The sequence below is a fragment of the Amycolatopsis sp. WGS_07 genome (assembly GCF_045278895.1).
GTDB lineage: Bacteria > Actinomycetota > Actinomycetes > Mycobacteriales > Pseudonocardiaceae > Amycolatopsis.
On record NZ_CP136053.1, the window covers coordinates 1,140,057 to 1,597,727 of the forward strand.

At 69.0% G+C, this 457,671-nt stretch carries 412 protein-coding genes, 2 tRNA genes, 12 pseudogenes and 2 riboswitches (2 of these 428 running past the window's edge); of the genes and pseudogenes, 193 read left to right on the forward strand and 233 right to left on the reverse strand.

All coding sequences use genetic code 11. The features are described from left to right. Positions 1-2,014: the 3' portion of an ABC transporter ATP-binding protein gene (locus RPX00_RS05210; RefSeq protein ID WP_406642775.1), read on the forward strand. 1,703 nt of this gene lie to the left of the window's left edge; only the last 2,014 of its 3,717 coding nucleotides appear in the window; its start codon lies beyond the left edge, outside the window; it ends in the stop codon at positions 2,012-2,014. Between the two features lie 167 nt (positions 2,015-2,181). Here the strand turns inward: RPX00_RS05210 and RPX00_RS05215 are convergent, their stop codons facing one another. The 6 genes and pseudogenes from RPX00_RS05215 to RPX00_RS05240 all read right to left on the reverse strand — a co-directional run bounded on the left by RPX00_RS05215 (position 2,182) and on the right by RPX00_RS05240 (position 6,517). Next, a complete protein-coding gene (locus RPX00_RS05215; protein ID WP_406637990.1) occupies positions 2,182-2,943 on the reverse strand; it encodes an ABC transporter permease in 762 nt (253 codons plus the stop codon). 7 nt (positions 2,944-2,950) lie between these two features. Beyond that, a pseudogene (locus tag RPX00_RS05220) lies at positions 2,951-3,709 on the reverse strand (ABC transporter ATP-binding protein); the annotation flags it as partial. After that, positions 3,706-4,089 carry a DUF1048 domain-containing protein gene (locus RPX00_RS05225; protein WP_406637992.1) on the reverse strand — a complete coding sequence of 128 codons (384 nt, stop codon included), beginning with the start codon at positions 4,087-4,089 and terminating at the stop codon, positions 3,706-3,708. The gene RPX00_RS05225 and the pseudogene RPX00_RS05220, both read right to left, overlap by 4 nt. Further along, positions 4,079-4,420 (reverse strand): PadR family transcriptional regulator, encoded by a 342-nt coding sequence (locus RPX00_RS05230; RefSeq protein ID WP_406637994.1) that lies wholly within the window; start codon positions 4,418-4,420, stop codon positions 4,079-4,081. Before RPX00_RS05230 ends, RPX00_RS05225 begins: the two co-directional genes overlap by 11 nt. A gap of 167 nt (positions 4,421-4,587) precedes the next feature. Beyond that, the gene (locus RPX00_RS05235) at positions 4,588-4,860 is read right to left on the reverse strand and encodes a hypothetical protein (RefSeq protein WP_406637996.1); all 273 of its coding nucleotides are present in this window, start codon (positions 4,858-4,860) and stop codon (positions 4,588-4,590) included. A gap of 679 nt (positions 4,861-5,539) precedes the next feature. Continuing rightward, positions 5,540-6,517, reverse strand: a complete 978-nt coding sequence (locus RPX00_RS05240; protein WP_406637998.1) for an acyltransferase domain-containing protein — start codon at positions 6,515-6,517, stop codon at positions 5,540-5,542. 131 nt (positions 6,518-6,648) lie between these two features. Here RPX00_RS05240 and RPX00_RS05245 point away from each other — a divergent pair, with 131 nt between their 5' ends. Further along, complete coding sequence (locus RPX00_RS05245; RefSeq protein WP_406638000.1) at positions 6,649-7,683, forward strand: ketoacyl-ACP synthase III family protein; 1,035 nt, start codon at positions 6,649-6,651, stop codon at positions 7,681-7,683. Between the two features lie 50 nt (positions 7,684-7,733). On the opposite strand, the gene RPX00_RS05250 is transcribed toward RPX00_RS05245, so the two are convergent. From RPX00_RS05250 to RPX00_RS05275, 6 genes are read right to left on the reverse strand one after another with little or no spacing between them, the layout of a single operon-like run. After that, on the reverse strand, positions 7,734-8,507 hold the full coding sequence (locus tag RPX00_RS05250; protein WP_406638002.1) for a cyclase family protein: 774 nt from the start codon (positions 8,505-8,507) through the stop codon (positions 7,734-7,736). Positions 8,508-8,523: 16 nt separating this feature from the next. Beyond that, positions 8,524-9,273 carry an SDR family oxidoreductase gene (locus tag RPX00_RS05255; protein ID WP_406638004.1) on the reverse strand — a complete coding sequence of 250 codons (750 nt, stop codon included), beginning with the start codon at positions 9,271-9,273 and terminating at the stop codon, positions 8,524-8,526. After that, positions 9,270-11,123 carry an AMP-binding protein gene (locus tag RPX00_RS05260; RefSeq protein WP_406638006.1) on the reverse strand — a complete coding sequence of 618 codons (1,854 nt, stop codon included), beginning with the start codon at positions 11,121-11,123 and terminating at the stop codon, positions 9,270-9,272. Before RPX00_RS05260 ends, RPX00_RS05255 begins: the two co-directional genes overlap by 4 nt. Beyond that, positions 11,116-12,075: an aromatase/cyclase gene (locus RPX00_RS05265; RefSeq protein WP_406638008.1), complete on the reverse strand. Its 960-nt coding sequence runs from the start codon at positions 12,073-12,075 to the stop codon at positions 11,116-11,118. The genes RPX00_RS05260 and RPX00_RS05265 overlap by 8 nt, the downstream gene beginning before the upstream one ends. Before the next feature lie 13 nt (positions 12,076-12,088). Next, positions 12,089-12,874: a 3-oxoacyl-ACP reductase FabG gene (fabG, locus tag RPX00_RS05270; RefSeq protein ID WP_406638009.1), complete on the reverse strand. Its 786-nt coding sequence runs from the start codon at positions 12,872-12,874 to the stop codon at positions 12,089-12,091. Then, the gene (locus RPX00_RS05275; RefSeq protein ID WP_406638011.1) at positions 12,871-14,109 is read right to left on the reverse strand and encodes an FAD-dependent monooxygenase; all 1,239 of its coding nucleotides are present in this window, start codon (positions 14,107-14,109) and stop codon (positions 12,871-12,873) included. Before RPX00_RS05275 ends, fabG begins: the two co-directional genes overlap by 4 nt. Positions 14,110-14,268: 159 nt before the next feature. On the opposite strand from RPX00_RS05275, the gene RPX00_RS05280 reads away from it, so the two are divergent. Together RPX00_RS05280 and RPX00_RS05285 are read left to right on the forward strand one after the other, a co-directional pair. Continuing rightward, the gene (locus RPX00_RS05280; protein WP_406638013.1) at positions 14,269-14,718 is read left to right on the forward strand and encodes a nuclear transport factor 2 family protein; all 450 of its coding nucleotides are present in this window, start codon (positions 14,269-14,271) and stop codon (positions 14,716-14,718) included. Further along, a complete protein-coding gene (locus tag RPX00_RS05285) occupies positions 14,715-15,137 on the forward strand; it encodes a nuclear transport factor 2 family protein (protein ID WP_406638014.1) in 423 nt (140 codons plus the stop codon). The genes RPX00_RS05280 and RPX00_RS05285 overlap by 4 nt, the downstream gene beginning before the upstream one ends. 242 nt (positions 15,138-15,379) lie before the next feature. Here RPX00_RS05285 and RPX00_RS05290 read toward each other — a convergent pair whose 3' ends face one another. Further along, positions 15,380-16,138: an SDR family NAD(P)-dependent oxidoreductase gene (locus RPX00_RS05290; protein WP_406638016.1), complete on the reverse strand. Its 759-nt coding sequence runs from the start codon at positions 16,136-16,138 to the stop codon at positions 15,380-15,382. A 168-nt stretch (positions 16,139-16,306) separates the two neighbouring features. On the opposite strand from RPX00_RS05290, the gene RPX00_RS05295 reads away from it, so the two are divergent. Further along, positions 16,307-17,329, forward strand: coding sequence for a methyltransferase (locus RPX00_RS05295; protein WP_406638017.1), 1,023 nt, complete (start codon positions 16,307-16,309; stop codon positions 17,327-17,329). A 22-nt stretch (positions 17,330-17,351) separates the two neighbouring features. Here the strand turns inward: RPX00_RS05295 and RPX00_RS05300 are convergent, their stop codons facing one another. From RPX00_RS05300 to RPX00_RS05335, 8 genes and pseudogenes are all read right to left on the reverse strand, one after another. Continuing rightward, positions 17,352-18,881 (reverse strand): MFS transporter, encoded by a 1,530-nt coding sequence (locus tag RPX00_RS05300; protein WP_406638018.1) that lies wholly within the window; start codon positions 18,879-18,881, stop codon positions 17,352-17,354. Between the two features lie 35 nt (positions 18,882-18,916). Next, on the reverse strand, positions 18,917-19,174 hold the full coding sequence (locus RPX00_RS05305; protein WP_037817205.1) for an acyl carrier protein: 258 nt from the start codon (positions 19,172-19,174) through the stop codon (positions 18,917-18,919). A gap of 86 nt (positions 19,175-19,260) precedes the next feature. Further along, positions 19,261-20,466, reverse strand: a complete 1,206-nt coding sequence (locus RPX00_RS05310) for a ketosynthase chain-length factor (RefSeq protein ID WP_406638020.1) — start codon at positions 20,464-20,466, stop codon at positions 19,261-19,263. Next, a pseudogene (locus tag RPX00_RS05315) lies at positions 20,463-21,717 on the reverse strand (beta-ketoacyl-[acyl-carrier-protein] synthase family protein). The gene RPX00_RS05310 and the pseudogene RPX00_RS05315 overlap by 4 nt, the downstream one beginning before the upstream one ends. Positions 21,718-21,916: 199 nt before the next feature. Further along, the gene (locus RPX00_RS05320; protein ID WP_406638022.1) at positions 21,917-24,004 is read right to left on the reverse strand and encodes a BTAD domain-containing putative transcriptional regulator; all 2,088 of its coding nucleotides are present in this window, start codon (positions 24,002-24,004) and stop codon (positions 21,917-21,919) included. Positions 24,005-24,127: 123 nt separating this feature from the next. Next, positions 24,128-24,883, reverse strand: coding sequence for an SDR family NAD(P)-dependent oxidoreductase (locus RPX00_RS05325; RefSeq protein ID WP_406638023.1), 756 nt, complete (start codon positions 24,881-24,883; stop codon positions 24,128-24,130). A 98-nt stretch (positions 24,884-24,981) separates the two neighbouring features. Beyond that, entirely contained in the window at positions 24,982-26,532 is a 1,551-nt protein-coding gene (locus tag RPX00_RS05330; RefSeq protein ID WP_406638025.1) for an FAD-dependent oxidoreductase, read from the reverse strand. Next, complete coding sequence (locus RPX00_RS05335) at positions 26,529-27,551, reverse strand: methyltransferase (protein WP_406638026.1); 1,023 nt, start codon at positions 27,549-27,551, stop codon at positions 26,529-26,531. The genes RPX00_RS05330 and RPX00_RS05335 overlap by 4 nt, the downstream gene beginning before the upstream one ends. A gap of 253 nt (positions 27,552-27,804) precedes the next feature. Here RPX00_RS05335 and RPX00_RS05340 point away from each other — a divergent pair, with 253 nt between their 5' ends. Beyond that, complete coding sequence (locus tag RPX00_RS05340) at positions 27,805-29,322, forward strand: FAD-dependent monooxygenase (RefSeq protein WP_406638028.1); 1,518 nt, start codon at positions 27,805-27,807, stop codon at positions 29,320-29,322. A gap of 253 nt (positions 29,323-29,575) precedes the next feature. Further along, complete coding sequence (locus RPX00_RS05345; protein ID WP_406638030.1) at positions 29,576-33,250, forward strand: multifunctional oxoglutarate decarboxylase/oxoglutarate dehydrogenase thiamine pyrophosphate-binding subunit/dihydrolipoyllysine-residue succinyltransferase subunit; 3,675 nt, start codon at positions 29,576-29,578, stop codon at positions 33,248-33,250. A 57-nt stretch (positions 33,251-33,307) separates the two neighbouring features. Here the strand turns inward: RPX00_RS05345 and RPX00_RS05350 are convergent, their stop codons facing one another. Continuing rightward, positions 33,308-33,757 carry a nitroreductase family deazaflavin-dependent oxidoreductase gene (locus RPX00_RS05350; protein ID WP_406638032.1) on the reverse strand — a complete coding sequence of 150 codons (450 nt, stop codon included), beginning with the start codon at positions 33,755-33,757 and terminating at the stop codon, positions 33,308-33,310. A 150-nt stretch (positions 33,758-33,907) separates the two neighbouring features. Between RPX00_RS05350 and RPX00_RS05355 the strand changes: the two genes are divergently transcribed. The 3 genes from RPX00_RS05355 to RPX00_RS05365 all read left to right on the forward strand — a co-directional run bounded on the left by RPX00_RS05355 (position 33,908) and on the right by RPX00_RS05365 (position 36,967). Further along, positions 33,908-35,146, forward strand: coding sequence for an FAD-dependent oxidoreductase (locus tag RPX00_RS05355; protein ID WP_406638034.1), 1,239 nt, complete (start codon positions 33,908-33,910; stop codon positions 35,144-35,146). Positions 35,147-35,222: 76 nt separating this feature from the next. After that, entirely contained in the window at positions 35,223-36,434 is a 1,212-nt protein-coding gene (locus tag RPX00_RS05360; RefSeq protein ID WP_406638036.1) for an MFS transporter, read from the forward strand. Positions 36,435-36,439: 5 nt separating this feature from the next. Beyond that, positions 36,440-36,967: a GNAT family N-acetyltransferase gene (locus RPX00_RS05365; protein ID WP_406638037.1), complete on the forward strand. Its 528-nt coding sequence runs from the start codon at positions 36,440-36,442 to the stop codon at positions 36,965-36,967. Here the strand turns inward: RPX00_RS05365 and RPX00_RS05370 are convergent. Both RPX00_RS05370 and RPX00_RS05375 read right to left on the reverse strand, forming a co-directional pair. Beyond that, a complete protein-coding gene (locus RPX00_RS05370) occupies positions 36,921-37,562 on the reverse strand; it encodes a DUF5753 domain-containing protein (RefSeq protein WP_406638038.1) in 642 nt (213 codons plus the stop codon). The genes RPX00_RS05365 and RPX00_RS05370 overlap by 47 nt on opposite strands. A 155-nt stretch (positions 37,563-37,717) precedes the next feature. Next, positions 37,718-37,981, reverse strand: a complete 264-nt coding sequence (locus RPX00_RS05375; RefSeq protein WP_406638040.1) for a hypothetical protein — start codon at positions 37,979-37,981, stop codon at positions 37,718-37,720. A gap of 184 nt (positions 37,982-38,165) precedes the next feature. On the opposite strand from RPX00_RS05375, the gene RPX00_RS05380 reads away from it, so the two are divergent. Both RPX00_RS05380 and RPX00_RS05385 read left to right on the forward strand, forming a co-directional pair. After that, complete coding sequence (locus RPX00_RS05380; RefSeq protein ID WP_406638042.1) at positions 38,166-39,620, forward strand: helix-turn-helix domain-containing protein; 1,455 nt, start codon at positions 38,166-38,168, stop codon at positions 39,618-39,620. Between the two features lie 18 nt (positions 39,621-39,638). Continuing rightward, entirely contained in the window at positions 39,639-40,013 is a 375-nt protein-coding gene (locus tag RPX00_RS05385) for a hypothetical protein (RefSeq protein ID WP_406638044.1), read from the forward strand. A gap of 15 nt (positions 40,014-40,028) precedes the next feature. Here RPX00_RS05385 and RPX00_RS05390 read toward each other — a convergent pair whose 3' ends face one another. From RPX00_RS05390 to RPX00_RS05405, 4 genes are read right to left on the reverse strand one after another with little or no spacing between them, the layout of a single operon-like run. Further along, entirely contained in the window at positions 40,029-40,922 is an 894-nt protein-coding gene (locus RPX00_RS05390) for an ABC transporter substrate-binding protein (protein ID WP_406638046.1), read from the reverse strand. After that, positions 40,919-41,623 (reverse strand): ABC transporter permease, encoded by a 705-nt coding sequence (locus tag RPX00_RS05395; RefSeq protein WP_406638048.1) that lies wholly within the window; start codon positions 41,621-41,623, stop codon positions 40,919-40,921. The genes RPX00_RS05390 and RPX00_RS05395 overlap by 4 nt, the downstream gene beginning before the upstream one ends. Then, positions 41,620-42,312: an ABC transporter permease gene (locus tag RPX00_RS05400; RefSeq protein ID WP_406638050.1), complete on the reverse strand. Its 693-nt coding sequence runs from the start codon at positions 42,310-42,312 to the stop codon at positions 41,620-41,622. The genes RPX00_RS05395 and RPX00_RS05400 overlap by 4 nt, the downstream gene beginning before the upstream one ends. Further along, on the reverse strand, positions 42,312-43,400 hold the full coding sequence (locus tag RPX00_RS05405; RefSeq protein ID WP_406638052.1) for an ABC transporter ATP-binding protein: 1,089 nt from the start codon (positions 43,398-43,400) through the stop codon (positions 42,312-42,314). Before RPX00_RS05405 ends, RPX00_RS05400 begins: the two co-directional genes overlap by 1 nt. 96 nt (positions 43,401-43,496) lie before the next feature. On the opposite strand from RPX00_RS05405, the gene RPX00_RS05410 reads away from it, so the two are divergent. Then, positions 43,497-44,921: a bis-aminopropyl spermidine synthase family protein gene (locus RPX00_RS05410; RefSeq protein ID WP_406638054.1), complete on the forward strand. Its 1,425-nt coding sequence runs from the start codon at positions 43,497-43,499 to the stop codon at positions 44,919-44,921. Positions 44,922-45,564: 643 nt separating this feature from the next. On the opposite strand, the gene RPX00_RS05415 is transcribed toward RPX00_RS05410, so the two are convergent. Next, on the reverse strand, positions 45,565-46,440 hold the full coding sequence (locus tag RPX00_RS05415; protein WP_406638056.1) for a TIGR03620 family F420-dependent LLM class oxidoreductase: 876 nt from the start codon (positions 46,438-46,440) through the stop codon (positions 45,565-45,567). 91 nt (positions 46,441-46,531) lie between these two features. Beyond that, a complete protein-coding gene (locus RPX00_RS05420; protein WP_406642778.1) occupies positions 46,532-47,713 on the reverse strand; it encodes an NADP-dependent malic enzyme in 1,182 nt (393 codons plus the stop codon). 373 nt (positions 47,714-48,086) lie between these two features. Between RPX00_RS05420 and RPX00_RS05425 the strand changes: the two genes are divergently transcribed. Beyond that, positions 48,087-48,695: a dTDP-4-dehydrorhamnose 3,5-epimerase family protein gene (locus tag RPX00_RS05425; protein ID WP_406638058.1), complete on the forward strand. Its 609-nt coding sequence runs from the start codon at positions 48,087-48,089 to the stop codon at positions 48,693-48,695. On the opposite strand, the gene RPX00_RS05430 is transcribed toward RPX00_RS05425, so the two are convergent. Both RPX00_RS05430 and RPX00_RS05435 read right to left on the reverse strand, forming a co-directional pair. Continuing rightward, positions 48,692-50,314, reverse strand: coding sequence for a GMC oxidoreductase (locus tag RPX00_RS05430; RefSeq protein ID WP_406638059.1), 1,623 nt, complete (start codon positions 50,312-50,314; stop codon positions 48,692-48,694). The two genes, RPX00_RS05425 and RPX00_RS05430, sit on opposite strands and share 4 nt — an antisense overlap. A gap of 124 nt (positions 50,315-50,438) precedes the next feature. Then, complete coding sequence (locus RPX00_RS05435) at positions 50,439-50,915, reverse strand: hotdog fold domain-containing protein (protein WP_406642780.1); 477 nt, start codon at positions 50,913-50,915, stop codon at positions 50,439-50,441. Positions 50,916-51,001: 86 nt separating this feature from the next. Here RPX00_RS05435 and RPX00_RS05440 point away from each other — a divergent pair, with 86 nt between their 5' ends. Next, positions 51,002-51,592 carry an acid phosphatase gene (locus RPX00_RS05440; RefSeq protein ID WP_406638061.1) on the forward strand — a complete coding sequence of 197 codons (591 nt, stop codon included), beginning with the start codon at positions 51,002-51,004 and terminating at the stop codon, positions 51,590-51,592. A 1-nt stretch (position 51,593) separates the two neighbouring features. Then, entirely contained in the window at positions 51,594-52,076 is a 483-nt protein-coding gene (locus tag RPX00_RS05445; protein WP_009082938.1) for a GNAT family N-acetyltransferase, read from the forward strand. Positions 52,077-52,126: 50 nt separating this feature from the next. On the opposite strand, the gene RPX00_RS05450 is transcribed toward RPX00_RS05445, so the two are convergent. Together RPX00_RS05450 and RPX00_RS05455 are read right to left on the reverse strand one after the other, a co-directional pair. Further along, complete coding sequence (locus tag RPX00_RS05450; protein ID WP_406638063.1) at positions 52,127-53,701, reverse strand: alpha/beta hydrolase; 1,575 nt, start codon at positions 53,699-53,701, stop codon at positions 52,127-52,129. A 129-nt stretch (positions 53,702-53,830) separates the two neighbouring features. Beyond that, complete coding sequence (locus RPX00_RS05455) at positions 53,831-54,313, reverse strand: hypothetical protein (RefSeq protein WP_406638064.1); 483 nt, start codon at positions 54,311-54,313, stop codon at positions 53,831-53,833. Positions 54,314-54,646: 333 nt separating this feature from the next. Here RPX00_RS05455 and RPX00_RS05460 point away from each other — a divergent pair, with 333 nt between their 5' ends. Both RPX00_RS05460 and RPX00_RS05465 read left to right on the forward strand, forming a co-directional pair. Continuing rightward, the gene (locus tag RPX00_RS05460) at positions 54,647-55,573 is read left to right on the forward strand and encodes a diacylglycerol/lipid kinase family protein (RefSeq protein WP_406638066.1); all 927 of its coding nucleotides are present in this window, start codon (positions 54,647-54,649) and stop codon (positions 55,571-55,573) included. Positions 55,574-55,844: 271 nt separating this feature from the next. Next, entirely contained in the window at positions 55,845-56,099 is a 255-nt protein-coding gene (locus RPX00_RS05465) for a WhiB family transcriptional regulator (protein WP_009082948.1), read from the forward strand. Between the two features lie 257 nt (positions 56,100-56,356). Here the strand turns inward: RPX00_RS05465 and RPX00_RS05470 are convergent, their stop codons facing one another. Beyond that, a complete protein-coding gene (locus tag RPX00_RS05470; protein WP_406638067.1) occupies positions 56,357-57,316 on the reverse strand; it encodes a GNAT family N-acetyltransferase in 960 nt (319 codons plus the stop codon). A gap of 45 nt (positions 57,317-57,361) precedes the next feature. After that, positions 57,362-58,882, reverse strand: a complete 1,521-nt coding sequence (locus RPX00_RS05475) for a sensor histidine kinase (protein ID WP_406638069.1) — start codon at positions 58,880-58,882, stop codon at positions 57,362-57,364. A 193-nt stretch (positions 58,883-59,075) separates the two neighbouring features. On the opposite strand from RPX00_RS05475, the gene RPX00_RS05480 reads away from it, so the two are divergent. After that, on the forward strand, positions 59,076-59,150 hold the full coding sequence (locus RPX00_RS05480; protein ID WP_098515123.1) for a 50S ribosomal protein bL37: 75 nt from the start codon (positions 59,076-59,078) through the stop codon (positions 59,148-59,150). A 68-nt stretch (positions 59,151-59,218) separates the two neighbouring features. Here RPX00_RS05480 and rsrA read toward each other — a convergent pair whose 3' ends face one another. Both rsrA and RPX00_RS05490 read right to left on the reverse strand, forming a co-directional pair. Next, on the reverse strand, positions 59,219-59,542 hold the full coding sequence (rsrA, locus tag RPX00_RS05485) for a mycothiol system anti-sigma-R factor (RefSeq protein ID WP_406638071.1): 324 nt from the start codon (positions 59,540-59,542) through the stop codon (positions 59,219-59,221). After that, on the reverse strand, positions 59,539-60,165 hold the full coding sequence (locus RPX00_RS05490; protein ID WP_037355674.1) for a sigma-70 family RNA polymerase sigma factor: 627 nt from the start codon (positions 60,163-60,165) through the stop codon (positions 59,539-59,541). The genes rsrA and RPX00_RS05490 overlap by 4 nt, the downstream gene beginning before the upstream one ends. A gap of 189 nt (positions 60,166-60,354) precedes the next feature. Between RPX00_RS05490 and ybaK the strand changes: the two genes are divergently transcribed. Beyond that, positions 60,355-60,834 (forward strand): Cys-tRNA(Pro) deacylase, encoded by a 480-nt coding sequence (ybaK, locus tag RPX00_RS05495; protein ID WP_406638073.1) that lies wholly within the window; start codon positions 60,355-60,357, stop codon positions 60,832-60,834. Here ybaK and RPX00_RS05500 read toward each other — a convergent pair. The 3 genes from RPX00_RS05500 to RPX00_RS05510 all read right to left on the reverse strand — a co-directional run bounded on the left by RPX00_RS05500 (position 60,831) and on the right by RPX00_RS05510 (position 63,142). Beyond that, a complete protein-coding gene (locus RPX00_RS05500; RefSeq protein WP_406638075.1) occupies positions 60,831-61,550 on the reverse strand; it encodes a class I SAM-dependent methyltransferase in 720 nt (239 codons plus the stop codon). The two genes, ybaK and RPX00_RS05500, sit on opposite strands and share 4 nt — an antisense overlap. Before the next feature lie 231 nt (positions 61,551-61,781). Then, positions 61,782-62,390, reverse strand: coding sequence for an alpha/beta family hydrolase (locus tag RPX00_RS05505; RefSeq protein ID WP_406638077.1), 609 nt, complete (start codon positions 62,388-62,390; stop codon positions 61,782-61,784). Next, positions 62,387-63,142 (reverse strand): SOS response-associated peptidase, encoded by a 756-nt coding sequence (locus tag RPX00_RS05510; RefSeq protein WP_406638079.1) that lies wholly within the window; start codon positions 63,140-63,142, stop codon positions 62,387-62,389. The genes RPX00_RS05505 and RPX00_RS05510 overlap by 4 nt, the downstream gene beginning before the upstream one ends. A 113-nt stretch (positions 63,143-63,255) precedes the next feature. Between RPX00_RS05510 and rsgA the strand changes: the two genes are divergently transcribed. From rsgA to RPX00_RS05525, 3 genes are all read left to right on the forward strand, one after another. Continuing rightward, entirely contained in the window at positions 63,256-64,275 is a 1,020-nt protein-coding gene (gene rsgA / locus RPX00_RS05515) for a ribosome small subunit-dependent GTPase A (protein WP_406638081.1), read from the forward strand. Between the two features lie 230 nt (positions 64,276-64,505). After that, the gene (locus RPX00_RS05520; RefSeq protein WP_406638083.1) at positions 64,506-65,414 is read left to right on the forward strand and encodes a hypothetical protein; all 909 of its coding nucleotides are present in this window, start codon (positions 64,506-64,508) and stop codon (positions 65,412-65,414) included. A gap of 151 nt (positions 65,415-65,565) precedes the next feature. Further along, positions 65,566-66,363 (forward strand): hypothetical protein, encoded by a 798-nt coding sequence (locus tag RPX00_RS05525; protein ID WP_406638085.1) that lies wholly within the window; start codon positions 65,566-65,568, stop codon positions 66,361-66,363. Here the strand turns inward: RPX00_RS05525 and RPX00_RS05530 are convergent. Next, positions 66,360-66,857 carry a MarR family winged helix-turn-helix transcriptional regulator gene (locus RPX00_RS05530; protein WP_406638086.1) on the reverse strand — a complete coding sequence of 166 codons (498 nt, stop codon included), beginning with the start codon at positions 66,855-66,857 and terminating at the stop codon, positions 66,360-66,362. The genes RPX00_RS05525 and RPX00_RS05530 overlap by 4 nt on opposite strands. Before the next feature lie 92 nt (positions 66,858-66,949). Here RPX00_RS05530 and RPX00_RS05535 point away from each other — a divergent pair, with 92 nt between their 5' ends. Next, a complete protein-coding gene (locus tag RPX00_RS05535) occupies positions 66,950-67,363 on the forward strand; it encodes a Rid family hydrolase (RefSeq protein WP_406638087.1) in 414 nt (137 codons plus the stop codon). 59 nt (positions 67,364-67,422) lie between these two features. Here the strand turns inward: RPX00_RS05535 and RPX00_RS05540 are convergent, their stop codons facing one another. Next, a complete protein-coding gene (locus tag RPX00_RS05540) occupies positions 67,423-67,914 on the reverse strand; it encodes a DUF6912 family protein (RefSeq protein ID WP_406638089.1) in 492 nt (163 codons plus the stop codon). Further along, a complete protein-coding gene (locus RPX00_RS05545; RefSeq protein WP_406638091.1) occupies positions 67,911-69,308 on the reverse strand; it encodes a WS/DGAT/MGAT family O-acyltransferase in 1,398 nt (465 codons plus the stop codon). Before RPX00_RS05545 ends, RPX00_RS05540 begins: the two co-directional genes overlap by 4 nt. A 34-nt stretch (positions 69,309-69,342) precedes the next feature. On the opposite strand from RPX00_RS05545, the gene RPX00_RS05550 reads away from it, so the two are divergent. Beyond that, on the forward strand, positions 69,343-70,107 hold the full coding sequence (locus tag RPX00_RS05550) for a TrmH family RNA methyltransferase (RefSeq protein ID WP_406638093.1): 765 nt from the start codon (positions 69,343-69,345) through the stop codon (positions 70,105-70,107). Here the strand turns inward: RPX00_RS05550 and RPX00_RS05555 are convergent. Further along, positions 70,100-70,483, reverse strand: coding sequence for an HAD-IA family hydrolase (locus tag RPX00_RS05555; protein ID WP_406638095.1), 384 nt, complete (start codon positions 70,481-70,483; stop codon positions 70,100-70,102). The genes RPX00_RS05550 and RPX00_RS05555 overlap by 8 nt on opposite strands. 163 nt (positions 70,484-70,646) lie before the next feature. Between RPX00_RS05555 and RPX00_RS05560 the strand changes: the two genes are divergently transcribed. Next, positions 70,647-71,126 carry an Rv3235 family protein gene (locus RPX00_RS05560; protein ID WP_406638096.1) on the forward strand — a complete coding sequence of 160 codons (480 nt, stop codon included), beginning with the start codon at positions 70,647-70,649 and terminating at the stop codon, positions 71,124-71,126. Between the two features lie 318 nt (positions 71,127-71,444). Here RPX00_RS05560 and secA read toward each other — a convergent pair whose 3' ends face one another. The 6 genes from secA to mtrA all read right to left on the reverse strand — a co-directional run bounded on the left by secA (position 71,445) and on the right by mtrA (position 80,917). After that, positions 71,445-74,363 carry a preprotein translocase subunit SecA gene (gene secA, locus RPX00_RS05565; protein WP_406638097.1) on the reverse strand — a complete coding sequence of 973 codons (2,919 nt, stop codon included), beginning with the start codon at positions 74,361-74,363 and terminating at the stop codon, positions 71,445-71,447. Positions 74,364-74,627: 264 nt separating this feature from the next. Then, positions 74,628-75,311: a ribosome hibernation-promoting factor, HPF/YfiA family gene (hpf, locus tag RPX00_RS05570; protein WP_406638099.1), complete on the reverse strand. Its 684-nt coding sequence runs from the start codon at positions 75,309-75,311 to the stop codon at positions 74,628-74,630. Between the two features lie 741 nt (positions 75,312-76,052). Beyond that, entirely contained in the window at positions 76,053-76,673 is a 621-nt protein-coding gene (locus RPX00_RS05575; protein ID WP_406638101.1) for a ComF family protein, read from the reverse strand. 62 nt (positions 76,674-76,735) lie between these two features. After that, positions 76,736-78,505 (reverse strand): LpqB family beta-propeller domain-containing protein, encoded by a 1,770-nt coding sequence (locus RPX00_RS05580; protein WP_406638103.1) that lies wholly within the window; start codon positions 78,503-78,505, stop codon positions 76,736-76,738. Further along, positions 78,502-80,232: an MtrAB system histidine kinase MtrB gene (mtrB, locus tag RPX00_RS05585; RefSeq protein WP_406638105.1), complete on the reverse strand. Its 1,731-nt coding sequence runs from the start codon at positions 80,230-80,232 to the stop codon at positions 78,502-78,504. Before mtrB ends, RPX00_RS05580 begins: the two co-directional genes overlap by 4 nt. 7 nt (positions 80,233-80,239) lie before the next feature. Beyond that, positions 80,240-80,917 (reverse strand): MtrAB system response regulator MtrA, encoded by a 678-nt coding sequence (gene mtrA / locus RPX00_RS05590; protein WP_005150760.1) that lies wholly within the window; start codon positions 80,915-80,917, stop codon positions 80,240-80,242. 173 nt (positions 80,918-81,090) lie between these two features. Here mtrA and RPX00_RS05595 point away from each other — a divergent pair, with 173 nt between their 5' ends. From RPX00_RS05595 to solA, 3 genes are all read left to right on the forward strand, one after another. Next, positions 81,091-81,876, forward strand: coding sequence for an IclR family transcriptional regulator (locus RPX00_RS05595; protein WP_406638108.1), 786 nt, complete (start codon positions 81,091-81,093; stop codon positions 81,874-81,876). Between the two features lie 182 nt (positions 81,877-82,058). Beyond that, positions 82,059-84,293 (forward strand): FAD-dependent oxidoreductase, encoded by a 2,235-nt coding sequence (locus RPX00_RS05600; RefSeq protein WP_406638109.1) that lies wholly within the window; start codon positions 82,059-82,061, stop codon positions 84,291-84,293. Next, the gene (solA, locus tag RPX00_RS05605) at positions 84,290-85,414 is read left to right on the forward strand and encodes an N-methyl-L-tryptophan oxidase (RefSeq protein ID WP_406638111.1); all 1,125 of its coding nucleotides are present in this window, start codon (positions 84,290-84,292) and stop codon (positions 85,412-85,414) included. The genes RPX00_RS05600 and solA overlap by 4 nt, the downstream gene beginning before the upstream one ends. On the opposite strand, the gene RPX00_RS05610 is transcribed toward solA, so the two are convergent. Continuing rightward, positions 85,404-86,306: an SDR family oxidoreductase gene (locus tag RPX00_RS05610; RefSeq protein ID WP_406638113.1), complete on the reverse strand. Its 903-nt coding sequence runs from the start codon at positions 86,304-86,306 to the stop codon at positions 85,404-85,406. The two genes, solA and RPX00_RS05610, sit on opposite strands and share 11 nt — an antisense overlap. 84 nt (positions 86,307-86,390) lie before the next feature. Here RPX00_RS05610 and RPX00_RS05615 point away from each other — a divergent pair, with 84 nt between their 5' ends. After that, positions 86,391-86,963, forward strand: coding sequence for a TetR/AcrR family transcriptional regulator (locus tag RPX00_RS05615; protein ID WP_406638115.1), 573 nt, complete (start codon positions 86,391-86,393; stop codon positions 86,961-86,963). Here RPX00_RS05615 and RPX00_RS05620 read toward each other — a convergent pair. Next, positions 86,960-87,601 carry a dTMP kinase gene (locus tag RPX00_RS05620; RefSeq protein ID WP_406638117.1) on the reverse strand — a complete coding sequence of 214 codons (642 nt, stop codon included), beginning with the start codon at positions 87,599-87,601 and terminating at the stop codon, positions 86,960-86,962. The two genes, RPX00_RS05615 and RPX00_RS05620, sit on opposite strands and share 4 nt — an antisense overlap. A gap of 26 nt (positions 87,602-87,627) precedes the next feature. After that, positions 87,628-87,885, reverse strand: a complete 258-nt coding sequence (locus RPX00_RS05625; RefSeq protein ID WP_406638119.1) for a hypothetical protein — start codon at positions 87,883-87,885, stop codon at positions 87,628-87,630. Between the two features lie 354 nt (positions 87,886-88,239). Here RPX00_RS05625 and RPX00_RS05630 point away from each other — a divergent pair, with 354 nt between their 5' ends. Further along, positions 88,240-89,202, forward strand: coding sequence for a hypothetical protein (locus RPX00_RS05630; protein ID WP_406638121.1), 963 nt, complete (start codon positions 88,240-88,242; stop codon positions 89,200-89,202). A 1-nt stretch (position 89,203) separates the two neighbouring features. Here the strand turns inward: RPX00_RS05630 and RPX00_RS05635 are convergent, their stop codons facing one another. Continuing rightward, a complete protein-coding gene (locus RPX00_RS05635; RefSeq protein ID WP_406638123.1) occupies positions 89,204-89,836 on the reverse strand; it encodes a TetR/AcrR family transcriptional regulator in 633 nt (210 codons plus the stop codon). A gap of 106 nt (positions 89,837-89,942) precedes the next feature. Between RPX00_RS05635 and RPX00_RS05640 the strand changes: the two genes are divergently transcribed. Continuing rightward, positions 89,943-90,716 carry a glucose 1-dehydrogenase gene (locus tag RPX00_RS05640; RefSeq protein ID WP_406638125.1) on the forward strand — a complete coding sequence of 258 codons (774 nt, stop codon included), beginning with the start codon at positions 89,943-89,945 and terminating at the stop codon, positions 90,714-90,716. Continuing rightward, positions 90,713-91,159 carry a nitroreductase/quinone reductase family protein gene (locus RPX00_RS05645; RefSeq protein WP_406638127.1) on the forward strand — a complete coding sequence of 149 codons (447 nt, stop codon included), beginning with the start codon at positions 90,713-90,715 and terminating at the stop codon, positions 91,157-91,159. The genes RPX00_RS05640 and RPX00_RS05645 overlap by 4 nt, the downstream gene beginning before the upstream one ends. Positions 91,160-91,193: 34 nt before the next feature. Here the strand turns inward: RPX00_RS05645 and RPX00_RS05650 are convergent, their stop codons facing one another. Further along, on the reverse strand, positions 91,194-91,658 hold the full coding sequence (locus RPX00_RS05650; RefSeq protein ID WP_406638129.1) for a YbaK/EbsC family protein: 465 nt from the start codon (positions 91,656-91,658) through the stop codon (positions 91,194-91,196). Positions 91,659-91,705: 47 nt separating this feature from the next. Between RPX00_RS05650 and RPX00_RS05655 the strand changes: the two genes are divergently transcribed. Continuing rightward, positions 91,706-92,248, forward strand: a complete 543-nt coding sequence (locus RPX00_RS05655) for a helix-turn-helix domain-containing protein (RefSeq protein ID WP_406638131.1) — start codon at positions 91,706-91,708, stop codon at positions 92,246-92,248. Between the two features lie 52 nt (positions 92,249-92,300). Here the strand turns inward: RPX00_RS05655 and ahcY are convergent, their stop codons facing one another. Continuing rightward, positions 92,301-93,773 carry an adenosylhomocysteinase gene (gene ahcY / locus RPX00_RS05660; protein ID WP_406638133.1) on the reverse strand — a complete coding sequence of 491 codons (1,473 nt, stop codon included), beginning with the start codon at positions 93,771-93,773 and terminating at the stop codon, positions 92,301-92,303. A gap of 128 nt (positions 93,774-93,901) precedes the next feature. Here ahcY and RPX00_RS05665 point away from each other — a divergent pair. After that, positions 93,902-96,138, forward strand: a pseudogene (locus tag RPX00_RS05665) (hypothetical protein). Positions 96,139-96,318: 180 nt separating this feature from the next. Here the strand turns inward: RPX00_RS05665 and RPX00_RS05670 are convergent. The 8 genes and pseudogenes from RPX00_RS05670 to RPX00_RS05705 form a co-directional block, all read right to left on the reverse strand. Further along, positions 96,319-97,038 carry an LPXTG cell wall anchor domain-containing protein gene (locus tag RPX00_RS05670; RefSeq protein WP_406638135.1) on the reverse strand — a complete coding sequence of 240 codons (720 nt, stop codon included), beginning with the start codon at positions 97,036-97,038 and terminating at the stop codon, positions 96,319-96,321. 280 nt (positions 97,039-97,318) lie between these two features. Next, positions 97,319-98,863 carry an amino acid permease gene (locus tag RPX00_RS05675; RefSeq protein ID WP_406638137.1) on the reverse strand — a complete coding sequence of 515 codons (1,545 nt, stop codon included), beginning with the start codon at positions 98,861-98,863 and terminating at the stop codon, positions 97,319-97,321. Between the two features lie 78 nt (positions 98,864-98,941). Then, entirely contained in the window at positions 98,942-99,856 is a 915-nt protein-coding gene (locus tag RPX00_RS05680; RefSeq protein ID WP_406638139.1) for a cation diffusion facilitator family transporter, read from the reverse strand. Positions 99,857-99,950: 94 nt separating this feature from the next. Then, on the reverse strand, positions 99,951-101,183 hold the full coding sequence (gene manA, locus RPX00_RS05685) for a mannose-6-phosphate isomerase, class I (protein WP_406642783.1): 1,233 nt from the start codon (positions 101,181-101,183) through the stop codon (positions 99,951-99,953). A gap of 83 nt (positions 101,184-101,266) precedes the next feature. Then, positions 101,267-102,351, reverse strand: a pseudogene (locus RPX00_RS05690) (hypothetical protein). A gap of 2 nt (positions 102,352-102,353) precedes the next feature. After that, positions 102,354-102,581: a Trm112 family protein gene (locus RPX00_RS05695; protein WP_406638141.1), complete on the reverse strand. Its 228-nt coding sequence runs from the start codon at positions 102,579-102,581 to the stop codon at positions 102,354-102,356. A gap of 68 nt (positions 102,582-102,649) precedes the next feature. Continuing rightward, positions 102,650-104,005, reverse strand: coding sequence for a phosphomannomutase/phosphoglucomutase (locus RPX00_RS05700; protein WP_406638142.1), 1,356 nt, complete (start codon positions 104,003-104,005; stop codon positions 102,650-102,652). Positions 104,006-104,082: 77 nt separating this feature from the next. Then, entirely contained in the window at positions 104,083-104,436 is a 354-nt protein-coding gene (locus RPX00_RS05705) for a DUF3499 domain-containing protein (RefSeq protein WP_406638143.1), read from the reverse strand. A 116-nt stretch (positions 104,437-104,552) separates the two neighbouring features. On the opposite strand from RPX00_RS05705, the gene RPX00_RS05710 reads away from it, so the two are divergent. Then, the gene (locus tag RPX00_RS05710) at positions 104,553-104,981 is read left to right on the forward strand and encodes a metallopeptidase family protein (protein WP_182890259.1); all 429 of its coding nucleotides are present in this window, start codon (positions 104,553-104,555) and stop codon (positions 104,979-104,981) included. A 174-nt stretch (positions 104,982-105,155) separates the two neighbouring features. Here the strand turns inward: RPX00_RS05710 and RPX00_RS05715 are convergent. Together RPX00_RS05715 and RPX00_RS05720 are read right to left on the reverse strand one after the other, a co-directional pair. Then, positions 105,156-108,463: pseudogene (locus tag RPX00_RS05715) on the reverse strand (glycosyltransferase). A 456-nt stretch (positions 108,464-108,919) separates the two neighbouring features. After that, positions 108,920-109,243 (reverse strand): WhiB family transcriptional regulator, encoded by a 324-nt coding sequence (locus RPX00_RS05720; protein ID WP_378299673.1) that lies wholly within the window; start codon positions 109,241-109,243, stop codon positions 108,920-108,922. Positions 109,244-109,466: 223 nt separating this feature from the next. Here RPX00_RS05720 and RPX00_RS05725 point away from each other — a divergent pair, with 223 nt between their 5' ends. Continuing rightward, positions 109,467-110,225 (forward strand): site-2 protease family protein, encoded by a 759-nt coding sequence (locus RPX00_RS05725; protein ID WP_406642785.1) that lies wholly within the window; start codon positions 109,467-109,469, stop codon positions 110,223-110,225. 4 nt (positions 110,226-110,229) lie between these two features. On the opposite strand, the gene RPX00_RS05730 is transcribed toward RPX00_RS05725, so the two are convergent. From RPX00_RS05730 to mshB, 3 genes are read right to left on the reverse strand one after another with little or no spacing between them, the layout of a single operon-like run. Further along, a complete protein-coding gene (locus RPX00_RS05730; RefSeq protein ID WP_406638145.1) occupies positions 110,230-111,021 on the reverse strand; it encodes a hypothetical protein in 792 nt (263 codons plus the stop codon). Beyond that, positions 111,014-111,415: a hypothetical protein gene (locus RPX00_RS05735; RefSeq protein WP_406642787.1), complete on the reverse strand. Its 402-nt coding sequence runs from the start codon at positions 111,413-111,415 to the stop codon at positions 111,014-111,016. The genes RPX00_RS05730 and RPX00_RS05735 overlap by 8 nt, the downstream gene beginning before the upstream one ends. Then, positions 111,412-112,239 (reverse strand): N-acetyl-1-D-myo-inositol-2-amino-2-deoxy-alpha-D-glucopyranoside deacetylase, encoded by an 828-nt coding sequence (mshB, locus tag RPX00_RS05740; RefSeq protein WP_406638147.1) that lies wholly within the window; start codon positions 112,237-112,239, stop codon positions 111,412-111,414. Before mshB ends, RPX00_RS05735 begins: the two co-directional genes overlap by 4 nt. Before the next feature lie 658 nt (positions 112,240-112,897). Here mshB and RPX00_RS05745 point away from each other — a divergent pair. From RPX00_RS05745 to RPX00_RS05765, 5 genes are all read left to right on the forward strand, one after another. Continuing rightward, positions 112,898-114,640, forward strand: a complete 1,743-nt coding sequence (locus tag RPX00_RS05745; RefSeq protein WP_406638149.1) for an ABC transporter family substrate-binding protein — start codon at positions 112,898-112,900, stop codon at positions 114,638-114,640. Positions 114,641-114,828: 188 nt separating this feature from the next. After that, positions 114,829-115,809 carry an ABC transporter permease gene (locus RPX00_RS05750; RefSeq protein ID WP_378299666.1) on the forward strand — a complete coding sequence of 327 codons (981 nt, stop codon included), beginning with the start codon at positions 114,829-114,831 and terminating at the stop codon, positions 115,807-115,809. Beyond that, a complete protein-coding gene (locus RPX00_RS05755; RefSeq protein ID WP_406638151.1) occupies positions 115,802-116,761 on the forward strand; it encodes an ABC transporter permease in 960 nt (319 codons plus the stop codon). The genes RPX00_RS05750 and RPX00_RS05755 overlap by 8 nt, the downstream gene beginning before the upstream one ends. Next, positions 116,758-117,855, forward strand: coding sequence for an ABC transporter ATP-binding protein (locus RPX00_RS05760; protein ID WP_406638153.1), 1,098 nt, complete (start codon positions 116,758-116,760; stop codon positions 117,853-117,855). The genes RPX00_RS05755 and RPX00_RS05760 overlap by 4 nt, the downstream gene beginning before the upstream one ends. Continuing rightward, positions 117,852-118,883: an ABC transporter ATP-binding protein gene (locus tag RPX00_RS05765; RefSeq protein WP_406638154.1), complete on the forward strand. Its 1,032-nt coding sequence runs from the start codon at positions 117,852-117,854 to the stop codon at positions 118,881-118,883. The genes RPX00_RS05760 and RPX00_RS05765 overlap by 4 nt, the downstream gene beginning before the upstream one ends. A 60-nt stretch (positions 118,884-118,943) precedes the next feature. Here the strand turns inward: RPX00_RS05765 and RPX00_RS05770 are convergent. After that, a pseudogene (locus RPX00_RS05770) lies at positions 118,944-120,646 on the reverse strand (ABC transporter family substrate-binding protein). Between the two features lie 241 nt (positions 120,647-120,887). Next, positions 120,888-122,819, reverse strand: a complete 1,932-nt coding sequence (gene typA / locus RPX00_RS05775) for a translational GTPase TypA (protein WP_406638156.1) — start codon at positions 122,817-122,819, stop codon at positions 120,888-120,890. A gap of 219 nt (positions 122,820-123,038) precedes the next feature. On the opposite strand from typA, the gene RPX00_RS05780 reads away from it, so the two are divergent. Then, positions 123,039-123,197, forward strand: a complete 159-nt coding sequence (locus RPX00_RS05780) for a hypothetical protein (protein WP_378400918.1) — start codon at positions 123,039-123,041, stop codon at positions 123,195-123,197. Positions 123,198-123,507: 310 nt separating this feature from the next. On the opposite strand, the gene RPX00_RS05785 is transcribed toward RPX00_RS05780, so the two are convergent. Then, positions 123,508-123,810, reverse strand: coding sequence for a YciI family protein (locus RPX00_RS05785; protein WP_406638158.1), 303 nt, complete (start codon positions 123,808-123,810; stop codon positions 123,508-123,510). 173 nt (positions 123,811-123,983) lie between these two features. Between RPX00_RS05785 and trpS the strand changes: the two genes are divergently transcribed. Continuing rightward, the gene (gene trpS / locus RPX00_RS05790) at positions 123,984-124,949 is read left to right on the forward strand and encodes a tryptophan--tRNA ligase (protein ID WP_406638160.1); all 966 of its coding nucleotides are present in this window, start codon (positions 123,984-123,986) and stop codon (positions 124,947-124,949) included. 21 nt (positions 124,950-124,970) lie between these two features. Here trpS and RPX00_RS05795 read toward each other — a convergent pair whose 3' ends face one another. From RPX00_RS05795 to RPX00_RS05805, 3 genes are read right to left on the reverse strand one after another with little or no spacing between them, the layout of a single operon-like run. Continuing rightward, on the reverse strand, positions 124,971-125,372 hold the full coding sequence (locus tag RPX00_RS05795; protein ID WP_406638162.1) for an NUDIX domain-containing protein: 402 nt from the start codon (positions 125,370-125,372) through the stop codon (positions 124,971-124,973). Positions 125,373-125,395: 23 nt separating this feature from the next. Further along, positions 125,396-126,721 (reverse strand): sensor histidine kinase, encoded by a 1,326-nt coding sequence (locus tag RPX00_RS05800; protein WP_406638164.1) that lies wholly within the window; start codon positions 126,719-126,721, stop codon positions 125,396-125,398. Further along, positions 126,718-127,428 carry a response regulator transcription factor gene (locus RPX00_RS05805; RefSeq protein ID WP_406638165.1) on the reverse strand — a complete coding sequence of 237 codons (711 nt, stop codon included), beginning with the start codon at positions 127,426-127,428 and terminating at the stop codon, positions 126,718-126,720. Before RPX00_RS05805 ends, RPX00_RS05800 begins: the two co-directional genes overlap by 4 nt. A 145-nt stretch (positions 127,429-127,573) precedes the next feature. Between RPX00_RS05805 and RPX00_RS05810 the strand changes: the two genes are divergently transcribed. From RPX00_RS05810 to RPX00_RS05820, 3 genes are read left to right on the forward strand one after another with little or no spacing between them, the layout of a single operon-like run. Then, positions 127,574-128,659, forward strand: a complete 1,086-nt coding sequence (locus tag RPX00_RS05810; RefSeq protein WP_406638167.1) for a LolA family protein — start codon at positions 127,574-127,576, stop codon at positions 128,657-128,659. Beyond that, on the forward strand, positions 128,656-129,663 hold the full coding sequence (locus RPX00_RS05815; protein WP_406638169.1) for an ABC transporter ATP-binding protein: 1,008 nt from the start codon (positions 128,656-128,658) through the stop codon (positions 129,661-129,663). Before RPX00_RS05810 ends, RPX00_RS05815 begins: the two co-directional genes overlap by 4 nt. Further along, positions 129,660-130,538 carry an ABC transporter permease gene (locus RPX00_RS05820; protein WP_406638170.1) on the forward strand — a complete coding sequence of 293 codons (879 nt, stop codon included), beginning with the start codon at positions 129,660-129,662 and terminating at the stop codon, positions 130,536-130,538. The genes RPX00_RS05815 and RPX00_RS05820 overlap by 4 nt, the downstream gene beginning before the upstream one ends. 9 nt (positions 130,539-130,547) lie before the next feature. Here the strand turns inward: RPX00_RS05820 and RPX00_RS05825 are convergent, their stop codons facing one another. From RPX00_RS05825 to RPX00_RS05835, 3 genes are read right to left on the reverse strand one after another with little or no spacing between them, the layout of a single operon-like run. Further along, positions 130,548-131,555, reverse strand: a complete 1,008-nt coding sequence (locus RPX00_RS05825; protein WP_406638172.1) for an ABC transporter ATP-binding protein — start codon at positions 131,553-131,555, stop codon at positions 130,548-130,550. Further along, entirely contained in the window at positions 131,555-133,192 is a 1,638-nt protein-coding gene (locus tag RPX00_RS05830; RefSeq protein WP_406638174.1) for an ABC transporter permease, read from the reverse strand. Before RPX00_RS05830 ends, RPX00_RS05825 begins: the two co-directional genes overlap by 1 nt. Continuing rightward, complete coding sequence (locus RPX00_RS05835; protein ID WP_406642789.1) at positions 133,168-134,235, reverse strand: thiamine ABC transporter substrate binding subunit; 1,068 nt, start codon at positions 134,233-134,235, stop codon at positions 133,168-133,170. The genes RPX00_RS05830 and RPX00_RS05835 overlap by 25 nt, the downstream gene beginning before the upstream one ends. Before the next feature lie 31 nt (positions 134,236-134,266). Beyond that, a riboswitch (TPP riboswitch) is annotated at positions 134,267-134,378 on the reverse strand. 24 nt (positions 134,379-134,402) lie between these two features. Between RPX00_RS05835 and RPX00_RS05840 the strand changes: the two genes are divergently transcribed. Then, positions 134,403-134,693, forward strand: coding sequence for a 4a-hydroxytetrahydrobiopterin dehydratase (locus RPX00_RS05840; RefSeq protein ID WP_406638175.1), 291 nt, complete (start codon positions 134,403-134,405; stop codon positions 134,691-134,693). 374 nt (positions 134,694-135,067) lie between these two features. Here RPX00_RS05840 and RPX00_RS05845 read toward each other — a convergent pair whose 3' ends face one another. Continuing rightward, the gene (locus RPX00_RS05845) at positions 135,068-136,045 is read right to left on the reverse strand and encodes a GlxA family transcriptional regulator (RefSeq protein ID WP_406638177.1); all 978 of its coding nucleotides are present in this window, start codon (positions 136,043-136,045) and stop codon (positions 135,068-135,070) included. Between the two features lie 99 nt (positions 136,046-136,144). Here RPX00_RS05845 and RPX00_RS05850 point away from each other — a divergent pair, with 99 nt between their 5' ends. Continuing rightward, positions 136,145-136,735, forward strand: coding sequence for a cysteine hydrolase family protein (locus RPX00_RS05850; protein WP_406638179.1), 591 nt, complete (start codon positions 136,145-136,147; stop codon positions 136,733-136,735). Between the two features lie 43 nt (positions 136,736-136,778). On the opposite strand, the gene RPX00_RS05855 is transcribed toward RPX00_RS05850, so the two are convergent. Both RPX00_RS05855 and ychF read right to left on the reverse strand, forming a co-directional pair. Further along, positions 136,779-137,351: a hypothetical protein gene (locus tag RPX00_RS05855; protein WP_406638181.1), complete on the reverse strand. Its 573-nt coding sequence runs from the start codon at positions 137,349-137,351 to the stop codon at positions 136,779-136,781. A 69-nt stretch (positions 137,352-137,420) separates the two neighbouring features. After that, positions 137,421-138,503 (reverse strand): redox-regulated ATPase YchF, encoded by a 1,083-nt coding sequence (gene ychF / locus RPX00_RS05860; protein WP_406638183.1) that lies wholly within the window; start codon positions 138,501-138,503, stop codon positions 137,421-137,423. A gap of 102 nt (positions 138,504-138,605) precedes the next feature. On the opposite strand from ychF, the gene RPX00_RS05865 reads away from it, so the two are divergent. Further along, positions 138,606-140,015: a DNA-3-methyladenine glycosylase 2 family protein gene (locus RPX00_RS05865; protein WP_406638185.1), complete on the forward strand. Its 1,410-nt coding sequence runs from the start codon at positions 138,606-138,608 to the stop codon at positions 140,013-140,015. Between the two features lie 13 nt (positions 140,016-140,028). Next, positions 140,029-140,532, forward strand: a complete 504-nt coding sequence (locus RPX00_RS05870; protein WP_406638187.1) for a methylated-DNA--[protein]-cysteine S-methyltransferase — start codon at positions 140,029-140,031, stop codon at positions 140,530-140,532. A 722-nt stretch (positions 140,533-141,254) separates the two neighbouring features. Here the strand turns inward: RPX00_RS05870 and RPX00_RS05875 are convergent. Together RPX00_RS05875 and RPX00_RS05880 are read right to left on the reverse strand one after the other, a co-directional pair. Beyond that, positions 141,255-144,218 carry an AAA family ATPase gene (locus tag RPX00_RS05875; RefSeq protein WP_406638189.1) on the reverse strand — a complete coding sequence of 988 codons (2,964 nt, stop codon included), beginning with the start codon at positions 144,216-144,218 and terminating at the stop codon, positions 141,255-141,257. Beyond that, on the reverse strand, positions 144,215-145,369 hold the full coding sequence (locus tag RPX00_RS05880; protein ID WP_406638191.1) for an exonuclease SbcCD subunit D: 1,155 nt from the start codon (positions 145,367-145,369) through the stop codon (positions 144,215-144,217). The genes RPX00_RS05875 and RPX00_RS05880 overlap by 4 nt, the downstream gene beginning before the upstream one ends. Before the next feature lie 228 nt (positions 145,370-145,597). Between RPX00_RS05880 and rmuC the strand changes: the two genes are divergently transcribed. Next, positions 145,598-146,512 carry a DNA recombination protein RmuC gene (rmuC, locus tag RPX00_RS05885; protein ID WP_406638193.1) on the forward strand — a complete coding sequence of 305 codons (915 nt, stop codon included), beginning with the start codon at positions 145,598-145,600 and terminating at the stop codon, positions 146,510-146,512. Positions 146,513-147,483: 971 nt separating this feature from the next. Then, positions 147,484-148,383: a DUF6542 domain-containing protein gene (locus RPX00_RS05890; RefSeq protein WP_406638195.1), complete on the forward strand. Its 900-nt coding sequence runs from the start codon at positions 147,484-147,486 to the stop codon at positions 148,381-148,383. A 102-nt stretch (positions 148,384-148,485) separates the two neighbouring features. Here RPX00_RS05890 and RPX00_RS05895 read toward each other — a convergent pair whose 3' ends face one another. After that, on the reverse strand, positions 148,486-149,505 hold the full coding sequence (locus RPX00_RS05895; RefSeq protein ID WP_406638197.1) for a 4-hydroxy-3-methylbut-2-enyl diphosphate reductase: 1,020 nt from the start codon (positions 149,503-149,505) through the stop codon (positions 148,486-148,488). Between the two features lie 98 nt (positions 149,506-149,603). On the opposite strand from RPX00_RS05895, the gene RPX00_RS05900 reads away from it, so the two are divergent. From RPX00_RS05900 to RPX00_RS05930, 7 genes are all read left to right on the forward strand, one after another. After that, positions 149,604-150,287, forward strand: a complete 684-nt coding sequence (locus RPX00_RS05900) for a lipid droplet-associated protein (RefSeq protein ID WP_406642792.1) — start codon at positions 149,604-149,606, stop codon at positions 150,285-150,287. Beyond that, positions 150,284-151,549: an exodeoxyribonuclease VII large subunit gene (gene xseA, locus RPX00_RS05905; RefSeq protein ID WP_406638199.1), complete on the forward strand. Its 1,266-nt coding sequence runs from the start codon at positions 150,284-150,286 to the stop codon at positions 151,547-151,549. Before RPX00_RS05900 ends, xseA begins: the two co-directional genes overlap by 4 nt. Next, a complete protein-coding gene (locus tag RPX00_RS05910; RefSeq protein ID WP_406638201.1) occupies positions 151,546-151,938 on the forward strand; it encodes a hypothetical protein in 393 nt (130 codons plus the stop codon). Before xseA ends, RPX00_RS05910 begins: the two co-directional genes overlap by 4 nt. Positions 151,939-152,054: 116 nt before the next feature. Further along, entirely contained in the window at positions 152,055-152,288 is a 234-nt protein-coding gene (locus tag RPX00_RS05915; RefSeq protein WP_406638203.1) for a hypothetical protein, read from the forward strand. Between the two features lie 74 nt (positions 152,289-152,362). After that, the gene (locus tag RPX00_RS05920) at positions 152,363-152,587 is read left to right on the forward strand and encodes an exodeoxyribonuclease VII small subunit (protein ID WP_009083113.1); all 225 of its coding nucleotides are present in this window, start codon (positions 152,363-152,365) and stop codon (positions 152,585-152,587) included. An 89-nt stretch (positions 152,588-152,676) separates the two neighbouring features. Continuing rightward, entirely contained in the window at positions 152,677-153,735 is a 1,059-nt protein-coding gene (gene glpX / locus RPX00_RS05925) for a class II fructose-bisphosphatase (RefSeq protein ID WP_378400880.1), read from the forward strand. Between the two features lie 18 nt (positions 153,736-153,753). Further along, positions 153,754-154,506 (forward strand): S1 family peptidase, encoded by a 753-nt coding sequence (locus RPX00_RS05930; RefSeq protein WP_406638205.1) that lies wholly within the window; start codon positions 153,754-153,756, stop codon positions 154,504-154,506. A 160-nt stretch (positions 154,507-154,666) separates the two neighbouring features. Here the strand turns inward: RPX00_RS05930 and RPX00_RS05935 are convergent, their stop codons facing one another. Next, the gene (locus tag RPX00_RS05935) at positions 154,667-155,638 is read right to left on the reverse strand and encodes an NAD(P)/FAD-dependent oxidoreductase (protein WP_406638207.1); all 972 of its coding nucleotides are present in this window, start codon (positions 155,636-155,638) and stop codon (positions 154,667-154,669) included. A 112-nt stretch (positions 155,639-155,750) separates the two neighbouring features. Between RPX00_RS05935 and RPX00_RS05940 the strand changes: the two genes are divergently transcribed. Then, positions 155,751-157,148 carry a class II fumarate hydratase gene (locus RPX00_RS05940; protein WP_406638209.1) on the forward strand — a complete coding sequence of 466 codons (1,398 nt, stop codon included), beginning with the start codon at positions 155,751-155,753 and terminating at the stop codon, positions 157,146-157,148. A gap of 3 nt (positions 157,149-157,151) precedes the next feature. Here RPX00_RS05940 and RPX00_RS05945 read toward each other — a convergent pair whose 3' ends face one another. After that, positions 157,152-158,051: a DMT family transporter gene (locus tag RPX00_RS05945; protein WP_406638211.1), complete on the reverse strand. Its 900-nt coding sequence runs from the start codon at positions 158,049-158,051 to the stop codon at positions 157,152-157,154. Between the two features lie 87 nt (positions 158,052-158,138). Between RPX00_RS05945 and RPX00_RS05950 the strand changes: the two genes are divergently transcribed. The 6 genes and pseudogenes from RPX00_RS05950 (at position 158,139) to RPX00_RS05975 (ending at position 165,294) form a co-directional block, all read left to right on the forward strand. After that, the gene (locus RPX00_RS05950; RefSeq protein WP_406638213.1) at positions 158,139-159,170 is read left to right on the forward strand and encodes a PLP-dependent aminotransferase family protein; all 1,032 of its coding nucleotides are present in this window, start codon (positions 158,139-158,141) and stop codon (positions 159,168-159,170) included. A 173-nt stretch (positions 159,171-159,343) separates the two neighbouring features. Beyond that, the gene (locus tag RPX00_RS05955; RefSeq protein WP_406638215.1) at positions 159,344-159,499 is read left to right on the forward strand and encodes a hypothetical protein; all 156 of its coding nucleotides are present in this window, start codon (positions 159,344-159,346) and stop codon (positions 159,497-159,499) included. 107 nt (positions 159,500-159,606) lie between these two features. Next, entirely contained in the window at positions 159,607-161,274 is a 1,668-nt protein-coding gene (locus RPX00_RS05960) for a PstS family phosphate ABC transporter substrate-binding protein (RefSeq protein ID WP_406638217.1), read from the forward strand. 69 nt (positions 161,275-161,343) lie between these two features. Next, a pseudogene (locus tag RPX00_RS05965) lies at positions 161,344-163,058 on the forward strand (ATP-dependent DNA ligase). A 157-nt stretch (positions 163,059-163,215) separates the two neighbouring features. Further along, a complete protein-coding gene (locus RPX00_RS05970) occupies positions 163,216-164,520 on the forward strand; it encodes a S8 family serine peptidase (RefSeq protein ID WP_406638218.1) in 1,305 nt (434 codons plus the stop codon). A 126-nt stretch (positions 164,521-164,646) separates the two neighbouring features. Beyond that, positions 164,647-165,294: a Pr6Pr family membrane protein gene (locus tag RPX00_RS05975; protein WP_406638220.1), complete on the forward strand. Its 648-nt coding sequence runs from the start codon at positions 164,647-164,649 to the stop codon at positions 165,292-165,294. On the opposite strand, the gene RPX00_RS05980 is transcribed toward RPX00_RS05975, so the two are convergent. Beyond that, positions 165,254-166,474 (reverse strand): NADH:flavin oxidoreductase/NADH oxidase family protein, encoded by a 1,221-nt coding sequence (locus tag RPX00_RS05980; RefSeq protein WP_406638221.1) that lies wholly within the window; start codon positions 166,472-166,474, stop codon positions 165,254-165,256. The two genes, RPX00_RS05975 and RPX00_RS05980, sit on opposite strands and share 41 nt — an antisense overlap. A gap of 95 nt (positions 166,475-166,569) precedes the next feature. On the opposite strand from RPX00_RS05980, the gene RPX00_RS05985 reads away from it, so the two are divergent. Further along, positions 166,570-167,193: an MBL fold metallo-hydrolase gene (locus RPX00_RS05985; RefSeq protein WP_406638223.1), complete on the forward strand. Its 624-nt coding sequence runs from the start codon at positions 166,570-166,572 to the stop codon at positions 167,191-167,193. A 683-nt stretch (positions 167,194-167,876) separates the two neighbouring features. On the opposite strand, the gene RPX00_RS05990 is transcribed toward RPX00_RS05985, so the two are convergent. Continuing rightward, the gene (locus tag RPX00_RS05990) at positions 167,877-168,344 is read right to left on the reverse strand and encodes a DUF309 domain-containing protein (RefSeq protein WP_406638225.1); all 468 of its coding nucleotides are present in this window, start codon (positions 168,342-168,344) and stop codon (positions 167,877-167,879) included. A gap of 67 nt (positions 168,345-168,411) precedes the next feature. Here RPX00_RS05990 and RPX00_RS05995 point away from each other — a divergent pair, with 67 nt between their 5' ends. Further along, a complete protein-coding gene (locus tag RPX00_RS05995) occupies positions 168,412-169,851 on the forward strand; it encodes a GuaB1 family IMP dehydrogenase-related protein (RefSeq protein ID WP_406638227.1) in 1,440 nt (479 codons plus the stop codon). A 55-nt stretch (positions 169,852-169,906) separates the two neighbouring features. Here RPX00_RS05995 and RPX00_RS06000 read toward each other — a convergent pair whose 3' ends face one another. Then, positions 169,907-171,193 carry a PhoH family protein gene (locus tag RPX00_RS06000; protein ID WP_406642794.1) on the reverse strand — a complete coding sequence of 429 codons (1,287 nt, stop codon included), beginning with the start codon at positions 171,191-171,193 and terminating at the stop codon, positions 169,907-169,909. A 734-nt stretch (positions 171,194-171,927) separates the two neighbouring features. Here RPX00_RS06000 and RPX00_RS06005 point away from each other — a divergent pair. Then, a complete protein-coding gene (locus tag RPX00_RS06005) occupies positions 171,928-172,176 on the forward strand; it encodes a hypothetical protein (RefSeq protein ID WP_067576545.1) in 249 nt (82 codons plus the stop codon). Between the two features lie 108 nt (positions 172,177-172,284). On the opposite strand, the gene RPX00_RS06010 is transcribed toward RPX00_RS06005, so the two are convergent. Next, positions 172,285-173,043 (reverse strand): isoprenyl transferase, encoded by a 759-nt coding sequence (locus tag RPX00_RS06010; protein WP_406642796.1) that lies wholly within the window; start codon positions 173,041-173,043, stop codon positions 172,285-172,287. Between the two features lie 105 nt (positions 173,044-173,148). On the opposite strand from RPX00_RS06010, the gene RPX00_RS06015 reads away from it, so the two are divergent. Both RPX00_RS06015 and RPX00_RS06020 read left to right on the forward strand, forming a co-directional pair. Then, positions 173,149-173,823, forward strand: a complete 675-nt coding sequence (locus RPX00_RS06015) for a hemolysin III family protein (protein ID WP_406638229.1) — start codon at positions 173,149-173,151, stop codon at positions 173,821-173,823. Between the two features lie 300 nt (positions 173,824-174,123). After that, a complete protein-coding gene (locus RPX00_RS06020) occupies positions 174,124-175,089 on the forward strand; it encodes a restriction endonuclease (RefSeq protein WP_406638231.1) in 966 nt (321 codons plus the stop codon). A 97-nt stretch (positions 175,090-175,186) separates the two neighbouring features. Here RPX00_RS06020 and RPX00_RS06025 read toward each other — a convergent pair whose 3' ends face one another. The 4 genes from RPX00_RS06025 to RPX00_RS06040 all read right to left on the reverse strand — a co-directional run bounded on the left by RPX00_RS06025 (position 175,187) and on the right by RPX00_RS06040 (position 180,500). Next, positions 175,187-175,873 (reverse strand): class I SAM-dependent methyltransferase, encoded by a 687-nt coding sequence (locus tag RPX00_RS06025; protein WP_406638232.1) that lies wholly within the window; start codon positions 175,871-175,873, stop codon positions 175,187-175,189. A gap of 21 nt (positions 175,874-175,894) precedes the next feature. After that, entirely contained in the window at positions 175,895-177,790 is a 1,896-nt protein-coding gene (locus RPX00_RS06030) for an acyl-CoA dehydrogenase (protein ID WP_406638234.1), read from the reverse strand. 65 nt (positions 177,791-177,855) lie between these two features. Further along, positions 177,856-178,413, reverse strand: a complete 558-nt coding sequence (locus RPX00_RS06035) for a hypothetical protein (RefSeq protein WP_406638236.1) — start codon at positions 178,411-178,413, stop codon at positions 177,856-177,858. A gap of 95 nt (positions 178,414-178,508) precedes the next feature. Next, on the reverse strand, positions 178,509-180,500 hold the full coding sequence (locus tag RPX00_RS06040) for a thioredoxin domain-containing protein (RefSeq protein ID WP_406638238.1): 1,992 nt from the start codon (positions 180,498-180,500) through the stop codon (positions 178,509-178,511). A gap of 126 nt (positions 180,501-180,626) precedes the next feature. Between RPX00_RS06040 and RPX00_RS06045 the strand changes: the two genes are divergently transcribed. Together RPX00_RS06045 and RPX00_RS06050 are read left to right on the forward strand one after the other, a co-directional pair. Continuing rightward, positions 180,627-181,034 (forward strand): hypothetical protein, encoded by a 408-nt coding sequence (locus tag RPX00_RS06045; RefSeq protein ID WP_406638240.1) that lies wholly within the window; start codon positions 180,627-180,629, stop codon positions 181,032-181,034. Then, positions 181,031-181,321: a winged helix-turn-helix domain-containing protein gene (locus RPX00_RS06050; protein WP_406638242.1), complete on the forward strand. Its 291-nt coding sequence runs from the start codon at positions 181,031-181,033 to the stop codon at positions 181,319-181,321. The genes RPX00_RS06045 and RPX00_RS06050 overlap by 4 nt, the downstream gene beginning before the upstream one ends. Here RPX00_RS06050 and RPX00_RS06055 read toward each other — a convergent pair. Next, positions 181,318-182,751, reverse strand: coding sequence for an MFS transporter (locus tag RPX00_RS06055; protein ID WP_406638244.1), 1,434 nt, complete (start codon positions 182,749-182,751; stop codon positions 181,318-181,320). The genes RPX00_RS06050 and RPX00_RS06055 overlap by 4 nt on opposite strands. Positions 182,752-182,829: 78 nt before the next feature. On the opposite strand from RPX00_RS06055, the gene RPX00_RS06060 reads away from it, so the two are divergent. The 6 genes from RPX00_RS06060 (at position 182,830) to RPX00_RS06085 (ending at position 188,477) form a co-directional block, all read left to right on the forward strand. Next, positions 182,830-183,744: a phosphotransferase family protein gene (locus RPX00_RS06060; protein WP_406638246.1), complete on the forward strand. Its 915-nt coding sequence runs from the start codon at positions 182,830-182,832 to the stop codon at positions 183,742-183,744. A gap of 67 nt (positions 183,745-183,811) precedes the next feature. Beyond that, positions 183,812-185,335, forward strand: a complete 1,524-nt coding sequence (locus RPX00_RS06065; protein WP_406638248.1) for a hypothetical protein — start codon at positions 183,812-183,814, stop codon at positions 185,333-185,335. A 231-nt stretch (positions 185,336-185,566) separates the two neighbouring features. Further along, on the forward strand, positions 185,567-185,968 hold the full coding sequence (locus RPX00_RS06070) for a hypothetical protein (protein ID WP_406638250.1): 402 nt from the start codon (positions 185,567-185,569) through the stop codon (positions 185,966-185,968). Beyond that, positions 185,965-186,579: a DUF3558 domain-containing protein gene (locus RPX00_RS06075; protein ID WP_406638252.1), complete on the forward strand. Its 615-nt coding sequence runs from the start codon at positions 185,965-185,967 to the stop codon at positions 186,577-186,579. Before RPX00_RS06070 ends, RPX00_RS06075 begins: the two co-directional genes overlap by 4 nt. 14 nt (positions 186,580-186,593) lie before the next feature. After that, positions 186,594-187,742: a PPE domain-containing protein gene (locus RPX00_RS06080; RefSeq protein ID WP_406638254.1), complete on the forward strand. Its 1,149-nt coding sequence runs from the start codon at positions 186,594-186,596 to the stop codon at positions 187,740-187,742. A gap of 21 nt (positions 187,743-187,763) precedes the next feature. Next, complete coding sequence (locus RPX00_RS06085) at positions 187,764-188,477, forward strand: ESX secretion-associated protein EspG (protein ID WP_406638258.1); 714 nt, start codon at positions 187,764-187,766, stop codon at positions 188,475-188,477. A 21-nt stretch (positions 188,478-188,498) separates the two neighbouring features. Here RPX00_RS06085 and RPX00_RS06090 read toward each other — a convergent pair whose 3' ends face one another. Continuing rightward, positions 188,499-188,834 (reverse strand): hypothetical protein, encoded by a 336-nt coding sequence (locus RPX00_RS06090; RefSeq protein ID WP_406638260.1) that lies wholly within the window; start codon positions 188,832-188,834, stop codon positions 188,499-188,501. Continuing rightward, complete coding sequence (mca, locus tag RPX00_RS06095) at positions 188,831-189,745, reverse strand: mycothiol conjugate amidase Mca (protein ID WP_406638262.1); 915 nt, start codon at positions 189,743-189,745, stop codon at positions 188,831-188,833. The genes RPX00_RS06090 and mca overlap by 4 nt, the downstream gene beginning before the upstream one ends. A gap of 159 nt (positions 189,746-189,904) precedes the next feature. On the opposite strand from mca, the gene RPX00_RS06100 reads away from it, so the two are divergent. The 3 genes and pseudogenes from RPX00_RS06100 to RPX00_RS06110 all read left to right on the forward strand — a co-directional run bounded on the left by RPX00_RS06100 (position 189,905) and on the right by RPX00_RS06110 (position 191,968). Beyond that, positions 189,905-190,381: a DUF4307 domain-containing protein gene (locus tag RPX00_RS06100; protein WP_406638263.1), complete on the forward strand. Its 477-nt coding sequence runs from the start codon at positions 189,905-189,907 to the stop codon at positions 190,379-190,381. A 187-nt stretch (positions 190,382-190,568) separates the two neighbouring features. Further along, a pseudogene (greA, locus tag RPX00_RS06105) lies at positions 190,569-191,068 on the forward strand (transcription elongation factor GreA). Positions 191,069-191,164: 96 nt separating this feature from the next. Continuing rightward, positions 191,165-191,968 (forward strand): MBL fold metallo-hydrolase, encoded by an 804-nt coding sequence (locus tag RPX00_RS06110; RefSeq protein WP_406638265.1) that lies wholly within the window; start codon positions 191,165-191,167, stop codon positions 191,966-191,968. On the opposite strand, the gene RPX00_RS06115 is transcribed toward RPX00_RS06110, so the two are convergent. Continuing rightward, the gene (locus RPX00_RS06115; RefSeq protein ID WP_009083170.1) at positions 191,952-192,422 is read right to left on the reverse strand and encodes an Lrp/AsnC family transcriptional regulator; all 471 of its coding nucleotides are present in this window, start codon (positions 192,420-192,422) and stop codon (positions 191,952-191,954) included. The genes RPX00_RS06110 and RPX00_RS06115 overlap by 17 nt on opposite strands. Positions 192,423-192,542: 120 nt before the next feature. Between RPX00_RS06115 and hppD the strand changes: the two genes are divergently transcribed. The 3 genes from hppD (at position 192,543) to RPX00_RS06130 (ending at position 194,836) form a co-directional block, all read left to right on the forward strand. After that, a complete protein-coding gene (hppD, locus tag RPX00_RS06120; RefSeq protein WP_037816724.1) occupies positions 192,543-193,742 on the forward strand; it encodes a 4-hydroxyphenylpyruvate dioxygenase in 1,200 nt (399 codons plus the stop codon). Positions 193,743-193,940: 198 nt separating this feature from the next. Beyond that, positions 193,941-194,501, forward strand: coding sequence for a YbaB/EbfC family nucleoid-associated protein (locus RPX00_RS06125; RefSeq protein ID WP_406638267.1), 561 nt, complete (start codon positions 193,941-193,943; stop codon positions 194,499-194,501). Positions 194,502-194,530: 29 nt separating this feature from the next. Further along, entirely contained in the window at positions 194,531-194,836 is a 306-nt protein-coding gene (locus RPX00_RS06130) for a type VII secretion target (protein ID WP_406638269.1), read from the forward strand. A 433-nt stretch (positions 194,837-195,269) separates the two neighbouring features. On the opposite strand, the gene RPX00_RS06135 is transcribed toward RPX00_RS06130, so the two are convergent. From RPX00_RS06135 to RPX00_RS06145, 3 genes are all read right to left on the reverse strand, one after another. Continuing rightward, positions 195,270-195,671 carry a hypothetical protein gene (locus RPX00_RS06135; RefSeq protein ID WP_406638270.1) on the reverse strand — a complete coding sequence of 134 codons (402 nt, stop codon included), beginning with the start codon at positions 195,669-195,671 and terminating at the stop codon, positions 195,270-195,272. A gap of 63 nt (positions 195,672-195,734) precedes the next feature. Continuing rightward, positions 195,735-195,995, reverse strand: coding sequence for a hypothetical protein (locus RPX00_RS06140; protein WP_406638272.1), 261 nt, complete (start codon positions 195,993-195,995; stop codon positions 195,735-195,737). A gap of 126 nt (positions 195,996-196,121) precedes the next feature. After that, a complete protein-coding gene (locus RPX00_RS06145; protein ID WP_406638274.1) occupies positions 196,122-196,418 on the reverse strand; it encodes a hypothetical protein in 297 nt (98 codons plus the stop codon). 1,749 nt (positions 196,419-198,167) lie between these two features. Between RPX00_RS06145 and RPX00_RS06150 the strand changes: the two genes are divergently transcribed. Genes RPX00_RS06150 through RPX00_RS06160 form a run of 3 tightly spaced genes read left to right on the forward strand, consistent with a single transcriptional unit; the run spans position 198,168 to position 202,212 of the window. After that, positions 198,168-199,118 carry a hypothetical protein gene (locus RPX00_RS06150; RefSeq protein ID WP_406638276.1) on the forward strand — a complete coding sequence of 317 codons (951 nt, stop codon included), beginning with the start codon at positions 198,168-198,170 and terminating at the stop codon, positions 199,116-199,118. 5 nt (positions 199,119-199,123) lie between these two features. Beyond that, positions 199,124-199,975: an immunity 49 family protein gene (locus RPX00_RS06155; protein ID WP_406638278.1), complete on the forward strand. Its 852-nt coding sequence runs from the start codon at positions 199,124-199,126 to the stop codon at positions 199,973-199,975. 41 nt (positions 199,976-200,016) lie between these two features. After that, on the forward strand, positions 200,017-202,212 hold the full coding sequence (locus tag RPX00_RS06160; protein ID WP_406638280.1) for a hypothetical protein: 2,196 nt from the start codon (positions 200,017-200,019) through the stop codon (positions 202,210-202,212). Between the two features lie 4 nt (positions 202,213-202,216). On the opposite strand, the gene ilvA is transcribed toward RPX00_RS06160, so the two are convergent. After that, positions 202,217-203,419 carry a threonine ammonia-lyase gene (ilvA, locus tag RPX00_RS06165; RefSeq protein WP_406638281.1) on the reverse strand — a complete coding sequence of 401 codons (1,203 nt, stop codon included), beginning with the start codon at positions 203,417-203,419 and terminating at the stop codon, positions 202,217-202,219. A 95-nt stretch (positions 203,420-203,514) separates the two neighbouring features. On the opposite strand from ilvA, the gene RPX00_RS06170 reads away from it, so the two are divergent. Continuing rightward, on the forward strand, positions 203,515-203,790 hold the full coding sequence (locus RPX00_RS06170) for a hypothetical protein (protein WP_406638283.1): 276 nt from the start codon (positions 203,515-203,517) through the stop codon (positions 203,788-203,790). 355 nt (positions 203,791-204,145) lie between these two features. Here RPX00_RS06170 and RPX00_RS06175 read toward each other — a convergent pair whose 3' ends face one another. The 6 genes from RPX00_RS06175 to RPX00_RS06200 form a co-directional block, all read right to left on the reverse strand. Further along, positions 204,146-205,303 (reverse strand): cystathionine gamma-synthase, encoded by a 1,158-nt coding sequence (locus RPX00_RS06175; RefSeq protein ID WP_406638285.1) that lies wholly within the window; start codon positions 205,301-205,303, stop codon positions 204,146-204,148. Positions 205,304-205,404: 101 nt separating this feature from the next. Beyond that, complete coding sequence (locus tag RPX00_RS06180) at positions 205,405-206,067, reverse strand: hypothetical protein (protein WP_406638287.1); 663 nt, start codon at positions 206,065-206,067, stop codon at positions 205,405-205,407. 85 nt (positions 206,068-206,152) lie between these two features. Continuing rightward, positions 206,153-206,689: a hypothetical protein gene (locus RPX00_RS06185; protein WP_406638289.1), complete on the reverse strand. Its 537-nt coding sequence runs from the start codon at positions 206,687-206,689 to the stop codon at positions 206,153-206,155. Positions 206,690-206,915: 226 nt separating this feature from the next. Continuing rightward, positions 206,916-208,355 (reverse strand): hypothetical protein, encoded by a 1,440-nt coding sequence (locus RPX00_RS06190; protein ID WP_406638291.1) that lies wholly within the window; start codon positions 208,353-208,355, stop codon positions 206,916-206,918. Positions 208,356-208,470: 115 nt separating this feature from the next. Continuing rightward, positions 208,471-209,841 (reverse strand): cystathionine beta-synthase, encoded by a 1,371-nt coding sequence (locus RPX00_RS06195; protein WP_406638293.1) that lies wholly within the window; start codon positions 209,839-209,841, stop codon positions 208,471-208,473. A 318-nt stretch (positions 209,842-210,159) separates the two neighbouring features. Beyond that, complete coding sequence (locus RPX00_RS06200) at positions 210,160-211,086, reverse strand: pentapeptide repeat-containing protein (protein WP_406638295.1); 927 nt, start codon at positions 211,084-211,086, stop codon at positions 210,160-210,162. Positions 211,087-211,206: 120 nt separating this feature from the next. On the opposite strand from RPX00_RS06200, the gene RPX00_RS06205 reads away from it, so the two are divergent. Then, on the forward strand, positions 211,207-212,427 hold the full coding sequence (locus RPX00_RS06205; RefSeq protein ID WP_406638297.1) for an acetyl-CoA C-acetyltransferase: 1,221 nt from the start codon (positions 211,207-211,209) through the stop codon (positions 212,425-212,427). A gap of 48 nt (positions 212,428-212,475) precedes the next feature. On the opposite strand, the gene RPX00_RS06210 is transcribed toward RPX00_RS06205, so the two are convergent. Further along, positions 212,476-212,949, reverse strand: a complete 474-nt coding sequence (locus tag RPX00_RS06210; protein WP_406638299.1) for a MarR family winged helix-turn-helix transcriptional regulator — start codon at positions 212,947-212,949, stop codon at positions 212,476-212,478. 51 nt (positions 212,950-213,000) lie between these two features. Here RPX00_RS06210 and RPX00_RS06215 point away from each other — a divergent pair, with 51 nt between their 5' ends. Next, complete coding sequence (locus tag RPX00_RS06215; RefSeq protein WP_406638301.1) at positions 213,001-214,347, forward strand: MFS transporter; 1,347 nt, start codon at positions 213,001-213,003, stop codon at positions 214,345-214,347. 46 nt (positions 214,348-214,393) lie between these two features. Here RPX00_RS06215 and RPX00_RS06220 read toward each other — a convergent pair whose 3' ends face one another. The 4 genes from RPX00_RS06220 to RPX00_RS06235 form a co-directional block, all read right to left on the reverse strand. Further along, a complete protein-coding gene (locus RPX00_RS06220) occupies positions 214,394-215,926 on the reverse strand; it encodes a DHA2 family efflux MFS transporter permease subunit (protein ID WP_406638303.1) in 1,533 nt (510 codons plus the stop codon). Positions 215,927-216,109: 183 nt separating this feature from the next. Continuing rightward, a complete protein-coding gene (locus tag RPX00_RS06225; protein ID WP_406638305.1) occupies positions 216,110-217,387 on the reverse strand; it encodes a YeeE/YedE family protein in 1,278 nt (425 codons plus the stop codon). A 150-nt stretch (positions 217,388-217,537) separates the two neighbouring features. Next, positions 217,538-218,155 carry a hypothetical protein gene (locus tag RPX00_RS06230; protein ID WP_406638307.1) on the reverse strand — a complete coding sequence of 206 codons (618 nt, stop codon included), beginning with the start codon at positions 218,153-218,155 and terminating at the stop codon, positions 217,538-217,540. Between the two features lie 146 nt (positions 218,156-218,301). Next, positions 218,302-219,162 (reverse strand): Bax inhibitor-1/YccA family protein, encoded by an 861-nt coding sequence (locus tag RPX00_RS06235; RefSeq protein WP_406638309.1) that lies wholly within the window; start codon positions 219,160-219,162, stop codon positions 218,302-218,304. A gap of 318 nt (positions 219,163-219,480) precedes the next feature. Between RPX00_RS06235 and RPX00_RS06240 the strand changes: the two genes are divergently transcribed. The 4 genes from RPX00_RS06240 (at position 219,481) to RPX00_RS06255 (ending at position 225,331) form a co-directional block, all read left to right on the forward strand. Continuing rightward, on the forward strand, positions 219,481-220,983 hold the full coding sequence (locus tag RPX00_RS06240) for a SpaA isopeptide-forming pilin-related protein (RefSeq protein ID WP_406638311.1): 1,503 nt from the start codon (positions 219,481-219,483) through the stop codon (positions 220,981-220,983). A gap of 19 nt (positions 220,984-221,002) precedes the next feature. Then, positions 221,003-221,710: a class F sortase gene (locus RPX00_RS06245; protein ID WP_406638313.1), complete on the forward strand. Its 708-nt coding sequence runs from the start codon at positions 221,003-221,005 to the stop codon at positions 221,708-221,710. Between the two features lie 217 nt (positions 221,711-221,927). Further along, positions 221,928-223,919, forward strand: a complete 1,992-nt coding sequence (locus RPX00_RS06250; RefSeq protein WP_406638315.1) for an SDR family oxidoreductase — start codon at positions 221,928-221,930, stop codon at positions 223,917-223,919. A gap of 119 nt (positions 223,920-224,038) precedes the next feature. Continuing rightward, positions 224,039-225,331: a cell division protein DivIVA gene (locus RPX00_RS06255; RefSeq protein ID WP_406638317.1), complete on the forward strand. Its 1,293-nt coding sequence runs from the start codon at positions 224,039-224,041 to the stop codon at positions 225,329-225,331. Positions 225,332-225,575: 244 nt separating this feature from the next. Here the strand turns inward: RPX00_RS06255 and RPX00_RS06260 are convergent, their stop codons facing one another. The 4 genes from RPX00_RS06260 to RPX00_RS06275 all read right to left on the reverse strand — a co-directional run bounded on the left by RPX00_RS06260 (position 225,576) and on the right by RPX00_RS06275 (position 228,185). Then, the gene (locus RPX00_RS06260) at positions 225,576-226,898 is read right to left on the reverse strand and encodes an amidase family protein (RefSeq protein ID WP_406638319.1); all 1,323 of its coding nucleotides are present in this window, start codon (positions 226,896-226,898) and stop codon (positions 225,576-225,578) included. A 10-nt stretch (positions 226,899-226,908) separates the two neighbouring features. Then, entirely contained in the window at positions 226,909-227,544 is a 636-nt protein-coding gene (locus RPX00_RS06265; protein ID WP_406638321.1) for a response regulator transcription factor, read from the reverse strand. Positions 227,545-227,646: 102 nt separating this feature from the next. Continuing rightward, on the reverse strand, positions 227,647-227,910 hold the full coding sequence (locus RPX00_RS06270) for a WXG100 family type VII secretion target (protein ID WP_406638323.1): 264 nt from the start codon (positions 227,908-227,910) through the stop codon (positions 227,647-227,649). Next, on the reverse strand, positions 227,907-228,185 hold the full coding sequence (locus RPX00_RS06275; RefSeq protein ID WP_406638324.1) for a WXG100 family type VII secretion target: 279 nt from the start codon (positions 228,183-228,185) through the stop codon (positions 227,907-227,909). Before RPX00_RS06275 ends, RPX00_RS06270 begins: the two co-directional genes overlap by 4 nt. Before the next feature lie 317 nt (positions 228,186-228,502). Between RPX00_RS06275 and RPX00_RS06280 the strand changes: the two genes are divergently transcribed. The 3 genes from RPX00_RS06280 (at position 228,503) to RPX00_RS06290 (ending at position 236,571) form a co-directional block, all read left to right on the forward strand. Next, on the forward strand, positions 228,503-230,041 hold the full coding sequence (locus RPX00_RS06280; RefSeq protein ID WP_406638326.1) for a BTAD domain-containing putative transcriptional regulator: 1,539 nt from the start codon (positions 228,503-228,505) through the stop codon (positions 230,039-230,041). A 1,763-nt stretch (positions 230,042-231,804) separates the two neighbouring features. Continuing rightward, on the forward strand, positions 231,805-235,425 hold the full coding sequence (locus RPX00_RS06285) for a BTAD domain-containing putative transcriptional regulator (protein ID WP_406638328.1): 3,621 nt from the start codon (positions 231,805-231,807) through the stop codon (positions 235,423-235,425). A gap of 69 nt (positions 235,426-235,494) precedes the next feature. Next, the gene (locus tag RPX00_RS06290; RefSeq protein WP_406638330.1) at positions 235,495-236,571 is read left to right on the forward strand and encodes an alpha/beta hydrolase family protein; all 1,077 of its coding nucleotides are present in this window, start codon (positions 235,495-235,497) and stop codon (positions 236,569-236,571) included. Here the strand turns inward: RPX00_RS06290 and RPX00_RS06295 are convergent. The 4 genes from RPX00_RS06295 to RPX00_RS06310 are packed head-to-tail and all read right to left on the reverse strand — an operon-like array spanning position 236,526 to position 240,155. Beyond that, a complete protein-coding gene (locus RPX00_RS06295) occupies positions 236,526-237,392 on the reverse strand; it encodes a carbohydrate ABC transporter permease (RefSeq protein WP_406642798.1) in 867 nt (288 codons plus the stop codon). The two genes, RPX00_RS06290 and RPX00_RS06295, sit on opposite strands and share 46 nt — an antisense overlap. Next, positions 237,392-238,276: a carbohydrate ABC transporter permease gene (locus RPX00_RS06300; protein ID WP_406638332.1), complete on the reverse strand. Its 885-nt coding sequence runs from the start codon at positions 238,274-238,276 to the stop codon at positions 237,392-237,394. Before RPX00_RS06300 ends, RPX00_RS06295 begins: the two co-directional genes overlap by 1 nt. A gap of 5 nt (positions 238,277-238,281) precedes the next feature. Beyond that, entirely contained in the window at positions 238,282-239,547 is a 1,266-nt protein-coding gene (locus tag RPX00_RS06305) for an ABC transporter substrate-binding protein (protein ID WP_406638334.1), read from the reverse strand. 14 nt (positions 239,548-239,561) lie between these two features. Beyond that, complete coding sequence (locus RPX00_RS06310; protein ID WP_378299450.1) at positions 239,562-240,155, reverse strand: response regulator transcription factor; 594 nt, start codon at positions 240,153-240,155, stop codon at positions 239,562-239,564. Between the two features lie 403 nt (positions 240,156-240,558). Here RPX00_RS06310 and RPX00_RS06315 point away from each other — a divergent pair, with 403 nt between their 5' ends. Further along, positions 240,559-241,530 (forward strand): glycoside hydrolase family 3 N-terminal domain-containing protein, encoded by a 972-nt coding sequence (locus tag RPX00_RS06315; RefSeq protein ID WP_406638336.1) that lies wholly within the window; start codon positions 240,559-240,561, stop codon positions 241,528-241,530. A gap of 295 nt (positions 241,531-241,825) precedes the next feature. After that, positions 241,826-242,119 carry a hypothetical protein gene (locus RPX00_RS06320; protein ID WP_406638338.1) on the forward strand — a complete coding sequence of 98 codons (294 nt, stop codon included), beginning with the start codon at positions 241,826-241,828 and terminating at the stop codon, positions 242,117-242,119. Here RPX00_RS06320 and RPX00_RS06325 read toward each other — a convergent pair. Beyond that, entirely contained in the window at positions 242,073-243,494 is a 1,422-nt protein-coding gene (locus RPX00_RS06325) for a tetratricopeptide repeat protein (RefSeq protein WP_406638340.1), read from the reverse strand. The genes RPX00_RS06320 and RPX00_RS06325 overlap by 47 nt on opposite strands. A 99-nt stretch (positions 243,495-243,593) precedes the next feature. Between RPX00_RS06325 and RPX00_RS06330 the strand changes: the two genes are divergently transcribed. Then, entirely contained in the window at positions 243,594-244,499 is a 906-nt protein-coding gene (locus RPX00_RS06330; protein WP_406638342.1) for an alpha/beta hydrolase family esterase, read from the forward strand. Positions 244,500-244,501: 2 nt separating this feature from the next. Here RPX00_RS06330 and RPX00_RS06335 read toward each other — a convergent pair whose 3' ends face one another. Further along, entirely contained in the window at positions 244,502-245,647 is a 1,146-nt protein-coding gene (locus tag RPX00_RS06335; protein WP_406638344.1) for an FAD-dependent oxidoreductase, read from the reverse strand. Positions 245,648-245,856: 209 nt separating this feature from the next. Between RPX00_RS06335 and RPX00_RS06340 the strand changes: the two genes are divergently transcribed. Further along, positions 245,857-247,221, forward strand: a complete 1,365-nt coding sequence (locus tag RPX00_RS06340) for a purine-cytosine permease family protein (RefSeq protein WP_406638346.1) — start codon at positions 245,857-245,859, stop codon at positions 247,219-247,221. Here RPX00_RS06340 and RPX00_RS06345 read toward each other — a convergent pair. The 5 genes from RPX00_RS06345 to RPX00_RS06365 are packed head-to-tail and all read right to left on the reverse strand — an operon-like array spanning position 247,190 to position 253,437. Next, complete coding sequence (locus tag RPX00_RS06345; RefSeq protein WP_406638348.1) at positions 247,190-248,068, reverse strand: hypothetical protein; 879 nt, start codon at positions 248,066-248,068, stop codon at positions 247,190-247,192. The two genes, RPX00_RS06340 and RPX00_RS06345, sit on opposite strands and share 32 nt — an antisense overlap. Continuing rightward, the gene (locus RPX00_RS06350) at positions 248,065-250,551 is read right to left on the reverse strand and encodes an Hsp70 family protein (protein ID WP_406638350.1); all 2,487 of its coding nucleotides are present in this window, start codon (positions 250,549-250,551) and stop codon (positions 248,065-248,067) included. Before RPX00_RS06350 ends, RPX00_RS06345 begins: the two co-directional genes overlap by 4 nt. After that, entirely contained in the window at positions 250,544-251,026 is a 483-nt protein-coding gene (locus tag RPX00_RS06355) for a hypothetical protein (RefSeq protein WP_406638351.1), read from the reverse strand. The genes RPX00_RS06350 and RPX00_RS06355 overlap by 8 nt, the downstream gene beginning before the upstream one ends. Continuing rightward, positions 251,026-252,366, reverse strand: coding sequence for a hypothetical protein (locus RPX00_RS06360; RefSeq protein ID WP_406638352.1), 1,341 nt, complete (start codon positions 252,364-252,366; stop codon positions 251,026-251,028). Before RPX00_RS06360 ends, RPX00_RS06355 begins: the two co-directional genes overlap by 1 nt. Before the next feature lie 42 nt (positions 252,367-252,408). Next, positions 252,409-253,437, reverse strand: coding sequence for a LacI family DNA-binding transcriptional regulator (locus RPX00_RS06365; protein WP_406638354.1), 1,029 nt, complete (start codon positions 253,435-253,437; stop codon positions 252,409-252,411). Positions 253,438-253,593: 156 nt separating this feature from the next. Here RPX00_RS06365 and RPX00_RS06370 point away from each other — a divergent pair, with 156 nt between their 5' ends. From RPX00_RS06370 to RPX00_RS06390, 5 genes are all read left to right on the forward strand, one after another. Beyond that, positions 253,594-254,892 carry an ABC transporter substrate-binding protein gene (locus RPX00_RS06370; RefSeq protein WP_406638357.1) on the forward strand — a complete coding sequence of 433 codons (1,299 nt, stop codon included), beginning with the start codon at positions 253,594-253,596 and terminating at the stop codon, positions 254,890-254,892. A 2-nt stretch (positions 254,893-254,894) separates the two neighbouring features. Next, positions 254,895-255,860 carry a carbohydrate ABC transporter permease gene (locus RPX00_RS06375; RefSeq protein WP_406638359.1) on the forward strand — a complete coding sequence of 322 codons (966 nt, stop codon included), beginning with the start codon at positions 254,895-254,897 and terminating at the stop codon, positions 255,858-255,860. After that, the gene (locus tag RPX00_RS06380) at positions 255,857-256,711 is read left to right on the forward strand and encodes a carbohydrate ABC transporter permease (RefSeq protein ID WP_406638361.1); all 855 of its coding nucleotides are present in this window, start codon (positions 255,857-255,859) and stop codon (positions 256,709-256,711) included. Before RPX00_RS06375 ends, RPX00_RS06380 begins: the two co-directional genes overlap by 4 nt. 2 nt (positions 256,712-256,713) lie before the next feature. Continuing rightward, complete coding sequence (locus tag RPX00_RS06385; RefSeq protein WP_406638363.1) at positions 256,714-258,096, forward strand: GH1 family beta-glucosidase; 1,383 nt, start codon at positions 256,714-256,716, stop codon at positions 258,094-258,096. Between the two features lie 144 nt (positions 258,097-258,240). Continuing rightward, a complete protein-coding gene (locus tag RPX00_RS06390; RefSeq protein ID WP_406638365.1) occupies positions 258,241-258,474 on the forward strand; it encodes a hypothetical protein in 234 nt (77 codons plus the stop codon). 118 nt (positions 258,475-258,592) lie between these two features. On the opposite strand, the gene RPX00_RS06395 is transcribed toward RPX00_RS06390, so the two are convergent. Together RPX00_RS06395 and RPX00_RS06400 are read right to left on the reverse strand one after the other, a co-directional pair. Then, positions 258,593-258,820, reverse strand: a complete 228-nt coding sequence (locus tag RPX00_RS06395) for a hypothetical protein (protein ID WP_406638367.1) — start codon at positions 258,818-258,820, stop codon at positions 258,593-258,595. Between the two features lie 269 nt (positions 258,821-259,089). Next, positions 259,090-259,950, reverse strand: coding sequence for an ion transporter (locus RPX00_RS06400; RefSeq protein ID WP_406638369.1), 861 nt, complete (start codon positions 259,948-259,950; stop codon positions 259,090-259,092). 581 nt (positions 259,951-260,531) lie between these two features. Between RPX00_RS06400 and RPX00_RS06405 the strand changes: the two genes are divergently transcribed. Beyond that, positions 260,532-261,728 carry a glycosyl hydrolase family 8 gene (locus RPX00_RS06405; protein ID WP_406638371.1) on the forward strand — a complete coding sequence of 399 codons (1,197 nt, stop codon included), beginning with the start codon at positions 260,532-260,534 and terminating at the stop codon, positions 261,726-261,728. A gap of 25 nt (positions 261,729-261,753) precedes the next feature. On the opposite strand, the gene RPX00_RS06410 is transcribed toward RPX00_RS06405, so the two are convergent. The 4 genes from RPX00_RS06410 to RPX00_RS06425 form a co-directional block, all read right to left on the reverse strand. Continuing rightward, positions 261,754-262,290 carry a M15 family metallopeptidase gene (locus RPX00_RS06410; RefSeq protein ID WP_406638373.1) on the reverse strand — a complete coding sequence of 179 codons (537 nt, stop codon included), beginning with the start codon at positions 262,288-262,290 and terminating at the stop codon, positions 261,754-261,756. 82 nt (positions 262,291-262,372) lie between these two features. After that, positions 262,373-263,170: a family 1 encapsulin nanocompartment shell protein gene (locus RPX00_RS06415; RefSeq protein ID WP_406638375.1), complete on the reverse strand. Its 798-nt coding sequence runs from the start codon at positions 263,168-263,170 to the stop codon at positions 262,373-262,375. Then, positions 263,167-264,195, reverse strand: coding sequence for a Dyp-type peroxidase (locus tag RPX00_RS06420; protein WP_406638377.1), 1,029 nt, complete (start codon positions 264,193-264,195; stop codon positions 263,167-263,169). The genes RPX00_RS06415 and RPX00_RS06420 overlap by 4 nt, the downstream gene beginning before the upstream one ends. Before the next feature lie 95 nt (positions 264,196-264,290). Then, on the reverse strand, positions 264,291-264,905 hold the full coding sequence (locus tag RPX00_RS06425) for a TetR/AcrR family transcriptional regulator (RefSeq protein ID WP_406638379.1): 615 nt from the start codon (positions 264,903-264,905) through the stop codon (positions 264,291-264,293). Positions 264,906-265,042: 137 nt separating this feature from the next. On the opposite strand from RPX00_RS06425, the gene RPX00_RS06430 reads away from it, so the two are divergent. From RPX00_RS06430 to RPX00_RS06440, 3 genes are read left to right on the forward strand one after another with little or no spacing between them, the layout of a single operon-like run. Next, positions 265,043-265,846, forward strand: coding sequence for an SDR family NAD(P)-dependent oxidoreductase (locus RPX00_RS06430; RefSeq protein ID WP_406638381.1), 804 nt, complete (start codon positions 265,043-265,045; stop codon positions 265,844-265,846). 34 nt (positions 265,847-265,880) lie between these two features. Continuing rightward, complete coding sequence (locus RPX00_RS06435; protein WP_378299407.1) at positions 265,881-267,002, forward strand: DUF5938 domain-containing protein; 1,122 nt, start codon at positions 265,881-265,883, stop codon at positions 267,000-267,002. Between the two features lie 16 nt (positions 267,003-267,018). Then, complete coding sequence (locus tag RPX00_RS06440; RefSeq protein ID WP_406638383.1) at positions 267,019-268,557, forward strand: acyl-CoA synthetase; 1,539 nt, start codon at positions 267,019-267,021, stop codon at positions 268,555-268,557. Here RPX00_RS06440 and RPX00_RS06445 read toward each other — a convergent pair. After that, positions 268,554-269,291 carry an SDR family oxidoreductase gene (locus tag RPX00_RS06445; RefSeq protein WP_406638385.1) on the reverse strand — a complete coding sequence of 246 codons (738 nt, stop codon included), beginning with the start codon at positions 269,289-269,291 and terminating at the stop codon, positions 268,554-268,556. The two genes, RPX00_RS06440 and RPX00_RS06445, sit on opposite strands and share 4 nt — an antisense overlap. Positions 269,292-269,439: 148 nt before the next feature. Between RPX00_RS06445 and RPX00_RS06450 the strand changes: the two genes are divergently transcribed. Next, entirely contained in the window at positions 269,440-270,642 is a 1,203-nt protein-coding gene (locus RPX00_RS06450) for an LCP family protein (protein WP_406638387.1), read from the forward strand. Next, positions 270,597-270,887, forward strand: coding sequence for a LytR C-terminal domain-containing protein (locus RPX00_RS06455; RefSeq protein ID WP_406638389.1), 291 nt, complete (start codon positions 270,597-270,599; stop codon positions 270,885-270,887). The genes RPX00_RS06450 and RPX00_RS06455 overlap by 46 nt, the downstream gene beginning before the upstream one ends. Before the next feature lie 564 nt (positions 270,888-271,451). On the opposite strand, the gene RPX00_RS06460 is transcribed toward RPX00_RS06455, so the two are convergent. Further along, positions 271,452-272,621, reverse strand: coding sequence for a thioester domain-containing protein (locus tag RPX00_RS06460; RefSeq protein WP_406638391.1), 1,170 nt, complete (start codon positions 272,619-272,621; stop codon positions 271,452-271,454). Positions 272,622-272,888: 267 nt separating this feature from the next. Between RPX00_RS06460 and RPX00_RS06465 the strand changes: the two genes are divergently transcribed. Then, the gene (locus RPX00_RS06465; RefSeq protein ID WP_406638392.1) at positions 272,889-273,689 is read left to right on the forward strand and encodes a TIGR02569 family protein; all 801 of its coding nucleotides are present in this window, start codon (positions 272,889-272,891) and stop codon (positions 273,687-273,689) included. On the opposite strand, the gene RPX00_RS06470 is transcribed toward RPX00_RS06465, so the two are convergent. Then, on the reverse strand, positions 273,682-274,575 hold the full coding sequence (locus RPX00_RS06470; RefSeq protein ID WP_406638394.1) for a 2-hydroxyacid dehydrogenase: 894 nt from the start codon (positions 274,573-274,575) through the stop codon (positions 273,682-273,684). The two genes, RPX00_RS06465 and RPX00_RS06470, sit on opposite strands and share 8 nt — an antisense overlap. Beyond that, entirely contained in the window at positions 274,572-275,849 is a 1,278-nt protein-coding gene (locus tag RPX00_RS06475; protein ID WP_406638396.1) for an MFS transporter, read from the reverse strand. Before RPX00_RS06475 ends, RPX00_RS06470 begins: the two co-directional genes overlap by 4 nt. Before the next feature lie 120 nt (positions 275,850-275,969). Here RPX00_RS06475 and RPX00_RS06480 point away from each other — a divergent pair, with 120 nt between their 5' ends. Continuing rightward, the gene (locus tag RPX00_RS06480; RefSeq protein WP_406638398.1) at positions 275,970-276,710 is read left to right on the forward strand and encodes an IclR family transcriptional regulator; all 741 of its coding nucleotides are present in this window, start codon (positions 275,970-275,972) and stop codon (positions 276,708-276,710) included. 4 nt (positions 276,711-276,714) lie between these two features. Here the strand turns inward: RPX00_RS06480 and RPX00_RS06485 are convergent, their stop codons facing one another. The 3 genes from RPX00_RS06485 to RPX00_RS06495 all read right to left on the reverse strand — a co-directional run bounded on the left by RPX00_RS06485 (position 276,715) and on the right by RPX00_RS06495 (position 281,259). After that, positions 276,715-277,566 carry a S1 family peptidase gene (locus RPX00_RS06485; protein WP_406638400.1) on the reverse strand — a complete coding sequence of 284 codons (852 nt, stop codon included), beginning with the start codon at positions 277,564-277,566 and terminating at the stop codon, positions 276,715-276,717. A 376-nt stretch (positions 277,567-277,942) separates the two neighbouring features. Beyond that, positions 277,943-280,513, reverse strand: coding sequence for an FtsX-like permease family protein (locus RPX00_RS06490; RefSeq protein ID WP_406642799.1), 2,571 nt, complete (start codon positions 280,511-280,513; stop codon positions 277,943-277,945). A 5-nt stretch (positions 280,514-280,518) separates the two neighbouring features. After that, the gene (locus RPX00_RS06495; RefSeq protein ID WP_406638402.1) at positions 280,519-281,259 is read right to left on the reverse strand and encodes an ABC transporter ATP-binding protein; all 741 of its coding nucleotides are present in this window, start codon (positions 281,257-281,259) and stop codon (positions 280,519-280,521) included. A 151-nt stretch (positions 281,260-281,410) separates the two neighbouring features. Between RPX00_RS06495 and RPX00_RS06500 the strand changes: the two genes are divergently transcribed. The 3 genes from RPX00_RS06500 (at position 281,411) to RPX00_RS06510 (ending at position 283,538) form a co-directional block, all read left to right on the forward strand. After that, positions 281,411-282,610 carry a sensor histidine kinase gene (locus RPX00_RS06500; protein WP_406638404.1) on the forward strand — a complete coding sequence of 400 codons (1,200 nt, stop codon included), beginning with the start codon at positions 281,411-281,413 and terminating at the stop codon, positions 282,608-282,610. Continuing rightward, entirely contained in the window at positions 282,598-283,233 is a 636-nt protein-coding gene (locus tag RPX00_RS06505; RefSeq protein ID WP_406638406.1) for a response regulator, read from the forward strand. The genes RPX00_RS06500 and RPX00_RS06505 overlap by 13 nt, the downstream gene beginning before the upstream one ends. A 113-nt stretch (positions 283,234-283,346) precedes the next feature. Continuing rightward, positions 283,347-283,538 carry a hypothetical protein gene (locus RPX00_RS06510; protein ID WP_406638408.1) on the forward strand — a complete coding sequence of 64 codons (192 nt, stop codon included), beginning with the start codon at positions 283,347-283,349 and terminating at the stop codon, positions 283,536-283,538. A 44-nt stretch (positions 283,539-283,582) separates the two neighbouring features. Here RPX00_RS06510 and RPX00_RS06515 read toward each other — a convergent pair whose 3' ends face one another. The 13 genes from RPX00_RS06515 to RPX00_RS06575 all read right to left on the reverse strand — a co-directional run bounded on the left by RPX00_RS06515 (position 283,583) and on the right by RPX00_RS06575 (position 302,173). Next, complete coding sequence (locus tag RPX00_RS06515; RefSeq protein WP_406638410.1) at positions 283,583-286,885, reverse strand: serine hydrolase; 3,303 nt, start codon at positions 286,883-286,885, stop codon at positions 283,583-283,585. Then, positions 286,882-287,853, reverse strand: coding sequence for an ABC transporter ATP-binding protein (locus tag RPX00_RS06520; RefSeq protein ID WP_406638412.1), 972 nt, complete (start codon positions 287,851-287,853; stop codon positions 286,882-286,884). Before RPX00_RS06520 ends, RPX00_RS06515 begins: the two co-directional genes overlap by 4 nt. After that, a complete protein-coding gene (locus RPX00_RS06525; RefSeq protein WP_406638414.1) occupies positions 287,850-289,751 on the reverse strand; it encodes a dipeptide/oligopeptide/nickel ABC transporter permease/ATP-binding protein in 1,902 nt (633 codons plus the stop codon). Before RPX00_RS06525 ends, RPX00_RS06520 begins: the two co-directional genes overlap by 4 nt. A 1-nt stretch (position 289,752) precedes the next feature. Further along, positions 289,753-290,733: an ABC transporter permease gene (locus RPX00_RS06530; protein WP_406638416.1), complete on the reverse strand. Its 981-nt coding sequence runs from the start codon at positions 290,731-290,733 to the stop codon at positions 289,753-289,755. After that, on the reverse strand, positions 290,733-292,325 hold the full coding sequence (locus RPX00_RS06535) for an ABC transporter substrate-binding protein (RefSeq protein ID WP_406638418.1): 1,593 nt from the start codon (positions 292,323-292,325) through the stop codon (positions 290,733-290,735). The genes RPX00_RS06530 and RPX00_RS06535 overlap by 1 nt, the downstream gene beginning before the upstream one ends. A gap of 10 nt (positions 292,326-292,335) precedes the next feature. Continuing rightward, positions 292,336-293,229 carry a serine hydrolase gene (locus RPX00_RS06540; RefSeq protein ID WP_406638420.1) on the reverse strand — a complete coding sequence of 298 codons (894 nt, stop codon included), beginning with the start codon at positions 293,227-293,229 and terminating at the stop codon, positions 292,336-292,338. Next, positions 293,226-294,614 carry a serine hydrolase gene (locus RPX00_RS06545; protein WP_406638423.1) on the reverse strand — a complete coding sequence of 463 codons (1,389 nt, stop codon included), beginning with the start codon at positions 294,612-294,614 and terminating at the stop codon, positions 293,226-293,228. Before RPX00_RS06545 ends, RPX00_RS06540 begins: the two co-directional genes overlap by 4 nt. A gap of 119 nt (positions 294,615-294,733) precedes the next feature. Next, positions 294,734-295,621, reverse strand: coding sequence for a serine hydrolase (locus RPX00_RS06550; RefSeq protein WP_406638425.1), 888 nt, complete (start codon positions 295,619-295,621; stop codon positions 294,734-294,736). A gap of 176 nt (positions 295,622-295,797) precedes the next feature. Further along, positions 295,798-297,438 carry a PucR family transcriptional regulator gene (locus tag RPX00_RS06555; protein WP_406638427.1) on the reverse strand — a complete coding sequence of 547 codons (1,641 nt, stop codon included), beginning with the start codon at positions 297,436-297,438 and terminating at the stop codon, positions 295,798-295,800. Positions 297,439-297,526: 88 nt separating this feature from the next. Then, positions 297,527-298,633 carry an o-succinylbenzoate synthase gene (menC, locus tag RPX00_RS06560; protein ID WP_406638429.1) on the reverse strand — a complete coding sequence of 369 codons (1,107 nt, stop codon included), beginning with the start codon at positions 298,631-298,633 and terminating at the stop codon, positions 297,527-297,529. Further along, the gene (locus RPX00_RS06565) at positions 298,630-299,496 is read right to left on the reverse strand and encodes a GNAT family N-acetyltransferase (RefSeq protein WP_406642801.1); all 867 of its coding nucleotides are present in this window, start codon (positions 299,494-299,496) and stop codon (positions 298,630-298,632) included. Before RPX00_RS06565 ends, menC begins: the two co-directional genes overlap by 4 nt. Positions 299,497-299,543: 47 nt before the next feature. Beyond that, positions 299,544-300,701 (reverse strand): M20 family metallopeptidase, encoded by a 1,158-nt coding sequence (locus tag RPX00_RS06570; protein WP_406638431.1) that lies wholly within the window; start codon positions 300,699-300,701, stop codon positions 299,544-299,546. Continuing rightward, on the reverse strand, positions 300,698-302,173 hold the full coding sequence (locus RPX00_RS06575; RefSeq protein ID WP_406638433.1) for an amidohydrolase family protein: 1,476 nt from the start codon (positions 302,171-302,173) through the stop codon (positions 300,698-300,700). The genes RPX00_RS06570 and RPX00_RS06575 overlap by 4 nt, the downstream gene beginning before the upstream one ends. Positions 302,174-302,323: 150 nt before the next feature. Between RPX00_RS06575 and RPX00_RS06580 the strand changes: the two genes are divergently transcribed. Further along, on the forward strand, positions 302,324-302,707 hold the full coding sequence (locus tag RPX00_RS06580) for a VOC family protein (RefSeq protein WP_406638435.1): 384 nt from the start codon (positions 302,324-302,326) through the stop codon (positions 302,705-302,707). A gap of 32 nt (positions 302,708-302,739) precedes the next feature. On the opposite strand, the gene RPX00_RS06585 is transcribed toward RPX00_RS06580, so the two are convergent. The 7 genes from RPX00_RS06585 to RPX00_RS06615 form a co-directional block, all read right to left on the reverse strand. Then, on the reverse strand, positions 302,740-303,615 hold the full coding sequence (locus RPX00_RS06585; protein ID WP_406638437.1) for an MBL fold metallo-hydrolase: 876 nt from the start codon (positions 303,613-303,615) through the stop codon (positions 302,740-302,742). After that, entirely contained in the window at positions 303,590-304,819 is a 1,230-nt protein-coding gene (locus RPX00_RS06590) for an MFS transporter (RefSeq protein WP_406638439.1), read from the reverse strand. Before RPX00_RS06590 ends, RPX00_RS06585 begins: the two co-directional genes overlap by 26 nt. Then, positions 304,816-306,045, reverse strand: a complete 1,230-nt coding sequence (locus RPX00_RS06595) for a carboxylesterase family protein (RefSeq protein ID WP_406638441.1) — start codon at positions 306,043-306,045, stop codon at positions 304,816-304,818. Before RPX00_RS06595 ends, RPX00_RS06590 begins: the two co-directional genes overlap by 4 nt. Before the next feature lie 139 nt (positions 306,046-306,184). After that, complete coding sequence (locus RPX00_RS06600) at positions 306,185-306,391, reverse strand: hypothetical protein (RefSeq protein WP_406638442.1); 207 nt, start codon at positions 306,389-306,391, stop codon at positions 306,185-306,187. Between the two features lies 1 nt (position 306,392). Then, the gene (locus tag RPX00_RS06605) at positions 306,393-306,941 is read right to left on the reverse strand and encodes an RNA polymerase sigma factor (RefSeq protein ID WP_406638445.1); all 549 of its coding nucleotides are present in this window, start codon (positions 306,939-306,941) and stop codon (positions 306,393-306,395) included. Between the two features lie 6 nt (positions 306,942-306,947). Next, complete coding sequence (locus tag RPX00_RS06610; protein ID WP_406638448.1) at positions 306,948-307,139, reverse strand: ferredoxin; 192 nt, start codon at positions 307,137-307,139, stop codon at positions 306,948-306,950. Continuing rightward, positions 307,139-308,545 carry a fatty acid desaturase gene (locus RPX00_RS06615; RefSeq protein ID WP_406638450.1) on the reverse strand — a complete coding sequence of 469 codons (1,407 nt, stop codon included), beginning with the start codon at positions 308,543-308,545 and terminating at the stop codon, positions 307,139-307,141. Before RPX00_RS06615 ends, RPX00_RS06610 begins: the two co-directional genes overlap by 1 nt. Positions 308,546-308,664: 119 nt before the next feature. Here RPX00_RS06615 and RPX00_RS06620 point away from each other — a divergent pair, with 119 nt between their 5' ends. The 8 genes from RPX00_RS06620 to RPX00_RS06655 all read left to right on the forward strand — a co-directional run bounded on the left by RPX00_RS06620 (position 308,665) and on the right by RPX00_RS06655 (position 321,082). Beyond that, on the forward strand, positions 308,665-309,906 hold the full coding sequence (locus RPX00_RS06620) for a PucR family transcriptional regulator (RefSeq protein ID WP_406638452.1): 1,242 nt from the start codon (positions 308,665-308,667) through the stop codon (positions 309,904-309,906). A gap of 150 nt (positions 309,907-310,056) precedes the next feature. Continuing rightward, positions 310,057-311,829: a GMC oxidoreductase gene (locus tag RPX00_RS06625; RefSeq protein WP_406638454.1), complete on the forward strand. Its 1,773-nt coding sequence runs from the start codon at positions 310,057-310,059 to the stop codon at positions 311,827-311,829. 700 nt (positions 311,830-312,529) lie between these two features. Next, entirely contained in the window at positions 312,530-314,356 is a 1,827-nt protein-coding gene (locus RPX00_RS06630) for an asparagine synthase-related protein (protein ID WP_406638456.1), read from the forward strand. Further along, positions 314,340-314,594: a lasso peptide biosynthesis PqqD family chaperone gene (locus tag RPX00_RS06635; protein WP_406638459.1), complete on the forward strand. Its 255-nt coding sequence runs from the start codon at positions 314,340-314,342 to the stop codon at positions 314,592-314,594. Before RPX00_RS06630 ends, RPX00_RS06635 begins: the two co-directional genes overlap by 17 nt. Further along, the gene (locus tag RPX00_RS06640; protein WP_406638461.1) at positions 314,591-315,025 is read left to right on the forward strand and encodes a lasso peptide biosynthesis B2 protein; all 435 of its coding nucleotides are present in this window, start codon (positions 314,591-314,593) and stop codon (positions 315,023-315,025) included. The genes RPX00_RS06635 and RPX00_RS06640 overlap by 4 nt, the downstream gene beginning before the upstream one ends. Then, positions 315,022-316,713 (forward strand): ABC transporter ATP-binding protein, encoded by a 1,692-nt coding sequence (locus tag RPX00_RS06645; RefSeq protein ID WP_406638463.1) that lies wholly within the window; start codon positions 315,022-315,024, stop codon positions 316,711-316,713. The genes RPX00_RS06640 and RPX00_RS06645 overlap by 4 nt, the downstream gene beginning before the upstream one ends. A gap of 254 nt (positions 316,714-316,967) precedes the next feature. Beyond that, entirely contained in the window at positions 316,968-320,453 is a 3,486-nt protein-coding gene (locus tag RPX00_RS06650) for a polymorphic toxin type 44 domain-containing protein (RefSeq protein WP_406638465.1), read from the forward strand. A 23-nt stretch (positions 320,454-320,476) separates the two neighbouring features. Next, positions 320,477-321,082, forward strand: coding sequence for a hypothetical protein (locus tag RPX00_RS06655; protein WP_406638467.1), 606 nt, complete (start codon positions 320,477-320,479; stop codon positions 321,080-321,082). Positions 321,083-321,191: 109 nt separating this feature from the next. Here the strand turns inward: RPX00_RS06655 and RPX00_RS06660 are convergent. The 3 genes from RPX00_RS06660 to RPX00_RS06670 form a co-directional block, all read right to left on the reverse strand. Then, positions 321,192-321,265 (reverse strand) — tRNA-Leu (locus RPX00_RS06660). A 470-nt stretch (positions 321,266-321,735) separates the two neighbouring features. Next, the gene (locus RPX00_RS06665) at positions 321,736-322,725 is read right to left on the reverse strand and encodes a hypothetical protein (protein WP_406638469.1); all 990 of its coding nucleotides are present in this window, start codon (positions 322,723-322,725) and stop codon (positions 321,736-321,738) included. Between the two features lie 170 nt (positions 322,726-322,895). Further along, on the reverse strand, positions 322,896-323,714 hold the full coding sequence (locus tag RPX00_RS06670; RefSeq protein ID WP_406638471.1) for a CBS domain-containing protein: 819 nt from the start codon (positions 323,712-323,714) through the stop codon (positions 322,896-322,898). A gap of 1,363 nt (positions 323,715-325,077) precedes the next feature. On the opposite strand from RPX00_RS06670, the gene RPX00_RS06675 reads away from it, so the two are divergent. Both RPX00_RS06675 and RPX00_RS06680 read left to right on the forward strand, forming a co-directional pair. Further along, the gene (locus tag RPX00_RS06675; RefSeq protein WP_406638473.1) at positions 325,078-325,665 is read left to right on the forward strand and encodes a hypothetical protein; all 588 of its coding nucleotides are present in this window, start codon (positions 325,078-325,080) and stop codon (positions 325,663-325,665) included. A gap of 2 nt (positions 325,666-325,667) precedes the next feature. Then, the gene (locus RPX00_RS06680) at positions 325,668-327,380 is read left to right on the forward strand and encodes a hypothetical protein (protein ID WP_406638475.1); all 1,713 of its coding nucleotides are present in this window, start codon (positions 325,668-325,670) and stop codon (positions 327,378-327,380) included. 64 nt (positions 327,381-327,444) lie between these two features. Here the strand turns inward: RPX00_RS06680 and RPX00_RS06685 are convergent, their stop codons facing one another. After that, positions 327,445-328,770, reverse strand: coding sequence for an NAD(P)/FAD-dependent oxidoreductase (locus RPX00_RS06685; RefSeq protein WP_406642803.1), 1,326 nt, complete (start codon positions 328,768-328,770; stop codon positions 327,445-327,447). A gap of 88 nt (positions 328,771-328,858) precedes the next feature. After that, positions 328,859-329,542: a uracil-DNA glycosylase gene (locus RPX00_RS06690; RefSeq protein WP_406638477.1), complete on the reverse strand. Its 684-nt coding sequence runs from the start codon at positions 329,540-329,542 to the stop codon at positions 328,859-328,861. 53 nt (positions 329,543-329,595) lie between these two features. Between RPX00_RS06690 and RPX00_RS06695 the strand changes: the two genes are divergently transcribed. Beyond that, the gene (locus RPX00_RS06695) at positions 329,596-331,086 is read left to right on the forward strand and encodes a S10 family peptidase (protein ID WP_406638479.1); all 1,491 of its coding nucleotides are present in this window, start codon (positions 329,596-329,598) and stop codon (positions 331,084-331,086) included. Between the two features lie 40 nt (positions 331,087-331,126). On the opposite strand, the pseudogene RPX00_RS06700 reads toward RPX00_RS06695, so the two are convergent. Together RPX00_RS06700 and RPX00_RS06705 are read right to left on the reverse strand one after the other, a co-directional pair. Then, a pseudogene (locus RPX00_RS06700) lies at positions 331,127-331,728 on the reverse strand (DNA-binding response regulator). Further along, complete coding sequence (locus tag RPX00_RS06705; protein WP_406638481.1) at positions 331,725-332,864, reverse strand: sensor histidine kinase; 1,140 nt, start codon at positions 332,862-332,864, stop codon at positions 331,725-331,727. Before RPX00_RS06705 ends, RPX00_RS06700 begins: the two are co-directional and overlap by 4 nt. 135 nt (positions 332,865-332,999) lie before the next feature. On the opposite strand from RPX00_RS06705, the gene RPX00_RS06710 reads away from it, so the two are divergent. The 4 genes from RPX00_RS06710 (at position 333,000) to RPX00_RS06725 (ending at position 337,918) form a co-directional block, all read left to right on the forward strand. Beyond that, positions 333,000-333,884 carry an ABC transporter ATP-binding protein gene (locus tag RPX00_RS06710; RefSeq protein WP_406638483.1) on the forward strand — a complete coding sequence of 295 codons (885 nt, stop codon included), beginning with the start codon at positions 333,000-333,002 and terminating at the stop codon, positions 333,882-333,884. Positions 333,885-333,907: 23 nt separating this feature from the next. Next, positions 333,908-334,627 carry an ABC transporter permease gene (locus RPX00_RS06715; protein ID WP_406638485.1) on the forward strand — a complete coding sequence of 240 codons (720 nt, stop codon included), beginning with the start codon at positions 333,908-333,910 and terminating at the stop codon, positions 334,625-334,627. Positions 334,628-334,796: 169 nt separating this feature from the next. After that, positions 334,797-336,311 (forward strand): alpha/beta hydrolase, encoded by a 1,515-nt coding sequence (locus RPX00_RS06720; RefSeq protein ID WP_406638487.1) that lies wholly within the window; start codon positions 334,797-334,799, stop codon positions 336,309-336,311. 137 nt (positions 336,312-336,448) lie between these two features. Then, entirely contained in the window at positions 336,449-337,918 is a 1,470-nt protein-coding gene (locus RPX00_RS06725; protein WP_406642805.1) for an alpha/beta hydrolase, read from the forward strand. 42 nt (positions 337,919-337,960) lie between these two features. Here RPX00_RS06725 and RPX00_RS06730 read toward each other — a convergent pair whose 3' ends face one another. The 7 genes from RPX00_RS06730 to RPX00_RS06760 all read right to left on the reverse strand — a co-directional run bounded on the left by RPX00_RS06730 (position 337,961) and on the right by RPX00_RS06760 (position 346,536). Further along, complete coding sequence (locus tag RPX00_RS06730) at positions 337,961-339,676, reverse strand: S8 family serine peptidase (RefSeq protein WP_406638489.1); 1,716 nt, start codon at positions 339,674-339,676, stop codon at positions 337,961-337,963. An 83-nt stretch (positions 339,677-339,759) separates the two neighbouring features. Continuing rightward, the gene (locus tag RPX00_RS06735; protein WP_406638491.1) at positions 339,760-340,758 is read right to left on the reverse strand and encodes an ABC transporter ATP-binding protein; all 999 of its coding nucleotides are present in this window, start codon (positions 340,756-340,758) and stop codon (positions 339,760-339,762) included. Further along, the gene (locus RPX00_RS06740; protein WP_406638493.1) at positions 340,751-341,776 is read right to left on the reverse strand and encodes an ABC transporter ATP-binding protein; all 1,026 of its coding nucleotides are present in this window, start codon (positions 341,774-341,776) and stop codon (positions 340,751-340,753) included. The genes RPX00_RS06735 and RPX00_RS06740 overlap by 8 nt, the downstream gene beginning before the upstream one ends. A 5-nt stretch (positions 341,777-341,781) precedes the next feature. After that, entirely contained in the window at positions 341,782-342,738 is a 957-nt protein-coding gene (locus tag RPX00_RS06745) for an ABC transporter permease (RefSeq protein ID WP_406638495.1), read from the reverse strand. After that, positions 342,731-343,657, reverse strand: coding sequence for an ABC transporter permease (locus RPX00_RS06750; protein ID WP_406638497.1), 927 nt, complete (start codon positions 343,655-343,657; stop codon positions 342,731-342,733). The genes RPX00_RS06745 and RPX00_RS06750 overlap by 8 nt, the downstream gene beginning before the upstream one ends. A 103-nt stretch (positions 343,658-343,760) precedes the next feature. Beyond that, positions 343,761-345,389: an ABC transporter substrate-binding protein gene (locus RPX00_RS06755; protein WP_406638498.1), complete on the reverse strand. Its 1,629-nt coding sequence runs from the start codon at positions 345,387-345,389 to the stop codon at positions 343,761-343,763. Between the two features lie 193 nt (positions 345,390-345,582). Next, on the reverse strand, positions 345,583-346,536 hold the full coding sequence (locus tag RPX00_RS06760; RefSeq protein WP_406638500.1) for an exopolyphosphatase: 954 nt from the start codon (positions 346,534-346,536) through the stop codon (positions 345,583-345,585). Between the two features lie 177 nt (positions 346,537-346,713). Between RPX00_RS06760 and RPX00_RS06765 the strand changes: the two genes are divergently transcribed. Continuing rightward, a complete protein-coding gene (locus RPX00_RS06765; RefSeq protein WP_406638502.1) occupies positions 346,714-347,457 on the forward strand; it encodes an SDR family oxidoreductase in 744 nt (247 codons plus the stop codon). After that, positions 347,454-348,188, forward strand: a complete 735-nt coding sequence (locus RPX00_RS06770; RefSeq protein ID WP_406638504.1) for an SDR family oxidoreductase — start codon at positions 347,454-347,456, stop codon at positions 348,186-348,188. Before RPX00_RS06765 ends, RPX00_RS06770 begins: the two co-directional genes overlap by 4 nt. Before the next feature lie 3 nt (positions 348,189-348,191). On the opposite strand, the gene RPX00_RS06775 is transcribed toward RPX00_RS06770, so the two are convergent. Both RPX00_RS06775 and RPX00_RS06780 read right to left on the reverse strand, forming a co-directional pair. Next, the gene (locus RPX00_RS06775; RefSeq protein WP_406638506.1) at positions 348,192-349,079 is read right to left on the reverse strand and encodes a LysR family transcriptional regulator; all 888 of its coding nucleotides are present in this window, start codon (positions 349,077-349,079) and stop codon (positions 348,192-348,194) included. A 52-nt stretch (positions 349,080-349,131) separates the two neighbouring features. After that, the gene (locus RPX00_RS06780) at positions 349,132-350,082 is read right to left on the reverse strand and encodes a lytic transglycosylase domain-containing protein (protein WP_406638508.1); all 951 of its coding nucleotides are present in this window, start codon (positions 350,080-350,082) and stop codon (positions 349,132-349,134) included. Here RPX00_RS06780 and RPX00_RS06785 point away from each other — a divergent pair. After that, a complete protein-coding gene (locus tag RPX00_RS06785) occupies positions 350,068-351,078 on the forward strand; it encodes a hypothetical protein (protein WP_406638510.1) in 1,011 nt (336 codons plus the stop codon). The two genes, RPX00_RS06780 and RPX00_RS06785, sit on opposite strands and share 15 nt — an antisense overlap. 81 nt (positions 351,079-351,159) lie before the next feature. Here RPX00_RS06785 and RPX00_RS06790 read toward each other — a convergent pair whose 3' ends face one another. From RPX00_RS06790 to RPX00_RS06805, 4 genes are all read right to left on the reverse strand, one after another. Further along, positions 351,160-351,681 (reverse strand): DUF501 domain-containing protein, encoded by a 522-nt coding sequence (locus RPX00_RS06790; protein WP_183124805.1) that lies wholly within the window; start codon positions 351,679-351,681, stop codon positions 351,160-351,162. Between the two features lie 496 nt (positions 351,682-352,177). Further along, positions 352,178-352,543 (reverse strand): septum formation initiator family protein, encoded by a 366-nt coding sequence (locus RPX00_RS06795; protein WP_406638512.1) that lies wholly within the window; start codon positions 352,541-352,543, stop codon positions 352,178-352,180. A gap of 192 nt (positions 352,544-352,735) precedes the next feature. Further along, on the reverse strand, positions 352,736-354,022 hold the full coding sequence (gene eno / locus RPX00_RS06800) for a phosphopyruvate hydratase (RefSeq protein ID WP_406638514.1): 1,287 nt from the start codon (positions 354,020-354,022) through the stop codon (positions 352,736-352,738). 115 nt (positions 354,023-354,137) lie between these two features. Then, a complete protein-coding gene (locus RPX00_RS06805; protein WP_406638516.1) occupies positions 354,138-354,629 on the reverse strand; it encodes a VOC family protein in 492 nt (163 codons plus the stop codon). Between the two features lie 70 nt (positions 354,630-354,699). Between RPX00_RS06805 and RPX00_RS06810 the strand changes: the two genes are divergently transcribed. Together RPX00_RS06810 and RPX00_RS06815 are read left to right on the forward strand one after the other, a co-directional pair. Further along, positions 354,700-355,104: a tetratricopeptide repeat protein gene (locus RPX00_RS06810; RefSeq protein WP_378300269.1), complete on the forward strand. Its 405-nt coding sequence runs from the start codon at positions 354,700-354,702 to the stop codon at positions 355,102-355,104. Positions 355,105-355,308: 204 nt separating this feature from the next. Next, on the forward strand, positions 355,309-355,488 hold the full coding sequence (locus tag RPX00_RS06815; protein ID WP_406638519.1) for a hypothetical protein: 180 nt from the start codon (positions 355,309-355,311) through the stop codon (positions 355,486-355,488). Positions 355,489-356,034: 546 nt separating this feature from the next. Here the strand turns inward: RPX00_RS06815 and RPX00_RS06820 are convergent. Next, the gene (locus tag RPX00_RS06820) at positions 356,035-356,835 is read right to left on the reverse strand and encodes a murein transglycosylase (protein WP_406638521.1); all 801 of its coding nucleotides are present in this window, start codon (positions 356,833-356,835) and stop codon (positions 356,035-356,037) included. Positions 356,836-357,103: 268 nt separating this feature from the next. Between RPX00_RS06820 and efeU the strand changes: the two genes are divergently transcribed. The 5 genes and pseudogenes from efeU to RPX00_RS06845 all read left to right on the forward strand — a co-directional run bounded on the left by efeU (position 357,104) and on the right by RPX00_RS06845 (position 361,949). Next, positions 357,104-357,955: an iron uptake transporter permease EfeU gene (gene efeU, locus RPX00_RS06825; RefSeq protein ID WP_406638523.1), complete on the forward strand. Its 852-nt coding sequence runs from the start codon at positions 357,104-357,106 to the stop codon at positions 357,953-357,955. A gap of 2 nt (positions 357,956-357,957) precedes the next feature. After that, a complete protein-coding gene (gene efeO, locus RPX00_RS06830) occupies positions 357,958-359,109 on the forward strand; it encodes an iron uptake system protein EfeO (RefSeq protein WP_406638525.1) in 1,152 nt (383 codons plus the stop codon). Next, positions 359,106-360,364: pseudogene (gene efeB, locus RPX00_RS06835) on the forward strand (iron uptake transporter deferrochelatase/peroxidase subunit). The gene efeO and the pseudogene efeB overlap by 4 nt, the downstream one beginning before the upstream one ends. 105 nt (positions 360,365-360,469) lie before the next feature. Next, entirely contained in the window at positions 360,470-361,534 is a 1,065-nt protein-coding gene (locus RPX00_RS06840) for an LLM class flavin-dependent oxidoreductase (protein ID WP_406638527.1), read from the forward strand. Positions 361,535-361,538: 4 nt separating this feature from the next. Continuing rightward, positions 361,539-361,949 (forward strand): PPOX class F420-dependent oxidoreductase, encoded by a 411-nt coding sequence (locus tag RPX00_RS06845; protein ID WP_406638529.1) that lies wholly within the window; start codon positions 361,539-361,541, stop codon positions 361,947-361,949. Between the two features lie 59 nt (positions 361,950-362,008). Here the strand turns inward: RPX00_RS06845 and RPX00_RS06850 are convergent, their stop codons facing one another. The 7 genes from RPX00_RS06850 to RPX00_RS06880 all read right to left on the reverse strand — a co-directional run bounded on the left by RPX00_RS06850 (position 362,009) and on the right by RPX00_RS06880 (position 368,546). Further along, positions 362,009-362,572, reverse strand: a complete 564-nt coding sequence (locus RPX00_RS06850) for a hypothetical protein (RefSeq protein ID WP_406638531.1) — start codon at positions 362,570-362,572, stop codon at positions 362,009-362,011. Beyond that, on the reverse strand, positions 362,572-363,918 hold the full coding sequence (locus RPX00_RS06855) for a hypothetical protein (RefSeq protein ID WP_406638533.1): 1,347 nt from the start codon (positions 363,916-363,918) through the stop codon (positions 362,572-362,574). The genes RPX00_RS06850 and RPX00_RS06855 overlap by 1 nt, the downstream gene beginning before the upstream one ends. Next, on the reverse strand, positions 363,918-364,721 hold the full coding sequence (locus RPX00_RS06860) for an ABC transporter ATP-binding protein (RefSeq protein WP_406638535.1): 804 nt from the start codon (positions 364,719-364,721) through the stop codon (positions 363,918-363,920). The genes RPX00_RS06855 and RPX00_RS06860 overlap by 1 nt, the downstream gene beginning before the upstream one ends. A 21-nt stretch (positions 364,722-364,742) precedes the next feature. Then, the gene (locus tag RPX00_RS06865; protein ID WP_406638537.1) at positions 364,743-365,531 is read right to left on the reverse strand and encodes a zf-HC2 domain-containing protein; all 789 of its coding nucleotides are present in this window, start codon (positions 365,529-365,531) and stop codon (positions 364,743-364,745) included. Positions 365,532-365,572: 41 nt separating this feature from the next. Continuing rightward, complete coding sequence (locus tag RPX00_RS06870; protein ID WP_406642807.1) at positions 365,573-366,127, reverse strand: RNA polymerase sigma factor; 555 nt, start codon at positions 366,125-366,127, stop codon at positions 365,573-365,575. Positions 366,128-366,636: 509 nt separating this feature from the next. After that, positions 366,637-367,551, reverse strand: a complete 915-nt coding sequence (locus RPX00_RS06875; RefSeq protein ID WP_406638539.1) for a MazG family protein — start codon at positions 367,549-367,551, stop codon at positions 366,637-366,639. Next, entirely contained in the window at positions 367,548-368,546 is a 999-nt protein-coding gene (locus RPX00_RS06880) for a hypothetical protein (RefSeq protein WP_406638541.1), read from the reverse strand. Before RPX00_RS06880 ends, RPX00_RS06875 begins: the two co-directional genes overlap by 4 nt. 81 nt (positions 368,547-368,627) lie before the next feature. Between RPX00_RS06880 and RPX00_RS06885 the strand changes: the two genes are divergently transcribed. Next, a complete protein-coding gene (locus RPX00_RS06885; RefSeq protein WP_406638543.1) occupies positions 368,628-369,041 on the forward strand; it encodes a hypothetical protein in 414 nt (137 codons plus the stop codon). Between the two features lie 83 nt (positions 369,042-369,124). Here the strand turns inward: RPX00_RS06885 and mfd are convergent, their stop codons facing one another. Next, entirely contained in the window at positions 369,125-372,685 is a 3,561-nt protein-coding gene (gene mfd / locus RPX00_RS06890; protein ID WP_406642809.1) for a transcription-repair coupling factor, read from the reverse strand. Positions 372,686-372,709: 24 nt separating this feature from the next. Then, a complete protein-coding gene (locus tag RPX00_RS06895) occupies positions 372,710-373,651 on the reverse strand; it encodes an LLM class flavin-dependent oxidoreductase (protein WP_406638545.1) in 942 nt (313 codons plus the stop codon). Between the two features lie 88 nt (positions 373,652-373,739). Here RPX00_RS06895 and RPX00_RS06900 point away from each other — a divergent pair, with 88 nt between their 5' ends. Then, positions 373,740-374,516 (forward strand): helix-turn-helix domain-containing protein, encoded by a 777-nt coding sequence (locus RPX00_RS06900; RefSeq protein ID WP_406638547.1) that lies wholly within the window; start codon positions 373,740-373,742, stop codon positions 374,514-374,516. Here the strand turns inward: RPX00_RS06900 and RPX00_RS06905 are convergent. Next, complete coding sequence (locus tag RPX00_RS06905) at positions 374,494-375,000, reverse strand: DedA family protein (protein ID WP_406638549.1); 507 nt, start codon at positions 374,998-375,000, stop codon at positions 374,494-374,496. The two genes, RPX00_RS06900 and RPX00_RS06905, sit on opposite strands and share 23 nt — an antisense overlap. Continuing rightward, entirely contained in the window at positions 374,972-375,577 is a 606-nt protein-coding gene (locus RPX00_RS06910; protein ID WP_406638551.1) for a class I SAM-dependent methyltransferase, read from the reverse strand. Before RPX00_RS06910 ends, RPX00_RS06905 begins: the two co-directional genes overlap by 29 nt. Before the next feature lie 130 nt (positions 375,578-375,707). Here RPX00_RS06910 and RPX00_RS06915 point away from each other — a divergent pair, with 130 nt between their 5' ends. Genes RPX00_RS06915 through RPX00_RS06925 form a run of 3 tightly spaced genes read left to right on the forward strand, consistent with a single transcriptional unit; the run spans position 375,708 to position 378,668 of the window. Then, positions 375,708-376,847 (forward strand): sensor histidine kinase, encoded by a 1,140-nt coding sequence (locus RPX00_RS06915; RefSeq protein ID WP_406638553.1) that lies wholly within the window; start codon positions 375,708-375,710, stop codon positions 376,845-376,847. Beyond that, positions 376,844-377,497, forward strand: a complete 654-nt coding sequence (locus tag RPX00_RS06920; RefSeq protein WP_406638555.1) for a response regulator — start codon at positions 376,844-376,846, stop codon at positions 377,495-377,497. The genes RPX00_RS06915 and RPX00_RS06920 overlap by 4 nt, the downstream gene beginning before the upstream one ends. A 19-nt stretch (positions 377,498-377,516) precedes the next feature. Continuing rightward, the gene (locus tag RPX00_RS06925) at positions 377,517-378,668 is read left to right on the forward strand and encodes a PQQ-dependent sugar dehydrogenase (protein WP_406638557.1); all 1,152 of its coding nucleotides are present in this window, start codon (positions 377,517-377,519) and stop codon (positions 378,666-378,668) included. A 2-nt stretch (positions 378,669-378,670) separates the two neighbouring features. On the opposite strand, the gene RPX00_RS06930 is transcribed toward RPX00_RS06925, so the two are convergent. Further along, positions 378,671-379,387: an SDR family NAD(P)-dependent oxidoreductase gene (locus RPX00_RS06930; protein WP_406638559.1), complete on the reverse strand. Its 717-nt coding sequence runs from the start codon at positions 379,385-379,387 to the stop codon at positions 378,671-378,673. Between the two features lie 31 nt (positions 379,388-379,418). Between RPX00_RS06930 and RPX00_RS06935 the strand changes: the two genes are divergently transcribed. From RPX00_RS06935 to RPX00_RS06945, 3 genes are read left to right on the forward strand one after another with little or no spacing between them, the layout of a single operon-like run. Then, entirely contained in the window at positions 379,419-379,952 is a 534-nt protein-coding gene (locus RPX00_RS06935; RefSeq protein ID WP_406638561.1) for a MarR family winged helix-turn-helix transcriptional regulator, read from the forward strand. Between the two features lie 10 nt (positions 379,953-379,962). Next, positions 379,963-380,361 carry an NUDIX domain-containing protein gene (locus RPX00_RS06940; RefSeq protein WP_406638563.1) on the forward strand — a complete coding sequence of 133 codons (399 nt, stop codon included), beginning with the start codon at positions 379,963-379,965 and terminating at the stop codon, positions 380,359-380,361. Continuing rightward, entirely contained in the window at positions 380,361-380,741 is a 381-nt protein-coding gene (locus tag RPX00_RS06945) for a VOC family protein (protein ID WP_406638565.1), read from the forward strand. Before RPX00_RS06940 ends, RPX00_RS06945 begins: the two co-directional genes overlap by 1 nt. Before the next feature lie 4 nt (positions 380,742-380,745). On the opposite strand, the gene RPX00_RS06950 is transcribed toward RPX00_RS06945, so the two are convergent. Together RPX00_RS06950 and RPX00_RS06955 are read right to left on the reverse strand one after the other, a co-directional pair. Further along, positions 380,746-381,336 carry a TetR family transcriptional regulator gene (locus tag RPX00_RS06950; protein ID WP_378300397.1) on the reverse strand — a complete coding sequence of 197 codons (591 nt, stop codon included), beginning with the start codon at positions 381,334-381,336 and terminating at the stop codon, positions 380,746-380,748. Between the two features lie 138 nt (positions 381,337-381,474). Beyond that, entirely contained in the window at positions 381,475-382,434 is a 960-nt protein-coding gene (locus RPX00_RS06955; RefSeq protein WP_406638567.1) for an acyl-CoA desaturase, read from the reverse strand. A 197-nt stretch (positions 382,435-382,631) separates the two neighbouring features. Here RPX00_RS06955 and RPX00_RS06960 point away from each other — a divergent pair. The 4 genes and pseudogenes from RPX00_RS06960 to RPX00_RS06975 all read left to right on the forward strand — a co-directional run bounded on the left by RPX00_RS06960 (position 382,632) and on the right by RPX00_RS06975 (position 386,991). Further along, positions 382,632-382,703 (forward strand) — tRNA-Gln (locus RPX00_RS06960). Positions 382,704-382,793: 90 nt separating this feature from the next. After that, positions 382,794-384,472 (forward strand): annotated as a pseudogene (locus RPX00_RS06965) (diguanylate cyclase domain-containing protein). 45 nt (positions 384,473-384,517) lie between these two features. Beyond that, positions 384,518-386,014 (forward strand): bifunctional UDP-N-acetylglucosamine diphosphorylase/glucosamine-1-phosphate N-acetyltransferase GlmU, encoded by a 1,497-nt coding sequence (glmU, locus tag RPX00_RS06970; RefSeq protein ID WP_406638569.1) that lies wholly within the window; start codon positions 384,518-384,520, stop codon positions 386,012-386,014. Beyond that, positions 386,011-386,991, forward strand: coding sequence for a ribose-phosphate diphosphokinase (locus tag RPX00_RS06975; RefSeq protein WP_182889785.1), 981 nt, complete (start codon positions 386,011-386,013; stop codon positions 386,989-386,991). Before glmU ends, RPX00_RS06975 begins: the two co-directional genes overlap by 4 nt. A gap of 932 nt (positions 386,992-387,923) precedes the next feature. On the opposite strand, the gene RPX00_RS06980 is transcribed toward RPX00_RS06975, so the two are convergent. Then, a complete protein-coding gene (locus RPX00_RS06980; RefSeq protein ID WP_406638571.1) occupies positions 387,924-388,349 on the reverse strand; it encodes a pyridoxamine 5'-phosphate oxidase family protein in 426 nt (141 codons plus the stop codon). Between the two features lie 96 nt (positions 388,350-388,445). On the opposite strand from RPX00_RS06980, the gene RPX00_RS06985 reads away from it, so the two are divergent. Beyond that, positions 388,446-389,318 (forward strand): TIGR03621 family F420-dependent LLM class oxidoreductase, encoded by an 873-nt coding sequence (locus RPX00_RS06985; RefSeq protein ID WP_406638573.1) that lies wholly within the window; start codon positions 388,446-388,448, stop codon positions 389,316-389,318. Here the strand turns inward: RPX00_RS06985 and RPX00_RS06990 are convergent. Next, positions 389,254-389,931, reverse strand: coding sequence for a TetR/AcrR family transcriptional regulator (locus tag RPX00_RS06990; protein WP_406638575.1), 678 nt, complete (start codon positions 389,929-389,931; stop codon positions 389,254-389,256). The two genes, RPX00_RS06985 and RPX00_RS06990, sit on opposite strands and share 65 nt — an antisense overlap. Before the next feature lie 123 nt (positions 389,932-390,054). Between RPX00_RS06990 and RPX00_RS06995 the strand changes: the two genes are divergently transcribed. Beyond that, positions 390,055-390,900 carry an esterase/lipase family protein gene (locus tag RPX00_RS06995; RefSeq protein WP_406638577.1) on the forward strand — a complete coding sequence of 282 codons (846 nt, stop codon included), beginning with the start codon at positions 390,055-390,057 and terminating at the stop codon, positions 390,898-390,900. 7 nt (positions 390,901-390,907) lie between these two features. On the opposite strand, the gene RPX00_RS07000 is transcribed toward RPX00_RS06995, so the two are convergent. Both RPX00_RS07000 and RPX00_RS07005 read right to left on the reverse strand, forming a co-directional pair. Continuing rightward, positions 390,908-391,552 (reverse strand): NAD(P)-dependent oxidoreductase, encoded by a 645-nt coding sequence (locus tag RPX00_RS07000; protein WP_406638579.1) that lies wholly within the window; start codon positions 391,550-391,552, stop codon positions 390,908-390,910. 104 nt (positions 391,553-391,656) lie between these two features. Continuing rightward, a complete protein-coding gene (locus tag RPX00_RS07005) occupies positions 391,657-392,772 on the reverse strand; it encodes a hypothetical protein (RefSeq protein WP_406638581.1) in 1,116 nt (371 codons plus the stop codon). A 325-nt stretch (positions 392,773-393,097) separates the two neighbouring features. On the opposite strand from RPX00_RS07005, the gene RPX00_RS07010 reads away from it, so the two are divergent. The 3 genes from RPX00_RS07010 (at position 393,098) to RPX00_RS07020 (ending at position 394,887) form a co-directional block, all read left to right on the forward strand. Then, positions 393,098-393,697 carry a 50S ribosomal protein L25/general stress protein Ctc gene (locus RPX00_RS07010; protein WP_378300195.1) on the forward strand — a complete coding sequence of 200 codons (600 nt, stop codon included), beginning with the start codon at positions 393,098-393,100 and terminating at the stop codon, positions 393,695-393,697. A 10-nt stretch (positions 393,698-393,707) separates the two neighbouring features. Further along, positions 393,708-394,301 (forward strand): aminoacyl-tRNA hydrolase, encoded by a 594-nt coding sequence (pth, locus tag RPX00_RS07015; RefSeq protein ID WP_406638583.1) that lies wholly within the window; start codon positions 393,708-393,710, stop codon positions 394,299-394,301. 217 nt (positions 394,302-394,518) lie between these two features. Beyond that, a complete protein-coding gene (locus RPX00_RS07020) occupies positions 394,519-394,887 on the forward strand; it encodes a DivIVA domain-containing protein (protein WP_406638585.1) in 369 nt (122 codons plus the stop codon). 537 nt (positions 394,888-395,424) lie between these two features. Here the strand turns inward: RPX00_RS07020 and RPX00_RS07025 are convergent. The 3 genes from RPX00_RS07025 to RPX00_RS07035 all read right to left on the reverse strand — a co-directional run bounded on the left by RPX00_RS07025 (position 395,425) and on the right by RPX00_RS07035 (position 399,963). Then, entirely contained in the window at positions 395,425-397,113 is a 1,689-nt protein-coding gene (locus RPX00_RS07025) for a fatty acyl-AMP ligase (RefSeq protein ID WP_406638588.1), read from the reverse strand. A gap of 67 nt (positions 397,114-397,180) precedes the next feature. Next, positions 397,181-398,950, reverse strand: a complete 1,770-nt coding sequence (locus RPX00_RS07030) for an ABC-F family ATP-binding cassette domain-containing protein (RefSeq protein WP_406638590.1) — start codon at positions 398,948-398,950, stop codon at positions 397,181-397,183. A 44-nt stretch (positions 398,951-398,994) separates the two neighbouring features. Next, on the reverse strand, positions 398,995-399,963 hold the full coding sequence (locus tag RPX00_RS07035; protein WP_406638592.1) for a 4-(cytidine 5'-diphospho)-2-C-methyl-D-erythritol kinase: 969 nt from the start codon (positions 399,961-399,963) through the stop codon (positions 398,995-398,997). A gap of 121 nt (positions 399,964-400,084) precedes the next feature. Between RPX00_RS07035 and RPX00_RS07040 the strand changes: the two genes are divergently transcribed. After that, positions 400,085-400,546 carry a hypothetical protein gene (locus RPX00_RS07040; protein ID WP_406638594.1) on the forward strand — a complete coding sequence of 154 codons (462 nt, stop codon included), beginning with the start codon at positions 400,085-400,087 and terminating at the stop codon, positions 400,544-400,546. A gap of 108 nt (positions 400,547-400,654) precedes the next feature. On the opposite strand, the gene RPX00_RS07045 is transcribed toward RPX00_RS07040, so the two are convergent. The 6 genes from RPX00_RS07045 to metG form a co-directional block, all read right to left on the reverse strand. Next, a complete protein-coding gene (locus RPX00_RS07045) occupies positions 400,655-401,668 on the reverse strand; it encodes a methionine ABC transporter ATP-binding protein (RefSeq protein WP_406638595.1) in 1,014 nt (337 codons plus the stop codon). A gap of 216 nt (positions 401,669-401,884) precedes the next feature. After that, a riboswitch (SAM riboswitch) is annotated at positions 401,885-401,975 on the reverse strand. Between the two features lie 462 nt (positions 401,976-402,437). Further along, positions 402,438-402,743, reverse strand: coding sequence for a hypothetical protein (locus tag RPX00_RS07050; protein WP_406638597.1), 306 nt, complete (start codon positions 402,741-402,743; stop codon positions 402,438-402,440). Further along, positions 402,692-403,624, reverse strand: coding sequence for a 16S rRNA (adenine(1518)-N(6)/adenine(1519)-N(6))-dimethyltransferase RsmA (rsmA, locus tag RPX00_RS07055; protein ID WP_406638599.1), 933 nt, complete (start codon positions 403,622-403,624; stop codon positions 402,692-402,694). Before rsmA ends, RPX00_RS07050 begins: the two co-directional genes overlap by 52 nt. A 91-nt stretch (positions 403,625-403,715) precedes the next feature. Continuing rightward, complete coding sequence (locus RPX00_RS07060) at positions 403,716-405,176, reverse strand: transglycosylase family protein (RefSeq protein WP_406638601.1); 1,461 nt, start codon at positions 405,174-405,176, stop codon at positions 403,716-403,718. 348 nt (positions 405,177-405,524) lie between these two features. Then, positions 405,525-406,349 carry a TatD family hydrolase gene (locus RPX00_RS07065; protein ID WP_406638603.1) on the reverse strand — a complete coding sequence of 275 codons (825 nt, stop codon included), beginning with the start codon at positions 406,347-406,349 and terminating at the stop codon, positions 405,525-405,527. Between the two features lie 255 nt (positions 406,350-406,604). Further along, positions 406,605-408,401: a methionine--tRNA ligase gene (gene metG, locus RPX00_RS07070; protein ID WP_406638605.1), complete on the reverse strand. Its 1,797-nt coding sequence runs from the start codon at positions 408,399-408,401 to the stop codon at positions 406,605-406,607. Positions 408,402-408,462: 61 nt separating this feature from the next. On the opposite strand from metG, the gene RPX00_RS07075 reads away from it, so the two are divergent. The 5 genes from RPX00_RS07075 (at position 408,463) to RPX00_RS07095 (ending at position 412,890) form a co-directional block, all read left to right on the forward strand. Beyond that, positions 408,463-409,047 carry a PadR family transcriptional regulator gene (locus RPX00_RS07075; RefSeq protein ID WP_406638607.1) on the forward strand — a complete coding sequence of 195 codons (585 nt, stop codon included), beginning with the start codon at positions 408,463-408,465 and terminating at the stop codon, positions 409,045-409,047. 94 nt (positions 409,048-409,141) lie between these two features. Then, positions 409,142-410,140 (forward strand): ATP-binding cassette domain-containing protein, encoded by a 999-nt coding sequence (locus RPX00_RS07080; RefSeq protein WP_406638609.1) that lies wholly within the window; start codon positions 409,142-409,144, stop codon positions 410,138-410,140. Then, entirely contained in the window at positions 410,130-410,894 is a 765-nt protein-coding gene (locus RPX00_RS07085) for an ABC transporter permease (RefSeq protein ID WP_406638611.1), read from the forward strand. Before RPX00_RS07080 ends, RPX00_RS07085 begins: the two co-directional genes overlap by 11 nt. Before the next feature lie 97 nt (positions 410,895-410,991). After that, a complete protein-coding gene (locus RPX00_RS07090; RefSeq protein WP_406638613.1) occupies positions 410,992-411,606 on the forward strand; it encodes a glycoside hydrolase family 25 protein in 615 nt (204 codons plus the stop codon). A gap of 45 nt (positions 411,607-411,651) precedes the next feature. Further along, positions 411,652-412,890, forward strand: coding sequence for an aminodeoxychorismate synthase component I (locus tag RPX00_RS07095; RefSeq protein WP_406638615.1), 1,239 nt, complete (start codon positions 411,652-411,654; stop codon positions 412,888-412,890). Between the two features lie 34 nt (positions 412,891-412,924). On the opposite strand, the gene RPX00_RS07100 is transcribed toward RPX00_RS07095, so the two are convergent. Then, a complete protein-coding gene (locus RPX00_RS07100; RefSeq protein ID WP_406638617.1) occupies positions 412,925-413,884 on the reverse strand; it encodes a zinc-binding alcohol dehydrogenase family protein in 960 nt (319 codons plus the stop codon). Between the two features lie 176 nt (positions 413,885-414,060). Between RPX00_RS07100 and RPX00_RS07105 the strand changes: the two genes are divergently transcribed. Beyond that, positions 414,061-414,537 carry a QsdR family transcriptional regulator gene (locus RPX00_RS07105; RefSeq protein WP_406638619.1) on the forward strand — a complete coding sequence of 159 codons (477 nt, stop codon included), beginning with the start codon at positions 414,061-414,063 and terminating at the stop codon, positions 414,535-414,537. Between the two features lie 9 nt (positions 414,538-414,546). Then, positions 414,547-415,635: a hypothetical protein gene (locus tag RPX00_RS07110; RefSeq protein ID WP_406638621.1), complete on the forward strand. Its 1,089-nt coding sequence runs from the start codon at positions 414,547-414,549 to the stop codon at positions 415,633-415,635. Between the two features lie 21 nt (positions 415,636-415,656). Here the strand turns inward: RPX00_RS07110 and rsmI are convergent, their stop codons facing one another. Then, on the reverse strand, positions 415,657-416,496 hold the full coding sequence (rsmI, locus tag RPX00_RS07115) for a 16S rRNA (cytidine(1402)-2'-O)-methyltransferase (protein WP_406638623.1): 840 nt from the start codon (positions 416,494-416,496) through the stop codon (positions 415,657-415,659). Between the two features lie 54 nt (positions 416,497-416,550). Between rsmI and RPX00_RS07120 the strand changes: the two genes are divergently transcribed. After that, positions 416,551-418,119, forward strand: a complete 1,569-nt coding sequence (locus RPX00_RS07120) for a dolichyl-phosphate-mannose--protein mannosyltransferase (protein WP_406638625.1) — start codon at positions 416,551-416,553, stop codon at positions 418,117-418,119. Here RPX00_RS07120 and RPX00_RS07125 read toward each other — a convergent pair. Beyond that, positions 418,070-418,849 (reverse strand): AraC family transcriptional regulator, encoded by a 780-nt coding sequence (locus RPX00_RS07125; RefSeq protein ID WP_406638627.1) that lies wholly within the window; start codon positions 418,847-418,849, stop codon positions 418,070-418,072. The genes RPX00_RS07120 and RPX00_RS07125 overlap by 50 nt on opposite strands. 55 nt (positions 418,850-418,904) lie before the next feature. Here RPX00_RS07125 and RPX00_RS07130 point away from each other — a divergent pair, with 55 nt between their 5' ends. Beyond that, positions 418,905-419,474 (forward strand): class I SAM-dependent methyltransferase, encoded by a 570-nt coding sequence (locus RPX00_RS07130; RefSeq protein ID WP_406638629.1) that lies wholly within the window; start codon positions 418,905-418,907, stop codon positions 419,472-419,474. 30 nt (positions 419,475-419,504) lie between these two features. Here the strand turns inward: RPX00_RS07130 and RPX00_RS07135 are convergent, their stop codons facing one another. Then, positions 419,505-421,220, reverse strand: a complete 1,716-nt coding sequence (locus tag RPX00_RS07135) for a protein kinase domain-containing protein (protein WP_406638631.1) — start codon at positions 421,218-421,220, stop codon at positions 419,505-419,507. Between the two features lie 387 nt (positions 421,221-421,607). Here RPX00_RS07135 and RPX00_RS07140 point away from each other — a divergent pair, with 387 nt between their 5' ends. From RPX00_RS07140 to RPX00_RS07155, 4 genes are all read left to right on the forward strand, one after another. Further along, positions 421,608-423,299, forward strand: coding sequence for a hypothetical protein (locus RPX00_RS07140; protein WP_406638633.1), 1,692 nt, complete (start codon positions 421,608-421,610; stop codon positions 423,297-423,299). Next, positions 423,296-423,661 carry a hypothetical protein gene (locus tag RPX00_RS07145; protein ID WP_406638635.1) on the forward strand — a complete coding sequence of 122 codons (366 nt, stop codon included), beginning with the start codon at positions 423,296-423,298 and terminating at the stop codon, positions 423,659-423,661. Before RPX00_RS07140 ends, RPX00_RS07145 begins: the two co-directional genes overlap by 4 nt. Before the next feature lie 67 nt (positions 423,662-423,728). Further along, on the forward strand, positions 423,729-425,603 hold the full coding sequence (locus RPX00_RS07150; protein WP_406638637.1) for a propionyl-CoA synthetase: 1,875 nt from the start codon (positions 423,729-423,731) through the stop codon (positions 425,601-425,603). Positions 425,604-425,731: 128 nt separating this feature from the next. After that, positions 425,732-427,306, forward strand: coding sequence for a beta-N-acetylhexosaminidase (locus RPX00_RS07155; RefSeq protein WP_406638639.1), 1,575 nt, complete (start codon positions 425,732-425,734; stop codon positions 427,304-427,306). Here the strand turns inward: RPX00_RS07155 and RPX00_RS07160 are convergent. The 3 genes from RPX00_RS07160 to adh all read right to left on the reverse strand — a co-directional run bounded on the left by RPX00_RS07160 (position 427,276) and on the right by adh (position 429,659). Then, positions 427,276-427,530, reverse strand: coding sequence for an MOSC domain-containing protein (locus tag RPX00_RS07160; RefSeq protein WP_406638641.1), 255 nt, complete (start codon positions 427,528-427,530; stop codon positions 427,276-427,278). The two genes, RPX00_RS07155 and RPX00_RS07160, sit on opposite strands and share 31 nt — an antisense overlap. Before the next feature lie 234 nt (positions 427,531-427,764). After that, on the reverse strand, positions 427,765-428,136 hold the full coding sequence (locus tag RPX00_RS07165) for a DUF779 domain-containing protein (protein WP_406638643.1): 372 nt from the start codon (positions 428,134-428,136) through the stop codon (positions 427,765-427,767). Continuing rightward, on the reverse strand, positions 428,136-429,659 hold the full coding sequence (gene adh / locus RPX00_RS07170) for an aldehyde dehydrogenase (RefSeq protein WP_406638645.1): 1,524 nt from the start codon (positions 429,657-429,659) through the stop codon (positions 428,136-428,138). Before adh ends, RPX00_RS07165 begins: the two co-directional genes overlap by 1 nt. Positions 429,660-429,765: 106 nt before the next feature. Between adh and RPX00_RS07175 the strand changes: the two genes are divergently transcribed. Further along, positions 429,766-431,238 carry a GAF domain-containing protein gene (locus RPX00_RS07175; protein ID WP_406638646.1) on the forward strand — a complete coding sequence of 491 codons (1,473 nt, stop codon included), beginning with the start codon at positions 429,766-429,768 and terminating at the stop codon, positions 431,236-431,238. Between the two features lie 3 nt (positions 431,239-431,241). On the opposite strand, the gene RPX00_RS07180 is transcribed toward RPX00_RS07175, so the two are convergent. Together RPX00_RS07180 and RPX00_RS07185 are read right to left on the reverse strand one after the other, a co-directional pair. Next, positions 431,242-432,153 (reverse strand): NAD-dependent epimerase/dehydratase family protein, encoded by a 912-nt coding sequence (locus tag RPX00_RS07180; RefSeq protein ID WP_406638648.1) that lies wholly within the window; start codon positions 432,151-432,153, stop codon positions 431,242-431,244. Beyond that, the gene (locus RPX00_RS07185) at positions 432,150-432,920 is read right to left on the reverse strand and encodes a class I SAM-dependent DNA methyltransferase (protein ID WP_406638650.1); all 771 of its coding nucleotides are present in this window, start codon (positions 432,918-432,920) and stop codon (positions 432,150-432,152) included. Before RPX00_RS07185 ends, RPX00_RS07180 begins: the two co-directional genes overlap by 4 nt. A gap of 133 nt (positions 432,921-433,053) precedes the next feature. Here RPX00_RS07185 and RPX00_RS07190 point away from each other — a divergent pair, with 133 nt between their 5' ends. The 4 genes from RPX00_RS07190 to RPX00_RS07205 all read left to right on the forward strand — a co-directional run bounded on the left by RPX00_RS07190 (position 433,054) and on the right by RPX00_RS07205 (position 436,409). After that, complete coding sequence (locus tag RPX00_RS07190; RefSeq protein WP_406638652.1) at positions 433,054-433,839, forward strand: SGNH/GDSL hydrolase family protein; 786 nt, start codon at positions 433,054-433,056, stop codon at positions 433,837-433,839. Beyond that, the gene (locus RPX00_RS07195; RefSeq protein ID WP_406638654.1) at positions 433,836-434,405 is read left to right on the forward strand and encodes a TetR/AcrR family transcriptional regulator; all 570 of its coding nucleotides are present in this window, start codon (positions 433,836-433,838) and stop codon (positions 434,403-434,405) included. Before RPX00_RS07190 ends, RPX00_RS07195 begins: the two co-directional genes overlap by 4 nt. Before the next feature lie 214 nt (positions 434,406-434,619). Next, positions 434,620-435,759: a sensor histidine kinase gene (locus RPX00_RS07200; RefSeq protein WP_406642811.1), complete on the forward strand. Its 1,140-nt coding sequence runs from the start codon at positions 434,620-434,622 to the stop codon at positions 435,757-435,759. Continuing rightward, the gene (locus RPX00_RS07205) at positions 435,759-436,409 is read left to right on the forward strand and encodes a response regulator (RefSeq protein WP_406638656.1); all 651 of its coding nucleotides are present in this window, start codon (positions 435,759-435,761) and stop codon (positions 436,407-436,409) included. The genes RPX00_RS07200 and RPX00_RS07205 overlap by 1 nt, the downstream gene beginning before the upstream one ends. Here RPX00_RS07205 and RPX00_RS07210 read toward each other — a convergent pair. Then, complete coding sequence (locus RPX00_RS07210) at positions 436,376-436,870, reverse strand: phytoene desaturase family protein (RefSeq protein ID WP_406638658.1); 495 nt, start codon at positions 436,868-436,870, stop codon at positions 436,376-436,378. The genes RPX00_RS07205 and RPX00_RS07210 overlap by 34 nt on opposite strands. After that, positions 436,846-437,808, reverse strand: a complete 963-nt coding sequence (locus RPX00_RS07215; protein WP_406638660.1) for a phytoene desaturase family protein — start codon at positions 437,806-437,808, stop codon at positions 436,846-436,848. The genes RPX00_RS07210 and RPX00_RS07215 overlap by 25 nt, the downstream gene beginning before the upstream one ends. Before the next feature lie 134 nt (positions 437,809-437,942). On the opposite strand from RPX00_RS07215, the gene RPX00_RS07220 reads away from it, so the two are divergent. Together RPX00_RS07220 and RPX00_RS07225 are read left to right on the forward strand one after the other, a co-directional pair. After that, entirely contained in the window at positions 437,943-438,674 is a 732-nt protein-coding gene (locus RPX00_RS07220) for a DUF2786 domain-containing protein (RefSeq protein WP_406638662.1), read from the forward strand. A 33-nt stretch (positions 438,675-438,707) separates the two neighbouring features. After that, the gene (locus RPX00_RS07225) at positions 438,708-439,421 is read left to right on the forward strand and encodes a GNAT family N-acetyltransferase (protein ID WP_406638664.1); all 714 of its coding nucleotides are present in this window, start codon (positions 438,708-438,710) and stop codon (positions 439,419-439,421) included. Between the two features lie 4 nt (positions 439,422-439,425). On the opposite strand, the gene RPX00_RS07230 is transcribed toward RPX00_RS07225, so the two are convergent. After that, positions 439,426-440,349, reverse strand: coding sequence for a LysR family transcriptional regulator (locus RPX00_RS07230; RefSeq protein WP_406638666.1), 924 nt, complete (start codon positions 440,347-440,349; stop codon positions 439,426-439,428). 385 nt (positions 440,350-440,734) lie between these two features. Here RPX00_RS07230 and RPX00_RS07235 point away from each other — a divergent pair. After that, positions 440,735-442,245: pseudogene (locus tag RPX00_RS07235) on the forward strand (2-isopropylmalate synthase). Between the two features lie 53 nt (positions 442,246-442,298). Here the strand turns inward: RPX00_RS07235 and RPX00_RS07240 are convergent. The 5 genes from RPX00_RS07240 to RPX00_RS07260 form a co-directional block, all read right to left on the reverse strand. Then, the gene (locus RPX00_RS07240) at positions 442,299-442,613 is read right to left on the reverse strand and encodes a DUF1048 domain-containing protein (RefSeq protein WP_406638668.1); all 315 of its coding nucleotides are present in this window, start codon (positions 442,611-442,613) and stop codon (positions 442,299-442,301) included. Position 442,614: 1 nt separating this feature from the next. Further along, positions 442,615-442,971 (reverse strand): DUF1048 domain-containing protein, encoded by a 357-nt coding sequence (locus tag RPX00_RS07245; protein ID WP_406638670.1) that lies wholly within the window; start codon positions 442,969-442,971, stop codon positions 442,615-442,617. A gap of 87 nt (positions 442,972-443,058) precedes the next feature. Continuing rightward, the gene (locus tag RPX00_RS07250) at positions 443,059-443,706 is read right to left on the reverse strand and encodes a response regulator (protein ID WP_406642813.1); all 648 of its coding nucleotides are present in this window, start codon (positions 443,704-443,706) and stop codon (positions 443,059-443,061) included. Between the two features lie 11 nt (positions 443,707-443,717). Further along, the gene (locus RPX00_RS07255; protein WP_406638671.1) at positions 443,718-445,049 is read right to left on the reverse strand and encodes a sensor histidine kinase; all 1,332 of its coding nucleotides are present in this window, start codon (positions 445,047-445,049) and stop codon (positions 443,718-443,720) included. A gap of 65 nt (positions 445,050-445,114) precedes the next feature. After that, positions 445,115-446,251, reverse strand: coding sequence for an FAD-dependent oxidoreductase (locus RPX00_RS07260; protein WP_406638673.1), 1,137 nt, complete (start codon positions 446,249-446,251; stop codon positions 445,115-445,117). 84 nt (positions 446,252-446,335) lie between these two features. On the opposite strand from RPX00_RS07260, the gene RPX00_RS07265 reads away from it, so the two are divergent. Beyond that, on the forward strand, positions 446,336-446,902 hold the full coding sequence (locus RPX00_RS07265) for a TetR/AcrR family transcriptional regulator (RefSeq protein WP_406638675.1): 567 nt from the start codon (positions 446,336-446,338) through the stop codon (positions 446,900-446,902). A gap of 23 nt (positions 446,903-446,925) precedes the next feature. Further along, the gene (locus RPX00_RS07270) at positions 446,926-448,101 is read left to right on the forward strand and encodes an MFS transporter (RefSeq protein ID WP_406638677.1); all 1,176 of its coding nucleotides are present in this window, start codon (positions 446,926-446,928) and stop codon (positions 448,099-448,101) included. On the opposite strand, the gene RPX00_RS07275 is transcribed toward RPX00_RS07270, so the two are convergent. Together RPX00_RS07275 and RPX00_RS07280 are read right to left on the reverse strand one after the other, a co-directional pair. Beyond that, positions 448,051-448,755: a polysaccharide deacetylase family protein gene (locus tag RPX00_RS07275; RefSeq protein ID WP_406638679.1), complete on the reverse strand. Its 705-nt coding sequence runs from the start codon at positions 448,753-448,755 to the stop codon at positions 448,051-448,053. The genes RPX00_RS07270 and RPX00_RS07275 overlap by 51 nt on opposite strands. Next, positions 448,740-448,967, reverse strand: a complete 228-nt coding sequence (locus RPX00_RS07280) for a hypothetical protein (RefSeq protein ID WP_406638681.1) — start codon at positions 448,965-448,967, stop codon at positions 448,740-448,742. Before RPX00_RS07280 ends, RPX00_RS07275 begins: the two co-directional genes overlap by 16 nt. A 131-nt stretch (positions 448,968-449,098) precedes the next feature. On the opposite strand from RPX00_RS07280, the gene RPX00_RS07285 reads away from it, so the two are divergent. From RPX00_RS07285 to RPX00_RS07295, 3 genes are read left to right on the forward strand one after another with little or no spacing between them, the layout of a single operon-like run. Next, positions 449,099-449,887: an IclR family transcriptional regulator gene (locus RPX00_RS07285; RefSeq protein ID WP_406638683.1), complete on the forward strand. Its 789-nt coding sequence runs from the start codon at positions 449,099-449,101 to the stop codon at positions 449,885-449,887. Continuing rightward, positions 449,884-450,966 (forward strand): NADH:flavin oxidoreductase/NADH oxidase, encoded by a 1,083-nt coding sequence (locus RPX00_RS07290; RefSeq protein WP_406638685.1) that lies wholly within the window; start codon positions 449,884-449,886, stop codon positions 450,964-450,966. The genes RPX00_RS07285 and RPX00_RS07290 overlap by 4 nt, the downstream gene beginning before the upstream one ends. Before the next feature lie 17 nt (positions 450,967-450,983). Further along, the gene (locus tag RPX00_RS07295; protein ID WP_406638687.1) at positions 450,984-451,763 is read left to right on the forward strand and encodes an alpha/beta fold hydrolase; all 780 of its coding nucleotides are present in this window, start codon (positions 450,984-450,986) and stop codon (positions 451,761-451,763) included. 3 nt (positions 451,764-451,766) lie between these two features. Here RPX00_RS07295 and RPX00_RS07300 read toward each other — a convergent pair whose 3' ends face one another. Both RPX00_RS07300 and RPX00_RS07305 read right to left on the reverse strand, forming a co-directional pair. Then, complete coding sequence (locus RPX00_RS07300) at positions 451,767-452,498, reverse strand: SDR family NAD(P)-dependent oxidoreductase (protein ID WP_406638689.1); 732 nt, start codon at positions 452,496-452,498, stop codon at positions 451,767-451,769. Continuing rightward, a complete protein-coding gene (locus RPX00_RS07305; RefSeq protein WP_406638690.1) occupies positions 452,495-452,812 on the reverse strand; it encodes a hypothetical protein in 318 nt (105 codons plus the stop codon). Before RPX00_RS07305 ends, RPX00_RS07300 begins: the two co-directional genes overlap by 4 nt. Positions 452,813-452,882: 70 nt before the next feature. Here RPX00_RS07305 and RPX00_RS07310 point away from each other — a divergent pair, with 70 nt between their 5' ends. After that, entirely contained in the window at positions 452,883-453,716 is an 834-nt protein-coding gene (locus tag RPX00_RS07310; protein WP_406638692.1) for a LysR family transcriptional regulator, read from the forward strand. Here the strand turns inward: RPX00_RS07310 and RPX00_RS07315 are convergent. Next, a complete protein-coding gene (locus tag RPX00_RS07315) occupies positions 453,681-454,658 on the reverse strand; it encodes a hypothetical protein (protein WP_406638694.1) in 978 nt (325 codons plus the stop codon). The two genes, RPX00_RS07310 and RPX00_RS07315, sit on opposite strands and share 36 nt — an antisense overlap. A 114-nt stretch (positions 454,659-454,772) precedes the next feature. Here RPX00_RS07315 and RPX00_RS07320 point away from each other — a divergent pair, with 114 nt between their 5' ends. Both RPX00_RS07320 and RPX00_RS07325 read left to right on the forward strand, forming a co-directional pair. Further along, a complete protein-coding gene (locus RPX00_RS07320; protein WP_406642814.1) occupies positions 454,773-455,327 on the forward strand; it encodes a helix-turn-helix domain-containing protein in 555 nt (184 codons plus the stop codon). A 188-nt stretch (positions 455,328-455,515) separates the two neighbouring features. Further along, positions 455,516-456,406 (forward strand): carbohydrate-binding protein, encoded by an 891-nt coding sequence (locus RPX00_RS07325; RefSeq protein ID WP_406638696.1) that lies wholly within the window; start codon positions 455,516-455,518, stop codon positions 456,404-456,406. Here the strand turns inward: RPX00_RS07325 and RPX00_RS07330 are convergent. Continuing rightward, on the reverse strand, positions 456,396-457,364 hold the full coding sequence (locus RPX00_RS07330) for a LysR family transcriptional regulator (RefSeq protein WP_406638698.1): 969 nt from the start codon (positions 457,362-457,364) through the stop codon (positions 456,396-456,398). The two genes, RPX00_RS07325 and RPX00_RS07330, sit on opposite strands and share 11 nt — an antisense overlap. Before the next feature lie 282 nt (positions 457,365-457,646). Between RPX00_RS07330 and RPX00_RS07335 the strand changes: the two genes are divergently transcribed. Further along, positions 457,647-457,671, forward strand: the start of a protein-coding gene (locus RPX00_RS07335) for a hypothetical protein (RefSeq protein WP_406638700.1). Its footprint extends 521 nt past the window's final position; 25 of the gene's 546 nt are visible here — the first part of the coding sequence; it begins with the start codon at positions 457,647-457,649; the stop codon falls past the right edge of the window.

Genomic DNA, 457,671 nt, shown 5'->3' on the forward strand with positions numbered 1-457,671 from the left:
GTTCCGCGAACTGGTCGCCGGGCCGGGCGACGACGTTGAAAAACCGCACCGTTGCGAGAACCTTGAGCCCGGTGCGGACGGCACCACGGCGGTGCTGTGGCCGCACGACGAACGCGACGAGGTCGACGCGCTCGCCGAAGCCGCGCAGTCCCGCGGCGGGACGCCGGGCGGTGGGAGCGGGTTCGCGGGCAGTGGCGGCGCGGACGTGCCGCCGACTCCGGAGCTGCTGGAAGGCGTCCGCCGGTTGCCGCCGGCGACGGACCGGCCCCGACTGTCCGATGTGGACGTCACGGCCCCGGACCCCGGCTTCCGGCTGTCCCGGATCCTGCGGCCGGTGCGATGGCCGCTCGCCGGGGTGGTCGCACTGGTCGCGGCGGACGCGCTGGCCTCGCTCGCGCTGCCCTCGCTGTACCAGCGCGGGGTCGATCACGGTGTGCTGCCGGGCGTGGTGAGCGTGGTGTGGCTGCTGGCCGGGATCGGCGCGCTGGTGGTCGCGGCCGACTGGTTCGTGGTGCGCTGGCAGACGCGGCTCACCGCGCGCGTCGGCGAAACGGTGCTGTACTCGCTGCGGGTGCGCAGCTACGCACACCTGCAACGGCTCGGGCTGGACTATTACGAGCGCGAGCTGTCCGGGAAGATCATGACCCGGATGACCACGGACGTCGACGCCTTGTCCACGTTCCTGCAGACCGGGCTCGCCACCGCGGTGGTCAGCGCGCTCACCTTGGTGGGCATTACGGTTGCGCTGCTGGTCACCGATGCCGCGCTGGCCGTGTACGCGCTGGCCATGCTGCCGATCCTGCTCGTGGCCACGCTGGTGTTCCGGCGGGTCGCTTCGCGGGCGTACAGCGAGGCGCGCGAGAAGGTGAGCGTCGTCAACGCGGACATGCAGGAGAACGTCAGCGGTCTGCGCGTCGCTCAGGCATACACGCGCGAGGAGCGTTCGGCGGAGGTGTTCGCGTCGCGCAGCGACGACTACCGCCGGTCGCGGCTGCGCGCGCAACGGTACATCGCGACGTACTTCCCGCTGGTCTCGCTGCTGTCGGACCTGGCGACCACCACGGTGCTGGTCATCGGCGCGCACCGCGTCGCGGGCGGCACGCTCGAAGCCGGTGTGCTGCTGGGATTCCTGTTGTACCTGCAGCAGTTCTTCTCGCCGATCCAGCAGCTGTCGTCGGTGTTCGACGGCTACCAGCAGGCCCGCGTCGGCCTGAGCCGCATCGGCGATCTGCTGCGCACGCCGACGTCGGTCCCCGCCGCCGAGCAGCCCGTCGAACTGCCCGCGCGCCTGTCCGGCGAGGTGCGGTTCAAGGACGTCGATTTCTCTTACACCGGCGCGGAAAAGCCCGCGTTGGAAAACCTCACGCTCGATGTCGCGGCCGGCGAAACCGTCGCACTGGTCGGCGCGACCGGGGCGGGCAAGTCCACCGCGGTGAAGCTCGTCGCGCGCTACTACGACGCCACCGGCGGCGCGGTGCTGATCGACGGGGTCGACGTCCGCGAGTACGACCTGCCCGCGTTGCGCGCCCGGATGGGCGTGGTGCCGCAGGAGGCGCACCTGTTCTCCGGCACCGTCGCGGACAACGTGCGCTATGGCCGCCCCGAAGCCACCGACGCGGAGGTCGAGGCCGCCGTGCGCGCGGTCGGCGCACTGGACGGAGTAGCCGCGCTGCCCGCCGGTTTCCGGCAACCGGTAGGCGAACGCGGCCGTTCGCTGTCCGCCGGGCAGCGGCAGCTCGTCGCGCTGGCCAGGGCCGAACTGGTCGACCCGGACGTACTCTTGCTGGACGAAGCCACCGCCGCCCTGGACCCGGCCACCGAAGCGACCGTCCTGCGCGCCACCGAACACCTCGCCCGCCGCCGCACCACCTTCGTCGTCGCACACCGCCTGGCAACCGCCGCGAAGGCCGACCGGATCGTGGTGCTCGACCATGGCCGCATCGTCGAACAGGGCACGCACACCGAACTAGTCGCGGCAAACGGCCACTACGCACGGCTGTGGGCGCTGGGGTGAGTTGCGCCGGTAGATGACGTTGGCGAAAAAGCACGCCACTGACAAGCACCACGCACAGCTGTGAGTGCCCGGACAAGTCAGGAGATCTTGCGCCGGTAGACGACGTCGGCGAAAAGGCACGCCACCACCGACAAGCACCCACACGCGACCGCGACCGCCCGGACGAATCAGGAGATCTTGCGCCGATAAATCACATTCGCGAAGAAGTACGCCACCACCAGAATCCCCACACACCACGCCAGCGCGGTCCAGATCCCACTCCCGACCGGCCGCTCGGCGAACAGATCGCGGATCGTGTTGACGATCGACGTCACCGGCTGGTGCTCCGCGAACGCGCGCACCGGTCCGGGCATGGTGCCGGTCGGCACGAAGGCCGAGCTGACGAACGGCAGGAAGATGAGCGGGTAGGAGAACGCGCTCGCGCCGTCCGCGGATTTGGCGGTGAGGCCGGGGATCACCGCGATCCAGGTGAGCGCCAGGGTGAACAGCACCAGGATGCCGAGCACCGCGAGCCACGCCAGCGGTCCCGCGCTGGTGCGGAAGCCCATCGCGAACGCGACCAGCACGACGACCGCGACCGAGATCAGGTTCGCGATCACCGACGTGAGCACGTGCGCCCACAGCACCGCCGACCGCGCGATCGGCATGGACTGGAAGCGCTCGAAGATGCCGCCCTTCATGTCCAGGAAGAGCCGGAAGGCGGTGTAGGCGATGCCGGAGGCGATGGTGATCAGGAGGATGCCCGGCAGCAGGTAAGTCACGTACGATTCGGAGCCGGAGTTGATCGCGCCGCCGAAGACGTAGGTGAACAGCAGCAGCATCGCGATCGGCGTGATCGTGGTCGTGATGATCGTGTCCACGCTGCGGATGATGTGCCGCAGCGACCGTCCTAACAGGACAGCGCTGTCGCCGGCGAAGTGGTTGCTCATCGTCCTTCCCCTTGCTTCCGGTGCCGACCAGGGAGAAGAAGACGTCTTCCAGCGTCGGCTGCTTCTCGACGTATTCGACCTTCGCCGGCGGGAGCAGCTGCTTGAGTTCGGCGAGCGTCCCGTTCACGAGCACCCGCCCCTCGTGCAGGATCGCGATCCGGTCGGCGAGGTGTTCGGCCTCGTCCAGGTACTGCGTGGTCAGCAGCACCGTGGCCCCCTGTTCGGCGAGTTCCTCGACCGCCCGCCAGACGTCGTTGCGCGCCTGCGGATCGAGCCCGGTCGTCGGCTCGTCGAGGAAAATGACCTTCGGGTCCCCGATCAGGCTCATCGCGATGTCCAGGCGACGGCGCATGCCCCCGGAATACGTCGAGACCTTCCGCGCCCCGGCGTCGGTCAACGCGAACCGCTCCAGCAGCTCGTCCGCGATCGCGCCCGGCTTCTTGAGGTGGCGCAGCTTGGCGACCAGCACCAGATTCTCGCGCCCGGTAAGGATTTCGTCGACCGCCGCGAACTGCCCGGTGAGGCTGATCGACTCGCGCACGTCCGCCCCCTGGCTCGCGACCGCGAACCCGTTGACCTCCGCCTCGCCCGCGTCCGCCTTGAGCAGCGTGGACAAGATCCGCACCACCGTCGTCTTGCCCGCCCCGTTCGACCCGAGCAACGCGAAGATACTGCCGCGCGCCACATCGAAATCGACCCCGCGCAACACTTCCAATTTCCCGTACGACTTCTGCAGCCCCCGTACGCGAATCGCCGGCGCCGTCATTCCGCACCACCGATGGCACGATCGATGGCTTCAGTCAACCGCGTCCGCTCGCGGGTAATCCAGTTCCCCTCGGGATAGCTCCGAAGAAACTCCTCCGCGAACTCCACCGGATCGGCACCGACGATCTCCCGCACAGTCGTCCCGTTGGCGAGACTCTGCTCGAACAGGTCGATGAGATCGTCCAGCATCCGCAGATGACTCTCCGCCGTCCCCGGCCCGAAATACTGCAGGTAGCGGTGCAGAGCCTTGGCTGCCCCACGGTAGTCCGGCGGCAGCTCCTCGACCCGCGCCTTGTACCGCCGATACCGCTTCTTGTCCTCCAGCGGCCCCGTCACCACCTCTAAGTAATGCAGGTACCGGCTTTTCCCGTCATTCCCCATGAGTGATTCCCTCCTTGCGCAGCTGCTCGAGCCGATCCGAGAGAAACCGCCAATTCCGCCAGAATTCCTCAAGGCTCGCCCGCCCCGGAGCATTCAGCGAATAAACCTTGCGCGGCGGCCCTTTCTCGGACGGCACTTTTTCGACGTCGACGAGCCCGCGCTGCTCGATCCGCACGAGCAACGCGTACACGGTGCCCTCTGCGAGATCGGTGAACCCCCGTTCACGCAACCAAGAGGTGATCTCGTACCCGTAGGCGGCCCGCCCGGCAAGAATCGCGAGGACGAGGCCCTCCAAGGTCCCCTTGAGCATCTCCGTCGCCTGCTTGCCCATCGAACGCCCTTCAGCTAGTCAGTATTGCTGAGTACCGGTACATAGTAACACTGACTAGCAAGGGCAGGGAGGGGTCTCGTTGAGGCGCAGCACAATACGAGCCGCCGCCCCGCTCGGACGACGGCCAGAGTTCACTCCGCGACTACCCCGCCGCGGTCAGCAGAGGTTCAGGGCAGCTCGCGCCACCGAAGATCGCCCCACCCAGCCGAGGCGACGTCGGCCAGCTCGGCCCAGCGAGTCGTCCCGGGCCGGACGTGCGTGTCCGAGCCGATCGACCATTCAGGCGCTTCCGGCTCGACGTGCTCGAACTCCTCGATACTGGCCGGGGTCCGCCACACCGCGGTGCAGGAATCGCACATCAGCACGACCTTGCCGTGCTCGGTGACGAGCGGGCGAATCAGCCCCTGGTCCCAGAACGACGGACATTCGACCAGCCACATCGCTTCACCACCGCCTCGCGCCTCGAAACCCGCCGCGCCCGAGTGAGGCCGCAGCCTTTCGCCAGCACAACACCGCACAGTGAACGACCCGCTACGCAAACCTCAACTCAACCAGAACAGGCGCGGACGACCCCGGTCCGCACTACCCGGGTGGGTGACTGGCCGGGGACGCCAAGCGCCGTCTGGCGGGCACGGGCGATCGCTTTGGCCGCACTCAACGCTTCTCGGCTCGGCCCGTCAACGCGAACCCGCATCACGGGCTAGGCCACAGACCTCACCAGCCGACCAACGCCTCGCAGCAAGCCGCGACACCGGTCCGCGAGGTCCGACAGATCGCCCGTGCCCCGCCAAATCGCGTGAGCCATCAGCCAAGACACCGCTCAGCGGTGCGGAACCTGGCTCCGCAACACCACCCGCCTGGCAATCACCGCCGCCGGACTCAGCGGCCCGGCACCCTCACCGCACCAGACCCAACACGCCGCCACACGATCAGCATCGCCCCACCAGACCAGCCTGCACTCAGCCGCGCCCGACACCTCTCGGGCGGCCACCGCCCGACAAGCATCGCCCGACCAGACCGGCCTGCACCCAACACCTCTCGACGAGCATCCCCACCAGACCGGCCGTCACGACTGGAGCCACGCCCGGCCCGGCAATCACCACCCGCCAGGCGCACCATTCACCCAGCCGCCAACGTCTCCCGGCAAGCCGCCACCGCGGCGAGATCCGCCTCCGGGCCACCAGCCCGCGCAGGCAGCATCCCCACCACCCTCGCCTCCCCCGCCCGTACCGCCGGATGCATTCGCGCGGCCTTGGCCAGCAACTGCGAAGGCCCCGTCTCCACCAGCACCCCACCAGCCGCCAGCGGCGAGTCCGGACCCAGCAAAGTCCCTACCGCAGGCCAAAACCGCACCGGTTCGACCGGGTGGGAAGCCCAGTACGCCGGGTCGGTCGCCTCCGTATCGGTGAGGCGAAAGCCGGTGTACCCCGAAATCATCGGGATCTTCGGCGGCGAAGGCTGCGCGGCGGCCACGGACGGCAGGCACCGGGCGGCAGCATCCGCCAAAGCAGGGCTGTGGAAGGCCGAAGTAGCGGGAACCCGCAGACAGGTCCGCCCGGCAGCGCGTAACTTCGCGGACGCCTCGGCAAGCGGCTGTTCCGGCCCGGAAAGGATCAACTGCCGGGGCGCATTGATCGCCCCGATCACAACCTCGTCAGTGAGAACCCCGGCGACATCCTCGACCGTCGCGGCCACGGCGAGCATTCCCCCGGCAGGAGCGGCTGCTAGTTCCTGCACCCGTCGCCACATCAGCTCGGTCGCGGCCCGCACTTCGAAAACTCCGGCCAAGGTCGCAGCGGCTACCTCGCCGACGCTGTGTCCCAGCAGCGCAGCCGGCTGCACGCCCCACGAGAGGATCATCCGGCCTAAGGCATGGCCGACGGTGAACAGCAGGATTTGGGAGCGGGTCACGTGGTCCAAGGGGACTGCGGGCGAGTCAGTCAGCCAATCGGCGCGGATGGCGGGGCCGTCGGGGCCTAGGGCGGCGAAGACCTCGTCCACCGCGTCGGTGAAGACCTCGTCTTGGCCGTAGAGCCCGGCGGCCATCCGGACGTGCTGCGAGCCCTGGCCCGGGAACAGCAGTGCGACCTCGGTCATCGGCGAACTCCCCTCGTCTGCGGCAGCCGGATCGTCGGACAGCGCGGTCGACGGCTGCTCGACCCCGGCTGGACTGCCAGGTCGAGCCCGTTCCCACACACCGTCGAGAGTCCGCCGGAAGGCTGGCGGCCATGAGATTCGACGGGCTGTACCTCGCCGGGCTCGGGAGCTGGCTGCCCCCGGCGACGACGACCGCCGAAGCGGTGCGGAGCGGGCAATGCTCGGCCGAGACGGCGCGGAAAAGCGAGATGGAATCGGTCCTCGTCGCGCCGGACGGGATCGCACCGCCGGAGATGGCGGCTCGGGCCGCGCGGGTCGCGCTGGAGCGGTCCGGGGTGGCGCGTGGCGACATCGCGGTGCTGCTGCACGCGACGTTGTTCCATCAGGGATACGACTTGTGGTCGCCTGCCGCGTACGTCCAGCGGGCGGCGGTCGGCGGGACCTGTCCGGCGATCGAGGTGCGGCAGGTGTCCAACGGCGGGATGGCGGCCCTGGACCTCGCGGCCAGTTTCCTCCTGGCGGATCCGGCGCGGCAGGCGGCGTTGATCACGGCGGCGGACCGCTTCGACGGGCCGGATTTCGACCGCTGGCACAGCGATCCGGGGACAGCCTATGCCGACGGCGGGACGGCGATGGTGCTGTCCAGCACCGGCGGGTTCGCGCGGTTGCGCAGCCTGGCGGTGGTCGGCGGGCCGGAGCTGGAGGGCATGCACCGGGCGGGGGCCGCGTTCGGCGAGGTCGAGATGCGCGACCGGCAGTTGGTCGATCTCGACGCGCACAAACGGTCCTACGTCGCCGAGGCGGGGATGTCGCAAACGCTTGCGGCCATTCTCGACGGGCAGCGCGAGGCGTTGAAACGCGCGCTGAGCGACGCCGAGCTGGAACTGTCCGATGTGGACCGTTTGGTGCTGCCCCACTTCGGGAGGCGGCGGCTGGTGTCGAACTATCTGCGGCACATGGACGTTCCGCTGGAGCGGACGACCTGGGACTTCGACAGCCGGATCGGGCACCTCGGCGCGGGCGACCACATCGTCAGCCTGGAACACCTCGTGCGGACCGGCGGACTGCGGCCGGGGCAGACCTGTCTGCTGATGGGCGTCGGGGCCGGGTTCACGTGGAGCAGCGCGGTGATCGAACTGCTCGAGAAGCCCGAATGGGCTGACTGAACAGCAAGAAGGGCCCCGCGTGCATCGCGGGGCCCTTCTCAATATGGGAGCTATTCGACGATAGCGACGGCGCGCGCCCAACCGGCTCCGGCACCGGCAAGCTTCACCGGGAAGCACGACAGCGTGAAGCCGTGCGCCCGCGGCAGTTGCGCGAGGTTCGCCAGCCGTTCGATCTGGCAGTACTCGCGGTCGCGGCCACGCATGTGCGCCGGCCACAGCACGGACTTGTCCCCGGTGCGCTGGTAGGTCTCGATGATGTGCGTGAACGGCGCGTCGAGGCTGAACGCGTCCGTGCCGATCACGCGGACTCCGAAGTCCAGCAGCAGGTCAAGGCCCGACTGGTCGAGGCCGACGAACTCGGTGAAGTACTTCGGCGTACCGGCGTGCTGGTCGGCACCGATGTGGAGCAGGACGATGTCCAGCTCCTTCGGCTGATAGTCCACTCGGGACAGTTCAGCGCGCACGTCGTCCGCCGTGATGACACCTGGCTCACGGCCGGTGAAGTCCAGTACCACGGCGGGGCGGTGGAACCAGTCGACCGGCATCTGGTCGATCGTGCGCGGGGCCGAGCCGTACGACGTGGCGTCGCCGTAGTGCGCGGGTGCGTCGATGTGCGTGCCGGTGTGTGTCGTCAGCGACACCGTGTCGTTGGTGAGGAATTCGGCGTCCCGCAGCACTTCCGGGTCCAGTTCCATGCCGAAGTGCTCGCGCATCTCCGAGACCAGGTGCTTGGCGCCGTCCTGGGCGGACATGGTGACCAGCGACAGCGGCTCGGGCTCCCACCCTTGCGGGTCGATCGGGGACGACAGGTCAATCAGCTGCACGAAGTTCTCCTTATTCTCAAGACCGCAGGCTGAGCCCGCCGTCGGCGGTGATCACCTGGCCGTGGATCCAGCCCGCTTCCGGCGCGCTCAGCAGCGCGACGACATCGGCGACGTCGGCGGGCGTGCTCAGCCGGCCAGCCGGGGTGCGAGCCGCCAGCACCTGCACCATTTCCGGCTGTGTGGTCTCGTCGCCCTTGTCTAGCTTCGCGGTCGTGACGGCGTTGACCGTGATCCCGCGCGGAGCCAGTTCGACCGCGAGATAGCGCACCAAGGATTCGAGCGCGGCTTTGGCGACGCCCAGCGCGACGTAACGCGGGATGACCCGCTGCGCGCCCGAGCTGGACACCGCGAGCACTCGGCTCCCCGGCTTGAGGTGTTCGAGCAGCCCGGGTACCAAGCGCAGCAACGGATCCAGTGCGGCGGACACGTCGGTGTGCAGGTCGGCGACGGAAGCCCCGGCCGCGGGCATCGGATGCCACGACGCGGCGTTGTGCACCAGGACGTCCAGCCCGTGACCGGCCGCCGCGACCTCGGCGATCAGCTGAGCCGCGCCGTCTTCGGTGGACGGGTCGGCCCGGACCAGGGAAGCCGAGCCGGGCAGGTCCTCGAGGCTCGCGAGCGCGGCTTTGGCGGCTTCGTCGTCGTGCGCGTAGTTGAGCAGCACGTGCGCGCCGCTCGCACAGAACTTGTTCGCGATGGCCAGCCCCAGCCCCTTGGTAGCACCGACCACCAGGACGCTGCGGCCGGCCAGACCGAGATCGCTCATGCCGACGCCTCGGACACTGTCGAGTACAGATCCGCCTCGACGTCCACCAGCTCGACGAACTTCTTCACGTGCGCCTGGAACTCCGGGCTGGTCACGACGGCCTTGTGCGCGTTCGCGTCGACCCACTGGCCGATGTTCAGATACACCTTGGGATCGCGCAGCGACCGCACCATCTGGTAGGCGACGAATCCGGGCTGCTCGGCCATGTACTGCGCGTGCTCGGTGAAGACCTTCTCGAACTCTTCCGGCTCGCCCTTGACGGTGAACTTGCTGATGAACGTGACCACGGTATCGGCTCCTAGCAGTGCGGTTCCGGGATTCTGGCTGCCGCGCACGGAGGACAGCGCCTCGCGCAGCTCGCGGCGGACGAGCTTGCCGTTGGGCGACCGCGGGATCGCCCTGGTCAGCTCGACGTGCTCGATGTGCTTGTAGTACGGCTGGGCGGCGTTGACCTCCGCGGCGATCTCGCCCGCGCGCGGCACCCACTCGTCGCCGGCCGGGACGATCAGCGCGGCCGCCACCGCGCCGGCGAACTCGTCCGGCTGGTCGACCACCGCGCAGTCCGCCACGCCGGGGTGACGCAGCAGCTCGGCCTCGATTTCGGTGGGCGAGATCAGCCAGTTGTCGCGTTTGAAGACGTCCTTGATGCGGTCGACCAGGAACAGGTACCCGTCCTCGTCGAGACAGCCGACGTCGCCGGTCGGCAGCCAGCCGTCCGCGCCGATGCCGTCCCCGTCCGGGCGGCCGAGGTAGCCGCGCATCACCTGCGGACCGCGCACCTCGACCTCGCCGCGTTCGCCCGCCGGGAGCGGCTGCCGGGTCGTCAAATCGACAACGCGCACCTCGGTGTCGCGCACGACCTGGCCGACCGAACCGGGACGCGGCGCGGCCGGGCCGTCGGACAGCACCAGCGGCGCGGTTTCGGCGAGGCCGTAACCCTGCACGACCGGGATGCCGAACTGCTTGCGCAGCGTTTCCGCGTGCACCGGGGACAGCGCCGAACCGCCGGACAGGATGATCTCGCAGCCGGGCAGCTTCAGGTCCGCGAGCCGGGGGTCGGTAGCGAGCCGGGCCAAGCGGAACGGCATCGAGTAGTAATGCGTCACCCCGGCCGCGATGGCGATCGTGGCGACCGGGTCGGGCACCAGGCACAGCACCTGGGTGGCCCCGGCGATCAGCGCGGAGTTCAGGTGCATCGGGTGGTAGCTCGGCAGGTGGTTGAACGTCACCGACTTTCCGGTGACCCCGTGTGCCTCGGCGACCTGGACCGCGTTCACCGCGATGTTGCGGTGGGTGAGCCGCACGCCCTTCGACCGTCCGGTGGTGCCGCTGGTGAAGTGGATGCACGCGACCGCGTCCGGGTCCAACGCCACCGGCTCTCCGATCGGGCCCGCCGCCAGCGTGGCGACCGAATTCGCGCGGTCCGGATTTCCGAAGCACAGCAGGTGTTCCGGCGTCGCGGAGGCACGGGCGACTGCGACGGTCATCGAGTCGTTCAGCACCGCGGCAGCGGCGGACGACTCGGTCAGCACCCGGCCGAGGTCGCCTTCCCGCAGCAACGGGCTCAACGGCAGCACGACGTTTCCGCTGCGCAAGGTGCCGTAGTAGGCGACCGCGAATTCCGGGTGCAGCACCGAGGACATCGCAACCACCGAACCCGCGGTACCGATCCGCTCCGCCAGTGCGGCAGCGAAACCGGACGCGGCCCGGTCGAGTTCGGCGAACGTCAGTGCCGTCTCGCCGAGCCGGACCGCGACCTGGTTCGGGCTGTTCTCCGCGAGGATGCGCAGCGCGTCCGGCAGCAGCGGGGTGTCGTTCAGCGAAGCGACCGGGAGGACACCGTCAGCCATTGACGCGGTCCTCCGCCCAAGCCTTGGCGAGGTTCAGCGTCGCGGAGCTGTTGGTGCCCAACGCATTCCGGACGAACGCCTTGGCGTCTTCGACGGTCTTGCCTTCGCCGAGGATCTGCTCCACCGCGTCGCGCTTGATCACCACGGTGTGCTCCGAAGTTGCGCGCACACCGCCATCCGGTAGCGGGACGATCGTCCACAGTCCGTTGTGGACGGTCATCAGCGCGGGCAGCACCTGCTGCTTGTACGCGATGGCGTGCTCGTCGTCGAAGCACACGCGCACCGACTTGGTGGTGTGCACGGCCCCGGTCGCGGTCTTGGTGTCCATCTCCATGACCTGCAGGCCAGGCGTGTCCTCGGTCAGGTCGAGGCGCTGGACGTGCGGCAGCCGTTCCGGCCAGAGGTCCGACCGGTAGAGGAACTCATACACCGACGCCGCGTCCGCGTTGATGTCAACGCTGTCGGCGAACACCGTGGTGAGTTCTTCAGTCTCCGCAAGGCCTTCCGCGATGCCGCGCAGGTTCTCCAGTTCGTGCTCGCTGTTGCGGTCGACGGCCTTGCTCACCCATTCGACGTTCTCCGGCAGGTCGCCCACCGCGCTGAACGCGTGTTCCAGGACGACGGTGCACGAGTCCGGGCCGCCGGCCTGGATGTTCCACGCCCCGGTCATCGACGCGACCGGATGCTGCGAAACCTCCTGGCGGAAGTCGATGCGCAGGCCGTCCTCGTCGAGGTCGCGGCGCGAGGTCCAGGTCTTGGGCTCGTCGTTCGCGGTGGCCCACAACCGGATGCGTTCGGTGGTGCCGTCGCGTTCGAGCTGGCGCGCGTGGATCGTCGGTCCGAAGTAGACCGGCCAGCGCGTGACGTCGGCGAGCAGCGCGTACACGGCCGAGGCGGGCGCGGCGACGTCGATCTTGTGTTCGGTCTCGTAGATCCGCAGTGGTGCAGCCACGTGCTCGGTCCTCTCAGTAGTTGCCAAGCCCGCCGCAGACGTTGATCGCCTGCCCGGTCATGGACGCCGCGGTGTCGGTGACGAGGTAGCCGACGAGGCCCGCCACCTCCTCCGGAGTGGAGTACCGGCCGAGCGGGATCTTCGCGGTGAACTTCTCCAGGATGGCTTCCTCGGTGGTGTTCCAGGCCTCCGCGTAACGGCCGCGGATGGCCTGCGCCATCGGGGTTTCCACGTAACCGGGGCACACCGCGTTGACCGTGACGCCGGTCTTGCCCAGCTCGAACCCGAGCGCCTTGGTGAAGCCGACGACGCCGTGCTTCGACGCCGAGTACGGCGCGCCGAGCACCACGCCCTGTTTGCCCGCGGTGGAGGCGATGTTGATGACCCGGCCCTTGTCCTTGGCCAGCATGCCGCCCTTGGTGAGCGCCTCGCGGGTCATCAGGAAGACGCTGTTGAGGTTCGTGTTGATCACGTCGAACCACAGCTCGTCGGCGATCTCCGCGGTCGGCCCGCCGCCGCTGCGGCCGGCGTTGTTGACCAGGACGTCGAGCGGGCCGTACCGGTCCACCGCGGCCGCGACCAGCGCCTGGATGTCGCCCTTCTCCCGGACGTCGCAGGTGGTGCCGTCCACGTCCAGTCCCTCGGCACGCAGGTCCCGCACCGTCTCGTCGACGGATTCCTTGGTACGGGCGCAGAAATACACCTGATAGCCCTGCTCGGCCAGCGTCCGGGTCACCGCGAGCCCGATCCCGCTGGTGCCGCCGGTGACCAGCGCTACGCCCCGGCTCTGTTCGGTCATCGTGTTGTCCCTCCTGGGTTGCTCGGCGCACGGAACAGGTCCACGCGCACGTCGCGCGGACGAGCGCCGAACGCGACGAGATTGAGGATCTTGCGGAAGATCGGGGTGTGCGGCAGCAGCTTCGCGACCACCGGCCGCACGGCGTCCACGATCCGGCCGGACGACAGCATTCCCTTGTTCTGCCTCGACTGGAGCGTGAACACGGTGTCCACCGCCGCGCGCCGCTCGGCCTCGAAACCGGCGAGCGCCGTGGTCCGGTTGTCGCCCGCGGTCACGGCGGCGACGAGTTCGGGGTGCAGCGCGACAGCGTCGGCGATGGCCAGGTTGATGCCCTGCGCGCCGATCGGGCTGTGCGTGTGCGCGGCGTCGCCGATGAGCACCAGGCCCGGCCGGACCCATTCTTGGGCGCGGCCAGAGAAGACGTCCAGCGGCGACAGCTCGGACAGCGCGGTCACCTGGTCGCGGATCAGGTCCGCGTGCTGCGGGACGGCCGCGGCCAGCTGCTCCCGGACGTGCTCGATCCCGTTGGCGGCCACCGTCTTGTAGCTGCCCTTCGCCAGGGTCCAGCCGATCTGGACCCGGTCGGGGTAGGAATCGTGCACCAGCACGGGGTCGGTGGCGGTCCGGTGGATGCGGACCGCGCCCGTACGCCGGTCGGGAGCGATCAACTTGAACCACACGACGTCGTGCTCGAACTTCTCGAACTTGTCGTAACCGATCCCGGCGAGCGAGCGGGTTTTCGAGTAACGACCGTCCGCGGCGACTACCCAGCGGGCGCGCACTTCGGTCTCGCCGTCGCCGGAACCGCAGCGGATACCAGTCACCGCGCCGTTTTCCGTCAGCAGCGCCCGGGTCGAGCAGCCGCTCAGCAGCCGGAACCCTGGGGTGGCCTTGCATTCGTCAAGCAGGCGTTCCAGCAGGAGCCGCTGCGGCAGGCTGAGCAAATGGTCATACGGCGCGGGAAGCGTCTCGTAATCGATGTCCAGCAGCGTTCGGTCGCCCTGCACCAGCTGGAAGTGGCGCATCGGGTAGCCGCCGATCCCGTCGAGGACGCCGAGCTGGTCAAGCGTGCGCAGCGCACCGGGCTGGATGATCTCGCCGCGGTACTCGCGTTCCAGCGACGCGCTGCGCTCCGCGACGACGACGTCGACCCCGGACCGCGCGAGCAGCAGCGCCAGCACCAGACCCGCCGGCCCGCCTCCGGACACGCACACGTCCGCTTCGATCTCGCGCACTCGATCCCTCCCGCCGTCGCACCGCCTCGCCACAGCCTCTAGCGGGCCGGTCCAAAACGGCTCAACGCACAGTCGGCCGTCTCGCGCGAGTGGTCCACGAGGGGACTTTGAGCCGGGCACGCGACGGTCGGACAACACGCGGCCGACGAGGAGGACACGGTGGCGACAACCGTGGGAATGCAGCTGTACCAAGAGGTGCAGGCGTTCTACGCCAAGCAGATGCAGCTGATGGATGACGGCGAAGTGGAACCCTGGGCGCGGACTTTCACTTCAGACGCCACTATCGCGAACAACGCCAATCCGGCACCGGCTTCTGGGCGAGAGTTGATTTTGAAGGTGGCTCGGAAGTTGGCTGCTGATGTCGAATCGCGCGGGGTTCAGCATCGGCATTGGACTGGGATGCTCGTGGTGCACTCGGAAAGTGCCGATCGGGTGCGGACTCAGTTGTACGCGATGGTCGCGGAGATTCCCGCTGGCGGCGAGGCGCGGCTGTGGCGGTCTACGTTTTGCCGGGACACGTTGGTGCGTGGGGCGGATGGGTGGCAGGTCTCCCGGCGTGTGGTGACTCATGACGATATTCAGGATGTTGATGTGGAGGAGCGCGGATGACTGTGTCGGCTGAGCTGTATCAGGAGATTCAGCAGTATTACGCGTGGCAGATGCAGTTGCTTGATCAGGCTCGTACTGATGAGTGGGCGGAGACGTTTACTGAGGATGGGGTTTTTGAGGCTAATGCCGCGCCTGCGCCGGTGAAGGGGCGAGCGGCTATTGCTGCTGCTTCTGCGGCTACTCATCGGCAGTTGGCTGAGGTGCATGAGCTGCGGCGGCATTGGTTGGGGATGTTGACTGTTGAGCCCGGTGATGTTGAGGGTGAGTTGCGGACTCGGTGTTATGCGTTGATTATTGCTACTCGTAAGGGTGGGGAGCCTCGGATTCACTGCAGTACGTTGTGTGAGGATCTTTTGGTGCGGGTTGGGGATAGTTGGCAGGTTAAGTATCGGACTGTTTCTCGGGACGATATTCGCTGAGGTGTCCGGCCTTCGGCCGGGAAGAAGGTTGCGGTGGGGCACCCCGAAGCCCAATTGTGACTACGGTCTGGGGCTGCTTGTCAAGGCGGGAAAGATGCCTTGACAAGCAGCCCCAGACCGTGTTTTGGCTTCGTATCGGGGTGCGGGGGTGGTGTGGGTGCACCGATGGTTGGGTGCGTTGGGTGGCGGGCGGGTGGGTCCTTGAGGGAATTAGATTCCCTCAAGGACCCTCGCTGAACGTGTTAGCGGGTCATGTCTGAGCCGCCGTTTACTGAGACCACTGTGCCTGCGATGTAGCCTGCTTCCTCGCTGGTGAAGAAGGCCACCATGGCTGCCACATCCGTCGGTTCCGCGGCTCGGCCTGCGGGGATGCGCTTTTCGAAGGCGGAGAACCAGTCCGGCGGGGCTTCGCCCAGTGCGTCCGTTCGGGTTAGGCCGGGCGACACTACGTTCGCCACTACGCCCTGCGGCGCGCCTTCGCGGGCGGTGAACTTCGCGTACGAGATCAGTGCGCTCTTCGCTGCCGCGTGTGCGACTACGTCCGCGCCGACTGGGCCCTTGCTTGCTTCTGCGCCCAGGTACACGATCCGGCCGTAGCCCTGGTCCGTCATGTGCTGCCACACCGCTCGGGTCGGGTGGAAGGCCGCCGCCAGTTCGTCGTTTACCTTTGCGGCGAACGTTTCCCAGGGGATCTCCGCCACCGAGCCCTGTGCGAGGCCGACGTTCGCGTTGCAGACCAACGCATCCACTCGGCCGTACGCCTCGACGGTCGCGGCCACCAAGGCCGTCGCGCCCTCTTCGTTGCGGATGTCCGCGCTGACTGCGATTGCCTCGCCGCCGGCCGCGGTGATGGCCGTGACTGCCTCGTCCGCTGCTTCCTTCGACGTCAGGTAGTTGATCACCACCCGGTCGCCTCGTGCGGCCAGCCGTTCCGCGATCGCGCGGCCGATTCCGCGTGCCGCACCGGTCACCACCGCGACGCGGCGTACCTGATCTTCCACCCGTTGCTCCTCGGTCTCGGGCCGCCGGCTTCCCCGGACAGCCGTTTCCGCCAATGTATCGGCTGAAACCGTTGTCGCGACACCGCCTTCAGAGATCTTCGAGAACATTTTGAACAACGGCAGCGAGCATCGGGAAACTACCCAACTCGGCTGAGGAGACACACCCGCATGTCCGAAGATCTCGCGCGCGCTAAAACGCCGCAGCTGGAACTGATGAACCTCATCATCGGCGACTGGAAAGCCCGCGCCGTGTACGCGGCCGCCGAGCTTGGCTGGCCCGACCGGCTCGCCGACGGGCCACGTACAGCGGCTCAGGTGGCCGCCGACTCTGGCACCGATCCCGTTGCCACCCAACGGTTCCTGCAGTACCTCGCCGCCCTCGGAGTGTTTCGCGAGGAGGACGGCGCCTTCGCACTGACCGGGCTCGGCGAGCTGTTGCGCAGCGACCGGGAAGACTCGCTGCGGCCGTACACGCTCATCGCGGGCTCCGAATTCCATCGCGCCTGGACCGGGATCGCCTCCGCCGTGCGAACCGGACAAAATGCTTTCGAAGGCGCATTCCAGTCTAGCTTCTTCGAGTACCTCTCCGCAAACCCCGAGCGCGGAAAATTGTTCGACAAAGCGATGGCGGGCAACACGGCGTTGTTCGACGCGATCCCGGACGCGTACGGCTTCGGCGCGCACCAGCGATTTGTCGACGTCGGGGGCGGAAGCGGCGAGCTGGCGGTCCGGCTGCTGGCCGCGCACCAAGAGCTGCACGGCGTGGTTTACGACGCTGAACAGTCCGCCGAGGCAGCGAAAAAGGCCATCGCGGACGCTGGGGTCGCCGAGCGGTGTGAGGTGGTGTCCGGGGACTTCCTGGAGTCCGTTCCCGAGGGCGGCGACGTCTACCTGCTCGCCAGGGTGCTGGTGAACTGGCCGGACGAGGACTGCGCCCGTATCCTGGCGAACTGCGCTGCGGCGGCCGCTCCCGGCTCACGGTTGCTGCTGGTGGAGCGGGTTTCCGGGCCTGGCGTGGACAACGCGCTCCTGCTGTCCCACGACACCTTGATGTACGTGCTCTTCGGCGGGGGCGGGATCCGCTCCAGCGCGGAAGTGACCCGGCTGCTTGAGGAAGCCGGGTTCGCGCTGGACTCGATTACTCCGCTGCCGCAGGAGTTCTCGCTGATCTCCGCCACCCGCCGAAGCTAACCGCGCACGGTCCGGGAACGGGTCAGGAAACCTCAGCCGTCCGCCGTTCCCGGGCCGGCACCACCACGAGCACCACGATCGCCGCCAGCACCGCGGCACCGGCCGCGGTCAGGGCAGTCGTCCGCATCGCGACGGAGAACGCGTCCGCGCCCGCGGCGAACAAGTCGGTTCCCTGGCTACCGCCGAGGGTCGACGCAGCGGCCTTCGTGGCTTCGATCGAATCGCCCGCCGCAACACGTGACGAAGCGGGCAGCACCGACAGCGCGGGCTCAACCCCGTTGCGGTACACCACAGTCAGCAGCGAACCCAGCACCGCGATGCCGATCGCGCCGCCGATGCTGCGGCCCATGTTCGTGAGCGCCGACCCGACGCCCGCGCGCTCGCGCGGCACCGCCGACATGATCGTGGTGGTCGCGGGCGGCATCACGTTGGCCATCGCGAGACCGACGAGGAAGTCCGCGACGAACACCGGCCACAACGGACTGTTCTGGTCCAGCAGCGCGAAGACCGCCACGCCGACCGCCAGCAGCAGCAAGCCGCCGACGAGCACGTTCTTGGCCCCGAACTTCGCCGACAGCGTCGCCGAGCGCGGCGAGAACACCGCCAGGGCCAGCGCCAGCGGGAGGATCGCCACCCCGGTCATCAGCGGGCTGACGCCGAGCACGCTCTGCAGGTAGAAAATCAGGAAGAACGGCACGCCGAAGTTCACGAAGAACGCCAGCGTCACCGCGCTGGTCGCGCCCGCGACCCGGCGATCCGACACCAGCCGCAGATCCAGCGCGGGAGCCGCGGAGCGCAGCTCCACCAGGATGAACACCACCAGCAGCACCACCCCGAGCACCAGCGGGATATAGACCCGGGGATCGGCGACCGTGGCGAGGTTGCCCGCCTGGATGATCCCGTACACCAGCGCGGTGCTCCACGCGACCGACAGCACCACGCCAGGCACGTCGAGCTTGCGCGCGGTCGAGGTGGACTCCGGCACCATCAGCACGGTCAGCACGATCGCGGCGAGCACGATCGGGCCGTTCACCAGGAAAATCGAGCCCCACCAAGCGAACTGGATGAGCACGCCGCCGAGAACCGGGGCGATGACCGCCGCGATCCCGGCGGCGGACACCCAGTACCCGATCGCGCGCGGACGCTCCTTGTCACCGAACACGTGCGAGATGGTGGCGAGCGTGGTCGGCGGGATCGCCGCGCCGCCCGCGCCCATCACGACGCGCCACAGCACCAGTTCTCCTGGCGAATGCGCGAATGCCGCCAGCACGCTGGAAACGCCGAACACCACGAGCCCGATCAGGAGCACCTTCCGGTGTCCGAGCCGGTCCCCCAGCACGCCCCACGCCAGCAGCAAACCGGCGTACACGAGCGTGAACCCGTTGACCACCCACTGCAGTTCGTCCGCGGACGCGCCGAGCCCGTCGACCGGGTCGGCGAGCGCGCGGAAGGCGACTGTCACGATCGTCGCGTCCAGCACGGTGAGCAAAAAGGACGTCAACAGCACCGCGAGGATCGCCCAGCGGCGTGGGTTCAGGGCAGGCTCGGACACCTGTCCTCCTTCGGAAGGCTTTGGCGGATTTCCCCTTACACCGCGGAACCGAGCCTGCTGTTCACCAGCTCGACCAGAGCGCGCGGCGTGTCGATGTCGACCACCGTTTCGTCCGGCAGCTCGACCCCGTAGTCGCGCTGGAGCATACTCGCGGTCTCCATCAGCGCGAGCGAGTCATAGCCCAATTCGGCGAACGGAATGTCGCGCGCGTCGGTGGTTTGTGCCATTTCGTCGCTCTCGCCCGCACAGCGGCGGATGATCTCCATCAGGTCTTCGTAGGTCAGCTCGCGCATGATCGCTCCTCCTGCCGCGCTGAAGCGGCCATCGGTGGGTTCTTCTTGCTGGACAAGGCTTTGTGACTCGGCCGTTCGGGTGATCTTCACGCCCCGCGCAGCACCAGCGCGGCGTTGTGCCCGCCGATGCCGCGGGCGAGGACGACCGCCACCCGCACCGGCGTTTCCCGCGCGGCACCGGTGACCAGGTCGATCCCGTGCTCCGGCACCGGGTCCGAGACGTTCGGCGTCGGCGGCACCACGCCGTGCCGGATCGCCAGCGCCGCGCACGCGACGTCCAGCGCGGCACCGCCCGCGGACAGCCGGCCGACCCCAGCCTTGGGCGCGGTGACCGGGACACCGCGTTCGCCGAACACCGCGCTGATCGCTTCGGCTTCCTCGCGATCGAGCCGCGGATCCCCGGCCGCGTCGGCAAAAACGACGTCAACGTTGGCGGCCGAAATGCCCGCATCCGTCAGGGCGAGTTCGATCGCGCGGCGCAATCCCGGCGGACGGCCGCTGCCCGGTTTCGGGTCGAAAGTGGACGCGTACCCGGCGATCTCGGCATACGGCGGCTGCCGGTCCCGCGACGACTCCGCCGGTTCCAGCACGAGCACCGCCCCGCCCTCGCCGGGCACGTACCCGGCGGCGGACCGGTCGAACGGCAGATACGCGGACTCCGGTTCGCTGCCCCGGCTCATCCGGCCGGACGTCAGCATCGCCGCCCAGCCCCACGGGCACAGCGCGCTGTCGATGCCGCCGGTGAGCGTGACCGCGGTCCCGGAACGCACCGCGCGCCGGGCCTTTCCGATCGCGTCCAGCCCACCGGCCTGTTCGGACACCACCACCGCGCCCGGCCCGCGCATGCCGTGCCGGATGGAGATCTGCCCGGTGTTGACCGCGTAGAACCACGCGAAGGACTGGTACGCGCTGACGTACTTGCCGCCCTTGCTCCACATGTTCTGCAGTTCGCGCTGCCCGAACTCGTAGCCGCCCGCCGAACTGGCGGTGATCACCGCGAGGTCGAAGCCGTCGTGCGCCTCCGGGTCGACGCCCGCGTCGGCCAGCGCCCATTCCGCGCCCACGAGCGACATCCGGGTGGAGTGGTCGGTCTGCGGCAGCAACCGGCTGGGCAGGATGCCCTTCGCGCTGAACCCGGCGACCTCGCCGGCGAGCGTGCTCGGGTAGCCCGAGGCGTCGAACCGGGTCACCGGGCCGATTCCGCTGGCCCCTTCGAGCGTCGCTTCCCAGAACTGCTTGACCCCGCTTCCGGTCGGCGCGAGCACGCCGAGTCCGGTGATCACCGCGTTCATGCCGCGCCGCCGAGGTTGCTGGTGAGCACCATGGCGCTCTGGAACCCGCCGAATCCGCTGCCCACGGTGAGCACCGTGTCCGTCGCGGCTTCTCTTGCCACCAAAGGAATGTAGTCCAAGTCCAGCTCCGGGTCCGGTTCGGTGAGATTGGCCGTCGGCGGCAGCAGCCCGTCGCGCATCGCGAGCAGGCTGGCGGCGATCTCGATCGAGCCGATCGCGCCGAGCGAATGCCCGACCATCGACTTGATCGAACTCACCGGCACGCGATAGGCGTGTTCTCCCAGCGAGTTCTTGAACGCCTGCGTCTCGTGCCGGTCGTTCTGCTTCGTGCCCGAGCCGTGCGCGTTGACGTAGCCGATCGCCTCTGGCGTCACCCGCGCCTGGCCCATCGCCTGCCGGATCGCCTCGGTCATTTCCACGCCGTCCGCGCGCAGGCCGGTCATGTGGTAGGCGTTGCACCGCGTGGCGAAACCGGCGATCTCGCCGTAAATCCGCGCCCCGCGAGCGAGGCGCCCGGCCCAGTTCCTCCACCACGAACACCGCCGCGCCTTCGCCGAGCACGAACCCGTTGCGCGTGTTGTCGAACGGCCGCGAAGCCGTCTCCGCCTCGTCATTGCGCGGCGAGGTGGCCTTGATCGCGTCGAAGCACGCCACGGTGATCGGCGAGATCGGCGCGTCCGAACCGCCCGCGAGGACGACGTCCGCGCTGCCTTCGGCGATCAGGTCCCTGGCGTGCCCGACCGAGTCCAATCCGGACGTGCAGCCGGTGGAGATGACCTGCACCGAACCTTCCGCGCCCGCTTCCCAGGCCACTTCCTTGGCCATCGAACTCGGCACGAACTGGTCGAACAGATGCGGTACCGCGTACTCCGCGTCCACCTCCCACTTCCGCCCGCCGTCGCTCACCACGACGTACTCTCGTTCGAGGCTCATCGTGGCCCCGACCGCGCTGCCGATCGACACGCCGGTCCGATACGGGTCCACATCGGACGGGGTCAGCCCCGCGTCGGCCAGCGCCTCCCGCGTGCACGCCACCGCGAACTGCGCGACCCGGTCCATCCGCCGCACCTGCTGCGGGCCGAGCCCGGCCGCCTCCGGGTCGAAGTCGCATTCGGCGGCGATCCTCGAGCGGAACTGGGAGGCGTCGAAAAACGACACCGGCCGGGTGGCGGTCCGCCCGCCCGACACCATCTCCCAGAACGGTTCGCGCCCCGGTTTCCCCGGCGCGACAACACCTATCCCGGTGATCACCGCCCGGCGCGGCCCTCCCGCTGCCCCGGGGTGCCCTGCACTCGTACTCACTCCGTCTGCACCTGCCCTTCGCGCTCCGAGCGCCCGACGTCGCTGGTTTCGAGTCTGGGCCCGGGGTGTCCAAGACGGATCGAAGCGGGGTCGAACGCGCTCCAGCCGGATTCGACCGGTGCCACAGCGGCTCGGCCCCGCCCCGTTCTCAGCCGGTGGCGACCACGGCCTCGCGCGTCGCGGGCTCGGCTTCCCTTGCCAGCAAACGGCCCGCGAACGACGGAAGCCGGGGTACGCAGTAGACCGCGTCCGAGGTGGACGGCCGCAGAACGTCTACATTGGACTCCGCATCCCGGTACCGGTGCGGGCCCGAGCCGCCGCGTTCGCCAATTTCCTCGGCCAGCCCAGCGGATTCGAGGTCCTCGAGCACCTCGCGCACCAGCTCGCCCGGCCTGCCGAGAAGCTTGACCGCGTCCGGCACGGTGAACTCGTCGACGCTCGCCAGCCTGCGGAACGCCTCCTGCGCCGGCCCGCACAGCGTCCCGTAACTCGCCCGGACACTCGCGTCCACCGTGCCTTCCCCGCACGGCAAACGCAGCACTGCTCCCGGGTCACGCGACAGCCGGTCGTGCATCCGGCGCAGCGACCAGTTCGGCCGGTACGCGAGGTACCCGCCCACGGCCGCGACCGCCAGCGGCAGCCTGCCGCACATCCGGACCAGCGCGCTGGCGCAGTCGAGGTCCTCCAGCATCCGCCGCCGTCCGATGAACTGGCCGAGCAGCTCCAGCGATTCGTTGACCGTCAGCGGAGCCAGGCTCACCGGGGCGACCACGCCGCGCAGATACAGCCGTCGCCTGCTCGCGACCAGCAGCAGACTGCCGGAACCGCTGGGGCGCAACAGATCCACCTCGGCCGCCCGCGCCGCATCGTCCACCACCACCAGCAGCCGCCGGGTCGCGGTGTAGTCCCGGTAGACGTTCACCAGCTCGGACATCGACGGCGCGGGCGACAGCGGGACGCCGCACGCGCGCAGGCAGCCGGCGAGCACGTCGGCCATCGTCTCCTCGCCGCGCTGCACCGGAGCCAGCGGCACGAAGATCTGCCCGTCCGGGAACGACGCGCGGACCCGGTGCGCGACGTGCACGAGCAGCGAGGTCTTGCCCGCACCCGGCCCGCCGGTGATCTCCACGACGGCACTGCCGCCGGTCAGCTTGGTCCGCGCCGCGCAGCACCGCCGCACCAGCTCGCGGATCTCCTCGTCCCGGCCGACGAAGTCGGTCACGTCGGACGGGAGGTGGTTCGGCCCGAGCACCTCCGCCGCGGCGGGCCGCAGCGGAACCAGGTCACCCTCCGCATCCGCGCTCACGACGGAAACCACTTCGATCGCACTGCTCTCAGTCACGGTGCCGTGGTCGTCGATACTCCGGACGACTGCTTCCGTAGCGCGCGCGTTTTGCCCGTTGTGGTGGATTTGCCCGTTGTCTAGACCACTTGTGGCTTCACTCACACTCCCGCCGCGCGGGGCCGGAAGGGTGAGCGCGGGGTCGTCCACCAGGACCTGCTGATGCACCGAACGCAGCGTCGCGGACGGCTCGATGCCCAACTGCGCGATGAAGTCGCTGCGCACCCGGTGGTAGACGTCGAGCGCCTCGACCCGGCGGCCGCAGCGGTAGAGCGCGACCATCAGCTTCGCCGAGTACGCCTCGTGCGTTGGATTCGCCTTGACCACGCCGGCCAGTTCGTCGACGACCCGGCGGTGCCTTCCCAGCGCCAGCTCGGCCTCGAACCGCAGGTCCAATGCGGCTTTGCGGCTCTCTTCCAGCTGCGTCGCCCGCGCGGACAGCGTCGGGCCGAGCGGAAGATCGGAAAGCGCGGCCCCGCGCCACAGCGCGAGCGCCTGTCTGGCCAGTTCGGCGCAGGCTTCGAGATCGCCCGCGTCGTGCCGGTCGCGGGCCTGGTCGAGCAGTGCCGAATAGCGCACCGCGTCGACCACGTCCGCCCGCGGCACCTGCAGTTCGTAGCCGTGCGGGCGGGTGAGCAGGACCGTCGCGCCCTCCTCGGCCGAACCGGCCAGCCGCAACGACTTGCGCAGTTGGTAGACGTAGGTCTGCAAGGTCGTCGCCGCGCTCGCCGGCGGGTTGTTCTCCCACAGCTCCTCGACGAACTGCTCGAAGTGCACCGCCCGGTTGGCGTTGAGCGCCAGCATCGCCAGCACCGTGCGGAGTTTGGGCGCGGACGGCGTCTTGCTCACTCCGTCCGCGCGCACGGACAGCGGTCCCAGTATTGCGATCTGCATCCGACCCCCAGATACCTGCCGAAAGAGCACGCCAGGCAGCGGCCCGGCGTGCTTCGCTTTCCCCCAGTGAGACGCCAGCGACGCTAGCAGAGAAACGGCTTCCTGATCCTGGACCGGAAAAACTTAACGTCCACCTGATACTTCTGCGAACTGCCCGTTCGTATTGCCGTTGGCGGCCGAACAGAGGAACACTACGAGTTGCGCGACATCACCCGGACAGCTCAATCGGCCACTGGGCGTGATAGCTCGCTCGCTCTCCAGCACCGCCTCCGGAACCTGTTCCGCAACACGCGGAGTAACGGTCAGGCCAGGGAGAACGGTGTTGACCAGCACTCCGTCGCGGCCGACGTCCCAGGCGAGACTCGTGGCGAAACCGTGCAATGCGGACTTAACCGCACCATATGCCTCACGCCCCGGCTTGCCCGCCGTTGCCGCGCGCGACGAGATAAATGCGATCCGTCCCCATTTCTTCTCGCGCATACCGGGTAACACCTTCGCCACGGTATGCAGTACCGGAGCGATATTCACATTGATGAACGAAACGCAATCCTCCGTAGGTAGTTCTTCGAACAGTTTTCCCGGTTTGCGCAGCGCGCCGGGACTGATCGCATTCGCGACCAGCACGTCCACCGGGCCCCAGTGCTTCGCCACCCGCTCGACCGCCGCGTCCACACTGGCCAGATCGGCCAGGTCGTAGTGCACGGCCAGGCCCCGGTCCGGACCGCAGGCGCGCGCGACCTCCTCGGCCGCCTCGCGGTTGGCCCGGTAGGTCACCGCGACCTTGGCCCCTTCCGCGGCGAACGTGCGCGCGAGTTCGGCCCCGATCCCGCCGCTGCCGCCGGTCACGAGCACGACCTTGCCGGTCAGCCCCAGATCCACCTTCGCTCCTTACTCGCAGTGTGATGCGGAGGTCCGTGAAGGACTCCTTGAGGGAATCTGATTCCTGCAAGGAGTCTTTCACGGACCTCGCGTGCCCCTCAGACAGAAATGTGCGCGTGCCGCAGCACCGCGCGCACGACGGCGGCGGACATCTGGTCGCCGCGGTCGGCCACGTAGCCGTCCGGGCGGGCCAGGATCCAGCCCGTCGTCGAAAGGCCGAGCGCCCGCCGCAACGCGCCGTCGGCGTCCGGCAGATCGCCGCCCGGGCCTGCCACCTGCGGCACCAGCCATCCGCCCACGGCCGACAGATCGTCCCGCGGCGCCTCCGGGCCGAGCACCAGCGTCCAGCCCGGTTCGCGCAACTGCGCCAGCAACGCTTGCCACGCCGGGGTTTCCGCGTCGGCACCGGCGACGACCGACAGCCGTTCGCCCACCCGCGGCCCAGGCCCGTCAGCCGCGGAACCGTCGCTATAGGACAGTCCCAGCGCGGACATCCCGCCCATGATCTTGCGTTCCAGCTTGCCGCGCAGCGCCGAAACGTTGCGCATCACGCCGAACGCCACCGGCAACACCGCGGCGACGTACGGATTTTTCAGCTGTACCAGGAAAGTCGCCTTCTTCGTGGTACGCAGCAGCTCCGCGCCCACCGGCACCCGCTCGCGCGAGTAGCTGTCGAGCAACTGCTCGTCGGCGTGGCCGTCGATGACCATCGCCAGCTTCCACGCGAGGTTGTACGCGTCCTGCACGCCAGTATTCATGCCCTGCCCGGACGCCGGGCTGTGCACGTGCGCCGCGTCGCCAGCGACCAGACAGCGGCCGGACCGCATCGCCGGCACCATCCGTTGCTGGATGGAGAACACCGAAACCCACGTCGGCGGCGAAACCACGGTCGGCACGCCGGTCGCCGCGGACACCTTCTCCGAGAACCGCCGCGCTACCAGCGCATCGTCGCCGGAGCCGGAGTACGCGACGTCTCGGGTGTCGAGCAGCCGCCACTTGCCCTCGTCCGGGAACGGCACCATCATCACCGACCCGCCCGGGGTCCGGATGAGATGGATGCTGTCGCGCGGCAACGCGGTGTCCGCCTGCGCGTCGGCGATCAGCCAGGTCTCCGACGAATCGCCTTCGAGCTTCAGCCCCAGCTTCTTGCGCACCGCGCTGTGCCCGCCGTCGCAGCCGACCAGCCAGTCCGCCGAGGTCTCCTCGACCTGGCCGTCGCGTTCGAGCCGGACCTGGACCCCGTCGCCAGTGTCGGTGAAGCCAGCCAGCGCGACGCCCCATTCGACCTCGACGCCCTGCTTCGCCAGCGCGGTCCGCAGCACCTCCTCGGTGATGACCTGGTCGACCATCAACGTGAACGGCAGCCGCGTCGGCAGCCGCGAGTAGTCCGCCCGCAGGCCGACCATTCGCTTGCCGCGCATGTGAATCGTGAACGCGCGCACCTGCTGCCCGCGCGGCAGCAGGTCGTCGAGCACGCCCATCTGGTCGTAGATCTCCAGCGAACGCGGATGCGTGGCCAGCGCCCGGCTGGTCACCGCCGGCCCGGCCGCCCGGTCCACGATCCGCACCCGCACCCCGCGCCGAGCCAGTTCGTGCGCCGCGGTCAGCCCGACCGGCCCGGCGCCGACCACCAGGGCTTGCGCACTCACGGTTTCACCGCGACCACAACGGTGTCGTTGCCTCGCGGCAGGGTCGTGGCGGCCCGGAACTCCAGCCCGGCTTCGTCCAGCCACTTCCGCAGCTGCGGCACGGTGTATTCGGAGCCGCCGTCGGTGATCAGGCCGACGTTGATGCTGCCGATCAGGCTGCGCAAGTCCGGGTTCTCGGCGTCGAGGATCTGGTCGTACACGACGACCGCGCCCCCGCTCGGAATCGCGTTTTTGGCCCGCTGCAACAGTTCCACTCGCCGCTGCGGGTCCCAGTCGTGCAGCACGTGGCCAAACACGACCACGTCGGTCTCCGGCAACGGCGTCTCGAAGAAGTCGCCAGCGTGGAACGTGACCCGGTCCGCGACGCCCAGCTCCGCCATCAGCTCGTCAAAGTGCGGTTCGATCGGCGGCAGCTCGAACACGCCGCCGTGCAGATGCGGGTGCGCGAGGCACAGCTGCGCCGCGACATTGCCGCGCGCGCCGCCGACGTCAACGAAGCTCTTGTACGAGGACCAGTCGACGTGCTCGGCCAGCTGCGGCGCGACCAACGCGTTGTTCGCGTCCATGTGCACCAGAAAAGCCTTGGCGCGCACCGGATCCTCGTACAGCTTGGCGAACGCGCCGTGCCCGCCGATGTCCGCCTTCGGCTCCCCGTCGCGCAACGCCTCGGACAGCCTGCCCCACATCGCGTAGTGCCGCTGCGCGGTCGTGCGGACCCGCGCGCCGAGGTAGCCGCCGCCGGGCGCGCCCGGCACCAGCACCTCCGCGGTCGCCGGCGCGTTGCTGAACTTCTCGCCGTCGCGCTCCAGCAGGCCGAGCGCGGCCAGCGCGTTGAGGAAGTCGCCGGTGAACCGTTCGTGCAGACCGAGTTCCGCGCGGATCTCGTCGGCCGTCCGCGGCGCGGCGGCGAGCAGTTCGAACACGCCCAACTCGACCCCGCTGTGCAGGATCTTCGACTGGGTGAACAGCATGTTGAGGCGGGCGATCGCCTGTGCGTCCACGGTGGTGTGGGCAGTCATCCCGGGTCGTACCTGCCTTCCGTTTCGGTGGTCCGCGCGCGGGACCGCCGCGGAAACCCTCGTTTTCCGCGATGCTTCCGCCCGGGTCTCGAAGGCCCCTCGATGCGCTCTCGACCTCCGCCGACGCCCGCCCCGAGCCCGCCCGCGCACCGTCCAAAACCGCTCGGCGAGCGCTGAATCCCCAGCACAACGCGTATGGCCGCGAACCGGAGAGGTGCTCCAGGCTTGACGGACCGACAACAGGGATGGACACATGGGGAGCACCGGGATGGATGTCGACTTCGACGTGGTGATCGTGGGCGGCGGCCCGGTCGGGCTGATGCTCGCGAGCGAGCTGGGGCTGCAACCGGGCCGCGTGCTGGTGCTGGAACGGCTCGCCGAACCGAGCGGGCAGTCCCGTGCGCTCGGGCTGCACTCGCGCACCGTCGAGGTGCTCGACCAGCGCGGTCTGCTGCCGCGCTTCAGCGAAGGCGCGCCGGTGTGGCCGAAGGGCCACTTCGCCGGCATGCGCCTGCTCGATCTCAGCAAGCTCAACGGACGGCACACCTACGCGCTGATGGTCCCGCAGTCGCGCACCGAGGCGATCCTCGAAGAGCGCGCGCGGGAACTCAACGTCGAGATCCGCCGCGGGCACCGGCTCACCGAGCTGGAGAACGGCGCGGACGCGGTGGTCGCCACCGTCACCGGTCCGGACGGCGACGAGTACCGGATCCGGTCCCGCTACCTCGTCGGCTGCGACGGCGGCAGCAGCCTGGTCCGCAAACTGGCCGGCATCGACTTCCCCGGCACCGCCTCCAACATCGACGCGATGCTCGCCGACGTCCACCTCGACCAGGTGCCCGACGGACCGCACCTGGCCCGCTGCAAGGGCGGCGTGTTCGGCACCGTGCCGCTCGGCGGCGACCTCTACCGCGTCGTGTCGGTCGAGTTCCGCCCGCCGACCGCGCACCGCGACGACCCGGTCGAGCTGGAAGAACTCGCCGCCTCGGTCAAACGGGTCACCGACCAGGAACTCCAGATGCGCGACCCGGTGTGGCTGTCGCGCTTCGGCGACGCGACCCGCCAGGCCGCGCAGTACCGCAAGGGCCGGGTCATGCTCGCCGGCGACGCGGCGCACGTGCACTTCCCGGCGGGCGGGCAGGGCCTCAACACCGGCATCCAGGACGTGGTCAACCTCGGCTGGAAGCTCGCCGCGGTCGTCAACGGCGGCCCGGACGACCTGCTCGACACCTACCACTCCGAACGCCATCCGGTCGGCGCGCGCGTCTGCTTCAACACCCAGGCCCAGCTGGCTCTGATGGACCCGCGCCCGGAAATCGGCCCGCTGCGCGAGCTGTTCGGGACGCTGATGGAATTCGACGAGGTCAACCGCTACCTCGCGGAGATGATCACCGCGCTCGACGTGCGCTACCCGACCCAGCCCGCCTCGGACCACCCGCTGGCCGGGACCCGGGTGCCGGAGTGGTCGATCGTCGTGGACGGCCAGTCGACGACCACCATGAAGCTGCTGCACTCCGGCCGCGGCGTGCTGGTCGACCTCACCGACGGCCCAGCGGTGGCCCGCACCGCCGCCCCGTGGCTCGACCGGCTCGACCTCGTTTCCGGCTCCCCGTGCACCAGCGACCTCCCCGCCGCGTTCCTGCTCCGCCCGGACGGACACGTCGCCTGGCTCGCCGAAAGCCCCGACACCGACCCCGCCGACCTGCGCGAAGCCCTGCGCGCGTGGTTCGGACCAGCGCCGGTGCGCTCCCTGCCCGCCGCGGCGAGCTGACCTGGTGCGCGTCACAGGGGCAGGCGCTGTGGCCGGGATCACCCCAAACCCGCCGAGGTGACGGCAAACGGCCCTTGCGACGCGTACGGTGGGCCCTGCTGTCTGTCCGGCCTGGCCTCTCAACCGATCCAGACAATGACCTGTCTCACGAGCGTCCAGGTGGCGTGTTTCGGGCCACCGGCAGGGGACTAGCCTGGCGGTCAGCAGATGCTTGTGATATCGGATCGAGAATGGATAGAGGCGAGAGCCAGCCGTGGCCAGCAGCAGTCCCGCATCGCAGTTCGGTGCCAATGAGTGGCTCGTCGAAGAAATGTACGAGCGGTTTCTCGCGGACCCCCAGTCGGTAGACGCCGCCTGGCACGATTTCTTCGCCGACTACAAGCCCACTCCGGGCGGCAACTCCGCGCTGGCGGAAGGGAACGGGGAAGCCAAGGCCGCCGCGCCGGCTCCCGCCGCGAAGCCCGCCCCCGCGCCCGCCGCCAAGACCCCGGCCGCTCCGGCCCCGGCGGCCAAGGCCCCGGCAGCCAAGCCCGCCCCGGCCGCGAAGCCCGCGCCCGCCAAGTCCGCCCCGGCCGCGAAGGACGCCGAGCCGGAGTCCAAGCAGCTGCGCGGCGCCGCGGCGGCGATCGCCAAGAACATGGACGCCTCGCTGTCCGTGCCCACCGCGACCAGCGTGCGCGCGGTCCCGGCGAAGCTGATGGCGGACAACCGCATCGTCATCAACAACCACCTCAAGCGCACCCGCGGCGGCAAGATCTCCTTCACGCACCTCATCGGCTACGCCATGGTGCGGGCGCTGAAGGACTTCCCGAACATGAACCGGCACTACCAGCTGATCGACGGGAAGCCGTTCGCGGTCACGCCGGAGCACGTGAACTTCGGTCTTGCCATCGACATGAAGGGCAAGGACGACTCCCGCACTCTCGTCGTGGCCTCCATCAAGGCCACCGAGAACATGACCTTCATGCAGTTCTGGCAGGCCTACGAGGAGATCGTCAAGAAGGCCCGCACGAACAAGCTCACCGCGGACGACTTCGCGGGCACCACCATCTCGCTCACCAACCCGGGCGGCATCGGCACGAACCACTCGGTGCCGCGGCTGCAGGCCGGCCAGGGCGCGATCATCGGCGTCGGCGCGATGCAGTACCCGGCGTCGTTCGAGGGCACCAGCGAGAAGACCCTGGTCGACCTCGCGGTCAGCAAGATCATGACGCTGACCTCGACCTATGACCACCGCATCATCCAGGGCGCGGAGTCCGGCGAGTTCCTGAAGCGGATCCACGAGCTGCTGCTCGGCGAGGACGGCTTCTACGACGACGTCTTCACCAGCCTGCGGCTGCCGTACGAGCCGATCCGCTGGGTCGCCGACATCCCGGACGGCCCGGTCGACAAGACCGCGCGCGTCATGGAGCTGATCGAGGCGTTCCGGATGCGCGGCCACCTGATGGCCGACACCGACCCGCTGAACTACCGCCAGCGCAGCCACCACGACCTCGACGTGCTCAGCCACGGCCTGACCCTGTGGGACCTCGACCGCGAGTTCGCGGTCGGCGACTTCTCCAGCCGCGAGCGGATGAAGCTGCGCGACATCCTCGGCGTGCTGCGCGACTCCTACTGCCGCACGGTCGGCGTGGAGTACACGCACATCCTCGACCCCGAGGAGCGGCGCTGGATCCAGGAGCGCGTCGAGGTCCGGCACAGCAAGCCGGAACCGTCCGCGCAGAAGTACATCCTGTCGAAGCTCAACGCCGCCGAGGCGTTCGAGACCTTCCTGCAGACCAAGTACGTCGGCCAGCGGCGGTTCTCCCTGGAAGGCGGCGAGACCCTGGTCCCGCTGCTGGACACGGTGCTCGACAAGGCCGCCGAGGCCGAACTGGACGAGGTCGTCATCGGCATGCCGCACCGCGGCAGGCTGAACGTGCTGGCGAACATCGTCGGCAAGCCGATCAGCCAGATCTTCCAGGAGTTCGAGGGCAACCTCGACCCGGGACAGGCGCACGGCTCCGGCGACGTGAAGTACCACCTCGGGGCCGAGGGCAAGTACTTCCGGATGTTCGGCGACGGCGAGACCCGGGTGTCGCTGGCGTCCAACCCGTCGCACCTGGAGACCGTCGACCCGGTGCTCGAGGGCATCGTCCGCGCCAAGCAGGACGTCCTCGACAAGGGCGGCGAGGGCTACACCGTGCTGCCGGTCCTGATGCACGGCGACGCGGCCTTCGCGGGTCAGGGCGTCGTGGCCGAGACGCTGAACCTGGCGCTGCTGCGCGGCTACCGCACCGGCGGCACCGTGCACATCGTGGTCAACAACCAGGTCGGCTTCACCACCGCGCCGGAGCACTCGCGGTCCTCGCAGTACGCCACCGACGTCGCGAAGATGATCGGCGCGCCGGTCTTCCACGTGAACGGCGACGACCCCGAGGCCGCGCACTGGGTCGCGAAGCTGGCGGTCGACTACCGCCAGGCGTTCCACAAGGACGTCGTGATCGACCTGATCTGCTACCGCCGCCGCGGCCACAACGAGGGCGACGACCCCTCGATGACCCAGCCGGCGATGTACGACATCATCGACACGAAGCGCTCGGTCCGGAAGATCTACACCGAATCGCTGATCGGCCGCGGCGACATCTCCGTCGAGGAGGCCGAGGCCGCGCTGCGCGACTTCTCCAGCCAGCTCGAGCACGTCTTCAACGAGGTGCGCGAACTGGAGAAGCACCCGGCCAAGGCGAGCCCGTCGGTCGAGGGCGAGCAGCAGATCCCGGCGAAGGTCACCACCGCCGTGTCGCGCGAGGTCGTCGAGAAGATCGGCGACGCGTTCGTCAACCTGCCCGAGGGCTTCACCCCGCACCCGCGGGTCAAGCCGGTCATGGAGCGCCGCCACAAGATGTCCCGCGAGGGCCACATCGACTGGGCGTTCGGCGAACTGCTCGCGTTCGGGTCGCTGGCGCTGGAAGGCCGTCTCGTGCGGCTGTCCGGCCAGGACTCCCGGCGCGGCACCTTCACCCAGCGGCACTCGGTGTTCATCGACCGCAAGAACGGCCAGGAGTACTCGCCGCTGCAGCACCTGGCCGACGGCCAGGGCCGCGTGATGATCTACGACTCGGCGCTGTCGGAGTACGCGGCCGTCGGCTTCGAGTACGGCTACTCGGTGGCGAACTCCGACGCGCTGGTGATGTGGGAAGCGCAGTTCGGCGACTTCGTCAACGGCGCGCAGACCGTGATCGACGAGTACATCTCCTCCGGCGAGGCCAAGTGGGGCCAGCGCTCGGACGTCGTGCTGCTGCTGCCGCACGGCCACGAGGGCCAGGGCCCGGACCACACGTCCGGCCGGATCGAGCGGTTCCTGTCGCTGTGCGCGGAAGCGTCGATGACCGTCGCGGTGCCCTCCACCCCGGCGAACTACTTCCACCTGCTGCGCCGGCACGCCCTCGACGGCATCCAGCGTCCGCTGATCGTCTTCACCCCGAAGTCGATGCTGCGCAACAAGGCGGCGACCTCGGACGTCGAGGACTTCACCGGCCAGAGCCGGTTCCTGTCGGTCATCGACGACGCCACGCAGGACCCGGCGAAGATCCGCAAGGTGCTGCTCACCTCGGGCAAGCTCTACTGGGAGCTGGTGGCCGAGCGCGAGAAGCGCGGCGCGGACGACGTCGCGATCGTGCGGATCGAGCAGTACTACCCGCTGCCGAAGAAGAAGCTGCTGGCCGCGGTGGAGCGCTACTCGAACGCGCAGAAGATCACCTGGGTCCAGGAGGAGCCGGAAAACCAGGGCGCGTGGCCGTTCTTCGGCCTCAACCTGCCCCGGAAGTTCCCGGAGTTCTTCACCGGACTCGACGTCGCGGCGCGCCGCCCGATGGCCGCCCCGTCGGCCGGTTCGTCCAAGGTGCACGAGGTCGAGCAGAAGGCGCTGATCGCCAAGGCATTCGACTGAGCCACGGCTAGCTGAAGGCCGCCGCGGGACCCGTTCCCGCGGCGGCCTTCGCCATTCTCACGCCGCTTCCACCCGAAACACCGCGATCCGCGCCGCAGCCGCCGCGACCCCGTCCGGCGTCGGCGACTCCGCCAGCCCAGTCGTGACATAACGCTTCCCCACACTCGCCGGTCCAGCCGCCACCACCTCCCGCAGCACCGGCCCCCGCTCCTCCACCGGCAACTCCACGAACCGCACCCGCCGCGGCCGCCGCCCGCGAGACAACGTCCCCTCGCCAGCCGCCCGTACGTTCGCGACCCACGCCGCTTTCGGGAACGCCTGGATCAGGTACTGCTCGCCCCGAACCTTCAATACCGCCAACGGAAACGTCCGAGGCTCGCCGCTGCGCCGCCCGGGGACGGTGAGCAGTTCCATCGGCCCGAACGCGAGCCCCGCGCGCTGCAGGGCGGTGATGACCCGGTTGATCGTGTTGACTTTGCGCCGGTATCCGGCCGCCTTGGTGTCCATGGCCCCGAGCGTACGCCCAATTCATACGAGTTCCATACTTTCTCGAACTCGTAGACATACCTTCTGGTTATGCCCGGGGTACCGGGAAAGCAGTGGCGGCGCACTGAGCGGACCGCGTTCACTGGTTGACAAACCCTGAGGAGGGCAGAAGTGCACTACGACGTCGTCGTGGTCGGAGGCGGTGCTGGGGGTATCGCCTCCGCGGCCGGGGCGGCGCGGACCGGGGCACGGGTGCTGCTGGTGGAGCAGTACCCGTACCTGGGCGGCGCGGCGACGATCAGCTCCGTGCTGACGCTGTGCGGCTTCTTCGACCAAACCGGGGAACAGGTCGTCGCGGGCGTCGGCGAGGACGTCCTGCGGCGGCTGCGGCACCGTGGTGCCTACGAAGAAAAGACGATGGGCTGGACCGGCAACAAGATCGTCCTGCTCGACCTGGAAACCACCAAGGTGGTCTACGACGAACTCGTCGCCGACGCCGGCGTGGACGTCCTGTTGCACACCAAGCTCATCGGCGCGAAGCGGACGCACGGCGTGGTCACCGAGGCCGACCTGCACCACCGCGGCGGCCTGGAGCGCGTCACCGCGGGCGCGTTCATCGACGCCAGCGGCGACGGCGCGCTCCTCGCCGCCGCTGGCGCCGCCGTCCGCATCAACCCGCTGCGCGACCGGCAGACCAGCACCCTCGTCTGCCGGTTCTCCGGCGTCCCCGACGACGCCGATCTTTCGCGAGAGGGCCTGCGCGCCGCCGTCGCCGCGTACCGGCAGGAAACCGGCGTCCAGCTGGCCCGCGACTACGGCATCGCCGTGCATTTACCCTTGACCCGCAACGTAATCGCGCTCCTGGTGGACGAGCAAACCGACGTACTGGACGCCGCCGCGTTAAGCCGCGACGAAGCCAACGCGCGCCAGCAAGCCTGGCGATACCTCGACGCACTCCGCAAACACCTCCGCGGCTGGTCGTCCGCACGCCTGGAGGAAACCGGCCCGCAGCTAGGCATCCGCGAAGGACGCCACCTGGTCGGCCGCGAACAACTCACCGGCCGCGACGTCCGGACCGCCCGCAAACGCCCGGACGCGTCCATCGGCCGCTGCGGCTGGCCGATCGAAGACCACGCGGGCCCGGGCATCACCCGCTACGAACCGATCGCCAACCGAGGCTGGTACGACCTGCCCTACGGCGCGATCTGCTCCGCCGACACCGCGAACCTCTGGGCCGCCGGCCGCCTGACCAGCTCAGACGACGACGCCTACGCCTCGGTCCGCGTCATGGGCACCGCCTTCGCGACCGGCCACGCCGCCGGAATCGCCGCCGCGCAGTACGTCGACGGCCGAGCCCACGACGTCCGCGCGATCCGCGCCGAACTGCACCGCCAAGACGCGCTGGCCTGATCCGCCACCCTCCCGGCTTGACCCGACACACCCGGTAACGGGAACCTTCCGGAACCATTCCCCGGAAGGAGCCCCCATGCCGAGCCGCTATCGCTGGGTCGTCCTGCTGCTCTGCTGGGCGGTGTTCACGATGACCTCGGTCGACCGGTCGACCTGGGGCCCAGCGTCGTCAGCGGTCAGCGATTCCCTAGGCGTCCCGCTCGCCGCGCTCGGGATCTTCGCCACCTGCTACTACATCGGCTACGTCATCTCCAACACCGCGGGCGGCTTCCTCTCGGATTGGATCGGCAGCCGCGCCGTCCTCGGCGTCAGCTCACTGGTCGCAGGCGTCCTGATGGTTCTCTTCGGCTCCACCACGTCGATCGCCTGGGGCCTGACCCTGCAAGCCCTGCTGGGCCTGTTCGCGGGCGTCGACTTCTCCGCTGGCCTGAAACTGATCACCTCGTGGTTCCGTCCAGAGGAGCACGGGCTAGCAAGCGGCATCTTCATGACCGCAACCTCACTGGGCACCGTAGTAGCGAACGCCGTCGTCCCCACCCTGGTGAAAACCAGCGGCTGGCCAGTCTCGTACCACCTCTTCGGCGGCGTCACCATCGCCCTCGGCCTGCTGTGCCTGGCCTTCATCCGCAACGGCAGCACCGCAACCAGCTCCGCCCTGCCTGACCCCCGCCCCCTCTTCCGCAACCGCGACCTACTGCTGCTGGGCTTAGCCGGTTTCGGCGGCCTGTGGGGCACCTACGGCTTCGTCACGTGGTCCAACACCCTGATGATCCGCGGCGAACACATCGACCCGGTGCGGGCGGGCGTAGTACTGGTGATCTTCTCCGGCACAGCGGTAGCCATCAAACCCCTGATCGGCTGGCTCACCGACAAAATCGGCCTAGGCAGGCGAATCCCCATCATCGCCGTCCTCGTCCTCTTCGGTGCCGCCCTGCTGACCTTCGGTTCCCTAAGCAGCTACAGCGCTTTCCTAGTGGTAGCCCCGATCCTGGGCATCGGCGCCTACGCCTACAGCCCGCTCACCGCCGCCATGATCCCCGCCCTGACCGGCGCGGGCCTAGCCGGTTCCGCCGCGGGCGCGGTGAACGCGTTCTGGCAACTGGGCAGCGTCATCGTGCCCGCCGTAGTCGGCCCGGTCTTCCACGCGACCGGCTCGTTCTACTCAGCGTTCCTCACCCTGGCCGCAGGCCCCATCCTGGGCGCGGCAGTCCTCCTCTTCATGCGCGACGACCGCCCTTCGCGCCCGCCGAAATCAATTTCCGCACAACCCGCCACTAGGGGAGACTGAGCACCATGCAGATCCGCCAGTCCACCGCCGACGACGCCCCCGCGATCCACGCCGTGCACACCGCCGCTTTCCGCCCGCACAACCCCAACGTCACCGGCGAAATCCCGGAAGCGAAACTAGTCACCGAACTCACCGCCGACGGCGATCTGCTCCCCGCCCTCTCCTTCGTCGCAGTCCAAGACGGCGAGATCATCGGCCACGCCTGCTCCAGCCCCGGCCGCCTAGGCGACGACCCCAACGCCGCCATCGGCTTCGGCCCGCTAGGCGTACACCCCGACCACCAACGCAGCGGCTCAGGCTCCGCCCTGGTCCACGCGACGATCGGCGCCGCCAACGCACTGGGCTACGGCCTGATCGTCCTCCTAGGCGACCCCGGCTACTACTCCCGCTTCGGCTTCGTACTGGCCGAGACGCTCGACATCACTCCGCCGGTACCGGAGTGGACCCCACACTTCCAGGCACTCCGGCTAGCCGCGTACGACCCGGTTAACCGAGGCGCATTCCGTTATGCAGCAGCCTTTGACCGGCTCTGAGCCTTCCGCATAGGAACTCCACAGTCTCCTCCTCGCTCAGCGCCAACCTGCGCAGCGACGCGACGACAGGTTGGTGCCTGCCGTTGGCCTTGTCCTCAAAGAGAAATGTGGCAGTGCCATGGTGCTGCAAGTGCACCACGGCAGCATTAGCCGTTCGGTACAACGTGAAAGGCCCCGAAAGCCCGGGATGCCAGCCGACGCCTGCCGGAACCATCCGAACCAGCGGACCTGCTGCCGCTTCGGCCAAGAAACAAAGCTGCCGTCCCATCGTGCCCGCATCACCCACCACAGTGGATAGAGCATTCTCGCCGACATAAGCTTCAACGGGCACCGAACAATCACAGCTCGCGGCGGATGAGGCTATGCGGCCGTACTCCGCGGTCTGCAGCATGCGCGGAATGAGGAGCGGATGCCAGGTGATCACGGTTGTCGCCGTCTGCTCTAGCGACGAGACGATGTCGGCGGTCGTTTGACCGCTTCCGGCAACCCAGTCCGCCCTCAGCACACCGCGCGCCAACACGAGCAATTCTTCCTTGCGCTGACCAGTAATGCCAAGAGCGCCGAGAACACCGGCAACTTCCTCCGCGCTCGGCACTCGAAGAGCCACCTCCCAACTCGACAACAGCGCGGCATTGACCCCGACCCGCCGCGCCAGCTCCCGCAATCCGAACCGCGCATCAACTCGCGCCCGACGCAGCGCGACGCCAAGGGCTCTAGCGCGCGGCGTCAGCGCACTCGTGCCTCGTCCTCTCAATGCTGTCGAGCCGCCCGGTGCCCGAACGGAACGACCCAGCCGAGCGACTGCCGGTAGATCAGATCGCAGTACTGGCACTGCGTGAGCGGCCCGTGCACGCTTCGCTGGTCGTAGCGTTCGAACGCGGCGGAGGCGATCAGACCGCACAGCATCGTCACCGGCTGGCCCGGGTCGGGAACCTCGGTCACGTCGGTCCGGTGCCAGACGCGTTCGACCACCGGGTGAATATGTGCGAGATCCAGGTAAATCACTGCGTCCATCCCAACCTCCGTCGATGCTCGCCGGTGTCCTGGACCAAGGTTCGCGGCGTCGACCGCCAGCGGCTATCGCGATCTCGCAGTGGAAAAAATGCGCCCGGCGCATACGCACCGCGCATAGAGACTGTCTAGGCTGGTGACACACGGAGCCACGGGACTTCCACGTGGAGTAAGGACCGGGTACGAGATGGGGATGCGCCCGAACGCGCGGCACTGTCGCTGCGGAGCGCGGCTGGCCGGGGACCACCGCGGCAGCTTGTGCGCGTCCTGCCGGAACCAGCGACGGAACACGCTGGTCAGCGCCCCGAACGTCCCGGCGGAATTCTGGCACACCGACCAGATGCGGGAGGCGGTCGATGCCTGGCACATGGGCCGGATCATCCAGACCTACCGCTACCACCCGTGGCACGGTCGCCCGCTGTCACAGAGTGTGGTCGCGGCTTGGTTCGGTCTCACTCAATCGCAACTCAGCAGGATCGAGAACGGACCCGCCCCGCAAGACCTCGCCACACTCATCCTGTGGGCGGGAGTTCTTCGGATCCCAGGCGAGTTGCTGTGGTTCAAAGTGCCAGCCGCCAGCACGACCGCGGAGCCTATCGCCAGCGAAGGGCGGGACGACGTGAACCGTCGAGAAGTGCTGCGCCTCCTGAGCCTCGCGGGCAGTCTGCTCGCCCTACCCGCCGCGGAGCAGCTTGATCTCGACCGGCTGGCAGCCGCCGGATCCCGCCCCGGCGGGCTCGACCGGGGAACTCTCGACGAGTACGGCAAGGTCAACGCGCAACTCTGGCGCACCTTCGCGCAGTCCAAGTCCAAACGCCTGGCCTTCCCAGTCGTGCACAACCAGCTGTCCGTTCTGAACCAGGCCTTGCACGAACCGCAATCCCCGACCACCCGCCGTCGGCTGTGCCTGCTCGCGGGGGATCTGTTCCAGCTGTGCGGGGAGATCTTCTTCGACAGCGACCAGTACACGGATGCGGCACAGTGCTATTCACTGGCCGCGACCGCGAGCAAGGAAGCGGGAGCCTTCGACCTCTGGGCTTGTGCGATGACCAGGCACGCCTTTCTGAGTGTCTACGAACGCAGATTCACTGACGCGGCTCCGCTCCTCGGCGGTGCCGCCGCTCTCGCCGAGCGAGGCGACTCCAGCCTTGCCACCCGGCATTGGGTCGCCGCGGTGCAGGCACAGACTTATGCCGGGCTCGGCGACCTGTCGGCGTGCGAGCGTGCGCTCGACACCGCGGAGCAGGTCACGCGACTCACCGGTCCGGTACGCACAAGCGGCTGGCTGCGTTTCGAAGGCTCCCGGCTGGCCGAAGAACGCGGCCGCTGCTACGTCGAACTGCGCCGCCCGGAGCTGGCGGAGGTCGCCCTCACCGACGCACTCGACCAGAACATCTCCGCCCGCAGGCGAGGAAGCCTGCTGGCCGACCTCGCGATGGTCGGCGTACAGCGCCGGGACACCGACCAACTCGTCATGTACGGCAACGCGGCCTTGGACGCGTCCAGGCAGACCGGTTCGGCCGGCTACGTAGGCCGGATGCTGCACAACCTCCGCCCGCAGTTGAAGCCGTTCCTGGCAGACAGTCACGTCCGGCATCTCGACCAGCAAATCGTCCAGCTCAAGACCGTCTCAGCCGTCTGACTCCCAAGGAGCGCCATCGTGCCCGAGGAACCCGGCCGGATCTTCCGCGACGCCTGGATCGCCGGTGTCAAGCGGCATTTCCCCGGCGAGCCCAAGCCCGGCTACATCACGCCGTGGGAGGAAACGCCGGACTGGGAGCGAGCCAGCGCGACCGCGGTTTACGCACAGGTCCGACAGTTCGTCGAGGTTTCCGGTGGCAACACGGCCAAGCTGAGCCGGGCGCAGAAGAGCCGCTTCGTGGCGTTGTGCTGGATCGCGCAGATCTACCAGCACATCCCGGACCCGAAACCGGCATACGTCGCCGATTGGGACCAGCTCCCGCAGTGGCAGCAGGAGACCGACGCCGACATTTTCGAAGCTATCGAGACCCTCGTGAGTGGCAAACCCGGTTAGAACCGGCATTGCCACTCACGAGGACGCCAACCCATTCCGCCGCAAAAACTCCTCAGCGACGTCCTTAGCGTTCCGCTTCTCATCCGTATACTGCACGTTCAACTCAGTCAGCTGCTCCGTAGTCAACGCCGCCGAAACCCGATTCAGCGCCGCCGTCTCAGCGTCATTCAAAGTCCCCTTGGCCACCAACGGCACAATATTCTGCGCCGGGAACATGTGCTTGTCGTCATCCAACGGCACAAACCCATTGGACGCGATAGTCGCCGACGTGCTGAACAAATCCGCCACCTGCACGTCGCCCGACTTCAACGCCGCCACCGTCACCGGCCCACCGGCGTCCGTAGTGCGGATTTCCTTGAACTCACACCCGTACAGCTGCTTGATCCGGTCCTTCCAGCGGCTGCTCCACTGGCCCGGCCCGCCCATGACCAGGCCCTTGCACCGCGGCCCGAGATCCGAGAAGGTCTTCACCCCGGTGGCCGCGAGTTCCTTGCCCACCACGAGCAAATCCTTGTCCTGCGCGGGCGATTGGTCGAGAACGGTAAACCCCGCCGGGATCTTCTGCTTGAGCTGAGCGTAAACGTCTTCCGAAGTGGTCGCCGCGGTGTTCTTGTCGAAATACCGCAGCAGGTTCCCCGAATAATCCGGCACCACCGACAGAGACTTGTCCTGCAAAGCTTTCACCACGACCTCGCGGCTGCCGACCGGCGGCCGCACCGTCACGTTGTGCGCGCCGACATTCCGCAAAGCCCCGGCATAAATCTGGGCCAGCAAAGAACTTTCCCCGACGTCGGACGCGCCGATGATGATGTCGCCGGTATTGCCGCCCTCGCCGCCACCGGCCAGCGGGTTTCCGCACGCCGAAGCCAGCAGCGCCAAACCGGCCACCAGGATCCCCCACCGCTTCACGCCGTTCCTCCCGCAGCCACTGCCCGGCCGGACGCTGCCTGCGCCGCCAACCGCACTCCCTTGGGCACCAACGCCCGTTGCGCCGCCGCTAGCAGCAGATCGACCACGATGGCCAGCAACGCGGTGAGAATCGCGCCCGCGACGACCTCGGTGTAGTCCAAAATGGCCAGTCCGTCGAGCAGGAACCGGCCGAGGCCGCCGAGACCGACGTACGCGGCCACTGCGGCGGTCGCGATCAGCTGCAGCACCGCGTTGCGAATTCCGCCCAGCACCAAGGGAAGCGCGATCGGCACCTCCACTTTCCACAGTCGCTGCCAGCCGGTCATCCCAATGCCCTGGGCCGCGTCGACGACATCGTGCTCGGCTGCCTGCAGACCGGCGTAAGTGCCTGCCAGCACCGGCGGGATCGCCAGCACCACCAGGCCGATGATCGTCGCCGTCGTGCTTTCGGTAAAGAGCAGGAACAGGAACGTGACGAGCCCGAGCGTCGGCAGCGCGCGGATCGCGTTGCCAGCGCCCACCAGCACAACGCCGCCGCGCCCGGTGTGGCCCACGAACAGTCCAATCGGGATCGCGATCACCAGCGCGATCACCAGCGCCAGCGCGACGTAACCGACGTGCTGCGCCAGCCGCGCGAGAATGCCGCCCGAACCCTGCCAGTTCGCGGCGGTGGTGAACCAGGTGAAAACGTCGCCGATCATCCCGCCACCTCCGTGACGGGCGCGCGGCCCGCTCTCTCCCAAGGCGTCAGCAGATTGCGCAGAAACACCAGCAGCAGATCGACAATCAGCGCGAGCAGCATCGTCAGCACAATTCCGACCACAATCGGCGAGAAATACTCCCGCTGGAATCCGTCGGTGAACATCACGCCCAGCGCGCCGGTCCCGATCAACGCACCGACACTGACCAGGCTGATATTGCTCACGGACGCCACCCGCACGCCAGCGGCCAGCACCGGCACCGCGAGCGGCAGCTCGACACTGAAGAACCGGCGCGGCGCACGGTAGCCAATCGCCGTGGCAGCAGCGACAATGTGCGGTGGCACCGCTTCCAGCGCGTCCAGCACCGGTCGCACCAGCAGCGCGGTGGTGTAGATGGTCAGCGCGACGATCACGTTGACGCTGTCGAGAATCTTCGTGCCGATAATGCCGGGAATCACCACGAAAAGCGCCAGCGACGGAATCGTGTACAGCAGATTTCCGACCACCAGCAGCACACTGCGCGCGGGCCGCCAGCGATGCCCGAGCCAGCCGAACAGAATCGCCAGCACAATGCCCGCGACCAACGACACCAGCGCGAGATAAATGTTGTCGAGAAGATTGGCCAGGATTTCGCCGCGGTTGTTCGCGCTCGACAGATAGCGGCCGAGTTCGCCGAAGAAGTCGCCCATCAGGACGCCTGCGGGGAGGCCTCGATTACATCCAAGACCTGGTGCGCGACCACCGTCCCGAGCACGCGGTTCTCGTCATCGACCACGACACCGAGGCTGGCCGGCGACGACAGCGCCGCGTCGAGCGCGCCGCGGATCGGCGTGCCCTGCACATACAGCGATCCGCCTGCCACGAGGTCGGTTTCGGCCAACGGACCGTCCACAGTAGAGCCCGGCGGCAGCCAGCCACGGGGTTGCTTCTCGTCGTTCACCGCGAGCAGCCAGCCCTTCGACGGACCGTCGATCTTGCTGCCGAGGTCGACGGTGTGCGCGGGCGACACCTCGACTCCGCTGGCCGGCAGGAAGGAAAGCCCGCGATACCCGCGATCCCGGCCGACGAACGACGCGACGAAATCGTCCACCGGATGCCGCAACACGTCGGCGGGCGTGCCGTACTGCGCGAGCTTCCCGCCGACGCGCAGCACCGCGACCTTGTCGCCGAGCCGCACCGCCTCGTCGATGTCGTGTGTGACGAACACGATTGTCTTGCCCAGCTGGGATTGCAGCCGCAGCAGCTCGTCCTGCAGCCCCTCCCGGACCACCGGGTCGACCGCGGAAAACGGCTCGTCCATCAGCAACACCGGCGAGTCGGCCGCGAGCGCACGCGCCACCCCGACGCGCTGCTGCTGCCCACCCGACAGCTGCGCCGGATACCGCTTCCCCAGCTCCGTCGGCAGGCCGACCGTTTCGAGCAACTCACCCGCGCGGGCGCGCGCTTTGCGTTTGTCCCATCCGGACAGCAGCGGCACGGTGGCGATGTTGTCGAGCACTGTCCGGTGCGGAAAGAGACCGGCGTGCTGAATGACATAACCGATGCCGCGGCGCAGCACCGCCGGGTCGCCTTCGCTGACGTCCTTGCCGTCCAGCAGCACCGCACCCGAGGTGGGCTCGACCATCCGGTTGATCATCCGCAGCGAGGTCGTCTTGCCGCAGCCGGACGGACCGACGAACACCGTGATCGTGCCGTCTTCCACGGTAAGCGAGAGGCCGTCGACCGCGACCGTGCCGTCCGGATAGCGTTTGACGACGTCTCGAAATTCGATGGTCACAGACTTCTCCCCACGTCCGGTGCAGAGTCCGACGGTAGCCCACTCGCGCAGCCTTGGCAGCCCGTCCCGCAGGGTGGCCTACTACTCTCGGACCCCGTGACCGCCCTAGACGACGTCCTCGCCGCACACGGTGCCGCCGTCCGCCCGCTCTACGAAGTGCTCGGCCTGCTGCGCAGCGGCTCGTACGAATTGGCCGACCTAGTGCGGCTCACCGCTGCCCCGCGCCGAAGCGTCGAAGACCTCCTGGCGGCGCTGGAACCAGACCTCGAACGCTCCGCCGCCGGCGTCCGAATCGCCCCGGAATCGCGCGCCGCCTACGCGTCGTACTCCCTGCCGCCCCTGCCCGACCCCCTAGACGCCGCCGTCGCCGCACAACCCGCCCTGCTCACCATGCTCGCCGAACGAATCGCCGCCGTCCCGCCGCCGCTGGCCGCCCTGGACCACGTGCAAGCGACTCCCGAGACAGTGCTGCGCCGCGCGTTGTGGCTGAACTCTCGCTACGACCTCCGCCGCAGCAAAGTCCTCTTCCTAGGCGACCACGACCTGACGTCCCTCGCTGTGCGCGCCGTGTGCCCAGAAGCCGAACTGTCCGTAGTGGACCTGGACGAACGCGTTCTGTCCTACCTGGACACCACCGGCGAACGCACCATCTTCACCGCACACGCCGACCTGCGCGTCGGCCTGCCACCCGCTCTGACCGGCAAAGCAGACCTGGTGTTCAGCGACCCGCCCTACACCCCCGAAGGCATGGGCCTCTTCGCCGCTCGCGCGGTGCAAGCCCTCCGCGAGCCAACCGAAGGCCGAATCCTCCTGGCCTACGGCTACAGCCCCCGCCACCCCGCTCTAGGCGCACAGGTGCAGCGCTCCCTCGCCACCCTGGGCCTGACCTTCGAAGCGATCCTCCCCGACTTCAACCGCTACACCGGCGCACAAGCAATCGGCAGCGCAGCGGATCTGTACGTCTGCCAGCCCACCGCGAAGGCGAAGAAATCCTTCTCCCGCAAGGGAAGCTCCGCGATCTACACGCACGGCCCGCAGTCAGTAGAATCCGCCGGCACCAAACCAGGCCTGCTAGCCGCCGCCCGAGAAATCGCCTCCGAAGGCGGCCTATCCCTGGAAACCCGCCCCGTCGGCTGGGCCACCTCCGCCCCCGAAGGCGACGCGGTCGCGATGGACCTCTCCGCAGACCCCGGCCCCTGGCTCCTGCGCACCCTGCTGGGCACCAACGCCCGCCGCCTAGCGCTGCTCCTGCCGAACAACCACCCCGACCTGGCGGACGCGGCCGCACAGGAGTCCCTGACGTCGCTGGTGGCGGACAAATACCGCCTGCGCCTCCTCCGCAGCACCCCCGACAACCGCCACGCCATCGTCGCCGCCGACCTGGTAGACCACCCATCCGACCTGCTGACCCGCGCCCACGCGAGACTGGCGAACGCCGCACTGAACGTCCCGGAGGACTTGGCGAACCTGCGCCTGGTGGACGTACCCCGACACCGCCTGGCCGAACTGCTCCCCGGCTGAGCGGCCAGATTGAAGCACGCTGTGCGGCTAGATTGAAGGCAGTAGAGCGGCCAGATTGCAGTCACCCTAGCGGCCAGATTGAAGACAACGTGGCGGCCAGATTGCAGTCTCCGCCCCCGACCAGAACATTCGCTCCTGGCTGCTCGCGCGCGGCTTCTGCTGCCAACCAGCGTCCGTGAGGGAAACCCTCACAGACCTGGATTCCCATCCCCGGGAACTTAAGGCAGGTGGCTTCAGCCCGCCGACCGTCCATACAGGACGCCAAGCCAGGCGAAATGCCCGATTTACACCCAAATGACCGAGTCCACAGGTCCTTGATGGGCTCCTTGAAGGAATCAGATTCCCTCAAGGAGCCCTTCACGACCCTCCCCGCCGCGGAAGCGCCCCAAGGCGGCACCAAGCGCATCCAACGCACCCAATGCCACATCGGCGCGCCAGCCCCACTCCCCACCAAAGCGCCCAACCCACCAGCGCACCCACACCACCCCCGCACCCCGATACGAAGCCACAATGCGGTCTGAGGGTGCTTGTCAAGGCATCTTTCCCGCCTTGACAAGCACCCTCAGACCGTCATCACAATCAAGCTTCGGGGTGCCCCCACGAACCCCCAAAGGCAATGTCGCCGCCAGGCGACGAGCAGCCCCTAAAACAACCCCCCAGCCAACTCCCGATAAACCCCCATCACCTCCTCGTCATAAACCTGCAACCGCACCCCCGGCAACCCCGGATGCGTCTGCCACTTCCCCGTAACCACCTGCACCACAACATGATCCGCCCCAGCCACCCGATGCTCCCCCAACCTCCGGACAACCGCAGCAACATCCCCCATCGCCACCAGCTCATCAATCAACCGATCAGACCCAGCCCCAGCCAAATCCACATCCGAATACCCCAACCGCCGCAAATTGCTCGTGTAATTCACCAACCCCAAATACGGATGCTCCACCCGAGGCCGAGCCACCTCCCGAGCCCGCACCGGATCCGCATTCAGCACCACCTTCTGCTCCGGAGCCACAAACCCCCCAGCCCCCAAAGCCACCCGAGCAAGACGCGTATGCGCGGGCGGCACCAAATAAGGCACCACCCCACCAGCCCGCTCCGCCGCCAACTCCAGCATCTTCGGCCCCAGCGCAGCCAGCACCCGCCCCGAAACCGGCACTCCACCCGCGTCCAGCCCGTCAAGGAACCGCCGGACCGCGTCCATCGGCCGCTCATACCCCGCCGAATGCTCCCGATGCCCAGCCCCGATCCCGAGCACAAACCGTCCAGGGAACCGCGAGATCACCCGCTGATACGAGGCCGCCAGCACCGACGGATCCCCCGACCACACGTTGACGATGCTCGACCCCACCACCAACGACTCGGTAGCCGCCAGCAGCTCGTCAATCCCGGCCAGGTCAACCCCGGGCCCGCCAAGCCACAGCCCGGAGTACCCCAGCTCCTCGAGAGAAGCCGCCATCGCCGGGGTAGTGAACACCCCGGCCTGCCAAACGCCGTACCCACGCAATCCGATCTTCATCAGACCACCGTGGCGCGCAAAAAATGGACCAGCAAGTCCAAAGAAGGGCTCCCCGGCAGCACAGCCGGGGAGCCCATCCCAAAGAAAACGCTCAGCCAGTCACGCCATCCTGCTCAGCCGCCTTCGCGACAGCCGCGGCCACCTCTGGTGCCACCCGCGGATCCAGCGGACTCGGCACGATCCGATCGCGTCCGAGGTCATCCGAAGCCACCGCCACGATCGCCTCGGCGGCGGCCAGCTTCATGTTCTCCGTGATCGCCCGCGCCCCCGCGTCCAGCGCCCCGCGGAACACCCCGGGGAACGCGAGCACGTTGTTGATCTGGTTCGGGAAGTCGCTCCGCCCGGTCGCGACGATCGCCGCGTGCTGCGCCGCGATCTCCGGGTGCACCTCCGGGTCCGGATTGGACAGCGCGAACACGATCGAGTCGTCCGCCATCGTCGACAGCAGCGAGGGGTCGATCGTCGCCCCGGACAGGCCGAGGAACACGTCCGCCCCGCGCAGCGCCTCGGCCAGGCCGCCGGTGAGCCCGGCCTTGTTCGTGGTCTCCACCAGCTGCCGCTTGATCGGGTTCAGGTCCTCGCGCCCCGCGTGCACGATGCCGCGCGAGTCGAGCACCGTCACGTCCGCGACGCCGGCCGCGAGCAGGATCTTCGCGCAGGCCACCCCGGCCGCGCCCGCACCGGACACCACGACCCGCTCGCCGGCGATGTCGCGGCCGAGCACCAGGTTCGCCCCGCGCAGCGCGGCGAGCGTGACGATCGCGGTGCCGTGCTGGTCGTCGTGCATGACCGGGCAGTCCAGCGCCTCCTTGAGCTTGTCCTCCAGCTCGAAGCAGCGCGGCGCGGAGATGTCTTCGAGGTTGACCGCGCCGAACGACGGGCGCAGCCGCACCAGGGTCTCGACGATCTCGTCGACGTCGGTGGTGTCGAGCACCAGCGGGATCGAGTCCAGCCCGCCGAAGGTCTTGAACAGGACCGACTTGCCCTCCATGACCGGCAGCGAGGCGCTCGCGCCGATGTCGCCGAGGCCGAGCACCGCGGTGCCGTCGCTGACCACTGCCACGAGCCGGTCCGCCCAGGTGTAGCGCTTCGCCTTGGCCGCGTCCTCGGCGATCGCGCGGCTCACCTTCGCCACGCCGGGCGTGTAGGCGATCGAAAGGTCGCGCGGGTCGGAGATCGGCCGGGTCGCCGCCACGGAGAGCTTGCCGCCCTCGTGCCCGGTGAAGATCTCGGCGTCGGTCACGGCCGCGACGGTGCTGGCCTGGTCGGTCATCGGGGTTCCTGTCGTGCGGATGACGGAAGCGGGCGGATGGGTCTGGGTCATCGAACGTACTCCTGGGACTGCGAGCGGGGGACCACCTGGTCGAACGGGCGAAGACGCACCCGTCGAGAGTGGGACTCGTCCTCCGGACGGCAGCCCAGCGCGGTAGCGCCGGCCTGTCGGCGAGGCGTCTCGACGGCCATCCGATCCGTGGGGTGTGGCGATGGCCGCGGACGCTGCGGTCCGCCAATCATGACAGGCCCCCGGTCGCACCCGACCCCTCGGTGCGGTTCAAGTCACAGATTCCCGATTCCCAAGACGTCCGTCCGGTTTTGGATGCAGTTCCGTTCCGGACCGGGAAATCGCACTCGATATGGTGACGGCCATGGACTTCCGCCCGCTCAAGGTCCCCGACGCTTTCGAGTTCGTCCCGCGCGTGTTCCCCGACGAACGCGGGCTGTTCGTCGCGCCGTTCCAGGAGGAGGCGATCGTCCGCGCGGCCGGGCACCCGCTGCGGGTCGCGCAGACGAACCACAGCGTTTCCCGCGCGGGCTCGATCCGCGGCGTGCACTTCGCCGACACCCCGCCCGGACAGGCGAAGTACGTCTACTGCCCGAGCGGTTCGCTGCTGGACGTGGTGGTCGACCTGCGCGTCGGCTCGCCGACGTTCGGCGAATGGGACTCGGTACGGCTCGATTCGGCCGAATTCCACGCGGTCTACGTAGCCGAAGGAATCGGGCACGCCTTCATCGCGCTGGAAGACAACACCGTGATGGCCTACCTCTGCTCGGAGCCGTACAACCCGGCCGGCGAGCACGGCGTCAACCCGCTCGACCCGGCATTGGACCTGCCTTGGCCAGCCGAACTGGCACCCATCGTGTCCGAAAAGGACAAAAATGCGCCGACCCTGGCCGAAGCGCTCGACCAGGGCCTGCTGCCGTCATACTCCGATTGTGTGGCGTACTACGAAAAGCTGCGGTCAGCGCACCGCTAGGCGCGCACGCCGTCCTCGGCGATGACCCGTTCGATATTGCGCTCGGCCAGCGCGGTGATCGTCACGAACGGGTTCACGCCGGTGCTGCCCGGAATCAGCGAACCGTCCATCACGTACAGGTTCCGGTACCCCTTCACGCGCCCGTAGTCGTCGGTCGCCTCGCCGAGCACCAATCCGCCAAGCGGGTGGTAGGTGAAGCGGTTCTCGAACGCCCGCGTGTCGCCGAAGAGGTCGTAGCGGTAGATCGTCGAGTTCGCCTTGTTGATCCGGTCGAACAACGACTTCGCCGCGTCGATCGAGCGCTGCCCCTGGTCCGGCGACCACTGCAGTTTCGCCGAATCGCTGGCCGCGTCGTAGGTGAAGTGGCCGCGTTCGGGGTTCTTGGTGATCGCGAGGTAGAGGCTCGCCCACGTTTCGAGCCCGGCGGGCACCGGCGCGATCTCGGCGAACACCGGATTCTCCGGGTTGTCCCAGTCGTCGATGCCGAGCGCGGGCATCCCGGCCTCCAGGCTGCCGGTCGTGTCCCACACGTGGTTGGCGCGACCGAGCATCACGTTGCCGTTGGTGCCCCAGCCCTGCCCGACCGCCTCGGACAGCCGCGGCAGCCGTCCGGTCTCGCGGGCGCGCACCAGCAGCTCGGTCGAGCCGAGGCTGCCCGCGCCGAGGAAGAGGTACTTAGTGGACAGATGCTTGGTGGCGAGCACGTTGCCGAGCGCGTCCGACTCGCGCACGACGAGCGTGTACGTGCCGTCCTGCTGCTGGATGATCTCGCGGACCTCGTGCAGCGTCTGGATCGTCACGTGCCCGGTGCCGAGCGCGGCGGCCAGATACGTCTTGTCCAGCGAGCGCTTGCCGGCGTTGTTGCCGTAGATGACCTCGGACGCCAGCGCCGAGCGTTCGACCGTGCCCGCCTCTTCCTTCTTCATGTACTCGAAGTCGTAGACGCTCGGCACGAACGTCGTTTTCAGCCCGGTTTTCTGCGCGGCTTTCCGGGAAACGCGCGCGAACTGGTAGGACTTGCAGGTCTCGAACCAGTCCGGGTCGATGTGGTTCACGCCGAGGCCCGCGTTGGCGCGCGGGTAGTACTTGCCGTACATCTCGTCGGCGTCCACGCGCGGCAGGATTTCCTCGAAGTACGACCGCTTCGGCTGCACCGCCATCGCGCCGTTCACCAGCGAGCCGCCGCCGACGCCGCGCCCGACGTACACCGACATCCCGCCGTAGTTCACCCGGTCCAGCACCCCGGCGTACGGATCGATGTCGTGGTTCGCGATGTCCAGCCACAGGAACGACGCGAGCGGCGCTTCAGTGCGCTTCTTGAACCACATCGACCGCCGGTCCGGCTTCAGCATGTCGCAGAAGACCTTGCCGTCCGGGCCCGGTTCGTTCCACAGCTGGCCCATTTCGAGCATCACCGTGGGCACGCCCGCCTCGCCGAGCCGCAGCGCGGTGACCGCCGCGCCGTACCCGGTGCCGATCACCACCGCGGGCGAGTAGTCCGGCAGCGGCGCAACGGTCGCGGCACGCGCGGTCGTCGCCGAAATGCTGGTCAGTCCGAGGGCCGCGGCGGAGTTCAGCGCGGCGAGGCCGAGAAATCGGCGACGGTTGAGGGAGGCCATGTCCGGCATGCTGACCTGCCCCCGAGCACCCTGGCAAGGCCAAAACGAACGCTATTCGCATTTGCCCAGTAAACGGTGTTAAGTTTCACTCGGCCGGGGGAACGCGAAGTACAGGTTTCCCCGGTCAGGCGGCTTTCCGGGGCGTGACCCACACCGTGATCGTCGCGGTGACCACCTCGGTCCCCCGCGAGTCCACGATCCGCACCGGAACCGGAAGATCGAAACCCTGGTCGCCGAACTCCGGAATCTCCGGCAATTCGGCGATCGCCCGCAGCCCGGTTTCGGCTTTCGCGACGTAGCTCACTTCCATGCCCTTGGGCAGCCACCGGTGCGTGGCCGGGACAGTGGCCTCGGCCAGCATGCCCATCGCGATCTCGGCCAGATTGCAGGCGGCGATCGCGTGGAAGGTGCGGATGTGGTTGTGCACACCCCACCACTTCGGCGCGGTCACCGAACAGTGGCCGGGGCGGATCTCCCGGATGGTCGGCAGCACGGTGCCGAAGTAGGGCACCCGCAGGCACATCGCGGCGGAAAACAGCTGCTTGCCGCCCGGTTTGGCGACCAGCTTGCGCCACAGCCCGTACGTCGACGGCGAACCCATCAGCACCTCCCAGGTGAAGTTACTCATGAGTAGCGAAGCACACGACGAGCCTGCCGGGCAAACCCGCCCCGGCTATATTCGGCCGCGTGGCACATCGGCTCTTTCTTCTCCGGCACGGCCAGACCGAATGGTCGTCGAACGGCAAGCACACCGGACGCACCGACATCCCGCTGACCCCGGCGGGCGAGGAACAGGCGCGCGCGGCGGGCGGCACCCTGCGAACCCTGCTCGGCGGGCCGGGGCTGGTCCTGTCCAGCCCGCGCGGCCGCGCGCTGCGCACGGCGGAACTCGCCGGCCTGCGCGTGGACGAGGTCACCGAGGACCTTGCCGAATGGGACTACGGCGACTACGAAGGCGTCACCACGCCGACGATCCGCGAAACGGTTCCGGATTGGACCGTCTGGACGCGCCCGATCCCCGGCGGCGAAAGCGCGCAGGACGTGCAGGCGCGCGCGGACAAGGTGCTCGACCGGGCCCGGCGCGAAATCGAGAACGGCGACGTCGTCCTCGTCGGGCACGGGCACTTCAGCCGCGTGCTCGTCGCGCGCTGGCTCGGCCTGCCCGGCACCGCGGGTGTCCACTTCGGACTGGACCCGGCCGGTCTCGCGGTGCTCGGCGACGAGCGCGGCGAACCGCAGATCGAGCACCTGAACCTGCTGCCCGCACTGGAGGGATGAAGTGACCGACCCCCGCGTACGGCGGATCCGGCCGGAAGACGTCGACGCCGTCGTGGAACTCGTCTACGCGCTGGCCGAGTACGAACGCGCCCCGCAGGAATGCCATCTCACCTCTGAGCAGCTGCACGGCGCGCTGTTCGGCGAGGCCCCGGCGCTGTTCGGCCACGTGGCCGAAGTGGACGGCGAGATCGCCGGATTCACCTTGTGGTTCTTGAACTTCTCCACCTGGCGCGGCACGCACGGGATCTACCTGGAGGACCTGTACGTCCGCGAGGAACAGCGCGGTTCGGGCCTCGGCAAGGTGCTCCTGGCGACGCTGGCCGCGGAGTGCGTGGACAAGGGCTACCACCGGCTGGAGTGGTCGGTGCTCAACTGGAACCCGGCGGTCGGGTTCTATCGGGCGCTGGGTGCGCTGCCGCAGGACGAGTGGTCGGTGTACCGGCTGACGGACGAGCCGTTGAAGGTGCTGGCCAAAGAGGCGTGAGTCGTGAGTGCTGATCACGGTTAGAACCGTGATCAGCGCTCACGAGCTTCTTACGGCAACGGCAGCCCCGGCAGGCTCTGATCCTCCGGCACCACCCCGTCGACCAGATACCGGTCAACCACCCCGTCCACCGCCTTATTGCCGCCGATCCCGTAAATCCCGTGGTCACCTTCCCCGGTCACGGTCAGCAGCCGCGAGTTCTGGAACGCGGCGTGCGCCTTCCGAGCCCCCTCGATCGGCGTGGCCGGGTCGTGCTCGGACTGGACGATCACTACCGGCGGCACGCCCTTGCCGTCCAGCACCGGCATCGGCCGCGGCTGGCCCGGCCAGAAGGCGCAGACCTGCAGTCCCATCCACAGCGAACTGTGCAGGGTCACGCCCTGGTCCAGGTATTCCTGCGACCGGCGGATCAACGACTGGCGGTTGCCCGTCCACGGCCCGTCATTGCACAGGGTCGTGATCAACGTCGACACCATCGCGTCGTCGGCGCCAGCCGTCCGCAGCGGATCGGCGTTCTTCGCCTCCGACAACGTCTTGCCGAGCGCCGCCCGCGCGTCGCCCTTCGCTTCCGCCGAAGCCCGCGCGTCGGTCAACGTCTTGACCTTGACCAGCGTCGAAGCGATCGTCGGGAACTGGCTCTTGGCCTTAAGCGCGCCGACGATGAAGGAGTCCAGCGCGACCGCGCTGATCTTCGTGCCGTTCACCTCGACCGGCTCGCGGGTCAGCGCGTACCGGACGCTCTCGTAGGTTTGCCGGGCCGCCTCGCCGCTGGTGCCGAAGTGGTACTTGGCGTCGTAGCGCGCCAGCCACGGCATGAAGTCCTGCCGCCAGCGGCGTTCGTAGCCCGCCGGCTGGAAGTCGAACGACTCTTGCCAACTGCCGGTGAACTCGGTCGAGGAATCCAGCACGAACCGGCCAGTGTGCTGCGGGAACTGCTGCGCGTAGTGCGCGCCGAGCCAGGTCCCCGCCGAGTACCCGATCCAGTTGATCCGGTCCCGGCCGAGCAGGGTCCGCAGCAGGTCGAGGTCGCGAACGTTCTGGAAGGTGCTGATCAGCTCCCCCAGCTCGCCCGCGGCCTGATGGCAGGCGGTCGCGGTGTAGCGGGTCGCGTCGACGATCTGGTTCAGATTGCGCGGATCCCGGTTTCGCGGGTCGAGATCGGCACCGGTGCCGACCGCCCCGCCGCAGGTGACGTTGGTGCTGCGACCGGTGCCGCGGGTGTCGATGCCGATGATTTCCTGGTGCTGGCGCAGCTTTTCCTGACCGCGCAGCATGACCGGGAACCAGCGGCCGGGACCGCCGGGCCCGCCCGGGTTGGTGAGCACCGAGGCCGTCGTCGGCCCGGTGGATTTGAGCCTGCTGATCGCGATGGTCAGGTACTGCCCGTCGTCCGGACGGTCCCAGTCGCGGGGCGTGCGATAGGCGGAGCATTCGAGCCCCGAGATGTCCGTCCCCGGCGGCAGGTCGGCCAGCTCGTCCGGGGCGCAGGCGTGCCAGTCCAGCGCCTGCCCGGCGTAGCGGGCCGGGACCTTGGCGGCATCGGGACTCGCCACCGCGGGCACCGCCCCGGCGAGCACCCCGCACAGAACCGCGGAGCCGGTCACGACGAGACGCAGTCTCCTCATGGGATTCCCCCTCTTCGGAATTCGGTTGTGCAGTCCCGATTCCATCGAGAGAGGGGCACCGCGACCAGTGCCGCCGCGTCACCTGCCCGCTATGACACGGCGTCACTGTCGCCGGACAGCCGTTGCGTGCTAGTCCTGTTCGTTGCGCTCCCGCTCGGCACGCCGCCCCGCGAGACCGCCGCGCTCGGCGGCCTCTTCCTCGGTCTCGTCGTCGTGCATCCCGAGCGCCCACGCCCGCGACGGACGGCGGAACAGCAGCACCAGCGCCGCCAGCCCGCACAACCCGATCGGCACGCCCCACACCGGCTGCCCGGACGGCCCGAGCAGGTACCAGCCGACCCCGATCAGCAGCAGCGCCACGACGACGCCGGGCGAACGCGCCCAGGTCTGGCCGAGCAGCAGCCCCACCGACGCGGCCAGGAAGATCAGCGCCAGCACCGCGTAGGTGCCGAACTCGGCCCAAACGTTGTTGCCGGGAATCGGCGGGTTCTGCAGCCCGTGCACCAGCAGCACCACGCCGAAGACCAGCAGCCCTACCCCGGGCAGTCCGGTCAGGACGCCGGCGAGCCGGACCTCGAACGGGGTGGGCGGCGGGTTCTCGGGGTGCGACACGGGCGCGTCCCTTTCAGCTCTTTCGGCGAACACAGCCACCCGACCAGCGCGAGTAACCGTGTGTGAGCACTACCGATCGTATGCCACCCGGTCGGCCGTTTTCCCGGGGCGGCGGCCCCGAGAAAATTGGGGCAGTCGTCGATGAGCGGGCGGTCGGCCCGGGTGCACTTGTCACGACGCGCGGAGCTTTCGCCGTCTGCAGAGGAGGACCGCCCGCCACAGGGTTGCCACAGGTCACCGAGCCAGGGACGGCGTGCGCAAGCGGCTGAGCTTCGCGTCACCATGTGGCGCTGGAGGTACGCCCGCCGGGCGAAAAGCACTTACTCTGCGGTAGTGCGCGCCATCCTCGTCGTGAACCCCCAGGCCACCTCGACCACCGCGGGTGGCCGGGACGTGCTGGCGCACGCGCTGGCCAGCCAGGTGAAGCTCGACGTCGTCGAAACCGACTACCGCGGGCACGCGCTCGCGGTGGCCCGTTCGGCGGCCCGCGACGGCTACGACCTAGTGGTGGCGCACGGCGGCGACGGCACGGTCAACGAGGTTGTCAACGGTCTCCTCGCCGATTCCGCGGGCGCTCCCGGACGCTCCGGGTCCGTCCCGATGCTCGGTGTCGTGCCGGGCGGCTCGGCCAACGTGTTCGCACGCGCGGTCGGCCTTCCCGCCGATCCGGTCGAGGCGACCCACCAACTGCTCACCGCGCTGGAAACCGAACGCACCCGGCGGATCGGCCTCGGGCTGGCCGACGGGCACTGGTTCACCTTCAACGCGGGGCTCGGCTGGGACGCCGACGTCGTCGGCCGCGTCGCGAAACGGCGCGGCAAGCAAACCAGCGCGAGCCTCTATCTCCGGGCCGCGGTGCGCTCCTACTTCCGCCCGCCGCTCGGGCGGCCCACCCTGACCGTCCGGATCCCGGGCGAGGAACCGGCCGAGGCGGTGACGGCGTTCGTGTCGAACACCGATCCGTGGACTTACCTCGGGGAACGTCCGGTCCACCTCAACCCCGGATGCTCGTTCGAGACCGGATTGGGCCTGTTCGCGTTGAACGGTCTGCGATTGCCCACCGTGTTCACGCATGTACGGCAAGCTCTCCTCACGGAGAGCGATCAGCACGGCCGCCGTCTGCTCCGCCGCGACGATGTGCCTCTGATCCGCATCGACGCTGCTGAACCGGTCAACTTCCAGGTCGACGGGGACCTCGTCGGCCAACGCACCCGGGTCGAGTTTCAGAGCGTTCCGGATGCACTCACCGTAGTCGCGTAACCGAGTGACCACTGATCGCCCGCGGCAAAGTGCACTCTGCCGCTCGGCGACGCAAACCCTCCGTTCACCGCACCGGCCTTCCGCCGAGCGGAGCTTTTCAGAACGAAACCGCAGGTCAGAGGCATAGCTCGGCCGGGTGAGCTGACTCACCGATCTTGTCGAAACCCTTGTCGAACGCGGTGCTTCGTGAAAGCATTCACAAGCACCCAAAAACACGACCGCCACTACTGTGGCGCGGCCCTCCCGCGTCACTGTGAAGGAGCTCACGAACATGGACTGGCGCCACGACGCGGCCTGCCGAGACGAGGACCCCGAGCTGTTCTTCCCGGTGGGAACCAGCGGTCCGGCTCTGCTGCAGGTCTCCGAGGCGAAGGCCGTGTGCCACCGCTGCCCCGCGGCTTCCGACTGCCTGGCCTGGGCTCTGGCCAGCGGCCAGGACGCCGGCGTCTGGGGCGGAATGAGCGAAGACGAGCGACGCGCGCTCAAGCGCCGCCGTACGCACATCGGCACGCGTACCACCGCCTGAGTCGTTACGACTCAGCTTCAGCACCCAGATTCACCAGCACCACCTCGGACCGGACTTTCGCCCGGCGGGCATTCGCGTGCCCGTGCCGCACATGGCGACACATACCCGGTTCGAGCGTAACAACAGAGGCTGGCTCCCCCGCACCCGGGTGCCGCCTCACCCAGGACTATCCAAGTCCTCCCGCGGAACGTTGAACGGGCCGGTACCGCTTTACGGGTACCGGCCCTTCAACGCGTCTGGCGTCCGATGTGGACACTTCAGGCTTCGAACACCCAGCGGACGTAGCGCATCTTCGGCGTGAATCCGGCGCGGGTGAACATCCCGGCCGAATCCGCCGGGCCGCCCGAATCGACGGACAGGCTGGCCTGGTCGTAACCGTGGTCCGCGGCGGCCCGCAGCGCGTGCGCGAGGACAGCGCTGCCGAGACCCTGTTTCCGGTAGCCGGGAATCGTGCCGATCAGCATGAAATGCGCGTCGCGAATGCCGGTCGTCGCGGTGTCGGCCGCCCAGGACATGGTCAGCACGAGGCTCACCGGAGTGCCGGTTGCCTTGTCCCGCAGGAGAAAACTGATCTCGGGCTGCATCGTGTGGTTGGCGAATTTGTTCTGCCACGCGTCCGTGGCGACCGGGGTCGCGCCCCAGTGGTCCTGATAGGACTCGTTGCGGACGAGCCGGAACTCCTCGTCGATCTCGGCCGACCACGGTTCGGCTTGAAATCCGGCCGGGAGGGCCGCGTCGCCGACGGTCCCGAGTGGACGTTCCAGGCGCTGGAAATAACGGGCGGGCGAAAAACCCTGCGCGCCAAAGAGTTCTGCCGTCCCGGCGATGTGCTCGGCCTTGTGGATGTCGACGGCGAGCTTCAGCGTCGGATGGTGCAGTTCATGCACCGTCTTCGCCCCCGCGATTCCCGCTTTCACCAGCCTAGTGCCGATTCCGCGGCGGCGATAGTCCGGATGAACCCCGCCGTCGAGGAAAACCCGATGGACCTTCTCCGGGTACTGCTTGTGCCGGGTCTTCATGTAGCCGATCATCCGGTCGCCGTCGAACGCGGCGAGACTCGCGCGTTCGAGATCGGAGAACGGGTCGTTCAGCTCTTGAAGGGTGTCGTCGGCGGTGTAGTTCTCGCCGATCTGGTCGACCACCTCGATGGCGTTGAGCAGATCGGCCGACGACTGGGCGTCCGCCTTCGTGAGCGGCCGCCACGTGACTTCAGACATGCGCCGGACAGTAATCCGGCGCGATCCGGGCTGTCTCCGGGTTTTCTAGAGCCGCCGGGACAACGGGATCCGCAGCGCCGCCTCGGTGCCCGGCACCCGGTTGCCTGCCGCGTCGGTCCGAACCTGGCGCAGCGAAAGCGACCCGCGCAGTTCCGATTCCACCAGCGTCCGGACGATCTGCAGCCCCAGCCCGTCGCTGCGCTCCAGCGAGAAACCGGACGGCAGGCCGCGGCCGTTGTCGCGGATCAGGATGTCCAGCCAGCGCGCGGACCGCTCCACGATCAGTTCGACCTTGCCCGGCCGGCCCTGCGGGAACGCGTGCTCGATCGCGTTCTGCACCAGCTCGGCCAGCACCATCACCAGCGGCGTCGCGATCTCGGCCACGACCACGCCGAACGAGCCCTTGCGGGTGAGCCCGACCTGCGATTCCGCGGTGGCGACCTCGCCGACCATCGGCAGCACGTTGTCGAGCAGCTTGTCCAGGTCCACGCGCTCGTCGACGGAGATCGACAGCGCCTCGTGCACCATCGCGATCGACGACACCCGCCGCACCGATTCGCCCAGCGCCAGCCGGGCCTCGTCGCTCGTGGTGCGCCGCGACTGCAGCCGCAGCAGCGCGGCGACGGTCTGCAGGTTGTTCTTCACCCGATGGTGGATCTCGCGGATCGTGGCGTCCTTCGACATCAGCGCGCGGTCGCGGCGCTTGACCTCGGTGACGTCGCGGACCAGCACCAACGCGCCCGCCGGCTGCCCGGCCGGACGCAGCGGCAGCGCACGGAAGAGCACCACCGCGCCGCGCTTGGAGTCGGCCTCGGTGCGGGTGGAGGGCTTGCCGTCGAGGGCCTCGATGATCCGGTGCGACACCTCGGTCGCGTCGAACGGGTCGCGGATCAGCGACCGGGTGAGCGGGGCGAGCCGCTGCCCGACGAGGTCGGATTCGTGGCCCATCCGGTGGTACGCGGACAGGCCGTTGGGGCTGGCGAACACGACGGTGCCCGCCTGGTCGAGCCGGACGAGACCGTCGCCGACGCGCGGGCTGGTGTGCGTGTCGGTCTGGTTGCCACCGGCCGGCGGGAAGGTGCCGTCCACGATCATCTGGCACAGGTCGCCCGCGCTGCCGAGGTAGGCGATCTCCAGCGGGCTCGGCACGCGCGGCGCGGCGAGGTTGGTCTCGCGGCTCAGCACGGCGATCACCTCGCCGCCGAAGCTCACCGGCACCGCTTCGCGGCGCATCGGCAGGTCGCGGTACCAATGCGGGTCTTCCTCACGGCAGATCTTCACCTCGCGCATGGCCTTGGCCAGCTGCGGATGCTCGTCCACGGTGAACCGGGTGCCGACGACGTCCTCGGGATGCGCGGTGGGCGCGGTGGTCGGCCGCGCGTGCGCGACGCACACGAAATCGCCGCCGTCGGGCTGGTGCTCCGCGGAAACCGGAACCCAGAGCAGGAAGTCGGCGAACGAAAGGTCGGCCAGCAGCTGCCACTCCGCGACGACGGTCTGCAGGTGGTCAGCGGCTTCGCCGGGCAGGCCGGTGTTCTCGGCGAGCAGGTCGGAGAGGGTCGACACGGCTACCGGCCGCCCTCGAGTGCGGTGAGTTCGTTCATGCCTGCGCACCTCCCTGAGTTCATCCAACCAGAGCGTACGGCGGGTGCCACCGAGGAGTCGCCTGGCCGCATGACACACTGGAACGGTTGACCCGTTCCCGGCCGGTGTGTCGAACCCCGCCCCGGGACACTCAGCGGACACCCGAGGAGAGAACATGTCGAAGCGCGCCCGCAAGCGTCGCGACCGCAAGAAGAACGGCGCCAACCACGGCAAGAAGCCCAACGCCTGAGTCCGCGCCCGGACCTGACACGGCCCCCGCACCGAATCCGGTACGGGGGCCGTTGTCGTTAAGAACGCTCAATCGCTGGTGGTGCGCTGTTCCACGGTGATTTCGGTGCGCTCCACGGTGACGCCGCCCTGGGTGGCGACGGTCTGCCGGATGGAGGCGCGCAGCCTGCTCTTCAGCTCCGCCGGGGCGAGGTCGCCGCCGCATTTGCGGGCGAGCAGGTGCTTGAGCTGCTCGTCGATGCCGTACTCCTCGAGGCACGGCGGGCAGTCCTCGATGTGCCTGCGCAGTTCCGCGTCCCGCTCCGGACTGCATTCGCGGTCCAGCAGCAGGTAGATCTCCGCGAGCGCGTCCTCGCAGGGCATCTTCTCCGCGGGCACGTCTTCCGAACTCATCGTTTCGCCACCTCCTCGCGGTTCCCCCGGATGAAGCCGCGCTCGCGCGCGACGTCGGCCAGCAGGTCGCGCAGCTGGGCGCGGCCGCGGTGCAGCCTGGACATCACGGTGCCGATCGGAGTGTCCATGATCTCGGCGATCTCCTTGTAGGCGAAGCCCTCGACGTCGGCGAGGTAGACCGCGAGCCGGAACTCCTCGGGCAGCTTCTGCAGGGCCGCCTTGACGTCGGTGTCGGGGAGATTGTCCATCGCCTCGACCTCGGCCGAGCGGAGGCCGCTCGAGGTGTGGCTCTCCGCCCTGGCGATCTGCCAGTCGCTGATCTCGTCCGTGGGCTGCTGCACCGGCTGCCGCTGACGTTTGCGGTAGCCGTTGATGTAGGTGTTGGTGAGGATGCGGTACATCCACGCCTTGAGGTTCGTGCCTGCCTTGAAGGACGCGAACGCCGCGTACGCCTTCAGGTAGGTCTCCTGGACCAGGTCCTCGGCGTCGGACGGGTTGCGGGTCATCCGCATCGCGGCCGCGTATAGCTGGTCGAGCAGGGGCATCGCGTCGCGCTCGAAGCGCTCCGCTAGCTCCAGTTCGTCGGCCGCCGTCTCCGGCGCGGAGTTGGGGGTGCTCGGCAAACCGTTCCCTTCCCGTTCGGCGTCGATGCGCGTCTGCGCATACGGCAGCACCGAGTTTACGCGGGGGTTCGGGAAGCCGGTCCCGGGACGGCTCCTGCCGGGGCGGGGAGTGGCGAGCGTGGTGGTCACGCTGTCTTCAACAGAGCGTGCCGACCGGGCATTCCCGACCTGTTTCGTAGACTCGCTCGCATGGCGGGCAAGGGCACTCCGGCGACGGCGCTGCTGCAGAAGCAGAAGGTGGCGCACACCGTGCACACCTACGACCACGATCCCCGGGCCGAGTCCTTCGGCCTGGAAGCGGTCGAAGCACTCGGCCTGGAGCCAGGGCGGGTGTTCAAGACCCTGGTCGCGGACGTGGACGGAAAGCTCGTCGTCGGCGTGGTGCCGGTCACCGGCCAGCTGGACCTGAAGGCACTGGCCGCGGCGGCCGGCGGCAAAAAGGCGAAAATGGCCGACCCGACCGCGGCCCAGCGCGCCACCGGCTACGTCCTCGGCGGAATCTCGCCGCTCGGCCACCGCAGCCGCCTGCCCGTGGTCCTGGACGGCTCGGCGCTCGGCTACCCGACGATGTACTGCTCCGGCGGCCGACGCGGACTGGAAGTCGAACTGGACCCGGCCGAACTGGTCCGGCTGACCGGCGCCGTGGTGGCCGAGATCGCGGCGGGCTAAGCCGCTTCCAGCACGAAGAACAGGAAGCAGAGGAAGGCTTCCTTCTCCCCGAATTCCTCGGGAAACTTCTCCCGCGCCCCCTCAGCCGGATACGGCTCGCTGATCACCGAGGTGCGGAACCCGGCCTTGGTGAACGCGTCGGTCATCGCGTGCAGCGGACGGTGCCAATACGCGAGCACGCCTTTCTGGCCGTTGAAGGTGTACTCCTCGACCCACTGTTCGGTGGCGAAGTAATTCCCCTCCGGGTGCAGTGCTTTGTAGACGTACGGATGGTTGACCGCCAGGATTAGCCGCCCGCCGGGCCGGATTATCCGCCGCAACTCGGCGAGCGGGGCGGTCCAATCCTCCAGGTAGTGGAGCACCAAGGCCGCGATGACGTCGTCGAACGCACTGTTGGCGTACGGCAGCGGCTGGCTGATGTCGGCGACCCGGAGATCCGCGTCTTCGCCGAGTCTCTGCCGAGCGAGCCGGACCATGGTGGCGCTGAAATCGAAACCAGCCACCTGCGCGCCGCGGTCCCGCAGCGACGCGAACAACGGTCCCGCGCCACAGCCCGCGTCGAGGATTTTCCGGCCGGTTACGTCGCCAGCAAGATCCAGAATCGCGGGTCGGGTGTAGTAGGCGTTGATGAGACTGTGCTCGGTTTCGATCGCGTAGGCCTCGCCGAAGGAGTCGTAATCGTTGGCGAGGACTTCGTCGGAAGCGTTGGCAGTCATGAAATCCACCCTGGCACGGGCGGCCCTTGGCTCGTCGCCGCCGAGAACGGCACAGGACAAGCGCACCCCCGCCCTCCACCGGAGGGCTGCCCTTGCCCAGTCTATCCGCCACCACCGGCGCGAAGACGGGATCGCGACCAGTTGCCCACAGGCTTGCCAAGCTGTGGATAACTCAAGGTAAGAGACTCTGACCTGCGAAAACTCTAGCTGGAACTATCCACAGACAGCCGCTCACAGATGCGGCCGAACAACCCGTCCCAGCCACTCCGCCGCAGCCCGCGCCACCGCGTCCAGGTCGGCGGACAGCGTGTGGTCCCCCGCCACCATCACGACCTCGTGATGCGGAGCCGCCGAAGGGCGTCCGAACGGATCTCGCTCCCCCTGGATCACCAGCGCGGGCACCTCGACCGCGTCCAGTTCCGCCTGCCGGGACTTCTCCGGACGCCCCGGCGGATGTTCCGGGAACGCCAGGCACAGCACCGCGACGGCCTGGCCGGCCGAAGCCGTCCGACATGCCACCCGTGCCCCGGAGGAACGACCGCCGAACACCAACGGCAAATCGTCGAACCGCGCGGAAATCTCATCCGCGACCGTCAGCCACGCCGTATCCAGTTGTTTGGCCGGTGCCGGAGCGCGGCGGCCAGCGACCCGGTAAGGCTGTTCCACCAGCGCCACATGCATTCCGGCTGCCTTCGCCGCCTGGGCGACCGCTACGAGATCCTTCGCCCCGATGCCGCCGCCTGCCCCGTGACCGAGGAGCAGCACCGCGTCCCCGTCGGGTGCGCAGTGCAGTTCGACCCGCGCGGGGCCGTGTTCGGTGTCGATTTCCAGCGTGGTCATGGCTGATCGAACAGCGAGTCGACGGGCTGCTCGGTTTCCGCGCGCCGCAGCAGTTCCGGGCCGTTGTTGCGGACGTTGTTGACCAGGCTCGAAACCGGCCGCAGCTCCAGCGATTCGACGACCGCGGGCGGCGTCGGCACCATCAGTTCGTCCACTTCGGACCGGTCCGGGTCGAGCCAGCCCGCCCAGTTGTCGCGCGGCACGATCAGCGGCATCCGGTGGTGGACGTCGGTGAGCTGGCCCGCGGCGTCCGTGGTCAGGATCGAGAAGGTGATCAGCGGTTCGGCGTCCTTGTCGTCCTTGGGCCGCCAGGTTTCCCAGATTCCGCCGAACGCGAGCGAATCCCCGGAGGGATCCGTCATGTAGAACGGCTCCTTCTCCTTGCCCGTGCGCCGCCACTCGAACCAGCCGTCGGCGGGGACCAGGCACCGGCGCGCCGCGAGCGCGCGTTTGAACGAGGGCTTTTCCTTCGCGGTTTCCGCGCGGGTGTTGATCATCCGCGAACCCGCCGAAGGATCCTTGGCCCAGAAGGGAACCAGGCCCCACCGCATGATCCGAAGCGAGCGCTCCGCCGGTTCGTCCTCGAGGACGAGCCCGTCGGCGTCGCGGGGATGCCGCTGCACGACGGTGACGACGTTCTTGGTCGGCGCGACGTTGTGGTCGGTTCGCGCCCGGCCCTCGGTCAGGTCGACCGCGGCGAATTCCTCGACCAGCTTCGCCGGGTCTTTCGTCGCGGCGTAACGGCCGCACATGCCAACCTCCTCGGGGTGCCTCAGCGGTCATCGTCGCACGCAAACCGGGCCCGGCGCGACTGGCATGGGATCATTCGACCAGGCAAACGGGCGACCGGGAGGACGTGGGCGGCTTGGCGCGAGGCGACTGGAGGCGGCTGGACGAATCCGACGTGCGGGTGCGTCCCGGCAAAGGCACCAGGCCACGCAGCAAGCGCAGGCCCGAGCACGCCGACGCGGTCACCGCGATGGTGATCGGCAAGGACCGCGGCCGCTGGACGTGTGCGGTCGACGCCGATCCGGACCGCGTCGTGATGGCCATGCGAGCGCGCGAGATGGGCCGGGTCTCGGTGGTCGTCGGCGACATGGTCGCGCTGGTCGGCGACGTGTCCGGACGGCCGGACACGCTGGCGAGGATCGTCCGCGTGGACGAGCGGACCAGCGTGCTGCGCCGCACCGCGGACGACACCGACCCGTACGAGCGGGTGGTGGTCGCGAACGCCGCGCAGCTGCTGATCGTCACCTCGCTGGCCGATCCCCTTCCCCGGCCCGGATTCATCGACCGCTGCCTCGTCGCGTGCTACGCGGGCGGCCTGGAACCCGTGCTGTGCCTCACTAAATCCGACCTCGCCAGCCCGGATTCGCTGCTCGCCGGTTACGCGGGCTTGGACGTCCCGGCCATCGTCACCCGGCATGACGAGGAGCCCGAGGGCCTGCGCGAACGCCTCGGCGGCCGGGTGACCGCGCTCGTCGGACACTCCGGAGTCGGCAAATCGACATTGGTCAACCGCCTGGTGCCCGCCGCGGAACTGGCGACCGGCGACGTCAGCTCGGTCGGCAAGGGGCGGCACACCTCGGTGGCCGCGGTGGCGCTGCCGCTGGCCGGCGGCGGCTGGGTCGTCGACACCCCCGGCGTCCGCTCGTTCGGGCTCGCGCACGTGACCGCGGACGACATCGTCAACGCCTTCGAGGAGTTCGCCGAGGCCGCCGAGGAATGCCCGCCCAACTGCGGCCACCTCGGCGCGCCCGAGGACCCGGACTGCGCGCTCGACGCCGTGGTCGCCGACGGAAACGCGGGGGCGGACCGGCTGGCCTCGCTGCGCAGGCTCCTGGTGTCGCGGGCCGGCGGCGGGGAAATTCGCGCCGAATCGTGACCTGAACGCGGTAACCTCGCGCCGCCGTCCGCGATACGCAAGACGGCAGGGGACGAACCGGAGGAAATTCTGTCCGGCCGAGGGAACCTTTTTCCTCCGGGCGGCGTCACAGAAGCAACCTCGCGGAGTCACCCCGCCAGTGGCCCGCTCGCCGGACCGCAAGGAGCCGACCACGACGGTCGACCGGCGACGACGCGGGTGAAAGACCGATTCCTTCCTAGGGGAGAAGCATGCGCAAGACCACGACGTTCGCCGTCGCCGCCGGTGCGGCGCTGGCCCTGGTGCTGACGGGCTGCGGCTCGAGCACCGAGACCGGCACCGCGGCCCCGGCAGGCCAGGAGGCCAAGGACGGCGGGTCGGGTGGCCTCGCGTCGCCGTTCAGCGACGCGCTGAAGCTGGCCGACGCGAGCAAGCAGGGCACTGAGAAGGCCAAGTCGGCGAAGATGTCGATGGACATGGCGGGCCAGGGCAAGGCCGAAGGCTCGATGCGCTTCGACGGCGAGAACTCGGCCATGACGATGACGATGGACACCCCGCAGGGCTCCACCGAGATGCGCTACATCGACAAGACCCTCTACATGAAGGTCCCGGCCGCGCAGGCCAAGCAGTTCGGCTCCGACAAGCCGTGGCTGAAGATCTCGCCGGACGCCTCCGACCCGCTGTCGCAGTCGTTCAGCAAGGCGATGGCGCAGTCGACCCAGCAGAGCGACCCGACGCAGATCCTCGACCAGGTCTCGAAGACCGGCCAGATCGTCGGGGCCGACCAGGTCGACCTGAACGGCGAGAAGGTCAACCACTACAAGGTGGAGCTGGACGTCAGCAAGTCCATCGAGACCTACGCCAAGGGCATGCCCGCCGAGGTCCAGAGCCAGATGAAGAAGATGCTCGAGGGCAAGAACATCAAGATCCCGGCCGAGATCTGGATCGACAAGGACCAGCTTCCGGTGCAGGTCACGATGGACCAGTCCGAGATGATGAAGCAGCTCGGCGGAGCGGCGGGCCAGAACGCCGGCGCCGCGGCGGCCGGCGGCAAGATCACGGTCAAGTACACCGACTGGGGCAAGCCGGTCGACGTGACCGCGCCGCCCGCCGACCAGGTCACCGACTTCGGCGAGATGATGAAGAAGATGGGGCGCTGATCCCAGCCGCTTTTCGCGGGCCCCGAGCCACTCCGGCTCGGGGCCCGTTTTTCGTGCGCTACTGCCAGTAGCACGCGTTCCCCCGAACGGGTCCGACCCGCCCGCTGTGCTTGGCTGGAGGGACTTACGGCCGGTCAGAGAGGGTTTTCGGATGCGCAGGACGGCCGCGGCGGGGGTCGCCGCGCTGCTCGCGATCGCTTCGGCAGGCTGTTCCAGCACCCCGGAACCACAACGCTTCACCGACGCCCGCACGCTCGCGGACGCCGCGTCGGCCGCGACCCTGGCCGGCCACACCGCGAAGTTCACCGCGGACGTCACCACCGGCACCCTCGTGTCCCACGGACAGGGCCAGGCGAAATTCGACAGCACCGGGACGTCGCTGTCGATGACGACGGACTACGTCGGCGAGCCGCTCGAACTGCGCCTGGTCGCCAAGACGCTGTACGCGAAGGTCCCGGAAAGCGCCCGGGACCAGGTCAGCGACCACAAAGCGTGGGTGAAGGTGTCGCCGGACGGCACCGACCCGCTTTCGCAGGTGCTGGGCGGCAGCCTGGCGCAGCTGGCCGAGCAGAACGACCCGGCGCGCACCCTGGCCCAGGTCCGCACGGCGGGAACGGTGGCCGCCAGCGACGCGACCACCCTCGACGGAGCCCCCGCCGAGCACTACCACCTCACCGTCGACCTGGCGAAACTCGGCTCCGAGCTGCCCGGCGGCCTGCCCGCCGAAGCGCTGACCCGCCTCGGCGACCAGGGCAAGACGGTCCCGTTCGACCTCTGGCTGGACGCGCAGCACCGGCCGATGCAGCTGGTCCTCGACCTGTCGCCGGTCATGCGGGCCACCGGCCAGACCGGCGCCGCCACGGTCAAAGCGCGCTACACGGACTGGAACTCCCCCGTGACGATCGACGCCCCCGCCCCGGCCGACATCGGCACCATGACCGGCGGTTAGGCCAGGTCAGCGGGCCGCACCCGCAGCTTGGCCGCGATCCGGGCGAGTGCCTGCTGGTCGGCGGCGCTCAGCGGATCGAGCACGGACTGCCGGACGGTGCGCAGGTGGACGGGTGCGGCCGCGGCTACCACGGCGTAACCGGATTCGGTGAGGGCGACGATCGTGTAGCGGCCGTCCTCGGGGTCGGGCGAGCGCTCCACCCAGCCGCGCTGCTCGAACCGCTTGACGACGTTGGACAGGCGGGAAAGGGAACCGCTGGCCAGGTAGGCGAGTTCGCTCATCCGCAGGCGGCGCTCCGGTGCCTCCGAGACGTGGCTGAGGGCCAGGTATTCGAAAAGAGTCAGGCCGGCTTCGTGCTGCAGCGGGGATTCCAGCCGCCCCGGCAGCAGCAGGACCAGCGAGACCAGCCCGGTCCAGGCCTCCTTCTCGGCGGCGGTGAGCCACTGCACCTCGTCCGGGGTACGGGCGCTGGGATCGGGGGTCGCGGTGGCCATGCGCGCACCCTACCCAGCCGCAATGACTTCAAGCATGAAGTAAAACTGTGCTAGTTTGACTTCAAGCGTGAAGTCAATCCGAGGGGACGCACATGACCGAACCGGAGTTCTTCGCCACCCCGGGGTACGGCGAGACGCAGCTGGCCGGCATGCACTACAGCCAGGCGGTGCGCGTCGGCGACCGCGTCGAGACCTCCGGCCAGGGCGGATGGGACGACGACTGGAACTTCCCGGACGCGCTGGAAGACGAGATCGTCCAGGCCTTCGACAACGTCGAGCGCACCCTCGCCACGGCCGGAGCCACCTGGCGGGACGTCATCGCCGTGAACTCCTACCACCTCCCCGAATCCGCGGGTTTCATCGGAGAAGTCCACAACCGGACCATGGTGGAGCAGTTCCGCGCGCGCATGGGCGACCGCGCGCCCATCTGGACCGAAACCGGCGTCCCGGCCCTCGGCGCGCCAGGCATGCGCGTCGAGATCCGCGTCACCGCCGTCGTCGGCTGACGTTCCGTGAAGGACTCCTTGAGGGAATCTGATTCTCCTAAGGAGTCCTTCACGGACCGCTAGAGCAGTTCGAGCAGGAAAGGCAGCTCCTGCAGGGCGTACCAGGCCAATTCGTGGTCCTCAGCGTCGCCAAGGGCGAATTCGGCGTCCTCGTCGCCAAGATCGGCCGCGTCGATGACCGCCGCCGCGGCCGTCACCGCGTCCTCCGCCTCGGCCGAGTCCACGTGGATCGCCGCGATCTGGGACTTCGGCACCGGGCCGGCCAGCCGTACGACGGCCGCGTCCAGATCCGGGCGCAGCGTCGCGTCGTCGACGTCCACCGACACCACCGCACGCCGCGGTTCGCCCTTTTCCTCAGCCGCGATCAGGCGCAGCGAAGCGCGGGCCGCGTCCAGCAAAGCCGCGTATTCCAGTTCCTCGTCGGAACCGCTCGCGTACGCCTCGCGCAGGGCGGGCGTCAGCGCGAAACCGGTGCCGCTGCGAGCGCGGAACTCGCCGTTGGCCTCCAGGTCGCGCAGCATCGCGATCGTCGCAGGCAGATAAACCCTCACCAGTGCGCACCCTTCAGCTCTTCCAGTGCTTCTTCGATCATCCCGCCGAGCAGCCCGACGTCGAACGCGGCCTTGCGGTCGCCGTTGAGTCCGAAGTAGACACCGCCGTGGTAGGAGGTGACCCCGATGGCCAGCGCCTGCGTGCGCATCAGCGGCATCACGGGGAACATCTCCACCAGTCTCGCCTCTCCGGCGTACATCGGCACCTGCGGCCCCGGCGAATTCGTGATCATCAGGTTGAAAATCCGCCCGGACAGCGATCCGCCAGCCCGCGCGCCGAGCGAATGCAGCGTCGCCGGCGCGAACCCGCTCACCTTCAGCAACCCGCGCGCGGCCACCGATCTTCCCGAGGTCAGGTGCTCGGCCATCGCGTGGCCGATGTGCTGCAGCCGCAGCCCCGCGCTCGGCTCGCCGACCGGCAGGTCGATCAGATACGCCGCGACCTGGTTGCCGACCAGCGCGGGCGTGGCGAACTCGGCGGTTTCGGCGTCGGTGACCGCCATCGGCACGAGCGCGCGCACGGTTTCGGTCGGCGTGAGGTTCTCCCCGCGCGACAGCAGCCATTCCCGCAGCGCGCCGGTGATCGCGGCCAGGATGACGTCGTTGACCGTGCCGCCGTGGTCCGCGCGGATCTTGCGGAAATCCTCCAGCCGCGTGCGCACGACCGAGAACACCCGGCCGCCGGACACCCGCACGTTCAACGGCCCGGACGGCGCGGGCCGGGCCACCGTCGCCGCGACGCCACCGAGCGTCTCGACGGCCTTGCTCACCGTGGTCACCGCGTCGCCGGCGATCGAGCGCACGTTTTCGATCAGCTCACCGGGCCGCTGCACGGTCTCGCTCATCGCGTCGAGGACCAGTTGCGTACGGCTCGGTTCGCGCCGCGGCGCCCACATGTCCTCGAACGGCTCGGGCGGTTCCGGGGTCTCGTCGAGGATCAGCTGGCCGAGGTCGATCGTGCCGACACCGTCCACAACGGACTGGTGGGTTTTCGTCACCATCGCGACCCGGTCGCCGGCCAGCCCCTCGACGAAATACGCCTCCCACAGCGGCCGTTCCGGCGCGAGCCGCCGCGACATCAGCCGCGCGACCAGGTCGAACAGCTGGTCGTCGCTGCCCGGCTGGGGCAGCGCGGAGCGGCGGACGTGGTAGTTCAGGTCGAAGTCGACGTCGTCGACCCACACCGGGCGCGCGAGGTGCCCCGGCACCGCGAGCACGCGCTGGCGGTAGCGGGGCAGGAACGCCAGCCGCGCGCCGACGAGGTCGAGCACCTGCTCGTAGGTGAATCCGGACGACGGCCGTTCGAAGATCGCCACGCCCCCGACGTGCATCGGCGTCGTCTGGTCCTCGACGTACAGGAACGAGGCGTCCAGCGCGGACAGGCGGTCGGGCATGAGCCGATCCTTACACAATGCGAGACTGGCCGGTGTGGGTGATGAGCTGGCGGGTTCGCCGAAAGACCGCTTCCTGACCGTATACGGGCGCAAGCCCGTGCTGGAGGCGCTGGGCGATCCGGACCTGCGCGTGGACAAGGTGATCCTCGCCGACACCGCGCGCGGCCCCGCCGCCGCGGAGATCCAGCGCGCCGCGAAAGCCGCCGGGGTGCCGGTGCAGCGGGCGAGCGCGCACCGGGTGAAAGTACTGGCCGGTAACGGAAAACAGGACCAGGGCGTACTGGCCGACGTCGTCGCGCCCCGCATGCGCCCCCTCGCCGCGGCCCTGGACGACCGCCGACCGCCCGCGCGGCTGCTGCTTCTCGACGGCATCACCACTCCCGCCAACGTCGGCATGATCCTGCGCACCGCGACAGCCGCCGGGCTGTCCGGCGTGATCGTGCCGCGCCGGGGAGTCGCCGCACTGGACCCGATGGTGGTGAAATCCTCGGCGGGCGTTGCCTTCCGGGCACCGATGCTGCGCTGCGGATCCGCCCGCGAGGCGGCGGAAATGCTCGTGGAAGCCGGGTACAGCCTGTACGCACTCGGTGCCTCGGCGTCAACGTCGATCTTCGATGTGGAGCTGCCACAGCGGTCCGCGTTCGTGCTGGGCGGCGAAACCGAAGGCGTCGGCGAGGCGGTCGCTGAACTGGTGACGGAATGGGTGTCCATCCCGATGCCCGGCGACGTCGAATCGCTGAACGTCTCCGCCGCGGCCGCTGTGTTGTCGTTCGAACTGGTACGGCGCGGGGTCAGCTGAACAACGCCGCCAGTTCGTCGAGGGTGCCGGCGACCGTGCGATGGTGCACCCCGACCATCCCCGCCGCGACCGCCCCGCGCACGTTCCGCTCGGCGTCGTCCACGAACACACACCGAGGCGCGGCCAGCCCGATCCGCTCGGCCGCGACGAGATAGATCTCCCGATCCGGCTTGGCCACCCCGACTTCGCCGGAGAACACGAGCGCGTCGAAGTACTGCGACAGCTCGGTTTTCACCCCCGGCGCGGCTCCCGGAGCATTCGACACCAGCGCGGTGCGGGTGCCGTTCGCACGCGCATCGCGGAGGTAGTCGTAGAGAAGCGCGGCGTCCGGGTCGGTGAGCACTCCGGCGTAGTCGACTAGCAAGCCCTTCAGCACTCCGCCAGCGTATCCGCTGCGCGCAGGTGCACTAGCGCATCAGACAGACCCGGTCTGCGCGGTTCCGCCCTTTTCGCCGGATCAGGCGCTCGCCGTCCCGTCGCCAGGAAAGGCCGCCCACCAAACCGCGGGTGGACGTCCATGTTTCGGGGAGGGAACTCACTTGACGAACCACAGCCTCCGGCCGCTGGCTGCTGTCGCGGAGGTCAGGGGCCGGCGAACGCACCGCCGAGGCGCGTGGCCGTCACCGTACGATCTGCCGCCCGCCGGGCACCGCCTGCTGCGACTCGCCGACCCGCCCGCCGAACGACGGCTCGCCCAGCGCCTCAACGCGATCCTCGAGGTCCTCGCGGGCCGCCGCGCGGCGAGCCAGATCCGTCCGCTCGTGGACGAAGCGTTGTTCTCGCGGCTCAGCAGCCAGAGCCTGATGCCGGGCATCCGCCACCACGTCGCCGGGGATCTGCACGTCTGCCGCCCAGCCGAGACCGTGCTGGAAACCAGCGCGATCATCCACTCCGGACCCCGGGTGCTCGCACTGGCGGCCCGATTCGAACGCACCCGGACGGGGTGGGTATGCACGCGATTTCACGTGCTCGCACCACGAACCGAGCCCGCACGGCCTGATCGGCCTTCGGTTGCTTAGCTGAGTGGGACAGCTGTCCTGATAACTGGGACAACGGTCCTGCAGCGACGGAACCGAGGCCGCGAGCCGCCGACGGCTGCGGGCCGGACGATGAACCCGCGCGGGCCGGGCAAACGGGCAAGCCGCGGTCCACGCAGTGCCAGACAATCAACCCGGCCAGGCAAGCGGGCCACCTACCACCCAGCCCGCATGCCCGACCGAACGCGAGTCCACTGTGGACCGCAGCGGCCCGGAAACGACAGAACGGCGGCACGAGCATTGCCCGTGCCGCCGTTCTCAGTCGTGCTCAGCCATCCACAATGGACAGCCAGGATCGCGTCAGCGACGCGGCCCCTTCTTGCCCTTCTTGGACTGCGCCCGCTCAGCGGCCCGCCGTTCCCGCCGGGTGCCGCCGGTCGCGCCGCCCGCTTCGGACTCGTTCGCGCTGTCCGAATGGGACTCGACGCCGCCGCCTTCGGACGGGCCGGACATGGTCAGTCCGGATTGGACACCGCCGCCAAGTCCCTTGCCGCGCAAGGCGGACGGGACCGAATCGGAGTCGGTGGCCGGTGGCTGCGGCGGGGCCGGGCGGGCGTGCTTGCCCTCGTCCTCTGCCTTGGCTCCGAAGGCGCCGGCCGCCGCGGCGGTCGCGGACGTGACGCCGCCGGGGAGCGCCGACGGTTCGGGCTGCGCCGCTTCCGGCTCGGCGCGCTCGACCTGCAGGTTGAACAGGAAGCCGACGGCCTCCTCCTTCAGCGAGTCGAGCATCGCGCGGAACATGTCGAAGCCCTCGCGCTGGTACTCGATCAGCGGGTCGCGCTGCGCGAGCGCCCGCATCCCGATGCCCTCCTTGAGATAGTCCATCTCGTAGAGGTGCTCGCGCCACTTGCGGTCCAGCACGGTGAGCATGACCTGCCGCTCGAGGCGGCGCATCGAGCCTTCCTCGCCGACCAGCTCGTCGATCTCGGCCTCGCGCTTGGCGTACGCCGCGAGCGCGTCGTCGACCAGCGCCTGGCTGAGCGATTCCGCGTCGAGGTCGCCGTCCTCGATCAGGTCGTCCCAGTCGAGGCTCACCGGGTACAGCGTCTTCAGCGCGGTCCACAGCTGCTCGTGGTCCCAGTCCTCGGCGTAGCCCTGGGAGGTCGCGCCCGAGACGTACGCCTTCACCACGTCGACGATCATGTGCTCGATCTGCTCGCGCAGGTCCTCGCCGCCGAGCACGCGCAGGCGCTCGGCGTAGATCACCTTGCGCTGCTCGTTCATGACCTCGTCGTACTTGAGGACGTTCTTGCGGGTCTCCATGTTGAGCTGCTCGACCTGGGTCTGCGCGCTCTTGATCGCCTTGGAGACCATCTTGTGCTCGATCGGCACGTCGTCCGGCAGCCGCATGGTGGTCATGATGCGTTCGACCAGCACCGCGTTGAAGCGGCGCATCAGGTCGTCGCCCAGCGACAGGTAGAACCGCGATTCGCCGGGGTCGCCCTGCCGTCCGGAACGACCGCGCAGCTGGTTGTCGATGCGCCGCGATTCGTGCCGTTCGGTGCCGAGCACGTACAGCCCGCCCGCCTCGCGGACCGCGTCGGCCTCGATCCTCGCCTCTTCCTTGATCTCCTCGAGCACCTTCGGCCACGCGGCCTCGTACTCCTCGGAGTGCTCGACCGGGTCGAGGCCGCGCTCGCGCAGCACCTCGTCGGCCATGATGTCCGGGTTGCCGCCGAGCACGATGTCGGTACCGCGGCCCGCCATGTTCGTGGCGACGGTGACCGCGCCCTTCCGGCCCGCCCGCGCGACGATCAGCGCTTCCTTGTTGTGGTACTTCGCGTTCAGCACCTCGTGCGGCACACCCAGCTTGAGCAGCAGCTTCGACAGGTGCTCGGACTTCTCCACGCTCGTGGTGCCGACCAGCACCGGCTGGCCCTTTTCGTGCCGCTCGGCGATGTCCTCGGCGACGGCCTCGAACTTGGCCTGCTCGTTCTTGTAGATCAGGTCGGCGCGGTCGGCGCGGACCATCGGCCGGTTCGTGGGGATCGGCACCACGCCGAGCTTGTAGGTCTGGTGGAACTCGGCGGCCTCGGTCTCGGCGGTACCGGTCATGCCGGCCAGCTTCGAGTACAGCCGGAAGTAGTTCTGCAGCGTGATCGTGGCGAGCGTCTGGTTCTCCGCCTTGATCTCGACGCCTTCCTTGGCCTCGATCGCCTGGTGCATGCCCTCGTTGTAGCGGCGGCCGACCAGGATGCGCCCGGTGAACTCGTCGACGATCATGACCTCGCCGTCGCGGACGATGTAGTCCTTGTCCTTGTGGTACAGCTCCTTGACCTTGAGCGCGTTGTTCAAGTAGCCGACCAGCGGGGTGTTCGCCGCCTCGTAGAGGTTCTCGATGCCGAGCTGGTCCTCGACGTACCGCACGCCCTTCTCGGTGACCGCGACGGTGCGCTTGCGGACGTCGACCTCGTAGTGGTACTTCGAGTTGATCAGGTTGGCCTTCTCGACCCGCTCGCGCGTGCCCATGGTGGTGGTGTCGATGCCCTGCATCAGCGGCGCGAGCCGGGCGAACTCGACGTACCACCGCGACGACTGGTCCGCCGGGCCGGAGATGATCAGCGGGGTGCGCGCCTCGTCGATGAGGATCGAGTCGACCTCGTCCACGATCGCGTAGTTGTGCCCGCGCTGCACGCATTCGTCGAGCGACCACGTCATGTTGTCGCGCAGGTAGTCGAAGCCGAACTCGTTGTTCGTGCCGTAGGTGACGTCGGCGTTGTACTGCTTGCGGCGTTCCTGCGGGTCCTGCTCGGCGATGATGACGCCGACCTCGAGGCCGAGGAAGCGGTGGATGCGGCCCATCCACTCCGCGTCGCGCTTGGCGAGGTAGTCGTTGGTGGTGACGACGTGCACGCCGTCCCCGGGGATCGCGTTCAGGTAGGCCGCGAGGACACAGGTGAGCGTCTTGCCCTCACCGGTCTTCATCTCGGCGACCTGGCCGAGGTGCAGCGCCGCCCCGCCCATGAGCTGGACGTCGTACGGCCGCTGGCCGAGCACGCGGTGCGCCGCTTCCCTGGCGACGGCGAACGCCTCCGGCAGCAGTTCGTCCAGTGATTCGCCCTTGCCGTACCGCTCGCGGAACTCGTCGGTCTTGGCCCGCAGTTCGGCGTCCGACAGGTCCTTCACGTCGTCTTCGAGGGTGTTGATGTGATCGGCGATGTTGCGCAGCCGCTTCACCATCTTGCCCTCGCCCGCGCGGAGCAGGCGGTTCAGCACCATCCGGTCGACCTCACTAGCTGATCATGATCGCGCCCAGGCCGGTCCCGGGCAGTAATCGCCGTGGCTGGCGCCCGTGTGCGCCGCCACCGTCTCCCCCATCGTAGGGAACGCGGACTGGTCCGCGCACGCACGTCGTCGCAGAAGGTCACGACAGGTTCGCACAGGTCCCGACGAAGGTCGTGTCCCGGGTCGCGCCGCGGGCACGCGAACGGCCCGCACGCGTTCGCGTGCGGGCCGTCCTGCGAGGTAGTTCTCAGGCCGGGGTCAGCCCAGCCGGATCACGCCGTAGTCGAAGCCCTTTCGCCGGTAGACGACACTCGGCCGGCCGGCCTCGGAGTCGTTGAACAGGTAGAAGTCGTGGCCGACCAGCTCCATCTCGTAGAGAGCCTGGTCCACCGTCATGGGGTCCGCGGCATGCTGCTTCTCGCGGACGACGCGGCCGGGCTGATGGCCCAGGTCCTCGTCTTCCCAGCGCCCCTGCCGGGGAATGTCGCCCGCACTCGTCGCCGCGAAACCGTTCACCATGGATTCGGTCGCGTCGGGTGCGTCCAGGACCGCCGTGCCCATCGCGGGCCCGGCGACGGCATCGGATCCGCCGGCCATCGACGTCGCCTCGGCGACCGACTCCGGACGGCTGCGTCCGTAATGCACGCGCCTGCGGTCGTGTGTCCGCCGAAGCCGGTTTTCCAGCTTGGTGACGGCGGAGTCGAGCGCTGCGTAGAAGTCGGCCGCGCTCGCTTCGGAGCGGACAGCCGGACCGCGGCCCTTCCCGGTGATCTCGACGCGCTGGCAGCTCTTGGCCTGCCTGCGGTTGGGTTCGTGGAAGAGTTCCACTTCGTAGCGGATGACCTTCTTGTCGTAGCGCTCAAGGCGGGCCAGCTTTTCGCTGACGAGCGCCCGGTAATGCTCGGGCACCTCCACGTTGCGGCCCTTAACGACGATGTCCATACACGACCTCCCTCGCTGAGGAAACTGCGAGCTGTTGTGTTCTCACGGCACCGGTATCGCAGCGGTCGCTGCGCGGGTTTGGCGGGCTGAAAAGAATTCGGCGACCGGATCACGACGTCTCGTGGCGGCAGCGCGAACGCGGACTCAGCGGGCCACCGGCACCAGGGACATGGGCTGCACACCTCCCTGCCTGCGGGTTTTGCTGATAGCGGAGCACGTTAGCTTCATCACGCCGTCCGCAACAGCCCCCGAGCCGGGGATGTCACGATCCGGGAACCCGTCACGGGGCGCAGTGAATCATGCGTGCGCAGCCCGAAATCGCCGCCCGGAAGGCCGAGCGCGCGTGCCCTGGTTTCACGCGGACGGCGCAACCCGGCGGCACCTCGGACGCCGAGGGTGACCGGCCCGCCCGGCACAGCCGCCACCTCGGTGGACTGCCCCGTCGCGGGAGTGATTCCGGCCTTGGCCCTCATATCCGATCAACGGGCGACGGCAACGGGAGGTTCCCTCTTGACATCACTCGTGTAGGTGACACCTGGCGGTAGTGGTGCTCAGCGCGTGAGTTGCCTCCCGGACAAGGAAGTAGGCGAAAGTTTTTATGCGGACGGTTTTTGGAATCGTTCCGGATTGGACTCGGCCAGCGCGAAGGATCGGGATGCGCGCAACCGGATTTCGGTTTCGGACGTCGGCGGATTCGCGATCGGCGGACAGCACGTTCGGGTTTCGGACACAGGCTGCCTCTCAGACTGTCGCCAGCAGGGCGAGTACCGCCACCACCGGGACGCCCGCGTTTTTCAACGCCGTGACGCATGCGGCGGACGTGGCGCCTGTGGTGATGACGTCGTCCACCACCACGACCCGCGTCCCCGGCGGCGGACGCCCGGCCGCGGCGAAGCGAAGACGGCCCGCCAGGTTGGCCGCCCGTTCCGCCCGGTTCAACCCGACCGCGTCCCGCCCGCCCTTCAGCACCAGGGCAGGCGCGACGCAAGCACCCGTCAACCGAGCGGTTTCCGCGGCGATCCGCTGGACGTGCGGTCCGCCGCGCACCCGCGAGGCGATCCGCCTGCTCGGAGCCGGGACCAGGCACCACGGACCGCCCAGCGGCAACGCCAGCAAACCGACGGCGAGCACCCAGCCAAGAAACGGAGCCAGATCGCGACGGCGGCGTTCCTTGTAGGCGATCAGGATCCGCTTGGCGACGCCCGCGTAGCGAGCCAGTGCGTAGGCCGGGGCAAGCGCCGCCAGCGGCGGGCGAAATACCTCAGTGGGGGACCCCCACGACGTGGCGCAGCCGGCGCACACCGGCGCGCCGCGGGTTTCACAGCCGGCACAAGCGGTCGGCAGGATCAGGTTCAGCGACATGACTCCGAGTGTGCACCCGACCACCGACAGTTTCGGGCGGCCGCGGACCGGCGGCCCGGAAATCACCCCGGATAGAACGGTTCCGCGTTCTGCATCGAGTGCGAATGCGGCCGCCACACCTCGCCCAGCTCCGTCGCCGTCCACAACCCGCCGGCGTCCGAGACCACGATCGGCCGGCTCGGGGCCGCCGCGACCGCGCGCACCGGAGCGGTGAGGTTCGAGCTGTTGTAAGCGTCCATCCGCCGCCCGTCGATCGACAGGCGCTGGACCGGCTGCGACGGCGAGCCGGTCGCGGCCACGAGGGTGTCCGGCGTCGAACCCCAGTCCACGTCCGAGACGTCCGACAGGACCCCCGGCTGCAGCACCCGCGGCTCGCGCAAGGTGACCGTGTCCCCGCTGCGCACCACCGACGCCACGACCAGCTGGCCGTTCACCGTCGCGGCCACGCGGGCGCCGTCCCGGGAAAGCCGCAGGACGCCGATCGGGCCCAGCGCCAGCAGATCGTTCGCGTTGACGCTCTGGCGCAGCCAATGGCCGTTCGGGTCGAGGACCATCCGCGCGATGATCGAGTGGTCGACGACCGTCCACACCTCGTTCGACGGCCCGGCTCCGGTCTGCGCCGGACGCCAGGTCGGGCGGCTCAGCGAACCGCCGCCGAGTTCGACTGTCGGCAGGTCCCGGCCGAGGTCGCCGATGCGCAGCCGGACCCGCTCGCCGTCCTGTTCGACCACCGCGAGGCGTTTGCCGTCGATCGACTGGGCCGCGCTCACCACCTGGTACGCGCCGTTGCCCGCCGCGCCCGCGACCGGCGCGCCGTCGCCGAGCGAGCGGACGCGACCGCCGATCGTCATCAGGCCCTGCAGGTCCGAACTCGGCGACGAAGCGGTGTTGTAGGCAGGCAGGTCGCTGCTGCGCCAGTACTCGTGGCCGGGCACGAGCGGCGCGCCGTCGGCGAGCAGCCGGATCCGGGTGGACGTGACGGTCTGCATCGACAGCACGATCTGCGCGGCGATCAGCGTCTTGGTCTCCGCGCCCGCCCCGGTGAGCCCGCTCAGCTGCACGGTGAGCGAGCCGTCGTCGTTGTTCTTCACGTTGTTCTCGAGCTGCACGCCGTCGCCGAACAGGTTCTTCACCGCGCCGGTCAGCCCGGCGGACGGGCCCTGCATGATCAGGTCCATGACGCGGCCCGGCATGCCCGACTGCGGTTTCGCCGGCACGTAGCGCAGGTCCGGGACGAAGACCCCGGAGTCGGCCGAGTAGAAGCTCACCGCGACCGGGTTGTAGTTGCCCTCGAACTCGTCGTCGGTCACCAGCAGCACCGGCGGGGGCGGGCTGGAGATCCGCCATTGCCCGTCGGCCTGTTTGCGCACCTGGAAGGTCTGTTCGGCCGGGCCGCTGCCGGGGATGAACGCGGAGTCCGCGCTCAGCGTGCCGAGCACCGAACCGCGCACCGTGACCGTGCGGACGTTCGGATCCGGCGCGGTCGAGGACGGCGCGGGCGTCGCGGTGGGACCGGAGGTGGCGGCGGTGTCGTAGACCGTGCTGAACGTCTTGTCGATGATCGTGAACGAGCGGTTCGGCCGCCAAGCCGCCCGCTGTTTGTCGTCGAGGAACGCCTTCGAGGCCGCGTTGTAGGTCCGCGGATCGGCGTTGGCCTTGATGAACAGCCGCACGATGTCGAGCGGTTCGGCGTTGGCAGGCGGTTCCGGCGCGTTGTTGGCCTGCTGCGGAGCCTTTTCCGCGGACACGACGACCGGCAGCGATTCCTGCGGAACGTTCGCGCAGCTCACGAGCACCAAGGCGCAGGCGAGAAGGAGAAGCACTCGCCTCACTGACCGACCTCCTCCCGGTCCGAGGCCGGATCGGCCAGGATCGCTTCCGGCGCGGGCTGCAGTTCGGCGACCGACGACGGCGACAGCGTGATCTCCGAAACCGCGTCCGGCGGCGGCAGCACCAGCGGGCTGTCCGCGATCGGCACGCCCTGCCTGCGCGGCACCACGAGCCGGAAGCACGCGCCGTGGCCCGGTTCGCCCCACGCGTCGAGGATGCCGCCGTGCAGCCGCGCGTCCTCCTGGCTGATCGCGAGGCCCAGCCCGGTGCCGCCGGTGCGCCGGTTGCGCGACGGGTCCGCGCGCCAGAACCGGTTGAACACCAGCTCGGCCTCCCCCGCCCGCAGGCCGACGCCGTAGTCCCGGACGGTGATCGCGACCGCGGACTCGTTCACCGCGACCGTCAGCACCACCGGTTTGCCCTCGCTGTGGTCGACGGCGTTGGCCAGCAGATTGCGCAGGATCCGCTCGATCCGGCGGGCGTCCACCTCGGCCGACGTGTCCTCGTCCGGCAGCACCAGCTCGACCGCGCTGCCCGCGGTTCCGGCGAGCACCCGCACCTGCTCGACCGCGCGGGTCGCGATCGGCCGCACGTCGATGTACTCGGCCGACAGTTCCTCGACGCCCGCGTCGAGCCTGCTGATCTCCAGCAGGTCGCCGAGCAGCGCCTCGAACCGGTCCAGTTCGTCGACCAGCAGCTCGGTGGAGCGGGCGAGGCCGGGCGGGAACTGCTCGCGCGACGCGTGCAGCACGTCGGCGGCCATCCGCACGGTGGTGAGCGGGGTGCGCAGCTCGTGCGAAACGTCGGAGGTGAACCGGCGCTGCAGGCCGCCGAACTCCTCGAGCTGGCGGATCTGGTTCTGGATGCTGGCCGCCATGCTGTTGTAGGAAACCGCGAGCTTGGCGAGGTCGTCCTCGCCCACGACGGCGAGCCGCTGGTCGAGGTCGCCGCCCGCGAACTGCTCGGCCGCCGCGACGGCCTGCCGGACCGGCCGCACCACCTGCCGGACCACCAGGTTCGTGATGCCGGCGAGCAACAGCAGCAGCACGATGCCCGCGACGAACAAGGTGTTCTGCACCGTCGACACGGTGGTCTGCTCGCTGGTCAGCGGAAACAGCAGGTACAGCTGCAGCGGGCTGGTCCCGGACAGCAGGGGCGTGCCGACGATCAGGTACGTGGTCCGCGCGCCGTTCTCGTCGACGGTGTGCTCGAGCCGGGCGAGATGATCGGCTTCGACGAACTGGCGCAGCCGCTCCGGCACCGAGCCGAACGGCCCGACATACACCGGATCGGTGTTGGACTGGCCGCGTCCGACGCTGGCCAGCACGGGATCGAAGGTGCCCGCGGTGGAACCCGCGCGCGACGAGGACGTGGTCGAGATCTTCTTGAGCGCGTTCTGCAACCGCGTGTGCAGCGCCTCCGTGGACTCGCCCCCGACGCCGACCAGCTCACGCGCGGCGGTGTCGGCCAGCGCCTGGGTCTGCTCGATCGCCGCGCGGCGCTTGGTGTCCAGCAGCCGTTCGGTGATCTGGTTCTGCAGGACCATGCCCAGCACGAACACCACGGCCGAGGACAGCGCGAGCGTCGAGATCGTGACGCGGAACTGCAGCGAGTGCTTCCACAGCTCGTTGAACGCCACCGCGCGGCGGCGGGCGAAAACCACGACCCGGCCGGAAAGCCGGGCCGCGGCGCGGACGGCGGCGCGAAGCCGCCCCGCGAAACCGGTCATTGGCGGATCACGGCGGGCCGGCCTTGTACCCGACTCCGCGCACCGTCAGCACCACCTCGGGGTGCTCCGGGTCCTTCTCCACCTTCGAGCGCAGGCGCTGGACGTGCACGTTCACCAGCCGGGTGTCGGCCGCGTGCCGGTAGCCCCAGACCTGTTCGAGCAGCACCTCGCGGGTGAACACCTGGCGCGGTTTGCGGGCCAGCGCCACGAGCAGGTCGAATTCGAGCGGGGTCAGCGGGATCGCCTTGCCCTCCCGGGTGACCTCGTGTCCGGGAACGTCGATCGCGAGGTCGCCGATGGTGAGCGATTCGGCGGGCTCGGCCTCGGTGCGGCGCATCCGGGCGCGCACGCGGGCGACCAGTTCCTTCGGCTTGAACGGCTTGACGACGTAGTCGTCGGCGCCGGACTCGAGGCCGAGCACGATGTCGACGGTGTCGCTCTTGGCGGTGAGCATGACGATCGGCACGCCGGACTCGGCGCGGATCGCCTTGCACACGTCGATGCCGTTCATGCCGGGCAGCATGAGGTCGAGCAGGACCAGGTCCGGTTTCAGCTCCCGCAGCGCGGGCAGCGCCCGCGAACCGTCCGCGACCACCGCGGTGTCGAACCCTTCGCCGCGGAGGACGATGGTGAGCATCTCCGCCAGCGCCGGGTCGTCGTCGACCACCAAGACACGTGCCTTCATGACCACATGTTCGCACTACCGCCCGCACCCGCGCGCACGACCCGCGCGTTTGACCACCGGAAAGATCAAGATCACCGACCCGGTTGGGCCATCCGGCGGCGTCGCGCGTCCGGGCGAGGGCCGATTCGCCCGCTCAGCCGAACAGATCGCAGCCAAGCGGTTACTGTTGCGCTATGCGGAACCAGGACTCGGGAAACGCAACGGGAAGCGCGGTGCAGTCCGTCGACCGGGCGATCACCGTCCTGGAGCTGCTGGCCCGCAACGGCGAAACCGGCATCACCGAGATCGCCGGCGAGCTTGGCGTGCACAAGTCCACCGCGTCCCGGCTGCTCAGTGTCCTGGAAGCACACGGAATGGTCGAGCAGCTCGGCGAACGCGGCAAGTACGCGATCGGGTTCGGGGTGGTCCGGCTGGCCGGTGCCGCGACCGGCCGGATGGACCTGGCGAAGCTCGGCAGGCAGACCTGCCAGACGCTCGCCGAGGAGCTGGGCGAGACGGTCAACATCGCGATCGCCGACGACGGCGTGGCGATCAACATCAGCCAGGCGCGCGGGTCGGCGGCGATCACCACGCAGAACTGGACCGGACAGCGCACGCCGCTGCACGCCACCTCCAGCGGCAAGGTGCTGCTCGCCGCGATGGACGAGGCCGGGCGCAAACGGGCGCTCGCGCACGAACTCGAGCAGTACACGCCGCGCACCACGGTCGACCGGGACGAGCTGGCGGCGGAGCTGGACCGCGTCGCCGAGGACGGTTACGCGGCCTGTTTCGAGGAGCTGGAGCTGGGCATGCACGCGGTCGCGGTGCCGGTGCGCGGGCCCGGCGGCGACGTCGTGGCGGCGATGAGCGCGTCCGGCCCGTCCTACCGGCTGTCCAAGCAGCGCATCCGGCAGATCGTCGCGCCGATGGCCGACGCGGCGCGGGAGCTTTCCGCCCAGCTGGGCTACTTTTCCGCGTGAACTCCCCGGCCGCGGCGGCTCTCTTGACAGCGCGCCCGCGATCCCGCAATTTGTGAGTTGCAGCAGACGGAACATCGATCTCCATCCGCAACGCGCCCGTCCCCGGCGGGCCGTTCGGCATGCCTGTCTCGTCCCGAGCCGGGCCGTCCGCGCGACGGCCGGCAGGCAGGAGGTACCTCGCGATGGCAGTGCGACCGCGGGTGGTCGTGATCGGAGCCGGGCTCCTCGGCTGCGCGGTCGCCGACGAACTGACCGAGCGCGGGTGGACGGACGTCACCGTGCTCGAACCGGAACCGGCGATCGCCTCGGCCGGGCCGGGGCTGCTGTTCCGCGCGCACGAGGACCGCACGGCGTCCGAGTTCGCGAAGTACACCGCGGAGAAGTACAGCGGGCTGACGGTCGACGGCGGCTGGTGTTTCCAGCCGGTCGGGAGCTTGGAACTCGCGACTACGCCGGGGCAGCTTCGCCAGCTGCGGCAACGGCTTGGCTGGGCGACGTCGTCCGGGGTGCGCGGTTATCTGCGCGAGCCGGGCGAATGCGCCCAGCTGCATCCGCTGCTCGATTCCGCGAAGGTGGTCGGCGGCCTGCACATTCCTGGCGACGGACTGGTCAAACCGGTCCGCGCGGCGCTCGCGCAGGCTCGTCGCGCCAAGGATCGAGGCGCGAAATTCCTTACCGGACAAGAGATTGTCGAGATCGTGCGCACCGCGGGCCGGGTGACCGCGGTGGCGACGGCGACCGATCGGTTCCGTGCCGACGTGGTCATCTCGTGCGCCGGAGTACGCGGCCCGCAGTTCGGCCGGATGGTCGATCTCGCCGTGCCGGTGGTGCCGATCGCCGTCGACCACGCTCGCACGACACCGCTGGCGCAGCTCTCCGGGGACAACGACCACTTCACCGAAGCGGACAAACCGATCCTGCGCGGTGCTGGGCTGTCGCTGCGCGAGCACGTCGACCGGCTGGGCATCAGCGCGCTGGGTCCGGTCGAAGCCGACGCCGCGTTCGCTCCGGCTGGCTTCGAGGAGTCGTGGACAGCCGCGCTCGGATTGGTGCCAGCGCTGGCGGACGCGAAGGTCGAGGAGGGCGTCCGGCAGCTCGTCCCGGGTACGCCGGACGGGTTGCCGCTGCTCGGCGAGCACCCGGACCTCGACGGGTTCTGGGTCGCCGAAGCGGTGGACTGCGCGCGGTCCGCCGGGGTCGCGAGGGAGCTGGCGCGCTGGCTGATCGAGGGGCAAGCGCACCTCGACCTGCAGTCTGTCGATCTCGCGCGGTTCGATCGGCTGCAGCTCGCGCCCGGACGCGTGCAGGAACGAAGCCTGACGGCGGCGGGCCATCCGCGGCCGACGACGGAACTGCTGCGGACCACGCCCTGCTACGAACGCGAAGTCGCGCTGGGCGCGGAGTTTCGCGATGAAGACGGCTGGGCTCGGCCCCAGCGGTACGCCGACAGCCGCGCGGAGGCCGTCGCGACGCGCAGCCGGGTGGCGTTGTTCGACCTGACCCCGCGGCGACGGCTGGAGATCACCGGCCGCGGCGCGCTGCCGTTCCTGCAGACGATGACCACGAACCAGCTCGACCAGCCGCCCGGATCGGTCACCGGCACGTTGCTGCTGGGCGAAGACGGCGGGGTCCGCAGCGATCTCACTGTGGCCCGGCTCGGCGTGGAGCAGTTTCACGTCGCCGCGCGGCACCATCGGGACGTCGCCTGGCTGCGCCGTCATCTGCCCGGCGACGGGTCGGTCCAGCTGCGCGAGACCACCGGCGGCACCTGCTGCCTCGGCCTGTGGGGGCCGCTCGCCGCGCGGGTGCTGCCCGAACTGTCCACATCGGACTCCAGGGCCTGGCGGACGTACGTCGGCGACGTACCGGTGACGGTGCTGCGCGTGTCGGAGGTGGGCGAACCCGGCTGGGAGCTGCACACCAGCGCGGATCTCGGCCGGTCGCTGTGGGATGCGCTCTGGGCGGCCGGGCAGCCGCACGGGATCGTCGCGGCCGGCGAGGAGGCACTGCGGAGCCTGCGAATGGAGGAAGGGCACCGAAGATGCGGCATCGACGTGACCACTGAGCACGATCCGTACGAGGCCGGTCTCGGGTTCGCGGTGCGGATGGACAAGGGCTACTTCCTCGGCCGGGACACGCTTCTCCACCGTTCTCCCGCGACAGTGCGCCGGAAACTGGTGTGCTTGGCCATCGACGACCCGCATTCCGTAATGCGGGGCCGGGAACCGGTGTACGTCGACGGCCGTCCGGCGGGGTACGTCACGAGCGGCGCGTACGGCTACACCATCGACAAAAACCTGGCCCACGCCTGGCTTCCCGTCGAGGACGCCCGGCCGCGCACCCCGGTGGAAATCGAGCACTTCGGGAAGCGGTTCGCGGCGAGGGTGGCCGCGGAGCCGTTGAGGAGCGGTGAATGACGCATTACGACGTGATCGTGATCGGTCTCGGCGGAATGGGCAGCGCGGCTGCCTACCGGCTGGCGCGACGGGGCCAGAAGGTGCTCGGGATCGACCAGTTCGCGCCGGTGCACAACCTCGGTTCGAGCCACGGCGGATCGCGGATCACGCGGCAGGCCTACCTCGAAGGTCCGGATTACGTACCGCTGTTGCTTCGCGCGCACGAGATGTGGGACGAACTGGAACGCGACACCGGACGGTCGCTGTTCACCCGGTGCGGCGCGGTGATGGGCGGCCCGCCGGAATCGCGCACCATCACCGGCAGCACGCTTTCCGCGGAGAAGTTCGATATCCCGCACGAATTACTGGACGCGGCCGAGATCCGGCACCGGTTCCCCACCATCGCCCCGGCCGAGGACGAGGTGGCGCTGTGGGAACCGGGTGCCGGCTTCGTATCGCCCGAAGGCAGTGTCGCCGCGCATCTGCAACTCGCCGCGCGCCACGGTGCCGAACTGCACCACGAGGAGCAGGTTTTCACCTGGACCAGCACGGAAACCGGGGTGCGCGTCGGCACCGCTTCGAGCTACTACACCGCCGAGCGGCTCGTGCTGTGTCCCGGCGCGTGGGCTCCGGTGCTGCTCGCGGATCTAGGCGTGGACTTCGAGGTGCAGCGTCAGGTTCAGTACTGGTTCGAACCGGCGGACGTCCGGGCGTTCACCGATCATCCCGTGTACCTCTGGGAAACCGCTGACGGCGGCCAGTTCTACGGTTTCCCCGCGCATACCGCGCAAGGCGTCAAAGTCGCTTCGCACATCGGCGGCTTGCCGTGCACCGCCGACACGATCGACCGGCGCGTGCACGATTCCGAGGTCAGCGCGGTCGCGACCGTCGTCGGTTCCCGGCTGCCGACGCTCCCGGCGACCTTCCGCCGCGCGGTGGCCTGCCTCTACACCAACACCCCGGACGAGCACTTCGTGATCGCCCCGCACCCGAAGCACCCCCGCGCGGTGGTGGCGTGCGGGTTTTCCGGGCACGGCTTCAAATTCGTGCCGGTGGTCGGGGAAATCCTCGCCGACCTGATCGTCGACGGCACCACGCGGCATCCGATCTCGCTGTTCGATCCGGCGAGGTTCACGCGGTAGCGAAGTAGTGCTCCTGCGCCAGGTCTTCAAGCAGGCCAGGGTGTTCCGGCTTCCAGTCGACCAGTTCGCGAGTGCGCGCGGCGGACGTCGGAGCGCCGGTCTGCACCATCGGCGCGAGGAACCCGAAGTGCGCCGCGGCTTCCTCCGGCGCGATGGACTTCGCCGGGACACCGAGCCGCGCGCCGATCGTCTCGGCGATTTGCCGGAGCGAGATGCCCTCGTCGCCGACCGCGTGCAGCGCGGCGCCAGCCGGAGCCTTCTCCAGCGCCAGCCGGTAGAGCCGGGCCGCGTCCAGCGTGTGGCCGGCGGACCAGCGGTTGGCCCCGTCCCCGACGTACGGCGAAACCCCGGCCGCGCGGGCGAACTGGATCATCAGCGGAACGAAGCCGTGCTTGTCGAGCGAACTGTGCACCGACGGCGGCAGCCGCACGACTGACGACCGGACACCGCGGTCAGCGAGCCCGAACACGTAGTTCTCCGCGTCGACCCGCCCGCCGCCGGGGAGCCGGTCGTCCTCGGTGAGGACGCGGCCGAGCCCGGCGAACATCATCGTTCCCGAGGTCGAAACTAGTGGTTTGCCGGTGCCGGCGACGGCTTCGCCGAGCGCTTTCAGTGCGGCGAGATCCGCTTCGACCGCGCCGCCGAAATCGCCGCTGGCCATCAGGTCGTGCTTGAACGCCAAGTGCACGACCCCGTCCGCCTCGGCGGCCGCCGCGCGCAGGCCGTCGAGATCGTCGAGGTCGCCGCGCCGCACCCGCGCGCCGCGTTCGGCGAGCGCCGCGGCGGAGGCGTCCGACCGGGCGAGGCCGACGACCTCGTGCCCGGCGGAAAGGAGTTCGGGAACGAGCGCCGAGCCGACGTGGCCGCTGGCCCCGGTGACGAAGATCCGCATGACTGGTCCTTCCGTAGTTGATGACACCTGGTGCCATCACTGTACGCCTGATGTCATCCGGTGTCATCACCTAGACTGGACGGCATGGGCCGCTGGGAACCGAACGCACGCCACCGTCTGGCGGAAGCCGCGCTCGACCTGTTCACCGAACGCGGCTACGACGAAACGACGGTCGCCGAAATCGCCGAACGAGCCGGGCTCACGAAGCGGACGTTCTTCCGCCATTTCGCCGACAAACGCGAAGTGCTGTTCGGCGGACAGGAAGAACTGACCCAGCTGTTCTCCGAGGGCATCGCCGGGGCGCCAGCGGACGCGACGCCGTTCGAAGCGGTCGCCGGGGCATTGGATGCCGTGGCGGCGGATTTCACCGGCGAGCGGCTGGCTCGGGCTCGGCAACGGCAGCCGATCGTGGCGGCGAACAACGATCTGCTCGAACGCGAATTGCTCAAGCGCGCCAAGCTGGTCGCGGCCATGCACGACGCGCTCGCCGCGCGTTCGATCGGCGAGCCGACCGCGACCGTCGCGGCGGAATTGGGCTGCCTCGCGTTCGGAACCGCTTTCCACCGATGGGTCGAGGCAGGGAACCGGCGAGAGTTCGGCGCGCTGGCGGCGGAAGCGCTGGACGAACTGCGCGCCGCGACCGCCGCGCTCGGCTAAGCGAGCAGCGACTTCGCCAGCGTCGGCAGATCCACGCCAGCCACACCGTCCAGCACATGCCACGGCGCGAGCCACGACGCCGCGGCCAACTCGTCGTACACCGCGGCACAACGCTGTTGCAGCGAATCGTCCGACTCAAACGCGTCGCGCGCTCGGTCCGCATCCGACGCTGCCCGGCGCACTGCTCGTTCGGCGGCGACCTCCGGGCTCACCCGCAACAGCAGGTGCGCGTCCGGCCGCGGCAGGCCGAACCGCGTCACCTCAAGGTCCCAAACCCACTGCACCACAGCACCATCGGCGTGCTCGCGCAGGCGCGCGGCCGCGTACGCGGCGTTCGAGGCGACGTAGCGGTCCAACAGGACGACGTCGTTCGCGGCGAGCAACGCGCGGATCTCGTCGGCCGCACCGCTGCGGTCGAGGGCGTAGAGCAACGCCATTCCGTACACCGAATCGGCGAGGTCGCCGTGCCCGCGATGCAGCGCTTCGCGCACCAGATCGGCGTGCACGCTGCGGCCGTAGCGAGGGAAGGCGAGACTGCCGACGCTCGCGCCCGCCTCTTCCAGCGCAGCAGTGAGCCCCTCGGACAGCGTGCGCTTGCCCGCGCCGTCCAGACCTTCGATTACGACCAGTCGCCCCACGCCGTCGAAGATACTTGGTGCGGTCCTCAGGCCGTCTCGCGGCGCGCGCGGACGTAGCCGAAGTAGCCGACCGGCACCGCGACCGCCAGCCCAGCGAGGCAGAGCAGCGGAATCCAGTCGTCACCGTGCGGCTGCGCCGGTGTGCTTTGGCCGTCCCTCGGCACCACCTCGCCGCGCGGCACGGACGTAAGGTGGGCGTTGCCGGTGCCGGCGGGCTGCGCCGCGCCCGCGCCCGGAGCCGACACCGGCAACGCCAGGCCCGTGAACGCCACGAGGAGCAGCAAGCGTCCAACGTGCCTTCGGCAAGTGGTCGAGGACCGCCGGACCCGCCCGGCAGTGCTCCCCACGTGATTCGGTTTCCCCAGCACCACGACGCACCTCCCGCCTAGACGTGGCCAGTGGTGGTCACAACGGTGAACTGGTCGATCACTCGGAGCAAGATGCTCGTCCGGTGACGAGGGTGTTCCGGGTCGGCCGTGGAACACGGAACGGTTACCCTTCCGTGGCCAAGCACACCAAACGGGGGCGGGACCCGTTACCGCGCGCTGCTAACGTGAACGTTCCGCGGCATTCACGCCCAGCGCACGGGCGGCGTTGAAGGGACAGCGGTGGCACGAGACGGGGATGGCCCACTGATCATGGAACCTGGCCGGCGCGGCGCGGGTGAACTGCCGCCCGAGCTTGGCGAAGCTTTGCGCTCCGGAGAGTTCCACCATGCGCTGCGGCTCGCGATCGCGCATCGCGGGCTGTCGCTCGCCCGGCTGCGCGCGCACCTCGCGCTCCGCGGCGTCCACATCGGACAGTCGACGCTGAGCTACTGGCAGCGCGGCCTCCGCCAGCCGGAGGTGCCGAAGGCGCTGCCCGCGGTCCGCGCGCTGGAGTCGGTGCTGCAGTTGCCGGCGGACTCGCTGGTGGTGCTGATCGGCCCGCGCACCGCCCGCGCGCGCGGGCACCAGGCGGCGGCGTCGTTCCACGACCTGCGCTCGGGCGAGATGGGCGCGATCGTCGAGCAGCTGATGAGCGACCTCGGCGCGGCTCCGGCGTCCCGGCAGTCCAACTCCGACCTGGAAATGCTGTCGGTGCACGACCAGATCACCATCGACGAGCAAAAACATCAGGTTAAATTCCGCACCCGGCTGGTCACCCGCGCGCGCAGGCACGGCCCGGACCGGTACGTGGCGGTCTACAACGGCGATCCCGGCTGCCGGATCGACGACGTCGAGCTGATCACCGCGGAAGGCTGCCGCGTCGGCCGGATCCGCAGGCATCCCGCGCGCGAGACGATGGCCACCGAGCTCCTTTTCGACCGGAAGCTCGCCGAGGGCGAAATCCATGTCTTCTGCTTTGAAATCCACGACAATTCCGCGGTCACCTTCCCCGGGTACTACCGGATGCTCCGCGACCAGTGCGCGAGCTATTTGCTGCAACTGCAGTTCGCGCCGACCGCGATGCCCGCGCGAATCACCCGGGAAGTCCGCGCCCGCGACGACGCGCTGCCGGTCGAGGCGGAGGAATTGCCGTGCGACACCGGCGGCGTGACGAGCGGATATTTCCGCGACACCGGACCAGGGCTGGCCGGCATCGCGGTGGAATGGAACTGACTCAATCGCGGGAAGACGTCACGGAGTACCGGGCGACGGTGGTGCGGACGGCCTCGTCGACCACCTCGGCGACGCGTTCGGCGCTCACCTCCCAGCCCGGCACCAGGAGCGTCGGCCAGAAGACGTAGTTGGAGATCATGCCCAGGAACTGGGTGGCCGCGAGGTCCGCGTCCTCGACCCGCACCGTTCCCGCCGCGTGCTCGGCAAGGAGATAGCTGCGCACGGACTCGAAGTACGGCATCTTTCCGCGCGAGAACTGGGCATCGGCCAGCTCTGGGAACCGCGGCAGCTCGGCGATGACGATCCGGAACAGGTCGGTCATCTGGGCCCGGCCCAGCAGTTCGGCGTAACGGCGACCGATGCTGGTGAGCCCGTCCACGACGTTGCCCGCCGGCGGAGGAGCCTCCTCGTCCTCGGTCGACCATGACTCGGTCACGATGGCGTCGAACAGGGCGGCTTTGGTCGGAAACTGCTTGAACAAGGTGGCCCGCGAAACGCCCGAGCACTCCGCGATCCGCGCCAGCGACGTCCGGTCGTAGCCCAGCTCGAGAAACAGCGCCGTCGCGGCCTTCACGATCAACGCGCGCTTCTCCTGGGCGACGCGCTGGTGATACGTCGGCACGACCTTGCTCATAGGGCCGAGCATACGAGGTGAGTGGCTTGACTCGCCACTCATGCCGATCTAGCGTCGTGGGTGGTGAGTCACCTGGCTCACCACCCACGTACCGAAGGACCATTCGATGCCCCGCTTCGACAACCAGACCGTGCTCGTGACCGGCGGAGCCGGTGGCCAGGGCTCAAGCCACGTGCGCGCCTTTCACGCGGAGGGAGCGAACGTGGTGATCGGCGGAATCGACGCGCAACGCGGCACCGCTCTCGCCGACGAACTCGGGCCCCGCGCTCGCTTCACCCACCTCGACGTCACCGACGAAAGCTCGTGGTCCGCCGCCGTACTAGCCGCCGAAAGCACCTTCGGTGCCTTGAACGTGCTCGTCAACAACGCGGGCATTCAGAACCCGCCAGCAACAATCGAGCACACAGACCAGGCCACGTGGTCGCGCATTCTCGACGTGAATCTCACCGGGACTTTCCTCGGCATCAAGGCCGCCGCCCCCGCTTTGCGCCGCGCGGCAGGGGGATCCATCGTCAACATCGCCTCGATCATGGGCCTGGGCGGCACCGCGCATTACGCGCCGTACGTCGCCAGCAAGTGGGCCGTGCGCGGCCTCACCCAGACAGCCGCACTCGAACTCGGCCGCGACCACATCCGCGTAAACACCATCCACCCCGGCGTGATCGCGACCCCCTTCATCCACGAACCAGCAGCCGGTGCCACCGCGGCGATCGCCGACTTCTACTCACCCGAGCCGTTCGCCATCCCCCGCCTCGGGGAGCCGACGGACGTCACCCGGCTTCTCCTGTTCCTCACGTCCTCAGACGCGTCGTTCATCACGGGGTCGGAGTACGTCATCGACGGCGGGCTCCTCCTCGGCCCCGCACTTCAGGCCGCATGAGCACTCCAGACCCGACTTTGTCCCATCTGCCCGACCACGTCCGGCGAGCCATCGAGATCACCCCCGCCGCGGGCACCGGGGAACGGATCATCGACATCACGACGTTGGGACGCCGCACTGGCCGGGCCCGCCGCATCGAGATTTTCTTCTACCGGGCCGCGGGCGCCACCTACCTGTGCAGCGGCGCCGGCGGTGCCGCGACCGACTGGCATGCGAACCTTCTCGCCCATCCCGACTTCGTCTTCCACCTCAAGAACAGGATCCGCGCGGATCTGCCCGCCCGGGCCACGCCGGTCACCAGCCCGGCCGAACGTCAGGCCGTACTGGCGGAGATCGTCGCGGATCTCAATCAGCCCCACGACCCCGGCACCATCCGGCCGACCCGGCTCGAAGACTGGGCGGACAGCCGGCTGATGCGCATCAGCTTCCTCCATCGGCCGTGACGCGTCCGCCGCCCCGATCCGACCCGCGGCCGCTTTACCCGTCCACCCGCTGCGGAGTGCCCTTGGTGATCCGGACCAGCTCGTCGAACGTCGTCGGGAACACGGCGTTCGGCGTGCCCGCCGCGGCCCACACCTCGGCGTACTCCCGCAACGCCTCGTCCACCACCGTCTCCAGCGGCGCCGGATGCCCGACCGGCGACACCCCGCCGATCACCTGCCCGGTGGCCGCCCGCACCTCGTCCGGCTTGGCCCGGCGGATCCGGCCGCGCCCGAGCCGGGCGGCGAGCGCCTCGACGTCCACCCGGTGCGCGCCGCTGGTCAGGACCAAGAGCGGCGCGTCGTCAGCCATGAAGACCAGGCTGTTCGCGATCGCGCCGACCGGGCAGCCCAGCGCGTCCGCCGCCTCGGCCGCCGTCCGCGTGGACTGCGGGAGACTCCTCGCCTGGCCCGCGACCCCTGCCTCGTCGAGCGCGTCCTGCACATTTCGCATCGCCGACATCCACACACCTCCAGCTGTTCTGTAAACAGAACACTAGACTAGGCCGGGTGTCGACGTCACCCGCCCCCGACGGCCGCGCGCTCGCCGCAGCGGTCGGCACCCGCATCCGCACCCTGCGCACCCGCACTGGCGTCGGCCTGACCACGCTCGCCGCGGACAGCGGTCTCGGCAAGGGAACCCTGTCGGAACTGGAAAACGGCCGCCGCAACCCGACGCTGGACACGCTGTTCGCCATCGCCACCGCGTTGTCGATCCCGTTGAGCGACTTGCTCTTCGGCGACGACGGCGTAGCCGAAGCCCACGGCGACAGCGTGGCCGCGACCCTGCTCGGCCGATGGGAGGACCCGGAGGGCGTGACCGAGGTGTACCGCCTGACGATCCACGAACGGGTCCAGCTGTCGCATCCGCACAGCCCTGGAGTGCGGGAGGTGCTGACCGTGCTGACCGGAACGGCGGAGGTGGGACCGGTTTCAGCACCGGTGACGATTTCGGCGGCGGGGACGCATACGTTTATCGCGGAAACGGACCATATTTATCGCGGAATCGACGGACCGGCTACCGCGGTGCTGACGATGCGGTATCCGCGTTAGAAACACTGAAGCCGCCCCGAAACGCATTCCGGGGCGGCTTCAGTGTCAGCGATCAGTAACGGTAGTGCTCAGACTTGAACGGGCCTTCGACATCCACGTCGATGTATTCCGCCTGCTCCTTCGACAGCTTCGTCAGCTCGCCGCCCAGGGCTTCCAGGTGGATCCGGGCCACCTTCTCGTCCAGCTTCTTCGGGAGGCGGTAGACCTCCTTGTCGTACTCCTCGGTCTTGGTGAAGAGTTCGACCTGCGCGATGACCTGGTTCGCGAAGCTGTTCGACATCACGAAGCTCGGGTGCCCGGTCGCGTTGCCCAGGTTCAGCAGCCGTCCCTCGGACAGCACCAGGATGCTCTTGCCGTCCGGGAACACCCACTCGTCGACCTGCGGCTTGATGTTCACGCGCCGCACGCCGGGGTAGCGGGCGAGGCCGGCCATGTCCAGTTCGTTGTCGAAGTGGCCGATGTTGCCGACGATCGCCTGGTGCTTCATCCGCGCCATGTGCTCGACCATCACGACGTTCTTGTTGCCGGTGGTGGTCACGTAGATGTCGCCCTCGTCCAGCACCGTCTCCAGGCGCTTGACCTCGTAGCCGTCCATCATCGCCTGCAGCGCGCAGATCGGGTCGATCTCGGTGATGATCACCCGCGCGCCCTGGCCGCGCAGCGATTCCGCCGCGCCCTTGCCGACGTCGCCGTAACCGCAGACCACCGCGACCTTGCCGCCGATCAGCACGTCGGTGCCGCGGTTGATGCCGTCGATCAGCGAGTGCCGGATGCCGTAGCGGTTGTCGAACTTCGACTTGGTCACCGAGTCGTTCACGTTGATCGCCGGGAACAGCAGTTCACCCGCGGCCGCCAGCTGGTACAGCCGCAACACGCCGGTGGTGGTTTCCTCGGTGACGCCCTTCACGCTCTGCCCGATGGCGGTCCACTTGCCCTTGTCCGCCGCGACCGACGCGCGCAGCAGTTCGAGGAAGACCTTCCACTCCTCCGGGTCCTCGTCGTCGGCGGCCGGGACCACGCCCGCCTTCTCGTACTCGGCACCCTTGTGCACCAGCATGGTGGCGTCGCCGCCGTCGTCGAGGATCATGTTCGGGCCTTCGCCCTCCCACGTGAGCATCCGCTCGGTGCACCACCAGTATTCCTCGAGCGTTTCGCCCTTCCACGCGAACACCGGGACGCCCTTGGGCTCCTCGGGCGTGCCGTGCGGCCCGACGACGACCGCGGCCGCGGCGTGGTCCTGCGTGGAGAAAATGTTGCACGAAGCCCAGCGCACCTCCGCGCCCAGCGCCACCAGCGTTTCGATCAGCACCGCGGTCTGCACGGTCATGTGCAGCGAACCGGCGATTCGCGCGCCACGCAGCGGGTACACCTCGGAGTATTCGCGACGCAGCGCCATCAGGCCGGGCATCTCGTGCTCGGCGAGCCGGATTTCCTTCCGGCCGAACTCAGCGGCCTCGAGATCGGCGACGGCGAATTCGAGGCCGCCCCGGGTGTCGTGCCGCTTGACAACGCTTTCGGGGGTCATAGTGCGGTTCCTCCAAGGTTTGATGGCACCTGAACAGTACCGTTGTCGGCTCGACCCTGACTCGAACGGATGAGGAGAGAACCACCGTGCCCGCCCCGCTCCCCGGCCCTGACACCCGCATCGTCGAAATGAGGGTGTCCGGACTCGTGGGCACGAGCGGTGAGACGCTCCTCGACACGGTCCAGACCGTCGACGTCGCCGGCGACGGACTCGGCCGCGTGGTGCGCCCGGCCGACCGGCTGCGCCGCCCGGCACCGGGTCCGGTGGTGCCCGCGCTCGGCCGGTCGATCCCGCGCACCGTCGAAGGCTACCTGTGGAGCGGCATGACGTCCGGCGGCCTCGCGAAGGCCGTGTGGGCGCTGCTGTTCCCGTTCTCGCTGGCGAACGTCGCGTTCTGGATGCTGCCGCCTGCCCACCGGGGCCGCTGGCTCGGCGGGCTGTGCCGCGGCCTGCTGCGGATCGCCGCGGTGCTGCTCACCATGTTGCTGGTCAGCCAGGTCGCGGCGGCGGTCCTGGATCTCGTCGCGACGCAATGCCTCGCGCCCGGACGCGCCTGCCTCACCTGGGTGCCCCCGGAACTGCGCACGGGACCGCTGCGGATCGGCGTCGGCGTGGCGGTGCTCCTGGCGCTGGTGTACGCGCTGCACCGGATCTCGTCCACGAACTGGCGGGTGCGTCCGCCCGACCATCCCGGCCGCAAAGGCATGCCGATGCGGCTGCGCGCCGACCCGGAAGCGCCCGGAATGTCCGCGACGCACGCGGTGGCCGCGCTCGCCTGCATCGCATTGTTATTGCTGGGCGGGCCTTTCCGCGTGCCCACGGAAATCCCCCGATTGGTCGCCTGGATTTGCACCCTCGCGCTGGTGCTCGCCGTCCTGGTCGGCGGCGCGATCGGCAGCGACACCGGACCCATCGCCCGCCGGAGCCTGGTCACCTTCGCGACGCTCCTGGTCATCTTCGCCGCCGTGCTGGCCACGCCGGTGAACAACCGACTGCCCGGCGTCGACAACACCGTCGAAGGTCTCGGCGGCTCGCTGATCGTCGTCACCCTGCTGTTCGCGCTCGCGCTCATCCCGTCGGCGCTGCTGGCCCGCGCAGCCTGGCGAGACCGCCCACGCCGGCTCCGCCCCTGGCTCGGCGGCTGGGCCGCGGCCCCGGTCCTCGCACTGGCCGGCCTGCTCGGCGGCGGTTTCGGCGCCGGGCTGGCGATCGCAGTCCGAAAACTGCTGCGCACCGACAAGCTGCTCTTGCCCGAGACGTACGACCTGGTCACTGTCCTGTGGGGCGGCGGGCTCGGCCTGATGGCGTTGCTGGCCGTCGCGGGCTACGCGATCGCCATCCCGCTGCGCCGGCGCCGCCGCGGCATCCCGCCGATCGTCGAACTGATGGAGCACGACGAGCAGCAGGAACAAGACGCCGCACGGGCTTGGGCACGCTCGGCCTGGGAACGCCGCCACCTGCACCACCTGGCCCTGATCGTCGCGCTGGGCCTGTGCGTCGGCGCGATCACCCTGCTGGTCGTGCGATTCGGCTTCAACCTGCAACCAGGCTGGTTCACCCCAGTCTCGGCGATCGGCGTGTTCGCGCTGGGCGCTCTCGCCGCTGGCCTGCTGCGAGTGGTCTACTCCGCGGCGCGTTCCCCGCAGCGAAGCCGGCACCTAGGCGCCCTCGCCGACCTCGTGTCGTTCTGGCCGCGCGCAGCACACCCTGGAATACCGCCGTGCTACGCGCTCAAAGTCGTGCCCGAACTGGCGGACCGCGTGAAGGAACACCTAGCCGAACCCGGCACCCGAGTCGTGCTGTCCGGGTTGAATCTCGGCAGCATCCTCACGGTGCTTACGGCCGCCCAACTGTGCGCCGAACTCCCCCAGACGAACGCGACCGAGTCGGCCTCCTCACCGCTGGATCACCGTTGCAGTGGGGTTACCAGCGCGCTTTCCCGGCCGTCCTGCCGCAGGATTCGCTGGCTGATCTCTTCTCCTCGCTGGACGGCCGCTGGCGCGCCCTATGCCGAGGCACCGACATCTTCGGCGGCGGCGTCACCACCTGGCGACACCAAACGAGCGGCGGTCACCTGCTAGGCGAGGGCTACCTGCCGGAAGGAAAATGGGGCGCCCTGGAAACCACCCCAGACGACGCAGGCGTCCTGATCCTCGGCGGCGACCACTGGCTCCCCGACCCCCTGCGAGCCCCCGACGGCCGCAACCGCTGGGCCCCCGGAGTCCTCAAACACACCGAGTACCTGGCCGATCCAGAGTGGGACAACGCGGTAGCCATGGCCGCAGGCCTAGGCCGCCCCAACGGCGGCCCCCGCCCCCTAGGCGAACAAGGCTCCCTCTTCGGCGACCTACCCCGCCCCCGCTAGTCCCGCCCACCACGAACCGCAGCCGATGCACCCAACAATCGGTGCACCCAGCCCCTCCCCCGCACCCCGATACGAAGCCTCTCTGCGGTTCGGGGGTGCTTGTCAAGGCATCTTTCCCGCCTTGACAAGCACCCCCGAACCGTCAGCACACTTGGGCTTCGGGGTGCCCCACCGCAACCGTCAGTTAGTACCCCGACGCCGCAGCTTCAGCAGCACCAACAACCCGCCACCGGCAACAATCAACACCCCAGCAACCCAGAACAGCCAAGCGTTGTCGAACCCAGTGTTCGCCAACCCCCCACCAGTCCCATTCTGATTCCCGGCAGGAACCACAGCCGGAGCACTAGTCGTAGCAGGCGCAGAAGTCGCCCCACTCGGTGCAGGCGAGGTCGTCGGAGCCCCCGGCGTCGTGGTCGGAGCTTCCGAAGTCGGCTGCCCCGGAGTCGTAGTCGGCGTCTCCGAAACCGGCGGCTTGGTCGGCGCGGTCTTGGTGCCGCAGGCGAACCAGTGGCTGATCGTCGGCAGCTGGTCGCCGCGGTTGAACGGCGAGCGCAGCTTCTCCCACGGCGGCGTGGCCGACAGGCCCTTCTTGCCCGGCACGTACACGTTGAACCCGGGGCCGCCCTTGACCACGATCGCGGTGACCGTGACGCCCTCGCGCACGGCCGTGATGTTCAGGTACTGGTCCTTCTCCGTGCCGCCGGTGACGGTGAGGTCGCCCGCGGCGAGCAGGTCGCCGGGCACCTTCGCGTCGACGCACGTGCTCGCCTTGCCCTCGACTGGCTTCGCCCGGTCGTCGTCCGTGGTGCAGGCGAGCGCCGAGGTCGCGGTGCCGAGCAGGGCCAGTCCGGCCACCGCGGCGACCGTGAAACCGGCGCGAAGTCTGGTGCTGATGGGCATGGAGTTACTCCTCAGGGAAAAATCCGAACGGGGGATAAGACACGCGGAGAACTGCGACCCTCCGTAGGAACCCCGACCACTGTTCGTGCGAATTACCCGAGAGTGATTAACCCGTCAGAGGGAAGACGACGCGGAGGGTATCGCACCATCCCGAGCCCTTCCCTGGTGGCCCCGGACCACCGCCTGAACCGAGATCCGCGAGTTGCGCATCCGTGATGCGACCACGCGAAACGGCCCGCCGCCCACACTGGGCGACGGGCCGCTGAGCAGCGAAAACAGGTCAGTCGGAAACCGGCGGCGCGGGTTCGGAAACCACCCCGCCCTGCGCCACGCCCGACTGCCGCTTCCCGAGCAGCGAATGCCGGCGGCTGTAGACGAAGTAGATGACCACGCCAACTGCCATCCACACGACGAACCGCAGCCAGGTCAGCACGGTCAGGTTCAGCATCAGCCACAGGCAGGCCAGGATCGCCAGCGGCGCGATGATCCACACGCCCGGCACGCGGAACGCGCGCGTCAGGTCCGGCCGGGTCTTGCGCAGCACCAGCACGCCCGCGGACACGAGGATGAACGCGAACAGCGTGCCGACGTTGACCATTTCCTCGAGCTTGTCGGCCGGGAAGAACGTCGCGCCCGCCGCGACCAGCGCGCCGACCACGAGCGTCGCGCGCTTCGGCGTCCCGCGGTCGCTCGTCTTGGCCAGCGAACGCGGCATGAGGCCGTCACGGGACATCGCGAAGATGATCCGCACCTGACCGAGCATCAGGACCATGACGACGGTGGTCAGACCGGCCAGCGCGCCGACCGAGATGACGTTCGCGGCCCAGTCGACGCCGTTCGCGGAGAACGCGGTGGCGAGCGTCTTGTGGCTGCCGTCGCCCGCGGCGGTCGAGAGGTCGGTGTAGGGCACCATGCCGACGACCACGAGCGACACGGCGACGTACAGCACGGTCACGATCGCCAGCGAGCCGAAAATGCCGCGCGGCACGGCTTTCTGCGGGTTGCGGGTCTCCTCCGCGGTGGTCGCGACGATGTCGAACCCGATGAACGCGAAGAACACGATCGACGCGCCGGCCAGCAGCCCGAAGATGCCGAACGAACTGCTGCCGCCGCCCGCGATGAGCGAGAACAGCGACTGGTCGACGCCGCTGGACCCGGAACCGGCCGGCTTGCCCTCGGGGACGAACGGCGTGTAGTTGCTGGATTTGATGTAGAAGAAGCCGAGAATGACCACGAACAGCACGACGGCGACCTTGATGCCGGTGATCACCATCGAGAACCGCGAGGACAGCTTCGTGCCGAGCACCAGCAGTGTCACCAGCGCCGCCACCACGATGAACGCGCCCCAGTCGATGCCGAAACCGCCGCCGAGATCGATCGACGTCTTGGTTCCCTTGCCGAAGATGTACTCCAGCACCGTCTGCAGATAAGACGACCAGCCCTTGGCGACCGCGGCGGCGCCGACGGCCAGCTCCAGGATCAGGTCCCAGCCGATGATCCACGCCATGAACTCGCCGAAGGTGGCGTAGGAGAACGTGTACGCGGAGCCCGCGACCGGGACGGTGGAAGCGAATTCGGCGTAACACAACGCCGCGAGCGCACAGGCGATCGCCGCGATCACGAACGCCACGGACACCGACGGCCCGGCGAAGTCGCCCGCCGTGCGCGCGGTGAGCGTGAAGATGCCGGCTCCGATGACCACCGCGACGCCGAAGACCGTGAGGTCCCAGGCGCTCAGGTTTCTGCGGAGTTTCGTCTCCGGCTCATCGGTGTCCGAAATGGACTGCTCGATTGACTTGGTGCGCCACAACCCAGTGCCGGGCAACGTTGACCTCCTGCGGTGACCTTCGTGGGGACCGGGCGCCACCCTAGCGTGTCAGTTGGGCGCCAGCTGCCCGGACAGTCAGCGCGCCTCGCGGTCGAGGTCGGGTTCCAGGTAAATCAACGTCGCGACCGGGACCTTCGCGCGCACGCGGGCCTCGGCGTCGTCGATCGCGGTGGCGATCGCGGCGGTGTCGAGGCCGGGCACGAGCGCGAGCTTCGCGGCGACCAGCAGCTCGTCCGGGCCGAGATACTGGGTGCGGATGTGGATGACGCGCTCGACCTTGCCCGCGGCCAGTTCGTCCACAATGGTCTCGAGATCGGTTTCGGTCGCGCCCTCGCCGATCAGCAGGCTCTTCATCTCCACGATCAGGATGATCGCGATGACGCCGAGCAGCACGCCGATCATGACCGTGCCGATGCCGTCGAACACCGGATCGCCGGTCAGCACCGACAAGCCGACGCCGAGCAGCGCGAACACGAGGCCGAGCAGCGCACCGGAGTCCTCCAGCAGCACGACCGGCAGCTCAGGCTCCTTGGCCTGGCGGATGAACCGCCACCAGCTCGCGTTGCCCTTGATCTTGCGCGACTCGCCCATCGCGGTATAGAAGCTGTAGCCCTCGAGGCAGATCGCGACGACCAGAATGATCACCGCGACGACCGGCGTCTCCAGCGGCTGCGGTTCGAGGATCTTGTGAATGCCCTCGTACAGCGCGAACGCCGCGCCGAGGGTGAAGAGCATGAGCGCGACGATGAACGAGTAGAAGTACCGCTCCCGGCCGTAGCCGAACGGATGCTCGCGGGTGGCGCGCCGCTTGGACGTCTTCTGCCCGAGCAGCAGCAGCCCCTGGTTCGACGTGTCGGCCAGCGAGTGCACCGCCTCGGCCAGCATCGACGACGATCCGGTGACCACGAAGCCGACGAACTTGGCCACCGCGATCCCGGCATTGGCGGCGAGCGCCGCGATGATCGCCTTGGTTCCCCCGCCAGTTGACACTTACCCGCTCCCTGCTCGCGCCCGAATTGCCCGGTGGGAGCCTAGAGGAGCCTTGGCGGCGGGAAGCACCGGACCTGACAACCGGCAGGCCAGATCACAACTCGCACGACCCGGCGGTAGCCCGGAACAGCTGCGTCCGCACCCCGCCCATCGGGCGGATCCGCACCGCCGGGTCCGCGGCGGGCAGCCACACCGACTGGCCTCGCCGCAGTTCCACCCGCTCGCCGTCGGAAGCGAGCACCAGCAGGTCGCCCTCCGTGCACAGCAGGATCTGCGGCCCGGCCGAATCGACCTCCAGTTCGGCGTCGTCGCCTGCCGCCCATTCGACCCGCGACAGTTCGAATTCCGGGGCGTCCGTGTGATAGACCGCCATCCGCTGGCCGGCGCATTCTCCGTGCTGCACCGGCATTTCGCCGCACGCGAAGTCGACCACGCGCAGCAGTTCGGGGACGTCCACGTGCTTCGGGGTGAGGCCGCAGCGCAGGATGTTGTCCGAGTTCGCCAGGATCTCCACCGCGGTGCCGTGCAGGTACAGGTGCAGGTTCCCGGCGGGCAGGTAGATCGCCTCGCCCGCGCGCAGGGTCAGGCGGTTGAGCAGCAACGCGGCGAGCACCCCGGCGTCGCGCGGGTGGGTCTCGCCCAGTTCCAGGATCGTGCGGCATTCCGTCGCGAACTCGCCGTGGTCCTGGACGTGCCGGACGCACGCGTCGAGCACCTCCGGCAGCAGCTCGTCCAGCGCGGACTGCGGCAGCGTGATCCACGTGGTGAACAGCGCGCGCAGACCGGCCGGGTCCGGCTGTGCTTCCAGCAGCCCGGTGTATTTGCCCAGCCCGGGGGTCTCGATCGCCTTCAGCAGCTTGACCGTGCGGTGCGGGTCGCGGAAACCGGCCAGTGCGTGGAACTCCGTCAGCGCGCAGACCAGCTCCGGCTTCGCCGTCGGGTCCGGGTAGTTGCGGTTGGCGGCGTCACGCGGGATGCCCAGCTTCTCTTCGCGCGCGTGGCCCTCCGCGGCCTGTGCCGCCGACGGGTGCGCCTGCATCGACAGCGGCTCCTCCGCCGCCAGGATCTTCAGCAGGAACGGCAGCCGGTTGCCCCAGCGCCGCGCGCAGTCCTCGCCGAGCTGGCCGACCGGATCGGCGTCGACGAGTTCGAGCAGGCTCAGTTCGGTGCCGTCCGGGCCGAGCACGTGCGACGGGTCCCCCGGGTGCGCTCCCATCCACAGCTCGGCTTCGGGGTGCGGCGCCGGCACCGGACGGCCCTGCAGCTGCGGGATGGCCGTTCGCGATCCCCAGGCGTAGGGCCGTACGGCGTTGCGCAACAGCTCCACTGTCAACTCCCAATCCTTCCCGTCGGCACTGAGCCGACGCACGCGGCGGCGGAACACCGCCTGCCCGCGTTCCCCCTGCTCCCTCAGGCGGAGGCCGGTTCGTATCTCCCGGCCCCGCCGATGCTGCCCGCCGCCAGGCCCAGGTACACCGCGGCCAGCTCGAACCGCAGCGCCAGCACCGCGGCGCGGACGATCTCGTCGGCCTCGATCTCCTCGGCGGGCGCGATCAGGTCCGCACCCGGCAGGAACTCCTCGGCTTGGTACCGGGCGGCCTCGGTGGCCGGACCGGTCCGCACCGACAGCAGCAGCACCCGGGTGGCGACTCCACCAGGAGAGTCGTCCGGATCAGCGAAAATGTCTCGCTCCACGCCGCCCGATTGTGCGACCCGGCGCAACGCCGGGCGGGCCAGCGCCTGCCGGTAGTCCTCAACATCGCACACCAGCGCGGCGTGCGCGGCGAACGCGTGCGCCGCGTGCTCGCCGACCGCCACCGCGACCGGGTCGAGCCCCCACAGCAGCGGCACCCGGTCCGCGACCCGCAGCGCGAGCGCTTTCGCCGGATTGGCGAACGACTCGCGTGCCAGGTAATCCTTCTCCGCTTCCAGGTCGAGCTGATCGGCCAGTGCCTGCACGTCCGCGACCAGCAGGCCGAGCGCGTTCGCGGTGAGCAGCCCGGCGGCCAGCCCGCGCGGGAACGCCAGCTCCGGCGGCACCGGAACGCGCGGCGCGAGCAGCACGCCCTTGCCCGCCACCGACGCCGCGACCGGCCCCTCCGCCGGCGCGGACAGCACCACCGACGCGCCGAACCGGGCGGCGCGCTCCAGCGAAGCGGCCAGCTCGCGGTCGCCCGCGTCGTCGGTGTGCGCGAACACCACGTCCAGCGCGCCGATCCAGGCCGGGACCGATTCGGCCACCACGACCGGTACCGGGCACGACGGCGTGAGCAGCGCGGCCAGCAGCCGGGTGAGCGTGCGGCTCACCCCTGGCCGGTCGATGAGCACCAGCGAACGCGGACGGCCGACGTCCAGCCGCTCGCTCAGCTCCAGTTCGGCCGCCGCCTCGGCGGTGGCCCGCACCTGCGCGCCCGCCATCGCGGCGGCGCGCAGCAACCCCCGCGGTCGGCGTCGGCCAGCCGCGCGGAGTCGTCGAGCAGGGAATCGTCAAGCATGGTCAAGCACTGTCGCCGTGATCAGCGTCCGGCCCGGCCGAGCCGGGCAGCGTCGCCTCGTCGAGCAGCAGCACCGGGATCCCGTCGCGGACCGGGTACACCCGGCCGCAGTCGGTGCAGGTCAGCGCGTCGGCCTCGGCGTCGTCCGGGGTGCCGGGGCGCAGCGGCGCGTGATCCGGCGACGGGCACGCGAGGATCTCCAGCAGCTGTGCGTCAAGCGTGATGGCCATAGTTCCTCCATACCACGCGTCGTTGGGGAGTTGAGGGCGCCTTCCGGACACAATCCGGCGCCAGCCGGTCAGGCTCGGACAAGGGCCAGCACCTCGGCGGTGAGCGCTTCGACGGCGGCCCGGTCGGCGGCCTCCACGTTGAGCCGCAGCAGCGGTTCGGTGTTGGAGGGGCGCAGGTTGAACCACGCGCCGCCGGGCAGCTGCACGGTGAGCCCGTCCAGCTCGTCGATCTCGACGCCGGACTTGCCCGCGTACGCGTCCTTCACCGCGAGCATCCGCGCGACCTGGTCGCTGACCGTCGAGTTGATCTCGCCGGACGCCGCGTAGCGCGAGAAGTCCTGGGTGAGCGCGGACAGCGGCCCGTTCTGCTCGCCGAGCGCGGCGAGGACGTGCAGCGCGGCGAGCATGCCGGTGTCGGCCCGCCAGAAGTCGCGGAAGTAGTAGTGCGCGGAGTGCTCGCCGCCGAAAATCGCACCGGTACGGGCCATCTCGGCCTTGATGAAGGAGTGCCCGACCCGCGTGCGCACCGGCTTGCCGCCGTGCTCGGCGACGATCTCGGGCACGCCCTTCGACGTGATCAGGTTGTGGATGACCGTGCCGCCCGGCTCCTTCGCCAGCTCGCGCACCGCGACCAGAGCGGTGATCGCGCTCGGCGACACCGGCTCGCCGCGCTCGTCCACGACGAAGCAGCGGTCCGCGTCGCCGTCGAACGCCAGCCCGGCGTCCGCGCCGACCTCGCGCACCTTGGCCTGCAGGTCGACGATGTTGGCCGGGTCGAGCGGGTTGGCCTCGTGGTTCGGGAAGGTGCCGTCCAGCTCGAAGTACATCGGCACGATGTCGATGGGCAGTCCCTCGAACACGGTCGGGACGGTGTGCCCGCCCATGCCGTTGCCCGCGTCGACGACGACCTTGAGCGGCCGCGAACCGGACAGGTCGACGAGGTTGCGCAGGTAGGCGGCGTAATCGCGGAGGACGTCGCGCTCGGAGACGGAGCCGCGCTGGCCGTCGAAGGCGGGGACGCCCTGCTCGACGGTGTCGCGGATCTCAGCGAGGCCGGTGTCCTGCCCGACCGGGGAGGCACCGGCGCGGCACATCTTGATGCCGTTGTACTTCGCGGGGTTGTGGCTCGCGGTGAACATCGCGCCCGGCAGGTTCAGCGAGCCGGAGGCGAAGTAGAGCTGGTCGGTGCTGGCCAGGCCGATCGACACCACGTCGAGGCCCTGGGAGGTCACCCCGTCGGCGAACGCCGCGGACAGCTCCGGCGACGAATCGCGCATGTCGTGGCCGATCACCACGGCCGGTGCCTCGGGTTTGATGAGCAGCGCGAACGCGGCCCCGAAGTCCCGGACGAGGGCGACGTCGAGCTGCTCGCCGACCACGCCGCGAATGTCGTAGGCCTTCACGATGCCCGAAAGGTCTGGCACGCCTTCTCCCCGCCGCTAGTTTTCGTGACGGCGCCCGTTCGCGCCGCGGGCGAAAGCCTACCGGGCGGGAGGACGGCTCAGGCGTGCCCCGGGAGGACTCGCAGATGGCCGCGCCTGCCGGAGGGGCCTTCCGGCTCGGCTTGCACGGCGGGCACGTCGGAGCGACCGGCCTCGCGGACCGCCTCGGCCAGCGCGGTCAGCTCGTCGGCGGACTGCTCCGGGGCGGCGAAGGCCCCCTCGTGCCGCACGACTTCCCAGCCCTTCGGGACGGTCAGCCGCAGCGCGTGGGCCTCGCACAGGTCGTAGGAGTGCGGTTCGGAAGCGGTGGCCAGCGGCCCGACGACCGCGGTCGAATCCTGGTAGGCATACGTGAGCGTGGCGACAGCGGGTTCGAGGCAACCCGTTCGCGAACATTTCCGTACGCTCCGCACGATCCGAAACGATAGCGCGTCGCCGCAAGCGAAGTACCGGCGACACGCGCGTCCCCCTGGCGACCGCATAGACTTGGGCGGTGGCGACGGCTCGTGACTACCGACAACGGCAGCGAATGCGACGGGACCGGCACGGCCGGGGCCTGCGCGGGACGCTCTACCCAGCGTCCCTGCCCGCGGCAGCGAGCCGGGCGGAGCGCTTCGACGCGCTGGTCCTGGACGCCCTGGAGCCGATCGAAGCACGCTGGCGACACGAGCTGACCAAGCTGGACGTAGCGGTGGACGACGTCCCCGAAGTCCGCATGGACGGCCGAGCCCCCGCAGACGGCGTACTACACGACGGCGCGGTCCCGTTATCGCGACTGGTCCCCGCTGGGGTCGACCGGACCGGACTGCCCACCCGAGCGCGAATCGTGCTGTACAGGCGACCGCTGGAAGCACGCGCGAAGGACCCGTCAGAGCTGGCAGACCTAGTCCACGACGTGCTCGTAGAGCAGGTCGCCGGTTACCTCGGAGTGGAACCAGACGTAATCGAAGGCGACTAGCCAAGCAGCCAGCCCCCACCCTGCACCCCGATACGAAGCCCCAATGCGGTTTGAGGGTGCTTGTCAAGGCATCTTTCCCGCCTTGACAAGCACCCTCAAACCGTCATCACAATCGGCTTCGGGGTGCCCCCAAACCAGCCAGGGCGCAATGTCGCCGCCAGGCGACGAGCCCCCTCACCCCGCCACCCGCCTCCGAGACGGAATCGCCGTCAACGCCGTAAACAACACCGCCGCCAGCTGCACCAACAGCAGCAAACTCCGCTCAGTCCCAGGAAACGTCACCGACACCTCTGAAGACTCCGCAGGCACAGACACCGCCACCTGATGCCCCCAAGCAGGCACAATCGGCACCGCCTTCCCATTCACACTGGCACTCCACCCAGCCTCCTGCTCAGCCGCCAGCACCAGCAACCGCCCAGTCGGCCCCTCCGAAGCCCGAACCCGAACATCCGGCAACCGAGCAGCAACCGGCGAAACCCCCGGATTAACCCCAGGCGCCCCACCCCCGGTAACCGCCTGCTTAGCCAACTCCGGCGAGATCAACGCCACCTCCCCGGCCTTAGGCAACAACCGCAACGCAGGCCGCCCATCCGAAGCGGGAGCAGCCACCGCAGCAAGATCCCCAGCCGCAGCAGCAAACGCCCGAGCATCCGTCCCCACCGGCAACACCACGTACTGCACCCCAGAAGCCGCAGCAGCCGCGAAGACCCGCTTCAGCGCCGCCACATCCCCCTGCCCCAGACTCCGCCGCCACTCAGCCAACCGCTCCGGCGTCCCCTTAACCGGCGCAAGCTCATCATCACCAAAGAGCGCGAGCCGCCCCCCGGTCTGCCGCACCTGACCAGCACTGACGTCCAGCACCGACCGCCCAGTAGCCGCGACATCCGCCGCCACCTCAGGCGCAAGCTGCGGACGAGCCCGCGCAGTCAACGGCCCCTCCGCCCCAGTCGCGACCGCCCCAGCCGCCAACGCCGCGACCACCACAACACCAGCCACCGCCAACACCTTCGGCAACCAAGCCGCAGGCATCGCCGCCCCACCGCGCTGCCAGGTAGCCAGCACCGCCCACAACAACCCAGCCCCGACCACCAGCAACGGCACCCCGGCGTACCCCGAGGCAGGCGCACCGCCCTGCATCGGCGTCAACTGCACCTGCCGCACCAGGACCACACCAACCAGACCCAGCACCGCAAGCGCGAGCCCACCGACGACCTGCTTCCGCGGCCGAACCACCAGCGCGACAAGCGTCGCCGCCAGCACCACGACCCCGATCGGCCACGCCCCCGGTCCGCCCGGCGTAAGACCAGCGAGGTCGGTGGCCGAAGCAGGCGCAGCCGGACCGCCGAGACCCTGCAGCAGCAGTTCCGGATGCCGCAGCAACACAGTCGGCCATGGCAGCAGCAGGACCAGCGGCAACAGCACCACGATCCCGACCGACGCGACCCGCCGAGCCAACCCGGACGGCGCGGGCAGCACCACGAACCCGACCAGCAGGCCGACGAGCGCGAGCCCGTGCGCGAGCGGCGAGAACGCACCAAGGAGCGCGACACCGAACGCGGACAGCGCCGAAACGTGCAGCCACCGCGTGCCCGGCCGGGTCAGCAGCCGGACGATGCCCGCGACCACGAGCGGCAGCACGAGGTGCACCACAACGACATCGAGCCGGCCCTGCGCGACCGATGCGGTGGCAGCGGGCAGCAAGGCGTACGTCGCGGCGACAGCGGCGCGGACCCAGCGGCGCACGGCGAGCTTGCGGGTGGCGACGTAGGCGCTGAGCGCGGCGAGCGGGATGTCGCCGATGAGCAAGATCGCCACCAGCGCGGCCGGGCCCCCGATCGGGGCGAAGATCGCGCCGATCGTGCCGAGCACCGGCAGCGTCGCGGGGGCGGGCGCACCGGTGCCGCCAGCGACCGAATGCCACGGCGACAGGTACGTCGACCAGATCTCGCCGAGCCCGCCGACCGGCAGCAGCTGTCCGCCCCACAGGTCGAGACCGAGCCGGCCGCGGTTGAGGACCAGCGCCAGCGCGGTGAGCAAAACGACCAGCACCACCGGCGGCGCGAAGACGGTCGCGGCGAGCACGCGTCGCCGGTTGACCTCCACGAACACCAGGTCCGGTTCCGCCGCGGCCGGTTCCGGACGGGGCGCGGGCGACGGATGAGCCGCGGTCTCCTCGACCGGTTCAGTGTCCTCTTCGGACACCGGCGCTTCGGGCAGCGTTACCGCGACGACCGTGCCCGGCCGCCGCAGCCCTCGGCCGCGAGTGCTCAGGCCGCGCAGCGCGCCGGCGGGCAAGGCGTCCGGCCCGACCGGGCGCGCGCCGGACGCGGCGAGCGCCTCCGGCGGGATCCACGCGGACTCCTGCTCGACGCTTTCCGGCACCGTCCCGAGCGCGACGTCGCTCTGCACCCCCGCCGGACGAGTCCGACCACCCCGGCCCCGATCGCGTTACGCAGCCTCGTGATCCGGCTCGTGAAAAGCCCGCGAACGGTGCCCGGCCGCGGCTGATCGCGTCGCCACGCCCGGGCGGCACGGAGATTTCCCTTGCCCCCGCACAGGTATCCGAGCGCGGCCAGCTCCGCGCCAGCCTCGGTGGTGCGCCGCAGCACGAAGAACACGAACGCGCGCAGCACCAGCATCACCGGCAGCCGGACGAGCCCGAACCAGAACGACGGGGTCGAACAGTTCACGAGAAAGACGCGTACGCCGTGCGCACGGTTGAGTGCGGCGAGCGGGCGGCCGGCGGCGTCCGGGGTGCGCTGTCCGGTGGACAGGGCGCGGGCGTGCCGGACGCGCGCGGCGGGCACCGAGAGCACGAGCGAGCCGGCCGCGTTGGCGCGCCAGCCGAAGTCGAGATCCTCGCGCAGCAACGGGAAGTCCTCGTCGTAGCCGCCGAGGGCGTCCCAGAGTTCCCGCCGCACCAACGATCCGGCGCTCGGGACGGCGAGCACCTCGCTGGGTTCGCCGTCCGGCGCGGCCATCTGCTGGCGGTGCCCCGAGGCGTCGGTGGACAGCCCGGCCTCGACGATCAGCCGCGGATCCGTCCAGTCGGTGCCGAGCGGCCCGAGCACTTTCGCGGACGGGTTTTCCTCCGCGGCCCGCACGAGCTGATCGAGGCAGTCCGGTTCGGGAGCGCAGTCGTCGTGCAGGACCCACAGCCACGTTCCCGGATCGCCCCACCGTTCCACCGCGTGCGCGACGGCCGCCGCGACCGCCGCGGCGAACCCGGTTTCACTCGGCAGAGTGACAACTCCGGACAGCACGGGTTCCTCGGCGGCGGCCCCCGGCTGCGCTGCGTCGGCGAGCAGTTTCGGGGTACGGTCGGTAGATCCGGTGTCCACGGCGAGCACGTGCCGCGGACGGACTGTGCTGCGCCGCAACGCGGAAAGCGCCAGCGGCAGCCATTCTTCGCCGTCGTGACAGACCACAATGGCCAGAACGGGCAACGTCCGCACAGCGGGCGGAACGACGGTGCGAGGCAAGAACGGCTCCTGCTCGGACGGGACGATGGGTGCGGTCACCCTACGGCCTGCGCTGGCGCGGAGACATCGGCCCACGCCGCACGCCCGGCGGATCCCACCGCGTGGACCAGTCGCCGCCCGATCGGGCCGAGGCAAGAGGATTCCGCTCGCGCCGGACCGGCTCGCTCGCCTCCGGCGGAGCCGGCCGCGCGGCATGCGATCCGCGGCACACCGAGGTTTCCGCGGCGGAAGACGAAGATCACATCGAGAACCACGGCACAGCACCGGTTTTCCGGCCCCCGTGACGGCACTTCTGCCCTCGCGGGACCGCCGGACCGGACCGCGCGGCTGTGCCGGGCGCCACCCCGGCGAGGACTCCCATCCCGCCAGGACGCACCGGCCGCGCCGCCCGCTCAGCGACGAGCGCGGCAGCGGGGCACACCCCGGCCCATGCGGACCGGGGGACCCGGAAACCCTTTAAATAGCCCGTTTCTTCAGCTTGCGACGTTCCCGTTCGGACAGTCCGCCCCAGATGCCGAAGCGCTCGTCGTGCGCAAGGGCGTACTCGAGACAGTCGTCCTTGACCTCGCAGCCAAGGCAAATCCGCTTGGCCTCGCGGGTCGAGCCGCCCTTCTCGGGGAAGAACGCCTCCGGGTCGGTCTGCGCGCACAGGGCGCGCTCCTGCCAGTCCTGCTCCTCGGGGACGTCGAAAAGGTCGGTCAGATCCCCGAGCTGCTGCTCCGGGTTCTCTCCCCAACCCACGACGTGCCCCCATTCCCTGTTGTCCGCTTCCAACCGCACGTCCGCCTCCTCGCTTCTACGCACTCCCCAGGCTGGCGGTGGTGAAACGACACCCGCTGCCCCCTCCGACAGCGAATGACATCACTGTGATTACACCTGTGTAGTGCGGCCAGGTCAAGCCGAGTAGCGAGTTCGGGGGATCTCCGGACCCGGGTGCGCAAGGGGACACGCCGAAGACTTAACACCGGGCATACGGAAGACTGGTGGGGTGCAGAGATCAGCAGTGCGTCCGAGCCCGATCTTCCTCGGCATCCTCGCCGTCGCCGTCGCCGGTGGTTTCCTGGCTGCATACGGTGATTCCACGACTCTTCTCGGTTCCCGCGACCCGATGTTCATCGCCGGGGTGGTGTTGCTCGTCCTCGGCGGCTGGATGGCCTCGCTGACGCTCCACGAGTTCGGGCACGCCTTCGTCGCCTTCCGCGGCGGTGATCACGAGATCGCTCACAAGGGGTACCTCTCGCTGGACGTCCGGCGCTACGCCGACCCCGTCCTGTCCTTCGTGCTGCCGCTGATCTTCTTGCTGATCGGCGGCATCCCGCTGCCCGGCGGCGCGGTGTGGATCAACCGGGGCGCGCTGCGCAACCGCGCGACGGCGTCGTGGACCTCGCTGGCGGGCCCGCTCAGCAACCTCGCCGTCGGGGCCGCGCTGTGCCTCGCGACGATGCTGATCCCGATGGCGGCCGGCCTCTATTACGCGATGTCCTACCTCGCGCTGCTGCAGGTGATGACGTTCCTGATCAACATCCTGCCGGTGCCGGGGCTGGACGGCTGGGGCGCGCTGGAGCCGTACCTCTCGCCGCAGGCGCGGGCGTTCGGCGCGCGGGTGCGTCCGTGGGCGCCGCTGGTGCTGTTCGCGCTGTTCTTTCTTTTCCGGCCGTTGTCGGATCTGCTCTGGACGGTTGCCGGGCACATCTACGAACCGCTCGGCGGCAACGCGGGCGCGTCGTACATCGGGCAGACCGCGTTCCTGTTCTGGCGGTAAGGGCTCAGGCCCACTGCCGGTGGGCCATGAGCCACGCGTGCGCGCGCTTCCAGACCTTCTTGAGCCCGGAGCGCTCGCCGAGGTAGTCGCCCGCCGCGCCGACCACCGGCAGCATCCCGAGTGCCCGGTGGAACCATCGGCCGCGCGGGCGCTTCTCGAGTTCGCCGGTGATGCCCCACAGCGACTTGCCTAGGTGCCAGAGCGTGCTGGCAACGGCTTTCGCGGTGACCTTGCCGTGCTTGCGGCGGGATTCGTCGAGTTCCCCGGTGAGCCGCTCGGTCTCACTGTCCTCTGCGGACTCCGCGGACTTGTCGCGGCGCGCACCCGCCGCGAGGTCGGCGTCGATGTCGCGTTCGAACAGCACCGCGGCGATCAGCTGGACGCGGCTGCCGACGTCGGTCACGCCGTACTCCCCCGCGATCGCGCACAGCACCAGCCCCTGCGACGCGGCGCCGAGGGTGTCCTGCACCGGCAGCCGGTCGGCGAGCGCGCCGCCGAGACCGGGGATCGACGTCAGCAGCGAAGTGAGCCTGCCGACGCGGTTGACCCACCAGCCGGCGCGCTGGTCGATGTCCATCTCCGCCCACGCCGCGGTGCCCGGCACCTTCACCGTCGTCAGCGCGTGGAGCATTTTCTTCTTGAGACCGGCGTCGGCGAATTCGTCCTCGCCGCGGCGGGCGCGCGCCTGCAGGCCGAACGGGTCGGACTCGCGCAGCGCGTCGATCATCGGAGCGCAAGCGCGGACGAACGGGCGCAGGATCGCTACGACCTGACGGTCCGAAATGGCCTCAGACACGGGCACCGCTCTTCGCCGCGGCCCGGCCGAGCCCGCCGCCGAGGACGAGCGCGGCGGGCAGCGCGCTCAAGCCGAGCAGCAGCAGCGCGCGCCAGTCCTGGACGAGCACCACGTCGCCGCCGGGGCCGAACAGGCCGACGCCGAACACGACGACCACCCACACCAGCAGCGGCACGAACGACAGCCCCGGCCGCACGAGCTTCGCCGCGGTCAGCACGAGCCACGGCGTGGTGACCGCTCCGACGAGCGCGGTGACCGGCAACGGCACCTCGCCGAGCGGGCCGAGGCGCAACGGGAGAAAGAAGAGTTCGAGCAGCGCCAGCACGACCGCGTCGAGCGCGAGCAGCACCAGCATCAGCTGCTGGTCGCGAGTGAGCGGGGCGGACACGGTCACCACCCGCCGAAAAGATCGGTCTCGGCGCCGTGCGCGTCGCCGTGGGCGAGCACGAAGTACTCGGCGGACGGGATCGGCTGGGCGATGCTGTTGGTGAGCGCGAAGTGGGCCACCGGGCCGTCGACGACGGTCAGCTGGGTTTCGTGCGCGCGCAGTGCCGCCAGCTTCGCCTGCCGGTGCGCGGAGATGTCGACCACGGTGGTGATCTTGCCGTCCGGAGTGGACGGAAGCTCGCCGTCGGCGGCCACCCGGAACGGTGATGTCCCGTCGGCGCGCAGTTCGGCCAGCCCGACGGTGAGCGCGGCCTCGGACTGGACCACGTGGAAGACCCGCTGGACCGACGGCGCGTCCGGGGCCGCCGCCATGGTGATCTCGTGCGCGCGGATGTGGTCGGGGTGGCCGTAGCCGCCGAAGGAGTCATAGGTGACGACCACCTGCGGGGCGAAGTCGTCGATCAGCTCGCGCAGCTGAGTGGTCTGCTCCACCGGCGAGCCCCCGGTGAACGCGCGCGGATGCTCGGCGGCCGGCGTGCCCGCCATGCCCGAATCGCGCCACCGGCCGATGCCGCCGAGATATTCGTGGCGGGCGAGGCCGAGCGCGGCGGCCGCGTTGGCCATCTCCCCCGACCGGTATCCGCCGAGCTGGTCGGCCTCCGCGGCGACGAGATGCGCCAGCCGCGGCGGGACGATTTCGCCCTCTTCGCCGAGCGTGCAGGTCACGACGCACACCTCGGCACCCTCGGCCGCGTACCGCGCGATGACTCCGCCGGTGGCGATGCTCTCGTCGTCCGGATGCGCGTGGACCAGCAACAGCTTCCGCTTCACGCCCTCAGGTTAGTGACCGCCGCGGCCGGTCCCGGGACGCTGACCCCCGGCGCGGCGTTCCGGGGCCGGAAAACCGCCGCGTGCATGGGAAAATGCACTCGCATCCCAGTGCGTCGGACCAGCGTCCCGGACCGTGGGCGTTCCCTTCCGCGGAACGTTCCGCGGTTCGGAATACCGGGGCGAGGACGCAAGATGCTCGGAACACCCACCGAGCACCCTTCGCCATGCGGGCCGCGCTGCCCGTTCCCGGCGGCGGGTGCGGCCTTTCGCTTCACGAGATCGGACCAATTTCTTGTCACTTCGGGTTCGTCGCGGCCGTGCGACTACTCCATTAGCTGGGGTACCGCATACGGAACGGGGCGGTTATTGTCCGCCGGGCCGATTGACCCACCGGACCGAAGCGCCACCCGAACTGGTCGGCCGGCCCGGTGATCAACTACTGACGGTAGCCAATCAAGTGCGGAAACCACGCGGCAACCAGGGGGCAACAGATATCTGTTCCGCAACGATCTCACTGAGAGTGTCCGGATCGATAGGTTTGCCGTCTGTCCAATGCCTAAGTTTCACGGCTACGGTGAGCAACGCGATACCCATCGGTGCTTGCGCGTCAGAAAGAGCCGCCTCGCAAACCCGCGACGGCGTCGAGCAAGGAGAATGAATGTTAGTGACGACTAGGTCGCGCGCCGCGAAACTCGGCGCGTTCGTCGCGGGCGCGGCCCTTCTGCTCTCCGCATGCGGTGGTGGCGGGGGCGGCAACAGCGCGGTGCAGACCGGGCAGGCATTCGCCGACTGCGACAAGAACCCGAACAGCTGCAACGCCGCGCAGGCCGATCAGCTCCAGCAGGGCGGCGACGTCACCTTCGCGATCGAGAAGAACGTGCCGAACTGGAACGTGACCTCGGCCGAGGGCAACGTCTTCGAAACGGGCATGGTCACCAAGGGCATCCTGCCCTACACCTTCTACGCGACGCCGGACCTGAAGCCGGTCCTGAACAAGGACTTCGTCGAGTCGGCCGAACTGACCGGCCCGACCACGATCGTCTACAAGATCAACCCGAAGGCCTCGTGGTCGGACGGCACTCCGCTGTCGGCTGACGACTTCATCTACAACTGGAAGGTGCAGAACGGCAAGGACTGCCCGGACTGCACCCCGGCCGACACCTCCGGCTACGACCAGCTCTCCTCGGTGGTCGGTTCGGACGGCGGCAAGACCGTGACCGCGACCCTTTCCAAGCCGTTCACCGACTGGAAGAAGCTCTGGGGCTCCTCCGGCGCGATGTACCCGGCGCACCTGGCCAAGCAGCACGGGGACACCAACACCCCGGCTGGCCTCGCGTCGTCGTACAAGTGGTTCGGCACGACCGTCCCGACCTGGACCGGCGGCCCCTGGAAGATCTCGAAGTTCGTCAACAACCAGTCGATCACCGAGGTCCCGAACGAGAAGTACTGGGGCGCGAAGCCGAAGCTGAACAGCGTCATCTTCCGCGTCATCACCGACGCGACGCAGGAGCCGACCGCGCTGCAGAACAACGAGGTGCAGGTCATCTACCCGCAGCCGCAGGTCGACCTGATCAACCAGGTCAAGAACATGCCGAACATCTCCTCCTACATCGGTCTCGGCCTGACCTGGGAGCACTTCGACTTCAACCTGAAGAGCCCGGCGCTCGGCGACAAGACGCTGCGCCAGGCCCTCTACACCGCGATCAACCGCAAGGACATGATCGCCAAGACGGTCGGCCAGTTCACCAACAAGGTCGAGCCGCTGAACAACCACAACTTCATGCCGCAGCAGCAGGGCTACAAGGACGTGGTCACCTCGACCGGCCAGGGCTCCGGTGACGTCGAGAAGGCCAAGAAGATGCTGACCGACGCGGGCTACAAGCTGAACAACAACCAGCTGTCCGACCCGAGCGGCAAGCCGATCCCCGAACTGCGCATCCGCTACACCGTCGGCAACCAGATCCGGCAGAACGAGTGCGAGCTGTTCGCGCAGACCGCGGCCCAGCTGGGCGTCAAGGTGAAGGTCCAGTCCACCGACGACCTCGGCCAGACCACCACCAGCGGCGACTACGACATCATCGTGTTCGCCTGGGTCTCCTCGCCGTTCCCGTTCGGCGGCGCGAAGCAGCTGTGGGGCACCGGTCAGGGCAGCAACTACGGCAAGTACACCAGCAAGCAGGTCGACGACCTGATGGCCGAGGCCAACGCCGAGAACGACCAGACCAAGGCGGCGGACCTGCTCAACCAGGCCGACCAGATCATGACCAACGACGCGTACGTGCTTCCGCTGTACCAGAAGCCGACCTTCATCGCCTCGTCGGACAAGATCGCCAACATCCGCAACAACTCGACGCTCGACGCTCCGGTGTACAACATGTCGGAGTGGGGCATCCGGAAGTGATCAACGACCGGTAGATTCCCGCGGGACAACCGGTGAAGGGCCGGCCGTGCAAGCCGGCCCTTCACCGTATCCGCGAACCCATGCCCAGTTAGTTCCCGAACACCACGATTGCCCCGTTTCGTCGCCGAGGCCCAGCCACCACAAGCGGCGGGCGATGGCAGAACACCGTCCAGAGCAGGAAGACCTCCATGCTTGCCTTCGCACTGCGCCGGCTTTTCGTCTCGGTGCCGATCCTCATCGTGTCGACGTTCGTCGTCTTCGTGATGGTGTCGCTTTCGGCCAACCCGCTGACCCCGCTGATCGCGAGAAACCCGCCGCCGCCCCCTCGCACCATCGAACTCGAACGCATCCGGCTGCATCTCGACCAGCCGATTCTCGAGCGATATTGGCACTGGATCACCGGCGTGCTGCAGGGTGATTTCGGGCCGTCGGTCCAGTCCACCATGAACATCGGCAGCGAGGTGTTCGGCCGGTTCGGCGTGACGCTGCGGCTGATCGTGCTCGCCATGGTGGTGGCGCTGATCCTCGCCGTGCTGATCGGCGTGATCAGCGCGTCGCGGCAGTACTCGAAGTTCGACTACACCGCGACCTTCTTCGGCTTCCTCTTCCTGTCGATGCCGTCGTTCTGGTTCGCACTGGTGCTGAAGCAGATCGGCATCTCGATCAACACGACGGTCGGCGACCAGGTCTTCTACACCATCGGTTCCTCGTCGGTGGTCGCCGCGGGCGGGTTCTGGGCCCAGTTCGGCGACGTGCTCGGCCACCTGATCCTGCCGACGATCTCGCTCGCGCTGACCAGTTACGCGGCCTGGAGCCGGTACCAGCGCGCTTCGATGCTCGAGGTGCTCAACAGCGATTACGTCCGCCTCGCCCGGGCCAAGGGCCTGCCGCGCTGGACGGTGACGCGCAAGCACGCGCTGCGCAACGCGCTGATCCCGCTGACCACGGTGACCGCCCTCGACATCGGCTCGATCCTCGGCGGCGCCGTCGTCACCGAAACCGTGTTCCAATGGCAGGGTGCGGGCGCTTTCCTGCTGGAGGCGATCAAGCGCAGCGACGTGTACGCGGTGGAGGCGTGGCTGCTCATCGCGGCGACCTTCATCATCCTGCTCAACCTGATCGCCGACCTGCTCTACGGCCTGCTCGACCCGAGGATCCGCTATGCCTAACGACGCAATCCCCGGCCCGCCCACCACGCTGGGCGGCGGTCGGTTCGCTCCGGACGACCCGCAGACCCCGCAGGGCGCTCCGGAACGCGAGTTCACAGTCAAGGAGCGCAGCCAGGCTCAGCTGGTGTTCCGGCGGTTCCTGCAGCACCGGCTCGCGATGATCAGCCTCGTCGTGTTCGTGCTGATCATCCTCTTCGCTTATCTCGGCGCGGCGCTCTGGAAGTACAACGCGGCCGACATCACCGACCAGAACTCGGCCCCGCCCTCGGGCGACCACCCGTTCGGCACCGACGCGGTCGGCCACGACACCCTCGCGCAGGTGATGCGCGGAACGCAGATCTCGCTGCAGATCTCGATCCTCGTCGCGATCTTCGCGACCGTCGTGGGCACCGTGTGGGGCTCGGTCGCCGGTTATTACCGCGGCTGGCTCGACACGGTCCTGATGCGCATCGCCGACCTCGTGCTCACGCTGCCGCTGCTCGCGGTGGCCGCGGTGCTCGGCCACCAGTCCGGCGGCACGTGGTGGCTGATCGCGGTCGTCATCGGCGGGCTCTACTGGGCATACGTGTCCCGGGTGGCGCGCGGTGTCGTGCTTTCCTTGCGCGAGAAGGAGTTCGTGGAGGCGTCGAAGGCGCTCGGCGCGAGCGACAGCCGGATCATCTTCCGGCACCTGGTGCCCAACGCGCTCGGCGCGATCATCGTCAACCTGACGATCCTCGTGTCGATCGCCATCCTGCTCGAGACGGCGCTGTCGTTCCTCGGCTTCGGCGTGCAGCCGCCGGACACCTCGCTCGGCCTGCTCGTGAGCAGCGCGCAGACCGCGATCGACACGCGGCCGTGGCTGTTCTACTTCCCGGGCATTTTCATCATCCTGATCGCACTGACGATCAACTTCATCGGGGACGGCCTGCGGGACGCGTTCGACCCCCAGCAGACGAAGGTGCGCGCATGACCCAGAACGGCTCGCAAGGACAAGGCGGCGATCCCGTCCTCGTCGTTGAGGACCTGACCGTGCAGTTCCCGACCAGCGAGGGCGTGGTCAGCGCCGTGCGCGGGGTGAACTACCAGCTGCAACGCGGCGAGGTGCTCGGCATCGTCGGCGAATCCGGGTCCGGCAAATCGGTGACCTCGCTCGCGGTGATGGGCCTGCTGCCGAAGACCGCGAAGGTGTCCGGCTCGATCCGGTTCGGCGGGCAGGACCTGCTGAATTCGAACGAGAAGGAACTGAACAAGGTCCGCGGCAAGGGCATCGCGATGGTCTTCCAGGACCCGATGACCTCGCTGAACCCGGTGTACACCGTGGGCGACCAGATCGCCGAGGCGATCACCGCACACCACGACGTGCGCAAGGACGTCGCGAAGAAGCAGGCGATCGAACTGCTCGACCTGGTCCGCATCCCCAACCCGAAGCAGCGCGCGGACGAGTACCCGCACCAGCTGTCCGGCGGCATGCGCCAGCGCGTGGTGATCGCGATCGCGATGGCCAACAACCCGGACGTGATCATCGCGGACGAGCCGACCACCGCGCTCGACGTGACGGTGCAGGCGCAGATCCTCGAGGCGCTGCAGGCCGCGCAGAAGGAAACCGGCGCGGCGATGGTGCTGATCACCCACGACCTCGGCGTGATCGCCGGACAGGCCGACCGGGTGCACGTGATGTACGCGGGCAAGGTGGTCGAGTCCGGCACGGTCGACGACATCTTCTACAACCCGCGGATGCCCTACACGCTGGGCCTGCTCGGCAGCCTGCCGCGGCTGGACGTGAAGACCGAGCGGCTCACGCCGATCACCGGTTCGCCGCCCGCCACGCAGAACATGCCGCCGGGCTGCCCGTTCAGTCCGCGCTGCCCGCTGTCGCAGCCGATCTGCGACGAGGAAGAGCCCGAGCTGGTCGCGGGTCCCAACGGCCAGCACGCGGCCTGCCACTTCACCGACCAGGTCGTCGGGAAGAACCCGGCCGAGCTGTTCAGCGCCACCTCGGCCGACGCGGCAGCCGTCCCGGTCGCCGTGGAGGCCGCCGCGACCGACACGGAGACGAACCGATGAGCGAGGCCACGGCGGGAAAGACACCCGTCCTCTCCGCGCAGAACCTGGTTAAGCACTTCCCCATCCGCGGCGGCGGGGTGATCCGCCGCGTCTCGGGCGCGGTGCAGGCGGTGTCGGACGTGTCGTTCGACATCTACCCGCACGAAACGCTCGCGCTGGTCGGCGAATCCGGCTGCGGCAAGTCGACCACCGCCCGGGTGGCGCTCGCGCTGCAGCCGCTCACCGGCGGCAAGGTGACCTACGAGGGCAAAGACCTCGCGAAGATGAGCAAGCGCGAACTGCAGCGGCTGCGGCGCAGCATGCAGATCGTGTTCCAGGACCCGTACGCCTCGGTCGACCCTCGGCTGCCGGTCAACGAGATCATCGCCGAACCGCTGCGCATCCACGGGCTGTACGAGAACGGCGGCAAACAGCAGGTCCGCGACCTGATGAAGACCGTCGGCCTGCGGCCGGAGCACGGCAACCGGTTCCCGCACGAGTTCTCCGGCGGGCAGCGGCAGCGCATCGGCATCGCGCGGGCGCTCGCGCTGAAGCCGAAGGTGCTGGTGCTGGACGAGCCGGTGTCCGCGCTGGACGTGTCGATCCAGGCCGGCGTGCTCAACCTGCTGAAGGACCTGCAGGCGGAGCTGGGGCTGTCGTATCTGTTCGTGTCGCACGACCTTTCGGTGGTGCGGCACGTGGCGGACCGGATCGCGGTGATGTACCTCGGCAAGATCGTGGAGACCGCGCCGTCGGAGGAGCTGTTCGAGACTCCGGCGCATCCGTACACGCAGGCGTTGATCTCGGCGATTCCGGTGCCGGACCCGCGCAAGGAGCGGACGCGCCAGCGCATCGTGATCACCGGTGACGTGCCCAGCCCGGCCAACCCGCCGTCGGGCTGCCGGTTCCGCACCCGGTGCCCGAAGTTCGCCAATCAGCTGGACGACGCCGGACGCGAGAAGTGCAAGACGGAGGAACCCGCCTTGGTGGACCGCGGGCACGCGCACCCGGTGGCGTGCCACTTCGCGGAAAGCCTGCAGCTGATCTGACGCACTTGGAGAAAGGGGCCTCGCACTTCATCAGCGCGAGGCCCCTTTTCGTATGCGGGATCAGGTGGCGCCGCGGGTCCAGTTCACCGCGGAGCCGAACGGGCCCTGCATCGGCGGGCCGGGGGTCAGACCGGAGATTCCCTTGCCTACCGCCAACGTCTCGGCTTGCTGGAACAGCGGGATCGCGACGTTCTGGGACCACAGCTGCGGTTCCAGGGTTTTCAGCGAGTCGGTGACCGTCGCCGAGCCGGTGAGGGCCGAGTCGATCGTCGCCTGCAGGCCCTGGTCGCACATTCCGGCGGGATTGGCCGGGATCACCGGTTTCGCTTTGTCGGCGGGCGCGGGTTCGGGGGCGCAGCCGTAGCTCGACGCCAGTACCGTCGCCGGGTCGCCGCCAACGGGCTGGCCTACCACCGCGATGTCGACGCCGACGGTGCTGTTCGAATCCGGGCTCGCCTGCTGTTTTCCGTTCACCACCGGCATTGCCAGCAAGGACGAATACAGGTCACGCGGCTGCGGTTTGATCTGGTTGACCTCGATGCCGTTCGCGACGAGTTCCGAGGACAGTTCCTTCGCGATCGACGCGTACGGCTCCTGCTCGCCGGGCGACGCGAGCACGATCGACAGCGTCTTGTTTCCCTTGCGCCACACGCCGGCTTCCTTTTGTAGCCAGCGGCGGTGAAGTACTGCTCGGCCTTGGTCGCGTCCGGGGCGGCCGGCGGACCAGCCGGAATGGTGGCCGCGTACCCCTTCGCCGACGGCGGCAGGACCTGCGCGTCCGCCTTCAGCGTGGCGGACGGACCGCCCTTCGCCCCGGCGGAGATGAGTTTTCCGCGATCCAGCAGCGCGGCGATGCCGGCGCGGACCTGCGGGTCGGACAACGTCGCGCTCACCGGGCGCAGCAGCACCGACGCGGTCAGCGGACGCGGCAGCGTGTGCAGCTGGACGGCCGAGCCCAGGTCGTTCAGCAGCTGCAGGCCGGTGGAATCGGTGCGGGTCAGGGAGAACTGGTCGTTGCCGCTGCGCAGCGCGGTCGCGATGCCGGACGCGTCGGAGCGGCGCAGGATCAGCGTGTCGACCGCGGCTGGTTTCTCCCAGTACCGGTCGTTGCGCTGCAAGGTGGCTTCGCCGCGGGCGGTGTCGATGGTTTTGATCGCGAACGGACCGGCCACGGCGGGGAAGCTCGTGGCGAGGGCGTTCGCCCAGCCGCCGGGCGAGTCCTTGAGCAGATGCTGCGGCAGGAGATTGTCGAACAGCGTCTGCCAGGCCGGGTACGGCTTGCTGAAGGTGACCTCGACGCCCTTGCCGCCGTCGCGCGATTCGATGTCCGAGATCAGCCGGTAGCCTGCCGGTTCGATCACGCCGGGGTTCGTCTTCATCGCGTTGGCGAGGTAGATGAAGTCCTCGGTGGCGATCGGAGCCCCGTCGGACCACGAGGCGTCCGGGCGGATCACGTACTTCACCGTGAACGGCACCTGCGAGACGACCTCGGCCGAGACCATCAGCGTCTTGTCGAGCGTGCGCGTGCCGTCGTCGGACTGCCGGAACACCGAGGGCAGCAGCAGCTGCGACAGCGCCGTGGTGATCGTGGACGCGTCCGCGATGCTGTGCGGGTTGTAGCCGCCGACCACGTCATCGACGCCGACCACGATCTGCGACAGCGACGCCGCGCTGGCCGTGCTCGACGGCGGGGCCGACGTGACGACCGGGGGCGGCGGGGTGTTCGAACACGCGGCGAGCAGTACTCCCGCCAGCGCCAGCACCGGCCCCAGCCGGCGTCCGAATCGCACGCTCGTCCTCCTGAAAGTTCCCGCCGCGCTCCGTGGTCCGAGCGGACATGCTGCCATGACAGGGCGGGGGCCGGCATCGAGATTCCCACATCGGCCGCCGCTCCGTGACATCGGAGTGGATACCGCCATAAGAGTGGACGCGCGAACCGCCGCCGGAGTTCACGCGAAGGGCGCCTCCCGGGAACGGGAGGCGCCCTTTTCACCTGCGCGAGGTTCAGCTGTTGTTGTCGCGGCTCTTGGCCCGCGAGCGCTCCTTGGCCCGGGTGTTGATGTCGAGCGTGACCTTGCGGACCCGCACGACCTCCGGCGCGACCTCGACGCATTCGTCGCTCGCGCAGAACTCCAGCGCCTCTTCCAGGCTGAGCTTGCGCGGGCGGGCCAGCGTCTCCATCACGTCGGCGGAGGACTGCCGCATGTTGGTGAGCTTCTTTTCCTTGGTGATGTTGATGTCGAGGTCCTCGAACCGCGGGTTCTCGCCCACGACCATGCCCTCGTACACCTCCGCGCCGGGCTCCACGAAGAAGGTGCCGCGGTCGGCGAGCTGGATCATCGCGTACGCGGTGATCGGGCCGGACCGGTCGGCGACCAAGGAGCCGCTGTGCCGGGTGCGGATCTCGCCCGCCCACGGGAAGTAGCCCTCGAACACGTGGTTCGCGATGCCGGTGCCGCGGGTTTCGGTGAGGAAGTCGGTGCGGAAGCCGATGAGGCCGCGCGAGGGCAGCACGTAGACCAGCTTGATCCGGCCGGTGCCGTTGCCGCTCATGTCCTCCATGCGGCCCTTGCGGGACGCGAGCAGCTGCGTGATCGCGCCGAGGTGCTCCTCGGGCGAGTCGATGTACAGGCGCTCGAACGGCTCGTGCAGCTTGCCGTCGATCGTGCGCAGCACCACCTGCGGCTTGCCGACGGTCAGCTCGAAGCCCTCGCGGCGCATCTGCTCGACCAGGATGGCCAGCGCCAGCTCGCCGCGGCCCTGCACCTCCCAGGTGTCCGGGCGCTCGGTCGGCAGGACGCGGATCGACACGTTGCCGATCAGTTCCTGGTCGAGGCGGGCCTTGACCAGCCGCGCGGTGACCTTGTCGCCGCCGTTGCGCCCGGCCAGCGGCGAGGTGTTGACGCCGATGGTCATCGAGATGGCGGGCTCGTCCACGGTGATCCGGGGCAGCGCCACCGGGTTCTCCGGGTCGGCGAGGGTGTCGCCGATGGTGATGTCCGGGATGCCCGCGATGGCGACCAGCTCGCCCGCGCTGGCCTCGGACGCCGGGACGCGGGTGAGCGCCTCGGTGACGAGCAGCTCCGAGATCCGGACATTCTGGACGGTGCCGTCCTCGCGCATCCAGGCCACGGTCTGGCCCTTGCGCAGCTTGCCCGCGTGGATGCGGATCAGCGCGATGCGGCCGAGGAAGTTCGACGCGTCGAGGTTGGTGACGAGCGCCTGCAGCGGGGCGTCCAGGTCCGCGGCCGGGGCCGGAACGTGCTGGAGCAGGGTCTCGAACAGCGGGTCGAGGTTCTCGCTGTCGGGAAGGCCGCCGTCCTCGGGCTGCTCCAGCGACGCCTTGCCGGCGCGCGCGGAGGCGTAGACGACGGGCAGGTCGAGGATCGCGTCGAGGTCGGCGTCCTCGATGTCGCCGGCCAGGTCGAGCAGCAGGTCGTGGGTCTCCTCGACGACCTCGGAGATCCGCGCGTCCGGCCGGTCGACCTTGTTGACCAGCAGGATGACCGGCAGCTTCGCCTCGAGCGTCTTGCGCAGCACGAAGCGGGTCTGCGGCAGCGGGCCCTCGCTCGCGTCGACCAGCAGCACGACGCCGTCGACCATGGAGAGGCCGCGCTCGACCTCGCCGCCGAAGTCGGCGTGGCCCGGGGTGTCGATCACGTTGATGGTGACCGTGCCCTCGGGGGTCTGGCGGTGGATGGAGGTGTTCTTCGCGAGAATGGTGATGCCCTTTTCGCGCTCCAGCTCGCCGGAGTCCATCACGCGGTCGACCAGCTCGGCGCGTTCGGCGAAGGCGCCGGACTGGCGGAGCATGGCGTCGACCAGCGTGGTCTTGCCGTGGTCGACGTGGGCGACGATCGCGACGTTGCGCAGGTCGGGCCGGGTCTTGCCGGACGCGCGGCCGGTTTCGACCGCGGTGGCGCTTGCTGCGGGCACGCGAAGACTCCTGAACTCTGAAGAAGGCGGGTGGCGCCGCGCGGCGAACGAAGATCACGGGCACCGGGAAATGCGACCGGCTCTCGCTGACCGGCTTTGGCCACACGCGGACTCCCATCAGGATACCTGTTGGGTTGGTGTGAGGAGCGCCACGCCCTATGATCGGTTAGGCTCACCTAATCTTGTGGCGTCTTTCCGTCCGGGTTTGAGGAGTGCGCAGTGGGTAAGAAGCACGCGGATGATCCTCGGGCTGTGGTGCGGAAGCTGATGAAGGCCGGGAAGGTCAAGAAGAAGTGCTGCCGGTCTAAGGATCGGTGCAAGAAGTGCCCGGTGTTGGCGTTGAAGAAGGCTAAGAAGCGGGTGGCTGAGGCTGCTTGAGGGCCTGCTCGTCGCCCTGGCGGGCGACATTGCGCCCGGTCTGGTTGGGGGCACCCCGAAGCCCGATTGTGATGACGGTCTGAGGGTGCTTGTCAAGGCGGGAAAGATGCCTTGACAAGCACCCTCAGACCGCATTTTGGCTTCGTATCGGGGTGCGGGGGTGGTGTGGGTGCACGGCTGGGTGGGTGCGTTGGCGGCGGTTCTTTGCGGGCTGTCCGTGAAGGACTCCTTGAGGGAATCTAAGTACGTGAAGGAGTCCTTCACGGGCCGTCGGGGTCGCCGAGGGTCGTGAGGGGTCCCCTCACGGACGTCAGTTGTTGTCCAGGAGTTCGTTCACCAGGGTGAGTTCCGGGGCGGTGCGGGTGGGCTGGAACTGGATGACTTCGTAGGTGGCCAGCTGGGCGATCGCGAAGGGGTCCGTGGCCAGGATCGCGTCCAGTTGGGCGCGGTCCATCGGGCGGGTGATGAGCACTCCGCCGGTGCGGGGTTTTTGGGCTCCGGATGCCAGGAAGTGGCCGTCTTCGTACTGCTTCGTGAGCCACTCTTGGTGGGCCGGGAGGGCGCGGTCGATTTCCTCTAGCGGAACGGTGTACGTGAGCACGACGACGAACATGGGTCGAACGGTAGTCCGGTGCTAGGGTGGTCGCATGCGTTTCCAGAGCACTCAGTGGTGGCCGCCCGTGGCGGCCCTCTAGCTCTGCGCTGAAAACCAGCGAAGGCCGCCCCGGTGGGCGGCTTTTTTGGGTCCGCTCCCGGGGTTTCGATCATCCAGGGAGAGGAAAACCCATGGTCCAGCTGTCCGGTATCACCCCGTCCGGTCACGTCCAGCTCGGCAATCATCTCGGCGCGTTGCGGCGCTGGGCTGCCGACGGCGGGCCGGACGATCTGTATTTCGTGTCTGACCTGCATGCGATGACTACCGCGCACAATCCGGCGAAGTTGCGGGCGTTGGCGACCGAACAGCTTGCCGTGCTGGTGGCTGTGGGGATCGCGCCGGAGCGGGTGTTCGTGCAGTCTGATCTTGCGCGCGAGCTGGGGGCGTTGACCTGGGTGCTGGAGTGCACGTGCTCGTACGGCGAGGCCGCGCGGATGATCCAGTTTAAGGAGAAATCCAAGGGACAGGCCGGGGTTCGGCTCAGTTTGCTCACGTATCCGGTGCTGATGGCGGCCGACATTCTGTTGCAAGGCGCGGACGAGGTGCCGGTCGGCGAGGATCAGCGGCAGCACGTCGAGCTGGCGCGCACGCTTGCCCGGAGGTTCAACTCCACTTACGGCGAGGTGTTCGTCGTGCCGGAGGCGACGCTGCCGCCGGCGGGGGCGCGGGTGAAGGATTTGGCTGAGCCGACGCGGAAGATGTCGAAGTCCGCGCAGGACTCCGCGGGCGTGGTGTTCGTGCTTGACGAGCCGGATCAGATTCGGCGCAAGATCCGGAAAGCGCGGACGGACGGGGATTCAGTACCCGCGTACGACCCGGAAAATCGGCCGGGGGTCTCGAATTTGCTGGAGATTCTGGCTGCTTGCGTGGGCGGCGAGCCTGCGGAGCTGGCCGAGAAGTACCCGTCCTATGGCGTGCTCAAGGACGCTGTCGCCGATGCGGTGATCGAGGAGCTGCGGCCGGTGCGGGAAGGCACGCGCGCGTTGCTGGACGACGTTGCTGAGCTGGAGCGGGTTCGCAAGGCGGGGGCGGAGCGGGCGATCGATCGCAGCTCGCACCGGGTGTCGGCGGCGTTGCGGATGGTCGGGGCGGCTTGAAGGGACTCGTGAGTGCTGGTCCTAACCGTGATCAGCACTCACGAGTTCATGCAGCGCGGGCAGCAGGTCCCGGTCCGCCGGGAGCCAGTCCAAATCGTCCAGTTCGTCGTCGCCGACCCAGCGCAGGGCGGAGTGCTCGACCGCGCGCGGTTCGTCTCCGGGCGACAGCAGCGCAGCGGAGTACACGCGCAGCACTTTTCCGCCCGGCAGCGGGATTTCCGGGCCGACCCGGTCGCCGACGGTGACGACTACGTCCAGTTCCTCGTGGCATTCCCTGGCCAGCGCGAAGGCCTCGGTCTCGCCTTCCTCGACGCGCCCGCCCGGCAGTTCCCACTGTCCCGCGTGGTGCGGCGGCCACGCCCGTTGCTGGGCAAGAAGCTTGCCGTCGCGCACCAGTGCCGCCCCGACGATGACCGCGTCCATGCGCTCAGTCTCCCCCACCGGATTCAGCGGTCCGCTCCCGCCCGCCAGGTGACCTCGAACCGGGCGCCGCCGTCGGGCGATTCGCCGACTCGTACCTGGCCTCCGCGCCGGCGCACGGTTTCGGCGACCATCGCCAGGCCGAGGCCCGTTCCGCCGGACGAGCGCGCCCGGTCGTCGGACACCCGGTAGAACCGGTCGAACACCTTGCTCCGGTGCTCGGGCGCGATGCCCGGGCCGTCGTCGTCCACCACAACCCGCACCTTCGACCGCGAAGCCAGCACGGACACCACGATCTGCCCGGACGCGTACCGGCACGCGTTGCGCAGCAGGTTGTCCAGCACCAGTTCCACCTCTTGGTGCGCCGCCGATGCCCACGCCTGCGCCACCGCGTTGCTCACCCGTGTGTCCGGTGCTCCGGGCGGCAACCGGCGCACCGCCGCGCGGACTTCCGACACGACCTCGACCGGTTCCGCGGGCGGCACCTCGCCGGCGTCGGAGCGGGCCAGTGCGAGCAAGCCGTCGAGCAGGCCGGACAGCCGTTCAGACTCCTCGAGGATGTCCGAGAGCGTCTCTTGCGACAGCTCGGGATCCGGATTCGTCACGGCCACCTCGGCCTGCACCCGGATCGACGCGACCGGCGAACGCAGCTCGTGCGCCGCGTCGCCGGTGAATCGGCGCAGCCGCTGGCTCACCTCTTCCTGGCGTTCGAGCAGTGCGTTGAATTCCTCGGCCAGCGCGCGCATTTCGTCGTGCGACGTCGGCAGCGGCAGCCGCGCGCCCGGCGGCAGCGTGCGCACCAGGCCGCGCATCCGCGCCACCGGACGCAACGCGAGGCGCACGACCAGCCAGGTCGCCAAGCCCGCCACCAGCGCACCGACCAGCGCGACCACGACCAGCCACAGCCCGCCGTAATGCACCGCGGCGGCGAAGCCGACCAGCCCGGCGCCGGCGACGACCAGCCGCTGGCTGCCGTTCGGCGTGCTGACCACCTGGCCGCGCCAGCGCGATCCGTCCGACTGCACCGGCAATCCGGCCTTGAGCTGCGAGATCTCCTGGTCGGTGAGCTTCGGCCGGGCCTGGCCGTCCGTCGGATCCCCGGAAATGTCCAGCACCCGCACCGTGACCGGATCCGCCGAGGCGAGCGGTTTCCCGGCGGAGACCGCGCCGGTCGCCGGGCCGAGGGCGGCGGTCAGTTCCTTGTCGACCGAATCAGTGAGCAGCGGATCGAGCTTGTTCGCGGCCAAGGCGGCGAGGCCGAGCAGGCAGCCGAGGGTGATCGCCGCGGCCAGCACGGTGATCCGGACCTGCAGCGAACGGCGGCTCCACCACAACGACGGCGAGCCGGTCACATGACCTCGTCGAGCTGGTCGTCCGAGGCGAGATAACCGTGTCCGCGCACCGTCCGCAGGATCGAGCCAGCGCCGACCGCGTCGAGCTTGCGCCGGACGTAACCCACATACACCTCAACGAGATTCCGCGTGACGGCCTGCTCCTCGCCCCACACCGCACGCAGCAGCTCGTCCTTCGTCACGACCGTGCCGGCCCGGCCGACAAGCACCTCCAGCAACCCGAACTCACGCGGGCTCAGCGGCACTTCCTGACCGTCCCAGCGCACCTGCCGCAACGCCCGGTCGACCTCCAGCGCACCGAGTTTCAGCGCGCCGCGCGAAGCGTCCGGCCCCGCCCGGCGCAGCACCGCGCGCAGCTGCGCGACCAGCACGACGAAGGAGAACGGCTTCACGAGGTAACCGTCCGCGCCGAGGTCGAGACCGTCGGCCTGGTCGATCTCGCCGTCCTTGGCGGACACCAGCAGCACCGGCGTCGTCACGTTCTCCGCGCGCAGCCGTTCCAGCACGCGATAGCCGGACAATCCGGGCAGCATGATGTCCAGCAGCACGACGTCGAACGAACCGGTGCGCGCGAGCTGCAGCCCGGTCGGCCCGTCCGCGGCGGTGACCACGTCCATGTCCTCCGCGCGCAGGCCGCGCTGCAGCGCCTTGCGCACACCAGGTTCGTCGTCGACCACCAGCACCCGAGGTTTCACGATCCTCATCATGGCCGGTCCGCGCAGCTGACGCGCGTACTCTCAGTGCCATCTCAGCTGAACGGGCCGAACATTCAGGGGTATCTCAGCCTCGGCGGGGGAACGTCTGCACCGGGAGCCGGGCCCGCCAAAGCCCGGGAACACAGGGAGAGACGAGATGGATCCGAAGAAGAAGGCCATCACCGCGGCCGTCGTCGGCACCGCGCTCGGCGTGGGCGGGCTGGTCGTCGTGGCGATGCCTGCCTCGGCGGGGGACGCGCCGAAGCTGCCGCAGGTCAGCGCGGAGGACCTGGTCCAGTCGGTGGTCACCGCGAAGCCGGCGCCGTTCGACGGCACGGTGACGGTGAGCAACGACCTCGGCCTGCCGAAGATGGCGACCGGCGCGGTACCGGGGGCGAGCGCGCTGGGCATCGACTCGGCGCAGGTGTTCAGCGACGGCACCGGCAAGACGAAGGTGTCGCTCACCAAGGGGCAGGCGCAGGAGACGATCATCCACAACGGAAACACCGTGTGGGACTACGACTCCAAGACCAACAGCGCGACCAAGACCACGATCCCGGCGGACGTCGCGACCAAGCACGGTCCGGTCGAGGGCAAGGCCGCCGACCCGTCCACCGCGGCCAAGGAACTGCTCGCCAAGGTGCGCGAGAGCAGCAACGTCGCGGTCGACGGCACGGCGACGGTCGCCGACCGGCCCGCGTACGAGCTGGTCCTCACGCCGAAGCCGACCGAACGCACGCTGCTGCGCGAGATCCGCGTCGCGGTCGACTCGCAGACCCGGATGCCGCTGCGGCTTTCGGTGCTGAGCAACGGAACCACCGCCCCGGCGCTGGAGCTGGCGTTCAGCAAGATCGAGTTCGTCGACCAGTCGGCCGACCTGTTCGCCTTCACCCCGCCCAAGGGCGCGAAGGTGACCGAGAAGCAGGCCAAGATCGACGACCGCAGCAAGGCGCTCGCGAACGAAGCGGCGCAGGCCACCAAGCTCCTCGGCGACGGCTGGGACACCGTCGTCACCGGCAAGGTGCCCGCGGACCTGATGAAGCAGAAGCAGGCGCAGGGCGAGGAAAAGGGCGCTGACGTGCAGAAGATGCTGAGCCGGTTCGCCAAGCGGGTCAACGGCCCGTGGGGCAGCGGCTACCTCTTCACCACGAAGGTGGGCGGCGCGGTCCTGACCGACGACGGCCGGTTCGCCGCCGGCGCGGTCCCGGAGCAGGTGCTGTACGAAGCGCTGGGCGCCAAGTGACCAGCATCGCGGTCGAAACCGGGGCGGGCATCTCGGACGAGGTGCCCGCCCCGGCGGTCCCGCTGGCCGCGCGCACCCGAGGGGTGCGCAAGGTCTACCGCGGCACGGTCGCGGTGGACCACGTGGACCTGGACGTGCCCGAGGGCGCCGTGCTCGGCATGCTCGGGCCGAACGGTTCGGGCAAGACGACCACGATCCGGATGCTGCTCGGGCTGATCCGCCCGACCGCGGGCGAGGTCGAACTGCTCGGCCGGAAGATGCCGGAGGAGTCCGCGCACGCGCTGCCGGACGTCGGCGCGCTGGTCGAGGGGCCGGGCTTCCACCCGTTCCTTTCCGGACGCGACAACCTGCTGCGGTTCGCCGCCGCCGAACCGCGGCTGGCGTCGTCCGCGATCCCCGGCGCGGTCGACGCCGCGCTGGACCGGGTCGGGCTCTCAGGCGCCGCGCGCCGCCGGTACAAGGGCTATTCGCTCGGCATGAAGCAGCGGCTCGGATTGGCGAGCGCGCTGCTGGTGCCGCGCCGGATGGTCGTGCTCGACGAACCCACCAACGGTCTGGATCCGGCGGGTACCAGGGAGATCCGCCGTATCATCGCCGATCTGCACTCCGACGGCGTGACCGTGGTGGTGTCCTCGCATCTGCTGGCCGAGGTCGAAGCGACCTGCACGCACGTGGCCGTCCTGCAGTCCGGCACGGTGGTCGCCCAGGGCGAGCTGTCGGACCTGCTGGAATCGGGGAACGCCGCGCTGCTGGTGCGCACGCCGGACGCCGAACGGGCGGTGGAAACGTTGCGGGAGAACCGGATCGGGGCCAGGTTGACCCCGGACGGCATCCGCGCCGACCTCACCGCCACGCCCGCGCCTCGCGTACTTCAGGTGCTCGTCCAGGCGGGCGTCGAGGTGCACGAGGCGACCCGGGCGCGGACCGGGCTGGAGGACCTGTTCGCGCGGCTGACCGAAGGGGAATCGGCGGCTGGCGACGAAGCTGAGGGGGATCAGTCATGACCGCTGCTGTCGCGGTGCCGGTGAGCCGGACCGGGCACGACACGGTGCCGCTGACCCGGTTGATCGCCGCGGAACTGCGCTGGATCTACCGCAGGCCGCGCACGCTCGCCGTGCTGGGCTTGCTGGCGCTGGTGCCGATCGTGGTCGGGATCGGCCTCACGCTGGTCGGCCAGAGCGCCTCCGGGAGCGACGCGCCGGACGACAGCGGCGGCGCGCTGCTGGCGTCGGCGGTGAACAACGCGTTCGTGCTGCCGATCGCCGCGATGGTCATGACGCTCACGCTGCTGCTGCCGCTCGCGTCGGCGATGGCGGGCGCGGACGCGATCGCCGGCGAGGCCGCGCACGGCACGCTGCGCGGCTGGCTCATCGCGCCGGTGAGCCGGGGACGGCTGCTGGCGGTCAAGGCGTTCGGCGTGGCGACGGTGTCCGTGGTCGCGGTGCTCGCGATGTGCGTGACCGGCGTGGTCACCGGGTTGATCATCAACGGCACGGATTCGCTGTTCACGCTGTCGGGCTCCACGTTGTCGCTCGGCGAGGCGCTGCTGCGGATCCTGCTCGTCGGCGGATGGATCGTGCTGCAGCTGTGGGCGATCGGCGCGGTCGCGCTGGCGGTGTCGAGCTGGACCGAGCACCCGATGCTCGTGGTCGCCTCGGTGCTGGCCATGAACATCGTGTTCACCATCCTCGGCTTCCTGACCTCGCTGAAGTGGCTGCACCCGTTCCTGCTCACGAAGGACTGGACGCTGGCCCCGGCCGCCGTCCTGCAGGATCCGATGATGCTGACGAGGTTCGGCGAGGGCGCGGTCCGCGCGGCCTGCTACATCGTGGTCGGGCTGTCGCTCGCCTACGGACGCCTCGTCACCCGGGACGGCTGACCTGGGGGTTCAGCCCACCACGGCGATCCCGTCCGGATCCGGCTGTAGCCGGACGGGATCGCCGGCCCGGAAGTCCGCCCCGGCGGGCGCGATCGCGTCCACAGTGGACTCTCCGCGGCGGACGACCAGCCGCAAATGCTCCCGCCGGTGCACCGCGGCGGTCACCTCGCCGGGCACACCTTCTTTGGCGACTTTCAAACCGTGCGGGCGCAGTCCGAGCCTTACCGGACCGTCGTCCACGCCCATGATTTCGACTGCGCCCAGCTCGGTCCGCACCACTCCGTCGGCCGCCTCGCCGTCCAGGAACGTCGTGACGCCGAGGAAACGCGCGACGTCCTCGTCCACCGGGTTGTTCCACACCGACCGGACCGCGCCCTCCTGCCGGATCTCCCCGGCGTCGAGCACCGCCACGCGATCGGCGAGCGTGAACGCTTCCTCCTGATCGTGCGTCACCAGCAGCGCGGTGATCTTGCTGCGCCGCAACAGCTCCGCCAGGTCGATCGCCAGCTGCTCGCGCAGTCCAGCGTCCAATCCGGACAGTGGTTCGTCCAGCAGCAGCAACCGCGGTTCCGGGGCCAGCGCGCGGGCCAGCGCGACCCGCTGCGCCTGCCCGCCGGACAGCTCGGTCACTCGCCGCCGTTCGTACCCTTCGAGCCCGACCAGCTTCAGCAGTTCCTTGACGCGCGCTGCGTGCCGTTCGCGGGGCACGCCGTGCATCCGCAGGCCGAAGGCGATGTTCGCGGCGACGTCGCGGTGCGGAAACAGCTGTCCGTCCTGGAACACCAGGCCGAATTCGCGCTTGTGCACCGGTACGTCGGCGAGATCGGTGCCGTCCCAGGCCACCGAACCGGACGACATCGGCTCCAGTCCGGTGATCGCGCGCAGCAGCGTCGACTTGCCCGAACCGGAGGGGCCCAGCAGCGCGAGCACCTCCCCGTCGGCGATGTCCAGCCGCGCGTCGCGGACCGCGGCGAACGATCCATAGTGGACAGTCAGATCCCGTACCGTAAGCGCCATCAGAACTCCCCGACCGTGCTGCGGCCGCGGACCGAGCCGAACCGGTCGATCAGCGCCACCGCCACCACAGTCACCACCATGAGCAGGGCGCACGCGGCGTACGCCATCTGGTTGTTCAGCTCCCCCGGCCGGCTGATCAGCGTCGCGACCGCCACCGGCAGCGTCGGCGCGTCCGGCCGGGCGAGGAAGCTGGTCGCGCCGAACTCGCCGAGCGCGACGACGTATCCGAAGCCCGCCGCGGCCACCACCGACCGCGCGACCAGCGGAAAGTCGATCTCCCGCCACACCCGCGCCGGGCTCGCGCCGAGCGTCGCGGCGGCCTGGCGCAACCGGACGTCGACCGCGCGCAGCACCGGCAGGATCATCCGGACCACCAGCGGCATGATCACCAACGCTTGCGCGAACGGGACGAGCAGCGGCGACGTGCGCAGGTCGCCGGGCAGCGCGTCGAGCGTCACGAGATAGCCGAAACCGACGGTCACCGCGGACACGCCCAGCGGCAGCATCAACGCGACGTCCATGGTCTCGCCCATCCCGCGGGCGAGGCGACCTGGTGAACGGCGGAGCGCCACCAGCACGACGCTGGCCACCAAGCCGACCGCCATCGCCAGCAGCGTCGCGTCCGTGGCCGCGGCGAGCGAGTTCTGCGCCGCGATCCAGCCGGACACCTGCAGTGCGTCGTTCTGGCCCACGGTGTTCAGCGCGCGATACCCGGCGAGGCTCCATCCGTCCGAAGTGGACACAGACTCCAGGAGCAGCGACACGATCGGCGTCAGCAGCAGACCGAGCACCACCACCGCGGCACCGACCGTCCACCACTCCCCGCCTCGCGGCCGACGCGCGGTGACCTGCGCGGACCGCAGCTTGACGGCGTTCTCCCGCTTCCGGCGCGCCAAGGCGCCGAGCACCAGCGCGGCCACCACCGCCGCGAACTGGATCAGCGACAGCGCGGCCGCGCCGGAGAGGTCCAGCAGGTCGACGGTGCGGAGGTAGATCTCGGTCTCCAGCGTCCGGTAGCTCCCGCCGCCGAGGATCAGCACCACTCCAAAACTGGTGGCGCAGAAGAGAAACACCACAGCGGCCGCGGACGCGACGGCCGGGCCGAGCGCAGGCAGCGTGACCGACCGAAACGCCCGCCACGGCGAGGCCCCGAGAGCCCGCGCCGCTTCGGTCGCTCGCGGATCGAGGTGCGCCCACAGCCCGGCGACGGTGCGCGCGACCACTGCGACGTTGAAGAACGCGTTGGCCAGCACGAGCGGCAGCACGCCACCGTCCGGCCAGATCGCCCTAAAAGCCAGGCCGACGACGACCGTCGGCAGCACGAACGGCACCAGCACGATCGTGCGCGCCAGTCCGACCCCGGGCAGCCGGACCCGCGCGAGCAGATACGCCACCGGCAGCCCGGCGAGCACCGCGACGACGGTCGACGCGGCCGCGCTGGCCAGCGTGAACCCGGCGAGCCGCCACGTCTGCGGGTCGCCGAGCACGGTGTCGACGCCGCCCGCGGAAAACCCCCGGCCCACGATCGCGACGACCGGCCAGGCGAAGAACACCACCAGGAACGCGACCGGCAGGAGGCCGAGCAGCGTGAGCCCGATGGTGCGCGCGGGGATCACGCGCCCATGAGCGAGCGCCATTCCCCGATCCACTTCTCCCGGCCTGCCTGCACCTTGTCCGCGGGCATGGTGGCCGGCGTCTGCGGCTGCGGCGCCGCGGTGGCCCAGCCAGCGGGCAGTTCAACGCCCTGGCGCGCCGGGTAGACGTACATGTTCGCCGCGACCGTCGTCTGGAACTGCTGCGACAACAGGAAGTCGACGACCTTCTGCGCCTGCGGGGTCTGCTTGCCGTTGGTGAGCACACCCGCGTACTCGACCTGGCGGAAGCAGGTGTCGAGCAGCGCCTTGGTGCGCGGCTTGCCGTCCTCGCCGACCTCCGCGGCCGGCGACGAGGCGTAAGACACGACGATCGGCCGCGGGCCCTTGCCCGCCGCACCGGAGAAGTCCTTGGAGTAGGCCTCCTCCCAGCCGCTGACGGTCTTGAGGCCGTTGTCCTTCAGCTTCTTCCAGTAGCCCTGCCAGCCGCTCTCGCCGTACTTCACGACCGTGCCGAGCAGGAAGGCCAGCCCCGGCGACGCCGTGGCCGGGCTCTCCGCGACGGTCAGGTCCTTGTACTTGGGGTCGGCGAGGTCGTCGTAGGTCTTCGGCTCGGGCAGGCCCTTGCTCGCGAAGTACGCGGGGTCGATGTTCACGCAGACGTCGCCGACGTCGACCGCCGCCAGCCGGTGCTGCGGGTCGACCGAGTAACGCTGCGGACCGCGGTCGGCCTCCGGGCTTGTGTACGGCTGGAAGACTCCCTCACTGAGCGCGCGCGAGGCGAAGGTGTTGTCGACGCCGTACGCGACGTCGCCGATCGGGTTGCCCTTGGTGAGCACGAGCTTGTTGGTGAGCGCGCCCGCGTCGCCGGACTTGAGGATCTTGAGCTTGATCCCGGACTGGCGCTGGAAGGCGTCGAGCACGTCCTGCGGCGCGGCGAACGAATCGTGCGTGACCAGCGTGACAGTCGGTGTCTGCTGGTCCGGGCTCGCGGACGACCCGCTGGAGTCGCTGCTGGACAGCGAGCAGGCGCTGGCGAGCACCGAGACCCCGGCAAGGACTGCCACCGTGCGGACGGTCCGCGACATCATTCTTCCCCTCCTGCACTGCGCCGGATGAGGGAGAGCGATACGGCCTCCCTACGCCGGCATGATCCGGATCCAGGTGCGAACGGTCGCGGGTTGACGGCCCGCCTCTCAGCCCGGCGTACCGGACTCCCGTGGCAATGCCGCAGCGTAGCCGACACCATGGAGTGATGACTCAGCTATTGAACGACTCGGCAGTGGACCAGGCCCTCGGCACCGTCCCGGAGTGGCGGCGCGAGGACGACACCATCGTGCGCACGACCGAACTCCCGTCCTTCCCGGCGGCGATCGAGGTGGTCGACCGGGTGGCCGAGCTGGCGGAGGAAGCCGACCACCATCCCGACATCGACATCCGCTGGCGCACCCTGACCTTCCGCCTGAGCACCCACTACCTAGGCGGCCTGACCGAGCGCGACTTCGCATTGGCCAAGCAGATCGACGAGGTCCTCGCGGCCCGCTGACCAGGTGTGATGTCGGCAACCCTGGCAACATGAACGGCCCCTTCGCGCGTCTTCCGGACAGACGCTTCGGAAGGAGGCCAGGATGGTGCAGGCACTCGTGGTGGGGATGGGTTCGTTCGGCCTGATGGTGGCCGCCGCGGGCGGGGTGCTGTGGCACACCGCGCGCAACCGACGTGATCTCGATCACAAGCGGTAACAGTGAGCTAGATCAAGGCGCTATCCCAGCGGTAATCATCGGCACTCGCCCCGCTAGGACCAGCCATGAACAGCACGTCCGCCCAGCTCACGGCCGCACAGCGCACCTGGGTCTCGGTGTTCGCGACCGCGTTCGTCCTCTTGTCGATGATCGTGCTCGGCCTGCTCGGCTGAGCCCGTCACCGGATCCGGAACCGCTCCCGATACTCGGCGGGCGTGGTGTTCAGCGTCCGCCGGAAAGCTCGGTTCAGCGTGGAAACGGTCCCGAACCCGCAAGCGCCGGCGATCCGCGACAACGTTTCGTCAGTCGTCTCCAACCGATGCCGCGCCGCCTCGACCCTCGCATGCTCGACGTAGGCGGCGGGCGTCATCCCCAGCTCAGCCTTGAACACCCGGGTGATCTGCCGATCCGTCACATGGGCGTGCGCGGCGAGGTCCGCGACCGTCAACGGCTCCGCCAGATGCGCGGCGATGTACTGCCGTAGCTCATCCACCCTCCGAGTCGCGGACGCGGGCTCCAACGACACGCTGAACTGGCTCTGCCCGCCCGGCCGCCGCAGGAACATGACGAGCTGGCGAGCCACCCGCGAGGCCAGCTCCGGGCCGTAATCGTCGGCCACCAGCGCCAACGCGAGGTCGAGGCAGGCGCTCAGCCCAGCTCCCGTCCACACCGAACCGTCGCGGATGAAGATCGGATCCGCGTCGACGGTCACTCCTGGATGCTCCGCCGCCAACTGCCGAGCGGTCGACCAGTGCGTAGTGGCGCGTTTGCCGTCAAGCAGCCCTGCCGCGGCGAGAACGTGCGCACCAACGCACACCGACGCCACCCGCCGCGTCAGCCCAGCCAGGCGGCGAACCTGCTCGACCACCGCAGGATCACACCGGGCGACAATCTCCCCGTTCTCCGCGGTTTCGACCGCACCCGGCACGACCAGGGTGTCGATCGCCTTCCCGGCCAGCTCCGCGAAGGTCACGTCCGGCAGCACCCGCACTCCCGCGGACGTGGTCACCGGGTCCAGCGTCTCGGCCGCGAGCACCACCTCATAGCCCGTCGGCCGGTCCATTTCCCGCTGCAGCAAGGAAAACACCTCCGCGGGCCCGGTCACGTCCAGCAGATCGATCCGATCGAACAGGACGACGACCATCAGCCTCTTCATTCGCGCTCCCATGTCGGTTTCTGCGCTTTGCATGTCATTGCCGACATCCACCGCCGAGCCTAGCGTCGATCATGCGAACCGAACGAGAGGAAACCGACCATGCCACGGACGACGCTGCGGGAACTGAACGGCCTAGACCAGACCCCGGCAACCCTGGCCGACTCGACACTGATCCTGGTCGACTACCAGAACACCTACACCCGCGGCGTGATGGAACTAGAGGGCTGGCAGCCAGCTCTGACTGCGGCGAAAGCCCTGCTCACCAAGGCCCGCGCCGCCGGGTCGACGGTGATCCACGTCATCAACGACGGCGGCGAGGGTACGCCGTACGACATCCGCGCCGAGATCGGCAGCATCCACCCAGACGTCGCACCAATCGAGGGCGAGCCCGTCGTGGTCAAGGGCGCACCGAATTCCTTTGTGGACACGGATCTTGGCGCCCGGGTGGACGCGGCTGGGCATCAGAACGTGGTTATCGCCGGGTTCATGACCAATATGTGCGTCACGTTCACCACCGAAGGCGCGTTCTTACGCGGCAACCACCCGACTGTCGTCGCCGATGCCTGCGCGACCCGTCCGTTGCCGACGCTCGCTGGGGAAGTCAGCGCTGGCCAGTTGCATGACAGTGCGTTGGCGACTATCGGTGATCTGTATGGAGTGGTTGTGTCCAGTGTCGATGAGCTGAACTGAGCCCTGGCCTCGGCGGGATGACCTTTCCGCCGAGGCAAGTTCGTCAGAAGTCGATGAACCCGGCGACGACCTCGCGCACGATGCCGTCCGGCCCCGGGGTGCCGTAGAAGTAGACCGACCCGTATCCCCAGAGGTACTCGTCGATCACGTCCGCAAGCTCACCCTCGACCGGCCAGCCCTCTTCGTTGACCTGAAACAGAAACTGATGCCCGTCGGCCCGCACCGCGTCGGAGTAGCTCGGTTCGTCCTGAATCAGCTCGGGTTCATCGGCGATCCGGACAAGCGCGACCTCGTCTTCCGTGCCGGGCATCTGGACGAGCGCCGCCGAACGAAGTCCAGGCCAGCCCAGCGTGGTGCACTCACCACGCGGCGACGGTGGATGCACCAGCGCGCGCATGGCCATGTCCGGATATTCGAGATCGCTGTCGCCGATGTCGAATCCCGCGCGCAACAGCACCGAGACCTCGCAGCCGGGAGTCCACGAAGCCGCGGGGACGGTGAGCAGGTAGCGGTGGGTCGAGAGGAGCGAGTGCGTCTCAATGACCACCGGCGGCGCGCCACCGAGGCGTCCTCCGTCCGGAGAATCCGGCAGGGACGGCGTGAAGAGCACGGGCATGCCGGGATCCTACGGAGACGGGTTCGAGGCCGGAGATTTCTCCACCAGGGCTTTGCAGGGCGGCGTGCCTCAGACGTTGAAGCGGAACTCCACCACGTCCCCGTCCGCCATCACGTAGTCCTTGCCTTCCATCCGGACCTTGCCCGCCGACCGCGCGGCCGCCATGGACCCGGCCTCGATGAGGTCCGCGAACGACACGACCTCCGCCTTGATGAAGCCGCGCTCGAAGTCCGTGTGGATGACGCCCGCGGCCTGCGGGGCGGTCGCGCCCTGCGGGATCGTCCAGGCGCGCGATTCCTTCGGGCCCGCCGTGAGGTACGTCTGCAGGCCGAGCGTGTGGAAACCCGCGCGGGCCAGTGCGTGCAGGCCCGGTTCCAGCTGGCCGACGGACTCCAGCAGTTCGCGCACGGACTCCTCGTCGTCCAGCTCCAGCAGCTCGGCTTCGACCTTCGCGTCGAGGAACACCGCGTCCGCGGGGGCGACGAGCTTCGCCAGCTCCTCGCGGCGCGCGTCGTCGGTGAGCACGGCCTCGTCGGCGTTGAAGACGTACAGGAACGGCTTCGTGGTGAGCAGGCTCAGCTCGCGCAGCGCCTCGCCGTCGATGTCCTTCTGCGCTTGGAACAGCGTGCGCCCGGAGTCGAGGATCTCCTTGGCCTTCTGGGCGTTTTCGAGCGCCGGCCGCGCTTCCTTCTTGGTGCGGGCCTCTTTCTCCAGCCGCGGCAGCGCCTTTTCGAGCGTCTGCAGGTCGGCGAGGATCAGCTCGGTGTTGATCGTCTCGATGTCGGACATCGGGTCGATCCGGCCGTCGACGTGCACCACGTCCGGGTCGTCGAACACGCGGATGACCTGGCAGATCGCGTTGGCCTCGCGGATGTTGGCGAGGAACTTGTTGCCGAGCCCCGCGCCCTCGGACGCGCCCTTCACGATGCCCGCGATGTCCACAAAGGACACCACGGCGGGCACGGTCTTCTCCGACGAGAAGACCTCGGCCAGCTGGTCCAGCCGCGGGTCCGGCAGCGGCACCACGCCGACGTTGGGCTCGATCGTGGCGAACGGGTAGTTCGCGGCGAGCACGTCGTTGCGGGTCAGCGCGTTGAACAGGGTGGACTTGCCGACGTTGGGCAGGCCGACGATACCGAGGGTCAGGCTCACGGCGGTTGAGTCTACGTGCCGCGCGGACGCCCCCGCCGACCCGGTAACGTCGTGTCGGTTTTCCGCCAGTCGAGCCTCTCACCTGCTGGCATCATCGACGGCATGGCTACCTCGACCATCCCGATCTGGCGCGACACCGAGCGCTGCTACCGCGCGGTGACCGCCCGCGACCAGCGGTTCGATGGCCAGTTCATCATGGCTGTGCGCACCACCGGCATCTACTGCCGCCCGTCCTGCCCGGCGCTCACGCCGAAGGCGCAGAACGTCCGCTTCTACCCCACCTCGGCCGCCGCGCAGGCCGGTGGCTTCCGTGCGTGCCGCCGCTGCCTGCCGGACGCGGTCCCGGGTTCGCCGGATTGGAACGTACGCGCTGACCTGGCCGCCCGCGCGATGCGGTTGATCTCGGACGGCCTGGTCGAGCGCGAGGGCGTGCCCGGTCTGGCGCGTCAGCTCGGCTATTCGGAACGCCAGCTCGGCCGCGTACTGGCCGCTGAGCTGGGAGCCGGCCCGATCCGCCTCGCCCGAGCACACCGCGCCCACTCGGCGCGGCTGTTGATCGAGATGTCGCAGCTGCCGCTCACGGACGTCGCGTTCGCAGCCGGGTTCTCCAGCATCCGGCAGTTCAACGAAACGATCCGCGAAGTGTTCGCGACGACGCCGTCTCAGCTGCGCGCAGCCAGCCTGCGCCGCGGAAACCGCAACGAACCAAGCGGCGCGACGCGGCTCAGCCTTCGTCTGCCATTCCGCGCACCGTTCGACGCGGAGGGCGTGCTGAACTACCACGCGTCGCGCGCTCTGCCCGGCATCGAAGCCGTCTCGGAGGACGGCTATGGCCGCACCTTGCGTCTGCCGCACGGCCCGGCCTCGATGTGGGTCAGCCCGCGCGCCGGCTACGTGCAGTGCGACCTGGCGCTTTCGGACCTGCGCGATCTGAGCAGCGCCGTCAGCCGGGTACGACGGCTGTTGGACCTGGACGCCGACCCGGAAGCCGTCTCGCGCGTCCTCTCCGCCGACGAGGTGCTGGCCCCGCTGGTCGCCGCCGTACCGGGCATCCGCGTGCCGGGCGCCGTCGACGGTCCAGAAGTCCTGCTCCGCGCTCTACTGGGCTCGGCCGTGGCCGACGTCGTCCGGCTCGGCGAGCCAGTCCCGCGCGCCGACCCGCCCATGGACACCCTGACGACCCTCTTCCCCACTCCAGCGGCCATCGCCGAGGCTGACGTGAAGCCGCTGGTCAAGAAGGTCGCCGCAGCGATCGTCGCCGGTGACCTGGACCTCCACGTGGGCCGGGACGCCGACGAGCTGCGCACCGAAATGCTCGCGGCCGGTGTCGATCCGGGCACCGCCGACTACGTCGTAATGCGCCTGCTCGGCGCTCCCGACGTCCTGTTGAGCGCCGACCCAGCCGTCCGCCGCAGCGCGGCCGAGCTAGGCATCGACCTGGCGACGTCGGCGCGCGACTGGCAGCCGTGGAGTTCGTACGCCAGCAGGTATCTCAGTTCCCGAACCGCTTGAGGAGACTTTCCCCGTGCACACCGCGTTTTGGTCCACTTTGGACACTAAAATCGGCCCGTTCACCGCAGTGGTGGCAGGCGACGGCGCAGTACTGGCCTCCGGCTGGACCGGCGACGTCGCCGAACTGACGCCGCTCATCTCGCCGTCCCTGGCCCCGACGGTACTGACTGAACGCCGAGACCTGGGCCCCGTGACGGCCGCGATCCGCCGCTACCACGGCGGCGACCTCGACGCCGTCGCCGACATCGAGGTCCGGCAGCGGTCGGGCCCGTTCCGCGAGCACGCCTGGGAGATGCTGCGCAAGGTCCCGGCAGGCAGCCCGGTGAGCTACGCGGAGTACGCCACGCTCTCCGGCAACCCCTCCGCAGTCCGCGCGGCAGCGACGGCTTGCGCCCGCAACGCGGCGGCGTTGTTCGTGCCTTGCCACCGGGTGGTGCGTACCGGCGGCGCGATCGGCAACTTCCGCTGGGGGACGGACGCTAAGCGGTGGCTCCTGCACCACGAAGAGTCCGCTTGACGGCTCGGGCTGGTGGGGTGGCCGCGTTCGGTTGGCTGGCTGGCTCGGATCGGCCCGCCCCGGGTCGGTCTGGTCGGCTCGTCCCGGGGCGGGTCGGCTCGGATCTGGTCAGGTCGGGTCAGGTCAGGTCGGCCCGGGTCAGGTCGGCCCGGGTCAGGCCGACTCGGCTCGGGGCGGCCGTCCCGGGCCGGGTCGGTCTGGTCAGCTCGCCCCCGAGTCGGGTCGGGTCGGGTGTGCTGGTTGGGTCGGCCTGGTCAAGTCGCCCGGGCACGGTCGCGGCCGGGCGCGGTCAGCCGGACTGGACTGGGTCGGATTGGGCCCGGCCGGATAGGCCGTACCGGGTTGGCCAGCCCAGTCAGGCCGGCTCGACCGCACTGAGGCGGCCGACCGAGTCATGCCAGGACAGGTCGGCCGGCCCGGTTGGGCGGACCTGGCCGCCGCTGGGCTGGACCGCGCTGGTTCGGGTCGGTTGAGCAGGGCTGCCTGCACTAAGGCCGCCCGACTCCGCCACCGACGCACGACCCGCACCTCGGCAGCCAACCCCGCCACACTCGGGCCCGCCCGCCACACCCGCCTCAACCAACCGCGAGCACAACGCACCCAGACCCGTGCCGACCCGCACGGCCCACCTTCCGCGACCAGCCACCCTCACCACCGCAGTCACGCCACCCCAAGGTGTCCGACCGCTCAGCGCGAAGATCCCGGCCCGGGATCGAGTCTCATCAAGCCATCTGCAGCTCCACTTTCGACCCGGTGCGAGACTTCCGCACCCGCAACCGCGTGGGGATGCGCTGGCGGAGTTCCTCGACGTGCGACACCAGGCCCACCACGCGCCCGCCGGCGCGGAGTTCGTCGAGGATGTTCATCACCACGTCCAGGGTTTCGGCGTCCAAGGTGCCGAAACCCTCGTCCACGAACAGGGTGTCGAGCAGCGCACCGCCGGTTTCGCCCGCCACCACGTCGGCAAGGCCTAGCGCCAGCGACAACGACGCGAGGAACGATTCGCCGCCAGACAGGGTCTTCGCCGGGCGGACCGTGCCGGAGTAATCGTCCAGTACGTCGAGGCCCAAGCCGCCCCTTGTGCCGCGGGCGCCTGCCGCGTCTGAGTGCACGAAGGAGTAACGGCCCTGGCTCATGGTTCGCAAACGCGCGGTCGCCGCGAGCGCGACCTCTTCCAAGCGAGCAGCCAGGACATACGAGCGCAACGACATCTTCCGCGCGTTCTGCCCGCGCCCGTTGACGACGTCCGACAACGCCCGAAGCTCGGCCTGCTCCTCCTCCAACGGCTGTAGCTCCGAGAGCGCCTTGCTCAGCCGTCCAGCCAGCTTCACTAGTTCACGGTGTTGCGCGGAAACCGCTTGCTGCGCGGCAAAAGCGGCGTCTGCCCGAGCACGGGTCTCCTTCGCGCGTTCTGCCAGCGGCGCGACCTCCACCGTATCGTCCGGTCCGATCCCGAACAGCTCCGGTTGCGCGAGCATCTCCCGCGCACCGGCGGTCATCGCTTCGGCCTCGGCAAGGCCCTGTTCGAGCTTCGTGATCTGCTCGTCGCTGCGGACGGCCGCGCGCATTTCCTCAAGGGTGGAGAACCCCTTGGCGTGCAACGAGATTTCGACCAGATCCCGTTGCTCCGCGAGCCGCTTCTCCGCTCCGGACACCGCGGTGTGCGCCTCGGCTGCCAAATCGAGCGCGCCGGCGAACGTGAGCAGGTGCTGCCGCCGGGACGGCACGTCCGGGAATTCTCCCCGGCCCGCGATCAGCCGCTGTTCGCGTTCGGCCATCCGACCGTCCAGCGCGCGTACTTCACTGGTCGCCTCGGTGACCGTCAGCTCGGCGAGGCGACGTTGTTCGGCCAGCTGCTCGGCACCGCGCTCCAGCTCGGCGACTTTTCCGTGCAGCTGGTCTTTGCGCTGTGCCTGCCGGGAGAGTTCCGCGACGACCGTCCGCGCCTCGGTCAGCGCGGTCGCGATTTCCTCCGCAGTGCGTCCATCCAACCGTTCGCAGAGCGAGACGACTCGGGCCTTCGCCTCCTCCAACGCGGACACCACTCGCTGACGCAGCGCCGACGCCTTCTGCTCGGCTTCTTCGGCAGCGCGTTCTTCAGCGGCGTCGACCAACGGCGCATCATGGTTCGCCGGTGCCGGATGCTCCGCTGACCCGCACACCGGACACGCCGCACCATCGGCCAAGCCAGCGGCCAACTCGGCTGCCATACCGTCCAGACGCCGCTCGCGGAGATCGAGCCGTCGCTGCCGGGCCGCCTGGTGCTCGTCGACCACTTCGCGCAGTTTCGCTTCGCCACGCGCGACCCTGGCTTCAGCTGGCGGCAATTCCTCGGCCGCACGAGTGAGCGCCGTCAGCTCCTCGACCCGAGATTTGGCCCCATCCAGCTTCGCGGCCGCTTCTCCCGCCACCGTCGCTTCGGTACGCGCGGCAGCGATCAGGCCGGGCAGCTCGGCCAGCCGCTCCGAGAGGCCGGCCACCTGCTTTGTGGCCTCCTCCGCGACTTTCTGCCGCTCCGCGCGGCGCTGCGCATCGCTCTTCTGCTGAGCGGCTTCCGCGGCCAACTCGGCTAGCGCGCCCGCTTCCTCGCGAACGGAACCAGCGCCTTCACGAAGGTCGGTGACAGCGAGCCCGACCGCATCGAAACCGAGGTCGGCGAGATCCCGGATCCGGTCCGCCACCAGCACCTGCGCATCGCCAAGCTCGGCCGTGCGCCGGTCCATCAGCTCAGCCTCGGGAACCACCGCGGCGGCGCGCCGGGCCGCCGCGATTTCTTCCGTCCACTCAGCACGTTCGGCCGCCTGCTCGGCGATCTGCGCCAGCCGGGTGTGCGCGGTGCGGACCCGGCGGACCTTGTCCGCGTCCTCTTCCGCCTCGCGCAGCGCGACCTCCGCGGACTTCGCCGCAGAACGTGCTTGCGCTGCCTCGGTTTCCGCCGCCTCGGCCGCGGCGGCGACGTTGGTCAACACAGCGTCGACCCACTCCGGCTGTCCGTCCTCCGGAGGTTCCTCCTGTGCTTCCTGCGCGTAGCGGGCGAGCAGTTCACGGACCTCCTGCTGCCGCTTTTCCAGCGCACGGCCGCGTTCCGCGCGAAGGTCGGCGAACCAGCGTTCGACGTCGGAGAACCGCTCGGTGCCGAACAGCCGCTCCAGCAGCTTTTCCCGCTCTGTGGTGTCGCTGCGGAGAAACTTCGCGAATTCTCCCTGCGGCAGCAGCACCACCTGGAAGAACTGCTCATTCGTCATGCCCAGCAGCCGCTCGACGGTGCGGGCCACCTCGTCGATGCGGATGCTCCCGTCCGGTGGCAGCCCGGCGGGCGGTTCGCCGACCCAGGTCAGCGAAACCCGAGCCTGCTGCGTGGTGAATCCGTCGCCGCGTTTCTTCGGCCGCTGGTACTCCGGGCTGCGCACGATCCGCAGCCGCTGACCCTGCACGGTCAGCTCCAGCACGACCTCGGTCGGCCGATCGGGTTCGGCGAGATCGCACCGCAACCGCTTGACGTCGCCGCGCGCGCCCGGCACCACGCCGAACAACGCGAACGCGATCGCGTCGAGCAGCGTGGTCTTGCCCGCGCCGGTGTCGCCATGGAGAAGGAACAGACCGTCGGCGCCGAGGGCGTCGAAGTCCACCACCTCCCGGCCCGCGTACGGGCCGAAGGCTTCCACCTCCAGCAGATGCAGTCTCACAGCTTCTCCACCGCCGCCCGGTTCGCCGCTTCGAGCGCCAGGTGCACGAGCCGCTCCTCGCGCTCGGTCGGCGGCGCACCGCGGCAGTCGTCGAGGAAACTGCGTGCGATCTCGATGTCGCTGCGTCCGCGGACCGCCTCCGCGTACTTCAGCTCGGTGCCGGCGACCCCGCCGTCGGGCCGCCAATCCATGTGCACCGCATAGGGAAAACGTTCCTGCAGCGACCGCATCGCATCGATCGGACGGACTCGGTCCGTGACAGTGATCGACAGGAAATGTTCGCGCCACTGCTCATGATCCGGGTCAGAGAGCAGGGCGGCGAGTTCTCCGGAGAGGGTCGCGAGCGGACGCGGCACCGGCAGTTCGTGCCGCCGGACCTCGGCGAGACCGGTGGCGTCGAGATCCACGAACCACACCGATTTCCGTTGCCGCGCTTCGGAAAACGAGTACGCCAGCGGGCTTCCGGAATACCGTAGGTGCTCCGCGAGCGTCTGCGGGCCGTGCAAATGTCCGAGCGCGACATAGTCCACTCCGTCGAACACCGAGCCGGGGACCTGTTCCACTCCGCCGACCGCGATGGTGCGTTCCGATTCGCTGGCCTCGCCGCCGGTGACGAAAGCGTGTGCCAGCACTACTGAACGCGTGCCTGGACGACCGGCCAGATCGTCGCGTACCCGTCGCATCGCCTCGCCGAGCACGCCGGTGTGGCCGCGCGCCTCCGGCACGCCCAATGCGTGCCGCGACGGCTCGGGTTCGAGATACGGGATGCCGTAGAACGCGACCGCGCCGTGTTCGTCGTTCAGCACAACGGGTTCCGCGATGCCTTCGACGGTCGCGCGGACGTGCAGCCCGCCCGCCGCCGCGAATTCGGCGAACGCGCCGAGGCGCGCAGCCGAATCGTGGTTGCCCGGCGTGATCACGAGTTCCGCGCCGGCCCGGCGGATGCGGGTCATCGCGGCCGTCGCGACGCGGACAGCCTCGGCGGAGGGCACCGCTCGGTCGTAGATGTCACCGGCCACCACCACGACGTCGACCGACTCGCGGTCGACGAGTTCGGCGATGTGCGTGAGAGCGGCCTCCTGTTCGGTAAGCAGATCGGCGCCGTGGAACGTGCGGCCGATGTGCCAATCAGAGGTATGGAGGATTCTCACGGCGACCACGTTAGGAGCAGACACCGACGAAATCCCGGAGGCACGCCGTTGCCCCACTCGAACGTGTGTACGAAGCCGATCAGGGCCACTTCGGACACGCCCAGCTCGAATCTGGAAAGTCGCAGGTCAGCTACGCAGCGCGACCGCGAGTGCCGGTTTTTGTCGGTGCCGTCCGCCATGATGTCTCGCGTCCGGACACCCGACGGACCCGACCGAGAGGAGGACCGGGTGGAGACGGTGATCACCACCGCGGCCGTCGTGCTCGCGCTGCTCCTGTGCGTCGCGGTCGTCGTGCTGTGGCGGCTGTACAACGACGGAATGCGTCGGGCCGACGCGGCCGCGCGGCTCGTGGCGGCGGAGCGCGCGAAGGGCGACCAGCAGCAACTCGCGCTACGCCGGTACGAGGTGGCATTTGCGTCGATCCACGGCCGCGGCGAACTCGGCGAACAGGTGCTCGTGGAGACCGCGCGCGCACTCGGACTGCGGGAGGGACTGCACTTCACCCTGCAGACCGATTTGGGCGGCGGCGGAAGCGCGAAACCCGACCTGGTGCTGAATGTCGGCGGCGGCCGGGCGGTTCCGGTCGACGCGAAGGCGAGCATGGCCATCTGGGCGGAGGCGGTCGAGACCGACGACCCGGAAGAACGGCTCGACGCGCTGCGCGTCCACGTCCGGCAGTTGCGCTCCCGCGCGGCGGAGCTGGCGGGCAAGGGCTATCAGCGCTGGGCGGACGCGATCTACGGCACCGTCATGTTCGTCCCGTCCGACGCGGCCGTCGTCGCCGCCCTCGACACCGATCCCGAACTGCTGCGCTGGCTCATCGACCGCCGCGTATTCCTGTGCGGCCCCACGGGATTCGGGGTGCTCGCGTCGGCGGCGCTGTTCGCCGCCAGCGACCGGGCGCTCGTCGAGGACGTCGAGCAAGTGCGCGCGGGCGCCGCCGCCGCACATCGGGCCGCGGGCAATGCGGTCGAAGCGCTGAATCTGTCCACCACACACCTTCAGCGTTTCGTCTCTGCCCGGAGGCGCGAACTCGAAGCGCTGGAGTCGTTCCGTGCGACGGTCGCGCCGCTCACCGACGCGTCCGGCAGTCCGGCGCCGGTGCCGCAACTGCGGAAGGGAGACGAGGTGGCAGCTGGTTGAGGTGGCGGCGGGCTCGACAAGTCGTGATCGGACGGTCGAGGGCACGCACTCGCGGGACAGGTCTGGCGGCCTGGCTTGACGCCGGAGGCTCGACGTCGGGATGACTGCCTGCGGTCGGCGGGAGGCGGGTTGGCGCTTTAGCCCGGCAGTTCCTTCGGGTGGAGCGACGGCCTGCGGAACGGCGGCTGCGCGGCTTGGCGAACGTGGGCGCGCTCCGTGCACAAGGGTGCGGCGGCGAGCGGAACCGCAGCGGCGGTGTTCGAGCGACTCCTTAGCGGGGCGGCGGTGTTCGAGCGGCTCCTTAGCGGGGCGGCGGTGTTCGAATGGCCCCTTGGCGGGGCGGCGGCGTTCAAATCGCCCGTGGCGGGAGCGGCCGTGTTCAAACCGCCCGCAGGCGAGCACGACGTCGTTCGAACCGGCTCTTAGCCGGAGCGGCCCCGGCGAGCGCTGGCCATCCGGCGAAGGCGGACGGACCCGGCCGTGCGGTCCGGGCTGACGGGCCGAGCTGACGGTCCGGATCGGCAGTCCAGATTGGCCGTCCGGATTGCCCGGAACGACCGGTGAAGTCCAGGTTGGACACCGCTGCCGAGGCGAGTGAAAGGGCAGGGTTCCGACGTCGCGCGGGCAGGATCGGGGCGCTCAGGCGATTTACGGGGACGTCAATTCCCGGTCAAGTTCCAGGACGGCGAATGTTCCGGAACAGGACCGGTGACGCCGCCGTGGCCGGGGCCGGCTCGTGGCATAGCCTGGGGTCAGTGCGGTGCCGGGAATCGGGCGGCCGGACCATACCGTCGGTATCACCGCTGGTCAGAGGTCTGGTCCACTGGTTCCCCGTCTGGCGGAGCGGGCCTGGCGGGCCGCACCGTGAGTACCGCTCGGCCGAGCGAAAGATCATGCGGTCGAGTGGCTGCTTCGTGCTGTCCTCGGCAGTGCCAACAAGATCGTGACAAGTACGGGCTACGGTGTGCCTCGTGACCGCGATACGCGATCGCCAGAGCGATCCTGATGCCGATGACGCCCCCGTGCCGTGGGACGAGCGTCTCGTCGTCGGCACGAGGCGCGGCCTGCCCTGGTGGGCGGCTGTCCTCGTGGGCTTCGGCTTGGCAGTGCTCGGCGCCATCATCGACGAGAAGTCCACCGGCAGCCTCGGTTTTGTTTTCAAGGCGGGCTACTTCCTCGGGGCCGTGATCGCGGTCGGCGCGGTGCAAAGACGCGGGCTGTTCGGCCCGATGGTGCAGCCGCCGCTGGTGCTCGCCGTCACCGTGCCGGGCGTGGTGCTGCTGACCGGCGGGGGTCCCGAGGCCAGCGACACCGTGTCGAAGCTGCTCAACATCGGTACGCCGCTGATCAAGGGCTTCCCGACGATGGCGGTCACCACCGGTGTCACGCTGCTGTTCGGTTTCTTCCGGATCTACCGCGAACGCGACCCGGACGCGCCGGTCAAGATCAAGGACGGCAAACTGCCGCGCGACCGGGACGGCGACGACGACAAAGCCGCGAACCGTCCGCGCTCGCGGCCGCCGGCTGGCCGCACCGGGCAGACGCCGCCTCCGGGCAACCGTCGCCGTCCGCCGCGGGACCGGGACCTCGACGCACCGCCTCCAGCGCGACGTCCGCGTCCGCCGGGCGACCCGGGTGCGCGTCCTCGTCGTGAGCCGATGGACCCGAACGCGCCGCGCGGTGGCCGGAAGCCGCCGCCGGAGGGGCGTCGGCCGAGGCCGCCGGAAGCTGATCCGCGTCGTCGCGATCCGCGGGGTGACGCACCGCCGCCGCGTCGTCGGCCGCGTGGGGACGAGCCGCCGCCAGGGCGTCCGCGTCCGCCTCGCCGGGAACCGCCGCGTCGGCAACGTCCTTGGGACGACGAGGGCTGAACAAACCAGCGATAAGCACAAACGAAAAGGCCGCCGATCCCGGCACCGGGATCGGCGGCCTTTTCGTTGTGTCAGAGGGAATTTCGCCCGCCCCGAGCAACCTCAGGACTCGGCGGACTCCGGCTTAACGGCCTTCCGCAATTCCTTCGGCAACGCGAACGCGATCTTCTCGTTCGCCGTGGTCACCTCGTCGACCTGTCCGTAGCCGCGCTCGGCCAGCCACTTCAGCAGGTCCATCACCAGCACGTCCGGCACCGAGGCCCCCGACGTGACTCCGACCGTCGACACGCCCTCCAGCCACGACTCGTCGACCTCCGACGCGAAGTCGATCAGGTGCGAGGCCGAGGCACCGGCCTTCAACGCGACCTCGACCAGCCGCTTCGAGTTCGACGAGTTCTTCGAGCCGACGACCAGCACCAGGTCGCACTCCGGGGCCATCGCCTTGACCGCGACCTGGCGGTTGGTGGTGGCGTAACAGATGTCGTCGCTGGGCGGGTCGGCCAAAGTCGGGAAGCGGTCGCGCAGCTGGTCGACGCGTTCCATCGTCTCGTCCACCGACAGGGTGGTCTGCGACAGCCAGATCACCTTCGACGGATCGCGCACGTCGACCTTGTCGACGTCCTCGGGCTTGTCGACCAGCTGCACCTTGTCCGGGGCCTCGCCGGCCGTGCCCTCGACCTCCTCGTGGCCCTCGTGACCGATCAGGAGGATGTCGTAGTCGTCCTTGGCGAACCGGTTGACCTCTTTGTGCACCTTGGTGACCAGCGGGCAGGTCGCGTCGATGGTGCGCAGGTTCCGGTCCGCGGCCTCGGCGTGCACCGCGGGCGAGACGCCGTGCGCGGAGAACACGACGAGCGCGCCCTCGGGCACCTCGGACGTCTCGTCGACGAAAATCACGCCTCGTTCGCGCAGGGTCTCGACGACGTGCCGGTTGTGCACGATTTCCTTGCGCACGTACACCGGCGGCCCGTACAGCTCGAGCGCCTTCTCGACGGCGACGACCGCGCGGTCAACGCCGGCGCAGTAACCGCGCGGCTTCGCGAGCAGCACGCGTTTGGCGGCGCCGGACCGGGTGATCGTCGGGGTACCGGCGGGTTCGGTTCCGGGACTCGCAGAAGTCATGCCTCCAGGGTACGGGCAGTGCCGATCCGGGGTTGAAGTCCTCGTTCGGATGATGGCGGCGGCCATTCAGGCTGTGCCGGGCGTCACGTCCGGCGCCCCTGGCCACCCGTTCGGTTGGGCAGGACGGCCCTGATACGGCACGCTGGACCCATGAAGCCACTCCCGCTCCCCTCCGGGTCGCCGCGGGCCTCGCCGTCACCACCGCCGAGCGGGTTCGTGAACTCCCGAAGCAGCTCACCGGCCTGCCGGTCACCGTCGTGAGCCAGGTGCTGCAGCTGTCCATGCGCGTCCAGCAGCAGGTCACCGAGCTGGCCATCAAGGGCGACGACGCGCTGTCGATGCTGCGCCCGGTCGAGGACACGCCCAGCTGGGCCACCTTCGACGAGGACGCCGAGCCCGAGTTCACGCCGTCCCGGCCGACTCTCGTGCCGGTCGGCGACCTGCCCGAGCCGCGCACCAACGGCCACCGCGCGCAGCTGCCGGACCTTTCCGAGGAAACCCTCGACGACCCGTGGATCGAAGAGACCCGCGCGCTCGCCGAGGAGCACCCCGAGGGCGAGAACGACAGCTCCGGCCCCGCTGGCCTGGGAAATTACGACGAGCTGACCCTGCCGCAGCTGCGTGCCCGGCTGCGCCGGTTGACCGTGCCGCAGCTGGAAGAACTGCTGGAGTACGAGAAGGCCAACGCCGACCGCGCGTCGTTCGTCGGCATGCTCGCCCGGCGGATCGGCAACGCGCGCAAGGCCGAGGAACAGCCGGGCGACCCCGCGGAAGGCCAGTGAGCAACGACCCCGCCACCAGCGCGGAGAACCCCTGGCCGGTCCGCACCGTCGCGCGCAAGATCGGCGACTGGGTCCACCGGCTCGGCGACGTCTGGGTCGAAGGCCAGGTCACGCAGATGAACGCGCGGCCCGGCACGCAGACCGCGTTCCTGACCCTGCGCGACCCGTCCGCGGACGTCTCGATGTCCGTCACCTGTCCGATGTGGCTGGTGCGCGAACTCCCGACACCGCTGCGCGAAGGCGACCGCGTGGTCATCCACGCCAAGCCGTCGTTCTTTTTCGGCCGCGGCACGTTGAGCCTGCGCGCGGACCAGATCCGCGCGGTCGGCATCGGCGAACTGCTCGCGCGGATCGAACGGCTGCGCAAGCTGCTGGCCGCCGAAGGCTTGTTCGCACGCGAACGGAAGCGCCCGATTCCCTTTCTGCCCAAGGGAATCGGGCTGATCACCGGACGCGCGTCGGCAGCTGAGCGAGACGTGCTGGCGAACGCACAGGCCCGCTGGCCGCACGTGTTGTTCAAGGTGCTGAACACCGCCGTGCAGGGTTCGCAGGCGGTGCCGCAGATCCTCCGCGCACTGTCCATCTTGGACAAAGATCCGGACGTCGACGTGATCGTCATCGCCAGGGGCGGCGGCAGCGTCGAGGACCTGCTGCCGTTCTCCGACGAAGCGCTGTGCCGGGCGGTCGCGGCCGCGGGCACGCCGATCGTCAGCGCCATCGGGCACGAGCCGGACACCCCGCTGCTCGACCACGTCGCCGACCTGCGCTGCTCCACCCCGACCGACGCGAGCAAGCGCATCGTGCCGGACGTCCGCGAGGAAACCGCGCGGGTGCGGCAGATGCGCGACCGCGGCCGTCGCGCGCTGCACGGCTGGGTCGACCGGGAGACGCGGCTGCTGACCCAGCTGCGCAGCCGTCCGTCGCTGGCCGATCCGCTGGGCCCGATCGAACGCCGCCTCAGCGACGTCGAGATGCATCGCGAACGCGGCCGTCGCGCGATGCTCGGTTTGCTCGCCAAGGACCAGGCCGAGGTCGCGAACGCACGGGGCAAGCTCGCCGCGCTCGGCCCGGCGGCCACGATGGCGCGCGGCTACGCCGTCGTCCAGTTCACTGATTCCGAGGGCAACCTCCACGTGCTCCGCTCCGTCTCCCAGATCGAGGACGGAGCGCAGCTGCGCGTGCGGGTCGCCGACGGGGCGGTCCACGCGGTGGCCGAATCCGTCGAGCCGACGACACCCGCACCCGAAGGAGACCGGCCGTGACGCACCGGGCCCCGGCGTTCCTCCCGCTCACGGTGGACGCCGCCGCCCGGCTCAACGCCGTCCCGCTGCTGCGGCAGGCCCTGGTCACCGACCACGCGGCGGGCGAATGTTGGACCGCCCTGCTCGCCGGCTGCGGCACCGCGGCCCGGCGCGGGCTGGCTCCGCAGCTCAGGCGGCTGTCCGAGGCGACGTCCGAGCACGTCGGCGTCCGGTGGTGGTTCGCCGAGGGAACCGGGCACCGGCGGCGAGTGGCCAGCGCACAGGAGAACCTCGAGGACGCCATCGCGGACGGTGACGGGCAGGAGTTCGCGCTGGCATTCGTCGGGTACGACCACGCGATGGCGAGTGCGGTGGTCGCTTGCCCGCAACGGGCTCATCAGCCTCGTTGACGGCAGCGGGGACGGACCGATGGCAGCCAGCCCGGGCGTCTACCCCGCAACCCATTCCAGACCCGCCGACGCCGACGGGTACGACGGATACCGCGACATCAGCGAATGGCGCACAAGTGACCCTCGTAGACGAAACCGGCCGGGTCGTCGTGACCACCGCCTTGCACCGCAGCGGCGGCGCGACCGACATCGTCGACGGCGTCTGGGTACGAACCTTCACCTTCGAGTTCACCGACGTGCCCAGCGCCGACCGGTACGGCGTGCACTTCGGCAACAACAACCGCGGCACGATATGGAAGAACGCGGACGAGGCCAAGCGCGATGGCTGGCAGCTGAGTCTAGGAGACTGACTGAGCCTCCCCGGAACGTCCGCCGGACGCGGTAGTCTGCGCGAACAGCCCCGTGCACCACAAGGTCGGAGAACGTGAGCGAAGCAGACACCGCCGGACTCGGTTACGAGCAGGCCCGCGATCAGCTCGTCGACGTCGTGAAGGAGCTGGAAGCCGGCGGGCTTTCCCTGGAGCAGTCGCTCGAACTCTGGGAAAAGGGCGAGCGGCTCGCCAAGGTGTGCGAACGGCATCTGGAAGGCGCGCGCGAGCGGATCGAGGCCGCGCTGGCCTCGGTGGAGACCGACGACGACACAGAGTGACGTGCACCATGCGTGGCTGAATCGGTTATGTCCGCCGGTGATCTGACAGACTAGGCACCCGCTGACGAACCGTGTTCCGGGAGGCCACCATGACCACCGCCAGTGACCGCAGCCGACGCGAAGCGCCTGATCGCAACCTCGCCATGGAACTGGTGCGGGTGACCGAGGCAGCCGCGATGGCGGCCGGCCGCTGGGTCGGCCGAGGCGACAAGATCGGCGGCGACGGGGCTGCCGTCGACGCGATGCGCCAGCTCGTCTCCACCGTCTCGATGCGCGGCGTCGTCGTCATCGGCGAGGGCGAGAAGGACGAAGCGCCGATGCTGTTCAACGGCGAAGAGGTCGGCAACGGCGACGGCCCAGACTGCGACGTCGCGGTCGACCCGGTCGACGGCACCACGCTGATGGCGAAGGGCATGCCGAACGCGCTGGCCGTGCTCGCCGTCGCCGAGCGGGGAGCGATGTTCGACCCATCCGCGGTGTTCTACATGGAGAAGCTGGCCGTCGGCCCGGACGCGGCGGGCAAGGTGGACATCTCCGCCCCGGTCGCGGAGAACATCCGGCGCGTGGCGAAGGCGAAGAACTCCAGCGTCAGCGACGTGACCGTTTGCATCCTCGACCGGCCGCGGCACGACCAGCTGGTCAAGGAGGTCCGCGAGGCGGGAGCCCGGATCCGGTTCATCTCGGACGGCGACGTCGCGGGCGCGATCGCCGCGGCCCGGCCGACCACCGGTGTGGACATGCTGCTCGGCATCGGCGGCACGCCCGAGGGCATCATCGCCGCGTGCGCGATGAAGTGCCTCGGCGGCGAACTGCAGGGCCGGCTGTGGCCGAAGGACGACGCGGAACGCGAGAAGGCGCTCGCCGCCGGCCACGACCTTGACCGGATCCTGCTCAACGACGACCTGGTCACCGGCGACAACGTGTTCTTCTGCGCGACCGGCGTCACCGACGGCGACCTGCTGCGCGGCGTCCACTATCGGGCGGGCGGCGCGACGACGCAGTCGATCGTCATGCGGTCCAAGTCCGGGACGGTCAGAATGATCGACGGCTACCACCGGCTCGAGAAGCTGCGGGCGTACTCGTCCGTCAACTTCGACGGCAACCTCGACCTCGACGAGGACGAGCGCGCGGTGCCTCCGCTTCCCTGACCTGCCAAGGAGTTCCCGGTGTCGAAACGGCTGTTCGCGCTGGTGCTGACTGCACTCACCGGAGTCGTGCTCAGCGCGGGCAGCGCGTTGGCCGGGCCGTTGATCGTCGGCGGAACCGACGCGGACCAGCCGTACCCGTTCGCGGTGTCCCTGCACACCTCGGGCGGCGCGCTGTTCTGCGGCGGCTCCCTGATCACGCCGACCTGGGTGGTCACCGCGGCGCACTGCCTGTCCGCGAAGGACCCGGCGACGCTCGGCTTGCGCGTCGGCAGCAACGACGCGGACGAGGGCGGGGAAACGCCGAAAGCCGCGGAATTCGTACTGCATCCGCATTTCAACGCCGAAACGCAGACCGGCGACATCGGCCTGATCCGGCTGACCGCACCGGTGAAGACGCCGCCGATCGCGATCGGCGGTTCGGCCGCGCCGGGCACCGAGGTCCGGGTGATCGGCTGGGGCCAGACGTGCGCGACCCCGAACTGCGGCCCGGTCTCGAAGTCGTTGCGCCAGCTCGACACCAAGCTGGTGCCGGGCGCGAAATGCACGTCGACGTTCGACGGAACGTCCGAACTGTGCACGGAAAGCCCCGGCGGATCCGGTTCGTGCTACGGCGATTCCGGCGGCCCGGAACTGCTCCGCGACGGCGACCGGTGGACGCTGGCCGGGATGGTCAGCCGCCCGGGAAACCGGTCGTCGACCTGCGGATCGGCCCCGTCGATCGCGACCTCGGCGGTGGCGTATCAGCCGTGGATCGCGGAGAAAACCGGCTGATTCACTCCACGTTGCGGGTCGGCTAGAGGCACGTCGACCTCAGACGGTACGGCCGCCGCTCCTTTCTCAGGTATCGCACGAAGCCGCTCGAGAGCGACGTCTCGCCTTTGTTTCACAGCAACGTCATCGGCACGCCAGCTACCTCAGCCCCTCCGCGACCTCACTCCACGTTGCTCGAATGCCCAGGGAACAAATGCGCCTCGGGATTCAACGCCACCGCGATGTTGTTCACCGCCGTCGCCGCCTCGCCGAATCCCGTCGCGATCAGCTTCACCTTCCCCGGATACGCCGCCACATCCCCCGCCGCGTAAACGCGTGGCCGCGCCGTCGCCATAGTCGAGTCCACCGAAATCGCGCGGTGATCGATTTCCAGACCCCAGCTTTCGATCGGCCCCAAATCCGCGGTGAACCCCAACGCGGCGACAACAGCGTCCGCACGCAGTTGCTCATCGCCGCCGCCCTTCACCGTCACGTCGACCGCCGTCAGCGAACCGTCCGGGGCTTCGACGAAGCGGGACACTTCAGCGTCCGTGACCAGCCGCACGCCCAGCTCGCGCACCTGCCGCACGATCGATTCCGCCGCCCGGAACTTCGCGCGGCGGTGCACCAGCGTCACGCTCTCCGCGACCGGATGCAGCGCCAGGCACCAGTCGAATGCCGAGTCCCCGCCGCCGACCACGACGACGTGCTGGCCCGCGTGAGCCGCGAGCGACGGCACGAAATGGACCATCCCCCGGCCGAGCCAGCCGTCGCCGGCGGGCAGGGGGCGCGGCGTGAACTCGCCGATGCCCGCGGTGATCAGGACCGCGCCCGCGCGCAGCACGTCGCCGCCGTCGAGGGTCAGCTCCAGGCCCTCGCCGACGCTCTCCAGCTTCTCCGCTTTACGGCCGAGCAGGTAGTCCGGCTTCCACGGCGCGGCCTGGTCCACCAGGCCCTGCACGAGATCCCGGCCGCGGATCGCGGGGAACCCGCCGACGTCGTAGATCATCTTCTCCGGGTACATCGCGGTGACCTGGCCGCCCGGTTCGGGCAGCGAATCGACGACGGCCATCGACAGGCCGCGGAATCCCGCGTAGTAGGCGGCGAAGAGGCCGGTGGGACCGGCTCCGATGACGACGAGGTCGTAATCCATGAGGCTCGCTCCATGCCAGTGGTGGGTGGCGGTGATCGAGAACACAACCGAGCTTACCGAGGTGGGCGACAACACCCGGCCGATCGTCCGGATCGGGGCCAGAATCGAGAGTATGGCTGAACAGGAATACCGGATCGAACACGACACGATGGGTGAGGTCCGCGTCCCGGTCGACGCGCTTTACCGCGCGCAGACGCAGCGTGCCGTGGAGAACTTCCCCATCTCCGGCCGCGGTCTCGAGCGCGCCCAGATCCGCGCGCTGGGCCTGTTGAAGGCCGCCGCCGCCCGCGTGAACGCGCGTCTTGGCGTCCTGGACGCCGACGTCGCCGACGCGATCGCGAAGGCCGCCGACGAGGTCGCCGAGGGCAAACACGACGCGCACTTCCCGATCGACGTCTTCCAGACCGGCTCGGGCACGTCGTCCAACATGAACGCGAACGAGGTCATCGCGACGCTGGCCACCCGTGCGCTCGGCCGCGATGTGCACCCGAACGACCACGTCAACGCGTCGCAGTCGTCGAACGACACCTTCCCGACCACGATCCACGTCGCCGCCACCGAGGCCGTCCTCACCGACGTCATCCCGGCGTTGGAGCACCTCGCCGGCGCGATCGAGACGCGCGCCGAGGAGTGGCAGGACGTCGTCAAGTCCGGCCGCACGCACCTGATGGACGCCGTGCCGATCACGCTCGGCCAGGAGGCCGGAGCGTGGGCCGCGCAGATCCGGTTCGGCATCGAGCGGCTGCAGTCCGGCCTGCCGAGGCTGGGTGAGCTGCCAATCGGCGGCACCGCGGTCGGCTCCGGTTTGAACGCGCCCGATGGCTTCGGCGCGGCGGTCTCGGCCGAACTCGCGCAGATCACCGGGTTGCCGCTCACCGAGGCACGCAACCACTTCGAGGCGCAGGCGACGCAGGACAGCGTGGTCGAGACCTCCGGCCATCTGCGCACGATCGCGGTGTCGCTGAACAAGATCGCGAACGACCTGCGCTGGCTGGGTTCCGGCCCGCGCACCGGGCTGGCCGAGCTGGCATTGCCGGACCTGCAGCCGGGTTCGTCGATCATGCCGGGCAAGGTCAACCCGGTCATCCCGGAGGCGACGCTGCAGGTCGTCGCGCAGGTCGTCGGCAACGACGCGGCGGTCGCGTTCGCCGGCGCGGCGGGCAACTTCCAGCTCAACGTGAACCTGCCGGTCATCGCCCGCAACGTGCTCGAATCGGCGCGGCTGCTCGCGGCCGTCTCGCGGCTGCTGGCGGACAAGGTGTTCGCCGGGGTCACCGCGAACGTCGAGCGCGCCCGGCAGTACGCCGAGGGGTCGCCCTCGATCGTCACGCCGCTCAACAAGTACATCGGCTACGAGGAAGCGGCCGCGGTGGCGAAGCAGGCGCTCAAGGAACTCAAGACGATCCGCGAGGTCGTGCTGGAGCGCGGGCACGTCCGCGACGGCAAGCTCACCGAAGCGCAGCTGGACGAGGCGCTCGACGTGCTCCGGATGGCCCGCGGCGGCAAGTAGCGCTCAGCAGGTCGTAGCGGCTCGTTCGGGCAATTCCGGGCGAGCCGCTTCGCGTTTCCACAGTCCACATGCGACACCTGCGGCGACGAGCGTGACGCCTGCCAGGTCTGCCAGCTCGAACCGTTGCGCGCCGATCAACACCGACACGGCCAGTCCGGACACCGGCATCAGGCCGATCAACACGCCCGCCCGATCCGCGCCCAGCTCCACCACGCAGCTGTACCAGAGCACGAAAGCCACCGCGGTCACCACGACCGCCAGCAACAGCAACGCGACGAGTTCACGCGAGTTCGGCCACCGCCAAGCTCCGGCCGGATCGACCACCGTTCCGACCACAGCACCGCTTGCCGCAGCGGTGAAACAGCCCCACGTCGAGGTGGCCAACGGACCAAGCCGACGCAGCAATCCCACCGCGAGCAGGGTGAACGACGCTTCGCACAACATCGCCAGCGCGGCCAGCAGCAACCCTGGCGCGGAGGCGGATCCGCCGCCGGAGAGGACCACGATGCCGAGCCCGGCGAGCACCGAGCCGACGACCGGAGCGGCGGACGGACGGCGGCCGTCGAGCATCGGCGCGATCAGCGCGAGCACGAGCGGGCTGGCCCCGAGAAACGCCGCGACCGCACTGGGTTCCGCGTAGCGCTGCGCCAGCAGCAGACAGGCCTGGAACCCGATCATCCCGGTCGCGGCGAGGCCGAGCAGAGTCGGCAGGTCGCCGAGTTTCGGCCGAGGCAGCGGACTGCGCGTGACCTTCGCCCAGCCCAGCAGCAGAACGCCGCCCAGCGCGTACCGCAACGCCTGTCCGGTGATCACCGGATACCCGTCCAGCATGCCGGTGACCGGCACCGATCCGCCGACCAGCACCGCGCCGGCCACCCCTGAAAGCACCATCGACCGTCTCACGCCGCCCAGTCTTCAACCGCGAGTGGTCTATTCAGAAGGACCACTCGACCCTGGCCGAACTGGACCACTTTGCCGTACTGTCGCCTCGTGGAAACCATCCGGGAGCTGTTGCTGCCCGCCGCCACCGGAGGACGCCGGGGCCGCGCCGTCGAGGCCGCGTTGCGCGACGCGATCCGCACCGGACGGCTGGCTGTCGGCACCCGGCTGCCGTCGAGCCGGGATCTCGCGCGCCAGCTCGGGGTCGCGCGCGGCACTGTCACGGCGCTGTACGAGCAGCTCACCGCCGAGGGTTACCTGCTGAGCAAGCGCGGTTCGGGCACTCGCGTCGCGCCGATCGACGATCCCGCGCCGAATCCCCATACCAGCGTGGCGAAATCGCCGACCTGGGAGTTCGACCTGCGTCCTGGGCTTCCGGCGTTGTCGGCGTTCCCCCGCGCCGAATGGCTTGCCGCCGAACGGGAAGCCCTCAACGCGACGCCGGATCTCGGCCTCGGCTATCCCGATCCGACCGGACATCCCGCGTTGCGCGCGGAGCTGGCCGCCTACCTGGGGCGCGTGCGCGCGCTGCCAACGAATCCGGACGACATCGTGATCACCGGCGGAGCCGCGGAAGCGTTGTCGCTGCTGGCGGACGCGTTGCCGGACCAGCGCATCGCGGTCGAGGACCCGAGTCACCACGGCCAAGCAAGCCTCCTGCGCGACCACGGACTGGAGCCCACTGGGATTCCGGTGGACGACAAGGGAATCGACGTTTCCGCACTGTCCACTTCGGCCTGTTCCGTCGTACTGGTGACTGCCGCGCACCAGTTTCCGCTCGGGGTGGCGTTGCATCCCGAACGCCGTCGCCAACTGCTGGCCTGGGCGGCGGAAACCGGCGGGCTCATCCTGGAAGACGACTACGACGCCGAACACCGTTACGACCGCCCCGCGCTGGGCGCGATGCGCGCGCTCGCGCCGGATCACGTCGCGTACATCGGCAGCGTGAGCAAGGTACTCGCACCGGCGCTGCGGATCGGCTGGCTCATTCCACCGCGCCGGCTGCGCGACGCCGTGGCCCGGGTCAAGGAAATGCACGACCTCGGCTGCCCGCCGCTCCCCAAGCCGCGCTCGCGCACCTGATCGCCACGGGCGGTTACGACCGGCATCTGCGCCGCACCCGAAGGCTGTACCGAGCCCGCCGCGACGCGCTCATCGAGGCTCTCGGCCAGCGTCTTCCGCAGTGGCGGCCGGTCGGGATCGCCGCCGGGCTGCACCTGGTCGTCCGGCTCCCGGACGGCACCGATGACGTACGGGTGCAGGAAAAACTCGCCGCGGCCAGCGTGCACGCCCCGGCCTTGTCGACTTATTCCCATACCGCGACGGGATATCCGGGCCTCGTGCTCGGGTACGCCGCGCTCCCGCCGGACCGGCTCCGCGCCGCCGTGGAGCGGATCGCATCGGCTTGCTGAACCGCCGGTGAACACCTGGTGCACTGGGGAGGGGTCCCTCGGTTGACGCTTACTGTGGACATTCTCGGGAGCGGCTAGGGGAGGCGACCGTGAGCTTCGGAGATGTCATGAGAGCGCTCGCCGAAGTGCTCACGTCCGATCGCGGCATCGTGCCGATCGCGGTCGTCGCGGGCGCGACGATTCTCGCCCCGATCGTCGACCGCTACGTGATCCGGCGAAGGCGCGTCATTTACCGGGAGCTGTACAACTCCAAGATCGGCCTCAACCCGGTCACGCTCAGCGACCAGGAAAACGGCGCGGTGCAAGCGGATCCGGAACTCGTGCGCACCGTGCAGCTGCTGGAACCGCTCAGCGTGGTCGTGATCCGCATCCGCAACACCGGCAGCTTCGACATCGGCCCGGACGACTGGGAACACCCGCTGCAGTTCACCTTCGGCAGGCGGGTGGTCTGGGACGCGCGGGTGTCCGATGCCAAGGACGGTCTGCGTGAGGTGGTCCGAAACGGCCTCGAATTCTTTACTCATGATCAGCCTACGCCGGAATCCGGCACCGCGCGACTGTCCGGCGTCCGGGCCTTGTTGTCGCAGCGGTTATCCGGTTTCCTGCGCCAGCCCGACACTCCCGCCCCCGTCGCGCAGGCACCGCAGTGGCACGGCGTCCGGCTTGAACAGCTTTCGTTGAAGCGACGGGAAAAGTTCAAGCTCGTCGTCGTGCTGCGCGAGCCGGACGACTGGCGGGGCGGGCCCCTGTCGAAGGAACTGGACGTCACCGGACGGCTCAGCGGCGGCCGGATCAAGGACGAACGCAAACAGCGCTGGCTGTCGTGGCCGGTTGTTACGGTGGCGATCGGAGTGCTGCTGACCGGGGCGTTGCTGAGCATGCTGATCGTCGCCGCGTCGCGCGGTCCCGCGCCCGGCTGCGGCAGCGGAACCCTTGCGGTGCACGGATCCAGCGCGTTCGCGCGGATCATGAAGGGCATCGCGACGGAGTACGACGCGCAGTGCCCCGGCGCGACAATCACGACGCAGGCGGTCGGGAGCGTGTCCGCCGTGCGCGAGCTGGGACCGTTGCCAGCAGACCAAAAAGACAGCCTGGCAGTGTTGTCGGACGGCAAAGCTTCCGACGCCGGACCGGATCTGGTCACGCAACCGGTCGCGGTGCTCGTGTACAGCCTGGTGGTGAACAAATCCGTCGGCGTCGACCATCTGAGCAGTGAGCAGGTGCGCGGCATCTTCAGCGGGAAGTACACCAACTGGGCGCAGCTGCGCGAGGGTCCTGCGGTCCCGATCCGGGTGGTCGGGCGCGGGCAGGAATCGGGTACGCGCAAGACCTTCGAGGCAAAGGTGCTGGGCGCGGCCGAGTCAGGACTCTCGTCGGACGACTGCCGGACGCCGAACCGCGACCCGCGCGCCGCGGTGGTGCGCTGCGAACGCGGCACGACCGACGACCTGCTGCACGCCGTCGGCGACACCCCTGGCGCGATCGGCTACGCGGACGTGCCCGCGGCCAAGATCGCGGCGGCGAACGGCAAGGTCGCCATGGCGAAACTCGACGACCGCTTCCCGGACGTGACCAGCATCGACGCCGGCTATCGCTTTTGGACCGTGGAGTACCTCTACACCAAGGGCGTGCCGGAGAACGACTCGCTGCTGAAGCAGTTCATCGACTACTTGCGCAGCAGCACCGCACGGGCGGAATTGCAGGACGCAGGGTACACGCCGTGTGTGACGAAACAGGGGCTGCTGGACCAGTACTGCACTCGTCCGGATGCCTGACCAGCTCTTTTTCACCCGACCGAGGGCAGGGCGGGAGTTTTTGTCGGTGTCCGGGGCGATGATGGCCGGGTGTTGTTCACCGACCTCGTCACCGCCTCCGCCGAACTGGCGGCCACGCGGTCACGGAAAACGAAAATCGCCGTGCTGGCCAGCGTGCTGCGCGCGGCCGAGCCTGGCGAACTGCCCGCGGTGATCGCGTATCTCACCGGGCAGACCGCGCAGGACCGGCTCGGCGCGGGCTGGCGCACGCTCGCCGACCTCGCCGTCGAACCCGCGGTTTCGGCCGCCGTGTCCGTGGCCGAGGTCGACGCCGCGCTCACGGAAGTCGCGGCCGCGGGCGGCGCGGGCTCGGTGAAACGACGAGCGGAGGTGCTCACCGCGCTGTTCGCCCGGCTGACCAGGGCCGAGCAGGAGTTCGTATTCCGGCTCGTCACCGGGGAGCTGCGGCAGGGCGCGCTGGAGGGCGTGATGGTCGACGCCGTCGCGGCGGCGGCCGAGGTGGCGGTCGACCAGGTTCGGCGCGCGTTCATGCTGTCCGGGCGGCTGCCGGTCACCGGGCAGGCGGCGTTGACCGGGGCGCGGCGGCGCTCGCGGAATTCGGGCTGGAGCTGGGCCGTCCGGTGCGGCCGATGCTCGCGTCGCCGGCGGAATCGCTGGAGGAAGCCGCGGCGGAACACGAGAATGCGATCGTCGAGTACAAAATGGACGGTGCGCGGATCCAGGTGCACCGGCAAGGCTCGGAGGTGCACGTGTACACGCGCACGCTCCGGGAAATCACCGGCAGCGTAGGCGAATTGGTCGAACTGGTGCGGTCGCTGCCGTGCGAATCGGTGGTGCTCGACGGCGAAACCCTCGCGCTCACCGACGACGGGCGGCCGCGGCCGTTCCAGGAAACGATGAGCCGGTTCGGCAGCACGCGGGACGAACAGGTGCGGGCATTGCTGCTGCGGCCGTACTTCTTCGACTGTCTGCATCTGGACGGCGTCGATCTGCTCGACGTGCCGCTGTCCGAACGCAACGAAGCGCTCCGCCGGGTCGCGGGCGAGCACGTGATCCCTGGTTCGGTCCGGCCGGAGTCGCCTGCCGCGGTGCTCGACGCGGCGATGGCCGCCGGGCACGAGGGCGTGATGGTGAAGGACCTCGATTCGGTCTACGCGGCCGGGCGGCGCGGGCGCGCGTGGCTGAAGGTGAAACCGGTGCACACCATCGATCTGGTGGTGCTGGCGGCGGAATGGGGCCACGGGCGGCGCACCGGGAAGCTGTCGAATCTGCACCTCGGCGCCCGGGATCCGGATGGCGGGCCGCCGATCATGGTGGGCAAGACGTTCAAGGGCCTCACCGACGAGCTACTGGCCTGGCAGACCGAGCGGTTCCAGGAGATCGAGACGCACCGCGACCAGTGGACCGTCCACGTGCGACCGGAGACGGTGGTCGAGATCGAGCTGGACGGGGCGCAGGTCAGCACGCGCTATCCGGGCGGGCTGGCGCTCCGGTTCGCGCGCGTGGTGCGGTACCGGCCGGACAAGGACCCCGGCGAGGCGGACACCATCGACACCGTCCGGGGCTTGCTGCGCGGCGGCCGTCCGGTGGAGGAGCCCGGCGTGGCGAAGGAGTCTGGCGTGGCCAAGAAGCCCGGCGCGACCGACGAGCCCGGCGCGGCGGAGAAGCCCGACGCGACCAAGGAACCCGACGCGGCGGAGGAGTCTGGCGCGACCAAGAAGCCCGACGCGACCGACGAGCCCGGCGCGGCGGAGAAGCCCGGCGTGGCCGAGGAGTCCGGATGACGGCGGCCGCGACCGCCCGCCGGATGAGCGGGCACATTCCGGACATTGGGCAGTTTTCCCCGCTGTACTCGGGAAAACGCCCGACGAAAGTCGATGTCGCACCGGTGGCCGCGTGCCCGAGAGTGGGGGCACTGGCCTGCGTCGATGGGAGAAAAGCATGACGTTCCGGGTGAAATCAGCCGTCCGGCGGTTCGGGCGGCCGATGACCCTGCTGGCGGGCGTGGCGCTCGCCGCCTCCGTGGTGGCGGCTCCGGCCAGTGCTGCGCCAGCGCCGCCGCAGCAGCCGTCGCGACACCACTTCTCGGCTGCCGCGCAGTCGTTCGTCGGCGCGACCACCGTGCGCGAGCGAGTGGAGCGGCTCAACGCGGCGATGGCCAAGCTGCCGCAGGAAAGCGGCGCGTACAACGCCACGAAGCTGTGGAATCAGGGCATCACCGGGGCCGGGTCCACCGTGGCCACGCTGGTGTCGTTCGGCGACGACAAGGTCAAGGAGGTGCTGGACACCTACTCGCGGGAACACGGCCTGCCGCCGGCGAACGTCGAGGTGCTGCAGCCGTCCGGTGCCGTCCCCGCGTGCACCGATCCCGGAGTGGACACCGCCACCTGCCAGTCGTGGGGCGGGGAAACCGACCTCGACGTCACGATGATGCACGCGATGGCCCCGGCCGCGAAGATCGTCGTCGCGGCCACTCCGGTCGCCGAAACGCAGGGCTTCGCCGGGCTTCCGGAGATGATGCATGCCGTCGACTACATGACCGAGCACCGCGTCGCCGACGTCGTCTCGATGAGCTTCGGCACCACCGAGGAGAACTTCCCGTCGTTCGAGTCGATCAAGACCCTCGACCCGGCGCTGGAGCGGGCGAGCCGGGCGGGCGTCACGCTGGTCGCGTCGTCCGGCGACGACGGGCCGACCGGGTCGTACCTGCAGGGCCCCGGCAAGTACCCGTACCGCGTAGCGAGCTGGCCGGCCAGCGACCCGAACGTCACCGCGCTCGGCGGCACTCAGCTGCACCTGGATGCGAACGGTGCCCGCACCCAGCCCGACGATCTGGTCAACGCGGCGGACAACGGGTTCAGCGAAGGGGCGGGCCTGTCGAAGGCGTACGCGCGGCCGTCCTGGCAGAACAACGTCAAGAAGATCACCGGCAGCACGATGCGGGCGTACCCGGACATCAGCATGGAAGGCGTGCAGGGAACGTCGCAGTCGGCTCCGCTGTTCGCCGGGGTGCTGGCGCTGGCGGTGCAGGCCAACCACGGCCGGCTGGGGCAGATCAACCCGGCGCTGTACACGAAGCTGGGGCCGAAGGGCACCGCGGCCGGGGTCGTCGACGTCACCAAGGGCGACAACAGCCAGTACGACGTCGAGGGTTTCAAGGCCGGTCCGGGCTTCGACATCGCGAGCGGCTGGGGCACGATCGACGCGTCGGTCTTCGTACCGGCTCTGGTGAAGGCGGTGCGGTGATGCGGTAAGCACACTGCCTCCAGAGGGCAGTGCTCACTCCGGCTCGGACAGTTCACCCGGCCCGGCGCGATCGAGCACGGTCGTGTCGGGCGGGCCGGATCGCGCCGAAGACGTACTGTCAGCGGCATGTCCTCGAAAGCGTTGGCCCGGCTGTGGTTCGGGGTGACCGCGGTCGTCGTGCTGGCCGCGCTCGTGATCCAGATCGTCGCGCTGGTGCCGGCGCAAGGACGGTACGCCAGCTTCGGCGGGCGGGTGGCGAACCTGTTCACCTACTTCACGATCATCTCGAACCTGCTCGTCCTCGTCACCGGCGCGGCCTTCGCCCGCGGACGCGGTACCTCGCCGCTGATGCGCGTGCTGTGGCTCGACGCGCTGGTCGGGATCGTGGTCACCGGCGTCGTCTACCAGGTCGCGCTCGCCGGGCTGTATGAGCTGCACGGGCTCAGCCTCGCCGCGGACATCCTGCTGCACCGCGTTACCCCGGTGCTGTGCGTGCTCGGCTGGCTGATCTTCGCGCCGCGCGTGCTGGAATGGCGCACCGTCTGGTGGTCGCTCGTCTATCCGTTGGCGTGGCTGGTTTTCACGCTCATCCGCGGCGCGATCGACAGCTACTACCCGTACCCGTTCGTCAACGCCGACGACCTCGGCTACGGGCAGGTCGCGTTGAACTGCGTGCTCATCGGTGCCTTCTTCATCGTGCTCGCCAGCGGAGCGCGGGTCGTCGACCGGCGGCTCACGCGCGTACCCGCCGAAACGCGTTCAGCGGATCGCTGAGCCCGGCCTGGGCCAGCGCCCGCCACGCGCCGCGCTTCAGGTCCACCGGTTTGCCCGCCGCGACACGGTGCATTTGCTGGGTGTGCCACTGAATCTCGAGCAGGCTGTCGGCGAGCCGGATTCCGGTGTGCGGGCACTTCCGTTCGGCACGCACGTCCTCGCCCGCCAGCAGCCGTCCCGGCAGCGCTGGGTCCACAGTGAACGGACGGCCGATCCCGATCACGTCCAGCGCACCGGATTCCAGCGCGTCGGCCATCCCGGCCGCTGTGGTGAACCCGCCGGTGACCATCAGCGCGACGTCGCTGATCTGCCGCGCTTTCGCCGCGTAGTCCAGGAAATATGCTTCCCGCCGCTGCGTGCTCGCCCGGCCGGACCCCATCATCACGGCGCGCTCGTACGTGCCGCCGGAAATCTCCAACAGGTCGATCCCCGCCTCGCCCAGCGCACGAACCACCTGCAGGGACTCGTCCTCGTCGAAGCCGCCGCGCTGGAAATCAGCGCTGTTGAGCTTCACCGACACCGGCACGCGATCCCCCACCGCGGCCCGGACCGCCCGCACCACCTCGAGCAAGAACCGGCTGCGATCGCGGCCCCACTCGTCGTCGCGGCGGTTCACCAAGGGCGACAGGAACTGCGAAATCAGGTACCCGTGCGCGCCGTGGATCTGGATCCCGGAGAACCCGGCGTCGACGAACGTCAGCGCCGACAACGCGAACCTCTCCACCACTGCCTCGATCTCGTCGCCGGTCAACGCCCGCGGTGCCGCGAACGCCGTCCGCACCCCTCGATCGCCGAACGGCACGGCCGACGGAGCGACCGGCTGCCGTGAGAGATACCGAGGGCTCTGCCGACCGGGATGGTTGAGCTGCACCCACAACTGCGCGTCGGTCCCGCTCACCGACCGCGCCCACGGCCGATACGCCGCCGGATCGGGCGCGGCAGGCACCGCGACGTTGCGCGGTTCGCCGAGCGCGGTGGGATCGACCATCACATTGCCGGTCACCAGCAACCCGGCTCCCCCGCGCGCCCAGGTCCGGTACAGCTCGGCGAGTTCGGCGGAAGGCGCGTTGCGACGGTCGCCAAGCTGCTCGCTGAGCGCGGACTTCGCGACGCGGTGCGGCAGCACCGCTCCGCACTGCAGCTTGAGCGGTTCGGCGAGCAGATCCCGGGGGTCGGTCATGAGCAGTCCCGTCGTCGCGGCTAACTTACCGCGAGTAAGAATACTCGAAAGTAAGTACCGGCGGTATGCCTCGCTGGCTACTAGGGTCTGCGGACATGACGGCGATAGTGCAAAACCTGGTCACGTCGGGCACATTCGAACTCGACGGCGGCAGCTGGGACGTGGACAACAACGTCTGGATCGTCGGCGACGGCGCCGAGGTGATCGTGATCGACGCGGCACACGACGCGGAGGCCATCGCGGACGTCGTCGGAGAACGCACCGTCCGCGCGATCGTCTGCACCCACGCGCACAACGACCACGTCAACGCCGCCCCCGAACTGGCCGAACGCACCGGCGCGCCGATCCTGCTGCACCCGGCCGACCGCGTCGTGTGGGACCTGACCCACCCGGACCGCGCCCCCGACGGCGACCTGGCCGACGGACAGGTCATCACCGTCGCCGGCACCGACCTCACCGTGCTGCACACCCCCGGCCACGCCCCCGGCGCGATCTGCCTGCACAGCGCCGACCTGGACGTCCTCTTCACCGGCGACACCCTGTTCAACGGCGGCCCCGGCGCGACCGGCCGGTCGTACTCGGACTACCCGACCATCGTGAAATCCATCCGCGACCGCCTCTTCCCCCTCCCCGACACCACGATCGTCCGCACCGGCCACGGCGAGGCGACCACCATCGGCAAGGAAAAAGCCGCCTCCGCCACTTGGCCCGAGGCCTGACCCTCCCGGAGTCCCGCCGGGCAGGTTCCTCAGCGCGCCCGGCGGTTCCGGCAATTTTGGCGACGACGGCTGCGCCGCAAACGCTTGCGCATAGGCGATTCACCGAGGTGCACCGCTGAATCAGCCCGCCCCACGCCCGGTCACCGCTCGACGCATCCCAGCCCGCGGCCCCGCCTGCCCCGGCCAACAACCCGCCACCGCTAGGCCCGAGCGTTGTCGACCAGGCGAAAACAGCCCGGCGAGGACGAACCCCGCCAATCAAGCCACACGCACCAAGCTCGCCTCGAACCGAGCGCCCTAATCACGCGGCAAAGGCCTACACGAGCGCCGACGGCATCACCAAGCCCCAACCCGGTGCCACCGCCCGCACCAAGCTCGTCACCCCAGCCAAGAGTTCTCGACCACGCGAGCAAGAATTCCTCCGGCCAAACCGGCTCGACTCCCGCTCAGCGGCCACCCAACCTGAGCGCCTCCGGCCATGCGAGCACGAAACCCACCGGCTACGCCGGTCCCGAATCCCTGCTCAGCGACCCACCCAAGCACCCAAAAACGGACACTCCGACGAGGCAAAACGCGAAACCCGCCCGAACTCCTGCTCGGCGGCCACCCAAACCGACCGCCTCCGACCACGCAACCGCAAAGCGCCTGCCGAGCCGATCAACCAACCCCACCGGAACCCGGGCCTACCGAGCCAGCCGAGGAACCTCCGGCTCCACCCGAACCCGCTCCCGGGCCTCCGCCGCAAGCGTTTGCGCCCACCTCTGCAGCCCGGCGACGTCCACCCCGTGCGGCGGCTCCTCCCGGAACGGAGCGATGTTCTCCGCGCCCCTCTCGAGCAGCGCGACCGCGCCGTTCCCGTTCCCCCGCAGCGCGTGCGTCAGCCCGACCGCCAGCTGGGCCAGGCCGCGCCACAGCTCTCGTTCCGGGCCGTCCGTCGCCTTCCACGCGTCCTCGAAGACCTCGTGCGCGTGGAACGGGCGGCCGGCGTCCAGCAGGTCCTGCGCCTCCGCCAGGGTCTCCGCCGGGGTCCGCTGCACGCCTTCGGGCTGGCGCGGCACCCCGTCGGCCCCGTAGGGCAGCGGGCGGCCGAGGCCGTCGCGCGGGCGGGCGTTGCGCGCTCGGCCCTGGTCGTCGCGGTCACGGCTGTCCACCCGGCCATTGTTCCACGTCCCACGCCGGGTTAGCGTCGCGCGCGCAAGCCACGTAGCCTGGGGACTCGTGCGCTTTCTGGATGGGCACGTGCCCGCTCACGACCTGACCTACGACGACGTGTTCCTGCTGCCGAACCGTTCGGACGTGGAGTCCCGCTTCGGCGTCGACTTGTCCACTGTGGACGGCACCGGCGCGACGATCCCCTTGGTGGTGGCCAACATGACGGCCGTCGCCGGGCGGCGGATGGCCGAGACGGTCGCTCGCCGCGGCGGGCTCGTCGTGCTTCCGCAGGACGTCGACACGGCCGCGGTGACCGAAATCGTCTCCTGGGTGAAGTCCCGCCACGCCGTCTGGGACACGCCGCTGGTCCTCACCGGCGGCGACGCGGTGGCCGATGCCCTCAACCTCGTGCACAAACGAGCACACGGCGCGGTCGTCATCGTCGACGGTGACGGCAAGCCGGTCGGCGTCGTGGACGAGGCCGCCTGCGCCGGCGTCGACCGCTTCGCCCGGCTGGCCGATGTCGCCGAGCCCGCCCTCGTCGCCGTCCCGATCGACACGCCGCCGCGCGAGGTTTTCGAACTGCTGCATAGTCACGGCGGACGGCTCGCCCTCGGCCTCGACGCCGACGGTCGCCTCGCCGGCGTCCTCACCGCGGTGGGCGCGCTGCGCTCGGAGATCTACACCCCGGCCGCGGACGCCAACGGGAAACTGCGCGTCGCCGCCGCGATCGGTGTGAACGGCGATGTCGCGGCGAAGGCCGAAGCGGTGCTGGCCGCGGGCGTCGACACGCTGGTCGTCGACACCGCGCACGGGCACCAGGAAAAGATGATCGCCGCGCTCAAGGCGGTCCGTTCGGTGTCGCCGAAGGTGCCGGTCGTGGCGGGGAACGTCGTGACCGCCGAGGGCACCCGCGACCTCATTCACGCTGGTGCGGACGTCATCAAGGTCGGCGTCGGCCCCGGCGCGATGTGCACCACGCGGATGATGACCGGCGTCGGCCGCCCGCAGTTCTCCGCGGTCGCCGAATGCGCGGCTGCCGCCCGTGAGCTGGGCAAACACGTGTGGGCCGACGGCGGTGTGCGGCACCCGCGCGACGTCGCGCTGGCGCTGGCCGCGGGCGCGTCGGCGGCGATGGTCGGCTCGTGGTTCGCCGGCACCCACGAATCCCCCGGCGACCTGCGGTACGACGAGCAGGGCCGGCCCTACAAGGAGTCGTTCGGGATGGCGTCGAAGCGCGCCGTCGGGGCCCGCACGCGCACGGACAACGTGTTCGACCGCGCGCGCAAGGCACTGTTCGAGGAGGGCATCTCCACGTCGCGGATGGCGCTGGATCCGGCCCGGCCGGGCGTCGAGGACTTGATCGACTCGATCTGCTCGGGTGTCCGTTCGTCCTGCACGTACGCGGGCGCGCGCACGATCGAGGAGTTCCACGAGCGTGCGGTGCTGGGCGTGCAGTCCGCGGCTGGGTTCGCCGAGGGGCGTCCGTTGCCGTCTGGCTGGTAGGAGGCCTCGTGAGTGGCAATCACGGTTAGAACCGTGATTGCCACTCACGACCAGGTCAGCCGTGGTCCTCCAGCATTTCGGTCACCAGCGCCGCGATCGGCGAGCGCTCCGACCGGGTCAGGGTCACGTGCGCGAACAGCGGGTGCCCCTTCAGCTTCTCGATCACCGCCGAGACGCCGTCATGCCGCCCGACCCGCAGGTTGTCGCGCTGGGCGACGTCGTGCGTGAGCACCACCCGCGAGGCCGAGCCGAGCCGTGACAGCACGGTCAGCAGCACATTGCGTTCCAGCGACTGCGCCTCGTCCACGATCACGAAGGTGTCGTGCAGCGAGCGGCCCCGGATGTGCGTCAGCGGCAGCACTTCGAGCATGCCGCGGTCGAACACCTCGTCCAGCACGTCCTGGCTGACCAGCGCGCCGAGCGTGTCGAACACGGCCTGCGCCCACGGCTGCATCTTCTCGCTCTCGGACCCGGGCAGATAGCCGAGATCCTGGCCGCCGACCGCGTAGACCGGGCGGAACACCACGACCTTGCGGTGCTGCTGGCGTTCCATCACCGCCTCCAGGCCCGCGCACAGCGCCAGCGCCGACTTGCCGGTGCCCGCTCGCCCGCCGAGCGAGACGATGCCGACGTCGGAGTCCAGCAGCAGGTCGAGCGCCACGCGCTGCTCAGCCGAGCGGCCGTGCAGGCCGAACGCCTCGCGGTCGCCGCGCACCAGCCGCACCCGCTTGTCCGCCGTGACCCGGCCGAGCGCGCTGGAGCTGCCCGCGAGCAGCCGCAGCCCGGTGTGGCACGGCAGTTCGCCCACCTCGCTGAGCCCGAACTCCGCCGGATCCGCCGAACCGCCCGAGAAGAGCGCGTCGATCAGTTCCTGCGGCGCGTCCACGTCCGCCATGCCGGTCCAGCCCGACGGGGTGACCTCCTGCGCCCGGTACTCGTCCGCGGTGAGCCCGACCGCGCCCGCTTTGACCCGCAGCGGGATGTCCTTCGTCACCAGGACGACCTGCGGCTGCTCCGTCGCGAGGTTGAGCGCGCACGCGAGGATGCGGTGGTCGTTCGAGTCGGTGCGGAAGCCCACCGGGAGGACGGACGGATCGGTGTGATTCAGCTCCACCTGCAGGGTGCCGCCCGCCTCGCCGATCGGGATCGGGGCGTCGAGCCTGCCGTGCTTGAGCCGGAGATCGTCCAGCAGCCGGAGGGATTCGCGGGCGAACCAGCCCAGTTCGGAGTGGTGGCGCTTGGCCTCCAGTTCACTGATGACGACCAGCGGGAGCACCACCGCGTGTTCGGCGAACCGGGTGACCGCCCACGGGTCGGAGAGCAGCACCGACGTGTCGAGCACATAAGTGATGCGTGGGGATTCGGGCGAGATCGAGGCTTTCTCCGGTGCCGGGGCACCGGTCGAAGAACGGCCTGAGGCCTTGCGGGGTGAACGCTGCGCAGTCACGACGGCATCTCCCTCGAGGGCGTGTGCACCCCACGCCCGCACTCGCTGGGCCGGGCACCTCCCTGGCTGGGTCCGCACTCCCTGACGCTGGCTGCGTCAGGCGGCACGGCCACGAGGGCCGGGTGCCGGCCCCCTCGTGCATCTCGTGGGCGGCTGAGCCGCCCCTCGATCAACGCCACGACCAGGGCCTCCCGCGAGAACCCGCACGGAACGCGAGCCCTCTATCCCGGAAGGTACCTACGTCCGCCGCGTCGTGCAGGCAGCCACACAGGTGATTCGCCGATTCGTCATCCCACCGTCGGTCGCCCGCAACAGAGTGTCCACGGTTATCACTCAGCGTGACTGGGTCCGGCGATCGGGGGGTCACGCGGACGAATGATCAAGGAAAATTTGTTACCGAGTGCAGGCAATTCCCAGGTAAAGGGCCTTGTACCATGGTCCAGACCGGAATGCATTTCGCGTCCTGGACACTGAACCGGACCGAGTGAACTGGGCCTTCAGGCCCTCACACAATGGGCGTACGCACCATTCGCTAGAGGCCATTCGGGGGTAATTTCCTTACTGCGGGACACACCACCGGAACACTCCGGTGCCCCGAATCCCAGTATCTCTACCTAGGAGTGTGCGAAGTGCTGAAGAAGGCTGGAATTGTCGCCGGTGCGGCCGCGGGCCTGATGATGATCGGCGGGACGGCGTTCGCCTCCCCGGCCGCGACCCAGGGCGCTCCGGACCCGACGTTCGGCGACGCCTACGCCACCTTCATCGAGGGCGGCGGCGCGCTGGGCTACGGCGCCGCTTCGCTGGTCGCCGGCGCCTACACCGGCGTTGCGCTGACCCCGGCGCTGGTGGCCCACTCGATGGAGCACCACCACGGCTGAGCCGTCTCGCGCAGAAGGCCCCGGAGCCCGGCTCCGGGGCCTTCGCGGCGTCTGCGGCCCGGGTTGACCGGCCCGGCTGGGTGGGTCCGCCGGGCCGGTTCGCCGCGTTCAGGCCCCGAACCGGCGGTGCCGCCAGGCGTAGTCGCGCAGCGCGCGGAGAAAGTCGACCCGCCGGAATGCCGGCCAGTAAGCCTCGGTGAACCAGAATTCCGAATGCGCGGACTGCCACAGCAGAAATCCGGAAAGGCGCTGTTCACCGGACGTTCGGATAATCAGATCGGGATCCGGCTGGCCGGATGTGTACAGATGTTCCGAGATGTGGTCGACGTCCAGGATTTTCGCGAGTTCCCGAATCGAAGTGCCCTCGTCGGCGTGCTGCAGGAGAAGTTTGCGGACGGCGTCGGCGATCTCCTGCCGTCCGCCGTAGCCGACCGCGATGTTCACCTCCATGCCCGAGTGGTTCTCGGTGCGCGCCGCGGCGGCGGTGAGCTTCTGCGCCACCTCGAGCGGCAGCAGGTCGAGCGCGCCGACGATGCGCAGCCGCCACGGCGCCTCGGCCCCGGCGAGTTCGTCGGTGACGTCGGTGATGATTTTCAGCAGCGGGGTGAGTTCGTCCGGATCGCGGTTGAGGTTGTCGGTGGAGAGCAGCCACATCGTCACGACCTCGACCTCGGCCTCCTGGCACCAGCTGAGGAAGTCGGCGATCTTCTTGGCCCCGGCGCGATGCCCGTCGGCCACGTCGGTGAACCCGGCTTCGCGAGCCCAGCGGCGATTGCCGTCGAGCATGATCGCGATATGCCGCGGATGACGGCCTGCCGACTGCTGGATCAGACGGCGGCTGTAGATGCTGTAGACAACGTCGGACATGAAGGACCGGAGGCTCACGTCGCCCGAGCGTACGCACCCCTGGAGTAAGGGTGTGACGCGCCACGGGGGCTAGCGAAAAACCTACGGTCCCGTAACCTGGACCCGGTGAGCGTGACGATCGAGCCCCCACCTGCCCCCGAGGACACTCGACCCAGGCTGCGCGGCCACATCCACTTCTGGTCGTTCTTCGGCTCGGTCGCCGCGGCCGCCACCCTGATCAGCCTCGCCGCGTCGACCGTTTCCCCGGTAGCCGCGCTGGCGACGTCCGTGTACGGCCTCACCGTGCTGGGCGTGTTCGGCGTGAGCGCGCTGTATCACCGCAGGCTGTGGAGCCCGCGCGCGTACAAGTGGATGAAGCGCGCCGACCACTCGATGATCTTCCTCTTCATCGCCGGCACGTACACGCCGTTCACCCTGCTGGCCATGTCGAAGCCGACGGGATACATCGTCCTGGGCATCGTGTGGGGCGGCGCGATCCTCGGCGTGGCGATGAAGATGCTGTGGCCGCACGCCCCGCGCTGGCTGGGCGTCCCGATCTACATCGCGCTCGGGTGGGTCGCGGTGTTCGTCCTGCCGGAACTGCTGAGCCATGCCGGGGTTGCGGCTTTGGTGCTGCTTTGCGTGGGTGGGCTGTTTTATACGGTTGGGGCGGTTTTTTACGCGGTGAAGTGGCCGAACCACTGGCCGGACACGTTCGGGTACCACGAGTTCTTCCACGCGTGCACGGTGCTGGCGGCGGTGTCGCATTACATCGCGATCTGGTTGGCGATGTACTCCTAGCTGGGGTTTTGCCCTTGTGGATCATGTTAGACCGCGGCTGGGCCGTCCGACTGTCTCGGTGAGCATCGAGGACGTCTACTAGTTGGGATGATGTGAGAGAACTTGTCCGCCGAGCTGCGAGAACGCTCCACCAGTGCCAAATGTCCACTGCCACCGACCTTGAACCAGTAGTCGCTTCGAGCACCGTAGTTCATGGCCCAAGCGCTCCACACGACAATCCGGCGGCGAAGAAACCTACATCCGCAGCCCCCTCGACATCGCTGCATTTCAGGGAGACTGGCCTTGCCGTAAGGTCGCCGCGTGGCGACCCCAGCAAATCACAGCCCCGCATGCCTCTTCGACACCGACGAGATCATTAACCGAGGCTGGCTCTACCAGGCCGAGCTTGATGAAATTCTCGCCGAGATCACTACGTGGGATGACGACGAAGTCCGCGACTTGCTGCGCGCACTTCTAATGAACGCGACAACCCTCGGCATCGACGCAGTCAGGCTTGAGCATCAGATCTCCCGGCTCGATGCGGATAAACTCCAGACTGGCCAATCGGGAGAGTACTGGCGCCGTCTGCTCGACTACGACTTGATGAACACCTACCGCGTAGAGCATATCCGGAAAACGGGCACCGACGTACCGTGGACGATATCCCACCCATGGGAAGGCATAACCTGGATTCTCGACCTGCTCAACACCTCGCCCCGCGAGGCGCTGCGAGTCATCAGCGCGTACATCGAGGGCCACCTCAACGTATTGCCAGACGGTCGACTAAACAGTTTATGGGACGCAGCTACTCTCATTCGAGCCTATTACATTGGCCTTCCCGAAAAAGCACACACCCGGGTCGCTCTCATCGCCGACCGAACACCACGCGAACTCGAACAACTCGTAGCTTACCTCTACCATCGCATTGGCTACGATGTCACTCTCACAAGAGCCGTCAAAGACGGAGGTGTCGACGTACTGGCAATCGGTAGCGAGCACGGCCGACGCGAAAAACTTTGCATCCAGTGTACACGATCGCACAACACCGTCGGCATCCAAAAGGTACGCGAACTCGGCTACGTAACCAGCGAGCACAATGCCACAAAAGGCGTACTTGTCACCACCTCCCGGTTCAGCCCCGCAGCGCGGCACGAAGAAAGCCGCAATAGCCGGCTCGAACTTCTCGATGGCCCACAGCTTGTACTCCTACTCAACGAGCACTTGGACCTTGACTGGCCTCTCAACCTCGAACGCCTACTGCCACCGTCTGTTCTCAGCCGAAGTTGACGATCTAAAACAGCCAAGTCGAAAGTCGCTCCTTCTCGCGCGGAAACACCTCGATCGGCTCAGCGTCACCCAGCAGTCGATCAAGAACGATGTACTCCTAACGAACCGCCCGCACGAACAAGAACACCGGCTGTCCCCGCAGGATCTCTGCCAGCTTCGGGTCCTCCACCCCCGGCGTCGGTTGCGGCTCCTCCACCGCGTCGATCTTGAAACCGGCCTCCAGCAATGCCGTGAACACCGCCGATACCGGGCGGCGGTACATGTGCCCGGTCACTGTCACACCGTTCCAGTCCCAGTCTTCGCTGATCAGCTCGACGCGGTGGTAGTCCGTGCCGTCGGAGCGGAGCCAGCCGGTGATGGGGTGGTGGATGGAGAACACCAGCGCGCCGCCCGGTTTCAGGCAGCGGCGCAGCTCGGCGAGAAGCGGTGCCCAGTCCGCGACGTAGTGCAGGACCAGCGACGCCACTACCAGGTCTGCCGCGGTGTTCGGCACCATGGTCAGCGGCTCGTTCAGGTCTGCGGTTTCGAATCTGGCCCGAGAGCCCAGGCGGTTGCTTGCGATCTCGACCAGGCGGGGGTCGTGGTCCAATCCCAGGACATCGGCACCGGCGGCGGCGAGGTGTTCGGTCAGGCCGCCGCCGGCGGAGCCAAGTTCCAGGACTCGCTTTCCGGCCAGGTCACCGGCTAGGCGCAGGATCGCGGGACGGTCGTAGTGCGCGTTCGGGCCGCTGTTTTCGGCAAAGTTCGTGTATCGCTCAGCGTGATCTCCGAAGACTTTCGACACCGCGTCGAGCGTACCGATTTTTCAGCCGTCCAGCATCGGGGCTGCCAGGAACTGTTCTGGGACAGCGAACCCATCCACCAACGTCCGTGCGTGCGGCCGCAAAGCCCCGCACAGTGCGTTAACCGCGGCAGTCACCGCCTTGGAGCGGCTTGCGGAGATGCGGCCGTGTTCGAGGAACCACGCGCGGTCTGCTTCGATGGTCGACAGTGCGTACAGGTCGCAGACACGCGAGAGAAGCGCAGCCGCGTCTGGGTCGGGGCATGCGGCGACAGCGCGGGCGAAGGCGTCGAGGATTAGGCGGTCTACGTGTACGCGGCCAGCGAGCAGCACGTGGTCCTGTACGGAGTTGAAGACGCCGAAAGGGTCCGAAGCGGCACCGCGGAGACGGTTGGCTACGCCGCTCAGCACGTGCTCTTCGCGGTCCTCGAAGAGACGCTGTTGCCACTCGCGATCGAAGAGCACTGAAGCGTCGTCGGACTCCGTCAGGCGCTCTACAAACCGTAGTGCGACTGAACGCTCCTTGACGGTGTCGACGAGTTGCTCGGCGACGAAGCGGGCCGTCGCGAGGGGGCTGAGGTCTTCGAAGTGTTCCTTGTACTGCGTCAGCAAGCCTTTCGCGACCAGCTGCAACAGCACGGTGTTGTCGCCTTCGAAGGTGGTGAAGACGTCGGTGTCGGCTTTCAGACCGGCCAGCAGATTCTCCGATAGGTATCCACTGCCGCCGCAGGCTTCGCGGGCCGTTTGGATCGTCGCGGTCGCGTGCCAGGTGTTCAGGGCCTTCAGACCGGCGGCGCGGGATTCCAGTTCGCGCTGCTCTTCTTCCGGCGCGTCCGGGGCGATGTCGTGCAGGGCGGCGACCAGTTCCTCCTGTGCGAAGTGCAGCGCGTAGGTCTTCGCCAAGGCTGGCAGGAGTTTCCGTTGGTGTCCCAGGTAATCGAGGATCACTACCTCGTCCCCGTCCGGACGCTGGAACTGTCGCCGCTGGTCGCCGTAGCGGATTGCCAGGGTCAGGGCCCTCTGCGTCGCGCATCCGGCGCTGCCGCCGACGCTCACGCGGCCGCGGATGAGCGTGCCCAGCATCGTGAAGAATCGGCGGCCGTCGCTCTCGATGGGGCTTGTGTAGGTGCCATCCGAGGCGACGTCGCCGAAGCGGTTCAGCAGCGCTTCCCTTGGTACGCGTACCTGATCGAAGGTCAACCGTCCGTTGTCGACACCGTTGAGGCCTGCCTTTACGCCACAGTCCGCGATCGTGACGCCGGGTGCGGGAGCGCCGGATTCGTCGCGGATCGGGACCAGGAATGCGTGTACGCCACGGGATTCGCCGCCAGTGAGCAACTGTGCGAACACCACGGCTAGCTGTCCGTCGCGGGCAGCGTTGCCGATGTATTCCTTGGTGGCACCCGGGTCTGGGCTGTGCACGACGAACTCGCGCGCGACCGGGTCATAAGTCGCTGTGGTGTGCAGATGTTGCACATCGGAACCGTGGCCGTGCTCGGTCATCGCGAAGCAGCCGAGCAGGTCGAGGTTCATGATGCGGCGCAAGTACTTCTCGTGATGCGCCGCAGTGCCGAGCAGCTGGACCGCGCCGCCGAACAGGCCCCATTGCACCCCGGCTTTGACCATCAGCGACAGGTCGCCGTAGCCGAGCATTTCGAACGACATCACCGAGCCGCCGACGTCGCTCAGGCCGCCGTACGCAGCGTCGAACCCGAGTGCGGGACGGTCGGTTTCGGCGAGTTTCCGCAGCTGGTCCAACACCTGAACGCGATGCGTCTCGACGTCGAGGCCGATCGTGCTCCGGAACTGCTCCGCGCTCATCTGCGCGCGCACGTCGCGCTTCAAGGCGGACCAGCGGCCGTCGAGGACTGCGGTCAACGCGTCCGGATCCACTTTCGCGGGCACAGCAGGGACGTCCACGGTTCCTCCGATGCGACTACGGCTGGTCACTGGCCAGCCTGCCGCAGCGGAGGAAGTCCCGCAGCTCAGCCCAGGTCAGGGCCCTTCGCGCGGAGGTCGTCGACCTTCGTCATCGCCTCGCGCAGTTCGGCCAGCCAGGTGTCCGCGTGCTCGCCGACCAGTCGCACCGCCCAGGCCAGCGCCTCGGACCGCGACCGCGCGACGCCGGCGTCCACGAGCGTGTCGAGGACCAGCCGTTCGGGCTGCCGCAGCCGGGTCATCACCGGCACCGACAGCGTCGTGAAGTGCACCGTCGTACCGCCCAGTTTCGCGCCCCACGCCACCTTGCGCTGGTAGCGGTGCTCGGCCTGGCGGGCGATTTCGATGCGCTCGTCGCGGGTTTCTTCGCGGAACCGGCTGATCCGCCCGTCCTCGGCGGCCGCGCGGGCCGCGTCGTCGGCGTACTCGCCGGTCAGCGCGGGCAGTTCGCCGACGATCAGGATCTCTTCGCGGTCCACGGTGATTTCCGGGTCGCCGGTGAACCAGCCGTCCGGGAGCCGTCCACCGAACCACGCCGCCGCGTCGTCCGCCGACGGCACCTCGACCTGCTGCCAGCCGCCCCGGCCTTTCCAGCCTCGCCCCATGACGTCCACCGCCTTTGATTACATGATTACGTCACTACTGAAGCTACGCTAATTCCACCAGTGCGGGTAGCGCGTTCACCAGGGGCGGAATTCGCTCAGAGCTGGGCGACGAGCTGGTCCACCGCGGTCACCGGGCGCTCGCAGACGTAGCCGCGGCACACGTACGCCGCCGCCTCGCCATCGACCAGCGGGCGGTCGGCCAGCAGCGGAACGCCGGACGCGTCTGGCTCGCCGCCGACCACGATGCCGCCGCCGTGGATGTGCCGCGCGGCAGCGGTGACCAGCTCCGCCCGCTCAGCGCCGACAACCGCGACCTGCACCGGCCCGGACTGCGCGGCCTCCGCGACGGACAGCCAGTGCCCAGCGAAACGCGGCACCCGCGCGGCGAGCAAGCCCACGCGACGCAGCGCGAGTTCAGCGGCGTCACGGTATCGCGCCGCTTGGTCGTGCCCCGCCAGCGCGGAGGCGGTGAGCAGCGCGCCAGCCAGCGCGGAGGCACCGGACGGGCTCGCGTTGTCGGTCGGATCGGACGGGCGCTGCACGAGGACTTCCGCGTCGTCGGCGGTGTCGTGATACGCGCCGGGAGCGGAGTCCGAGGCGAAGTGTTCCAGTGCGACGTCCAGCAGCCGGGTCGCTTCGGTGAGCCAGCGCGGTTCGCCAGTCGCCTGATGGAGGGCGAGAAGACCGTCGGCGAGACAGGCGTAGTCCTCCAGCACTCCGACCGGCGCCCCGACCACGCCGTCCCGCGAGCTGCGGCGGAGCCGTCCGTCCACGACATGCAGGTCGAGCAGCAGCGAAGCCGCGCCACGAGCCAGTTCGATCCACTGTGGACGGTTCAGGGCGAGGCCCGCTTCCGCCAGCGCGGAAATCGCGAGACCGTTCCACGCCGCGACCACCTTGTCGTCCCGCCCCGGCTGTGGACGCGCCGCTCGCGCTTCCAGCAACGCCTGCCGGACGCGTTCGAACCGGTCGAAGTCGTCGGGATCCGCCCGCATTTGCAGAGTCGACGCGCCTTCTTCGAAGGTGCCCTCCTCGGTGACCCGGAACAGCTCAGCCGCCCAGGGACCGTCGTCGCCGAGCACCTCGTTGAGCTGGGCGGGAGTCCACACGTATGTCAGGCCTTCGACGCCTTCGGTGTCCGCGTCGAGCGATGCCGCGAAACCTCCTTGCGGCGTAAGGAGATCGTGCTCGAGGAACCGGACGATCCCTTCTGCCACGCGCAACGCCGACGTCGACCCACGACGGGCGAGATGCGCGTATACTCGAAGCAACAAAGCATTGTCATACAACATCTTCTCGAAGTGCGGGACGATCCACTCGGCGTCCACTGAGTAGCGCGCGAACCCGCCGGCCAGCTGGTCGTGAATGCCGCCGCGAGCCATCGCGTCCGCTGCCGACTGGGCAAGTGCGTGTGCTCCCGTCGATCCGGTGCGCTCGTAGTGGCGCACCAGGAACTCCAGCACCATCGACGGCGGAAACTTCGGCGCGCCACCGAAACCGCCGTGGACGGAGTCTGCCTCCTGCGCGAGTTTCGCCACCGCCTCAGCCAGAGCGGCGGCGTCAACGGCGGCTTCCTTCAGCGGACCGCTCTGTTCGGCGAGGTGCCCGACGATCTGTTTCGCGCCCTCGCGCAGGTCGTCCGGCCGCTCCTCCCACGCCTCCGCGACCGCCACCAGCAGCTGCGAGAACGACGGGATCCCAGGTCGCGGCGCGGGCGGATAGTAAGTGCCGCAATGGAATGGCTCGCCCTCGGGCGTGAGGAAGCAGGTCATGGGCCAGCCGCCCTGACCGGTCATGGCCTGCGTGGCGGCCATGTAGACGGCGTCGATGTCCGGCCGCTCCTCGCGGTCGACCTTGATGTTCACGAAATGCGCGTTCATCAGCGCCGCGGTGCCCTCGTGCTCGAAGGATTCGTGCGCCATGACGTGACACCAATGGCAGGCGGCGTACCCGACGGACAACAGAATCGGCACCCCGCGCCGGCGCGCCTCGGCCAGTGCGTCCGGACCCCATTCCCACCAATCGACCGGGTTGCCGGCGTGTTGCAGGAGGTAGGGGGACGTCGCATCGGCGAGGCGGTTCGTCATGGTGCCGAGTGTGCCTCATCCCGTTCGAGACCCGTCCCCGCGGCATCGATACTTTCCAACTTGGAAAGTACCTGCTACTTTGACACGTACTGGACAGAGTGCCATCAGCCAAAGGGGTCTGGCGACATGGACAAAACAGCGGCCGAACAGGCGTTGCGCACCGCCGAGTCAGCGTCGTCGAAGGTGCTCGCGCAGGGTCGGTGGTACCCGAAGGCATTGCTGGCGCTTGGCGTCCTCGAGGCCGCCATCCTGCTGGCCGGCGGCCTCGGCAACGTTGGACTGCTGCTCATGCCGGGCAGCCTGGTCCCGCTTTTCGTCTTCATCGTCTACACCGCGACCCGTCCCGTGGTCGGCCGGCACCAGCGCGTGCTCTATCCGATCCTCGGCGCGAGCGTCAGCTTGGTCATCGCGATCGCCGCCCCGCTCGGACAGGTGCGTTTCACCGCGAATCCGGCCTGGTGGGTGCCCGCCGCGGTGCTCAGCGCGGTGCCGTTCCTGGTGGCCGCCTGGCTGGAAACGCGCGGCCGCCGATGAATCATCCCCGGCTCGCGCTGGATTCGGTGATCCACTCGCCGATCCGGTTCTCCATCACCGCGGCTCTCGCGGCGGTCGACGAAGCCGATTTCAAATCTGTCCGGGACGCGGTGGAAATCTCCGATTCCGTACTGTCCAAACAGGTCTCGACGCTGGAAGCGGCGGGATACGTCGCGGTGCGCAAGGTCTTCGTCGGCAAACGCCCCCGCACGTACCTGTCGCTGACGCCGAGCGGGCGCAAGGCCTGGGACGCGCACGTCCGGGCCTTGCGCCAGATCGCCGGTTAAGCCTGCTGGACAGCAGCTTTCCGCCGCCAGGCAGCGGTGCCCCGCCAGACGCACCACGCGCCCGCGACTCCGGCCAGTCCGATGCCGCAGAGCGCAGCTCGGGCCTGTCCTTCCGGGGCGGGCCCGCCGAGGTGGACCAAAACCCCCGCGACAGCGGATCCGATGGCATTCGAGACGAGTTGCACGGTGTTGATCGCCGCGGCAGCGGTGTCGCCCTCGTCGTCGGAAGCGACCCCGCCCATGATGCGTGCGGCGACGTGCGGCCAAGCGATGCCAATCCCGGCCCCGCCCACCAGGAGAGCCACCGTCCAGGCCACGGTCACGCCGGTTCCCATAGCCGCGCCGACCAGCAGTCCGGCGGTCACGAAGCCGACGGTGATCAACAGCGGCCCCGCCGAAGCCACCCGGCTCTTGGCCCCCAGCCCTGCGATACCCGCGCTGGGCACCTCGCCCAGAGTCCAGCCCAGCGCGATCGCGGCACCCACGAATCCAGCCAGCAGCGGAGCGAGTCCCGCCAGACGTTGTCCGAACAACGGAATGAACGCCTCGATCTGCGACGCGAGGGCCAGCAGCGCGACCGCGCCGTAGCACCAGGGAAGCGGAGACGACCAGGAGAAAGCCGACCGCGGCAGGATCCGCCCGCCGCGGCGCTTGTCGTACGCGAACGCCAGGCCAAGGCTGAGCAGAGCCACCACGAGCAGGACACCAAGCAGGACCGTGGAGTCCACGATGTTGGCAATGCTGACCAGCAGCGCGGAAACGACCAAAAGCCCCACCGTGAGCGGGGACGGCACGGGCGGCAGATCGCCCGCGCGCGTCGAGGGCACGGTAAGCGGAACGAGGATCGCCACCAACGCCGTCACGACCAGAAGGGTGACCATCGCGCCGCGCCACATGCCGTACTGCGCAAAGACTCCGCCGACCGCCGGGCCGACGAAGGTGCCGACGCCCCACATCCCGGAAACCAGTGCGGCGCCAAGGGACCACAGGTGCTCCGGCAAGAGAGATCGGATCAGCGCGTAGCCCAGTCCGCACAACAGACCGCCGCCAAGCCCCTGGACGAACCGGCCGGTCAGCAGCACCTCCATGACCGGGGCGACCGCGCAGATCACCGTGCCGAGCGCGAACGCGCCAAGCGCCACGAAGTAGGTATTGCGCGCGCCGAGCCGTGGCAGTGCCGTGCTCACCAATGCCGACGAAATGACTGAAGCCACTAGGAAAACGGTGGTCACCCACGCGTAATACCGAGCGCCTCCGATGTCCTGCACGGCGGCGGGCAGCAGGCTCGTCGTAAGGAACACATTCGTCGCGTACAGCCCCACGCCTCCGGCGAGTACGGCGGCTACGCGACGGTGCCGGCCGCTGAGCAAGTCACGCCAACTTCCCTTGGCTACTGGGGTTTCGGCGTTCTGAGCAGAAGAGCTGGACATATGCCGAACGTAAGACCTATAGCTAACTAGAGGTCAACGCCGGACAATGCGTTTGCCGGGGCGGATAGTGTGATCTTCATGTCAACAGAGGACGCGGTCAGGAATGTTCTGGAGAGGGAATACCCCGGGAATCGGGTCGAGTCGGTTCGTTCCCTCGACAAGGGGTACACCAGCGAACAGTGGGTAGCCGACACCGCCGAGGGTCGGCTGCTGGTGAAAGTGCCGCAGCGCGAACGGAATCCCGAGCATCTGCGGCGGCTGGTCTCAAGCGCTCAGGTGGCGGCCGAGCACGGCGTCCCGGTCGTCCGTTACCGGCTGCTGATACCGCACGAGCCCGCCCTCGATGGCCCGTTGCTCATCCAGGAGTACCAGGAGGGCGATGCGGCGGGCGACGTGTGGGAGTCGCTGGACAAGGACCAGCGCGCGGCCCTGCTCCAAGACCTCGGCGACGTCGCCGGGCGATTGCACGCCATCCAGGGCCCGCATTTCGGGGACGTGCTGGGCGGCGGGAAGACGACGTCGCTTCAGGAGTCGGTAGAGGCCGAGGCCGACGCGCTGCTGCCGCTGGCCGACCCCGCCCTGATCGGCCCGACCGGCTCCCTGCGGTCAGCGCTCGTGTCCGCGGTGACCCGGCTGGACGAGTCCGCGAGCGTCCCCGCCCTCACCCACGGTGACCTGTGGCTCCCGAACATCCTGGTGCGCGACGGCCGGATCACGTGCGTCCTCGACCTCGAACACGCCGCGTACGCAGACCGGTTCCGCGACTTCGGCAAGCTGGACGAGCACATCTTCGACGCGTACCCGGAAGGCCGTGACGTCTTCCTCGCGTCCTATGCTGCCGCTTGTCCGCTACCGGACGACTGGCGTCAGCGGGTGGAACTCGCGCACGCATTGCACGCGCTGAACATGCATGTCTACTTCCGGCGCTGGACTCCGAAATGGGCACCGCAGTACGCGCAGCAGGTCCGGGACTGGCTCGCGGGCGTCCGCTGAACAGACGCTGAGAAATCCGACCATTGGCCTTGGTCGTCCAGCACGAAGATGGCTACAGTCCCCATCTATGAAGCGATTGCTGGGGTTGAAGTCCCTTTTTGCTGTCGTATTCATCGGATGTCTTGGTTTGTCCGGTTGCAGCACCCCTGCGGCATCCGCGGCACCGAACTGGGTCACCTTCGCGAACGGCCGCCTCTCCTACGGCACGGACGGCCAAGGCAACCAGATCCCCGATTTCTCCCGCGTCGGCTACCGCAACGGGGACACTCCGCCCGAACTGCCGGTGGCCGCGACCGTCGAGCCGCAGCCGTCCGGCGATGACACCGCGCGTATTCAGCAGGCCATCAACCAGGTCGCGAACAGCGGCAAACCGGGTGCCGTCCAACTGGCAGCCGGCGACTTCCGGCTCGAAGGAACCCTGCGGATCAGCGCCAGCAACGTCGAACTGCGCGGCGCGGGCAGCGGAACCAAACTGGTCGCGGCAGGCAAACTGCACACCTTGGTCACCATCGCCGGCACCGGTTCGCGGTCCCTCGGCTCAGCGATCCCGGTCACCAGCGGTTACGTCCCAGTCGGCGCGGACCGGCTCGACGTCAACGACGCATCCTCCCTGCACGTCGGCGACCACGTCCTCGTGCAGCGTCCACAGGAACAATCGTGGATTCACGCGATCGGCATGGACAAAATCCCGCCGCGGCCGAACGGCACCCCGAGCAAACAGTGGACCCCGAACACCGGCCTCCAGTTCGACCGGACAATCACCGCTATCAACGGGAAAACCGTCCAATTCGACGTACCGCTGACCAACGCGCTGGAAAGCCAATACACGCACGCGACCGTCACGCGCTATTCGTATCCCGGCCGGATCAGCGGCTCCGGTCTCGCCCACCTGTCCGCGGACGGCGCCGAGTTCGAACAGGATCCCGCCTGGCACAACGACGGCTTCTTCAAATCCCAGCTGGTGTCCGTCGACGCCGCGCAGGACGTGTGGGTCAACGACGTAGTCGCCGACCATTTCGGCTCCGCCTTCGGGATTGGGCAAAACGCGATCCGGACCAGCCTGCTGCACACCTCGTCCCTCGACGAATCCGTCCCGCAGGACATCCACGACCAGCCAGCCGCCTACACGATCAGCGGACAGGAAACCCTGGTGCGGCAATGCGTTGTCACCGGCAGCAACCTGCACGCCTGGATCACGCAAGCCCGAGTGCCCGGCCCGAACGTGATCAGCCACTGCACCGCGACCAACACCGGCTCCCGCATCCTCGACGCCGGACCGCACCAGCGCTGGGCGAGCGGAACCCTGTATGACGACATCAAGATGAGCCCGCCGTCCGGCCACCTTCAACTGTCCGACCGCCAGTGGATGGGCAGCGGCCAGGGCTGGGCCGGGGCGAATTCGGTGCTGTGGAACTGCGACGTCGGCTCGTACCTCGTGGAAAACCCGCCGACCGCACACAACTGGGCGCTCGGATGCACCGGTACGCAGAGCAAACCGCCGTCGGGCCATCGAAACGGCGAGATCGGGTCGCCGGGCAAGCATCAGGCACCGGAGAGCCTTTACGACGAGCAACTGGCCGAACGACGCTGATCAGACGGTCTTGGCCGTCTGCGGCGTAGGACATTCGGGTGATGCTTGCTGTTGGCCGTGGGACAGCTGCCCTGCTCAGGTCCATAAACCGCGAACTCCCCTGCCATTTGCAGTTCGCAAATGCAGACAGGCTTAATCGGGGCGACTACAGTAACCATCCGGTGTCAGAGGGTGACCAAGTGTCTGGGCCCAGCGGACCCGGGACGATCTACGCAAGGGGAGGCGTACATCGTGACCGACAATCAGCAACCCCACCTGCCTCCGGCCCGGAGGTACGGGGGAGCCTCGTTCGAGACGTTGGCGGTCGCGCCGTTGTTGGGCGACGGCTACTCGTACGACAAGGGAACGCTTCAGGAACTCGCCAGATTATATGACGATCTCGCCGATAAATACCGCCTGGACCAGACCTACGCCGCAATCTTCAAGAAGACAAAGCCGCCCGGACAGGATTTTTCCAGCGCGGGCAACGCGGCACTGTTCCGTGACTCCGGGGAAGCTTTGGACGGCTCGCTTCGGCAGTGCGAAAGATACTGCCGGGAACAGGCTGCGAAATACCGCGCGGCGCTCACAAAATACGCAGCCGCCGAGGATGCGCACTCGACTGAAATCGGCAAGACTGGGGGAGGCCTGTGAGACGCGCCCACGCGCTCACCGCAGTCGCCCTGTGCAGCCTGGCCGGTTGCGCGAGCACGATCCCCGGCGGGGCCATCCCGGCCGAACGCACCACGCCGCCGGCACCGAGCAGCACCGCGGCTGGCCAGGTTCCCGGCCCCGGCGTGCCGAAGGTACCGAACCCCCTCGACATCACCCGGTTCAAGCAAAACCCGTGCGACGCCTTGACTTCGGCACAGATCTCCAACCTTCTCGGTGACGGCGCCCGGGTCAAGCCGGATCCGCACGGCCCCGTCGGGCCGGCTTGCGGATGGTTCTCCCAGGCGCAGATCGTGGTCGTATTCCCGAACATCGACAAGCTCGGACTGACCTCGGTCTACGGCGCCAAAGGCGACGCCTACCCGTTCTTCCTTCCCCTCGCCCCCGTCGACGGCTACCCGATCGTCGCTTACGGCGGCCGCGATCACCGGGCCAGCGACGGCGAATGCGACGTCGCACTGGGAACCAGCGACCGCGAAACCGCAGTCGTGTCGATCACTCAATCGGCGGCGCACAAAGGCGAGAAGGATCCGTGCGAATCCGCCCGGGACGTCGCGGAAAAAGTACTCGGCAATCTGCGAGGAGGACGCTGATGGCCGGTCAATCATTGACCCCCGAGGAGATCTACCACAAAATCACCGAAGGGCAGGGCCCCGAATCCCTCGGGGAGACTCATCAAGCCGCGAAGGATCTCAGCGAGCGGCTGCTGAATCGCGCCGACGAAATCGCCCAGCTCGCGGAGAAAGTGCGCGCCGGCTGGCATGGAGTCTCCGCTGAGGAAGCCGCGAATTCGGCTTCTCCCCTGCTCGCCGCCTCCCTGGACCACAGCGCGAACCTGGTGTTCGCCCAGGCCGCTGCGGACGGGCAGTTGTCTGCTTTCCAGACCGTCAAAAACACCGTGAAGCCGGTTGGCGAACGGCCGGAAATCACCGCGCAGGACGTGTACGACGTGCTCAACGGGAAGGACAGCTACTCCGGCCGGCTCGGCCAATGGCAGGCCGATGCCCAGCACAATATCGACGCTTACACCAGCTACCACTCGACGACGGGCACGAACTCCGACCGGATTCCGGCACGTTACGCGGAGCTGAGCGACACCGGTGCGTCCGTGAGCCTCGCAAGCACCGGCGAACGACGAAAGCACCCGGTCAAAGGCCCTCATAACCCGAGCAGTGAACCGCCCGACAGCCACCAGCCCGGAGTGACCCGGCCAGGTCCTCACGCAGAGGCACCGCCAGTTCCGAAACCACGTGAGCCGATCTCCGAGGCAGGCAGCTACCGCCCGGCGAGTCACGCGGGCAGCCGCGAACCTGATCCGGTGGGAGGCAGCGCTCCGGCGGCACCGCCCGAAGCGACCAAACACCCGGACTCGACTCACGCCAGTTCGTACCGCACCAGCGCGCCTCCGCTGCCGCCCGGTTACCAGTTCGGTCCGGTCGGCCAGCCAAGCAACCCCGCGGGCTCAAGCGGATTCGATCAGCCCGTCGTTCCGTTGCCGGGCACCGGCGAGTCACGCGGCGGCACGGGCGATATCGGCACCCGCAGTAACCCAGCACCAACCCGTGGCACCGCCGGAACTCCAAGCACCACAGGGAAAACCGGCAGCCTCCTCGGCGGCGGGCTACCCGCCAAGAACCGTGAAGGAGACAAAGAGAAACCAGCCCCGCCCTACCTCCAGGAGACCGACCCGGACGTGTTCGGCACGCGCGATCTCAAGTCGACTCCTCCGGTGATCGGGGACCGGCCGGCCCGCTAGGCCGTCGGGGAGGAATCAGCGGTGCGCACGACCGAGCTGTCCCTCGACGCCCTCCTCGGCGCGCTCCGGGAAGCTGGGTTCGACGAGCCGCATCCGGTGTTCTCGGGTCGGCTTCGGTTCGCTTCCGAGCGGGTTGACGAGGCGGTCCGGGAGGAGCTGGCCTGGCTGGGCCTGCTCGACCGCGGACGGTTCGTCGACGAGTTCGAGGACGTGCTCTACGCGCTGGCCCGGGCCGACACCGAGTACGTCGCCCATGTCGAGAACCAGGACACCCGGTACAGCGTGCTCGTCGCCGTCCGGGGTCGGACTGGGGTGAAGGCGTTGTGCGCTGGCGATCGGGTGCGGCTGAAGGTGCTGGACGGGATCCGCTCACCGGCCGGGGCGCTGGTCGCGAGCCTGCCGCGGTACCGGCCGGCGCCGCTGGCCGCGTTCTCGCTGCCCCAGGAGGACTTCCAGGCGGACCACACCGACGGCCGCAGTCCGGTCGCCCGCGTGGTCGACGATCTGTTCCAGCAGACCTGGTTCGGCGTCGGCGAGATGACCGTCGCCGTGCGTGCGCCGGCTCGGCCAGGGCGTGCGGAAGCCGGGCCGCTCAGCTACCTCGACCTCACCGACGGTCGCGTCGCGTTCGAGGTGTCCGGGCCCGAGGGAAACCGGTACATCACCGTGCTGCCCGGCGAGGACAGCCTGCTCACGGACAAGCTCGCCGCCCTCCGCGACGGGCTGACCGGCTAGTCCAGGCCCGTCGCCGGGAGGTCAGTCGCTCTTCTTGGCCGCCGCCGCGTCCGGCTTCTTCTCGGCAGCCGGGGCTGCCTCGGGTTCAGCCTCGGCAGCGGGCTCCGAAGAACCGGGCTCCGAAGCGGCCTCTTCCTTGTCGAACGTCTCCGGCACCTTCTTGAGGTGCTTGCTCATCGACCGAACGAGGAAGACGACCGCGATCAGGAACAGGATCAGCACCAGCAGCCCGACCGGCGAGGACTTGCCGAAGTCCTCGCCCTGGCCGCCGTTGTCCCCGCTGTCCGGTTGCTGGGCCAGCACCATTGCCGACGCGGTCAGCGGGACGACCGCGACGGCCGGCACACCGAAACTCATGGGCTCACCTTCTCCTTGATGCCTGCGAACAGATCGTCCTCCGGCAGCGTGCTGTCCACCAGGGAGCGGTTCAGCTCGTACTCCTCAGTGGGCCACACCTCGCGCTGGATCTCCAGCGGAACGGCGAACCAGCGGCTGGTCGGGTCGATCTGCGTGGCGTGCGCCTTCAGCGCCTCGTCGCGCACCTCGAAGTATTCCCCGCACTCGATCCGGGTCGTCACCCGCTCCATGATGTCGGCGCGGTCCGGGTCCCAGGACTTGAGCCACTCCTCGTACGGCGACTCCAGCCCGGCCTCCTTGAGCGCGGTGTCGAACGCCACCATCCTGGCCTTGGAGAACCCGTGCATGTAGTACAGCTTCAGCGGCTGCCACGGCTCGCCTGCCTCCGGGAACCGCTCCGGGTCGCCCGCGGCGTCGAAGGCCGCCATCGACACCTCGTGGGTGCGGATGTGGTCCGGGTGCGGGTAGCCGCCGTTCTCGTCGTACGTGGTGACGACGTGCGGGCGGAACTCGCGGATCACGCGCACCAGCGCCTCGGTGGACTCCTCTAGCGGGACCACCGCGAACGAGCCCTCCGGCACCGGCGGAAGCGGGTCGCCCTCGGGCAGCCCGGAGTCGATGAAACCCAGCCAGCGGTGGCTCACGCCGAGGATCTTCGCCGCGCGCGCCATCTCCTCGCGGCGGATCTCGGTCATGTTCGCGAGCACGTCCGGCCGGTCCATGGCCGGGTTGAGAATGCTGCCCGCCTCGCCTCCGGTGCAGGTCACGACCATGACCTCGTGCCCTTCGGCGACGTATTTGGCCATCGTGGCGGCGCCCTTGCTCGACTCGTCGTCGGGATGGGCGTGCACCGCCATCAGGCGCAGTCGCTGCTTGCGGTCTTCTGTTGTCAGCTCGTCGGCTCCCACCATGGTCCGAACGGCCCTTTCCTGTCCTGTTATTCCGTGACACCTGGTTGCGCCGCGGTAAACCGCCCCGGCTCCGCGCCGCCGGAACGGGTCGCGGATACTCGACCAGGGTGGTGCCCCGGACCGGCCGCGCCACCCATTGTCCTCAGGGGTACGACAAGTTTGACCGGAGGCCCGGATTTGCCGAGCGGGGAGACCGTGACCGCGGAGGGTGGCGCCGTGCCGGCGCGACCCGCGGACCGGTACGGCACCGCGGGCAAGGGCAAGCCGTCGAAGCGCTGGCGCAGGTGGCTTTTCGTGGCCGTCGCGCTGGTGGTCAGCGCCGCGATCGGCTGGATCTACTACCTCAACCTCGGCCAGACCCCGATCGAGGCGGAGCGCGTCGGCTTCAAGGAGCTGCCGAACGACGCGATGGAAGTCACCCTCAACGTCACGAGGGACGACGACAGCAAGCCCGGCGTGTGCGTCGTCCGGGTGCGCGACAAATCCGGCGCGGAAAGCGGCCGCCGGGAGGTGCTGGTCCCCGCCGGGGCCGGCCACAGCAGGGTGAACACAGTGGTGAAGAGCATCGGAGCCCCGGTGACCGCCGACGTGTTCGGCTGCTCGTATTCCATACCACGCTATCTGTCAACCCCGTAGCGGCCAACGGAGTGAAATGCGCGGCGAGCGTCCGCGCGGCGTGAAATGGACCGGCGTCGACCTGTCCTGCCGTGATACGCTCGTACACCAGCACGGCCCCCGACGGGCCGTGTTTTTCCTTTATCTCAGCCGCGTGCGTACGCGGTGGCCGGCTTGTACACCCAAGCCTGGCAGGCCCTACGAGGAGATGGTGACCGTGAGCGACACCAAGGTGACCTGGCTGACCCAGGATGCCTACGACAGGCTCAAGCACGAGCTCGACGAAATGATCGAGAATCGTCCGGTCATCGCCGCCCGCATCAACGACAGCCGCGAAGAGGGCGACCTCAAGGAGAACGGCGGCTACCACGCAGCTCGCGAGGAGCAGGGCCAGGCCGAGGCCCGCATCCGGCATCTGCAGGAGCTGCTGCGCAACGCGAAGGTCGGCGAGGCGCCGGACGACGACGGCACCGCCGGACCGGGCAAGGTGCTCACCGTCAAGTACGACGGGGACGACGAGGAGGAGAAGTTCCTGCTCGCCACCCGTGAGGAAGGCGCGGAGGGCGCGCTCGACGTGTACTCCCCGAGTCGCCGCTGGGCAAGGCCCTGCTCGGCGCCAAGGAGGGCGAGTCCCGCGAGTACGAGCTGCCCAACGGCAAGACCATGAAGGTCACCCTGGTCAAGGCGGTGCCCTACAGCGAGTCCTGACTCGTCGCTGCCGAACGCGCGCCCGCCCGGTTTCCCGTGGCCCGGCGCGCGTTCGGCGGTCTAGTGTCTTCCAGCGAAACCACTGGGAGGACACCGATGAGCACTCTTCCGCTATGCCTCGCGTGCGGAATGCAGTACGCCGCCCCGCGCGCGGACTGCCCGATCTGCACCGACGAACGCCAGTACGTGCCGCCGGGCGGACAGCAATGGACCGACCTGGCGACGCTCCGCTCGCGCGGTGCGCACAAGCCGCGGGTAGAGGAGCAGGGGCCGGGCATCATCGGCGTCGGCTCGGATCCGGGAGTCGCGATCGGCCAGCGCGCGCTGCTGGTGCGCGCGGCGAGCGGCAATTTCCTGTGGGACTGCGCCGCCTACCTGGACGACGAGCTGATCGGCAAGATCACCGAACTCGGCGGCATCACCGGCATCGCGATCAGCCATCCGCACTACTACACGACGATGGTCGAGTGGGCGCACGCCTTCGATGTCCCGGTCTACCTGCACGAAAACGACCAGCAGTGGATCGGCCGGCCGGACTCGTCGATCCAGCTGTGGACCGGCACGACGCTTGACGTCTCGCCGGATCTCCAGCTGATCAACCTCGGCGTGCACTTCTCCGGCGGCACCGTGATGCACTGGCCGGACGGCGAGGAAGGCCGCGGTGCGCTGCTGACCGGCGACATCGTGCAGGTCATCCCAGACCGTACGCACGTCGGTTTCATGTACAGCTACCCGAACCTCATCCCGGAGCGGCCGAGCGTCGTACGGCACGCCGCGGAGCTGTTGGAGCCGTACGCCTTCGAAGCCATCTACGGCGCGTGGTGGGACGCCATTGTGCGTACAGACGGCCATAACGTCGTACAGCGCTCCGCGAAGCGCTATCTCACGTACGCGTCCTAGCCGTCCGTTCGAGCAACGGCCGCACTCGCGGCGGCACTGGTGTCGACAACGCGATCGAAGTCGACGTACGCAGAACATCCGGCACGCCAACCACTTCGTCGATGACGCGTTGCAGATCGTCGTTGTCACGCGCGACAAGGCGTACGAAGAGGTCGCCTTGTCCGGTCGTGGCGTGCACTTCGCACACTTCGTCGATCGCAGCCAGTGCCTCCGCGACACCGGCGCGTTTGCCCTGCGCGATTTCCAGTACGGCGAACGCGGTGAGGCTGTATCCCATCGCGGCCAGATCGAGTTCAGGCGGGAAGCCGCCGAGGATGCCGCGTTCGGTGAGGCGGTCCAGCCGCGCCTGCACGGTGCCGCGTGCGACACCGAGCCGGCGCGCGCATTCGAGCACGCCCAGCCGGGGCGAGTCGGTGAGCAACAGCAGCAGCCGTGCGTCGAGCGAGTCAAGCACCGGTTTCTCCCTGCGCAGGTTGTCCAAGATGACCGAGCCGATCCAGGATAAGCTGAACACATTGTCCAGCTGAAACGGAAACCGTTGCGCAGCTTGCCGGGCGCAACTCATGCTCAGTGCATGACCTCCACGATGGATCCGCACGGCGCACTCGACGACGTCAGCTATGACCAGCTCCGCCAGCTCGTCGGACTGGTGGACCACGACGCTTCGACCGACCCGTTCCCGGTCAAGGCACTGGACGCGGTGGTGTTCATCGCGGGCAACGCCACCCAGACCGCGTGGTTCTACCAGGTCGCGTTCGGCATGCAGCTGGTCGCGTACTCCGGTCCCGAAACGGGACAGCTCGACCACAAGGCCTTCGTGCTCAAGTCCGGTTCCGGACGCTTCGTGATCACCGGCGGCGTGAAGCCGGACTCACCGCTGCTCGACCACCACCGCCGCCACGGCGACGGCGTGATCGACCTCGCGCTCGAGACCACCGACGTCGACAAGTGCATCGAGCACGCCCGCAAGGAGGGCGCGACGATCCTCGAGGAGCCGCACGACGTCAGCGACGAGCACGGCACGATCCGCCGCGCCGCCATCGCCACCTACGGCGAGACCCGGCACACGCTCATCGACCGGTCCCGCTACAACGGCGTCTACCTGCCCGGCTACGAGCCGCGCGAGGGCACCGTCAAGCGGCCCGAGGGCGCGCCGAAGCGGCTGTTCCAGGCGGTCGACCACTGCGTCGGCAACGTCGAACTCGGCAAGATGGACTACTGGGTCGACTGGTACCACCGCGTCATGGGCTTCGTGAACATGGCGGAGTTCGTCGGCGACGACATCGCCACCGACTACTCGGCGCTGATGAGCAAGGTGGTGTCGAACGGCAACCACCGGGTCAAGTTCCCGCTCAACGAGCCGGCGATCGCGAAGAAGAAGTCGCAGATCGACGAGTACCTCGAGTTCTACGAGGGCGCCGGCTGCCAGCACATCGCGTTGGCCACCAACGACATCATCGCCACCATCACCGCGATGCGCGAGGCGGGCGTCGAGTTCCTCGACACCCCGGACTCGTACTACGATGACCCCGAGCTGCGCGCCCGGATCGGCAAGGTGCGCGTGCCGATCGAAACCCTGAAGGAGCACCGGATCCTGGTCGACCGCGACGAGGACGGCTACCTGCTGCAGGTCTTCACCAAGCCGATCGGCGACCGGCCCACCGTGTTCTACGAGCTGATCGAGCGGCACGGTTCGCTCGGCTTCGGCAAGGGCAACTTCAAGGCTCTGTTCGAGGCGATCGAACGGGAGCAGGAGCGCCGCGGCAACCTCTGACCCGCTCCCTCCCTTCCCCCGGCCCGTCCGCGTACCTCGCGGGCGGGCCGTTTTTATTACGGCGCGCTACCAGAAGTTCGCGTACAGTAGTCAGCAGTACATAGAGAACCGCGCCGCGCGGACAATTCGGAACCGCGCGGAACCGACGGGGTCGCGCGTCCGTCATTCTGGAGAAGTCACCGTGGAGAAAGGGGCCCGATGCCGGACAGCATCGATGCCAGCGAGCAGATGGTCGAGGGCTGGACGAAGCAGCTCCAGCAGACCGCTGCCCGCTACCAGGCGATGGCCGAGCGTATGCAGGGCCAGACTGTCACCGAACGGTCGAAGGACGGTTCGGTCGAGGTCACCGTGGATGCCAAGGGGCTGTTGAAGAACCTGGTGCTCGCGGACTCCGCGGCGGGCAAGAAGATGGCCGAGGTCTCCGCCGAGGTGATGCGGCTCGTGCAGCGCGCGCAGGCCCGGATCCCCGAACTGCTGCAGCAGGCCGCGGCCGAGACCGTCGGCGGCGACCAGACCACGGAGACACTGGTGGCCGACGCGCAGCGGACGTTCCCCGCGCCGCCGCCCGAGGAGCCGGCCGAGTCCGCGTCCGACCGGGTGCGCCGGTTCCTGCCCGAGGACGCTGAAGAAGCAGGTGCCGCCACGCCGCCACCACCGGCGCGCCCGGCGGCCCCGCCGCCACCACCGCCTCAGCAGCAACGCCGCCGCCGAAGCTCGTCGGACGATGACGACGACTTCGGCGGATCGATCCTGCACTGACCGGAAGCCGTTCCAGGGGGAAGAAAACCATGGCACCCAGGGGTTACGAGATCGGCGGCGATCTCGAGGCGCACGCCCGGCAGCTCGACGCGCTCGCCGACGGGCTGAAGCAGGCTGTCGACGCCGCGAACCAGGTCAGCATGCCCACCGACGCGTACGGCATCCTCTGCCAGCCGTTCCGGATGATGCTGGACCCGGTGGAGAACTACGGGATCGAGGCATTGCAGAACACGGTCACCGCGATGGACGCGCAGGCGCAGAAGGTCCGCGACGCGGCGAAGGCGTACGAAAGCTATGAAGGCGAAGCTGCCGGTTCGATGAAGGCGAGCGACTGATGCCCGAAGGCAATCCTCTGGTCGCACAGTCCAAAAAGGACGGCGACGGTCCGGGGCCCTTCACCGAGGGCAACGGCGACTACGGCTACGCCACCGGCATCAACATCGCCGAATCGGCGACGGACGCGTTCAAGGGAATCGCGGACGGCGACTGGGTTTCCGGCGGCCTCGGCGTCGCGAGCCTCGCCGGCGAGATCGCGGGCGCGGCGATCGACCCGTTCGGCTACCTGATGTCGTCGGTGGCGTCGTTCCTGATGGAGCACGTGCAGCCGCTGAAGGACATGCTGGACTCGGTCGCGGGCAACCCGCCGGTGATCCAGTCCTACGCCGACACCTGGGGCAACGTCGCGAAGTCGTTGCAGGAACGGCAGAAAGACCTCGAGAACGCAGTCAAGACCGGCACCGCCGAGTGGAAGGGCGACGGCGCGGACGCCTATCGCAAGTCCGCGGCGGAGGCGGCCGAGGCGATCGGCGGCGCGGCGACGGTCGCGAGCGCGATCGGCACGGTCACGATGATCATGGGCCAGGTCGTCGCCTTCGTGCGCGGTCTGGTGCGGCAGCTCATCGCGGATCTGGTGGGCAAGCTGATCTCCTGGGTCATGGAGGAGGTGTTCTCGCTCGGGTTCGGGACGCCGCTGGTGGTCGCGCAGGCCGTCACGGCGATCTCCAAGTGGGGCGAGAAGATCAGCGAACTGCTGACCAAGCTGTGCGAGACGATGCGCCGGGTCTCGCCGCTGCTCGGCAAGCTCGCCGAGGTCTTCACGAAGATCATCAAGGTGCTGGGCAAGCTGGCCGGCAAGGTCACCGGCCTCGACGTCATCAGCACGAAGAACATCAAGGCGGGCGGCTTCTTCCACCGCGGCGGTTCCGGCGGTGGAACGGGCGGCTCCGGCGGCGGTCACCACAGCGGATCCGGCGAAGGCGACGCGGATCCCGGCTCCCCGTCCGGTTCGCGCCGCTCCGACGGGTCGGGCGATCCCGATTCCTCCGACGGTCCGAACAGCAGCCACAACGACTCGGACGGTTCCGACGCGCCCGGCGACCGTTCGGGAGATTCCAGCAGCCGCAACGGGTCCGACAGTCCCAGCAGCGACAGCCCGACCTCGACGGGCGGCTCGCACTCCTCGCCGGACGGCACCGGTCCGTCCACAATAGACACTGCGACGTCCTCGTCGCGGCGCGTGACCGACAGCCCCGGCGGGAGCCACCCGGACTCCAGCCCGTCGTCGTTCGCCGGTGACGCGAGCCCGACGTCCCGTGGCGGAGGCAGTCCGTCGGACAGTTCTTACGCGCCGCAAAGCTCTCCGCACAGCGATGCCCCGTCCTCGGTCAGCGCCCCGCACTCCGGCGGGTCGGCGCCGTCGGGCGGCGGGTCGCATTCCGGTGGCGGCGAGCCGAGCCCGCACCGTTCGAGCAGCAGCAACGACTCGACGTCGGCGAGCGGGTATGCCCCGCCCCGCGCGGACGCTCCTTCGCCGCAGGCCGCTCCCCCGCAACACATCCGTTCGAACGACGGAGGCGGTTCGCCGAACCAGAGCCCGGCGGGCGGCGGAATTCCGCAGCACGGCGGCGGTGGCGGCACCCCGACCAACGCCCCGGCCGGCGGCGGCAGTCCGTCGCCTCGGCCCAGCGGCGGTGGCTGGACCGGGACGCCGGGGTCCAGGGCTCCTGAGGTGCCGGCAAGCCGGGTTCCGGACGGCGGTCCTTCGGGTCGGCGACCGAGCGGCGGTCCCAGCCCGGCGGACAGCGGCGGTCCCAGCCGTACTCCGGATCGTTCCGGGCCCGCTCCGCAGCGGCCCAGCGACGGTGGTGCGACGCCGCAGCGTCCTTCGGACGGTGGCTCTACGCCGCATCGGCCTGCCGATGGCGGGTCCACCCCGCAACGGCCCTCCGATGGTGGCTCGACCCCGCAACGCCCGTCCGATGGCGGGTCCGCTCCGCAACGGCCCGCGGACGGTGGGTCTGCTTCGCAGCGTCCTGACGGTGGCGGCGGGTCTTCCCCGCAGCGTCCGGCGGATTCGTCGAGCGGCGGTCCGCAGCGTCCTGGTGATGGCGGCGACGTTGGACAGCCCAAACGCCCCGGTGTGGACCCGGGTCTCGGCCGTTCGGAGCCAGCACCGGCGTCCGGCGGATCGCACGCCCCGGCGAACCGCGGCTCCGGCGACGGCTCCGCGCCCCCGGCCGCGGCGGCCGTCGCGACCGGTCCGGGAGGTGCCCAGCGCGGCGGCCCGGACGCGGGCGGTGGCGCGCGTCGTCCCGACGGCTCGCCCGAGCCCGTCGCGCGCGGCGGCGCTCGTACTGACGCGCCCCCGGCCAAGCCTGGCGACGCTCCACAACGGACTGGCAAGGAAACCCCGGCGCAGAACGGCAAACCGAACGTCGACGAGTCCGGGAAGCCGAAGGACGGCGACAAGCCGGGCAGGCACGAGAACACCGAGCCGGACAAGAAGCCGAGCCAGCACGACGACGCGGAGCGCAAGCCGGGCAACGACAAGTCCGACCACAATCCGGAGCACCGCGACCCGAATCAGCACGACTCGGACGGGCCGAACCACCACGACGACCCCGCCCACGACGGCACCCCGCCGCACCACGACGAGCCGCTGTCGCCGGACGAGGTCAACCACCGGCACGCCGAGGACACTCCGGCGGGCAGCTCGTACCACCGCGACGACCCGGAACTCGGCGACCTGCCACACCGCGTCCAGCCGGATCCGGACGGGCGCTACACGGTGGACGTGCACGTCACCGCGGACGGCCACGCCCGCATCGGCGACCGGCTGTACACGCCGGAAGAGTTCGCCGACATCCTGCGGCGCAACGGAAACTACGACGGCGGGCCGATCCGGCTGATCGGCTGCGACGCGGCGTCGAACGACTTCGCGCACCGGCTGTCGCGCGATCTCGACACCGAGGTGATGGCTCCGAACAAGCCGGCGTGGACCGACTCGAACGGCCGCGTCTTTTCCTCCGACTACGAAATCGGCCCCGACGGACGGATGCGGCCGCGGATCCCGCCGGACGGCGAATGGTCGGTGCACCGTCCCGACGGCACGTCGCACCACGTCGGCGACGACGGTTTCGCCCCGGACGGCAAACACCACGACCCGCACGACGTCGACGCCGACAGCTCCCGCCACCGCGGCGAGGACGGGGACGACGACGTCGACTGGCGCGACCGGCCCGGCCCCGACGGCCGCACGCCGAGGAAAACCTCGCGGACCCGGAGTACATCAAGAAGCACTACTACGAGTGGACCGACCAGAAAACCGGGCGCACGGAGCTGCGGATCAGGCATTCCGCGGTCGATCCGCAGAACCCGCCGCATCCGGTGGACCTCGTCGACGGCAAGCCGGTGTTCAAGCACGACCGGCCCGCCGCGGAGTTCATGGGCTACGACGACGCACGGTCGGCCACCCACGCACCGCAGCGCGCTCCGGAGCACGACGCGGGCGGCGGCCAGCACCAGGGCGACGGTTCCGGCCAGCATGCCGGGGAGCACGACTCCGGGAACAGCCAGCACGACCAGAACGCCGGCGAGCAGCACGTGCCCGGAACGCATTCCGACACGTCGAACTGGCGGGAGAAGGACTACGACGCGATCGACGAGAAGGTGCGCGATCGCGAAACCAAGTACCACGAACTCAACGACACCCCGAACGACTCTCCCGAGTGGAAGGACGCGCACAACGCGAAGAACGACGCGTCCGAGAAGCTGGGCGAGGAGGCGTCCGGGCACGCGGTGCGCGACCGGCTGCACCGCGAGTTCACCGAGGCGCACCCGGACCAGAACTTCGACGTCCGGGAGCACCCGGACGCACCGGAGGGCAGCCACCGCTACCAGATCGTCGACGGCGACGGGAACGTGCGCGCGGACATCACGCCCCGCCACCCGATCGACGGCGAGAAGCCGGGGGCCGGGAACTTCGACCACATCTGGGAGGTCGACTACCACAACGGCGGCGAACCGCACTACATCGTGCACGAGGCGAAGGGGCCGGGCGGCCAGCCCAGCACCCGCTACGTGCCCGAGGACATGCGGACCTACCGGCAGGGCCACCCGAAGTACTTCGACGACATCGTGAAGAAGATGGCCCACACCGACCCCGACCTCGCGGACGCGCTCGAGCGTGCGAAGCTCCAGAAGAGGCTCGATTATGTGGAGGTGCGGGCGCTGGTCGACCAGACCGAGCACACGCACAAGAACCTCGGCTACGCCTACAAGCCCTTCAACGGTTACGACTACAAGTCGCCGCTGACCCCAGCGTCCGGTGAGGAATGAGATAGATGACCGCCGTTCCCAGGCACTCCGTCAGCATCGACGTCGCGTGGAAGCAGATCGAGAAGTTGTCGCCGCAGGTGGCCTTCTACTTCGACTACATCACGCAGGACACCAGCGCATTGGCGAACGTCCTGCGCCGGGAACTGATGCTCGCGCAGTACCGCAGCGTCGTCGATCCGGACGCTGAGGACCCGGACACGTGGGGCGACCTCGCCCTCGCCGCGCAAGCCGCGGCCGCCGCCTTCACCGCGGCGAGCGCGCCGGAGGGCCAGGAGGTCGACGCGGTGATCGGCCGCCCGCGCCGCTTCGCCGCCACCGGCCCCACGCCGCGCACCGACCCGGCCGCGTGGCTCACCGCGGCCTGGCTCGCCGTGATCCAGCGCGACGACGTGCTGATCCAGCAGCTGGCCGCGGTGCCGCTCGACGTGCTGCGCGCGTCGGGCATCGAGCACGACGCCTACATGTACCCGTGGGTCGAAACGCTGCAGACGTTCCTCGCCCACCGCGAGGTCACCCCGGAGATGTTCCTGCCCGCGATGGACGGCACCGACCCGGACACCGCGCAGTTCACGCCGCCCGCGGCGATGCTGCAGCTCGTGTACCCGCCGATCCGGATGTTCTACTACGTGCTGCGCCGGGACTCGGAGAAGTTCGCCGAGGCGTTCGTTTCCGCGCTGGAGCGGCACCGCGAGTACTGGACCGCCGAGGACCGCGCCACCGACCCGGACGGATTCCTCGCGCTGGCCCCGCTGGCGGTGGCGGTGCTCGCCCGCTCGGTCGGGATGACCTTCGACGTGCAGTCCGGTTACACGCCGGCCAACCTGCTCGCGGGCATCGTCCCGCCGCAGAACGGCTGATCGGAAATGAAGCGTTCGCCCGGTGAGGAGCCGCAGAAATCATGACCCGGCCACCGGTGCCGCTCACGCCTGCCCAGCAGCAGGATCTCGTCCAGCAGATCGGGCAGGCGGCCGCCGCCGCGCTGCCCGCGGGCTGGCAGCAGCTGCAGGTCGCCTGCCGCGCGGCGGGACGGCACGTGGAAGTCGACGTCGCCGTGCTCGCCCCGGACGGCCGGACCTACCCGGTCCAGCCGCATCCGGAGCTGCCGCGGCTGTTCGGCGTGCTGCGCAACGGGATGTACCAGCCAGGCCGAGGCACGTGGCTGAGCGCGACGCTGGTGTTCTCGCCGCAGCGACCGCCGTTCGCGGACTACCAACCGGACATCGAACCGCGCTGGCGACAGGTCCCGCCACCGATCGGCTTCCAGGACGAACTGCGCTTTTTCCCGCGCGAGGACCGCTTCGTGCCACCGTGGCTGCGCCAACGGGCCGGTGCGGTGCCTGGAGTGGGTGCGCCGCAGCAGGACGCGGGACCGTCGGTGCCTGGGCAGCAGGTTCCGCCGCCCGTGCCTGGGCCCGGTCCGGCCGTGCCTCCGCCGTTGCCTGGTGCGGAGAATCAGGGTCCGCCGCCTGGGGCTGCGATACCTCCGCCGCTGCCTGGCACTGGGCAGGCTGCCAGCACGGAGCAGCCAGCAGCACCGCACCCGTCGGCTGAGCCAGCCACACCGCCGCCGCTGCCCGGCGGCGAGCAGGCCGCCAACGCGGAGCAGCCAGCCCAGCCGCAATCGCCAGCTGAAGCAGCCGCGCCTCCGCCATTGCCCGGGACCGGGCAGGCAGCCAACGTGGAACAGCCAGCCCGGCCGCTCCCCTCGGGTGAGTCCGCCACGCCGCCGCCCGGCAGTGAGCAACCCGCCTCGGCTGGGATCGCCACGCCGCCGCTGTCCAGCGGCGAACAGGCCGCCAACGCGGAGCAACCGGCCCCACCGCACCTCTCGGCTGAGCCCACCACGCCTCCGATGCCCGGCGGCGAGCACGAGCAACCCACCTCGGCTGAGCCCACCGCACCTCCGGTGCCTAGCGCCGAAGCGGAGCAGCCGGTTCCGCCGCTGCCCGGCAGTGGGCAACCCACCTCGGCTGAGTCCATCACTCCGCCCGGCACCGAAGCGGAGCCCGTTCCGCCAACCTCCGCCGAAACCACCGCACCGCCAGCGCTGGACGCGGAGCTGCCCGTCTCCCAACCCCTCCCCGAAACAGCGGCTGCTACCCCGCCGCCGTTCGACGAGGGGCGGGCTGCCCTGGCCTCGCGAGCGGATGAGGCGCAGTCCGAGCCAAGCGAGGTTGCGGCGGCCGGGATCGCGGCCGAGGAAGCGGGAGCGAGCGGGGCAGGAACCGAGGAAGCACAACCGGCCGCTCCGGAGGCGGACCCGGCTGAGCTGCGTACTCCGCGCGTTTACGACGGCTTCGACGAGGCGGGGAATCCGGTCGTCGAGCGGGAGGCGTTGTCACCGGAGGAGCGGGAGCGGGTTCTCGCTTATCTCGACGGCGCACCAATTATCCTGGCGTCTCGCAGCAACGACACCGACGCCTTCGATCCGTCCCGCACGGACGCCGTTCCGCTGAATTTCCGGACCGACGGCAGCTGGGTGTGGCCTGGCGCGGTCGGCTATTACCTGCGCGAGCACGGGATTTCGCCGGATCCCGAACTTGTCGCGCACATCCGGGCGGCCGGGTACGCGGTGCCGGAGGTGAGCGAGGCGGCGCAGGAGCGGATGCTGGCGGCGATGGTCAATCTGCCTGCCGAGGAGAGCCCTCCCGCGAAGGTCCCCGAGGCGGAATCGCCGGAGGAGCAGGACCAGCTGCTGAATGAGATCGCCACCGCGCTCGCCGCTGCGGCTCCGGAGGGGTGGCAGCGGATCGTGTTCGACTTCATGACGTTGGGCAGGCACGCGAACCTCGCGTGCGGCGCACGGATGGCCGACGGCAGCACGCAGCAGGTGTCCGTCGCGCGGGAGTTGTCGAAGCCGTTGGCTCAGCTGCGTCGCGGCAAGTACGTCCAAGGGCGGGGCACCTGGTACACGCTCTCCCTGACCATCGACCCGCCGTTGACCTACCAGGCCAGCTTCAACGAGGACGACGAACCGGCCTTCCACACGCCGCCCCGGCCGGAGGACTACGCGCTCGACCAGGAACGCTATCCGCGCGACGAGGACTACCTTCCGCTGTGGTTCAGTGCCCGACTGCCGGATAGTCCACAGTAGACAGTCAGACGATGGTGAACCCGGCGTCGGCGAGGGCGGCCTCGACGTCCTCGCAGTGTTCCGGGCCGCGGGTTTCCAGGGCGAGGGCGACGTCGACCTCGCCTAGCGCCAGGCTGCCGGAGATGCGGGAGTGCTCGACGTCAAGGACGTTCGCGCCCAGCTCCTTCACGCACGACAGCACCGAAACCAGCGAGCCCGGGCGGTCCGGCACGCGCAGGTGCAGCTTCAGATAACGGCCGCCCGCGGTCATGCCGTGCTGGATGATCTGTTGCAGCAGCACGGGATCCACATTGCCGCCGGAGAGGATCGCGACCACTGGTGCCTCGAAAGCGCCGGGATGCTGCAAAAGCGCGGCCACCGAGGCGGCACCGGCCGGTTCCACGACCAGTTTCCGGCGTTCGAGGCACAGCAATACCGCGCGGGACAAGGATTCCTCGGTGACCGTCACGACGTCGTCCACCAGCGACTGGACGTGCGCGTAGCTGGTCTTGCCCGGCTCGCCGACCGCGATCCCGTCGGCCATCGTGTGGACCTCGCGCAGCCGGACCGGTCCGCCTCCCGCCAGCGAAGGCGGGTACGCGGCGGCATCCTCGGCCTGCACGCCGATCACCCGGACGTCCGGGTGCAGTGCCTTGACCGCCGCCGCTACACCGCCGACCAGCCCCCCGCCGCCCGTCGGGACGAGGATCGTTTTCACGCCCGGCACCTGTTCGAGAATCTCCAGGCCGACGGTGCCCTGGCCGGCGATGACGTCGGCGTGGTCGAACGGGTGGATGAAGACCGCGCCGGTGCGTTCCGAGAACGCGATGGCCTCGGCGAGGGTTTCGTCGACGACCGCGCCGTGCAGGTGCACCTCCGCGCCGTAACTGCGGGTCGCGGCGAGTTTCGGCAGCGGAGCGCGTAGCGGCATGAAGACAGTCGAGGAAATGCCCAGCAGCGACGACGCCAGCGCGACTCCCTGCGCGTGGTTCCCGGCGCTGGCCGCGACGACGCCGCGGGCGCGTTCCTCGGCGGTCAGGCCGTGAATGCGGGTGTACGCGCCGCGGATCTTGAAAGAACCGGTGCGCTGCAGGTTCTCGCACTTGAGGTACACCGGCCCGCCGTGCAGCCGGCGCAGGTCGCGGGCGTGCTCCATCGGCGTGACGCGGGTGATGCCTTCGAGCAGCTTCCTGGCTTCCTGAATGCGCTCGACGCTGACCAGTTCCATGGCGCCGATGATGCCACCGACGGACGGCCGGGGTGCGCTGCCCGGCGGACCGGTACGCTGATAACGGCAGCCACACATGATCAGGGAGTGCGACCATGGCACGCGCGCAGCACGGGACCACCTCCCGGGCCAAGTCACGAGCCCAGTCCCGCACCGGTCTGCTGCCGCTCGCCGCGGGCATTCTGTCCGCCGTGGCCCTCACCGGCGCGGCCTTCGCGACGGTCGAAGCGGCCGCCTGCACCGGCTCCGCCCAGTACATCCGGCACGACAACCACATCGAGCTGGTCGGCGGCTGCGTGAACGGCACCGAACTCCCCGCGACGTCCGGCACCCGGCAGGCCAATGCGTTGCCGGAGAACAGCAAACCCTGACGGCAGCTGGGGATTTCTCCGGATTCGCTGGGCAGAGCGAGGGAAAGGTTCGCTGGGGCAGCGGATTCTGCTGGAATCGGCGGTGAGTTCCGCTGAAGCAGGGCGAATTGGCCACGGTTGATCGCGCGCAGGTGCGGCGGGTTTAGGCGGCTTCCGCCGGGACGCCGACGCGGTTGCGGTGCGTCAGGTGGCTTCCGCGAGAGCAGGCCAGGTCGCCTGCACGACGGAGAGCTTCCACTAGGGCAGTGAACCAGCCGCGTCCCACCGTGGCGAGCGGCACTCCGCCCCAGGAAGACTCCACGCGCGACGGGGCACCAGGAACCAGCCCCAGCGCCCCGTCAGCGAAGCCGGAAAGTCAGCCCAGCGCCTGCGTAAGGTCGGCTACCAGGTCGCGTCCGTCCTCAATGCCGACCGACAGCCGGACCAGGTCCTCCGGGACCTCCAGCGTCGAGCCCGCCGTGGAGGCGTGCGTCATCTTGCCGGGGTGCTCGATCAGGCTCTCGATACCGCCAAGGGACTCCGCCAGCACGAACAGCTTCGTGCGGGACGCGACCTCCAGCGCCGCCTCCTCGCCGCCCGCCACGCGGAACGACACCATTCCGCCGAAGCGGCGCATCTGCTTCGCCGCCACCTCGTGGCCGGGGTGTTCCGGCAGGCCGGGGTAGTAGACCTTGGTGACCTTCGGGTGCTTGGCCAAGGTGCGGGCCACCAGTTCGGCGTTGTCGCTGTGCCGGTCCATGCGCAGGGCCAGCGTCTTGAGACCGCGCAGGGTGAGCCAGGCGTCGAACGGACCGGGGACGGCACCGGCCGCGTTGCGCAGGTAGAAGAGCTGCTCGCGCAGTTCGTCCTCGTTCGTGACGACCGCGCCGCCTACGACGTCCGAGTGGCCGCCCAGGTACTTGGTGGTGGAGTGCACCACGATGTCCGCGCCCAGGGCCAGCGGCGTCTGCAGATACGGGGTGGCGAAGGTGTTGTCCACGACCAGCCGGGCGCCCGCGTCGTGGGCCGCGCCTGCCAGCGCCGAGATGTCGGCGATGCCCAGCAGCGGGTTGGTGGGCGACTCGCACCAGATCAGCTTCGTTTCGGGGCGCATCGCGGCCCGCACGTCGTCGATGCGGCTCAGGTCGGCGACCGTGTGCTCGACGCCCCACAGGCTCAGCACCTTGTCGATCAGGCGGAACGTGCCGCCGTACGCGTCGTTGCCCAGCACCAGGTGGTCGCCGGGGCGCAGAACCGTGCGCAGCACCGCGTCGGACGCGGCCATGCCGGACGCGAACGCCAGCGTGTGCCGCGCGCCTTCGAGCGAGGCGAGGGCTTCCTCCAGCGCGGTCCGCGTGGGGTTCGCGGTGCGCGAGTACTCGTAGCCGCCCTCGCGGGTGCCGCCGACGCCGTCCTGCGCGTACGTGGACGTCTGATAAATCGGCACGATGACCGCACCCGTGCGGGGATCGGGCTGCTGCCCGGCGTGGATCGCGCGTGTTTCAAAACCCAGGACGGAGTAGTCGTCGGCCATGTTTCCCAGAGTACGGGGCACCACTGACAATCCCATCAGCTGGGAGGCAACTCACCATGCGGGAGGGCTGCCGGCACAAACCGCGCCGGCAGCCCCGCTGGTCACCAGCCCTGCGGCGCGGGGTACGCACCCGGCTGCCCGGGCGCGCCCGGACGGTAGTTGACCCACTCCGCGGTGGGCTTGACCAGCGCCAGCACCAGGGTCGCGATCGGCGGGATCAGGCCGATCAGGGCAGCGCCGATGCCCGCGCCCAGCACCTGCGCGCTGCGCGCGTAGCCCGCGGCCATGACTCCGGAGTCGACAATGCTCAGGACGGCGTGCGCGATCACCAGCCCGCAGCCGATGATCGTGCACAGCCGGGCGGCGGGCTTGTGCAGGAACAGGCCGATGCCGCCGAAGAACAGCAGGCCGATCAGCAGCACGTTCACGACGAGCGCCACGTAGAGCTCCCAGATCGTGATGTGGATGGCCGACAGCGCGACGACTGCGCCGATGACCGAGATGATCGCGAAAATGCCGCCGATGAGCGCGAGGATCCCGGCGATGATCGCGGTCGCGCCGTTCGGCTTCGGCTGGAACACGCCAGGCCCGCCCGGGTACGCCGGGTACGGCTGACCCGCGGCGGGCGGAGCGAACGGCGGCTGCGGCGCGCCCGGGTACGGCTGCGCCGGCACCGGCTGGCTCGCCGGGTAGGGCTGCTGCCCGGGGAACGGGCCGCTCTGCGGCTGCTGCGGCTGGCCCTGCGGGTTCTGGGGGTAAGTCACGGGGAGTCCTCGGTGCATCGTGGTTCCGCCGAAGGCGGGGGAATGCCTGTATCGTGCCAGGTCCGGTCCGTTTTCGGGGCGAAATTCACCACTGTCGCGAGGGTGACGAAGCAGGCACCACCGGTACCCGGTAACGCAGGTAGCCGAAGGTCCGCGGCAGCCCGGCCAGCACGAGCACCAGCAGCACCGCGGCGGCCAGCGTGACGCGGTCGATCGCGGCGAAACTCTCGAACCGCAGCAGGGTCCGGACGTACTCGGCGTACGCCGGGGAACCGCCCACCGCCGGCTCCAGCAGGAGCGCGCCGAGCGCCATCAGCGCGCCCGCGATGAGCAGCACCGCACCCGCGGTCGCGCGGAAAAAGGTGGAGATCGCGCCGAGCAGCAAGATCAGCGAAGCGGCCAGGTACGCGGCGAGATCGGCGAGCGTCAACGGCGAGAGGTCGCCGAGGCTGAATCCGGAGGGAATGTCGAGGAACAGCCTTGCCGGAAGATAGCCGGACGTGGCCGCGGCGACGAGCCCGAACAGTCCGGCCGCGATCGCCGTGAGGCCGTTCGGCCGGTATCCCGCCGGGGAGGATTCCCGTTCCCGCTGCCGTGCCGGAAGTCCGTGCAGGCCGCTCACGGTAGGTCCCCCTCGGACTGGGAAGGCGCTTCGGACGGCGCTCACCCTAGCCCGGAAACGCACGGTTGGGGACCGGCGCGAGCGCATGGGAGCCGCAATTCCCCCGGCTGCCGGAACGGCCGGGAAAAGGCCACTGCCTTGCCGTGAATCCCGCGAAAAACGGACCGGAAACGACGAAGGGCGCCGCCGTCCGAAGACGGGGCGCCCTTCGCGGAGATTCAGCTGCTCACCACTGCTGCGGCGGCTGCTGCTGACCCGGCTGGCCGTAGCCGGGAGGCGGCTGCTGCCCGCCCGGCGGCGGGTACTGGCCCGGCTGGCCGAAGCCGCCCGGCTGCTGCGGCGGCTGGCCGTAGCCCGGCTGCTGGCCCGGCTGGCCGTAACCGGGAGGCGGCTGCTGCCCGAAGCCCGGCTGCGGGTTGGCGCCGCTGCCCGGGTTCTGCCCGCCCGGCTGCGGGAAGCCCCCGCTGTTCGGGTTCGGACCGCCCGGAGGCGGGAAGCCGCCCGGCTGCTGCGGCTGGCCGAAGCCCGGCTGTCCGCCGCCGAAGCCGCCCGGCTGCTGCGGGCCGCCGGGGCCGCCGGAGGACGGGCCGCCGAGGCCGACGTACTGCGCGGTGGCCGGGATGATCGCGACCACGCCGATGATCAGGACGATGATGCCGAGGATCAGCGTCAGCATGCCGCCGCCGCTGGTCGCGCTGGAGCCGGCACCGCCGTACTTGGCGACGAAGTCGCTGTTGACCGAGGTCCCCGACTTCGCGAGGATCGAGAACAGCAGCAACAGCACGCCGCCGGCCAGCAGGCCGATCGGGGCGAGCTTGCGCAGCACGGCCGCGCGGCCGGCCATCGCCAGCGCGACGCCGCCCGCCAGCGAGATCACCGCGCCGACCAGGATCATGATCACGTAGAACCAGAGCGCGCCCGGCGAAGCCAGACCGGCCTCGTCGAACAGCTTCTGGTAGCGGCTCGAGCTGTCGTACAGCTTCGAGTAATCGCTGGTGTCGCTCATGTAGCTGAACGAGACGATCAGCGCGATCAGGCCGAGCACCGCGGCGACGCCGCCGGCGATGTAGCCGTACAGCGCGTTGCCGCCGCCCGAGGGCGCGGCGGGCGCGCCGAACGGGGCGGGCTGGCCGAAGCCCGGCTGACCCGGCTGCCCGGGCTGGCCCGGCTGGCCGAACGCGCCCTGCGGCGGGGCGCCGAAGCCGCCCTGGTCGAAGCCGCCCGGCTGGCCGAAGCCCTGCGGCGGCTGTCCCGGCTGGCCCGGCTGCCCGGGCTGGCCGAAGCCCTGCGGGGCTCCGAAGCCCGCCACCGCGGCCGGGTTGTCCGCCGCGCTCGGCGGCGGGGCGTACGGGATGTTCTGCGGCTGCTGGCTCGGCGGGACGAGCTGAGTCGACTCGGCGTTGCCCTCGGCGCTCACGGGGTTGACCACCTGGGTGGCGTTCGCGTCGGCCGGCTGGCCCGGCTGCACGACCTGCGTCGGCTCCGGGGTGTCGCCGAACGCGCCGCCGCCCTGTGCGGGCTGCTGCGGCTGGCCCGGCTGGACCACCTGGGTCGGCTCCGACGCGCCGAAGGGACTGTCCTGCTGCGGTGTAGGACCACTCGACGGGCCCTGCGGCGGCTGCTGTCCGCCGTCCCAGGGCTGGTTCGGTGGCTGCGGAGCACTCATGTGGGTCTTGAACCCCCTTGACGAGGACGCGAAAAAGTTCTATTCGGCGGTAACGCTATCGGATGCCCGGCCGGGCCGCGCGCAGACGCCCCGGCCGGCAGCCGTGAGGTTCGGCCTATCTGCCCGCGAGGAAGGCGAGCAGATCGTGCCTGGTGACGACGCCGGCCGGCTTGCCGTCGATCAGCACCAGCGCGCCGTCGGCCCCTTCGAGCGCCTTCATCGCGGCGCTCACCTGCTCGCCCGCGCCGATCGTGGGCAGCGGAGGCGACATGTGCGTCTCCAGCCGGTCGGCGAGCTGGGCCTTGCCGGTGAACAGCGCGTCGAGCAGGTCGCGCTCGTTGACCGCGCCGACCACCTCGGCGGCCATCACCGGCGGTTCGGCGCTGACCACGGGCATCTGGCTCACGCCGAACTCCGACAGGATGGCGACCGCCTCGGCGACCGTCTCGTTCGGATGCGAGTGCACGAGGCTGGGCAGCGCGCCGGACTTGCGGGTGAGCACGTCGCCGACCGTCGCGCCGGACGAATCCGGCGGGAGGAAGCCGTAGGACGACATCCAGGCGTCGTTGAACACCTTGGTCAGGTAGCCGCGGCCGCCGTCGGGCAGCAGCACGACCACGACGTCGTCCTCGGTGAGGCCCTCGGCCAGCTTCAGCGCCGCGGCCACGGCCATCCCGCACGAACCGCCGACCAGCAGGCCTTCCTCGGTGGCGAGGCGGCGCGTGGTCTCGAACGAGTGCGCGTCGCTGATCGGGATGATCTGGTCGGCGACGTTCCGGTCGTAGGTCTCCGGCCAGAAGTCCTCGCCGACGCCCTCGACCAGGTACGGCCGTCCGGTGCCGCCGGAGTACACCGAGCCCTCGGGATCAGCCCCGACGACCTGGACGCGGCCGTCGCTGACCTCCTTCAGGTACTGGCCGGTGCCGGAGATGGTGCCGCCGGTGCCGACGCCCGCGACGAAGTGGGTGACCTTGCCGTCGGTCTGCCGCCAGATCTCCGGGCCGGTGGAGTGGTAGTGGCTGGCCGGGTTCTCCGGGTTGGCGTACTGGTTGGGCTTCCAGGCGCCCTCGATCTCGCGCACGAGCCGGTCGGACACGTTGTAGTAGGAGTCGGGGTGCTCGGGCGCGACCGCGGTCGGGCACACGACGACGCGGGCGCCGTACGCGCGCAGCACGTTGCGCTTGTCCTCGCTCACCTTGTCCGGGCACACGAACACGCACTGGTAGCCCTTGCGCTGCGCGACCATGGCGAGCCCGACGCCGGTGTTGCCCGAGGTCGGCTCGACGATCGTGCCGCCAGGGCGCAGTTCGCCGGAGGCCTCGGCGGCCTCGATCATCCGCAGCGCGATCCGGTCCTTCACGCTGCCGCCCGGGTTGACGTACTCGACCTTCGCGAGCACGAGCGGCTTGAGCCCCCGCGTGAGCGAATTCAGCTTGACCAGCGGGGTGTTGCCCACAAGGTCCACGATGTGTTCTGCGTACTCCACGCGACCAGCCTAAACAGCCGAAGGCAGGACGGGCTACCGCGGGACCGGCAGGCGGTCTCCGGGTGCGCGTCGGGGCCACGGGCGGCGCTGGGCGAGGTCGAGCCTCCCCGGCGCGGACCTCAGGCAGCCACCAAGCCGCGCGTCGACACCGGGTTCGGCCCGAGGGCCGCCGCACGCCGATCCGTCTTCCCGTCCCGGAGGTCCGTCCCGGCCCGCAATGCCATAAACCACAGCACCTTGACGCCCATCGCCGGTTCACCTCCCGTTTCGGGTTCTTCTCTTCTTGTTGACTCTTCACCGAGCCTAGTGGTTCCGCCGTTATTCGGAAACACTCGAAGGGACGAGCCGGAGCCATCCGTCGTTGCCGGGTTCTTCCGTCCAGCCGGGCGGCCAGGACCGTTTGTATCCGGGCTTCGCGAGGGCACCGGCCAGCCCGACCTCCGAGTTCACTCCGAATTCCGCATGCTGATGGAACTTCGCGCCACGGAATACGTCGCCATTACCGCCGAAGACCGCGCTTCGGAAGTCCGCGCGTTCGCGGAAGTCAGCTTCGTGAAAATCGGCTTTAGTACCGAATTCCGTATCGCGAAAGGTCGCGAATTCCTCGAACTCGGTTTGATAACAGACAATGGAACGGATCCGGCAGTGCGTGAGGGTCAGCGCGACGAGCCGGGCGCCGGAGAAGTCGAGATCGATGTCCGGCCAGTACGACCCCAGCGGCTCCGCGTCGCCGCCCGGACGCAGGTGCAGCATGAGGATCCGCTGCGCGGCCTTCCGTACCTGCAGTTCCTCCGAGGAGCCTTCCGCATCGGGGTCGAAAGGCATCCGCAGGTACGCACAGAGGACGTTGACGATCGTCTGCCGCTGGTCCGCGTGGCTCTGGGCAAGCCGTTCGAGCGCGTACAGCCCGGCCAGCCGGACCGGGGCCTTGTCGCTGCCGAGCTGGTCGGCGGCCTTGCCGTACATGTCGGTGATCCGGCGCTCGGTCGCGTCGTGGTCCTTCTGTTCCAGATCCAGTTCGGCGGAGCGCTGCTTTCGCGCGGCGAGCAGGAGCGCGGCCGCGCCGCCGGTGCCGACCACGATGCTCGACGCCGTGCGCAACGCGTCGAGCCGCGAGGAATCGGCCGGGGTACCGCCGCCGAGCAGCCACAACAGCAGTGCCGCCGCGACCGCCGCGAGCAGCACGATGCCGGTCCCCCACCATGCGATCGTGCGCGTGGACAACACCCGGTTGCGCTCTGTCACGGCAAGAATCCTCCCACGGGCGCAAGGTGGTGCAGGTCGCCTTCGGCTTTCGGACGGACGCCGGAAGCGGCAAGATGATGAGCAACCGCTTAGTGCCGCCGACCCGAGGATGTGTCTGTCATGCCCGAAGCCGTCATCGTCTCCACCGCCCGCTCCCCGATCGGCCGCGCCGGGAAGGGCTCGCTGGTCGGGATGCGCCCCGACGACCTCGCCGCGCAGATGGTGCGCGCGGCGCTGGACAAGGTGCCCCAGCTGGATCCGGCCGACATCGACGACCTGATGCTCGGCTGCGGCCTGCCCGGCGGCGAGTCCGGCTTCAACATGGGCCGCGCGGTGGCGGTCGAACTCGGCTACGACCACCTGCCCGGCTGCACGATCACCCGGTACTGCTCGTCCAGCTTGCAGACCACCCGGATGGCGCTGCACGCGATCAAGGCCGGCGAGGGCGACGTCTTCATCTCGGCGGGCGTCGAGGCCGTGTCGCGGTTCGCGAACGGCAGCTCCGACTCCTGGCCGGACACGCACAACCCGCTGTTCGCCGACGCCGAGGCGCGCACCAAGGCGACCGCCGAGTCCGGTTCGGACAGCTGGCAGGACCCGCGCGAGAACGGGCAGCTCCCGGACGTCTACATCGCGATGGGCCAGACCGCGGAGAACCTGGCGCGGCTCAAGGGCGTCACCCGCGAGGAGATGGACGAGTTCGGCGTGCGGTCGCAGAACCTCGCCGAGAAGGCCGTAGCGGACGGCTTCTGGGCCAAGGACATCACGCCGGTCACGCTGCCGGACGGCACGGTCGTGTCGAAGGACGACGGGCCCCGCGCGGGCGTGACGATCGAGGGCGTGTCCGGGCTGAAGCCGGTCTTCCGCCCCGACGGCCGGATCACCGCGGGCAACTGCTGCCCGCTCAACGACGGCGCGGCGGCGGTCGTGATCATGTCCGACACGAAGGCGCGCGAGCTGGGCCTGACGCCGCTGGCGCGCGTCGTGTCCACCGGCGTCACCGGGCTGTCGCCGGAGATCATGGGCTACGGCCCGGTCGAGGCGTCGAAGCAGGCGCTGTCCCGCGCCGGACTGTCCATTTCGGACATCGACCTGGTCGAGATCAACGAGGCGTTCGCCGCGCAGGTCATCCCGTCCTACCGCGACCTCGGCATCGACCTCGACCGGCTGAACGTCAACGGCGGCGCGATCGCGGTCGGCCACCCGTTCGGCATGACCGGCGCGCGGATCACCTCGACGCTGATCAACTCCCTGCAGCACCACGACAAGCAGTTCGGCCTTGAGACGATGTGCGTCGGCGGCGGACAGGGCATGGCCATGGTGCTGGAGCGGCTTTCCTAAGCCCAGCAACGAAAAGGGCCGTCCGCGAGGGTTCGCGGGCGGCCCTTTTCAGCGTTCGAGCTGGTTTTCGAGGCGGAGCAGATAGCCGGCGAAGCGCTGCCGATCGGCGGGCGACCAGTCGGCGGTGAGTTCGTCGAACGTGTGGCGCTGCCATTGGTGGGATCCGGCGAGCAGTTCGCGGCCAGCGTCGGTGAGCTGGAGCGAAGCGCGGCGGCGGTCCTGCCCGGAGGTGGCGCGGACGAGGTATCCGGCCGCGGTGGCGTCGCGGACCATGCGGCTGGCTCCGGAGTGGTCGAGGCCGAGGTGGTGCGCGACGGTCGCGACGGTGACCTCGTCCGTGCGCGCTCCGGCGGTGTCGACCGCCTCGACGGCGAGGATGTGCTGCACGTGCCGCATTTCGCCGGTGAGTTCGGTGGCGGTGCGCAGAATCCAGCGCCGCGACCAGTAGCGGACCAGCCGGAACAGGGCGGGGCCTGCCTCGGCGAGCGAGGCACTGTCCGAGTTGTCGTTCGATGCGGGCACAGCGGAAGCCTACCTTGACTGTATGCGATACGCACGCATAACGTGTGCGATATGCATACGTTCTCGCGGAACGCCGCGTTCGCCGCGCTGTTGCTGGGCATGCTGATGGCGGCCCTGGACACCAACGTGGTCGTCGCGGCGTTGCCCTCGATCGGGGCGGACCTGGGCAATCCGGGTGCGGCGGGCGGGGTGACCTCGGCGTATCTGCTGGCGGTCGCCGTGGCCACGCCGGTGCACGGGAGTCTTGGCGACCGCTGGGGGCGGCGGCGGATGTTCGTCGGCTCGGTGGCGGTCTTCGCGGTCGCGTCGCTCGGCTGCGCACTGGCACCCAGCCTGCCCGCGCTGATCGGGTTGCGAGCGGTGCAGGGCCTTGGCGGCAGCGGGTTGATCGTGGCCGCGGTGGCCGCCATGGCCGAGCTGTTCGACCGGGCGGAAATGGTGCGCCGACAGGGCTGGCTGACGGCGGTGTTCGCGGTGTCCTCGATCGGCGGGGCTCCGCTGGGCGGGCTGCTGGCGGCTAGCACGGGGTGGCCGTCGATCTTTCTGGTCAACCTTCCGGTCAGCGTGCTGGCTCTGGTGCTGGGAATCCGGTCGGTGCCCGGTCAGCGCGACCAGGCTGATCGGCGTGGGTTCGATGTGGCCGGCGCGGTGCTGGTCGCGCTGGTCGGCGGCAGCATCGTCGTCCTCGGCAGCAGCGAGGCGCTCGCCCGTGATCCGGTGGCCGCGCCGGTGCTGGCCGCCGTCGCGCTCGTGGGGACCGTGGCATTCGTCCGGGTCGAACGGCATGCTGCCGCTCCGCTCGTTCCGCCTCGGTTGTTCGCCGATCCGGGCGTGACCCGCGCTGTCGTGGTCACTTTGCTCACTGGCGTGGCGTTGTTCGGCAGCTTCACCTACGTGCCGTTGGCCATCAGCGAGAACCCGGCAGCTACGGGGCTTCTGCTGCTGCCGATGAGCATCGGGCAGCTGGTGGTCACCAGTGGGTTCGCGCTGCTGGCTCGACGCTGGCCTCGCGTCACCGCCTGGGGACGGCTCGGCCTTGCCCTCGGTGTCGTGGGATTGCTTTGCACGGCTTTGATTCCGCTGGCGCAGGGCGGGTTGCGCATGCTGGCCGTGGTGGTCGGGTTGGCGTGCAGCGGTGCCGCGCTGGGACTGTCCATGCAGGCGTACACGCTGCTCGCCCAGTCGATGGTGCCGAAGGACATTCTCGGTGCCGGGATGGCGACGCTGACCTTCGCCCGCCAGATCGGCGGATCGCTGGGCATCGCGGTGTTCGGGTGGATCACGCTGGTCGCCGACAGTGGTGCGGCGCTGCCGATCGTGTTCCTACTCGCTGCGGCGGTCTTGCTGGCCGGGGTGTTCCTCGCGCCTCGGGCCGCGCACGACCTGGTGTCCGCATAGGAAAGGGCCGCCCGCGGGGTAGCGCGGACGGCCCTTTACGTGCGGGTCAGTGCATCGGCACCGGCGGGGCGACCTCGCCGGGTTCCGTCGCCGCTGGCACCACGCGCTTCTTCGGCAGGAAGAACGCGGGCACCAGGCACAGCGCCAGCAGGACGGTGCCCCACAGGAACGTCGTCGCGAACGACTCGCCGGCCAGGCCGGCCGCGGCGTCGTGCGTGGCCGGGTTCATCGTCGCCGCGGTGGCGACCAGCTGGCCCTGGCTCGTCGGCACGCCGAACTTCCCTGCGAGCAGCGCCGCCAGGATGATCGACATCACCGCGGAGCCGATCGCGCCCGAGGTCTGCTGCAGGATGTTCGTCGCGGTCGAGGCCTTCGCCATGTCCTTGGATTCCAAGGTCTGCAGCGCGGCCGAGGTGATCGGCATCATCGTGCAGCCCATGCCGATGCCCATCACGAACAGCGCGGACAGCAGCTGCCAGTACGGCGTGGTCGCGGTGACCTGCGTGAACACGACCATGCCCAGTGCGATCAGGACCAGGCCGGGCAGCACGATCCTGCGCGGCGCGATCTTGTCGGCGAGCCGTCCGGTGATCGGCATCGCCAGCATCGCGCCGAAGCCCTGCGGGGCCAGCAGCAGACCGGCGTTCAGCGCGGTCTCGCCGCGCACCAGCACGAAATAGGTGGGCAGCAACAGCATCGCGCCGAAGAAGCCGACGCAGAACACGGCCATGGTGATCATCGCGCCGGAGAACGACCGGTTCCGGAACAGCTTCAGGTCGATCAGCGGGTTCTCCATGGTCCGCGCACGGAGGACGAACGCGACCAGCAGCGCGAGACCCACCAGCGCGGGCAGCCACACCTCGAGGTCGGCGACGGTGCCGGTGGACGGAATCCGCGAGACGCCGAAGATCAGCAGGGCCAGACCTGGCGACACCATCAGCATGCCGAGGAAGTCGAACCGGTTGCCGGGTTCCGGGTTGTCCTTCGGCAGCATCCGCAGCGCGAGCAGGAAGGCGATCAGTCCGATCGGGACGTTGATGTAGAAGATCCAGCGCCAGCTCACCGAGTCGACCAGCCAGCCGCCGAGGATCGGGCCGCAGATGGGGCCGAGCAGCATCGGCACGCCGAGCACGGCCATCACGCGGCCGATGCGCTGCGGGCCCGCCGCCCGGGTCAGGATCGTCATGCCCGCCGGCATCAGCATGCCGCCGCCGAGGCCCTGCACGACCCGGAACGCGATCAGCGATTCGACGTTCCACGCGAGCCCGGCCAGCATCGAGCCGACCAGGAAGGTGCCGATCGCGAGCAGGTACAGCCGCTTCGTGCCGAACCGGTCGGACGCCCATCCGGTGACCGGGATGACCGTCGCCAGCGCCAGCATGTAGCCGGTCGCGACCCACTGGATGGTGTCGAAGGACGTGCTGAACTGAAGGGTGAGTTTTTGGAGCGCGACGTTGACCACGGTGGTGTCGAGGATCGCCATGATGGCGCCGAGCACCACCACGGAAGCGACCTTCAGCACTCCCCGGTCGAGTTTGTCACCGGCATCCGGCGCGGCCGGATTCGCGGGTGCGGACATGCGGAACCCCATCTGTGAGTGGTGAAGCGCAAGCCCGCGACGCGACAATACGACCGCGGTTCCCCCTTGCGCGCGCTTCAGACTAGCCGAGCGGCGACGGGCGACGCAGCCGAATTCGCTTGTGGATGAAAAGTGGGGACTTTTCGCGCGGTCGCGATGACCTGCGAAAAGCCCCCACGGGGGTCAGCAGATACTGTCCGTGCGCACCGGGTTGCCCAAACCGAACAACGGCCGCAGTTTCAGCCCGATCCAGGTGCCGAAAAGCGCGAACGCGCCCCACAGCCAGCCGTGCAAGCTGCCGACGGAAATGCCGCCGAGGTACGCGCCGATGTTGCAGCCGTTCGCCAGCCGCGCGCCGATGCCCATCAGGATGCCGCCGAGGATCGCCGCGACCGCCGTGCGCCACGGGATCGAGCTGTGGATCTTCCACGCGCCCGCGGCCGCGGCGGCGACGAACGCGCCGATCATGATGCCGATGTCGGTGAGGCTCGTCTTGTCCTGCCAGATCGGCTTGGACAGCGACGTCGCGTTCGCCTTCAGCTGCCAGAACTCCCACTGCTCCGGGTGCAGGCCGAACACCTGGAGAATTTTCGCGCCCCACAGGCTGAACGCGCTCGTCACACCCCAGATGCCGCCGGAGACCAGGTACACCGCGCCGGCCAGCACGCCGAGCACGACCGCGCCGACGAGGATCGGCCAGGAGCCGCGGAAGATCCGGGCGAACCCGCGCGCGGTCGGCACGGTGTCGACCGGCGGCGGCACGCGGCGCTTCTGCACCAGCCGGGTCGCGAAGACGATCGCGACGAGCACCGCGATCGTGATGGCCCACGAGCCGAACCAGCCGACGTGGTCGGACAGGAGGAACCCGGACAGCTGCGGCCAGCCGGTGAACAGCGGGTAGCCCCAGGTGTAGAGGACCGAACCGGTGATGAACCCGCCGAGGGTCAGCACGATCGTCGACTGCCCGGCACCGACCGCGAACAGCGTTCCGGACGCGCACGCGCCGCCGAGCTGCATGCCGATCGCGAAGAGCGTGGCCCCGACGAACAGCGCGAGCCCGATCGGCCCGACGTTCGACACCGGCACCGGTTTGCTGCCGAAGAGACCCGCGCCGGTGCCGCAGATGAGGGCGATGAGCGTGGCGGCCGTGCCGAGCAGGAGGGTGTGCGCGCGCAGGCCCTGTCCGTTGCCGACCGCGATCAGCTGCCGCCAGGCGGAGGTGAAACCGAAGCGGGAGTGGAAAAGGGCGAGGCCGAGTGCCAGTCCGAGGATGAGCAGGACCCCGAATTTCGCGCCGTGCGCGGCCCAGACGTACGCGGTCAGCCCGACCGCGAGCACCGCGGCGACGACCAGCGGGACAACCTTGACCGGCTCTTCCGGTTTCGGTGCCGGAGCCGCACAGGATGTGGGAAATTCGAGGAGTTTTCGCTCATCGACAGGGGAATCGGTGGTCGCCACCACGTCTCCTGGGGGTGTCGGGGATTAACGGGGCCCGCCCGGCGGCGGGCGGCGATCCACGTTAAGTCCCCGTGAGCACCGGACGCAGCCTGTCTCACGGAGTGCGACGAACGGCCGAAACCGGGCGACCGGACGGCCCCTTTGTACCGCCGGTCAGCTCTTGATGCAGATGGCTTCCTCGGGGTCGGAGTACCAGCGGGCGGCGGTCGAACCGCTGCCCTCGCACGCCGAACGGTCCTTCGCCCCTGGCACGAGCTTGACGATTTCGGCGTTCTTCTTCGGGTCCGTGCACGCGACCTTCTGGTAAGTCGTCGTGGCCGGTTCGAGCCCGGACAGGCAATCCCCTTGCTGCACATTGGGAACGAGGCAGAGCACGCGGTGGTTCTTGCCGCCGGTGGTGTAGCGGTAGTAGTCCCCGCGCGGGCAGGTGCCGCTCCGGTTGGCGCGGGCGACCGCGACCTTGACGTTCGCCCCGGGGTCGGCGCAGTCGATCGTTTTCGTCGTGGTGGTCGAGCCGGACTTCTCGATGTGCATGCAGTCGCTCGCGTGGGTGTTGCTGGTCGAGTTGCCGAACTTGAAGAAGCCGATGAGGACCCCGGCGACCACGACCACCACCGCGACGGCGACCAGCACGACGGTCCTGGTCGGAAAGTTGCGCTTCGGGCTCTGCTGGGGCGGCATCCCGCCGGGACCGTAGTGCTGCTGGAACGGCGACGGCCCGTTCTGGCCGTAGCCCGGCTGCGGTCCGTGCCCGTGCGGGGGAACGCTCACGTGATACCTCGCAAACCCGAAAGAAAGATTCCGACCGGGCTACATCCAACACGACGGCCTCGGGGCGCGCAGAGGTTCGGGCCAGAAATACAGAAAAGGCGCTCCGCGTAACGCGGAGCGCCCCTTCCCGGAAACCTGTGCGACGACTAGTCGCGCAGGTAAGACAGCAAACGCAGGATCTCCAGGTACAGCCACACCAGCGTGGTCATCAGGCCGAAGGCGGCGTACCAGGCCCACTTCGACGGCATGCCGGCGCGGATCATCTTGTCCGCCTGGTCGAAGTCGAGCAGGAAGCTGAACGCGGCGATGCCGATGACCACCAGGCTGAAGACGATGGCCAGCGGGCTGCCGTCGCGCAGCGGGTTGAAGCCGAAGAACACCGCGGTGATCAGGTTGACCAGCATCAGGATGGCCACGCCGGCCACCGCGCCGACGATCCACTTGGTGAGCTTCGGCGTGACCTTCACCGCGCCGGTCTTGTAGACGACCAGCATCGCGACGAACACGCCGGCGGTGCCGATGAGCGCCTGCAGGGCGATGCCCGGCAGGAACACCTCGAACAGACCGCTGAGCGCGCCGAGGAACAGGCCCTCGGCACCGGAGTAGACGAGCGTGAGCGGACCGCTCGGCTTCTGCTTGAAGATGATGACGAGCGAGATGACGAGGCCCACCACGAGCCCGCCGATCAGCGCGCCGAGAAGCGGACCGCTCGGCGAAAGCCTGCCGAGCGCGTCGCTCACGAGCTGGGTCTGCGCCCAGATCGCCGTGAGCACGCCGACGACGAGGGCGACGCCGAGCGACATCCCGGTCTTGATGACGACGTCGTCGACCGTCATCGGACGGTCGGCGGAGGCGGTACCCATCTGGCCGGGGCCGTAACCCGGGACGCCGCCTTGGCCCTGCGGCTGGCCGTAGGGCTGGTCGAAGCCGACGTTCGGCCCGTACTGCCCGGTCGCGGCCGCGCCGCGCGGGAGATTGCGGAACGCCGGGTTGCTGCTGGAACGCACCTGTCCTCCTGGACCTTATGGCACCTTGCATCGGGTTCAACGACCGCGCGGGCCCGCTGGTTCCCGTCGGGTAAAGCCAATTTTACTCATCACCCGCACGGGTGGGCGACCCCCGTTACGGCCACCGTAGGCGATGAAGGTCACGACCGTTCACCGCAGGTCACCCGATGGTCTCTAGACAACTCCCATGGTGACCCGAGAACCTTCACATCGCGTGTCCGGGAAGTGACCGAACGCGTGTCGGGGAGTTGTTCGATCAGGTGAACTGCGAGGACGCCGTTCCGGCGTCGGCAGGCACGTCGAAGGAGCCAACACACCATGGGGTGGATCTCACGCCCGCGCGCTCGCTGGCGCGCGGCCACCGGGCTGGTCGCGACCGCATTGCTCGGCGCACTCTCCGTAACCGCGCTGGGGACCACCCCGGCGGCCGCTGACTCCAAGGAAGGCGTCGGCCACTGGATCGAGTTCGACAAGCACGACGGCAAGGTGCACAAGGACTGGCTGGGCACGTACCAGGTCGGCGGCAAGGACGTGTTCTGCGTCAGCTTCCACCTGACGGCTCCGGATTCGGGCCAGGAATACAAGCCCGGCCAGGCGCTGCAGACAAAGTGGGGCACCCCGTTGCCAGCCGACGTCGCCGCCGACATCTCGTACTTGTTGCTGCGCTACGGCGGCACCAAGAACGCCGACGAAGCCGCTGCGCTGGCGCACCTGCTGCACTCGTGGACGGCCGGCCCCGCAGACGGCCACAGGGACATGGACCCGAACCTGCCCCCGAATCAGGTCGTCTACAACGCACCTGAATACCTGAAGGACCTCCGTGCGGTTTCCCCGGCCGCGGCTGATGACGTGGGCAAGATGACCGCCGAGGCCGAGGCCAACCGCGGTCCGTGGACCGCGTCGGTCACCGCGCCGAAGGGCGACCAGCATCTCGGCCAGCCCGCGGACTGGACCATCACGGTCAAGAACGCCAAGAGCAAAGGCGTCTCCGATGTCCCGGTGAAGCTGACCGCCACCGACGCGACCATCGGGCAGACGGACAAGACTTCAGACACCGCGAAGACTTCGGACGCTTCTTCGGGCAACTCCACGCCACAGGCCGCGCAGAAGGACACCACGCTCAAGACTGACGCGAACGGCACGATCACCGTCAAGGTCACGCCGACTGGCGACCAGCCGAAGCTCGTCGCGTCGTTGTCTACCCCGGCGGACAAGCCGATCGTGCAAAAGCCGGTCGATCACGACGGCGAGATCCAGAACGTCGTCGGCACCGGCGGGGAAAAGCAACTGACCGCGCAGGGTGTCGTCGCCGTGGCGAAGCCGGGCAAGGTGCAGGTCACCAAGACCGACGCCAAGACCGGCAAGGGCATCGGCGGGGCAACTCTCCGGATCACCGGCAAGGACCGCAAGAGCGCGGCCACCTCGCAGGACGGCAAGGCGCTCAACGGGCCGGACGGCAAGCCCGTGGTGGTCACCACCAGCGGCGACAACGGGACCGCGACCGTCGAGAATCTGCTGGCCCCGCAGGAGGTCTGCGTGGTCGAGGTGAACGCGCCGCCGGGTTACACCAACGCGTTCGATCCGAACAATCCGCCCGCCGCGTGCGGGTCGCTGACGCCGGGCGGCACACTTGCGCTCACTGTGGCCAACACGCCGAACGAAGTGCCGCACGCGATCCCGGCCGGCGATCTGCCGGTGACGATGGCGAAGGGCACCGTTGAGACGAGCTTCTCCACCGGTGGCATCGCGGGTCTCGCGGCGCTGGTGCTCGTCGGTTCGGCGCTGGTCGGGTTCGCCGCTCGGCGGTCGGCTCGGCGGTAATCGGAAGCGGCAAGGGCAGATGACCGGAAAAGGACGGCTCGTCGGCGGGTTCGTGCTCGGCGCGGCAAGCGTGCTGGCAGTGGAACTCGCGACGGTCGTGATCAGTTCACCGCCGACGACGGTGGTGGCCGGGAGTGCGTCCCCGGCTGCCGCCGCCGTACCGGCGGCCCCACCTCAGCAACTCGCGCCGGCGCCGTCGAGCAGTTCGGCACCACCGCCGCCCAGCAGTCCAGCGGCGGCGCCGCCAGCCGCGCCCGCGGAGCATCGGCAGGCTCCGGAACCGGGTCCGCAGGCACCGGGCACGCTGCGGCTGCCCGGCGGCGGGACCGCGGCGATGGTGCGTCAGGACCTCGGGCCGGGCAATACGCTGCCGGTGCCGTCGGACATCAGCCAGGCGGCGTGGTGGGGCGCGGATCTGGAAGCGGTCAGCGGCGCGAGCGTGTTCGCGGGCCACGTCAACTGGCGGGGCGCGACCGGGCCGTTCTCGGAGCTGTGGAACGAGCGCATCGGCGGCGTCGTGACGATCGTGGACCGCGCGGGCAAGACGAGCCGGTACCGGATTTCCCAGCTGGTCACCGTGCACAAGAACGACCTGCCGAGCCGGGCCGACGATCTCTTCGGGCAGGCCGGTCCGCATCGGGTGGTGCTGGTGACCTGCGGCGGGCGCTGGATCGGCGGGAGCGACGGGTACGAGGAGAACCGCGTGGTGATCGCGGACCCGGTGTGAGGGGTCCCCTCGTGCCCCGCTGAAACCGCGCGAGGGGGCCATTCGCGCAGTTTCTCGCCGACCCGCGGTTCGCGGAAATCGGCCGCCACCTGGGGAACCCCGTGCCGACGCTAAGTTACTTGCGAGTAACATCACCCTGCCGCGTTGTGGTCACGGCGGCGTCCATGCAGCAGAATGCCCATGGGTTCAGGCGGCGGCACGGCGGAGGGTGATGGAGATGGCGACGTTCTTGGTGACAGGCGCGACCGGGTTGATCGGACGCCAGGTCACCCGGCAGCTGCTCACCCGGCCGGACGTGGAGCGGGTCGCGCTCGTGGTGCGGGCGTCGTCGCGGGCGAAGCTGGCCGCGCTCGTCGACGGATGGCCGCATCCGGACCGCGTGACGCTCGTGACCGGCGACCTCGGCGAACCGCTCATGGGAGTGTCCGAAGAGGACCGGGAGGCGCTGCGCGGCGTCGACCACGTCATCCACCTCGCCGCGCTCTACGACATCACCGCCGACGACGAGACCAGCATCCGGGCCAATGTGGACGGTACGCAGAACGTCCTCGACCTCGCCGCGGATCTGCGCGCCGGATGCCTGCACCACGTCTCGTCGGTCGCCGTCGCCGGCGACCACGAAGGACTGTTCACCGAGGACATGTTCGACGTGGGCCAGCGGCTGATCACCCCGTACCACCGCACCAAATTCGAGGCCGAGAAGCTCGTCCGGGACCAGCACGAGGTGCCGTGGCGGGTGTACCGGCCCGCCGTCGTGGTCGGCGATTCGCAGACCGGCGAGATGGACAAGATCGACGGCCCGTACTACCTCTTCCCCGCGATCAGCAGGCTCGCCGGACTGCCGGACATCCCGTCCGCCGGCCCGGATCTGGGCGACACCAACGTGGTTCCGGTCGACTACGTCGCGAAGGCATTGCTGGAACTGGTCACCACACCGGGTCTCGACGGCCGCGCCTTCCACCTCGTGAACCCCGAACCGCAGCCGGTGGTGTCGGTCTACAACGCGTTCGCCCGCGCCGCCGGGGCGCCGACGATCACCGTGCAGTTCGGCGACAAGGTGTCGAAGGGAATCGTCGGGCTGGTCAAGCTCAGCGAGCACATTCCCGGGTTCACCATCGCCCGCGACGCGGTGCTGGAGCGGCTCGGCATTCCGCCGGTGCTGCTGGAGACAATGGCTTTCCCGTCGGTTTTCGCGTCCGCGGAAACGCGCAAGGCACTGGCCGGCAGCGGCGTCGAGGTGCCCCGGCTCGACGAATACGCCGCGACGTTGTGGCGCTACTGGCGCGAACACCTCGACCCGTTCCGCGCGCGCAAGCACGGCCCGCGCGGCGAACTGGACGGCCGCCGGGTGATCATCACCGGTGCGTCGTCGGGCATCGGACGGGCCACCGCGCTGAAGGTCGCGGCCGCGGGCGGGGTGCCGCTGCTGGTCGCGCGCCGGCAGCACGAGCTGGAAGAAGTGCGCGACGAGATCATCGCGGCGGGCGGCACCGCGTCGGTGTACCCGGCGGACCTCACCGACGAGGATTCGGTGCACAAGGCCGTGGACGCGATGCTGTCCGAACACGGCCGGATCGACATGCTCGTGAACAACGCCGGAAGGTCGATCCGGCGGTCGATCAAACTGTCGTACGACCGGATGCACGACTACGAACGCGCGATGGCGATCAACTACTTCGGCGCGGTGCGGCTGATCCTGGCGGTCCTCCCGCACATGTCGGAGCGGAAATTCGGGCACATCGTGAACGTTTCCTCGATCGGCGTGCAGGGAATCGCGCCGCGGTTCTCCGCTTACGCCGCGTCGAAGGCCGCGCTGGACTACTTCTCCCGGATCGCGGCGACCGAAACGCACGGCGACGGGATCACCTTCACCACCATCCACATGCCGCTCGTGCGGACGCCGATGATCCGGCCGACGAAGATCTACGACGCGTTCCCCACGAAATCCCCGGAACAAGCGGCGGACATGGTGCTGAAAGCGCTCGTGCGGCGGCCGAAGCACATCGGCACCCCGGCCGGGCAGGCGATCGGCCTCACCTACACGCTCGCGCCGGGGCTCACCGACGCGATCGCGTACCAGGGCTTCCGGATTTTCCCGGACTCAGCGGCGGCGGGCGGCAGCGGGAAACTGAAGATCGGAAGGGGCGAGAAACACCTGTCCCGCGCGGCGATGGCGCTGGCCCGGCTGTCGCGCGGGTTCCACTGGTAGTGACGGTTCGCCCGGCGGGTGAGGCCGTTCAGGCGAGATCGCCACGAAGAACCGACCCAGGGCGGTGATTCACCACTCCTGGCGGCACGCACGCCTGGTGCGCGGGTACGGTCGTGGGCATGGTTCCCGAGCGAGACAACGGCCTCCTCCCGCTGCGGCGCGAGTACACCGAAGCCTGGCGCGGCTTCGACCGCACCGAGGTGCGGCAGTACCTCGACCATCTCGAGGGTCAGCTGCACCGGCTGATCACCGACCGCGACGCGGCGGCCGCGCAGGTCGCCACGCTGTCGCGCGAACTCGAGGCGACGCGCGGCGAGGTGACGAAGCTGCAGTCGCGGGTCGAGGAACTGATGAAGCCGCCGGAGCGGCTCGAGGACCTCGACGAGCGGATGCAGCGCACCGTCGCGCTCGCGCACGCGCGGGCCGAGGAGATCACCAAGCGCGCGCAGGTGGCGGCCGAGAAGCACTGGGCGTCGTCCACCGAGGCGTCCACGAAGCTGCGCGAGCGGTACCACCGCTTGGTCGAGGAGCTGGACAAGCAGGCCGAAGCGCTGCACTCGGAACACGAGGCCGCGCTGAAGGAAACCCGCGCCGAAGTGCAGCGGCTGACGGTCGAGGCGGCGCAGCGCCGGGAACTCCTCGACAACGAAGCCGAGCGCAAGCGCCGCAAGATCGAGCGCGACTTCGACGCGAAGATCACCGCCGAGCGCACCGCGCACGAAAAGATGATCACCGACCAGCGCACGGCCAGCAAGAACCAGGCCGAGCGCCGCATCGCCGAAGCCACCGCGGAGGCGACGCGCCGCGTCGAGGAGGCCACGGCCGAGGCCAAGCGCCGGCTCGACGAGGCGACCACGCAGGCCGCCCAGCGCACCACCGCGGCTACGCGCAAGGTCGAGCGGCTCGCCGAGATCCGCGAGCAGGCCCGCAAGAACCTGGCGATGGCGGACGAGGTCCTCAGCCGGAGCGAAGGATTGCTGACGGCGCTGCCCGCCGAATCGGTGCTGCCCGCCGCGTCGAAGCTGGTCGGCGGCGATGACCCGGCCAAGCCGGACCCGTCGCCGGGATCGGTCGAGACGAAGCCGTCGCCGTCGCCTAAGCCGAAGGCGGAGAACGGTTCCGCCGCTAAGGCCGCGACCGGGAACGGTGCTGGGGCGAAGGGCGCGAACGGCTCGGCGGGGACCAGTGGCGGCGGGTCGGCGGACAATGCCGCCGGAAACAGCGCGAAGGCCGGGAGCGGCGCGGCCGCGAATGGCGGAGCGGCGGACAACAGCGCGAAGACCGGGAACGGTTCGGCCGGGAACGGCGGAGCGGCGGACAACGCGGCTGGAAACGGCTCGAAGTCCGGCACTGGCTCGGCGGGGAACGGCGCGAAGTCGCAGCCGCAGACGGCGGGCAAGCCCAGCAGCTGACCCGCGCACCCTGGAACCACATCCGTGAAGGGCTCCTTGAGGGAATCTGATTCCCTCAAGGAGCCCTTCACGGCTCTCACCAGGGACTTATTGCGGAGGGAGCGGGGTTGGGTTGTCCGTGAGGGCCACCTTCACAGCCGCTGATTCCCTCAGGGTGCCCTTCACGGACGTTTGGACATGGTCACGCGGGCATCAATCGGGCAATTCGGCGACTGCAGAGTCCTTTGTGGACGGACGCGGGGCGCTAGACCGTCCGCGGCCAGGGGTTCGCTGATTCCAGTTCCGCCGCCAGCCCGAGCAGCAGCGGCTCCCCGCCGGGGCGGGTTACCAACTGCACGCACAATGCCAGGTCGTGGACCGGGTGGCGGGAGACCGGGACCGACAGCGCCGGGTATCCGGCCAGGTTCCACGGGCCGGTGAACGCGGCCACCCGCGACGACGGGACGGCGTTCGCCAGCCAGGATTCGCGGTGCCAGCGGCGGGCTTTCAGCGGCAGGGTCGCCAGAGTCGGGGTCACCAGCACGTCGTGCGACTCGAAGAAGTGCGCCGCGATCGTTTGCCATTCGTCGCGGGCCCGGTCGGTGACCAGGCGCGCGGCCAGGCGGCCGAGGCGGACGTGGGTTCGGGTGCGGGGCTGGAGGCGGGACAGGTCGAACGCACCGGCAGCATGCTCAGCGGGACCGGCGAGCCAGCGGGTGACCAGGCCGCCTAGGGCACGCATGGGGTACGCGGGCGTTGCGGAGGAGACCGAGTGGCCTGCCGCGCGCAGGAGGTCGGCAGCTTGGCCGACGGCGGCGTGCAGCGGGCGCGGCAGCGGGGAGTGCGTGAAGGGGACCTGGGTCGAGGTCGCGATTCGTTGCGAGCCGGGGGTCGTCAGCGCGGACCATTCGGGGCGGTCGGCCAGCACCGACATCAGGAGGGCGGCGTCGGCGGCGGTCGTGGCAAGCGGGCCGTGGGTGGAGAGGCCGAACCAGCCTGGGGCGTCCTCGCGGACCACGTCGCGGCCCGGTTTCAGGCCGACGATTCCGCTCATTCCGGCGGGCAGGCGGATGGAACCCAAACCGTCGGTGCCGTGCGCGATCGGGACCAGGCCCGCGGCTACCGCGGCGGCGCTGCCACCTGAAGAACCGCCTGCGGTGAAAGACGGGTTGCGCGGGTTGCGGGCGATGCCGCCGGGATCGTCGCTGGTCGGGAAGATGCACAGCTCCGGCACGCGGGTCAGGCCGACGATCACCGCGCCGGCCGCGCGCAGGCGGGAGGCGATCAGGCCGTCGGTGTCCGAGAGGGTGCGGGGTCCGGCTTCCGAGCCCCAGCCCGCGAATTCGCCGGCGACCTCGGTGACGTCTTTGACCGCGACGGGGACGCCAGCCAGCGGCAGCGAAGCCAAGTCCGGGCGCGCCGCGACTTCGGCGGCTTCGGCCCGTGCCTCAGCAAAGCGCACTCGGCGGAAGGCACCAACGACGCCGTCCGCCGCCGCGATCCGGGCGAGTGCTTCCTCGGTCACCTGGACCGGGTCCAGCTCCCCTGCCCGCACTCCGCGAGCGATCTCTACCGCCGTCTGCGCCATGTTCAGCACATTAGATCGCGCCGGCGCGCAGGGCATACGCCACCGCGTGGGCGCGGTTGTTCAGACCGCATCGCGTCATCAGGCCGTACAGCACGTTCTTGACCGTCCGCTCCGAATAACAGAGCTTCGTCGCGATCTCCTCGGTGCCGTAGCCCTCGGCGACCAGGCGCAGCACGTCGCATTCGCGGGACGCCAGGCCGGACAGCGTGAGGCCGTTCGGTTCCAGCACGTCCCGGCGCATCCGCTGCACCTGGGCGAGCAGCGCGCCCTGCAGCCGCGGCGGCAGCGTCGCGGTGCCGTCCCCGGCGGCCAGCACGGCCGCGACCAGCTCGCCGCCGCCGGTTTCGCGGCGCGGCAGGATCGCGACGACGCCGCATTCGACGGCCGTCATCAGGTCGCTCTCGCGGAAATGGTCGACGACGATCACCAGATGCGGTCCGGCCAGCTGCTCGGACTGCCTGCCGAGGTCCCGCACCTGCGACAGCACCCGGTCGGTCACGTGCTCCTCCATCACGAGGACCACGTCCGCCTGGCTCGCCGCGTCCTGGCCGAGCAGGACCAGCTCCGGACGCGAACCGAGCAGGCTCGCCGCGCCGGCCCGGGTGATCGGGTCCGAGGCGAGCACTGCGACCTTGACGAGCTTCACGACTACCCCCTCCACATTGCCTGCCCGCAGTGTGTCGGGCGAGACTTCACGTTTTCTGGCGCGCTCGTGAAGGCCAGTGAAGGAAACCGGAGTTTTCGCAGCTCAGCGGCCTCTATCCGAGTCTTCGGCGGAGATCTCGCGGAAGGCCTCGGCGGCCCGGTCGAGGCATTCGGGCATCCGGTCCAGCGCGGTGGCCCACTCCCGTTTGGCCGCCCGGTAGCGGTCCCGCGCCGGCGCGGGCCACCGGGCCACGTCGGGCTCCACCGCGGACTCCAGCGCGGCGAGCACCGCGCCGAGTTCGCCGGTCGTCCGGCGGAGCCGGGACAGCACCTCGGCGGCCTGCTCGAAGCCGGGGTCGTCGCTCATCGGCAATCGGCACACCGAATGCGCTCATCTGAGCGCTCAGCCGCCGAGGGCGCGACAGCACCGCGCGCGACGTCCACGAGATCTGCCAGACTGGCGAGAATGCGATCGAACTGCTGCTCCCAATCGTTCATCGCCTGGCCGAACCGCACCGACGCCTCGCCGCGCCACGACGCCTGCAGCGCCGCCATTTCGCTGTTCACCTGGCCGAAACAGGCGTTCGCGGCGTCGATCGCCGTCGCGAACCTCGCCTCCGCCGGTGCTGGAACCGGGTCCACGCCTCCTCCTCACCGTCCGCGCGTCGAAGCCGCGATCGAGCGCGGGTTCCCTCTCGAGGCTGCCGCAGGGATTCCCTTTCGGAAACCGGAGATCCGGCCCGATGCCCCTTTGTCACGACAGGTGTGCCTGCCGATCCGCCCGGCCGGTTTGCCCCGAGTTCACCGAGCGGCCGCCGTCCCGATGATGTCTACCGGACAATTCGCTGGACAAGACCGGCAAAAGCAACCTGGGGCGGTCCCGCCACGTCACCTTTTCGGCGTAAGCTCACCAGTGGCATCCGGCGTGTGACGATCAGTCAGCGCGTGAAGGGAGACCGATGTCGGCATCCGGCGGCGTCCCGGCGCCGGAAATCCAGCTGCTCGGACCGGTGCGAGCCTGGCTCGGCGACCGGCAGCTCGACCTCGGTTCCGCTCATCGGCGCACAGTCTTCGCGGTGCTCGCGTTCTCCGCGAACCGCACGGTCTCTCGCGAAGTGCTCATCGACGCAGTCTGGGGCGACGCGCCTCCGGCCAGCGCGCAGGGGAGCATCTACACCTACATCTCCGGTCTGCGCCGCGTCCTCGAACCGGGCAGGCGCAAAGGGGCCGAATCGCGGCTGATCGCCTCCACCGGGTCCGGCTACTCGCTCTGTGTGGAACCCGACCAGATCGACGTCCACCGCTTCAGCGCGCTGCGCGACCTCGGCAACCGGCTGCTCGCCGAAGGCCGCCGGGCCGAGGCGCGGAGCGTGCTCGACGAGGCTCTCGCGGAGTGGGACGGCACGCCGCTGCAATGTCTCTCCGGCCATTACGCCACCGCGCAGCGGGTGCGGCTGGAGGAACTCCGGCTGGCCACCGTCGAACGCCGGGCCGAGCTGGCGATGGACGCGGGCGAGGCGGCCGGGCTCGTCACGCAGCTCAGTGAACTCGCCGCGGAACACCCGTTCCGCGAGCCGTTGCACGGTCTGCTCATGCGAGCACTCGACCAGACCGGCCGGCATCACGAGGCGCTCACCGTCTACACCGAGCTGCGCGAGCGGCTCGTCGAAGCGTCCGGCACCGAACCGGGGCCGGCGCTGCGGGAACTCTACGAGAAGCTGCTGGCCGCCGACGAGGCCGTCACGCCAGCGCCGGCCACGAAGGTCCCCCGCTTCCCGCTGCCGGTGCTGCCACCGCGTCCGGCGACGTTCGTCGGGCGGGAGAACGAGCTTCAGCTGCTCAGCGAGGCCGTCGCCGGTCTCGGCGGCGGCCTCGGCCATTCGGTGTGGGCCAAGGGCGAACCGGGGATCGGCCGGACCGCGCTGCTGGCCGAAGCCGTCGCGATGGCGCACGAGGCCGGTTACCCCGCGCTGTTCGCCGCCGCCGACTCGCTCGACCAGGGCTTTGCCCTGCGTCCGATGCTGGACGCGCTGGGCGTGCACCCGCGCGCCTCGGACCTGCGCCGCGCGGAACTGGCGGTGGCGCTCGCCGAGAACCCGGAGCTGGACCCGGTCGAGGGCATTCTCGGGCTGGTCCGGCAGCTGTGCGCGGACGGGCCGCTCGCGCTGGTCGTGGACGATCTGCAGTGGGCCGACGACACCACGCTGCAGGTGTGGCAGCACCTCGCCCGCGAGACGCGGCGGCTGCCGTTGCTGCTCGTCGGATCCAGCCGTCCGCTCCCCGTCCGGCCGCGCTCGAGGCGCTCGCCGCGGACCTGTCGTCCGGCGCGACCACGCTGCTGCGGCTGGAACCGTTGCCGGACAACGAGATCCGCAAGATCGCCGCCGATCTCGCCGGTGCGCCGCCGAACCGGATGTTCTCGATTCTGCTCGGGCACGCGGCCGGGAATCCGCGCTACGCCACCGAAATCGTCGAAACGCTGCTCGCCAACTCGATGATCCTGCTCGACGGCGCGCACGCGATCGTCGACGGTTCCTCGTGCCGGTCGATCCCGTCGCCGCTCGGGTCGCGGATCACGCTGTACCTGATCTTCCTGTCCAGCTCCGCGCGGGACCTGCTGCGCTGGGCGGCGTTGCTGGGCAAGGAATTCTCGCTCGCGGACATCGCGATCGCGACCGAACGCGCGCCGACCGCGCTCGTCGCCGCGGTCGAGGAGGCGCTCACCGCTGGAGTGTTGGTCGAGTCCGGCGATCTGCTCGCGTTCCGGCATCCGTTGCTGCGCCGCGTGTTGTACGAAAAGACGCCGGCCGCGATGCGCGTCGCGCTGCACCGGCAGCTCGCCGAAGCGCTCGATGGAGCGGGCGCGGGTGCGGAACGCGTCGCCGAGCAGCTGGCCGCCGCGCCCGCCCAGGTGGACCCGTGGGTCGCCAACTGGCTGGTCGAGCACATCGGCACGGTCGCCGCACAGTCGCCGCGGATCGCCGTTGACCTGCTCAAACAGGTGGTCAAGCAGGCCGTGCTGCCCGCCGAGGCCCGCGAACCGCTCACCGCCACGCTCGCCCGGCTGCTGTTCTGGCTCGGCCGGGAGCCGGAGGCGGAGGCGCGGTCGGTGGTCGCGCGCACCAAAGACAGCAGGCAGGCCGCGGAAATGCGCTGGATCCTCGCCTATATCTACTACCGCCGCGGCGAATTCGCCGAAGCCTCGTCGGAAGTCCGCCGCACACTGGCCGATCCGAAAGTGCCGGAGATGTGGCGCGGACGGCATGAAACGCTGCGCGCGACGATCGAACGGTTCGCCGTCGACCATCAAGCGGCGGAACCGGATCTGTCCGAACTGGGCGTGCTCGACGGGCTCGATAACGAAGCCGATCTGAGCACCGCGCGCCGGCTGGCCGCGACCCGGGCGGTGCCCGGGGAGATGCACCTGGCCGGCGCGGTTCATTACTACTGGCGCGGCCGCTGGGGCGAGGCGCTGGCCGAACTCGACACGGTGATCCGGGGCGGCGCGGAAACCGCGTCGTATGTGTTGCGCAGCCCGGGATCGGCGTTGCTGGTGCACGGGGTCGGCGCGTTGATCGCGAGCCACCGGGACGAGCCGGAGGAGGCTCGCGCGCATCTCGACGCGGCGGCCCGGCACCAGTTCCCGCACGGCCTCGAACCGAACGGCGGCGACTACCTGCTCGCCGCGCGCGCCCAGCTCGCCGAGCTGGAAGGCGATCCGGACGCCGCCCTCTCCGCATTGCTGCCGCTGCTGGAACAGAGCTATCCGCCTGCGGCGCGTCAGCAGTGGCTGCCGGACCTCGCGCGGCTCGCGATGCAGCTCGGCGACCAGCCACACGCCTTCCGCGCGCTTCGGCTGATGGGCGACACCAGCGGATACGACACTCCGCCGTCGCACACCGCGGCGACAGCGCACTGCCGGGGCCTGGTCACGGCCGATCCGGACGCGATCCTCGGCGCCGCCACGCACTACGAGTCCGCCGGCCGGATGCTCAAGCACGCCCGCGCGAGCGAGGACGCCGCGATCCTGCTCGCCGAGTACCGCCGTCTCGACGAGGCGCGGACCGCCTTCCTCGCGGCGCTCACCAGTTACACCTCGGTCGGCGCCGCTTGGGACGTGCGGCGGGCCGAGACGCGGATGAAGCCGTACGGCATCCGGCGGGCCAGTCCGGTCCGCGCGCGTGCGGCAGGAGAGTGAACCGGGCTGGACTCACGTCCATGATCGACCGGTAAACTCGGTTAACACGGCGAATGGAACGGCATGCCAGGGGACTTGCGGGTGACGGTGCTCGGGCCGTTGCGCGCCTGGCGCGGGACAACCGAGATCTCGCTCGGGCCCGCACGGCAGCGGGCGGTCTTCGCCATGCTCGCGGTCGCCGCCGGGCGACCGGTGCCGCGCGCCGAGCTGATCGCGGGCGTGTGGGGCGATTCGCCGCCGGCCAGTGTCGAAGGCAGCGTGCACACCTACATCTCCGGGCTGCGCCGGGCGCTGGAGCCCGAACGCACCCGCTGGGCCGCGTCGACCGTGCTCGGGTCCGGCCCGGCGGGCTACACGCTCGACCTCGCGCCGGAAGCGCTGGACTCGGCGAAGTTCGAACAGCACCGGGAAGCGGGCAAACGCGAGGCCGAGGCCGGGGCGCACCCCCGCGCGATGGCCGAGTTCAGCGCCGCGCTCAAGCTGTGGCACGGCGAAGCGCTGTCCGGGGTGCCGGGCAATTTCGCCGAGCGGTACCGGGCGTATCTGGCCGAACTGCGGCTGGACACGCTTGACCGCGGTGCCCGCAGCAGGCTGGAAATGGGCGGGCACCAGGAGATCATCGCCGAGCTGACCGCGCTCACCGCCGAACATCCGCTGCGCGAATCGTTGCGGGCCTCGCTGATGCTCGCGCTTTACCGCAGCGGACGGCATTCCGACGCGCTCGACGTGTTCCGCGACGCGCGCCGCACGATCCGCGCCGAGCTGGGCGTGGAGCCTGGGCCGCAGCTGCGTGAGCTGCACCAGCGCGTGCTCGCCGAGGATCCAGCGCTGGAGCTGGCGCGGCCAGCGGTGCCGGAGCCGGTCGTGCGTGCGCCGCAGGAGCCGTTGCTCGGCCGGGAAGCCGAGGTCGGCAAGCTGCATCGGCTGCTCGACGACGTCCGCGCGGGCCGGGGCCGGGCGGTGTGGATCGAGGGCGAGGCCGGGATCGGGAAGTCGGAGCTGCTCGCGCACGTCTTCGGCGACGTCCGCGGCGTGCAGGTCGCCTGGGTCACCGCGGACGAACTGAGCATGCGGTTCCCGTTGCAGGTCATGCACGAATGCCTGGCGATCGACCCGCATTCGCCCGATCCGCGCCGGGCGCGCGTGGCGCTGAGCAGCGAGGAGCCGGTGCGGCGCGTCGGCGATCCGGTGCTGGATTCGGTCGACCGGCTGCTGGCGCTCGTCGACGAACTGTGCGCGGAATCGCCGCTGTTGCTCGTGGTCGACGACCTGCAGTGGGCGGACGAGTCGAGCGTTCTCGTGTGGCATCGGCTGTCCGCTGCGGCTCGGCAGCTGCCGTTGCTGCTGGTCGCCGCGACCCGGCCAGCCCCGGAGCGCACGGAGATGACCCAGCTGCGCCGTGGTGTCGAGACGCGCGACGGGGTTGTGCTCGACCTTGGCCCGCTCAGTGAGGACGACGTCCTGCGGCTGCTGCGGCGGAAGATCGGCGCGGATCCCGGGCCGCGGCTGCGGGACCTGACCGCGCGGGCCGGCGGTAATCCGTTGTATCTGAAGGAAATGCTGGACGCGCTGGTGCATTCGGGCGCGGTCGAGCATTCCGACGGGCTCGCCGACGTCCCGGATCCGCTGCGGTTCGAACCGCCGGAGTCGATCGTCGCGGCGGTCAACCGGCGGCTGGAGCTGCTGCCCGCGCAGACCCGGCACGTGCTGGGCTGGGGCGCGATCCTCGGCATGGAATTCGCGGTCGGCGACATCGCGGCGGTGCTCGGGCAGCGTCCGTCCGACCTGCTCGGCCCGCTCGAAGCGGCGGTGGCGGACAACATCCTGCTCGACACCGGCACCCAGCTCGCGTTCCGGCTTCCGTTGCTGCGCCAGACGTTGTACCACCATCTGCCGCCGGAAACGCGGGCGACGCAGCATCGGCAGGCGGCCGAAGCGCTGGCCAAGATCGGCGCGCCGGTGAAGCGGGTGGCCGAGCAGCTGGTCGCCGTTCCGTCCACTGTGGACCCTTGGGTGCTGGACTGGCTGGTGGAGCACCAAAGCGCGGTGTCGAACCGGGCACCGCTGATCGCGGTCGAGCTGCTGGAGCGTGCGCTCGCCGTGATCGAGGACGACGATCCGCGGCGCGAGCCATTGCTGGTCGCGCTGGTGCGGGTGTTGTTCCGGCTCGAACGGAGCCCGGAAGACCTTGCGCTGCAAGCACTCGAGGTCTCCCGCGATCCGGCCAACGCCGCCGAGATGCGGCACGTCGTGTCCGCGATGCGGTTCCGGCGCGGCGATGTGCAGCTCGCGGTGGAAACGCTCGGGAATCCGGCCGATGACCCCGACATGCCGGAGCTGTGGCGGGTCAAGGGACGGCATTTGCTCGCGAACTTCCGGCGCGGTGGGCTCGACGACCTTGATGTCGCGGAGGAAAACGCACATCGCGCGCGGGCCGAAGCCAACGGCGACGGCTACCTCACCGCGCATGCGCTGCAGACGCTGTGGCTGGTCGATTCCGTGCGGCGGCATCACGCCAGCGCGCTGAAGCACGTGGACGAGGCAATCGCGGCCGTCGGCGACGAGCACGAACTGGCCGACCTGCACGTGGACCTGCTGGACAACCGCGTCTTCACCCTGCAGAACCTCGACCGGCTGGACGACGCGAACCGGACGCTGCAGGAGGCCGCCGACGTGACGCGGCGGCACAGTATGCCGAGCGGGCTGCAGGTTTCGGTCGCGGTGCACCGGTATTGGGAAGGCCGGTGGGACGAAGCGCTGGTGGAGCTGGACACGGTGACCGAGGACGGTCCGGCGATCACCTTCTTCGGCCTGCGCGAACCGGGCGCGGCGGCGTTGCTGCTGCACGGGGTCGCGGCGCTCATCGCGGCGCGGCGGGGCGAGCACGCGCAGGCGGCCGCGCTGCTGGACGCGGCGGAGGAACACGCGCCCGCGACCAGCGCCGAGCGCGAGAGCTTCGACTTTTTGCTCGCCGCACACGCGTTGGTCGCCTATCAGCAGGGTGATCTGCGGAAGGCGATCACGGTGTTCGAGCCGATCTTGAACCCGACTTACGCGCAGATGATGTTGCGGCATCAGTGGTTGCCGCAGTTCGCGCAGATCGCGCTCGCCGCGGGCGATCGAGCAGCGGCGGAGCGGGCGCTGGCGGTCTGCGTCGAAGAGGCGGAGAAGGAACTCGAACCGGCGCGGGCGTTCGCCGCCGCGGAATGGTGCCGGGGGCTGTTGGAGGAGGATCCGGAGCCGGTGCTGCGGACGGTGGCGCATTTCCGCGCGGTGGGGCGGAAACCGGAGCTGGCCAGCGCGCTGGAGGACGCGGCGGTGCTGCTGGCGCACGCGGGCCGGCTGGACGCCGCGCAGACCGCGTTCGACGAGGCGGCTTCGTTGTACACGGATCTCTCGGCAGATTGGGATCTGGAGCGCGCGGAGACGCGCTTGCAGGCGGTCGGGGTGCAGCGCGGGGCTTCGCTGGCGTCGGCGCGGCCCGAGCGTGGGTGGGAATCGCTGTCGACGCTGGAAGTTCGGATCGCCCGGCTGGTCGCGGCTGGGCGGTCCAATCCGGAGATCGCGACGGAACTGCGTCTGCCGCGACGGACGGTGCAGGCTCATGTGGTGCGGTTGCTCGGGAAGCTGGATGCACCGTCGCGTAGTGAGCTGGCGACCACCGTCGCGCGACGGACGGGTTGACGAAAGTCGGGGGTCGCCGGAGACGGTCGGCAGGCGCGGGCATCCCGGGCAAACCGGCAGAGTTCTGGCATGCGCTTCCGAACTGTCATCGCCGCCGCCCTCCTGGTCACCGCGCTGGGTGCCGCGCCAGCTTCGGCGGACACGGCGGTCACCTTCGACCTGCCGACGCCGTCTGGGCCGCACGCGATCGGCGAACGCGACGTCCATCTTGTTGACCAGGCACGGAACCGGGAGCTGATGATCAGCGTCTGGTATCCGGCCAGACCCGGCTCCGGTCCGAAGGCGCGGTATCTGCCTGCCGCTGCCGCGCCGTACTTCGACCAGGGCGCGGCGCCTGCGCTGGGGCTGCCGACTGGCAAGGTCGACTGGGCCGCCGTCGAGACGCACGCCCGTGCGAACGCGCCGGTGCGGGGACGGTGGCCGGTGGTCGTGTACTCGCCGGGCTGGGGTTCGCTGCGGGCGCTGGGCAGCGCGACGGCTGAGGATCTCGCCAGCCGCGGGTACATCGTGGTGACCATCGACCACACCGGCGAGGCGCCGTTCGTCGTGTTCCCGGACGGGCGGGTGGTGTTCTCCCAGCAGAGCAAGGATCTGGTCGCGGGGATGCGCACGCGGGTCGCGGACGTCCGGTTCACCCTGGACCAGCTGCCCGGCATTCCCGGGCTCGGCCAGTCGATGGACCTGAGCCGGGTCGCGGCGGTCGGGCATTCGTTCGGCGGGGATACCGCGGCCGAAGTGTCCACGGTGGACTCACGGGTCGACGCCGTGGCTGACTTGGACGGCTGGCTCGCCTACGACGTCGACGGCAAGCAGCCCACTCGTGCCGGTTCGGCGGGGGTGCCGCGGCCGGTGCTGCTGATGGGTTCGTCCGGTAGTACGAGCGACGGTCAGCCGCGCAGCCATCGGACGTCGCCGTCGTGGAAGTCGTTGTGGGACCACACGTCAGCGCCGAAGCAGGACATCACGCTGGCCACGGCGATGCACTACAGCTACACCGATGTCCAGTGGTTCCTGCCGAAGCTGGCACAGCGGGTGCAGGTCGATCCGCAGGTGCAGCGGACGCGGATCGGGACGATCGACCCGTGGGCGAGCATCGCTGTTCAGCGGTCCGCCCTGGCTGGGTTCTTCGGGCGATACGTTTCGTGAGTGCCGGTAAGCCCGCTTGAGATGCTGCGCACCAGGTTTCGGCCGAGCAGCAGGAAGAGGATGATCACCGGCAGCACGCCGAGGGTCGCGCCGGTCAGCATCAGGGCGTAGTCGGTGAAGTAGCCGCTCGCCAGCTGGGACAGCACCACTTGCACGGTCGGCGTTTGCGCCGGGTCGAGGATTACCAGCGGCCAGAAGTAGTCGTTCCACGCGCCGAGGAAGGTCACCATCGCCAGGACAGTCGCTTGTGGACGGATCGCCGGAACTGCCACGTGCCAGAACGTGCGCAGCACCGACGCTCCGTCCACAGTGGCCGCGTCCACCAGGTCCTGGTCGATCGCGCCCTCGCACGCCTGGCGCATCCAGAACACGCCGAACGCGCTCACCAGCGCGGGCACGATCACCGCCTCGAGCCGGCCGTACCAGCCGAAATCGCTCACCACCAGGTAAAGCGGGATCACGCCTAGCTGGGCGGGCACCATCGCCGAGCCGACGACGAGGAGGAACAGCGTGTTGCGGCCGCGGAACCGGAGCCGGGCGAAGGAATACCCGGCGAAGCTGGAAAGGACCACATTGGACACCATCACCGTCGTCGCGACGATCAGCGAATTGCCGATCGCCAGCCAGAAATCGACGGTGGTGAACACGCGCTGGACGTTCTCGAAAAGGTGGCCTCCGGGGACCAGCAGGGGTGAGGTCTCGCCGATCGCCGCGTTGTCCCGAGTGGACACCACGAACGACCAGTACAGCGGGAACAGCGACGCGGCGACCAATCCCACCAGCACCGCGTATACCCAGGCTCCGGCCCGGCCCCGGCGGATCACGGCGCGCCCACGAACCGGCGCACCAGCCGGTAGTTGAAGATCGCGAACACCAGGCAGATCAGGAACATCACCCAGGACAGGGCCGCCGCGTATCCGGCGTCGAATTTGCCGAAGCCCTTTTCGTACAGGTACATCGTGAGCGTCTGGAACTGCCGGTCGTTGCCGCCTGCTCCGCCGTTTCCGGTGGCGTCGAACAACTGCGGTTCGGCGAACAGCTGGAGCCCGTTTACCGTGCCAGCAACGGCGGTGAACGCGATCGTCGGGCGGATGCCGGGCACGGTGATCGACCAGAACGTTCGCCATCGGGACGCGCCGTCGAGCGCGGCGGCCTCGTACAAATCCTGCGGCACGGCTTGCATCGCTGCCAGGTAGATCAGCGCGTTGTAGCCGGTCCAGCGCCACATCACCATGCTCGCCACCGCGAGATGCGACGACCATTGGTGCGACTGCCAGGAAATCGGCGGCACCCCGAACCAGCCGAGCACCTCGTTGACCACGCCGTAACCCGAGCTGTACAGCTGCGCGAAGACCAGCCCGACGGCGACCACGGACACCAGGTTCGGCAGCAACAGCCCGGCCCGCCACCAGGTCGCCGCTCGCAGCGACCGGTTCAGCAGGGCCGCGATGCCCAGTGCCAGGAAGAACTGCGGGATCGCGGCGAGCAGGAAAATGCTGACGGTGTTGAAAAGCGCGTTGTAGAACCGCGGATCACCGAACAGTTCGACGTAATTCGCGAAGCCGGGCCCGCCTTCCGGGCCGGACAGCAAATCCCACCGGTGCAGCGAAACCCACGACGTGTACAGCAGCGGGAACGCGCCGAACAGTCCGAAAAGGACAAAGAACGGCAGAATGAAGACGTAGGGGGTGAGCTTCCGGTCCACGACAGCTACTTGATCGCGTCGCGGCCCATCCGGACCGCGTCGGCCCACGCCTGATCGACGTTTTCGGAACCGTCCTCGATCCGGCCGAGCGCGCGGCCGAATTCGGGACGCACGTCAGCGTCGTGCAATCCGCGGTAATTCGGCCGCAGCCGGTCCGCCGAAGCCGCGTAGATCTCGCCGACCGGCGCGTTCGAGAAATAGGGATCGGTGTGGGCCACGACCTGCGGGTCCTGGTACACGCTCGGCTCGCTCGGCAGGATGCCGTCGGAAAGGAAAAGCCGCTTCTGCTGCTCGGGCGCGGTGAGCCACTGCGCGAGATCGTAGGCTTCCTTCGGGTGCGCGCTTTGCTTCGGCACCGCGAGGAAGGACCCGCCCTGGTTGCCGCTGTTGCCCGGCACCGTGGTGACGTCCCATTTTCCGCTGCCCGATTCGCCGCCGGCTTCCTTGATCTGCGTGAGCATCCAGGCCGGACATGCGATAGTCGCAAAAGTGCCCTGTTTGATCGCAACGTTCCAGGCCTGCGTGTACGTGGTCGCGCCCGCGGTTTGGCGGGCTTGTGCAAGGCCGCCGGACAGCTGGAAAGCGTTGTGCACACTGGGGTTGCGATCGGCGATGTAGGAATCGTCCTTGGCGGAGAAGTAGTTCTCCGGCGACTGGTTGAGCATCGCGGTGTAGACGGTGCCCGCCGAATCGGCGAACTTCACGTTCGGCAGCTTTTCGGAGAACCGGGCGGCGAGATTCGCGTAACTCGGCCAATCCGGCATCAGCTCCGCGACGGACTTGCGCTCGGTGGGCAATCCGGCTTGCTGGAACAGATCTCGGCGGTAGCACATCGCGAGGCTGCCCATGTCCGTGCCGAGCCCGAACACGTAGTCGCCCGAGGTGCCCTGCGCCCACTTCCACGGAGCCCACTGCTGCTTCAGCTTGTCCGCGCCGTATTCGGCGAGGTTGACGAACTTGTCCTTGGCCCGGATGTACTTCGGGATGTACTGCTCCTCGACCGCGACGACGTCGGCCGCACCGCGTCCGGCCGCCAGCTGCGTGGCGAGGCTCTTGAAATGCGTGTCGAAATCGGTGACCCGGCTGCGGATCTCGATGTTCGGATGGTCCTTCTGGTACTGCTCGAACAGCGGTGCGTAGCCGAACTCGCCGAACGTGGCGACGCTCAGCGTGATCTTCCCCGAGGACGCGGCGGTACCGCACGCGGCCGCCAGTGACAGGAATGCGGCGGCGAGCGCGGCAACGGCCGGGCGCCGGGTCAGCTTTCGCACGTGGTGAGCATCCTTTAAATCACTCCGGCGCGCAGCGCGTAGGCGACGGCGTGCGGCCGGTTCCGCAGCTTGAGCCGGTTCGTCATACCGTAGATCACGTTCTTCACGGTCCGCTCCGAGTAGCAGAGCTTGTTCGCGATTTCCGCGGTGTCCCAGCCCTCGGCCATCAGCCGCAGCACGTCGACCTCGCGCGGCGACAGGTTGGTGCGGTCCCCGTTGCGCCGCAGCGTCTCCGCCTGGTGCAGCAGATCCCGCATCGAGGTCTCGCGCCCGGAGGCGGCGGCCACGATGCTGCGCACCAGCTGATCGCCGCCGATCGCGTCGCGCGGCAGTACCGCCGCGACGTGCCAGGCGGCCAGCTCGGCGAGGTCGTCAGCGTCCACGTACCCGGCGACGAACACGATGGCCGCGGGCGTCTCCGAGGCCGCGGCCCGCAGCGCCGCCTTCACCTCGCGGGTGACCCGGTTCGCGGCGAACACGAGCACGGCCGCCTCGCCGCGCTGCTGTCCCGGCATCACCCGCACCTCGCGGCGCGTGCGCAAATGGTCGATGAGGCCCGCGAGGGTGATCGGGTCCGAAGCCCATGCCGCAACCTTGACCTGATTCATCGCTGCCTCCCCGGTGCAGAGCACTCGCCTGTCGTGTGCCAGCCAGTGTGCCCACCGCGGCTTCACGAAATCTCTAGTCGGGACGCGCTCATTCTTCACAGCGTGAAGTTGGGCCCGCCGGTGGGGTTCGGTTACCGTCACGGAGACCTGTCCGGACTCCGCAGAGGAAATGATGAAGGCGCACGCCCGACCCCGCTGGTGCACCGCAGGCGCAGCCAGCGCGTTAACGCTCATATGTGCGCTTTCCGCGTGTTCCGGGGATCGTTCCGTTTCTGGAACAGCGACGCCGACCCCGCTCACAGCGCCCCGTGCGGGAAGCTCGCCGCAAGCCGCTCCACCTGCGTCAACCTCGCCCGCGCAGACTGCGCCAGGACAGTCGGCGTGCACCTCGGCGGTGGCCGCGATGGATCCGCGGGCGCGCGTGGCGCAGCTGGTGGTGCCCGGCGTCGACCCGGGCGATCCGGCGGGCGTCGCGAACCTCGTGCGCACGCAGCAGGTCGGCGGGATCTTCGTGGGCGACAAAAAGACCACGCTGTTGCAAAATGACGCCCTCGCCGGCGTCCAGAAGGCCGCGAAGATCCCGGTTTCGGTCGCCGTCGACGAGGAGGGCGGCCGCGTACAGCGCGTCGACGACCTCGACGGCTCGCTCCCGAGCGCACGGCAGCTGGCGGCCTCGAAGACGCCCGACGAGGTGCGCGCGGTCGGCGAGCTGAGGGGCAAGCAACTGCGGGCACGCGGGGTGACGGTCGACTACGCACCGGACGCGGACGTGAGCGACGAGCCCGACGACGCGGTGATCGGCGACCGTTCCTACAGCCCGGATCCGGAAAAGGTGCGCCAGTACGCGATGGCCTTCGCCGAGGGCCTGCGCGCGGCCGGGGTGCAGCCGGTGCTGAAGCATTTCCCGGGCCACGGCCACGGATCCGGCGATTCGCACCGGGGAACGGTGGTCACGCCGCCGCTCGACCAGCTGCGCCGGGTCGACCTGGTGCCTTACCGCGACGTCTCGGAGTACGGGCAGATCGGGGTGATGGTCGGACACCTGGAGGTCCCCGGCCTCACCGGCGACGAACCGGCCTCGCTCGCGCCGGAGGCGTATCGGTTGCTGCGCAACGAGTTCCACTTCACCGGACCGGTGATCACCGACGATCTAGGCGGGATGAAGGCGATCACGGACCGGTTCGCACTGCCGGACGCGGTGCTGAAGGCGCTGCAGGCTGGGGCGGATCAGGCGTTGTTCTCTTCTGGGCACAACGACGTGGGGGCTGTGGTGGATCGGCTGCAGCGGGCGCTGGAGAGCGGGGAGCTGTCGGCGGCGCAGGTGACGGCTTCGGTGGAGCGGGTGTTGGCGGCTAAGGGGTATTGCCGCCCTTGACCTGGGTCGGGCGCTGGGTAGCGTCGGAGCGTGACGCCAGTACTGCTGCTCGACGTGGACGGGCCGCTGAACCCTTTCGCGGCTGACCTCGCCGCCGCCTGGCTACCTCGAGTATCAGTGGCGCGCCTCGCGATGGCGGAAGAAGGCCGGAAGACGAGCCTGGCTCAATCCGACGCACGGGGCCGCACTGCTCGCTCTCGCCGAGCGGGCTGGCGCGGACCTGGCGTGGGCGACCTCGTGGGAAGACGAGGCCAACGCCACCGTCGGCCCGGCGCTCGGGCTGCCGGTACTGCCCGTGGTCGGGGTGCGCGCCTACGACCGCCATCCGGACTGGAAGTTCGGCGCGGTCGGCCGTTTCGCGACCGGGCGGCCCCTGGCGTGGCTGGACGACGACTTCGATCTGTTCCCCAGCGCTCTCCAGCGCTTCCTCGACCGCCGAGGCGGCACCGCTACCGCACTGATCCCAGTCGACCCCGCCGCTGGCATAGGTCCGGACCACCTCGCGCTGGCGGAGAACGCGCTCCGGCAAGGCAAACCCGCGGTCAGCCCTCCTCCGCCAGCACCTCCGCAAGAGCAGCCGCCGCACTAACTGTCTGCGGATGCTCCTCCCCCAACACCCGCCGACACCTCGGCACCAGATCCTCCAGCACCGCAAGAGCCGCAGCGCGGTCGCCGAGTCGGCGGTGGATCTTGACCAGGTTACCTGTCGTCCGCAGGGTGCCCAACGCATCAGGGCCCAGCGCGCGGCGGCTTCGGACCAGGACGTCCTCCGTCTGGTCGCGGGCGCGTTCGTATTCGTTCAGCCCCATGTACACCACGCAGAGGTTGCTCGCGACGGTCAGCGTCAGCGGATCGTCCTCGCCCAGGACGCGGCCGACGCGAGGCAGCAGGTCGGCCATCAGGTCGCGGGCGGCCGGGTAGTCGGTGGTGCCGATGAGGCAGCCGGCCAGGCGGTTGGCGCAGGCGAGGGTGTCGGGGTGGTCTTCGCCTAGTGCGGAGGCCCATTCCGCATGGATGAGCTGGCCGAGGGCCGCACCGGGGCGGGCTTGGCCGGAGACGAAGAGGTAGCGCAGTACTCGGATGAGCAGTCCGCGGAACTCTGGCGACTCGTGGCTGCGGAATCCCGGTTGGGCGGCCGACGTCCGGATGGCTGTCGCGATGCGGCGGTAGGCGGGCCAGGATTCCTTCGACTCGGGGTCCAGGTCCAGGTCGAACGAGACCTCGCCGTCCGCATGGAGCACGGGATAAGGCGCGGGTTGTGCGCGATCCCAGAGTGAGGCGGGCACGCCTGAAGCGGTGAGCAGTCCTGCGGGACAACCCCGTTCATGGAAGAGGTCGCAGCCGGAGCTGAGCACTGAATGGTCGCGGCCGGAGAAGAGAGCGGGCACGGGATACGCGTGGAACGGCTCGCCCTGGTTGTCGATGATCGTGGTGCCGTGGCGGCCCGCGCAGGTCCAGTCCACTTCTAGGCGCCACGCGACCTCGTGGGTGGTGGTGATCGGTTCGATCTCGAACTGCTCGATGTCGGTCGCGCTGACGGTGAACGGGAAATCCGGGCCCTGCGCGACGAGCTGCGGCGACGGGGCGTCGAAATCGGTCGTGAACGGGCGGGGTTCGAGGAGCCCGCCGATCCGGACTTGCAGGCAGGCGGGGCGCGGGGGTGTCCGCGAGACGACCACAGCCCGCGCGGACTGCAGGACGACGGCGCGGTTCGTCCTGGCCTCCACGGTAATGATGTGGACGGTCCCGCCGGGGACGGCGACCTGCGGCGGATCGGTGTCGAGCACCAGGTCGGCCAGGGTGCCGCCGGGTTTCAGCCGGACCGAGGCGATGAGCGGGTCGGCCAGATCGGCCGGGCTGTCGCCGGAGTGGCCGATGGTGATGTCGCCGTGCACCGCCCCGGCCATCACGACCTTGTCGAACTGACCGCCGGTGATGCGGTTGCCCGAGGACTCGTCCGTCATCCCGGCGAGCCTAGTCGTTTACTCAATGAACGAAAGGTTCGTTCGGGGGCGGTACGGGGTGAGGATGGTCGCGCTCGCCCGTCGATCGAGGAGGATCGGATGTCCGGACGTTTCCGTGCAGGCGTTGCCCTACTAGCGGCCGCACTCGGGCTCGGGGTGCTCGCCGCACCGGCTTCGGCGGCTGAGCAGGCACCGGCGACGGGATGCGGGCAGGCGGTGTCGAACACCGGCACCACGACCGTCGAGCATCTGACCTCCGGCGGGGTCGAGCGCGAGTACCGGATCTACGTGCCCGCGCGGTACAACCCGCACCGTCAGTACCCGGTCGTCCTCTCCTTCCACGGGCACGGCCGCACCGCGGAGTACCAGGAGGAGCTGTCCGGGTTCTCCGGGTCGGACGTGATCGCGGTGTACCCGCAGGGCGTCACCGGCACCGACGGCAAATCCGCCTGGACCGGCGCGCCCTACTCGGCCCCGGTCGACGACGTCCGGTTCACCGGCGACCTGCTCACCTCGCTGCAGCACCGGATGTGTGTCGACCCGGCGCGGATCTACGCGGCGGGCAAATCGAACGGCGGCGGGTTCGTCGGCGTGCTGGCGTGCCGGATGGCCGACCGGATCGCCGCGTTCGCCCCGGTTTCCGGCGCGTTCTACCCCCAGGGCGGCGCCTGCCAGCCGAGCCGGAAGGTCGCGCTGCTCGACTTCCACGGCACGGCCGACACCACCATTCCCTACACCGGCAATCCGGCGAAGGGACTGCCGTCCATTCCGGACTGGATGGACGGCTGGGCCAAGCGGGACCGGTGTTTCCCTTACCCTGTCTCGATTTCCCCGGTACCCGACGTGGTGACGCAGTGGTGGCCCGGCTGTTCGCTGGTGCATTACCGGGTCGAAGGGGCCGGACACGTCTGGCCGAGCACCCGCCCGAACAACGACTCCGACACCCCCACCGCCATCGACGCCACCCCGGTGATCCTTCAGTTCTTCAAAGCGCACCGACTCTGAGGTCAGCTCCGTTTCTTGGCGAGCATCTGGCGGAAACCGTCGGCCACGATCTTCGCGGTGTCCTTGCCGTTGTCGGTGGTGATCCGCTTGACCATCTCCGCGGACTCGGCGGCGATCTCCTCGCTGCGGGCGAACATCCGCTCCTCGTGCAGCGCCAACGCGGTTTCGACGTCGTCCGGATGCGCGGCCAGCAGTTCGGCGAGATCGGAACCGTCGAGCATGGCGAGGTTCGCGCCCTCCCCGTTCGGGCCGCGAAGATGCGCCGCGTCGCCGATCAGCGTGACGCCCGGGGTCCGTTCCCACCGGTGCACGCCCGGCAGCGTGTAATGCCTGCGCAGGATCGGCGCGGTGTCGCCGCCCTCGATCAGTTCGAGGATTTCCGGGGCCCAGCCTTTGAATTCGGCTGCGACCCGGGCGAGGGCGTCCGCGGTGTCGAGGTCGTCGAGTGCGTCGAACCACTCCTGCGGCTTGTTCAGCATCGCGTAGGTGTGCAGCGTGTCGCCGCGTTCGCGGTGCACCATGATCCGCAGGCCCGGTGCGGGCGCGCCCATTCCCCCGCCGCCGACGACCTTCGCGGCCGCCGGATGCCGGGTGTCGGCCTCGTAGAGGTACGTCTCGACGAACGCGAGGCCCATGTACTCCGGCGTCGCGTCGGACAGCAGCGGCCGCACCTTCGACCAGGCACCGTCCGCGCCGACCAGCAGCTTCGCGACGACCGAACCGCCGTCGGCGAAGGAGACCTCGTGGCCGCCGTCGACCGTGCGGACGCCGCTGACCTTCCGGCCCCACTGGACGGTGCCGTCCGGCAGCGAGTCGAGCAGCATCTGCCGCAGCTCGCCGCGCAGCAGTTCGGGACGGCCGCCGGTGCCGTCGTCGGGGTGGTCCAGCAGGACCGTGCCGTCGGGGTCGAGGATCCGCATCTGCTGGCGGCCCTCCAGGATCAGGCCGCGGAACTCGTCCATCAGGCCGGCCGCTTCGACGGCGATCTGGCCGTTGTAATCGTGAATGTCGAGCAGTCCGCCCTGGGACCGCGACATCGGCGACGGCTCGGCCTCGTAGATCGTGGCCGGAATCCCGTGCACATACAGGACCCTGGCCAGGGTCAGTCCGCCGAGGCCGGCGCCGATGATGGTGACTGGAGTCTGCATTGTTCTCCCCGGTTAGCTGGTGACCTCCGAAGAGTGGCGGCCACCGCTGGCAGCGGCCGCACACTCCGCTGGCAGTCCGCTGCCAGGCGCTGACAGCGGGTGAAAGTCTGGGATCCGAGACAGAATCACTGGGCGGCTACTTGGCCGCCAGGCCCGCGCTGACGTTGAGTGCGTCCAGCGCATTTCACCGAGGACCCGCAGGAGGGCGCATGGCGGCCGCACTGGAGCGACGCTCGATCGACCCGGTGCCCGAGTCCGAGCGGCACGGGCACCCGCGCAGCCTGTTCACCCTGTGGTTCGCCGCGAACACCCAGATCACCTCGGCGGTCACCGGCGCGCTGACCGTGCTGGTCGGGGTGCATCCGCTGTGGGCGATCGTCGCGGTCGTCGTCGGCAACGCGCTCGGCGGCATCCCGATGGCGCTGCACGCCGCGCAGGGGCCGAAGCTCGGCATCCCGCAGATGATCCAGTCGCGCGCGCAGTTCGGCGTGTACGGCGCGGCGCTTCCGCTGGTACTCGTCGTGGTGATGTACCTCGGCTACTTCGCCAGCGGTTCGCTGCTCGGCGGTCAGGCGGTCGCCCAGATCACGCACCTGCCCACGGACGTCGCGATCGCGGTCTACGCGCTCGCCTCGGCGCTGATCGCGATCGTCGGATACCGGCTGATCCACCGGTTCGGCTGGATCGCGTCCGCGTTGTCCGTGGTCGTCTTTCTCTATCTGACGATCCGGCTGATCAGCGGGCACGACCTCGGCGCCGTGCTCGGCGCGCCGCATCTGGACTTCCCGAAGTTCCTGCTGGCGGTCTCGCTGACCGCGTCGTGGCAGCTCACCTTCGGCCCGTACGTCGCTGACACCTCGCGTTACCTGCCGTCGGCGACGTCGGTGCGCGCGACGTTCTGGTGGACGTACGGCGGCACGGTGCTCGGCGCGATCTGGGCGATGTCGTTCGGTGCGATGGCGTACGCCATTGCCGGTAAAGCGTTCAAGGGCCACGAAGTCGCGTACGTCGTCGGCCTCGGCGGCGAAGCGCTGCTGATCCCGCTGCTGCTGGCCATCGCGCTCGGCAAGTTCACAGTGAACGTGCTGAACATCTACGGCGGCTACATGACCGTCGCGACCGCGCTGACCGGATTCGGCCGTCGCGCGGTGCTTTCCCAGGCCACGCGGATCGGCTACATCGCGGGCGTCGGCGTGATCGGCGCGGTGATCGCCATCCTCGGGCGCGGCCAGTTCCTGTCGAACTTCGTGCTGTTCCTGGACTTCCTGCTGTACTTCCTCACGCCGTGGAGTTCGATCAACCTGGTCGACTTCTACCTGCTGCGCAAGGAGAAATACGACCTCGACGCGCTCTACGACCCGGACGGCCGCTACGGCCGCTGGGCCTGGCCGGCACTGGCCGCCTACGTGCTCGGGATCGCGGTGCAGATCCCGTTCGCCAACGTGGAAGGCATTTTCGTCGGCCCGGTCGCCCCGCTGCTCGGCGGCGCGGACATCTCGTGGCTGCTCGGCCTCATCGTGCCCGGCGTGCTGTACGTGGCGTTCATGCGCCGTTCGGTCGCACTTCGAGCGTGACGGTCCGGCTGGCCGCCGGGTCCGAGCCCTGATCCGCGCTGGAGACCGCGAACGCGGCCAACGGCAATCCGCTCGCACCGGCCAGCATCCGGGCCGCGGCGGATGCGCGAGCCAAGGAGACGTTAGAACCACCGCTCGCCGGGCCGCCGGGAACTGCCACGCCGTGCCCGACCACGGTCACCCGCACTGACTGTCCTTTGAGGACCTTTGCCCAATCCGTCAGTGCCGTTCGCCCGGCCTCGTTCGGAGTTATCGCGTTAGGACTGAACAGGCTGCGATCGAAGGTGACGGCTACGGTGTCGGCTCCGGTTTTCGTGACAACTCCTGGTGCTGCCAAGGCTTTCGCCAGCTTCTTCAGCTTCTCCTGTCGTTCCTGAGCGGCGGTCGCGTCGCGGGACTGTGCACTGTGGAGGCGATCCAGCTCGGCGCGGAGGCCGTCGTCCGGTTTGGCCGCGATGACCGCTGGCGGCGGGGACGGACGCGTAGTCAGCACAATGCCGCCCGCGATCGCCCCGCCGACCAGCACGACAGCCCCGGCGGTCAGCAGATACCGGCGGATCGGCCGCCGCCGCAACCGTCCGGAGTGGACTTTCGCGATTACCCGACGGCCTGCCGTCGCTGCGGAATCGTCCGGCTGCAATTCCAATACGGCAGCCCATGCCGCGTCCGCCGCCGCGAGATCGCCAGCCTGCGCGTGCACGCGAGCAAGCAGGTCGAGCCGCGCGGGGTCTCCGGCAGAGTCTGGTTCCAGCAGCGCGACCGCCGCCTCGTACTCGCCGCGCCGAGCGAGGTCGGCACCTTCCGCGAGGACGAGTTCCCGTTCCAGCGCCCGCGAAAGCCCGCTCATTCGCGCTCACCTCGGAGAATGCCGCCGCCTGCCTGGCCTGGACCGTCGTTCGGGAGCAGGCGACGCAACCGGCGGTTGACGTCCGGCAGCGCGGCCCAATTCGACGTCGAGACCACGTACTCGCCTTCGCGGATCAACTCCCGCGCGCGAGCCGGGTCGGTCATGGTGTCGCGCGAAGCCCGCAGTGCGTTGAACACCTCCAGGTCCAGCGAACCGTCCCGGCGCAGCAGCAGCACCTGCAGATCCAGTGCCCGCTCCGACAGCCGCTCGCCTCCCTCGACGTCGTGTGCCTCGGCGATGGCCGCGTACCGGCGCTCGATCTCGGCCAGCTCGGTCCGGTCCTCGTCCGCCCCGACCCGGTCGACCAGCTCGCGGCAGTGGTCGATCTGGTCGCGCAGCCGTTCCATCACCTCGGGAACGCGCAGCTCCGCCTCGATGTCGTCGAGGTCCGCCTGCACGTCTCGCATTCGCCGCTCGGCAGCCACCGCGGCACCCTCGTCGGTGCCACCGGAACGCACTTCGTCCCGCACCGCCGCGACGCTGCCCTGCTCGTCCAGCCGGTTCAGCAGCCCGCGCGCCCGGTCCGACCGCGTCACCTCGACCTGCGTGCGCACCTGCTCGTGCCGCGCTTCCAGCTCGTTCAGCAGCCGCCGCAACGTCTGCGGGTCCGGCACGTGCTGCTGCTTGAGGTCGATGACCGCCTCGAACTCGTTGTCCAGCAACGGAACCTCGGCCACCACGGACACCTGCCGCGAATCGTCCATCTCGAAGGTCATCACGACCTCGCTGCCGCGCGGCAGATCGAACCGCACGTCCTTGGCCCGGATTTCGATCATGCCCACCTGCTGATTGCGCTCCCCGCGCCGGCGTTCGCCCTCCGCGACCGGGATCCGGATCACCGAGGACGTGTCGCCGCGAAGCAATGTCGCCGTGGTGAAGAAGGTCTGCCGTTTCGACGCGGGCAGCGGCGCGTTCTTCATCAGCATCGGAGTGAAGGAGCCGTCGGCCTCGGTCAGTCCGACGGTGTTGACCACGGTCTGGCCCATCATTTCGTTGAGCTGGTGCGTGATCGTGAGCGAATCCGGCTGCACCGGGACGCGCGCGCCGGTCGGGTCGAGCAGCTCGATCTCGAACCGGTTCGTGCTCAGCTCGTCGAGCACCGCGTCGACGGTGAAGGTGCCGTCCGCGGAAAGGGAAACCTCGGAAGTCCGGTAGACCGGCTTGCGCTGTGGTGCGCTGAGCGCGATCCGGAAGCGGGCCCAGTCCGCCGGACCGTCCGTCGTGCAGCGACCGGAAACCGGCAGGCTCGGCAGGCTTGTGGTGGCCGGATAGGACAGTTCCAGTGAGTACTCCCCACGCTTCGCCGGGCGTACGGTTCGCGGGCGCGCGACCGTTCCGGCGTATGCGGCCGCGCCTCGGGCGACCACGGTGCTGGGGTCTTGGCTGTGGTCGAGGGGAATGCCGAGCCCGGCTGTCGGATCGGCCAGCAGCTCCCGCAGACCTGGTGCGAGGGTCGGGCCGCCGACGAGCAAGAGCCGGTCGATGTCCGCTGCCCGAAGGTTTGCCGACTCCAGCGCGGATCGGCACAGCTGCACCGCACGGAGGTAGAACGGCCGCGCCAGCCGATCGACTTCCTCCCGGCGCAGGGTGTACTCGAACATCTCGTCCTGCCCGTCACCGCGGTCGAGATCGAGCATCACCTGCGTCTGTTCCGCCTGGGAAAGCTGGATTTTCGCCGTTTCGGCGGCGCTGCGCAGCCGGGCGAAGTTGCGCCGCCACCGCGGATTGTCCCGGTGGAACTCGCTGAAGCCGAGCTGCCGCACCACCTCCGGAGCCAGCACCTGGTCCAGCACCGCCTGATCGATGTTGCGGCCGCCGAGATGCGTGTCCCCGGCATGATGCAGCACGCTGAGTTCCCCTTCGACGGTGCTGACCACCGCGGAGTCGAACGTTCCGCCGCCGAGGTCGAACACCATCCAGTGCGCGCCTTTGCTTTCGTTCTGGAAGCCGAACGCGAACGCCGCCGCGGTCGGTTCCTGCAGCAGCGGGCAATTCCCGGTGAACCCGGCCAGTTTCGCGGCTTCCTGCGTCGCCTCGGTCTGGTTGAGGAGGAATGCCGCAGGGACAGTGATCACCGCCGCCTCCGGCAATTCGCCAGCGGCGGAACCGCGCAACGTCCGCAGCACTTCGGCGGACAGCTCGACCGGAGTCATGCTGACCCCGGCCTTCTTGAATTCACGCCGTGCGTCCGGCAATCCCATGGACTGCTTGAATTCGATCTGCACGCTGTCCGGATCGTCCTCGAGCCGCCGCCGCGCCCCCGCCCCGACCTCGATCACGCCGCGTTTGCGCATCCAGACCGCGGACGGGGTGTAATCCATCTGCGCGTTGTTCTTGATCACCGACACCGCGCCGTTGTCGAGCACCGCGATCGCGCTGTTCGTGGTGCCGAGGTCGATCCCGAAATCGATCGTGTCACGCATCCGCTTCCCCGTTCTCCCGGGCGGCCGGGCGCCCGACGATGACCTGTCCCATCTGGATCCGGCGGCCGGTCAGGTAAATCGACGGCCGCACGGTCTCCACCACCCGCTCGACGTCCAGGTCCGGTTCGTCCTGGAACAGCAGCACCTCGAGCGCCATCCCGGAGCCGAACGGGATCCGGTCGTGGTCCTGCACCAGCACCCCCGCCGCGTCGAGCGCGTCCTGGCTCGCGCTGAGGAACCGGCCCGCCTGCCGGGCCACCCGGTCCTCGACCCCGGCGAGCTTGCGCCGCGCCCGCCACAACGCGGTCGCCGCCTCCGCCAGGTCCGATTCGGACAGTGGCGGGCCGCTGTCCTTTGTGTTCAGTACGGCGGAAAGCTGTTCGAGCAACTCCCGCAGCCGGGCGCGTTCCTCTTCCCGCAGTCCGGGTTCGGCGATCCGGAATTCCTTGTGCTGTCTGCGTTGCCGGTCTCGCATCACAAGCCCCTCTTCACGCGAACGAACGGGGCGACGTACAACAGCACCACCGCTACGACAATGGCCAGCCAATACGGCATCCCGACCGGGATCAGCGCGAGATAAACCACGAAATCCAGCCCCAGCAGCACCGGATACCGGCCCGGCTCGGTGCGCGGCTGGGCCGCGGCGATGCAATTCGTCAACGCCGCCGGCACCGCGCCGAGAAAGATGATCGCCGGAATGGCGTCCTCCGGAAGCTTCAACCCAAGAAACACTGTCGCCGCCACCGCGTGCAACAGTGCGCCAAAGACCCGCGCCGACGACGGTTCTCGTCCGGCAGGCAGAGTGGGCGGCCGAGCCGTGGCAGCGATCTCGTTGCGCTCCACGGCCGCCAGCGTTTCCGGATCGCTGCTGTGGCGCCGGGCGACCGCGAACACCTCCCGCACCAGCCCCGTCCCGCCTCCCGCGTCCGCCAGTGCGACCCCGATATTGTTCGCCACCACCGCGATCGACTCCGAAAGCGACGCCGTACGCCGGAATTCCGCCCTCGGCACGACCTCTTCGAGCCGGTCGAACAACGGCTGGGTCTCCTTGACCGCCCGCCGGGCAGCGGCCTCGACCCGGTTCCCGTCCAGATCCCCGCGCAACTCCTTGAGCAACGACTCGACCCGCCGATACGTCCCGTCGGCGATCGCCGTCCGCGCGTCCTCGACCGCGTGCCGGTCCGCCCCGAACAACCCGAGATACCCGGCGAACCGCCGCGGTTGAGCCGACCGCGCGGCCACCTCGACCAACGGCGCGAGCAACGCGTCCGGCAACGCGGCCCGCAGTCCGTCCACAGTGGATTCGTCGAGCCGCCGGTCGCCCAGCTTCTCGACGCGGTGGTTCAGGTGCCGCCAGAACGATTCGCTGCGCAGCACCACCGTCCAGCAGCGAGCCGCCTCTGTCCAGAGTGGAGTGGGATGGTCGTCGGTGCGATCGGCTTCCGCGTCGAGGGCGGCCGCGTAGGCGGCCACCGCGGTGTCGTGCTTCTGGTGGAGCTGGAGCGGGCAGCCGCAGCCGGCGGGCATGCCCCAGGTCCAGAAGACCTCGTCGACCAGCCGGCGCTCCGCGTTGCCGAGCGCGTCGAAGGCCGCCCGCACCTCCTCGACGGTCGCGTCCGGGGGCACCCCGTCCGGCGTCGAGCCGCCGACTTCGAGCACCCCGAGGACCCGAAGACGCCGTTCCCGCACCTCCCGCCTCGTCGCGGCGGCGGTGAGCCCGACGAGGCGGAACGGGTTGCGCCGGTACAGCTCGGGCGTGGAGACCTCCCGCACCCTCGCCGCGGCCGCCCGGCCGCGCCCCTCGTTCGCTCCCATGCCCGGGAAGGTAGGGCGAGCGGCCGGGAGGGGTCCCGGACGCTAGCTGGAGTCGCGGACTACCAGCGACACCGGCAGGATCTGCGCGCGCGGCGCGACGTCCTCGCCGTCCAGCAGCCGCATCAGCGTCGAGACCATCGCGTGGACCTGCTCGCGCGGATCCTGGTGCACCGAAGTCAACGGCGGCGTCATGGCAGGGGCCAATGCGGCGTTGTCGTCGAAGCTGACCACCGCGACGTCCCCGGGCACGTCGCGGCCGGCGTCCGACAGCGTGCGCAGCGCGCCCACCGCCATCATGTCGCTGCCGACGAACACCGCGTCGAGGTCGGGCACCCGGTCGAGCAGCGCGGCCATCGCCTTCGCGCCGCCGGCCAGGGTGAAGTCGGCCTCCTCGGCCAGCCCCGCCGGATCGATCCCGGCGTCCGCGAGCGTCGTGCGCCAGCCGGTGAGCCGGTCGATCGGCGCGCCCTGATCCTGCGGGCCCGCGATGGTCGCGATCCGGCGGCGGCCGGACTCCACGAGATGCGTCACCGCCTGCCGGGCGCCGCCCTCGTTGTCGAAATCCACCACGTGCACGCCCCGGCGCAGATCGGCGGCCTGCCCGCCGAACACCGTCGGCAGCTTCAGCAACCGCAACGCCCTCGGCAGCGGATCGGCGCGGTGTGGAGCGAACACGAGGACCCCGTCGACGTGCCCGCCCTCGAGAAACCGCACGGTACGCCCGAGATCCTCCCGGGTGTCGCTGAAGAGCAGCACCATCTGGCAGCCCACGTCGGCCAGCTCCCGGTAGCCCGCGCGCATCACCGCGGTCCGGTACGGGTCGTCGAGCAGCCGCGCTTCCGGTTCCGACAGCACCACCGCGATCGCGCCGGTCCGCCGGGTGACGAGCGAGCGCGCGGCCTGGTTCGGCGAGTACCCGAGGTCCCGCGCCGCGGCCAGCACCTTCTCGCGCGAGCGCGCGCTGACGTACGCGTCGTCGTTCAGCGCGCGCGACGCGGTGGACCGCGAAACCCCGGCGAACGCCGCGACGTCCTCCAGCGTCGGCCGCTCGTCCTCGGACCGAGGCACCACTTAGCCCACCCCCTGACTGTCGATCTGGCCCAGCTTAACCACGTCCGGCCGGGAGCGCTCCCGGAGTACTTGCACCTTGACATCCCCCGTTACCTGCAACACACTCGTTCGGCATCTGGGAGCGCTCCCAGAACAACTTCCAAGGGGTTGACGACGGTGACAACGTTCCGGAAGGGCCTGGTGCTGGCACTGGGCATCACGATGACCGCGGTGAGCGCCGCGGCGTGCGGTGGCGGCGACAGCGAGGTGCCGGCGGCGGCCGGGCCGAACGAGCACGTGGAGCTGACGCTCGCGACGTTCACGGAGTTCGGCTACGAATCGCTCATCCCGGAGTACGAGCGGCTGCACCCGAACATCAAGATCACCCACCGCAAAACCGGTCAGGGCGGGCCGTACGCCCAGGACATGATGACGAAGCTCGCGGCAGGCTCCGGCCTCGCCGACGTCCAGGCGGTCGAAGAAGGCCATCTGTCGGACATCCTCAGCAAGTCGTCGAAGTTCAACGACCTGAGCAAGATCGGGCCCGCCGGTGTTTCGCCGGACCGGTGGCTTTCCTGGAAATACGAGGCGGGCAAAGACAAGAACGGCAAGGTCATCGGCTACGGCACGGACATCGGCCCGCTCGCCATGTGCTACCGCAAGGACCTGCTCGCCGCGGCCGGGCTGCCCAGCGAACCGGAGGCGGTGAAACCGCTGTTCGCCACGTGGGACAGCTATTTCGCGGCCGGTGCCCAGTACACCGCGAAGACCGGCAAGGCGTGGTTCGACTCGGCGGCGCAGAACTTCAACTCCATGGTCAACCAGCTGCCGGTCGGTTACCTCGATACCAACGACAAGCTCACCATCGAAAACAACCAGGGCATCAGGGACGCCTGGACGAAGGTGACCGACGCGGTAGCGAAAGGCGAGTCGGCGAAGCTCACCGCGTTCAGCAACGAATGGAATTCCGGGTTTAAACAGAGCGCTTTCGCCACGAAAGCCTGTCCGGCGTGGATGCTCGGAGTGATCAAGGAGCAGGCCGGGCCGGCCAACTCGGGCAAATGGGCGGTCACCGCGGCGTTTCCCGGCGGAGGCGGCAACTGGGGCGGTTCGTACCTGACCGTGCCGACGCAGAGCAAGCATCCGCGGGAAGCCGCTGAACTGGCTGCTTGGCTCACCGCGCCGGAGCAGCAGATCAAGGCGTTCGAGGCCAAGGGCAACTTCCCGAGTCAGGCGAAGGCGCTGGAAAACCCGCAGTTGCTGACCGCCACCGACGCGTACTTCGGCGGCGCGAAGATCGGCGAACTGTTCGCGGAGCAGGCGAAGAAGGTCGCGAAACCGCAGTACAAGGGCCCGAACGACGGTCAGATCCAGGAGAACGTGGCCAGCCCGGCGCTGCAGTCGGTGGAACAGGGCGCCTCGGCCGCGGACGGCTGGCAGCGGCTGGTCGACGGCGCGAAGAAACTCGCCCGCTGACGATGACAGTCATCAGCAAAACCGCTCCGGAAAGCCGGGCCGCCGCGGCGCGGCCCGGCCCGCGCGACCGGCTGGCGCGGTGGGACGTCAAAATCTCGCCGTATCTCTACGTGGCGCCGTTCTTCGTCGTGTTCGCCATCGTCGGCATGTTCCCGTTGCTCTACACCGCGTATGTGTCGTTGTTTTCCTGGAAGGCGGGCGACGACGACCCGGACTTCATCGGGCTGGACAACTTCACGGAGTTGTTCGCGGACACGCAGTTCTGGCATGCGCTGGAAAACACGGTCAGCATCTTCCTGCTGTCCAGTGTGCCTCAGTTGATCATCGCGGTGCTGCTCGCCGCGGTGCTCACGCTGCGGTTGCGCGGCGCGACCGGCTGGCGGGTCGGCGTCCTGCTGCCCTACGCAGCGAGCCTGGTGGCGCTCGGGATCATCTTCGCGAACCTGTTCGGCCCGCGGTATGGGCTCGTGAACGGCCTGCTCCAAACGATCGGACTGTCCCCTGTGGACTGGCAGGCCAACCGCTTCGCCAGCCACGTCGCCATCGCGGTGATGGTGAACTGGCGATGGACCGGCTACAACGCGCTGATCGTTCTCGCCGCCATGCAAGCGATTCCCAAGGAATTGCACGAGGCCGCGCTGATCGACGGCGCGGGCACGGTGCGCCGGTTCACCCACGTGACGCTGCCGCTGCTCAAACCCACGCTGATCTTCGTCACCATCACCTCGACGATCGGCGGGCTGCAGATCTTCACCGAGCCCAAACTGTTCGACGCGATGCCCGGATCGAACAACGGCGGCTCCACCCACCAGTTCCAGACCGTGACGCTGTATCTCTACCAGACCGCTTTCGAGAATTTCGATCTCGGCTACGCGTCCGCGATCGCCTGGGTGCTTTTCCTGATCATCATTGTGATCGCGCTGGTCAACTACCTCGTCACCGGACGGCTCGCCGGGAGGCGAAAATGACCGTGCACGCGGGATTGCGGGCGCGCGCCGCCCGGCTCGGCAAACCGCGCAAGGCCACCTACGGCGTGCTGATCGTGTTCGTGCTCGGCTCGCTGTTCCCGTTCTACTGGTCGTTTCTCGTGGCCAGCCGCGACAACGGAATGCTCACCGAACGGGTCCCGCCGCTGCTGCCGGGCGGCAACTTCTTCGCCAACGCGGCGCGGGTATTCGACACCGTGCCGTTCTGGCGGGCGCTCGGCAACAGCGTCCTCGTGTCCGGCACGGTCACGCTCACCACGGTGCTGTTCTCGTCGCTGGCCGGGTTCGCCTTCGCCAAACTGCGTTTCCGCGGCCGCAACGGCTTGTTCGTGTTCATCGTGGTGACCCTCGCGGTGCCGACCCAGCTCGGCATCATCCCGCTGTTCATCGCGATGTCGAAGCTCGGCTGGGCGGGCGGCCTGCAATCGGTGATCGTGCCGAACCTGGTCACCGCGTTCGGCGTGTTCTGGATGCGACAGTACACAGTGGACGCTTTGCCATACGAGCTGATCGAGGCCGCGCGCGTGGACGGCTGCAGCATGATCCGGATCTTCTGGAACGTGTGCCTTCCCGCCGTCCGCCCGGCCGCGGCGATCCTCGCCATGTTCACGTTCATGGCGTCCTGGAACGATTTCCTGTGGCCGCTGGTCGTGCTCGACGCGGGCAATCCGACCGTGCAGGTGGCGCTCGAGAAATTGCAGAGCGGTTACTACGTCGACTATTCGCTGGTGCTCGCCGGCACCACGCTGGCCACGATTCCGATCCTCATCGTCTTCCTCCTGCTCGGCCGCCAGATCGTGGCCGGGATCATGCAAGGCGCCGTGAAAGGGTGACCATGTCCGCACAGCCGATCCCCGACGTGCTCGCGTTTCCGGACGCGTTCGTCTGGGGCGCCGCCACGGCGGCCTTCCAGGTCGAAGGATCGACCACCGCCGACGGTCGGGAGACGTCCGTCTGGGACACCTTCGCCGCCCGGCCGGGCGCGGTCGCCGGAGGCCACACTGGCGATCCAGCAGCCGACCACTACCGCCGTTACGCCGAAGACGTGGCACTGATGCGTTCCCTCGGGCTCACCGGGTACCGGTTTTCCCTGGCCTGGCCGCGGATCCTGCCGCACGGCAAGCCGGAGCCACGCGGGCTGCACTTCTACGACCGGCTCGTGGACCAGCTGCTCGCCGCGGGCATCCAGCCGTGGGCGACGCTGTATCACTGGGACCTTCCGCAGTCACTGGAGGACCGCGGCGGCTGGACCGCGCGCGACACCGCCTACCGGTTTGCCGAGTACGCCGGGACCGTCGCGGCCCGGCTCGGCGACCGCGTGGCGAGCTGGTCGACGCTGAACGAACCGTGGTGCGCGGCGATGCTCGGCTACGGCTCGGGCGTCCACGCGCCCGGCCGGACGTCGCCGGAGGGTGCCGTGGCCGCGGCACACCACCTGCTGCTGGGGCACGGGTTGGCGATGGACGTGCTCCGGCAGCACACGAGCGCGCCGTGCGGGATCACGCTGAACCTGTACCCGGTCCTCGCGGACTCGCCGGACGACGCCGACGCTGACGCCGCCCGCCGGATCGACGGACTGCAGAACCGGTTGTTCCTCGACCCGCTGCTACGCGGCGGCTATCCCGCTGATCTGCGTGAAGACCTGGCCCGGTTCGGCTTCGACGCCGTGGTGCGCGACCAGGACGAGGCGGTGCTCGGCAAGCCGATCGACTGGCTGGGCGTCAACTACTACCGCGGCTACCGGGTGGCCGGTTCGGCGCGGGCGGGAAGCACCCCGGCCGGCCGGGAGTGGCCGGGAGCCGACCGGGTGCACTTCGTCCCGGACCTGGCCGCGCCGCGCACGGCTTCCGGCTGGGAGGTGCGTCCCGCCGGACTGACCGAAGCACTGTTGCAGGTGCATCGCGACTATCCACCGGTGCCGCTGTATGTCACGGAGAACGGCGCGGCTTACCCAGACGTGCTCAGCGACGGCGAGGTCTCCGACAACGACCGCATCGCCTTCCTCGACGCGCATCTGCGAGCCGCGCACGACGCGCTCACCCTCGGCGTCGATGTGCGCGGCTATTTCTACTGGTCGTTGCTGGACAATTTCGAATGGGCCGAGGGGTACGCGAAACGTTTCGGCCTGGTGCACGTCGACTACCGCACCCAGCGACGCACGCCGAAGCGCAGCGCCCGGTGGTATGCGGAGGTGATCGCGCGCAACGCGCTCGCCTGAGCCAAGAGTGACCTACTCCCGGGTTCACTCGCGTTGACGGGAAAGAGTTTCACTGCAGATCTCGCGTCACGGCACCCCCGCGCGGCCGTCGGACCAGTGCCGGGGCCGCCCGAACGGCCCCGCGACCGGAGACTGGAGTGTCCGATGACAGTGCGGAGCCGGGTGGCCGACGAGGTCACCACGTGGCTGACCGGGGAATTCGCGGGACGGGTGCCCGCCGAGGCGGTCGAACTGGTGGTGCGGGCGGCCGCGCGGGATCTCGACGGCAGGGTCGTCGCGGACGATCGCGGCGACCTGCTGTACCGCGTGGCACGGGCCCGGCTGGTGCGGATGCTCGCCAAGCCAGACGAGCCGCGCATCCCGCGTTCGCGCCGGTAACCGATTTCCGGAGCGACGATTCCCCGGGCGCAGGCGTCCGGGGAACACCGCCGCGCCCAGGCTTGCATGGTGGCCCAAGGTCACCGGGCGCGCGCCGACCGTGTTCGCCGCGGCGCGGCTACGACCCCGGCAGCACCCGGCTGCTCAACGGGGCGTGCGAACGCTCCGGCGGCCACCACACCTGCGCGGGCGGCGGGGGAACGTCGTCGTCGGGGAGTTCGAGTGCGTCCGCGCCGCTCTGCCAGCGGTTCCAGTGCACCGAGCACAGTCCGCGCCACAACGAAGCTTCCGCACAGTCCCGCCGACGGCACTTGCGTGCCTGCTGCCCGCTATCAATCACGTCCACTACTCCAAACCCGCGCTCAACCTCCCCGCCGGCTCCAGTCTGCCTCGGCTCCGGCGGGAACGCCCCGTACTCGCGTCAACACAACCCTTGTGCAGCAACGGAACGAGAGTTCTCACCCTACTCCAGGCACCTGTGCGCGCACCGCGCGACCACAGTGCACTCTTTCAGCGGTTGACGGTCCTCGACTCAACCGTCGAACGCGGATGCCCTGTGCCGCAACGGAGAGTCAGCGCGCGACGGCGTACGGTAGATGTGTCCACAATGGATGATCAACGCCGCGGATGGTTGGCGTCGTACTCGTGCGCGGCGGAGCGCTGGGTGCGGGTGCGCAGAAGCTGTTCGTCCGGCGATTCGTCCACATCGGCCAGTCCCAGCGCGACCGCACGGCGGATCTGCTCGCGGTTGTCGCGGACGACGGACGAGAAGAAATCGTCGATGCGCGGGTCCAGCAGGACTTCCAGCAGCACCCGGAAGGACGTGTCGACCGTCGCGCGCACGATCTCGTCGTGGAACGGCAGCCGGCGCAGCTTGCCGAGCTGCGGGTCCTCGGAGATCTTCTCGGTGATGATCGCGCGCAGTTCGGTCTTGTTCTCGCTGAGGGATTTGGCGAGGTTCTCCGGGTAGTTTCCGGTTTCCAGGACCTTGACTACCTCGTCCAGCACGGCGATCGTGACGGGTTTTTTGATCGCTCGGACGATGGGTTCGGAGAGTTTGTCGACGAGGCGGTAGAAGAACTGCTCTCCTACGGCGCGGTCGGCGGCTCGGCCTAGGCGGATGATGAGCAGGATTACGGCGATGACGTGGTGGTTCGCGACGAAATCCGGGTGGGCGATGGGGATCATCGCGAAGATCTCGTACCAGGTGCGGGCTAGGAATTTGGCTCGCCAGGCTTGTTTGCGCCAGCGCCAGAGGAGTTCCAGGAGGAAGATTCCGCAGATTATGCAGTCTGTTAGGAAGAACCAGTGGCTGATCGTTGGGGGTGGGGGGCTGATGAGGAGCCAGGCGAGCATGCCGGTGGAGATGATCGCCAGGGCGAACATGATCCAGTCGTCGGCTCGGACGTTGCCGGGGAGGATGCCGCTGTTCAGCTCGGTGGTGCGTTCAGTGGGGGCTGAACGGCCGGTGGTCATGGTGGCTCCCGTGGTCCCGGTGGTTTCGTGGTGGTGATGATTTCATGATCGGGGTGGTGGGGGTGGGAGGTGCGTGGGGGCTTGTCGGGGGTTGGCTCGTCGCCCTGGCGGGCGACATTGCTTTGGTCTGGCGTGGGGCACCCCGAAGCTTGATTGTGATGACGGTCTGAGGGTGCTTGTCAAGGCGGGAAAGATGCCTTGACAAGCACCCTCAGACCGCATTTTGGCTTCGTATCGGGGTGCGGGGGTGGTGTGGGTGCACAGCTGGGTGGGTGCGTTGGCTGCGGTTCTTTGTCGGGCGGTCCGTGAAGGACTCCTTGAGGGAATCTAAGTACGTGAAGGAGTCCTTCACGTACCGTCGGGAGCCGCCGAGGGTCGTGAGGGGAACTCTGGGGGAATCTGGGGCTGTGAGGGGTCCCCTCACGAACCGGCCCGGGGCTGGCGAAAAGGGTGGTCACGCCTAGCTACGGAACCGGTACACCTGCCTTCCGGACTTCAGGCATCTTGACACGATCACCCCACTGCAGCAGGCTTTTCCCGACGCCGCCTAGTTAGGAAAGTTTACTAACAAGGAGACCTGAATGCCCGCTCCCCGGAAGGTGGCGTTGTTCGCCGCCGCTTCGGTTTCGCTTACTGTGCTGGCTGGGCCTGCGGCCGCGGCCTCCGTCGCGCATCCGTTTCCCGCGCATGTCACTTATCAGACTGGGGTCCGGCCTTCGGCCAGTCAGGCTGATCAGGATGCCGCCGTCAAGAGACAGTACGACTCCTGGAAGAAGACTTACCTCCGTCAGGCCTGCGGCGGGTACCTCGTCTGGGCTACCGACGACGCGCCCAACAAGGGCACTGTCTCCGAGGCCCAGGGCTACGGCATGAACATCGTCCCGTTGATGGCCGGTTACGACGACCAGGCTAAGACGATTTTCGACGGGATGTGGAAGTTCGTCCAGGACCACCGGGACAGCAAGGGGCTCTTCCAGTGGGTGATCGACGGCAAGACCTGCAAGTATGCCGACGACGGCACTCCCGACTCGGCGACCGACGGCGATCTCGACGTCGGTTACGGGTTGATTCTCGCGGACAAGCAGTGGGGCGGGTACAGCGCCGCCGCGAAGGATTGGCTTGCCAAGGTTTACAAGTATGACGTCGCGTCCGACGGGCATCTCAAGATCGCCGACGACGCGGGCAATGACGATACCCGACCGTCCGATTTCATGCTTGATCATTTGCGCGCGTTCGCCAAATACGACACCGCGCACGACTGGAACAAGGTCGTCACCCGGACCGAGCAGTTGATCACGCAGTTTACCGCCAAGTATTCGCCCAACGCGAATCTGCTGTCCGACTTCGTGGTCGGTGCGAACACCAACAGCCCGAAGCCCGCACCTGCGGATCACCTGGAGAATCAGCCGGACAACATCGTCGGGTACAACTCCGTGCGGGTGCCTTGGCACATGGGCACTGACGCCCTCCTCTACGGCGGCAAGGTCGCGACTGAGGTCGCGAAGAAGGAATCAGCCAGCTACAAGAGCCACTCCGGTAGCAACCCGGCCAAGATTTATCCGCACACCAAGCTCGATGGCACTCCGACCAAGACCAGTGATCAGTCCGAGGTCGCGGCCAACCCAGTCGGGGTCGCCGCGATGGTTGCGGGCGATCAGGCTTGGACGGACGCGCTGTGGAAGTACATGGCGGGCAACCCGTACGAGGACACCTACTACGGCGAAACTGTCAAACTGCTCGTCTACCTGGTGATGTCCGGTAACTACTGGGCCCCGTGAGTCCCGGCCCGCCCGTGTGGACGCGCTAGCCAGCGGCGTTCGCACGGGTGGGCGGGCATTTGCCGCCTGGGGTGGTTAGTAGTTCGAAGTGCCACATCTCGTTCGCGTACACCTGGCACAGGCCGTATTTCGCGCCGTGCCGAATCAACCAGTCGTCGGCTCTCGTGGGGGCGACGTCGACGGCCTTGCCGGACACGTGTGTCGATTCTTCCGGCGTGTTGACGTATTTTCGCGCTTTTTCGAGGCTGCCGTATTTCTCGATGCCGCCCTCGAGCAGTTTCCGCTGGTACTCCTTGGTTCGCCAGCCCGACGCGATGCGGATGTCCACTTTGTACTGATGCGCGTCGGTCGCCGCCTCCTGCAAGGCTTTCCGCAATGCCGGATCGAGGTTTCCGACCGCCGGGTAGTCCGTGTCGAACGGGGTGAGCGTGACGTCCTCGGGAATGCCGCCCTGCGCCGGGTCGTGATCCGGGTCGTCGGCCAGCGCGGTGCCGCCGGAGCATCCGGCGACGAGCAGCGCGGGCACCACAAGCAACAAAGTTTTGATCTTGTTCCGCAGCACGCCGCAACTATCGCGAGCGGGTGTCCCCGGACGGTCCGGCGAATGTCCGCGCTGCGTAACAAGACCGCATGATCAGGTAACGTCAGGAAGTCAGCCCGATGCCCGCTTCGGCGGTGTTGACCAGGAACGTGAGCGTCTCGTAGAAGTACAGCTCCACAGTGGACGCGTCGTGGCTGGAGTAGCCGATGGACAGGTCCTGCCCGAAGTGCAGTTCGTAGTCGCCGCCGCGGGTGGACAGCACGCAGGCGCCGCTGATCGCGGGCGTGCGGATGAGGTCGCCGTCCACGATCTGCTTCAGGTGCTCCAGCACTGGATAGCCGTGGTTGGCCGCCTCGTACGCGGCGGTGAACTCGTCGTCGCTGAGCAGCACCGTGTACGGCCCGGCCACACCCGCGTCGCGCAGTTCGGCGATCGCGTCGCCGATTGCCTTCGGGTAGCCGGGAGCCTCCGGCGGCAGCGCGATCGGCGACAGCGACGACGCTGGCCGGATGCCGGTGATGCCTGCCTCGGCGAAACCGTCGAGCACGATCCGGTCCTCGGCGTACGCGATCTGCTGCGCGGCGTCCTTCACCGGCTGCCAGTCAGCGTCTTTCGCGCCCCATTCGACCGAATCGACTTCCTCGCGCGACACCGTGAACGGCACCCGCAGCTCCACGATCCGCTGAGCCGTGCGCAGGCTGGCCGCGACGCCGTCGAACTTGTCGCCGACGCGTTCACGACGCCCGGTGCCGATGGCGGCGAGCGCCGGGTCGCCGGTGACGACGACGTCCACCACCCGGCGCGCCGAGGCGAACTCGGCGAACGTGCGCTTCGCCTCCTCCTCCAGATCCGCCCACGCGGCGGCGGAGATCGGGGCGAGTTCGCGATGCAGGTTGTTCATGACCGAATGCTCCTTCGCAGGCTTCCGATGCCCAGCGACGTCCCGGCGGGCGTCGCGGCAGCCGGCGGTTCCGGCTCGGGCGGGGCGTCCGGCGGATCTTCGAGGAAGTCCGCGGTCGGCACGTAAAACAGCGCGCCGGTGAGAGGCGTGGAGAAATCGAGAATCCGGTCGTGGTTGCCCGGCGGCGATCCGACGAACATGTTCTCCAGCATTTTCTCGATCACCGCCGGAGATTTGGTGTAGCCGATGAAATACGTGCCGAACTCGTCGTGCCCGGGACGGCCGAACGGCATGTTGTCGCGCAGGATGTCGAGTTCGTTGCCGTCGTCGTCGGTGATCACGTTGAGCGCGATGTGCGAGTCGGCGGGCTTTTCCTCGTCGGACAGCTCCACATCGGACAGTTTGCGCCGTCCGATCACCAGCTCCTGCTGTTCGGTGGAGAGCGCGTTCCAGGCCAGCATGTCGTGCAAATACTTCTGCACGACCACGTAACTGCCGCCGTCGAACGGTTCGTCGTCGTCCACCAGCACCGCCTGTTTGACGCCGCGGCCGGTCGGATTCTCCGTGCCGTCAACGAAACCGAGCACGTCGCGCGCGTCGAAATAGCGGAAGCCCTGCACCTCGTCGATCACCGTCACCGAACCGCGCAACCGGTCCATGATCAGCGTTTCCAGCTCGAAGCACAGATCGAGGCGTTCGGCGCGGAGGTGGAACAGCAGGTCGGCCTCGGTGGTGACGCTCGTGTGCCGCTCGCCGGCGAACACCGGCAGCTCGTGCAGCTCCGCCGGTCGCGGACCGCCGTAGATCCGGTCCCACGCGGCCGATCCGATCCCGACGACGCAGGTGAGCCGGGCGCTGGCGTCGCGGAAGCCGACCGCGCGCTGCAGCCCGGGCAGGTCGGCGAGGAGGTCCTTCGCGGTCTGCTCGGCACCGGCGTCGACCCGGACCAGCAGGAAGATCGCCGCCCTGGTCAGCGGTGCGGAAACGGCCTGCGGCTCAGGCGGTTCAAGGTCCCCCGCTTGCACGCTAGCGCACCCCTTCTCGCCCGGTGATCGTCCGAGCGCATCCTAACCACGGACCGGCGCGCGCACCGGGCATCACCACTCGGGCGGGGTAACCGTCAGACGAAGTGTGTCAGCAGAGCCGCGACATCGGCTTCCAGCCGGTCCGCCGCCGTGTCCTGACCGGCGAGCTGCTGCAGCAGCGCACGCTGGAACAATCCGTCGAAGGCGGCGTACGCGACCTCCGGCGACACCTGCGCCGGCCGGTCGGCGAACTCGGTGTAGCGCCGCACGACGCGCCACACCATGTCCTGGCGCTGTTCGTCGATGTCGAGCACGTCGCCGCGGAACGACTCCTCGAACAGGCTCTGGTTGCGCAGGTCGTACCAGAGGCGGTGCATCTCCGCGTCGGACCGCAGTGTGGCGGCCATCGCCGCACCGAAGCCGCGCTTCAGCTCCTCGGCCGACCCCGCCTCCGCCACCACGTCGTCGTAGCGGGTCACGCAGACCTCTTCGAACTTGCGGACCGCGTAGGTGAGCAGCTCGACCTTGTCGGCGAAGTAGTAGTGCAGAACGCCGTGCGAGAAGTCGGATTTCTGGGCGATTTCGCGCAGGCTCGTGCGGGCGTACCCCAGCTCGGCCAGCGCCTGCAGCGCGGACTCGGCCAGCTGCTCGCGCCGCTGGGCGAACTTGTCCACCGAGCGGCGGGAGATGCGCTCCTTCGCCTGTGTCACATCCGGCAGTCTAGCGCGGCACCGTTTCTTGACGAGTGTCCAAGAAAATCTTGACGACTGTCCAAAATTAGCTACGGTGTGACCTACGCCGCACCGCGGGCACGGCGGCAAGGACACGTCTCAAGGAGGAGATGTCGATGGGTTCGTACGACCTGACCGGGCGCACCGCGCTGGTCACCGGCGGCGCGCAGGGCCTTGGCCAGGGCATGGCCGAGGCGCTCGCGAAGGCAGGCGCGGCGGTGGTGATCGGCGACGTCCAGGAGGACCTCGGCCGCCAGACCGCCGACGCGATCAAGCAGAGCGGGGCCAGCGCCGGGTTCGTCCGGCTGGACGTCACCGACGACGACAACTGGGCACAGGCGGTCGAGGCGGTGGTCGGCGAACACGGCGGGCTCGACATCGTCGTGAACAACGCGGGCGTGGAGATCACCGGTCTCGTCGCCGACCTCGACCCGGCCGACGTGCGGAAAATGCTCGAGGTCAACGTGCTGGGCACGTCGCTCGGCGTGAAGCACGCCTTCCGCGCCATGCGCCCCGGCGGCGTCGCCGGACGCGGCGGTGCGGTCGTGAACATCGCCTCGGTGGCCGCGACCATCGCGTTCCCTGGCATCGCGGGCTATTCGGCGACGAAATCGGCGGTCGACCGGCTGACCCGCGTCGCGGCGATGGAGGCCGGGAAGCTCGGCTACGGCGTGCGGGTGAACTGTGTGTACCCGGGCCTCGTCCCGACGCAGATGGGCAACCAGCTCGCGACCGACGTGGTCGACGTCGGGCTGTTCCCGAGCGTCGAGGAGGCGATCGGCGCGGTTGTCGCGCAGACCCCGGCCGGACGGCTCGGCGAGGTCGCGGACATGGCCGACGCGGTGGTGTTCCTCGCCTCGGACGCCGCCCGTTTCATCACCGGCGCCGGCCTTCCGGTCGACGGCGGCATGGGCATGTGAACCCCTCTCCAGCGTTCCAGCGAAAGGAAAACCAGTGACCAAGCCCGTCGTCGTTTACGGCGCGTCCGGCTACACCGGCCGCCTGATCTGCGAATACCTCCGCGAGTACAACGTGCCCTTCACCGCGGCCGGCCGGGACAAGGCCCGGGTCCAGGCCGCGCTCGACCACATTCCCGGCCTCGACACCGTGGATCACGAGGTCGTCGAGGTCTCGCACGAAACCGGTCCGCTCACCGAGCTGTTCCGCGGCGCGTCGGTCGTGTGCAATACGGTCGGCCCGTTCAGCGAATACGGCCACGAGGTGGTCCAGGCCTGTCTCGAAGCCGGGACGCACTACCTCGACACCACCGGCGAGCAGGATTGGCTGATCTCCGCCGAAGAGCGATACGGCGCGGACATGGCCGCCAAGGGCCTGCTGCTCTCCCCCGGCATCGCGCAGATGTACACCACCGGCGAGATCGCGGCGAACCTCTGCCTTGAGACGCCCGGTCTGGACACTTTGGACATCCTGGTGTTCTGGAAGGGTTATCCCACCGTCGCTTCCACCCAGACGATCCTGGTGAACGCCGCGCTGTCGGCCGCGTATTACCTGGAACAGAACGAATACGCGCCTTGGCCCGCCGATGGCGGGCTGCAGGACGTGGCGGTGCCCGGCCATCACGAGATCGGCCTCGCTCTGCCGTGGGGCGGCACCTCGCATCCGGTGTGGTTCAAGAACGATCCGCGCGTGGCCAACGTAAAAGCGGTCGGCGGCGTGTTCGACCGGGCGCTGATGCAGGGCGTGCCGCAGATCGTCGCGGCCGTGCTGGAACAGGTGAAAGACCTGCCGCTGGAAGAAAAACTCAAGGTGCTGCACGAGCAGGCAGCAGCGGTGCGGGACGAGATGCCGCCCCGGGAAAACCAGCGGATCAACACGTCGCTGGACTCGGTGCACGCGTCCGGTCCGCTCGGCCGCGCGCACTGCGTGATCCACGGGACCTGCAACTACAAGCAGACCGGGCTGATGCAGGCGTACGCGGCGTATTCGCTGCTGCAGCAACCGCCGCGGCGAGCCGGGTTCGCTTCGGCGTGCCAGGCGTTCGGCCACCGCGAGCTGCTCGGCGTGCTGCGGTCGTTCGGGCTGGTCTCGAATCCCGTGCTGACCGTGCAGTCCTGAGCCAGGGAGACGAGCGGTGCGACTGACCGATTACCTCGACAAGGGCGCCTCGCTGGGCCCGTCGGCTCCGTGCCTCACCACGGACGGCGGATCGCTCAGCTACGGCGAGGTCCAGCAGCTGTCCTGGCGGGTCGCCCGCGCGCTCGCGCGGTCAGGCGTGCGACCGGGCGACAAGGTGGCGATCCTCTCCGCGAACGACCCGGTGTCGTTCGGGTGCGTCTTCGGCATCAGCCGGGCAGGGGCGGTCTGGTGCCCGGTCAACCCGCGCAACGAGGCCGCGGAGAACCGGGAACTGCTCGACTTGTTCGACTGCACGTGCCTGCTCGTGCAGGAGTCGTTCGCACCGCTCGTTTCCCGCATCGCCGGCCAGCTGCCGAAGCTGGCCACGGTGGTGTGCCTCGACGGCTCGTTCCCCGGCGCGATCCCGCTGGCCGAGTGGCTCGACGGGCTCCCCGACGACCCGTGGCAGGCCGGTCCGCCGGACGACACGGCGATGCTCGTCGGCACCGGCGGCACCACCGGGCGGCCCAAGGGCGTGGTGCTGACCGGGCACAACGTCGAAACCATGTCGGCGCTGACGTTGATGAGCTACCCGTTCCAGCCGCGTCCGCGCTATCTCGCGCTGGCCCCGCTCACGCACGCGGCCGGGGTGCTGTGCTTTCCGGTGCTGGCGCTCGGCGGCGAGATCGTGGTGATGCCGTCGCCGGATCTCGGGCGGTTCCTCGAACTGGTCGAACGGCACCGGATCACCCACACCTTCCTGCCGCCGACGCTGATTTACCTGCTGCTGGACCATCCCGCACTGTCCACAACGGACTTCAGCTCGCTGGAATGCCTGTGGTACGGGGCCGCGCCGATGTCGGCCGCGCGGCTGGAGGAGGCGATCACGCGGATCGGCCCGGTGCTCGGCCAGCTGTTCGGGCAGAGCGAGGCGCCGATGATGATCTCGACGCTGGCCCCGGCCGATCATTTCCATCCGGACGGTTCACTGGCTCGCGAACGCTTCACCTCGGCGGGCCGTCCGACGCCGCTGACGCAGGTGGCGATCATGGCCGACGACGGAACCCTGCTGCCGCGCGGCGAACGCGGCGAGATCGTGGTGCGCGGACCGCTCGTGATGCCGGGCTACTACCGCAATCCGGAGGCGACCGCGGACGTCAGCAGGCACGGCTGGCACCACACCGGCGACATCGGCTACCTCGACGAGGAGAACTTCCTGTACGTCGTGGACCGGGCCAAGGACATGATCATCACCGGCGGGTTCAACGTCTACTCGGCCGAGGTGGAGCAGGCGCTGATGACGCATCCCGCGGTGCAGGACTGCGCGGTGATCGGCCTGCCGCACGACAAGTGGGGCGAACAGGTCACCGCGGTCGTCCAGCTCCACAACGGACGGACCGCGACGGCGGACGAGCTGCGCGCCACGGTGAAGGACGTGCTCGGCAGCGTGAAGACGCCGAAGGAGGTCCTGCTCTGGCCGGATCTGCCGCGATCGAAGGTCGGGAAGGTGCTGAAGACCGACGTGCGGGCCCAACTGCTGGCGGAGCGCGCCTAGAACTGACCGCCGCCGGCGTGCACCGTCTGGCCGGTGACCCAGCGGGCCTGGTCCGACGCCAGGAAGCCCACGATGTCCGCGATGTCCCCGGGCTCAGCGATCCGGCCGAGCGGCGTCTGGCTCGCGCTGTACTCGACCACGTCCGGCGGCCCGTCGGCGAAGAGCGCGTCGGTGCGGACCGCGCCCGGAAGCACGCTGTTCACCGTCACGCCGCGCGGGCCGAGTTCCTTCGCCAACACGCGCACGAACTGGTCGCCGGCAGCCTTCGCGGCACCGTAGATCGCGCTGCCGGGCCGGGCGGTCTGGACGACTCCGCTCGACACCACGACGATCCGGCCGCCGTCGCGCACCCGCTGGGCTGCCTCGCGCAGGGAGACGAAGGTGGGCCGGAGGTTGGTGGAGAACATCAGGTCGAACATCTCGTCGGAGGCCTCGGCGAGCGGCGCGAACCGGGCGATCCCCACATTCGCGACGACCACGTCGAGACCGCCGAATTCCTGTTCCGTGCGGTCGAAAAGGCCACGCAGCTCGCTGTCGTCGGTCACGTCCGCGCGCAGCGCTGTCGCCTGCCCTCCGTCCGCGCGGATCTTGGCGACGACGGCCTCCGCCGCGTCCTGATCGGCGCGGTAGTTGACCGCGACGGAGAACCCGTCCGCACTCAGCCGTTCCGCGATCGCCCTGCCGATCCCACGCGAACTCCCGGTGACCAGCGCGACGCCCGCTTCCCTCTGCACACCGTCATCCTAGGCCCGCCCAGGACACCCTCGGTCCGACATTCCGGGCACTTCTAGCGCAGTTGGGGGAAGTGGGTAACCCGACTAGGTGAGACGCCAGCTACCGTGGGTCTTTCTACCACCGGACGTGGCAGGAAGAGGAACCCCGATGCGTCGTCGCAAGACCTCCAGCGCACTCCGCGTCGCCCAGGTGCTCCTGGCCGTCGTTTCCCTGCTGGTCCTCGGCGGCACGGCCTACGCCTGGTCGACGCTGCACCAGATCACCGACGGCCTGACCAGGTCCGATGTCATCGGCGGCGCAAGTTCGCCGATGGACGAGCAGAACATCCTCATGGTCGGCCTCGACACGCGCACCGACGCACAGGGCAACCCGCTGCCCGACGACGTGCTCGACCAGCTGCACGCGGGCGGAGCCGAAGACGGCGGCGACACCACCGACACGATGATCGTCGTGCACATCCCGGCGGGCGGCGGGAACGCGACCGCTATCTCGATTCCGCGTGACTCTTATGTCCAGCTTGCCGGGAAGTTCGGCAAGCACAAGATCAACTCGGCTTATACGTATGGGCAGACGGCCCGGAAGACTGAGTTGAAGGCGCAGGGGGTTTCGGGGGCGCAGCTGGAGACCGACTCGGCTCAGGCTGGGGCCAAGACTGCGATCGATACTGTGCAGCAGTTGACTGGGTTGACTATCACGCATTATGCGGCGGTCAACCTGGCTGGGTTTTACTACGTGAGCCAGGCTGTCGGCGGGGTTCCGGTTTGTCTCAAGGCTCCGGTTAAGGATAGTTACTCGGGGGCTAATTTTGCGGCTGGGCCGCAGAATGTGGGCGGGGCCCAGGCGTTGCAGTTCGTGCGGCAGCGGCATGGGTTGCCCAATGGGGACCTGGATCGGATCAAGCGGCAGCAGGTTTTTATGGCCAGTATGGCCAAGACGATTCTTTCTGCTGGGACGTTGGCGGATCCCGGGAAGTTGGATGCGCTGATCGGGGCGGTCAAGAAGGCCGTTGTTGTCGATACTGACTGGGATTTGCTGGGGTTTGCTCAGCAGTTGCATGGGATGAGTGCTGGGAGTATTAACTTCGTTACCATTCCGGTGGTCAGTATTACGTTGAAGACGCCTAATGACGGGGATGCCGTGCAGGTGGATCCTCAGCAGGTGCAGAAGTTTGTTCGGGAGCAGGTGGGGGTGCTCCTGCTTCTTCTGCTGCTCCGCCGCCTTCGTCTTCTTCTGGGGATCCGGCGTTGGCTTCGTATGTGGTGGATGTGCGGAACTCGTCTGGGGTGGATGGGCTGGCTAATCGGGTGGCGGACAAGCTTGCTGCTGCGGGGTATCAGCGGGGGTCGGTGAGCAATAGTGCTGCTCGGCGGACTTCTACTGTTTATTACGGGTCTGGGCAGCGTGCACAGGCTGAGCGGATCGCGGAGAAGCTTGGTGGGGTTGCGGTGGCTTCGGACTCGTCGTTGGAGAAGGATCATTTCCGGGTTTATCTGGGGCAGAAGTATTCGGATGATTCTGGGGTGCATCCGGCTGCTGCTCCTGCGGATCCTCCTCCTGCGGATATTACTGCTGATGGGGTTACTTGTGTGAACTGAGGTTGTTGCGGTGGGGCACCCCGAAGCCCGAGTGTGACTACGGTCTGGGGCTGCTTGTCAAGGCGGGAAAGATGCCTTGACAAGCAGCCCCAGACCGTGTTTTGGCTTCGTATCGGGGTGCGGGGGTGGTGTGGGTGCCTCGCTGCTTTGGGTGCATCGGCGGCGGTTTCGGGTGGGGTGGGGCTAGCGCCCCAATGTGGCGTTGGGTGCGTCAGACGCACCCAACGCCGCATTGGGTGCGTCGCATGCACCCAATGCCACATTGGGGCGCAACGGCCGCTGGGGCGGGTCGTGAAGGGGCCCTTGAGGGAATCCAAGTGCGGGAAGGGGTTCTTCACGGACCGCTGGGGCCGCTGGGGATCGCTGCGGGAGTCGTGAAGGGTCCCCTGAGGGAATCTGCGTCCGTGAGGGTTCCCCTCACGGACGCCTGGTGCGGGGAGCAGGGGCGCCCGTGGCGGACTTTTGGCGAGGCGCGGCGGCAGGGAGGAGAGCCCGGGAAATGCGAAAGCGGGCCGGCCCCACCAAAGGGGACCGGCCCGCTGTGCGCGTGGGCTGCTAGCTAACTCAGGCGTTGCTCCGGCGGCGGCGGACCACCAGGATCATCGCACCGCCTGCGATGACCAGGGCTGCGCCGATGCCGATGGGCAGGGCGGCGTTCACGCCGGTGTTCGCCAGCGGGGTCTGGCCCGAGTTGTTGCCCGCGGCGGGGGCGGTCGTCGCGGGGGCGGTGGTGACCGGGCCCGTTTCGGTCCAGGTGCCGGTTGCGGCGGCCTCGACCGTGCTCTTCTGCGACTGTGCCACGATCAGCGACTGCGCGGGCTTGCTCTCGTAGTTCTTGGCCACGAAGAGGCGACCGGTGTTGACGTCGCCGGCGGCCTTCACCGCGAGTTCGGCCGTGCCGGGCTTCGCGTCCTTCGGGACGTCCAGGAACAGCTTCGTGCCGTTCTTGATCGCCGAGGACTTGATCTCTTCACCATTCTCACCGACGACCTTCACGCCCTCGGGGAGCTTGCTGGTGAAGTCGGTGATGCTGCCGGTGGTGGCGATGGTGAACGGGCCGATCTTCGAGCCCGCTTCGCCGCTTGCCTTCGCGGGGGTGATGCTCAGCCCGGGCTTCTTCTCCTCGACGCCGGTGTTCGCGTCGCCGGTCAGGTAGTTGTACAGCGCGAGGACGTCAGCCGCCTCGTCCGGGGAGCCGTTGGCCAGCGGGTTCTCGGCGTCGAGGTCCTTGCCGTCGCTGTAGTGCCACACCGCGGCCTGCGTCGCGGTCAGCGCTTCCTTCGTGGACAGACCGTCGTGCAGCTTGGCGCCCTTGCCGGTCAGCGTCTTCTCAAGCGACGCCACGTCCTCGTAGGGGTAGCTGTGGTGCAGCACCCAGTTGATGTTCTTGTTGTTCTTGCGGAACGGCGACTTCGCGTCGGGGTAGGCGTCCCACGCGTGTTCGATCATCGTTTCGCCGAAGCGCGCGCCGACCTCGATCTGCACGCAGTACATCTTCGAGATGGCGCCGTCGGACAGCTTGAAGTTGAACAGCGTCGTCTGGACCTTGCCCTTGTCGGCGATGTTGACGTCGAAGCCCGACGTGCCGCCGTACACCAGCTCGCCCGAGGCCGCGCCGCTGCGCACCGAGGGGGCGTTGTCGTCGGCGAGGGCGACCGGCGCGGCGATCATGAGCGCCGCTGCCGCGGACGCCGCCGCGGCCCCTCCCCGGACCAGAATTGACCTGCCGTGCATGCTTTCTCCCATCGAGTCCCGAACCACGAACGACGGACCGCGTGAGACCACATCTCCCCGACCACGACGGCCACCAATTCGGGTGAAGAATCCACCCAGTCAAGCGATGGCGAAGCATACACAGGGCTCACACGCGCACTGTGAGTGGTCCCCTGATTGCGCTTTTGTCCCTCTGAGGGGAGTCGTTCCTCCCCTTGTGTTGCCCTGGGTAGGTGTGCACGGAGCTGCGGGAATACGCTGGAATGCCGCTGAAGAAAGGTCTCTCCGTTGATCGCGCCACCTCCGGCGGACGTGCTGGCCTCGTTCGGATGCGACGGTGCCCCGGTCCGGCTGGACGGCGGGAAGGGCGGGAGCTGGCGCGTCGGCGACGTCGTGGTGAAACCGGTGGAGTTCGCTCCGGAAACGCGATGGCGGCAGGAGGCGCTCGCGGCGGTGCCGGAGTCCGCCGAGTTCCGGATCGCGCGTCCGGTTCGGACTCTCGACGGGGACTGGATCGCTGGTGCCGCAGACGCCGGATGGGAAGCCAGCCAGGTGGTGCCCGGACACGTGGACACCGGACGCCCGGACGACGCCATTCGCGCCGGGATCGCGTTTCACCAGGCCGTCGCGCGGCTGCCTCGCCCGGGGTTTCTCGATCTCCGGCGCGATCCCTGGGCGGTCGGCGATCGCGTCGCCTGGGAGGAATTGCCGCCGGAGGTCTCGCCGAGCGCCCAGGCGCTGCTCGAGCCGTTGCTCGCCGCGCGGCGTTCAGTGGATCTTCCCGCGCAGGTCGTGCACGGTGATCTTCCCGGCAACGTCCTGTTCGCACCGGGACAGCCGCCCGCGGTGATCGACTGGGCGGTCTACTGGCGTCCCCCGTCGTGGGCCGCCGCGGTGGCTGTCGCCGACGCGTTGTGCTGGTACCAGGCGGCTCCCGGCCTCGTCGACCGCTGGGCACGGCTGCCGGAATGGCGGCAGATGCTGATCCGCGCGCTGGTCTACCGGATCGTCACGCACGACCTGGCCGGGCACTGGGCTCCGGACCAGGTCGCGGCTTACCGGCCCGCCATCGCGGCGGTGCTCAGTTGACCAGGTTCTCCAGCGGCTCGCCCTTCGCGTAGTGCGCGAGCTGGCGCTCGGCCAGCCGCTTCGCGCGCGGGTAGAACGAGTCCGAGCCGCCGGCGATGTGCGGGGTGATGATCGCGCCGTCGAGCGTCCACAGTGGATGGTCGGCGGGCAGGGGTTCCGGGTCCACGACGTCGAGCGCCGCGCGCAGGCGGCCAGCGGACACCTCGGCGGTGAGCGCGGCGGTGTCGATCGCGGTGCCGCGGCCGACGTTCACGACCAGCGCCGAATCCGGCAGCAAGGCCAGTTCCGAGGTGCCGAAGAGGCCCTGGGTCTGCGGAGTGTCGGGCAGGACCAGCACCACGATGTCCGCGGTCGGCAGGAGATCCGGCAGTTCGGCGATGCCGTGCACCCCGGAGCGGGCCGTGCTGGCGACCCGGACGACCTCGGCCTCGCCGGCCTCCAGGTACCGCTCGATGGCGCGGCCGATCGAACCGTAGCCGACCAGCAGGACCCGGCAGTCGGCGAGCGAACGCGTGTGCTCCCGCTCCCACGAACCAGTGCGCTGCTGCGCGAACCAGCGCGGGAAATACCGTTGCGCGGCAAGGATCAGCGCGAGCGCGTGCTCGGCGACGCTGAGGTCGTGCAGGCTCCGGCCGTTCGCCAGCTGAACGCCGGACGGGACGAGCGGCAGCAGGTTGTCGTAACCGGCGGACAGCGTCTGCACCACGCGCAGCGACGGCAGCTGCGGGATGAGCTTCGCCGCGGCCGGGCCCTGGTCGTAGGGCAGGACGTAGAACTCGACGTCGTCGAGGCCGTCCGGCGGGGTGCCGCGGCCGTCCCACACGACCGCGTTCAGTTCGGCCGGAACGGAAATGTCGGACCAGGGCACCAGTACACGCGCGGTCATGCTCGCCTTTCCTTCGTCTTCACCGGAACCGCGAGCACCAGCACCGCGGCTGCGGCCATTGTCCCCGCCAGCATCAAGAACGCGGCAGCCGTGCCGCCGGTCGCGGATTCGAGCCAGCCGACCAGGTAGGTCCCGAGGAACCCGCCGAGCGCGCCGGCGGCGTTGACCACCGCGACCGCCACGCTGGCGGTCCGCTGCGGCAGCAGCTCGGAAATCATCGCGAAAAACGGACCGTACGGCGCGTACAACGCCACCGCGGCGATCGCCAGCAGCACGAACGCCCACCAGAAATGCTGCTTTCCCAGCAGATACGAACCGTAGAACGCGACCGCGCCGCCGAGCAGCCACGGCCACACGTACCGACGCCGCACGCCGGACCGGTCCGAGCCGCGCGAGTTGATCAGCATCGCCACCACGGCGAACGCGTACGGAATCGCCGACAGCAGGCCGGTCGCGCCGATCCCGGCTGACGAACCCGCCTTGACGATCGACGGCAGCCAGAACACGAAGCCGTAAACCCCGATGCTCCACAACAGATACTGCGCGGACAGCAGCAGAACCGCCTTGGACCGCAACGCTTCCCGCACCGGACGGTCGGCCGGTTCCGGCAGCTGCGCCTGTTCCGCGGCGATCGCGCGCTCGACAGCATCGCGGCCGGTCGGGTCGAGCCACGGCGTGTCGGCGGGCCGGTCGCGGACCTGCGCGCGGAACACGAAAGCCCAGATCAGCGCCGGGACTCCCTCGATGATGAACATGCCGCGCCAGGACGTCGCCTCGATCAGGTATCCCGACACCGCCGACAGCCACATCACCGTGACCGGGTTGCCGAGGATCAGGAAAGCGTTGGCACGCCCGCGTTCGGCCTTGGTGAACCACCGCGCGAGCAGGACCACGAGCGCGGGCAGCACCGCCGCTTCCACCGCGCCGAGCAGGAACCGGACCACGATCAGCACCGGCACCGAGCTGAGTAGGCCCTGCGCGGTCGCGAGGACGCCCCACGCGAGCACCGACCAGAAGATCAGGCTGCGCACGCTGCGGCGGTCGGCGTAGAGCACGCCGGGGACCTGCAGCAGGAAGTACCCGAGGAAGAACGAAGCGGCGATCAGCCCGGACGTCGTGCTCGTGAGGTTCAGTTCCTCGGCCATGCCGCCCGCGGTCGCGATCGAGAAGTTCGACCGGTCGAGGTAGGCGAGGCTGTAGGTGACGAAGACGATCGGGATCAGCCGCAGCCAGCGCTGCCTCCCGAGCGCGCCCGCCTGCTCGACGGTGTTCATCCGGTACTCCTGTCGCCGCTGACTCAAGCCCTTGACGCGCTTTCCGTCATATGGAAAGCTATTCCGCAATGCGGTGAGAGGCAGTGTGCGTCGCCGCGCGCTGGACGTCAAGGGGGTCCGATGGCGGACATGGTCGGCAAGGCGTTACGGGTGCTGTCCCTGCTCGGCGGCTACCCCGAAGGCGTGCCGCTGTCCGAGCTGGCGCGCGCCGCCGGGTATCCGGTGAGCACGACGCATCGGTTGCTCAGTTCCTTGCAGAGCGAGGGATTCGCGCGCAATGACCCGGTGTCGAAGCGGTATTCGCTGGGGCTGCGGCTGTTCGAGCTGGGCCAGTCGGTGTCGCAGGCGCGCGGGTTCGCCGGCGTCGCGCTGCCGGTGATGCAGAAGCTGTCCGCGGAGACCGGCGAGCCGACGCTGCTGGCCGTGCTGGACGGGCACGACCAGGTCTACGTGCACTCGGTACAGGGTTCGCAGCGGCTGCAGATCCGCGGCGAACCGGGTGCGCGCGGGCCGTTGCACTGCACGTCGATGGGCAAATGCCTGGTCGCCTTCGCGCCGAACCGGGACGAGTTGGTCGCTTCGCTGGAGCTGCCCGCGCTGGGGCCGCGCACGATCACCGAGCGGGAGGCGTTCGCGGCGGAGATCGCGGCGGTGCGCTCACGAGGGTTCGCGATCGCCGACGAGGAGCACGAGGAAGGCATCCGGGCGGTCGGCGTTCCGATCAGGACGCCCGACGGGACCGCGATCGCCGCGTTGTCTACTGCGGCACCGGCTTATCGGCTGACAGTCGCGCAGCTTGAGGCGTTTGTGCCTGCTTTGCGTGCTGCTGCGCGGGAATTGGCGGCGTTGCTGCCTCGGTGACGGCTTATCCGCCGATCTGGCCCTTGATCCACGACACCAGCTGGTCCACCCGGGCCGCGGTTTCAATGCCGGGCGAGGGACAGTCCGGACCGAAGTTCTCGACCGCGATGAGCGTGTTCTTTCCCTTCACCGGCACGAAGAACGGCGAGCCCGAGTCGTCCGGGCACGGGCTGTTCTCGACGGTCCGCTTCTTCAGCGGTTCCAGGGTGATCTCGTTCTTGCGCACCTCGTCGACCTGGAAATCGCCGCGCTTGATGTGGTCGGTCTGCACGATGACCTTCGAGGACAGCGAACCCCAGCCGACGAAGGTCGTGTGCTGCCCCGGATCCGGCGGGCCGTCCGGCAGCGCGAGCGGTTCGATGTCGGTGACCGGCTCGGACAGCTTGGCGAGCGCGAGGTCGTTGAGCGCGGACTGGCGCGTGTCCACGATCTTCAGCACGTGCCCGCGCGGATCGGAATCAGTGAGCTTCCCGATCGCGGCGGTCATCGTGTAGTCGGGTTTGCCGCTGACGCGCGTGCCGTCGAGGTCGTGGAAGCAGTGGCCCGCGGTGACGATCCACTCCGGGGCGATGAGCGACCCGCTGCAGCCGCCGGTGCGGACGCCGCCGCCCTTCTCCGGAATGTCCTTTGAGGACAGTTTGACGCTGAACGGGGTGGGATGGTCGGGCAACGCGGGGGCCTGCGTCTTGCCGCCAGCGCCGCCGTTGATCGTGCCGCTGGCGTTGCCCGCGTTGCCGCCGACACCCCGCGCGACAGCCACGTTCGGCACCGGCTTGGCCGTCTCAGCCTCCGCGGTCCGGTGCACGCCGACGTAGGCACCGGCGGCCCCGGCTCCGAGGACCGTAGCTACCGCCACGGCACCCAGCCGAACGCTCGTCCGCTGCGCGGAACGTGACTTTGTGTGCACCACGGCGTCCAAGATAGCGAAGTTGTTAACCCGAATGAGTGAGTGTGCCCGATTAATCCGATGACTGAGGTAGAAACTGACGCCGCCGATACAGGGGGTCGGGGGTTGGTCACGGAATGCTAACGGCGTGTCGGCGTTTTGCCTGGAGGTTGCTCCGTTCGGCCGCCGGGACCGGATTGTGGCGGCTGGTCCCGATCAGTGGGACGGGGTGTGGCTTGGCGGGCCAGCTCCGCCCCAACAGATGTCCGTGAAGGACTCCTTGAGGGAATCTGATTCCCTCAAGGAGTCCTTCACGGACATGGAGCACCGCCCGCAGTGCGAGGGGCTATTCGCGAAGGCCGATGGCGTCGATGGGCTTGGCGCGCAGGGTCACCCGAGTGGACAGTCCGAGCGAGACCAGGCTGAGCAGGAACGCGCCGGCGATGATTCCGCCGAATACGGCGGGCGTTCCGGATGGCAGCGGGGTGCTGCGCAGCGCGAGGTTCAGCAGTACCAACGGGATCGCCGCTACCACGGTGCCGAGCAGGGCTGCTACTCCGGCAGTCGTCAAGGCTTCCAGCCGCATCATTCGGACGACTTGGCCGCGGGTGGTGCCGATCAGCCGGAGCAGGGCGAATTCTCGGGATCGTTGCGCGGTGCTCATCACCAGGGTGTTGGCCACCGAGATCACCACGTAGCCGAGGATTACGCCGACTGCGACCAGGTTCAGGTAGAACTGCTGCTGGCTGGAGGCATTGTCGGCGGCGGTCACGGTGGAGCCGGGCACCACGGTGAGGCCTGGGTAGCGGGCGCTGAGGTCGCGCAGGGCTGCGGTCACCGCGGCGGGGTCCGCGTTCGGGTCTTGGCGCACCAGAACGGAATTGTCCATCCGGTCGCCGGTGTGGGCGCGGGCAAGGTCGGCGGGTAGTACGTACTCGCCAAACGCCTGGTTGTGCGTGTAGACCGCGACCAGTTTTACCTTGGCCGGGCGGCCGTCGGCGAACCAGAAGTCGACCTCGTCGCCGACTTTCTTGTCGTACCAGTCAGCTTCGCCCTTGCTCATCGCGACGGTGTCGCCGCGCAGATCGGCTAGGTTTCCGGACACCACGCCGAGGTCGAGGACACCGCGCACCTGGTCGCCGTTCAAGCCCTGTGCTGGGTACTTCATGACGCGCAACCGGCGTTCCTCCGGGACGGTGGTGACCACGTCGGTGCGGATCACCGACGTTGCCGCCGCGACGCCGGGGATCTGCCGTGCGGCCGCGGCGACTTCCGGGGACAGCGCGCCGGTGGTGCTCGTCAGCACGTGGTCCGCGGTGGTCGAGCGGACCGCTTGTTCCTGTTTCGCGGCGGCGGACGACGTCTGGCTGTAGAACATCGAGATCGCGAACGCGACCGCCAGCATCACCGGTGTCACCGCGGACGCGAGCCGCCGGGCGTTGGCCTGGTTGTTCGCGGCGGCGAGGTAGCCGCTGATCCGGGAGACGCCGGAGTACACCGGGGCGATGAGCCGGGTCATGAAGGCGACCACCTTCGGTCCGAGCACCGAGAGTCCGATCACGACCACCAGCGCGGACATCGACGAGGCGGCGAGCGCGCCGTCGCCGGTCACGTACATCGGGACCGTCGAGCCGCCGAAGCCGAGCACCACCAGCAGCCAGCCGATGAGCACGCGGGTCCGGCCGAGTTCACGACGTTCGACAGCTGCCTCGCCGAGCGCTTCGATCGGGCGGATCGACGACGGACGCCGTGCCGCCGACCACGCGGCCACTCGTGCCGCGCCCAAGCCGAGCAGGAACGCGACGACGAGCGGAAGCGGGCCGATCGCGAGGTCGAAGTCCGGCGGGATGACGCCGATCCCGGCGAACGCGTTGCGCAATCCGTAGCCGACAGCCACGCCCAGTCCGGCGCCGAGCACTCCGGCCGTGACCGCGACCAGCATGGTCTCGGCGCTGATCAGCTTGCGGATTTGCTTCGGGGTGGCCGCGATCGCCCGCAGCAGCGCGAACTCCCGGCGGCGCTGGTTGATCACCAAGGCCAGCGTGCTCGACACGACGAAGATCGCCACCAGGATCGCGAATCCGCCGAAGGAGCCCGCAAGCGCGAGCAGCAGCATCCGGGTTTGGCTCACGTCGAGGAATTCGACGGTACTGCGCCCGACGCCGGTCGTGACCGTGACCCGTTCCCCGCTGACCGCCGCGCTGATGCGGCTTTCCAGGTCGTCCGTGGACACTCCGGGATTGGCCAGCACGCCGATCGCGTGCACCTGGCCGGGTTTTCCGGACAGCTCAGCGGCGCGTTCGGCGGAGAAGAACAATGCCGATTGCCGCGACAGGCCGTTGCCGGATTCGGGCGCGGCGATGCCGGTGACGCGGAAGTCCATCGGGGTGGAGCGGGTCGAGACCCGTACTGTGCTGCCGACCTTGACTCCGCCGCGGGCCGCCAGCTCCGCGTCGAGAACGACCTCGTTCGCCGCGGCGGGAGCGTGGCCTTCGCGCAGTGAGAACGGGGCCAGTGCGGCGGCGTCCCAGTTGTGTCCCCGCGATTGCGTGCCGTTCGGTCCGGTGAGCACCTGGCCGCTGGGCGTCACGACGTTCGCCGGGAAGTTCTGTTCCGGCACCGCTCGGCGCACCCCTGGCACCTCGGCGATCCGGCTGACCAGCGTCTCCGGCACCGTCGTCTGTTCGGTGACCTGCTCGGACTCGCCGAAGTCCGCGCCCGGCGGTTTCGTGGTCTGCACGCCGCCGACCACTACCGGCGCCGCGGCGTAGCGCTGGGTCGGGACTCCGGCGCGCAGCCCGGATTCCATGAGGATGCCGCAGCCCGCGACGAGCGCGGTGCCGCAGAGGATCGCGATGAACGCGCCGACGAACCCGCTCAGCCGGGTTTTCGTCGTCTGCCAAGCCAATGACCACATCGTCGTCACCACTCCCCGAGGTGCGTCATCCGCTCCGCGACCCGTTCCGGGGTCGGGTGCGGGAGGTGGCCGGCGAGCTTGCCGTCGGCGAGGAACAGCACGCCGTGCGCGGCGGACGCGGCGACTGGGTCGTGCGTGACCATCAACACGGTCTGGCCCATCTGGTCGACCACGGCGCGCAACAGGTCGAGCACCTGACGCGCGGTGCGAGTGTCGAGCGCACCGGTCGGTTCGTCGGCGAGGACGACCTCGGGCCGGGTGATCAGCGCGCGGGCGATGGCGACGCGCTGCTGCTGACCGCCGGACAGTTCCGCCGGGCGATGCTCCAGCCGCTTCGCGATGCCGACGCCGTCGACGATCTCGCGCAGCCAGCGCGGGTCCGGTTTCTCGCCGGCCAGCCGCATCGGCAGCGTGATGTTCTGCAGCACGTTCAGCGACGGCAGCAGGTTGTAGGCCTGGAAAACGAACCCGATCCGGGTCCGGCGCAATTCGGTGAGCGATTTCTCCCGCAGCCGGCTGAGTTCGGTGTCGCCGAGCAGGACGCGGCCCGAACTCGGCCGGTCCAGTCCGGCCGCGCAGTGCAGGAAGGTGCTCTTGCCGGATCCGGACGGTCCCATGACCGCGGTGAAGGAGCCCCGCCGGATCTCGGCCGACACCCCGTCCAGCGCGGTGACCGCGCCGTCGCCGGAACCGTAGATCTTGCGTACCGCTTCCAGCTTCAAGGCGTTCGCGCCGCCTGTGTTCATCTTCGTGTCGCTCCTCGGCCCCCGGCGGATTCTCTGTCGCTCCCGAAGCTATGGCGGCGGGTGGGCGGAAACGATCCCGAGCACAGGAGTCTTGGGGGTAGCGCAGGCACCACCATGCCGATGCGCGCGGTGCTGATGGGAAACTGTGCGAGTGAAAAACCGGCTGCGTTCGTGGTGGTCCGGCCTCCGCTATCTGCTGGTCGGAGCCGCGACGTCGTTCCTCGCGATGCTGCTCTTTTTCGCGATGGGCATCGTGCTCGTCACCTGCTTGATCGGTGTCGGGATCCCGGCGCTTCCGGTCGCGCTGAAACTGATCCGCTACCCGCTGCGCTTCGAACGCCGCCGCGCCGCCCGCAGGCTCGGCGAGCCGATCGCGGAGCCGTACGCCGATGTTTCGCCGATCCGCGACCCAGCCAGCCTGCGGGACCTCGCGTGGCTGGCGTTGCACGCCGTGTTCGGCTTCATCATCGGCGTGCTCGCGTTCAGCCTGCCGCTCGGCGGGCTGCGCCAGATCCTCACCGGGATGTTCTGGTGGCTCGTGCCCGGCGGAATCCCCAGTTCGCTGGCGTTCGTCGTGGACTCGTGGCCGCTCGCCGCGCTCTGCGTGTTCAGCGGCGTCGTCATGGTCGCGCTCACGTTCTGGGCCGCGCCGCTGGCCCGCTGGCAAGCCCTGGTGACGCGGGCGCTTCTCGGCCCGCGACCGGGCGCTGGACTCACCGACCGGGTCATCGAACTGACCGCGACCCGGGCTGCCGCGCTGGAGGCGCACGGTGCCGAACTGCGCCGGCTCGAACGTGATCTGCACGACGGCACGCAGGCGCGACTGTCCGCGGTGGTGCTGCAACTCGGCGTCGCCGACCAGCTTTTCGAGCGGAATCCGGACAAGGCAAGGGAATTGCTCGGCAAGGCGCAGGACGCGGCGACCGAGGCACTGGCCGAACTGCGCACTGTCGTGCGGAGCATCCACCCGCCGCTGCTGACCGACCGCGGCCTCGACGGCGCGATCACCGCGCTCGCCGACCGGTGCGCGGTTCCGTGCACTGTGGACGTTCGCAGCAGCGCGCGCCGGCCAGCCGCGGTCGAGGCGGCGGTGTACTTCATCGTCGCCGAAACACTGGCGAACGTGACCAAGCATTCCGGGGCCGAGCAGGCGTCGATTGTGCTCGACGGCACCGTCGACACCCTGCGGATCGCCATCCGCGACGACGGGCGCGGCGGCGCGGACGAAGCACAGGGCAGCGGGCTGGCCGGGATCCGCAAACGCGCCGAGGCTTTCGACGGGACGGTCACGCTCACGAGCCCGCCCGGTGGACCGACTGTTCTGGAAGTGGAGTTGCCATGCGGGTCGTGATCGTCGAGGACGACGCCCTGCTGCGGGAGGGTCTCGTCCTGCTGCTGGACACCTCGGGCATCGAGGTCGCCGCGGCCTTCGACAACACCGACGAGTTCCTCGCGTTCGTCCGCGAGGACCGGCCGGACGCGGTGATCACCGACGTCCGGCTGCCCCCGACGCACACCGACGAGGGCCTGCGTGCGGCCGTCCAAGCGCGACAGTTGCATCCCGGGCTGCCGGTGCTGGTGCTGTCCGCGCACGTGGAAACCGGCTACGCGGCCGAGCTGCTCGCGGACGGCAAGGGCGCGGTCGGCTACCTGCTCAAGGAACGCGTCGGCAAGGTCGCGAAGTTCCTCGACTCGCTGCAGCGGGTCGTCGAAGGCGGCACGGCGATGGACCCCGAGGTGGTGACCCAGATGCTGGCGCACCGCCGCGACCCGCTCGACGCCCTCACCGCGCGCGAACGCGAGGTGCTCGGGTTGATGGCGGAGGGCTACAACAACGCCACGATCGCGGAACTGCTGGTGGTGAGCGACGGGACGGTGCTCAAGCACATCCGCAACATCTTCGCGAAGCTGGGCTTGCCGGAGGACAGCGGACATCGGCGGGTGCTGGCGGTGCTGGCCTACCTGCGGTCGTGAATGGCAATCCCGGTTCTAACCGGGATTGCCACTCACGAGGTAGCGCAGGCACCACCTCGACTCGGGGGTTTACGGCATGGTTGAGCCGCAGTCCGCTCCCTACGGTTTCCGGCATGGAGACTTCCCGAAGCCGCACGCCCGCCGTAACCACCTTGCTGTGGCTGTTCTTTCTCGCCGGAGCGGCTACCAACGTGATCGGCCAGCTAACCGGGATGGACGAGACTTACCGGATTATCGCCAGTGGCGTGGGGGCGCTGTGCCTGGTGCTGCTGATCGTGCGGTTCCTGACCCGGCGCAAGGGCTGATCGCTCGGCAGCTGAGGGGCTGGGCGAACCCAGCCCCTCGAGCCTCAGGCCACCTTGGGCGTCGCCCGTGCGCCGAAGTGCATGTACGGCTCGCCCGTCGGCAGCGTGTAGAACAGCACCGGCGTCCAGAACTGCCCGCCCGGCATCCGGAGCACGAAGAGCGTGTCCGAGACCGCCTCCAGGTCGTACTCCTGGGTCTTCTCCGGCATCAGCTCCGCCAGCGGTCCGGTAATCGTGTACAGCACGCGCAATCCGCCCTCGCGCTCGACCACCTCGAGGTGCGCCCCAGCCCGTTCGTACACGCCGAGGTGGCGGCTTCCGTCCACGGTGACCGGCCTGGCCGGGGGTTCGAGCGGACGCGGCATGGCGACGTCGGCGAGTTCGGCGAAGATTTCCCGGTACAGCTCGACGTACAGGTCCCGCGCGTGGCCGCCGTTGGTCAGCAGCGTGACGGCAAGTCCCGCGTCCGGCAGCAGGCGCAGGAACGCCGACTGCCCGATCGTGTTGCCGTCGTGGCCGATCACGCGGCGTCCGTTCCAGTCGTCGCGGATCCAGCCGAGGCCCCACGAATCGCCGAGGGTGTGCGTATCCGGGAGGTCGACCTGCTTCTCCGCCATGGCCGCGGCCGATTCCGCCGACAGGATCCGCTCGCCGTCCGCCGTCAGGCCGCCGGTGAGGTGCAGGCGGGCGAAGGCGAGGACGTCCTTGGTACGCGCGGTGATCAGGCCGGCCGGTCCGGCCGAGCGGGGCAGCTGCCAGGCGGGAGCCGGGGCCGGGTCCTCGCCGTCCGGCGCGACGTGTCCGACGGCGGCGCGGAACAACAGCGCCTCTTCCGGCAGCGTGACCGTGTGGGTGAGGCCGAGCGGGGTGTACAGCTTGTCCCGCATCGCGGCGTCCCAGGTCTTCCCGGTGAGCTTCTCGATCACCCGGCCGATGAGGACGAAACCCGAGTTGCAGTAGGAGAAAGTCGCGCCGAGCGGGTGGTTCTGCGCGGCGTCCTCCAGCAGGTCGACGAACTTCTCGACGCAGTCGTCGCCGCGGCCGGTGTCGGTGAAGATGTCGCCGTCGATACCGCTGGTGTGGGTCAGCAGATGCCGCATGGTGACGCGCTTGGCGACCTCCGGATCGGACAGCCGCAGCTCGGGCAGCACGTCGGTGATCGGCGCGTCGAGGTTGAGCAGGCCCTCGTCGACGAGCTGCATCACCACGGTCGACGTCCACACCTTGGAGATCGAGCCGATCTGGAACAGCGAGTCCTCGGTGACCTCGACCTTGGTCGCCTTGTTCAGCACGCCGTGGGTCGCGAACACCTCCTCGCCGGTGTCCACGCGCAGGATCCCCAGCGACGCACCGGGAACGTCGTGTTTGCGCGCCAGCTCCGCCAATCGGCGGCTCCAGTGCGCGGCGTCGATCGGCACCCGCGAACCCGCGTACTGCTCGATCCAGTCGACCACGCGCCGGTTGTAGTCGGCGCGGTGCGACGGCGGACCGTCCAAAACGAACAGATGCGCGCCGCCGGGGTAAAGCACGAGCCGGGACGGGACATCGCGCTCGCGCAGCGCGGTGAACCACTGCTCGGCCTGTCCGACCGGGCACCGGACGTCTTCGCCGCCGTGCAGGATCAGCGTTGGCGTGCGGACGTTTTCGACCTGCGCGTGCGGCGACGATTTCTCGTACTTGGCCCACGAGAGCCCGGCGAATTCGTTGACTGCCATGTAATGCCCGCCGTCGGACGTGCCGGCCAGGCTGGTCAAGTCGCTGACCACGCCACCGGCGACGGCAGCGGCGAAGCGGTCGTCGCGGCTGGTCAGGTAGCAGGTCATGTAGCCGCCGTAGCTGTAACCGGTGACAGCAAGGCGGTCTGGGTCGGCAAGACCTTCGGCGACGAGTTGGTCGATCGGTTCGAGGAAGTCCGGCGCGTCCGCGTGGCCCCACGCACCGATCGCCGCGGTGAAGAACGCTTCGCCGTAACCGTCGCTGGCTCGCGGGTTGATCAGCAGCACTGCCCAGCCGCGCGCGGCGAGCGTCTGGTGGTACAGGTGGATCGAGTCCGCCGCGCCGTTCCAGGCGTTGTGCGGGCCGCCGTGGATGTCGATCAGCAGCGGCTGCGGACCGGTGCGCTCGGTGTCGCGGATGAGCCAGCCTTGGACGACGGTGCCGTCGCTGATCGTGAATTCCCGCGACTCGCGACGGAACAATTCCACTTCGGACTCACTGTGCTTCGTGCGCACCTCGACCGAACCCGTGGCGCGGTCGAGGACGGCGACCTCACCGAAGGAATCGGCGGTAGCCAACACAATCGCCGCGCGGTCGCCGACCAAGTCCACTCCGGACACGACGTTATCCTCGCCTGTCAGCACCGCACGAGGTTCGCCACCGGCAATGTCCACTTCATACAGATGTGTGCAGCCGCGGTCGCGGACCGCGAACAACACCGCGTCACCCGCCGCGGTCACCTGCGGCAGCGCGCCCGGGTAGCCGGGGCCGCCGGACATCACGTTGCGGTCGAGGCTGGCGGCCAGGTTGACCGTCTCGCCACCGTCCAGCGGAACGCGCAGCAAGCCGAGATTGCCGGTGACAGTGTCGGTGCGGCCGACCACCAGCAAGGCCTTGCCGTCGGCGGTCCAGTCGGCGGTGCCCGCCATGCCCTTGTCGGTGCCGACCAACCGCGGTTCGGCGTTCCGCTCGGTGACGTCGAGGACGTAGGCGGCGGAACGGAAAGTGAGGTCGGCGTCGGCGTCCAGGGCCGCGGTGAACGCCACGTGCGTGCCGTCGGGCGACCAGGCGGGCTGGCCCGCGTGCCAGTCGCCGAAGGTGCGCTGCTGGACTTCGCCGGTGGCGACGTCGAGGACGTGCACGTGGCTGCGGAGCGTCTTCAGCAGACCAGGGCCGTCGGACTTGTAGTCGAGCCGCTCGGCGACGATCGGCGTATTCGCCGGCGGCGCCTCGACAATCGCGGCGAGATCGATCGCGGCGGAGAACGCGATCTTGCTGCCGTCCGGGCTCCACACCGGTGCGCCCGCGCCGAGCGGGAGCTTGGTGAGCTGCTCGGCCTCGCCGCCGTCCGCCGGGAGGACCCAGAGCTGCGGCGGACCGTCCTGGGCGCGCAGGAACGCGAGCCGGGAGCCGTCCGGGGACCATTTCGGTGCCGCGTCGCCGGTTCCGCGGGTGAGCTGGCGCGCCTCGCCGGAGGACGTGCCGACCGTCCACAGCGCGTCGACGTTCCGGTCTGCCTCCCGGTCCGCAGTCCGGAGCACGTAGACGATCCGGCTGCCGTCCGGCGAAAGCGCGGGCTGGCTCGGCGCGGCGAGGTCGTACAGGTCATCGATGCCGAGACGGCGGGTCATACGCTGGCTCCTTGAGAGATCGCGGGCTCGTGGCCCTGGGATTCACTGAAGTGGCAGGCCGCGGCATGCAGCCGGGGCGCGGCGTCCTCGCCCGGATCGGCCCGGAGGCAGATCTCGCGGTCGCTCCGCACGAGCGGGCCGACCGGGCAGCGCGGGTGGTACCGGCACCCGGCCGGCGGATGGTGCGGATCCGGCGGTTCCGCGTCCGCGGTCGCGCCGGGGTCGAGGTCGAACAGCGACTTGTGCGCCGACGGGGCGGCGTCGAGCAGGTCGCGGGTGTAGGGATGCTGCGGATCGGTGAGCACCCGCGCGGCCGGGCCCGCCTCGACGATCCGGCCCAGGTACATCACCGCGACGAAATCGCTGAGGTAGCGGACCACGGCGAGGTTGTGCGAGATGAACAGCATCGACAGGCCGAGCCGCCGCTGCACCGACCGGACGAGGTTGAGCACCGCGCCCTGCACCGAAACGTCGAGCGCGGAGGTGATCTCGTCGGCGATCAGCGCCTGCGGCTGCCCCGCCAACGCCCGGGCGAGTGCGACGCGCTGCCGTTGCCCGCCGGACAGCTGGCCCGGCAGGTGCGCGGCCCGTTCCGGATCGAGGTTGACCAGCTCCAGCAGCCTGGCGACCTCGGCTTGGCGATCGGTCCCGCGCGGCATGGCTTCGGCGATCGATTCACCGATGGTCATCCGCGGGTTGAGCGAGGAATACGGATCCTGGAACACCATTTGCAGCGGACGCCGGCGCGGCAGCTTCCGCACGTCGACACCGCCGAGCAGCACCCGGCCCGCGCTCACCGGCGACAGTCCGACGGCCGCCCTGGCGAGCGTTGACTTGCCCGAGCCCGATTCGCCGACGAGGCCGACGACCTTGCCCGCCGGGACGGTCAGCGAAACGCCGTCCACCGCGGTGAGCCCGCGCCGTCCGCCGTACCGGACGCTGACCGAATCGAAGACCAATTCGCTCATTCCGCCCCTCCCGCCACAACCGCAGCGCCCGCCGCTTCCGACAGTGCCGCATCCGGATGCCAGCACGCCACCCGATATTCCGGCGTGAGCACAGTCAGCTCCGGGTCCTCCTCACGGCACCGGTCCGTCGCGACCGGGCACCGGCTGGCGAACGCGCAACCGGTCGGCATCTGGTCCGGTTCCGGTGGGCGGCCGGGGATTACCGCGAGCGGCGCGTCCGGATCCGTCTCCAGGTCGAGCGTTGTGGCCAGCAGCGCCCGCGTGTACGGGTGCCGTGGCGTGCCGTCGGCGGGCAGGTCCTCCACGATCCGACCGGCGTACATCACCAGAATCCGTTCGCACGTCTGGGAAACGACCGCGATGTCGTGGCTGATCAGGATGATCGCGGTGTCCCGTTCGGCCCGAGTCTGGGCCAGCAGCCGCAGCAGCTGCCGTTGCACAGTCACGTCCAGCGCGGTCGTCGGCTCGTCCGCGATGATCAGTTTGGGGTCGCCCATCAGGCCCATGCCGATCATCGCGCGCTGCCGCATGCCGCCGGAAAACTCGTGCGGGTACTGTTTCGCCCGCCGTTCCGCCGCCGGGATGCGGACCGCGCGCAGCCGGTCGACCGCGCGCTCGAACGCCTTCGCCCGCGAAAGCCCTTGGTGCTGCTCGGAAACCTCGGCGAGCTGACGGCCGATCCGCCGGGTCGGGTTGAACGACGTCATCGGGTCCTGGAACACCATCGCCAGCGACGTCCCGAGCAGGGTGCGCAATTCGCGTTCCGGCGTGGTGAGCACCGGAGTGCCGGCGAAGTCCAGCCGATCCGCGGTCACCGAGCCGGGCGATTCGATCAGCCGCGACACCGCGAGTCCGGTCAAGCTTTTGCCCGAACCGGATTCGCCAACGACCCCGATCGCCTCGCCCGCGCGCACGGTGAAGCTGACGCCGCGCACCGGCACCGTCCAGCCGGTCGGACGAGGGAAGGCGACTTCCAGATTCTCGACCACCAGCACGGCGTCGTCCGTCGCGACTGGGTCCACTGTGGACTTTCGCCGCACCCGGGGAGTCAACCGTGGCAACCGGGTCCGCACCCCGATGACCCCGGCGACCGTCTCGCCGAAGAGGTTGAACGCGAGCCCGGCGAGGACCACCGCGAGGCCGGGTGCGAGCGCCGCCGCCGGGTTGACATAAATGCCGTTGAGGCCTTCGTTGAGCAGCCGTCCCCAGTCGTAATCCGGGGCCTGCACGCCGATCCCGAGGAACGACAGCCCGGAGAACGCCAGCAGCGAACCACCGGCGCCGATGGTGGCGTTGACCGCCAGCGGTTCCCCGATGTTCGGCAGGATATGCCGGAACAGCAACCGAATCCGGCCCACTCCGGCGACCCGCGCGGCGGACACGAAGTCCCGTCCGGCCACCGAGGCCGACAGCGTCTGGGTCAGCCGCGCGAACTGCGGAGCCAGCGCGAACCCGATCGCCATCACCGCGCCTTGCGTGCCCACCCCGAAAATCACCGCGAAGAACAGCACCAGCAGCAGTCCGGGGAACGCGACCGCGATGTTGATCGCCGCCGTCAGCAGCCTGCCGAGCGGACGCGGCAGCACCGCGGGCAGCATGCCCAGCACGAGACCGGTCGCGACGCCGAGTGCCGCGGCGATCAGCGCCAGCAGCACCGAAAGCCGGGTCGCCACCAGCGCGCGGTAGAAAATGTCGCGGCCCAGTTCGTCGGTGCCGACCCAGTGGTCGGCGGACGGACCCTGGCTGATCGCGTTCGTGTCGACCGCCGAAGCCGCGTCGTGCCACAGGATCGGGCCCAGCACGGCGACCGCGGCCACCAGCACGAGCAGGGCGGCCGCGAACGCGCCGAGCGGGGTGCGCACGGCGGCCAGCCACTGTTGTCCGCGCCGTTTCGCCATCTCAGTTCTCCCGGATCGTCGAACGCGGATCGAGGACCGCCAGCAGGAAGTCCACGACGAGGTTCACCAGCAGCACGCCGATGCCGTACACGAGCACGATCCCCTGCACCAGCGGGTAGTCCTTCTGCAGAATCGACTGCGAGATCGTCGAACCGAGGCCCGGCCAGGCGAAGACGTTCTCCACCAGCACGGTGCCCGCGACCAAGGTGGTGAGCATCATTCCGCCGAGCGTGAGCGTCGCGGTCAGCGCGTTCGGCAGCGCGTGCCGCAGGTAGACCAGCCGGGCGGGCAGCCGTTTCGCCCGTGCGGTGCGGACGAAATCGTTGCCCAGCACGGAAAGCGTCTCCACCCGGACGATCCGGGACAGCGTCGAGGTCGGACCGAGGGCCAGCGCGATGATCGGCAGCACCATCGAACCCGCCCCGTCGCGGCCCGCCACCGTGAACCAGCCGAGCTGCACCGCGAAGAACGCCACCAGCGCCACCGCGACCAGGAACTCCGGGATCGCGGCGAACAGCACCGTGATCGAGGTGAACCCCAGCTCGGCGCCGCGGCGACGGCCGCCGCGGGTCAGCACCGCGAAGGTCAGCCCGAGCGGGATCGCGAGCCCGATGACCACCACGAACGCGGGCAGCGCCAGCTGCAGCGTCGCGGGCAGCCGGTCGGAGATGACGTCGCTGACCGGCTGTCCGCTCAGCATCGACGTACCGAAATCACCGCGGAACAGCCCGGCGAAGTAGTCGAGGTACTGCTGCCACAGCGGATGATCCAGGCCCAGCGCGGCGCGGCGTGCGTTCACCAGCTCGGCCGGCGCGGTCAGGCCGAGCGCCGCGCGTACCGGATCGCCCGGGATCAGCTGGATCATCAGGAACGCCATGGTCACCAGCACCCACAGCGACACCACGAACCGGCCGAGGCGGCGGGCGCCGAAGGTCAGCCATGGGCTGACCTTCGGGCCCGCGACGGCGATGGCGCCGGTCATCAGGAGTACATCCGGATGGACGAGGGCTTCAGGTAACCGTTGCCGAGTTCGAACTTCGCGTTGCTGCCGAAGGTCGGGACCACCGAGTTCGCGAACTGGACGATGTCCTGCTTCGCGTACAGCGCCGATTCCGCGGCCAGCCAGTCCGCGCAACCCGCTTCCCCGGCTTGCGTGGCCGCCTTGGCGACCAGCGCGTTGTACTCCGGGTTCTTGATGTGCGCGAAGTTCGTGCCCTTCGGCGGTTCCCCGCCGGAGACGAACGGCACCAGCTGGCTGGGCAGGGTGAAGCCCAGCGGCGCCATCGAGATGTCCCATTCCCCGGTGGCGAACAACGCCTGGCTGATGCCCGGGCTGTCGACGCCCTTGAGCTTGACGTCGACGCCGACGGCCTTCCAGCCCTGCTGCATCAGCTCCGCGCCGGGGGCCATCGTCGGACCGGCCTGCGTGCCGTAGATCGCGGTCAGCGAGAGCCGCTTCCCGTCCTTCACCCGGATGCCGTCCGCACCAGGCTTCCAGCCTGCCTGGTCAAGGGCTGCTTTGGCCGCCGCGACATCGAACGCGGGCATCTTCCCGGTCGCCGAATCGCCCTCGCACGGCCGGGGTTCGATGGTGACCATGCCCTTGACCGGGGCGCTGCCGTCGCGGGTCAGCACCTTCGCGACCTGCGCGAGGTCGAGCGCCTGCGTCAATGCCCGGCGCATCGCCTGGTCGGCCCCGAACCGGCCGGGAGCCTGGTTGAAGAACAGCTCGCCGAACGGGGAGGTGAGATCGGCGTGGAACAGCCGCTGCGCGCGCAGCCGCTGCTGGTCCTGTCCGTTGATCGGGGCGGCGTTGACCTCGCCGGACAGCAGCAGGTTCGCCGTCGTGGTCATGTTCGGGATGATCCGGACGTTGACCTTGTCCGGCAGGCCCTTCTGCTTCGGATCGAACTGGCCGGGACCCCAGGTGTAGTCCTTGCGCCGGGTCAGCGTGTAGTGGTCGTTCGGGACGATCTCGGACATGGTGAACATGCCGGTGCCGTTCTCGCCCTTGGCGAGCGTCTTCCGGTCGGCCAGCCCCTTGGCGCAGACGATCGGCAGGCCGGAGAGGTTGCGGAGCAGGAACGCGTCCGGGGCCCCGCTGGTGACCTTGACCTTGCCCGCTTCAGCGACCGCCTTCGTGCCGCTCGTGACCGTGACCCCGGCGAGCGGCGATTTGTTCGCCGGATCGCCGATGTAGTTGATGTTCGCCGCCACGTCGTTCGCGGTCAGCGGGCTGCCGTCGGAGCAGGTGATGCCCTTGCGCAGAGTGAAGGTCGCCGTCGTCGTGGTGGCTTCCCACTTCTCCGCGAGCGCCGCCTCCGGCTGCCCCTTCGCGTCGAGGTTGATCAGGCTGTCGTAGAGAAACCCGTCGAGGTTGCGGGCGACCGACAGCACGGTGATCGCCGGGTCGAGCGTCCCCGGATCGGTCGGGATGGCATAGGTGAAGGTCTTGCCGTCGACCAGTTTCTGATTCGCGGTCCGGTCCGTCCCGGATTGCGCTGATCCCCCGCACGCGCTCACGGTCAAGGCCACCACGCCCGCCATCGCGGCGGTGAGCCGGGCAGTTTTCATGGGATTTCTCCTATGGGGTCGCGCTCTGGAGGTGGTCGATCGCCAGCCGGGCGGCGGCGCCGATGGACGCGTCGACCGCGGGAAGGCGGTCTTCGAGCGAATGCGCGCGAGTGAACACCGCGACCGCGAACCGGCGGCCGTCCCCCAGGGTCACCACGCCTGCTTCATTGCGGATTCCGGGCAGCGTCCCGGTTTTCGCCGCGATCCGGACGCCGGACGGGAAGCCGGACGACAGCCGGTGCGGCCAGATCTGCTGTGCCATGATCGTGCGAACCCGTTCGCAGGCCTCGGGTTCGCCCGCCCGGTCGGTCCAGATCGCGTCGAGCAACGTCGTGATCTCGCGCGGCGTGGACGACGTGGTGCGTTCCGGGTCCCGCACCGAAAGCTTGTCCAGCTGCTCCGGCGTGGCATTGCCCAGCAGGGCTTCGAGATCGGAATCCGGGGTGCCGCCGAGATCCGCGACGACGGACGCGAACAGGTCCTCGCAGCAGCCGATCAGCCGCGTGCGGGCGAGGCCGAGATCGCCCAGCACGCGGTCCACGGTTTCCTGGCCCAGCCGGTGGTAAAACACGTCGGTCGCGGCGTTGTCGCTCATGGTGAGCATGAAATGCGCGAGGTCGCGCCAGCTCATCTCGACGTCGTCGGCGCAGCCCGCGGTGCCGATCCCGCCGATCCGGTACCGCGCGGTCACCTTGGTGCGTTCGGTGTCGTCCAGCCGTCCGGCCGCGACCTCGCGGGCGTAAGCGACCGCTACCGGGATCTTGAACACCGACGCGAGGACGACCGGGTCGTCCCCGCCCGCGGAGACTTCGGGACCTTGCACGCCGATTTCCCGTGCGTGCAGGAATCCTTCCGCGCCAGCGTCGGCGAAGACGGCCTCGATCTGTGCGCGGACCTCGCTCACTTCGCGACCCGTCGGTCGGCGCGTCCAGTGTGGATGAACTGCGCGCGGCCGGTTCCGTCGTCGCCGACGAACGCGTGCGCCATGTAGATGCCCGGAACCTGCGGAACCATCGCGACGAACGTGTCGCCCTTGCACGGCAACAGTTCCTCCTTCCCCGAGGGCGCGCCGATTTCGGCGAAGATGCCCTTCGGGGTGCGCTCCATCCAGAGCTTGCCGTCTTCCTCGGTGACGACGGTGTCAGCGACCATCGACGAGTACTCGCCCACGTACCGGGACAGGTCGGCCGGAGCCTCGGCGGGATTCGGCTCGGGCAGCGGCGGAACGGTGACGCCGGCGAGTTCGTCCAGCAGTTTGGTGAAGATCTCCTGGTACACGTGCATCGGCTGGCCGCCGTTGGTCAGCAGCGCGATCGCCACGCCCTGCTCAGGCACCACGCGCAGGAAGGCCGACTGGCCGATGGTGCCGCCGTCGTGGCCGATCACCTTGCCGCCGTCCCAGTCGAAAAGCATCCAGCCGAGACCCCAGTGGGCCGACATGACGCCGAGGTAGGGCACCGCCGTCTGCGGTTCGCGCATCGCGAGCAGCGACTCCGGCAGGACCACCTGGGTGCCGTCGTCGGCCTTGCCCTCGTTCAGGTGCATCCGGACGAAGGTGAGCAGGTCGCGCGGGCGCATCGCGAGCGTCGAACCGGCAGGCGAGTTCGAGCGGGTGAGCGCCCAGACCGGCGCGGGCACCGGGTCCTCGTCCGGTTTCGGGGAGACGTGGCCGATCGCGGCGCGGTAGCGGATCGCGTCGTACGGGCCGGACGCCGCGTGGGTCAGGCCGAGCGGGGCGAAGAGGTGCTCGCGCACGCAGTCGTCCCAGCATTTGCCGCGCAGCACCTCGACGACGCGGCCGAGCACGCAGTAACCGGCGTTGTTGTAGGAGAACCGCTCGCCGGGCGGGAAAAGCTGCGGCACGTCGGACAGCGTCGCGACGAGCTTTTCCACGCAGTCGTCGCCGGGTCCGGTGTCGGTGAAGATGTCGCCCTCGAAACCGGCGGTGTGACAGGTCAGCTGACGGACGGTGATCGCGGCCGCGGCTTCCTCGTCGCCGAGCGCGAACTCCGGCAGGTAGTCGCGCACCGGCCGGTCGAGATCGAGGCGGCCCTCGTCGACGAGCTGCATGGCCAGCGTGGTCGTCCACACCTTGGTGATCGATCCGATCTGGAACACCGAGTCCACAGTGGACTCAACGCCGGTGCCCTGGTTCACCACGCCCGCCGCGTGGTCGATCACCTCGCCGTCGGCGAGCACCGCGATCGCGGCTCCGGGAACCTGATGTTTCGCGAGCAGCGCGGCGAAATTCTCCTGAAGCCAGGTTTCGATTTCGGAAATTTTCGACATGGGCACCTTCTGTCCGGGGGAGGGTGGACCGGCGTTTCGGAAATGCTAGGACCGTGGCGGACGTCACTAGTTCGTCCGGACCGAGGAGAGCGCGAGGAAAGTTCCTCCGCTCCGACGAATCAGGCCGCTCGCAGCGACTCCACCGCCGTCGCCGCGGCGAACCCGATGAACGCGTCCCGCTCGGGCACCCGGGAACGGGAATCCTCGGCGCGGGTGAACACCGCGACCGAGTACCGGCCGCCGTCCGGGTACTCGACCACGCCGACCTCATTGCGCACGGCAGGCAGCGTCCCGGTCTTGCCACTGGTGCGGATCCCGTCGTCCGGGAACCCCGAACGCAGGCGGTGCGGCCAGACCTGCAGTTCCATCCAGCGCCGGACGTCCGCGCACGCCTCCGGCGCGGCCGCCTCGTCCCGCCAGATCAGGCCGAGCAGCCGGGTCATCTCGGCGGCGGTGGTCCGGCGGGATTTCTCCGGTTGCAGCGCGCGCAATCCGGAAACCTGTTCGTAGGTCAGTTCGGCGAGCGCGCGTTCGTCGTCCTCGTACGAGACGCCGAGGTCTTCGCCGATGGTGGCCAGCAGTTCGCCGCAGTCCATCGACACGACCGTTTGCGTCAATCCGAGACGCCGTAACGTGCTGTTCACCGCGTCCTTGCCGACCTCGGCGAGAATCAGGTCGGTGGCGACGTTGTCGCTGATTCCGATCATCAGAATCGCCAAATCGTGCCAGGACATCAGGACTTCGTGCCGGAAGGTGGCGAGACCGTACGGGCTCGGCGTCGGATGCCCCGGCTTGACGGAAATCCGGGTGCCGAGATCGAGTGTCCCGTCGGCGGCTTGGCGGGCGAGTTCGAGCGCGATCGGGACCTTGAACACCGACGCGGGGACGACCGGGACGTCCTCGCCGATGCCGAGGCTGCGGGTGCCGTCGACCTCGGCGGCGTGCAGCCGGACCTCGACGCCGACCTCCTTGGCGCGGCGGGCGATCGTTTCGGATGCGGTGGCCATGACCCTCCTGTCTACTGTGGACTTCTCCGGCAGCAGGCAGGAAGTTCTTGGTGCGCCCCGGAAACCGCGCTGGTCCGGCCTGCCGATTTCCCATTGTGTGGGAGGTCGGCCGCCCCGGGGTTGGTGCGATCGCAGGAAGGTTGCGCGGCGTTTCCCGTCAGGAGAGCAAGACGGGCTCAGACTTCCTCGGGTTTTTCCACCCGCGGCAGCAAATGCAACTGCACCATCGCCGCGAACCGGTCGCCCGGATCGTCGAGATCGATGCCGCCGACCTCGGCGAGCCGGCGCAACCGGTACCGGAAGGTGCTCGGATGCACGTACGCGGCGGCCGACGCGGCACTGATGTCCCCGAACGAATCGAGCCAGCACCGCAGCGTGTGCACCAGCTGGGACTGATGTTTGGTGTCGTACTCCAGCAGCCGCGCGATCGGCCCGGTCGCGACGTCGCCGCGCGCCGCGGAAAGATCGGCCAGCTCCAGCATCAGTGCCTCGATGTGCGCGTCCTCGGAGGTGATCACCCGCTTCGAACCGCCGTTGGTGAGCAGCACCCGCAACGCGCGATCAGCCCCGTCGCGGGACGCGTGCAGCCCGGAACCGTCGAGCGCCAGCGGGCCGATGCCGATCGCCGCGGCGACCCGGCGGCCGGTGCGCTCCAGGAAGGTCGACGCGACGCGGACCGAGCGTTCGCGGCAATCGCCGTGGTTCCCGGGCATCGGGACGATGCCGTACGCGACATCGCCGACCAGCGCTACCGCCGATCGGGGCTGAACGGCGCTGAGGTGCATGGCGAACGCGTCGGCGACCCGTTGCCGCTCGGCGACCAGCCGGATGTCGTCGTCGGGCGCTTCGAGCAATCCCATGGCGAGCACGATCGTGGGCTGCCCGAGCAACCCGAGCCGCGCGATCGCTTCCTGCGCGCCGGAACCGCCTTCGAGCGCCGTGCTCACCAGATCGGCCCGCAGCCGGCGTTCGACGTCGGCGCCCGCACGCAGTCGAAGCATATGCAGCGCAACGATTTTCGAGGCGTCGATCAAGGCCGCAGTGCGTTCTTCACTTAGCTCTTTGTCGACAGCGGCCCAAATCGACCCGAGGATCTCGTCACCGGCCCGGACCGCGAGCGCGGCCCGGATCATGACGATCTTCTTGTCGTAGCCTTCGCCCGGATAGACGTAGACCGGACCCTGGTCGCGGTAGAGCCGCTCGAAAATGCCGTCTTTTTCCAGCTGGCGAGTGAAGCGTTCGGGCACCTGGCGGCCGAGGATCGTCTCGACCCGGGAGGGATCGGCCTCGTCCTGACGGCCGGAGAACGCGAGCACGCGCGAGTTGCGGTCCTCGATGGTGACCGGGGCGTCGAGCAGTGCGGCGACGGCGTTGGCAAGCGCGAAAAGGTCGCCGGACGGCATCCCGCCGAGGGTCTGCGGGGACACGTCGCCGACGTCGCCCTCGGCGAGCAGCGTGCGGAGCATGGCGGCCAACTGCGCCCACGACGCGCCGCTGGCGAGCCCGAGCAGCGCGACCCCGGATGCACTGGCCGCCCGGGTCAGCTCCGGCGAGGCGGCGACCGGCGACCGCACGACCAGCGCGGCGGCCCCGCGCGCCGCGACCGTGTGCAGCAGCTGCCCGATCTCGGCGGATTCGCGCACGCCGACCCCGAGCACCACCGCCTGTGCCGGGAACTCGGCGTCGTCGTGCGGGTCGTGGATCACCACGCCGCCGAGCTGCCGTCGCGTGTCGCGGCCGACCGCGACCGGCTCGAGGAGCACGTCCCCGAGCGCTTCGAGGACGCGTCCCAGACTCGTGTGCGGTTTGCTCGGCACCGGTGTCAGCACCCCCGAAGGTAGATCCGGCCTCGCCCGGACCGGCTGGTCCGATCCGACCAAATCTACCTCCGGAATTCGTAGCGGGCTACGAACCGATCCACACCTTTTCCGAGGTCACCTCGTCCAGCAGATCCGGAATCGGTGCGACGCCGAGGCCCGGTCCGGTCGGCACCGGAAGGTGGCCGCCGGACAGCACGAACGGTTCGGTGATGTCGGTCCGGTAGAACCGGTCGGACGCCGAGGTGTCGCCGGGCAGGGTGAAGTTCGGCAGCGAGGCCAGCGCGACGTTCGCCGCCCGGCCGAGGCCGGTTTCGATCATCCCGCCGCACCACACCGGGATCCCGTGCGCCGCGCACACGTCGTGCACCCGCCGCGCCTCCAGGTAACCGCCGACGCGGCCCGGTTTGATGTTCACGATCTGGACCGCGCCGAGCTTGATCGCGTCCGCTGCCGCGCGCGCCGACACGATCGACTCGTCGAGGCAGATCGGCGTCTGGATCCGGCGCGCCAGTTCGGCGTGGCCGAGCACGTCCTCCTCTTCCAGCGGCTGCTCGATCAGCAGCAGGCCGAACGGGTCGAGGCGGGCCAGCTGCGGCGCGTCGCCGAGGGTGTACGCGGTGTTCGCGTCGACCTGCAGCAGCACGTCGTCGCCGAAGCGTTCGCGGACCGCGCGCACCGGCTCGACGTCCCAGCCGGGCTCGATCTTCAGCTTGATCCGCACGTAGCCCTCGTCGAGGTACCCGCCCACGACGTCGAGCAGCTGCGGAATCGTGTCCATGATCCCGACCGAAACGCCGCACGGCACGGAATCGCGCACCGAACCCAGCTCGGCGGCGAAAGACCGTTCGTGCGCACGGAGTTCGGCGTCGAGCACCGCCATCTCCAGCGCGCCCTTGGCCATCCGGTGGCCCTTGAACTTCGCCAGCAGCGGCGTCACCTTCGCCGCGGTAATGTCGTCCTCCGCCAGCAGCGCTGGCACCAAGTGGTGGCGCAGCACGTGTTCGGCCCCGTCGTTGTACTCCGAGGAGTACAACGGCCCGGCCATCGTCACGCACTCGCCCCAGCCCTCGCCGGTCGGCGTGACCGCGCGCAGCAGCAAGAGTTCGCGGACGGACTGGGTGCCGAACGAAGTCCGGAACGGGGCGACGAGCGGCATCTGCACCCGGCGCAGTTCCACACCGCTGAGTTTCACTGCTCCTCCTTGGAAATCACGTAAAAGCCGGCTCGGTCGAAGCCGGTCACCCGGCCCCCGGCGGCCATCAGCCCGCCGAGCACTTCGCGCAGCGCGGCCCGCCAGGCGGCGGCTCGGCCGGGATCGGTGGTGCGCAGGCCTTCGATGTCGGGCGGGACCGCGACGAGCGTTACCGGGCCCTCGGCGGAACCGGCGGCTGGGCCACCGTCCGCGGCCACTTCAAGGGCCACCGTCGCACCTTGGTCGAGCAATGCCTTGGCGTCCGTGCGGATCGGCTCGCCGAACGCCGCGTTCCGCACTGCCGGGCTGGTCAGTTCCCAGGACACCATCAGCCGGTCGGTGTCGCCCGAACCGTTGATCCCGTCCGTCATCGGACCGTAGAAATCCCGCAGATAACGCACCGGAAGCGCGCCGAGCTTGCCGAGGTTGAAATACGCGTTGCGGCGGACCAGTGGGTCAAAAGTCCATTTGACCGCCGAGACCTCCTGCTCCAGCGCCCAGCCCCGTTGATGCAATTTCAGCGCATAGCCAATTCCACGCCCCGCACCGGCCTTGGCGACTCCGGCGATGTGACTGTGCAGGCTGCCCTTTCCGGGATTGCCGAAGAATCCGACGCACGCGCCGAGCAGTTCACCGTCGGCAAAAGCGCCTGCCACGTAATTCCCCGCCGACGAAAGCGCGCGCAGCAGCTCCGTCGTCACCGGGCGAGTGCCCGGCGCGGACCGCCAGATCGTCTCGAACAGCACTCCGACCGCGGTCATTTCCGCGATCTCGGTGATTTCCCGGACTTCGACCCCCGAGGCGACGGCGGCCGCCCGCGCGGCCTCGACCGCTTCCGCCGCGACGGGTCTTTCCGTGTTCATCGCAAGATTCGTCACGGGATGATCCTTTCCCGGCTTCCCTCGGTGAGTCACCGTCGTGCTCGACCAGAATCGCCCGCCGGATTCGTCGGAACCGACGGACTCCCCTTCGTCAGCACGTTCTCCACCAACGCGGCTAGCAACGCCGTCCGCCGCGGCAATTCCTCGACCAGGACATGTTCGTGATCCGCGTGTGCGCCGCCGCCGACCGCGCCGAGGCCGTCGAGTGTCGGCACACCCAATCCCGCCGTGTAATTGCCGTCCGAAGCGCCGCCGACGGCCGCCTCGGTCAATTCCGGCAATCCCAGTTCCGCGGCCAATTCCTGCGCCAGCCCGAACAAAGCGGCCGAAGACACCGCGTCCAACGGCGGACGGTTGATTCCGCCAGTGACCCGGACCTGCGCGTCCGCCAGCACCGGTTGCAACGCACGGATCTCGCGGTCGACGCGGAGTTGTTCTTCCTCGTTCCACACCCGCACGTCGACCTCGACCGCGGCTGCCGCGGGCACGGTGTTTACCGTGGTACCAGCCGAAAGCACCGTCGGAACCACGCTGGTGCCGCGCTCCCGATCGGCGAGCCCGGCGACCGCGAGCACCTGATGCGCGATCTCGATCCCGGCGTTGATCCCCTTCTCCGGTTCAAGCCCGGCGTGCGAGGCGCGTCCGGTCACCTCGATCCGGTAGTGGGAAACGCCTTTGCGGCGGGTCTTGATCGCGCCACCGTCTGCCGCCGCTTCGAGTACGAAGGCCGCCGCGCAGCCGCGTGCCTCTTCCTCGATCAGCCCACGCGACGACGGCGAGCCAAGCTCCTCGTCGCCAGTGACCAAAATAGACAGTCCACTTCGGTCATTAAGCGACGCCGCGACGTGCAACGCCATCACGACGCCGGTCTTCATGTCGAAGCAGCCCGGACCGCGCAAAACACCGTCCTGCACGGAAAACGGATGCGTCTCCAGCGAGCCCATCGGCCAGACCGTGTCGTGGTGCCCGAGCAGCAACACCCGCGCCGGTCCGTCGCCGAACCGCCAGCGCAGATGCGTCCGTCCATCCAGGACGATCCGTTCCGGCTCCACGCCGAGCAATGCCTTGCCAACCTCGGTCAGCACGTCCGCACTGTGCGCCACCGCGTCGAGGTCGGAGGACGGGGATTCACAGCACACCAACGTTTCGATGTCGGCGAGCAAAGCGTCCACATCGAACTCGGTCATCGCGGCTCACCCCGCAGCGGCTGGCCCGGGAACGCGTCGGTGAGCAGCTGGCCGTCCCGCACCACCGGAGTGCCCGAGACGAACAGGTGCCGCACGCCGACGGCAGGCCGGGTCGCGTCGAAATACGTTGCGGTGTCAGTGAACGTGGCCGGGTCGAGGACCACGATGTCCGCGTCCGCGCCGACGTTCAACCGGCCCTTGGTCCGCGCACCCGGCGCGACCTCGTCCAGCACCCGCGCGGGCAGGTAGGAGCAACGCCGGAACGCCTCCAGCCAGGTCCAGACCCCGGCCTCGCGCACCATCAGCCGCAGCGATTTGGAGAACGTCCCCGCCGTACGCGGATGCGTCGCGCCACCGGGCGGCAGCGGCCATTCCGTGGATTCGTTCGCCCCGTTCTGCCAGTACACCGGCATCGCGTCGCTCGCGACGATCGAGTCCGGGAATGCGAGCGCCTGGTGCAGCAGGGTGCGGTCCACCGGGTCGTCCTCGTCGAGGAACTCCAGGATGCACGGCGCCCCCGGCGTCTCGGCCCGGACCTGCAGCAACCGTCCCTCGTCCGCGATCCGCTCGCCGGTCTCCAGCAGGATCACCCGGGACGGGTTGAGGCCCTTCATCTTCAGCCGCTCCGGCGAGATGAAAGCCGCGCCGACCGCGGTGCTGCCCGCGCCGTACGGATAGGCCTCGACCGTCACCCGCGACCCGGCGGACCGGCCCGACTCCAGCGCGGCGAGCACACGGTCGACGTGCCGTCCGGAAGTGCTGTTGACGTGGCAGTGGTGCATCGCCGCGCCGGTCTCGGCGGCGACGATCGCGATCTCCTCCGACCCGTCGGCCGGCGTGCCTGGATCGACCTCGACCAGCTCGCGGACGTGCGTGTACGTCGGCGCTTCGGCCTGCTTAGCCAGCTTCGCCAACGCCAGGAACTCAGCCGGATCGCTGGCCGGCGCGTACCCGAGCAGCACGCCGACGCCCAGCGCGCCCGCCGCCAGCTCACCCTCCACAAGGGACAGCCAGGCAGCCAGCTCCGTCTTCGACGACGACCGCTGCCACTCCGGCATGCCAAGCACGGAGAGCCCGGTGTTGATGTTCGCGTCCGGCTCGATGCCCGCGAGCACCTTCGCCCGCGCGGAACCCCACGAGGCCGAGAACCCGTAGTGCAGCGGACGACCGGCCGCGGCCGCCTCGGCGTAGGCCCGTTCGACCGGCATCAGCCCGGCCTCCAGGTCGAGCGCCGTCGTGACGCCGTCCATCGCCTGCAGCCGCTGTCCGGCGATCGAGTGCACGTGGCTGTGCAGATCGATGAACCCCGGCCCGACGATGTACCCAGCGACGTCGATCTCGACCTGGTCGTCCGCGCTCGGCAGTCCCGGTCCGACCGCGATCACCTTGCCGTCGGATACCAGCACGTCAGCTGTGCCGTCGAAGCCCGTAGCCGGGTCGATCACGCGACCGCCACGCAGCAGTGTCCGCATGCTTGCCTCCTCGCCTCGCTGCTGGCGACCCTAGGAGGTTTCCCGGACAGTCCGTTCGTACGCGCGGACGAATCCGGGGCGGCAGATCTATCCGCGCGCACAAATCGGAATCCGCTGTGCCCGGCTCCCCGGCGGCCTTAAGCTGCGCACATGGCCTGCCGGATCACCGAACTCGTCCTCGACTGCGCCGACCCGCGACGGATGGGTGATTTCTGGTGCGAAGTCCTCGGCTACGTCGAACTCGGCTGGGACGGCGAGGACCTGGAAATCGGCCCGCCCGGAGCCGGTTTCGGCGGCCCGCAGCCGACGCTGATCCTCAGCCGCAGCAGTGACCCGAAACCCGCGAAACTGCCGCTGCACCTGGACGTGAACCCGACCGACCGCGACCAGGACGCGGAACTGGAACGCCTGCTCGCGGCCGGTGCCCGGCCCGCCGACGTCGGCCAGACCGGCGAGGAGTCGTGGCACGTGCTCGCGGACCCGGAGGGGAACGTGTTCTGTCTGCTCCGTCGCCGCGTGGACCCAGTGTCGTGAGTGACTGTCCCGGTTCTAACCGGGATTAGCACTCACGACCCCACCCACTCCTGGTACCTGAACTGCCCGCCCCGCACCAGCTCGTCGGCGAACTCAAACCCACCCCGCCGCACCCGCCCCACCGAGGGCACCGGGAAATGCGTCGGCAGCAAGACCGCCCCGCTCCCCAGCAACTCCCTCCGCACCTCCGCCGCCTCACCCGGCTCCACGCAGTACCGCGTACTCAGCTCCGGATGCCGGACCTGCACCCCGTGATGCATCGTGTCCCCAGCCAGCAGAATCGTCCCCGCACTGCCGCGAACCCGCACGCACACGTTCCCCGGCGTGTGCCCGGCCGCCGGAACAAGCTCCGCATGCTTGCCCACCACCGCGTCCGGAGCGACAAAGCTCAACTGTCCAGCCCGCTCGATCGGCAGGACACTGTCAGCCAGGTAGTCGCCGGTCCGCTGCATGGCCGCCGCACCGGCTTCACTCGACCAGTAGCGGAACTCCTCCTCGACCACGAAGTGCGGCGCAGCCGGGAAAGCCAGCTCCTGCTGGGTAGTCACGGCGCCGACGTGATCGGCGTGCAGATGCGTGAACACGACGGCGTCGACGTCCCGCAGCCCAGTCGCGAGGAACTGCCGCATCCACCGGTCCGGCAGCTGGTCGAACTCCGCGCGCCGACGGTCCTTCCCCGCCCCGACGCACGCGTCGACCAGCAGCACCTCGTCCGCCGAGCAGACGAGGAACGACTGGATGACGAAGACCAGCTTCCCCGTCGCCCGGTCGAACCACGGCTCCTGGGCGTACCAATCGGCCAGGTCCGGCTCGAGTCCCGGGAAGAACTCCCCCGGGTCGATCAGCAGCCGATCGTCCTCGATCAGCGGAACGACCGCGACGTCACCGAGATCGAACCAGTGCGCCATCCCGCTCCTTCCTCGTGCTCGCTCGCACCCGGCTCAACCCCACCGCGCAGCCGATCGCGACGAGCACCGGAACGGCGGTCGCCAGGACGATGGTCTGGGCCGACAACGCCAGCGCGAGCAGGGCACCCGCGACACCCGGCCCGACGATCGACCCGATGCGCCCGAGCGCGGCAGCCCAGCCGACGCCGGTGGTGCGAGTGCGCACGGGATAGATCGAGACCGCGAGGGTCAGCTGGCCGATCTGCCCGGCGGTGACCCCGAACCCGGCCCCGGCCAGCAGCACGAACAGCAGCACCTCGCCGACCGGAACCGTCGCGACGAGCACCATGCACACCGCGCCGATGGCGGGCATCAGGATCAGCGCGCGGGCGATCCCGATCCGCGCGGCCAGCGGAATGAGCACCAGGCCGCCCGCGATCCCGCCGAGGGTCAGGAACGCAAGGCCCAGCGGGGCTTTCCCGGCGGCGAAGCCGTATCCGGTGAGCAGCGTCGGAACCCAGGAGATCAGGACGTACGCGGTGATGAAGATGAGGAACGAGAACGCCCAGATGAGCGACGTCGGCAGGCGCAGCCCAGGCCCGAACAGCCTGCTCACCTTGGCCTCCTGCTTCGCGCTGGTCGCGACCACCGGCTCCTGAGCAGGCAGCACCACCGCCATGACCGCGGCCAGCAGCAGCGGAGCCAGCCCCGCGATGTAGAAGACTCCGGCGGAGCCCACGCTGTGCAGCAGCTTGCCGCCGAAGAACCCGCCGAGGCTGCTCCCGGAAGCAAGACCGAGCGTCACCGCCACGGAGACCAGCTCCCGGCGTCCCTCCGCACTGTGTTTCGTCGCGAGCGCCACCCCGGCCGGCAGCACCAGCCCGAGGCCGAGCCCGGTCACCAGTCGGGTCGCGGCGAAGACCGGCATCGATTTCAGGTGCAGGATCACGGCGGTCAGCACGGTCGCGGCCGCGAAGATCAGGACGCCGGTGAGCACCACCGACCGCGCCTTCATCCGGGCCCCGACGTAACCCGCGGCCAGGTATCCGACGACGACCCCGATGTTGGTCAGCACCAACGGCAGGGTGAAGGCGGCGGGAGCGGTCCCCCATTCATGGGACAGCGTCGGGATCGTGAACGACAGTGCGGCGGTGTCGAAGCCGTCGAGGAGGACAGCGAGGAAGCAGAGCAGGACGACAGGCCAGTGGATACCGGGCTTGCTCATGGCGTGTTCTCCAGTGCGTGCGTGATCCGGAAGCTGGATTGCGTGCCCGGCGAGCCGGACCGCGCGAATTCGGTCCACCACAAGCGCATCTGGGCCCCGAGGCGTTCGACTTCGGCCCAGCTCGTGTCGCCCAGCATTGGGCTGTCGCGCCAGGACTCGCGGGTGCCCAACAGGAAAGGCAGTTCGAGGCAATGGATCGCGCCGAATCCGCCGTGCTCCGGACTCCAGGCGAACTCATAGGAGTACGCCGCCCCGCCATACTGCTCAGCCAACGCACGGGACGGACGGCCGAACAGCGGCTCGGTCTGATCCACGATCGCCTGCCGGATCTCGGCGTCCTGAACCCCGATCGCGAAGGCCGAACACTCTTGCGTCGTGTACCCGATCATCAAGTCCGGCAACGGTTCGGACAGGCGCACGTCGAGGTCGACGAGCCCGAAAGGCGGCCGGGTCGACGTCGGATCCTTCGCGGCGTTCCACCGAAGCGTGCGCTGCTGCGCGGCCAGCAACTGCTCGACGGACGCGGTCGCCGGGTCCTCGCCGAGCGTATCGGCGAAATACCGGCCGATCTCCAGCGCTTTCGCGCGCGTCTGGATGATCGCGGGATCCGGGGAACTCTGGACGATCGCCCGCCGGATGAGCGGACGGCTTTCCGGCCTGGACAGCAAGGCGAGCGTCGAAAGCGCTCCCGCGGACTGCCCGAAGACGGTGACATTCCCCGGATCGCCACCGAACGCCGCGATGTTGTCCCGCACCCATTCGAGCGCGAGCGTCTGGTCCGCCAGGCCGAGATTGCCCTCGCTGACCCCCTCGTGGACCAGGTAACCGAACACCCCGAGCCGATAGTTGACCGACACCACGACGACGTCACCGTCCGCCGCGAGCCGTCCGCCGTCGTACCAGGGAAGAGTGCCGCCGCCGCTCAGGAAACCACCGCCGTGCAGCCACACGAGCACCGGACGCGCCCCGGTCAACGCAGGAGTGGCGACGGCGAGGTAAAGACAGCCCTCGGACTGGGGCGGTTCCTCCGTCGGCGGCCCCATCGCCGCCTCCAGCCGCGAGTTGAGCTGCGGGCAGATCGGGCCCGGCAGCACGGCGTCGGACGAGTGCGCGGCAGGCCGCGGCGGCTGGAACCGCTCAGCGGTGCCGTATCGCACGCCGCGGAAACGCAGGACGCCGTCGGGACCGGACGGCGGATGGGCAGTGACAGGCTGGCGCTCGGGCATCTCGGCTCTCCTTTGAGCGTGCGTCCGACGCCGGCCCGGAGACCGCCGTCGACCCGCAGTCAGGCTAAGAAAGTCCGGAATGCCTGGCCAATGCTCTTTGCCACCCGAGACATGCTCGCCCGGCTATACCCGGGCTGCCTCACCGAGTAACGCGACTCCCCGCCTCGACCGGTTCGGCGCGAGCCCGCACCGCCCGGGACGAACGCGGTTCGCTCCGCTTACCCCCGCCGGAGAAGACCTCCGCGAGCTTCCCGATCAGCATCCCCAGCAGCGGAAGCCAGATCGGACACAGCATCAGCACCAGCAGCGGCCCCATGATCTTGAAAATCTCCAGGAATCCGTGCATTTCAGCGTTCCGCCTTCTCGTTCTCGGCCAGCAGCGTCGCGAGCGCGCGCACCGCGCGGTGCTGCAGTGCCCGGACGCTGTTGGGGTTCTTGTTCATCGTTTCGGCGACCTCGGCGACGGACAGTCCGGCGAAAAACCGCAGCCGCAGGCATTCGCGCTGTGGTTCGCTGAGGCCGGACAGACAGCGCCGGAGCGTGGCGGCTTCGATCCGGGCCAGTGCGAGCCGGTCGGCTCCGCCCCGGACGTCCGGGCCGTCGTGGTCTTTTCCGTCGAGCAGTTCACGCCGGTAGCGGGCCGATTTTCGGTGGTCGCGCAGCAGGTTGTCGGCGATCGTGTACAGCCAGCCGGTGAACGAGCCGACGTCCGGGCGGAAGTCCGGCAGCTTCCGCCACGCGCGCAGGAACGCCTCGCTCGTCAGGTCCTCCGCCACCGTCGCCGTCGGCACGCGCATCCTCAGGTACCGGAAGACCGGCGACGCGTGTTCCTGGTAGATGACGGCGAACGCGGCCTGGTCGCCCGACCGCGCCCGCCCGAGCAGCTCCGTCTCCACCGGGCCTCAATCCTGTAGCCGCAGCGCCGCGACCGGGCACGCTTGCACCGCCGCGTCAACGAACTGCCGGTCCGCCTCCGGCGGGGTTTCGTCGAGGACCTGCACCACGCCCTCGTCCCCGACCTCGAAGAACTGGTCCGCCATCGCCTCGCACATGCCGAGGCCTTCGCACCTGCCGTAGTCCGCGACGATCTTCATCACGCCGCCTCCCGCACCACGGGCACGAAGTCGACCTTGTCCCGCACGCCGCAGTCCGGGCAGGTCCAGTCGTCCGGGATGTCCGACCACGCCGTCCCAGCGGCGAAGCCCTCCAGCTCGTTGCCCTCCGCGACGCGGTAGACGTAGCCGCAGCCGGGGCACCGCGCGGCGTCCACGTCGTCGGCCAGCTTCGACCGGGTGTCCGCGGCGGGCTCCGCCTCGGCGGCCGCGACGACGGGGTACTTCTTCAGCAGCGACGGCAGCTTGCCCGGCTGGACGTTCGCCTGCCGGAGGTCGCCGTCGAAGTGCCGGTAGACCCGCGGATCCATCACCTTCCGGAACCACGCCGGGACCAGCGCGACGACCATCATCCCGGTGTAGCCGGTCGGCAGGACAGGGCTTTCCTTGAAATCGCGCAGGGTCTGGAACCGGCGCGTCGGGTTCGCGTGGTGATCGCTGTGCCGCTGCAGGTGATACAGCAGCACGTTCGTCGCGACGTTGTTCGAGTTCCAGGAATGCGCCGGGGTGACCCGCTCGTACCGGGTCTTCGCGCCGTGGGTGACCTGCTTGCGCAGCATCCCGTAGTGCTCCATGTAGTTCACGATCTCCAGCAGCGAGAACCCGAACACGGCCTGCACCACCAGATACGGCAGGATCCCGACGCCGAGCCACGCGGTCAGGACGCCCCACAGCACCACGCTCATCAGCCACGCGTTGAGCACGTCGTTGCCGAGGTGGAACGGGTGACTTCCCTTGCGGGCATAGCGTTTCCGCTCGACACCCCAGGCACTGCGCAGCGAGCCGAAGACCGTACGCGGCCAGAACCGGTAGAAGCTTTCGCCAAGCCGACTCGACGCCGGGTCCTCCGGAGTCGCGACACGGACGTGATGCCCGCGGTTGTGTTCGATGTAGAAATGCCCGTAGAAACACTGCGCCAGCGCGATTTTCGCGGCCCAGCGTTCGGTGCTTTCCCGTTTGTGGCCGAGTTCGTGCGCGGTGTTGATCCCGATGCCGGCGACCGTGCCCAGCGTGATCGCGAGCCCGATCTTGCCGCCGACGGAAAGACCGCCTTGCGCGAGCACCCAGGCGCCCACCACGAAACCGGCGTACTGCAGCGGCAGGAACAGGTAGGTGATCCAGCGGTAGTAGCGGTCCTCCTCCAGCGCCTCCATCACCTCGTCCGGCGGATTGGTGTGGTCGTAGCCCGCGACGAGGTCGATCAATGGGACGAGGACCAGCACCACGAGCGGGCCGAGCCACAGCGCGGCTTCGGCTCCGGTCGCGGCGTGCAACCCGATCGCGCCGAACGGAAGCAGCGGCACCACCAGCCCGAGCAGCCACAGATGGCGCTTCCGGTCGTGCCAGGCGGCTTCGCCGTTCGCTCCGGCGAGGCGGTACTTCTTCATGGCGGCCTCCTGTCGTTTTCCCGAAGGTAGGAATCCGCGTGCGGCGAAGCACTGTGCGCGAAACCGAAACGTCCGGCTGCGTTGGGTCCCGGGCACGAACCGGGCGTACGGTGCTGCCTGTGACGTCGACGGCTGCCGCCACGCTGGCCAAGGTCGCGGACTCGGTCCTGGCCGAGGTCGCGCTGCTCTGCGCGCGGATCGTGGAGGAGATCGCCGAGGCGGTGCCGGTGCTCGCGCCCGACGCACAGGCCTGGGAGCTGCTGGAGAACTCGGTCCGGGAAAACCTCGTCGCCGCGCTGGGCGTGCTGAGCGGCGCGACGAAGCCCGAGGACGTCGGTGCGCCGCCCGCCGCGCTGGAGTTCGCTCGGCGGCTGGCGCAGCGCCGGGTGCCGATCACCGCGATGCTGCGCGCGTACCGGCTCGGCCAGGCCGCCTTCCAGCAGGAGATGATCGCCCTGATCGCCGCCGAACCGGCGCCGACCGCGGAGATCTCAGCCGCCGCCACCGACCTGTCCCACGTCGCCTTCACCTACATCGACAAGATCTCCGAGGAGGTCGTCGAGGCCTACCAGCTGGAACGCGACACCTGGCTGCGGCATCGCAACGCGGCCCGGCTCGCGAAGGTGCAGGCCGCGCTGTCCGGCAAGCCCGTCGACGCCGCCGACGTCGAGAAGACCCTCGGCTACGCGCTGTCGGACCGGCACGTCGGCGCGGTGTTGTGGTGTGGCCCGGAGCTGGACGAAAGCGACCGCCTGACCACCCTCGAACAGCACGCCGCCCTGCTCGCGAACGCCCTCGGCGCCACGCCGCTGGTCGTCGCTCCGGACGCCTCGACCGTCTGGGCCTGGTTCCCGGCCTCGACGCTCGACCTCGACGCGGTGTCCGCCGCGCTCGAGAGTTCACCCGATCCGGTGCGCGTCGCGCTGGGCGACCCGGCGAGCGGGCTGGCCGGCTTCCGCACCACCCACCAGCAGGCCCGCCAGGCCGAGGCGGTGGCGCAGATGACCGAACGGACCCGGCCCCGGCCGCTGACCGCCGCCGCGCAGCTCGGGCCGTTGGCGCTGGTCGCGGCCGATCCGTCGGCGGTCGCGGGCTGGGTCCAGTCGGTGCTCGGCGCACTGGCCGACGACGACGAGGGCCACCACCGGATGCGCGAAACGGTGTGGGCGTACCTGTCCAGCGGGAGCAGCCTGATGGTCGCCGCGCAGGAGCTGCACCTGCACAAGAACACCATCCAGTACCGGCTCCGCAAGGCCGAGCAGGAACGCGGCCGTCCGCTGTCCGAGGGCCGGATTGACGTCGAGGTGGCGCTCCTGGCGTGCCGGCTGCTCGGTCCGGCGGTGCTCCGGCCGGTGGACTGAGGTTTTGTGCCGCGGGACCAATCGGGTCCCGTCGTCCCGGTCCGCAGACCGATGCTCGCACCCCGGCCGCGCGGGGAGACTTCGGGCCACGTCGCCGGACGGTGCCCAATCGCCGTCCGGCGGCGTCCCCCACCGCCTGCGAGGACGACGATGAACGACACCGCCCGTGAAGAGACCGACGTCCTCGTGATCGGCTCCGGCTTCGGCGGCTCCGTGAGCGCACTGCGACTGTCCGAAAAGGGCTACCGCGTCACCGTCCTGGAAGCCGGCCCGCGCCGCACCGAAGAAACGCTGCCCAAAACCTCTTGGGATGTCCGGAATTTCCTCTGGGCACCGCGTCTTGGCTGCTACGGCATCCAACGCATCCACCTGCTCCGCGACGTCGTCATCCTCGGCGGTGCCGGGGTCGGCGGCGGTTCCCTCAACTACGCCAACACCCTCTACGAACCGCCTGCCCCGTTCTTCGAAGACCCGCAATGGGCACACGTCACCGACTGGCAAGCTGAGCTGAAACCGCACTACGACCAGGCCCGCCGGATGCTGGGCGTCACCCAGAACCCCACCGTCACCGCCGCGGACCAGGTGCTCCGCGAAGTCGCCGACGACCTCGGCGTCGGCTCGTCCTTCCGGCTCACCCCGGTCGGCGTTTTCTTCGGCGACAAGGACACCCCCGCCGGAACCGTCGTGCCAGACCCGTTCTTCGGCGGTGCCGGACCAGCGCGGCGCACCTGCACCGAATGCGGCTCCTGCATGACCGGCTGCCGGGTCGGCGCCAAGAACACCTTGGACCGCAACTACCTCTACCTAGCCGAACAACGCGGCGCGGACGTCGTCCCGATGACCACGGTGCTGGACGTGCGCCCAGCGGACGGCGGCTACACCGTCACCGCGGTCCGCACCGGAAAGTCGCCGCGTCGCCGCAAAAACCTGCGTACGTTCTTCGCCCGCGACGTCATCTTCAGCGCGGGCACCTACAACACACAGAAACTGCTCCACCAAGCCCGCGAAACCGGTGCGCTGCCCCGGATTTCCGCCAGCCTCGGCCGGCTGACCCGAACCAACTCGGAATCCATCCTCGGCGCGAAGTCGAAACGCAAGGATGTCGATTTCACCCACGGCGTCGCCATCACGTCGTCCATTCACCCCGACGCGCACACGCACGTCGAACCGTGCCGGTACGGCAAGGGCAGCAATGCGATGTCGCTGCTGCAAACCGCGCTCACCGACGGCGGCAAGTCCGTCCCGCGCTGGCTGACCTGGCTGGGCGCGTTCGCCAGGAACCCGCGCAACTTCACGTGGTTCTCGCCGCGCCGCTGGTCCGAGCGCACCATTATCCTGCTGGTGATGCAAACGCTGGACAATTCCATCACCGTCGCCAGCAAACGCACCCGCACCGGACGCCGGAAACTGACCTCCGCACCCGGCCACGGCGAACCGAACCCCACCTGGATCCCCGCCGGAAACGAAGCGGCCCGCCGGGTCGCGGAGAAAATCGACGGGATCGCGGGCGGCACCACCGGCGAGATCCTGAACATCCCGATGACCGCCCATTTCATCGGCGGCTGCGCCATTTCCGACGATCCGGCGCGCGGGGTACTCGACCCGTACCAGCGCGTGCACGGCTATCCCGGCCTGCACGTCGTCGACGGCTCCGCGATCTCGGCGAACCTCGGGGTCAACCCGTCGCTGACCATTACCGCGCAGGCCGAACGGGCGATGTCCCTGTGGCCCAACCGCGGCGAGGCCGATCCCCGTCCCCCGCTCGGCGCACCCTACGAACGGGTCGACGCGGTGGCCCCGCGCCATCCGGCGGTCCCGGACGACGCCCCCGGCGCACTCGCCGACCGCGGTTTTCGCCGTGAGACATTCCCGGCATTCCGCAACCGCATCGCCGGAACCGCCGACGGCCCGTCCCGGAATTAAGTACGCACACAGAAGCATTTCGTCCTGGCTCAATGTCGCTCAGACAATACCGCCGCACTGTTTCTCATGTCTTTCATGAAAAATAAACGAGGCCGCACCGTCGGCCCAACTGATTCGACTGAACGCACGAGTGTCAGGACTAGGCGATCCTGCTAGCGTGTTGTTCGCGGAGTACTTCACGCAGAATGAAAGTTCATCAGCGATCGCTGGGCAACCCATAAGAAATGCCATCAGATACTGAGGAGGACTGGTTTCCGTGAGGACCCTTCCCGAGCGCTATCAGGCCCCTGAGGCCGCCTCGGCCGGCAGCTTCGCGACCGACACCCGCCGGCACCACCGCGGCCCGCGCGACCACCACCGTCGTGGCCGTCGCCGCCGCTGAGCGAGCAATCCATGCGGGTAGCACCTGCTACCCGTTGAGCTGAGCTGACGTGGCTGGAGGTCGTAGCCGATCTTCAGCCACGTTCGTCATCCCGAGCAGAGGACTGGTTTCCGTGAAAACCGTGCCGCTTCCCGAACGCTACCAAGCCCCCGAGGCAGCTTCTCCCGGCTGCTTCGCGACCGACACCCGCCGCCTCATCCGCCCCGGCCCGCGCGACCACACCCGTCGCGGACGTCGCCGCCGCTGAGCCAGCCCGTCGCTGAAGGCTTTCAGCCACGTTCGTCATCCCGTCGTTCACTCGATCCGACCGGTGGTCCGATGAACGCAGTGTCCAGCAGTCTCGTCGTCCTGCCGGATTCTCAGGACGGCACCGCGCTCCTGCCGAGAGTTCCTTACCGGCGGCCGAGCGTCCTGTTCCATTCCTCCGGACGGCCATGGCTGGCCGGCCGCTGGGAACCGGGCGAGATCCGGGTGGTCATCGCGGGCCGGGCCCGTGTCGCGGTGTTCGGGTTCTGCCCGATGCCCATCGAACGGCTGACCGCCCACGCCGCACGCCTGCGTACCGCGGCCGACGCGGACGCCCTCGCCCGGATCCTGCCCGGCAGCGCCCATCTCATCGCCTCGGTCAACGGGCAGGTCCGGCTGCAAGGCACCCTGGCGAACCACCGCCGGGCCTTCCACACCCGGATCGGCCCCACCGCGATCGCGGGCACCCGCGCCGATCCGCTGGCCGAGATGACCGGCGCGGACCTGGACGAGGATCTCCTCGCCGCGCACCTGACCCAGATGCAGCTGTTGCCTCCGTTGATCGAGAAAAGCTGGTGGCGCACAGTACATTCAGTGCCGCCGGATTCCTACGTCGCGCTGGCCGAGGACGGAACCGCCCGCACGGCCCGTTGGTGGCATCCACCGGAACCGGTCGTGCCAATCCGCGAAGGCGCTCCCGTCGTCCGCACCGCGCTGCGCGAGGCGGTCGCGGAGCGTCGGCCCACCAAGGGCAGGCTGTCGCTGGACCTGTCCGGCGGGATGGACTCCACCACGCTGTGTTTCCTCGCCGCCGAACACACCCCAGACCTGCTTACCTTCCGGTGGACCGAAGGCAGCGTCGCCAACGACGATCCGATCTTCGCCGCCAAGGCCGCCCAGCTGCTTCCCCACGCCGAACATCTCGACCTGCGCGGCTCCGATTCGCCCGCCTTGTTCGCCCCGCCCTATTCGACGACCGACCTCGAAGCGCCGTGGGCGATGACCAGGGGCGTGACCAGCTCCGCCTACGGCACCCGCGTGCTCGCCGAACACGGCTCCGGCCTGCACCTGGCCGGGCACGGCGGGGACGAGGTCTTCACCGCCTCGCCCCGCTACCTGCACACCCTGATCCGCCGCCGTCCGCTCACCGGCCTGCGGCAGCTCCGGGTCTACCGCACCCTCGGCCGCTGGTCGTGGCCGGAAACCCTGGCCGGCCTGGCCAGCAGGCAAAGCTGGGCCGGCTGGTGGCGGGAATCCGCGGATCACCTCACCGACCCGCTGCCCCGGCGCGGAACGCCGGAGCTGGGCTGGGCCGACGTGGTCCGGGCCGCGCCGTGGGCCACCGGCGACGCGCTCGCGACGACCCGCCGGGTGCTGTATGAAATCGCCGCCGAGGCCACGCCCCTGGCGGCCGATCGCGGCCAGCACGAGGCGCTGGCTAGCCTGCGCGGCGCGGGACCGGCGTGTCAGCAGATCCAGCGCGAGTACGCCGCCGAAGGCGTCTCGCTCGAACTCCCGTACCTGGACGACCGGGTCGTCGAAGCCGCGCTCGCGGTCCGCGCTTGCGACCGTTTCACGCCCTGGCGGTACAAACCGCTGCTCGCCGACGCGATGAGGGGACTCGTCCCCGATTTCATCCTCGACCGCACCACCAAGGGCGACTACCAGGATGACGACGACGCCGAGGCGCACCGCCACGTACCCGACCTGCTCGACTACTTCGCCGACTCGGCACTGGCCGCGCGCGGCCTGCTCGACCTCGACGCCTTCCGGGCCTGCCTGCTCGAACCCCGGATGAACGACGAATGGGAAGCACATCTGGAAACCGCGCTCGGCTGCGAGATGTGGCTGCGCGCGATCGCCGGCACCGACCGGAGGGCCCATGCGCCTGCACCCTGACACCGCGCTCACCGACACTCCCGACGGCTCGGTCCTGCTCAACCGGCGCACCGGCCGCTATTGGCAGGTCAACCGGACCGGCGCGCACACCCTCGACCGCCTGCTGGCAGGCGAATCCGCCGACCGGATCGCCGCCGATCTCGCGGCAAGATACGACATCGACGCCGCCCGGGTCCGCGCTGACATCGCCACGATGACCGAAAACCTGCTCACCGCCGGACTGATCGAACCATCATGAGCCAGCCAACCGTAGTACCCCACCGCATCCGCCTGCCCCTACACCGGAAACCACTACCCCTGCTCACCGTCAGCATCGCCACCCTGCTACTCCTGTTGTCTCCCAAGCATCTCTGCGCGGCCCTAGAGTTCGCCCGGCGAGGCGCCCGACCCGCCACCTACGAACAGGCCCGCAACGCACGCCGGTCAGTAGTGGCGATCAGCCTGCGCTGCGCGGGCGACGGCTGTCTGCTCCGATCCGTCGCCACCGCGCTGCTGTGCCGAGCGCACGGCACCTGGCCGACCTGGCGCACCGGCGTGCGCACGCAACCCTTCAGCGCCCACGCGTGGATCGAAGCCGACGGCAAGGTTGTCGACGAAATCCATCCCCCGGGCTATTTCGCTCCGCTGCTCACCGTCGCGCCCTTAACCGCCGAGGACCGCCCCGAATGACCGTCACCGCCCGCGAAAGCAGTCCGCCAGCCGCCGAGGAACATGCCCGGGTCGGCCTGCGCCATCTGTTCGCCGCCACCCGCGGCCACCGCAAAAACATCGCGGTCGCGCTCCTGTTCACTATCGTCGGGGCCGGATTAGGCTTGCTGCAACCGATACTGGCCATGCAAACCATCGACGCCGTCGGAGCGGGCGGGGCGGTCGGCTGGCTGCTGGCCGGGCTCGTCGCCGTGTTCATCGCCGAGGCCGGCACGGACACCATCGGCCGCTACTGGCTGGAACGCTCGGGCGAAGGCGTCGTGCTGGGACTGCGAGTCCGGCTGGTCCGGCACTTGCTGCGGCTGCCGATGCGGCTGTACGACAAACACCGGATCGGCGACCTGCTCTCCCGGACCACCGCCGACACGACCCTGCTGCGCGACACCCTCGCCTACGACCTGGTCGAAATGCTGACCGGCAGCTTCGTGGTCATCGGCGGCACCGTCGCCATGCTCTGGCTGAGCCCCCTGTTGTTCGGCATCGTGGCCGTCATCGTCGGCGGCGTCGGCGGCGTCACGCTGTTCGTGCTGGCCCGCATCCGAGACGCCACCGAAAACGCGCAAGACAACCTTGGCCTGATGGCCGCGGAATTGGAACGAGCCCTCAGCGCCATCCGCACTATTCGCGCCACCCGCGCGGAAGACCGGGAAACCGACCGCATCGGCCACTTTGCCCGCACCACCTATCGAGACAACGTCCGAGCCGCCCGCCTCAACTCCATCGCGGGCCCCGCCGTCACCCTCTCCGCACACGGCGCGCTCATCGCGGTACTGGTCACCGGCGGAATCCAGGTCGCCAACGGCAATCTCACCCTGTCCGAACTGGTCGCTTTCCTGCTCTACGTCAGCTACATCGCCGTCCCCAGCGCCGGCCTGTTCGAACTGGCCGCCACCATCCAAAGAGGACTGGCGGCTTTCCAGCGAGTCCACGACATGACCCAACTGCCCACCGAAACCGACCACACCCCCGTCGGTCGTCCCGCTCCCGCTTCGGCGCCAGTGCTGGAACTGCGGGACGTCTGGTTCAGCTACCACCCCGAAAGCCCAGTATTGCGCGGCGTTTCCTTCACCGTGCCACGCAGAGGCCACGTCGCGCTGGTCGGCCCGTCCGGAGCCGGAAAATCCACCATTCTCGCACTGATCGAGCGTTTCTACGAACCAGACCGCGGCACCATTCTGTTCAACGGGCATCAACCGTCCATCGCCGAATGCCGCCAGCGCATCGGCCTGGTGGAGCAAACAACTCCCATCCTGCACGGCACCCTGCGCGACAACCTCACCTACGCCGCCCCCGACGCGACCGAGGGCCAAATCCGGGACGTCCTCGAAAAAACCAACCTGACCGAATTCATCGACCGCCTCCCCGCCGGCCTGGAAACCCCCGCGGGCGAACACGGCGGCATGCTGTCGGGCGGCCAGCGCCAACGACTGGCAATCGCCCGCGCCCTCCTCGTCCGCCCCGAACTGCTGCTCCTGGACGAGCCGACGTCCCAGCTGGATGCGGCCAACGAAGCCGCGTTCGCGCGGACGCTGGATCAGGTCGCCGGGGAGTGCGCGCTGCTGGTCATCGCTCACCGGCCAGCCACGGTGCGCCGGGCGCAGACGGTGATCGCGTTGGAGCACGGGCGGATCCGCACGGAGGTCCAGTAGCGGCCAGCACGCCCGATTACCCTGATCGGCTGCTTGTCGCCGCGTTCGGCCACCGGCAGACTTGATCGAGGGTGGTACGGACCATTACCGGTCCGCCACCCGATTCCTGCATTTCTTCGGGGGAAATCCGGACAATGTCCGGTCTCGCAGCACGGGGGCTGCGGTGCTGTCGCGCGGTGGCCCGGCCCTGGCTCCGCCCTGCCCGCGACAGGCCGCGATCTCGGTGCGCGTGCCGGACGGAGGGGAGAAACGGGATGAGTCTTCTTCGCGGACACAGAGCCCGCGCCGCGGTTTCGGTACTGACCGCGGCGCTGCTCGCCACCGGCGTCTCGGTCACGCCCGCGGCCGCGGATCCGGCGCAGGACGAGCGGGCGCAAGCCGTTCAGCTGCTCGCCTCGGGCGGACCAGCCGTAGCCGCCGCCGCGGAAACCGCGTTGACCGGCAGTGACGCGGACGTGCACGCGTTTCTGACCACGGCGCTCACGCAATGCCAGATCACCGACGACCGGATCAACGCGCAGCGCAGGCTTTCCGCCGGCGGACCCGCGACCCGGTTCGCGGCGAACCAGGCGCTGTCGAGCACCCCGGAGGCGGTGAAAGCGTTCCTGGACAACGGCTGGGTCCAGCCGTGGAAGGACGACCAGCGCATCCAGGCCACCCAGCTGCTGCAGGCCGCGACCGGCCCGGCCGTCAAAGCGGCCGCCAACGCGGCGTTGAACGGGACGATCACCGACCTCGAAACGTTCCTCGGCCCCGGTGTGCGCAAGGCGCAGAACGACGACGACCGGATCGCGGCGCAGCAACTGCTGAACAGCGGCGGCCCGGAGGTGCGCAAGGCCGCGAACCAGGCGCTGAGCGGCACCCCGGACGACGTCCGCTATTTCCTCGAAACCGGCTGGCAGGTCGCCGCACAGCGGGATCAGGAGACGCTGAGCATCTCGCAGCTGGCCGACCTCGCGCACTCCGCGGCACAACGCGCGGCCACCCAAACCCAGAACGCCAAAGAGGCGGCAGACCGAGCCGCAGCCGCCGCCAAGGCCGCCAGGGACGCGGCCGAACACGCGGCGCAGGAAGCACAAGAAGCGCAGCATTCCGCTGGTCAAGCAGCCGACGCCGCCAACCGGGCGGCAGACGCGGCCAACCGCGCCGCAGACACCGCCCGGACCGCGATCGAAGCGGCGGAAGCGGCGACGTCGGCCGCGCGGACCGCTTCAGCCGCAGCCCAGCAGGCGGCCTGGGCAGCTTCGATGGCCGGACAAGCCGCAGCCAGGGCCCGTAACGCCGCTGCGGCCGCACATCTGGACGCTGCCAACACCGCCTCCATCCGAGACGCCGCCCGCGCCGCCGCGGCGAACGCCCGTGATGCCGCGAACGGCGCCCGCTCGGCGGTAGCCGCGATCGGTGACGCCCTCACCGCGCTCGGCGCGGCGATCCAAGCCGCCATCGGTGCCGCCGCCACCGCGAACGACGCCGCCGCTGCGGCAGCCGCGGCAGCCGACGCCGGCGAATGGGCGAAACAGGCCGGAGCCAGCGCCGCAGCCGCGCAGCGAGCCGCCAACAAAGCTCGCGCGTACGCCGGTGAAGCGACCCGGGCCGCAGCCGCCGCCCAGTCCATCGCCAACGAAGCCCAAGCCAACGCGAACCAGGCCCGCGACGCCGCGAACGCGGCAGCCGCCCACGCCGACGCCGCCGCTCAAGCCGCCCAGGACGCGGCGAACGCGGCCTACGACGCCGAGCGCGCCGCCGGACAGGCCCAGGAGGCCGCGGACGCCGCCAAGCTCGAAGCCGCTGCCGCGCAGACCGCGTCCGACCAGGCCGTTTCCACCGCCCAAACCGCACGCAAGGCCGACGCGGAACGGCTGATCGCCCAGCAGAACCAGGGCGTCCGCGACGCTGAGGCGGCCAAGCAGGCCGAGCAGGACCAGCAGGCAAGCACCGACTGGAAAGCCGGGGAAGCCGCGAAACTCGACGCCGAAGCACAGCGGCTGCTCGCCGAAGCACAGTCACCGACGACCCCGGCCGAAACCGTCGTCGCCGACGGCCGCAAGGTCGCCGCCCGCCTGTGGCACACCGGCGGCCCCTGGGTGAAGTCCGCCGCCCGGGACGCCCTCGCCGGCTCCCCGGCCGACGTCACCTCGTTCGTCCACAGTGGACTAGCGACCGCCACCGAACAGGACGACCGGGCAAGCGTCGCCTCGATCGCCGACACCACCACGATCCCGGCACAGCGCACCGCCGCCAACGCCGCGCTCGCCGGAACTTACGACCAGGTCAAGGAGTTCCTGCGCACCCGCTACTACCCGGGCAAGAACGACGATGACCGGGTCGCGGTCCAGAAGATCCTGAACAACGGCGGCCCGGCCACGAAGGTCGCCGCGAACAAGGCACTGTCCGGCACCGTCGAAGACGTCCGGGAGTTCCTCGCCACCGGCCAGTACCGCGCGGCCGAGGACGACGACCGCGTTGCCGCGCAACAGGTCCTCAACGCCGGCGGCCCCGAAGTCCGCGCCGCCGCCAACGCCGCGCTGTCCGGCCCGTGGTCCTTCGTCAAGCAATTCCTGCACGTGGACCAGTACAAGGCCGCGATGCGCGACGCCGACACCGCGATGCACAACGCGCAGATCGACGGTTACCTCGCCGACGCGGCCAAATCCGCGGCCCAAGCCCGCGCCGACGCCGCGAACGCCGCCCTCTACGCCGCCAACGCACGCAACGACGCCAACGCAGCCGCCGCAGCAGCCGCGGCCGCCCAAAAGGCAGCCGACGACGCTTCGGCAGCCGCGACCGCCGCGAAGAAGTCCGCCGACGACGCCCAGGATTCGGCTGACCAGGCCGCACACTCCGCGCAACAGGCCCGCGACGCCGCCCGCAACGCCCAAAACGCGGCCAACGACGCAGCCCGCTCAGCAGCCGCCGCCCGCGATTCCGCCTCCCGCGCCGCCGGTTACGCCGCAGCCGCCCGAGCGTCGGCGGAACAAGCCCGCGCAGACGCGATCGCCGCACACAAGTCCGCGGAGGAAGCGGCGCAGGCAGCCGCGGAGGCGTGGAAGTCAGCCGTCATCGCCCTGCAGAACGAGGAAAACGCCCGCCGCAACGCCGGTCCAGTCACCGGAGCGGACGGCGGGTTCGACTGCCCGCCCAACTGCGTCCCGCCCGGGCAGCGCCTCCCGGACAACTCTGCCTGGGACCAGGCCGTGGCCCTGATGACCAGCGAAATGTCCAACAACCCCAACAGCGACATCGCGAAATCGATCCGGTACCTGCTCGCCCCGTGCCAGGGCCTAGGGTGCGTCGGCTACAACCCGAACCAGATCAACGCCGGCATCGTGATGTTCGGCCTGCAGGTGAAAACGGGCGGTCCGTGGGACCACAAGGGACGGTTGAAGGCCATCCTGGACTCGACCACCGGTGGCTACTATTTCCCGATCCCGGGGACGAACGAGGACCTGAACTATGATTTCTGGTCGAACCTGCACTACGGCTACGTCGGCGCGACCTGCGGCTTCTCCGAGGCCGACCTGATCGGCGGAGCCAAAGCGTTCCACTACCTGTCGCCAGGCAACCATTGGGGCCCCAGCAAGGAAGCCGCGATCCGCGCGGGAGCCCGGCTCTTCCAGTCCCACCCGAACTCGGCTGATCTGCGGGATCCGAACATCATCCTCCAGGTGATCCGAGACAACCGGAACGTCTTCCGGCAAAGCACCGACGACGAACCCGCATACCTCCGACCGCACCGCTGATTTCGCTGGGAAGGCACCACCCGATGACTCGCTCCGCTCAGGGCCGCCGGCACCTAGCACCGGCGGCCCTGGCCCTGCTTTTCGCCCTGACCGCCTGCGGAGGCCGCTTCTCCGACACCCACCGCCCCGACACCGGCCCAGTCAGCGAGAAAGCCGCCGCCCTGGCCAAGCAGTACCGACTGGGCCCCCACGGTTTCGGCAAGATCAAGCTCGGCATGAGCGCCGCTGAAGCAACGGCCACCGGACAGATCCGCGTAAACGACCTAGCCAGCCTGTCCGGCTGCACAATCGGCACGGAAACCGGAAAATCCCCCGACGGCGCGGTATCCATCTCGGCTTCGCTCGGGGTCGTCAAGATCGCGAGCTACACCGGAGTCCGCACACCGGAAGGCATCGCCCTCGGCGCGAGCGTGGACGACCTGCGCAAGGCCTACCCCGATGTCAAGGTGGAAACCGAGGCCGACATGGGGAACGGGCAGATCCAGATGGACGACCATTACCGCGCTCCGGTCCCAGGCAATCCGCAGGCGGTGTACCGGTTCTTCGTCAATCGCGACGACCGGGTGGACGCGATGCTGCTGGCACTCAACAAACCAGACCCGGACTGCGACGTGGGCTACTCCAACTGACTGAGCCCAGCTTGTCCGACGTCGCCTGCCGAGGACACCCAACCCGCGCCGCGACCGTCGCGGAAAGCCGCAGGTCACGAGCTGAGTGACCGGGTGAGGATGCTGTACGTGCCCCCGACGGGTCTCGAACCCGCACTGGGTCGATTTTAAGTCGACTGCCTCTGCCAATTGGGCTACGGGGGCCCCTCCAGCCTAGCCGCTCTCGGGTTCCGGGCTCGACCTGCCTGTTCAGAGCCTAGATCACGATCAGATTCGCATGTGCAACCGTTGGTGCAGATCGTACATACTGGTTGGCTGCAGTTGATTTGGGACGCAAGTGGAGCGAATGACCTTGCGGACTACTGGGCATGCCCCTCGAGCCACGCCCCAGAGCCCCTGCCGCAGCAACCGAGAGTGAGCATCATCACCAGGCGGCATGTACGCCATAGTGCAGCCCTTTGCTGCCGCATGACAACGCGGACTGGAGCGACCTTGCCCCCTTCGTGGATTTAGGCCTCCCGGTCACGGCTTCACAAGAGCCCGGAACCCGGGATATCGAGTGCCAGACTCTAGCCATTCCCGGATATTTGTTATTTACAGCCGCACTGCACAATCATGCGTTGCTGAAAGCAGGGCCTCCAGCACGGCGACAGCGCCAACGGCATCTTGGAAAATCAGCGAGTAGGAACGTCAAGCGGGTTCGCCTCGCTGAGTTCAAATACTCTAATTCTGCTTGCCATTTCATCGGTCCAGAACAAGCCGTCGAGCGCTCGCCGATTAGCCGACGAGGGCCATAAGATCACGGCGATATTTCCGGGCAGGTCGTCCATTGGTTCACAAGAAGCGTGTGTGCTGACAAGGCAATCGCCGGGCTCAAGACCGAACCAACTGGCCCGTCGATCGGCACGTCTCGTGGCCCCAGTGAGCACCGCTCGTGGTGTCCGGCCAGTGTGGTCGAGGTAATCGGCGATGTAGGTGACATCTCTCGGAGTGGCCGCAAGGACAACGCAGCTGGCACCATCCCGCCGAGCCATGGTCAAGGCATTGTCCAACGCCGACAGACGCGAGTCGGCGACACCGGAGCTTTCCATACGGTCGAGTAGCGCCCACACGCGATCGACCAGTTCTGTCCGCCCTGCCGCCTCCGATGTCAAGGTCAGCAGCCGTGCATGCAATGTGGGCATGCTGTCGCTGGGCAGAATGAATGAGCGCCCCTGCTCGGCCGCGTACTCTCGCAGCACGCCGACAGCTTCTTGACGCAACGCAAGTTCCTCGGCGGTCGACTCGATCGGAACGTCGACAGGAAGAAACCCATCGTTCACAAGTTGCTCAGGATTCATGACCCACAGAATCGGCCATTGCAGCGTTGTCGAGGCGAGCCTTTCCCAGCCAATAAGCGCTATTGCTCGCCGTGCGCGGAAGTTAAGGTCTTCGACCTCGTTGGTGAATGGCTGCGGTGGCGAGTCATGCAAGATCAGGTCAAAGTCCAATTCGGATAGTGCGCGACTGCTGGGGCCATGCTGCGCCCGTGCGTAGGTCGCTACCAACACCCCTGTTCGCGCGCGCCGCCGTTCCAGCATGTCGAGGGCACTGCTGGCGGAATCCAGCTCTGTCACAATAGCGACGTCATTGGCCCGCATGCGCTCGGCCCACTGCTGCACCATGATCCTCGTTTGGCATAAGACCAAGACGAGCGATGTCGACGCCACTTCGCGTAGGTAGATTTCCACAGCCCGCCGAATTCCTGATCCGGCAGGCGAAGCGATCACGGCAGAGCCCGGAGGGGCCATTCGGAGGGCATTGAGGAGGTCTTGCTGGTAATATCGCAGGGAGGTCATCGCTCACCGTCCCGCGTGAGAATCTTTCGCCTGAGCCAATTTGTCACGTCGATCAAGGTCTGCACTTCGCCGCCTGATACTTCATCGCGGAAGTGAAACACCTTGTTTCGTATCTCGACGACTGGCTCGAGCGTGGCTCGCACCAACTCTCGATTTGCTCGAAAGCATATTCGGAAGAATCTGCCAAAGCTTGGCCCGTGCAGGAGGACTGAAAACAGCTCGCTCAAAGTGAGATCTTCAAGTCGTGCGCTGACCCTGTCCGGGCCGAGTGGGAGCCCGACAGATATCGAGCCCACCAGTTCGTCGGCGGTGCATGATGATCGCATCAGATCACGGACCGCGAGTTCGATGTCCTGCAGGAGAACGAAGGGGCGAGTGCGGTCCCAGAGGAATCGGTTCAGGTCCGTAGCAGTCACAATAGCCAGGAGCCGATCCTCGTCACCTACGAGCACGGCGTGGTCAATCTCCAAGAAGCCGAGTATGTCGTCGATGTGGTGCGAAGAGCGAACGAATTGGAGGTCTTCGACCAGGTCGTCCACGGGTACGGAGAGAGGGTTGTCCTGCGGTCGGATAGAGCGCAACTCGCGCGCAAATGACCGATGGGTGAATGTGCCGACCACCCGGTTTCCGGCCGTGATCACGGGCAGTTGGTCGAAACTGTGCGTCCGCATGAGGTTGAGTGCGTCTCCGACCGTGGTACCGACCGGGATAGTCACAACATCCTGGTCATCCGGCACAAGCTGACTCACCCGGAAGAACCCAGGCACCTGACGGAACGGTGACGGCAGACCGGCCTGGTTCACCGCCACAGACACCGTGCCGCACCTCCTCGCCCTCGCGATTGTCATGCTAGCCGTTTGCACCCGTGGCGGCCTAGGTCTGCGCCGAGACGGACTACGGCGCGCTCGATGGTCGCCGCCTACGGCGCTTCAGCGGACGAGTACGGCTGGTACAGCAGGAAATCTGACGCCGAACAGGCGAGCCTCCAGTCGGGGCATGCGCGAGGTGCGACCGCCGTGTACCTCTAGTTGATGGACTCCACCCTTGTTACTCTCGCCCACGCACACGGTTGAGACCCGAAACCGATGCGGCTGCCGGAGGGACTGGTTCCGCGGCGAATGCCGGTCCGACCGCTACCTCGGCGTCACGCTGTGGGTCGGCAAAGCCTGTACCGTACGGCCATCTGATTGAGTCCGCCCGATCGCTTCCGCAGATACTGCCGTTCCACTCTATTCTGGGTGGCGAGACGGATCGTCGTCACTGTCGGTCATGTCGCCATGGGAACGCTGAGCGTCACGGCGGCGGAGGTTTCAGCAGGTACTACACGGGGCGAGTCGCGATCTTGATCTATCTGGCTGAGGACGCGGTCGATGGCGTCGGACCAAGCGGGTACGACAGTGCGACGACGGTAAAGGTGTTGCTAGAGCGGACCTTTCGACTGTCGCTCGATGCAGGGGACAGGTTGAACGTCTTCACCAGCTTGGCGGTAATGCTCGGCGTAGTGACAGACCTGGCCGAATCCCTCTCTGAGCTGCGTATCCTCACTGCCGATGGGCAGTCCTTTGACCTCGCAGAGAACGAGCTGAGCTTCGCGCCAGAACGCGAGAGCGAACTGTGCCTCACCAGGCGTGGGTGTAAGGGGTTGCGGCCGATGGCGGCGAGCGCGTCAGCGAGTTGGTCTTGCAGGTCTCGATGTGTCCGGGCCGCGAGACGGACTTTTGCGACCGACACGCTCCGGGCGGCGGCCGAAAAGTCGGCTCTGCTGTCTGTGACGCGCGCGATCGCGGGTCGATGGCGCTGTCTGATAGCGGGCTGCCATAGCGTCAGGTCGTCGAGCGCCGGTCCCCAGGGCGGACGCGAAGGCAGTGCCCGGTGGCCTCGCTGGCCGGCGGGTTCGTGACGATCTGGTCCTGCTGGTCGATGACGCAAGCGAGCGGTGTCGCTGTCGGTGTTGCCGAGGCCGCGCTGGATGTTGTGTGTCTGCTTGGAGCCGAAGATGGCGATGTTCGGGGTGTGGTGGCTGACAATCACGCGCACCGCTGTCGGCGCGAGGCACAACCTCCCGGACGGTGGATTTCACTCGGTTGGCGGTCGACAAAACACCAGTCGTGAATCCGCATCAATGCGACTGAAACGAGTGGCTGACGTGGTGATGTTCGGCTATTAGGCTTTGCGGTTATGCCTGCAGAGAAGTCGCAAGAGACGGGGCGCGAGGGTGTCTTTAGTGCGAAGCAGTACCTGGAGAGCACCACTCACTTGCGGCTGCCGTGGACTGCCTACGACCACGAGTCGATGTGCAAGCTTCAGCGGTTGGACGGCAGCAAGAAGGTCTACGACCTTTCCGGTCATTTCTTAGGGCAGCGGCGTCACCGCCTGTATGTGGAGGCGAAGAAGTACTCGGTTGTCGGGAATCAAGGCAGTATGTACACGGAGTATTTGGCCGACATCTACAGCATCGCTGCTCGTGCCCGCCGGGAGGAAATGGATGACGAGGCGGAGTTCATGTGGGTCACTTGGCACCCGTTCAGTCAAGGCAACTGGCCGAGGTTGACCCATCACGAGTACATCCGCGAGGCGGTCGAGGAACACGCACCGCGGCTCAAGCTGCCGACTAACGAGGGCAAGGTCGAGATCGATGAGGACCTGTGTCGGCACATGTCGGAGCGGTTGTGGCTGCTGGTGCTGTGTGATCGCCAGGAGGAGCTGGTGCTTACTCCCGAGGAGCTGAAGACCGCCATGCTGAACTTGAAAAGGGAGGGCGCGTAGCCATGCCGGTCAACTCGTTGCAAGATGCCGTCGCCGCGGCGTTGAACTCAACTGATCAGACTGATGTGATCGAGGGCATCAAGGGTGCGGTGATTAGCGAGATCGAGCGACTCGACCCTAGCGCGAACATCACCAGTACCGACTACTTCAACCACAGCTACGCCCCGGATTTCGTGCTGTCCTGGGGAAGTAAGCAAGACCGCGAGGTCTACCTGCGGTACAGCTTGCGGTCGACCCAGGAAGCCCGTGATGTCGACTTGTTGGGCGGCACGAGCCCCGTGTTCTTCTCCCTGGATTCACGCCACGATGACGCCGCGGTCGCCGAGGCGCTGGAGAACGAGTTCGGGCAGGCTTCGGGCGCGTTGGTGACTAACGCGCCCGCGATCGACGGGTTCACCTCCGGCGACGCGGCCGACACAGGCTCGGTAGCACAGCCCCTGTTGAGCTTGTTCCGGCGCAACGTCGTACGCGGCGGACGCGGCGTGCTCGTGAGCGGCACCGCAACGCGACTGCAAAGCCCACTGGCCGGCGGAGGTTTCGAAGCGGATCTCGCATACCTGAACGCGTTTGAGGAAACGATCCCCCAGATCTTCCGCCCAGAGGCCGCAACCCGTCTGCAGCGAGCTGCGGGCATCGTCCGAGTAGCCCGCACCGGCGAGACGACCCTCTTTGAGCACACCGACGATCCTGATGAGCCTCAGCAGAGAGTAATCGGCGGGAAGCTAGAGATCGACGAACTGAAAATCCTCCTTCCGTACCTGCTGGAGCGCGCGAACGCGATCGATAGCGTTGCGTTCTGGCGATATGTGGGTGGGATGTTCTCATTGAAGGAGCTAGAGCAGCTCTCCGAGACCATCGGGTCCACGGCCCTGAACCAACTGGCGAAGGCGAACTTGGATGTATGGCGAGCGGCTCGGGCGACGGTGACTTTCTCACCTGAAGAGTTCGACGCAGCCGACGGTGAGCGGGTCGAGCCGTACTGGTCAGTGCACTCAAGGATGCTCGCGGCCACCGCTGGTGCGTGGCGGGTGCATTTCGCCCCCAACAAACGTCGCGGCAGCACCCGCGATGACTCACGGCTGGCGCGATGGGAAGACGTGTTGCCTGCATTGGCCACCTTCACAGTGTCCTCGGTTGACCTGCAAGGCACCACCCGGCGGGTTCAGCTATCAGCCGAAGACAACTCGAATGTGTTCGGCGACGTCGGCGCCATCCACAACACCATTGGCGACGACTTCCGTGTGCGCTCGTTGAGCGTCCAACCCACTGACGAAGAGTCCTCGAATCTCGAGGTCGACTTCAAAACCATGACTGCCGATGGAACCAACGCACTGATCGGAGACTTGGCTTCCGCAGCCTCTCGACATCCTCGGACATCAACACCCGCTGACAATAGAGGAACGCCAGCAGCTACTCGGTACTCCTTCTCAAACTACCTTTTTCACGCCGCGGTCGTTTATCGAGACAGTACGCCCCCGGAGCGACGAGGGCCGGCTCATCGAACCGCCCGACAACGAAGACGAGTAGGCCCCACACTCCACGAGGCTGGCGTGACTGCGTCACTTACCCCAACGTGTTTTAGACGGAATCTGATTCCCTCAAGGAGGCCCTCGCAGGCAACAAGCTACGGCTCTCGCCACCGCCCCACTAACAAGAGCCGTGCCAAACCCTCCGACCTGGGCAGAAGCACCTCAACCGACGCCTTAAGCCCCTGACCCCACCCCACACACGACAGAGCCGGGCCGCCACCAAGGCGACCCGGCTTCACCAGGCAACGACTCAGCCCTTGCTAGCCCGATCGAACTCTTCCTTCGGGTTGTTGATCTGCCCCAGCGAGATAACCTCCCGACGGAACAACCCGCCGAGCATCCAGTCGAACAGGATGCGGATCTTGCGGTTCCAGGTCGGCATCGCCTTGAGGTGGTAGGCGCGGTGGAACAGCCAGGCCGGGAAGCCCTTGATCTTCAGGTTCAGCGCGTCCGCCACGCCCTTGTGCAGGCCGAGGCTCGCGACCGCGCCCAGGTTCTTGTGGTAGTAGTCCTTCGGCTGGCCGCCGCGGATCACCTTGATGATGTTCTTCGCCAGCAGGCGGGCCTGGCGGACCGCGTGCTGGGCGTTCGGCGGGCAGGTGGCCGTGGGGTCCTGTTCGGTGCGCGACAGGTCCGGGATGGCCGCGTTGTCGCCTGCGGTCCAGACGTCCGGGTGGCCGACCACCTGCATCGCCGCGGTGGCCTCGACGCGGCCGCGCTTGTCGAGCGGCAGGTCCGAGCCGGCGAGGACCGGGTTGGCCTTCACGCCCGCGGTCCAGATGATCGTGTCGGTGTCGAACTCGGTGCCGTCCGACAGCACGACGTGGCCGTTCTCGAACGACTTCGCCGCGGTCGACAGGTACACCTCGATGCCGCGCTTCTCCAGCTGCTGCACCGTGTACACGCCCAGCGTCTCGCGCACCTCGGGCAGGATCCGCCCGGCCGCCTCGACCATCACCCAGCGGATGTCCGCCGGCTTGATGTTCGGGTAGTAGTTCTCGACCGCGAAGCGGGTCATGTCCTCGAGTTCGGCCAGCGCCTCGATGCCCGCGAAGCCGCCGCCGACCACGGTGAAGGTGAGCAGGCGCTTGCGCAGCTCGGGGTCGAGCGTGCTGGCGGCCTCGTCCAGCTTCGTCATGATGTGGTTGCGCAGGTAGATCGCTTCGCCGATGGTCTTGAAGGCGATGCCCTGCTCGGCGAGGCCGGGGATCGGCAGGATCCGCGCGACGGCACCGAGCGCGACCACGAGCACGTCGTAGTTCAGCGTCTCAATGTGGCCGTCGGCCGCCTCGACCGTGACGGCCTTGCGCTCGTTCTCGATCTTCGTGACCCGCGCGGTCAGCACGTGGCAGCGCTTCAGCACGCGGCGCAGCGGCACGACCACGTGCCGCGGCTCGATCGCGCCGGCCGCCGCCTCGGGCAGGAACGGGGCATAGGTCATGTGCGGCTGCGGGTCAACGACGGTCACGGAGGCCTCGTTGGCACGCAGCATCTTCTGAAGCCCGTACGCGGTGTACAGGCCGACGTATCCACCACCGAGGACGAGGATCCGAGTCGGTTCCGACTTCTGCAGCAGCCATGTACCTATAGTCGCACTTCCGAAGCGGCTCCGCTCGGGTACCCCACCCCGCTGTGACCAGCATCGCCACGCTGGTTGTCACGATTCAGATGAGCCCCGCCGCCGAGGCCGCGGCGGTGAACGCGGTCACCACCATGGGCTGTGTCACACGACCGGTCTGGACATTGCGTGGCGACACGTGGTAGCAGCCGAACACCGACAGCTCGCCGAACTGCACGCGGGCGCCGTGCGCGAAGGCCGGACGCGGCTTCGGCACTGGCCAGCCCGCAGCGGCGAGCACGGGCAGCAGCGCCTGCCAGCCGAACGCGCCGAGCACGACGATCGCGCGCAGGGTCGGCCGCAGCAGGTCCAGCTCGTCGGCCAGCCAGTGCCGGCAGGTGTCCCGCTCAGCGGGGGTCGGCCGGTTCTCCGGCGGCGCGCAGCGGACCGGCGAGACGAGCCGGGTGCCGCGCAGCGTGAGTCCGTCGCCGATGGCTGTCGAGTGCGGCTGGGACGCGAGACCGACCTCGTACAGCACGCGAAAGAGGAAGTCGCCGGACGGATCGCCGGTGAACATCCGGCCGGTGCGGTTGGCTCCGTGCGCGGACGGCGCGAGCCCGACCACGGCGAGCGCGGCGTCCTCCGCCCCGAACCCGGGAACCGGACGCGCCCAATAGCGCTCGCCGGCGAACGCCGCCTTCGTCCCGGCCACGCCTTCCCGCCATTCGACCAGCCGCGGACACGCCCGGCACCGCACCAGTTCCGCGTCGAGGCCGGCGAAAGTGCGCATCGATCTCCTCCGCTCTGGTGTGCTGCCACGGTAACGCGGGATAGGTTGGGGCCATGGCCGACACCACCGCGGACGAGACCGCCGACAAGACCAAGGACGAGGAGACGAAGGCGGCGGAGCCCGTCGACGACCTCGTCACGACGCAGCACACCCTCACCGTCAAGCGGCGCAAGCTCGCCTACACCGCCCAGACCGGCCGGATCGTGCTCCGCCAGGAGGTCAAGAAGGACGGCAAATCCGAGGGCCACCAGCCGAAGGCCGAGGTCTTCCTCACCGCCTACACCCTCGACGACGCCGACCCCGGCACGCGCCCGGTCACCTTCGCCTTCAACGGCGGCCCCGGCTCCTCCAGCATCTGGCTCCACATGGGCCTGCTCGGGCCGCGCCGGGTGCTCTCCGGTGACGTCAACGACCCGGTGCCGCCGCCGTACGGGCTCGAGGACAACCCGGAAAGCCTGCTCGCGCACAGCGACCTGGTGTTCATCGACCCGGTCCAGACCGGCTACTCGCGGGTGACCGAGGGCGGCGAATCCCAGCCGTACACCGGATTCAAGGGCGACGTCGAATCGGTCGCGGAGATCATCCGGCTGTGGGTTTCGCGCAACCAGCGCTGGCTGTCGCCGAAATTCCTGGCCGGCGAGTCGTACGGGACGCTGCGCGCCGCAGCGCTGGCCGGGCATCTGCAGGAGCGCTACGGCCTGTACCTCAACGGCCTGATGCTCATCTCGTCCGTTCTGGACCTCGGCACGCTGCGCTTCGACGAGGGCAACGACCTGCCGTACTCGCTGTACTTGCCCACGTACGCGGCGATCGCGCACTACCACGGGCACCACGGCGACCGTCCGCTCGACGACGTGCTCGCCGACGCCGAGGACTTCGCCTCGAAGGAGCTGCCGTGGGCGCTTTCCCGCGGCGCCCGGCTGTCCACTCAGGACCGCACGGAGGCGGTGCAGACGCTCGCGTCGCTCACCGGGCTCAGCGAGTCCTATGTGGACCGGGTGAACCTGCGGATCGAGCACATCCGGTTCTTCACCGAACTGCTGCGCGACCAGGGCAAGACCGTCGGCCGGATGGACGGCCGGTTCACCACGTGGGAGCCGGACGGCGGCGTCGAGCACATGAGCGACGACCCGTCGGTCTCGCGGATCATCGGCGCCTACTCGGCCGGGTTCAACCACTACGTGCGCGCCGAACTCGGCTACGAGAACGACCTGCCGTACGAGATCCTGTCCACCGACGTGTTCAAGGCCTGGTCCTACAAGGAGTTCGAGGGCCGTTCGGTGTCCGTTGTGGACACCTTGAGCGCGGCGATGCGGGCCAACCCGCACCTGCAGGTCCACGTCGCCTTCGGGCACTACGACGGCGCGACGGCCTACTACGCGTCCGAGCACGTCCTTTCGCAGCTGAAGATTCCCGAGGAGCTGCGGGAAAACATCGACACTGCTTACTACCCGGCCGGGCACATGATGTACGTGCACGAACCGTCGCGGGTGCAGCAGTCGAAGGACCTCGGCAAGTTCGTGAAGAAGGCGTCCAACCGCTGACCTCGTGAGTGCCTATGCCGGTTCTCACCGGCATAGGCACTCACAACCAGTCGTGCTCCCGGGCGTAACGGGCCGCCTCATGCCGCGTCCGCGTCTGCGTCTTCTGCATCGCGTTCGACAGATAATTCCGCACAGTCCCCTCCGCCAGGTGCAGCTGCGCGGCGATGTCCGCGACCGAATACCCCTCCCGCGTCGCCCGCAGCACGTCGATCTCCCGCACGGTCAACGGGCAATCGTCCACCACCGCCAGCGCCGAAACGTCCGGGTCGATCCAGCGTTTGCCCTCGTCCAGCGTGCGGATCACCGACGCGATGTGCGCCGGTTCCGCCGACTTGCTGACAAATCCCTGCACCCCGAGCTTCAGCGCCTTGCGCAACACCCCGGACGCGCGTGCCGGGTCAGCATCAGGATCACCTGTTCCGGCCGTTCCCGCCGGATCCGCGCGACCGCGCCCAGACCGTCCACATTGGGCATCTCAAGGTCGATCACCAGCACGTCCGGCCGATGCTCCACAGTGGCCCGTACCGCCGCCTCGCCGTCTTCCGCCTCGGCCAGCACGGTGATCTCGCCCTCCATCGGCAACAGCGCGGCCATCGCCTTGCGGAGCAGGGCTTCGTCGTCGGCAAGCACCACCGTCGTCATCGTGCCACCTTCTCCGGGAAGGCCGCGGCCGTCACGAATCGGCCGTCCTTCTGCTCCACCGTCAATTCTCCGCCCTGATCCGCCAGCCTGGTGCGCAATGTGGACAGTCCACTCAGCACTGGAGTCTCGCCGTCCGGCGCGCCGTCGTTGACGATGCTGATCCCCTTTTCGGTCAAGGTGATCCGCACCTGCCGGGCTTGCGCGTGCCGGAGGATGTTCGTCGTCGTCTCGCGCAGCACCTGCCCGAGCAGTTCGTCGGCGCCCGCGCCGGCCTCGGCGAGCCGATCGACCCGGACATGAATTCCCGCCGCCTCGAAGAGATTCTTCGCGTTCTCCAGTTCCGCCGACAGGTTGAGTCGCCGTTGCGCGTAAGCGAGTTCTTTGGTCTGCACGATGGTTTCCCCGACCAGTTCGTGCACCTCGCGCAATTCCTCTTGCGCCCGTTCAAGATCCCGATGCAGCAGCTTCTCCGCGAGCGCGACCTTCAGCTTCACCACGTGCAGCGTGTGGCCCTGGATGTCGTGCAACTCGCTGGCAAACCGCACGCGTTCCCGGGCCACCGCCAGCTCCGCGTCCTTCTCCCGCGACTCCTCCTGCTCCGCGACCAGGTCGTAGAACTTCTGGCTGGCGAACATGAACACCGTCGACAGCACCGCCCCGAGCACTGGAGACACGACGTAAGCGATCAGCCGCGGGCCGATCTTGTCGTCGTAGACCAGCAGATTCGTCGCGCCGATCGCCCCGATCAGCGCGGCGAGACCGACCAGTGCGGCGAACCGGTGCCGCACCAGCGGCGGGATCAGGAACGAGCCGACCATGGCCAGCCCGTAGAACGCCGCGCTCTTGTCACTCAGCGCACCGGCGAGCCAGACGAACGCGGTGAGCACCAGGCACGGACGCGCGACCCGGATGAAGTCGCCCGCGGTCCAGCGTTCCGCGGTCGCCATCGTGGCCAGCAGCCCGATCACCTGGATAACGACGTGCCACCACGTCTTCGAGGTGAAGATCACCAGCACCAGGCCGACGAGCACCAGCGGCGGCATCACCGTGATGAGGTTGAGCCGCCGCAGCCGGTCCTGGACCGCACTGCTGGTCCAGGCCGTGCGGCGAGTCCACAGGGGACGGATCTCGATCATGGTGCTCCAGCCTCGGCCACGGAATTCGATCCCAGCATGCCGGAGCCGCGCACCACCCACCAGTGACGCAGTGTCATGTCTTCGGCTGACGTGACCGCACTACCCGCGACCAGCGGATCCGGCTGGAATCGGAGCATGTCCACGACCCCAGTCATCGACGTCGACCACCTGAACCTCACCTACGGCGACTTCCAGGCCGTGCGCGACCTGTCGTTCCAGGTCGCCAGCGGCGAACTGTACGCGCTGCTCGGCACCAACGGCGCGGGAAAGACCTCGACGCTGGAGACCATCGAAGGCCACCGTGCGCCCAGCTCCGGCACCGTGCGCGTGTTCGGAAAGGACCCGCGAGACCGCGCCGCCGTGCGTCCCCGGATGGGGATCATGCTGCAGGAAAGCGGCTTCTCCCCGGACCTGACCGTACGCGAGTCGATCCGGCTGATCGGGAGCCTGACCCAGCGCGACGACAACGTCGAACGGCTGCTCGGCATCACCGACCTCACCCGCAAAGCCACGACGCGGGTCTCGCAGCTCTCCGGCGGCGAGAAGCGGCGGCTGGACTTCGCCACGGCCGTGTACGGAACCCCGGATCTGGTCTTCCTCGACGAGCCGACCACTGGTCTGGACATCCAGTCGCGAGACGCACTGTGGAACGCGGTGGACCGGCTCCGCGAAGACGGCACCACCATCGTCCTCACCACGCACTACCTCGAGGAAGCCCAGCAGCGCGCCGACCGGATCGGCCTGATGCACCAGGGTGTTCTCAACCGCGAAGGCACCGTCGCGGAACTGACCCGGACCTTGCCCGCGACTATCCGCTTTGGACTGCCGCCGCACACCCCGGTTCCGCCGCTGCAAGCGACACGCGAGGAAGACGGCCGGTTCCTCATCGAAACCTTCGGCCTCCAGAAAGACCTGCACACGCTGCTCGGCTGGGCACAGGACCACGCGCTGGAACTGGCCGAATTGGAAGCAGGCCCGACCCGGCTCGACGACGTCTTCCGCGCCATCGGCAACGCGTAATCCACTCTTCGAAAGGCATTCCCATGTTCTCGATCGCCCGCGGCGAACTGATCCAGCTATTCCGGAACCGGCTGGTTCTGGTGACCTCATTGATTCTTCCCGTCGCGTTCAGCGCGTTCTTCATCGCCCGGCACGAAACCTTCGCAAAAATCGGCAGCCTCGGCTACATCGCCGCACTGACGCTTTTCTTCATCACCGCGATCGGCTTGTACACCACCACCGTCACCACACTTGCCGCGCGACGGCAGAACCTGTTCCTCAAGCGGCTGCGTTCCACCGCGGCGAGCGACTCCGGCATCCTCGTCGGCCTGCTCCTGCCGATCACCGCGATCACCACGATCCAGGTCGGCGTGATCCTCGGCGTGCTCGGCGCGGTCACCGGCCTGCCGAAGAACCCGCTGCTCCTGGTGGTGGCAGTCGTCGCGACCGTCGCCATGATGCTCGCGCTCGGCCTGGCCACCGCCGGTCTCACGAACTCCCCTGAGCACGCCCAGGTCACCACGCTGCCGATCACCGTCCTGGTCCTCGCGGTGGCGAGTTGGATCGGAATCACCGGAACCGAGCAGCTTTCCTTGCTGAAACGCCTCCTTCCCGGCGGCGCGGCCACCGAACTCGTGCTGAATTCCTGGAATGGCGGAACTTCGGCGGCCGACTCACTCGTCCTGCTCGGACCGATCGCCGCTTGGCTGATTCTCAGCGTCACCATGGCGGCCCGACTATTCCGCTGGGAGCCGCGTCGCTGAAACCTCTTCCGGCACCGAGGAGATCGTAGTAACGTCGACGATGCTCTCGATCGTCGACGCGCCTGCGGCAGCGCAGCCGGAAGCACGGGTCCGTCGGCACAGCTTTCGTTTCGGCCACTTTCCTTTCAGTTTTCTGAGTTCGATGGATCTCGGCAAAGGACGGAAAACCGTGCGAAAACAATTACTCGTCGCTGTGGCGGCCGCCGCGTTGACAGCTACCGCTGTTCCGGCCTACGCGACCCCCGCGAAGCCGGCGGTGAACTGGGGCCCGTGCCCGGCCGACGTCCCAGCACCGCTGCAGTGCGCGTCCGTCGAGGTACCGCTGGACTACCGGAACCCGGACGGCACGAAGATCAGCATCGAGATCTCCCGGCTGCCCAGCATCGATCCGGCCAAACGGCGCGGCGTGCTGCTGTTCAACCCGGGCGGCCCCGGCGACCCCGGGCTCGCCTTCCCGTTCACCTGGGCCCGGCTCGGGGTGCCGGCGAGCGTGCAGGCCGAGTACGACCTGATCGGCTTCGACCCGCGCGGCATCGACCACAGCAGCCCGGTGAGCTGCGATCTCAACCCGGACCAGCTGGCGTTCGCCCCGAAATACGCGCACAACAGCGAGGAAGTCGTCCAGGCTTCGGCAGCCGCGAAGCAGATCGCACAGCAATGCGCCGCTTCGGCCTCGGCTCCGAACCTGCCGTACCTCACCACCGCGAACACCGCGCGGGACATGGACCAGATCCGGGTCGCGCTCGGCGAGCCGAAGATCTCCTACTTCGGCCTGTCCTACGGCACCTACCTCGGCGGCGTCTACGCGTCGCTGTTCCCCGACCGGACCGACCGGTTCGTGCTCGACAGCGTCGTAGGCCCGACCGGGGTCGACATCACCACGGCGCGGCGCTTCGCCGAGGGAATGCAGGACCGCTTCCCGGACTTCGCGAAATGGGCCGCCGCGCGCAGCGCGATCTACGGTCTCGGGACCACTCCCGCCGAAGTCACCGCGAATTACTTCAAGCTCGCGGACAAACTCGATCAGCATCCGGCGTGGGGCGTCGACGGTTCGACCTTCCGGCTGGGGACGCACAGCATGACCTATCAGACGCTGTCCTTCCCCGTGCTGGCACAGGCGTGGCAAGCCCTTCTCGCCGACCAGGCTCCGCCGGCCGGCGTATTCCAGCCGCCCGCCACCGGTCCGGAGCAAAGCCAGCGGGCGACGATGCTTTCCGTGCTCTGCGGCGACAACGCGTGGCCCCAATCGCTTTCGACCTATCAGCGGAATGTCGCGGAAGACCTGGTCACCTATCCGATGATCGGCGGCTCGACGGCGAACGTCTGGCCGTGCGCGCACTGGCCCTACCAGCCGATCGAACCGGCGGTGCAGTTCAGCAGCCAGGGTCCGTCGAACCTGTTGCTGGTCCAGAACACCCGGGACCCCGCGACACCGCTGTCCGGCGCGCTGAAGACCCGCGAGGCGTTCGGCGACCGGGCCCGGCTGGTCACCGTCGACCAGGGCGGACACGGGGTCGGGCTCCCGTTCCTGAACAGCTGCGGTTTCGGCGCGATCACCGACTACCTGGTCAACGGAAACCGCCCGGCGACCGACAAGTCCTGCGGTGTCGAAGCGACCGCCGCGCTTACCCCGCAACAACAACAGGCCGCCAGCGAACTGATGGAGCAGCTGCGGCAGCACTGAACCAGCGGTGGGTGGGGCGATGAATCGGCGGTGGGGCGGAGTCTCGCCCCACCGTCGTTTTCGCGCGCCTTCCCAGATTTGGTCCCGGAAAAGAAAGGAAGACCGTGCGAAGACAATTGTTAGCCGTACTAGCCGTCATGGCCTTGACGGTGATCGCCGTTCCGGCACCGGCTGCCTCCGCGAAGTCCACAGTGAACTGGGGGCAGTGCCCGAACGACGTCCCCGTCGGCCTCCTGCAGTGCGCGGCGCTCGAAGTGCCGCTCGACTACCACCATCCGGACGGCAAGAAGATCAGCATCGAGATCTCCCGTGTCCCCAGCACCGAACCAGCCAAACGGCGCGGGGTACTCCTGTTCAACCCCGGCGGGCCCGGCGGTCTCGGCCTCACGTTCCCGTTGGAACTGGCCCAGGCCGGGCTGCCCGCGAGCCTGCTCGCCGAATACGACCTGATCGGCTTCGACCCGCGCGGCATCGACCACAGCAGCCCAGTGAGCTGTGAACTGAAACCGGACCAGTTCACGCTCGCGCCGAAATACGCACACAACCCCGCCGAAGTCGTCGAGGCAGCGGAAGCCACAAAGAAGATTGCGCAACAGTGCGCCGCGTCGGCATCCGCACCAGTTCTGCCGTACATCACCACTGCGAACACCGCGCGGGATATGGACCAGATCCGGGCCGCGCTCGGCGAATCGAAGATCTCCTACTTCGGCCTGTCCTACGGCACTTACCTCGGCGGAGTCTACGCATCACTGTTCCCCGACCGGACCGACCGTGTAGTGCTCGACAGCGTTCTCGGACCGAACGGTTACGACATCACCGCGGCCCGGCGCTTCGCCGAGGGAATGCAGGATCGGTTCCCAGACTTCGCGAAATGGGCCGCCGCACGCAATTCAAGCTACGGCCTCGGCACCACGCCCGCCGACGTCACCGCCACCTTCTTCACCCTGGCGGACAAGCTTGATCGGCACCCGATCGCGGGAATCGACGGTTCCCTTTTCCGCTTGGGCACCCACGGCCTGATTTACCAAACCTCGCACTTCCCCCGACTGGCTCAGCTGTGGCAAACCGCCCTCCTGGACAAAGCGCCCCCGGACGGTACGCTGCCGAATGCCAGCGGCCCGATTCAGAGCCAGCTCGGCACGATGCTCTCGGTGGTGTGCGGGGATCACGCGTGGCCGCGGTTGATTTCCACCTACCAGCGGAATGTCGTACAGGACCGGGCCGCGTACCCGCTGATCGGCGGCTTGACGGCAAACGTCTGGCCGTGCGCGTCCTGGCCGACCAGGCCGATTGAACCGCCGGTGGAGTTCAGCGATCAGGGGCCGTCGAACCTGCTGCTGGTCCAAAACACCCGCGACCCCGCGACTCCCTTGGTCGGTGCGCGGGACACCCGCGAGGCATTCGGAGACCGAGCCCGGATGGTCACGGTGGACCAGGGCGGACACGGCGTCGGGCTCCCGTTCCTGAACAGCTGCGGTTACAACGCCGTCATCGACTATCTCGCGACCGGAACCCGTCCGGCCGCCGACAAATTCTGTCCCGCGGAAACGAACGCCGCGCCTACCCCGCAACAACAGCAGCTCATCGAACGGCTGTCGCGATACTGACCTAGGTGGTGGGGCGGCAATTCCGCCCCACCACCTATCGGCTCAGCGTAGGAACGCCGAACCCCGCGTCACCGCGGAATAAGCGTCCACCGAACCATGTCCGTAGAATCCGTTGAACGACGCGTCACCCAAGCAGGTCGCCGTGAACGAATCGTCCCGGCCCTCCTTGAGATAATCGACCGTCCGCGGCACCGGACACGCGATCGGCGCCGCCGTGCCTTCCAGCACTCGCTGCACCGCGTCGGGATCCATCGACGCCGAATGGCCAGTCTTCTTGCCGTACTGGGAAACGATCAGCGCCGCGACCCCGGTCGCATGGGGAGTGGCCATCGAAGTCCCTTGCAGCCACTGGTAATAGCCGACCCGGCCGTCACTCGCGGTCGCCTTCTGCACCCCGAGTGCGACCCCGGCGGGCGTCACATTGCCTGCCGCGTCGATGTTTCCGGCCGCCACCCCGACGTTGCGCGGATACGTGGACAGGATCTCGTTCTCCACCGTCCGATACCACGGTGTGCCGTAACCGTCGCGGAAATACCCGCCCGGCGCGGAAACGGAGATCTGCTCGGTTCCGTAGTTGGAGTAGTCCGCTTTCGCCTGCGTCGGACCGAACGAACCGACACCGATGGTGTGCGGGCCTTCGATCGGCAGCGAGAAGCACGAAGCGTTATCGATCTTACGCGGGTGCGTTCCGTTGGCCGGATAGTCCGGGCTCTTGACGTCGTCGTGCGGCGCGGCCAGCTCGTCATGCTGGTTGCCGAGCGCGACCACCATCGTCACACCCTTGCGGTGCGCGTAATCCAACGCCCGCGTGGTCGCCTCGATGATCGTGCGCTGTTCAGCCTGTTCCGCGGCGGAATCCGCCGGGTTTGACCGGCAGTTGTACAGCCACGGGTCCACATAGAAACTCATGTTGACGACGTCGATCCCCGCGTCGCCGGAATACGTCAGCGCGTCGACGGTCGGCTGCAGGAAGAAGAATCCGGCGTCCTGTCCGGCGCGGATGTTCACCAGCGTCACGTTCGGCGCGACCCCGGACACCCCGAATCCGTTGGCCGCGGCGGCGATGGTGCCGGCGACGTGCGTGCCGTGTCCGTTGTCGTCGTGGTCGACCGGGTCGACGCAGCCGCGGTACTCGCACGGCCCGTCGACCACGGCGCCGTTGACGTCCGCGACGATGTCCTTGGTGAAGTTCCGCGAATCGGCTTTGTCGAAGTTCGGCGCGATGTCCGGGTGACTGCCGTCCACCCCGGTGTCGATGATGCCGACCTTCACCCGCTTGTCGCCCGCCTGTTTGGTGCGCGCGAGGTCGGAGCGGGTCGATTTGAGGCCCCAGAGCTGGTCGTCCAGCGGGTCGGTGCCGACCGCCTTGTTCGCCGCGGCCTTGCGCGACACACTGCCGCTGCCTTCCTTCTCGACCGCGTCCGGCTTCTCCGTCTTGCCTGCCTTGGGCGCGCTGCCGATCGCTTTCGCCTTCGCCGCACCGAATACCGCGCGGCTGGCCGAAACCCGCTCAGTGAAGCCAGAAGCGGGCGCGGTGGCGGTGATGAGCCCGACCGCGGTGTTGGTCGCGACCACCGTGCCGCCGGCGTCGCGCACGGCCTGCTGCGCGGCGGCGACGCTCTGGCCGTCCCGCGCCAGCACGCTGAATTCCGTTACTAGTCCGGACGGCTGGGCCGACGCCGCCGGAAGGGCGACGCCGGACACCGCGCCGAACAGTGGCACCGCGAGTGCCACAGCGAGCAGTCTTGGTCTTTTCACGAGTCCTCCTCACGAAAACCGACAATGCAACGTACATAGCGGACACTGCGCGCGGCAATCGGCAAACCGGAGGAATCGCCTCGTTACGGAACCACTGACTGTACCTCGGCGAAGTGACAAGCCGACAGATGCCCGTTCGTCCTCGGCTCCAGTTTCGGCACCTCCGATGCGCAAATGTCAGCGGCTTTCCAGCACCGTGTGCGAAAACGGCATCCCGACGGCGGATCGATCGGGCTCGGCACGTCGCCTTCCAGCCGGATCACCTGCCGCTGCCCGCGCACCGCCGGGTCAGCGACCGGCACCGCGGACAGCAGCGCCTGTGTGTACGGATGGGACGGTCGCTCGTAAATCTCGTCCTCAGTACCGATTTCGACGATCTTCCCGAGGTACATCACCGCGACCCGGGTGGACAGATGCCGCACCACCGACAGGTCGTGCGCGATGAACACATAGGACAGTCCGAACTCGCCCTGCAGTTCGCCGAGCAGGTTCATCACCTGCGCCTGGATCGAAACGTCCAAAGCGGACACCGGCTCGTCGCAGATGATCACCTTGGGCCGCAACGCCAGCGCCCGCGCGATCCCGATGCGCTGACGCTGCCCGCCGGAGAACTGGTGCGGGTACCGGTTCACGTGCTCGGGGTTGAGCCCGACCACCTCCAGCAATTCCTGCACCTTCTTCGCCCGCGAACCCTTCGGCGCGACGTCGGTGTGGATCTCGAACGGCTCGCCGACAATGTCGCCGACGGTCATCCGCGGATTCAGCGACGTATACGGGTCCTGCAGCACAATCTGGATCTCTCGCCGCATGCGCCGCAGTTCCGCGCCGCGCAGCTTGAACAGATCGCGGCCCTCGAACGTCGCACTGCCGCTGGTCGGCTCCTCCAGGCGCATCAGCACCTGGGCGAGCGTCGACTTGCCGCAGCCGGATTCGCCGACCACGCCGAGGGTTTCGCCCTGCTGCAGGTCGAAGGACACGCCGTCGACGGCCTTGACCTGTGCGATGGTCCGCTTGAACAGCACGCCGTCCCGCACCGGGAAGTGCTTGACCAGGTCGCGCACGCTGAGAATCGGCTCACCCATGGCTTTCCACCACCTCCTCGGCGAAGTGACACGCACTGACCCGGCCGAACCCGAGCGCGTGCGCGGACGGCCGCTCGTCGCGGCACCGCTGCTCGGCCCGCTTGCAGCGCGGGTGGAACGGGCACCCGGACGGAATGTCGAGCAGGCTCGGTGGCAGGCCCTTGATCGTCTCCAGCGTCTGTCCTTTGAGGTCCAGCCGCGGCAGCGAATCCATCAACGCGGAGGTGTAAGGATGTCCCGGCGAACTGAACAGCTCCCGCACGTCGGCCTGTTCCACGATCCGCCCGGCGTACATCACCGCGATCCGGTCCGCGACCTCCGCGACCACCCCGAGGTCGTGCGTGATGAGCACGAGCCCCATCCGCCGCTCCTGCTGGATGTCCGCGAGCAGGTCCATGATCTGCGCCTGCACGGTCACGTCCAGCGCCGTCGTCGGCTCGTCCGCGATGAGCAGATCCGGGTCAAGGGCGAGGGACATCGCGATCATCGCGCGCTGCCGCATCCCGCCGGAGAACTGGTGCGGGTAGTCCTTCACTCGCCGCTGCGCCGCCGGGATGCGCACCAGGTCGAGCAGTTCGATCGCCCGCTTGCGTGCGTCCTTTTTGGACATGCCAAGCCGGACTCGCAGCTGCTCCTCGATCTGGAATCCGATGGTGAACACCGGGTTCAGCGCCGAAAGCGCGTCCTGGAAGATCATCGCGATCTCCGCGCCGCGCACCTGCCTCCGTCGGTCCGCCGACGCGGTCAGCAGATCCTCGCCGCGATAGCGGATCGACCCACCGGTGACCACGCCCGGCGGCGTGTCGAGAATTCCCATGATGGTCTGCGCGGTGACGCTCTTGCCGGATCCCGATTCGCCAAGCACCGCAAGCGTTTCCCCGGCATGCACCGAATATCCGACGCCGTTGAGCACATTGGCCACGCCGTCAGAAGTACGAAACTCCACGTGCAGGTCTTCGACTTCGAGCAGCAGCTCGCCGTCCGTCGTGGGACTGGCTTCATTGGACACTGTGGACATCGCGGCTACCTCGACTTCGGGTCGAGCGCGTCGCGGATACCGTCACCGAGCATCACGAACGCGAGCACGGTGATGGTGACGAACGCACCAGGGAACAGGAGCATGTGCGGCACCGCGCGGAAATAGTCGCGCGCGTCGCTGATCATGACGCCCCACGACACCACCGGCGGCCGCACTCCGATGCCGAGATACGCCAGCGTCGCCTCGGCCCCGATGGCCGCGCCGAGCGCGATCGTGGCGTACACGAGCACCGGCGCGAGCGTGTTCGGCAGCAGATGCCGGAACACGATCCGCGGCGTGCTCGCGCCGAGCGCGCGGGCCGCCTTCACGTAGTCCAGCTGCTTGGCCACCAGCGTCGCGGACCGCATGATGCGCATCGCCACCGGCCAGGTCAGCACCGCGATCGAGCACACCACCTGCACGATGATGGTGAACTGCCCGGGGTTCGTCCCCGGCGCGTTGAACGTGGTCAGGATGACGATCGCGCCGAGCACGAACGGGAGACCGGCGAAGATGTCGCCGAGCCGGGAGAGCAGGCTGTCGACGATCCGGCCGTAGTAACCCGCGACGATGCCGATCAACGATCCGAAAAGGACAGTCAGCAGCGTCGCGAAAACCCCGACCAGCAAGGAAGCCCTGGCCCCGTAAATGGTGCGGGCGTAGACGTCGTAGCCCTGGTTGTCGTAGCCGAACCACGCGTCCCCGGACGGTCCTTCGTTGGCGTGGGTCAGATCGCTGTAGCCGGCGCCGCGGTGCGAGAACAGTCCCGGCGCGATCGCGATCAGCACCACCAGCAGGATGATCAGCGCGGAGATCACGAAGGTCGGCTTGCGGCGCAGCTGCCGCCACGCGTCGCCCCACAGGCTGCGCGGTCTCTTCGGACCGGCGTCGGCCGAGCTGTCCACATGCGACAGCTGTGCCGCGTCGACTCCCCCGCCGCCGACGAGATTCGGGTCAGTCATAACGGATCCTCGGGTCGAGAACGGCGTAGAGCAGGTCCACGATCAGGCTCATCAGCAGATACACCAGCACCAGCAGCACGACGACGCCGACGACGGTCGCGCTTTCCCGGTTCTGGAGGCCGCGGAAGATCAGTCCGCCGAGACCGTTGATGTTGAACACGCCCTCGGTCACGATCGCCCCGCCCATGAGCGCGCCAAGGTCGGTGCCGAGGAAGGTCAGCACCGGAATCACCGAGTTGCGCAGCAGGTGAATGCCGATGACTCGGCTGTTGGGCTGTCCCTTGGCGATCGCGGTCCGGATGTAATCGGCGTGCCGGTTCTCCGCGATCGACGTTCTCGTCAACCGTGCGACGTAAGCCATCGAAAGGCTGCCGAGCGCGATCCCCGGCACGATCAATTCGCCGAAACTCGGGTCGTCCGAGACGCTCGCGTCGATGATGCCCAGATTCACGCCGAGCACGATCTGCAGCACGATCGCGGTGACGAACACCGGCAGCGAGATCAGGAACGTGGTCGAGACCAGTACCAGATTGTCGAGGAAACCCTTGCCGCGCAGGCCGGTCAGCACGCCGGCGCTCAGGCCGATGACCGCCTCGATGAGCACCGCGACCAGCGCGAGGCGCAGCGTGATCGGGTAGGAGGTGGCGATCAGTTCACCGACCGCCGAGCCGTTGAACGTCTCGCCCCAGTCGCCGCTGAACAGGCTCCCGAGGTATTTGAAGTACTGGACGAACAGATTGTCGTTGAGGTGGAACTTTTCGGTCATCAGGTCGATGTAGGCCTGTGGACAGGCCTGCTGACCGCATTTGCCGGAGAACGGATCCCCGGGCACGGCCCACACCAGTGCGTAGATCAGGAAGGTGGTGCCGAAGAACACCGGAATCAGCTGGAGCAGGCGACGCAGGACGTAGCGAATCATGCGTGGTTCCTAAGAGTGCGCGCCGGGCTCGTGAGCGGCGATCGCGGCGCTAACCGGGATCGCCGCTCACGAGCCGCGTGGTGGGAACGGACGAGTCAGCGCATCACTTCTTGAGGACCTCGACCGACGAGTAGTCCGCGCGGCGGCGGAAGTCGAGGACCACGGTCTTGGTGTGCTTCGACTTGGCCGCGACGCCCTTCTCGTCCCACACCGGGATCGAGGGCAGGTCCTTCGCGATCAGGTCCTCGGCCTGCTGGTACAGCTTCAGCGCGGCGTCCTTGTCCGCCGTCGAGTCTGCCTGCTTCAGCAGCGCGTCGACCTGCGGGTTGGAGTACGTCGAGTCGTTCGACGACGCCCCGGTCCGGTAAAGCGGGTTGAGGAAGTCCTCAATGGACGGATAGTCCGCCGACCAGTCTGAGCGGCCCATGCCGGTCAGCTTGTGCCCGGTCACGATGCTGCGCCACTGGCCGAAGTCGGTCGCCGGAACGAAATCGCATTCGACGCCGAGCGTGTTCTTGATGCTGTTGCACGCGGCCACGAGCGGTTCCTTGCGTCCGCCGTCGGCGTTCGAGGCGATGGTGAGCTTGCCCTTGAACCCGGACTTCGCGAAGAGTTCCTTCGCCTTGGCCGGGTTGTACTTGCAGTACTCGCCGCACACGCCCGGCCGGTAGCCCGGAATGCCCTGCGAGATATAGCCGTCGGCCGGGACGTAGGTGTCGTGCATGACCGTCTTGGTGATCTGCGGGCGGTCGATCGCCATCGAGATCGCCCGGCGCAGGTCGAGGTTGTTGTAGCCGGGAACGTAGTACGGCACCGCGATCGTGCTGATGCCGAGCAGGTGCCCGGTGACCAGGTTGTCCTTGAGGTCGGTCTTGTACTTCTCCGCGGTGAGCGCGGACGGCGGCAGCGTCTCGATGAAGTCGAGCTTGTTGCTCAGCAGGTCCTGGTACGCGGTTTCCTGGCTGGCGTAGATCTTGACGTTGAGGTCCTTGAACTTGACCTTGTCCTGGCCCTGGTAGTCGTCGAACCGGGTCAGCTTGATCTCGACGTTCGGCGTGCGGCTGACGAACTTCATCGGGCCGTTGCCGATCGGGTGCTTCGCGAAGGCATCCGGGTCCTTGAAGAAGGAATCCGGCAGCGGCGAGAACGCGGTGTAGCCGATCTTGGTGGTGAACACGGAGAACGGCGCGTCCAGCGTGACCTGGAATTCGTAGTCGCCCTTCACGACCAGCCCGGACATCTTGTCCTTGGCCGGCTTCGCGTTCTTGTCCGCGGGATGGACGTCGGAGTAGCCCTGGATGTTCTCGAAGAACGTGCTGTTGATCTGGCCGTTCGCCGAGTTGGCCCCGTAGTTCCAGGCGTCGACGAAGTTCTTCGCCTTGACCTCGGTGCCGTCGTGGAACTTCCAGCCGTGCTTGATCTTGATGTCGAAGACCTTGGAATCGGTCGTGTTGATCGACTCCGCCATCTCGTTGTACGGCTCGCCGTTCTCGCCCTTGTACGCGACGAGCCCGGCGAACATCGGGTCGACGGCCTTGGAGCCGCCGAGTTCGTTGGTGTTCGTGGGGACCAGCGTGTTCTGCGGTTCCGTGCCGTAGACGGTGAAAGTCCCGTTCGGGTCTGCCTCGCCTGACGACCCACTGCCGGATCCGCCGCCCCCACAGGCAGTCAGGAGCAGTGACAAGGTTGTCACGACAGCGGCCGCGCTCCAGAGCCTGGATGAACCCCGCATGTCCCCTCCGTTTCTAGCGTCCGAATAGCGACATGGAGGCTAGCGTGATCGGCCCTTCGTAACCGGATCACCGGGTTGCACATGAATAACGACGCCGACCGTCACCCGGACAGCTCACGACGAACTGAGGTTGATGACTTTCGGTCATTTTGGTACGGGGGTACGCGCCCGGTTACGCGGCGCTGTGGAGCGGTCAGGCGAGCGACAAAGCGATGCCGTCCAGGATGTCGTGCTCGCTGACGATCAACTGGTCCGGACCACCGCGCGCGGCGAGTTCCTCCGCGAGCACCTGGACGACGACCGCGCCGCCGCCGATCACGTCGACCCGGCCGGGGTGGATCACCGGGTTCCCGGCGCGGGTCGCGCGGTCGGCCGCGAGGAGGTGTTCGGCGAGCCGGTCGATCTCGCCGTGGGTCAGCTTCGACAGGTGGACGCGCTCGGAGTCGTACTCGGGCAGCTCCAGCGAAACCGCCGACAACGTGGTCACCGTGCCGGCGACGCCGATCCAGGTGCGGGCCTTCGCGACGTCCACGACGTCGAACGCCTCGGTGAGGATGCCGCGCGCCAGCTCGCGAGCTGCGGCGATCTCGTCGGCGGTCGGCGGGTCGTCCTTCAACGCGCGCTCGGTGATCCGGACGCAGCCGATGTCGACGGATTTCGCGGCGAGCACCTCGGCCTCGCGGCCGTTCCAGGTGCCGAGGACGAGTTCGGTGGAGCCGCCGCCGACGTCGACGACCACGAACGGCCCGTCGTCCGGGTCCTGCTCGCCGACCGCGCCGGTGAAGGAGAGCCGGGCTTCCTCGTCGCCGCTGATCACCTCGGCCTCGACGCCGAGCGTCTCGCGGGTCATCGCGAAGAACTCGTCGCGGTTGCTCGCGTCGCGGGTCGCCGAGGTGGCGACCATGCGCACCTTCTCGACGCCCTTGCGCCGCGCGGCGACGGTGTAGTCGGCGAGCGCGGCGCGGGTGCGCTCGAGCGCTTCCGGCGCGAGCCTGCCCGTGGCGTCGACGCCCTGGCCGAGCCGCACGATGCGCATCTCACGGTGCAGGTCGCGCAGGTCGACCGTGCCGTCGTGGCGCGGCGTCAGCTCGGCGACGAGCAGACGGATGGAGTTGGTCCCGCAGTCGATCGCAGCTACCCGAGGCATGCCTCCGACTTTACTTGGTCGCCGCCGGTTCGCGGGGCAGGCGGGCATAGGCAGGCCCTATGCCCCCGCACCGGCATTTGGTCTTTGCTTTCCGCTCTTTTCCGGACGTACCGTTGCCGTGTTCGCCGCATTTCGTCGCGCGGCGTTTCTTTCTCCTTTATCGAAAGGTTCAGTGGCATGCCCACGATCGAATACGGATTGGCCGGAAAACGCGCGGTAGTCACCGGCGGTTCCCGCGGAATCGGCGCGGCAATCGTGCGCCAGTTGCTGGCCGCGGGCGCGTCGGTGCTCACCACCGCCCGGTCGGCCGGCCCGGTGCCGGAGGGTGCGTCCTTCGTCGAGGCCGACGTCCGCACGCAGGCCGGAGCCCAGACCATCGCCTCCGCCGCGCTGGAGACCCTCGGCGGCGTCGACCTGCTGGTCCACAACGCGGGCGGCGCGCGTCCGCACCCCGGCGCGTTGGCCATCCCGGACGACGAATGGCAGGACGCGCTGTCGGTGAACCTCCTGGCCGCGGTTCGCCTGGACGCGCTGCTGGCCCCCGGCATGCGGGACCGCCGATCGGGCGCGATCGTGCACATCTCCACGGCCGCGATCCGTCCGCCGTTCCCGCCGTTCCTGCACTACGTGGCGGCGAAAACGGCGCTGGAGGCCTACAGCCAGGGCCTGGCCGCCGAGCTGGCCCCGGCCGGAGTCCGCGTCAACGTCGTGTCGCCCGGCCGGACCGCCACCCCCGGCGGCGTGGCGACGCGGGAACAGTGGGCGAGCCAGTCGCCCGGCTTCGCGCTCCCTGAGGTCCCGCTCGGCCGCGACGGCGAGCCCGACGACATCGCCAACGCGGTGCTGTTCCTGCTGTCCGACCAAGCGAGCTGGCTGACCGGAAGCGGTCTGGCCGTCGACGGAGGCGAATACCCGCGATGAATGCGTATCAGGGCAAAATCGCGGTAATCACCGGCGGCAGCACCGGAATGGGTTTCGCCACCGCGAAATTGTTCGCCGACGGCGGTGCCAAGGTAATCATCACCGGCCGTTCGCAATCTCGCCTGGACGCGGCGGTGGGCCAGCTCGGCCCTGATGCGACAGCCATCCGCGGCGATGTGGCGTCCCTCTCCGACCTGGACACGCTGGCCGACCAGGTGCCCGGCCCGATCGACGCCCTGTTCGTCAACGCCGGGATCGCCCGGACCGAACCGTTCGAATCGGTCACCGAGCAGCAGTTCGACGAGCAGTTCGCGATCAACGTCAAGGGCGCGTACTTCGCCGTGCAGAAGCTCGCGCCGAAGCTGCGCTCCGGGGCCGGGGTCGTGCTGACGACCTCGACCGCGAACGTCATGGGCCTGCCCACGACCAGCGTCTACTCCGCGGGCAAGGCCGCACTGCGGTCGATGGCCCGCACCCTCGCCGCCGAACTGCTCCCGCGCGGCGTCCGGGTCAACGCGATCAGCCCCGGTCCGATCGACACCGAGATCCTCGAGGCCGGAATGACCGACGCGGAAGCCGTGCAGTTCAAGGCGGAACGAGCCGCGGCCAACCCGATGAAACGGCTGGGCACCCCCGACGAGATCGCCCGCGCCGTCGCCTTCCTGGCCTTCGACGCCACCTTCAGCACCGGCATCGAACTGGTCGTGGACGGAGGCGACACGCAACTCTGAGGGCTACGCGGCGACCGGCTGATACCAGGTCTCGTCCCGCAGAAACTCCAGCAACGCCATCTCCGCGGGCCCCGCACCAGGCCGAACCGCCGCGACGACGGGCTGGGAAACGACCGGAAACACCGGCCGGACAAGCTGCTCGTGCCCCTCCGGCACCGCCGACGCCGGAACGAGCGTCACTCCCAGCCCGTGCGCGGCCCACCGCACCGCCGTCGAGGTCTGCGACACCCGCGCGACCACGGCCGGGGCCAACCCGTTGTCGCGCAACACTTCGGTGAGGAAACCGTCGAGCGCGCTGTCCTGATCGAACCGGATCCAGTGTTCTTCTTCCAGCTCCCGCAACGCGATCCGATCTCGCTTGAGCAACCGGTGCCCAGCGCCGAGGACGACCACGAACTCCTCGTCCCCGAGGTGATGCCCCTCGTACAGCCCCTCCTCGCACGCCGAGCCCAGCAACGCGAGATCCAGCACCCCATGCCGGGCGAGCTGCTCCAGCTCCGCCGGATTCGGCTCCTCGAACACCGTCACCGCCAGCCGGGGAAACCGCTCCCGCAACGCCGCCAGCGCCCCCGGCAGCTGCCGCGTCCCCAACCCCATCTGCGCCGCGACCCGCAACTCGCCGACCAGCTCGTCCGCCCCGGCCCGAGCCGTAGCCCGCGCCCGCCGCGCCGCCCGCACCGCGACCTCGGCGTCGTGGAGAAACGCCCGCCCGACCACCGTCGGCACCAGCCCGGTCGGCGTGCGGGAAAACAGCTGCACGCCGAGTTCCCGCTCAAGCCCCCGGATCTGCTGCGAAACCGACGGCTGGGCAACGTGCAGCAACTCCGCCGCAGCGGTCACCGATCCCGCCTCCGCGACCGCCAAGGCGTACTCGAACTGACGAAGACTCACCGGTACTCCTGCTTTGTAATGATGTAAGCAAGCCTACCGGTTCTCGTCCGTTTCAGCTTGGCTTGGAACTGCTGGACGATACGCAGGTCGACGTCGTCGGCGAGGCCGAAGTCGACGTGGCCGAACTGCTAGACCCACACGTCGGAGTACTCGTCTCGGTGGTCGTCGAGCTAGTGCTACTCGGCACCCCGGACGTCGGCGTCCCGGTAGGCGTCACCGACGGCCGATCCGTAACAACCGGCGGCAAGGTCACCCCCACCTGCGGCGGCTTATTCCCGGGGTTAGCGGTCGGCACGGCACTGGACGTCGTCGGCGTGGGAGCCTCGACGGGAACCGTACTGTCCGGCACCTGCGCGACGCCCTTGCGATAAGCCTCGGCCCAGAGGATCACCGTGGTGACGTAGGCGTCGGAGTTGTTGTAGCGGTAGATGGCAGTCCGCAACTGGTCTGGATTGGCCAGATCGAGCCCGCCGGAGCAGAGATAACGCGCCGCCGCGAGCGAAGCGTCGAACAGATTGCCAGGGTCGGCCTTTCCGTCGCCATTACCGTCCGCCGCATAGCTTCGCCAGGTCGCGGGGATGAACTGGAACGGCCCGACCGCCCGATCCCACACCGGATCGTGATCCAGCAGCCCATGGTCAGTGTCAGGAATCGCCGCATACGGACCGGTCCCGTTGAGCTGAGGCCCGAGAATCGGCTGGAGAGTCGTCCCCGCGGCGTCGACATACCCACCCCGCGCGTGATTCGACTCGATCCGTCCGATGCTCGCGATGAGCGCCCAGTCGATATGACAGCCCGGCTGCTCCTTCCCCAGCACCTCAGCCGCATGCCGATACGCGACGAGCGCGGTAGCCGGAATCCCGAGCGGCCCATCCGGAAGGTCATACGCGGGCAAGGGAACCGGCGCCGGCGCATCAGGCAACCGCCCGTCGACCGCGACTCCGCGAATGCCCGGGTCATACCCCTGATCAGGCATCACGTCCGCGGTGTGGATCACCGGCATCCGCCCAACCCACCCGACGATCAACCCCGCCCCGACGGTCGCCGGAAGCACCCCCAGAATCCCCGCAAGCAGCGCGACAACCGTCCGATGCCGCGAAGCCGCTCGGTGCGCCCGATAACGCCCGCGCCGCACCCGAACCCGCACCCAACCCGGCTTATCCGGCGGCGGTGCGACGAGGGTGCGCTTGGCTTCTGCCGAACGAGAGAGGGTTTCTTCGCTCGCTGCTTCACCAACGCTGACCACCTCGCCGCGGCTGGCTCGGGTGCCAGCTACCTCAGCAGCCGCCTCGTCGTCGGCACGGTCTCCATCGGCTGTCGCGCCATTGGCGGGTTCGCCCTCGTCTCTGATCTCCTCGCCACCAGCCGCACCGACTACCCCGGCACCCTCACGTTCGCCGATCTCGGTGCCAGCAACAGGCCCACCAGGAGCTACCTCGGCAACCCCAGGTGCGCCGATCTCCTCGCCAGCAGCCGCAACCCCATCAGCTGTCCCATCGCCAGCCTCGCCACCGTTTACCTCAGCCTCGCCGACTTCTTCGCCACCAGCCACAACCTCGCCAACGACTACCTCAGCACCGGAGTCGCCGACCACCTCGTCGCCAGCAGCCCCGCCGCCAGCCCTATCCTCGCCGCCGACCACCTCAGCGCCCCGGTGACCGACCCCCTCGCCGACAACCGCTCCGACATCAGTCGCCTCGGCAACCCCGCCGTCAGCACCGGCCTCGCCACCAGCCGAGTCACCGCCACCAGCGCCATCCACACCGCGCGCCGCACCACCGGCACCGCCCGCGCCACCGGTGCCGCCCGCGCCATCCGCACCAGCACCATCCGCACCACCGGCGTCCCCCGCACCAGCATCAGCCGTCGATTCGGCCCGATCCCCCACCACGGAAGACCCCTCAGCCCGCACCGATCGGCGAGATCTGCGTGGCACCCGCACTGTCCGCCCCTCCCCGGCGCGCCCGGCGGTGCACCCAGGCTCGCCTGCTCGGTGTGAAGCTCCGGTGCTCGCCGCGAAGCATTCCCACCCAGGCGGGCACCGCCTCTGCTGTGCCTATCCGCGCCCGAGACCGGAGCGTTACCCGGCGCAGTCGCCCGTCGGCCAGCCCTGTTCGCGGACCCAGGCAAGGGTTTCGTCGCCGAACGGGTTCACTCCCGGACCGGCCGCGAGCGTGTGCGCGAGGTGGACGTGCAGGCATTTCACCCGTCCGGGCATCCCGCCCGCGGTGACCTGCGTGCCGAGCGACTCGATGGCGTCCCGCTCAGCCAGGTACGTCTCGTGCGTGCGCTGGTACGCCGCCGCGAGTTCGGGGTCCGTGGTGAGCCGTTCGGTCATCTCCTTCATCACGCCGGACGCCTCCAGCGTGCCCACCATCGACGTCAATCGCGGGCAGGTCAGGTAATACAACGTCGGGAACGGCGTCCCGTTCTCCAATCGCGGACTGGTCTGGACCACCGAGGGATGCCCGCTCGGACACCGCGCGGCCACCGCCCGCAACGCTCGCGGCGGCCGTCCGAGCTGCTGCGCGATGACCTCCCGGTCGGCATCGGTGACGGGCTCGAATCGGGGTGTCTCCGTGCTGCTGTTCACGCTCTCCAGGCTAATGCCGCCCTCCGCCCGGCCCCTCTCGACCTCCGCCGAAACGGCCGAGTTGTCCACAACCCGCACACCGTGTGGACAACTCGCCGCGCCCGCCTCCGCCGCTCTTCCGATGTGGTTAACGTGGAAGGCAGTCGAAGCTTCGCCACGAAGAACAAAGTCAGCCCACGCCAGCAAATCCCCGCGCAGCCGCAGGAAACGACCAGCACCCACGACGTAAAGGAGCGTGTCTAACGACCCAAAACCAACCAGCGAAAAACCAACCGGCGAAAGGCCAACCGGATACCTGAGCGACCGGACACCAAAACCAGCCGGACACCTGAGCCACCGGACACCAAAACCAGCCGGACACCTGAGCCACCGGACACCAAAACCAGCCGGACACCTGAGCCACCGGACACCAAAACCAGCCGGACGCTCAGCCGCCGGGCACCTCGGCCGCCGAACACTCAGTCGCGGGCACCTCAGCCACCGGACATCTCGGCCGCCAGAAACCTCAGCCGCCGGAAACCTGTGCCCACAGGTTCTCGTACCAAGGCGCCTGCGGGGCGGGCGACTGCCCGGGCTGTGCGGCGGTCGGCGAACCGGGCTGGTCCTCGGGCAGCTGGACCATCCACGGGGTCTCGCCGGGCTTCACGTACCGGAGCCGTCGGCGGGCTTCCGCCTCGATCTGGGCCGGGTCGCTCAGCTGGGCTTTGCGGTCGCGCAACTGGGCGACCTCGTGCTGGAGCTGGGCGAGCTGCGCTTCCTGGTCCCGGACCTCGGAACGCTGGGAAAGGTAGGTGCGCAACGGGACCGCGACGGTGAACGCCAGCGCGCAGACCACGATCGCCACGACGGCGGCGCGCCGGGTGGTCGACATGCCGAGCACCTTGGCCGCACCGGAGGCGCGTTTCGCCGCCAGGCCGCGGCGAAGCCGGGCCCTGGTCGTCTCCGTCGTGTCCGCGCCGGTGCGGCGCCGGGCCGACGCGGGACGGCGGGCCCTGGTGGACCCGCTTCCCGCGGCCCGGCCGCCGCGGCGGCTGCGCGCCCTCCCCGGTCGGCCATGTGCCCCTCAGGCCTCCGCGCTGAACCGCGGGAAGGCGAGATCGCCGGCGTAGCGCGCGGCGTCCGCGAGGGTTTCCTCGATGCGCAGGAGCTGGTTGTACTTCGCGATCCGCTCGCCGCGCGCCGGGGCTCCGGTCTTGATCTGGCCGACGCCGGTGGCGACCGCGAGGTCGGCGATGAAGGTGTCCTCGGTCTCGCCGGACCGGTGGCTCATCATCGACTTGTAGCCGTAGGAGGTGGCCAGCGACACCGCGTCCAGCGTCTCCGAGAGGGTGCCGATCTGGTTGACCTTCACCAGCAGCGCGTTCGCCGCGCGGCGGGTGATGCCCTCCTCGAGGCGGTCCGGGTTGGTGACGAAGAGGTCGTCGCCGACGAGCTGGACCTTGTCGCCGATCTCGGCGGTCAGCTGGACCCAGCCGTCCCAGTCGTCCTCGCTCAGCGGGTCCTCGATGGAGACCAGCGGGTAGTCGCGCAGCAGTTCGCCGTAGTAGGCGGACATCTGCTCCGCGCTGCGCTTCGTGCCCTCGAAGGTGTAGGCGCCGTCGGAGTAGAACTCGGTCGCGGCGACGTCCAGCGCGAGCGCGACGTCGCGGCCCGGCACGTAGCCCGCCTTCTCGATCGCGGCGAGGATCAGGTCGAGCGCCTCGCGGTTGTTGGCGAGGCTCGGCGCGAAGCCGCCCTCGTCGCCGAGGCCGGTGGCCAGGCCGCGGCTCTTCAGCACCGACTTCAGCGCGTGGTACACCTCGGTGCCCCAGCGCAGCGCCTCGCGGAACGACTCCGCGCCGATCGGCGCGATCATGAATTCCTGGATGTCGACGTCGGTGTCCGCGTGCGCACCGCCGTTGAGGATGTTCAGCATCGGCACCGGAAGCACGTGCGCGTTCGGCCCGCCGAGGTAGCGGAACAGCTCCAGCTCGGCCGATTCCGCGGCGGCCTTCGCGACGGCGAGCGAAACGCCGAGGATGGCGTTCGCGCCGAGCCGCGACTTCGCCGGCGTGGCGTCGAGGTCCACCAGCTTCTGGTCGACGATCCGCTGGTCGACCGCGTCGACGCCGACCAGGTCCGGCCCGATCTCGTCGAGCACCGCGGCGACCGCGCGCTCCACGCCCTTGCCGTTGTAGCGGCCGGTGTCCCCGTCGCGCAGCTCGACCGCTTCGTGCTCGCCGGTCGACGCCCCGGACGGCACCGCCGCCCGAGCCAGGGTGCCGTCGTCGAGCGCCACCTCCACCTCGACGGTCGGGTTCCCGCGCGAATCGAGAATCTCGCGCGCGCCTACCTGCTCGATGAGAGCCACGCTCTGCTCCTTGGTGGGTCGTGCCTGCGGTGACGCCGCCCAGAGTAACTGCCCAGCGTGTTCACCCGTTGGAGGCCAGGCCGGTGCGGAGCCGTTCCGCTGCGTGTTCTCCAGCTCAGTCGGGCACTTCGCCGGTCTCGTCGGCGGGCGGGTCCTCCGGCCGTACTTCGCGCCACCCCGACGGCAGTTCGACCTGGTCGGTCACCTGCTGCCAAAACGTCCAGCTGTTGCCGCCCGGATCGGCCACGGTGAAAATCCGGGCACCGTACGGCTGGTCCTGCGGCGGCTCCGGCGCGGCGTCCTCACCGAGCGCCGCGGACACGCGCTCGTGCTGCGCGTCGACGTCGGTCACGTACACGACGTTCAGCTGTCCGACCGGCCCTTCGACGCCCTTGGCCTCCCAATATTCGGGACCGACCCCGGCCAGCTGGAGACGCGCGTCACCCGCGCGGAGCGTCGCCTGGAAGACCTCGCCTGCCCCGTCCTCGAAGCGGACTTCCTCAGTGAAGCCGAACACCCTGGTCAGCCACGCGAGGGCGGCCGTCGCATCGCTGTAGTAGAGGTACGGCGCCAGTCCCACGTAGTCGGGTTCCTGATCGCTGCTCATGGCGGCACAGTCCATCACGACTCCTCTGCCGGTCGTGCAACGCCCTCCGCGCCGGTATCGTGAGGCGACCATGACGGACGCCGCAGCAGCCCCCGAACCCGACGGCGAATCGCGCTTCCGCAGGTTCCGCAATGCCGAGCACCTGGTCGCGCGGCGTCGCCCGCTCGACGCGCTCAAAGAGCTGGAACCCCTGCTCGACGACGAACAGGACAAGCCAAGCGTCCAGCTGCTCGCCGGGCGTGCGTACTTCCACTCCGCCCAGCTGCGCCGCGCCGAACGCGCCTTCACCCGCGTGCTGGAGCTGGATCCGACCGACCATTACGCCCGGTTCGTGCTCGGCCGCACCCTCCAGCGCCTCGGCCGTTTGGCCGAGGCGCTCGCGCAACTGCGGATGGCGTCGGCGATGAACCCGGTGCCGGAGTATCTCGAAGCGATCAGCGAGGTCAGGGCAAGGATCACGCTCAGCGACCACTGAGCCGCGCGTCCCGAACGTGCAGCCGCGGAGGCACTCACGTGCAACCGAGGGATCCAGCCCGCCCGCGGCGCGTCTTCTGAAGTGAAAAGGCAGCGGGGAAGCCTGGCCATCCGGCGACTCGGCTCGGCCGGTCGGCCGATCCGAGCGGACCGGCCGAAGCGCGATCCTTGGTGTCATCACAGAGAGCGATTAGAGGAGGCCGACATGACCGCGCTGACCGTGATCGGAGCGACCGCCGGGCTGCTCGTGCTGGTGCTGATGGCGCTGGCGCCGGCGCTCGTGGAACTGAACGAACGCCACCCGGTGCGGCCCCGCAAGCAGCCCGTGCGCACCGAGGCCCTGCCGCAGAAGCCGGTGCGGGTGGCCGCGCTGACGACCCACTGACTGCCAGCGCGCTGACCTAGCCGGAGCAGGGTTCCGCCGCTCGCCGAACCTGGCGCGCAGCGGTGCGGCAACAGGACCGGCTCAGACAGCGCGAGCAGCCGACCGGCTACGACGGGACCGGGCAGCTATTCGGTTCGGTTCGAACCGCTGACCGCCGAGCGAACCCATCCGGCCAAGCCGTCGGCTCACCGGCCGAACAGACCCGGCCACTCCGGCCAGTCGCGATCAAGCCCGGCCAAGCCGCTCGCTCGCCGACCAGGTCGGACCACCATCTCGGTCGACCCGCTGAAGCCAGATCAGGCCGCCACCTCGGTCAATCCGCTCGCCCGCCGCAGCCAGATCAGACCACCACCGCGGTCGACCCGCCTACCCGCCGCAGCCGGATCAGGCCGCCACTCCGGTCAAGCCGCTCGACCGCCGCAGCCACGTCAGACCACCGCCTCGGCCGACCCGCCCACCCGCCACAGCCAGATCAGGCCGCCACTCCGGCCAAACCGCGCACTCGCCGCAGCCCGGTCGCGCCACCACAACCGCCGGCCAAACCGCTCACGGCGCCACGCTCTCCGCCGCGTAAGAGTCCGCGGCCGCGAAAACGTCCTGTACGTAGTTGACCGCCGGGTTGTAGAACAGCATCGCCTTCCACCAGCCCGCCGGGGTGCCCAGGTCGTCGTTGCCGGAGCAGAGGTAGCGGGCGGCGGTGAAAGCCGCGTCGTCGAGGTTGCGGGGGTCGGCGGTTTTGCCGTCGCCGTTGGCTCGTTGGGCGTGTTTGTGCCAGGCATCCGGCAGGATGCGCAGCGGGCCGATGCGGTGATCCGCGGTGCGGTCGCCGTCGAGTTTTCCGGTGTCGGTGTCCGGGGCTTCCGCCGCGCCGGGTTTCACCGTCATAGTCCCGTCCGGGCCGGGTTTTTCCGTGCCGAAGGCCAGGTTTCCGATCGCCGCGAGCGTCGCCCACGACAGGTGGCACGACGGTTTTTGCCGCTGCATCCACATTTCCGCGCGTCCGTACGCGGCGAGCACTCGCGCGTCCAGGTGCGTCTTTTCGGCGACCCGGTTCGCCCACGCGTCCAGTTCCGCTTGGTCGGAAACGAGCGGGCGGTCCGGCGGGGCGGCCAAGCCGACTCGCGGGGCTTCGGAGCCGGGCTGCGGGCGCGGCTCGTGCTTGGCCGCGACCGGGGGCGGAGCGGCCGCGGCGGGAGGGGGCGGCGGGTCCGGGTTCTCGATTCCGATGGTCACCACCAGCACGACCCCGGTCAGCACCAGGCCCAGCGACATCGCGATTCGGCTCGGGTAGCGGCGCGGCGGGCCCGCCGGGGACGGGGTAATAGTCGGCTGAGTGGTATCGGCCACCCGGACAGGTTACTGATGAACCCGGCAGTGGGACGCTGGACTGGGCGAATGGCAAGCGGATGGTTAACTCGGGAGCAAAGCCGCCCAGGTCACACAATTCGTTACGTGACGCGTCGGCGACGCTCTGACCTGCGGTTACCCTAACCTAACTCCTGCCGAAACGTCGTTTTGCGCATTTTGCCGGACCCAGTCGCCGCACTTCCCTCTGGACTTACAGGCAAGCCTTACCTAAAACCATCAGGTCAGGTAGTCGAAGGAGGGCTGAACAGTGGTGTTTTCCAGCGCGCTCATCGGGCTGCGCGAGGGCCTCGAAGCCGCGCTTGTGGTGAGCATCCTGGTCGCCTTCCTGGTCAAGACCGACCGGCGGCACGCGCTGCGCTACGTGTGGCCCGGGGTCGGCGTGGCGGTGCTGCTGTCGGTCGGCGTCGGCGCGATCCTCACCTACAGCACCGCACAGCTGAGTTTCGAGCATCAGGAACTGCTCGGCGGCAGTCTTTCCATCGTCGCGGTCGTCTTCGTCACCGCGATGATCTTCTGGATGCGCAAGGCTTCCCGGCACATCGCGGCCGAATTGCGCGGCAAGATGGAGGACGCGCTCAAGGTCGGTCCGGCGGCGGTGCTGCTGCTGTCGTTCCTCGCGGTGGGCCGCGAAGGGCTCGAAACCGCCGTCTTCTTCTACTCGGCCGTGCAGACCGCGCAGTCCGACACCTTGCAGCCGCTGGTCGGGTTCGTGATCGGGATCGCCGCCGCGATCGTGCTCGCCTACCTGCTCTACCGCGGCGCGGTCCGGTTCAACCTGGCGAAATTCTTCACGATCACCGGCGTGCTGCTGGTGTTCGTCGCCGCCGGCGTGCTCGGCTACGGCCTGCACGACCTGCAGGAAGCCGGGTTCATCCCCGGGCTGACCACACTCGCCTTCGACGCGTCGAGCACGCTGCCGGAAACCTCCTGGTACGGCGCGCTGCTCAAGGGGATCTTCAACTACTCGCAGCAAACCACTGTGCTGCAAGCGATCGCGTGGGTCGCCTACGTCGCGATCGTGCTGCCGCTGTTCCTCAAGCCCGCCCGCAAGAACAAGACCGAAGCGGCTCCTGCCGCACCGGCCGCTGCCAAGGAGTGACCGTGCCCCAGTTCCGCAAAACCTCGACGGCTGTGCTCACCGGCCTCGGCGCGCTCCTCGCGCTGACCGCCTGCGACAGCACGAATTCCGCGTCCGGTCCCTCCGGCGCGGCCTCGGGCGGGCCGATCAAGGTCGAGGCGTCCGACACCGCCTGCTCGGTGTCGGCGACGACCGCGGCCGCGGGCAATCTGACCTTCGAGATCGCCAACAAGGGCAGCAAGGTCACCGAGTTCTACCTGTACGCCGAGGGCGACCGGATCATGGGCGAGGTCGAAAACATCGCGCCGGGGCTGAACCGGCGGCTCATCGTCGAGGTCCCGCAGGCGGGCAAGTACCAGACCGCGTGCAAGCCGGGCATGGCAGGCAACGGCATCCGCGGCGACTTCACGGTCACCGGCGGCGCGCAGGGCCAGGGCAACGCCAGCGCGCAGAAGGCCGCGGCCACCAAGAGTTACGCGACCTACGTCGAGAACAACAGCTCGGCGCTGGAGACCGAAACCGCGAAGTTCGTCACCGCGGTCAAGGCGGGCAAGGTCGACGAGGCGAAGGCCGAGTACGCGCGCACCCGCGTGTTCTACGAGCGGATCGAGCCGGTCGCGGAGAAGTTCGGCGATCTCGACCCGTCGATCGACGCGCGCGAGGCCGACGTTGAACCGGGCCAGCAGTTCACCGGTTTCCACCGGCTGGAGAAGGACCTGTGGACCACCGGGCTGAAGCCCGACAGCCCGCAGCTCGCGGACAAGCTGCTCAGCGACGTGAAAGCGCTGGTCGCCAAGACCAAGACGCTGCAGCTGAGCGTGCTCGACCTCGCCAACGGCGCGAAGGGCCTGCTCGACGAGGTCGCGACGAAGAAGATCACCGGCGAGGAGGAGACCTTCTCGCACACCGACCTCTGGGACTTCCAGGCCAACCTCGACGGCTCCAAGGGCGCGATCGCCGCGCTGCGGCCGATCCTGCAGGAGCGCGACGCGGCCCTCGTGTCCACTTTGGACAAGCAGTTCGCGAATGTGCAGGGGCTGCTGGACAAGACCCGCTCCGGGGACGGCTTCAAGTACTACAACGAGCTTTCCCAGGACCAGATCAAGGCGTTCGCCTCCGCGGTGGACGCGCTGAGCGAGCCGCTCAGCAAGGTCGCCGAGGTCGTGGCCAAGTGACCGAGGAGGGGACGCAGGTTTCCCGCCGGAAGCTGTTCGGGCTGGCCGGCGCGGGAGTCGCGCTGGCGGGCGCGGGCGCGGCGGCCGGGGTCGGCATCGACCGGCTCGGCGGCGCCACCCCGCCGCGGCCGCGGTGTCCACTGTGGACTTCCACGGCGAACACCAGGCCGGGATCGTCACGCCGACGCAGCAGAACCTGCACTTCGCCGCGCTCGACGTGACCACGAAGGACGCCGGCAAGCTGCGCGAACTGCTGCGCACCTGGACGGCCGCGGCACGGCGGATGACGGCCGGCCAGGAGGTCGGCCCGGACGGCGCGCTCGGCGGGTCCGCGCAGGCGCCGCCGGACGACACCGGTGAGGCGCTCGACCTGCCCGCCTCCGATCTGACGCTGACGATCGGCTTCGGCCCCTCGCTCTTCGACGACCGGTTCGGTCTCGCCGCGAAACGCCCGCCGCAGCTGATCGACCTGCCGCTGTTCCCGAAGGACAAGCTGGACCCGGCGCGCAGCGGCGGCGACCTGTGCATCCAGGCCTGCGCGAACGATCCGCAGGTGGCGGTGCACGCGGTGCGCAACCTGGTGCGGCTGGGCTTCGGCGTCACCGAGGTGCGCTGGTCGCAACTCGGCTTCGGCCGCAGTTCGTCGACCTCGCGTTCGCAGCAGACGCCGCGCAACCTGTTCGGCTTCAAGGACGGCACGAACAACGTCAAGGCCGAGGACACCGACGTGCTCCGCGACCAGGTGTGGGCGCAGGCCAGCGACGGCCAGGCGTGGATGGCGGGCGGCACCTACCTGGTGGCGCGCCGGATCCGGATGCACATCGAGACCTGGGACCGCGAGACGCTCGCCGGGCAGGAGCAGATTGTCGGGCGCACCAAGGGAACCGGCGCGCCGCTCGGGCAGACCGGCGAGTTCGACCAGGTCGACCTGCAGGTCGGCGGCGAGGGCGGGACCCCGCTGATCGCCGAGGACGCGCACATCCGGCTGGCGTCGCGCCAGACGCGCAAGGGCGTGCAGATCCTGCGCCGCGGCTACAACTTCGTCGACGGCTCCGACGGGGTCGGCCACCTCGAAGCCGGGCTGTTCTTCCTCGCATTCAACCGGGACACCCGCTCGCAGTACGTCCCGATGCAGCAGGCGCTGTCGTCGAAGGACGCGATGATGGAGTACCTGCAGCACACCGGTTCCGCGCACTTCGCGATCCCGCCGGGCCTCACCCCGACCAGCAACTGGGGTGACGGACTCTTCGCCTGACCAGTACAAACCTCCCCGCCCCGCCACTGCGTGGGACCGGTTGCCGGTGCCTTCCCGGCCAGCGACGGTGACCGCGTTCATCCGCGCGAGGTGAGGAGTTCGGTCGTGGGCGCAGTGGCACAGCCGCGGTTCGGGGTGTGGGCGGTCGTCTACGGGTCGTGGGGCCCGTTCGATCATCCGGACGATCCGGTGGACGCGAGCTGGGAACGCAACCGGCGGCTGATCGTCGAGGCCGACCGGCTCGGCTTCGATTCGACGCTCATCGCGCAGCACGTGGTGAACCCGTTCGGCGACGAACTGGACCAGCTGGAGACGTGGACGTCCGCGGCCGCGCTCGCCGCGCTCACCGAACGGATCGAGATCATCGCGGCGATCAAACCGTATCTCGTGCATCCGGTGGTGCTGGCGAAACAGGCGCTGCAGATCCAGGAAATCAGCGGCGGCCGGTTCGGGCTGAACCTGGTCAACGCCTGGTACAAGCCGGAATTGGAGCGGGCGGGCATCCCGTTCGCCGAGCACGACGAACGGTACGCCTACGGCCGCGAATGGATCAGTGTCGTGCGCGGGCTGCTGGCCGGCGAGCGGGTTTCGTTCGAGGGCAAGCACTTCCAGGTCGACGGGTACCAGCTGCGCCCGGCCGGTTCGTCGCCGACCGTGTACGTCGGCGGGGAATCGGACCCGGCGCGAGCGCTGGTCGCGGACAAGGCCGACGTGTGGTTCATCAACGGACAGCCGAAGGAGAACGTCGCCCGGCTGATCGAGGATGTCGCCGCCCGCCCGCGCTCCGGTCCGCCGGTCCGGTTCGGACTGTCCGCCTTCGTGGTGGCCCGCGAAACCGACGCCGAGGCGGAGGCCGAACTGGCGGCGTTGTGGGAACTGGCCGAGGCGGGCAAGGCGCGCTGGGAGGCGCTGGTCGCCGACGCCGATCCGAAGGCGGTCATGTTCCAGACGTTCGCGAAGTACCCGCACATCGGCACGAACGGCGGCACCGCGGCCGGCCTGGTGGGCAGTTACGACACCGTCGCACAGCGGATCCGCGAGTGGGCGGACCTGGGCATCGAGACGTTTATGGTGCAATTTCAGCCCTTCGAGGCGGAGATGCGGCGGTTCGCCGAGCACGTGATCCCTCGCGTGCGCTTGACTTCAAGCAAACTTGAACTTGCACGGTAGGTGAATGTTCACCGACGCAGAACTCAGCTACCTGGCCGACCAGACCCTCGGCCGCGTGGCCACCCAGCAACCGAACGGCACCCTGCAGGTCAGCCCGGTCGCGTTCTCCTGGAACGCGGAGACGAAGACCATCGACGTGAGCGGGTACAACCTGGCGAAGAGCCGGAAGTACCGCAACGTCGATGCCAACGGCCAGGTCGCCATCGTGATCGACGACCTGCCCTCGACCGAGCCGATGCGCGTCCGCTGCCTGGAAATCCGGGGCCGGGCGGAAGCGGTGCCGAATGCCTTCGAGCCGGACGGCCACCTCGACGGAGCCGTGATCCGCATCTACCCGCAGCGCATCATCAGCTTCGGCATCGACGACCCGGACCACGAACCGCTGGAGACCAAGCCGAATAACCGGAACGTCTGAAGTCGCGTCGGCCCGCAGTCCCGCCCCTGCCTGGGGGAGGGACGGGACTGCGCCTGTTCTCAACGACGTGCACCCGCCCCCGCGTACGCCGCCGTGCCCACCACGAACAGCAACCCGGCCATCCACCACGCCGCCTCGGCGTCCGCCGCCGCCATCGGCCAGGCCACGATGTCGTAGACCTGGCCAGCGGATTTCGGCACGAACGCCGTCGTCATCGCCCAGCCCAACGGCAGCGTCCAGCCGAACTGGCCGCCGAACAGCGTGGCCGCCAGCCCGGTCAGGCCGAGGAGCCCGGCGGCGTTGCGGAGAACCCAGCCGGTGTCCATCGGGGATTCGACAAGCCCTTGTGCGGCAAGCGTTACGCCACCGGCTAGCACACCGATCAGCAGGAGGTGCGCCAATCGCCGGGGCGGCCAGCGGAAAGAGGCCGTGCGGTCGAGGTCGACGTCCTGTCCGCTGAGGCCTACGCCCGCCACCGCGACCGTGGCCCCGAGAGCGATTGTCGCGAGAAACGTCGTCCAACTGCCGCCCAGCAACAACGGGAAGACGACGGCGCAGAGCAACACCGCCACCAACGCCGCGACGAGGTGGCGCGAACGCGCGTACAGCGCTGTCCACCGCATCAGCGCGCCCCCTCCATGAGGACCTTCAACGGGTCGCCGGTGCAGGTCAGCTCCATCTGCCGGGCTGCGGCGATCCGGGCGGTCTGCTCCGCTTCGGGCGCTGCCTTCAGCGCTGCCCACGCTGGATCCGTCCTGGTCTGCAGCGGAGGCTGGGCGTAGGAAGTCGGCGGCGTGTACGAGCCGACCAGCCACTGCGCCATCACCCAGCGCGCGGCGTCCTCCCGGTCGTTCCGCTCGCCGCCGTAGGCTGAGGGATGACAGGGCAATGTCCCGGCACCACGCAGCAGCGTCATGGTGAGGCTGGGGCCGCTTTTCTGCTGTAGCGCGTAGTCGTCCTGCTGGATCAGCACCCGGGACGAATCTCGTGGGCGGGTGCCGGTGTTCCGGAACGAGTCCGCCGACTCCTCGACTCGGGTCGGATGCTGTGGCAGTTTCTCCAGCCTCCGCAAGGCTTCCTTGCCGGGACCGGCCACAGTGGACATCCAGTCCTCGTGCAGCCGCGTCACGCACACCGGGCCGTCGCAGACGAGTGCGGCCGCTGTCTGGTCCGTGACGTAGTTGTCCGTCGACGAGGCCGGGAAGAGCGGCAAAGCGACCGCCAGCCCGGCCGCCACCGGCAGCAGCGCGAGCACCTTGGTCCGCGCCGAACTGGCCAGCAGCAACAGGATTCCGGCGGCGGTGAGCCCGAGCAACCAGCTCAGCTGCCCGATCTCCACCGCGGGCCGCGGCAGGTCGAACGGACCGCTCGGCCCCACCTGCCCGATCCCCAGCAGCACCACCGGGTTCGGCATCGCACCGTTCGTACCCGACACCTGCGCGAAGAGCCCGCCAGCCAGCGCGAGCACGGCCAGCGCCGGAGCGGTAATCGGATACGGCAGCAGCCGCCCGAGACCGAGCCCCAGTGCCACGCCGGCGATCACGGACAGCACGCCGAGCACCAGTTGCGTCACCCATGCCGTGGTGAACAGCCCGCCCTGCGCCACGACCTGCCCGGCCCCGGCGGCGACGAGCACCAGATAGCCCACCACCGCGGCGAGCCCGAGAGCGAGGCCGAGCGTCATGGCTCGGTGCCCGGCGGGCCGGGGCGTGGAGCCGAACAGTTCGCTGACCCCGGCGCGGGCGTCCCGCATGCCCTGGATCGCCGAGGCTCCGACGATGATCGGCCACATCAGCACCAGCAGATAGCGAGGCCATCGCACCGCGGTCAGCCACGTCGCGTTCCAGGCCGCGGAACCGTGGGCCCACGGCCCGCGCGAGAGCAGGAGCAGCCCCAGGCTCACCGCCAGCATCGCGACCGGCACCCATACGGCGATGGTGCGCCGGAGTTCGATCCGGAACGCGCTCATCACCACGCTCCCTTCCCCTGCGCGTGGCCGAGCAGCGCCGAATAGCCGCGCTCGATCGGGCTGTCGCCGACGTCCGCCTCGCTGCCCGCCGCAGCTAGATCTGCTGGCGTGCCTTGGAAAACCAGCTTCCCGGCGGAGAAGAGCACGACGTCCGAACACGCCGCGGCGACGTCCTCGACCAGGTGGGTCGACACGATCACGCACGCGTCCCTGCCGATTTCCTGCAACAGCTCCCGGAAGCGCAACCGCTGCGCCGGATCGAGCCCGGCGGTGGGTTCGTCGAGCAGCAGGAGCACCGGGTCGTTCACGATCGCCTGCGCGATGCCGACCCGCCGGACCATGCCGCCGGACAGCGCCTTCATCTTGTCGTCGGCGCGGTCGGCGAGACCGACCCGCTCGATCGCGCGCTGCACCGCGCCCGGCACCTCCGTTTTGGGCATCTCCTTGAGCCACGCCATGTATTCGACGAACTCGCGGACGGTGAACCGCTTGTAGTACCCGAAGGACTGCGGCAGATACCCGATCCGGCGGCGCAGTCCGCGCTGGTCGAAGCGCATCCCGACCGGAGTGCCGAGCAGCGCCAGCTTGCCCTCGGTCGGCCGCAGCACGGTGGCCAGGGTGCGGATCAAGGTGGTCTTGCCCGCACCGTTCGGCCCGAGCAGCCCGTGCACCCCCGTGCCGAGCGCGAGGTCGAGGCCGTCGACCGCCATCCGCTTGCGGCCGACCCGCACTTTCAATCCCTGTGCCTGGACTTCCCAGGCGTAAGTCGCCGGAGCGACCTCGGCGGCTTCCACAGCCCGCATTGGTTTCCCCTCTCGTTTCCCTCAGTGATGGGCGGCAAGCCGCGTGAAAGTGTTCCGGCGAAGCACGACGAACACGGCCGCGACGACGGCGGCCGCGAGCCAGCCCGGCCAGGCCGCGGAGTCCAGCAGGACCGAGCCGCCGAACGCGACGCTGGGCACCACCAGCGCGCCGAGCCACAGGCCGACCAGGATCGAAGCCGCCCAGGCGACGCCGATAAACGTGCCGAGCGCGAGCGTCCCCGTGGTGAACGCGAGGCTCGGCAGCAGCCCGAGGCCCAGCTCCGCGCCGACCAGCCAGCCCGCGAACAGCAGCACCACCAGCACCGGCACCACGACCGCCGTGGTCCGCCGCAGGATCAGCTCCAGCCCGGCGCGCGGGGTCGCCATGGTGAGTTCGTACGCCGGGTCCAGCCCCCGCGACCACGCCGCCGCCACCCCGAATACCGGCAGCACCGGGGACAACATCTGCACGAACGACGGTCCCTGGTGGAGCGATCGGTCGAGGTAGATCGACAGCGCGCCGACCACCAGGACCATCAGCAGCCACGGCACCATCACCGGGGTCGCCCAGCAACGCAGCCATGCCATGGCCCGGCGCGGTGCCGGATCCGGTGCTTCGGCGAGATCCTGCTCCAGCCCGGCCCACACGGCGCCGAGCAGACCGGACACCTCGGCGGTGGTCGCGCCGGAGAGCCGGGCCCGGCACTGCGCGCACTTCTCCAGGTGCCCCTCGATCGCCCATGCCTCGTCTCCCGGCAGTTCGCGCCCCTCGACGTAATCGGCGAGCATCCGGTCGGACAGGTGATTCATGGCGTGACCTCCTTCAGCCAGACCTGGTTCCTCGGCGACGTTCACGACAGCGCCTCCCGCATCGCGATCCGGGCGCGCCGGGCCCGGGTCTTGACCGTGCCCTCTGGCAGATCCAGCAGGATCGCGGTCTCGCGGACCGACAATCCGTCGAGCACCATCGCCTGCAGGACCTCGCGCAGCTCCGGGGCGAGGGTGCGCAACGCGTCCCCCACCGAATCGCCGACCGTGCCCGCGAGCGCCTCCTCCTCGGCGGCCGGAGCCACCAGCGGCTGCCGCGCCTCGGGAGGCGGATGCGCGTGATGCGCCCGCCGCCGGTACGCGTCGATGAGCCGCCGCGCCGCGATGGTCCAGACCCAGCCCACGGCGGAGCCGCCGGCGACGACGCCCGCGAACGAACTCGCGGCGCGCCACACGGCGAGGTAGGTCTCCTGCATCACCTCCAAGACGATCTGGTCATCGGAGCAGCGGCGACGCAGGCGAATCGCGAGCCACGGCGACGTGCGGCGGTACAGCTCTTCGAACGCCGCACGGTCACCGCGGGCGGTGCGCCGGAGGAGGTATTCCTCGTCCGGCTCCCTGGGTGGCTTGTGCTTCACACCCGGCAAGACGCCACCTCCGCGCTTCCGGTTCTCAGATTCGCGTGATCTGGGTCACATTCACCGAGTACGGGTTATCCGACCGCCGAGGCAATCGTGCCCCGGGGAGGTCCGGGGGCGCGGGTCGACAGGAGGGGCTCCGTCGTTCGGGTGAGGGCGGGGCGCGGCTGGGGGTCGTGAGTGGCTATGCCGGTTAGAACCGGGATAGCCACTCACGAGAACCCGAGCACTACGCCACAGGCAGGCACGCCCCTGGCACGACGCGCAGTTGCGCCGGAACGCTCGCCGCCGCCCGGCCGGGCCGCTGCCGCGCGGCGCCTCCCCGCGGACTAGGTCGCTGCGGCGCAGCGCCTCCCAGCGGACCAAGCCGTTGCGGCGCAGCGCCTCGCCACGCTCGTCCGGACGCAGCAGCCGCGCCTCCGGGCACAGCGCGCAGCCGTGCCCGTGCAGATAGACACCAAGCGCGGAGTCAGCCTCGGCGGCCTACAGCCAGCGAACCGCACCTCAGCTCAAGCCGAGGGCCAGAACTTCCGCCATCCCTCGGCCTCCAGCGTGGCCGGTTCGACCCCGGCCTTCCGAGCCGCCGCCTCGGCCGCCCGGATGTCGCGGGCGAACTGTTTCGCCACCGCGCGCAGCTCGCCTTCGGGGTCCAGCCCGCCCCTGCGCGCGGTCGCCGCCGTCCGGAACAGCTGGGCGGGTGCGGAAGAATCCTGCGGGAACAGGTCGAGCGGGATTCCGGCCCGGCCGCTGCGCTGGCCCAGTTTCCCGGCCAGCGCGACCGCGGGCTGGCCGAGCGCCACACCGTCCACAATGGACTTACGCTGTTTCTCGGCCTGCTTCAGCTCTTCCCACCTGAGTTCCTGATGCTCAGCCGTGGCGATCCGGGCCGCGTCGGCGAAAACGTTGGGGTGGCGGCTGACCAGTTTGTCCACCAGGTCACCGGCGACGTCGTCGATGGTGAAGGGCGCGCGGCCGTGTTCAGCGGCGACGCGGGCGTGGAAAAGCACCTGCAGCAGGACGTCGCCCAGCTCCTCGCGCAGGGCCGCGCGGTCGTTGTCCTCGATGGCTTCCAGCAGCTCGTACGTTTCCTCGACCAGGTACTGCCGCAGGGATTCGTGCGTTTGCCGGGCGTCCCACGGGCAGCCACCCGGGGAGCGGAGACGGTCCATGACCTCGACCGCTTCGAGCAGCGGCGGCACGGGCGTCTCGATGAGCTGCGCGCCGGCCGCGAGCATCGCGGCCGCGGTCGGTTCCGTGCGGGAAGCGGCGAGCAGCACGATGTCCCCGGAGGACTGGCCTACCGGCGGGACACCGAACTGCGCGGGATCAACGTCGGTTCCGGCATATACCGCGCCGTTGCGCAGGAGGGGCAGCGCCACCGCGGGCAGCGTCGCACCGCGGACCAGGACGACGGTGCCGGTCACTGCTGCGCCGGGGCACCGCCGCGCACCGGCACGGCCACGCCCGTGACCTCGGCCGCGCTGGGAGCGAGGTTCATGCCGACCGGGTCCCACACGCCGTAACGCGGGTTGATCTTGAAGTCCACATTCCCAACATACGGCTGCAGCATCCGCACGCCGATCGCACCCAGCTGAGCCGCGGTCGGCTGCTGGACCTGGTCGGTGGCGACCTTCGCGTCCGTCGTCCGCTTCCGCACCACGGCGGTGACCCACCAGGTCGGCGCGCTCGCCGGGTTCGGCTGGAACGCGATCGCGGTGTTCGCGGGCACGCCGAACAGCACGGTCGCGGCGTCCTGCGGCGACGACAGCGCGGGCGCCTGCTGGCCCACGTTGCCCTGCGCGCCGCTCTGGAGGTCGGCCTGGAGCTTGCCCGGGTTGCCCGCGTACTCCTCGGCCTTGGCGATGGCCTGGCTGCGCGCGGCCTTCGGGTCGATCGACGGGGCCTGGCTCTCCGAGGTCGGCGCGCCGATGCTGGTGTAGTCGAAGTTCACCGACAGCGTCGGCAGGTACTTCAGCGCGATCCGCTGCTGCAAGTACTGGTCGGTGATGGCCTCGCGGTGATCGCGCAGCCGCCAGACGAGCTGGGTGACCGCCGCCGACTGGTCCTGCGTGACGGCCTCGGGCACCGGCGACGCGAGCGGATCTTGTTGCATGGCCTCGCTGACGGTGGCCTGATCGACCGCGATGCCTTCCTTCTGCGCGGCCTTGGCGACGACCTCGTGCAGCAGCTCCTGCCGGACGATCTCGCGCCCGACGAGGTCGAGCTGGTGCCGCGAAGCGAGCTGCCGGGCGTACGGCTGCTCCTGCACGGCGCGGTCGAGCAGCGCCTGAACCTGGTCGATGGTGGTGACCTGACCGTCGACGACCGCGGCGGTGCCCACCTGACTGGGACCGGCACCGCATCCGGCGAGGAGGAAACTTCCGGCGAGAACGGCGCCCAGCGCACGGCGGCGCCCCATGATCCGCATCACAGGCCCTACCCTCTCACATGCCCTCGAAACGCAACACCATCGAGGCATTCAGCGGGCTATTGTCGACATATGGACTCTTGGTTGTCGATCGAAGTCCTTGACGGGGCCTTCGCGGCGAGCGCGTGGCAACGTGCTCACGGCGACCGCCTGACCGAGGCCGCGCTGACCCACGGCGCCGAACAGTGGAACTGGCACGTCCACCGCTGGGGCGTGACGCTGGAGATCGAGTTTTCGTCGGAGGAGAAACGGGATCGCTTCCGGCACCTGCCCGCCGTGACCGCCGCGCTCGACGCGGTGCCGGACCCGGAACACGGCCTGCTGGTGTATCCCGGCCGCGGCGGCGGTTCGGGCTCCCGGGTACCGCGACGTCCCCGGCCGCTGCCGATGTCCGGCTGCGGTGCGCTGCCGACGCCGCAGGAGGAAGTGTCGCTGCGGCTCGCTACGGCGGAACCGCCGGGATTTGAGGTGTGCTCAGCGAGCTGAACCCCGGCGGAAGCACACCGCGAGCGCGATCGGTGCCTCGCGATAAGCACCGATCGCGAGGCACCACCGCTCGGGCTAGCCGATCACACCGCCGCCGGGGTTTTCGTCAGCTGCGCCAGCAGCTTCGTGCACCAGTCGAGCAGTTCCTGGTCCCGCAGCACCGGTGCGCCCATCCGGCCGCCCGCCGGGCCCTCGGTTGGCTTCGGCACTGACACCGTGTTGGTGACCGCCTTGTACAACGCCTTGGGGTACAAGCGTTTCAGCCGCACCAGCTGCGAGTCCATCAGCGGCAGCGGCGCGAACCGGATCGTGTTGCCCTGTACCGCTACCTCGGTGACGCCGGCGGCGCGACAGGCGTGCCGGAACGCCGCGACCGCGAGCAGCCTCGTGACCGGGGCGGGCGGCTGGCCATAGCGGTCGATCAGTTCCTCGCGCACCGCGTCGAGCGCTTCGGTGTCCGGGGCCGCCGCGATCTTGCGGTACGCCTCCAGCCGCAGCCGTTCGCCGGGGACGTAGTCGTGCGGGATGTGCGCGTCCACCGGCAGGTCGACGCGGACTTCGGCCAGTTCCTCGTCATCCGCTGGCTCCGCGCCCGCGTGCCGCCGGAAGGCCTCGACCGCTTCGCCGACGAGCCGGACGTACAGGTCGAACCCGACGCCCGCGATGTGTCCGGACTGTTCCGCTCCGAGGATGTTGCCCGCGCCGCGGATTTCCAGGTCCTTCATCGCGACCGCCATGCCCGCACCGAGTTCGGTGTTCTGCGCGATGGTGGCGAGCCGATCGTGCGCGGTCTCGGTGAGCGGTGCTTCCGGCGGGTACAGGAAGTACGCGTACCCGCGTTCGCGGCCACGTCCGACGCGGCCGCGCAGCTGGTGCAACTGGGCGAGGCCGAGCATGTCGCCGCGTTCCACGATCAGCGTGTTGGCGTTGGAGATGTCCAGGCCGGTTTCGACGATCGTGGTGCAGACGAGGACGTCGTACTCGTTCTCCCAGAAGCCCTGGATGATCTTTTCGAGCTTGTCCTCGTTCATCTGCCCGTGCGCGGTGACGACGCGCGCCTCCGGCACCAGCTCGCGGATCCGTTTCGCCGCCTTCTCGATCGACGACACCCGGTTGTGCACGTAGAACACCTGACCGTCGCGCAGCAGCTCGCGCCGGACCGCGGCGCCGACCTGTTTGTCGTCGTACGCGCCGACATAGGTCAAGATCGGATGCCGGTCTTCCGGCGGGGTGAGGATGGTCGACATCTCGCGGATGCCCGCCAGCGACATCTCGAGCGTGCGCGGGATCGGCGTCGCCGACATGGTGAGCACGTCGACGTGTGTGCGCAGTGCCTTGATGTGTTCCTTGTGCTCGACGCCGAACCGCTGTTCCTCGTCCACGATCACGAGGCCGAGGTCCTTGTAGCGGATGCCGGTCTGCAGCAGCCGGTGCGTGCCGATGACGATGTCGACCTCGCCGTCGGCGAGCTGCTCGAGGATCCGGTCCGATTCGGCCTTGTGCGTGAACCGCGAAAGGCCCTTGATGGTGACCGGGAACGACCGCATCCGCTCGGTGAACGTGTTCAGGTGCTGCTGCGCGAGCAGCGTGGTGGGCACGAGCACGGCCACCTGCTTGCCGTCCTGCACCGCCTTGAACGCCGCACGCACCGCGATCTCGGTCTTGCCGTAGCCGACGTCGCCGCAGATCACCCGGTCCATCGGGACGCCACGTTCCATGTCCGACTTGACCTCGTCGATGGCCGCGAGCTGATCGTTGGTCTCGGTGAAGGGGAAGGCGTCTTCCAGCTCGCTCTGCCACGGCGTGTCCGCACCGAACGCGTGCCCGGGCGCGGCCTGGCGGGCGGCGTAGAGCTGCACCAGTTCGGCGGCGATCTCCTTGACCGCTTTTTTGGCGCGCGCCTTGGTGTTCTTCCAGTCCGAGCCGCCGAGCTTGTTGAGCGTGGGCAGCTCGCCGCCGACGTAGCGGGACACCTCGTCGAGCTGGTCGGTGGGCACGAACAGCCGGTCTCCCGGCTGACCGCGCTTGGACGACGCGTACTCCAGCAGCAGGTACTCGCGGGTCGCGCCGGCGACCGTGCGCTGCACCATCTCCACGAACCGGCCGATGCCGTGCTGGTCGTGCACCACGTAGTCGCCCGCCTTGAGCGCGAGCGGGTCGACCGCGCCGCGGCGGCGCGACGGCATCTTCGTGTTCAAGTCCTTTGTGGACGTTCCGGCGTTCGCGCCGCGGCCGGTCAGATCCGCCTCGGACAGCACCACGAGCGCGCGCTCCGGCGAGACGAAGCCTTCGGCGAGCCCGCCGCAGGTGACCGTGACGACCCCGGCCGGCGGCACGTCCGCCAGCTCCTCGACGTGCTTCGCCGGGACCTCGGCCGCCATCAGCTGCTCGACCGCGCGGCTGGCGGTGCCCTGCCCGGCGACGACGAGCACGCCGGTGCCGCCGGACGCCAGATGCGCGCGCAGGTCGGTCATCGCGCGCTCCAGCTCGCCCCGATACGCGGGAGCCGGCTCGATGCCGACGCGGTACACATCCGGGTCTTCGCTGGTCAGCTGGGTGAGCGTCCACCACGGGCGCTTCGTTTCCTGCGCGTGCGCGGCGATCTCGGCCAGATCGCGGTACGCCGACGCGCCGAGGTCGATCGGGGCCTGCCCGCCCGCCGCGGCGGTGGTCCAGGAGGCTTCGAGGAACTCCTGCCCGGTGCGGACGAGGTCGGCCGCGCGGGCGCGGATCTTCTCCGGATCGGCCAGCAGCACGTGGCTGCCCTGGGGCAGGGCGTCGGTGAGCAGGGCCAGTTCGCCCTCGCACAGCACCGGGATGAGCGCCTCCATGCCCTCGACCGGGATGCCGTCCGACAGCTTGGTGAGCATTTCGGCCAGGTGCGCGTCGGCCTCGTACGTGGTGGCCAGCTCGGCGGCACGCGCCTTCACGTCCGGCGTGAGCAGCAACTCGCGGCACGGTGGCGCGGTGACCCGCTGGATCTCGCCAGGGAGCGATCGCTGGTCCGCCACCGCGAACGCGCGGATCTCGCTGACCTCGTCGCCCCAGAACTCGACGCGGACCGGATGCTGCGCCGTAGGCCCGAACAGGTCGAGGATGCCGCCGCGGACCGCGAACTCGCCGCGCTTCTCGACCATGTCCACCCGCGTGTACGCCAGCTCGACCAGCCGTTCGAGCAGGTCCTCGAAGCTCTGCTCCTCGCCGACGACCAGGTCGACCGGCGCGAGCGAGCCGAGGCCGGGCGCCATTGGCTGGATGAGACTGCGCACGGTGGCGACCACGACGCGCAGCTGTTCGTCGCCAGTGTGCAGGCGGTGCAGCACTTCCAGCCGCCGCCCGACCGTGTCCGCGCGCGGCGAAAGCCGCTCGTGCGGCAGCGTCTCCCAGGACGGGAAGTCGGCCACGCGCTCGCGGCCGAGCAGCGCGCCGAGCGACGCGGTCAGCTCGTCGGCCTCGCGCCCGGTGGCGGTGACGGCCAGCACCGGACGGCCCGCGCCGCCGCGCTCGGGGTCTTCGGCCAGCGCGGCGGCCACGAGCTGCCGTACGGCGACAGCGCCTTGCAGTTCGAGCAGTGGGGCTCCGGCGCGCTCGACAACACCGCGCAGCGCCGGGTCGGGAAGGATGGCTTGGAGGAGTCCGGACAGTACAGCGTCGGTCACCGTCCCAGCCTACGTCGCGGCACCGACAGGTTTCCGCTCCCCGGCGATCACCTCCGCCAACAGGGGCAGCTGCCGCTCCACCGCGCCGGGCTCCAGCGACCCGACCCGCAACAGCACGTGTTCGGCGCCAGCCTCGGCGTATCGGCGCACGGTCGCCGCGACCTCCTCAATCGGGCCGGTCACGGTCGCCTGAATGGTGCTGATCTGCGCCAGCGACCGTTGATAAGTCGCCTGTGCGTAGTCCTCCAGGACGCGCTGGCCCCGTCGCGGGTCGGGGTCGACGTAGACGGTCAGGAACAGCGACGGGGTGATCGGGCGGTCCGTGGCGGCGCGGATCGTCGCCAGGCCAGCCGCGTAATCCGCGGGATCCGGCGGATACGGGAGCCAGCCGTCGTAACGCCGCGCGGTGCGGCGAAGCGCGGCCGGGGTCGCGCCGCCCAGCCAGATCGGCGGGCCGCCGGGGCGGGCGGGCCGGATCGCCGGCGGCAGCCAGTCGTAGTGCAGCACCTTCCCGTGGAACGAGCGCGGTTGCCCGGTCCACAGCTCGCGCCAGAGCGCGACCACGTCGTCCAGATGCGAGAACCGGGTCCGGAAATCAACCCCGGCCAGCTCGAACTCCCGCTCGCTGAAGCCGGGGAAGCCCGCGCCGACGCCGACCGCCAGCCGTCCTTCGGAGATGAGGTCGACCGACGCGAGGGTCATCGCGGTCTGCACCGGATTCCGGTGCGCAGGCAGCAGCACCGCGGTCCCGACGGTGACGCGTTCGGTTGCCTGCGCGACCGCGGTGAGCAGGGTCAGCGGTTCGATCCGAGGCCGGGAAAGCGAGTCACCGGCCCAGATCGACGCGAACCCGAGCCGTTCGGCTTCGCGGGCCACTTCGACGAGGGCACGCGGGGTGCCACCTGCTTCGAGCTGCGCCTGTCCGGCGGGAAGAAGAAGTCCGAATTCCACGCCACCGACGATCCAGCGCGGCCCGGTGTCCCGGCAATTCCCTGCGGGGAATGGCCCGGCGCCATCAACGTCGACAAGAATCGCGCAGGTGCCCACCTCGTTCGCCGACGCCCTGCGCGACGCCCGTTCCCGCCGCCGGCTCAGCCAGCTCGACCTCGCGCTGAAAGCCGGGACGACGCAGCGCCACGTCAGCTTCATGGAACGCGGCCGTTCGCTGCCCGGCCGCGGCATGGTGGTGCGCGTCGCCGAGGCGCTCGGCCTGCCGCTGCGCGAGCGCAACGCCCTGTTGCTGACCGCCGGATACGCGCCGGTCTACCCCGAAACGCGGCTGGACGACCCCGCGCTCACGCCGGTGCTGGAATCGCTGCAAGCACTGCTCGCCGGGCACGAGCCGTACCCGGCGCTGGTCGTGAACCGCTACGGCGATCTCGTCGCGGCGAACGACGGTTTCGACCTGCTCACCGAGGGCGTCGCGCCGGAGCTGCTCGAACCGCCGATCAACGTGCTGCGCCTCGCGTTGCACCCGCGCGGGATGGCTCCGCGGATCCAGAACTTCGCCGATTGGGCGCAGCACGTGCTCGAACGCCCTCGCCGTGGTCTGGCACACGGGCCCGATCCGCGGCATCAGGCGCTGCTGGACGAACTCACGGGCTACCTGCCCTCGCCGGGCGAGCCGTCAGGCGACCATCTCGGCTTCGCCGTACCGCTGCAGCTGTCCAGTTCAGCGGGCGAACTGCGGCTTCTCACCGCGATCACGCAGTTCGCCACCGCGGTCGACGTGACGGTCGCCGAGCTGAGCCTCGAAACCTTCCTGCCTGCCGACGCTTCAACCGCAGAGCTGCTCAAGGCGCGACCCAGCCGGTGACCTGCCCCATCGTCAGCTCCACGCCCGCCCACAGCACCGCCGCGCACAGGCTTCCGACGAAGAAGCGTCGGTACGACAGTCCGGCCGAACCGGCGACGCGCGGCACGAGAGTGCGTACGCCAGCGAGGCACCGTCCTAGGACGACTGCTGGTACGCCATAGCGCGCGACGGTCGCTTCGGCCTTGTCCCATTTCGCTTCGCCGATCCGCTGTCCGACGCGGGACCGACGCAGCTTCGGCCCCCACAGTCGGCCCTCCCAGTACGCGAGCTGGTCCCCAGCGAGTGCCGCCGCGACGCAGACCGTGAGAGCTGGCCACAGCTGTAAAGTCCCGCGCTGCACAAGGAAACCCATGAGCAGCAAAGTGGACAGCGTCGGCAGCACGATGCCGGGCAACAGCGCTGTCTCGGCCATGATCACCAGCGCGCAGACGCAGTAGACGAGCGGCGCGGGAGCGTCAAGAAGCGGCTGAAGCAGGCTGCCCATAGCGGTCCAGTCCCGACCGCACCGGCAAAGCCGCGCGGTACACGTACGCAGGCGGCAGGTTCCGCCAAACCACGCTGGTGCGTTCGACGACCGCGAAGCGGCTTCGCAACAACCGTGCGAACCGACGCGCTGGCGGCGTCCAGGCGGTGTGCGCGTACGCGAAGGTGGTGAAGCGGCCTTGTGGCGAAAGCACCTCGCAGACGGAGTTCAGTACGGCGATCTGCGGCGCAGCGTGCATAGCTGTCCACGGCAGACCGGAGACCACCACGTCGACCGGCATCGTCACGTACGCAGCGACGTGCTCCGCGGAGCCTTCCGCGACGTGCAGCGACGGGAAGCGCGCGCGTAGCTCCTGTACGAGATGCGCGTTGATCTCCACCGCGGTGAAGTGCGCGTCGCGCGGAAGCATGCGAAGCAGCGCTTCGGTGAACACGCCCGTTCCCGGCCCCAACTCCACCACGCTGTGCGCGCTCTCGACGCCCAGCCCCGCAGTCATCACTCCGGCCAGCCGCTCCGAACTGGCGGCGATCGCGCCGGTGCGCATCGGATGCCGGAAGAACTCCCTGGTAATCGACATGTTTCGACGGTAGGAAGCGGCGCGGTCGTCGCGGATCGGCTCGGTCGGCGGGAAAAGTCGTCCGCTCGGAGGACCACGGCCATCCTCCGGAACGACGCGCGCGACGACGATCCCGCGTTACGTTCGTCTTGTGCGTGGACTGGTTACGTGGGTGCGCAAGCAGCGCTGGTTGCTGGACTTGCCGCTGTACGCCGTCTTCGTCTCCCTCGGGCCGAACATCGTGGAGCAGGACACGTGGCTGCTGAAGATGTTCCCGGTGCTGTTTCTGCTGCCGCTGCTGGTGCGTCGCCGCTACCCGCGCACCGTCGCGGTCCTGATCCTCATCGGGGTACTGATCGTCTACACGAACGAGGTGTGGGCGCATGACCGCGGCCGTAGCGACCTCGCGATGGCAGTCGTCCTGTACACGCTCGTCAAAGCCGGTGACAGATGGTTCATCGCCTTCGCGGTAGCCGTCGCGGGGCTCGACACACTGTGGGGCTTCACGTGGGGCACCGGCACCCAGAACCCCACTCTCACCATCTTCGGTGCACTACCGCTGTACTTGGCTGCCTGGGCCCTCGGTGCGTTCTTCCGCGCGAGAGAACAACTCGTCGAAGAAGAACGACTAAGAGCCGAGCTGGCGGCATCCGAGGAACAAGCCCGTAGCCGCGCTTCAGTCGCCGAAGAACGCACGAGGATCGCGCGCGAGCTTCACGACGTACTCGCGCACAGCATGAGCGTGATCGTCCTGAACGCCGAAGGCGCGAAGCTCGCGCGCCACCAGGATCCCGACGCTGTCGACCGTACGCTCGACACCATCAGCAAAACCGGCCGTTCCGCGCTCGCCGAACTGCGGCGGCTGCTGGAAGTCATGCACGCTGGCGAACCCGCGCGCGCTCCGCAGCCGACACTCGACCAGTTGCGCTCGCTCGTCGCACAGTCCGGCCGCGATATAACGCTAGAAGTCGACGGCGACATCGCCGACCTGCCCGCCGGTGTCGCGCTGCAGGCGTACCGCATCGTCCAGGAGGCATTGACCAACATGCTCAAACACGCGCCGCCCGACGCGAGCGGCCGCGTCCGGGTCACGTTCACCGGCCCGGAAATCCGCGTCGAGGTCACCAACTCCGGCGGACGGGAACCGGCCGCGGCGGGACTGCCCGGGTCCGGACGCGGGCTCACCGGCATGGCCCAGCGCGTCGCGATGTACCACGGCAAGCTCGAAACCGGCGCGCTGCCGGACGGCGGCTACCGCGTGGCGGCCACGCTGCGGACGGACGCCGCATGACGTCCGTGCTGATCTGCGACGACCAGGAACTGGTGCGCGTCGGGCTGCGGATGATCGTGGACAGCCAGCCCGACCTGGAGGTGATCGCCGAGGCCGGCGACGGCGCGGAGGCCGTCGAACTCGCCCGCGCCCAGCGGCCGGACCTCGTGCTGATGGACGTGCGCATGCCGGTGCTCGACGGCGTCGCGGCCACCGCGCAGATCTGCGCCGAACTGCCGGAAACCTCGGTCCTGGTGATCACGACGTTCGATCTCGACGAGTACGCCTACTCCGCGCTTCGTGCCGGTGCCAGCGGGTTCCTGGTCAAGGACGCGCCGTCGGACGAGATGCTGGTGGCCATCCGCGGCGTGCTGCGCGGCGACGCGATGGTGTCGCCGTCGGTCACGAAACGCCTGCTCGACCGCTATCTCAGCGCCCACCGGACGCCGCTGGACGAGCAGAAACTCGAGACACTGACCGAACGCGAGAAGGACGTGCTCGGCCTGATCGCGCGCGGGCTGTCGAACACCGAGATCGCCGGGACCCTGTTCATCGGCGAGACGACGGTGAAGACGCACGTCGGACGGCTGCTGAACAAGCTCGGGCTGCGGGATCGGGTGCACGCGGTCGTGTTCGCGTACGAGTCCGGATTGGTACGTCCCGGCGGCTGAATCGGGGCATGCTGGACCCATGCGTCTCGTCGCGTTGTTCGCCGCCGTCCTGCTGCTCGCCGCCTGCTCGGCCGCGCCCGCGAGCGCACCGGCGAAGCAGGAGCCGGGCCGGTTCGCCGTGCAGCAGGTCGCGGACGGCCTCGAACACGGCTGGGACGTCGCCTTCCTGCCCGACGGTTCGCTGCTCGTCCCGCAGCGCCCCGGCAAGCTCACGCTGATCCGCGACGGCCGCAAGACCGACGTGCGGGCCGATTTCTCCGACGTCCTCGTGCAGGGCGAAGGCGGTCTGATGGGCCTGGTCCTGGCAGCGGATTTCGCGACGTCGCGCGAGTTCACCACCTGCCAGACCCACCAGGAAAACGGCCGCGCGGTGGACGTCCGGCTCGTCACCTGGCGGCTCGCCGGCGACGGCGCGAGCGCGGCCAAGGTGCGGAACCTGCTGACCGGTCTGCCGGTGAACCCGAGCGGACGGCACTCCGGCTGCCGCCCGACGCTCGCTCCCGACGGCGCGCTGCTCGTCGGCACCGGCGACACCGCACGGTCCACCGTGGCGCAGGACCGGCACAGCCTCGGCGGCAAGGTGCTGCGAATCAACGCGAAGACCGGGGAGCCGTTGCCGGGCAACCCCTTCCTGTCGTCCGCGGACCCGAACGAAAAGCGGATCTACACCTACGGCCACCGCAATGTGCAGGGCGTCGCGATCCGGCCGGGCACCGGGCAGGTGCTCACCTCCGAGCACGGACCGACATTCGACGACGAGGTGAATCTCCTGCGGGCAGGCGGAAACTACGGCTGGGATCCGTCGAAGGGCGGTACTGACGCGGACTACGACGAGAGCGTGCCGATGACCGACACCACCCGGTTCCCGGACGCGGTACGTCCACTGTGGACCAGCGGCTCGGTCACCGAGGCGACCAGCGGCGACGCGTTCCTCACCGGCAAACAATGGGGCGCGAACGAAGGCGCATTGGCCGTGGTGGCGTTGAAGGGCCAGAAACTCCTGCTGCTGCACCTGGACGCCGCCGCGAAGGTCACCGGAGTCACGCTTCCCGCGGAATTCAACGACAAATTCGGCCGGTTGCGAGCCGTCCGGAGCGGGCCGGACGGCTCGCTGTACGTGACGACTTCCAACGGCAGCAACGACAAAGTGCTGCGCGTGACCCCCGGCTGAGGTCAGCCGACGTACGCTCCGCCGTTCACGTGCACCACCTGACCGGTGACGTGTCCGGCTTCCGGGGAGGCCAGGAACCGCACCACCTCGGCGACATCGTCCGGCTTGCCCGCCCGCTTCGTCATCGTGTTCTCGACCAGCTGTTCCCGCCGTTCCGCGGAGAGTTTGCCGCGGAAGAATTCCGTGTCCACGATCAGGCCCGGCGCGACAATGTTCGCGGTGATCCCGCGCGGCCCGAATTGACGAGCGGTTTCGGTATTCCACACCTCCACCGCCGCTTTCGCCCAGCCATACGACTCGGCACCGGTGTGGCCCGCGATCGAACCGATGGTGACAATGCGGCCGTTGTCGGCCAGCCGCTCCCGCAACGCCGCCGTCACGAACGCGGCGGAGAACAGATTGGCCCGGATGTTGGCCGTCCAGGCAGCGTCCAGCGCCTTCAGGCCGCCACCGTCTTCGCGCAGGAAATCCGTGTTGCCGCCAGCGTTGTTCACCAGCACGTCGACCCGCTCGGGCAGCTGGTCGCGCGCCGCCTCGACCGCCTCGGGATCGCTCGCGTCGAAGCTCACCGCACGCGCGCCGAGCAGCGTCGCCGCCTCGGTGAGCACGTCCTCGCGCCGCCCGGTGATGGTGACCCGATCCCCGGCGCGGACAAACGCCGCGGCGATCGCGTACCCGATTCCGGTACTGCCCCCGGTCACTACTGCTTCCCGTTTCATCCGCACGTCCTTTATTGCTAAAGTACCTCTCGTGAACGACGGTACCGGCGGCGGGGAAAACCCGTCAAGCGACGAGGTGGACGAGATCCAGCGGGCGTGGCTGCGCGAGCGGCCGGGCACGCCGGTGTCGTCCATCGGCGTGATCACGCGGATCTGGCACATCGCGAAACTGCTGGAGGACGACCGGCGCGCGACCATGCTGGAACTGGGCATGGACGCGTCCACCCGCACCCTGCTCAGCACACTGCGCCGGGCCGGGCCGCCGTACCGGCTCAGCGCGGGCGAACTCGCGAAACGCTGCCGGGTCAGCCCCGGCGCGATCTCCCAGCAGACCGCCCGCGCCGAACGTGACGGCCACGTCCGCCGGGTGAAGTCCACTTCGGACCGTCGCGCGGTGTACGTCGAGCTGACCGAGGCCGGACACGAGCTGATCGAACGCACTGTCGGGGATCTGCTGGAGCACGAGGAAACCTTGGTGTCCGCGCTGTCCCCGGCCGAACGCGACCAGCTGGCCGACCTCCTGCGCGTTCTGCTCGCAGACCTGGACCGGCGGGCGCGGAGGTAGGGTGGCTGGCATGTCCTCAATCGACAAAGTCGCCTGGCTGCACCTGGTCGACGGCAAGCTGCTCGCCGCGCGCTCAGCGGGCAAGGACACCTGGTACCTGCCCGGCGGCAAACGCGAAGCGGGCGAGACGGACGTCGAAACGCTGGTCCGGGAGATCGCTGAGGAGCTGAGCGTGCAACTGGACCCGGCTTCCGCGCAGCCGGCCGGGGTGTGGGAAGCGCAGGCGCATGGCAAAGCGGACGGCGTCGTGGTGCGAATGACCTGCTACACCGCGGATTACACCGGAGAGCTGAAGCCGAGCAGCGAGATCGAGTCGTTCGGCTGGCTCACGCACGCCGACCACGACCAGGTGTCGGCGACGGTCCAGCTGATCCTCGACGACCTGCACGCACAAGGAAAACTGGCCTGATGCTGCGCCTCGGCATCACGGTGCTCGGAGTCGCCGACGTCGAACGGGCCCTGCGGTTCTGGTCCGAGGCGCTCGGGCTCGTCGAGGACCCGGAATGGGCGAGCGAAACGTGGCGGACGCTCGCCCACCCCGGCGGCGCGCACGCGCTGGGATTGATGCGAAGCGAGTCGCCCGCCGAACCGAAGCCGCGCTTGCACCTTGACCTCTATACCGACACCGCGGACGAGCAGCGCGCCGAGGTGGAACGGCTGATCGGGCTCGGCGCCCGACGGGTCGACTGGGACCTTTACCCGCCGAAGCCGGACTTCGTGGTCCTCGCCGACCCGGACGACAACCTGTTCTGCGTGGTGGATCTGAGCAACGCGCCGTCCGGCGGCTAAGGATTCAGCCGAGCAGCCGGGGCTTGTTTTCCAGGTGGGACAACCCGTTCCAGGCGAGGTTCACCAGATGCGCGGCGACCTCGTCCCGCTTCGGTTTGCGCGCGTCCAGCCACCACTGCCCGGTAAGCGCGACCATGCCGACGAGCGCCTGCGCGTAGAGCGCGGAGAGCTTCTCCTCATACCCGCGCGCGGCGAACTGCTGCGCGAGAATGTGCTCGACCTGACTGGCGATGTCGTTGAGGACAGTCGAAAAGGTGCCGGTGGAACTGGCGACCGGGGAATCACGGACGAGAATGCGGAACCCGTCGTGGGAATCCTCGACGTAACTCAGCAGCGCGACCGCGGCCTGCTCCAGCATCACCCGCGGGTGTCCACCGTGGAGCGTCGACACCATCCGATCGAGCAGCAGCTGCGTCTCGCGGTCGACGACGACGGCGTAAATGCCTTCCTTGCCACCGAAGTGCTCGTAGACGACCGGCTTGGACACGTTCGCCCGCGCGGCGATCTCCTCAATCGAGGTGCCGTCGAAACCCTTCTCGGCGAACAAAGCGCGCGCCACGTTGAGCAACTGCTGCCTGCGCTCGGTGCCCGTCATGCGCACCCGCGCGACCGGTGCGGCCGGCCGCGCCCCGGTGACCGCCGCTTCTCGTTTAGCCCGTCGTCTCCCCGCCATTCGCAGCAGGGTAGTCGTGAGTGGTAATCCCGGCTCTAACCGGGATTACCACTCACGACGCTACTTAGCCTCAGCCGCGATCCGGGCCAGCCGCTGCGGAGTCGGCCACCGCACGTCGTGCACCCAGCCGAACTTCTCGAACATCCAGATCAGCCGCGCCGACATGTCGATCTGGCCGCGCTTCACGCCGTGCCGGGCCGAGGTCGGGTCGGCGTGGTGCAGGTTGTGCCAGGACTCGCCGAAGGAGAAGATCGCCAGCGGCCAGAAGTTCGCCGAACGGTCGCGCGCGGCGAACGGGCGCTCGCCGATCATGTGGCAGATCGAGTTGACCGACCAGGTCACGTGGTGCAGCACGCAAATCCGGACCAGGCCAGCCCAGAAGAAGGCCGTCACCGCGCCCCACAGCGACCACGAGATCAGCCCGCCGAGCAGCGCCGGCAGGAACAGGCTCACCAGCGACCACAGCCAGAACAGGTCGTCGACCTTGCTGATCGCCTTGTCCTTCACCAGATCCGGCGCGAACCGGCCCTGGTTGCTCTTGTCGCGCTCGAACAGCCAGCCCATGTGCGCGTGCCAGAAACCCTTGGCGATGGCCAGCGGCGAGGTGCCGTACGCCCACGGCGAGTGCGGGTCGCCGTCGCGGTCGGAGAACGCGTGGTGGCGCCGGTGGTCGGCCACCCAGGTGATCACCGGCCCCTGCAACGCGATGCTGCCCGCGATCGCCATCACGACCCGCAGCCACGGCTTCGCCTTGAACGAGCCGTGGGTGAAGTAGCGGTGGTAGGCGACCGTGATGCCCAGCCCGCTGATCCCGTAGAACACGACGAAGAGCGCGACGTCCAGCCAGGTCAGCCCCCAGCCCCAGGCGAACGGAACCGCGACCAGCAGCGCCACGATCGGCAGCAGCACCCCGAAGTACACCGAGAACTGGACCCCGATCGACCGCTGTCCTTCGATGATCGGCTTGGGGCCCTTCGGCGGGTCGCCCGCTGACTGAGAACGATCGAGGGTGGCCGTCATGCGCTCACTTCTTTCCTCTCACAACCCCTTGCGAAGGGTGCCCTTACCTACGGTGTCGTAAGTTACGGTACAGGAGGTTTCCGGCGCTGTGGAGGCCCGAAAAGTCCGATTGCCCGATGCCCGGGACGGCTCTGTGGCGCACGCCTCCCCCTCCTGGCGCCCCCGTCCCCGATCATCGCTATCCTGACCAGGACCGATCCGCCGTAGTGTAATCGGCAGCACTTCAGATTTTGGTTCTGACAGTTCAGGTTCGAATCCTGGCGGCGGAGCTGCACATCCGGCGAGGGCGATGGGAGTGGGGGCGGCTGAGCGAGGAACCGAGCGACCCCGCGGGCGCCCGTCGCCCGACCCTGGTCGAGATGTCGGACGCGTGGCTGGTCGGGCGCGCGCGGGAACTCATCGCGGCCGTACAGCGCCAGGAGCACGAGAATCAGCTCGAGATCGTCAAGATCATGGACGAGCTGCTCGACGAGACTCTGCGCCGGGGGAACCGACGCTCGTCGCCCAGCTGCTGCGCGCCTCCGCCTTCGCCCGGCTGGTCACCCGCGGCCTCGCCGCCGAGGCCGAACCCCGGCTCGACGAGATGCTCGCGCACACCCGGCGGCACGGGCTGTCCCTGCTCCGCGCGGACGCACACGCGCTGCGCGGGCGCCGGCTCGTGCTCGCCGCGCAGGAGGACGCCGCGCTCACCGAGATCGCCCGCGCGCTCGCGATCCTCGACGATTCCACGATTCCGGACCGCCAGGTCGGCGTCCGCAACTGGAACCGCATGCAGTCGATGGCGCTCATCGACTGCTGGATCGTGCTCAACCAGCTCGGCGTGTACGAGGCCGCCGAAGAGGTGATCGGCCGCGCGCACCAGGCGATCCGGGAAAGCGCCAGCCCGCACGAGATCACGCTGCAGCTGATGAACCGGGTCAAGATGCTGCTCGGCTGGGGCCTGCGGCTCGAGCGGATCGAGCAGTACGACGAATCAGCGGAGAAGTTCCGCACCGCCGCGTCGATGGCGGTGGCCGCGGAAGGCCCGTTCGCCGAATCGCTGTTCCCGCGCAAGATCGGCGTGTCCGCGGTCGACCAGGTCGGCGTGCTGGCCGCGGCGCTCGCGCTGCACGATCCGTCCGCCGAGCACGTCGAACGGCTGCAGGGCATGCATCTCGGCCATCACTACCCGCACGAGCAGGAGCTGGTCGCGATCGCGCTGGCCCGCTGCCTCGACCAGGCGGGCCGCCGCTCCGACGCGCTGCAGGTGCTGCGCGAGGCCCGCGACGTGCTGGCCGAGGACGTGTCGCAGCCGTCGATGCGGCTCACCCTCTCCCGCGAACTCGCCCGGCTCGACCCGGAGGCCGCGAGCCAGTCGCTGATCGACTACGCGACCGCGCTGGAAACCGAGATGTGGGCGCTGCGCGAATCGCAGATCGCCACGCTGAACGCGCGTCGCGAGCATGAACGGCTTTCCGCCGAGCACGGCGCGATCACCCAGCAGGCGCTGCAGGATCCGCTCACCGGCCTGCCGAACCGCCGCGCGCTCGACGAACGGCTGCGCTCGCTGGCGTCGTCGGCGGACGCGCAACCGCTCGCGGTCGCGCTGGTCGACCTCGACGGGTTCAAGGGCGTCAACGACAAGCAGTCGCACGCCGAGGGCGACAATGTTTTGCGTGTTGTCGCAAGCACTCTGCGCGACGCTTTGCGCGGCGACGACGTGGTGGCCCGCTACGGCGGCGACGAGTTCATCGTGCTGCTGCCCGGAGCGCCGGCGTCGGCGGCGAAGATGGCGCTCGGCCGCGCGGCCAAATCTGTCGCGACCCTGCCGCATCACCTTTCGCACGGTGTGACGTTGTCCATTGGCCTGGTGTCGCTGCGTCCGCAGGAGCGGGCCGAACAGGTTCTCGCGCGCGCGGATGCGGCGATGTACGAAGCGAAACGCGGCGGCGGCAACCAGGTGGCGTCGGCCAACTCGATGGCTGGCGACGGCACGGGCGGCTGGCCTGGGGAAACCGCTCCGACCGACCCCGCGTGGAGCGCTGAGGACCCCACGTAGGATCGTTGGTGCTCGTCAACGCACCGGTGAATCGTTGGGAGACTCGTGAGCGGCCCGCTGAGCACGCTGATCCTCGCTGCGGGTGAGGGCACCCGCATGCGTTCCTCCACTCCTAAGGTGTTGCACCCGATCGCCGGAAGGCCGCTGGTGGAACACGCTGTGCGCGCCGCCGCCGGCCTCGCGCCGCAGCATCTGGTGGTCGTGATCGGACACGGCCGCGACGCCGTGCGCGCCGAACTCGACCGGGTCGGGCAGGCACTCGGCCGCGAGGTCGCCACCGCCGTGCAGGAAGAGCAGAAGGGCACCGGGCACGCCGTTTCGTGCGCGCTGGCGGAGCTGCCGGAAGGACTCACCGGCACCGTGGTCGTCAGCTACGGCGACGTTCCGCTGCTGGACACCGAAACCCTGGAATCGCTGCGCGCCGAGCACGCCAAGACGGGCAACGCGGTCACCGTGCTCACCGCCGAGGTCGCCGACCCGACCGGCTACGGCCGCATCGTGCGCGGCGCCGACGGGTCGGTCAGCGCGATCGTCGAGCACAAGGACGCGACGCCGGAGCAGCGGGCGATCACCGAAATCAACTCCGGGGTCTACGCCTTCGACGCGTCCGTGCTGATCGACGGCCTGTCGCGGCTGTCCACCGACAACGCGCAGGGTGAGCTTTACCTCACCGACGTCCTCGGCATCGCCCGCGAGGACGGCAAGGGCGTCGGCGCGCTGGTCGTCGAAGACCCGTGGGTGACCGAGGGCGTGAACGACCGGGTGCAGCTCTCGGTGCTCGGCGCGGAGTACAACCGCCGGATCGTGCGCCGCTGGCAGCGCGAGGGCGTCACGGTCACCGACCCGAACACCACCTGGATCGAGGCGGACGTCACGCTCTCGCGCGACGTGCTGATCGAGCCGAACACGCAGCTCAAGGGCCATTGTTCGGTGGGCGAGGGCTCCGTTGTGGGCCCGGACACCACGCTGACCGACGTACAGATCGGCGCCGGCGCGTCGGTCGTGCGCGTGCACGGTTCGGGCTCTGAGCTGGGCGACGGCGTCAACGTCGGTCCGTACACGTACCTGCGCCCGGGCACGAAGCTCGGCGCGAAGGGCAAGCTGGGCGCGTTCGTCGAGACGAAGAACGCGCAAATCGGCACCGGTACGAAGGTGCCGCATCTCACTTATGTAGGCGACGCGATCGTCGGCGATCACAGCAACATCGGCTGTTCCAGTGTGTTCGTGAACTACGACGGGGTGGCCAAACACCAGACCGTCGTGGGGTCGCATGTCCGGCTTGGGGCGGACAACACGCTGGTCGCGCCGGTGCGGATCGGGGACGGCGCTTACAGTGGAGCCGGTGCGGTGATCCGCGACGACGTCCCGCCTGGCTCACTGGCGCTGTCGGCCGGTCCGCAGCGCACCATCGAAGGCTGGGCGGTCCGGCGCAGGCCGGGGACGCCCGCGGCGGAGGCAGCGGAAGCTGCTCTCGCCGCCCAGCAGCAGGACACCGTTGTGTCCGAGTCAGCAGCAGGAACCGACGGGGAGTCGCCAGCATGAGTCCGAAGTCAGGTACGCCGAAGAAGAATCTGATGCTCTTCTCCGGCCGTGCGCACCACGAGCTTGCGGAAGAGGTCGCGAAGCACCTCAACGTGACGATCACCCCGCAGACCGCGCACACGTTCGCCAACGGCGAGCTGTTCGTGCGGTTCGAGGAGTCGGTGCGCGGTACCGACGCGTTTGTGATCCAGGCGCACACCACGCCCATCAACGAGTACGTGATGGAGCAGCTGATCATGGTGGACGCGCTGAAGCGCGCGAGCGCCAAGCGGATCACCGTGGTCATGCCGTTCTACCCGTACGCGCGCCAGGACAAGAAGCACAAGGGCCGCGAGCCGATCTCGGCGCGGCTCATCGCGGACCTGTTCAAGACCGCGGGCGCGGACCGGATCATGACGGTCGACCTGCACACCGCGCAGATCCAGGGCTTCTTCGACGGCCCGGTCGACCACCTCATGGCGCAGACCGTGCTCGCCGACCACATCAAGGCGACCTACGGCGACGCGGACATCACGGTCGTCTCGCCGGACTCGGGCCGCGTGCGGCTGGCCGAGAAGTGGGCCCAGCAGCTCGGCGACCGGCCGATCGCGTTCATCCACAAGACCCGCGACCCGGACAAGCCGAACCAGGCCGTGGCCAACCGCGTGGTCGGCAAGGTCGAGGGCAAGCTCTGCGTGCTGATCGACGACATGATCGACACCGGCGGCACGATCGTGAAGGCCACCGAAGCCCTGTTGGAAGAGGGTGCGGCGGACGTAGTCATCGCGACCACGCACGGCATCCTCTCCGACCCGGCCACCGAGCGGCTGTCGCAGTGCAAGGCGCGCGAGGTCATCGTGACGAACTCGCTGCCGATCCCGGAGGAAAAGCGCTTCCCGGGCCTGACGGTGCTGTCCATCGCCCCGATGCTCGCGGAAGCCATCCAGCAGGTCTTCGAGGACGGCTCGGTCACGTCGCTCTTCGACGGCAACGCGTGACGCGGACCGCGCCAGCCTGACTGGAGCAGGGCTGCACCAGCCCTGACCGAAGCAGTGGCACCCCGGGCCCTTGGCGGAAACGTCAGGGGCCCGGTGTCATGTCGAGGCCGTGCGCGGTGTCGAGCCCGGCAGGCCCTGCGCTGTGGCGAACCCGGCAGGCCCTGCGCTGTGGCGAGGCTCTGCGCCGTATCGAGCCCGGCAAGCCCTGCGCTGTGGCGAACCCGGCAGGCCGTGCACCGTGCCGAGCCCAGCAGGCCCTGCGCCGTGGCGAACCCGGCAGGCCTGCGCGGTGGCGAACTCGGCTGGCGCTGCGCTGTGGCGAGACCCTGCGCCGTATCGAGCCCGGCAACATCGTGCCGTGTCGAGCCCGGCCGCCCTGCGCCGTATCAAGCCCCGCAGCCCTGCGCGGTATCGAGCCCGGCAGCATTCCGGTCACCCGAGAGCGACGCCCGACCGCGGCGACACATTCGAGCCCGACCGGTCGACCAAACCCATCCGACCGCGGCGACACATTCGGGTCCTGCGGGTCGGCCAAACTCGCCCGACCGCGGCAATACGTTCGAGCCCGACCGGTCAGCCAAACCCACGCGACCACGACGACGCTTTCAGACCTGACGGATCGGCCAAGCCCAGCACAACCATGGCGATACGTTCGAGCCCGACTGAGTCAGCCAAGCCCAGGAAGTCGCGCCGATTCCGGCCGCGACGCCTCATTCCAGCGGCACCCACGAGGACCCGACCCAGGCCCGCCCCGACGGCACCACAACGCTCCAAACACCACCTCCTGCCTAAACACGCTCCACGCACAAGAGCCGCCACACTCGCTCAACACCGTTGCAGCCCAGGCCCTGACCGCCGCGTCAGACCGGCCGCACCCGGCACATCACCCGCGCCGACAGCTCACCCCGTGCTCGTCAACCCAGCACGCGTCCTCACACCGCACCCATATCCCCAGACAGCCACCTCTCCGGCCGCAGATGGATCGCCATGTGCTCGCCCAACTGCGTCCGCTCGAACTCGACATATCCCGCCACCTTGTCGGCGGGCAGGTACCGCGAGGCCATCTCCCACGTCAGCTCGCGACTGCCCGGCCGGGTGCGCACCACCGGCCCTTCCACCGACACGTACCGCACCGTCGGCTCGACCCGTTGCACCATCAGGCTGAACCGGCCCGCCGCCTCGATCGCCTTCGCCTTGCGTGATTCCGGTTGCGTGATCACCCACAACTCGCCGCCCGGCTCGTACTGGTACCAAATCGGCACCGTGAGCGGCGCCCGGTCCGGCCGTTCGACCACCGAGAGCGCTCCGATGTGCGGCTCCGCCAGAAACTGTTCCCGTTCTTCGATCGACAACACCATGCCCTCGAAGCTAACGACGGGGTACGACAAAAACCGGGTTCCGCCGGGGGCGAAAACCGATGCGTCCCCCGTCCGGGACTGGCTAGCGTCTCTGCCATGGGGAACTTCGAATTCGGCGTCAGCCTGCGGCTCACGGCCGACGGTACTGAGTGGACCGAAAAAAGCAGGCGCGCCGAGGAACTCGGCTACGACCACCTGACCGTGCCCGATCATCTCGGGCCGGGGCGGCTGTCGCCGTTTCCCGCGCTCACCGCTGCCGCCGCGGTGACCGAGCGGGTGCGGGTCGGCACGCTGGTGTCCAATGTGCCGTTCTACAACCTGGCCCTCTTCGCTCGCGATGTCGCCACCACCAACAAACTCACCAACGGCCGCTTCGAACTCGGCCTCGGCTCAGGCCACATGAAGCACGAGTTCGACGACGCCGGGCTGCCGTGGCGCAAAGCCGCGGACCGGATCACCTACCTCACCGAAGGTCTCGCTGAGCTGCGCACTCGCGTCGAGGACGAGGGTGGCATGCCGAAGCTGTTGATCGCGGGCAACAGCGACGGCGTGCTGAAGCTCGCGGCGGAACAGGCGGACATCGTCGGCTTCGCTGGTCTTCGCCAGGATCGCGGGCGTCCGCCGGGCACGTTCGTGCTCGACAACGACGTGGCGATGGACGACCGGGTCGCGTATTTCCGTTCCCTGGCAGGGGATCGCGAGATCAACTACAACATGCTGATCCAGCGCGTGGTGGTCACTGACGACCGTCGCAAGGCGGCCGAGGAATGGCACGCTGAGACCGAGGAACGCAGCGCAGCCAACGTCGACGAACTGCTCCGCGCACCGCAGCTTCTCTTCGGCACAGTGGACGAAATGGTGCAGCAGCTGATCGCGCAGCGCGAACGGTACGGCTTCTCCTACTTCACCGTGTTCGAGGCGATGATGGAGACGTTCGCTCCGGTGGTGGCTGAGCTGCGGGGTCGCTAGCCGCTGCCTGCACCTTCGCGACCGCGTCGCCGGCGATCAGCGTGAGCACCCGGCCGAGGAGACCGTCTGGGACGGCTTCGTCGTCGATGTCGGCCTCCACGGCCAATCCGTTGCTCAACGCGAGCAGTACGACGGCGAATTCCTCGGCAGGCAACGGAAGTTCGAGGTCCAGCCCCTCGGCGAGCCGGTTCAAGGCGCGCGCGATGGTGTCGCGGACCTCCCGGCGGCGTCGGCGCAAAGCGTCGCGCCGCCGGTCGTCGTGGTGCGCCATCGCGAAAAACTCGGCCAGCAGCCGGTGCCACACCGCGTCGGTGCGCATTTCGTACATCAGCACCGCGGCGACGTTCGCCAGCCCCGCGCCGCCGTCGTCCGCTTCGGCGAAGCTGGCCAGGCTCGCCTCAAGCCGGTGCGCGGCGTGCTCTTCCATCAGCGCCAGCACCAGCTCGTCTTTCGACGCGAAACTCGAGTAGACCGCGCCTTTCGTCAACCCAGCCGCCGCGGCCACCTCGGTCAGTTTCGTCGCGGCGATGCCCTGTTCCCCGAACACGGCGAAGGCCGCGTCGAGGATGCGCCGCCGGGTCTCCGCCCGCGTCGGCCGCGTCCGGCCGGTCATCGGCTTCTCCCTCATCCAGGGGGTTGACACTGGCTCAGCCCGCTCAATACCTTCAGGTATCCAATACCCACGGGTATCCAGTGTCAAGGACGCTGTCAAGGACGACAGGGAAGGACCGCTCCGATGAGGTTGCGCATCGTCCTGGCCGCCGCGGCATTGCTGACCGCCGCGTTCGCCGCCCCAGCCACCGCCGCCACGACTGGCGGCGTCAACGATCCGGCGTGCCGGCCGAGTTCGGCGCATCCGCGTCCGGTGGTGTTCCTGCACGGGCTCGGCGCGACGTCCTATGAGGACTTGAACTTCCTGCAGGATCACGTGGCAGCCAAGGGATACTGCACGTTCAGCCGGACCTACGGCGCGTATCCGCAGTTCCCGGTCGTCGGCGGCTTGCGCCCGATCGCTGACTCGGCAACGGAAATCAAGCAGTTCGTCGGCGAGGTGCTGGCCGAAACCGGTGCGGCGCAAGTGGATCTGGTCGGCCACTCCGAGGGCGGCTTCCAATCCCTGTACGTCACGAAGACCCAGGGCATCGCGGACCGGATCGGCTCCGTCGTGGCCATCGCGCCGCCCACGCACGGCACCACGTTCGCCGGGCTGACGAAGCTGGCGTACCTGCTGGGAGTGCGCGAGGAGGTCGGCAAGGCGCTTACCGCGTTCGGCTGCCCGGCTTGCGACAACCTGATCACCGACGGCAGCGCGGTGCGGACGCTCACGAACGGTCCCATCGCGCAGCCCGGCGTGCGCTACACCGTGCTCACGTCCCGGTTCGACGAATTGGTGACGCCGACCGAGACTTCTTTCGTGCGTGAACCGGGCGTCACGAACGAGTACGTCCAGGACACCTGCCCGTTCGATCCCGTCGGGCACATCGGCGAGGCCTACGACCTCAACGTCTGGAACCTGGTCACGAACGCGCTCGACCCGGCCCACGCCACGAAATTCGTTTGCACCGCCGGTTCTCCCGGCTGAACCGCGCTCAGTACGCGAGCGTGAACCGGGCGCGCGAGTGCTTCGGCTCCTCGATCTCGTCCAGGAACGCGATCGCCAGGTCCGCGCCGCTGATGTGCGACCGGCCGTTGGCATCGCTGACCAGCACGTCGCCGCCGAGGCGGAACTTGCCGGTGCGCTCGCCGGGGATCCAGGAGCCGAACTCGGCCGCCGGGCTGACGTAGAACCAGTCGACGTCCGCGGGCAGTTCGCGCAGGGCCTCCAGAACGAGGACGTGGCTGCCCGCCTCCGGCTTGTACTCCTCCGGGAAGTCCGGGGTGTCGATCACGCGCGGCCCGTCCTCGCTGACCCGCAGCGAGCCGGCGCCGCCGACGATCGCCAGCCGCGCGCCATTCGCGCGGGCCGCTTCCACCAGCGTCGGCAGAGCGTCCACCAGACGGCGGCCCTGGTCGTCCGCGCGGCCCGGCGTCGCGATCACGAGCACGTCCGCGCCCTTGGCCACCGACGCGACGAACTCCGCGTCATGCATCGACCCCGACCGCGCCTCGACCCCGGAGGGCAGCCCCTCGGCCTTGCGCGCGACCCCGATCACGGAGTGCCCGCGCCGCAGCGCCTCGTCGGTGATCCGGCCGCCGGCGAATCCCGTCGCGCCGAACACCACAAGCTTGCTCATTTTGCCGCTCCTCGAAATGAAAGTCCGTGTCAACGCCGCCGATGGTAAGGATCGATCTTCGGCTACTTCAACGGAAGAAACGCACCCCGAGGTGAGCGTGCAGGTCAGCCGCCGAGCGCGGCGAACGCCGTGGCCAGCTTCGCCTTCACCGCGTTCGCGTCGACCGGCGAGCGCACCTCGGCGACTGCCGTCGGCTTCGCCAGCACCTGGTAGCTCGCGGTGCGGTTGGGCAGGCTGAACTTGACCGAACAGGACATCGTGATAGTCGCGTCCGCGGCCGCGTCACCCTCGGTGGCGCAGCTTTGCGAGCCAAGGGTGTCCGCGCTGATTTCCACCGAAAGCTTGATGTGCACGCTCGGTTTCGAACCCGGCTGATTGCCGACGACGCTGTTGGAAACGTCCACTGTGGTCTTGCAGGAACCGACGTAATCCTGGCAGTCGAGTTTGTCGTTGAGCACCGTGACGCTCGCCTGGGCCAGGCCGTCGAAGGGCTGCCCGATCGCGTCGACCGCGGCGTTGAAATCGTTGTGGAACTGCTTGATCTCCGCGTCAGCGAGCGGCCGGACGCGGAATGCCGCACCCAGCTTCGGACCGCCGCGCGGATCGAGCAGCGCCGGCGCGAACCCGGTGACCCGATGCGGTTCGGCGGTGGTCACCTGCAGCGCGCCGCCGAGGTCGTACACCTCGGTGCCGTCCGGCAGCTTCTGCTTCTGCGGCGCGCCCGTGCCGAGCCCGCCGAGCGACTTGCGCAGTTCGCCGGCGAGCTTCGGCGGGGCCATCCGCGCGGCCGGGTCGAGCGGCAGTTCGCTCGCGTCCGTGTGCACCCATCCGCCGCCGAACTGGGCGCTGTTCTCCTCCAGGCCGTGCGCCTTCCAGTAGTCGGCGTCGGCCGCGAGGTACAGCTGTCCATCCGGTTCGGTGATCCGCACCGACTTGCCTTCCAGCGGCAGCGCGCCGAAGCCGTTGCCGTCGCGCGCGACGCGGTACGTCAGCGTCGCCGGGTTGCCAGCACCGTCCTTCAGCGTCGCGTCGTACTGCAGCGCTGGTGCCTGCTCCAGCGCCTTCAGCGCGGCGTCCACCGCCGTCTGCTGCTGCGCACGCTGCGCGGCCAGCTGCCGGTCAGCGTCGGACAGTCCCGCTGTGCCGGTCACCGCGACCTGACAGCCCGCGAGAAGCCCACCCAGCAGCACCAGTGCTGTCGCAGTCCATCTAGCTCGCATGTCGGCCGCCCCTCTTTCGCGGGAATCATGCCACCCCCAAGAGATTGACGGGCGGCACGGGAATTGTGTCGTCATCCACCCGCGCGGGGGAGAGCAGGGCGACCCGGTGCAGGCTCATGCGGACCGGCTGGTTTACACTTCTTGGGTTGTCTCGGCGAGGCGGGTGCGCCTGTGGGTGCCCGGCGTGATCGACGCGGCGGCTCGAGAAGCCCCGTGGTCAGATCACGCCCGCAATCTCGCCGCCGTGCGCAACCGCCCCCGAGCAGAGATCGACGATCCCCGCCGCCCCCTGCCGCACGTCGTGTGATTGAAGGAGTGCTACACCGTGTCCGAGGTACGTCTTTCCGTCGAACCGCGCACCGAGTTCGGAAAGGGTGCCGCCCGCCGCACCCGTCGCGCCGGCAAAATCCCCGCGGTGCTCTACGGGCACGGCTCGGACCCGCGGCACTTCGCGCTGCCGGCCATCGAGTTCGCCCGCGTCGTCCGTGAGAACGGCACCAACGCCGTCATCACGCTCGACCTGCAGGGTTCCAGCGAGCTGGCGCTGACCAAGACCATCGTGGTCCACCCGCTCAAGAACTACATCGAGCACGTCGACCTGCTGGTCGTCAAGCGCGGCGAGAAGGTCACCGTCGACGTCCCGGTCGTCGTCACCGGCACCGCGGGCCCGGGCACCCTGGTCGCCCAGGACCTCGACACGCTGCAGGTCGAGGTCGAGGCGCTGCACATCCCCGAGCAGTTCGAGGTTTCGGTCGAGGGCATCGAGGCCGGCACCCAGATCACCGCCGGCCAGGTCACCCTGCCCGCCGGTGCCGAGCTGGTCACCGACGCCGAGGCGCTGGTCGTGGCCGTCAACGAGGCCCCGCGCGGCAGCGCCGACGAGGACGCCGAAGCCGAAGCGGCCACCACCGAAGCCGCCGAATAAACTCTCTTCCGTGAGTGAAGACCTGCCCGGGGCCGGCGAGCTGATTCTGCTCGCCGGCCTCGGCAATCCTGGGCCGCAGTACGCCGGAAACCGGCACAATGTCGGCTTCATGGTGCTCGACGAGCTGGCCGGCCGGATCGGCGGGAAGTTCAAGGCCCACCGCAGCGGAGCCGAGGTGCTCGAGGGCAGGCTGTCGGGTTCCCGCGTGGTGCTGGTGAAGCCCCGGTCGTTCATGAACCTGTCCGGCGGCCCAGTAGTCGGCGCGGCCCGGTTCTTCAAGGTCCCGCCCTCCGGCGTCGTGGTGGTGCACGACGAGCTGGACGTCGATTTCGGCGCGCTGAAGCTCAAACTCGGCGGCGGCGACAACGGCCACAACGGCCTCCGCTCCATCACCAAATCCCTCGGCACGCGTGACTACTACCGCGTGCGCTTCGGCATCGGCCGCCCGCCGGGCAGGCAGGACCCGGCCGATTTCGTGCTGAAGGACTTCTCGACGGTCGAGCGCAAGGAACTCCCGTTCGAGATCGACCGCTGCGCCGACGCGACCGAGGCACTCATCTCGCAGGGTCTGGCCGCCGCGCAGAACGCTTTCCACGCAGCCTGAGCCTTTTGCCTGTTTTATCCAGGTCTGCGGCTTCCGTGGCGGTTGTGCCTGTGGGTGAGCCGCGATCGCCGTGCGTGATGGAATTCTCACTCGATGGGCGGCTTCTAAGACCCTAATCGAGTCGTCCGCCCCGGTGCGGGCTTCCCGGCGTGGCCGGGACCAGTTAGGACGGAGTTCAGGAGTTCGCACACCCCGACCCTGAATCGGAGAATCATCCATGTCGTTTACCGCCGAGGATCTCGCTGAGGTCGCTTTCGGTAACGCCCCGATTGGCCGCCGCGGCTACGCCAAGCAAGAGGTCGACGACTTCGTGCGCCGCATCGCCAAGACGATCGCCGATGAGGACGACCTCACCGCGGCCGAGGTCCACCACGTGCTGTTCTCCAAGCCGTTGATCGGCAAGCGCGGGTACGACGAGCGAGAGGTCGACCAGTTCCTCGATGAGGTGGAGACACAACTAGCCGAACGATCCGGACGGCGAGCCCCACTGATCCCCGGAAGCCGGGACCACAGCGAGGCCACCGCAGGCCGCACCTCGTGGCCAGTAGTCGCCGAGGCCCCAGCCGAACGACTGCCCGGCCGGTAGCTCCCCGAAGTCTTGACGCGAAGGCCGCTTTGAGGACCCCCGACTCCCTCAAAGCGGCCTTTCGCCGTTGGTCCGACGCCGCAGTCCGTGAGGGGAACCCTCACGGACTCTGATTCCCCCAGGGTTCCCCTCACGACCCTCTCCGCCGCCGCACCGGTCCCTTCACGGACTCCGAGCCCCTCAGCCCCCCTGCCCGGCCGTGAGGGCCCCCTTCACGGACTTAGATTCCCTCAAGGGACCCTTCACGGACCGCACCGTTGCGCCCCAATGTGGCATTGGGTGCGCGAGATGCACCCAACGCCACATTGGGGCGCTAGCCCCACCCCCCACCAAACCGCCGCCGATGCACCCACCCCATCAAGGCAGCCACACCCCCCACACCCCGATACGAAGCCAAAAACACGGCGCGGAGGTGCTTGTCAAGGCATCTTTCCCGCCTTGACAAGCACCTCCGCGCCGTAGTCACAATCAAGCTTCGGGGTGCCCCACGCAAGCCCACAGCAATGTCGCCGCCAGGCGACGAGCCCCCGCCCGGAATCAAACCCCAGCATTCCGAGCAATCTTCTCCGCATACTGCACCGCAGTAGCCGCCCGCTTCACCTTCCCAGACGGAGTCTTAGGCAAAGACCCAGCCGGAAGCACCACAACCGCGAACGGCCGCATATCCACCGCATCCCGAACCCGCCCAGCGATCTCCTTAGCCAGCCGGTTCTCCTCCACCACATCCCCAGCCAACTTCGACTCCACCACCACCGCGAACCGCTCCCGCCGACTCCCCGCATCCAGCCGGACCGCGACAGCATTCCCAGCCCGCACGCCCTCCACAGCCCCAGCAGCACGCTCAATATCAGTCGGGTACAAATTCCGCCCGCCCATAATGATGACGTCCTTACGCCGGCCGCAAATCACGATCTGCCCATCAACCAGATAACCCAGATCGCCAGTCTTCATCCACCCATCCGGCCCCCGCGTATCCAACGGCCCGTCCACCGTCAAATACCCCGGCGTAACAGCCTCCCCACGAAGCCGAATCTCCCCAACCTGCCGTTCCCCCAAAACCGCACCGGACTCATCGACGATATCCGCTTCCAGCCCATCCAACGGCCGCCCAAGCAACGCGAACGACCGCACCGCGTCCGTCCCCCGCCGCGGATCCCCCTCCGGAACCGGCACCGCACGATTGTCGGCTTCCAGCGCCTCAGCCTCGACAATGTCCAAAGTCAACCCAGTGAACAACGGCGCGAACGAAACCGCCAACGTAGCCTCAGCCATCCCATAAGCGGGAAACACACACTCCGGCGGCATATTGAACCGCCGCCCAGCGTCCACAAAGGTCTGCACGGCAGTCTCGTCGATCGGTTCCGCACCATTCAGCGCGATACGCAGTTTCGACAAGTCATAAGCATTGTCATCCTCGACCCGCGCCATCCGCTTGCCCACAATGGCGTACGCGAAGTTCGGCGCGGCCGTGGTCGTGCCGCCGTATTTGCTGATCAGCTCCGGCCAGATCAACGGCCCGGTGAGAAACTCGACCGGGGTGATCTTGACCAGTTCGACGCCGAATGTCATCGGCACGGTCAGGAAGCCGACCATGCCCATGTCGTGGAAGGTCGGCAGCCACGACACCATCACGTCGGTGTCGAACTCGAACTCCGCGCGGTCGACCATCGCCTTGACGTTGGTGTACAGGTTGCCGTAGGTGATCCGGACGGCCTTCGGCTCCGCGGTGGATCCGCTGGTGAGCTGCAGCAGCGCGGTGTCGTCCTCGGCGGTCGGCACGATCTCGGCCAGCGGTTCGGCTTTGGCGAGGTCGGAGATCAGCCGGTAGCCGATGCCCTTGCCCTCGAGCACCGGCGCGAGCTGGTCGAACGGTTCGCCGAGCACGACCAGTTCGGCCCCGATCATCTCGAGCACCTTGACCGTGTCCTCGGCCCATTCGGCGAGGTCGGTGCGCGGCGTCGGCTGGTGCAGCATCGTCACGCTGCCGCCGGCGAGCCACACCGCCTGCACGGTCGGCGCGATGAGCACCGGCGCGGCGGCCAGCACCGCCACCGCGCTCCCCGGCGCCAATCCGCCGCTGACCAGCCCGCCCGCGATCCGGCGCGCCTCGTCGTGCACCTGCGCCCAGGTCCGGCGCACCGGCTCCTTGGGCTCGCCGGTCACCATGCCGCGCCGCTGTCCCCGGTCCGCCGCAGTTCCGACCAGTGTGTCCACAAACCGACTCATGTGCGTCAGATTACTGTCCGGTTTTCCCGGCACCGCCCGCGGCGGCGTGAACAGCGGATGTACGGGGTCACTCGGCGAGTTCGGAGGTCTCCAGCCACCGGGCCTCGACGTCGTCCTTCTCCGCCAGGACGGCCTTCAGCTCGGTGTTCAGCTCGATCAGCTTTTCCGGGTCGGTAGCCGCCTCCGCCAGCGACGCGTGCAGCTTCTCCTCGCGCTTCGCGAGCTGGTCCAGCTTCCGCTCCAGCCGACCCAATTCCTTTTGCGCCGCACGGGTTTCCGCCGCACTGCGCTTGGCCTCGGTCTTCTCCGCCGCCGGTGCTTCCCGGCGCGGCGCGGCCTCCTTCGCGCGAGCGCGCCGCTGCAGGTACTCCTCGATGCCGCCCGGCAGGTGGGTGACCTTGCCGTCGCCGAGGAGCGCGTACGTGGCGTCGCAGACGCGCTCGACCAGGTACCGGTCGTGCGAGACCACCACCATCGTGCCCGGCCAGCCGTCGAGCAGGTCTTCGAGCTGCTGCAGGGTGTCGATGTCCAGGTCGTTCGTCGGCTCGTCCAGCAGCAGCACGTTCGGCTCGGCCATCAGCAACCGGCACAGCTGCAGCCGGCGGCGTTCGCCACCGGAGAGGTCGCCGACCGGCGTCCACTGCCGCGCGGCCGGGAAGCCGAGCTTCTCGCCCAGCTGCGACGCCGTCATCTCCTGCTTGCCGAACACGACGCGGCCCGCGACCTGCTCGATCGCCTGCAGCACCCGCAGGTCCGCGGGCAGATCGTCGAGTTCCTGGCGCAGGTGCGCGAGCGCGACCGTCTTGCCCTGCACGCGACGTCCGGTCGGCGATTCGACGTCGCCGCCCAGCAGTTTCAGCAGCGTGGTCTTGCCGGAGCCGTTCACGCCGACGAGACCGATCCGGTCGCCGGGGCCGATCCGCCACGTCACGTGGTCGAGCAGCGTCCGGTCGCCGACCTTCAGCGACGCGTCTTCCAGCTCCAACACCGTCTTGCCGAGCCGGCGCTTCGCGAACGCCATCAGCTCCACCGAATCGCGCGGCGGCGGCACGTCGGCGATCAGCGCCTCGGCCGCTTCGACGCGGTAGCGCGGCTTCGACGAACGCGCCTGCGGACCTCGGCGCAGCCACGCCAGCTCCTTGCGCGCCAGGTTCTGCCGCTTCTCCTCCGCGGTCGCGGCGAGGCGGGCACGCTCGGCGCGGGCGAAAATCCAGTCGGCGTAACCGCCTTCGTACTGCTCGACCCGACCGTTCGCGACCTCCCAGGTGAGGCTCGCGACGGTGTCGAGGAACCACCGGTCGTGCGTGACGACCACGACCGCGATCCGGCGGCCCAGCAGATGATCGGCGAGCCAGCGCACGCCTTCGACGTCAAGGTGGTTAGTGGGCTCGTCGAGCACCACCAGGTCCAGCTCGCCGGTGAGCGCGGCGGCCAGCGCGACGCGGCGGCGTTCGCCACCGGACAGGTTCGCGGTCGGAGTGTCGAGGCCGATCGCGGTGATCCCCAGTCCGTCCACAATAGACCGGACGCGCGCGTCGGCGGCCCATTCGTGCTCGGCTCCGTAGCGCTGCAGCACCACATCGCCGACCGTGCTCCCGTCCGGCAGCTCGGTGCGCTGGGTGACGACGGCCATCCGCAGATCGCGGACCTGGCTCACCCGGCCGGAATCCGGTTCGCTCAGTCCGGAAAGGACTTCGAGCAGCGTCGTCTTGCCGCCGCCGTTGAGCCCGACGACGCCGATCCGCTGCCCCTCGGCGACACCGAGGGAAACGTTGTCCAGCAACGGCTTCACGCCGTAGGACTTGCTCACCGACTCCAGGTTGACCAGGTTGGCCATCCGGATCCTTTCCACTGTGGACTATTGATTCAAGCGTTGGTTTTTCAGGCGTGCACGCGCGGCGGCACGTTGCGCGGCGCGTCGTCGCCGCCGACCACGCGGGCGCCGGGCACCGGGCCGTGCGCGACCCGCACCGTGCGGCACACTCCCGCGCCGGACAGTTCGGCGGCCACCTCGACCGCCGTTTCCGCGTCGGAGCACAGGAACGCACACGTCGGCCCGGAGCCGGACACGCAGCCGGCCAGCGCGCCCGCGTTCACCCCGGCACGCAGCGTGCGGCGCAGGCCGGGCCGCAGCGACACCGCGGCCGCCTGCAAATCATTGCCGAGCAACAGGGCTAGCTGGCGAGGATCACCCGACGCGAGCGCCTCCACGACCGGCGTGTGCGACCCGATCCGCGGCGGTTTGCCGTCCGCGCGCAGCCGGTCGAGTTCGCCGAAGACCTTGGGGGTGGACAGGCCTTCCTCGTCGAAGGCCAGCACCCAATGGAACGTGTGCCGCGCGAGCACCGGCACGAGCTGCTCGCCTCGGCCGGTGCCGAGCGCCGTGCCGCCGTACAGCGCGAACGGCACGTCGCTGCCCAGCCGTCCGGCGATGGTGGCCAGCTCGTCGCGGGTGACGTCGAGCTTCCAGAGCGACGAGAGCCCGACCAGCGCCGCCGCCGCGTCCGCGCTCCCGCCCGCCATGCCGCCGGCGACCGGAATGCCCTTGCGCAGCACGATGCGCACCTTCGGCGCGTCCGCGTCCGGCCGTCCGGCGTAGGCGGCCAGCTCGCGCGCCGCGCGCCACGCCAGGTTGGCCCCGTCGGTGGGCACCGTGCGCTCGCCCTCGCCGTACACCTCGAGCCCCGGCTCGTCGGTGGCCGCGACGGTCACCTCGTCGGTGAGCGAAAGCGCCTGGAAGACGGTGACCAGCTCGTGAAAACCGTCCGCCCGCAGGTCGCCGACGGCCAGGTGCAGGTTGACCTTGGCCGGGACCCGGACGGTGACTGGTGGTGGAACGACGGCTAGCACCCGTCCAGCCTACGTGGCTGCCGCAGGTCAGGTGCCGCCAGGAGAAAACGTTGGCACAGAAGTTCCCCCAGTCGTCGTTCCGGATTGGCCCGGCGGGCCAGTTTGAAACTACCTTGGAAGTATGCGCGCGCCGGAGGTCAACCTGTCCGAGCTGTCCCTGCACCCGCGCCGGGTGGTGGAGCAGCTCGAACAGTCGCCGAGCCGTTCGGTCCGGATTCGCCGACGGGAGAAGGACAAACCAGATCTGCTGCTGGTCACCGCCGAACGCGCGGAGCAGGCGGCGGCCGCGGTTTCGGCGGCCGTCGCGATCCTCGTGGAGCTGATGCGCCGCGACGTGGAGACCACCGAGGTGCTGCCCGCCGCGTTCCCGTGGGCGCGCTACCTGTCGGCGGCGGAGACGCGGGCGTTCGCCGGCGAACTGGCCGAAACCCTGGAGCGAGCCGAATCCCTCGGCAATCCGGTTCCGGTCGCTGCCCTCGTGGCGAAGTGGAAGCAGACCGCGGAGGCGCACGCGGATCCGGAAGTGGCCGAGATCCTCCGCCGGAAGCACCACAATAGACAGACGTCAGGACAGTCGTCCTAAAAGTTTGCCCACGTGTCCCGATTCCTGGGGCGACGTGTCCCACAGACGCGGCGAGGGCCGCCCCAACCGAATGGGACGGCCCTCGAAAACCGCTCAGTGAAAGGGAAATCAGGCAGCGACGACGCTCTGCGGACCGCGAGCCGGCTGGCTCACGTGCGCGCCCCGGTCGGCGATCCAGGACAGCGCGGCGTCGGCCCGCTCGCCGCGGACGCCGAGGCGGAACCGGGCGATCGGAGTGTCCCCGATGCGGGTGAGCCCGCCGCCGATGGTGGCCAGCTCCACGTCGAAGCGGCTGGCCGCCTCGGGCAGCAAGGCACCGACCGACGCGAAGCCGATCAGCACGACATCGACCGCGCGGTCGTACTTCGCGGACTGCGCGCGCGACGTCTCGATCGACGGCAGCACCGCCTGCGCGGTCCAGCTGTCCGGCGTCGAGATCAGGTCCAGCACCGTGCCGCGCTCGACGATCGCGCCGTTGTCGAGCACCGCGACGTCGTCGCAGACCCGGCGGACGACGTCCGCGTCCGGCGTGGTGACCACGATCGTCACGCCCAGCTCGGCCCGCGCCCGGTCGAGCACGGCGAGCACCGCGCCGGAGTCCTCCGGAGCGATCCCGGCGGTCGGGTCGTCGGCGAGCAGCACGGCCGGTCCGGCGGCGAGCGCCTTGGCCACCGCGACCCGGCGGAGCTGGCCTTCGGTGAGTTCTTCGGGCTTCTGCGTGGCACGGGCGGTGAGGCCGACCAGGTCGAGCAGCGAGCCGACCCGGCTGCGCCGCTGCGGGCCGTCGACGCCGAGCTGCTCCAGCGGGCTGGCGATGTTGCCCGCGATGGTGCGCTCGGCGATCAGCTCCGGCTTGGTCCCGACGACGCCGAGCTGACGGCGGATCTCGCGCAGCCGCTTGCCGTCGAGCGTCGCGGTGTTGAGGCCGTCGAGCCGCACGACGCCGCGGTCCGGGCGTTCCTGCAGCGCGATGCAGCGGGCAAGGGTCGACTTGCCGGAACCGGACGGGCCCACGACCCCGAACAGCGAGCCGGCTTGCACATCGACACTCACGTCGCGCAGGGCGGCGACGCGATTTCCGTGGAAGGGAAAGGACTTGGACACGTTTTCGACAGTGATCACGAAAGGGCTCCAGGCAAAACGAGGCGCAGCGCCGTTTCCGGGCGCGCCAGGCGTCATCGAATTACCGTCCACAATGGACGGCGCAAGAAACTGCGGAAAAGACGATCAGGCGATGACCATGGAGCGTTGACACGCACATACCGTGCGGCGACCTTCGTCGACTACGCGCCGGCGGGTCAGCAGGAGCGGGCGGGTGACCCTCTTCATCGAAAACAGCCTCCATCGGTCCTGGCGGTAGCACCTGCCCTGCGGAGGGTGGTTGCTGCGACTTCGGCGAGCCAGGTCTCTCAGTCGCTCGGGATGGACGCTTTCGAGTAAAGCCGATCCCATTGGCTGAACGCAAGCTCGTTGGTGCAGATCACACGTCTGGTGGTGCCCGCATACCGGAACACCGCGTCCAGGACCCGGAAACCCGGAACCTCGGCCACCGAACAGTGCTCCGACCTGCGCTCCTAGCCTGACCGGCACCGGTAGCGAACGGGTTCGTTCCACTGTGGACGATCAAGAGATCTTATGGAACAACAGATTTCTCGTTGTCAAGGGTGAGCTGCCCGCATGCCATGGCTCCCGCGCGGACGCGTCGGAAACCGAGTCGAGATAGCTCACCGGAGCGAAGCATCTCGCACCGGCACGGCTGAACAATCCGGGCCGTGGAGCAAACGGACTCCCCCGAATGCCAACGCCCTGACGAGCCGCCGGTCACAGCGATACAGCCGTATCGGTGACAACCGAGAGTAGCCAGATGGACACTCAGAAGGAGTGAGGCGAGCTACCACCGGTACCGTTTCTTCGACGCGAAGTAGGCCACCGGGATCCCGACCAGCACACCCGCGAAGGAGAACCCCGCGACGAACGGGCTGCGGTCGTAGGAGGCCTGTTGTGCCCGCGCCATGGACTCGTATGTGCCGCCACCGCAGGAGTACGACGGATCGCGCGGCATCACCCGGTCGCCGCACATCACCGCGTCCGGCTCCTTGAACCGCATCGCCACCCCGGCCGCGGTGCCGAGCAATCCGCCGACGATCAACACCGCGCCGACGAGCTGGAGCAGGGCCAGCAGGAGGTTCCGGAGCATGCGGCGGAAGCTAGCCCGGCCCGGCGGGAGGGGCCTCGATCAGCGCCAGCGGCCGCGATCCGGGCGAAGGCGTGCACGTCGAGCTGCTCGCCGCGCGTCTTCGGGTCGATTCCGGCCTCGGCGAGCAGCTCGCCCGCCCGCTCGGCGGAACCGGCCCATCCGGCCAGTGCCGCCCGCAAAGTCTTGCGCCGCTGGGAAAACGCCGCGTCGACCACCGCGAACAGCCGCGCGCGGTCCACCCCGGACACCGGGTCGGTGCGGGTGAACGACACCAGCGCGGAATCGACGTTCGGCACCGGCCAGAACACCGCGCGCGGCACGGCGGCCACCTTGCGGGCCGGGCCGTACCAGGCCAGCTTCACGCTCGGCACGCCGTAGGTGCGGCTGCCCGGCCCGGCCGCCATCCGGTCCGCGACCTCGGTCTGGACCATCACGAGCCCGCTGCGCAGCGACGGCAGCTCGGCCAGCAGATGCAGCACCACCGGCACCGCGACGTTGTACGGCAGGTTCGCCACGATCGACACCGGCGCAGCGGGCAGATCCGCGGCGCGGACCCGCAGCGCGTCGGCACCGACGACGGTCAGCCGGTCCGCCGCCTCCGGCGCGCGCTCGGCGACCGTGCGCGGCAGCCGTGCGGCGAGCACCGGGTCGATCTCCACGGCGATGACCTCGGCACCCGCGGCAAGCAGACCGAGCGTCAGCGACCCGAGGCCGGGCCCGACCTCCAGCACGACGTCCCCCGGCACCACCCCGCCGAGTTCGACGATGCGGCGGACCGTGTTGGGGTCGTGCACGAAGTTCTGCCCGAGCTTCTTCGTGGGCCGGACGTCGAGTTCGTCGGCCAGCCCGCGGATTTCGGCAGGCCCCAGCAGTTCCACCACCGGACGAGCCTACCCAGCGGCGACGCGGCATACGAAAACAGGCGGCCGGGAGCGCGAGGCTCCCGGCCGCCTGCCGGAAATCGGAGGGTGCTCAGGCCTTGTAGCCGCAGCCCCAGGCGCTGTAGCCGCCGCGGTCCTCGCGCACCTTCTCGGCGATCGCGATCTGCTGCTCGCGGGTGGCCTTGTCGGCCGTCGGGGCGTACTGCTGGCCGCCGTAGGCGTTCCAGGTCTGACGGTCGAACTGGAGGCCGCCGTAGTACCCGTTGCCGGTGTTGATGGACCAGTTGCCACCCGACTCGCACTGCGCGATGCGGTCCCACGCGCCGGTGTCGCCGATGGCCGGCGTCGGCGGCTTCTTGGTGCCGACCTTGATGATCTTGGCCTTGGCCTCGACGAGGGTCTTCTCCGAGACCTGCTCGCGCGAGACCTCTTCGCCGTTCTTCTTGGTGACCTTGTAGGTCACGAGCTTCTTGCCCGGCGTGCCCGGGTCCTGGACGTTCTGCTGGCCCTGCAGCAGCGTCGGGTCGTCGACCTTCTGCACCTCGGGGTCGATGGCCTCTTCCTGGTTGACCATCGACACGCCCATGCGGCTGACGTGGACCTCGGCGCCGTTCTTCAGGCTGATGTCGAGGCCGCCCTCGATCGCGTCGTCCGGGCCGAGGTTCAGCTTCAGGTCGGAGACGAGTTCCTTGGTGGTCACCGCGGTGGTGTCCACCTTGCGGGGCGCGTTGGTGCCGTCGAAAAGCGTGATGTGCTTGAGGGTCTTGACCTGGACGGTGGAGCCCTCGAGCGGCAGTTCGCCGGACGACGGCATCGACGTCCACGCGCCCTGGGACATCATGCTGCCCATGCCGAGCTGGTTCATGGCCTCGCCGAGCGTGGTCGCCCGAACCCAGGAGGGCCGCGACACGCCGTCCACGACGAGGTTGAGCTGACGCCCGCGCTCGAGCTTGATGACCCCGCCGTCGCCGACCGCGGCCTGCGGGGAGGGCGAGAGCGCGTCGTGCGCGCCGACCGACAGGCCAGCGTCCTCGAGGACCTCGCCGACGGTGTCGCCGTAGCTGTGCACGGTCTGCTGGTGGCCGTCGACGTCGACGGTCACGCTCTTGTTCATCGCGAGCGCCGCCGCGCCGCCGCCGCCGATGGTGACCAGCAGCGAGAGGACGGCACCCTTGAGGAAGCGGCGCTTCCAGGTCTTGGTCGCCTCGCGCAGCCCCTCCTCGACCTCGACCTTCTTGGCCTGGGGGGAGGCGGTGCGGTCCTGCTCGACCTCGTCCGGGAGGACGAGCGGCGGAAGCATCGTGGTCTCGGCGTTGATGAGCCGGATCAGCTCATCCACGTCGACGTCGATTTCCGACATGAGCGCGTCGGCGTCCGGGCCGAGTGCGGCGAGCACGTCCTGCTCGGTCACGCGAAGCTCGTCGGAGAAGTCAAGCTGCCCGTAGGCGGTGTCCTCAAGCTCGCGGTCGAGCACGGCCACCGAACCAGCGGAGGAGGAGAAATACGCCGAACCCGCGTCAAGACGCGTGTCATCCTGCCGACTACCAGTCACCGGGTCGTTCCCTTTCCCAAGACACCGCGCGTTCTCGCGCGTCGTCCTTCGTTCGCGACGCACCCTCGGGCGCGCCTCTCAAGTCCGACACCCCCAGCCAGCGCCATCGTCACGGTCCCGAGTCGTACCAACCCCGGTTCCGCTTCCCCGACGTGCACTGACGTGACTGGTGGGCGTATCAGCCGGTTCCGCGTCGCGGTACCGACCGGCACGATCACGGGACAGTAACGGGTGTCGGCAGGTTGCGCAAACACCCCCCGGAGTGTCGTGACTTGCATCACTCGTCAGATGGACGAATGCGCGTCCTCGAATGTCGCAATCCGTGCAACCCGTTGTGACAGTACGGAATCAGGCAGGCAGCCGGTATGCGCGTTCGGCAGTGGTCCGGACCGCATCGGCCACCTCGTGGACCGCTTCGCCGCGCAGCTGAGCGAGGTAGCGAACGGTGTAGGCGGTGCAATACGGCTCGTTCGGCCGCCCACGGTAGGGATGAGGGGTCAGAAACGGCGCGTCTGTCTCAGCGAGGAACTGCCCACGCGGCACGATGCGCGCGGCCTCGTGCAGCCCGCGCGCGTTCTTAAAGGTGACCGTGCCGGCGAAGGACAGGATGTAACCCTTGTCGATACAACGGCGCGCGATGTGCTCGTCGCCGGAGAAGCAGTGGAAGACGACCGTCTCGGGCGCGCCTTCTTCGTCGAGGATGCGAAGCACGTCCTCGTGCGCGTCGCGGTCGTGAATCATCAGAGCCTTGCCAAGCCGCTTCGCAAGATCAATGTGCCAGCGAAACGCCACCTGCTGCGCATCGTGCGGCGAGTAGTCCCAGTAGTAATCGAGCCCAGTCTCACCCACCGCGACCACGCGCTCGCCACGCGCCAGACGCTCCACTTCGGACTGTTCGGCGGGCCCGAACTCCTTGGTACGCGTGGGATGAATAGCCACCGCCGCAAAAACCCGCGAGTCCCAGGTGGACGCTTCGGAAGCCCACCGAGCCGCAGCAAGATCATCAGCAACGGTCACGACCCGAGCAACCCCAGCCCGCTCCGCCCGATCAACCATCTCCACGACATCAGCAGCAGTCTTCGCGCCACAGGCATCCAAATGAGTGTGCGCATCCACCACCGTCACCGGCAACCGATCAGGAACCGGCGGAAGCTCACGCTTTTCGTCACCCATAGACCCCAAACTACTGGCCGCCAAACCAGCGAGGCACCCACACCACCCCCGCACCCCGCGCACCCAACCCAGCCAGGCACCCACACCACCCCCGCACCCCGATACGAAGCCCAAATGCGGTCGAGGGGTGCTTGTCAAGGCATCTTTCCCGCCTTGACAAGCACCCCTCGACCGTCATCACAATTGGCTTCGGGGTGCCCCACGCAACCCCCGAGGCGCAATGTCGCCGCCAGGCGACGAGCCCTCAGCCCAGCCTCACTCAGTCACAATCGGAGCCCACTCCGGCCCAGTCTCCCCCAACTTGGGATCCAGCTTCGTAAACAACGGCGTAGGCTTCGCCAACGGCCGCCCGACCTCAACCGGCCGAGACTCCCACCGAGCCTGCTCCCCCGCGTAATCCCCGGTCAGAATCGGATTAACCCGGTCCGGAAGATCAAGATCCGGCACCTCCTGCAGCTCAGGCTGAGCAGCCCAAACCCCAGTCCCGCCCAACGCCTCATGCACCTTCTGCGCAGAATGCGGCAGGAACGGCGTCAACAGCGTGTTCGCGTCACTAACCACCTGCAACGCGGTATGCAACACCGCGTCCCGCCGATCCGGATCGTCCTTGAGCTTCCAAGGCTCCTGATCCGACAGATACCGGTTAGCCGCCGTAACCACCCGCATCGCCTCAGCCGCGGCCAGCTTGAACCGCGACCGCGCCAAGTGCCCGCCAGCGGTGTCGAACGCCTGCCGAGACAACGCCTTCAACTCCTCATCCGCCGGAGCAGGCGAAGTCGGAGCCGGAATCGCCCCGTTGTTCTTGTGCGCCATCGAAATCGACCGGTTGACGAGGTTGCCCCACTCGTTCGCCAGCTCGAAGTTGGTCCGCCGGACGAACTCGTCCCACGTGAAGTCCGTGTCCTGCGTCTCCGGACCGGCCACCGAGATGAAGTACCGCAGCGCGTCCGGCCCGAACTCGCGCAGGAAATCGTGCACGTAGATGACCGTGCCGCGCGACGTCGAGAACTTCGATCCGCTCATGGTGAGGAACTCGCTGGACACGATCTCGTCCGGCAGGTGCAGTTTGCCGTACTTGCCCGGCTCGCCGCCGCGGTCGCCGTCGCCGTTCTGGCCGAGCAGCAACGCGGGCCAGATCTGGGCGTGGAAGGTGATGTTGTCCTTGCCCATGAAGTAGTACGAGCGCGCGTCGGGGTTGTTCCACCACTCCTGCCACGCGTCCGGCGTGCCGTTGCGGCGCGCCCATTCGACGCTCGCGGAGAAGTAGCCGATGACCGCGTCGAACCAGACGTAGAACCGCTTGAGCGGCTGGTCGCGCCAGCCGTCCAGCGGGATCTTCACGCCCCAGTCGAGGTCGCGGGTGATCGGGCGGGGCCGCATGTCGTCGATCAGGTTTCGGGTGAAGTTGAGGACGTTGGGGCGCCAGTCGGTCTTGGTGCCCAGCCAGTCGCCGAGGGTTTTGGTGAACGCGGGCAGGTCGAGGAAGTAGTGCTCGGTCTCGACGAACTTCGGCGTCTCGCCGTTGATCCGCGACTTCGGGTTGATCAGTTCGGCGGCGTCGAGCTGGTTGCCGCAGTTGTCGCACTGGTCGCCGCGCGCGCCGTCGTAGCCGCAGATCGGGCAGGTGCCCTCGATGTAGCGGTCGGGCAGCGTGCGGCCGGTGGACGGGCTGATCGCGCCGCGGGTGGTCTTCGGGACGACGTAGCCGTTGCGGTTGAGCGCGAGGAAGATCTCCTGCGTGACCGCGGCGTGGTTGCCGGTGGTGGTGCGGGTGAACAGGTCGTAGGAGAGCCCGAGGCCCTGGAGGTCCTCGTCGATCTGGCGGGTGTACTTGTCCGCGGTCTGCTGCGGGGTCATCCCCTCTTTGTCCGCCTGGACGGTGATCGGCGTGCCGTGTTCGTCGGTCCCGGACACCATGAGCACCCGGTTGCCGGCCATTCGCTGGTAGCGGGAGAAGACGTCGGACGGGACGCCGAATCCGGACACGTGGCCGATGTGGCGGGGGCCGTTGGCGTAAGGCCAGGCCACCGCAGTCAACACAGGGGTGCTCATACCTGTTTAGCCTACGGATGCGCTCGAATGCGTTTCGTGGTGGTCGGGGAAGGGAGAGCCGGTGTCGGCGACGCGTCTGCTGGTGCTCGGGGTCGTGCGGATGTTCGGCCGCGCGCACGGCTACCAGGTGCGCCGCGAACTGCTGTCGTGGTCAGCGGACAAATGGGCGAACGTCCAGCCCGGTTCGATCTATCACGCGCTCAAGAAGATGACCGCCGAGGACCTGCTGGAGAAGATCGACGTCGAACCGGGCGACGGCGGTCCGGACCGGGTCGCCTACCGGCTTTCCCCGGCTGGCGAGCATGAATTCCAGGTGCTCATCTCGAAGGGATTGTCCGATCCGACCGCGAGCAACGCCGAGTTGTGCGCGGCGGTGAGCCTGATGCCCGCGCTCCCCCGGAAGTACGCGATCAGCCTGCTCAAGCAGAACCTGGTGCACTTCGAGGCGGAAGAGCGCCGGTCGCGGTTGAGCCTCGAGGACGAAACCTGGGGGAAACCGCCGCACGTGTCCGAACTGTTCCGGCTGTGGGGCGGGATCGCCAGCGCCAGCCGGGAATGGCTCACCGGGCTGATCAGCAGGCTCGAGGCGGGCGAGTACGTGATGGCCGACGATCCGGGTTCGGCGTTCGGCGAGTCGCCCAAGTAATCAAGTTTGACTAATCCTCCTTCCTCGGGCACAGTGTGCGCGTCAACTAGTCAAGATTGACTAGTTGATCTTTCTGGGAGGAGAGGGGTTATCCATGATCACGGCACGCGGACTCGAGCGGCGGTTCCGCCGCAAGGGCCGAGCCGGTGGGGAAGTACACGCGGTGAAGGGGGTCGACCTCGACGTCGAGGCTGGCGAGCTGGTCGGGTTTCTCGGCCCGAACGGGGCGGGGAAGACCACCACCCTGCGGATGCTCACCACCCTGCTGAAGCCGACCGCGGGCACGGCGACCGTCGGCGGGCACGACCTGCTCACCGACGCGGCGGGGGTGCGCCGCAACATCGGGTATGTCGCGCAGGGCGGCGGGACCGCGCCCGAATCGCGCGTGGACGAGGAGCTGGAACTGCAGGGCAGGCTGTACCGGATGAGCCGGGCCGACGCGATCGCGCGCGGCAAGGTGCTCGCCGAGCAGCTCGACCTGGCCGGACTCGGCCAGCGGGCCACGAAGACGCTGTCCGGGGGTCAGCGGCGCAGGCTCGACATCGCGCTGGGGCTGATCCATTCGCCGGGGCTGGTCTTCCTCGACGAACCGTCCACCGGGCTCGACCCGCAGAGCCGGGCGAACCTGTGGGAGCACATCCGGCGGTTGCGCGCCGAACAGGGCGTCACGATCTTCCTGACCACGCACTACCTCGACGAGGCGGACGCGCTGGCCGACCGGCTGATCGTGATCGACGACGGCCGGATCGTCGCCGAGGGACCTCCGGACGAGCTGAAAGCCCGGGTTTCCGGTGACGGTGTGGCGATCGAGGTGGATCCCGAGTCCGCCGCGGCCGCCGCGGACCTGGCCCGGCAGCTGCCCGGCGCGCACGAGTTCGCGGTGTCCGACGGGTCGATCCGGTTCCGGGTGCCGCGCGGCGACAGCGCGATGCCGGAGCTGTTGCGCGCGCTCGACGCCAAGGACATCGCGACCAGCTCGATGCAGGTCACCCGGCCGACTTTGGACGACGTATTCCTTACTCTCACCGGCCGGTCGCTGCGCGAAGCCGAGCAGCCCGCGCCGGCGGAACCGGAGGTGTCCGGTGTTGCATGACACCTGGCTGATCTTCCGCCGCGACATGGCGGGAGCATTGCGGAATCCGGCGTGGCTGCTGATCGGCCTCGCCCAGCCGCTGCTGTACCTGTTCTTCTTCGGCCCACTGCTGGTGAAGTCGCTGAACGCGCAGGGAATGTCCGACGTCGACGGCTGGATGGTGCTCACGCCCGCGCTGATCGCGCAGCTGGCGCTGTTCGGCAGTTCGTTCGTCGGCTTCGGGCTGCTGGCCGAATTCCGGTCCGGCGTGGTCGAACGGCTGCGCGTCACCCCGGTGCACCGGGCCGCGCTGCTGCTCGGGAAGGTGCTGGCGAACGCGCTGCAGGCGACCGTGCAGTCGGTGCTGATCATCCTGCTCGCCTACCTGGTGTTCGACCTGAACGCGCCGTTCGGCGGGGTGCTGCTGAGCCTCGCGATCGTGTTTCTGCTCTCGCTGACGCTGGCGTCGTGTTCCTACGCGCTGGCGCTCACGCTCAAGAGCGAGGAGGCGTTCCCGGCGCTGCTCAACGCGGTGCTCATGCCGTTGCTGCTGCTGTCCGGGATCCTCATCCCGATCACCGCCGGGCTGGCTCCGAAGTGGCTGTACACGATCTCGCAGATCAACCCGTTCCGGCACGTGGTCGACGTGGAGCGCAACAGCTTCCGCGGCGACTTCTCGCTGGACGCGCTGTTCACCGGAAGTGTGGTCGTGCTGGTCATGGCCGTACTGGCGGTGTGGTGGGGCACGCGCACCTTCCAACGGGAAAACGCCTGATCAAAGCCTATCGACACGCCGGGAAAGGTCACCCCGCTCCGGAATTCCGGACGTAGGGTGGCCTTTCACCCGTCGTGGGGCTTGTCAGGGGTGCGAGGTGGCGGAACCGGAGAGTGGGCGTGGACTCACGCTCACTCATCGCGAGCAAGTGCTCGATTGGGCGGCGGTGCGCGGCGCCGACGTGCGATTCGCCTCGGTGACGATCAGCGAGAACGTCAACTGGAGCGACCCCGGCGCGGAGCGGACGCTCGCCGCGGCCCAGTACGCGGGCATCCACACCGGAGCCCGGCACTACGCGCGGCCCGGCGCGGTGCACGACCAGGCCGACCATTTCGTCCGGACGGCCAGCAGGCTCGGGGCGTTCGCGCCCGGTTCGCTCGCCCCCGCGCTCGAGGTGGACGCGCAGAGCGTCGACGACCGGTTCGTGAAGGCGTGGATCAAGCACGTGCGGCACGCCGCGAAGATCCGCCGGGTGCTCGTGTACGCCGGGCACGACTGCTGGGCGCACCGGCTGCACCCGGATCGCTGGGCCGACTCCGACGTGGTGCTGTGGCTTGTGCGGCACAACGGCATTCCCGGGCGGCCCGGCTGGTTCCACTCGCGGCTCGGGCTGCACCAGCACGCCTTCGCGCCGGATGTGCCGGGGGTCGACGGGCCGGTCGCACAGGACGCGGTGGTGTATCCCTTCGCACTGTCCGATGTGCTGCTCTGATCACCTTTTCCGCTGGTCATCCCCGGTTTCCGGCACAATGGCGCGATGCGTTTCCAGCGGCTGCGGACCGACTTGCCCCCTTCGCGGGTGCTCGTCCTGCTGTCCGCGTACGCCCGGGCACACGGGCTGCCCGAGCCGGCCGCGGTGTGCGGGGACTGGTTCGGGTCGCGGGCAGTGGTGGCACCGTTCCTGGAGGTGACTCCGCGGCCGTTCCCTCCGGCTGTCCCGGATTCGGGTCCTTCGGAGTGGGTCGGTGGCGGCTGGTTCGGGTTTTTGGCCTACGACCAGGCGGATCCGTCCGGGCGCTCGACCGGGGTTCCGGCGTCGGCCTGGGGCTGGGCGGACCACGTGCTGCGCTGGGACGCGTCGGGAGTGTGCTGGTTCGAATCGCTCGAAGGGGACGCCGACGCGCAGCTCGCCTTGGTGGAGCGGGCTTTGTCTGGAGCCGCGGAGCTGACGTGGTCGGCGAGTCCGCTGGAGCGGCCGTCCGGGCACGAGCAGGCGGTGAAGGCGTGCGTACACGAGATCGAGGCGGGCGAGCTGTTTCAGGCGAACGTCTGCTCGCGGTTCACCGGGACGTTCGAGGGTTCGCCGGCCGCGCTGTTCGCCGAAGGGGTGCGGCGGCTGGCTCCGCGACGGGCGGTTTACGTCGCTGGTGACTGGGGTTCGGTGGTTTCGCTGTCGCCGGAGCTGTTTCTGGAACGCCACGGGCGGCGGGTGCGGTCGTCGCCGATCAAGGGGACGCTGCCTCGCCGGGGTCCGGCGGACGACGGCAACGCGGTCCGGTTGCGGCGGTCGGAGAAGGACGTCGCGGAGAACGTGATGATCACCGACCTGGTGCGCAACGACCTCGGGCGGGTGTGCGCGGTCGGCAGCGTGGTGGTGCCGGAGCTGCTCGCGGTGCATCCGGCGCCGGGGGTGTGGCATCTGGCGTCCACTGTGGAGGGTGTGCTGGCGGACGGGGTGACCGACGCCGGGCTGCTGGCGGCGACGTTCCCGCCGGGTTCGGTCACCGGGGCGCCGAAAATCCGGGCGCTGGACCTGATCGCCGAACTCGAACCGGCCGCGCGCGGGGTGTACACCGGCGCGGCCGGGATGGTGTCGCCGCTGGCCGGGCTGGAGCTGAACGTGGCGATCCGGACGTTCGAGATCGCCGGGGGCCGGATCGCACTGGGGGTCGGCGGCGGGATCACGGCGGACTCGGACAGCGCCGCGGAATGGCAGGAGTGCCTGGATAAAGCCGCGCCGCTGGAGGAGCTGCTGGCCAGGCCTCGTGAGTGCTGATCGCGGTTAGAACCGTGATCAGCACTCACGACGCTTACCGGCGCGGGTCGAGCAGCAGCTTGCCCGCCGTGCCGCGGGAACGCAGCGCTTCGTGGGCCTTCCGGGCGTCCGCCAGCGCGTACTCGCCGCCCGCGATCGCGCGGATCTTCCCGTCCCGCACCATGGTGAACAGCTCGTTCAGCGCGGTGCCGAACACGTTGCCCGGCAAGCGAAAGACGTGCGGCAGCCACATCCCGGCCACGGTCGTGCTGTGGCCAAGCAGATTGCGCAGCTCGATCGGTTTCGGCGAACGGCGGCCGGCCATTCCGTAGAACACCAGCCGGCCAAACGGGGCCAGCGCGACGATGCTCTGGTCGGTGGTCGGGCCGCCGACCATGTCGAGGACGACGTCGACTCGCTTGCCGCCGTTGGCTTCCCGCAGGACTTCGGTCATGTTCTCCGCGCGGGAGTCGACCGCGACGTCCGCGCCGAGTTCGATCGCCAGCGCACGCTTTTCCTCGCTGCTCGCGGTCGCGATCACGCGGCCCGCGCCCCACGCGTTCGCCAGCTGCACCGCGATCGACCCGACCCCGCCGGCCGCGGCGTGCACGACCACCGATTCGCCCGGCTCGAGGTGGGCGTTCTTGCGCAGCATGATCCACGCGGTCACGCCCTGGACCAGCATGGACAGCGCGTTCAGATCGTCGACACCGTCCGGCACCGGGAAGGTCATGGCCTCGTCGGCCACGACGCGCTCGGCGTAACCGCCGCCGTCGTTGAGCAGCGCGACCACGCGTTTGCCGTCAGCCGTGCGGCCCACGACCTCGCCGCCCGGCACGAGCGGCAGCTTGCTCGGCGCGAGGTACGAGTTTTCCGCCTGGTGCGTGTCGGCGTAATTGAGCCCGACGCGGTCGACCTCGATCAGCACCTGCCCCGGCCCGGCCACCGGATCGGGCAGCTCGACCGGCTTCAGCACCTCGGGACCGCCGAACTCGGTCACCTGCACAGCACGCATCTTGGCGGCTCCTCTCGCTCTTTGTGAGACATCCTGCCATATGTCTCATCCATGCGACACTTTCTGCTAACGTCTCAATCATCGACACTCCACTGGCCACCCGCACCTCGCGACCCGACGCCGTCGCGGCGTTCCGGCTCGCCCGCGCCCGGTTCCTCGCCGGCGACCGCGTGGACATGCGAGATCTGGCCGGCGACCTCGGCGTCAGCCGCGCGACCCTGCACCGCTGGGTCGGCAGCCGCGACCACCTGCTGAGCGAAATCCTGTGGGCGGAGACGGCCGCAGTGCTGGATAACGTGAGTTATGCGGGCCGCGGCGGAGACGGCGTCGCGGAGGCAATCGGGGCGTTCGTGCGGACGGTCAACGCGTCGTCGCCGTTTCGCGCGTTCCTCCGCCGGGAGCCCGAGCGGGCACTGCGGTTGTTGACGACCAAGGCGAGCTTGGTGCAGTCGCGCACGATCGAGAAGGTGCGGGCGTTGCTGGCCGATGAGGTGGCGGCGGGGCGGCTGGAGTCGCCGTTGCCGGTCGGGGATCTGGCGTACCTGCTGGTGCGGGTCGGCGAGTCGTTCATCTACACCGATGCCATCACCGGGGAGGAACCGGACGCGGAGAAGGCTTTGGTGGCGGCGAAAATGCTGCTGCGCGGTCGCTAGAGTTTCCAGGTGACCGCTGTCCAGGCCATCGCCCGGATCCCCGCCACTCCGATCCGGGAGTTGGTGTGCCATCCGAGACTTCCCCTCGTCGCCGGGATCGAACTGGACCGGCCGGCCGTGCACGTCTACTACGCGGAGCGAGTACTCCGCGAAATCGGCGCGGTAGGCGCGGAGTACGGGAAGCTCAAGGACCGGCCCGCCCTCGCATGGCATCCGGAACGGCCGGAACTGGTCTGGTCCGTCGGCGGCGAAACGGTGCGCTGGACCCGGACCGGTGCCTCCGCGCTGGACGTCGCCGTCTCCGACCACGTGGCCTTCAGCTCGGACGGCCAGTCGCTGTGGACGTCACCGACCCCTCCCGATCTCTTCGACCGTTCGGACGCCATCGATCTCAACACCGGGGCCATCGCGCCCGCCCCGATGTGGGACACCGGCATCGCCGCGCATCCAGCGGGAGGGCTGGTCGCCACTCTGCAGAGCGATCAAGGCGCGACCTTTGTCCTCTTCTCCCGCCCAGGCGACCGGCTGCGGTTCCTCGACCGTGCGCTGATCCTTGACGCCGACGGCTATGGGCCTCCGGTCTTCAGCTCCGACGGGCGGTACCTGGCGATTCGCGGAAACGCCTACGAGCACCTAGTCCTGGTGTTCGAGTTCCCTTCGCTGCGCCGAACCCTGAAGACCTCGCTCAGCCCGGCACCTGGCGATCGTGCCGACCCGAAACGGCTGAAAGAGTTCTTCTCCTGGTCTTGGCTCAATATCGCGTTCGGCGCGCGGCCCGGGACGCTGTGGATCGGGACGCCATCCGGCACCTTGCTGGAGCTTGCCGTCGAACGCGACCACATCACGGAGCACAAACTGCTCCGCTCGGCAGTGACCGCGCTGGCCGCGACGTCGGCCGGTGACCTCGTGGTCGCCGGAGACGGCGAACTCGCGCTGGTGCCAGTTCCCGCTCCCCGCACCGTCGCAGACCCGGCCACGGTAGCGGAGTTCCTTGCCAGCACCACGGAAATTCCCGACGACGGCCTGCCGGAAGACCACATCGTCTACACCGACGGCGTCCGCACTTGGCACCCGGAGAATCCTGGCCACGACCGCTGAACCGTGCCGGCGGGGACTCATTCACTTCCGAGCCGCGAGCACCGCCGCGTAAAGCTCCTTTGTGGACACTCCCGCCGCGCCGGCCACCTCGGCCGCCACGGTCTTCAGCCGCTCCCCCGAGGCGACCCGGTCCGCTACCTCCGGCACCAGATCCGCCACCTCCACCTGCCGAGGCGTCGCGCCCTCCAGCACCACCGTGATCTCCCCGCGAGCCCCGTCCGCTGCCCAGTCGGCCAGTTCCGCGAGCGTGCCGCGTTTGACCTCTTCGTACGTCTTTGTCAGCTCCCGGCACACCGCGGCCCGGCGCGTTCCGCCCAACGCCGCGGCAGCGTCCGACAGCAGCGAAGCGACCCGGTGCGGCGATTCGAAGAACACGGCCGTCCGGCGCTCCGCAGCCAGCTCCGCCAGCCACTTCGTCCGCTCGCCGGGCTTGCGTGGCGCGAAGCCTTCGAAGCAGAACCGGTCGCACGGCAGCCCGGACAACGCGAGCGCCGTCGTCACCGCTGAGGGGCCGGGGAGACAGGTGATCGGGAGGTCTTCCTCGACGCACGCGGCCACGAGACGGAAGCCGGGGTCGGAGACGCTCGGCATGCCCGCGTCGGTCACCACCAGCACGGTCTCGCCGCCGTGCAGCGCCTCCAGCAGCTTCGGCAGCCGGGCGGTCTCGACGTCCTCATAAAAACTGACCACGCGGCCAGCGGGCGACACGCCGAGCGCGGAAGCGAGGCCGCGCAGGCGCCGGGTGTCCTCGGCCGCGATCACGTCCGCCGAGCCCAGCGCCTCGATCAGCCGGGCGGACGCGTCGCCGGGATCGCCGAGCGGGGTGGCGGCGAGCACGAGCCGTCCGGACGAAGAAGTCATGGCAGTCAGCCTAACCAGACGCCGCCGGTGGATCAGGCCGTACTATCGGGCCCCGTGACCGCGCTGCTGACCCGTGCCGACGACGAGAGCGTGCGGCCGGACCCGGTCGACGCGCGCCGCCCTCCGACCGACCGCGTAGCCACCCTGCTCGGCCGGGCCATGCCCGCCGACCGGCTGCGCGGCTGGATCGTCACGATCGTGCTGACCGTGATCGGCGGCGTCGTCCGGCTGCAGAATCTGGGCTTTCCCACTGACCACAACAGTCCCGTCTTCGACGAGAAGCACTACGTGCCGCAGGCCGCGCAGATGCTGCGCAACGGCGGGTACGAGGACAACGCCGGGTACGAGCTGATCGTGCACCCGCCGCTGGCCAAGGACTTCATCGCGCTGGGTGAGTGGCTGTTCGGCTACAACGGCTGGGGCTGGCGGTTCATGTCGGCCGTGGCCGGCACGCTGATCGTGCTGCTCACCGTGCGCATCGCGCGCAGGCTGACCCGCTCGACGCTGCTCGGCGGCATCGCGGGCGTGCTGGTGATCTGCGACGGCGTGCTGCACCTGCAGTCGCGGATGGGGATGCTCGACATCTTCATCGCGTTCTTCGTGCTCGCCGCGTTCGCCTGTGTGCTGTGCGACCGCGACCAGGTACGGCAGCGGCTGGCCGTCGCGGTGCGCGAGGGCTGGGTCGGCGAATCGCAGTGGGGGCCGAAGCTCGGCTTCCGGTGGTGGCGGTTCGCGGCCGGGCTGATGATCGGCCTGACCTTCGGCGTGAAGTGGTCGGCGCTCTACTACATCGCGGCGTTCGGCCTGCTGACGGTGTTCTTCGACGTCGCGGCCCGGCGGGCGGCGGGCGTGCGGCGGCCGTGGGTCGGGACGATCCGCCGCGACGTCGCGCCCGCGCTGTGGGCGATCGTCGTCGTGCCGGTGCTGATGTACCTGGCGGCTTACTGGGCGTGGTTCGCCAGCGAGACCGCGACCGACCGGCACTACACCGAGATCAAGAACCTCGACCCGGGCATGTTCGGCTGGATCCCGCCCGCGCTGCGGTCGCTCGGCAGCTACACCGCCAACGTGCTGCACTTCCACGAAACCCTGCTGACGCCCAAGGACAATCCGCATCCGTGGGAGTCCAAGCCGTGGACGTGGCCGATGGGCCTGCGGCCGATGCTCTACTACTACGACGGCGGCGTCACCGGCTGCGGCGAATCGCGCTGCCTCGGCGCGACGATGCTGATCGGCACGCCCGCGATGTGGTGGCTGGCCGTCCCGGTGCTCGGCTGGGGCCTGTGGCGCTGGTTCTTCCGCGCGGACTGGCGCTACGCCGCCGTGCTCACCGGCTACTTCGCCGGCTACCTGCCCTGGTTCACCAACATCGACCGGCAGATGTACTTCTTCTACGCCACGCCGATGGCCCCGTTCCTGGTGCTCGGGCTGGTGCTGGCGCTCGGGCAGATCCTCGGCAGCGCCAAACGCGGATTCGAACGCCGGGGCACCGGTCTGCTCGTCGTGTCGCTCTACGTCGGGCTGGTGGTGGCCAACTTCGCCTGGCTGTGGCCGATCCTCAACGGCATCCCCATCACGAACGACCACTGGCAAGCGGAAATGTGGCTGCCCTCGTGGCGCTGAAATAGGCACCCGGCGGCACCCCCACCGCGCGGCGGAAAGCAGCCACGAACGCGCTCGCCGTCGCATACCCCACGCGGTGCGCGACGGTCGTCATCGGCAGTCCCTGCGCCAGCAACGGCAACGCCGTACGCAGCCTCGCCTGCGTACGCCAGGTACCGAACGTCATCCGGCAATCGCGAACGAACGCGCGGGCCAGAGTCCGTTCGCTCGCGCCGACTTCGCGGCCTAGCTCGGCCAGGCTGCGCGAGTCCGCCGGGTCGGCGAGCACTGCGTCAGCGACGTCCTTCGCGCGCGGATCGGTGGGCGCGGGCACGACGATCGGTGCCACGTCCATCGGCTCCAGCAGATCGAACGCGACTGCCTCGGCGCGGCGGCGGGCGTCGTCGCTGATGCCGTCCGCGGACAGGTGCTCAAGCAGTTCCCGCAGCAACGGCCGGACGATCACGATGCGCGGGGAGGGCCAGTCGACCGGGCACTGGTCCGGGTAGGCGTAGATGCCGCGCAGCTCGGCGTTCCCGACCGCGCCCGTGCGATGCCAGACGCCGACCGGGATCCACAGCGCGCGCGTGGACGGCAGTACCCATTGCGCGTCGCCGACCATCACCGCGGCGACCCCGCGCGCGGCCCAGACGAGCTGGTGCGCTGGATGCTCGTGCCAGGGGAACCAGGCACCGGCCGCGATCGGCAGGTCACCGAGCAGCATCGCGCCGGTTTGACCGTACTGCGACATCAGGTGACAGCCTATCGTCTTCCGGTCAGGATGGGCCGTCCCTAACGTCGGGATCATGCCGATGAACCTGATGCACCGGAAGCTCTGCAGCTCGGAGAAGTGGGCCTCGATGGTGGCCGGGGTGCTGCCGGATTGGATCGCCCGCTTCCCGCTCGGCGACGACGTGCTGGAAATCGGACCCGGTTTCGGGGCCACCACGCGGGTGCTGGTGGACGCTCTGCCGCGGCTGACCGCGATCGAGATCGACCCGGCGTCGACCCGGCTGCTGCGGGAGAAATACGGGGACCGGGTGGACGTCGTCGAGGGCAGCGGCGCGGAGATGCCGTTCGAGGACGGCCGGTTTTCCGGGGTCGTGTGCTTCTCGATGCTGCACCACGTGCCGACCGATGACCTGCAGGACCGGATCTTCGCGGAGGCGTTCCGGGTGCTGCGGCCCGGCGGCCGCTACTGCGGGGTGGACAGCCAGCTCAGCTTCGGATTCCGGTTGCTGCACATCGGGGACACGATGAACGTCCTCGACGCGGGCACGCTGCCCGAGCGGTTGGCGGCAGCGGGGTTTGAGCAGGTGCGGGTGGAGTGCGAGCCGAAGAAGCGGCTGGAGTTTTCGGCGGTGAAGCCCTCGTGAGGTGGCTACCGGCGTAGCCACTCACGAGGTTCAGCGAGGCGACCGGCGCGGCACGATCTGCGTAACCGGCCCGTCCAGCGCCTTGCCCTGCCGGCTCAGCCAGCCGTCGACCTCACGGCGCACCGAGTTCAGCGTCGGACGACGACGGGGCTCCGGGTCCAGCGACGCCGCGAGGATCCGCGCGTGCACCGAACGCTGCGGCATGTGCGTGACCGGATCGGCCCGGGCCGCGGCCATGAGCGCGGCCATCGGCGTCTCGCGGGTGCCGCGCGGCGGCTGGCCGGACAGCGCATAGCTGACCGTGGCGGCGAGCTGCCACGCGTCCGACGCCGGGCTCGCCGGGGAGCCCATCGCCTGTTCCGGCGCGACGAAATCGGGCGTGCCGATCATCATCCCGGTGGCGGTCATCTTGGAATCGCCCTGGCTGCGGGCGATGCCGAAGTCGATGAGGTGCGCGATGCCCGCCGGGTCGAGGATGACGTTGGACGGCTTCACGTCGCGGTGCAGCACGCCCCGCTCGTGCGCCGCGACCAGCGCGCCCGCCATCGTGGACCACAGCCGTCCGGCGGCGACGTCGTCGATCGGGCCCTGTCCGTCGACCACCTCGGCGAGCGGGCGGCCCTGCAGGTACTCCATGACGAGGGCGAGCCCGTCCGGCTCCTCGACCAGGTCGTACACGCGGACGCAGTTGGGGTGGTTCACCACGGCCAGCGCCCGCGCCTCGCGCTGCATGCGCTCCTCGGTGTCCCGGTCGGGCGCGTGCGCAATCTTCAGCGCGACAGTGCGGTTGAGCTGGGTGTCGACGGCCTCCCAGACCGTGCCGAACCCGCCGTGGCCGAGCTGGCGGACGCGCCGGTACCGGCTGCTGCCCGCGTTGCGCGAGCCGGGCGGCGGCGGGATCATGCCGGGCGCGGCGGCCAGTGCCCCGGCGGGCGGCGGCTCCGGCGCGGACGCCAGCGCGGTGGCCGGGTACTGCTTGTTCTGCGGCGGCGGAGGCGGCGGCAGCGGCTCCCGGCGCTGCGGGGGCGGCGCGGCGGGCGGTTCGTCGCGGCGCGGCTCCGGCCGGTTGATCACCGACCACGGCGGCGGGCCGACCAGCGCGACCGGGATCAGCCCCAGGATGCTGAACGGCAGGAACCCGAGCCAGAAGTGCACCGCGGTGTTGGCCGACATGCCCGCCGTCGCGACCGCCATGACCACGAACGGAATCCAGAAGAACCGCGACGGCCACTTCGGCCCGCGCCGGAAGGCGGTGCGCGCCTGCAGCATCACGAACAGCAGCGAACCGACCGGCAGCACGGTGAAGGCCAGCAGGTACAGCGCGTAGGAAAGTTTGAGGCCGCGCGGGTAGAAGAGCGTCTCGAAGACGTTCGAACCGCCGCCGAGGTAGGTCTTCTGCACGCCGACGAACGAGCAGTAGTCCGTGCTGAGCGTGGCCGCCCCGGCCAGCCCGCTCGCCTGGCCCGCGTTGGCCGCGCGGAAGGTTTCCGAGATGCCGGACGAGATCAGCCACGGGAACACCAGCACGCTGACCACGCCGATGAGCCCGAACACGGTGAGCGTGGTCGCGTCGTACCGGTTGCCGGTCCCCTTGCGCACGATCGCCACGATCAGCGCCCCGGCCGCCGGGAAGAGCGCGACGAGCGCACCCGCTGTGGTCGTCGCCCACACCCAGTCGCCCGGGCAGAACCCCGGGCCGAACAAGGTGTGCGCGAGCGAGAGCAGCGCGCTCCCGATTCCGCTCACCGGCTGATTCCCCTCACTGTCAGTGTTGTCCTGGTACCGCAGCGCGGCCAGTCTCCCTGGTCCAGCTTAGGACGCACACGCCGTCGGCGGGGTTGCCGGGTCGCGCCGGGATCGTGATCCACTGCATCGATCTTGCCCGCGGAAGATCTCCGCTGGCAGCCCCCGATTCGGCAAACGCGCACCATCGGCGGTGATCTCCGTGCTACGTTCTGCGCTCGCACGAACACAGTCCCGCGTGGTGATGCCTGGGGAGGGTCACGTCATGCCGGCGACCAGTACGCCTGCTGCGCGTCGCCTCGATCACGAGCCAGCCGTATTCCGCGGGCCCCTCGCCGAACTGGTCGGAGCCCTCGATTGACCTCGACAACGCATTCTGTCGCCCCCTCGGTGCCGGGGATCGACGACAGCACCAGGTATCTAGTCGCCGCCGCCCATCTTGACCGGGAGTACGCGGAGGACGCGGTTCGCGAGTTCCTCGTCGAACCGACCCGGCAGGTCCCGCCGTCCCCTGGCATTGATACCCCGACCGTCCTGGCCGAAGCCCTCGCCGCCCGCACCAGACGGAAATACCGCGACGCGCTGCTCGCCGTGCTCGGCGCGGGCTTCGTCTACTGCAGCCTGTTCACCGGCTTGCTGACCGCGTGGCTGGCCGTGGCGTTCGTGCTCTATGCGATCCGGCTCTGGCGCAAAAACCGGGAGGGCAGCTCTCGGAATGTGCTCGTGACCGTCGTGAAGATCGTGGCGCTCGGACTCGTTTCGCTCCCGTTGGCGGTCTTCACCGCTTTCGGTCTCTTCGCCTGGACCGAACTGTCGGACCTCAGCAGCGAATTCGGATACGACAGCCGGTCCTATGCCGACCTGCCCGATCTCGACGTGCTCTGGGCGGTGGCCATCTGCTGTGCGCTGGCGATGCTGGTCGTGCTGGTCGTCGACCGGATCGCGGTGTGGCACCTCCTCACGACCTACTTCGGAAGGTCGGCGAGGATCCCCGGCGGCACGCCGAAACCGCCCGCGGACCGCCTGTCCTTCTCGCTGGCCCCGCCGCGATTCCGGGCGGAACTGCAGCGCCATCGGGTGGGCCGCGTCCCGTCCTGGCCGGACGCGCAGACCCCGCTGATCGTCCACCGGGGCGCGAATCCGTTCGTCGGGGCGGGCGAAAGCACGAAGCCGTGGTCGACGGTGATCCCGCTGACCCCGGATGCTGAGGCGGGAGAAAAGCCGGCGCTGACGGCTCGGCTGCTGTACCGGCGCATCGCCGAGAAAGTCGCCGGGCTGCGCGACGGAGGCCCGCTCGCACCGGATTGCCGGCTGCGGGACCTCACCGTCGCCGGACGGGTTTTCGCTCCGGCCGACAAGCTTCTCGATCACCTCCATCTCCCGGAAGCCAATTACTACCTGCGGCACCCGAACACGGCCCCGGAGGCGTTCCTCCACGACGCCGAGGCGGGGCACGTCCACGATCAGGCTCGCGAATGGTCCCGCTACTACCTGTGCATGGAACTGGAGACCTGGGACCGGGACCTCGTCGTCTCGGCCTTCGTCCACTGCGCGGTCGGCGCCAATGAGCTGTATGTGGAATGGACACCCTGCGTCCTGCCGCCGATCGCGGACGAGTACCGGGATCTCGACAAGATGGTCAACAACGGCGTACGACCGCTGTGGGAAGGCTTCGTCCGCTGGCTGCTCCTGCCGGTGACGTCGTTCGGCCGGATCGCCAACGCGTTCCGGATGCGCCTGCCGTTGCCGCACGACTCGCACCAGCTCAACCCGGATCGCTACGGCACCGGCCGCACCCTGCGGGAACTCGCTTCCATGCGGCGTCCGCGCAACTACTTCCAGACCGTCGACGCCGAACGGTACGTGCGCCTTCTCGAAAGCAGGCTGGTGCCCGCCGTGGCCGCGACGCTCCAGGAGTGCGGATATTCGAGCACCTTGTTCGAACGGCGCGCAGACGCGCGGATGATCAACAACATCACCATCAGCGGAACGAACAACGCCCCGATGATCTTCGGCGGCGAAAGCCACGGCGACATCAGCGGCCCGTCCGGATCGGCCGCGAAGGAAGCGAGGACAGCATGACCGGGCCGACGAATCACATCTCCATCAGCGGGGTCAACACCGGACCGATGGTCTTCGGCGGGACGAGCCACGGGGACATCAGCGGCGGCACCGTCCACTCGGGCCCCGCCGCAGGCGGCGATTTGCTCGATCTGCTCGAACAGTTGCGCGCGCTGGTACGTGAGCACGACCTCCCGAAACAGGAGATCATCGAAGACGCGCTCGACGAACTGTCCGACGCGGCCCGTGCTCCCGGCACCGCCACTCCGGCCGTGCCGGTCAGCCGGTGGGAGAAGGTGAAGACGCTCCTGACCGGGCTTTCCGACTTCTCCGGCATCGTCCTCAAGATCTCCGAGCAGGTCGGGCGGGTGTGGCCAGGCTGACCTGCGCCCCGGCGCGCGAAAGGCCATCATGAGGGCGGATTTGGTCGTTGACGTCAAAGGAGACCTCGTGGGCGCGTACACCGAGACGTATCGGCGCAGCCTGGACGACCCGGAGCAGTTCTGGCTCGACGCGGCCCGGGCGATCGACTGGACGACACGCCCCACGCGCGCGCTCGACTCGTCCGGCGCGCCGTTTTACCGCTGGTATCCCGACGGCGAGCTGAACACCTCCTACAACGCGCTCGACCGGCACGCCGACAGCGGCCGCGGCGCGCAGGACGCGTTGATCTGGGATTCGCCGGTCACCGGGCGGAAACGCCGCTACACCTACGCCGAACTGCGGGACGAGGTCGCGACCTTCGCCGGGGCGCTGGCGTCGCTCGGCGTCACTCGCGGGGATCGCGTGATCCTTTATCTGCCGATGATTCCGCAGGCCGTCATCGCGATGCTCGCCTGCGCGCGGATCGGCGCGGTGCACTCCGTGGTGTTCGGCGGGTTCGCGCCGAAGGAACTGGCCGCGCGGATCGAGGACGCGAAGCCGAAGCTGATCCTCGCCGCGTCGTGCGGGATCGAGCCGACGCGGATCGTCGAGTACAAGCCGATCATCGACGCCGCCCTCGCGACCACCGAGCACCAGCCGGACCACGTCGTGGTGTTCCAGCGCGAGCAGGCGCGCGCGGAGCTGTCCGGAACCGACCTCGACTGGACCGAACTCGTCGCCGACGCCGACCCGGTGGACCCGGTTCCGGTGAAGGCGACCGATCCGCTGTACATCCTCTACACCTCCGGCACCACCGGCCGGCCGAAGGGCGTGGTCCGCGACGCGGGCGGGCACGCGGTCGCGCTGGCGTGGTCGATGGGCGCGCTGTACGACATCCACGCCGGGGACGTGTGGTGGACGGCTTCCGACGTCGGCTGGGTCGTCGGGCATTCGTACATCGTCTACGCGCCGCTGCTGGTGGGCGCTACGACTGTGCTGTACGAGGGGAAACCGGTCGGAACCCCGGACGCCGGCGCGTTCTGGCGGGTCATTTCCGAGCACGGCGTGCAGGCGCTGTTCACCGCGCCGACGGCGTTGCGCGCGGTGAAGAAGGTGGACCCGGACGCGGACGAACTCAAGAAGTACGACCTGGCCAAGTTCCGCACGCTGTTCATGGCGGGCGAGCGGCTCGACCCCGAGACCTACCACTGGGCGCACGACATCCTCGGCACGCCGGTCATCGACCACTGGTGGCAGACCGAAACCGGCTGGCCGATCGCGGCCAACCCGCGCGGGCTCGAACCGATGCCGGTCAAACCCGGGTCGGCGACGAAACCGGTGCCCGGCTGGGACGTGCGCATCCTCGACCAGGCCGGCGAGGAGCTGCCAGCGGGCCGCGAAGGCGCGATCGCGCTGAAACTGCCGCTGCCGCCGGGTTCGCTGCCGACGCTGTGGGGCGACGACGAGCGCTACCGCGAGGCCTACCTGTCGCGCTACCCCGGCTACTACCTGACCGGCGACTCGGGCTACCTCGACGAGGACGGCTATCTCTTCGTGATGGGCCGCACCGACGACGTGATCAACGTGGCCGGGCACCGGCTGTCGACCGGTTCGATGGAGGCCGTGCTGGCGTCGCATCCGGCGGTCGCGGAGTGTGCGGTGATCGGGGTCGCGGACCAGCTGAAGGGGCAGGTGCCGCGTGGTTTCGTGGTGCTGAAGTCCGGCGTGGAGATGCCCGAGGACCAGCTGCGGGACGAGCTGGTCGCGCTGGTCCGCCGGGATATCGGGCCGGTGGCGGCGTTCCGGGACGTGTCGGTGGTCGGGGCGCTGCCGAAGACGCGCTCGGGGAAGATCCTGCGCAAGACGATGCGCGGCATCGCGGACGGCCGCGACGAGGCGGTTCCGTCGACGATCGAGGACCCGTCGGTGCTCGACGCGTTGCGGGCGATCCTGCGGCCCTGAGGGGGCGGGGGCATCCCGGCGAACGGGACATCCGCCGTTACCGGACCCTTTCGGGCGTTGTCAGCGTCCCGGTAGTGGTCTATACCTCTTGAAGTCCGCCTTCTCCGCGACGCGACCGGAGGTATGCCGTGAGGAAGACCCTGTCCAGGGCCGTGCTTGGGGTGACCGTGCTCGGGCTCGCCGCGGTGGGAGTGCCCGGGCCGGCCGCGGCGAGTCCCGCGCCCAGCGAACGGCAGGTCACCGACCTCGTCCCGGCACCGGTGCACGCCGTGGCGAAGGCGGACGCGACCTTCCGGCTCACCCCGCTCACGGTGATCCGCGCCGGGCACGGGACCGGCGACGTCGCCGCGTACCTGCGCGGACTGCTGCGGCCCGCGACCGGCTTCCCGCTGCCGGTCGTCCCGGCGAACCCGGGGCTGTCCGCGATTTCGCTCGACCTCGGCAACGCGGACCCGCGCGTCGGCGACGAGGGATACCAGCTCGACGTCACGAAGAAGGGCGTCCGGCTGCGGGCGAACACTTCCGCCGGGCTGTTCGTCGGCGTCCAGTCGCTGCGGCAGCTGCTGCCGTCGGCGATCGAGGCGAAGACCGTGCAGCACCGCGCGTGGACCATCGCCGGCGGCAGCGTCCTCGACTACCCGCGGTTTGCCCACCGCGGCGCGATGCTCGACGTCGCGCGGCATTTCTTCACGCCCGCGCAGGTGAAGAAGTACATCGACCAGATCGTCCAGTACAAGATCAACACACTGCACCTGCATCTCAGCGACGACCAGGGCTGGCGCATCGAGATCAAGAGCTGGCCGCGGCTCGCGACCGAGGGCGGCAAGACCGCGGCCTACGGCGACCCGGGCGGGTACTACACGCAGGAGCAGTACCGCGACATCGTCGCCTACGCCGCGAGCCGGCACGTGACGGTTGTGCCGGAAATCGACATGCCTGGGCACACGAACGCGGCGCAATCGGTGTACGCGGAGCTGAACTGCGACGGGGTCGCGGTCCCGCCGCGCACCGACATCGAGGTCGGGTACAGCTCGCTGTGCATCAATTCGCCCACCACGTACCGATTCGTGGAAGACGTGATCCGCGAACTGGCCGCGATCACGCCCGGCAAATACATCGCCATCGGCGGCGACGAAGCACATTCGACGTCCGATGAGGACTACAAAACCTTCTACGAGAAGGTAACCCCAATGGTCGCCAAGTACGGCAAGCTGATCACCGGCTGGCACGAGATGGCGAAGACGCCGCTGCCGACTTCGGCCGTTCCGCAGTATTGGGACCAGGGCGGCCCGAACGCGGACGTGACCGCTACCGCTGCGCGCGGGAACAAATTCATCATGTCGCCCGCCAATCATGCCTATCTCGACATGAAATACACGGAATCGACGAAACTGGGCCAGGATTGGGCCGGTCTGGTCGAGGTCCGCGACGCTTACGAATGGGATCCGACGACGCTCGTTCCCGGCGTCGGGGAGAAATCCGTGGTCGGGGTCGAGGCTCCACTGTGGACGGAGACGATCCGGACCAACGACGACATCGAGTACATGGCTTTCCCGCGCCTGCCGGGCGTCGCGGAGATCGGCTGGTCGCCTCGGTCGGCCCGGATCTGGGACGGATACCGGGAGCGAATCGCCAAACAAGCGCCGCGCTGGGAGGCGCAGGGAATCGACTTCTACCGCTCACCGCAGGTCGACTGGAAGTAGCTCTCCAGCTCGGCCGTCGGGACCGTGCCCGGGCGCAGTACGAGCAGATACCAGTCGCAGCGATGGGTGCGGAGCATCGCGGGCACGATGCCCTTGCGATCGGTCCGCATGGCGAGTTTGAAGCACGGGTGGCGTGGCTGGGCGATCTGCACGACCGCGTTGCGCCAAGTCCAGGTTCTCGCCGAAGTCGCCGTGCGCCACCGAATAGCCTTCCGCCGGTCCACAATGGATAGTGCTCGACCGGACAGGCACAGACGGCTTTGTCAGGGGCCGCCGTGCGCCGACAGGTCAGCTTGACGGTCGCCAGCCAGGTGCAGCACTGCGGCACCGAGCGCGGCAATCACCGCGGACATCCGCGAACCCATCGGTTTCCTTCCCCCACCAGCATGGCCCGCGCCGACAACCGGCGGTGCCCCGGCGAGCAGGAAACACTCACCGGGGCACCGTAATCAACCGCTTTACCCGTTCAGCTCAGCCGATTCCTCGTCACTGAACAACCGGGACCGGATCAGGAACCGCACCCCTTCCGGTGCTTCGAGGGAGAATCCGCTGCCCCGCCCCGGCACCACGTCGATGGTCAGATGCGTGTGCTTCCAGTACTCGAACTGCGGCCCGGACATCCACACCGGCACCGCGTCGATGCCGTCCACCGCCAGGTCGCCCAGATGCACGTCGCGCGAACCGACGCGGAATTCGCCCGCTGGGTAGCACATCGGGGCGCTGCCGTCGCAGCATCCGCCGGACTGGTGGAACATCACCGGGCCGTGGACCGGCACCAGCCGCCGCAGCAGGTCGGCGGCGGCTGGGGTCAGGTCCACCCGCTGGCTCATCAGAAGAAGCCCAGCGCCTGGTCGGAGTAGGAGACCAGGAGGTTCTTCGTCTGCTGGTAGTGGTCCAGCATCATCTTGTGCGTCTCGCGGCCGATGCCGGACGCCTTGTAGCCGCCGAAGGCCGCGTGTGCCGGGTAGGCGTGGTAGTTGTTCACCCACACGCGGCCGGCCTGGATGTCGCGGCCCGCGCGGTAGGCGGTGTTCCCGTCGCGCGACCAGACGCCGGCGCCGAGGCCGTACAGGGTGTCGTTGGCGATCTTCAGCGCGTCGGCGTAGTCGTCGAACTTCGCCACCGACACCACCGGGCCGAAGATCTCCTCCTGGAAGACGCGCATCTTGTTGTCGCCCTCGAACACCGTCGGCTCCACGTAGTAGCCGCCGGACAGGTCGCCGCCGAGGTCGGATCGCTCCCCGCCGGTGAGCACCTTCGCGCCCTCCTGCTTGCCGATGTCGATGTAGGACAGGATTTTCTCGAGCTGGTCGTTCGAGGCCTGCGCGCCGATCATCGTCTCGGTGTCGAGCGGGTTGCCCTGTTTGATCTTCTTCACGCGCTCGACCGCGTCGCCGAGGAACCGGTCGTAGATGCCGGACTGGATCAGCGCGCGCGACGGGCAGGTGCAGACCTCGCCCTGGTTCAGCGCGAAGAGCGCGAAACCCTCCTGCGCCTTGTCGTAGAACGCGTCGTTGGCCGCGGCGACGTCGTCGAAGAAGATGTTCGGGCTCTTGCCGCCGAGTTCGACGGTCACCGGGATGATGTTTTCGCTGGCGTACTGCAGGATCAGCCGTCCGGTGGTGGTCTCGCCGGTGAACGCGACCTTGCGCACGCGGTTGCTCGACGCGAGCGGTTTGCCCGCCTCCACGCCGAATCCGTTGACCACGTTCAGCACGCCCGGCGGGATCAGGTCGCCGATGATCGACAGCAGCAGGTGGATCGACGCCGGGGTCTGCTCGGCGGGCTTCAGCACGATCGCGTTGCCCGCGGCCAGCGCCGGGGCGAGCTTCCAGACGGCCATCAGCAGCGGGAAGTTCCACGGGATGATCTGGCCGACGACGCCGAGCGGCTCGTGGAAGTGGTACGCGACCGTGTTTTCGTCGATCTGCGAGATACCGCCCTCCTGGGCGCGCAGGGCGCCGGCGAAGTAGCGGAAGTGGTCGATCGCGAGCGGGATGTCCGCGGCGAGGGTTTCGCGGACCGGTTTGCCGTTCTCCCAGGCCTCGGCGACCGCGATCTTCTCGAGGTTCTGCTCCATCCGGTCGGCGATCTTGAGCAGGATGTTCGCGCGCTCCTCGGTCGAGGTGCGGCCCCACGCGGGCGCGGCGCCCTCGGCCGCGTCGAGCGCCCGGTCGATGTCGGCCGCCGTGCCTCGGGCGATCTCGGTGAAGGTCTTCCCGGTCACCGGCGTCGGGTTCTCGAAGTACTGCCCGCTCGCCGGCGCGACGTATTCGCCGCCGATGTAGTGGTCGTAGCGAGTCTCGTAGTCGACGACGGCGCCGTCGGTGTTCGGTGCGGCGTATACGGCCATCTTGCCCTGCCTCGTTGCTGGTCGGTGACGGTCGGCGGCGACCGTAGGCCGGGCAACGTTGCGCCAACGTTGCAGCCTTGTGACCAGGGTCTCTACTCTCATTCACGTGGCGGAGCTGCCCGAACCCGACCTGCTGCGCGATCCGGAGTCGTACGCGCGGCTGCTCCGCCATGTCCGCGAGGCGGTGCTGTCCGGGTCGACCGCGCCACGCTCACCGCGCTCGGTGGTGTCCGCGTCGTGGGAACGCTCGCTGGCCGCGCGGGTGGACCCGGACGCTGGCGAGGCGCCGCTGATCTGCGATGCGGACGAACTCACCGAACTGCGCGCGGAACATCCGCTGGCCCCGGTGCTGCCGCTGCTGCGCGAGATGCTGGTGAGCATCGCCGACGACGCCGAGCACATGATGATCGTGACCGACGCGGATGGGCTCATCCTGTGGCGCGAGGGCGCGACCGGCGTACTGCTGCGCGCTGACCGGGTCGCGCTCACCGAGGGCACGAGATGGAGCGAAGAGGCGATCGGCACGAACGCGATGGGCACCACGCTCGCGACCGGCCAACCGGTACAGATCTACTCCGCCGAACACCTCGTGCGCCGCTATCACACCTGGACCTGCGCAGCGGCCCCTGTCCGCGACCCCGACACCGGTGCGCTGCTCGGCTCAATCGATGTCAGCGGCCCGCTCCGCACGGTGCATCCGGCGATGTTGTCGCTGGTCACCGCCACCGCGCAGCTGGCGGAGGGACGGCTGCGAGCCCAGCTGGCGGTCCGCGACGAGCAGATGCGGCGGGCGAACATGCCACACCTCGCGTCACTGCGTGGCCGCCCCGGGGCACTCCTTTCCGCAGGCGGACGGGTACTGGCCGCCGAGGCGTGCACCCTTCCGTCCACTGTGGAGGTACGAAAAGGCGGCGGCACGGTCACCCTGCCGGACGGCCGGATCGCCACCGTCGACCCACTCGACGAGGGCTACCTCCTGCGGATCGCCACGTCCGGCTCGGCGCCCAGGCGGCGGTTGTCGCTGGAGTACCTCACCGATGGCCCCGGATCGACCACTGTGGACGGTCGAGATATCCCGTTTACCTTGCGTCATGCGGAATTGCTGACCTTGCTCGCACTGCAGCCGCGCGGGTTGTCGGCGGAGAAGCTGGCTTTGCAGCTGTACGGCGAGACGGGCAATCCGGTGACCGTACGTGCCGAAATCCACCGGTTGCGCACCCAGCTCGGCACTGGGGTTTTGCAGACCCGTCCGTATCGTCTCGCGGCTACGGTGGAGGCGGATTTCTTGCGTACCAAGGCCGCGCTGCGGGCCGGGGATGCTGCGGCGGCGGTTCGGTCGTTTCGTGGGCCGTTGCTGGAGGAGTCGGAGTCGCCGGCGATTCTGGAGGAACGGGAGTCGATCAGTGCGCAGGTTCGGCAACTGGCGTTGAACAGCGGGGACGCGGATACGTTGTGGGCGTTTTGGGAAACGTCTTGCGGTGCCGATGATTTGGCTGTCGTGGAGGCGCTGTGCGGGGTGCTGTCACCGTCTGATCCACGGTTGGCCGCGGTGCGCACTCATCGGGCACGGCTGGGCTGATTTTCACCGAGCAGCAACGGTTTCCCGAATCGCCTCATCCACCGGCACCGGACAGCTCAGCTCCAAATACAGCTCCCGCAACAACAACCCGTCCATATGCTCCACCGTCAACCCAGGCTGTTTCCCCGTGAGCCCGTTGAGGAATCCGCCGAGTTTGAACGCACCGCGCACCGGCCACGACGGCATCGGCCGGACTCGCCGCGGGCGTCCGGCCGCCGCAGCCAAGCGGGCGAACATGTCCGTCCACTGCAGATTTTCCTCCGCCACCGGGAGATCCGCACCCGATGCCTGCTCCAGCGCATCCACCGTCGCCACACCGACTCCGCGGGCGCTCGTCGCCGCAGTTCCGCCGGGAGGGGCGAAGAGCGGTGCGGCGGAATGGACCCATTTCACGATCGGGACCGACCACTGTGGCACCCGATCCTCCGCGACACCGAAGACGAACGGCACTTCGATCACTGCCACCGGCAGCTCGACACCCGCTGTTTCGCGCGCGACGCGGGCCTGCTCCAGGCGGCTGCGCACGTACGGGTGCTTCGCGGCCAACCCCCACTCAGGGTGTACGCGGTCGAAGTACGTGTAGTACGAGCCGAGCACCGCAGCCCGCGTACAGCCTGCTTCACGCGCCGCGCGCAACAACGCGGCGACAGGTGCGACGTTGCCCTCGCGCAGCCGGGGTTCAACCGGTCCGCGGCCGACCGCGCGGTCGTCCATGCCGCCGGCGAAGACGACACCGTCGTGGCCGTCGAGCACGGAGCGCAGTTCGGCGTGCGAAGCCTTCGAGACGTCGAGAGTTCTGTCGACTCCCTCGCGTGCCGTACGCGCGACCGCAGTCGTCTCGTGACCGCGTTTTCGCAGCTCTTCCAATACGTGCTGACCCAGTAGGCCGCTACCGCCCACTACCAAGATCTTCATCTGCTCGGGTCTTTCTCCCAGATCGACACATGCTTCGCGCTGTCAGCAGTGAACTCCGAGCGGTCCCAGTCCGCCCAGCGGTATTTCAGGCTCATCCCGGCGATGCGCGCCATGAGGTCCATCTCGGCCGGCCAGGCATACCGGAAGGGAATTCGGCGGAACCTCCCGGTCCCGTCCGGCGACACGGTGACGTGGTTCGACGTGAACTGCTGCGTGACCACGTCGTACTGGTCGAACCCGACATAGCCGTCGCCGGGCGCCACCGTGAACGGGACGGTGTCCTGCCCGGGCGGAAGGCGGCGCAGGTCCGGCAAGCCCACCTCGACGAGGAACAACCCGCCCGGGCGCAGGTGCTCGGCGGCATTGCGGAAGACGTCGACCTGCCCGTCCTGCGTGGTGACGTTGCTGATGGTGTTGAACACCAGATAGACCAGGGAGAACTGACCGGCCAGCCGAGTCGTCGTCATGTCGCCGAGCACGACTTCGACCGCGTCGCCGCCCGGCTTGCCCGCGATCCGCGCCGCCATCGCCCGGCTCAGCTCGATGCCGCTCACCGGCACCCCGCGCGCAGCCAGCGGCGCGGCGATCCGCCCGGTTCCGACGGCGAACTCGAGCACCGGACCGTCGGCCAGGTCTTCGAGGACGTCCACCGCGGGGGTCACGGCCTCGGGCGCGTTCGCACCGCCTGGGGCGTCGTAGCCCGCGGCGACGCTCTCGGGGAACCAGCCGTCCGCAGGGTCGTCTCCCGCGTTCGCCGAATCGATCATGGTCACCGACGCTACGCGTGCGACCGTGTGCTCCTCACTTCATTTTCGACGCCGTAACCCCCTCGGGTAGACACCGTCTACATACTTTGATAGACAGTGTCTACAAGATGAACCAGGGGTTACGGAGAGCGGAATGGGTTTCCACACGTTCGTCGCGGTCGGCGACAGCTGCGCAGAGGGGCTGGACGATCCGTACCCCGACCACAGCCGGTACCGCGGCTGGGCGGACTACGTCGCGGGGCGGCTCGCGCGTGACGAAACCGGGTTCCGGTACGCCAACCTCGCCGTTCGCGGGCGACGGCTCGACCAGATCACGACGGAGCAGTTGCCGGCGGCCGAACGGCACGAACCGGACCTGATCGCGTTGTTCGGCGGCGGCAATGACGTGATGAGCCGCGGCTGGGACGCTCGTACGGTCGCCCGCCGGGTCGACACCGCGATCCGGCAGTGCACCCAGATCGCGCCCAACGTCGTCACCTTCACCTTGAGCGACATCGCGCACCGCATGCCGCTGGGTGGGCGGATGCGGCCGCGGGTCACCGCGCTCAACGACGCCATCCGCGAGGCTTCGGTCAGCTACGGCGCGAAGCTTGTCGACCTCTGGCCGGACCAGGCCGCGCACGACTCGCGCTACTTCGGGCCGGATCGGCTGCACCTGTCGCAGGCCGGGCATCTGCGGGTGGCTGGCCACGTGCTCGACCGGCTCGGCGTCGCGCACGACGGCAGCTGGCTCCAGCCGCTGCCCGGCTCCCCGGCGCAAGGCAGCGCGATCGCCGACCTGCGCTGGCTGTGGCGGGAAGTGCTGCCGGTGGGCATCACGCGGCTGCGTAACCGGCTCACCGGCCGGTCTCCTGGCGACGGCTTCCTGCCGAAACGGCCCGAGCTGCTGCCCGTGGCCTTCTCCGAAGCTCAGGTATGAGCGCGCGTCAGCGGTTGATCCGCACGGCGGCGGACCTGCTCGTCGGCTCCGGCGTCGAGGCCGTGACGTTGCGCGGTATCGCGAAGGCGGCTGGCGTGTCGCACGGTGCGCCGCTTCGCCACTTCTCGGGACGCGCGGAGCTGCTGTCCGCGGTGGCGACGCTTGGCTTCACACAGTTGCTCGAACGCGGTGCACAGTTGCCCGACGGCACCCCGCGCGAACGCGTCACGGCAGCCTGTCACGCGTACGTCGACTTCGCGGTGAGAAACCCGGCCATGTTCGAGCTGATGTTCCGTCGCGACCTTATCGACCCGGAAGAGCCAGGGCTCGTCTCGGCCAGCAGTGCCGTCTTCGACACCTTCGCCGAGCTAGTGCGCATCGACCGCGCCGAAGCGGACGACGACCGACTGCGGCCGGGTACCGACCCTCGGTTGGTGGCAGCGTCACTGTGGGCCGCGTTGCACGGTCTCGCGCAGCTGTGGCTGTGGGGCGGACTGGCTGGAGCAAGCTTCGCGCCTTCGCCGGAATCGGCGCTGGCGGTGACGCTCGACGCGTATCTGGGGTGAAGCTCGGCGGAGAGCCTGGAATCCTCCCCACCCCTGGCCCTCCGCCGAACAGCGCGAATGGATGACCATTCAAAACCGACGGTAACCGCTCGGTCCCTTCCGCGGAATCCACCTTCCGCCGCAGCCGCGGGTAAACCCTGGCGGTAGGCGGCCTGCCGCGAGCGCGGTACGGAATTGGGAAACCGCCGGTCAGGCAGGTAGTTTCGGGCGCGTGATGCGGATCCTGCGGGCCCGGCCGCTCCTGCCGGATTCGCTGCTGGCGGTCGCGGTCGGACTATTCCTCTTCGCCGGGGCGGCGGTCCACCACGGCTCCCTCGGCGACCGGCCGGGACTGCCCGGGCTGCTGCTCGCGGTGGCGGGCGCGGTGCCGCTGGCGGTCCGGCGGCGCTATCCGATCGGCGTGCTGATCGCGGTCACCCTGCTGGTCGGCGCGTTCGCGCTGGCCGGCTACCGCGCGACGCTCGGCCGTCCGGACCTGCTGATCGCCGCGTACACCGTGTGGGCGCGTTATCCGGTGCGGCGGGCCTGGCCGCCGTCCCTGTTCGCGGCGGCCGGGTTCGAGGTGACGATGCTCGTCGGCGACAGCTCGAACCCGATCGGGGACACGGTGATCGCCGTGCTGCAAGCGTCCGCGACTGTCCTCATCGGACACTCGGTCTACCTGCGCGGGCTCGCTCTGCGCGAGACCGCGGAACGCGCCGACCGCGCGGAGCTGGCGGCGGCGGAAGAGCGGCTGCGCATCGCTCGCGAGCTGCACGACGTCGTGTCGCACCACCTTTCGGTGATCTCCGTGCAGGCCAACCTCGCGCGGTACGTCTTCGAGTCCGCGCCGGGCACCGCTCGCGGCGCGCTCGACACCATCACCGGCACGACCACCGAGGCGCTGGACGAACTCCGCCGCCTGCTCAGCGTGCTGCGGCCGCCGAGGCACGAGCCGGGCGACTATCGTCCGCAGCCCGGTCTTGAGGAGCTTCCCGCGCTGGTCAGCCGGGTGCGCGAGGCCGGGCTGACGGTACAGCTGCGAGTCACCGGAACGCCGCGAACGCTGCCGTCGGGGCAGCAGCTGTGCGCGTACCGGATCGCACAGGAAGCGTTGACGAACGTCCTCAAGCACGCGCCGGAGTCGTTCGCGTCGCTGACGGTGGAGTACCTGGACGACGCGCTGCGGCTGAGCGTGGCCGACTCCGGCGGCGGGCCGCGCGGCGACGGCAATCCCGCCGGTCACGGCCTCGTCGGCATGCGGGAGCGGGCGCGTATGTACGGTGGCGAAATCGAAATCGGGCCGCGCGAACCAGCGGGGTTCGAGGTTGTGCTGACCCTCCCGTACCCGGGCCGGACCACCGGAGAACCGTAGTGACCAGTGTGCTCGTGGTGGACGACCAGGACCTCGTCCGCGCCGGTCTCGTCGCGCTGCTCGACGCCGTGCCGGGCGTCGAGGTCGTCGGCGAGGCGCGGGACGGGCTGGAGGCCGTGCACGAGGCGGCACGGCTGCGGCCCGAGGTGATCCTGATGGACATCCGGCTGCCCGGCCTCGACGGCGTATCGGCCACTGCCCGGATCCTCGCCGGGCCGGACAACCCGCGGGTGCTGATCCTGACCGTCTTCGACCTCGACGAATACGTGTACCGCGCGCTGCGCGCCGGCGCGGCCGGGTTCCTGCTCAAGGACAGTCCGCCGGAGACGCTGATCTCCGGTATCCAGGCGGTGGCGCGCGGGGACATGCTGTTCGGCCCGACTGTTACGCGGCGGCTGGTCGAGGCGTACACGAGCGCGCCGCCCGCCGAGCCCGCGCCGGAGCTGACCGGGCTGACCGAACGCGAACGCGAGGTGCTCCGGCTGGTCGGCACCGGGATGCCGAACGGGGAGATCGCGGCGCGGCTGCTGGTCAGCGAGGCCACCGTCAAGACGCACCTCAACCGGCTGATGCCCAAGCTCGGGATTTCCAGCCGGGCACAGGCGGTGGTGGTCGCCTACGAAACCGGCTTGGTCCGGCCCGGCCGGTAGCCGAATTCGTTGCGCAGCACGCGTTCCGCGGCATGCTGACCCGCCATTCCGTGCACGCCGGGGCCGGGCGGCGTCGCGGCCGAGCACAGGTACACGCCGCGCAACGGGGTGCGGTACGGGTCCCAGCGCAGGACCGGCCGACCCACCACCTGGCGCATCGTCACCGCGGCGGCCGCGATGTCGCCGCCGACGTAATTGGCGTTGTATGCCTCAAAATCGCTCGCCGGGATCGCGCGCGAGGCGAGAATCGTGTCGCGGAAGCCTGGCGCGAAGCGTTCGATGCGGCGGATGATCGCGGCGGTCGGGTCGAGCGGATCTCCGTGCGGGACATGGGCGTACGCCCAGATCGGCTGTTTGCCGGGGAGACCGCGCGACGGGTCGGCGGCCATCGGCTGCGCGAGGAGGACGAACGGGTCCCTAGCCCGTTTGCCCTTGGCTACCGCGTTTTCCGCCGCGTGCACCTCGGCCCTGGTTCCGCCGATGTGGACCGTTCCGGCCTTGGCGAGTTCTTTCTCTCGCCACGGAAGTGCTTCGGACACCAGGAAGTCGACCTTCGCCGCCGCCGGTCCGTAGCGGACTTTTCTAGCGCTCGGCGGTACTGCTGGGGCAATAGCGGCCCTGCGAGGTCTAGGACGCCCTTCGGCGCTAGGTCCAACAGCACGGCGCGCGCATGCGCCAACTCGCGTACGTCGGCGACGCGCGCGTTGGTGCGTACGCGACCACCGTGTGTCTCGATGTCCGCGACGAGCGTGTCGGTGATGTGTTGCGAACCGCCACGCGGGATCGGCCAACCCGTGGTGTGCGCGAGATGGCCGAGCAGCACCGCGATACCGCCGCCCACCAGGGAGGGCAGCCTGCCAAGCGCGTGCGCCTCGATACCCGCGATGAGCGCGGCGGCTTCCTTACCGCTGAAGGGATTCGCTGTCACCGCGAGAGCGCGCGTCGCGAGGTACGCCGCCGTACGCGGTCTCGGCGGGTGGCGAAGGTCGCCGAGGAGGACTTCGGTGATCTCGGCAGTGTGTTCGACCAGCGGTGCCATGAAGCGACGCCATCGTTCTCCGTCGCGCCCTAGCCGCGCGCAGGTGCGTTCGAGATCCGCGTACGCGATCGCCGTGGTCTTCTCGTCGATCGGATGCGCGTACGGGACTTCGGGATGACAGAGGTCGAGATCGAACTGACGGAGAAAGGGCGAGGCCGCAGCCATCGGGTGGACCGCTGAGCAGATGTCGTGCACGACGTCCGAATCGAACAATCGCTGAGACCGCGCCCCGCCGCCCGGCTCGTCCGCCGCCTCGTACACCTCGACCGACAACCCGGCGCGCGCGAGCACCACGGCCGCGGCCAGGCCGTTCGGCCCCGAGCCGACGACCGCGACGTCCAGCGTGACGGGCGGAGACACGGTTCGATCGTAAGGTTGCGACGGACCAGGCGCCCAGTGTCACTCCCGAACACCTGATCGAATATTGTCGTACCCCACGCCTACCGTGCACCCCATGCCGGTCCGCACGGGCCGCGCCTGCTGGAGAGGGGGTCATGCCCGACCACGACACGTTGCTGGAGCGCGTGCGGAAGCTGCTGGCCAAGGCAGAGGACCCGGCCGTCACGCCGGCCGAAGCCGAGCTGTACAACACCAAGGCGGCGCAGCTGATCGCGCGGCACGGGATCGACAACGCGATGCTGGCCGCGTCCGGCCAGAGCGGCGACGACATCACGGTGCTGAAGCTGCCGATCGCCAATCCGTACAGCCGCGACAAAGCCAGTCTGCTCACCAGCATCGCCTATCCGTTGCGCTGCCGGACCTTGCTGCACCGAGTCGGGCAGGGGGTCGAGGGGGTCACCGTCTTCGGCTTCCGCACCGACCTCGCGCGGGTCGAGTTGCTGTTCACCAGCCTGTTGCTGCAGGCGAGCACGCAGCTCACGCGGGTGCGGCCGGAGGAACGAGTGTTCCGTGAATCGCTGGCGGCGTACCGGCGCACGTGGCTGCACGGTTTCGCGCGCGCGGTGCACGAGCGGCTGACGCTGGCGGAGGAGAACGCCGCGCGGACGTACTCGGATGTCGCCGGCGGGAAGTCGGCGGAGCTGGTGGTGCGAGACCGGACGGCGTTGGTGCAGCAGGCTTTCGACCGCGAGTATGGAGATCTTCGCTCGGCCGCGCCACGCCGGTTGTCGGGGTCGGGATATCGGGAGGGGCACCGGGCCGGAACCCGGGCGAACCTCGACCCGGCGGCACTGGGGCGGCGGAGGTCAGCGCTTCCGGTGCGGTGAGGTTCTTTCCCGGACGGACGCTGCGGAGACCGCATGATTCGCATCGAGGATCTCGCTGCTCGGCCTGAGCTGCGCGTTCCGGCGCTTCAGCTGGGGTTCGTCGGCGGGGAGTTTCTCGGCCAGGGCCTCACCGCGGGGCTGGCCAGCTCAAGCCGGCTCGCCGCGCACTGGGCCGAGTTCTTCCTGGTCCTTCTCCGCGACGACGTGCCGATCGCCCGAGCGGCGGCGATTCCCGTCGCCTTCCCCACGCCCGAGCGCCCCGAACTGCCCGACCACGGGTGGGACGGCGCCCTCGTCTGGGCGGCGGAAGACCTCCTCGACGGCCGGGAACCCACTACGCTCGTCGCGCTGGAGGTCTACGTCGCGGAAACCGAGCGCGGACGAGGAATTGCCGCCCAAGCGCTCGAAGAGCTGAAAGACCGAGCGCGCCGGGCCGGGCTTTCCCGGCTGGTCGTGCCGGTGCGGCCGACCGGCAAGCCATCGCTGGAGTCCATTGTGGACTACTACGACCGGGGCACCGATCCGTGGCTGCGCAGTCACGAGCGACTTGGCGCGGAGTTCCGGAAGATCGCGCCGTTCGCGATGACCGTCACCGGCACGCTCGCACAGTGGGAGCGGTGGACCGGCATCCGGCTCGGCGACGGACATACCGTCGTGCCAGGCGGAATCGCGCCGGTGCTCGCGTCGACGGAGCAGGATCTGGGCGTGTACGTCGAGCCGAACGTCTGGTACGAACACCCGCTCTGACCAGCTACTCCCAGCCAGGAAGCCACACCCCGTCCCCCGGTTCCTGGCCGGTCACCAGGTAATCGCGCAGTTTCCGCACCTCCGGGTGCGCGGACTCCCGCCGCCACAGCAGGGACATCGGGTAGACCGGAGTCGGGTCGACCACCAGGATTCGGCGGAGGTCGTATTCGTCCGGCCAGAAGTAGCGGGAACCGGCGCCCACGAAGGTGGACAGGTCCGGGGACGTCGCCAGCTCGTCCAGCATCGTTTCGTTGCCGAAGACCGGGCCGGTGACGTCGATGGTCAGGTCGAACGCCTCGGACAGCTCCGCGTAGTACGCGCCCCATTCCGTGCTCGCCGACAGGCCTGGCATCCAGATCCGGTGGCCGACCAGCTTCGTGATCGGCACCGACGGCAGGTCGGCGAACGGGTGTCGCGGGCCGACGAGCAGTTCGTGGGCGTCGTAGTCCACCACGCCGCTCGCCACGCCGCCGGACAAAGGACGCTTCGGCACTCCGCGGAAGGCCGCGTCGACCGTACCGGCGGCGACCGCAGCGACGGCGGCATCGAAGGTCAGCTCGGCACCGGAGGTCACGACCTCCAGCTCCACCTCCGGGAACGCCCGGTGGAAGCTCAGCGCCAGCTGCGCCGATTTGGTCCGCCGGTTCAGCACGTCGACGCGCAGCGGGCGTTTCTCCGGGCGCACCGACGCGAGCGCCTGCTTCTCCGCGTCGAGCAGCGCACGCGCGTGGGGCAGAAACGCCTCGCCATCGCTGCTCAACCGGGCCCCGCGCGCGGTGCGGGTGAACAGCCGCACGCCTAGGTCGCGCTCCAGCGCCCCGACTCGCTTCGACACCGCTTGCTGGGTGATCCCCAGCTCGGCGGCCGCTTCCTGGAACTGCCCTCCGTCCACGACGGCGACGAAGGTCCGCACGAATTCCAGCTCCACGGGCCAATCCTAAGCGCTCGCGCGGCCCGGCGCGGCCAAGCCATCCAACACCGCTACTTGTCTGAGGAGTTGTGCTACGCTCCGCCTCGATGTTCACGCGCTTCCTTCTCCTTCGCCGCCACGGCGGGGCCTGACCGGACCGGCCCCCCGCCGTGGGGCGAGCACGTGTGCCGGTCGGCTGACGACCCCCGAGAAGGACCCGCAGATGACCACCGTGTGGAACCGGCAGCGCGCCTCGCGCATGCCCTCGCATCGCTACCGCGACGTCTACCAGCGCGTCGACGTCCCCAACACCGGCCGGGCCTGGCCGGGCAACCGGATCACCCACGCCCCGCTCTGGGTGCCGGTCGACCTGCGCGACGGCAACCAGGCGCTGGCCGAGCCGATGGACCCGGCGCGCAAACGCCGGTTCTTCGAGCTGATGATCGCCATGGGGTACAAGGAAATCGAGGTCGGCTACCCGTCCGCCTCGCAGACCGACTACGACTTCGTCCGGCTGCTCGCGGACACCGGCCTGGCCCCGGACGACGTCACCATCGTCGTGTTCACCCCGGCGCGGCGCGACCTGATCGAGCGCACCGTGGAGTCCATTCGCGGCATCCGCAACGACGTCGTGATCCACCTGTACACCGCCACCGCGCCGACCTGGCGTTCGGTAGTCCTCGGCCACGACCAGGCGTCGCTGAAAGAACTGATCCTCGACGGCGCCCGCGACGTGCTGCGCGCGGCCGGCGACCTGTCGAACGTGCGCTTCGAGTTCTCCCCGAGGTCTTCAACCTCACCGAACCCGACTACGTGCTGGAGGTGTGCGACGCGGTCACCGAGACCTGGCAGGCGAGCCCGGACCGTCCGGTGATCCTGAACCTGCCGGCGACCGTCGAGATCGCGACGCCCAATGTGTACGCCGACCAGATCGAGTACATGCACCGCAACCTCGCGCGGCGTGATTCGGTGATCCTGTCCGTGCACCCGCACAACGACCGCGGCACCGGCGTCGCGTGCGCCGAACTCGCCGTACTGGCCGGGGCGCAACGCGTCGAGGGCTGCATTTTCGGCAACGGCGAACGCACCGGCAATGTCGACCTGGCGACATTGGCACTGAACCTGCACGCCCAAGGCGTCGACCCGATGATCGACTTCTCCGACATCGACGAGATCCGCCGCACCGTCGAGTACTGCAACCGGATCGAGGTGCACGCGCGGCATCCGTACGTCGGCGATCTCGTGCACACCGCGTTCAGCGGCACCCATCAGGACGCGATCAAGAAGGGCTTCGCCGAACATCACGCGCGCGCCGCGGAAACCGGGGTGCCCGCCAGCGAACTCGACTGGCGCGTGCCGTACCTGCCGATCGACCCGGCCGATCTCGGTCGCGACTACGCCGCCGTGATCCGCGTGAACTCACAGTCGGGCAAGGGCGGAATCGCCTACCTGCTGGAAAGCGAGTACGGCATCACCCTGCCGCGCCGGCTGCAGATCGACTTCGCACGGCGCGTCCAGGACCACACCGACAACTCCGGACATGAGGTGACCGCTGCCGAACTGTGGCGGCTCTTCGAGACTGCCTACCTCCAGCCGAACCCGGCAATCACGTTGTGCCGCTTCGAAAACTCCGCCGACGAACACACCAGCATCACCCTGCGCGTCGACGGAGTCGAGCACACCAGCACGCACGCCGGAACCGGACCGGTCGAAGCGCTCGCCGCGGCGCTCGGCGAGCAGGGACGCAAGGTCGACATCGTGGCCCTGCATCAGACGAGCATTGGCTCCGGCAACGACAGCGAAGCGTTGACACTGCTGGAATATCGCACCGACAGCGGTACACAGTGGACAGCTGGCCGGGATCGTTCGGTACTCGCGGCCAGCTTGACCGCGGTGGTGAACGCCGCCCGTTAAGCGCTGAGCCCGGTCCTGGCCCAGCACAGGCCAGGACCGGGCGCGCGGCAAACTCAGCCGGACTTCCCGCTGAGGGATTCCTGATAGCGGTCCGCGTAGGTAGGCATGTCCTTGATCAGGTCGTCGCAGAACGCCGCGACGTCGTCGCCGATGAGCTGCAGCACTCCCTTTCCCGCCGCCGCGCCTTCCGCGAAGAAATCGACCAGCTCCGAAAGCAGCGGCCCGTCGGTCAGCCCGATCGGACCGACCTTGAAGAAGTACCGCTGAATCTCGTGGTAGACGATCTGATAGTCGCGCGGGAGCGCCTTGACCCGGGCCAGATGCGCCCGCCATTGCTTCTTGCCCTCGATGATGTCCCGGATGCCCATGTCAGCCTCCCAGCCGGCTCAATTTGCACGCGACGTTCCGGTTCAGCTGCTGACGCCATCGGTCGCGGAAGTTCCGGGATCCTTCGCCGCCGGCCAGTGCCGCGCAGAAGCCCGGGATGTCGTCGCCCAGCACGTCGTGGATGTCCTGCCCATCGGACGCCGCCTCTTCGAGCAGCCCCAGCGCGCCGTCGACGATCGGCGTCAGGTTGCGGCCGGAGAAATCCCCGTAAAGCGAAAGGTTCGCCTTGACCGTCTCCCACGCTGCCCGGTATTCGGCTGGCAACGCCTCGGCGCGTACTTCAAACGCCTTCCACTCCCTGCTGAGATCGCTGCCGGTGATGGTCTCCCAGAAGTTCATTGCCCGCTCTCCCCGCATCGGTACTCAGTAACACCAAGTACCGGTACAAAGTAACACTAGGTACCGGCGCGGGCAAGCGGCCCCGCGTCAGCCGCCGCCGCGGAGAAACGCCAGTACCGCCAGCACCCGGCGGTTCCCGTCGTCGGTCGGCGGCAGGTCGAGTTTCGCCAGGATGCTCCCGACGTGCTTGCCCACCGCGGCGTCGGACACCACCAGCCGCCGGGCGATCGATGCGTTGGAATGGCCCTCGGCGATCAGCGACAGGACCTCCCGCTCCCGCGCGGACAGCCGGGCCAGCGGGTCGGCTCGGCGGCGCAGCAACTGGCGCACCACCTGCGGATCCACCGCCGTTCCGCCGTCGACGACCTGGCGCAGTGTCCCGACGAACTCCTCGACGTCGACCACTCGGTCCTTCAGCAGGTAGCCGACCCCGCGTCCCTCCGCGGAGTCGAGCAGTTCGGCCGCGTGGTGGTGTTCGACGTACTGGCTCAGCACCACCACGGCCAGCTCCGGCCGGGTGCGCCGCAGCTCGACCGCCGCGCGCAGGCCCTCGTCCGAATGTCCCGGCGGCATCCGGATGTCGGTGAGGACCAGGTCCGGATCGTGCTCCCGCACGGCCGCGTGCAAGCCCTCGGCATCGCCGACCGCGGCGACGACCTCGAAGCCGAACCGCTCCAGCAAACCGCACAATCCCTCGCGCAGCAGCACCTCGTCTTCGGCGAGGACGACCCGCATCGGCTCTCCCATCAGCACGGCAACTCCACTCGTACGACGGTCGGCCCGCCTACCGGACTACGCACCCACATCCGGCCGCCCAGCACGGCGATCCGGTCGCTCAACCCGGTGATCCCGGTGCCGCGCGCCGGGTCCGCGCCGCCGGCCCCGTTGTCCCACACCTCAACCGTAAGCAGGCGACCGGCGAGCCGGGCGCTCACCGAGGCGCAGCTGGCCGCGGAATGCTTCGCGACGTTCGTCAACGCCTCGGCCACCACGAAGTAGGCGGTGGATTCCACTGACTCCGGCAGCCGCGCGGGCACCGCCACATCGACGGTGACCGGTACCGCGCAGCCGTCGGCGAGTTCCTCCAGCGCGGCGGGCAGGCCGAGTTCGGCGAGTGCGCGCGGGTGGATTCCGTTGATCAGCTCACGCAATTCGATCATCAGCTTCTTGGCCTGGTCGTGTGCATCCGACACCGCCTTCGCCGCCGCCGAATCCGGCGGCAGGTCGACCTTCGCGAGCCCGAGCTGCAGGCTCAACCCGACCAGCCGTTGCTGCGCGCCGTCGTGCAGGTCACGTTCGATGCGCTTGCGTTCCGCGTCGAACGCCGACAGCAGCCGCGTGCGGGATTGCGCCACCTCGGTCAGCTCGCCGCGGAGCTTTTCCGCAGCGCCGTCGGTGAGCAGCGAACGCGCCAGCATCGCGTGCAGACCGGCGAATCCGGCCAGCAGATAGCCGGACAGAACGAGCAACAGCACCCCGCCCAGCGCGAACGGCACCGCCCCTTGCGGAGTGGAAACCTCGGCGAAGCCAACGGAAATCGTGTCGTTCGCGCTGACGAGCAACGGACTGATCACCAGGACCGCGGCGAAGAACGCGACCATGCCGGCCACTGCGTACAGCGCGGGAATCGCGGTGCACAGCAAAACCGCGTAGCCGAGTTCGCGCCACGACGCCGGTTCGGCGTACCGCGCCCGCAGCCGGGGCCACCAGCCCGCTTCACTCGGCGGTCCACTGGGGACAGTCACCGGGTTGAGGTCGACCATGCGCAGCCGCTGGCGTTCGACGCCGGCCACCACCGCCGCCCACGCCGGACCCGCGCTCAGGAACAGCAGCATCCCGAAGACCGAGGCCACCGCGACGAGCCCGAGGTTGGTCGTCTGCCCGTGCACGACGCGGCTCACCAGCAGCGCGAGCGGCAGGAGGCAGAACCCGAACGGGAGCCCGAACAACAGCGTCATCGGGCCGGTACTCAGCCCGTAGAGCAAGGCTCGCCACGGCCAGGAGGAAATCAGGAACGTCCGATGCGCCAAGGCATCCAGCACGGTGCGCGGTTTCGCGGTCGGAGAGACGGTAGCCACGTGATCCAGATTAGCCAGCGCTTGGACGGGCCTCGATCGGTTTGCCCGTAGTCTCCGAGGTAGGGCTAGGCATACCAAGGCGGCAGGTTGTCCGCCCTGGCGAGCAAGCGGCGCAAGGGGGTGCGCGTGAACATCCGCATCGCCATCGCGTTCATCCGGACCTGACGGGCGGTGTCGGGAGCCCACCGTTTGAGCGTCGCTGGGGTCGCGTCCCGGTGTCCCCAGTGGACGAACTGGCGCATGCGGGTTTCGTAACTGCGGAGGTCGCCCGTCGCGATCGCGGCGGCTAACGCTTCCGCGCCCATGATCGCCATCGCGGTGCCGAGCCCGGTCAGCGGTGAGCCCGCCCATGCCGAGTCGCCGAGCAGTACCGTCCGCTCGGCCGACCACGACGGGACAGTGACTTTTACCATCTCGTCGCAATAGAAACCCGGATCGTGCGCGACCGCGTCAAGTACGGACGGCAGGTGCCAATCACACGCGATTCCGGCTCGTTCAATACTGTCCACAATGAATTCCCGTTGTGCGGCAACCTCTCTCGCGAGTTCTTCGCGGCGAGGCGCCCGGACCGCGATCAACGCTTGCCCGCCGACGCGACCGGGCCGAATGGCGACCATCACGCCGCCGCCCACGGCGAACATCCGCATGTCCGAGCCGAATTCGCGCGGGTATGGCACAGCGACGAAGGCGAGATAGCCACCCAGGTAATGCTCCTTCGCCGCGGGGAACAACCTCGCCCGCGACGCCGAACGCGTCCCCTCGGCAAGCACCACGAGATCCGCATCGAGCTGCCGACCGCGGCTGGTCTTCACCCGCGGTCCAGCGGCTTCCACTAGGAATTCTCCATAGTGGACGTCCGCAGTGGACGCTTTCGCCAGCACCGCGTTCAAGTCCTCGCGGCCGATTTCGACGTCGGCCACGATCCCACCGACCTGCGCCGGCATCCGCCACAGCTCGCGCCCGTCCCGGCCGACCGCGACCATCCGTTCCTCGGCCACCCGCAACGCGAGCACGTCGTCGAGCAGCCCCCATTCGCGCAGCACCTGCTGGCTGTGCCCGCGCAGATCCACCGTGTGGCCGCCGATCCGCGGGCCCGCCGCCCGTTCCAGCACGGTGGCCGCGATGCCGCGCCGGCCCAGCGCCACCCCCAACGCGGTGCCGGCGATCCCGCCGCCGCTGATCACGATCCGTGGAGTCGTCACTGGTCAGACGGTAGCCCCCGATTAGTACATTGTGCAAGACGTTGTGCAAAACATCGTCTGATCCGGCCGGGTAAGGTGTGCGCCGTGGGCAACCGAGAGGATCTGCTGCGTGCCGCTCGCGCGTGTTTGCTCGAACGCGGACTGAGCACGACCGCACGCGACATCGCCTCCGAAGCCGGCGTCAGCCTGGCCGCGATCGGCTACCACTTCGGCACGAAAGACGCGCTGCTCGCCCAAGCCGCCACCGAAGCCATCGGCGAGGCATTGGGTTCCTGGATCGACGAAACGCTCCGCGCGACTCCGGCCGGAGCCGACCCCGGCAAGACCTTCGCCGAGTTCTGCGGACGCTTGCCGGAGGGGTTCGCCTCCGTGCGCACCCACCTGCTGACGTCGCTGGAACACCTCACCCGCCTCGTCCGCACCGGCACTCCGGAAGCGACGATGGCACCGGCACTGCGGCAAAGCACCGAAGCGCTCGCGGCGATCCTCGGCACTGTCCACCCGCGACTGTCGCCAGCCGAACTGGACGGACTGGCGCAGCTGTACAACACCGTGATCAACGGCGCTTCGCTGATCTGGCTCGCCGCGCCGGACTCGATCCCCACCGCTGGGCACCTCCAGCACGCGATCGCGGCATTGACTTCAAGTTAGGTTTAAGTCTTACTTTCGGCGTCGTGACCGAAACCATCGACGCCGGGACACGGCGCCCACCGAAGTCCTTGCTGGCGACTCTGCTCGGCGTCAGCACCATGACGATCATGGCCAGCGCCACCATCACCCCCGCGTTGCCCGGCATGCAGCAGCACTTCGCCGGTCAACCGCACGCGGAGCTGCTCGTCCGGCTGGTACTCACGTTGCCCGGGCTGGCGATCATGGTGTCCGCGCCGTTGGTCGCCAGATTGAGCGGCCGGACCGGACGCGTGCCGGTGCTGGTCGCCTGCCTTGCTCTCTACACGATCGGCGGCGGATCCGGCCTGGTGCTGGATTCCCTTCCCGCACTGCTCGTCGGCCGGGCCGTGCTCGGGATCGGCATCGCGGGCATCATGACCACCTCGACCGCGTTGATCGCCGATCATCATCACCCCGACGAGCACGGCCGGGTGCTCGGATTGCAAGGCGCGGCAATGGGTTTCGGCGGCGTGGTCGCCCTGCTGCTCGGCGGGCTGCTGGCCGCGGCGGACTGGCGAGGACCGTTCGCCATCTACCTGCTGGCGGTGCCGATGCTGGTGCTCGTGCTGCGATTCGTGCCGGACGCACCCGTCCAGCCCGCTGATCCGACGGACACCACGTCCGCGTCGCCGTGGCAGCCGCGATTGCTCGGGTTGTACGCGTTGATTTTCATCGGAGTCGTGGTCTTCTACACCGTTCCGACGCAGGCTCCGTTCTGGCTGGCCGAAGTCGGCGGCGCCGGACCCGCTGTCTCCGGAGCCCTGATCGCCGCGGTCAATCTGGTGATGACCTTGGTGGGCTTGAACTTCCGTCGCTTGCGCGCCCGCTGGGCCTTCCCAACGCTGGCCGTCGCGATGTTCTCCGCGTTCGCGATCGGGCTGGTCGTGCTGGGCACCGCCGGTGCATTGTGGACTGCCGCGCTGGGCATGGTCGTGGTCGGACTTGGCGTGGGGCTGCAGAATCCGACCATCAACGGCTGGCTGGTTTCGACCGCGACGCCCGGCGCGCGTACCCGGTCGCTGGGATTGCTGACCTCCGCGTTGTTCCTCGGACAATTCTCGTCGCCGCTGATCGCGCAGCCGGTGATCGACGCCGTCGGCATGGGGACGACGTTTGTCCTTTCTGGAGCGTTAGCCGCACTGGTCGCCCTTATCGTGGCCGGAATCCACTGGCGACGATGACACGTGATCGACGACCTGAGCGTGCGTGGCAAACCAGACCCCGTCGTGCGACGCGATGTGCTCCAGCAGTTCCGTGAGAATGGCGATACGGGAGCGATGTCCGATGATGTGCGGGTGCATGGTGAGCTGAAAGAGCCCGCCCTCGGCCAACGCGAGGTCGAACTCGTCGCGCCAGATCGACAGCACTTCCCTCGGCGAAGTGTACGGTCGCTGCGCGCTGTAGCGATCCATGGTGAAGTAAGTAGCGTCGTCGCGGATCCATTCGACCGGCAACTCGACAATGCCGGTCGGTTCACCGTCGGCGAGGATCTCGTAACAATCGTTGTCCGCCATGAGCGACGAGTCGTAGGCCAGGCCCAGCTCTCGGATGATCGAGAGAGTGCTTTCGGAAAAGTCCCAGGAGGGAGTGCGGATGCCGACCGGACGCGTACCGGTGAGCCGTTCCACCGTGTCCGCGGCCCGGAAGGTGAGGTCGCGTTCCGCCGAGGGCGGCAGTTGCGCATTGCTTTCGTGGATCCAGCCGTGCAACGCGATCTCGTGTCCAGCGTCCACATAGGACTGAGCCTCGCCGTCGTGCAGCAACGCTGACACCGCGGGAACGAAGAAGGTCGACGGTGCCCCGAACCGGTCAAGCAGCTTCAGGATGCGCGGCACGCCGACCCGCGAGCCGTACTCCCCTGCGACAGCTTGCCCGGCAGCACGTGGCCGTCGCGCAACGCGATCGTCTCGTGGTCCGAGTCGAACGACAATGCCACGGCCACCTTCGCCCCGCCCGGCCAGGTTTCCGGCCGCAACGGCCGCCCAGCCCGCACGCGTGCGACGTGGTCCCGCCAGGTTCGCTCACTCCACTGCCACGGTTCGGTCATGCTTCCTCCCCAAGCGACACGCACCCATCCTATCGCTGTGCCACGATGAGGAACAACCATCGCAAAACTGGTACGATCCAGGCTTTATGCAGGAGGAAGAGACTGGCAAGCCGGCCAGCAGCGTCCGGTCGATGAACAGCGTGCTCAGCACGTTGCGGGTCTTCGAGGAGGTCGCCCAGCGCCAGCCGGTCGGCGTCTCGGAGCTGTCCCGGTGCACGGACATCCCGAAAAGCACCGTGCAGCGCGGCCTGATCACGCTCCAGCAGGCGGGCTGGCTGAAGGTCGTGGACGCCGAACGCGCACGCTGGGGCGTCACCACGAAGGCGTTGTCGCTTGGCCTGCGCGGAGCCGGGGAGGTGGACCTCAAGGAGGTCGCCGAGCCCGTCGTCAAGCGGCTCGCCGCCGAGACGAACGAGACGGTCATGCTGGCCACGCGCGACGGGGACAGCCTGGTCGTCGTCGCGTGCCAGGACACCGACCAGGTGGTGCGGGTCGTGCTCGACGTCGGCACCCGGGTGCCGCTGCTCGCCACCTCCGGCGGCACGGCGATCATGGCCCTGCTCGACGAATCCGAGGTCGACGAGCTGTTCACCCACGGGCTTCCCGAGTTCGCCCAGCCGCCGGACTTCGCCGCGCTCCGCCGGGACATCGCCCAGACCGCGAAGCGCGGATACGCGCTCAACGGGTCCTCGTCGTGGTACCGCCCGCAGGTGTCGTCCATCGGCGCGGCCATCACGAACCCGGCCGGACGTCCGGTGGCGGCAATCACACTCGCCGTTCCGGACACGCGCTACACCCGCGCGCAGGAAAAACCTTCGCGCCGCTGGTCGTGGCCGCCGCGGCCGAGATCAGCGGACTGCTCGCCACCAGCTGACCACGTTGTACCGCATTGCGAAACGGCGTACCGTACTGGGGCATGAGTGAGTTCAGTTCGGAGTTCCCGGAGACGACCCCGCTCCGCTTGCGCGACGTCACCTTTCGCAACCGCGTCTGGATGTCCCCGATGGCCCAGTACGCCGCCGGGCCGGACGGCCTGCCGACCGACTGGCATCTCGCGCACTACGGCCCGCGCGCGCTCGGCGGCGTCGGAATGGTCATGGTCGAGGCCACCGCGATCAGCCCGCGGAACCGGTGCACGGCGGCCGACCTCGGGATCTGGAACGAGGAGCAGGCGCTCGCACACCGGAAACTGACGTCGTTCGTCTCCGGCCACGGCGCGGTGCCGGCGATTCAGCTGAACGCCGTGGGCCGCAAGGGATCGCACCAGGTCCCGTGGGTCGGCGACGGGCAGAACGGACCGGTGCCGGTCGCCGACGGCGGCTGGGAACTGATCGCGCCGTCGGCGATCCCGTTCGGCAATCTGGCGATGCCCCGGGAGGCCACCGAGGCCGACCTGGACGACGTGGTCGACGCGTTCGCGCACGCGACCCGGATGTCCGAGCTAGCCGGTTACCAGGCCGTCGAAATCCATGCCTCGCACGGATATCTGCTGCACCAGTTCCTGTCGCCGCTGGCCAACCAGCGCACCGACCAGTACGGCGGGAGCGCACAGAACCGGATGCGCTTCCCGCTCCGCGTGGCCCGCGCCGTCCGGGACGCATTCCCCCAGGACAAGCCGGTGTTCGTCCGCATCACCGCCACCGACTGGGTCGAGGGCAGCATCGCGCTCGACGACGCCGCGGAGTTCGCCAAGGAGCTGGCGGCTATCGGCATCGACCTCCTCGACGTCACCTCCGGCGTCCTCGTGCGCGATCGAGGTGCGCGGCCGCCGAATCGGGAAGGCGTGAACGTCGACTTCGCGGCCGCGCTCAAGGAAGCGTCCGGGCTGGCTGTCGCGCCGGTCGGGCAGATCAGCGATCTGGCGTCGGCGGGCCGGATCATCCGCGAGGGCAAGGCGGACGCCGTCCTCATGGGACGCTCACTGCTGCGCGATCCGTACCTAGCGTTGCGAAACCAGTCCAAGGACGCCTGGCCCGTCCGCTACCACCGCGCGTTCTGACCGAGAAGGACTCCACAATGGACAACCGCCAGGTCCGTCGCCCGGACGGTACGACAATCCATTACACCGCAACCGGTCCCGCCGACGGGCCGGTGCTGACGCTCGTCCACGGCTGGGGCTGTGACCGCGCAGACTTCGACAACATCATCAGTCATTTTCCCGAAGACCTCCGCGTGCTGGCCGTCGATCTCGCCGAGCACGGCGACTCACGGTCCACTCGCGACACTTGGACGATGGAGGAATTCGCCCGCGACGTGTCCGCCGTACTCGCCGCCGAGTCGGTCGATTCCACTGTGGTGGCTGGGCATTCACTCGGCGGAGCAGTCGCCGTCGAAACGGCCCGGCTGCTGCCCGGCACGGTCACCCAGGTGATCGCGATCGATGCGTTGCACTACCTCGGCTTGTTCCCCGCGCAAAGCGAGGCTGACATCGAAGCCTTGCTGCAACCGTTCCGCGAGGACTTCGCCGGCGCGATGCGCGGCATGGTCGAGGGCGGCTCACCCGAGGGTACCGATCCGTCCTTAGTGGACACCTACACCAAGAAGATGAGCGCGGTACGCCAACCAGCGGGCCTGCGCGCTCTCGAAGGCCTAGTGCGCTGGGACATGGACGCGGCGCTGCGCGAAGTCGCCCAGCCAGTCGTGGTGTTCGCCGTGCGGTCGATCATCACTCAGGAAGCCATCGACCGCTACGGCGAGCGGATCCGGATCGAACTGGTCGACCTCGGCAGCCACCACTTCCACGTCGAATCCCCGGCCGAGACCGCCCGGCTGCTGGCCGGGGAGATGTCCCGGTAGGAATTACGCCCGCCGTCCGCCGTCGACCGACAACGTGGTCCCGGTGATGAACGACGCGGCGTCCGAACAAAGCCAGACCACGGCCGCCGCGGCCTCCTCCGGCGTGGCGAGCCGGCCGAGCGGAGTGATCGCCTCCTGCCGGGCGATCATGTCGGGGTCGTCAGCCCACTTGTCGAACCCCGGCGTCCGCGTCGGCCCCGGGCACACCGCGTTGACGCGGATGCCGTCCGCCGCGTAGTCGACCGCGGCGACCTTCGTCAGCCCGACGATTCCGTGCTTCGCGGCGACATACGCGGGCGCGTTCGGGATCGCGTACAGCCCGCCGTTGGACGCGACGTTCACGATCGCACCGCCCTTGAGGTGCGGCAGTTCGTACTTCATGCACAGGAAGGTGCCCGACAGGTTCACCCGCACCACCCGCTCGAAATCGGCGAGGGCCAACTGGTCTATCCGCTGACGGGACGACAACCCGGCGTTGTTCACCGCGAAGTCGAGCCCGCCGTACGCCTCGACCGTCCGCTCGATCCCGGCGCGCACCGAGCTTTCGTCGCCGATGTCCACCCGGACGGCCAGCGCCTCGCCACCGTCCTTTTTGATCAGTTCGACGGTCTCCGCCGCCGCGGTCTCGTCGATGTCCAGCACGGCCACCGCCGCCCCGCCCCGGGCGAACTCGAGCGCCGCCGCCCGGCCGATCCCGCTGCCCGCCCCGGTGACGAGCCCGCGCCGCCCGCTCACGACAGCGACTCGTGGTTGGCCCAGGCCACCCGGTACGAATGCCGCGCCTGCCACCGTTCGATCACCTCGTGCAGTTCGGGCGCGGTGAAACTCTTCGCCAGCGCGTCCAGATCGGCGAGAGTGACCTGCACGATCGCCGTCGCAATGAGCGCCGGGATGGCGTCCTCGCCGGGGATCGGCAGGTGCTTGCGGGTCTCCACCGACTCGGCGAACCCGGTCGCCAGCATGGCTTCTTTGATATCTCCGAGGTACTGATCCAGCTCCGCGTCGGGCACCGGCTGGTCAAACGAAACAATCATCGTATGCGTGATCATGCTTCAAGTTTTGCTCGGCCGAGCGCCGATCGTCCAAGACCGATTCGCTATTCAACGATAACCTGGAGGCATGGCTGAGCTAGAGACCCGCGAACTCGAGTACTTCCTGGCGGTCGCCAGCGAGCTGCACTTCGGCCGGGCCGCCGTGCGGCTGTCGATCGCGCAGCCGGCGTTGTCGAAGGCGATCCAGCGGATCGAAACGCGGCTCGGCGTGCCGTTGTTCGCCCGCTCCAGCAGGCACGTCGAGCTGACCGCCGCGGGCGAGGCGCTGCAGGAACACGGACGGCACGCGCTCAACGCGGTCAGCGCCGCCGCCCGCAGCGCCCGCCGCGCCGGCGAGAGCCACCTGCGCCTGGTGCTGAAGCCCGGCGGCGACGCCGGGCTGCTGTCCGGAATCCTCGCCGAGTACTCCCGCCATCCAGACGCCCACCAGGTCGACGTCCTGTTCAGCGGCCCCGCCGACCGCAACGATTTCCTGCTCAGCGGACGCGCCGACGTCGGCCTGCTGTTCGTCCCGTTCGACGATCTGACCGGCCTCGCCCACGAGCCGCTGCACGACGAGGACCGGGTGGCCATCCTCCCCGGCACGCACCGGCTGGCCCAGCGCGAGTCCGTCCGGCTGTCCGAGCTGGCCGGGGAAACCCTGCCGTCGTGGAAGGGAGTTCCCGGCGTCGAGGGCTCCGGTCCCGAGGTCGCCGACGTGGTCCAGCTGCTGCACCTCGTCTCGCTGGGCCGGATGGTCGGCGTGCTCCCGAGGTCGCTGGTCGACCCGGTCCCGCCGGGGGTGCTCTGCGTGCCGATCGCGGACGCTCCGCCCAGCCAGCTGGTACTCGCCTGGAACGAGCAGGACCGGCGGCCGCAGGTGGCGTCATTCGTGACCGCCGCGCTGGATTCCGTGCGCTGAGCTTCGCCGGAACGCCGCCAGCAGCAACGCCGCCACCGCGACCGCGAACCCGACGTTGCCGAGCAGCGCTGTCGTACGCGGAATGTCCATGTCCCGCGCATGCTGCCAGCCGACCCAGACGTAAGTCGCCAACGCACCCGCCGCGAGCGCGAGCCGGTGCGACGCGCCCCAGCCAGCCGACCGGCACCACCGGCTGACCAGCAAGACCGCCGCCGCGACCAGCACGCACCAGGCGACCGACACCGCCGCCTGCGGGACTCCGTCCGGCAGGAATTCCCGGCACCACACCAGACTCGTCGCCCCGAACGCCGCGACCCCCACGACCGCGGGTGCGGGAGCGACGCCGTCCCGATGCGGCGACGACCTCCTGCCCAGCCAGAACCCCAGCAGCACCAACCCGGCGATGGCCGCCGCCGACCACCTCAGCTGAGCCGCCGAGGCGACGAACCCAGTCGAGGAGATCTGCATCGCACACAACGCCGCCGACCCGGCCACGAACACCACCGCGACCACCGCCAGCCCGACCTTGCCCAGCCACGGCTCGGTACGGTTCCGGCAGAAGGCCTCCACGATGGCGATCGGCACGCAGATGCTCCAGATCGTGTGCATGGTCAGCACGTCCTGAAGCATCTGAACGCTCGTGCCCAACGCCGGGACGTACGTTTCGGAGTACGCCGCCGCGATGTCGAACCCGCCGTAAGTCGGATTCCACAGCATCATGTCGATCGGCCCTTCCTCCAGCAGCGCGTACGCCGCCGCGAAGGGGACGATCGCGGCCCAGCCGCGCCCGGTGCGCCGCGCGACCTCGCGGATCAGCAGCGCGCCGCCGCCGTACATGGGCGCGAACAGGAAGAGCGAGCCGACGTCGGTCACCGGCGTGTTGCCCAGCAGGTACTCGCCCACCAGAGGGGAGAGGAAGAACAGGGCGATTGCCGGGATCATGCTTCTGAGGCTAGGGCGGGTGCGCGGGGGAAACATCCGTCCGCGGTCGATCGTGGATAGCCGTCGGGCTAATCGCGTTCAGCCCCGCGGCTAGGGGATGTCATGCTGGCAGGCGTGGAGGACATCATCGCCGCGGTCGGGCCGCGGTTGCGGCATCTCCGGCGGCAGCGGAACTGCACGCTGGACGAGCTGTCGAACGCTACCGGGATCTCGATCAGCACCCTCTCGCGCCTCGAATCCGGCCAGCGCAAAGCCAGTCTCGAACTGCTGCTCCCGATCTCCCGGGCGCATCGCATCCCCCTCGACGAACTGGTCGGCGCGCCGCCCGTCGGGCCGGAGCCGCTGAAGCCGATCACTCGCAGCGACCGGACCGTCGTACCGCTCACCCGCCAGCCCGGCCAGCTGCAGTCGCTCAAGATGATCTTCGCCGCCGACCGCTGCGAGCCCGCTCCGCGCACCCATCCCGGCCACGAGTGGCTGTACGTGCTCAGCGGCAAGGGCAGGCTCGTCCTCGGCGAGCACGACGTCGTCCTCAAGCCGGGCGAAGCCGCCGAATTCGACACCCGGATCCCGCATTGGTTCGGCAGCACCGGCGAGGGTCCGGTCGAGATCCTCAGCCTTTTCGGCAAACAGGGCGAACGCATTCGCATCCGGGCCACCCGGCGCTGATTACTCCGCTCGGCGGCATAACCCGTTAGCCCGGCCGGAAACCTATACCCCCGCCGACCTGCGCGAACCCGAATACCCCGCCGAAAGACGGTGCCCGGCAAGAACAATCCCGGCTTAACTCCGTGTCCCGCGGACGGACCCCCTTTCCCTCCGCGCGTTTCCTTCGCCTACGACGAGGAGATGCATCGATGCGGAAACTCTTCGCCCTGCTCACTTCCGCCCTGACGGCCGCGGCTGTCGTCGCCGGCAGCCCGCCGGTTTCCGCGGCACCGGACAGCGGGGTGGTGCCCGGGCTGACCGGGGCCGCCGCGAAAGCCGCCGCCGGGGCCTCCGCGGACAAGTTCCTCCAGCTGCGCCGCGAAAAAGCGGGCCACGCCGTCAAACCGCGTACCCCCGCGCAGCAACGGCACACCTTCTGGGGCCCCGAACCGCAACTGTCGAGCGGCGCGGACGGAATTCTCGTGACGCACAGCGTCGTCCCTGGCCTCCAGCTGTCGAACAGCGCGGACGTCGTCTACGCCCCGACGGTCAAGCCCACCGGCCATTCCTGCATCGAAGTCGTGACCGCGTACGGACTCGGCCAAGGCGCTCAGGTCTGGGCATGGGACTGGTGCGGGACAATCGGTCCGGCGAAGGTCGTTCAGCTGGACAGTTCGTTCCTCAGCAATTACACGTCCACAGTGGACGGACATCCGGCGTTCACCGTCCAGGAAGTCCAAACCGACGCGGGCAGCAACAGCTGGACGGCCTCGCTGTACAACGTTAAGACCGGCAAGTGGGACGACCTGTTCTCGCAGAGCGGGAATGACCAGAGCACCCTCAACGAGGGCTGGGACATTTTCGAGCTGTACTCGACCGTCGACCCGTCGACCGGCCAGGCTTACTACTGCTCGGACGCCAAGGGCCAGGTCTTCGAATCCAGCAAGCTGCAGCTGCGCATCGGCGGCCAGTGGACGCCCGCGACGCAGTCGAACTCGCCGCTGCAGCCCACCTCCAACCCACGCCCCAGCGACTACAGCTGCTCGTCGCTGCGCTTCGAGGTGCCAACGCCGAACAGCAACTGGCGGGTCACCGTCTGAGCCCGGCCCCGGCCGGCAGGAGTGCGTGCCACCAGCGGTCGAACGCGGCACTGCACCCCTGCCGGCTGGCGTAATCCTCGGCCACCCGCCGGTAAATCTCGCTGACCCGTTCCGCGACCGCCGTGCCCGGCCGGTAGCACAGCCGCAGCTCCTGCCACAGCGGCGCGTCCTCGATCGCCCGCACCACGATCCCGCCCTGCCGGTCCTCGCGAGTCGCCAACGCCGGCGCGACCGCCATCCCCTCGCGCACCAGGTCCAGCAAGGTAGCCAGGCACTGCGGCCGGTGCGGCTGATCGAGCACCACCCCGCGCTGTCGGCAGACCTCCCGCAGGTACGCCGACCACCGCGTAGTCCACGGCGGATCGTCCGCCCACGGAAACTCGGAGATCTCCTCCAGCCGGATCTCCGTGTTCGAGGCCAGCGGATGATCTTCGGCCAGAATCACGAAAACCGGCTCCCGCGCCTGCACCACGATGCTCTCGACGCCGTCCGGGACGATCCGATCCGGAAGCGGCGCGAGATAAACCAGCGCGAGATCGAGTTCCCCGTCCGCGAGCGCGGCCACCGTGCGGGCCTCGTCCTGCTCCTCGTGCACCCGGACGGCCGGGCACCACGGCTGATCGCGCAGCCACCGGGCCAGCGCGAGATGCAGAAACCCGCTGTACCCGCCGAGCCGCACCGCCTCGGCCGGTTCCCGCCGCGCCCCAGCCCGTTCGGTCAGCGCCGACATCCCGGCCAGCACCGCTCGCGCGTCCGCGACGACGTCCTCCCCGAGCGCCGTCGGCACGCATCCCGTCGGCGACCGCGCGAACAGGCTCCCGCCGACCGACCGTTCGACCCGCCGCAGCAACCCGGACAACGCCGGCTGGGAAACGTGCAGCACCTTGGCCGCCCGGACGAGACTGTGCGCGTCGGCGATGGCCACGAGTGCGCGCAGGTGGCGCAGTTCCAGCTCCATGACTCCTCCGGCCGCAGGCCCCTCTCCTGGCACTTTACTAATCCGACCAAAAGTAGGCCGACCCCTACTCGGCACGTAACCGTTGCTACGAAGCCATGAGGCCGTGACTGCGGTCGGATTAGTAATGATCGGCACAGTAACGCCGAAGATCGTGGGGAATTACCGACGCGAGTCGGTACTCGGTGATTTTGGCGCTCCGGCCAGTGCGTTCCGGTGCAGGGATTTCGCCCATAGGGGCACAGAACTTCGCGGTGTCCTGATCGTCTTGACAGCATGGCTGCCGTGACCGCAAGGAAAACCACGACCT

Excerpts from the sequence above, each read along its gene's own strand:
- RPX00_RS06760 (WP_406638500.1), bottom strand. The coding sequence starts at position 346,536 with ATGCCTCGGGTAGCTGCGATCGACTGCGGGACCAACTCCATCCGTCTG.
- RPX00_RS06310 (WP_378299450.1), bottom strand. The coding sequence starts at position 240,155 with ATGAATCAGGTCAAGGTTGCGGCATGGGCTTCGGACCCGATCACCCTC.
- RPX00_RS06055 (WP_406638244.1), bottom strand. The coding sequence starts at position 182,751 with ATGTCCAGCTCTTCTGCTCAGAACGCCGAAACCCCAGTAGCCAAGGGA.
- RPX00_RS06585 (WP_406638437.1), bottom strand. The coding sequence starts at position 303,615 with ATGGCGCACTGGTTCGATCTCGGTGACGTCGCGGTCGTTCCGCTGATC.
- RPX00_RS06035 (WP_406638236.1), bottom strand. The coding sequence starts at position 178,413 with ATGGGGCGAGGCTGGAAAGGCCGGGGCGGCTGGCAGCAGGTCGAGGTG.
- RPX00_RS06160 (WP_406638280.1), top strand. The coding sequence starts at position 200,017 with ATGACCCGGCCACCGGTGCCGCTCACGCCTGCCCAGCAGCAGGATCTC.
- RPX00_RS06290 (WP_406638330.1), top strand. The coding sequence starts at position 235,495 with ATGCGCTTCCGAACTGTCATCGCCGCCGCCCTCCTGGTCACCGCGCTG.
- RPX00_RS05500 (WP_406638075.1), bottom strand. The coding sequence starts at position 61,550 with ATGACTGCCAACGCTTCCGACGAAGTCCTCGCCAACGATTACGACTCC.
- RPX00_RS06205 (WP_406638297.1), top strand. The coding sequence starts at position 211,207 with ATGCCCGAAGCCGTCATCGTCTCCACCGCCCGCTCCCCGATCGGCCGC.
- RPX00_RS05545 (WP_406638091.1), bottom strand. The coding sequence starts at position 69,308 with ATGCCCGACCGCCTGTCCGCGCTGGACGCCTCGTTCCTGTACGTCGAG.
- RPX00_RS07105 (WP_406638619.1), top strand. The coding sequence starts at position 414,061 with ATGCGAGATCTGGCCGGCGACCTCGGCGTCAGCCGCGCGACCCTGCAC.
- RPX00_RS06600 (WP_406638442.1), bottom strand. The coding sequence starts at position 306,391 with ATGCACGGATTCCTGGAGATTTTCAAGATCATGGGGCCGCTGCTGGTG.
- RPX00_RS06430 (WP_406638381.1), top strand. The coding sequence starts at position 265,043 with ATGGGTTCGTACGACCTGACCGGGCGCACCGCGCTGGTCACCGGCGGC.
- RPX00_RS07330 (WP_406638698.1), bottom strand. The coding sequence starts at position 457,364 with ATGGAGCTGGAACTGCGCCACCTGCGCGCACTCGTGGCCATCGCCGAC.
- RPX00_RS07080 (WP_406638609.1), top strand. The coding sequence starts at position 409,142 with ATGATCACGGCACGCGGACTCGAGCGGCGGTTCCGCCGCAAGGGCCGA.
- RPX00_RS07285 (WP_406638683.1), top strand. The coding sequence starts at position 449,099 with ATGAACAGCGTGCTCAGCACGTTGCGGGTCTTCGAGGAGGTCGCCCAG.
- RPX00_RS07025 (WP_406638588.1), bottom strand. The coding sequence starts at position 397,113 with ATGAGTCGGTTTGTGGACACACTGGTCGGAACTGCGGCGGACCGGGGA.
- adh (WP_406638645.1), bottom strand. The coding sequence starts at position 429,659 with ATGGCCGTATACGCCGCACCGAACACCGACGGCGCCGTCGTCGACTAC.
- RPX00_RS07250 (WP_406642813.1), bottom strand. The coding sequence starts at position 443,706 with ATGCGGGTCGTCCTCGCCGAAGACGAGGTGCTGCTGCGCGAGGGATTG.
- RPX00_RS06215 (WP_406638301.1), top strand. The coding sequence starts at position 213,001 with ATGCATACGTTCTCGCGGAACGCCGCGTTCGCCGCGCTGTTGCTGGGC.
- RPX00_RS07130 (WP_406638629.1), top strand. The coding sequence starts at position 418,905 with ATGCCGATGAACCTGATGCACCGGAAGCTCTGCAGCTCGGAGAAGTGG.
- RPX00_RS05840 (WP_406638175.1), top strand. The coding sequence starts at position 134,403 with ATGACTCAGCTATTGAACGACTCGGCAGTGGACCAGGCCCTCGGCACC.
- RPX00_RS06060 (WP_406638246.1), top strand. The coding sequence starts at position 182,830 with ATGTCAACAGAGGACGCGGTCAGGAATGTTCTGGAGAGGGAATACCCC.
- RPX00_RS06400 (WP_406638369.1), bottom strand. The coding sequence starts at position 259,950 with ATGACCACCGGCCGTTCAGCCCCCACTGAACGCACCACCGAGCTGAAC.
- RPX00_RS06795 (WP_406638512.1), bottom strand. The coding sequence starts at position 352,543 with ATGTCGACCACCCGGCGCGCCGCCGTCGTGGCGATCGTGGTCTGCGCG.
- RPX00_RS06680 (WP_406638475.1), top strand. The coding sequence starts at position 325,668 with ATGCCGGTCAACTCGTTGCAAGATGCCGTCGCCGCGGCGTTGAACTCA.
- RPX00_RS05310 (WP_406638020.1), bottom strand. The coding sequence starts at position 20,466 with ATGAACGCGGTGATCACCGGACTCGGCGTGCTCGCGCCGACCGGAAGC.
- RPX00_RS07190 (WP_406638652.1), top strand. The coding sequence starts at position 433,054 with ATGGGTTTCCACACGTTCGTCGCGGTCGGCGACAGCTGCGCAGAGGGG.
- RPX00_RS05650 (WP_406638129.1), bottom strand. The coding sequence starts at position 91,658 with ATGTCGGCGATGCGAAATGTGCAGGACGCGCTCGACGAGGCAGGGGTC.
- RPX00_RS05845 (WP_406638177.1), bottom strand. The coding sequence starts at position 136,045 with ATGAAGAGGCTGATGGTCGTCGTCCTGTTCGATCGGATCGATCTGCTG.
- RPX00_RS06810 (WP_378300269.1), top strand. The coding sequence starts at position 354,700 with ATGACGGACGCCGCAGCAGCCCCCGAACCCGACGGCGAATCGCGCTTC.
- RPX00_RS06715 (WP_406638485.1), top strand. The coding sequence starts at position 333,908 with ATGTTCTCGATCGCCCGCGGCGAACTGATCCAGCTATTCCGGAACCGG.
- RPX00_RS06495 (WP_406638402.1), bottom strand. The coding sequence starts at position 281,259 with ATGAACACAGGCGGCGCGAACGCCTTGAAGCTGGAAGCGGTACGCAAG.
- RPX00_RS07185 (WP_406638650.1), bottom strand. The coding sequence starts at position 432,920 with ATGATCGATTCGGCGAACGCGGGAGACGACCCTGCGGACGGCTGGTTC.
- RPX00_RS06625 (WP_406638454.1), top strand. The coding sequence starts at position 310,057 with ATGAACGACACCGCCCGTGAAGAGACCGACGTCCTCGTGATCGGCTCC.
- rsmI (WP_406638623.1), bottom strand. The coding sequence starts at position 416,496 with ATGACTTCTTCGTCCGGACGGCTCGTGCTCGCCGCCACCCCGCTCGGC.
- RPX00_RS05350 (WP_406638032.1), bottom strand. The coding sequence starts at position 33,757 with ATGGACACCAAGGCGGCCGGATACCGGCGCAAAGTCAACACGATCAAC.
- RPX00_RS07200 (WP_406642811.1), top strand. The coding sequence starts at position 434,620 with ATGCGGATCCTGCGGGCCCGGCCGCTCCTGCCGGATTCGCTGCTGGCG.
- rsrA (WP_406638071.1), bottom strand. The coding sequence starts at position 59,542 with ATGAGTTCGGAAGACGTGCCCGCGGAGAAGATGCCCTGCGAGGACGCG.
- RPX00_RS05395 (WP_406638048.1), bottom strand. The coding sequence starts at position 41,623 with ATGATCGGCGACGTTTTCACCTGGTTCACCACCGCCGCGAACTGGCAG.
- RPX00_RS06850 (WP_406638531.1), bottom strand. The coding sequence starts at position 362,572 with ATGCGGTGGACAGCGCTGTACGCGCGTTCGCGCCACCTCGTCGCGGCG.
- RPX00_RS06550 (WP_406638425.1), bottom strand. The coding sequence starts at position 295,621 with ATGGCCACCGCATCCGAAACGATCGCCCGCCGCGCCAAGGAGGTCGGC.
- RPX00_RS07180 (WP_406638648.1), bottom strand. The coding sequence starts at position 432,153 with ATGAAGATCTTGGTAGTGGGCGGTAGCGGCCTACTGGGTCAGCACGTA.
- RPX00_RS06190 (WP_406638291.1), bottom strand. The coding sequence starts at position 208,355 with ATGAGTGCTCCGCAGCCACCGAACCAGCCCTGGGACGGCGGACAGCAG.
- RPX00_RS05850 (WP_406638179.1), top strand. The coding sequence starts at position 136,145 with ATGCCACGGACGACGCTGCGGGAACTGAACGGCCTAGACCAGACCCCG.
- RPX00_RS06855 (WP_406638533.1), bottom strand. The coding sequence starts at position 363,918 with ATGAGCGCGTTCCGGATCGAACTCCGGCGCACCATCGCCGTATGGGTG.
- RPX00_RS06695 (WP_406638479.1), top strand. The coding sequence starts at position 329,596 with ATGGCCGACACCACCGCGGACGAGACCGCCGACAAGACCAAGGACGAG.
- RPX00_RS05835 (WP_406642789.1), bottom strand. The coding sequence starts at position 134,235 with ATGTCGCGGACCGTCCGCACGGTGGCAGTCCTTGCCGGGGTCTCGGTG.
- RPX00_RS06750 (WP_406638497.1), bottom strand. The coding sequence starts at position 343,657 with ATGATTCGCTACGTCCTGCGTCGCCTGCTCCAGCTGATTCCGGTGTTC.
- RPX00_RS06645 (WP_406638463.1), top strand. The coding sequence starts at position 315,022 with ATGACCGTCACCGCCCGCGAAAGCAGTCCGCCAGCCGCCGAGGAACAT.
- RPX00_RS05760 (WP_406638153.1), top strand. The coding sequence starts at position 116,758 with ATGACCCAGAACGGCTCGCAAGGACAAGGCGGCGATCCCGTCCTCGTC.
- RPX00_RS05635 (WP_406638123.1), bottom strand. The coding sequence starts at position 89,836 with ATGAGCAAGGTCGTGCCGACGTATCACCAGCGCGTCGCCCAGGAGAAG.
- RPX00_RS06920 (WP_406638555.1), top strand. The coding sequence starts at position 376,844 with ATGACGTCCGTGCTGATCTGCGACGACCAGGAACTGGTGCGCGTCGGG.
- RPX00_RS05530 (WP_406638086.1), bottom strand. The coding sequence starts at position 66,857 with ATGGCCACCGCGACCCCCGATCCCAGCGCCCGTACCCCGGACGAGGTG.
- RPX00_RS07000 (WP_406638579.1), bottom strand. The coding sequence starts at position 391,552 with ATGAGCAAGCTTGTGGTGTTCGGCGCGACGGGATTCGCCGGCGGCCGG.
- RPX00_RS07020 (WP_406638585.1), top strand. The coding sequence starts at position 394,519 with ATGTCGTTTACCGCCGAGGATCTCGCTGAGGTCGCTTTCGGTAACGCC.
- RPX00_RS05855 (WP_406638181.1), bottom strand. The coding sequence starts at position 137,351 with ATGCCCGTGCTCTTCACGCCGTCCCTGCCGGATTCTCCGGACGGAGGA.
- RPX00_RS05670 (WP_406638135.1), bottom strand. The coding sequence starts at position 97,038 with ATGCCCATCAGCACCAGACTTCGCGCCGGTTTCACGGTCGCCGCGGTG.
- RPX00_RS05235 (WP_406637996.1), bottom strand. The coding sequence starts at position 4,860 with ATGTGGCTGGTCGAATGTCCGTCGTTCTGGGACCAGGGGCTGATTCGC.
- trpS (WP_406638160.1), top strand. The coding sequence starts at position 123,984 with ATGGTCCAGCTGTCCGGTATCACCCCGTCCGGTCACGTCCAGCTCGGC.
- RPX00_RS06710 (WP_406638483.1), top strand. The coding sequence starts at position 333,000 with ATGTCCACGACCCCAGTCATCGACGTCGACCACCTGAACCTCACCTAC.
- RPX00_RS05255 (WP_406638004.1), bottom strand. The coding sequence starts at position 9,273 with ATGAGCGATCTCGGTCTGGCCGGCCGCAGCGTCCTGGTGGTCGGTGCT.
- fabG (WP_406638009.1), bottom strand. The coding sequence starts at position 12,874 with ATGACCGAACAGAGCCGGGGCGTAGCGCTGGTCACCGGCGGCACCAGC.
- RPX00_RS06735 (WP_406638491.1), bottom strand. The coding sequence starts at position 340,758 with ATGGGTGAGCCGATTCTCAGCGTGCGCGACCTGGTCAAGCACTTCCCG.
- RPX00_RS06940 (WP_406638563.1), top strand. The coding sequence starts at position 379,963 with ATGTCCTCAATCGACAAAGTCGCCTGGCTGCACCTGGTCGACGGCAAG.
- RPX00_RS05865 (WP_406638185.1), top strand. The coding sequence starts at position 138,606 with ATGGCTACCTCGACCATCCCGATCTGGCGCGACACCGAGCGCTGCTAC.
- RPX00_RS07240 (WP_406638668.1), bottom strand. The coding sequence starts at position 442,613 with ATGGGCATCCGGGACATCATCGAGGGCAAGAAGCAATGGCGGGCGCAT.
- solA (WP_406638111.1), top strand. The coding sequence starts at position 84,290 with ATGACGCATTACGACGTGATCGTGATCGGTCTCGGCGGAATGGGCAGC.
- RPX00_RS06335 (WP_406638344.1), bottom strand. The coding sequence starts at position 245,647 with ATGCAGACTCCAGTCACCATCATCGGCGCCGGCCTCGGCGGACTGACC.
- RPX00_RS06590 (WP_406638439.1), bottom strand. The coding sequence starts at position 304,819 with ATGAGCAAGCCCGGTATCCACTGGCCTGTCGTCCTGCTCTGCTTCCTC.
- RPX00_RS05340 (WP_406638028.1), top strand. The coding sequence starts at position 27,805 with ATGGGGAGCACCGGGATGGATGTCGACTTCGACGTGGTGATCGTGGGC.
- RPX00_RS05285 (WP_406638014.1), top strand. The coding sequence starts at position 14,715 with ATGACTGTGTCGGCTGAGCTGTATCAGGAGATTCAGCAGTATTACGCG.
- RPX00_RS05805 (WP_406638165.1), bottom strand. The coding sequence starts at position 127,428 with ATGATGAGGATCGTGAAACCTCGGGTGCTGGTGGTCGACGACGAACCT.
- RPX00_RS07225 (WP_406638664.1), top strand. The coding sequence starts at position 438,708 with ATGATTCGCATCGAGGATCTCGCTGCTCGGCCTGAGCTGCGCGTTCCG.
- RPX00_RS06525 (WP_406638414.1), bottom strand. The coding sequence starts at position 289,751 with ATGGCGAAACGGCGCGGACAACAGTGGCTGGCCGCCGTGCGCACCCCG.
- RPX00_RS05225 (WP_406637992.1), bottom strand. The coding sequence starts at position 4,089 with ATGGGGAATGACGGGAAAAGCCGGTACCTGCATTACTTAGAGGTGGTG.
- RPX00_RS07290 (WP_406638685.1), top strand. The coding sequence starts at position 449,884 with ATGAGTGAGTTCAGTTCGGAGTTCCCGGAGACGACCCCGCTCCGCTTG.
- RPX00_RS05510 (WP_406638079.1), bottom strand. The coding sequence starts at position 63,142 with ATGTGCGGCCGTTACGCCGCGACGAAAGACCCGGCGAAGCTGGTCGAG.
- RPX00_RS06530 (WP_406638416.1), bottom strand. The coding sequence starts at position 290,733 with ATGACCGGCGCCATCGCCGTCGCGGGCCCGAAGGTCAGCCCATGGCTG.
- RPX00_RS06330 (WP_406638342.1), top strand. The coding sequence starts at position 243,594 with ATGTCCGGACGTTTCCGTGCAGGCGTTGCCCTACTAGCGGCCGCACTC.
- RPX00_RS05375 (WP_406638040.1), bottom strand. The coding sequence starts at position 37,981 with ATGGACGCAGTGATTTACCTGGATCTCGCACATATTCACCCGGTGGTC.
- RPX00_RS07095 (WP_406638615.1), top strand. The coding sequence starts at position 411,652 with ATGCGTTTCCAGCGGCTGCGGACCGACTTGCCCCCTTCGCGGGTGCTC.
- RPX00_RS06880 (WP_406638541.1), bottom strand. The coding sequence starts at position 368,546 with ATGGGGCGCCGCCGTGCGCTGGGCGCCGTTCTCGCCGGAAGTTTCCTC.
- RPX00_RS06610 (WP_406638448.1), bottom strand. The coding sequence starts at position 307,139 with ATGAAGATCGTCGCGGACTACGGCAGGTGCGAAGGCCTCGGCATGTGC.
- RPX00_RS05970 (WP_406638218.1), top strand. The coding sequence starts at position 163,216 with ATGACGTTCCGGGTGAAATCAGCCGTCCGGCGGTTCGGGCGGCCGATG.
- RPX00_RS07005 (WP_406638581.1), bottom strand. The coding sequence starts at position 392,772 with ATGCGAGCTAGATGGACTGCGACAGCACTGGTGCTGCTGGGTGGGCTT.
- RPX00_RS07195 (WP_406638654.1), top strand. The coding sequence starts at position 433,836 with ATGAGCGCGCGTCAGCGGTTGATCCGCACGGCGGCGGACCTGCTCGTC.
- RPX00_RS06385 (WP_406638363.1), top strand. The coding sequence starts at position 256,714 with ATGTCCGCACAGCCGATCCCCGACGTGCTCGCGTTTCCGGACGCGTTC.
- RPX00_RS06010 (WP_406642796.1), bottom strand. The coding sequence starts at position 173,043 with ATGTCCGACGTTGTCTACAGCATCTACAGCCGCCGTCTGATCCAGCAG.
- RPX00_RS06975 (WP_182889785.1), top strand. The coding sequence starts at position 386,011 with ATGAGTCCGAAGTCAGGTACGCCGAAGAAGAATCTGATGCTCTTCTCC.
- RPX00_RS06045 (WP_406638240.1), top strand. The coding sequence starts at position 180,627 with ATGGACAAAACAGCGGCCGAACAGGCGTTGCGCACCGCCGAGTCAGCG.
- ybaK (WP_406638073.1), top strand. The coding sequence starts at position 60,355 with ATGGCGGGCAAGGGCACTCCGGCGACGGCGCTGCTGCAGAAGCAGAAG.
- RPX00_RS05745 (WP_406638149.1), top strand. The coding sequence starts at position 112,898 with ATGTTAGTGACGACTAGGTCGCGCGCCGCGAAACTCGGCGCGTTCGTC.
- RPX00_RS05535 (WP_406638087.1), top strand. The coding sequence starts at position 66,950 with ATGACCGAACCGGAGTTCTTCGCCACCCCGGGGTACGGCGAGACGCAG.
- RPX00_RS06930 (WP_406638559.1), bottom strand. The coding sequence starts at position 379,387 with ATGAAACGGGAAGCAGTAGTGACCGGGGGCAGTACCGGAATCGGGTAC.
- mtrA (WP_005150760.1), bottom strand. The coding sequence starts at position 80,917 with ATGAAGGCACGTGTCTTGGTGGTCGACGACGACCCGGCGCTGGCGGAG.
- RPX00_RS05320 (WP_406638022.1), bottom strand. The coding sequence starts at position 24,004 with ATGCAGATCGCAATACTGGGACCGCTGTCCGTGCGCGCGGACGGAGTG.
- RPX00_RS06360 (WP_406638352.1), bottom strand. The coding sequence starts at position 252,366 with ATGGGAGCGAACGAGGGGCGCGGCCGGGCGGCCGCGGCGAGGGTGCGG.
- RPX00_RS05260 (WP_406638006.1), bottom strand. The coding sequence starts at position 11,123 with ATGGCTGACGGTGTCCTCCCGGTCGCTTCGCTGAACGACACCCCGCTG.
- secA (WP_406638097.1), bottom strand. The coding sequence starts at position 74,363 with ATGGTGCTGAACCGCCTGCTCCGCGCGGGCGAGGGCAAGATGGTGAAG.
- RPX00_RS07245 (WP_406638670.1), bottom strand. The coding sequence starts at position 442,971 with ATGAACTTCTGGGAGACCATCACCGGCAGCGATCTCAGCAGGGAGTGG.
- RPX00_RS06050 (WP_406638242.1), top strand. The coding sequence starts at position 181,031 with ATGAATCATCCCCGGCTCGCGCTGGATTCGGTGATCCACTCGCCGATC.
- RPX00_RS06510 (WP_406638408.1), top strand. The coding sequence starts at position 283,347 with ATGGAGACTTCCCGAAGCCGCACGCCCGCCGTAACCACCTTGCTGTGG.
- RPX00_RS05895 (WP_406638197.1), bottom strand. The coding sequence starts at position 149,505 with ATGACTTCTGCGAGTCCCGGAACCGAACCCGCCGGTACCCCGACGATC.
- RPX00_RS06285 (WP_406638328.1), top strand. The coding sequence starts at position 231,805 with ATGCCAGGGGACTTGCGGGTGACGGTGCTCGGGCCGTTGCGCGCCTGG.
- RPX00_RS06135 (WP_406638270.1), bottom strand. The coding sequence starts at position 195,671 with ATGTTCTTCGTGCTGATGACGTCGAGGCCGGTGACCTTGCCGGCCAGC.
- RPX00_RS06170 (WP_406638283.1), top strand. The coding sequence starts at position 203,515 with ATGGCACGCGCGCAGCACGGGACCACCTCCCGGGCCAAGTCACGAGCC.
- RPX00_RS06415 (WP_406638375.1), bottom strand. The coding sequence starts at position 263,170 with ATGAACAACCTGCATCGCGAACTCGCCCCGATCTCCGCCGCCGCGTGG.
- RPX00_RS06090 (WP_406638260.1), bottom strand. The coding sequence starts at position 188,834 with ATGAGTTTCGGTGTGCCGGCCGTCGCGGTCGTCCCGCTGACCGCGTCG.
- RPX00_RS06515 (WP_406638410.1), bottom strand. The coding sequence starts at position 286,885 with ATGACCCGCCGTCTCGGCATCGATGACCTGTACGACCTCGCCGCGCCG.
- RPX00_RS05825 (WP_406638172.1), bottom strand. The coding sequence starts at position 131,555 with ATGGCGCTTACGGTACGGGATCTGACTGTCCACTATGGATCGTTCGCC.
- RPX00_RS06910 (WP_406638551.1), bottom strand. The coding sequence starts at position 375,577 with ATGTCGATTACCAGGGAGTTCTTCCGGCATCCGATGCGCACCGGCGCG.
- RPX00_RS06650 (WP_406638465.1), top strand. The coding sequence starts at position 316,968 with ATGAGTCTTCTTCGCGGACACAGAGCCCGCGCCGCGGTTTCGGTACTG.
- RPX00_RS06040 (WP_406638238.1), bottom strand. The coding sequence starts at position 180,500 with ATGACGAACCGCCTCGCCGATGCGACGTCCCCCTACCTCCTGCAACAC.
- RPX00_RS06905 (WP_406638549.1), bottom strand. The coding sequence starts at position 375,000 with ATGGGCAGCCTGCTTCAGCCGCTTCTTGACGCTCCCGCGCCGCTCGTC.
- RPX00_RS06805 (WP_406638516.1), bottom strand. The coding sequence starts at position 354,629 with ATGAGCAGCGATCAGGAACCCGACTACGTGGGACTGGCGCCGTACCTC.
- RPX00_RS06950 (WP_378300397.1), bottom strand. The coding sequence starts at position 381,336 with ATGACGGGCACCGAGCGCAGGCAGCAGTTGCTCAACGTGGCGCGCGCT.
- RPX00_RS05430 (WP_406638059.1), bottom strand. The coding sequence starts at position 50,314 with ATGGCCTCCCTCAACCGTCGCCGATTTCTCGGCCTCGCCGCGCTGAAC.
- RPX00_RS06865 (WP_406638537.1), bottom strand. The coding sequence starts at position 365,531 with ATGAATCACCTGTCCGACCGGATGCTCGCCGATTACGTCGAGGGGCGC.
- RPX00_RS05940 (WP_406638209.1), top strand. The coding sequence starts at position 155,751 with ATGGCTGAACAGGAATACCGGATCGAACACGACACGATGGGTGAGGTC.
- RPX00_RS06635 (WP_406638459.1), top strand. The coding sequence starts at position 314,340 with ATGCGCCTGCACCCTGACACCGCGCTCACCGACACTCCCGACGGCTCG.
- RPX00_RS06250 (WP_406638315.1), top strand. The coding sequence starts at position 221,928 with ATGGCGACGTTCTTGGTGACAGGCGCGACCGGGTTGATCGGACGCCAG.
- RPX00_RS05820 (WP_406638170.1), top strand. The coding sequence starts at position 129,660 with ATGACCGCTGCTGTCGCGGTGCCGGTGAGCCGGACCGGGCACGACACG.
- RPX00_RS06615 (WP_406638450.1), bottom strand. The coding sequence starts at position 308,545 with ATGAAGAAGTACCGCCTCGCCGGAGCGAACGGCGAAGCCGCCTGGCAC.
- RPX00_RS07165 (WP_406638643.1), bottom strand. The coding sequence starts at position 428,136 with ATGAGCCAGCGGGTGGACCTGACCCCAGCCGCCGCCGACCTGCTGCGG.
- RPX00_RS05645 (WP_406638127.1), top strand. The coding sequence starts at position 90,713 with ATGAGCACTCCAGACCCGACTTTGTCCCATCTGCCCGACCACGTCCGG.
- RPX00_RS06155 (WP_406638278.1), top strand. The coding sequence starts at position 199,124 with ATGACCGCCGTTCCCAGGCACTCCGTCAGCATCGACGTCGCGTGGAAG.
- RPX00_RS06375 (WP_406638359.1), top strand. The coding sequence starts at position 254,895 with ATGACAGTCATCAGCAAAACCGCTCCGGAAAGCCGGGCCGCCGCGGCG.
- RPX00_RS05795 (WP_406638162.1), bottom strand. The coding sequence starts at position 125,372 with ATGGACGCGGTCATCGTCGGGGCGGCACTGGTGCGCGACGGCAAGCTT.
- RPX00_RS07145 (WP_406638635.1), top strand. The coding sequence starts at position 423,296 with ATGACCGGGCCGACGAATCACATCTCCATCAGCGGGGTCAACACCGGA.
- RPX00_RS07040 (WP_406638594.1), top strand. The coding sequence starts at position 400,085 with ATGCGCGCGCCGGAGGTCAACCTGTCCGAGCTGTCCCTGCACCCGCGC.
- RPX00_RS06655 (WP_406638467.1), top strand. The coding sequence starts at position 320,477 with ATGACTCGCTCCGCTCAGGGCCGCCGGCACCTAGCACCGGCGGCCCTG.
- RPX00_RS06580 (WP_406638435.1), top strand. The coding sequence starts at position 302,324 with ATGGCCTGCCGGATCACCGAACTCGTCCTCGACTGCGCCGACCCGCGA.
- RPX00_RS06345 (WP_406638348.1), bottom strand. The coding sequence starts at position 248,068 with ATGAGCGGGCTTTCGCGGGCGCTGGAACGGGAACTCGTCCTCGCGGAA.
- RPX00_RS06995 (WP_406638577.1), top strand. The coding sequence starts at position 390,055 with ATGAGGTTGCGCATCGTCCTGGCCGCCGCGGCATTGCTGACCGCCGCG.
- RPX00_RS06665 (WP_406638469.1), bottom strand. The coding sequence starts at position 322,725 with ATGGTGCAGCAGTGGGCCGAGCGCATGCGGGCCAATGACGTCGCTATT.
- RPX00_RS07050 (WP_406638597.1), bottom strand. The coding sequence starts at position 402,743 with ATGCTCCGGAACCTCCTGCTGGCCCTGCTCCAGCTCGTCGGCGCGGTG.
- RPX00_RS05335 (WP_406638026.1), bottom strand. The coding sequence starts at position 27,551 with ATGACTGCCCACACCACCGTGGACGCACAGGCGATCGCCCGCCTCAAC.
- RPX00_RS05435 (WP_406642780.1), bottom strand. The coding sequence starts at position 50,915 with ATGGGTTCGCCGTCGACGTACGGGCTGTGGCGCAAGCTGGTCGCCAAA.
- RPX00_RS06755 (WP_406638498.1), bottom strand. The coding sequence starts at position 345,389 with ATGCGGGGTTCATCCAGGCTCTGGAGCGCGGCCGCTGTCGTGACAACC.
- RPX00_RS05245 (WP_406638000.1), top strand. The coding sequence starts at position 6,649 with ATGAGATTCGACGGGCTGTACCTCGCCGGGCTCGGGAGCTGGCTGCCC.
- RPX00_RS05985 (WP_406638223.1), top strand. The coding sequence starts at position 166,570 with ATGACGGCGATAGTGCAAAACCTGGTCACGTCGGGCACATTCGAACTC.
- RPX00_RS05240 (WP_406637998.1), bottom strand. The coding sequence starts at position 6,517 with ATGACCGAGGTCGCACTGCTGTTCCCGGGCCAGGGCTCGCAGCACGTC.
- RPX00_RS05425 (WP_406638058.1), top strand. The coding sequence starts at position 48,087 with ATGGACTTCCGCCCGCTCAAGGTCCCCGACGCTTTCGAGTTCGTCCCG.
- RPX00_RS05365 (WP_406638037.1), top strand. The coding sequence starts at position 36,440 with ATGCAGATCCGCCAGTCCACCGCCGACGACGCCCCCGCGATCCACGCC.
- ilvA (WP_406638281.1), bottom strand. The coding sequence starts at position 203,419 with ATGGAACTGGTCAGCGTCGAGCGCATTCAGGAAGCCAGGAAGCTGCTC.
- RPX00_RS06325 (WP_406638340.1), bottom strand. The coding sequence starts at position 243,494 with ATGACGGACGAGTCCTCGGGCAACCGCATCACCGGCGGTCAGTTCGAC.
- RPX00_RS07030 (WP_406638590.1), bottom strand. The coding sequence starts at position 398,950 with ATGGCCAACCTGGTCAACCTGGAGTCGGTGAGCAAGTCCTACGGCGTG.
- RPX00_RS06565 (WP_406642801.1), bottom strand. The coding sequence starts at position 299,496 with ATGAACACGGAAAGACCCGTCGCGGCGGAAGCGGTCGAGGCCGCGCGG.
- RPX00_RS05765 (WP_406638154.1), top strand. The coding sequence starts at position 117,852 with ATGAGCGAGGCCACGGCGGGAAAGACACCCGTCCTCTCCGCGCAGAAC.
- RPX00_RS06765 (WP_406638502.1), top strand. The coding sequence starts at position 346,714 with ATGCCCACGATCGAATACGGATTGGCCGGAAAACGCGCGGTAGTCACC.
- RPX00_RS06475 (WP_406638396.1), bottom strand. The coding sequence starts at position 275,849 with ATGAACACCGTCGAGCAGGCGGGCGCGCTCGGGAGGCAGCGCTGGCTG.
- RPX00_RS06705 (WP_406638481.1), bottom strand. The coding sequence starts at position 332,864 with ATGATCGAGATCCGTCCCCTGTGGACTCGCCGCACGGCCTGGACCAGC.
- RPX00_RS06340 (WP_406638346.1), top strand. The coding sequence starts at position 245,857 with ATGGCGGCCGCACTGGAGCGACGCTCGATCGACCCGGTGCCCGAGTCC.
- RPX00_RS06745 (WP_406638495.1), bottom strand. The coding sequence starts at position 342,738 with ATGACTGACCCGAATCTCGTCGGCGGCGGGGGAGTCGACGCGGCACAG.
- RPX00_RS06505 (WP_406638406.1), top strand. The coding sequence starts at position 282,598 with ATGCGGGTCGTGATCGTCGAGGACGACGCCCTGCTGCGGGAGGGTCTC.
- RPX00_RS06255 (WP_406638317.1), top strand. The coding sequence starts at position 224,039 with ATGGTTCCCGAGCGAGACAACGGCCTCCTCCCGCTGCGGCGCGAGTAC.
- RPX00_RS07305 (WP_406638690.1), bottom strand. The coding sequence starts at position 452,812 with ATGATCACGCATACGATGATTGTTTCGTTTGACCAGCCGGTGCCCGAC.
- hpf (WP_406638099.1), bottom strand. The coding sequence starts at position 75,311 with ATGGACATCGTCGTTAAGGGCCGCAACGTGGAGGTGCCCGAGCATTAC.
- RPX00_RS05400 (WP_406638050.1), bottom strand. The coding sequence starts at position 42,312 with ATGGGCGACTTCTTCGGCGAACTCGGCCGCTATCTGTCGAGCGCGAAC.
- RPX00_RS05830 (WP_406638174.1), bottom strand. The coding sequence starts at position 133,192 with ATGGCGCTCGCTCATGGGCGCGTGATCCCCGCGCGCACCATCGGGCTC.
- RPX00_RS06220 (WP_406638303.1), bottom strand. The coding sequence starts at position 215,926 with ATGTCCGCACCCGCGAATCCGGCCGCGCCGGATGCCGGTGACAAACTC.
- RPX00_RS06725 (WP_406642805.1), top strand. The coding sequence starts at position 336,449 with ATGGCCTTGACGGTGATCGCCGTTCCGGCACCGGCTGCCTCCGCGAAG.
- RPX00_RS06175 (WP_406638285.1), bottom strand. The coding sequence starts at position 205,303 with ATGGCCGACGACTACTCCGTCCTGGGTTTTGAAACACGCGCGATCCAC.
- RPX00_RS06130 (WP_406638269.1), top strand. The coding sequence starts at position 194,531 with ATGGCACCCAGGGGTTACGAGATCGGCGGCGATCTCGAGGCGCACGCC.
- RPX00_RS07315 (WP_406638694.1), bottom strand. The coding sequence starts at position 454,658 with ATGATCCCGGCAATCGCCCTGTTCTTCCTCTCCCCTCTGGTGGGCGAG.
- RPX00_RS05610 (WP_406638113.1), bottom strand. The coding sequence starts at position 86,306 with ATGCGGATCTTCGTCACCGGGGCCAGCGGCCACGTCGGCTCGGCGCTC.
- RPX00_RS05470 (WP_406638067.1), bottom strand. The coding sequence starts at position 57,316 with ATGTCTGAAGTCACGTGGCGGCCGCTCACGAAGGCGGACGCCCAGTCG.
- RPX00_RS07125 (WP_406638627.1), bottom strand. The coding sequence starts at position 418,849 with ATGTCGCAGTACGGTCAAACCGGCGCGATGCTGCTCGGTGACCTGCCG.
- RPX00_RS06245 (WP_406638313.1), top strand. The coding sequence starts at position 221,003 with ATGACCGGAAAAGGACGGCTCGTCGGCGGGTTCGTGCTCGGCGCGGCA.
- RPX00_RS06520 (WP_406638412.1), bottom strand. The coding sequence starts at position 287,853 with ATGAGCGAATTGGTCTTCGATTCGGTCAGCGTCCGGTACGGCGGACGG.
- RPX00_RS06065 (WP_406638248.1), top strand. The coding sequence starts at position 183,812 with ATGAAGCGATTGCTGGGGTTGAAGTCCCTTTTTGCTGTCGTATTCATC.
- RPX00_RS05415 (WP_406638056.1), bottom strand. The coding sequence starts at position 46,440 with ATGAAGATCGGATTGCGTGGGTACGGCGTTTGGCAGGCCGGGGTGTTC.
- RPX00_RS05575 (WP_406638101.1), bottom strand. The coding sequence starts at position 76,673 with ATGTCGCTGAACCTGATCCTGCCGACCGCTTGTGCCGGCTGTGAAACC.
- RPX00_RS06125 (WP_406638267.1), top strand. The coding sequence starts at position 193,941 with ATGCCGGACAGCATCGATGCCAGCGAGCAGATGGTCGAGGGCTGGACG.
- RPX00_RS06450 (WP_406638387.1), top strand. The coding sequence starts at position 269,440 with ATGCGTCGTCGCAAGACCTCCAGCGCACTCCGCGTCGCCCAGGTGCTC.
- RPX00_RS05520 (WP_406638083.1), top strand. The coding sequence starts at position 64,506 with ATGCGCAAGACCACGACGTTCGCCGTCGCCGCCGGTGCGGCGCTGGCC.
- RPX00_RS06740 (WP_406638493.1), bottom strand. The coding sequence starts at position 341,776 with ATGTCCACAGTGTCCAATGAAGCCAGTCCCACGACGGACGGCGAGCTG.
- mtrB (WP_406638105.1), bottom strand. The coding sequence starts at position 80,232 with ATGACCGGTTTCGCGGGGCGGCTTCGCGCCGCCGTCCGCGCCGCGGCC.
- RPX00_RS06925 (WP_406638557.1), top strand. The coding sequence starts at position 377,517 with ATGCGTCTCGTCGCGTTGTTCGCCGCCGTCCTGCTGCTCGCCGCCTGC.
- RPX00_RS06315 (WP_406638336.1), top strand. The coding sequence starts at position 240,559 with ATGGATCCGCGGGCGCGCGTGGCGCAGCTGGTGGTGCCCGGCGTCGAC.
- RPX00_RS06885 (WP_406638543.1), top strand. The coding sequence starts at position 368,628 with ATGGACTCTTGGTTGTCGATCGAAGTCCTTGACGGGGCCTTCGCGGCG.
- RPX00_RS05380 (WP_406638042.1), top strand. The coding sequence starts at position 38,166 with ATGGGGATGCGCCCGAACGCGCGGCACTGTCGCTGCGGAGCGCGGCTG.
- RPX00_RS06985 (WP_406638573.1), top strand. The coding sequence starts at position 388,446 with ATGGGGAACTTCGAATTCGGCGTCAGCCTGCGGCTCACGGCCGACGGT.
- RPX00_RS06640 (WP_406638461.1), top strand. The coding sequence starts at position 314,591 with ATGAGCCAGCCAACCGTAGTACCCCACCGCATCCGCCTGCCCCTACAC.
- RPX00_RS06260 (WP_406638319.1), bottom strand. The coding sequence starts at position 226,898 with ATGGCGCAGACGGCGGTAGAGATCGCTCGCGGAGTGCGGGCAGGGGAG.
- RPX00_RS05710 (WP_182890259.1), top strand. The coding sequence starts at position 104,553 with ATGCGACGGGACCGGCACGGCCGGGGCCTGCGCGGGACGCTCTACCCA.
- metG (WP_406638605.1), bottom strand. The coding sequence starts at position 408,401 with ATGAGCACCCCTGTGTTGACTGCGGTGGCCTGGCCTTACGCCAACGGC.
- RPX00_RS06270 (WP_406638323.1), bottom strand. The coding sequence starts at position 227,910 with ATGAGCGACGACCCCGGCTTCGAGCAGGCCGCCGAGGTGCTGTCCCGG.
- RPX00_RS06955 (WP_406638567.1), bottom strand. The coding sequence starts at position 382,434 with ATGACGGCCACCCTCGATCGTTCTCAGTCAGCGGGCGACCCGCCGAAG.
- RPX00_RS05785 (WP_406638158.1), bottom strand. The coding sequence starts at position 123,810 with ATGTTCGTCGTCGTGCTCACGTACACCGTTCCGCTAGAGGAAATCGAC.
- RPX00_RS07310 (WP_406638692.1), top strand. The coding sequence starts at position 452,883 with ATGGCTGAGCTAGAGACCCGCGAACTCGAGTACTTCCTGGCGGTCGCC.
- RPX00_RS05935 (WP_406638207.1), bottom strand. The coding sequence starts at position 155,638 with ATGGATTACGACCTCGTCGTCATCGGAGCCGGTCCCACCGGCCTCTTC.
- RPX00_RS06470 (WP_406638394.1), bottom strand. The coding sequence starts at position 274,575 with ATGACCGCGCGTGTACTGGTGCCCTGGTCCGACATTTCCGTTCCGGCC.
- RPX00_RS06815 (WP_406638519.1), top strand. The coding sequence starts at position 355,309 with ATGACCGCGCTGACCGTGATCGGAGCGACCGCCGGGCTGCTCGTGCTG.
- ahcY (WP_406638133.1), bottom strand. The coding sequence starts at position 93,773 with ATGACCCCCGAAAGCGTTGTCAAGCGGCACGACACCCGGGGCGGCCTC.
- RPX00_RS05755 (WP_406638151.1), top strand. The coding sequence starts at position 115,802 with ATGCCTAACGACGCAATCCCCGGCCCGCCCACCACGCTGGGCGGCGGT.
- RPX00_RS07220 (WP_406638662.1), top strand. The coding sequence starts at position 437,943 with ATGCCCGACCACGACACGTTGCTGGAGCGCGTGCGGAAGCTGCTGGCC.
- RPX00_RS06535 (WP_406638418.1), bottom strand. The coding sequence starts at position 292,325 with ATGAAAACTGCCCGGCTCACCGCCGCGATGGCGGGCGTGGTGGCCTTG.
- RPX00_RS06460 (WP_406638391.1), bottom strand. The coding sequence starts at position 272,621 with ATGCACGGCAGGTCAATTCTGGTCCGGGGAGGGGCCGCGGCGGCGTCC.
- RPX00_RS06980 (WP_406638571.1), bottom strand. The coding sequence starts at position 388,349 with ATGGTGTTGTCGATCGAAGAACGGGAACAGTTTCTGGCGGAGCCGCAC.
- RPX00_RS05695 (WP_406638141.1), bottom strand. The coding sequence starts at position 102,581 with ATGGCCATCACGCTTGACGCACAGCTGCTGGAGATCCTCGCGTGCCCG.
- RPX00_RS06390 (WP_406638365.1), top strand. The coding sequence starts at position 258,241 with ATGACAGTGCGGAGCCGGGTGGCCGACGAGGTCACCACGTGGCTGACC.
- RPX00_RS05525 (WP_406638085.1), top strand. The coding sequence starts at position 65,566 with ATGCGCAGGACGGCCGCGGCGGGGGTCGCCGCGCTGCTCGCGATCGCT.
- RPX00_RS05810 (WP_406638167.1), top strand. The coding sequence starts at position 127,574 with ATGGATCCGAAGAAGAAGGCCATCACCGCGGCCGTCGTCGGCACCGCG.
- RPX00_RS06630 (WP_406638456.1), top strand. The coding sequence starts at position 312,530 with ATGAACGCAGTGTCCAGCAGTCTCGTCGTCCTGCCGGATTCTCAGGAC.
- RPX00_RS07280 (WP_406638681.1), bottom strand. The coding sequence starts at position 448,967 with ATGACCGAACCGTGGCAGTGGAGTGAGCGAACCTGGCGGGACCACGTC.
- RPX00_RS06380 (WP_406638361.1), top strand. The coding sequence starts at position 255,857 with ATGACCGTGCACGCGGGATTGCGGGCGCGCGCCGCCCGGCTCGGCAAA.
- RPX00_RS05505 (WP_406638077.1), bottom strand. The coding sequence starts at position 62,390 with ATGACCACGCTGGAAATCGACACCGAACACGGCCCCGCGCGGGTCGAA.
- RPX00_RS06350 (WP_406638350.1), bottom strand. The coding sequence starts at position 250,551 with ATGCGTGACACGATCGATTTCGGGATCGACCTCGGCACCACGAACAGC.
- RPX00_RS07325 (WP_406638696.1), top strand. The coding sequence starts at position 455,516 with ATGCGGAAACTCTTCGCCCTGCTCACTTCCGCCCTGACGGCCGCGGCT.
- RPX00_RS06945 (WP_406638565.1), top strand. The coding sequence starts at position 380,361 with ATGCTGCGCCTCGGCATCACGGTGCTCGGAGTCGCCGACGTCGAACGG.
- RPX00_RS06280 (WP_406638326.1), top strand. The coding sequence starts at position 228,503 with ATGTCGGCATCCGGCGGCGTCCCGGCGCCGGAAATCCAGCTGCTCGGA.
- RPX00_RS06480 (WP_406638398.1), top strand. The coding sequence starts at position 275,970 with ATGGCGGACATGGTCGGCAAGGCGTTACGGGTGCTGTCCCTGCTCGGC.
- RPX00_RS06545 (WP_406638423.1), bottom strand. The coding sequence starts at position 294,614 with ATGTCGAAAATTTCCGAAATCGAAACCTGGCTTCAGGAGAATTTCGCC.
- RPX00_RS06405 (WP_406638371.1), top strand. The coding sequence starts at position 260,532 with ATGCCCGCTCCCCGGAAGGTGGCGTTGTTCGCCGCCGCTTCGGTTTCG.
- RPX00_RS06570 (WP_406638431.1), bottom strand. The coding sequence starts at position 300,701 with ATGACCGAGTTCGATGTGGACGCTTTGCTCGCCGACATCGAAACGTTG.
- mca (WP_406638262.1), bottom strand. The coding sequence starts at position 189,745 with ATGGTGGGAGCCGACGAGCTGACAACAGAAGACCGCAAGCAGCGACTG.
- RPX00_RS07100 (WP_406638617.1), bottom strand. The coding sequence starts at position 413,884 with ATGCGTGCTGTGCAGGTGACCGAGTTCGGCGGTCCCGAGGTGCTGAAG.
- RPX00_RS05960 (WP_406638217.1), top strand. The coding sequence starts at position 159,607 with ATGAGAGCGCTCGCCGAAGTGCTCACGTCCGATCGCGGCATCGTGCCG.
- RPX00_RS06110 (WP_406638265.1), top strand. The coding sequence starts at position 191,165 with ATGAGCACTCTTCCGCTATGCCTCGCGTGCGGAATGCAGTACGCCGCC.
- RPX00_RS05630 (WP_406638121.1), top strand. The coding sequence starts at position 88,240 with ATGGAACCTGGCCGGCGCGGCGCGGGTGAACTGCCGCCCGAGCTTGGC.
- glpX (WP_378400880.1), top strand. The coding sequence starts at position 152,677 with ATGACCACCGCCAGTGACCGCAGCCGACGCGAAGCGCCTGATCGCAAC.
- RPX00_RS05750 (WP_378299666.1), top strand. The coding sequence starts at position 114,829 with ATGCTTGCCTTCGCACTGCGCCGGCTTTTCGTCTCGGTGCCGATCCTC.
- RPX00_RS06355 (WP_406638351.1), bottom strand. The coding sequence starts at position 251,026 with ATGCGAGACCGGCAACGCAGACAGCACAAGGAATTCCGGATCGCCGAA.
- RPX00_RS06490 (WP_406642799.1), bottom strand. The coding sequence starts at position 280,513 with ATGTGGTCATTGGCTTGGCAGACGACGAAAACCCGGCTGAGCGGGTTC.
- RPX00_RS05595 (WP_406638108.1), top strand. The coding sequence starts at position 81,091 with ATGCGGAACCAGGACTCGGGAAACGCAACGGGAAGCGCGGTGCAGTCC.
- RPX00_RS05305 (WP_037817205.1), bottom strand. The coding sequence starts at position 19,174 with ATGCGCGAGCTGACCTACGAAGACCTGATGGAGATCATCCGCCGCTGT.
- RPX00_RS05295 (WP_406638017.1), top strand. The coding sequence starts at position 16,307 with ATGTCCGAAGATCTCGCGCGCGCTAAAACGCCGCAGCTGGAACTGATG.
- RPX00_RS06240 (WP_406638311.1), top strand. The coding sequence starts at position 219,481 with ATGGGGTGGATCTCACGCCCGCGCGCTCGCTGGCGCGCGGCCACCGGG.
- RPX00_RS06770 (WP_406638504.1), top strand. The coding sequence starts at position 347,454 with ATGAATGCGTATCAGGGCAAAATCGCGGTAATCACCGGCGGCAGCACC.
- RPX00_RS05360 (WP_406638036.1), top strand. The coding sequence starts at position 35,223 with ATGCCGAGCCGCTATCGCTGGGTCGTCCTGCTGCTCTGCTGGGCGGTG.
- RPX00_RS05600 (WP_406638109.1), top strand. The coding sequence starts at position 82,059 with ATGGCAGTGCGACCGCGGGTGGTCGTGATCGGAGCCGGGCTCCTCGGC.
- RPX00_RS05975 (WP_406638220.1), top strand. The coding sequence starts at position 164,647 with ATGTCCTCGAAAGCGTTGGCCCGGCTGTGGTTCGGGGTGACCGCGGTC.
- RPX00_RS05215 (WP_406637990.1), bottom strand. The coding sequence starts at position 2,943 with ATGAGCAACCACTTCGCCGGCGACAGCGCTGTCCTGTTAGGACGGTCG.
- RPX00_RS07065 (WP_406638603.1), bottom strand. The coding sequence starts at position 406,349 with ATGGGTGACGAAAAGCGTGAGCTTCCGCCGGTTCCTGATCGGTTGCCG.
- RPX00_RS05450 (WP_406638063.1), bottom strand. The coding sequence starts at position 53,701 with ATGAGGAGACTGCGTCTCGTCGTGACCGGCTCCGCGGTTCTGTGCGGG.
- RPX00_RS06675 (WP_406638473.1), top strand. The coding sequence starts at position 325,078 with ATGCCTGCAGAGAAGTCGCAAGAGACGGGGCGCGAGGGTGTCTTTAGT.
- RPX00_RS06780 (WP_406638508.1), bottom strand. The coding sequence starts at position 350,082 with ATGCCGGTGATCCACACCGCGGACGTGATGCCTGATCAGGGGTATGAC.
- hppD (WP_037816724.1), top strand. The coding sequence starts at position 192,543 with ATGACCTCCACGATGGATCCGCACGGCGCACTCGACGACGTCAGCTAT.
- RPX00_RS07295 (WP_406638687.1), top strand. The coding sequence starts at position 450,984 with ATGGACAACCGCCAGGTCCGTCGCCCGGACGGTACGACAATCCATTAC.
- RPX00_RS05420 (WP_406642778.1), bottom strand. The coding sequence starts at position 47,713 with ATGACCGACCAGGCCAGCACCGTCGCGGCCGTGACCGACGCCGAGATC.
- RPX00_RS05640 (WP_406638125.1), top strand. The coding sequence starts at position 89,943 with ATGCCCCGCTTCGACAACCAGACCGTGCTCGTGACCGGCGGAGCCGGT.
- RPX00_RS05230 (WP_406637994.1), bottom strand. The coding sequence starts at position 4,420 with ATGGGCAAGCAGGCGACGGAGATGCTCAAGGGGACCTTGGAGGGCCTC.
- RPX00_RS06690 (WP_406638477.1), bottom strand. The coding sequence starts at position 329,542 with ATGCGCACTTTCGCCGGCCTCGACGCGGAACTGGTGCGGTGCCGGGCG.
- RPX00_RS06860 (WP_406638535.1), bottom strand. The coding sequence starts at position 364,721 with ATGCGGGCTGTGGAAGCCGCCGAGGTCGCTCCGGCGACTTACGCCTGG.
- RPX00_RS06575 (WP_406638433.1), bottom strand. The coding sequence starts at position 302,173 with ATGCGGACACTGCTGCGTGGCGGTCGCGTGATCGACCCGGCTACGGGC.
- RPX00_RS06990 (WP_406638575.1), bottom strand. The coding sequence starts at position 389,931 with ATGACCGGCCGGACGCGGCCGACGCGGGCGGAGACCCGGCGGCGCATC.
- RPX00_RS06845 (WP_406638529.1), top strand. The coding sequence starts at position 361,539 with ATGTTCACCGACGCAGAACTCAGCTACCTGGCCGACCAGACCCTCGGC.
- RPX00_RS05980 (WP_406638221.1), bottom strand. The coding sequence starts at position 166,474 with ATGACCGACCCCCGGGATCTGCTCGCCGAACCGCTCAAGCTGCAGTGC.
- RPX00_RS05615 (WP_406638115.1), top strand. The coding sequence starts at position 86,391 with ATGGGCCGCTGGGAACCGAACGCACGCCACCGTCTGGCGGAAGCCGCG.
- RPX00_RS05465 (WP_009082948.1), top strand. The coding sequence starts at position 55,845 with ATGGACTGGCGCCACGACGCGGCCTGCCGAGACGAGGACCCCGAGCTG.
- RPX00_RS06595 (WP_406638441.1), bottom strand. The coding sequence starts at position 306,045 with ATGCCCGAGCGCCAGCCTGTCACTGCCCATCCGCCGTCCGGTCCCGAC.